This is a genomic window from Acinetobacter sp. Ac8 (assembly GCF_055392545.1).
This window is the reverse complement of record NZ_AP043689.1, coordinates 2,818,187-3,279,559: the sequence shown is the minus strand read 5'-3', so window position 1 is coordinate 3,279,559 and position 461,373 is coordinate 2,818,187. Positions and strand designations below refer to the sequence as shown.

423 protein-coding genes, 4 tRNA genes, 6 pseudogenes and 1 riboswitch are annotated in these 461,373 nt (G+C 37.8%); of the genes and pseudogenes, 259 read left to right on the top strand and 174 right to left on the bottom strand.

The window, feature by feature from the left end; genetic code table 11:
* Positions 1 to 580: 580 nt before the first annotated feature.
* The 3 genes from ACZ5QH_RS15540 (at position 581) to ACZ5QH_RS15530 (ending at position 2,128) form a co-directional block, all read left to right on the top strand.
* Positions 581 to 1,072: a DUF2867 domain-containing protein gene (locus tag ACZ5QH_RS15540; RefSeq protein WP_303576240.1), complete on the top strand. Its 492-nt coding sequence runs from the start codon at positions 581 to 583 to the stop codon at positions 1,070 to 1,072.
* A 167-nt stretch (positions 1,073 to 1,239) separates the two neighbouring features.
* Positions 1,240 to 1,596, top strand: coding sequence for a hypothetical protein (locus tag ACZ5QH_RS15535; RefSeq protein ID WP_034616240.1), 357 nt, complete (start codon positions 1,240 to 1,242; stop codon positions 1,594 to 1,596).
* Between the two features lie 301 nt (positions 1,597 to 1,897).
* A complete protein-coding gene (locus ACZ5QH_RS15530; RefSeq protein WP_004823058.1) occupies positions 1,898 to 2,128 on the top strand; it encodes a hypothetical protein in 231 nt (76 codons plus the stop codon).
* A gap of 80 nt (positions 2,129 to 2,208) precedes the next feature.
* Here ACZ5QH_RS15530 and argG read toward each other — a convergent pair whose 3' ends face one another.
* Entirely contained in the window at positions 2,209 to 3,552 is a 1,344-nt protein-coding gene (gene argG, locus ACZ5QH_RS15525) for an argininosuccinate synthase (RefSeq protein WP_303576239.1), read from the bottom strand.
* A gap of 267 nt (positions 3,553 to 3,819) precedes the next feature.
* Between argG and ACZ5QH_RS15520 the strand changes: the two genes are divergently transcribed.
* Entirely contained in the window at positions 3,820 to 4,146 is a 327-nt protein-coding gene (locus tag ACZ5QH_RS15520) for a hypothetical protein (protein ID WP_303576238.1), read from the top strand.
* Positions 4,147 to 4,211: 65 nt separating this feature from the next.
* On the opposite strand, the gene ACZ5QH_RS15515 is transcribed toward ACZ5QH_RS15520, so the two are convergent.
* The gene (locus tag ACZ5QH_RS15515) at positions 4,212 to 5,063 is read right to left on the bottom strand and encodes a LysR family transcriptional regulator (protein ID WP_004724903.1); all 852 of its coding nucleotides are present in this window, start codon (positions 5,061 to 5,063) and stop codon (positions 4,212 to 4,214) included.
* Between the two features lie 152 nt (positions 5,064 to 5,215).
* Here ACZ5QH_RS15515 and ACZ5QH_RS15510 point away from each other — a divergent pair, with 152 nt between their 5' ends.
* The 5 genes from ACZ5QH_RS15510 to dld all read left to right on the top strand — a co-directional run bounded on the left by ACZ5QH_RS15510 (position 5,216) and on the right by dld (position 12,328).
* A complete protein-coding gene (locus ACZ5QH_RS15510) occupies positions 5,216 to 6,133 on the top strand; it encodes a DMT family transporter (protein ID WP_303576237.1) in 918 nt (305 codons plus the stop codon).
* A 582-nt stretch (positions 6,134 to 6,715) separates the two neighbouring features.
* Positions 6,716 to 8,386 carry an L-lactate permease gene (gene lldP, locus ACZ5QH_RS15505; RefSeq protein WP_171066882.1) on the top strand — a complete coding sequence of 557 codons (1,671 nt, stop codon included), beginning with the start codon at positions 6,716 to 6,718 and terminating at the stop codon, positions 8,384 to 8,386.
* Between the two features lie 30 nt (positions 8,387 to 8,416).
* A complete protein-coding gene (gene lldR / locus ACZ5QH_RS15500; RefSeq protein WP_034618110.1) occupies positions 8,417 to 9,160 on the top strand; it encodes a transcriptional regulator LldR in 744 nt (247 codons plus the stop codon).
* 2 nt (positions 9,161 to 9,162) lie between these two features.
* Positions 9,163 to 10,317: an FMN-dependent L-lactate dehydrogenase LldD gene (lldD, locus tag ACZ5QH_RS15495; protein ID WP_096734727.1), complete on the top strand. Its 1,155-nt coding sequence runs from the start codon at positions 9,163 to 9,165 to the stop codon at positions 10,315 to 10,317.
* A gap of 313 nt (positions 10,318 to 10,630) precedes the next feature.
* On the top strand, positions 10,631 to 12,328 hold the full coding sequence (dld, locus tag ACZ5QH_RS15490; RefSeq protein ID WP_004823050.1) for a D-lactate dehydrogenase: 1,698 nt from the start codon (positions 10,631 to 10,633) through the stop codon (positions 12,326 to 12,328).
* A gap of 126 nt (positions 12,329 to 12,454) precedes the next feature.
* Here dld and ACZ5QH_RS15485 read toward each other — a convergent pair whose 3' ends face one another.
* The gene (locus ACZ5QH_RS15485; protein ID WP_303576236.1) at positions 12,455 to 13,279 is read right to left on the bottom strand and encodes a hypothetical protein; all 825 of its coding nucleotides are present in this window, start codon (positions 13,277 to 13,279) and stop codon (positions 12,455 to 12,457) included.
* Positions 13,280 to 13,542: 263 nt separating this feature from the next.
* Here ACZ5QH_RS15485 and ACZ5QH_RS15480 point away from each other — a divergent pair, with 263 nt between their 5' ends.
* On the top strand, positions 13,543 to 15,576 hold the full coding sequence (locus tag ACZ5QH_RS15480; RefSeq protein WP_004823046.1) for an NADPH-dependent 2,4-dienoyl-CoA reductase: 2,034 nt from the start codon (positions 13,543 to 13,545) through the stop codon (positions 15,574 to 15,576).
* 98 nt (positions 15,577 to 15,674) lie between these two features.
* Positions 15,675 to 15,764: transfer RNA gene (locus ACZ5QH_RS15475), tRNA-Ser, on the top strand.
* A gap of 445 nt (positions 15,765 to 16,209) precedes the next feature.
* Here ACZ5QH_RS15475 and ACZ5QH_RS15470 read toward each other — a convergent pair.
* The gene (locus tag ACZ5QH_RS15470) at positions 16,210 to 17,559 is read right to left on the bottom strand and encodes a hypothetical protein (RefSeq protein ID WP_004801557.1); all 1,350 of its coding nucleotides are present in this window, start codon (positions 17,557 to 17,559) and stop codon (positions 16,210 to 16,212) included.
* Positions 17,560 to 17,669: 110 nt separating this feature from the next.
* Between ACZ5QH_RS15470 and ACZ5QH_RS15465 the strand changes: the two genes are divergently transcribed.
* The 3 genes from ACZ5QH_RS15465 (at position 17,670) to ACZ5QH_RS15455 (ending at position 20,364) form a co-directional block, all read left to right on the top strand.
* Complete coding sequence (locus ACZ5QH_RS15465) at positions 17,670 to 17,882, top strand: helix-turn-helix transcriptional regulator (protein WP_004699696.1); 213 nt, start codon at positions 17,670 to 17,672, stop codon at positions 17,880 to 17,882.
* A gap of 216 nt (positions 17,883 to 18,098) precedes the next feature.
* Positions 18,099 to 19,433 (top strand): YagK/YfjJ domain-containing protein, encoded by a 1,335-nt coding sequence (locus tag ACZ5QH_RS15460; protein WP_019383896.1) that lies wholly within the window; start codon positions 18,099 to 18,101, stop codon positions 19,431 to 19,433.
* 1 nt (position 19,434) lies between these two features.
* Complete coding sequence (locus tag ACZ5QH_RS15455) at positions 19,435 to 20,364, top strand: hypothetical protein (protein WP_005058232.1); 930 nt, start codon at positions 19,435 to 19,437, stop codon at positions 20,362 to 20,364.
* A gap of 68 nt (positions 20,365 to 20,432) precedes the next feature.
* On the opposite strand, the gene ACZ5QH_RS15450 is transcribed toward ACZ5QH_RS15455, so the two are convergent.
* Complete coding sequence (locus ACZ5QH_RS15450) at positions 20,433 to 20,942, bottom strand: hypothetical protein (RefSeq protein WP_005058234.1); 510 nt, start codon at positions 20,940 to 20,942, stop codon at positions 20,433 to 20,435.
* Positions 20,943 to 21,054: 112 nt separating this feature from the next.
* Positions 21,055 to 22,176, bottom strand: coding sequence for a hypothetical protein (locus ACZ5QH_RS15445; protein ID WP_005058235.1), 1,122 nt, complete (start codon positions 22,174 to 22,176; stop codon positions 21,055 to 21,057).
* Positions 22,177 to 22,975: 799 nt separating this feature from the next.
* Between ACZ5QH_RS15445 and ACZ5QH_RS15440 the strand changes: the two genes are divergently transcribed.
* The 13 genes from ACZ5QH_RS15440 to ACZ5QH_RS15380 all read left to right on the top strand — a co-directional run bounded on the left by ACZ5QH_RS15440 (position 22,976) and on the right by ACZ5QH_RS15380 (position 36,555).
* On the top strand, positions 22,976 to 23,293 hold the full coding sequence (locus tag ACZ5QH_RS15440) for a hypothetical protein (protein WP_005058237.1): 318 nt from the start codon (positions 22,976 to 22,978) through the stop codon (positions 23,291 to 23,293).
* A 63-nt stretch (positions 23,294 to 23,356) separates the two neighbouring features.
* Positions 23,357 to 24,406: a DUF932 domain-containing protein gene (locus ACZ5QH_RS15435; RefSeq protein ID WP_005058238.1), complete on the top strand. Its 1,050-nt coding sequence runs from the start codon at positions 23,357 to 23,359 to the stop codon at positions 24,404 to 24,406.
* Positions 24,407 to 24,576: 170 nt separating this feature from the next.
* Positions 24,577 to 25,719 carry a YqaJ viral recombinase family nuclease gene (locus ACZ5QH_RS15430; protein WP_005058240.1) on the top strand — a complete coding sequence of 381 codons (1,143 nt, stop codon included), beginning with the start codon at positions 24,577 to 24,579 and terminating at the stop codon, positions 25,717 to 25,719.
* A 99-nt stretch (positions 25,720 to 25,818) separates the two neighbouring features.
* On the top strand, positions 25,819 to 26,715 hold the full coding sequence (locus ACZ5QH_RS15425; protein ID WP_005058241.1) for a recombination directionality factor: 897 nt from the start codon (positions 25,819 to 25,821) through the stop codon (positions 26,713 to 26,715).
* Between the two features lie 155 nt (positions 26,716 to 26,870).
* Entirely contained in the window at positions 26,871 to 27,323 is a 453-nt protein-coding gene (locus ACZ5QH_RS15420) for a hypothetical protein (protein WP_005058242.1), read from the top strand.
* A 48-nt stretch (positions 27,324 to 27,371) separates the two neighbouring features.
* Complete coding sequence (locus ACZ5QH_RS15415; protein WP_005150543.1) at positions 27,372 to 28,571, top strand: TolC family protein; 1,200 nt, start codon at positions 27,372 to 27,374, stop codon at positions 28,569 to 28,571.
* A gap of 10 nt (positions 28,572 to 28,581) precedes the next feature.
* Positions 28,582 to 30,060, top strand: a complete 1,479-nt coding sequence (locus ACZ5QH_RS15410) for an efflux RND transporter periplasmic adaptor subunit (RefSeq protein WP_005058244.1) — start codon at positions 28,582 to 28,584, stop codon at positions 30,058 to 30,060.
* Between the two features lie 11 nt (positions 30,061 to 30,071).
* Positions 30,072 to 33,200 (top strand): efflux RND transporter permease subunit, encoded by a 3,129-nt coding sequence (locus ACZ5QH_RS15405; RefSeq protein WP_005058246.1) that lies wholly within the window; start codon positions 30,072 to 30,074, stop codon positions 33,198 to 33,200.
* Positions 33,201 to 33,211: 11 nt separating this feature from the next.
* Positions 33,212 to 33,547 (top strand): hypothetical protein, encoded by a 336-nt coding sequence (locus ACZ5QH_RS15400; RefSeq protein WP_005058248.1) that lies wholly within the window; start codon positions 33,212 to 33,214, stop codon positions 33,545 to 33,547.
* 41 nt (positions 33,548 to 33,588) lie between these two features.
* Positions 33,589 to 34,302, top strand: a complete 714-nt coding sequence (locus ACZ5QH_RS15395; protein WP_005058251.1) for a HupE/UreJ family protein — start codon at positions 33,589 to 33,591, stop codon at positions 34,300 to 34,302.
* An 11-nt stretch (positions 34,303 to 34,313) separates the two neighbouring features.
* Positions 34,314 to 34,952, top strand: coding sequence for a hypothetical protein (locus ACZ5QH_RS15390; protein ID WP_005058253.1), 639 nt, complete (start codon positions 34,314 to 34,316; stop codon positions 34,950 to 34,952).
* 81 nt (positions 34,953 to 35,033) lie between these two features.
* Entirely contained in the window at positions 35,034 to 36,341 is a 1,308-nt protein-coding gene (locus ACZ5QH_RS15385) for an MFS transporter (RefSeq protein ID WP_005058254.1), read from the top strand.
* 88 nt (positions 36,342 to 36,429) lie between these two features.
* Complete coding sequence (locus ACZ5QH_RS15380; RefSeq protein ID WP_000733641.1) at positions 36,430 to 36,555, top strand: YHYH domain-containing protein; 126 nt, start codon at positions 36,430 to 36,432, stop codon at positions 36,553 to 36,555.
* 50 nt (positions 36,556 to 36,605) lie between these two features.
* Here ACZ5QH_RS15380 and chrA read toward each other — a convergent pair whose 3' ends face one another.
* The 6 genes from chrA to ACZ5QH_RS15350 form a co-directional block, all read right to left on the bottom strand.
* On the bottom strand, positions 36,606 to 37,958 hold the full coding sequence (gene chrA / locus ACZ5QH_RS15375) for a chromate efflux transporter (RefSeq protein ID WP_005058256.1): 1,353 nt from the start codon (positions 37,956 to 37,958) through the stop codon (positions 36,606 to 36,608).
* A gap of 11 nt (positions 37,959 to 37,969) precedes the next feature.
* Entirely contained in the window at positions 37,970 to 38,881 is a 912-nt protein-coding gene (locus ACZ5QH_RS15370) for a chromate resistance protein ChrB domain-containing protein (protein WP_005150545.1), read from the bottom strand.
* Positions 38,882 to 39,182: 301 nt separating this feature from the next.
* The gene (locus tag ACZ5QH_RS15365) at positions 39,183 to 40,061 is read right to left on the bottom strand and encodes a toll/interleukin-1 receptor domain-containing protein (RefSeq protein ID WP_005058259.1); all 879 of its coding nucleotides are present in this window, start codon (positions 40,059 to 40,061) and stop codon (positions 39,183 to 39,185) included.
* A gap of 73 nt (positions 40,062 to 40,134) precedes the next feature.
* Entirely contained in the window at positions 40,135 to 41,412 is a 1,278-nt protein-coding gene (locus ACZ5QH_RS15360; protein ID WP_005058260.1) for a tyrosine-type recombinase/integrase, read from the bottom strand.
* 444 nt (positions 41,413 to 41,856) lie between these two features.
* A complete protein-coding gene (locus tag ACZ5QH_RS15355; protein WP_303578027.1) occupies positions 41,857 to 42,663 on the bottom strand; it encodes an alpha/beta hydrolase in 807 nt (268 codons plus the stop codon).
* Between the two features lie 402 nt (positions 42,664 to 43,065).
* Positions 43,066 to 43,602: a DUF4189 domain-containing protein gene (locus tag ACZ5QH_RS15350; RefSeq protein WP_004822976.1), complete on the bottom strand. Its 537-nt coding sequence runs from the start codon at positions 43,600 to 43,602 to the stop codon at positions 43,066 to 43,068.
* 428 nt (positions 43,603 to 44,030) lie between these two features.
* On the opposite strand from ACZ5QH_RS15350, the gene ACZ5QH_RS15345 reads away from it, so the two are divergent.
* The 8 genes from ACZ5QH_RS15345 (at position 44,031) to phnX (ending at position 52,865) form a co-directional block, all read left to right on the top strand.
* Complete coding sequence (locus ACZ5QH_RS15345) at positions 44,031 to 44,153, top strand: hypothetical protein (RefSeq protein WP_303578028.1); 123 nt, start codon at positions 44,031 to 44,033, stop codon at positions 44,151 to 44,153.
* Positions 44,154 to 44,538: 385 nt separating this feature from the next.
* A complete protein-coding gene (locus tag ACZ5QH_RS15340) occupies positions 44,539 to 45,273 on the top strand; it encodes a UTRA domain-containing protein (RefSeq protein ID WP_419761947.1) in 735 nt (244 codons plus the stop codon).
* A gap of 149 nt (positions 45,274 to 45,422) precedes the next feature.
* Entirely contained in the window at positions 45,423 to 46,424 is a 1,002-nt protein-coding gene (locus ACZ5QH_RS15335) for a putative 2-aminoethylphosphonate ABC transporter substrate-binding protein (protein WP_419761949.1), read from the top strand.
* A 72-nt stretch (positions 46,425 to 46,496) separates the two neighbouring features.
* Positions 46,497 to 47,690 carry an ABC transporter ATP-binding protein gene (locus tag ACZ5QH_RS15330; protein WP_303578031.1) on the top strand — a complete coding sequence of 398 codons (1,194 nt, stop codon included), beginning with the start codon at positions 46,497 to 46,499 and terminating at the stop codon, positions 47,688 to 47,690.
* Positions 47,684 to 49,399, top strand: a complete 1,716-nt coding sequence (locus ACZ5QH_RS15325; protein ID WP_303578032.1) for a putative 2-aminoethylphosphonate ABC transporter permease subunit — start codon at positions 47,684 to 47,686, stop codon at positions 49,397 to 49,399. Before ACZ5QH_RS15330 ends, ACZ5QH_RS15325 begins: the two co-directional genes overlap by 7 nt.
* Positions 49,400 to 49,512: 113 nt before the next feature.
* The gene (locus tag ACZ5QH_RS15320) at positions 49,513 to 50,667 is read left to right on the top strand and encodes a TIGR03364 family FAD-dependent oxidoreductase (RefSeq protein WP_303578033.1); all 1,155 of its coding nucleotides are present in this window, start codon (positions 49,513 to 49,515) and stop codon (positions 50,665 to 50,667) included.
* A 56-nt stretch (positions 50,668 to 50,723) separates the two neighbouring features.
* Positions 50,724 to 51,857 (top strand): 2-aminoethylphosphonate--pyruvate transaminase, encoded by a 1,134-nt coding sequence (phnW, locus tag ACZ5QH_RS15315; RefSeq protein ID WP_303578034.1) that lies wholly within the window; start codon positions 50,724 to 50,726, stop codon positions 51,855 to 51,857.
* A 192-nt stretch (positions 51,858 to 52,049) separates the two neighbouring features.
* A complete protein-coding gene (gene phnX, locus ACZ5QH_RS15310; RefSeq protein WP_303578035.1) occupies positions 52,050 to 52,865 on the top strand; it encodes a phosphonoacetaldehyde hydrolase in 816 nt (271 codons plus the stop codon).
* Positions 52,866 to 53,323: 458 nt separating this feature from the next.
* Here phnX and ACZ5QH_RS15305 read toward each other — a convergent pair whose 3' ends face one another.
* Together ACZ5QH_RS15305 and ACZ5QH_RS15300 are read right to left on the bottom strand one after the other, a co-directional pair.
* Complete coding sequence (locus tag ACZ5QH_RS15305) at positions 53,324 to 53,632, bottom strand: hypothetical protein (protein ID WP_303578036.1); 309 nt, start codon at positions 53,630 to 53,632, stop codon at positions 53,324 to 53,326.
* Positions 53,633 to 53,753: 121 nt separating this feature from the next.
* Positions 53,754 to 54,218, bottom strand: a complete 465-nt coding sequence (locus tag ACZ5QH_RS15300; RefSeq protein WP_151803248.1) for a MarR family winged helix-turn-helix transcriptional regulator — start codon at positions 54,216 to 54,218, stop codon at positions 53,754 to 53,756.
* 226 nt (positions 54,219 to 54,444) lie between these two features.
* Here ACZ5QH_RS15300 and ACZ5QH_RS15295 point away from each other — a divergent pair, with 226 nt between their 5' ends.
* The 5 genes from ACZ5QH_RS15295 to ACZ5QH_RS15275 all read left to right on the top strand — a co-directional run bounded on the left by ACZ5QH_RS15295 (position 54,445) and on the right by ACZ5QH_RS15275 (position 70,057).
* The gene (locus ACZ5QH_RS15295; protein WP_464016716.1) at positions 54,445 to 54,627 is read left to right on the top strand and encodes a hypothetical protein; all 183 of its coding nucleotides are present in this window, start codon (positions 54,445 to 54,447) and stop codon (positions 54,625 to 54,627) included.
* A 122-nt stretch (positions 54,628 to 54,749) separates the two neighbouring features.
* Positions 54,750 to 56,267 (top strand): TolC family protein, encoded by a 1,518-nt coding sequence (locus ACZ5QH_RS15290; protein ID WP_419761948.1) that lies wholly within the window; start codon positions 54,750 to 54,752, stop codon positions 56,265 to 56,267.
* Positions 56,264 to 58,408 carry a type I secretion system permease/ATPase gene (locus ACZ5QH_RS15285; RefSeq protein WP_151803499.1) on the top strand — a complete coding sequence of 715 codons (2,145 nt, stop codon included), beginning with the start codon at positions 56,264 to 56,266 and terminating at the stop codon, positions 58,406 to 58,408. The genes ACZ5QH_RS15290 and ACZ5QH_RS15285 overlap by 4 nt, the downstream gene beginning before the upstream one ends.
* On the top strand, positions 58,405 to 59,595 hold the full coding sequence (locus ACZ5QH_RS15280) for an HlyD family efflux transporter periplasmic adaptor subunit (RefSeq protein WP_303578037.1): 1,191 nt from the start codon (positions 58,405 to 58,407) through the stop codon (positions 59,593 to 59,595). The genes ACZ5QH_RS15285 and ACZ5QH_RS15280 overlap by 4 nt, the downstream gene beginning before the upstream one ends.
* A gap of 322 nt (positions 59,596 to 59,917) precedes the next feature.
* Positions 59,918 to 70,057, top strand: a complete 10,140-nt coding sequence (locus ACZ5QH_RS15275; RefSeq protein ID WP_464016715.1) for an Ig-like domain-containing protein — start codon at positions 59,918 to 59,920, stop codon at positions 70,055 to 70,057.
* A gap of 29 nt (positions 70,058 to 70,086) precedes the next feature.
* On the opposite strand, the gene ACZ5QH_RS15270 is transcribed toward ACZ5QH_RS15275, so the two are convergent.
* Positions 70,087 to 71,252, bottom strand: a protein-coding gene (locus ACZ5QH_RS15270; protein ID WP_085947552.1) for an IS3-like element ISAba21 family transposase whose coding sequence is annotated in 2 segments (ribosomal slippage) — positions 70,087 to 70,994 and positions 70,994 to 71,252 — 1,167 coding nt in all. Because the reading frame shifts where the segments join, the coding sequence is not laid out codon by codon here.
* Positions 71,253 to 71,268: 16 nt separating this feature from the next.
* Between ACZ5QH_RS15270 and ACZ5QH_RS15265 the strand changes: the two genes are divergently transcribed.
* The 4 genes from ACZ5QH_RS15265 (at position 71,269) to ACZ5QH_RS15250 (ending at position 78,134) form a co-directional block, all read left to right on the top strand.
* Entirely contained in the window at positions 71,269 to 74,715 is a 3,447-nt protein-coding gene (locus ACZ5QH_RS15265) for a beta strand repeat-containing protein (protein ID WP_303577149.1), read from the top strand.
* Positions 74,716 to 75,372: 657 nt separating this feature from the next.
* Entirely contained in the window at positions 75,373 to 75,972 is a 600-nt protein-coding gene (locus tag ACZ5QH_RS15260; protein WP_303577150.1) for a recombinase family protein, read from the top strand.
* Between the two features lie 151 nt (positions 75,973 to 76,123).
* Entirely contained in the window at positions 76,124 to 76,402 is a 279-nt protein-coding gene (locus tag ACZ5QH_RS15255) for a hypothetical protein (RefSeq protein WP_303577151.1), read from the top strand.
* A gap of 763 nt (positions 76,403 to 77,165) precedes the next feature.
* A complete protein-coding gene (locus tag ACZ5QH_RS15250) occupies positions 77,166 to 78,134 on the top strand; it encodes an esterase/lipase family protein (protein WP_004822959.1) in 969 nt (322 codons plus the stop codon).
* A gap of 294 nt (positions 78,135 to 78,428) precedes the next feature.
* On the opposite strand, the gene ACZ5QH_RS15245 is transcribed toward ACZ5QH_RS15250, so the two are convergent.
* Positions 78,429 to 80,612 (bottom strand): solute carrier family 23 protein, encoded by a 2,184-nt coding sequence (locus ACZ5QH_RS15245; RefSeq protein ID WP_303577152.1) that lies wholly within the window; start codon positions 80,610 to 80,612, stop codon positions 78,429 to 78,431.
* A gap of 989 nt (positions 80,613 to 81,601) precedes the next feature.
* Between ACZ5QH_RS15245 and ACZ5QH_RS15240 the strand changes: the two are divergent.
* The 8 genes and pseudogenes from ACZ5QH_RS15240 to ACZ5QH_RS15205 all read left to right on the top strand — a co-directional run bounded on the left by ACZ5QH_RS15240 (position 81,602) and on the right by ACZ5QH_RS15205 (position 89,568).
* A pseudogene (locus ACZ5QH_RS15240) lies at positions 81,602 to 82,945 on the top strand (putative bifunctional diguanylate cyclase/phosphodiesterase).
* Positions 82,946 to 83,166: 221 nt separating this feature from the next.
* Complete coding sequence (locus tag ACZ5QH_RS15235; protein ID WP_303577153.1) at positions 83,167 to 84,153, top strand: quinone oxidoreductase family protein; 987 nt, start codon at positions 83,167 to 83,169, stop codon at positions 84,151 to 84,153.
* An 11-nt stretch (positions 84,154 to 84,164) separates the two neighbouring features.
* On the top strand, positions 84,165 to 85,013 hold the full coding sequence (locus ACZ5QH_RS15230) for a TauD/TfdA dioxygenase family protein (protein WP_034611521.1): 849 nt from the start codon (positions 84,165 to 84,167) through the stop codon (positions 85,011 to 85,013).
* Between the two features lie 58 nt (positions 85,014 to 85,071).
* A complete protein-coding gene (locus tag ACZ5QH_RS15225; protein WP_303577154.1) occupies positions 85,072 to 86,124 on the top strand; it encodes a beta-keto acid cleavage family enzyme in 1,053 nt (350 codons plus the stop codon).
* Positions 86,125 to 86,242: 118 nt separating this feature from the next.
* Positions 86,243 to 87,586, top strand: coding sequence for an MFS transporter (locus tag ACZ5QH_RS15220; RefSeq protein ID WP_303577155.1), 1,344 nt, complete (start codon positions 86,243 to 86,245; stop codon positions 87,584 to 87,586).
* Positions 87,586 to 88,239 carry a DsbA family oxidoreductase gene (locus tag ACZ5QH_RS15215; RefSeq protein ID WP_303577156.1) on the top strand — a complete coding sequence of 218 codons (654 nt, stop codon included), beginning with the start codon at positions 87,586 to 87,588 and terminating at the stop codon, positions 88,237 to 88,239. Before ACZ5QH_RS15220 ends, ACZ5QH_RS15215 begins: the two co-directional genes overlap by 1 nt.
* Entirely contained in the window at positions 88,236 to 88,565 is a 330-nt protein-coding gene (locus tag ACZ5QH_RS15210) for a Rieske (2Fe-2S) protein (protein WP_096734704.1), read from the top strand. Before ACZ5QH_RS15215 ends, ACZ5QH_RS15210 begins: the two co-directional genes overlap by 4 nt.
* Positions 88,558 to 89,568, top strand: coding sequence for a YeiH family protein (locus tag ACZ5QH_RS15205; protein WP_056513868.1), 1,011 nt, complete (start codon positions 88,558 to 88,560; stop codon positions 89,566 to 89,568). The genes ACZ5QH_RS15210 and ACZ5QH_RS15205 overlap by 8 nt, the downstream gene beginning before the upstream one ends.
* 131 nt (positions 89,569 to 89,699) lie before the next feature.
* On the opposite strand, the gene ACZ5QH_RS15200 is transcribed toward ACZ5QH_RS15205, so the two are convergent.
* Positions 89,700 to 90,731 carry an AraC family transcriptional regulator gene (locus ACZ5QH_RS15200; RefSeq protein WP_004822941.1) on the bottom strand — a complete coding sequence of 344 codons (1,032 nt, stop codon included), beginning with the start codon at positions 90,729 to 90,731 and terminating at the stop codon, positions 89,700 to 89,702.
* Positions 90,732 to 91,129: 398 nt separating this feature from the next.
* Positions 91,130 to 92,227, bottom strand: a complete 1,098-nt coding sequence (locus ACZ5QH_RS15195) for an OmpW/AlkL family protein (RefSeq protein WP_303577157.1) — start codon at positions 92,225 to 92,227, stop codon at positions 91,130 to 91,132.
* Positions 92,228 to 92,571: 344 nt separating this feature from the next.
* Between ACZ5QH_RS15195 and ACZ5QH_RS15190 the strand changes: the two genes are divergently transcribed.
* The 11 genes from ACZ5QH_RS15190 (at position 92,572) to ACZ5QH_RS15140 (ending at position 104,323) form a co-directional block, all read left to right on the top strand.
* Positions 92,572 to 93,162 carry an RBBP9/YdeN family alpha/beta hydrolase gene (locus tag ACZ5QH_RS15190; protein ID WP_303577158.1) on the top strand — a complete coding sequence of 197 codons (591 nt, stop codon included), beginning with the start codon at positions 92,572 to 92,574 and terminating at the stop codon, positions 93,160 to 93,162.
* 197 nt (positions 93,163 to 93,359) lie between these two features.
* Complete coding sequence (locus ACZ5QH_RS15185; RefSeq protein WP_303577159.1) at positions 93,360 to 95,195, top strand: DUF1302 domain-containing protein; 1,836 nt, start codon at positions 93,360 to 93,362, stop codon at positions 95,193 to 95,195.
* Positions 95,196 to 95,725: 530 nt separating this feature from the next.
* Entirely contained in the window at positions 95,726 to 96,061 is a 336-nt protein-coding gene (locus ACZ5QH_RS15180; protein WP_303577160.1) for a hypothetical protein, read from the top strand.
* 915 nt (positions 96,062 to 96,976) lie between these two features.
* Positions 96,977 to 97,513 (top strand): Csu type fimbrial protein, encoded by a 537-nt coding sequence (locus tag ACZ5QH_RS15175; protein WP_303577161.1) that lies wholly within the window; start codon positions 96,977 to 96,979, stop codon positions 97,511 to 97,513.
* Between the two features lie 60 nt (positions 97,514 to 97,573).
* On the top strand, positions 97,574 to 98,128 hold the full coding sequence (locus ACZ5QH_RS15170; protein ID WP_209827154.1) for a spore coat protein U domain-containing protein: 555 nt from the start codon (positions 97,574 to 97,576) through the stop codon (positions 98,126 to 98,128).
* A gap of 11 nt (positions 98,129 to 98,139) precedes the next feature.
* Entirely contained in the window at positions 98,140 to 98,655 is a 516-nt protein-coding gene (locus ACZ5QH_RS15165; protein WP_303577162.1) for a Csu type fimbrial protein, read from the top strand.
* Positions 98,656 to 98,674: 19 nt separating this feature from the next.
* Complete coding sequence (locus tag ACZ5QH_RS15160; RefSeq protein WP_303577251.1) at positions 98,675 to 99,475, top strand: fimbrial biogenesis chaperone; 801 nt, start codon at positions 98,675 to 98,677, stop codon at positions 99,473 to 99,475.
* Positions 99,476 to 102,010 carry a fimbria/pilus outer membrane usher protein gene (locus tag ACZ5QH_RS15155; protein ID WP_303577163.1) on the top strand — a complete coding sequence of 845 codons (2,535 nt, stop codon included), beginning with the start codon at positions 99,476 to 99,478 and terminating at the stop codon, positions 102,008 to 102,010.
* Positions 102,007 to 103,026, top strand: a complete 1,020-nt coding sequence (locus ACZ5QH_RS15150; protein WP_262086471.1) for a Csu type fimbrial protein — start codon at positions 102,007 to 102,009, stop codon at positions 103,024 to 103,026. The genes ACZ5QH_RS15155 and ACZ5QH_RS15150 overlap by 4 nt, the downstream gene beginning before the upstream one ends.
* A 412-nt stretch (positions 103,027 to 103,438) precedes the next feature.
* Positions 103,439 to 104,029, top strand: coding sequence for a recombinase family protein (locus tag ACZ5QH_RS15145; RefSeq protein ID WP_262086470.1), 591 nt, complete (start codon positions 103,439 to 103,441; stop codon positions 104,027 to 104,029).
* Positions 104,030 to 104,323, top strand: coding sequence for a hypothetical protein (locus ACZ5QH_RS15140; protein WP_303577164.1), 294 nt, complete (start codon positions 104,030 to 104,032; stop codon positions 104,321 to 104,323). It begins immediately after the preceding gene.
* Between the two features lie 495 nt (positions 104,324 to 104,818).
* Here ACZ5QH_RS15140 and ACZ5QH_RS15135 read toward each other — a convergent pair whose 3' ends face one another.
* Entirely contained in the window at positions 104,819 to 106,315 is a 1,497-nt protein-coding gene (locus ACZ5QH_RS15135) for a CoA-acylating methylmalonate-semialdehyde dehydrogenase (protein WP_303577165.1), read from the bottom strand.
* 30 nt (positions 106,316 to 106,345) lie between these two features.
* Positions 106,346 to 107,506, bottom strand: a complete 1,161-nt coding sequence (locus tag ACZ5QH_RS15130; RefSeq protein WP_262086468.1) for an iron-containing alcohol dehydrogenase — start codon at positions 107,504 to 107,506, stop codon at positions 106,346 to 106,348.
* 304 nt (positions 107,507 to 107,810) lie between these two features.
* On the opposite strand from ACZ5QH_RS15130, the gene ACZ5QH_RS15125 reads away from it, so the two are divergent.
* On the top strand, positions 107,811 to 109,199 hold the full coding sequence (locus tag ACZ5QH_RS15125) for a GntP family permease (RefSeq protein ID WP_262086467.1): 1,389 nt from the start codon (positions 107,811 to 107,813) through the stop codon (positions 109,197 to 109,199).
* 55 nt (positions 109,200 to 109,254) lie between these two features.
* On the opposite strand, the gene ACZ5QH_RS15120 is transcribed toward ACZ5QH_RS15125, so the two are convergent.
* The 4 genes from ACZ5QH_RS15120 to ACZ5QH_RS15105 all read right to left on the bottom strand — a co-directional run bounded on the left by ACZ5QH_RS15120 (position 109,255) and on the right by ACZ5QH_RS15105 (position 113,393).
* Positions 109,255 to 110,031: an IclR family transcriptional regulator gene (locus ACZ5QH_RS15120; protein WP_262086466.1), complete on the bottom strand. Its 777-nt coding sequence runs from the start codon at positions 110,029 to 110,031 to the stop codon at positions 109,255 to 109,257.
* A gap of 240 nt (positions 110,032 to 110,271) precedes the next feature.
* The gene (locus ACZ5QH_RS15115) at positions 110,272 to 111,630 is read right to left on the bottom strand and encodes an amino acid permease (RefSeq protein WP_303577166.1); all 1,359 of its coding nucleotides are present in this window, start codon (positions 111,628 to 111,630) and stop codon (positions 110,272 to 110,274) included.
* Between the two features lie 246 nt (positions 111,631 to 111,876).
* Positions 111,877 to 112,716, bottom strand: a complete 840-nt coding sequence (locus tag ACZ5QH_RS15110; RefSeq protein ID WP_303577167.1) for a phytanoyl-CoA dioxygenase family protein — start codon at positions 112,714 to 112,716, stop codon at positions 111,877 to 111,879.
* Between the two features lie 89 nt (positions 112,717 to 112,805).
* Positions 112,806 to 113,393: a TetR/AcrR family transcriptional regulator gene (locus ACZ5QH_RS15105; protein WP_303577168.1), complete on the bottom strand. Its 588-nt coding sequence runs from the start codon at positions 113,391 to 113,393 to the stop codon at positions 112,806 to 112,808.
* 687 nt (positions 113,394 to 114,080) lie between these two features.
* Between ACZ5QH_RS15105 and ACZ5QH_RS15100 the strand changes: the two genes are divergently transcribed.
* The 4 genes from ACZ5QH_RS15100 (at position 114,081) to ACZ5QH_RS15085 (ending at position 117,793) form a co-directional block, all read left to right on the top strand.
* Positions 114,081 to 114,494 (top strand): hypothetical protein, encoded by a 414-nt coding sequence (locus ACZ5QH_RS15100; protein WP_303577169.1) that lies wholly within the window; start codon positions 114,081 to 114,083, stop codon positions 114,492 to 114,494.
* Positions 114,495 to 114,705: 211 nt separating this feature from the next.
* Positions 114,706 to 115,317, top strand: a complete 612-nt coding sequence (locus tag ACZ5QH_RS15095) for a methyltransferase family protein (protein ID WP_303577170.1) — start codon at positions 114,706 to 114,708, stop codon at positions 115,315 to 115,317.
* Positions 115,318 to 115,525: 208 nt separating this feature from the next.
* Positions 115,526 to 116,143 carry a TetR/AcrR family transcriptional regulator gene (locus tag ACZ5QH_RS15090; RefSeq protein WP_105714063.1) on the top strand — a complete coding sequence of 206 codons (618 nt, stop codon included), beginning with the start codon at positions 115,526 to 115,528 and terminating at the stop codon, positions 116,141 to 116,143.
* A 261-nt stretch (positions 116,144 to 116,404) separates the two neighbouring features.
* Positions 116,405 to 117,793 (top strand): MFS transporter, encoded by a 1,389-nt coding sequence (locus tag ACZ5QH_RS15085; RefSeq protein WP_303577171.1) that lies wholly within the window; start codon positions 116,405 to 116,407, stop codon positions 117,791 to 117,793.
* Between the two features lie 312 nt (positions 117,794 to 118,105).
* On the opposite strand, the gene ACZ5QH_RS15080 is transcribed toward ACZ5QH_RS15085, so the two are convergent.
* Entirely contained in the window at positions 118,106 to 118,714 is a 609-nt protein-coding gene (locus ACZ5QH_RS15080; protein WP_303577172.1) for a biliverdin-producing heme oxygenase, read from the bottom strand.
* A 171-nt stretch (positions 118,715 to 118,885) separates the two neighbouring features.
* Between ACZ5QH_RS15080 and ACZ5QH_RS15075 the strand changes: the two genes are divergently transcribed.
* From ACZ5QH_RS15075 to ACZ5QH_RS15045, 7 genes are all read left to right on the top strand, one after another.
* The gene (locus tag ACZ5QH_RS15075; RefSeq protein ID WP_303577173.1) at positions 118,886 to 119,434 is read left to right on the top strand and encodes a sigma-70 family RNA polymerase sigma factor; all 549 of its coding nucleotides are present in this window, start codon (positions 118,886 to 118,888) and stop codon (positions 119,432 to 119,434) included.
* Complete coding sequence (locus ACZ5QH_RS15070) at positions 119,424 to 120,407, top strand: FecR family protein (protein WP_303577174.1); 984 nt, start codon at positions 119,424 to 119,426, stop codon at positions 120,405 to 120,407. Before ACZ5QH_RS15075 ends, ACZ5QH_RS15070 begins: the two co-directional genes overlap by 11 nt.
* A 449-nt stretch (positions 120,408 to 120,856) precedes the next feature.
* On the top strand, positions 120,857 to 121,468 hold the full coding sequence (locus ACZ5QH_RS15065) for a fimbrial protein (RefSeq protein ID WP_303577175.1): 612 nt from the start codon (positions 120,857 to 120,859) through the stop codon (positions 121,466 to 121,468).
* Positions 121,469 to 121,556: 88 nt separating this feature from the next.
* Positions 121,557 to 122,147 carry a fimbrial protein gene (locus ACZ5QH_RS15060; RefSeq protein WP_303577176.1) on the top strand — a complete coding sequence of 197 codons (591 nt, stop codon included), beginning with the start codon at positions 121,557 to 121,559 and terminating at the stop codon, positions 122,145 to 122,147.
* A gap of 834 nt (positions 122,148 to 122,981) precedes the next feature.
* Positions 122,982 to 123,587 (top strand): fimbrial protein, encoded by a 606-nt coding sequence (locus tag ACZ5QH_RS15055; RefSeq protein WP_303577177.1) that lies wholly within the window; start codon positions 122,982 to 122,984, stop codon positions 123,585 to 123,587.
* A gap of 88 nt (positions 123,588 to 123,675) precedes the next feature.
* Positions 123,676 to 124,272, top strand: a complete 597-nt coding sequence (locus tag ACZ5QH_RS15050; RefSeq protein WP_004822815.1) for a fimbrial protein — start codon at positions 123,676 to 123,678, stop codon at positions 124,270 to 124,272.
* A 189-nt stretch (positions 124,273 to 124,461) separates the two neighbouring features.
* The gene (locus ACZ5QH_RS15045) at positions 124,462 to 127,062 is read left to right on the top strand and encodes a TonB-dependent hemoglobin/transferrin/lactoferrin family receptor (protein ID WP_303577178.1); all 2,601 of its coding nucleotides are present in this window, start codon (positions 124,462 to 124,464) and stop codon (positions 127,060 to 127,062) included.
* Between the two features lie 80 nt (positions 127,063 to 127,142).
* Here ACZ5QH_RS15045 and ACZ5QH_RS15040 read toward each other — a convergent pair whose 3' ends face one another.
* Both ACZ5QH_RS15040 and ACZ5QH_RS15035 read right to left on the bottom strand, forming a co-directional pair.
* A complete protein-coding gene (locus ACZ5QH_RS15040) occupies positions 127,143 to 128,030 on the bottom strand; it encodes a class I SAM-dependent methyltransferase (RefSeq protein ID WP_303577179.1) in 888 nt (295 codons plus the stop codon).
* Between the two features lie 14 nt (positions 128,031 to 128,044).
* The gene (locus ACZ5QH_RS15035; protein WP_303577180.1) at positions 128,045 to 128,209 is read right to left on the bottom strand and encodes a hypothetical protein; all 165 of its coding nucleotides are present in this window, start codon (positions 128,207 to 128,209) and stop codon (positions 128,045 to 128,047) included.
* 172 nt (positions 128,210 to 128,381) lie between these two features.
* Between ACZ5QH_RS15035 and ACZ5QH_RS15030 the strand changes: the two genes are divergently transcribed.
* Together ACZ5QH_RS15030 and ACZ5QH_RS15025 are read left to right on the top strand one after the other, a co-directional pair.
* Positions 128,382 to 129,350 (top strand): helix-turn-helix domain-containing protein, encoded by a 969-nt coding sequence (locus ACZ5QH_RS15030; RefSeq protein WP_303577181.1) that lies wholly within the window; start codon positions 128,382 to 128,384, stop codon positions 129,348 to 129,350.
* Positions 129,351 to 129,365: 15 nt separating this feature from the next.
* A complete protein-coding gene (locus ACZ5QH_RS15025; RefSeq protein ID WP_303577182.1) occupies positions 129,366 to 130,202 on the top strand; it encodes a class I SAM-dependent methyltransferase in 837 nt (278 codons plus the stop codon).
* 506 nt (positions 130,203 to 130,708) lie between these two features.
* Here ACZ5QH_RS15025 and ACZ5QH_RS15020 read toward each other — a convergent pair.
* Entirely contained in the window at positions 130,709 to 131,527 is an 819-nt protein-coding gene (locus ACZ5QH_RS15020) for a sulfite exporter TauE/SafE family protein (RefSeq protein ID WP_303577183.1), read from the bottom strand.
* A 96-nt stretch (positions 131,528 to 131,623) separates the two neighbouring features.
* On the opposite strand from ACZ5QH_RS15020, the gene ACZ5QH_RS15015 reads away from it, so the two are divergent.
* The 3 genes from ACZ5QH_RS15015 (at position 131,624) to ACZ5QH_RS15005 (ending at position 136,916) form a co-directional block, all read left to right on the top strand.
* The gene (locus ACZ5QH_RS15015; RefSeq protein WP_303577184.1) at positions 131,624 to 132,403 is read left to right on the top strand and encodes an AraC family transcriptional regulator; all 780 of its coding nucleotides are present in this window, start codon (positions 131,624 to 131,626) and stop codon (positions 132,401 to 132,403) included.
* 212 nt (positions 132,404 to 132,615) lie between these two features.
* Positions 132,616 to 134,718 carry a TonB-dependent siderophore receptor gene (locus ACZ5QH_RS15010; RefSeq protein ID WP_303577185.1) on the top strand — a complete coding sequence of 701 codons (2,103 nt, stop codon included), beginning with the start codon at positions 132,616 to 132,618 and terminating at the stop codon, positions 134,716 to 134,718.
* A gap of 809 nt (positions 134,719 to 135,527) precedes the next feature.
* Positions 135,528 to 136,916: a methylenetetrahydrofolate reductase C-terminal domain-containing protein gene (locus tag ACZ5QH_RS15005; protein ID WP_303577186.1), complete on the top strand. Its 1,389-nt coding sequence runs from the start codon at positions 135,528 to 135,530 to the stop codon at positions 136,914 to 136,916.
* Positions 136,917 to 136,938: 22 nt separating this feature from the next.
* Here ACZ5QH_RS15005 and ACZ5QH_RS15000 read toward each other — a convergent pair whose 3' ends face one another.
* A complete protein-coding gene (locus ACZ5QH_RS15000) occupies positions 136,939 to 137,601 on the bottom strand; it encodes an epoxyqueuosine reductase QueH (RefSeq protein ID WP_303577187.1) in 663 nt (220 codons plus the stop codon).
* Between the two features lie 320 nt (positions 137,602 to 137,921).
* Here ACZ5QH_RS15000 and ACZ5QH_RS14995 point away from each other — a divergent pair, with 320 nt between their 5' ends.
* From ACZ5QH_RS14995 to ACZ5QH_RS14960, 8 genes are all read left to right on the top strand, one after another.
* Positions 137,922 to 138,836 carry a LysR family transcriptional regulator gene (locus ACZ5QH_RS14995; RefSeq protein ID WP_004724679.1) on the top strand — a complete coding sequence of 305 codons (915 nt, stop codon included), beginning with the start codon at positions 137,922 to 137,924 and terminating at the stop codon, positions 138,834 to 138,836.
* 477 nt (positions 138,837 to 139,313) lie between these two features.
* Positions 139,314 to 139,415, top strand: a riboswitch (guanidine-I (ykkC/yxkD leader).
* A 30-nt stretch (positions 139,416 to 139,445) separates the two neighbouring features.
* Positions 139,446 to 140,201 (top strand): urea amidolyase associated protein UAAP1, encoded by a 756-nt coding sequence (locus ACZ5QH_RS14990; protein WP_464016714.1) that lies wholly within the window; start codon positions 139,446 to 139,448, stop codon positions 140,199 to 140,201.
* An 11-nt stretch (positions 140,202 to 140,212) separates the two neighbouring features.
* Entirely contained in the window at positions 140,213 to 140,881 is a 669-nt protein-coding gene (locus tag ACZ5QH_RS14985; RefSeq protein ID WP_303577189.1) for an urea amidolyase associated protein UAAP2, read from the top strand.
* A gap of 2 nt (positions 140,882 to 140,883) precedes the next feature.
* On the top strand, positions 140,884 to 144,489 hold the full coding sequence (uca, locus tag ACZ5QH_RS14980; RefSeq protein ID WP_303577190.1) for an urea carboxylase: 3,606 nt from the start codon (positions 140,884 to 140,886) through the stop codon (positions 144,487 to 144,489).
* A 329-nt stretch (positions 144,490 to 144,818) separates the two neighbouring features.
* Complete coding sequence (locus ACZ5QH_RS14975; RefSeq protein ID WP_264673503.1) at positions 144,819 to 144,944, top strand: hypothetical protein; 126 nt, start codon at positions 144,819 to 144,821, stop codon at positions 144,942 to 144,944.
* 4 nt (positions 144,945 to 144,948) lie between these two features.
* Complete coding sequence (locus ACZ5QH_RS14970; RefSeq protein ID WP_004822751.1) at positions 144,949 to 145,383, top strand: CopG family ribbon-helix-helix protein; 435 nt, start codon at positions 144,949 to 144,951, stop codon at positions 145,381 to 145,383.
* A 12-nt stretch (positions 145,384 to 145,395) separates the two neighbouring features.
* The gene (gene atzF, locus ACZ5QH_RS14965) at positions 145,396 to 147,207 is read left to right on the top strand and encodes an allophanate hydrolase (RefSeq protein WP_303577191.1); all 1,812 of its coding nucleotides are present in this window, start codon (positions 145,396 to 145,398) and stop codon (positions 147,205 to 147,207) included.
* Positions 147,204 to 148,226, top strand: coding sequence for an ABC transporter substrate-binding protein (locus ACZ5QH_RS14960; RefSeq protein WP_303577192.1), 1,023 nt, complete (start codon positions 147,204 to 147,206; stop codon positions 148,224 to 148,226). The genes atzF and ACZ5QH_RS14960 overlap by 4 nt, the downstream gene beginning before the upstream one ends.
* A gap of 257 nt (positions 148,227 to 148,483) precedes the next feature.
* Here ACZ5QH_RS14960 and ACZ5QH_RS14955 read toward each other — a convergent pair whose 3' ends face one another.
* The 6 genes from ACZ5QH_RS14955 to ACZ5QH_RS14930 form a co-directional block, all read right to left on the bottom strand.
* Positions 148,484 to 148,813, bottom strand: coding sequence for a DMT family transporter (locus ACZ5QH_RS14955; protein ID WP_004724663.1), 330 nt, complete (start codon positions 148,811 to 148,813; stop codon positions 148,484 to 148,486).
* A 16-nt stretch (positions 148,814 to 148,829) separates the two neighbouring features.
* The gene (locus tag ACZ5QH_RS14950; RefSeq protein ID WP_303577193.1) at positions 148,830 to 149,717 is read right to left on the bottom strand and encodes a hypothetical protein; all 888 of its coding nucleotides are present in this window, start codon (positions 149,715 to 149,717) and stop codon (positions 148,830 to 148,832) included.
* Positions 149,714 to 150,718, bottom strand: coding sequence for an isopenicillin N synthase family dioxygenase (locus ACZ5QH_RS14945; protein ID WP_303577194.1), 1,005 nt, complete (start codon positions 150,716 to 150,718; stop codon positions 149,714 to 149,716). The genes ACZ5QH_RS14950 and ACZ5QH_RS14945 overlap by 4 nt, the downstream gene beginning before the upstream one ends.
* Positions 150,719 to 150,795: 77 nt before the next feature.
* Entirely contained in the window at positions 150,796 to 151,677 is an 882-nt protein-coding gene (locus ACZ5QH_RS14940; RefSeq protein WP_004822741.1) for an ABC transporter ATP-binding protein, read from the bottom strand.
* Positions 151,677 to 152,621: an ABC transporter permease gene (locus tag ACZ5QH_RS14935; RefSeq protein WP_303577195.1), complete on the bottom strand. Its 945-nt coding sequence runs from the start codon at positions 152,619 to 152,621 to the stop codon at positions 151,677 to 151,679. Before ACZ5QH_RS14935 ends, ACZ5QH_RS14940 begins: the two co-directional genes overlap by 1 nt.
* Positions 152,622 to 153,068: 447 nt before the next feature.
* Complete coding sequence (locus tag ACZ5QH_RS14930; RefSeq protein WP_004724652.1) at positions 153,069 to 153,302, bottom strand: hypothetical protein; 234 nt, start codon at positions 153,300 to 153,302, stop codon at positions 153,069 to 153,071.
* A gap of 277 nt (positions 153,303 to 153,579) precedes the next feature.
* On the opposite strand from ACZ5QH_RS14930, the gene ACZ5QH_RS14925 reads away from it, so the two are divergent.
* From ACZ5QH_RS14925 to ACZ5QH_RS14885, 9 genes are all read left to right on the top strand, one after another.
* Positions 153,580 to 154,191: a LexA family protein gene (locus ACZ5QH_RS14925; RefSeq protein ID WP_004822739.1), complete on the top strand. Its 612-nt coding sequence runs from the start codon at positions 153,580 to 153,582 to the stop codon at positions 154,189 to 154,191.
* Between the two features lie 348 nt (positions 154,192 to 154,539).
* The gene (gene rutD / locus ACZ5QH_RS14920; protein ID WP_303577196.1) at positions 154,540 to 155,340 is read left to right on the top strand and encodes a pyrimidine utilization protein D; all 801 of its coding nucleotides are present in this window, start codon (positions 154,540 to 154,542) and stop codon (positions 155,338 to 155,340) included.
* Between the two features lie 731 nt (positions 155,341 to 156,071).
* Positions 156,072 to 157,187, top strand: coding sequence for a pyrimidine utilization protein A (rutA, locus tag ACZ5QH_RS14915; protein ID WP_303577197.1), 1,116 nt, complete (start codon positions 156,072 to 156,074; stop codon positions 157,185 to 157,187).
* Positions 157,188 to 157,192: 5 nt separating this feature from the next.
* Positions 157,193 to 157,969: a pyrimidine utilization protein B gene (rutB, locus tag ACZ5QH_RS14910; protein ID WP_303577252.1), complete on the top strand. Its 777-nt coding sequence runs from the start codon at positions 157,193 to 157,195 to the stop codon at positions 157,967 to 157,969.
* 88 nt (positions 157,970 to 158,057) lie between these two features.
* The gene (gene rutC, locus ACZ5QH_RS14905) at positions 158,058 to 158,441 is read left to right on the top strand and encodes a pyrimidine utilization protein C (RefSeq protein WP_303577198.1); all 384 of its coding nucleotides are present in this window, start codon (positions 158,058 to 158,060) and stop codon (positions 158,439 to 158,441) included.
* 91 nt (positions 158,442 to 158,532) lie between these two features.
* Entirely contained in the window at positions 158,533 to 159,102 is a 570-nt protein-coding gene (gene rutF / locus ACZ5QH_RS14900; RefSeq protein ID WP_004822734.1) for an NADH-dependent FMN reductase RutF, read from the top strand.
* A gap of 24 nt (positions 159,103 to 159,126) precedes the next feature.
* Positions 159,127 to 160,485: a pyrimidine utilization transport protein G gene (gene rutG, locus ACZ5QH_RS14895; protein ID WP_244013318.1), complete on the top strand. Its 1,359-nt coding sequence runs from the start codon at positions 159,127 to 159,129 to the stop codon at positions 160,483 to 160,485.
* A gap of 473 nt (positions 160,486 to 160,958) precedes the next feature.
* Positions 160,959 to 161,198 (top strand): hypothetical protein, encoded by a 240-nt coding sequence (locus ACZ5QH_RS14890; protein WP_004724636.1) that lies wholly within the window; start codon positions 160,959 to 160,961, stop codon positions 161,196 to 161,198.
* Positions 161,199 to 161,525: 327 nt separating this feature from the next.
* On the top strand, positions 161,526 to 162,278 hold the full coding sequence (locus ACZ5QH_RS14885) for a class II aldolase/adducin family protein (RefSeq protein ID WP_056517856.1): 753 nt from the start codon (positions 161,526 to 161,528) through the stop codon (positions 162,276 to 162,278).
* 82 nt (positions 162,279 to 162,360) lie between these two features.
* Here the strand turns inward: ACZ5QH_RS14885 and ACZ5QH_RS14880 are convergent, their stop codons facing one another.
* Complete coding sequence (locus tag ACZ5QH_RS14880; RefSeq protein ID WP_303577200.1) at positions 162,361 to 163,050, bottom strand: pirin family protein; 690 nt, start codon at positions 163,048 to 163,050, stop codon at positions 162,361 to 162,363.
* Positions 163,051 to 163,223: 173 nt separating this feature from the next.
* Positions 163,224 to 164,453 (bottom strand): L,D-transpeptidase family protein, encoded by a 1,230-nt coding sequence (locus ACZ5QH_RS14875; RefSeq protein WP_034611785.1) that lies wholly within the window; start codon positions 164,451 to 164,453, stop codon positions 163,224 to 163,226.
* 552 nt (positions 164,454 to 165,005) lie between these two features.
* Here ACZ5QH_RS14875 and hemE point away from each other — a divergent pair.
* The 4 genes from hemE (at position 165,006) to ACZ5QH_RS14855 (ending at position 169,637) form a co-directional block, all read left to right on the top strand.
* Positions 165,006 to 166,079 (top strand): uroporphyrinogen decarboxylase, encoded by a 1,074-nt coding sequence (hemE, locus tag ACZ5QH_RS14870; protein WP_303577201.1) that lies wholly within the window; start codon positions 165,006 to 165,008, stop codon positions 166,077 to 166,079.
* Positions 166,080 to 166,100: 21 nt separating this feature from the next.
* A complete protein-coding gene (locus ACZ5QH_RS14865) occupies positions 166,101 to 166,907 on the top strand; it encodes a DUF817 family protein (protein WP_303577202.1) in 807 nt (268 codons plus the stop codon).
* A gap of 143 nt (positions 166,908 to 167,050) precedes the next feature.
* Positions 167,051 to 167,521, top strand: coding sequence for a DUF3015 family protein (locus tag ACZ5QH_RS14860; RefSeq protein ID WP_004822723.1), 471 nt, complete (start codon positions 167,051 to 167,053; stop codon positions 167,519 to 167,521).
* Between the two features lie 169 nt (positions 167,522 to 167,690).
* Positions 167,691 to 169,637, top strand: coding sequence for an Lnb N-terminal periplasmic domain-containing protein (locus ACZ5QH_RS14855; RefSeq protein ID WP_303577203.1), 1,947 nt, complete (start codon positions 167,691 to 167,693; stop codon positions 169,635 to 169,637).
* A 101-nt stretch (positions 169,638 to 169,738) separates the two neighbouring features.
* Here the strand turns inward: ACZ5QH_RS14855 and ACZ5QH_RS14850 are convergent, their stop codons facing one another.
* The gene (locus ACZ5QH_RS14850) at positions 169,739 to 170,572 is read right to left on the bottom strand and encodes a helix-turn-helix domain-containing protein (protein WP_303577204.1); all 834 of its coding nucleotides are present in this window, start codon (positions 170,570 to 170,572) and stop codon (positions 169,739 to 169,741) included.
* Between the two features lie 310 nt (positions 170,573 to 170,882).
* Here ACZ5QH_RS14850 and eat point away from each other — a divergent pair, with 310 nt between their 5' ends.
* From eat to ACZ5QH_RS14830, 4 genes are all read left to right on the top strand, one after another.
* A complete protein-coding gene (gene eat / locus ACZ5QH_RS14845; protein ID WP_105714103.1) occupies positions 170,883 to 172,313 on the top strand; it encodes an ethanolamine permease in 1,431 nt (476 codons plus the stop codon).
* Positions 172,314 to 172,315: 2 nt separating this feature from the next.
* Complete coding sequence (locus tag ACZ5QH_RS14840; protein ID WP_105714104.1) at positions 172,316 to 173,698, top strand: ethanolamine ammonia-lyase subunit EutB; 1,383 nt, start codon at positions 172,316 to 172,318, stop codon at positions 173,696 to 173,698.
* A 15-nt stretch (positions 173,699 to 173,713) separates the two neighbouring features.
* Positions 173,714 to 174,529: an ethanolamine ammonia-lyase subunit EutC gene (gene eutC / locus ACZ5QH_RS14835; protein ID WP_303577205.1), complete on the top strand. Its 816-nt coding sequence runs from the start codon at positions 173,714 to 173,716 to the stop codon at positions 174,527 to 174,529.
* Between the two features lie 470 nt (positions 174,530 to 174,999).
* Positions 175,000 to 175,869 carry a metal-dependent hydrolase gene (locus ACZ5QH_RS14830; RefSeq protein WP_239045323.1) on the top strand — a complete coding sequence of 290 codons (870 nt, stop codon included), beginning with the start codon at positions 175,000 to 175,002 and terminating at the stop codon, positions 175,867 to 175,869.
* A 169-nt stretch (positions 175,870 to 176,038) separates the two neighbouring features.
* Here the strand turns inward: ACZ5QH_RS14830 and ACZ5QH_RS14825 are convergent, their stop codons facing one another.
* From ACZ5QH_RS14825 to ACZ5QH_RS14735, 19 genes are all read right to left on the bottom strand, one after another.
* Positions 176,039 to 176,785 carry a hypothetical protein gene (locus ACZ5QH_RS14825; RefSeq protein WP_303577206.1) on the bottom strand — a complete coding sequence of 249 codons (747 nt, stop codon included), beginning with the start codon at positions 176,783 to 176,785 and terminating at the stop codon, positions 176,039 to 176,041.
* Positions 176,786 to 176,942: 157 nt separating this feature from the next.
* Positions 176,943 to 177,302 carry a cupin domain-containing protein gene (locus tag ACZ5QH_RS14820; RefSeq protein ID WP_303577207.1) on the bottom strand — a complete coding sequence of 120 codons (360 nt, stop codon included), beginning with the start codon at positions 177,300 to 177,302 and terminating at the stop codon, positions 176,943 to 176,945.
* Between the two features lie 76 nt (positions 177,303 to 177,378).
* Positions 177,379 to 177,927 (bottom strand): GTP cyclohydrolase I FolE, encoded by a 549-nt coding sequence (folE, locus tag ACZ5QH_RS14815; RefSeq protein ID WP_171064926.1) that lies wholly within the window; start codon positions 177,925 to 177,927, stop codon positions 177,379 to 177,381.
* Between the two features lie 126 nt (positions 177,928 to 178,053).
* On the bottom strand, positions 178,054 to 178,755 hold the full coding sequence (locus tag ACZ5QH_RS14810; protein WP_034611770.1) for a Smr/MutS family protein: 702 nt from the start codon (positions 178,753 to 178,755) through the stop codon (positions 178,054 to 178,056).
* A gap of 192 nt (positions 178,756 to 178,947) precedes the next feature.
* Positions 178,948 to 179,754 (bottom strand): indole-3-glycerol phosphate synthase TrpC, encoded by an 807-nt coding sequence (trpC, locus tag ACZ5QH_RS14805; RefSeq protein WP_303577208.1) that lies wholly within the window; start codon positions 179,752 to 179,754, stop codon positions 178,948 to 178,950.
* Between the two features lie 18 nt (positions 179,755 to 179,772).
* On the bottom strand, positions 179,773 to 180,819 hold the full coding sequence (gene trpD, locus ACZ5QH_RS14800) for an anthranilate phosphoribosyltransferase (protein ID WP_303577209.1): 1,047 nt from the start codon (positions 180,817 to 180,819) through the stop codon (positions 179,773 to 179,775).
* An 18-nt stretch (positions 180,820 to 180,837) separates the two neighbouring features.
* The gene (locus tag ACZ5QH_RS14795) at positions 180,838 to 181,422 is read right to left on the bottom strand and encodes an anthranilate synthase component II (RefSeq protein WP_105714109.1); all 585 of its coding nucleotides are present in this window, start codon (positions 181,420 to 181,422) and stop codon (positions 180,838 to 180,840) included.
* A gap of 113 nt (positions 181,423 to 181,535) precedes the next feature.
* Positions 181,536 to 181,802 (bottom strand): hypothetical protein, encoded by a 267-nt coding sequence (locus ACZ5QH_RS14790; RefSeq protein ID WP_262773012.1) that lies wholly within the window; start codon positions 181,800 to 181,802, stop codon positions 181,536 to 181,538.
* A gap of 9 nt (positions 181,803 to 181,811) precedes the next feature.
* Entirely contained in the window at positions 181,812 to 182,075 is a 264-nt protein-coding gene (locus tag ACZ5QH_RS14785) for a hypothetical protein (protein WP_303577210.1), read from the bottom strand.
* On the bottom strand, positions 182,075 to 182,674 hold the full coding sequence (locus ACZ5QH_RS14780) for an HNH endonuclease signature motif containing protein (protein WP_303577211.1): 600 nt from the start codon (positions 182,672 to 182,674) through the stop codon (positions 182,075 to 182,077). Before ACZ5QH_RS14780 ends, ACZ5QH_RS14785 begins: the two co-directional genes overlap by 1 nt.
* A 1-nt stretch (position 182,675) precedes the next feature.
* Positions 182,676 to 182,915: a hypothetical protein gene (locus ACZ5QH_RS14775; protein ID WP_303577212.1), complete on the bottom strand. Its 240-nt coding sequence runs from the start codon at positions 182,913 to 182,915 to the stop codon at positions 182,676 to 182,678.
* Between the two features lie 51 nt (positions 182,916 to 182,966).
* A complete protein-coding gene (locus tag ACZ5QH_RS14770; RefSeq protein WP_419761926.1) occupies positions 182,967 to 183,242 on the bottom strand; it encodes a response regulator in 276 nt (91 codons plus the stop codon).
* 26 nt (positions 183,243 to 183,268) lie between these two features.
* Positions 183,269 to 184,327, bottom strand: a complete 1,059-nt coding sequence (locus ACZ5QH_RS14765) for a hypothetical protein (RefSeq protein WP_303577213.1) — start codon at positions 184,325 to 184,327, stop codon at positions 183,269 to 183,271.
* Positions 184,327 to 185,013: a 3'-5' exonuclease gene (locus ACZ5QH_RS14760; protein WP_303577214.1), complete on the bottom strand. Its 687-nt coding sequence runs from the start codon at positions 185,011 to 185,013 to the stop codon at positions 184,327 to 184,329. Before ACZ5QH_RS14760 ends, ACZ5QH_RS14765 begins: the two co-directional genes overlap by 1 nt.
* Positions 185,010 to 186,128, bottom strand: a complete 1,119-nt coding sequence (locus tag ACZ5QH_RS14755) for an ATP-binding protein (protein WP_303577215.1) — start codon at positions 186,126 to 186,128, stop codon at positions 185,010 to 185,012. Before ACZ5QH_RS14755 ends, ACZ5QH_RS14760 begins: the two co-directional genes overlap by 4 nt.
* A 12-nt stretch (positions 186,129 to 186,140) precedes the next feature.
* Positions 186,141 to 186,449 carry a hypothetical protein gene (locus ACZ5QH_RS14750; RefSeq protein WP_303577216.1) on the bottom strand — a complete coding sequence of 103 codons (309 nt, stop codon included), beginning with the start codon at positions 186,447 to 186,449 and terminating at the stop codon, positions 186,141 to 186,143.
* Positions 186,449 to 186,916 carry a hypothetical protein gene (locus tag ACZ5QH_RS14745; RefSeq protein WP_303577217.1) on the bottom strand — a complete coding sequence of 156 codons (468 nt, stop codon included), beginning with the start codon at positions 186,914 to 186,916 and terminating at the stop codon, positions 186,449 to 186,451. Before ACZ5QH_RS14745 ends, ACZ5QH_RS14750 begins: the two co-directional genes overlap by 1 nt.
* A gap of 204 nt (positions 186,917 to 187,120) precedes the next feature.
* On the bottom strand, positions 187,121 to 187,426 hold the full coding sequence (locus ACZ5QH_RS14740; RefSeq protein WP_244015442.1) for a hypothetical protein: 306 nt from the start codon (positions 187,424 to 187,426) through the stop codon (positions 187,121 to 187,123).
* A 95-nt stretch (positions 187,427 to 187,521) separates the two neighbouring features.
* Positions 187,522 to 188,280, bottom strand: coding sequence for a LexA family transcriptional regulator (locus ACZ5QH_RS14735; protein ID WP_234623920.1), 759 nt, complete (start codon positions 188,278 to 188,280; stop codon positions 187,522 to 187,524).
* Between the two features lie 116 nt (positions 188,281 to 188,396).
* Here ACZ5QH_RS14735 and ACZ5QH_RS14730 point away from each other — a divergent pair, with 116 nt between their 5' ends.
* The 41 genes from ACZ5QH_RS14730 (at position 188,397) to ACZ5QH_RS14530 (ending at position 219,213) form a co-directional block, all read left to right on the top strand.
* On the top strand, positions 188,397 to 188,585 hold the full coding sequence (locus ACZ5QH_RS14730; protein WP_234623921.1) for a Cro/CI family transcriptional regulator: 189 nt from the start codon (positions 188,397 to 188,399) through the stop codon (positions 188,583 to 188,585).
* Positions 188,586 to 188,654: 69 nt separating this feature from the next.
* Complete coding sequence (locus ACZ5QH_RS14725; protein ID WP_244015443.1) at positions 188,655 to 189,152, top strand: phage regulatory CII family protein; 498 nt, start codon at positions 188,655 to 188,657, stop codon at positions 189,150 to 189,152.
* A gap of 47 nt (positions 189,153 to 189,199) precedes the next feature.
* Positions 189,200 to 189,664: a hypothetical protein gene (locus tag ACZ5QH_RS14720; RefSeq protein ID WP_464016713.1), complete on the top strand. Its 465-nt coding sequence runs from the start codon at positions 189,200 to 189,202 to the stop codon at positions 189,662 to 189,664.
* Positions 189,661 to 189,969: a hypothetical protein gene (locus ACZ5QH_RS14715; protein ID WP_303577219.1), complete on the top strand. Its 309-nt coding sequence runs from the start codon at positions 189,661 to 189,663 to the stop codon at positions 189,967 to 189,969. Before ACZ5QH_RS14720 ends, ACZ5QH_RS14715 begins: the two co-directional genes overlap by 4 nt.
* A complete protein-coding gene (locus tag ACZ5QH_RS14710; protein ID WP_303577220.1) occupies positions 189,966 to 190,823 on the top strand; it encodes a phosphoadenosine phosphosulfate reductase domain-containing protein in 858 nt (285 codons plus the stop codon). Before ACZ5QH_RS14715 ends, ACZ5QH_RS14710 begins: the two co-directional genes overlap by 4 nt.
* A complete protein-coding gene (locus tag ACZ5QH_RS14705; protein ID WP_303577221.1) occupies positions 190,820 to 191,764 on the top strand; it encodes a helix-turn-helix domain-containing protein in 945 nt (314 codons plus the stop codon). The genes ACZ5QH_RS14710 and ACZ5QH_RS14705 overlap by 4 nt, the downstream gene beginning before the upstream one ends.
* Positions 191,765 to 192,166 (top strand): DUF559 domain-containing protein, encoded by a 402-nt coding sequence (locus ACZ5QH_RS14700; RefSeq protein ID WP_303577222.1) that lies wholly within the window; start codon positions 191,765 to 191,767, stop codon positions 192,164 to 192,166.
* Positions 192,167 to 192,170: 4 nt separating this feature from the next.
* Positions 192,171 to 192,686, top strand: a complete 516-nt coding sequence (locus tag ACZ5QH_RS14695) for a hypothetical protein (protein ID WP_303577223.1) — start codon at positions 192,171 to 192,173, stop codon at positions 192,684 to 192,686.
* Positions 192,687 to 192,846: 160 nt separating this feature from the next.
* Positions 192,847 to 193,107: a hypothetical protein gene (locus ACZ5QH_RS14690; RefSeq protein ID WP_303577224.1), complete on the top strand. Its 261-nt coding sequence runs from the start codon at positions 192,847 to 192,849 to the stop codon at positions 193,105 to 193,107.
* A 98-nt stretch (positions 193,108 to 193,205) separates the two neighbouring features.
* Positions 193,206 to 193,379, top strand: a complete 174-nt coding sequence (locus tag ACZ5QH_RS14685) for a hypothetical protein (RefSeq protein WP_303577225.1) — start codon at positions 193,206 to 193,208, stop codon at positions 193,377 to 193,379.
* Between the two features lie 233 nt (positions 193,380 to 193,612).
* The gene (locus tag ACZ5QH_RS14680; RefSeq protein WP_303577226.1) at positions 193,613 to 194,224 is read left to right on the top strand and encodes a hypothetical protein; all 612 of its coding nucleotides are present in this window, start codon (positions 193,613 to 193,615) and stop codon (positions 194,222 to 194,224) included.
* A 17-nt stretch (positions 194,225 to 194,241) separates the two neighbouring features.
* Complete coding sequence (locus ACZ5QH_RS14675) at positions 194,242 to 195,342, top strand: XRE family transcriptional regulator (protein WP_303577227.1); 1,101 nt, start codon at positions 194,242 to 194,244, stop codon at positions 195,340 to 195,342.
* 113 nt (positions 195,343 to 195,455) lie between these two features.
* A complete protein-coding gene (locus tag ACZ5QH_RS14670) occupies positions 195,456 to 195,683 on the top strand; it encodes a YodC family protein (protein WP_303577228.1) in 228 nt (75 codons plus the stop codon).
* Positions 195,673 to 195,939, top strand: coding sequence for a DUF6953 family protein (locus ACZ5QH_RS14665; protein ID WP_303577229.1), 267 nt, complete (start codon positions 195,673 to 195,675; stop codon positions 195,937 to 195,939). The genes ACZ5QH_RS14670 and ACZ5QH_RS14665 overlap by 11 nt, the downstream gene beginning before the upstream one ends.
* Before the next feature lie 43 nt (positions 195,940 to 195,982).
* Complete coding sequence (locus ACZ5QH_RS14660; protein WP_303577230.1) at positions 195,983 to 196,420, top strand: hypothetical protein; 438 nt, start codon at positions 195,983 to 195,985, stop codon at positions 196,418 to 196,420.
* Entirely contained in the window at positions 196,380 to 197,021 is a 642-nt protein-coding gene (locus ACZ5QH_RS14655; RefSeq protein WP_303577231.1) for a putative metallopeptidase, read from the top strand. The genes ACZ5QH_RS14660 and ACZ5QH_RS14655 overlap by 41 nt, the downstream gene beginning before the upstream one ends.
* A gap of 58 nt (positions 197,022 to 197,079) precedes the next feature.
* Positions 197,080 to 197,556, top strand: coding sequence for a DUF2280 domain-containing protein (locus tag ACZ5QH_RS14650; RefSeq protein ID WP_234623931.1), 477 nt, complete (start codon positions 197,080 to 197,082; stop codon positions 197,554 to 197,556).
* A complete protein-coding gene (gene terL / locus ACZ5QH_RS14645) occupies positions 197,534 to 199,060 on the top strand; it encodes a phage terminase large subunit (protein WP_303577232.1) in 1,527 nt (508 codons plus the stop codon). Before ACZ5QH_RS14650 ends, terL begins: the two co-directional genes overlap by 23 nt.
* Positions 199,061 to 199,068: 8 nt before the next feature.
* Positions 199,069 to 200,406: a DUF1073 domain-containing protein gene (locus ACZ5QH_RS14640; RefSeq protein ID WP_303577233.1), complete on the top strand. Its 1,338-nt coding sequence runs from the start codon at positions 199,069 to 199,071 to the stop codon at positions 200,404 to 200,406.
* Positions 200,351 to 201,229, top strand: coding sequence for a phage head morphogenesis protein (locus ACZ5QH_RS14635; RefSeq protein ID WP_303577234.1), 879 nt, complete (start codon positions 200,351 to 200,353; stop codon positions 201,227 to 201,229). The genes ACZ5QH_RS14640 and ACZ5QH_RS14635 overlap by 56 nt, the downstream gene beginning before the upstream one ends.
* Positions 201,230 to 201,251: 22 nt before the next feature.
* Positions 201,252 to 201,485 carry a hypothetical protein gene (locus ACZ5QH_RS14630; protein ID WP_303577235.1) on the top strand — a complete coding sequence of 78 codons (234 nt, stop codon included), beginning with the start codon at positions 201,252 to 201,254 and terminating at the stop codon, positions 201,483 to 201,485.
* A 25-nt stretch (positions 201,486 to 201,510) separates the two neighbouring features.
* A complete protein-coding gene (locus ACZ5QH_RS14625; protein WP_303577236.1) occupies positions 201,511 to 202,704 on the top strand; it encodes a DUF2213 domain-containing protein in 1,194 nt (397 codons plus the stop codon).
* Between the two features lie 12 nt (positions 202,705 to 202,716).
* Positions 202,717 to 203,187 carry a structural cement protein Gp24 gene (locus tag ACZ5QH_RS14620; RefSeq protein ID WP_303577237.1) on the top strand — a complete coding sequence of 157 codons (471 nt, stop codon included), beginning with the start codon at positions 202,717 to 202,719 and terminating at the stop codon, positions 203,185 to 203,187.
* 6 nt (positions 203,188 to 203,193) lie between these two features.
* Positions 203,194 to 204,168: a DUF2184 domain-containing protein gene (locus tag ACZ5QH_RS14615; protein WP_303577238.1), complete on the top strand. Its 975-nt coding sequence runs from the start codon at positions 203,194 to 203,196 to the stop codon at positions 204,166 to 204,168.
* Positions 204,169 to 204,181: 13 nt separating this feature from the next.
* Complete coding sequence (locus ACZ5QH_RS14610) at positions 204,182 to 204,571, top strand: hypothetical protein (protein ID WP_303577239.1); 390 nt, start codon at positions 204,182 to 204,184, stop codon at positions 204,569 to 204,571.
* A 9-nt stretch (positions 204,572 to 204,580) separates the two neighbouring features.
* Entirely contained in the window at positions 204,581 to 204,964 is a 384-nt protein-coding gene (locus ACZ5QH_RS14605) for a DUF4054 domain-containing protein (RefSeq protein WP_303577240.1), read from the top strand.
* Positions 204,965 to 204,973: 9 nt separating this feature from the next.
* A complete protein-coding gene (locus ACZ5QH_RS14600; RefSeq protein ID WP_303577241.1) occupies positions 204,974 to 205,165 on the top strand; it encodes a hypothetical protein in 192 nt (63 codons plus the stop codon).
* A 7-nt stretch (positions 205,166 to 205,172) separates the two neighbouring features.
* Positions 205,173 to 205,649, top strand: coding sequence for a hypothetical protein (locus ACZ5QH_RS14595; protein ID WP_303577242.1), 477 nt, complete (start codon positions 205,173 to 205,175; stop codon positions 205,647 to 205,649).
* Positions 205,642 to 206,082 carry a hypothetical protein gene (locus ACZ5QH_RS14590; protein ID WP_303577243.1) on the top strand — a complete coding sequence of 147 codons (441 nt, stop codon included), beginning with the start codon at positions 205,642 to 205,644 and terminating at the stop codon, positions 206,080 to 206,082. The genes ACZ5QH_RS14595 and ACZ5QH_RS14590 overlap by 8 nt, the downstream gene beginning before the upstream one ends.
* Before the next feature lie 65 nt (positions 206,083 to 206,147).
* Positions 206,148 to 206,915, top strand: a complete 768-nt coding sequence (locus ACZ5QH_RS14585) for a hypothetical protein (protein WP_303577244.1) — start codon at positions 206,148 to 206,150, stop codon at positions 206,913 to 206,915.
* 6 nt (positions 206,916 to 206,921) lie between these two features.
* The gene (locus tag ACZ5QH_RS14580; RefSeq protein WP_303577245.1) at positions 206,922 to 207,233 is read left to right on the top strand and encodes a hypothetical protein; all 312 of its coding nucleotides are present in this window, start codon (positions 206,922 to 206,924) and stop codon (positions 207,231 to 207,233) included.
* 26 nt (positions 207,234 to 207,259) lie between these two features.
* Positions 207,260 to 207,490, top strand: a complete 231-nt coding sequence (locus tag ACZ5QH_RS14575) for a hypothetical protein (RefSeq protein ID WP_303577246.1) — start codon at positions 207,260 to 207,262, stop codon at positions 207,488 to 207,490.
* 75 nt (positions 207,491 to 207,565) lie between these two features.
* Positions 207,566 to 208,072 (top strand): zinc ribbon domain-containing protein, encoded by a 507-nt coding sequence (locus ACZ5QH_RS14570; RefSeq protein WP_234623946.1) that lies wholly within the window; start codon positions 207,566 to 207,568, stop codon positions 208,070 to 208,072.
* Between the two features lie 89 nt (positions 208,073 to 208,161).
* A complete protein-coding gene (locus ACZ5QH_RS14565; protein ID WP_303577247.1) occupies positions 208,162 to 212,157 on the top strand; it encodes a phage tail protein in 3,996 nt (1,331 codons plus the stop codon).
* A 9-nt stretch (positions 212,158 to 212,166) separates the two neighbouring features.
* A complete protein-coding gene (locus ACZ5QH_RS14560) occupies positions 212,167 to 212,814 on the top strand; it encodes a DUF2460 domain-containing protein (protein ID WP_303577248.1) in 648 nt (215 codons plus the stop codon).
* Positions 212,811 to 213,668 (top strand): DUF2163 domain-containing protein, encoded by an 858-nt coding sequence (locus tag ACZ5QH_RS14555; RefSeq protein ID WP_303577249.1) that lies wholly within the window; start codon positions 212,811 to 212,813, stop codon positions 213,666 to 213,668. Before ACZ5QH_RS14560 ends, ACZ5QH_RS14555 begins: the two co-directional genes overlap by 4 nt.
* 45 nt (positions 213,669 to 213,713) lie before the next feature.
* Positions 213,714 to 215,336: a hypothetical protein gene (locus tag ACZ5QH_RS14550; protein ID WP_464016712.1), complete on the top strand. Its 1,623-nt coding sequence runs from the start codon at positions 213,714 to 213,716 to the stop codon at positions 215,334 to 215,336.
* A gap of 17 nt (positions 215,337 to 215,353) precedes the next feature.
* Positions 215,354 to 215,779: an NlpC/P60 family protein gene (locus ACZ5QH_RS14545; protein WP_464016711.1), complete on the top strand. Its 426-nt coding sequence runs from the start codon at positions 215,354 to 215,356 to the stop codon at positions 215,777 to 215,779.
* Positions 215,776 to 218,268, top strand: a complete 2,493-nt coding sequence (locus ACZ5QH_RS14540) for a phage tail protein (RefSeq protein ID WP_464016710.1) — start codon at positions 215,776 to 215,778, stop codon at positions 218,266 to 218,268. Before ACZ5QH_RS14545 ends, ACZ5QH_RS14540 begins: the two co-directional genes overlap by 4 nt.
* A gap of 61 nt (positions 218,269 to 218,329) precedes the next feature.
* Positions 218,330 to 218,701 (top strand): hypothetical protein, encoded by a 372-nt coding sequence (locus tag ACZ5QH_RS14535; protein WP_303578140.1) that lies wholly within the window; start codon positions 218,330 to 218,332, stop codon positions 218,699 to 218,701.
* Complete coding sequence (locus tag ACZ5QH_RS14530; RefSeq protein ID WP_303578139.1) at positions 218,698 to 219,213, top strand: glycoside hydrolase family 108 protein; 516 nt, start codon at positions 218,698 to 218,700, stop codon at positions 219,211 to 219,213. Before ACZ5QH_RS14535 ends, ACZ5QH_RS14530 begins: the two co-directional genes overlap by 4 nt.
* Before the next feature lie 132 nt (positions 219,214 to 219,345).
* Here ACZ5QH_RS14530 and ACZ5QH_RS14525 read toward each other — a convergent pair whose 3' ends face one another.
* The 7 genes from ACZ5QH_RS14525 to ACZ5QH_RS14495 all read right to left on the bottom strand — a co-directional run bounded on the left by ACZ5QH_RS14525 (position 219,346) and on the right by ACZ5QH_RS14495 (position 225,835).
* Positions 219,346 to 219,930, bottom strand: a complete 585-nt coding sequence (locus tag ACZ5QH_RS14525; protein ID WP_303578138.1) for a cold shock domain-containing protein — start codon at positions 219,928 to 219,930, stop codon at positions 219,346 to 219,348.
* A 393-nt stretch (positions 219,931 to 220,323) separates the two neighbouring features.
* Positions 220,324 to 220,629: a hypothetical protein gene (locus ACZ5QH_RS14520; RefSeq protein WP_004724429.1), complete on the bottom strand. Its 306-nt coding sequence runs from the start codon at positions 220,627 to 220,629 to the stop codon at positions 220,324 to 220,326.
* Positions 220,630 to 220,969: 340 nt separating this feature from the next.
* Complete coding sequence (locus ACZ5QH_RS14515; RefSeq protein ID WP_303578137.1) at positions 220,970 to 221,782, bottom strand: hypothetical protein; 813 nt, start codon at positions 221,780 to 221,782, stop codon at positions 220,970 to 220,972.
* A gap of 77 nt (positions 221,783 to 221,859) precedes the next feature.
* Entirely contained in the window at positions 221,860 to 223,155 is a 1,296-nt protein-coding gene (locus ACZ5QH_RS14510; protein ID WP_303578136.1) for a Y-family DNA polymerase, read from the bottom strand.
* A complete protein-coding gene (locus tag ACZ5QH_RS14505; protein WP_327858665.1) occupies positions 223,152 to 223,769 on the bottom strand; it encodes a LexA family protein in 618 nt (205 codons plus the stop codon). The genes ACZ5QH_RS14510 and ACZ5QH_RS14505 overlap by 4 nt, the downstream gene beginning before the upstream one ends.
* Before the next feature lie 92 nt (positions 223,770 to 223,861).
* Complete coding sequence (locus ACZ5QH_RS14500) at positions 223,862 to 224,506, bottom strand: SOS response-associated peptidase (protein WP_303578060.1); 645 nt, start codon at positions 224,504 to 224,506, stop codon at positions 223,862 to 223,864.
* A gap of 120 nt (positions 224,507 to 224,626) precedes the next feature.
* A complete protein-coding gene (locus tag ACZ5QH_RS14495; RefSeq protein WP_303578059.1) occupies positions 224,627 to 225,835 on the bottom strand; it encodes a tyrosine-type recombinase/integrase in 1,209 nt (402 codons plus the stop codon).
* Positions 225,836 to 227,316: 1,481 nt separating this feature from the next.
* Between ACZ5QH_RS14495 and ACZ5QH_RS14490 the strand changes: the two genes are divergently transcribed.
* The 7 genes from ACZ5QH_RS14490 (at position 227,317) to glnA (ending at position 233,880) form a co-directional block, all read left to right on the top strand.
* Entirely contained in the window at positions 227,317 to 228,102 is a 786-nt protein-coding gene (locus ACZ5QH_RS14490) for a hypothetical protein (RefSeq protein WP_303578058.1), read from the top strand.
* A 142-nt stretch (positions 228,103 to 228,244) separates the two neighbouring features.
* Positions 228,245 to 228,526, top strand: a complete 282-nt coding sequence (locus ACZ5QH_RS14485; protein WP_034611761.1) for a hypothetical protein — start codon at positions 228,245 to 228,247, stop codon at positions 228,524 to 228,526.
* 162 nt (positions 228,527 to 228,688) lie between these two features.
* Entirely contained in the window at positions 228,689 to 229,048 is a 360-nt protein-coding gene (locus ACZ5QH_RS14480; protein ID WP_303578057.1) for a hypothetical protein, read from the top strand.
* Positions 229,049 to 229,160: 112 nt separating this feature from the next.
* Positions 229,161 to 229,802 carry a TonB family protein gene (locus tag ACZ5QH_RS14475; protein WP_303578056.1) on the top strand — a complete coding sequence of 214 codons (642 nt, stop codon included), beginning with the start codon at positions 229,161 to 229,163 and terminating at the stop codon, positions 229,800 to 229,802.
* A 609-nt stretch (positions 229,803 to 230,411) separates the two neighbouring features.
* Positions 230,412 to 231,353 carry a hypothetical protein gene (locus ACZ5QH_RS14470; protein WP_303578055.1) on the top strand — a complete coding sequence of 314 codons (942 nt, stop codon included), beginning with the start codon at positions 230,412 to 230,414 and terminating at the stop codon, positions 231,351 to 231,353.
* 135 nt (positions 231,354 to 231,488) lie between these two features.
* The gene (locus ACZ5QH_RS14465; RefSeq protein ID WP_303578054.1) at positions 231,489 to 232,022 is read left to right on the top strand and encodes a GTP-binding protein; all 534 of its coding nucleotides are present in this window, start codon (positions 231,489 to 231,491) and stop codon (positions 232,020 to 232,022) included.
* Between the two features lie 442 nt (positions 232,023 to 232,464).
* Positions 232,465 to 233,880, top strand: coding sequence for a type I glutamate--ammonia ligase (glnA, locus tag ACZ5QH_RS14460; protein ID WP_016539490.1), 1,416 nt, complete (start codon positions 232,465 to 232,467; stop codon positions 233,878 to 233,880).
* Positions 233,881 to 234,074: 194 nt separating this feature from the next.
* On the opposite strand, the gene ACZ5QH_RS14455 is transcribed toward glnA, so the two are convergent.
* The 5 genes from ACZ5QH_RS14455 to ACZ5QH_RS14435 form a co-directional block, all read right to left on the bottom strand.
* Positions 234,075 to 234,482, bottom strand: a complete 408-nt coding sequence (locus ACZ5QH_RS14455; protein ID WP_004724554.1) for a DUF3106 domain-containing protein — start codon at positions 234,480 to 234,482, stop codon at positions 234,075 to 234,077.
* Positions 234,472 to 234,798, bottom strand: a complete 327-nt coding sequence (locus ACZ5QH_RS14450; RefSeq protein ID WP_105714121.1) for a hypothetical protein — start codon at positions 234,796 to 234,798, stop codon at positions 234,472 to 234,474. The genes ACZ5QH_RS14455 and ACZ5QH_RS14450 overlap by 11 nt, the downstream gene beginning before the upstream one ends.
* Entirely contained in the window at positions 234,791 to 235,405 is a 615-nt protein-coding gene (locus tag ACZ5QH_RS14445) for an RNA polymerase sigma factor (protein ID WP_035371023.1), read from the bottom strand. The genes ACZ5QH_RS14450 and ACZ5QH_RS14445 overlap by 8 nt, the downstream gene beginning before the upstream one ends.
* Before the next feature lie 155 nt (positions 235,406 to 235,560).
* The gene (locus ACZ5QH_RS14440; RefSeq protein ID WP_004724547.1) at positions 235,561 to 236,337 is read right to left on the bottom strand and encodes a TrmH family RNA methyltransferase; all 777 of its coding nucleotides are present in this window, start codon (positions 236,335 to 236,337) and stop codon (positions 235,561 to 235,563) included.
* A 110-nt stretch (positions 236,338 to 236,447) separates the two neighbouring features.
* Positions 236,448 to 237,422, bottom strand: coding sequence for a class 1 fructose-bisphosphatase (locus ACZ5QH_RS14435; protein WP_303578053.1), 975 nt, complete (start codon positions 237,420 to 237,422; stop codon positions 236,448 to 236,450).
* A 175-nt stretch (positions 237,423 to 237,597) separates the two neighbouring features.
* On the opposite strand from ACZ5QH_RS14435, the gene ACZ5QH_RS14430 reads away from it, so the two are divergent.
* Both ACZ5QH_RS14430 and ACZ5QH_RS14425 read left to right on the top strand, forming a co-directional pair.
* The gene (locus tag ACZ5QH_RS14430) at positions 237,598 to 237,783 is read left to right on the top strand and encodes an NF038105 family protein (RefSeq protein WP_004724542.1); all 186 of its coding nucleotides are present in this window, start codon (positions 237,598 to 237,600) and stop codon (positions 237,781 to 237,783) included.
* A 79-nt stretch (positions 237,784 to 237,862) separates the two neighbouring features.
* Entirely contained in the window at positions 237,863 to 238,468 is a 606-nt protein-coding gene (locus tag ACZ5QH_RS14425; RefSeq protein ID WP_303578052.1) for an SMI1/KNR4 family protein, read from the top strand.
* A 162-nt stretch (positions 238,469 to 238,630) separates the two neighbouring features.
* Here ACZ5QH_RS14425 and pal read toward each other — a convergent pair whose 3' ends face one another.
* The 7 genes from pal to ybgC all read right to left on the bottom strand — a co-directional run bounded on the left by pal (position 238,631) and on the right by ybgC (position 244,297).
* The gene (pal, locus tag ACZ5QH_RS14420; protein WP_004822680.1) at positions 238,631 to 239,200 is read right to left on the bottom strand and encodes a peptidoglycan-associated lipoprotein Pal; all 570 of its coding nucleotides are present in this window, start codon (positions 239,198 to 239,200) and stop codon (positions 238,631 to 238,633) included.
* Between the two features lie 51 nt (positions 239,201 to 239,251).
* Entirely contained in the window at positions 239,252 to 240,535 is a 1,284-nt protein-coding gene (gene tolB / locus ACZ5QH_RS14415) for a Tol-Pal system beta propeller repeat protein TolB (protein ID WP_004724537.1), read from the bottom strand.
* Between the two features lie 276 nt (positions 240,536 to 240,811).
* On the bottom strand, positions 240,812 to 241,258 hold the full coding sequence (locus ACZ5QH_RS14410; protein WP_303578051.1) for a hypothetical protein: 447 nt from the start codon (positions 241,256 to 241,258) through the stop codon (positions 240,812 to 240,814).
* Positions 241,259 to 241,325: 67 nt separating this feature from the next.
* Positions 241,326 to 242,714, bottom strand: coding sequence for a cell envelope integrity protein TolA (tolA, locus tag ACZ5QH_RS14405; RefSeq protein ID WP_314338110.1), 1,389 nt, complete (start codon positions 242,712 to 242,714; stop codon positions 241,326 to 241,328).
* Positions 242,715 to 242,717: 3 nt separating this feature from the next.
* Positions 242,718 to 243,167, bottom strand: a complete 450-nt coding sequence (tolR, locus tag ACZ5QH_RS14400; protein WP_303578088.1) for a protein TolR — start codon at positions 243,165 to 243,167, stop codon at positions 242,718 to 242,720.
* Positions 243,167 to 243,865: a protein TolQ gene (gene tolQ / locus ACZ5QH_RS14395; protein WP_004724528.1), complete on the bottom strand. Its 699-nt coding sequence runs from the start codon at positions 243,863 to 243,865 to the stop codon at positions 243,167 to 243,169. The genes tolR and tolQ overlap by 1 nt, the downstream gene beginning before the upstream one ends.
* A gap of 24 nt (positions 243,866 to 243,889) precedes the next feature.
* Positions 243,890 to 244,297 carry a tol-pal system-associated acyl-CoA thioesterase gene (ybgC, locus tag ACZ5QH_RS14390; protein WP_004724526.1) on the bottom strand — a complete coding sequence of 136 codons (408 nt, stop codon included), beginning with the start codon at positions 244,295 to 244,297 and terminating at the stop codon, positions 243,890 to 243,892.
* A 167-nt stretch (positions 244,298 to 244,464) separates the two neighbouring features.
* Between ybgC and ACZ5QH_RS14385 the strand changes: the two genes are divergently transcribed.
* A complete protein-coding gene (locus ACZ5QH_RS14385) occupies positions 244,465 to 245,694 on the top strand; it encodes an integrase family protein (protein ID WP_303578087.1) in 1,230 nt (409 codons plus the stop codon).
* A gap of 14 nt (positions 245,695 to 245,708) precedes the next feature.
* Here the strand turns inward: ACZ5QH_RS14385 and ACZ5QH_RS14380 are convergent, their stop codons facing one another.
* Positions 245,709 to 245,969, bottom strand: coding sequence for a DNA-binding protein (locus tag ACZ5QH_RS14380; RefSeq protein ID WP_303578086.1), 261 nt, complete (start codon positions 245,967 to 245,969; stop codon positions 245,709 to 245,711).
* Positions 245,970 to 246,838: 869 nt separating this feature from the next.
* Positions 246,839 to 247,156: pseudogene (locus ACZ5QH_RS14375) on the bottom strand (hypothetical protein); the annotation flags it as partial.
* A gap of 36 nt (positions 247,157 to 247,192) precedes the next feature.
* Between ACZ5QH_RS14375 and ACZ5QH_RS14370 the strand changes: the two are divergent.
* Genes ACZ5QH_RS14370 through ACZ5QH_RS14345 form a run of 6 tightly spaced genes read left to right on the top strand, consistent with a single transcriptional unit; the run spans position 247,193 to position 249,924 of the window.
* A complete protein-coding gene (locus tag ACZ5QH_RS14370) occupies positions 247,193 to 247,438 on the top strand; it encodes a hypothetical protein (RefSeq protein WP_303578084.1) in 246 nt (81 codons plus the stop codon).
* The gene (locus ACZ5QH_RS14365) at positions 247,435 to 247,731 is read left to right on the top strand and encodes a hypothetical protein (RefSeq protein WP_303578083.1); all 297 of its coding nucleotides are present in this window, start codon (positions 247,435 to 247,437) and stop codon (positions 247,729 to 247,731) included. The genes ACZ5QH_RS14370 and ACZ5QH_RS14365 overlap by 4 nt, the downstream gene beginning before the upstream one ends.
* Positions 247,728 to 248,648, top strand: a complete 921-nt coding sequence (locus ACZ5QH_RS14360) for a helix-turn-helix domain-containing protein (RefSeq protein ID WP_303578082.1) — start codon at positions 247,728 to 247,730, stop codon at positions 248,646 to 248,648. The genes ACZ5QH_RS14365 and ACZ5QH_RS14360 overlap by 4 nt, the downstream gene beginning before the upstream one ends.
* On the top strand, positions 248,649 to 249,056 hold the full coding sequence (locus ACZ5QH_RS14355) for a PDDEXK family nuclease (RefSeq protein WP_303578081.1): 408 nt from the start codon (positions 248,649 to 248,651) through the stop codon (positions 249,054 to 249,056).
* 4 nt (positions 249,057 to 249,060) lie between these two features.
* Complete coding sequence (locus tag ACZ5QH_RS14350) at positions 249,061 to 249,537, top strand: hypothetical protein (protein ID WP_303578080.1); 477 nt, start codon at positions 249,061 to 249,063, stop codon at positions 249,535 to 249,537.
* Positions 249,538 to 249,597: 60 nt separating this feature from the next.
* Positions 249,598 to 249,924 (top strand): hypothetical protein, encoded by a 327-nt coding sequence (locus ACZ5QH_RS14345; RefSeq protein ID WP_303578079.1) that lies wholly within the window; start codon positions 249,598 to 249,600, stop codon positions 249,922 to 249,924.
* A gap of 278 nt (positions 249,925 to 250,202) precedes the next feature.
* Here the strand turns inward: ACZ5QH_RS14345 and ACZ5QH_RS14340 are convergent, their stop codons facing one another.
* Positions 250,203 to 251,081 (bottom strand): ATP-grasp fold amidoligase family protein, encoded by an 879-nt coding sequence (locus tag ACZ5QH_RS14340; protein WP_303578078.1) that lies wholly within the window; start codon positions 251,079 to 251,081, stop codon positions 250,203 to 250,205.
* Between the two features lie 383 nt (positions 251,082 to 251,464).
* Here ACZ5QH_RS14340 and ACZ5QH_RS14335 point away from each other — a divergent pair, with 383 nt between their 5' ends.
* The 19 genes and pseudogenes from ACZ5QH_RS14335 to ACZ5QH_RS14245 all read left to right on the top strand — a co-directional run bounded on the left by ACZ5QH_RS14335 (position 251,465) and on the right by ACZ5QH_RS14245 (position 263,223).
* Positions 251,465 to 251,701: a hypothetical protein gene (locus tag ACZ5QH_RS14335; RefSeq protein WP_303578077.1), complete on the top strand. Its 237-nt coding sequence runs from the start codon at positions 251,465 to 251,467 to the stop codon at positions 251,699 to 251,701.
* Positions 251,702 to 251,841: 140 nt separating this feature from the next.
* A complete protein-coding gene (locus ACZ5QH_RS14330; RefSeq protein WP_303578076.1) occupies positions 251,842 to 252,129 on the top strand; it encodes a hypothetical protein in 288 nt (95 codons plus the stop codon).
* Between the two features lie 166 nt (positions 252,130 to 252,295).
* Positions 252,296 to 252,556 carry a hypothetical protein gene (locus tag ACZ5QH_RS14325; protein WP_303578075.1) on the top strand — a complete coding sequence of 87 codons (261 nt, stop codon included), beginning with the start codon at positions 252,296 to 252,298 and terminating at the stop codon, positions 252,554 to 252,556.
* 402 nt (positions 252,557 to 252,958) lie between these two features.
* On the top strand, positions 252,959 to 253,189 hold the full coding sequence (locus tag ACZ5QH_RS14320; protein WP_303578074.1) for a hypothetical protein: 231 nt from the start codon (positions 252,959 to 252,961) through the stop codon (positions 253,187 to 253,189).
* 108 nt (positions 253,190 to 253,297) lie between these two features.
* Complete coding sequence (locus tag ACZ5QH_RS14315) at positions 253,298 to 253,438, top strand: hypothetical protein (RefSeq protein ID WP_303578073.1); 141 nt, start codon at positions 253,298 to 253,300, stop codon at positions 253,436 to 253,438.
* A gap of 243 nt (positions 253,439 to 253,681) precedes the next feature.
* Entirely contained in the window at positions 253,682 to 254,245 is a 564-nt protein-coding gene (locus tag ACZ5QH_RS14310; protein ID WP_303578072.1) for a DUF2441 domain-containing protein, read from the top strand.
* Between the two features lie 38 nt (positions 254,246 to 254,283).
* Positions 254,284 to 254,718: a hypothetical protein gene (locus ACZ5QH_RS14305; RefSeq protein WP_303578071.1), complete on the top strand. Its 435-nt coding sequence runs from the start codon at positions 254,284 to 254,286 to the stop codon at positions 254,716 to 254,718.
* Positions 254,687 to 255,328: a putative metallopeptidase gene (locus tag ACZ5QH_RS14300; RefSeq protein WP_303578070.1), complete on the top strand. Its 642-nt coding sequence runs from the start codon at positions 254,687 to 254,689 to the stop codon at positions 255,326 to 255,328. Before ACZ5QH_RS14305 ends, ACZ5QH_RS14300 begins: the two co-directional genes overlap by 32 nt.
* Positions 255,329 to 255,385: 57 nt before the next feature.
* Positions 255,386 to 255,481, top strand: a pseudogene (locus tag ACZ5QH_RS14295) (DUF2280 domain-containing protein); the annotation flags it as partial.
* 32 nt (positions 255,482 to 255,513) lie between these two features.
* On the top strand, positions 255,514 to 256,260 hold the full coding sequence (locus ACZ5QH_RS14290; protein WP_464016709.1) for a hypothetical protein: 747 nt from the start codon (positions 255,514 to 255,516) through the stop codon (positions 256,258 to 256,260).
* A 17-nt stretch (positions 256,261 to 256,277) separates the two neighbouring features.
* Positions 256,278 to 256,703: an NlpC/P60 family protein gene (locus ACZ5QH_RS14285; RefSeq protein ID WP_464016708.1), complete on the top strand. Its 426-nt coding sequence runs from the start codon at positions 256,278 to 256,280 to the stop codon at positions 256,701 to 256,703.
* Positions 256,700 to 259,192 carry a phage tail protein gene (locus ACZ5QH_RS14280; RefSeq protein ID WP_464016707.1) on the top strand — a complete coding sequence of 831 codons (2,493 nt, stop codon included), beginning with the start codon at positions 256,700 to 256,702 and terminating at the stop codon, positions 259,190 to 259,192. The genes ACZ5QH_RS14285 and ACZ5QH_RS14280 overlap by 4 nt, the downstream gene beginning before the upstream one ends.
* A gap of 59 nt (positions 259,193 to 259,251) precedes the next feature.
* Positions 259,252 to 259,587: a phage holin family protein gene (locus tag ACZ5QH_RS14275; RefSeq protein ID WP_464016706.1), complete on the top strand. Its 336-nt coding sequence runs from the start codon at positions 259,252 to 259,254 to the stop codon at positions 259,585 to 259,587.
* Positions 259,584 to 260,024, top strand: coding sequence for a lysozyme (locus ACZ5QH_RS14270; protein WP_303577847.1), 441 nt, complete (start codon positions 259,584 to 259,586; stop codon positions 260,022 to 260,024). Before ACZ5QH_RS14275 ends, ACZ5QH_RS14270 begins: the two co-directional genes overlap by 4 nt.
* Before the next feature lie 176 nt (positions 260,025 to 260,200).
* Complete coding sequence (locus ACZ5QH_RS14265; RefSeq protein WP_303577846.1) at positions 260,201 to 260,959, top strand: hypothetical protein; 759 nt, start codon at positions 260,201 to 260,203, stop codon at positions 260,957 to 260,959.
* A gap of 814 nt (positions 260,960 to 261,773) precedes the next feature.
* Entirely contained in the window at positions 261,774 to 261,989 is a 216-nt protein-coding gene (locus ACZ5QH_RS14260; RefSeq protein ID WP_303577845.1) for a cold-shock protein, read from the top strand.
* A 109-nt stretch (positions 261,990 to 262,098) separates the two neighbouring features.
* On the top strand, positions 262,099 to 262,326 hold the full coding sequence (locus tag ACZ5QH_RS14255) for a hypothetical protein (RefSeq protein ID WP_035371050.1): 228 nt from the start codon (positions 262,099 to 262,101) through the stop codon (positions 262,324 to 262,326).
* A 72-nt stretch (positions 262,327 to 262,398) separates the two neighbouring features.
* Complete coding sequence (locus ACZ5QH_RS14250; RefSeq protein ID WP_224964142.1) at positions 262,399 to 262,605, top strand: hypothetical protein; 207 nt, start codon at positions 262,399 to 262,401, stop codon at positions 262,603 to 262,605.
* A gap of 357 nt (positions 262,606 to 262,962) precedes the next feature.
* Positions 262,963 to 263,223, top strand: a complete 261-nt coding sequence (locus ACZ5QH_RS14245) for a hypothetical protein (RefSeq protein ID WP_303577844.1) — start codon at positions 262,963 to 262,965, stop codon at positions 263,221 to 263,223.
* A 1,121-nt stretch (positions 263,224 to 264,344) separates the two neighbouring features.
* On the opposite strand, the pseudogene arsC reads toward ACZ5QH_RS14245, so the two are convergent.
* Positions 264,345 to 264,772: pseudogene (gene arsC, locus ACZ5QH_RS14240) on the bottom strand (arsenate reductase (glutaredoxin)).
* Between the two features lie 83 nt (positions 264,773 to 264,855).
* Between arsC and ACZ5QH_RS14235 the strand changes: the two are divergent.
* From ACZ5QH_RS14235 to ACZ5QH_RS14205, 7 genes are all read left to right on the top strand, one after another.
* Complete coding sequence (locus ACZ5QH_RS14235) at positions 264,856 to 265,179, top strand: ArsR/SmtB family transcription factor (protein WP_303577843.1); 324 nt, start codon at positions 264,856 to 264,858, stop codon at positions 265,177 to 265,179.
* A 6-nt stretch (positions 265,180 to 265,185) separates the two neighbouring features.
* Positions 265,186 to 265,659: an arsenate reductase ArsC gene (locus ACZ5QH_RS14230; protein WP_303577842.1), complete on the top strand. Its 474-nt coding sequence runs from the start codon at positions 265,186 to 265,188 to the stop codon at positions 265,657 to 265,659.
* 4 nt (positions 265,660 to 265,663) lie between these two features.
* Entirely contained in the window at positions 265,664 to 266,707 is a 1,044-nt protein-coding gene (arsB, locus tag ACZ5QH_RS14225; protein ID WP_303577841.1) for an ACR3 family arsenite efflux transporter, read from the top strand.
* Between the two features lie 5 nt (positions 266,708 to 266,712).
* Positions 266,713 to 267,417 (top strand): arsenical resistance protein ArsH, encoded by a 705-nt coding sequence (gene arsH, locus ACZ5QH_RS14220; RefSeq protein ID WP_303577840.1) that lies wholly within the window; start codon positions 266,713 to 266,715, stop codon positions 267,415 to 267,417.
* 1,276 nt (positions 267,418 to 268,693) lie between these two features.
* Positions 268,694 to 269,005, top strand: a complete 312-nt coding sequence (locus ACZ5QH_RS14215) for a hypothetical protein (RefSeq protein ID WP_034611739.1) — start codon at positions 268,694 to 268,696, stop codon at positions 269,003 to 269,005.
* 1,566 nt (positions 269,006 to 270,571) lie between these two features.
* Positions 270,572 to 270,703, top strand: coding sequence for a hypothetical protein (locus tag ACZ5QH_RS14210; protein ID WP_419761945.1), 132 nt, complete (start codon positions 270,572 to 270,574; stop codon positions 270,701 to 270,703).
* A 34-nt stretch (positions 270,704 to 270,737) separates the two neighbouring features.
* A complete protein-coding gene (locus tag ACZ5QH_RS14205; protein WP_034611730.1) occupies positions 270,738 to 271,262 on the top strand; it encodes a tetratricopeptide repeat protein in 525 nt (174 codons plus the stop codon).
* Between the two features lie 216 nt (positions 271,263 to 271,478).
* Here the strand turns inward: ACZ5QH_RS14205 and ACZ5QH_RS14200 are convergent, their stop codons facing one another.
* Positions 271,479 to 272,048, bottom strand: a complete 570-nt coding sequence (locus ACZ5QH_RS14200; RefSeq protein ID WP_034611728.1) for a hypothetical protein — start codon at positions 272,046 to 272,048, stop codon at positions 271,479 to 271,481.
* Between the two features lie 557 nt (positions 272,049 to 272,605).
* Positions 272,606 to 274,015 (bottom strand): short-chain fatty acid transporter, encoded by a 1,410-nt coding sequence (locus tag ACZ5QH_RS14195; protein ID WP_270386212.1) that lies wholly within the window; start codon positions 274,013 to 274,015, stop codon positions 272,606 to 272,608.
* An 820-nt stretch (positions 274,016 to 274,835) separates the two neighbouring features.
* On the opposite strand from ACZ5QH_RS14195, the gene ACZ5QH_RS14190 reads away from it, so the two are divergent.
* Positions 274,836 to 277,028, top strand: a complete 2,193-nt coding sequence (locus tag ACZ5QH_RS14190; RefSeq protein WP_303577839.1) for a TonB-dependent receptor domain-containing protein — start codon at positions 274,836 to 274,838, stop codon at positions 277,026 to 277,028.
* Between the two features lie 105 nt (positions 277,029 to 277,133).
* Here ACZ5QH_RS14190 and ruvB read toward each other — a convergent pair whose 3' ends face one another.
* The 4 genes from ruvB to ACZ5QH_RS14170 are packed head-to-tail and all read right to left on the bottom strand — an operon-like array spanning position 277,134 to position 280,767.
* Complete coding sequence (gene ruvB / locus ACZ5QH_RS14185) at positions 277,134 to 278,135, bottom strand: Holliday junction branch migration DNA helicase RuvB (RefSeq protein ID WP_004724408.1); 1,002 nt, start codon at positions 278,133 to 278,135, stop codon at positions 277,134 to 277,136.
* Between the two features lie 17 nt (positions 278,136 to 278,152).
* Positions 278,153 to 278,755, bottom strand: coding sequence for a Holliday junction branch migration protein RuvA (gene ruvA / locus ACZ5QH_RS14180; protein ID WP_004724404.1), 603 nt, complete (start codon positions 278,753 to 278,755; stop codon positions 278,153 to 278,155).
* Positions 278,756 to 278,764: 9 nt separating this feature from the next.
* Positions 278,765 to 279,427, bottom strand: a complete 663-nt coding sequence (locus ACZ5QH_RS14175; protein ID WP_303577838.1) for a hypothetical protein — start codon at positions 279,425 to 279,427, stop codon at positions 278,765 to 278,767.
* Positions 279,427 to 280,767 carry a deoxyguanosinetriphosphate triphosphohydrolase gene (locus tag ACZ5QH_RS14170; RefSeq protein ID WP_004724400.1) on the bottom strand — a complete coding sequence of 447 codons (1,341 nt, stop codon included), beginning with the start codon at positions 280,765 to 280,767 and terminating at the stop codon, positions 279,427 to 279,429. The genes ACZ5QH_RS14175 and ACZ5QH_RS14170 overlap by 1 nt, the downstream gene beginning before the upstream one ends.
* Before the next feature lie 492 nt (positions 280,768 to 281,259).
* On the opposite strand from ACZ5QH_RS14170, the gene ACZ5QH_RS14165 reads away from it, so the two are divergent.
* The 6 genes from ACZ5QH_RS14165 to ACZ5QH_RS14140 all read left to right on the top strand — a co-directional run bounded on the left by ACZ5QH_RS14165 (position 281,260) and on the right by ACZ5QH_RS14140 (position 288,205).
* The gene (locus tag ACZ5QH_RS14165; RefSeq protein ID WP_034611720.1) at positions 281,260 to 282,000 is read left to right on the top strand and encodes a hypothetical protein; all 741 of its coding nucleotides are present in this window, start codon (positions 281,260 to 281,262) and stop codon (positions 281,998 to 282,000) included.
* 185 nt (positions 282,001 to 282,185) lie between these two features.
* Positions 282,186 to 286,019: a phosphoribosylformylglycinamidine synthase gene (purL, locus tag ACZ5QH_RS14160; RefSeq protein WP_034611718.1), complete on the top strand. Its 3,834-nt coding sequence runs from the start codon at positions 282,186 to 282,188 to the stop codon at positions 286,017 to 286,019.
* A gap of 311 nt (positions 286,020 to 286,330) precedes the next feature.
* A complete protein-coding gene (locus ACZ5QH_RS14155) occupies positions 286,331 to 286,456 on the top strand; it encodes a KGW motif small protein (protein ID WP_004822645.1) in 126 nt (41 codons plus the stop codon).
* 331 nt (positions 286,457 to 286,787) lie between these two features.
* Positions 286,788 to 287,318: a hypothetical protein gene (locus tag ACZ5QH_RS14150; RefSeq protein WP_034613650.1), complete on the top strand. Its 531-nt coding sequence runs from the start codon at positions 286,788 to 286,790 to the stop codon at positions 287,316 to 287,318.
* A 4-nt stretch (positions 287,319 to 287,322) separates the two neighbouring features.
* Entirely contained in the window at positions 287,323 to 287,733 is a 411-nt protein-coding gene (locus ACZ5QH_RS14145; protein ID WP_303577837.1) for a hypothetical protein, read from the top strand.
* Between the two features lie 145 nt (positions 287,734 to 287,878).
* Positions 287,879 to 288,205 (top strand): hypothetical protein, encoded by a 327-nt coding sequence (locus tag ACZ5QH_RS14140; protein WP_303577836.1) that lies wholly within the window; start codon positions 287,879 to 287,881, stop codon positions 288,203 to 288,205.
* Between the two features lie 20 nt (positions 288,206 to 288,225).
* Here ACZ5QH_RS14140 and ACZ5QH_RS14135 read toward each other — a convergent pair whose 3' ends face one another.
* The 9 genes from ACZ5QH_RS14135 to ACZ5QH_RS14095 all read right to left on the bottom strand — a co-directional run bounded on the left by ACZ5QH_RS14135 (position 288,226) and on the right by ACZ5QH_RS14095 (position 298,962).
* On the bottom strand, positions 288,226 to 289,869 hold the full coding sequence (locus ACZ5QH_RS14135; RefSeq protein WP_303577835.1) for an ArnT family glycosyltransferase: 1,644 nt from the start codon (positions 289,867 to 289,869) through the stop codon (positions 288,226 to 288,228).
* 5 nt (positions 289,870 to 289,874) lie between these two features.
* Complete coding sequence (locus ACZ5QH_RS14130; RefSeq protein WP_303577834.1) at positions 289,875 to 290,270, bottom strand: GtrA family protein; 396 nt, start codon at positions 290,268 to 290,270, stop codon at positions 289,875 to 289,877.
* A 4-nt stretch (positions 290,271 to 290,274) separates the two neighbouring features.
* Positions 290,275 to 291,252, bottom strand: coding sequence for a glycosyltransferase family 2 protein (locus tag ACZ5QH_RS14125; protein WP_035371022.1), 978 nt, complete (start codon positions 291,250 to 291,252; stop codon positions 290,275 to 290,277).
* Between the two features lie 11 nt (positions 291,253 to 291,263).
* On the bottom strand, positions 291,264 to 292,073 hold the full coding sequence (locus ACZ5QH_RS14120) for a ChbG/HpnK family deacetylase (protein WP_034613644.1): 810 nt from the start codon (positions 292,071 to 292,073) through the stop codon (positions 291,264 to 291,266).
* A 320-nt stretch (positions 292,074 to 292,393) separates the two neighbouring features.
* Positions 292,394 to 293,683 carry a glutamate/aspartate:proton symporter GltP gene (gene gltP, locus ACZ5QH_RS14115; protein WP_004822623.1) on the bottom strand — a complete coding sequence of 430 codons (1,290 nt, stop codon included), beginning with the start codon at positions 293,681 to 293,683 and terminating at the stop codon, positions 292,394 to 292,396.
* Between the two features lie 277 nt (positions 293,684 to 293,960).
* On the bottom strand, positions 293,961 to 295,070 hold the full coding sequence (locus tag ACZ5QH_RS14110) for an ABC transporter permease (RefSeq protein WP_303577832.1): 1,110 nt from the start codon (positions 295,068 to 295,070) through the stop codon (positions 293,961 to 293,963).
* Positions 295,063 to 296,196, bottom strand: coding sequence for an ABC transporter permease (locus ACZ5QH_RS14105; protein ID WP_303577831.1), 1,134 nt, complete (start codon positions 296,194 to 296,196; stop codon positions 295,063 to 295,065). Before ACZ5QH_RS14105 ends, ACZ5QH_RS14110 begins: the two co-directional genes overlap by 8 nt.
* 2 nt (positions 296,197 to 296,198) lie before the next feature.
* Positions 296,199 to 297,455, bottom strand: a complete 1,257-nt coding sequence (locus ACZ5QH_RS14100; protein WP_303577830.1) for an HlyD family secretion protein — start codon at positions 297,453 to 297,455, stop codon at positions 296,199 to 296,201.
* A 13-nt stretch (positions 297,456 to 297,468) separates the two neighbouring features.
* A complete protein-coding gene (locus ACZ5QH_RS14095) occupies positions 297,469 to 298,962 on the bottom strand; it encodes a TolC family protein (protein WP_303577829.1) in 1,494 nt (497 codons plus the stop codon).
* 198 nt (positions 298,963 to 299,160) lie between these two features.
* Between ACZ5QH_RS14095 and ACZ5QH_RS14090 the strand changes: the two genes are divergently transcribed.
* Positions 299,161 to 299,571, top strand: a complete 411-nt coding sequence (locus ACZ5QH_RS14090; protein WP_303577828.1) for an SRPBCC domain-containing protein — start codon at positions 299,161 to 299,163, stop codon at positions 299,569 to 299,571.
* 85 nt (positions 299,572 to 299,656) lie between these two features.
* Entirely contained in the window at positions 299,657 to 300,253 is a 597-nt protein-coding gene (locus ACZ5QH_RS14085; RefSeq protein ID WP_303577827.1) for a LysE family translocator, read from the top strand.
* A 40-nt stretch (positions 300,254 to 300,293) separates the two neighbouring features.
* On the opposite strand, the gene ACZ5QH_RS14080 is transcribed toward ACZ5QH_RS14085, so the two are convergent.
* Entirely contained in the window at positions 300,294 to 301,106 is an 813-nt protein-coding gene (locus tag ACZ5QH_RS14080; protein WP_303577826.1) for an AraC family transcriptional regulator, read from the bottom strand.
* Between the two features lie 350 nt (positions 301,107 to 301,456).
* Here ACZ5QH_RS14080 and serC point away from each other — a divergent pair, with 350 nt between their 5' ends.
* Positions 301,457 to 302,536, top strand: coding sequence for a 3-phosphoserine/phosphohydroxythreonine transaminase (gene serC / locus ACZ5QH_RS14075; RefSeq protein ID WP_303577825.1), 1,080 nt, complete (start codon positions 301,457 to 301,459; stop codon positions 302,534 to 302,536).
* A gap of 880 nt (positions 302,537 to 303,416) precedes the next feature.
* Here serC and ACZ5QH_RS14070 read toward each other — a convergent pair.
* Positions 303,417 to 304,346 (bottom strand): hypothetical protein, encoded by a 930-nt coding sequence (locus ACZ5QH_RS14070; RefSeq protein ID WP_004724362.1) that lies wholly within the window; start codon positions 304,344 to 304,346, stop codon positions 303,417 to 303,419.
* Positions 304,347 to 304,591: 245 nt separating this feature from the next.
* Between ACZ5QH_RS14070 and ACZ5QH_RS14065 the strand changes: the two genes are divergently transcribed.
* From ACZ5QH_RS14065 to ACZ5QH_RS14030, 8 genes are all read left to right on the top strand, one after another.
* The gene (locus tag ACZ5QH_RS14065) at positions 304,592 to 305,092 is read left to right on the top strand and encodes a YaiI/YqxD family protein (protein ID WP_171066881.1); all 501 of its coding nucleotides are present in this window, start codon (positions 304,592 to 304,594) and stop codon (positions 305,090 to 305,092) included.
* 190 nt (positions 305,093 to 305,282) lie between these two features.
* Positions 305,283 to 306,191 (top strand): DMT family transporter, encoded by a 909-nt coding sequence (locus ACZ5QH_RS14060; RefSeq protein WP_303577824.1) that lies wholly within the window; start codon positions 305,283 to 305,285, stop codon positions 306,189 to 306,191.
* A 296-nt stretch (positions 306,192 to 306,487) separates the two neighbouring features.
* Positions 306,488 to 307,879, top strand: a complete 1,392-nt coding sequence (locus ACZ5QH_RS14055) for an LLM class flavin-dependent oxidoreductase (RefSeq protein ID WP_303577823.1) — start codon at positions 306,488 to 306,490, stop codon at positions 307,877 to 307,879.
* Positions 307,880 to 308,111: 232 nt separating this feature from the next.
* On the top strand, positions 308,112 to 309,362 hold the full coding sequence (locus tag ACZ5QH_RS14050; protein WP_303577822.1) for an SfnB family sulfur acquisition oxidoreductase: 1,251 nt from the start codon (positions 308,112 to 308,114) through the stop codon (positions 309,360 to 309,362).
* A gap of 32 nt (positions 309,363 to 309,394) precedes the next feature.
* Positions 309,395 to 310,651, top strand: coding sequence for an acyl-CoA dehydrogenase family protein (locus tag ACZ5QH_RS14045; protein ID WP_303577821.1), 1,257 nt, complete (start codon positions 309,395 to 309,397; stop codon positions 310,649 to 310,651).
* 182 nt (positions 310,652 to 310,833) lie between these two features.
* Entirely contained in the window at positions 310,834 to 311,661 is an 828-nt protein-coding gene (locus ACZ5QH_RS14040; RefSeq protein WP_303577820.1) for an SDR family oxidoreductase, read from the top strand.
* 146 nt (positions 311,662 to 311,807) lie between these two features.
* Positions 311,808 to 312,758, top strand: a complete 951-nt coding sequence (locus tag ACZ5QH_RS14035) for a LysR family transcriptional regulator (protein WP_004822592.1) — start codon at positions 311,808 to 311,810, stop codon at positions 312,756 to 312,758.
* Between the two features lie 61 nt (positions 312,759 to 312,819).
* The gene (locus tag ACZ5QH_RS14030) at positions 312,820 to 313,173 is read left to right on the top strand and encodes a hypothetical protein (protein WP_166782243.1); all 354 of its coding nucleotides are present in this window, start codon (positions 312,820 to 312,822) and stop codon (positions 313,171 to 313,173) included.
* A gap of 48 nt (positions 313,174 to 313,221) precedes the next feature.
* On the opposite strand, the gene ACZ5QH_RS14025 is transcribed toward ACZ5QH_RS14030, so the two are convergent.
* Positions 313,222 to 313,842, bottom strand: a complete 621-nt coding sequence (locus ACZ5QH_RS14025; protein WP_004822589.1) for a TetR/AcrR family transcriptional regulator — start codon at positions 313,840 to 313,842, stop codon at positions 313,222 to 313,224.
* 323 nt (positions 313,843 to 314,165) lie between these two features.
* Positions 314,166 to 315,587, bottom strand: coding sequence for a cysteine--tRNA ligase (cysS, locus tag ACZ5QH_RS14020; protein ID WP_303577819.1), 1,422 nt, complete (start codon positions 315,585 to 315,587; stop codon positions 314,166 to 314,168).
* Positions 315,588 to 315,784: 197 nt separating this feature from the next.
* On the opposite strand from cysS, the gene ACZ5QH_RS14015 reads away from it, so the two are divergent.
* The 11 genes from ACZ5QH_RS14015 (at position 315,785) to ACZ5QH_RS13965 (ending at position 336,628) form a co-directional block, all read left to right on the top strand.
* On the top strand, positions 315,785 to 316,777 hold the full coding sequence (locus ACZ5QH_RS14015) for a KpsF/GutQ family sugar-phosphate isomerase (RefSeq protein ID WP_004822585.1): 993 nt from the start codon (positions 315,785 to 315,787) through the stop codon (positions 316,775 to 316,777).
* A 3-nt stretch (positions 316,778 to 316,780) separates the two neighbouring features.
* Entirely contained in the window at positions 316,781 to 317,320 is a 540-nt protein-coding gene (locus ACZ5QH_RS14010) for a KdsC family phosphatase (protein ID WP_004822583.1), read from the top strand.
* 39 nt (positions 317,321 to 317,359) lie between these two features.
* A complete protein-coding gene (lptC, locus tag ACZ5QH_RS14005; protein ID WP_004822582.1) occupies positions 317,360 to 317,905 on the top strand; it encodes an LPS export ABC transporter periplasmic protein LptC in 546 nt (181 codons plus the stop codon).
* Between the two features lie 10 nt (positions 317,906 to 317,915).
* A complete protein-coding gene (gene lptA, locus ACZ5QH_RS14000; RefSeq protein ID WP_085942773.1) occupies positions 317,916 to 318,458 on the top strand; it encodes a lipopolysaccharide transport periplasmic protein LptA in 543 nt (180 codons plus the stop codon).
* Positions 318,458 to 319,201, top strand: a complete 744-nt coding sequence (lptB, locus tag ACZ5QH_RS13995; RefSeq protein WP_004724336.1) for an LPS export ABC transporter ATP-binding protein — start codon at positions 318,458 to 318,460, stop codon at positions 319,199 to 319,201. The genes lptA and lptB overlap by 1 nt, the downstream gene beginning before the upstream one ends.
* A gap of 611 nt (positions 319,202 to 319,812) precedes the next feature.
* Positions 319,813 to 320,373 (top strand): BapA/Bap/LapF family prefix-like domain-containing protein, encoded by a 561-nt coding sequence (locus tag ACZ5QH_RS13990; RefSeq protein ID WP_303577818.1) that lies wholly within the window; start codon positions 319,813 to 319,815, stop codon positions 320,371 to 320,373.
* A 42-nt stretch (positions 320,374 to 320,415) separates the two neighbouring features.
* Positions 320,416 to 328,041 (top strand): beta strand repeat-containing protein, encoded by a 7,626-nt coding sequence (locus tag ACZ5QH_RS13985; protein WP_464016705.1) that lies wholly within the window; start codon positions 320,416 to 320,418, stop codon positions 328,039 to 328,041.
* Positions 327,948 to 334,337, top strand: coding sequence for a BapA/Bap/LapF family large adhesin (locus ACZ5QH_RS13980; RefSeq protein WP_464016704.1), 6,390 nt, complete (start codon positions 327,948 to 327,950; stop codon positions 334,335 to 334,337). The genes ACZ5QH_RS13985 and ACZ5QH_RS13980 overlap by 94 nt, the downstream gene beginning before the upstream one ends.
* Positions 334,338 to 334,450: 113 nt before the next feature.
* A complete protein-coding gene (locus ACZ5QH_RS13975) occupies positions 334,451 to 335,047 on the top strand; it encodes an IMPACT family protein (RefSeq protein ID WP_303577868.1) in 597 nt (198 codons plus the stop codon).
* Entirely contained in the window at positions 335,040 to 335,657 is a 618-nt protein-coding gene (locus tag ACZ5QH_RS13970) for an acyltransferase (protein ID WP_004822577.1), read from the top strand. The genes ACZ5QH_RS13975 and ACZ5QH_RS13970 overlap by 8 nt, the downstream gene beginning before the upstream one ends.
* 128 nt (positions 335,658 to 335,785) lie before the next feature.
* Positions 335,786 to 336,628: a universal stress protein gene (locus ACZ5QH_RS13965; RefSeq protein ID WP_004719212.1), complete on the top strand. Its 843-nt coding sequence runs from the start codon at positions 335,786 to 335,788 to the stop codon at positions 336,626 to 336,628.
* Between the two features lie 383 nt (positions 336,629 to 337,011).
* On the opposite strand, the gene ACZ5QH_RS13960 is transcribed toward ACZ5QH_RS13965, so the two are convergent.
* Both ACZ5QH_RS13960 and ACZ5QH_RS13955 read right to left on the bottom strand, forming a co-directional pair.
* The gene (locus ACZ5QH_RS13960) at positions 337,012 to 337,677 is read right to left on the bottom strand and encodes an O-methyltransferase (RefSeq protein WP_004822576.1); all 666 of its coding nucleotides are present in this window, start codon (positions 337,675 to 337,677) and stop codon (positions 337,012 to 337,014) included.
* A 200-nt stretch (positions 337,678 to 337,877) separates the two neighbouring features.
* Positions 337,878 to 338,930 carry a Rieske 2Fe-2S domain-containing protein gene (locus ACZ5QH_RS13955; RefSeq protein WP_303577869.1) on the bottom strand — a complete coding sequence of 351 codons (1,053 nt, stop codon included), beginning with the start codon at positions 338,928 to 338,930 and terminating at the stop codon, positions 337,878 to 337,880.
* Positions 338,931 to 339,788: 858 nt separating this feature from the next.
* On the opposite strand from ACZ5QH_RS13955, the gene ACZ5QH_RS13950 reads away from it, so the two are divergent.
* The 4 genes from ACZ5QH_RS13950 to pstB all read left to right on the top strand — a co-directional run bounded on the left by ACZ5QH_RS13950 (position 339,789) and on the right by pstB (position 344,599).
* A complete protein-coding gene (locus tag ACZ5QH_RS13950) occupies positions 339,789 to 340,796 on the top strand; it encodes a substrate-binding domain-containing protein (RefSeq protein ID WP_004822573.1) in 1,008 nt (335 codons plus the stop codon).
* 103 nt (positions 340,797 to 340,899) lie between these two features.
* Positions 340,900 to 342,279, top strand: a complete 1,380-nt coding sequence (gene pstC, locus ACZ5QH_RS13945) for a phosphate ABC transporter permease subunit PstC (protein WP_004822570.1) — start codon at positions 340,900 to 340,902, stop codon at positions 342,277 to 342,279.
* Positions 342,276 to 343,670, top strand: a complete 1,395-nt coding sequence (gene pstA / locus ACZ5QH_RS13940; RefSeq protein WP_004822568.1) for a phosphate ABC transporter permease PstA — start codon at positions 342,276 to 342,278, stop codon at positions 343,668 to 343,670. Before pstC ends, pstA begins: the two co-directional genes overlap by 4 nt.
* Positions 343,671 to 343,687: 17 nt before the next feature.
* Complete coding sequence (pstB, locus tag ACZ5QH_RS13935; protein ID WP_004719228.1) at positions 343,688 to 344,599, top strand: phosphate ABC transporter ATP-binding protein PstB; 912 nt, start codon at positions 343,688 to 343,690, stop codon at positions 344,597 to 344,599.
* A gap of 488 nt (positions 344,600 to 345,087) precedes the next feature.
* Here pstB and ACZ5QH_RS13930 read toward each other — a convergent pair whose 3' ends face one another.
* The gene (locus ACZ5QH_RS13930) at positions 345,088 to 346,434 is read right to left on the bottom strand and encodes a dicarboxylate/amino acid:cation symporter (protein WP_004719230.1); all 1,347 of its coding nucleotides are present in this window, start codon (positions 346,432 to 346,434) and stop codon (positions 345,088 to 345,090) included.
* 626 nt (positions 346,435 to 347,060) lie between these two features.
* On the opposite strand from ACZ5QH_RS13930, the gene sohB reads away from it, so the two are divergent.
* Complete coding sequence (gene sohB / locus ACZ5QH_RS13925; protein ID WP_303577870.1) at positions 347,061 to 348,023, top strand: protease SohB; 963 nt, start codon at positions 347,061 to 347,063, stop codon at positions 348,021 to 348,023.
* 194 nt (positions 348,024 to 348,217) lie between these two features.
* The gene (locus ACZ5QH_RS13920; protein WP_303577871.1) at positions 348,218 to 349,360 is read left to right on the top strand and encodes an acyl-CoA dehydrogenase family protein; all 1,143 of its coding nucleotides are present in this window, start codon (positions 348,218 to 348,220) and stop codon (positions 349,358 to 349,360) included.
* 85 nt (positions 349,361 to 349,445) lie between these two features.
* Here the strand turns inward: ACZ5QH_RS13920 and ACZ5QH_RS13915 are convergent, their stop codons facing one another.
* On the bottom strand, positions 349,446 to 349,964 hold the full coding sequence (locus ACZ5QH_RS13915) for a DJ-1/PfpI/YhbO family deglycase/protease (RefSeq protein WP_004719237.1): 519 nt from the start codon (positions 349,962 to 349,964) through the stop codon (positions 349,446 to 349,448).
* 251 nt (positions 349,965 to 350,215) lie between these two features.
* Here ACZ5QH_RS13915 and pheA point away from each other — a divergent pair, with 251 nt between their 5' ends.
* The 4 genes from pheA (at position 350,216) to ACZ5QH_RS13895 (ending at position 354,705) form a co-directional block, all read left to right on the top strand.
* On the top strand, positions 350,216 to 351,322 hold the full coding sequence (pheA, locus tag ACZ5QH_RS13910) for a prephenate dehydratase (RefSeq protein ID WP_004719240.1): 1,107 nt from the start codon (positions 350,216 to 350,218) through the stop codon (positions 351,320 to 351,322).
* A 32-nt stretch (positions 351,323 to 351,354) separates the two neighbouring features.
* Positions 351,355 to 353,601: a bifunctional prephenate dehydrogenase/3-phosphoshikimate 1-carboxyvinyltransferase gene (locus ACZ5QH_RS13905; protein WP_303577872.1), complete on the top strand. Its 2,247-nt coding sequence runs from the start codon at positions 351,355 to 351,357 to the stop codon at positions 353,599 to 353,601.
* A gap of 118 nt (positions 353,602 to 353,719) precedes the next feature.
* A complete protein-coding gene (locus ACZ5QH_RS13900) occupies positions 353,720 to 354,100 on the top strand; it encodes a hypothetical protein (RefSeq protein WP_004822559.1) in 381 nt (126 codons plus the stop codon).
* A gap of 20 nt (positions 354,101 to 354,120) precedes the next feature.
* A complete protein-coding gene (locus tag ACZ5QH_RS13895) occupies positions 354,121 to 354,705 on the top strand; it encodes a GAD-like domain-containing protein (protein WP_303577873.1) in 585 nt (194 codons plus the stop codon).
* A gap of 86 nt (positions 354,706 to 354,791) precedes the next feature.
* Here ACZ5QH_RS13895 and ACZ5QH_RS13890 read toward each other — a convergent pair whose 3' ends face one another.
* The 9 genes from ACZ5QH_RS13890 to ACZ5QH_RS13850 all read right to left on the bottom strand — a co-directional run bounded on the left by ACZ5QH_RS13890 (position 354,792) and on the right by ACZ5QH_RS13850 (position 364,901).
* Positions 354,792 to 355,235, bottom strand: coding sequence for a DUF2147 domain-containing protein (locus ACZ5QH_RS13890; RefSeq protein WP_004822556.1), 444 nt, complete (start codon positions 355,233 to 355,235; stop codon positions 354,792 to 354,794).
* A 185-nt stretch (positions 355,236 to 355,420) separates the two neighbouring features.
* Positions 355,421 to 356,452, bottom strand: coding sequence for an RNA 3'-terminal phosphate cyclase (gene rtcA, locus ACZ5QH_RS13885; RefSeq protein WP_303577874.1), 1,032 nt, complete (start codon positions 356,450 to 356,452; stop codon positions 355,421 to 355,423).
* Between the two features lie 388 nt (positions 356,453 to 356,840).
* The gene (locus ACZ5QH_RS13880) at positions 356,841 to 357,020 is read right to left on the bottom strand and encodes a CPCC family cysteine-rich protein (protein ID WP_303577875.1); all 180 of its coding nucleotides are present in this window, start codon (positions 357,018 to 357,020) and stop codon (positions 356,841 to 356,843) included.
* A 487-nt stretch (positions 357,021 to 357,507) separates the two neighbouring features.
* Positions 357,508 to 357,969: a DIP1984 family protein gene (locus ACZ5QH_RS13875; RefSeq protein WP_004822548.1), complete on the bottom strand. Its 462-nt coding sequence runs from the start codon at positions 357,967 to 357,969 to the stop codon at positions 357,508 to 357,510.
* Positions 357,970 to 357,995: 26 nt separating this feature from the next.
* Positions 357,996 to 358,247 (bottom strand): DUF7684 family protein, encoded by a 252-nt coding sequence (locus tag ACZ5QH_RS13870; protein WP_419315623.1) that lies wholly within the window; start codon positions 358,245 to 358,247, stop codon positions 357,996 to 357,998.
* A 25-nt stretch (positions 358,248 to 358,272) separates the two neighbouring features.
* A complete protein-coding gene (locus tag ACZ5QH_RS13865; RefSeq protein WP_303577886.1) occupies positions 358,273 to 359,538 on the bottom strand; it encodes an RtcB family protein in 1,266 nt (421 codons plus the stop codon).
* 670 nt (positions 359,539 to 360,208) lie between these two features.
* A complete protein-coding gene (locus ACZ5QH_RS13860; protein WP_234624326.1) occupies positions 360,209 to 360,490 on the bottom strand; it encodes a hypothetical protein in 282 nt (93 codons plus the stop codon).
* Positions 360,491 to 361,654: 1,164 nt separating this feature from the next.
* Positions 361,655 to 363,286 carry a TROVE domain-containing protein gene (locus ACZ5QH_RS13855; protein WP_303577877.1) on the bottom strand — a complete coding sequence of 544 codons (1,632 nt, stop codon included), beginning with the start codon at positions 363,284 to 363,286 and terminating at the stop codon, positions 361,655 to 361,657.
* A gap of 637 nt (positions 363,287 to 363,923) precedes the next feature.
* The gene (locus ACZ5QH_RS13850) at positions 363,924 to 364,901 is read right to left on the bottom strand and encodes a ribonuclease Z (protein WP_303577878.1); all 978 of its coding nucleotides are present in this window, start codon (positions 364,899 to 364,901) and stop codon (positions 363,924 to 363,926) included.
* A 273-nt stretch (positions 364,902 to 365,174) separates the two neighbouring features.
* On the opposite strand from ACZ5QH_RS13850, the gene rtcR reads away from it, so the two are divergent.
* Positions 365,175 to 366,776: an RNA repair transcriptional activator RtcR gene (gene rtcR, locus ACZ5QH_RS13845; protein ID WP_303577879.1), complete on the top strand. Its 1,602-nt coding sequence runs from the start codon at positions 365,175 to 365,177 to the stop codon at positions 366,774 to 366,776.
* A 52-nt stretch (positions 366,777 to 366,828) separates the two neighbouring features.
* Here the strand turns inward: rtcR and ACZ5QH_RS13840 are convergent, their stop codons facing one another.
* Positions 366,829 to 367,461 (bottom strand): alpha/beta hydrolase, encoded by a 633-nt coding sequence (locus ACZ5QH_RS13840; RefSeq protein WP_004719268.1) that lies wholly within the window; start codon positions 367,459 to 367,461, stop codon positions 366,829 to 366,831.
* Between the two features lie 124 nt (positions 367,462 to 367,585).
* Between ACZ5QH_RS13840 and yaaA the strand changes: the two genes are divergently transcribed.
* Entirely contained in the window at positions 367,586 to 368,365 is a 780-nt protein-coding gene (yaaA, locus tag ACZ5QH_RS13835) for a peroxide stress protein YaaA (RefSeq protein ID WP_303577880.1), read from the top strand.
* 374 nt (positions 368,366 to 368,739) lie between these two features.
* On the opposite strand, the gene ACZ5QH_RS13830 is transcribed toward yaaA, so the two are convergent.
* Positions 368,740 to 369,111 (bottom strand): hypothetical protein, encoded by a 372-nt coding sequence (locus ACZ5QH_RS13830; protein ID WP_227504295.1) that lies wholly within the window; start codon positions 369,109 to 369,111, stop codon positions 368,740 to 368,742.
* 56 nt (positions 369,112 to 369,167) lie between these two features.
* Between ACZ5QH_RS13830 and ACZ5QH_RS13825 the strand changes: the two genes are divergently transcribed.
* Positions 369,168 to 369,800, top strand: coding sequence for an HD domain-containing protein (locus tag ACZ5QH_RS13825; RefSeq protein WP_303577881.1), 633 nt, complete (start codon positions 369,168 to 369,170; stop codon positions 369,798 to 369,800).
* Between the two features lie 137 nt (positions 369,801 to 369,937).
* On the top strand, positions 369,938 to 370,627 hold the full coding sequence (locus ACZ5QH_RS13820) for a hypothetical protein (protein WP_303577882.1): 690 nt from the start codon (positions 369,938 to 369,940) through the stop codon (positions 370,625 to 370,627).
* A gap of 36 nt (positions 370,628 to 370,663) precedes the next feature.
* On the opposite strand, the gene ACZ5QH_RS13815 is transcribed toward ACZ5QH_RS13820, so the two are convergent.
* Positions 370,664 to 371,101, bottom strand: coding sequence for a PaaI family thioesterase (locus ACZ5QH_RS13815; RefSeq protein WP_034618304.1), 438 nt, complete (start codon positions 371,099 to 371,101; stop codon positions 370,664 to 370,666).
* 108 nt (positions 371,102 to 371,209) lie between these two features.
* On the bottom strand, positions 371,210 to 371,455 hold the full coding sequence (locus ACZ5QH_RS13810; RefSeq protein WP_004719281.1) for a hypothetical protein: 246 nt from the start codon (positions 371,453 to 371,455) through the stop codon (positions 371,210 to 371,212).
* 166 nt (positions 371,456 to 371,621) lie between these two features.
* On the opposite strand from ACZ5QH_RS13810, the gene ACZ5QH_RS13805 reads away from it, so the two are divergent.
* On the top strand, positions 371,622 to 372,041 hold the full coding sequence (locus ACZ5QH_RS13805) for a GFA family protein (RefSeq protein WP_034618305.1): 420 nt from the start codon (positions 371,622 to 371,624) through the stop codon (positions 372,039 to 372,041).
* Positions 372,042 to 372,149: 108 nt separating this feature from the next.
* Here ACZ5QH_RS13805 and ACZ5QH_RS13800 read toward each other — a convergent pair whose 3' ends face one another.
* The 6 genes from ACZ5QH_RS13800 to ACZ5QH_RS13775 all read right to left on the bottom strand — a co-directional run bounded on the left by ACZ5QH_RS13800 (position 372,150) and on the right by ACZ5QH_RS13775 (position 382,185).
* The gene (locus ACZ5QH_RS13800; protein WP_270384133.1) at positions 372,150 to 374,162 is read right to left on the bottom strand and encodes a lipase family alpha/beta hydrolase; all 2,013 of its coding nucleotides are present in this window, start codon (positions 374,160 to 374,162) and stop codon (positions 372,150 to 372,152) included.
* A 102-nt stretch (positions 374,163 to 374,264) separates the two neighbouring features.
* On the bottom strand, positions 374,265 to 375,191 hold the full coding sequence (locus ACZ5QH_RS13795) for an ABUW_2363 family tetratricopeptide repeat lipoprotein (RefSeq protein WP_034618307.1): 927 nt from the start codon (positions 375,189 to 375,191) through the stop codon (positions 374,265 to 374,267).
* 447 nt (positions 375,192 to 375,638) lie between these two features.
* The gene (gene cysE, locus ACZ5QH_RS13790; protein WP_244013061.1) at positions 375,639 to 376,463 is read right to left on the bottom strand and encodes a serine O-acetyltransferase; all 825 of its coding nucleotides are present in this window, start codon (positions 376,461 to 376,463) and stop codon (positions 375,639 to 375,641) included.
* Complete coding sequence (locus tag ACZ5QH_RS13785) at positions 376,463 to 377,296, bottom strand: RNA methyltransferase (protein ID WP_303577883.1); 834 nt, start codon at positions 377,294 to 377,296, stop codon at positions 376,463 to 376,465. Before ACZ5QH_RS13785 ends, cysE begins: the two co-directional genes overlap by 1 nt.
* 41 nt (positions 377,297 to 377,337) lie before the next feature.
* Positions 377,338 to 380,910, bottom strand: coding sequence for a DNA polymerase III subunit alpha (gene dnaE, locus ACZ5QH_RS13780; protein WP_004822504.1), 3,573 nt, complete (start codon positions 380,908 to 380,910; stop codon positions 377,338 to 377,340).
* Between the two features lie 402 nt (positions 380,911 to 381,312).
* Positions 381,313 to 382,185, bottom strand: a complete 873-nt coding sequence (locus ACZ5QH_RS13775; RefSeq protein ID WP_004822502.1) for an ATP-binding protein — start codon at positions 382,183 to 382,185, stop codon at positions 381,313 to 381,315.
* Between the two features lie 201 nt (positions 382,186 to 382,386).
* Between ACZ5QH_RS13775 and ACZ5QH_RS13770 the strand changes: the two genes are divergently transcribed.
* The 5 genes from ACZ5QH_RS13770 to ACZ5QH_RS13750 all read left to right on the top strand — a co-directional run bounded on the left by ACZ5QH_RS13770 (position 382,387) and on the right by ACZ5QH_RS13750 (position 385,136).
* On the top strand, positions 382,387 to 383,898 hold the full coding sequence (locus ACZ5QH_RS13770) for a DUF3336 domain-containing protein (RefSeq protein WP_303577884.1): 1,512 nt from the start codon (positions 382,387 to 382,389) through the stop codon (positions 383,896 to 383,898).
* Positions 383,895 to 384,707, top strand: a complete 813-nt coding sequence (locus ACZ5QH_RS13765) for a protein kinase domain-containing protein (RefSeq protein WP_303577885.1) — start codon at positions 383,895 to 383,897, stop codon at positions 384,705 to 384,707. Before ACZ5QH_RS13770 ends, ACZ5QH_RS13765 begins: the two co-directional genes overlap by 4 nt.
* A gap of 108 nt (positions 384,708 to 384,815) precedes the next feature.
* Positions 384,816 to 384,900, top strand: a tRNA-Leu gene (locus tag ACZ5QH_RS13760).
* A gap of 41 nt (positions 384,901 to 384,941) precedes the next feature.
* Positions 384,942 to 385,015 (top strand) — tRNA-Trp (locus ACZ5QH_RS13755).
* 36 nt (positions 385,016 to 385,051) lie between these two features.
* Positions 385,052 to 385,136 (top strand) — tRNA-Leu (locus ACZ5QH_RS13750).
* Between the two features lie 172 nt (positions 385,137 to 385,308).
* Here the strand turns inward: ACZ5QH_RS13750 and ACZ5QH_RS13745 are convergent.
* The 7 genes from ACZ5QH_RS13745 to ACZ5QH_RS13715 form a co-directional block, all read right to left on the bottom strand.
* On the bottom strand, positions 385,309 to 385,512 hold the full coding sequence (locus ACZ5QH_RS13745) for a hypothetical protein (RefSeq protein WP_004719296.1): 204 nt from the start codon (positions 385,510 to 385,512) through the stop codon (positions 385,309 to 385,311).
* 398 nt (positions 385,513 to 385,910) lie between these two features.
* Positions 385,911 to 386,477: an alpha/beta hydrolase gene (locus ACZ5QH_RS13740; protein WP_303577797.1), complete on the bottom strand. Its 567-nt coding sequence runs from the start codon at positions 386,475 to 386,477 to the stop codon at positions 385,911 to 385,913.
* Positions 386,478 to 386,593: 116 nt separating this feature from the next.
* Entirely contained in the window at positions 386,594 to 387,325 is a 732-nt protein-coding gene (gloB, locus tag ACZ5QH_RS13735) for a hydroxyacylglutathione hydrolase (RefSeq protein WP_034613366.1), read from the bottom strand.
* Positions 387,326 to 387,529: 204 nt separating this feature from the next.
* On the bottom strand, positions 387,530 to 388,150 hold the full coding sequence (locus tag ACZ5QH_RS13730; protein WP_303577798.1) for a hypothetical protein: 621 nt from the start codon (positions 388,148 to 388,150) through the stop codon (positions 387,530 to 387,532).
* Between the two features lie 200 nt (positions 388,151 to 388,350).
* Entirely contained in the window at positions 388,351 to 389,046 is a 696-nt protein-coding gene (locus ACZ5QH_RS13725) for a methionine ABC transporter permease (protein ID WP_004719300.1), read from the bottom strand.
* The gene (locus tag ACZ5QH_RS13720; protein ID WP_004719301.1) at positions 389,043 to 390,068 is read right to left on the bottom strand and encodes a methionine ABC transporter ATP-binding protein; all 1,026 of its coding nucleotides are present in this window, start codon (positions 390,066 to 390,068) and stop codon (positions 389,043 to 389,045) included. Before ACZ5QH_RS13720 ends, ACZ5QH_RS13725 begins: the two co-directional genes overlap by 4 nt.
* Before the next feature lie 113 nt (positions 390,069 to 390,181).
* Complete coding sequence (locus ACZ5QH_RS13715) at positions 390,182 to 391,054, bottom strand: MetQ/NlpA family ABC transporter substrate-binding protein (RefSeq protein ID WP_004719302.1); 873 nt, start codon at positions 391,052 to 391,054, stop codon at positions 390,182 to 390,184.
* A gap of 560 nt (positions 391,055 to 391,614) precedes the next feature.
* Here ACZ5QH_RS13715 and ACZ5QH_RS13710 point away from each other — a divergent pair.
* A complete protein-coding gene (locus ACZ5QH_RS13710) occupies positions 391,615 to 392,277 on the top strand; it encodes an RBBP9/YdeN family alpha/beta hydrolase (RefSeq protein ID WP_303577799.1) in 663 nt (220 codons plus the stop codon).
* A gap of 93 nt (positions 392,278 to 392,370) precedes the next feature.
* Here the strand turns inward: ACZ5QH_RS13710 and purD are convergent, their stop codons facing one another.
* The 7 genes from purD to ACZ5QH_RS13675 all read right to left on the bottom strand — a co-directional run bounded on the left by purD (position 392,371) and on the right by ACZ5QH_RS13675 (position 399,653).
* The gene (gene purD, locus ACZ5QH_RS13705; RefSeq protein ID WP_239045386.1) at positions 392,371 to 393,654 is read right to left on the bottom strand and encodes a phosphoribosylamine--glycine ligase; all 1,284 of its coding nucleotides are present in this window, start codon (positions 393,652 to 393,654) and stop codon (positions 392,371 to 392,373) included.
* A 144-nt stretch (positions 393,655 to 393,798) separates the two neighbouring features.
* Positions 393,799 to 395,373, bottom strand: coding sequence for a bifunctional phosphoribosylaminoimidazolecarboxamide formyltransferase/IMP cyclohydrolase (gene purH, locus ACZ5QH_RS13700; protein WP_303577800.1), 1,575 nt, complete (start codon positions 395,371 to 395,373; stop codon positions 393,799 to 393,801).
* Positions 395,374 to 395,467: 94 nt separating this feature from the next.
* The gene (gene fis / locus ACZ5QH_RS13695; protein WP_001086304.1) at positions 395,468 to 395,737 is read right to left on the bottom strand and encodes a DNA-binding transcriptional regulator Fis; all 270 of its coding nucleotides are present in this window, start codon (positions 395,735 to 395,737) and stop codon (positions 395,468 to 395,470) included.
* 375 nt (positions 395,738 to 396,112) lie between these two features.
* Positions 396,113 to 396,973 (bottom strand): zinc-ribbon and DUF3426 domain-containing protein, encoded by an 861-nt coding sequence (locus ACZ5QH_RS13690; protein ID WP_303577801.1) that lies wholly within the window; start codon positions 396,971 to 396,973, stop codon positions 396,113 to 396,115.
* Between the two features lie 21 nt (positions 396,974 to 396,994).
* Complete coding sequence (prmA, locus tag ACZ5QH_RS13685; RefSeq protein ID WP_303577802.1) at positions 396,995 to 397,897, bottom strand: 50S ribosomal protein L11 methyltransferase; 903 nt, start codon at positions 397,895 to 397,897, stop codon at positions 396,995 to 396,997.
* A gap of 127 nt (positions 397,898 to 398,024) precedes the next feature.
* Positions 398,025 to 398,900, bottom strand: coding sequence for a bile acid:sodium symporter family protein (locus ACZ5QH_RS13680; protein WP_004822467.1), 876 nt, complete (start codon positions 398,898 to 398,900; stop codon positions 398,025 to 398,027).
* A 330-nt stretch (positions 398,901 to 399,230) separates the two neighbouring features.
* Positions 399,231 to 399,653: a hypothetical protein gene (locus tag ACZ5QH_RS13675; protein WP_004719309.1), complete on the bottom strand. Its 423-nt coding sequence runs from the start codon at positions 399,651 to 399,653 to the stop codon at positions 399,231 to 399,233.
* A gap of 259 nt (positions 399,654 to 399,912) precedes the next feature.
* On the opposite strand from ACZ5QH_RS13675, the gene mnmG reads away from it, so the two are divergent.
* Together mnmG and ACZ5QH_RS13665 are read left to right on the top strand one after the other, a co-directional pair.
* Positions 399,913 to 401,793: a tRNA uridine-5-carboxymethylaminomethyl(34) synthesis enzyme MnmG gene (gene mnmG, locus ACZ5QH_RS13670; protein WP_004719311.1), complete on the top strand. Its 1,881-nt coding sequence runs from the start codon at positions 399,913 to 399,915 to the stop codon at positions 401,791 to 401,793.
* Between the two features lie 124 nt (positions 401,794 to 401,917).
* Positions 401,918 to 402,856 carry an ADP-ribosylglycohydrolase family protein gene (locus ACZ5QH_RS13665; protein ID WP_303577803.1) on the top strand — a complete coding sequence of 313 codons (939 nt, stop codon included), beginning with the start codon at positions 401,918 to 401,920 and terminating at the stop codon, positions 402,854 to 402,856.
* A 61-nt stretch (positions 402,857 to 402,917) separates the two neighbouring features.
* On the opposite strand, the gene ACZ5QH_RS13660 is transcribed toward ACZ5QH_RS13665, so the two are convergent.
* Positions 402,918 to 403,874 (bottom strand): hypothetical protein, encoded by a 957-nt coding sequence (locus ACZ5QH_RS13660; protein WP_034613405.1) that lies wholly within the window; start codon positions 403,872 to 403,874, stop codon positions 402,918 to 402,920.
* A 423-nt stretch (positions 403,875 to 404,297) separates the two neighbouring features.
* Entirely contained in the window at positions 404,298 to 405,293 is a 996-nt protein-coding gene (locus ACZ5QH_RS13655; RefSeq protein ID WP_004719313.1) for a helix-turn-helix transcriptional regulator, read from the bottom strand.
* A gap of 310 nt (positions 405,294 to 405,603) precedes the next feature.
* On the opposite strand from ACZ5QH_RS13655, the gene ACZ5QH_RS13650 reads away from it, so the two are divergent.
* The 5 genes from ACZ5QH_RS13650 (at position 405,604) to ACZ5QH_RS13630 (ending at position 410,195) form a co-directional block, all read left to right on the top strand.
* The gene (locus tag ACZ5QH_RS13650; RefSeq protein ID WP_303577804.1) at positions 405,604 to 407,205 is read left to right on the top strand and encodes a circularly permuted type 2 ATP-grasp protein; all 1,602 of its coding nucleotides are present in this window, start codon (positions 405,604 to 405,606) and stop codon (positions 407,203 to 407,205) included.
* Between the two features lie 38 nt (positions 407,206 to 407,243).
* Positions 407,244 to 407,852: an alpha-E domain-containing protein gene (locus ACZ5QH_RS13645; RefSeq protein WP_004822456.1), complete on the top strand. Its 609-nt coding sequence runs from the start codon at positions 407,244 to 407,246 to the stop codon at positions 407,850 to 407,852.
* A complete protein-coding gene (locus ACZ5QH_RS13640; protein WP_004822455.1) occupies positions 407,849 to 408,628 on the top strand; it encodes a transglutaminase family protein in 780 nt (259 codons plus the stop codon). The genes ACZ5QH_RS13645 and ACZ5QH_RS13640 overlap by 4 nt, the downstream gene beginning before the upstream one ends.
* A gap of 73 nt (positions 408,629 to 408,701) precedes the next feature.
* Complete coding sequence (locus ACZ5QH_RS13635) at positions 408,702 to 409,436, top strand: proteasome-type protease (RefSeq protein ID WP_004822453.1); 735 nt, start codon at positions 408,702 to 408,704, stop codon at positions 409,434 to 409,436.
* A 330-nt stretch (positions 409,437 to 409,766) separates the two neighbouring features.
* Positions 409,767 to 410,195 carry a BLUF domain-containing protein gene (locus ACZ5QH_RS13630; RefSeq protein ID WP_166782271.1) on the top strand — a complete coding sequence of 143 codons (429 nt, stop codon included), beginning with the start codon at positions 409,767 to 409,769 and terminating at the stop codon, positions 410,193 to 410,195.
* A gap of 66 nt (positions 410,196 to 410,261) precedes the next feature.
* Here ACZ5QH_RS13630 and alr read toward each other — a convergent pair whose 3' ends face one another.
* Positions 410,262 to 411,335: an alanine racemase gene (alr, locus tag ACZ5QH_RS13625; RefSeq protein ID WP_262086408.1), complete on the bottom strand. Its 1,074-nt coding sequence runs from the start codon at positions 411,333 to 411,335 to the stop codon at positions 410,262 to 410,264.
* Positions 411,336 to 411,618: 283 nt separating this feature from the next.
* Here alr and ACZ5QH_RS13620 point away from each other — a divergent pair, with 283 nt between their 5' ends.
* Entirely contained in the window at positions 411,619 to 412,041 is a 423-nt protein-coding gene (locus ACZ5QH_RS13620) for a DUF4259 domain-containing protein (protein WP_004719330.1), read from the top strand.
* A 57-nt stretch (positions 412,042 to 412,098) separates the two neighbouring features.
* Here ACZ5QH_RS13620 and dnaB read toward each other — a convergent pair whose 3' ends face one another.
* From dnaB to rpsF, 4 genes are all read right to left on the bottom strand, one after another.
* Positions 412,099 to 413,544, bottom strand: coding sequence for a replicative DNA helicase (dnaB, locus tag ACZ5QH_RS13615; RefSeq protein ID WP_004719332.1), 1,446 nt, complete (start codon positions 413,542 to 413,544; stop codon positions 412,099 to 412,101).
* Between the two features lie 220 nt (positions 413,545 to 413,764).
* Entirely contained in the window at positions 413,765 to 414,211 is a 447-nt protein-coding gene (gene rplI, locus ACZ5QH_RS13610; protein WP_004719333.1) for a 50S ribosomal protein L9, read from the bottom strand.
* A gap of 9 nt (positions 414,212 to 414,220) precedes the next feature.
* Complete coding sequence (rpsR, locus tag ACZ5QH_RS13605; RefSeq protein ID WP_004719336.1) at positions 414,221 to 414,448, bottom strand: 30S ribosomal protein S18; 228 nt, start codon at positions 414,446 to 414,448, stop codon at positions 414,221 to 414,223.
* An 11-nt stretch (positions 414,449 to 414,459) separates the two neighbouring features.
* Positions 414,460 to 414,846 carry a 30S ribosomal protein S6 gene (gene rpsF / locus ACZ5QH_RS13600; RefSeq protein ID WP_004719337.1) on the bottom strand — a complete coding sequence of 129 codons (387 nt, stop codon included), beginning with the start codon at positions 414,844 to 414,846 and terminating at the stop codon, positions 414,460 to 414,462.
* Between the two features lie 266 nt (positions 414,847 to 415,112).
* On the opposite strand from rpsF, the gene ACZ5QH_RS13595 reads away from it, so the two are divergent.
* Positions 415,113 to 415,616 (top strand): hypothetical protein, encoded by a 504-nt coding sequence (locus tag ACZ5QH_RS13595; protein WP_303577805.1) that lies wholly within the window; start codon positions 415,113 to 415,115, stop codon positions 415,614 to 415,616.
* Positions 415,617 to 415,676: 60 nt separating this feature from the next.
* On the opposite strand, the gene ACZ5QH_RS13590 is transcribed toward ACZ5QH_RS13595, so the two are convergent.
* The 10 genes from ACZ5QH_RS13590 to ppsA all read right to left on the bottom strand — a co-directional run bounded on the left by ACZ5QH_RS13590 (position 415,677) and on the right by ppsA (position 428,693).
* On the bottom strand, positions 415,677 to 416,426 hold the full coding sequence (locus ACZ5QH_RS13590; protein WP_303577806.1) for a DUF3142 domain-containing protein: 750 nt from the start codon (positions 416,424 to 416,426) through the stop codon (positions 415,677 to 415,679).
* A 7-nt stretch (positions 416,427 to 416,433) separates the two neighbouring features.
* On the bottom strand, positions 416,434 to 418,566 hold the full coding sequence (locus tag ACZ5QH_RS13585) for a PA5441 family protein (RefSeq protein ID WP_303577807.1): 2,133 nt from the start codon (positions 418,564 to 418,566) through the stop codon (positions 416,434 to 416,436).
* Positions 418,567 to 418,652: 86 nt separating this feature from the next.
* Positions 418,653 to 419,531 carry a heme o synthase gene (gene cyoE / locus ACZ5QH_RS13580; RefSeq protein ID WP_004719345.1) on the bottom strand — a complete coding sequence of 293 codons (879 nt, stop codon included), beginning with the start codon at positions 419,529 to 419,531 and terminating at the stop codon, positions 418,653 to 418,655.
* A 6-nt stretch (positions 419,532 to 419,537) separates the two neighbouring features.
* On the bottom strand, positions 419,538 to 419,864 hold the full coding sequence (cyoD, locus tag ACZ5QH_RS13575; RefSeq protein WP_171066910.1) for a cytochrome o ubiquinol oxidase subunit IV: 327 nt from the start codon (positions 419,862 to 419,864) through the stop codon (positions 419,538 to 419,540).
* On the bottom strand, positions 419,861 to 420,481 hold the full coding sequence (cyoC, locus tag ACZ5QH_RS13570; RefSeq protein ID WP_004719350.1) for a cytochrome o ubiquinol oxidase subunit III: 621 nt from the start codon (positions 420,479 to 420,481) through the stop codon (positions 419,861 to 419,863). Before cyoC ends, cyoD begins: the two co-directional genes overlap by 4 nt.
* Positions 420,482 to 420,485: 4 nt before the next feature.
* Positions 420,486 to 422,477 carry a cytochrome o ubiquinol oxidase subunit I gene (gene cyoB, locus ACZ5QH_RS13565; RefSeq protein ID WP_004719352.1) on the bottom strand — a complete coding sequence of 664 codons (1,992 nt, stop codon included), beginning with the start codon at positions 422,475 to 422,477 and terminating at the stop codon, positions 420,486 to 420,488.
* Between the two features lie 3 nt (positions 422,478 to 422,480).
* The gene (gene cyoA / locus ACZ5QH_RS13560) at positions 422,481 to 423,545 is read right to left on the bottom strand and encodes a ubiquinol oxidase subunit II (RefSeq protein WP_004822435.1); all 1,065 of its coding nucleotides are present in this window, start codon (positions 423,543 to 423,545) and stop codon (positions 422,481 to 422,483) included.
* A 295-nt stretch (positions 423,546 to 423,840) separates the two neighbouring features.
* Positions 423,841 to 424,620, bottom strand: coding sequence for an RDD family protein (locus tag ACZ5QH_RS13555; protein WP_034613420.1), 780 nt, complete (start codon positions 424,618 to 424,620; stop codon positions 423,841 to 423,843).
* 361 nt (positions 424,621 to 424,981) lie between these two features.
* Positions 424,982 to 426,213 (bottom strand): IS3 family transposase gene (locus ACZ5QH_RS13550; RefSeq protein WP_303577808.1). Its coding sequence is split into 2 segments (ribosomal slippage): positions 424,982 to 425,868 and positions 425,868 to 426,213, totalling 1,233 coding nucleotides; the frame shifts between segments, so codons are not numbered across the junction.
* Between the two features lie 101 nt (positions 426,214 to 426,314).
* Positions 426,315 to 428,693: a phosphoenolpyruvate synthase gene (gene ppsA / locus ACZ5QH_RS13545; protein ID WP_004719359.1), complete on the bottom strand. Its 2,379-nt coding sequence runs from the start codon at positions 428,691 to 428,693 to the stop codon at positions 426,315 to 426,317.
* Positions 428,694 to 428,847: 154 nt separating this feature from the next.
* Here ppsA and ppsR point away from each other — a divergent pair, with 154 nt between their 5' ends.
* Entirely contained in the window at positions 428,848 to 429,684 is an 837-nt protein-coding gene (ppsR, locus tag ACZ5QH_RS13540; RefSeq protein WP_004719361.1) for a posphoenolpyruvate synthetase regulatory kinase/phosphorylase PpsR, read from the top strand.
* Positions 429,685 to 429,796: 112 nt separating this feature from the next.
* Positions 429,797 to 430,549: a hypothetical protein gene (locus tag ACZ5QH_RS13535; RefSeq protein ID WP_228128958.1), complete on the top strand. Its 753-nt coding sequence runs from the start codon at positions 429,797 to 429,799 to the stop codon at positions 430,547 to 430,549.
* Positions 430,550 to 430,599: 50 nt separating this feature from the next.
* Here ACZ5QH_RS13535 and ACZ5QH_RS13530 read toward each other — a convergent pair whose 3' ends face one another.
* The 6 genes from ACZ5QH_RS13530 to ACZ5QH_RS13505 form a co-directional block, all read right to left on the bottom strand.
* Entirely contained in the window at positions 430,600 to 431,157 is a 558-nt protein-coding gene (locus tag ACZ5QH_RS13530) for an NAD(P)/FAD-dependent oxidoreductase (RefSeq protein WP_004822427.1), read from the bottom strand.
* 17 nt (positions 431,158 to 431,174) lie between these two features.
* A complete protein-coding gene (locus ACZ5QH_RS13525) occupies positions 431,175 to 432,104 on the bottom strand; it encodes a hypothetical protein (protein WP_004822426.1) in 930 nt (309 codons plus the stop codon).
* Between the two features lie 213 nt (positions 432,105 to 432,317).
* Entirely contained in the window at positions 432,318 to 432,800 is a 483-nt protein-coding gene (gene yiaA / locus ACZ5QH_RS13520; protein WP_004822423.1) for an inner membrane protein YiaA, read from the bottom strand.
* A 237-nt stretch (positions 432,801 to 433,037) separates the two neighbouring features.
* Complete coding sequence (locus ACZ5QH_RS13515) at positions 433,038 to 434,051, bottom strand: LLM class flavin-dependent oxidoreductase (RefSeq protein WP_004822422.1); 1,014 nt, start codon at positions 434,049 to 434,051, stop codon at positions 433,038 to 433,040.
* A 163-nt stretch (positions 434,052 to 434,214) separates the two neighbouring features.
* A complete protein-coding gene (locus ACZ5QH_RS13510) occupies positions 434,215 to 434,754 on the bottom strand; it encodes a glycine zipper domain-containing protein (RefSeq protein WP_004822419.1) in 540 nt (179 codons plus the stop codon).
* Between the two features lie 303 nt (positions 434,755 to 435,057).
* Complete coding sequence (locus tag ACZ5QH_RS13505; RefSeq protein WP_004822418.1) at positions 435,058 to 435,489, bottom strand: hypothetical protein; 432 nt, start codon at positions 435,487 to 435,489, stop codon at positions 435,058 to 435,060.
* A gap of 390 nt (positions 435,490 to 435,879) precedes the next feature.
* Here ACZ5QH_RS13505 and prfA point away from each other — a divergent pair, with 390 nt between their 5' ends.
* Together prfA and prmC are read left to right on the top strand one after the other, a co-directional pair.
* Complete coding sequence (prfA, locus tag ACZ5QH_RS13500; protein ID WP_004719378.1) at positions 435,880 to 436,968, top strand: peptide chain release factor 1; 1,089 nt, start codon at positions 435,880 to 435,882, stop codon at positions 436,966 to 436,968.
* The gene (gene prmC, locus ACZ5QH_RS13495; RefSeq protein ID WP_303577809.1) at positions 436,968 to 437,786 is read left to right on the top strand and encodes a peptide chain release factor N(5)-glutamine methyltransferase; all 819 of its coding nucleotides are present in this window, start codon (positions 436,968 to 436,970) and stop codon (positions 437,784 to 437,786) included. Before prfA ends, prmC begins: the two co-directional genes overlap by 1 nt.
* Before the next feature lie 145 nt (positions 437,787 to 437,931).
* Here prmC and ACZ5QH_RS13490 read toward each other — a convergent pair whose 3' ends face one another.
* From ACZ5QH_RS13490 to ACZ5QH_RS13470, 5 genes are all read right to left on the bottom strand, one after another.
* A complete protein-coding gene (locus ACZ5QH_RS13490; RefSeq protein ID WP_303577810.1) occupies positions 437,932 to 438,843 on the bottom strand; it encodes a bestrophin family protein in 912 nt (303 codons plus the stop codon).
* 112 nt (positions 438,844 to 438,955) lie between these two features.
* The gene (locus ACZ5QH_RS13485; protein ID WP_303577811.1) at positions 438,956 to 439,789 is read right to left on the bottom strand and encodes an ABC transporter permease; all 834 of its coding nucleotides are present in this window, start codon (positions 439,787 to 439,789) and stop codon (positions 438,956 to 438,958) included.
* Entirely contained in the window at positions 439,789 to 440,772 is a 984-nt protein-coding gene (locus ACZ5QH_RS13480) for an aliphatic sulfonate ABC transporter substrate-binding protein (protein WP_244013033.1), read from the bottom strand. Before ACZ5QH_RS13480 ends, ACZ5QH_RS13485 begins: the two co-directional genes overlap by 1 nt.
* 278 nt (positions 440,773 to 441,050) lie before the next feature.
* Positions 441,051 to 441,398, bottom strand: coding sequence for a hypothetical protein (locus tag ACZ5QH_RS13475; RefSeq protein WP_004719389.1), 348 nt, complete (start codon positions 441,396 to 441,398; stop codon positions 441,051 to 441,053).
* Positions 441,399 to 441,625: 227 nt separating this feature from the next.
* Entirely contained in the window at positions 441,626 to 442,654 is a 1,029-nt protein-coding gene (locus ACZ5QH_RS13470; protein WP_303577812.1) for an AraC family transcriptional regulator, read from the bottom strand.
* A gap of 191 nt (positions 442,655 to 442,845) precedes the next feature.
* Here ACZ5QH_RS13470 and ACZ5QH_RS13465 point away from each other — a divergent pair, with 191 nt between their 5' ends.
* The 4 genes from ACZ5QH_RS13465 to ACZ5QH_RS13450 all read left to right on the top strand — a co-directional run bounded on the left by ACZ5QH_RS13465 (position 442,846) and on the right by ACZ5QH_RS13450 (position 449,567).
* Positions 442,846 to 443,616 carry a 3-hydroxyacyl-CoA dehydrogenase gene (locus tag ACZ5QH_RS13465; RefSeq protein ID WP_004719394.1) on the top strand — a complete coding sequence of 257 codons (771 nt, stop codon included), beginning with the start codon at positions 442,846 to 442,848 and terminating at the stop codon, positions 443,614 to 443,616.
* Between the two features lie 206 nt (positions 443,617 to 443,822).
* On the top strand, positions 443,823 to 444,956 hold the full coding sequence (locus ACZ5QH_RS13460) for an acyl-CoA dehydrogenase family protein (protein WP_303577813.1): 1,134 nt from the start codon (positions 443,823 to 443,825) through the stop codon (positions 444,954 to 444,956).
* Between the two features lie 274 nt (positions 444,957 to 445,230).
* Positions 445,231 to 446,877 carry an AMP-binding protein gene (locus tag ACZ5QH_RS13455; protein ID WP_303577814.1) on the top strand — a complete coding sequence of 549 codons (1,647 nt, stop codon included), beginning with the start codon at positions 445,231 to 445,233 and terminating at the stop codon, positions 446,875 to 446,877.
* 224 nt (positions 446,878 to 447,101) lie between these two features.
* Positions 447,102 to 449,567, top strand: coding sequence for an ExeM/NucH family extracellular endonuclease (locus ACZ5QH_RS13450; protein WP_303577815.1), 2,466 nt, complete (start codon positions 447,102 to 447,104; stop codon positions 449,565 to 449,567).
* Positions 449,568 to 449,729: 162 nt separating this feature from the next.
* On the opposite strand, the gene ACZ5QH_RS13445 is transcribed toward ACZ5QH_RS13450, so the two are convergent.
* The 3 genes from ACZ5QH_RS13445 to ACZ5QH_RS13435 all read right to left on the bottom strand — a co-directional run bounded on the left by ACZ5QH_RS13445 (position 449,730) and on the right by ACZ5QH_RS13435 (position 454,206).
* Entirely contained in the window at positions 449,730 to 451,670 is a 1,941-nt protein-coding gene (locus ACZ5QH_RS13445) for a sensor histidine kinase (protein ID WP_336622615.1), read from the bottom strand.
* Positions 451,616 to 452,308 carry a LuxR C-terminal-related transcriptional regulator gene (locus ACZ5QH_RS13440; protein WP_096735528.1) on the bottom strand — a complete coding sequence of 231 codons (693 nt, stop codon included), beginning with the start codon at positions 452,306 to 452,308 and terminating at the stop codon, positions 451,616 to 451,618. The genes ACZ5QH_RS13445 and ACZ5QH_RS13440 overlap by 55 nt, the downstream gene beginning before the upstream one ends.
* A gap of 446 nt (positions 452,309 to 452,754) precedes the next feature.
* Positions 452,755 to 454,206, bottom strand: a complete 1,452-nt coding sequence (locus ACZ5QH_RS13435) for a SulP family inorganic anion transporter (protein ID WP_004822386.1) — start codon at positions 454,204 to 454,206, stop codon at positions 452,755 to 452,757.
* 214 nt (positions 454,207 to 454,420) lie between these two features.
* Here ACZ5QH_RS13435 and ACZ5QH_RS13430 point away from each other — a divergent pair, with 214 nt between their 5' ends.
* Positions 454,421 to 455,032 carry a glutathione binding-like protein gene (locus ACZ5QH_RS13430; protein ID WP_004719407.1) on the top strand — a complete coding sequence of 204 codons (612 nt, stop codon included), beginning with the start codon at positions 454,421 to 454,423 and terminating at the stop codon, positions 455,030 to 455,032.
* A gap of 200 nt (positions 455,033 to 455,232) precedes the next feature.
* Positions 455,233 to 455,394, top strand: a pseudogene (locus tag ACZ5QH_RS13425) (NADPH quinone reductase MdaB); the annotation flags it as partial.
* A 25-nt stretch (positions 455,395 to 455,419) separates the two neighbouring features.
* On the opposite strand, the gene ACZ5QH_RS13420 reads toward ACZ5QH_RS13425, so the two are convergent.
* A protein-coding gene (locus ACZ5QH_RS13420; protein ID WP_085947552.1) for an IS3-like element ISAba21 family transposase occupies positions 455,420 to 456,585 on the bottom strand; the annotation gives its coding sequence in 2 pieces (ribosomal slippage) (positions 455,420 to 456,327 and positions 456,327 to 456,585; 1,167 coding nt in all).
* Between the two features lie 68 nt (positions 456,586 to 456,653).
* On the opposite strand from ACZ5QH_RS13420, the pseudogene mdaB reads away from it, so the two are divergent.
* A pseudogene (gene mdaB / locus ACZ5QH_RS13415) lies at positions 456,654 to 457,091 on the top strand (NADPH:quinone oxidoreductase MdaB); the annotation flags it as partial.
* A gap of 49 nt (positions 457,092 to 457,140) precedes the next feature.
* Complete coding sequence (locus tag ACZ5QH_RS13410; RefSeq protein WP_004822381.1) at positions 457,141 to 457,455, top strand: putative quinol monooxygenase; 315 nt, start codon at positions 457,141 to 457,143, stop codon at positions 457,453 to 457,455.
* A 109-nt stretch (positions 457,456 to 457,564) separates the two neighbouring features.
* Here the strand turns inward: ACZ5QH_RS13410 and ACZ5QH_RS13405 are convergent, their stop codons facing one another.
* The 6 genes from ACZ5QH_RS13405 to ACZ5QH_RS13380 all read right to left on the bottom strand — a co-directional run bounded on the left by ACZ5QH_RS13405 (position 457,565) and on the right by ACZ5QH_RS13380 (position 461,357).
* The gene (locus tag ACZ5QH_RS13405; protein WP_303577745.1) at positions 457,565 to 458,272 is read right to left on the bottom strand and encodes a hypothetical protein; all 708 of its coding nucleotides are present in this window, start codon (positions 458,270 to 458,272) and stop codon (positions 457,565 to 457,567) included.
* Positions 458,273 to 458,466: 194 nt separating this feature from the next.
* Positions 458,467 to 459,171, bottom strand: a complete 705-nt coding sequence (locus ACZ5QH_RS13400) for a hypothetical protein (RefSeq protein ID WP_303577744.1) — start codon at positions 459,169 to 459,171, stop codon at positions 458,467 to 458,469.
* The gene (locus ACZ5QH_RS13395; protein WP_303577743.1) at positions 459,171 to 459,851 is read right to left on the bottom strand and encodes a hypothetical protein; all 681 of its coding nucleotides are present in this window, start codon (positions 459,849 to 459,851) and stop codon (positions 459,171 to 459,173) included. Before ACZ5QH_RS13395 ends, ACZ5QH_RS13400 begins: the two co-directional genes overlap by 1 nt.
* Before the next feature lie 77 nt (positions 459,852 to 459,928).
* Positions 459,929 to 460,729 carry a thiazole synthase gene (locus ACZ5QH_RS13390; protein WP_004719418.1) on the bottom strand — a complete coding sequence of 267 codons (801 nt, stop codon included), beginning with the start codon at positions 460,727 to 460,729 and terminating at the stop codon, positions 459,929 to 459,931.
* Positions 460,730 to 460,743: 14 nt separating this feature from the next.
* A complete protein-coding gene (thiS, locus tag ACZ5QH_RS13385) occupies positions 460,744 to 460,941 on the bottom strand; it encodes a sulfur carrier protein ThiS (protein ID WP_004719420.1) in 198 nt (65 codons plus the stop codon).
* Positions 460,942 to 460,991: 50 nt separating this feature from the next.
* Positions 460,992 to 461,357, bottom strand: coding sequence for a DUF423 domain-containing protein (locus tag ACZ5QH_RS13380; protein ID WP_303577742.1), 366 nt, complete (start codon positions 461,355 to 461,357; stop codon positions 460,992 to 460,994).
* Positions 461,358 to 461,373: the final 16 nt, after the last annotated feature.

The window sequence follows — 461,373 nt, the reverse complement described above, 5'->3', positions numbered from 1 at the left end:
GAATAAAAAACTATCAAAAAAGCAAAAAATTGCTAACTTGCGCATTTTCGCAAGCTGAAAATAAAATAGAAAAATATTACCTTCTGCTATAGAATTAACTTGTTAAGAGTAAGATTCTATTTAGTTGATCATATGTGAATAGCGGATAGAGGACTATTCAATATAAAGTATTGGTAGTACTTTATATTCCAAATGGTTTGGTTTAGTTGGTAGCTAATCCAAACTATTTTATTTGTGATGAAAATTTCACCAAAACCTAATTTAAAAAAGTCTTTGTGTACAGAATGGTGTACATATTAATTATTTTGAATCAACTAAAGAGATATAACCAATTGTTTTATAGTGTTTTAATATTGTTTTAAGTCATTCATAACATGGATAATTAATCTAAACACAACATAATCAAAGGTCTGCCAGGTGCAGACCTTTTTGTTATTTATGGTTTGTCTATTTTATTCTAGAATCTAAGTATATTTATTAAACTTTAGGCTGTGAGTAATTGCACCAACAACTGATTACTGTAGACTGTTTTGAGTATCTATTTAAAAAAATATTAATTATATTTTAAGGAGTTAATCGAATGAACATAGAAAAAGATTCTAAAATACTGGTTGCTCCACTTGATCAATTAAATTTTTTACATGAAGCCAAGCAATATATTGATAAAAATCTTACCAGTACTCAAGCCTATTATCTAATGACCAGTAAGCCGCCAGTTTGGTTGAGAGCTGCGTTTAAGCTAAGAGATTTTTTAAGCCGGCATTTAGGTGGTGTGCAACCTATTCAAGGCTTTGGTGAATCAACTAAACCGCTTCAAGTCGGTGGGAAAGCAGATTTTTTTGATGTGGTTAAAGTCTCAGATCGTGAGCTTTTTTTACAGTCAACCGATAAACATTTGAGTGTATTGTTGGTTTTACAAATCGAAGAATATGATGAGCTTAGAAATGAATTAACGATATGTACCAGTGTAGTGACATATAATCTTTTTGGGAAAATTTATATGCTGCCTGTTTCTATGGTTCATGGTTTTATTGTTCAGCAATCACTTAAAAACCTTCAAATTAAATCTTGAAACGCCAAGGCTTTGAACTATGACAAAATGCTGTAAAACTTGGCAAAAAAAGTCATATTTATACCTTAATTGTAGATGAAAACTCCTGTGAATAAGAAAACTCCTGTGTAAATAGCAATTTAAATCATTTGTTGATATTTTGTTGAAACTTAAATGGAGTGTTGGTTGTGAAAAAAGTATTGTTGGTTATCTTAGCTTTAGGGATTTCTCATCATGTATTTGCTAAAGACGTACACAAATGTGTGGTAAAAGGTTCGGTAACTTACCAATCTAGACCCTGTGCTGGAACTGCTACAGTAAATCCACAGCAACAACTTCAACAAAAATTAACTCAACGAACTGCAAACCAAACTTCGATACAACAACAAAAAACTCAGTCTGAAATGCATCAGTATTCTCAGCAGCAACATCTGCAACGCCACTCTGGAAACGGAACATCTAATGAGATTCCAGATACTGTTGAAGGTAAAAAGAAAAGTTTGGCTATAGCGCAAGAAGCTTATAAACAAACAAAGAATCGATAATTGTATTTTAAATCTGCTTGGACCTTTTTTGTTTTATGGGCAACTGGTTTTTATTAAAGCGGATTCTATTAAAGCGGTTTGGAGAATAAGCTCAATATAACAATAATTTGATGGATGAAGAGTATTGGTGGAAGTGATTGCTGAAGCTTCTAAATCACAAGGTGATATGCTTTTTACTTAAGTTTTTCGCTTTCAATAAATAGGGGATTGTAATCCTATGGCTGTAGGTGAGTAATGTATTGGATGGGATTATTCTGTTATATTAACAAGCCCAGTTAAATTTATTGAAAGCCTTGAATTTATGTCACAGACAAGTTCGAAAAAATTTTATATCTTTGCGACATTAGCATTGTTATTTCCAGTGTTTTTAGTTGGAATGGCTTTTCTTGCGGCTAAAAGTGATGCCGAAACCAAACGGGAATATGATCAAATTCGCCAAGAACATGCTGAAAAGATTGAGTTGCAAAAACAACAGCAAAAATTAGAGCAACGAAACTTATCGCAACCTGAAACGAAGAATGCAGTGTCTTGATAAGCAATCTTTAATGAAAAGTCATTAAGGCTAAAGCTAAAAAAACCGCCAGATTTGGCGGTTTTGTTTTTCATCAAAAATTATTTATTTTTGTCTTTCAACTGAGGGATCGCAGATCCTGTACCGACAGCCAATAAACCAGTATTGGTATAAATACCAAGTTTTGCACGGGTGTCCGTGATATCAAGATTACGCATAGTCAATTGGCCGATACGGTCAGCAGGACTAAACATTGAATCACCTTTTTCCATGGTTAAACGCTCAGCTTCATAAGTGAGGTTCTCTGATTCAGTGTTCATAATCGTGTAGTCATTACCACGACGAAGTTCTAAAGTCACAGTACCTGAAATTGCTTTAGCAACCCAGCGTTGTGCTGTTTCACGTAGCATCAATGCTTGTGAATCGAACCAACGACCTTGATACAATAAACGACCTAGACGTAAACCATTGATACGATATTGTTCAATAGTGTCTTCGTTATGAATACCAGTTACAAGACGTTCATAAGCAATATGAAGAAGTGCCATTCCCGGAGCTTCATAGATGCCACGAGATTTTGCTTCAATAATACGGTTTTCGATTTGGTCAGACATACCTAGACCATGACGACCACCAATGCGATTGGCTTCAAGAATGAATTCAACAGGGTCTTCAATACGTTTGCCATTTAATGCAACAGGAAAGCCTTCTTCAAACGTTACAGAAACTTCTTCAGCTTCAACTTTTACGCCTTCTTTCCAGAACGCAACGCCCATAATTGGCTCAACGATTTTGATGCCTGCATTGAGGTATTCAAGATCTTTCGCTTCGTGAGTTGCACCCAACATGTTTGAATCTGTTGAATAGGCTTTCTCTTTCGACATTTTGTAATCAAAACCATTGTCGATCAAGAATTGTGACATTTCAGCGCGACCGCCTAATTCATCAATAAATTGCTGATCTAACCAAGGTTTGTAAATTTTAAGTGCAGGGTTGGTTAATAAACCATAACGATAGAAACGTTCAATATCGTTCCCTTTATAGGTTGAACCATCACCCCAAATATTAACATCATCTTCTTTCATTGCTGTAACAAGCATTGTACCTGTTACTGCACGACCTAATGGTGTTGTGTTGAAATAAGGAACACCACCGGTGCTGATATGGAATGCACCACATTGAATTGCAGCAATACCTTCCAATGCAAGTTGTAAGCGGCAGTCAACCAATCGGGCTTTTACAGCACCGTAGTTTTCAGCTTTACGCGGAATTGCATCGTAGTCATCTTCATCAGGTTGACCTAAGTTTGCTGTATAAGCATAAGGTTCTGCGCCTTTTTGTTTCATCCACAATAAAGCTGCTGAAGTATCTAGACCACCAGAAAAGGCGATACCCACTTTTTTGCCTACTGGTACATTCTGCAAGATCGTTGCATTATCAGTCATTGCTCGTCCTAACTATTTCGAAAGAGGCACCACATACATGGGTGGCCAAAGAGAATTTTATAAACGCAGTATTGTAGCACTTTTTCAATCAATGTTTTATTGGATTTGAAGGTTAACATTGAAAAAAATAACAATTTGTAGAGTGAAATGAATTTACTTAAATGACCTATGCACCTCATGTAAAAACTTATAAGAAAAGTCAAATTAACGAGGTGTGAAATTTAATAAATTGATATAATTTTCTAATTATTAAAAACTTTTAATCCTATGCAATTAAATAAAACGCTCTACTATACGCATAATACTTTGTTTGGCTTTTACGGTATTTTGTTGCTTATATTAATTTTCTGTGCACTAACTTCGGGGTTTAATTCCACTAGTTTTGTAGGTGTAGTATTTGCTTTTGCGGTGTTGTTTGGTTTGGCATACTTACATTATAAAACCGCTATTGAAGTTGAAAAGGGGAGTGAAATAGGGAGATTGATGTCTACCATTATTGGATGTTTATTCTTGATTGGATTTCCAATAGGTACTTGTATAGGGCTGCTGATTTTGCTGAATGTGCGTAAGGCCAAATGGCAGGCTGCGGATTGACCTATGTTAAAAGTAAGATAAATTGGCTGTATAGATTTAATCCAATATATCTGATTTGTTCGGGATCATAGCTGATCATTTAAACCAATAAACTGCTTTTCAATCGGGGTAAACACATGTTCACTTCGTGCAATCAGATAGAATCCAATATCTCGATATTGTTCGGGTGTTTCTCGATAATATTGAATATTAAATTTTTTAATCAGTGACTTTGCAATCATTGAAATTCCCATACCCAATTGAGTGAAATTGACTAAGGCTTCATGATCATAAATATGGGTTAATTCACCTTTGGTTAAATGATAATCTGTATAAATATGATCTAAAGTGGTTGCATAACAGCATTCTTCTGAGGCAAGTAAAATATTTTGATGATTGAGACAGTCTTCAAGGCTGTCATGGTTGATGACATTTTTCCCAATAATCACCAATTGATCATCTGCCTTTTGAATATACTGAATATTTTTCTGTTTTGGGTGACCTAGAACATAAGCGATATCTAAGTTTCCGCGTAAAATTTCATCTTCAATATAGCCTGTAGCACCTGTTTTCATGGTGATTGAAAGCTCAGGGTAGGTTTCATAAAGTTGACTAAAAGATGGGTAGAAACGCATCCCGCCTAAACTGGTGTTGGTACCAAAGCGTAAATATTTTTCCTGTTGATAGATTTTATTTTCTGTTTCTTCCCACGTGAAGATCATTTTTTTATATTGTTGATATAGGTTCATTCCTGATTCGGTCAGCTCAACACCTTTGGGTTTTCGGATGAATAGTTGACGTTTATAGTGATTTTCAATCTTTTTTATTTTTGCAGTCATATTCGATTGCAAATAATTGAGTTTATTTGCTGCTGCTGTAATGCTTTTTAGTTCAGCAACAGTCACAAATGATTTGATATCACCCATATCGATATTCATTTCAATTCCTCAATAATGCATTGAATACGTGCTGACACTAAAGTATCTGCTTTAGCATCAAAAAAAATGATGTGTACATTAAAACATAGCATTATTCATGATGTCATTTATTTTCTATACTCTATGTACTTTCCATCTGTTGAGTACAGCAAATGAATCTTCGAGTGATTGGTGCAATTGTATTATTGTGTCTCGTCTGGGGATCTTTGTGGGGATTGGTCAAACATAGTTTGCAAATATTTCCGCCATTCTTATTTATTTCTACGCGTTTAATCTTAGCTGCGCTTACCCTTATGTTGGTTCAAGTACTGTTAAGAAAATCTGTTTTACCCGCAAAAGGTGAATGGCAAAAACTGATGATCTCAAGTTTGATGATTTGTATTGGTTTTTATGCAACACAAACCTTTGCCATGCAATTTGTTGATTCAGGATTGTCTGCGGTTTTAGTGTTTACTATGCCTATTTTTATTGGTGTATTGGCGCATTATATTTTAAATGAGCGTTTAAATAGCCAAAAAATGATTGGGTTGGTTCTTGGCACATTGGGCTTGATTGCGATTCTTTGGCCACAATTACACCATATTCATTTGAATTTATCGTTAATTGGTCAAGCTTTCTTAATCTTGTCTGGCTTCTTCTGGGCTTTAACCACAGTGTATATCAAACAGAATTTTGCGACTTATGACAAAATCAAATTGACCTGTTGGCAATTGCTGATGGGTGGGGTGGTGATTCTGATCGGCGCTTTAATTTTTGAACCTGTAGATGTTAAAGTTTGGATGAATCCACTGAATGATTCAATCCTGTTCTATATTGCTGTGATTGGGACAGGTTTTGCCTTTGCCTTGTGGAATTGGATTGTGAGTCAGGTGGATACCTTTGTTGCGTCTATTTCAATCATGTGTATTCCTATTCTAAGTTTATTTTTTGGTTATGTGCTTTGGCATGAGCCGATTACAATCAACATTATTATCGGTGCTGCGTTTATTTGTTCAGGAATTATTTCAAGTTCTTTAAATCTTAAAATCAAGAAAAAACCTGCAAGCTTATTGAGTTGTGAGCATCGTTAAATCAATGAGTGGACATTGTTGAATTAATTTATAGTTGATTAAATTTATATAATTTTTAATTAAAGTAAAAAGCAAAATCAGTGAACATTTATTGGTTTTGCTTTTTTTCTTTCTGTTTTTTTCTATTTTTACTTGATATTTGTTTGTTTAAGGCGATGCCTTGACGCTTATTTTAACTTATTTTTAAATTGGTCTGACTAATTTTGGTTTTGCAGTATTTCTAAACCCGATAATAAACTTAAATCAGTGTTACTAAAAAGTGTATGAAAGAATAGCATACGACTAAAGTTGTATAAAATTAGTTTAATTTAAAAAAATATAATATAAAACAAATGAGTTGTTCGATTTGAAGCCCTGAAATCTGAAGGATTGATCTGTGAATCGACTGAAATACTTACATTATTGGTCATACCAAAATAATTAATTGAGTGCCAACTATTGATCTTTAAATCAGCAAAAATTAATATTAAGTGGCAGTTAGTGCAAAATTTTTTAATTTAAAACTAAATTGGTCATACCAATTATTGAGAAATAAATGGATGATTCAATGATATTTCACGTTCTAGCAAGCATTTCAAGGAGATGACAATGCTTCAACATTGGCAACAGATTTATGATCCGATGGGCAATATCTGGGTATCCAGTGCCATTGCGCTGATACCGATTATCTTTTTCTTTTTAGCCCTTGCTGTATTCCGCATGAAAGGAAGTGTTGCGGGGACAATTACAGTTGTATTGGCTTTACTGGTTTCATTATTTGCTTATCAAATGCCAACGATGATGGCATTGGCATCATTGGTCTATGGTTTCTTTTATGGTTTATGGCCAATTGCATGGATCATTATTGGCGCAGTATTCCTATATAAAGTTTCAGTAAAAACAGGGCAGTTCGATATTATTCGTTCTTCGATTTTGTCGATTACGGAAGACCAACGTCTGCAAATGCTTTTTGTTGGTTTTGCTTTTGGTACTTTCTTGGAAGGTGCGGCTGGCTTTGGTGCACCTGTTGCGATTACCGCTGCGTTATTGGTGGGGCTTGGTTTTAAACCACTTTATGCGGCGGGTCTATGTTTGATTGTGAATACAGCACCTGTGGCATTTGGTGCAATGGGGATTCCAATTATTGTGGCTGGACAGGTTTCTGGTGTAGAAACAATGGAAATCAGTCAGATGGTTGGACGTCAGTTGCCATTTATGGTTCCAATTGTGCTGTTCTGGATCATGGCAATTATGGATGGTTGGCGTGGTGTAAAAGAAACTTGGCCTGCTGTGATTGTCGGTGGTGGTTCTTTTGCGCTTGCACAATATTTGACTTCAAACTTTGTGGGTCCAGAATTACCCGATATTACCGCTTCAATTGCGTCTTTGGTTTCATTAACGATTTTATTAAAATATTGGCAGCCAAAGCATATCTTCCGTTTTGCAAATGAAGATGACAGCATGAGCGAAAATCTTGCTGAACAGAAACAGCAGAAATATAGCCTTGCTCAAATTGCCAAAGCGTGGTCACCATTTGCGATTTTAACTGTGATGGTTACGATCTGGAGTGTAAAACCATTTAAGGATTTATTTACCAAAGATGGCGCGCTGCATGATTTAGTGATTTCTATCAAAGTGCCATATTTGCATCAAATGATTCAAAAGATGCCACCTGTTGTTGCTGAAGTAAAAGACTATGATGCAATTTATAAATTTGATTGGTTCTCAGCGACGGGTACCGCAATTATTATTGCTGCAATCATTACCATTATTTTCTTAAAAATGAAGCCAAAAGAAGCAGTGGTTACTTTTGCTGAAACCGTTAATGAATTAAAAATTCCAATTTATTCGATTGGTATGGTGTTGGCATTTGCTTTTATTGCTAACTATTCAGGAATGTCTGCAACCTTGGCTTTGGCATTGGCACATACGGGTCAAGCATTTACATTCTTCTCTCCATTCTTAGGATGGTTAGGTGTATTCCTTACAGGTTCGGATACTTCTGCAAATGCTTTATTCGGGGCATTACAAGCCACGACTGCGCAACAAATTGGTGTCCCAGAAGTATTACTGGTTGCTGCAAATACCAGTGGTGGTGTCACTGGGAAAATGATTTCTCCTCAGTCGATTGCAATTGCATGTGCGGCGGTGGGGCTGGTAGGTAAAGAGTCTGATCTGTTCCGTTTTACGGTTAAACACAGTATAACGTTTACTGTAATGATCGGTATTATTATTACACTACAAGCTTATGTGTTCCCATGGATGATTCCATGAGCATAAAACGTCACTGAATGAGGAAAGCAGATGAAAGTCTCTGACAAAGTGGTACAAAGCCTTCGTATGTTAATTGAAGAAAAAAACATGCAAGTCGGAGAACGTTTACCTGCTGAACGAAAGTTGTGTGAACAACTGGGCGTATCCCGTTCCTCTTTAAGAGAAGCGATTTCTCAACTGACCAGTACTGGAATGCTGGTCAGCAAAGGCGGGGCGGGGACATATTTACAACAATTCCCGGTGAATTGGTCGCAAAACCAGATTGTTGAATCTTTAAGTAATTTGATTGATGAAGACCCAGCATATCGTTTTGATGTGCAAGAGGCGCGAACAATCCTTGAAGGTGGTTCAGCTTGGTATGCGGCACAACGTGCAACACCTAAAGATCTGGCTCAGATTCGCGAATATTATGATCAGATTTCATATTTTCAGTCGATTGGTGATGATGAGCAAGCTTCACTTGCCGATGCTAAATTTCATTTGGCGATTGCTGAAGCATCGCACAATTTAGTGTTGATACAGATGATGCGGGGCGTTTTTGATCTGTTGCAGTTTAACGTGCTCTTGGGTAGACGCAAAGTGTACTCAGAAACACATCGATTTGATCAATTGCATGATCAGCATTTTAAAGTGATGGATGCAATTGAACGTCATGATCCAGATGCTGCAAGAGATGCGGTCTGTGGACATATAGAATTTGTAGTACAGCAAGTACGTATGATTGATGAGGAAGAAGCCCGTCGTCAGCGTGCGAGCCGATTAAACAGGATATGAGCATGATTATTTCTTCTGCGAATGACTATCGTGAAGCCGCGCGACGTCGTTTACCCCCATTTCTTTTTCATTATATTGATGGTGGTGCGTATGCGGAATATACACTAAAACGAAATGTAGAAGATTTATCAAAAATCGCTTTAAGGCAACGTGTTTTAAATGACATGTCTCAGCTAAGCCTAGAAACAAAATTGTTTGATGAAACTTTATCTATGCCTGTTGCATTGTCTCCTGTTGGATTAACAGGGATGTATGCACGTCGTGGTGAGGTTCAAGCTGCTGTGGCGGCAGATAAAAAGGGCATTCCTTTTACCTTGTCGACTGTATCTGTTTGTCCGATTGAAGAAGTTGCACCAGCAATTAACCGTCCAATGTGGTTTCAGTTATATGTGCTGCGTGATCGTGGCTTTATGAAAAATGCTTTAGAGCGAGCCAAAGCTGCCGGTTGCTCAACTTTGGTGTTTACTGTTGATATGCCTGTACCCGGTGCGCGCTATCGTGATGCGCATTCTGGTATGAGTGGTCCAAATGCAGCGATGCGTCGTTATATGCAGTCGTGCTTCCATCCGCATTGGGCTTGGAACGTCGGTTTGCTGGGGCGTCCACATGATTTAGGTAATATTTCCAAATACTTAGGAAAGCCGACTGGACTTGAAGATTATATCGGTTGGTTGGGCAGTAACTTTGACCCGTCTATTTCATGGAAAGACCTTGAGTGGATTCGTGAATTTTGGGATGGCCCGATGGTGATTAAGGGGATCCTTGATCCTGAAGATGCCAAAGATGCGGTACGTTTCGGTGCCGATGGTATTGTTGTATCAAACCATGGTGGTCGCCAGTTAGATGGTGTCTTATCGTCTGCGCGTGCGCTTCCGCCAATTGCAGATGCCGTCAAAGGGGATATTAAAATCCTTGCTGACTCTGGTATTCGTAATGGTTTGGACGTGGTTCGTATGCTGGCATTGGGCGCAGATACCTGCATGCTCGGACGTGCTTTTGTCTATGCATTAGGAGCAGCGGGTGGTGCAGGCGTTTCTAATCTGCTTGAGTTAATTGATAAAGAAATGCGTGTCGCAATGACTTTGACAGGCGCCAAAACAATTGCAGACATTAACGCTGATTGTTTAGTCAAGTTAGACAAAGCATTGGATGCGTGATGTATTTTTGATACGTCATCAAGCTAAATGACAGTGTTCAATTTGATAAACGCAAATGTCATCCATGCAAATTTCATCTGTAGTGCTTTGAGGCAGAACGACCTTATAACATGATGTATTTGCAAAGCATCAAATGAAAAGATGTGATTTAACGAGTTTTGCGGATGAGCATGGTTCAAGCTACTTTTCATCAAAAAAAGTAGTTTGAACTGATCGTTGATCCCTCAATACAAATAATATTGAAAAAAACGCTGTCGGAATGAATGCCTTATTGAATGAGATTGAATAAGGGTTCATCAATAGGATAGGGAAAATGCAATCTAATATTGATTCACAACACACCATTCAGCAATTGATCAACATCGTCGGTCAGCAACACGTTTTAACTCATGATCATGCTACCCGCTTGTATCGTCAGGGTCGTCGTTATGGCTCAGGGCAAGTGCTGGCTGTTGTGGTTCCCGGAACCTTGTTTGAACAATGGCAAGTGCTACAAGCTGCTGTAAATGCAGACTGTATTGTGATTATGCAAGCTGCAAATACTGGGCTCACGGGTGGTTCAACACCTTTTGGTGATGATTACGACCGACCCGTTATTTTAATGAGTACACGTCGTTTGGCGGGTATCCAAGTGATTAACCAAGGTCAGCAAGTGATTTGCTTACCTGGTGCAACTTTAGATCGTCTTGAAAAAGAGTTGGCACACTATAACCGTGAGCCTCATTCAGTGATTGGTTCATCTTGTATTGGTGCATCGGTTTTAGGTGGAATATGTAATAACTCAGGTGGAGCATTGGTCCGCCGCGGTCCTGCATATACTGAACTGGCACTTTATGCACAGGTCAATGCGTCAGGTGAGTTAGAGTTGGTCAATCACTTGGGAGTGAATCTGGGTGAAACACCTGAAGAAATTTTGACAAAACTCGAAAATAAAAACTATCAACTCAATGATGTTATTAATAATGCCAGTTGTTGTGCTTCTGACCATCGTTATGCGCATGATGTTAAACAGGTTGATGAAAATACGCCTGCACGCTTCAATGCGGATCCATCACGTTTATTTGAAGCTTCAGGTTCTGCGGGTAAAGTCTGTGTCTTTGCCGTACGTTTAGACACCTTTGAAAAAATTCCAAGTCAGGTATTTTATGTGGGGACCAACTCACATGATGATTTGACGGAAATCCGCCGTTTCTTACTCAAAGATTTGCCAAGATTACCGATTGCGGGTGAATACATTCATCGTGTTGCCTATGATATCGGTGCTGAATATGGCAAAGATACCTTTATGTTTATTGAGAAATTTGGTACGGCAAAAGTGCCTGCTGCATTTGCATTAAAAGATAAGGTGGATGGGTATCTCGAAAAAATAGGCTTACGCAGTTTATCTGATAAAATGTTACAGATGGTGACTAAGCTATTGCCGAATCATTTGCCAAAACGGATGAATGAGTTTCGTGATTTATATGAACATCATTTGATGATTCGTATCGAAAATCAAGATGTTGAGCAAGTCGAACGCTTTTTAAACGAATATTTTCAACATAAAACATCAGGTGATTTTTTCCGTTGTACGGATGAAGAAGGGCGTAAGGCTTTTTTACATCGTTTCGCAGTGGCAGGTGCGGCAATTCGCTATCGTGATACGCATCGTTCGGAAGTTGAAGATATTGTTGCGCTGGATATTGCTTTACGCCGTAACGACCGTGAATGGGTAGAGACGTTACCTCAAGAGATGGATAATTTAATTACCCATAAATTGTATTACGGACATTTCCTCTGTCATGTGTTTCATCAAGATTATATTGTCAAAAAAGGGGTAGATCCTTTGGCGATGGAACATCAAATGTGGCATTTGCTGGATAACCGTGGTGCAGAATATCCTGCGGAACACAATGTAGGGCATTTATATATTGCGAAACCTACTTTAAAAAATCATTATCAAAAGCTTGATCCAACCAATAGCTTTAATGTCGGCATTGGGCAGACCAGTAAATTAAAATACTGGAAGTGATGATATTGCGTCGTGTTAATTTGATTTGTTTATGGTGATTTATCAGATAAACAGTCTGTTAAAAAAGTAATAGATGATGAACTGATTTATTTAATGAAAATAGCCATGCAAAAGCATGGCTATTTTTTATTTCTGTTCGCCTAATTTAGAGGAAATAAACCCAAGTACAAAAGCACTGATAAAGAAGGTAACAACCGTGTAGAGTGCAGATTGTGTGGTAAACCAAATTGCAATGGTTAAGATCGTAACGATCGCTGTACAAATCCAAATCGCCAATCCAGAAGTTGCTAAAGGTTGTTGAGATGGAGCAGGGTCAGTTTGATCTGGTGTGGATTGATTTTCTTTGATATTTAAATCGTGAATAGGGGCATGTAGATTCACACCATAAAAGAAATAAGGATGATCATCAAAACGTGCAAGCTCAATACGTTGCATTTCAATAAAAGAAATTTGTTGTGAATGATCCTGTGCTGTATTTTCAATGTGTTGTAGCAATTGGGTTAAGAAATGGGCATCATTTAAATCCAAGGGTAAACCACTGGTGCGTAATAAAATGTACTCAGGATAATGTTGTTCGATTAAAGAGTTAAAGTCATCAAAATGGTAGCTATTTTCTACACCAAAAATTTCTATAAATAAGGGTTTACGCGCTGCTAAATTGACGAGTGCTTGCTGTTGATCAATGACTAAATAAGCATACTGACTCTCACCAAAGTCCTCTTGGCGTTCTTCTAGATCAACTTGGTTGTGTTCATCGTTGATATCAAGATCATCTATATATCTTGTCCAGAAAATATTTTCTTGCTTAAACAGCATAAACCATAAAATCGGAATGAATGCATTTGCTTCGAGTTCAAAAGATGCGCTTTGAAAAAACTCTGCCCATTGATTTTGACTACCTCTTGGCATATGGCTAAAGGTAGAACTGGTTAAAAATACTGGGTGGCTCATAAGGTTGATGCCTTTTCTTATTTACTTTTATTCAGCAGTTATATTGCAAAATAACGAAAATTGACACAGAAGATTGTTATAAAACTGTATAACACTTTTCTTTTATTTGAGTCATATCAAGATGTGTTGCTTCTCGCTGTGCCTAAGACAGATAGAATTGACACTATATACGATGAAAATATCAAAAATTGCCATCAAAAAAAAATTAAAACTCGATAAAGTAGTATGCAACAAGTTGCAAAGCCAAACTTAAAGGATTCATCATGACAAATAGCTATGCAAATATCTTAAAACCACTCCATCTGGGATTTACGACCATTAAAAATCGTGTCGTGATGGGTTCAATGCACACGGGTTTAGAAGATCGTTTTTATAACTACCCAAAACTTGCTGCATATTTTGGAGAACGTGCCAAAGGTGGTGTTGGGCTAATTATTACAGGGGGGATTTCCCCAAACCGCCAAGGTTGGTTGTTGCCAGCCGGTGGTACGATGAATACTTTAGGTGATATTGCACCACACCGTTTAGTCACACATGCTGTACATAAGCATGGTGCAAAAATTCTGATGCAAATTCTGCATGCAGGGCGTTATGGTTATCAACCGTTTGTTGTATCTTCAAGCCCAATCAAATCACCGATTTCGATGTTTAAACCACGTCAGATGAGTGACAAACTGATTCTTGAAACCATTCAAGATTATGCTGAAACAGCTAGTCTGGCAAAAAAAGCCGGCTATGATGGCGTAGAAATTATGGGTTCAGAAGGCTATTTACTGAATCAATTTTTAAGTCGCCATGTGAACCAACGTGAAGACCGTTGGGGCGGGCCAATTGAAAACCGTATGCGTTTGGCAGTCGAAATTGTAAAAGCGATTCGTGCCAAAGTTGGTGAAAAATTTATTATTTGCTTCCGTTTGTCGATGCTCGATTTGGTCCATGACGGTAATACCATGGATGAAGTGATCACTGTTGCACAGGCATTAGAAAAAGCAGGTATTACTTTACTCAATACCGGGATTGGTTGGCATGAAGCACGTGTACCCACGATTGTAACCTCTGTCCCGCGTGCTGCATTTGTAGATTACACCGCAGAAGTGAAAAAGCATGTCGCTGTACCTGTCATTGCTTCCAACCGAATTAATATGCCTGATACTGCTGAGGAAATTTTGGCAGCAGGTAAAGCGGATATGGTGCAAATGGCGCGTCCATTATTGGCAGATGCTTTTTGGGTAAGTAAAACCGCAACCAATCGTGTTGATGAAATCAATACTTGTATTGCATGTAACCAAGCCTGTTTAGATCATAGTTTTCAAAATAAGCGTGCAAGTTGTTTGGTGAACCCACGAGCAGCGCATGAAACTGAACTGGTTTATCTCAAAACAAAAAAACCGAAGAAAATTGCGGTTGTTGGCGGTGGTGTTGCTGGAATGTCAGCTGCCACTATTGCGGCAAGTCGTGGACATCAGGTGACTCTGTTTGAGGCCTCTACTGAGGTCGGTGGGCAGTTTAACCTTGCTAAAGTTGTGCCAGGTAAAGAAGAGTTCCATGAAACCATACGTTATTTTAAGGTTCAGATTGAAAAAACTGGTGTGGACTTACGTTTAAATACCAAAGTGAATCGTGAGCAATTAGAACGTGAAGGTTTTGATGATGTGGTGATCGCAACAGGTGTGATTCCACGGGGTCTAAATATTGAAGGCAGTAACGCACCACAAGTATTGTCTTATGCGGAAGTCTTGCGTGGCGCACCTGTTGGGAACAGAGTCGCTGTTGTTGGTGCAGGTGGTATTGGTTTTGATGTGTCGGAATATTTGTTAAAACCTGAGCATCAGCCGCAACCGCAACCTTTGGCAGATTGGCAACGCGAGTGGGGTGTAGACCCAAATCCAAACTATATGACTGAAGGTGGTTTTGTTCCTGCTGAAGTAGAGCAACCAATTCGTCAAATATATTTGATGCAACGTAAAACCACACCTCTGGGTATTGGTTTAGGTAAAACCTCGGGTTGGGTACACCGTGCACAATTGAAAAAACATGCGGTAAGAATGATGCGTGGCGTGCAATACAAGTCTGTCACCAATGAAGGATTATGGATTGAAAGCAATGGTCATGATCAATTGTTACGCGTCGACACGATTGTGGTGTGTGCAGGTCAGGAATCCGTTAAGGACTTAATGCCTCAAGAGGGTGAGTCAACTTTAGCAAATTACCATATTATCGGTGGTGCAAAATTGGCTGGTGAGCTTGATGCAAAGCGTGCGATTCGTGAAGGTGCTGAAATAGCAGCTAAACTTTAATCAAAATCATCTATTTTGATGAAACAATATGCATTTGAATGGTTTAAGTCTATTTTTTTCTTGTCAGAATTGGAAAAGCTTAGTATTCTTGCGCACATGGAAGCGTGGCAGAGCGGTTTAATGCACCGGTCTTGAAAACCGACGAGGGTGTGAGTCCTCCGTGAGTTCGAATCTCACCGCTTCCGCCAAATATTTAAATAAGCCCTTGTTTTTACAAGGGCTTGTTTTTTATCTATGATTTTACCCCTCAACCTACCCCTCATCAAACATTGGATTAGGTGATATCTAAAGAGACATCTTTTTACTTATTTGGACATCATATTAGTTGAAAGAAAATTTCTAGTAGAATTCCAAACTGATTTTAAGGTGGGGAATTTTGCAAATATCCACTTTGGTCTTATGCTTGAATGGTCTGTTGTATTTGGTTTTTTACTGTTGCTTATCTTTACTTTCATCTTGGATGAGTTTTCTTGATCTTATACATTCTGTTTATGAGATTTTATCGATTCATAATTATGGGCAGACTGTAAAAAAATAAATCTACCCATATTCTTTAGATGCTTGTAAGTGATGTTAAACCCATAAATTTGATGATACTGGTATATCATACGGACTGTTAAGTTGTCTGCATCCTTACAGATTGATGATCTCATATAAATTTTCTGGTGATAAATTTTTCACCATATCATTTAGACCTTTACTTAGACTTGCTTTACTAAATGTATGTTCATAAAGTATGTCCCTCATACCACAAGTGATAAATATTGTTGCTTTTTTAGGCTTTATGGTTTTTATATCTTTATCATTTTCAAGTAATTCATAAAGCGTTTGGAACAAATCGGAAAAATAATCCATGCCTGTATGATTGATTGAGTTGCGACGATCTTGATTGATAGCATTCTCAATTATAGTTTGGTTTGCAGAGCCGTGAATTTCACTTAGCATAAATTTAGAATAATTCGCTGATTCAAACTGCTGGATGTTACCCTTGTTGATCTTTGTTTCAAAAATTTTATCGTAGTAAATCAGGCTGATTAGCGCAGTAAGAATTGCATCAGCTCTTTTGAGTACTTCAAGTGAATTTGCACAATCATCTAAAATGATGCTCAAGCTATGAATTTTTTCAGAAACCTTATTGTCAATAATAGGCTGGGCATCTGTCCCATTTCTCTGATTATCTAATCTTGTAGCCATAAATTCATGTATAAATTTACTTAAAAGCACAGGCAGATTGCTAACATCCTCTTCTAGATTTAGATGAAGATTTATGAACTTTGAAGGTGGCAAATTGGCATCTAACGGAGAGCATCCAATAAATGATTTTGTGGACTTCTGTAGTGGTGTACCATAAATTTTCAATCCTTTAATTGCATTCCTAACTTCGTGATATGAAGGGACTTGAGTTATATTTGTGCCTTTTATATCTTTGCTATTCTTAAAATTATGATATTCAATATAAATTTTAAGATAATCCAAAAATAGAGATTTAATATCCCAGAATGGTAACAAGTCAGGTAAGAAATACTTTTCGTTCAAAATACGTTTGAGGTTTGTCGAAAAATTGGGGAATTGTGTCCATTCTTCATAACTTTTGATGTTTTCCCAAAATATGCAATAAAGTTCTTCAAATATTGATGTTAGTTCATCTGGTTGAAGTAAATGGTTTAACAAAAATATATCTTCATCCACTAATTGCCTTGTTTGACAATATCCCATTACATGGTTGAGTAACTGTCTGCCAAAGACAATTATCTCTACTTCAATCTTGATTTGCTCAATAGGTAGTGACTTTCTTTCTTTATATTTTTCAGTTAGCAGGTTGACCAGTTGCCTCAATATTACATCCCTAATACGTATTAACTCGTTATACAGATTTGGGAAAGTTGCTTGAAACTCTCTTGCTTTTACAGCTTGCTTTACTAATTTTTGCATTACAGGGTGAGCTATTCTGTAAATTTCATGATCGAAGACGGGATTACTCATTTAAATACGCTACTTAACAATTGTGAATCTTGTTTTGCTGATGTTTCTGAGGATTCTAGAGCATATTTATATCCGAAGACATCCACATCAGGTTTAAATCGGAGTAAACAATGCAAACCTCAGAAACCAAAAAAAATCAGATTCTTAGAATGAAAGGAGTAACAGAATTAGTCTGTTTAAGTAAATCAAGTCTGTATGACAAAATGAACCCGAAATCCAAGAGATATGATTCGTCTTTTCCTCGTCCGATTAGATTGGGACTATCAGCCGTTGGTTGGTTAGAGCAGGACATAATTGATTGGATCAATTCAAAAAAAAGCTAACCAGATTAGCAAGATATCTTTACAACTCTCACATACCCTATTAACCCTTATAACACTGTAATTCCTTGATTTCGAGGTCATGGGATTACAGTGATTTTTACGCCTGACCATTTGTGTTACTTATATGATCAGTATATCTAATAACATTAATTATTATATAAATTGACTTAATTAACAAATTGTTAGGTGTAATTACGTACAGAGAAGTTCATTATTATGAATCAATCATCCTATCTTATGAGTAATAATCAAACACCTGCTTTAGCACATGAATACTTAACACAAGTACCTGAACACTTTCTAAATCAGCAGACTGAAATAACTGATACTGATTCATCTAATCAGCCCATTCAGATTACAGCACCATTGGAAGAGCAACAGTCTTTACTCAATTCAATGTATGAAGAATGCTTCAATGCAGCAGACGATCAGCATTCAAGCTCATTGGCATTGGATTACTTATTAGATTTCAACACTGAATATAACCAATATGAAATTCGATCAAATCCTGAAGCTGAGAAAATATTCTCAGAAATTGAATTAGTAAAACAAATCTTAAAACACAACTATGTGCAGGCTTATCGTAAGATCAAAGGCACTCTGTATCATGGATGGTATGAGCCTATTGATAAAAAATTCATTGAATTATTAAAGCAAATACTCATCCAAGGGTTTGATCCCCTAGAGCATTATGATTGTGAGCATCATAGGATTGTTATGCAAGCGTATAACGAAACTCTAAAGGGGTATTTTCATGCTGATTTTTATCTACATTATCCCAATGATCTTGTTCAGCTAAGAAATACTGATGGAACAATAACTTCAATTTGTTATGCAGAATTAATTAATCTATTCATTGAACGTTTGTATTTGCTAACTCAAGAAAAGGAATTCAAATACCAACAGAAAAAACGAATGGAACGTTCCCAATATCAGCAAAAGGTCGCTACAGAATGTGTAGATACGATACTGGCTAAACATTCGAGAATTGTCATTGCTCGTGTCGATTTTCGTTATGGAAAAACACAAAACCCTGAACTTGCCCAAGTCAAAGCAGATTTAATCACATGCCTTCGTTATTTAAAGCGGACTTCAAATTTACATATATTGGGTTATCTATGGAAATTGGAATTTGCCGAAAAAACTGGTTATCACTACCACTGTTTTTTCTTTCTCGATGGTCGTAAACACTCACAGGACATTAAGCTAGCACAACAGATTGGTGAGGTCTGGAAAAGGGTGATTGGTATTGAGGGGGCTTACCATAATTGTAATCTTGATGCCCACAATGGCAAATATCGAGATGTAGGTATTGGCATCTTGCATCGCAAAGATAAACAAAAATACGAATATTTGATTGAAGCCATTCGTTATATCACCAAAAGAGACCAATTCATTGTGCATAAAAGGATTAAGCGGGATGAGGAAAATGAACAAAACCTTAGAAATGATAAAGCCTACTTCATACGTGTTTTTGGTAAAAATATTGCTAAGGATGTTGCAATAAAAATGGGGAAATCTGTTGGAAATACTGGAAAAAAGGAGGCTTGAAATGACCCATTATGCAATGACTCCTCAAGTACAACATATATTACAGACACCAATGCTCCCATTCATGCTAGATGTTAATACCCATTTATTTTTACGAGAGAGTATTCAAAATGCAGCCCAAATTGAAAATGGGAAACTAGCAGTTATGGATAAACGTGCGCCCAAGTGTATAGATAAGAATTATCGTATATTCTTAAATTCCCTACAGTGGCTGCATTACCATCGTATGGCATTACATGGATTCCAATTAAACCCTTATTGGGTTGCAATGCTTGATACGGCAGGTTTTTCTCATTACGGTAATATCAATTACCTTATAGCGAATGCAGAGGGTATTCATGGTCAATTTAAATATAAGTTCTTGAAACGACGGATTGCACTGGAATATACAAAATTTATTGAACCTATGAATGAAAGTATTAAATTTCAAAAGGCACTGTTTAAACGCTGTCTAGACAAACATAAGCAGATCAATTGTATGTTCTATGATTTGCCTTGTATTTTTACCATTCCTTTACAATTCGACGCTGAAGTTAAATTACCAAAACTTACTCGTAAATGGCTGGAAAGATTACACCGATCGGAAGTATTGTCTGATAAGTTGTATGATGTGCAATGGCGTATTGTTAAGTCACTGAATGGGTTTTACTCAGTCCAAGCAATTATTTATGTAATTGGTGATGAGACCCCATATTCCGATTTTATCTTGCAGGAATGGAAAGGGACTTGTTTAAATAAGGGGTATGAGATTAAGCAAGAAGCTCAATATTTACTTGAAGAAAAACACTGTTACTTTGCGGACAACGATATGCGTAGCTACTGGCGTAAACAGATTGAGTTTCTAAATGAACCACTCAAGATTTACCGCTATATGAGTCAGCATATTTCCTATTTGTGGCAAAGCTATACAGGGAACATCCCAACTCATTAAGTTTCTAAAATACAAGGCGCTCTGATTAGAACGCCTTTTTGCCATAGTAAATTTCCGTGATTAAATCTCTAAAAATTATAGGTATAGGTCAAACCACTATTGGTGGTAACCGTCACTTCACGCACATATTCAGCCGAACAACCAAGATAGACCTTTGCCACAGAACCATAGCGCATATTTTGGTAATCATAAGTACCTTTGCTTCTACAATTGCCACGATTGATTAAAACCCCTGTAATGGTGGTTGGCGCATCGTTCAAGGATATGATGTTTAATAAATCGCTATAACCTGTCATGGAGTATTGAGATTCCTCACGACGGACACGGACTTCAAACTGTTCTTGCACAGTGGGTTCAGTCACTTCTTCAGCATTATATGATTCATCTTCCAGAAAGGATTTATCAACGGCTGGAAAATCATCTTCGGATTGTTGAGGCGTTTCAGTCGCATCAGCAGTGCTATTCTCACTTGTTTGGGTCTGAGTATTTTTGGGTTTTGGTACATCGTTGCCTGAATTACATGCGGTTAAAGTCAGTAGCAGCATACTGTATAAAACAATAGATGGAATAAAATTCATTACACATGCCTATATTTAATTGAATATTGTGATCTACAGGGTTGGGCGAAAGCCCAACTCTGTGTATTTAATTGCTAGATAAATCAATTTCTTACTTTTATAAAAGTGGGAATTACTCATCGATCTTTTTAAATACCTTCTGGATCGGCGTGTAGTTATCCAGAGTGAAATCAAAAGGAATTGGTTTTTTCAGCGACACATCAAATTTCTTTAATCGGGCATTTTCTATGCCGTTGAAATGTTTGCGTTGAAAGGACATGGTACTTGGTTCAAGGATTGCGATCGGTTCATTTGCAGAATCAGCTTGAGTATTGTTAGTTTGATAAATGACTAAGCTATCTAATTCCAATTTATGGTTGTTGAAGTTGAAAATGTAACCGACATACTTTTGTCCATCAGCCGTAATAATATTTTGTGCTAACTCTGGCGTGGATGGTGCGGTGAAATTCACAATAAGATCCGATGCGAAATTCATATTCTCAAAATGTAATTGTTTCGAGTCAGCATCGTAATAAACAAAATTATCAATCGGACCATTTGGTCGATCATTCGGTGTATAGCTGCTTGGCATAAACAGACTTTGACCAGACGTAGCATTTAAACTAAGTTCTAAAAGCTTCAAGTCATAATTTAGATGGGCATTTTTAGTATCCAGTTCTTTTTGAAGTGTCTGAATACGTTGTTGATATTGTTCTGTACTCTCAAATTGATCTTTTTGCGGTGGAGTCACCTGCATTGTCGATCTTATATAATTGATTGCCGTATCATGCGCTGCACGCAAAGAATAGTCATCACCTAAAGCAAAAGTGAATGCTGGAAACTGTTGACCAGTATGTCCGATCACTAAAACCTGATTGTTTTTTAAAGCCAGTACATTTCTTAAATCATTCAGAACGGTCTGGAAATGCACACAGTTTGCACAATAGTCAGCCACATCCGAATTTTCAGCAAACATCTGCAATCCAGAGATGGTTTTATACGGCGGATAAAAGGAAAAATATCCCTCATCTTTTATTAATTCCTGAAAGCTTTCACCTGTTTTGGTGAGCGGAGGTGTAATTTCATTTCGAGCGATAATCAATGGAGAAGAAACAGCCTGTGCAGGGGCTTCATCATTCAATGATATTTTTTCAATCTTTTGAGATAGTTCTTCTTTCTGTACATTATCTTGTTGTGGTTTTGAGCAGCCGACCAACGCAAGGCTGGTGAGCAGTGCAATTGAAACGTATTTCATCCTCTTATTTCCCCATCCAATATTTTTAAAGTTTTTTAAAATGAATTATGAAATTGACTGTAATTTCAAATACATTTTGCTTGGCTGTCATAGGCTCTAGCTATGCTGTTACTGAGCACAATAAGGACACGCCAAATAAGCTGTGTGACGAATTCCATGATTTTTATCCAGCACAAAGCACCACTGTTGAATAACCCCATAAAGGAACAGCAGCGGATGGATGCCTTGAATCAATCAGGACACAGCGAAAGCGTGTGATAAATGAATCGGAATAAAATGTCGAAGAGGCGGGGAAAGTGCAGGGGAATAAAGCACAGTAAATTGCGTCATGGTTGACTATTCCTTTTGTAATGAGAAGTAGTCTTACCAAATTACTGTCAAATAATGGTGGCAAGACTAGAAGGGTTGACAGACTGATACAAAAGGAAATCAGCGCACGCAAGCGTGCCCCTCCTAGCCTCACCATAAAGGCGTGACTTAAGAGAACGCACAAAAACCCATATCGCGTTTGTTGTGCGCCTTTTGTAAACGGTCTGTCAAAACCGACTGACGATGTAGGTCAGCCCTAGCATCATAATCGTTGATAAAAAACAGGTCAATTGATCTGTAGACCGAGTATTCAAAAATCACTAAAAAATGATGATAAAAACGCATTCTAAAAAAATACAAATACATAGCATCTAAATGAGAACGATGCCTCTCCATTCGAGACAGCATCAAATAAACGTTTCACATACACAGCAATCATTTTGCCTGCTTTCCCAGCAGGCTTTTTTATTCATTTACAGGAAATACCACAATGAGTTTGCCATGTCCTTATTGCCAGTCCAGAGAGACGGTACAACTGCAATCACCCCAACATTTACCCAGCACCTCAACTAACAATCCAATTTCTAACAGTGTGATGTCACCGATGGCACTTGCCACATTAGGAGTGAGTGTTTCTAAAAGTCTAAACATTCCTCCGATTGCAGGTGCAATCGTTGGGGTGCTGATCGGAGGTATCTGGATGTTGATCACTGAAGATGAACAGCAACAACCACTACAACCAATCTATTGCAGACAGTATTACTGCAATCACTGTGACCGCAGCTTTAGCCCAAATTTACGCAATTGAGTATTCAGCAAAATTTAAATCTAACGCTTTACCCATTTTAAAATTAATACAGGAATTATTCTTATGGCACATTTAGTTGAAACAATGGCATTTGTAGGACAAACCCCTTGGCATGGTTTAGGCAATGAACTTACCCCAAACCAACCCATCGAGGTCTGGGCACAACAAGCAGGAATGGATTGGCGCATCGAATCCTCGGATGTCAGTTACATGGCTCAGAATGAAAAGGGACAAAGCATCATCATGCCTTTTGAAGAACAGCGTGTACTTTACCGTTCTGATACTCATGCACCGTTATCGGTGGTCAGCCAACGCTTTCAGGAAGTGCAACCGATGGAAATCCTACACTTCTATAAAGACCTGACCGAACAATCAGGCTTTGAACTGGAAACAGCAGGGGTGCTGAAAGGTGGCAAGAAATTCTGGGCATTGGCACGGACAGGACAAAGCTCAGCCTTAAAAGGCAAGGATGTCAGCAATGGCTACATTTTATTGGCAACTGCTTGTGATGGTACACTCGCCACTACTGCACAATTCACCAGTATTCGAGTGGTCTGTAACAACACTTTAGCCATTGCCCTCAAAGGACAGCACACCAGTGCAGGTGTGGTGAAAGTCCCACACAGCACTAAGTTTGATGCCGAGAAAGTCAAACAGCAACTGGGTATTTCAGTTCGCGCATGGGATGAACACATGTATGAAATGAAACAACTGAGCCAACGTAAAGTCACCCAACAGGAAGCAGCAGCTTATTTTGATGCGGTGTTTAACAATACCAGTCTGAGTATGGCTGAACAGGATGAAAGTATTATCCAGTTTTACCGTAATGCTGCAACAGCGACTCAAATAAACCCATCCAAAGCAGACAATAAAACCGAACCAAACGGACGTGCCATGTCGAAAGTCATGACCATGTTTAACGGACATGGGCGTGGGGCAGAACTGAGTTCAGCTAAGGATACCGCTTATGGATTATTGTGCGCGATTACCGAGTTCACCGACCATGAACGCCGCGCCATGAGTACCGATCACCGCCTTGATTCTGCTTGGTTTGGCGCAGGGGCAGCGATTAAACAACGCGGTTTGGAACAGGCACTTCGAATGGTGGGTTAAGAAAACTATACCATTCATTCAGTTTTATTTAAGCCCATTTATTTAGCCTAAGCATACGGTAAAGCAAGCCGTACAAGCACAGCAACACCTTTCGCCACATTCTCCAGATGTGGCTTTTTTTATGCCCGAAATTTAGCTTTTACGATTCTACTCATACAGGAATATTCAATATGCATAGCCATACTCAAATTCAAAACAGTTTAAATCATCCACCTTTACAACCTTATTCACCAAACCTGAATCCACCCACCCAAAACTCACCGACTCAGCAAGTTGAGGTGGGAACTCGAAGCAAACGTGACCGACCGAACAAACAGCCACGAAAAACCAAAGCCCCTGTAGCCAAACGTCTTGCCAATACTAAACAGCTCAATTACCAACAATGGCTTGAAGTTCGCAAACAGGGCATTGGCAGTAGTGATGCAGCAACTGCATGTGGATTGAATCCGTATATGTCGATGCTCGAACTATGGATGATTAAGACAGGACGGATGCAACAAAACATTGAAGATGAAAGTGCAGGCTATGCGCCTTTGTACTGGGGTAAACAGCTTGAGCCGTTGGTGGCAGAATACTACAGCATGCATACCAACCATAAAGTACGTCGAGTCAATGCGGTGCTGCAACATCCTGATGAAGACAAGTATTTTATGCTCGCCAATTTGGATTATGCCGTGGTAGGCAATGGCGAAGTGCAGATTTTGGAATGTAAAACCGTTGGAGAATATGGCTCAAAACTATGGAGAGATGGTGTACCACTGTATGTCCTCTGCCAAGTTCAGCATCAATTAGCCGTGACAGGCAAACAGGCAGCGCATATCTGTGCCTTGATCTGTGGACATGAAACCAAAATCTATAAAGTGACACGCAACGAAACCGTGATCCAGCACATCATTAATGCGGAACGTCACTTCTGGCAATGTGTGGAATCAGATATTCCACCGAGTGTAGATGCGTCAGATTCAGCAGCCAAAGCCTTGCAACAACTCTACCCAGAGCAGATTCCACTATTGGTGGAAGACTTGACCCAAAATGAACAAGCCAACTATCTGTTTAACCAATTGCTTGAGGAGCGACATAAGGTTGAGCAGCATCAACAGTATTTTGATGAACTCAAACATCAACTGCAAATACTGATGAAAGAAGCAGAGCGAGCGGTATTTACAGGTGGCTCTGTCACATGGAAGAAATCGCAGGACTCGATCAGCCTAGACAGTAAGTCCTTATTGAAACAGCATCCTGAATACCTACAGCAGTTTCCGCAAACCAAAGCAGGAACACGACGCTTTCAGATTTATCCGAATGGTGGATAAGACAGCTACGCATATCCCAAATTCAACTAAACCAACTGATCCCATACCTCAAAAGGTGTGGGATTTTTTATGCCCAATTTTTATTTAAAGGAAATGATCATGATTAAAGGTTTAGCAATTACACCACCAGTTTTAGGTCGTATCAGTATCGGAAAGATCATCGAAAAGAATGGTAAACGACTCCCTGAAAAGGATGACCAATTTACCATTACCAGTCAAATTCAAGGAAAAGATGGATGGGTCAAGCATCCACTGGATGAACAACTACGAGCTAAAGCACAAAACCAAAAACTCAGAACCATACCTGTACGGATGATCTTCAATGATCCTGATCTCAACTTAAGAGCAGAGTACAGCCTATTTGACCGCCAAACTGGACGTTTAATTTGCTCAGGCAACGGTGAAAGCTGTCAGCGACTTGGACAACATGGGATTGAGCAACATCCATGTCCATCTCCAGATTTATGCCCATTGGCACAAGGTGGATTGTGCAAGCCCTACGGACGACTTTACGTCAATCTGGATGAATCGGATGAGTTTGGCACATTCATCTTTAGAACCACAGGCTTTAACAGTATCCGCACTTTGGCGGCACGGTTGCGTTATTACCATGCCGCATCGGGTGATTTGCTTTCGTGCCTGCCATTGCAACTCACTTTACGAGGCAAGAGCACCACGCAAAGCTATCGCACGCCGATCTACTACGTGGATTTAACCTTAAGGGATGGCATAAACCTGAAAGATGCAATTAGCTCAGCCAAACAGATAGATGAGCAAAGTAAGGCAGCAGGGTTTTATCAGGAAGCTTTAGATCATGTGGCACGGCAGGGCTATGGCAATGCCAGTTTTGAGGTGGGTGGTGAAGAGGGCTTGGATATTGTTGAGGAGTTTTATACGGATGAAACGAAGCCAGAGCAGCATCAACAATCTTATGATCTCACTCATGTTCAGGATATTCAGAAAGGGTTGCAGCAGTCGGTGCAGGCTTTGAATTGAAATGAATTTAATTAGAAAAGAGTACTCGTACTCTTTTTTTGCAGATTTTGGTCTGTAGATAAGAAGATATTCACTTCTAGAATATCTGAGAGATGGATTTACTTTAATAACGCTTTTTAGTATTTTGTTAGCAAATCAGAAGTATGTCCATCGTCATGCGTTCAAGTAGGTTGTCTAAGCTTATACTCGCATTTATCCTGTTTTTGTTTACGATAACAATTACGGGAGTTCATGCGTGGGCACCTGTTTTACTTGAAAATATTGAACACCAACATGAATTAAGTATTGTTGTGGAAGATGATGCATCAAGTCATTGGTCTTTGCAGCACTCAGGTGATTCTTTTACAAGTATGACTGATCATGATGTAGAAACACACACTTGGAAGAATTTTGATGAGCCAATCTACCATCACTCGGTGAAGCCTATTTCTTCTGATAGTGATCTAAGCATAGACCCTGTGTTTATTCTAAGTTTTATCACTGCTCTTATTTTTCTGTTCCTAAAGTTATCTGAACATCAGATTCGGGTATTTGACTTTAGAAAAAGAATATTTATTTTACGTAATTCTTATACCTATACAAAAGCTCTTATTGTTCTAAGAAATTGATTTTTATATACAAAAAATAATTATTCATTTTTTTGTATAGGTAAAGTCATGTCTAAAATTTATCAGCTATTCCTTAGCTGTGGTTTTGTAGTAACGGCAGCAAACGCATTTGCGGAAACGAATTATGCTGAACTACAAAAGCAGGTTATCGCAAGTGATGCTGTACTCAATAGCCTACAGCAGTCCGAGCAAGCTTATGAAATCAACCAAAAGTTTGCTGGCAGATTAAATAATCCTACTTTCAATGTGGAGTTGGATAATCTTGGTAATTCCAAATTGAAGGGTTTGGATGGCTCAACAACCTTGTTAGGGTTGTCACAAGAGATTCCTCTTAGTAATAAACTCTCCTTGAGAAAGCAAATTGCGAGTTTTCAAGGTGATCGTAATCAGTTCGAAATAGCAAAGCGTCAGGCTGAACTCAAAGCAGATTTAAGAATCTGTATGGCGAACTGGTATGTGGCAACTCAACGTGCTGAAGTTTATTCAACAGAAAGCAAGTTTAATGCAAGACAAGCCAATGTTCTTTCGGAAAGGCTCAAGTTTGGGCGAGTCATTCCTTCGGATGCTCAGCTCAGTGCAGCACTTTCATCTGAATCAAAACTACGTTATCAAAATGAAGTGAAAAAGGGGCAGTTTCAGAAGAATCTGTGCTCTAAGTTCACATCGAATCTACCAAGTAACGCTTTAGAAGTTCCTCTAAGTTTTAATTTCACAGACAAAATTAGTTTGGCTGAGCAAGAAGCGTTTCTGAGTTCAAAATTGAAAAAGACACAATTTGAACTCGCTCGTAAAGAAGCAATACCTGATATCACTTTGGGTGTTGGGGTCAAAAACTATCAAGAAACCAATGACAAGGTATTCCAAGTTTCAACCTCAATACCACTCAATATCTTCAACCGAAATAAAGGCAATATTGCGATTGCCCAAGCGGAACAGATGAAAGCTGAAACGCAGTCTGTATGGGTTAGCCGTAATTCTAAAATTGAACTGGAAAACAAGTCCATTGAGGTTTCTAACTTAATCGATGTGATCCACCAATATGATCAAACCGTTTTGCCCGCAACCAATGAAAGTCTTCGCATTGCAGAGATGGGATACCAAGCAGGGAAAAACTCGTTACTTGAGTTCAATAGCATTAAGCAAATTTGGTTAGACAAACATCTTGCTCGATTCGATTTGTGGTTGGCTTTGCAGACAGAAATTGCAGAAGTCGAGCGCAACTACATTACTCATTTAGATCAAGAATAAGGGCAAGAATATGAATAAACCAACCAATACTTTAATGGCTACGGGCATTATTGCCTTGCTTGTCGTGTTATGTGCTGTGGCATGGTACAAGACAGGTCAAAAGACTCAGTCTTCTTCAGCACATGGGGAAGCAACAGAAGTAAAAGTTGCAGTAGCAGGTGACGAGAAAGGACCTCATGGTGGACGTTTATATCGTGATGGCGATTTCTCAGCGGAAGTGAAAATCTTTGAGCAGGGCGTAGAACCACATCTCCGTGTTTATGGGTATTTCAAAGATAAACCGCTTAAACCTGAAGCATTAACGGCAAATGTCTACATCAAACGTTTGGATGCAGAGCAAAATATTCAATTTAAACCAGAGAGTGATTACTTGATCGGTAATGAAATTGTCTATGAACCACATTCATTTTTAATGATTGTCAACGTTGATTATCAAGGTAAAAAACATACGTGGAAATGGGACACCAAAGAAGGTCGTGTCACCATGTTGGACAGTAGTATCAAGAGCAGTGGTTTAGAGCTCCTAAAAGTTGAATCCATGATGTTTGAAAATGCTTTAGAGTTAAAGGGAGAATTGAAGTTCCCTGATAATTTTGAAAGTTTTATCACACCGAAAGCAAGTGGAACACTCATCAAAACATATCGCACGATTGGCGATAAAGTAAGTCAAGGTGATTTATTAGCTACAGTACAAAGCCAAGACTTGATCCGCTTAAATGCTGAGCGTTCTATTGCAGTAGATAATTTGCAATTTGCACGTAAAAAGATGGAGCAAGAGCGAACGTTATTTCAAAAACGAGTATCGCCTGAAATTGACTACATTAATGCAAAGCGTGAATTTGATAATGCTCAGATTCGTGCCAATGAACTGAACAATTTAATCAGCTCTTATGGTGGTTCAGGCAACGGTACAATTGAAGTTCGGGCTGCGATGTCTGGCACAGTCTTACAAGTGCTAGGGGCAGTTGGATCAAATGTCACACCAGCTTCGCCAATATTTAAAATTGCCAATACATCTCAGTTACTTGCAGTAGTCAATGTTCCTGCGGATAAGCTGAATACAATTAACCCGAATGCTAAGGTGACTGTAAAACCTCAAATTCAATCAGGCACAGAAGAAGCATTGGGGACGATCAAATACATCAGTGATATCATTGATCCAAAAACACGTACTGCTCAAGTCTTTGTTGAAATTGCCAACCAATTTAAATGGCGTTCAGGTCAATTGATCACCGCACATATTTTTGAAAATCAAAGCTTGAAGCCTATGGTGGTTCGTGAAGATGCTTTACAAAACTTCCGTGATTGGGATGTGGTGTTCATTCGTGTAGGCAATGATTTTGAAGCACGTCCATTAGAGTTGGGTGAAAAATATAACGGGTTTGTTGAAGTTAAGTCAGGCTTAAAAGCAGGTCAGGTTTATGCGGCAGGCAATTCTTATTTATTAAAAGCAGAGCTAGGTAAATCTGGCGCTACTCATGATCATTAAGGGGTAGTACTATGTTTGACCAAATTGTTAAGCTTTCGATTAAGAATCGTTGGCTTGTACTGATCGTCTTCCTATTCGTAGCTGCATTGGGTGTTTATAACTATTTTAAACTACCTATTGATGCTGTTCCTGATATCACAAATGTACAAGTCCAAATCAACAGTGAAGCACAAGGCTTGTCTCCTATGGAGATGGAGTCACAAGTCACTTACCCGATTGAAACAGCTTTGGCAGGTATCCCTAATCTTGAATATACACGTTCTGTGTCGAGATACGGTTTATCTCAGGTCACGGCGATATTCAAGGAGGGGACGGACATCTATTTTGCCCGTCAAATTGTCAATGAAAAATTGCAAGGCGTGACACCAACACTACCAAGCGGCATATCGACTTCAATGGGACCTGTTTCTACAGGGCTTGGCGAGATCTTCATGTATACAGTTGAGAATGCCAAGAATAGTCTAAACCCACTTTCACCCACTGAATTAAGAACCTTGCAAGATTGGGTCATTAAACCTCAGCTTCGAAATGTAGAGGGTGTGAATGAAATCAATACTATTGGTGGCTATCTAAAACAATTTGTTGTTCAACCTGATTATGCTTATTTGCGTAGTATAGGGCTGGATCAGAAAGCTATTTTAGAGGCGATCTCTAAGAACAGCATGAACAAAGGTTCAGGGTACATTGAGAAAAATGGTGAGCAGTATTTAATCCGTTCTGATTCTCAAATTAACTCGATTGAACAAATCCAAAATATTCCGATCACGACGAGCAATGGTTATATCCTCAGATTGAAAGACGTTGCAAAAATATCGATTGGTCATGAATTACGGACAGGTGCTGCGACCAAAGATGGGCAAGAAATTGTACTGGGTACAGCGTTCATGCTTATTGGCGAAAACTCTCGAAATGTTGCTCATGCTGTAGATCAAAAGCTACAACAGGTTCAAAAGTCGCTACCTGAAGGTGTTGAAGCGAAAGCAGTCTACAACCGAACAACTTTAGTTGATGCAACGATTCAGACAGTGAAGAAGAATTTACTTGAAGGTGCAATTCTGGTCATTGTGGTACTTTTTCTTTTTCTTGGACATTTCCGAGCAGCCTTGATTACGGCGATGGTGATTCCATTATCCATGTTGATGACAATTACAGGCATGGTTAACCAAAAGATCAGTGCCAATTTAATGAGTTTAGGTGCACTCGATTTCGGAATTATTGTTGATGGTGCGGTGGTTATTGTCGAGGCATCTCTCGCTAAATTAGCCATGAAGCAAAAAGAGTTAGGACGTATTCTGACTCAAAAAGAACGTTTTACGACTGTGTTTGAAGCAACAAAGGAATCTCGAAAAGCGATTCTTTATGGTCAATTGATCATTATTTTGGTTTATCTGCCTGTGATGACTTTGACTGGTGTTGAAGGCAAGATGTTTACACCAATGGCTGCAACGGTAGTTATGGCTTTAGTTGGTGCAATGATTCTGTCAATTACGTTTGTCCCTGCAATGGTGGCATTAGTTACTACAGGTGAAATTAAAGAAGAAGAGTCAAAGATTGTTCATTTTATTAAGAAATTGTATAGCCCAATTTTAGATTGGTCTTTAAATCACAGATATTTACTGATCGCCTTTGTCTCAATATTCTTTATATTCAGTGCAAGTCTTTCAACTCGTTTAGGTTCAGAATTTATACCTTCTTTAGATGAGGGGGATGTGGCATTACATGCTTTGCGTATCCCAGGTACTTCATTAACTCAAGCCGTTGAAATGCAATACACGCTTGAAAAAGAAATTGTGAAAATTTCTGAAGTTCAGACCATGTTTGCCAAAGTTGGAACAGCAGAAATCGCCACTGACCCAGTTCCACCCAATGTGGCTGATAACTTTGTCATGTTGAAGCCACGTAGCGAGTGGCCAAATCCAAAGAAACCAAAAGCGGAAGTCGTTGCAGATATTGAACGAGTAGCTAAAGGTGTTTATGGAAATAATTACGAGTTCACTCAGCCGATTCAAATGCGCTTTAACGAACTTATTTCAGGTGTCCGTACCGATGTTGCTGTGAAAATATATGGTGATGATCTAGGTCAACTACTTGAATCAGCAAACGCTGCCGCTAAAATTTTAGAGGGAGTGAATGGTACTGCTGACTTGAAAGTTGAACAGATGACGGGTTTACCCATGGTATCTGTCGAGCTGAAAAAAGACATGATTGCCAACTATGGGCTTGATGCTGAGGATGTACAGCAACAGGTTTCTAGCCTCATCACTGGTGAGACAGCAGGTAAGGTATTTGAAGGTGATCGAAAGTTCGATATTGTTGTTCGAATGGATCAAAACTCTGTCACAGACTTAGAAAAACTCTATCAAGTTCCTGTGAATCTGCCTGATGGTTCAAGTGTACTTTTATCAGAATTGATCGAGTTAAAAAATGTTCAAGGACCAAACCAAATTTCTCGTGAGAATGGTAAGCGTCGTATCGTCATCACAGCAAATGTCCGTGGTACAGATATTGGTAGTTACATTGCAGAAGCACAATCTAAGCTGAATGCAGATTTTAAATTACCAGAAGGCTACTGGCTGACTTGGGGGGGTACATTTGAACAAATGGAGTCTGCATCGAATCGACTCATGGTTGTTGTTCCAATTGCTTTAATTCTGATCTTTGCCATGATCTACATGGCTTTAGGTAATGTTAGAAACAGTGTCTTGGTATTCACAGGCGTACCATTTGCATTAACAGGTGGTGTGATCGCTTTAGCTTTACGGGATATTCCATTCTCAATTTCTGCTGCCGTCGGCTTTATCGCATTGTCAGGTGTGGCTGTGCTGAATGGCTTAGTTCTTGTTTCTGCCATTCAAAGGCTTCGAGTGCAAGGGGAAAGTGTCATTGATGCGGTGAGACATGGTGCAATGGAACGACTTCGCCCTGTGTTGATTACAGCCTTAGTGGCTTCTCTAGGCTTTATCCCAATGGCTTTAAACGTAGGTATTGGTTCTGAAGTTCAACGTCCAATTGCAACTGTCGTTATTGGTGGGATTATTTCATCAACCTTACTGACTTTGATTATTTTGCCGACCTTATATGTGTGGTTTAACCAAGGTTGGTCAAGAAAATCAAACGATGCTACTGAACAGGTTGTTTAGGGGCATCTTTAATGACAAATATATTGCGAGATAAACAAAGCAAATTTGTGATGATGTGGCTAGTCTGCATGATCAGTCTCGCTTTATGTTTGCACTTTAATGAGCATGTAACTGAAAATGAATTTCAGAGACACGTTTCAATTGACGCAATTCATTCTCATCATCATGAGGTCAGCCAACAACATTCACATGGTCATCAGGATAACTACTATGAACATTTTGTTGGTTATGACGTACTTAAATCGATTGCTTTAGCTCATCTATTAAAGGGGATATCGATTCTAGATTGGTGTAAAGAATATGTTTTTTTGATGATAAGCCGTATTTTTAAACCGCCCAAAAAGTGAATGGATTTTCAATTCATTTTAAATTTTGGAGTTTGATATACATGCAAATTATTGATTCACACATTGTGAAATTAAGTGCTTACATAAAGCGATTACTTACTTTATTCATTACATTGGCAAGTCCTACACTTTTTGCTCATGGTGTAGCAGAAGGTGATAAGGGCTACATTCAAGAAATTTATGGCGTTCATGTGATTCCATTCATCTATTTGGGTGCTAAGCATATGGTCACTGGATATGACCATTTATTATTTCTTGTTGGCATTATCTTCTTTTTATATCGAATGAAAGATATCGGCTTGTACGTCAGCCTATTTGCACTTGGGCATTCGATTACCATGCTCGTGGGTGTTTATTACAATATCTCGATAAATGCTTACATCATTGATGCAATCATTGGTTTTTCAATTGTTTATAAGGCTCTTGATAACTTGGGGGCTTATCAGCGTTGGTTTGGTTTTCAACCAAACACGAAAGTAGCGACTTTAATTTTTGGTCTGATTCATGGTTTTGGACTCGCAGTAAAAATTCAGGAGTATGAAGTTCCGAGTGATGGACTGTTGGCAAATTTAATCTCATTCAATATTGGGGTTGAATTAGGTCAGTTTATGGCTCTGTGCATCATCATGTTATTGATGACGTTTTGGAGAAAGACATCGTATTTCTTTAAAACAGCCTATCAAAGCAATGTCTTCCTCATGTTCCTCGGTTTTTTACTTGTTGGCTATCAACTTACTGGCTTCATTACTCAATAAGGATCTAAATTATGTATAACGCTGAAATTCCAAAAGATATCGAATTACCTTCATCAAGAAAGTTAATTAAATCAACAGCGATAGCTGCCGTTAGTGCTGTGGTCGTGTTGGTTACCTGTGTCATGCCTGCGGAGTATGCGATTGATCCGACGGGTATAGGTAAAGTGCTTGGCTTAACGAAAATGGGTGAAATCAAACAATCACTCGCTCAAGAATCAGTGAATGGTCTCAATGCTCAACAGGTAGTGAATAGTGCTGAAGAAATGTCAGTAGAAACTCCGACTCAAACGGCAATTGATACTGTTCAGATGACCATGCCTGCGATTAATAAAGAGAGCATTAGTATTGAGTTAAAACCTGGGCAGGCAACAGAGGTAAAACTAACAATGCCACAAAGTGCAAGTGTCAACTTTGATTGGAAAGCTGTAGGAGGTGGTCTTAACTATGATACTCATGGTGATCCCGTAAATGCCCCTAAAGGGTTCTATCATGGCTATGGAAAAGGCAAGAATGAGACAACTCAACAAGGTGTCTTAAAAGCAGCTTTTGATGGTAAACATGGTTGGTTCTGGCGTAACCGTACAGAAAATCCAGTGACTGTAACTCTACTTGTAGAAGGACAGTTTAGTGAAATGAAGAAAGTCTTTTAAGCTTTAATCAATCTCCTTGGAATAGTCTTCCAAGGAGATTTAATCGTTATAGATGTCAGATTCTAAAAAGGAATCCATAAAATGCTAGAAGTACTAAAAAATACCACATATCGGCATTTGTTCTTGGCCCAAGTGATTGCACTCATTGGAACAGGGTTAATCACGATCGCCCTAGCTTTACAGGCATACGATATTGCCAAGGGAGAAGCTGCTCAAGTTCTTGGTATTGCTTTGGCAATTAAGATGATTGCTTATATCGGTGTAGCACCTATAGCATCAGCATTTGCAGAGCGCTTACCAAGAAAACAGGTATTGGTTGGATTAGATATTATCCGAGCATTAACAGCTTTGTGCCTACCATTTGTGACACAAATCTGGCAAATCTATATTCTCATTTTTATTCTGCAATCTGCATCTGCTGCATTTACGCCAACATTTCAGGCAATGATTCCAGATGTTCTGCCTGAAGAAAAAGACTATACCAATGCTTTGTCATTGTCTCGACTAGCCTATGATTTAGAAAACATTATCAGCCCAATGTTGGCAGGTTTCTTACTCACTGTCATGAGCTACCATAATCTGTTTTTAGGAACAGTATTAGGTTTTATCGGTTCTGCTTTGTTTGTGGTAAGTGCAAAATTACCAGTCGCCAAAGTGCCTGAGTTTAGAGGTGTTTATAGCCGTATAAAGCAGGGAGCTAAAATTTATTTTAATACGCCGAGACTTAAGGCGTTGCTTGCTTTAAATTTAGCTATTGCTTCGGCGAGTGCTGTTGTGATTGTAAATACTGTTGTATTGGTTCAATCGACATTTAAACTTACCGAAAATGCAACGACATGGGCATTTGGTCTTTTTGGACTTGGGTCAATGTTATCTGCTTTTGTTTTACCAAAGATATTGGATAAATTTCCTGATAGATCAGTCATGTTGACGGGAACAACAATTCTTGTCATTGGACTATTCAGTGGTTCTTTGATTGCATCTTATAATGGTTTGTTAGCACTTTGGTTTGTCCTTGGTATTGGATATTCAGTTTCACAAACACCTACAGGTCGCTTGATTCGTAAGTCTGCATCAAGTGAGAATAGAACATCATTGTTTGCCGCCCAATTTGCTTTCTCTCATGCTTGTTGGCTGATCACTTATCCATTGGTTGGATGGTTGAGTACGAATATAGGCACATTACAGACTTTTATTCCGATGGCTGTTATTGCGATTATTGCTCTCATTCTTGCATTATGCTTATGGACAACTAAAGATGAAGATTTTCTAGCACATAGCCATGATGATTTACCCGCAGACCACGAACATGTGATTCAGCATCAAATTAATGGTGTACATGTGCATGAGTATGTGATTGATGACCATCATCAAAAATGGCCTAAATAATTCTTTTCGACTAATGGCTTAGAAGTAAATCGTTTGTTTGTTGTACAATTTCAAACTTGTTTTATCGTTCAATAAAAAGGGAAACAATATGAAAAAACTAATCTTGGTATGTTTAATGGGGCTTGCGGTAACAAATGCTTTTGCTCATTCAGGTGGTACTGATTCTTCAGGATGCCACACGAATAGTAAAACAGGGGATCGTCACTGCCACTAATGGTATAAAAAAAGGAAGCTAAGCTTCCTTTTTTATTAAAAATTATAAGTTTACGCACCAATGTACAAAATCAAACCACAGAATGCCGAAGCTAAAATGACATACATGACTTTGACTTCAAAATGGAACAAGGCGATGAATGCTGCAATCGCAATAACCATTGCTTCATAGTTGAATGGATGATCGAATCCATTTGGCCATAAAACGTGGTAACTGAAGAAAAGTGCAAGATTTAAAATTACACCAACAACAGCGGCAGTGATTGCCGTCAAAGGTGCAGTAAATTTTAATTCATTGTGGGTTGATTCAATCACTGGAGCACCAGCTAGAATAAAAATGAAAGAAAACAGGAAAGTAAACCAAGTCACAATCACAGCACCCAACGCACCTGCCAAGAACAGATGATCATTGCCTAACAGAGCATGATTAAAGCCACCTAAGAATCCTACAAACGCAACAACCATGATCAGAGGACCTGGGGTGCTTTCTCCAAGGGCTAAACCATCGATCATTTGTGTTGGACTCAACCAACCATAAAAATTAACAGCACCTTGATAAACATAAGGTAATACTGCATAAGCACCACCAAATGTGAGCAAAGCAGCTTTTGTAAAGAACCAAGCCATTTGAGTATAAGCATGATCCCAACCAAGCGTTAAAACCAAACTGAAAATTGGGGCAAGCCATAGGATTGCTCCAATCAAAAGTATCTTAGCTAAATGTTTCCAACTAAATATGGCATGTTCTGGGGTAGGTGTATCATCATCAATTAATGCGGGACCATAATCTTTTTTACCTTGCTGATGTGAACCTCCGCCTGTAAAAACGCTTGGATATTTTTTACTTGCTAAATATCCAATGATCGCAGCCGTTAGAACGATTAAGGGGAATGGCAAGTTAAAGAAAAATATAGAGATGAATGCAAGCGCAGCGATTGCCCATAAAAACTTATTTTTCAACGATCGGCTACCAATCCGATATGTCGCATGAAAAACGATAGCAACAACAGCTGGTTTAATCCCATAAAAAAGACCTGCAATAATAGGAACATCACCAAATTTTACATAGACCCATGACAGACCAATCAGGATAAATAGAGAGGGTAATACAAAAAGGATTCCTGCAACTAATCCACCAACGGTTCTATGCATCAACCAACCGATATAGGTTGCTAATTGTTGTGCTTCAGGCCCAGGCAGTAACATGCAGTAGTTGAGAGCATGTAAAAAACGCTTTTCAGAAATCCAACGTTTTTGTTCAACGAGTTCTTGGTGCATAACAGCGATTTGCCCCGCTGGTCCACCAAAACTAATAAACCCCAATTTAAGCCAAAATAAGAAAGCTTGCCAAAAATGAACTGGCTGTGCTGGTTCTTCATGTACAGCGGCTTGTTCTTGTTCCATGATTATTCTCTTTATAGGTTGGCATATAAGCCATCGAAAATGTGATTTGATAAGGCAAATAGGTGGTCATCGTCACTTATCTGGCTTCTAATTCCTTGAATAACCTTTTCAATACCGATTGCTTCGGGAGGCTCAATTCCACCGACATCTAAGTAATGAACAATTTCAGCAATTTTCTTTAATGCAGGTGTTTCTAAATTAAAACTATGTAAAAGAACTTCGAAGGTCACCCAATGATTGACATGACTGAAAGTTGCACCATCAAAATCGAATCCTAATGCTGCTTCTGGGCAGTCACTTGGCATTTCTAACCAAATGAATGTTGGTGAGGTATCAATAAATGTCTTTATTAGCCATGCAGAGGCTAGACGATCAATCCAAGGTCTTTTACGTGTTGCCCAAATTCTGTTTTGATAACTAGCTTTATCTAGAAGTTGAATATGAGCTTGTATCGCTTGAGGCTCATTCACTTCACCAAGACGTGCAATTGAAAGTTCTAATGAAGATAGCTCATTTAAAACCTGTGCTTGAGTCTCATCGGGGTAGAAGTCAATTTCTACAAGCGCATCGATACTTTTTCTCAGTTTACGAACTTGCTTGAGTAGCTCTTTCTTTTCATCTTTAGTCTGTCGATCTCTTAACTCAGAAAGTTGTTTATAGAGAGTGTCGTATTCTTCTTTTCGATTGAAGAAAGGAGCAAGTTCAAGATTTAAGGGTTGCTCAGCATGAAACACATAAGCAGTTCCTTGTTCTGAAATAACATCATTAGCAATAGGGTCAAACTTTTCACTATGCGAAATAGGGAGTAAGTAGACCCCATCTCTTAGAATTGCTGCGCCACTTGCTTTGAGAGATCGCCAGACTCTCATACGAGTGGTTGTGTTCTGCGTAGGCAATGAGGATATGAGTAAGGATATTTTCATGTAATATACTCAACTTATTTGTTTAATATATTACATATAAAAAATTAAAGGGCAAATACAAAGAAGTGATTTCTTATATCAGAAGAAATATTAAAGTGCGGAAATGACTAAAGAGCAGTTGTTTTTTAAGTTTATGATTTTATATAAATTATTTGGTTATATATTGTTTCAGCACACTTCAATATTTGTGAGTTTAGTACTACTTATCAAAAAAATTGTTTAAATTGCAGGGTGTGCAAAAGTTGACTGAGAATTAGGTTCTTTGTAAATCTCAGTCAAAATTTTAACTCTTAGAAGGTGCTTATCGATTTAAGATGACATCAGCTAATTGATGGGCAATTTCCTCAATACTATTTACAGAAGTATTTAAGGCGACTTTATCAGCTAAATTCGGACTATAATCTAAAACATCATTTTTAGTAATTCTGTGCCAAATCGGTAGAATCATTTTGTGACCATTCATTTCACGGGCTACTAAGCCATCAAGTTCATAGTTGGTCCAGTCTTTTTTTATAAAGTCAGTTGAAAGAACAACGGTACCGTATTTAGAGTTTCGGAGACCACTATCAATTTTACGACGCAAACTATCCCCAACTTTTAACGTGAATTCGTCGTACCAAACTTTTACTCCAAGTTGCTGTAATGTCTCTGCAAGTGGTCTGACAAAATCTTCTTTATCTTCTGAAGCGTGTGAAATAAACAAATCATATTCTGGTTCAATCTCAGGTATTGTATTGTTGTAAGATGGTATTGAAACATCAGTAATGTATTGGGTAGAAGCCTTAATAGCATCAATTTCACGTTTCAGTTTCTTTTGATGTTCAATTTCGTCTTTCTGATGTTTTTTAGTCAGAGCCTCTAATTTTTTTCTTTCCAGTATTTCTTCTTTTATAAGGTTCTGTTTTTCTTTCAGTAGCTTATTGTCAATATCAGTTTTCTTCTTTTGCAAGTCTGAAAGTTTTGATTGTATTCGAGCGTTTTCTTGTTCTTTCCGACTAATTTCTGTTAACTTTGTTTTTAATGTAGAAGGGCTAGTTGTCTTCCCGATAGAATTTTGAATTTGTAAAATTTTAGAAATTATATCAGCTCCCTTTTTCTGTTCTAAGCTCATTCGATGGGTAATATCTGCTAACTCCTTATTTAATCTTGTTATGGTACTGCTTATAGTTTGTATTGACATGTTGGCTCAATGATAAATATTAAAGAATAAGATTATTATTTGGTTGGGTTAAATACAAGGTCTATGTATTACGTCATTGTGTAAGCGTAGAGCAATACTCTGCCCAATCAGCCATTAAACCTTTACGCTTTCCTAGATAATTTCCACGTAGATAAGAAGCTTCAACTTTATCTGGCAATTTATGTGCTAACACATGTTCACATACTGCACGATCGTAATTAGTTTTATCTGCCGACCAGTCACGGAATGTGGAACGAAAACCATGCGTAGTAATCACCCGATTTTGTTTAGGATCAATATAGCCTAAGCCATTTTCTTTAAGCTTTTGTTCATGCATTCGTTTGATCAATGTGGTTAATGACATATCAGAAAGCATTTCTCCAGAACGTGGAGCTGGAAAAATGAAATCTTGTGGTTGGCTATATTCTTGAATTGATTCAAGCAACGTAATGGCTTCTTCAGACAAAGGTACACGATGCTCTTTATCGGCTTTCATCCGTTCTTTAGGAATAATCCAGACCTTATTCTTAAAATCAATTTCCTGCCATTTCGCCCCAAAAATCTCACCAGAACGACAGGCGGTTAAAATTGCAAATCCCAAAGCTTTAGGTGAAATTCCTTTTTTCTGTCTTAGATGATGGATGAACTCAGCAACTTGTTCATAAGGCAGGGATGGGTGAGGGCGTGATTCCTGCTTTAAGTTACCCAAGATTGGTTCAAGATTACCTTTCCATTCAGCAGGGTTGTCACCCTCAAAATATCCCATAGCCTTGGCATAATCAAAAATGGTTTCTATACGACCACGGATACGTTTGGCTGTTTCGTTTTTCTCAACCCAAATAGGTCTTAAAACTTCAGCAATTTCGGCTTTAGTAATGTTACCAATAGTAAGATTGCCCAAAGTTGGGTAAATATAAGTTTCTAGTGTCGATGACCATTGTCCAATATGTTTTTCATTTTTGAGTTCACGGGTTTTATTGCCAATAACAACTTTTGCACATTCCATGAATGTTTTGTTCCGTAGTTGCTGAACATGAAGCTTTGCAAGCTGTTCCTGTTGATGGACAATTGGATCAATACCACTTCGTATTTGTAATTTTAATTCAGTGGCTTTGGCACGAGCTTCAGCTAAAGAAACTTCAGGGTATGGACCAATACCAATATCACGGCGATGAGGTTTTAATTTTCCATTTTTATCCAGACGTTTTCCCACAACGGCACGTAAAATCCAGACACGGGAATCTCCCTCGATATTTAAACAAAGACCATCAACACCGCCTACGTGGTATCGACCAGTCTCTTTAATTCTTGCTACACTGAGTGCAGAAAGCTCTTTGGATTTCTTTGGCATGCCTTTGATTTACCCCTCAACCTACCCCTCATAAAATACTGGAAATGGTAGGATTAGACAAGATGGATTAGGATGATATAATTATTAAGTATTTGAATAATATATTTTTATAGCATTTATTTGGATTGCTTAGGACTATTGTTAGACGGACACCGCTTCCGCCAAATATCTTAAAGGGAATCAAACGAATAGTTTGATTCCCTTTTTATTTAACACAAATTTGGAACTATTCAAAATTTTAGCTGATGACTACTCAAGTCTATTGATGGCGCTATGCAACATTTGGCTGCTATTGTATTGATCGCAATCTCAGCGAATAGCGACATCCAGAGCTATTCCAAACTGGACAAAATATTTTTCCATCGATTTTAGTTGCAGGCTTATTCATATAAGAATCATCGTGCTGAATAAGCCTTTAGAGATAGGTTTGTAATAAAACCGTTTCTAAGCAAAATGCTGCTTTAAAAAGGGTATTACGCATTCTGAATATTGTTCAGGGAAATCTCGGTAAATATAAGTATGTTCTGCATCCGCGAAGATTTTAATTTCTACTTTTGTTACATGGTCGAGCCCTACTTTAAGCCGGTGGCCAAACTCGGGTGGGGTATAAATATCTTTTTCTCCATACATTAATAAGATGGGTGGTTGATATTTTACCTGTGTAGATTTTGCTAACGGATTGAGTTCCTGATTAAGTTTTGGTAGCACTGTATTTGATACCATGAGCATTGCATGAGCGACTGGATAATGTTTCCAGAATTCTGGTAAGGTCGGAAATGCGCCTTCAAATACTGCAATTTTATATGGGTGTCCATCTTTTGCTAATGAGCATAGTCCCCAAGCCGCACCAAATGACGCACCAATTAAACCTACATTTAATTCGGGTGTCCGCTTTTGAGCATATATCCCTGCATGATATACATCATTGGGATAGTCAAATGAGAATCCTTCACTTTCTCCAAAACCATTAGCATCATAAATAAGTACGTTATAACCATTTTTTAAAAATAGATCCGCATGTCCGTAACGGAGCCAAAATGCTTTAGCCGCTTTTCCCATTGGATGAGCAAGTACTAAAGTTGCTTTTGCTGCTGGTGCAGTTTTCCAGTAGCCCGCGAGTGTTTGCTGGCCAGTTAAGGGAATAGTGACAGCCTCCCAGTCTTCTTTAGAAATAGCTTGAGGCCAAATCCAAGGTACTTCGAATCTTCCAAAAAAAGGCTTTCGTAGAATTTGGTGAGCAATTTTTTTCATTTTGGTTATCCAATATTTTTCAAAGTTTATAATATATAGTAAAGTTCCTTTTTGGAACTTGTAATTCAAAATGTATTACTTATTGATTTCCTTTATGGAAATTGGATATCGCTCATATTTTTAACCATTTTAATGATACATCGGACAAACATGACGAATACGTTGAAATTAAGAAATGGAATAGATCAATTATCATTTTATTTTTTAATTACATATAGAGCGCAATAGCTATAATTCGAGTTGATAAGCCAAATTACTGAAAATAGATTCTGCAACAAAAAATTACCGTGGTTTAAAGTCCAAGTAGTGTTTCTGGCATACGGTTGTTTTGCCTTTATGCAGATTAATAAAGGCAAAATCATTATTTGGGGTATGAACCAGTAAATTATGTTTTTGTTAGTGCTAGTATCCGAGACTACAGCCAGAATATACAATACGACAAGGCTGTAAATTTTCACTTAAACAAAACACTAATGCACCTTTTTTAGCCCCATCCTCTGAAAAATCCAGTAAAATTTTTGATTTTTGACCATCATTAATTGGATCAGCTATAGCAACACAGCGATTAGAATAGGTTTTAGATACTTCACATTTTTGTCCGCCATCCTGTTGACACGCTTTTAATGCTTTTGCTTGTGCCTCATCTTTAGATTTAAAATTTCTTGTAAAACCAATTGGACGCCCTTTTAAGCCTTTACTTTTATCCTCTGCAATCGCACCCCATAATGTTTCAATCATAGGATACAAAGTTGGATTTTGATTCGTATATCCACCACTTCCTCCACCTGGAATAGGTGCGCAACCTTGAACACCTTGTCCACCTACAGGATAATAGCCTGAAGGACAATTCCCTTCAGCATGTACATTCTCAATAGTTAAATAAATGATAAAAATAAAGAAAATAGATAAATTAAAAATCTGATTATTTGTCAATATCATTCTATAAACTCCTTTAAAATCATTGCTTAATAATAAGGAAAGCTATGAATTATTCTATATAATTCCTATATTTTAAAATGATAATAAGTTCTTTTGTGTTTTTAAATGTCAGTGCATTCTCGGTAGAAAGGATAGCACCTAAATTTTTTAGTTCCGTCTTTTAATGAAATAATTTAGCGAATTGATGTGGCATTAAAATGAACATTGGCTTTCTTTTTATAGAAAAAATCAAATTGTTCGGAAAACCCCCATTTTGAGTTGATTAAATGAGTAGAACACCAAAGTCCTTATACGGTGATCATATGCTGTAGATCGCTTTATAAATGCTCATATAATTATGGCTGACTAAAATATCATTTTCACGTCACTTTAAAGTTTGGCAAATTATTTTATTGTAAAAGTCAACAAACTTAATCTGAGAGAAACTCATGAAAAATGTACTTAGTCGAAGTGTAACAGCTTTAATCTGTATGGGTCCTTTAATGACCACAGTTCAAACATGGGCACATGAGGATGAAGATAAAGTATTGACTAGAACAGTCGATGAATAGCCAATAGACAAAAAACAAAAGAAATGTGAAAAAAATTGTAAAACAAACATTGATCCTAAAACTCAAACAAATAACTCAACGCAACATCAGCATGGAAACGCTTCAGAAATGTCACAAATGGATCATTCAAAAATGACCAATATGCCTTCTTCAATGAAAGATATGGATCATTCAAATATGGAGATGCCAAACAAAACAAATAAGTGATTCTTTGAGAAAAAAGATGAGTCTATTAGACTCAACACATTTCATTGTGATCTCAAAAAGCTCATCAAAAGATGAGCTTTTTAAAACATAAAATTTGTGTATGAACTATGCTTATTTTAAAAATGTCATCGCTTAGACACGATATTTGAGTATATTAGAAGAAATTTTCAAAAAATAAATGTGTATGCCTGTTCAAGAAAAGACTTCTCCACGTATTCCCAAATATATTGCCATTCGAGATGCTATTGCCCATGAGATTGAGTCTGGGCAATGGAGTGCCAATACCAAACTCGCTTCAGAACGTGTGGTGATGGAACAATTTGCTACCACACGTGTCGCAGTTCGAGAAGCATTATTGGCTTTGGAAATGGATGGTCTGATTTATCGTTTAGATCGCCGTGGTTGGTTTGTTCGTGCGCCACGAATTATTTACCGCCCGCAATCGACTAAAAGTTTTAACCAATATGTGACTGAGCAAGGGGGTGTACCAAGTACGGAATTGATTTCTGCGGAATTGCTGCAAGCGACCTCTTGGGATGCAGCACATTTAAAAATTTCGGTGGGTGATGATATTTATTCGATGTGGCGACGTCGTAGTATCAATGGTCGTCCTGCGGTAGTTGAGCATTTACGTATCAATGCAAGTTTATTTCCTCAATTCTTAGAACAACAATTAGAAGGTTCTATTACGAGATTGATGGCAGAGCACTATCAACGGCAATTGACCCGAGCACATATTAATCTCTATCCAACGGTATTGTCAGAACAACAAGCCAAAGCTTTGCATGTCAATGTTGGTAGTATGGGGTTATATATTTGCCGTACCAACTGCGATCAAAATGGAGTAATTACCGATGTTGACCAAGAATATTGGTTACATGATGTACTCGATTTGCATTTTGAAGCGTCATGATAAAGAATTAAAATAATTAATCTGGTTTAAACCAGATTAATTAAATTGTCATAAACTTTTGTTGAAATACAGGCTATCAAGAAGCAGCATTCGTTAGGAATGTCATAATGAGCCCGTATCTAAAACAGCAGCAAAAAAAGCTCCTCGCCATGGGCACAAGTATTTTATTTGCTTGTGTCAGCACGGCATGCACCACGTCTTCAACCTCGAATGATACTGAGCAAATCACGGTCTATACCGCGGTTGAAGCTGATCAATTAAAGCGTTATCAATGGGAATTACGCAAAGCACATCCTGAATTAAAAGTAAAATGGGTGCGTGACTCGACAGGTGTGATCACCGCAAAATTATTAGCAGAACAAAAGAATCCACAAGCCGATGTGGTGATGGGACTTGCTTTGACCAGTTTATTGGTCATGGAAAAAAAAGACTTATTGCAACCGTATCGCCCGAAGCATGTCGAACAACTTAAAACCGATTTTTATAGCCAAAAAGACATTCCAACATGGACAGGCATGACCGCTTGGGAGTCAGCTATTTGTGTCAATACTGTTGAATTGGAAAAGAAAAAACTACCGATTCCGCAAACATGGCAAGACCTGACTAAACCAATTTATAAAGGGTTAATCGTGATGCCAAATCCGGCATCGAGTGGTACAGGCTATTTGGATGTGACTGCATGGATGCAAATTTTTGGTGAAAAGCAAGCTTGGCAATATATGCAGGCACTCGATAAAAACATTTCTCAATATGTGCATTCAGGCTCGAAGCCTTGCAAGATGGCGGCTCAGGGTGAAACGGTCATTGGAGTTTCGTTTGGTTATCCGGGCTTTAAGTTGAAATCACGTGGTGCGCCTTTAGAAATTGTCTATCCGAAAGAGGGGCTAGGTTGGGAAATGGAAGCCTCAGCCATTGTCAAAGGTACGAAAAAACTCAGCAGCGCAGAAAAGTTTATTGATTGGAGCATTAGCCAAGCTGCCAATGAAGCTTATGCACAAAATTTTTCAATGGTGGCACATCAAAATGTTCACAGCAAAAACCAAGACTTCCCAAAAAATCTTGCGCAGCAATTGGTAAAGAATGATTTTTATTGGGCAGCTGAACAGCGTGAATCAATTCTAAAACAATGGTCAGCAAAATTTGAAAAGTAATTGAATCATATACACACAAAAAGCTATTCAGAATCAGTTATTCAAAATTAACGATTAAAAACTAGGTGCAGTATGCAAATTCCATCGCATTTACAAAATAGTAGGACAGGGCAAGCCATGCCAAAATCGGCAGGGCATCTGCTCTCAACTTTAAGAACATTTAAAATGGCAGAATCAAAAATAGTGCTTGAAGTGATGGATATTCAAAAATCTTTTGGTTCAAGCCGTGTCTTGGAACACATTAACCTTGACCTGAAAGCAGGTGAATTTGTTAGCTTTTTAGGTCCATCAGGTTGTGGTAAAACAACATTGCTACGCATCATTGCTGGGCTTGAACAGCCTGATTATGGCAAAGTGATTAAACAACAAATTGATATTACCCATTTTAATACTGCAAAACGTAAATGTGGCATTGTTTTCCAAAACTATGCACTCTTTCCAAACTTAACTGTGGCGGAAAATATTGCATTTGGTTTGCATAAAAAACACTGGTCAGCGCAAGAGATTCAATTTCGTATCAATGAATTATTAAACTTAATTGAATTGCCCAATATTGCGGAAAAATATCCCAATCAATTGTCAGGTGGTCAGCAACAGCGTGTGGCTTTAGCCCGTGCGATTGCGCCCAATCCTGATGTTTTATTGTTGGATGAACCTTTGTCCGCTTTGGATGCGTTGGTACGTTTAAACCTCCGCCAAAAAATTCGTACCATTCAATGTCAATTAAATTTGCCTGCGATCATGGTTACGCATGATCAGGAAGAGGCGTTAAGTATTTCTGACCGTGTGGCGGTGATGAATAAAGGTGTGATTGAACAACTCGAGACGCCACATAATATTTATTACAAACCGCAAACTCGTTTTGTAGCACAGTTTATTGGTTCGATGAATTTTATACAGACAGTGGCGGTCGATACGCATCGTTTAAAAATGAATGAGCATTCTCTTATTGAATTTCCACATTTAAACTTTGCCCAAGATGAACATTATGAAATTGCTTTTCGACCTGAAAATGTCAAATTAGTTGCTGGAAATGAATCTTCTACTGAATATTTAAATTTAGCTGTACGTATTGTCAATACTGAGTTTTTAGGCGCAAAACGTCGTTTATTCTGCGTGGTGCAAAACCAAAATCAGGCCGATGACAATATGTTGCAAGTTGATGTGGATCACCAACATATGGCGGTTGTGCAAGATGCAATGTATCTGCAAGTGCCGATTCGTGACTTACATGTGTTTGATTCACGAGGGCATGCGAGATGTTAAATCAGTCTGCCGCAGATGCTTTATTAAGTAGTCAAACAGTACATCGTTTTCGTTATTCTTTGCGTTCAAGTGCGGTGTTGTTTGTCGCAGCAATTCTATTCACCTTGAGTTTGATTGCTCCCTTAATCGTATTGATGCAAAGCGCATTTTTAAATGAACAGCATCAATTTGTCGGGTTGGATAACTTTACAGCTTATTTTTCCAATCCAGCATTAATCTCATCGATTTTTAATTCGATGTGGATCGCCATTACAGCCATGTTGATTACGGTGAGCTTGGCAAGTGTTTATGCTTTTGCATTGATCAATTGCAATATTCGAGGCAAAGCTTTCTTTAAAACCGTGGCATTTTTACCGATTCTTGCGCCTTCACTTTTGCCTTCATTGGCTTTGGTGTATTTGTTTGGTCAGCAAGGTGTTTTTAAGGGCATGCTGGGCGAGGTGGAAATTTATGGTCCACTAGGCATTTTGATCAGTTATTGCTTTTGGCTATTTCCTGCCATGGTCATGTTGATGATGGGTGCATTTCGCCATATTGATCAACATTTGATTGAGGCTTCTCATGCTTTAGGAAAAAATACACTACAAACCCATTGGGCTGTGACTTTTCCTGCGATTCGTTATGGTTTAGTCAGTGCCTGTCTTGTGGCATTTACTTATGTCATTACCGATTTCGGGATTCCTAAAGTGATTGGCGGCTCATTCAATATGATGGCGTTGGATGTGTATAAGCAGATCATTGGTCAACAAAATATGAACATGGGTGCCGTCATTTCGATTTTGTTGCTCTGTCCTGCGGTGTTGGCATTCATTTTTGATCGATACCAAAGTCGTCATCAGGAACGCTATCAAAATTTCCAAATTCAGCCTTATCGTTTGCGTGCCAATCCTCGAATTGAAAAAGCATTAACTGTATTTTGTGGGGTGATTTCAGGCGGTATTTTACTGATTATTGTGACTGCGATTCTCGCATCATTCATTCGCTATTGGCCCTATGATTTGTCAATGACCTTAAATCATTATCGTTTTGACTATGTTGATGGTGGTGGTTGGGCAAGTTATTTTAACTCAATCAAATTGGCATTGTTCAGTACAGTTTTCGGTACGATGATAATTTTCATCATTGCCTTATTTAGTACCCGTTTTAAAGCACATCCTTTACTTAAAAACTATGTAAAAGTCTTGGTGTTATTACCTTTGGCTGTGCCTGGCTTGGTGTTGGGTATTGCTTATATCTTGTTCTTTAATGCACCGCAAAATCCTGTGTCTTTCGTTTACGGTACGATGACGCTGTTGGTGATTTCAACCATTATTCATTATTACACTGTGCCACATTTGACCTTAACGCATGCGATTCAACAGATCCCGAATCAACTTGATCATGCTGCACAAAGTTTAGGATCTTCACATTGGACAATGTTTCGCAAAGTATATTTGCCTTTAACCTTTCCTGCGCTGTGTGATGTGTTGGTGTATTTATTTGTCAATGCCATGACTACTGTTTCAGCTGCGATTTTCCTTTATTCACCTGATACCAATTTGGCATCGGTGGCGGTGCTGAATATGGATGATGCAGGTGATACCGTGGCAGCTGTGGCGATGAGTATTTTGATTTTACTCACCTCATGTGCAGTCAAGTTGCTGCATTGGTTATTCACTCGGAAAATGATGGTGTCAACACAACGTTGGCGTGGGCAAACACATTCATAACAAATTGATCTTTCAGTCAATCTTTTAATTAACTAAACCATTTGAATTGAACGCTTTCTTTTAGGCGCTGGGGATTTTGCGTGCTAAAAAAAGTAGATAAGGTGGAAAAGACAATGAATACAGCACAATTTGACTTAATTATTGTCGGTGCAGGCATTTTAGGATTATCGGCTGCGATCCAAGCGGCAGAGCAAGGCTTAAAGGTACAAGTCTTTGAAAAATATGCACAACCTATAGGTGCGACTCGCCGTAACTTTGGCATGGTTGGGACTTCGACGCTAAGCCGTCCTGATGCGAAATGGCGTGAATATGCTTTGGCAACCCGTCAATTTTATCAACGGATTCAGGCACAAACTGATATTTCATTTCAACAGCGAAATGGCTTGTATCTTGCGAATACTGAACTTGAATGGCAAGTATTAAACGAGTTTGCTCAAGCTGCAGCTGATTATCAGATTCCTGTAAGTCTATTGTCTAAGCAGCAACTGTTTGATCAATATACTTATTTAAACCCAAAAACTGCGCTACGTGGCGGTATGGTATTTCATGAGGATTATTCAGTTGAGCCACATTTGGTGGGACTGCGTTTGTTGCAATATGCCGAAAAACTTGGTGTACAAATTCATTGCAATGCTTCTGTGGTACTGACGAAATTTGACCAAGGCATGGCGCATATTCGCTTGGCATCAGGTCAAACATTTACCGCAAATAAAGTCATGATTTGTCATGGTGAAGAGACACAATTGTTGTATCCCGAGCTCTTACAACAAAAAGGTTTATTGCGTTGTACTTTGCAAATGGCATTAACCAAACCGCTAAAAGTCAATCTCAAAGCTTCGATTTATTCAGGATTGTCGATCTCTCGTTACCCCGCTTTTGAGATTTGCCCAAGTCATCAAGATTTACGCAATGAATCGCAAATCGGTTTAGTTGAAAAATACGGTATTCATATCCTGATCAAACAAAATGAATTCGGACAAATTATTTTGGGCGATAGCCATGAATATTATCCAATTGAAGACCTACCACAATTTAATCAACGTGAAGAAATTAACCAATTCATTTTGCAATATTGCAAAGAAAATATTGGCTTAGAACTACCTGAAATTGAATCTCGTTGGAACGGTTATTACCTGACTCATCCTACGGAATTGGCTTGTGTGATGGAAGCTGAAACCAATATTTTCCTTGCCAGTGCGATTGCAGGCAAAGGCATGACCACAGGCGCAGGATTTATGAAAGAAATGTTAGAAAATTATATTTTGTAATCTGGTTTAAACCAGATTTATTTATACTGTATGAAATTGAACAAAGGTTAGGCGAAATGAACGCACAAATTGAACTTGCAAACACAATTGAACACGATGTTGAAAATAAATACTTACTGTTGACACCAGGACCATTGTCTACATCGAAAAGTGTGCGTCGTGTGATGCAACGTGATTGGTGTACTTGGGACAAAGAATATAACGCATTGGTTCAGGAGATCCGCAGTCGTTTGGTGGCGTTGGCAACTGCAAAACCTGAACAATATAGTGCTGTGTTGATGCAAGGCAGTGGGAGTTTCTCTGTAGAATCCGTGTTAGGTTCGGCGATTCCAAAGGATGGCAAAATTTTAATTATCAATAACGGGGCATATGGCGCACGCATGGTGCAAATGGCTCGGTGTTTGAAAATTCACGTGGTGGAATTACGTTACCCTGAAATGCAAATCCCTCAACTGGCTGATATCGAAAAAGCACTTGAAGATGACAATATCACTCATGTGTCATGTGTGCATTGCGAAACCACCACTGGTTTATTAAACCCAATTCAAGCGATTGGGCGCATTGTCAAAGCCAAAAACAAAGTGTGGATTGTCGATGCGATGAGTTCTTTTGGTGGCGTGCCAATGGACATTGCAGTGCTCGAAATTGATTTCTTGATTTCAAGTGCCAATAAATGCATCCAAGGCGTACCTGGCTTTGGTTTTATTTTGGCAAAACGTGAGCAATTACAAGCGTGCAAAGGTTTGGCTTGTTCAGTCAGTTTAGACCTTTATGACCAATGGAACACCATGGAACAGCATAATGGTAAATGGCGTTTTACTTCGCCAACTCATGTGGTGCATGCTTTTTATCAAGCACTTTTAGAATTAGAACAAGAAGGCGGAGTAACCGCACGTTATCAGCGTTATTTCAATAATCAACAACGTTTAGCCGCAGGTATGCAAGCGCTTGGTTTTGAAATGGTCTTAGATCAAGATGTACCACAATCTCCAATTATCACTACATTTTTATATCCAAATGAAGCCGATTTTAGCTTCCAAGCCTTGTATGAAAATTTGAAACAAGCAGGGTTTGTAATCTATCCCGGCAAAGTCACCGACTTAAATTGCTTCCGTATCGGCAATATCGGAGAGGTTTATTTAGATGATATTGAACGGCTTTTAACAGCGATTGAGCACTATCGTATTTGATTGGAGTTCACAGTTCCTTTTCTTGTGCCATTTATGGCTCAGGGCGGAGGTTAGGATGGGGAGATTATAAATCCTCTTCCTAGCTCTCCTTTTAAAAGGAGCGGGCGCTGCCATTAAAAATTAAATATTACGCAAAATTTAACTTACGCAAGACAGCTATTTTTAACTTTGAGAAATGAATAGGATAACCTTATGAACACTTCAAATTCAGCATTACAAGCCGTGGTTTTTGATTGGGCAGGTACAACAGTAGATTTTGGTTCACGCGCACCCATTTTGGCATTTATGGCTTTATTTGCAGATAATAAAGTTGAAATTTCAATTGAAGAAGCACGTGCACCAATGGGTTTGGAAAAACGCGATCACGTTGCGGCAGTTTTGAAAATGCCTCGTGTTGCAGATGCGTGGAAGCAGGCACATGGTGCTGAAGTGACTGTGGCGGATATTGACCGTTTATATCAGGACTTTATTCCATACCAATTGAAAAGCATCCCAAGCTGCTCAAAATTGATTCCGGGTGCATTAGACGCATTTGCTGATATTCGTGCCCGTGGTGCAAAAATTGGCAGTAATACTGGTTATGCTTCGATGATGATTGGTCAATTGGTGCAAGATGCAGCTGATCAAGGTTATGTGCCTGACTGTACTATTACAGCCAGTGATGTGAAACATGGCCGTCCATATCCTGAAATGTTGTGGAAAAACTTAATCGAACTTGATGTGTTAGATATTAAAACTGTGGTGAAAGTGGATGATACAGTGGTCGGCATCGAAGAAGGTTTAAACGCTGGTTGTTGGACTGTGGGCTTGGCCGTCAGTGGGAATGAAGTGGGGCTAAGCTTCGAAGAGTGGTCTGCACTTTCAGCGTCTGAACAACTAAGTTTAAAAGAAAAAGCATACGCAAAAATGAATGCTTCAGGTGCACATTATGTAATTGATAGTATTGCTGACTTACCTGCGGTATTGGATGCGATTGAACAGCGTTTAGCAAATAGTGAAAAGCCTTAACAGATGATGAATACCAGTCTTTATGACTGGTATTCTTTTAGAGCTGAAATATAAAATCTTTTTTGTTAACTCCCTCATACTACTTGAAAATGATGAATTCCTGAGAAATAGTTTAATCAGCCTGAGTGTATACTGGGTTGTTTGTAGTGAACAAAACTAAGATTCAAATCTATTTAATTAGAAGATGAGTGCGGGTTTCCAAAATTATTTTTATACAACCTATGTTGCCTAATAGCTTCCATTCAAAAATTTTGTCATGTAAGTTGCTCTCTTTTCATGAGTGACTAAGGACTATTTAAACTGTTGCATCAATCAAATTCGCAACCAGTCATTGACTGCAATTCGTCAAAGCTTAAATCATCTATTTTCTTCAGGAAATTTTTCTGACGTAAATGAGGTAATATTCGTTTTATGAGTCTCTTTAAATGTGTTTTTAATCTTAATGTTTTTATGTTTTATTAAATTTTAAATATTTCTATTTTATAAAAACCTTTCATTTTTAATGGGTTGCTTGTAATTTTTAAGCAGTTTTTCTCAGTATTGTATTTGTATTTTTGACAATTTTCTGAAATAAAAACATTGCTTTTTAAAATAATTATTTTACTAGGGGTGTTTTGATTTATTATTATGGTTACTTGACTGTAAGTAATGAAATTTATATTTTTATGGTAATATTTAGTTTTTCCATAAAAACTGTAAATTCCATTAAAATTGCTTCTAATTTTATTGTCTATAAGGAAATATATTAGGTTTAAAGTGCTTTCCATTTGAACCTCATTTAGAGTTTAATGATTTTACAAATTTTTATTATAATTTAGGTTTTTAATAGTTGGTTTTTAAAATTATAATAAATTTTTAATGAATATAGTCTGGAGTTTTGTTGAGTGATTAATTTGAAAGCCTTTTAAAAATATGCTTAAGGGTCTCTAAGAAATTTTCGATTTGTAGTGGCGTTAGTCCATCAAAAGATTGTGTTATAATAATATGGTTTAGTGTATTAATATTTTGAATAGCATAATCACCTTTTTTAGTTAATGTGACGCGTGTAAATCGGCCATCTATCTTACAGGTTGATGTTTCAACTAATCCTTCATTTTTTAAGCGATGAACAATTTTAGTCGTAGTTGATATTTTACAAATCATTATTTTAGATAAATCTGATACGCTTGCATTATTTTTTGATTTTAACGCCAGCAAAATTTGGCGACGTGAATTATCTAAACCATATATTTTCAATGCATAATCAATATTTTGAATGTATTGAGTATGAACTTGAGAAATCCAATGAAATGGCGAATTTTCTAAGTTAGGATCTCCTGCTAAAGGCAAAAATTTATTGTATGGTCTTTTCATATTTAAAACTCATTGAACTATTTGTTTCATAATTATTATTAATGAAGTGTTTGATAAATAATAATTAAGATGATTTTTATTATATGAATAATTTAAAATATTTAAAGGGTATGTGGTTTTTTTTAAATTTTTTTTTTAAAAAATATTTAAAAATCAATAAGTAGTGCTGGATGATTTTTAAATATGTTTTTTATTGTGTTTTAAAATGTTGATATTTAGATGTTTAATGAATAATGGAAGAAAATTTATTTATATTATTTTATCTATGGCGGGTTCTAAAGATTTTAAGTTGTTTATTTTTAAAATTTCATTGATCAAAGAAATTGTCATAACTCTCAAAGTAAAATTAAAAATTATGACTAATGTTATGTACTTTATTGTTGGTGTTTTAAACATTGATGAAAATTAAACGATTTTATTTCTTTTGATTTCAAATATTTATTTTTGTTTTTTGAGTAATTTTAAAAAATAAATTACTTAAAATTAGGCCGAGACTATTATGTCCAATAATTTTTTTGAGCTTATTTGTAGATGTATCTTTTTAATCGTCATAAGCAAATTCGAATATATTCTAGATTTAAAATTAGTAAGTGTTTTTTATTTTTTATGATAGTTGTCCATTCTTCAGAAGCTAGTTCAGAAGTCACAAATTTAAATAAAATCTTCGCGCCTAAACCTGATGAAACTTATAAAACTGTGCAATTTAAGCAGTTAAGTGATTTTAAATTCGGTCAAAATTCAGCTTATGAGTTATCAACAATTGTTCCAAACGAACCCACAAATCTAACTCATAACGCAGATATTTCTATGCGTTCACAAAACCCAATTGGTCTACTGGATGCTGTGAAAATGACAATTCAACGAGATCCTGAAATTAGCCAAGCTATATCTGTGCTTTCTTCTCAAAATGCCAATATAGATGTGGCTAAATCACAATATTATCCTCAATTATCAGGAGGTGTTGTGACCGGAGATTTAAGTTCTAGTGAGAGAGGACGTCAGTTATTAAATTTAAGTGCTACACAAATGTTTTATGATTTTGGAAAAGTGAAATCAAGTGTAGATACACAACGCGCTAAACTCAGTGTTCAACAAGCAAACGTACTGGTGAGTATTGATGATATTGCTTATCAAACCGCATCATCGATCATTAATATTGAGCGCTATAGAAGAATTACTCAGATTGGTGAACAGCAAATTATTGGGATTAAAAGAATTTTAGATATAGCGAATTTGCGTGCAAAAGCCGGAATTAGCAGTCAAGCCGATCCTATTCAAGCCGAATCCTATTTGCAATCAGCCGAATCTAATTTGATTGCTCAAAAGTCTCTATTAAGACAGTACCAACAACGTTTGACGACTTTAATTGGCTTTGATATTACAAATAAAAGCTGGAGCATTCCTGATGATCTCGTGAAGCTGTCTGATTTATATGCTGACCCTGAGTTTAATACGGTTCCTAAAATAATTGAAGCTCAAGCGGAGGTTGAAGTTGCTAAATATCAAAAAAAACAGACGGATCTTAGTCGGTATCCAACTTTTTCTGTAAAAGGTTCTCTAAATCAAGCATTGAATGGCGTGAATCCAAATAATAATAAAGATAATGGGCTATATAGTTCCGTAATGGTTGAGGCAACAAGTAATTTTTATCAAGGAGGGGCAATTTCAGCCCAGGTCAAATCAGCGGGTTATGCTGAGCAAGCTGCACGCTCAAGAGTACAGGCAGTCTATTTAGATATTTTAGATCAATTACGTACAACACGTGAAAACATTGAAAGTAAACAGAGTCAAATGCGGGTTTTGGGTGAAAGACAGTTAACGAGTATTAAAACAAGAGAACTTTATCAAGAGCAATATAAATTAGGCACACGCTCTGTATTGGATTTATTGAATGCAGAAATGGCTATTCACTCGGCTAACAATGAAATGGAAACAGCTCGCTATGATATTTATGCCAGCTTACTGCAATATGTGCAAGTTACTGGTCGTACACGTCAGGTATACAAAATTAATAATATTTCAATACAAGGGTTTGAGGTACAGCCATGAGTCAAATAACGAATTATCAACCATGGTTGCAATCAGTACTTATTATTGCAAAACATTATCGTATTGAACCATCAGAAGAGCGTATCCGACTACAACTTGATTGGAATAAAAATCAACATATAGATGATATTTTATTTCTAATTTGTCGTCAGATGGGAATGAGCTTTCGCAAAATTACTTTTTCTCAAGATTTTCTACATCCCTGGCGCTTACCAGTAATTGTTGAATTCAAAGATGGTCTGATTGGTGTTATAGATAAAATGGATACTGCAGGTAATGTAAATATTCAATTTAGTGAGGAGCAAGGTTTATCCCAAAGTTTTAGTATGGCGCAACTTCACCCACTTATTCATCATATTTATATAGTTAGGCCCCAAACATCAATACCAGACGCCCGTGTAGATGAATATATTAAGCCATATAAGCCAAGTTGGTTTTGGTCGATTGTTTTAAAAGATTGGAAGCGTTACATCGATGTTATGTTTGGTTCATTAATCGCAAACATCTTGGCATTAGCCACGATTATCTTTTCAATGCAAGTTTATGACCGTGTAGTCCCTTCACAATCTTACCCAACCTTGTGGGTACTTGCTGGTGGTGTTTTATTGGCTGCAATTTTTGAGTTTGTCCTGCGTGTTTCTCGAGTTTATCTTTCGGATGTTATTGGAAAAAGGGCTGATTTAAAAATATCAGATCGAGTTTTTGGACATGCGCTACGTATAAAAAATAATGAACGTTCGAAGTCAACAGGGACTTTTATTTCTCAAATACGAGAGTTAGAAGGTGTTCGTGAACTGGTTACGTCTACGACTATTAGTGCGATTGCGGATTTACCTTTTTTCTTTTTGTTCCTTGTCATTTTTTGGTTGATTGGTGGAGATCTATTTTGGGTGATGGTCTTGGTCGTTCCACTAATAATTGTACCTGGGATATTAATGCAAAAGACATTAGCAAAGTTGGCACAAGAAGGTATGCGTGAATCGTCTATTCGAAATGCTATTTTAATTGAGACAGTACAAGGAATTGAGGATATTAAGCTATTACGTGCTGAATCTCGATTCCAAAATCAGTGGAATCATATGAATGAGGTTTCATCTGATATCAGTATGCGACAGCGTAAAATTGTTGGGGTGCTCACGGCTTGGACACAGAAAATTCAAGGGCTTACCTATGCAATTGTGGTCTTAGTTGGCTGTTTTGCTGTAATAAAAGGTGATATGACGACAGGTGCTTTAGTTGCATGTTCAATCCTTTCTTCACGGATGCTTGCACCAATTTCACAAATCACTGGTGTTTTAGGTCGTTTACAGCAAGCGAAGGTTGCAAAGAGAAGTTTAGATGAATTAATGAAAAAGCCAGTTGATCAACCTGATGAAAAACATTTAATTCAAAAACCTATTATCTATGGCGAATATTCTCTAACAAATGTTGTTTTTCAATATAGTCCAGATGACCCTAAAACTGCTTTAACTATTTCTAATTTAAATATAAAAGCAGGTGAAAAAATTGCCATATTGGGGCGCAATGGAGCAGGTAAATCAACGCTATTGCAGCTACTTTCAGGAATGCAGTTTCCATTACAAGGTAAAATTAATTTAGATGGTTTGGATTTGGGGCTAATCGATCCCGCAGATGTTAGACGTGATATGGGATTGCTGAATCAGAATGCACATTTATTTTATGGCACGATTCGGGAAAACCTGAAGTTGGGGGCACCATTGGCAAGTGATGAAGACATCTTTAGTGTATTAAAGGTAACTGGGGCATTAAATTTTGTTGAAGAGAAAAAAGAAGGCTTAGATCATTTGATTTTGGAAGGCGGGATAGGTTTTTCTGGTGGTCAGAGGCAAGCTTTATTATTGGCTAGGCTTCTAATACGTGATCCTAATATATTGCTATTAGATGAACCTACTGCATCAATTGATGATGTTGCAGAGAAAATATTAATCGATCATTTAAGATTATGGTTAGGGCAAAAAACGTTGGTTGTAGCAACGCATCGTCGTGCAGTATTGGAATTGGTGGATCGGATAATTGTGGTCAGTGACGGTAAGATTGTAATGGATGGACCACGAGATCAAATTCTAAATCAATCTTCTACATCAGCTCCTGCACAAGTTCAGAAAGGAGCACGTTCATGAATAATCAAGTTCAATTACCTGAGCGTTCTACCAAAGTTTCTTATAAAGAACCACCATTACCAAGCGCTAGTTTAGTGATTTGGATTATTGGGATAGGTTTGTTGGTTTTATTCATTTGGGCATGGTTGTTTAATCTTGAAGAAGTTTCGACAGGCACTGGAAAAGTAATTCCTTCTTCAAAAGAACAAATAATTCAGTCACTTGAAGGTGGTATTTTAACAAAATTAGATGTTCAGGAGGGTGATATTGTCAAAAAGGGACAAGTATTGGCTCAGCTTGATCCTACACGTTTTGCTTCAAATGTTGGAGAGTCTCAATCATTGCTCATTGCTTCTCAAGCTACAGCTGCGAGATTGAGATCAGAAGTTAATGATACACCACTAGTTTTTCCTGAAGAAGTAAAAAAGGATTCCGAGTTAATAAAGGCTGAAACTGCGCTATATAATTCTAGGAGAGTAAATCTTGAAAGCTCAATTTCGGGCTTGAAACAGGCATTGCAACTTGTAAAACAAGAGTTAGCGATGACAGAGCCTTTAGTAATTAAAGGTGCCGCCAGTGAAGTAGAGGTTTTGCGTTTAAAGCGTGAAGCTAATGATTTACAAAATAAAATTAATGATGCTCGTAATCAATATTACGTTAAGTCACGTGAGGAACTTTCAAAAGCAAATGCTGATACTGAGCAACAACTTCAAGTTGTAAGAGGACGTACAGATACTTTAAATAGAACAACATTTAAAGCGCCTATGCGTGGAATTGTAAAGGAGATTGCTGTGACAACTCAAGGAGGAGTTATCCCTCAAAATGGTAAGCTAATGACCATAGTTCCTTTGGATGAGCGGTTATTAATAGAAGCTCGCATTTCTCCAAGAGATATTGCATTCATTCATCCTGGACAAGATGCTCTCGTTAAAATTACAGCCTATGACTATTCTATTTATGGTGGGCTAAAAGGAAAAGTAACAGTAATTTCTCCAGATACTATTCGTGATGAGGTAAAACAAGATCAGTTTTATTATCGTGTTTATATTAGAACTGACGCCGATAAACTATATAATAAGAATGGAGTTGTATTTAATATTACACCTGGTATGGTTGCTACTGTTGATATTCAAACAGGTGAAAAATCGATATTAGACTATTTGCTTAAACCGTTTAATAAAGCTAAAGAGGCTTTAAGGGAGAGGTAAATAAAAATAAGGTATTAAAATTATATCGTTTTAATATTTTAATACCTTATTTAAAATCCATGTTGTTAAATTGCTTATGTTTAAATCATAATTAAATGCATAAAAAAAATAAATAATTTTAAAATGTAGTTATAAAATATTGTTTTATATTAAATTTTTTTTAAAAATAAAATCATGTATAAAAAATGTGATGCAATTCATGTTTTTAATTATTGGTCATGTTGAAATGGCTAAATTTAGATTTAATATTAACAAATAGTAATGGGCTAATAAAGTCTTGTTTTTAATTTACTTTGTGATTAAAACCCTGGAGGGTTATTACATGTCTAATATAAAAGTAATTTCAAAAGAAACGCATAATACACTGATGGAGATAAATGAAAGTAAAGTTTCTTTATCTGAGGCGTCTGTGGTTGTATTAAAAATAAATAAAGAGGATGTTTTAAAAATAGAACAGAGTGGTAATAGTGCTATTATTACTCTTAAAAATGGTGAACATATTGTTATTGAGAATTTCTTTAATAATACAAATTACCAAACCGAAAATAGTTTGGTTTTTGAAGATGATCAACATAAGCTTTTATGGGTACAATTTAGTGATGCAAATGGTGCTTTATTAGATAATATTACATATGGATATATTGAAAATATAGAACCACTTCTTTATCACGACTCTGTTGCTGGGCCTTTGGCATGGTCTTTCATTCCTACAACAGCAGCAGGGATACTGTGGTGGGCTCATAATGATCATAAAAATAGCAAAGATACAACAGCACCAGCTAAACCAACAACACCAGAGGGTTTTGTTGACAACCAAGGTGATAACCAAGGGACATTCCCAGGTGGTACACAAACGGATGACACGACCCCAGGGATTGTGATTGGTCCAGTGACACCAGGTGACAAACCAACATTGATTGTAGATGGTGTAGAAGTTCCATCTACTTATGATCCAACTACAGGTACCTTAACGCCAGTTAATCCATTACCTGAAGGACCACATGAAATTACCTATACGATCACAGATCCAGCGGGTAACACCAGTGTTCCAAGTGATCCGATTCAAGTGGTTGTGGATACAACAGCACCAGCTAAACCAACAACACCAACAGACTTTGTAGACAACCAAGGTGATAACCAAGGAACGTTCCCAGGTGGTACACAAACGGATGACACGACCCCAGGGATTGTGATTGGTCCAGTGACACCAGGTGACAAACCAACATTGATTGTAGATGGTGTAGAAGTTCCATCTACTTATGATCCAACTACAGGTACCTTGACGCCAGTTAATCCATTACCTGAAGGACCACATGAAATTACCTATACGATCACAGATCCAGCGGGTAACACCAGTGTTCCAAGTGATCCGATTCAAGTGGTTGTGGATACAACAGCACCAGCTAAACCAACAACACCAACAGACTTTGTAGACAACCAAGGTGATAACCAAGGAACGTTCCCAGGTGGTACACAAACGGATGACACGACCCCAGGGATTGTGATTGGTCCAGTGACACCAGGCGACAAACCAACATTGATTGTAGATGGTGTAGAAGTTCCATCTACTTATGATCCAACTACAGGTACCTTGACGCCAGTTAATCCATTACCTGAAGGACCACATGAAATTACCTATACGATCACAGATCCAGCGGGTAACACCAGTGTTCCAAGTGATCCGATTCAAGTGGTTGTGGATACAACAGCACCAGCTAAACCAACAACACCAACAGACTTTGTAGACAACCAAGGTGATAACCAAGGAACGTTCCCAGGTGGTACACAAACGGATGACACGACCCCAGGGATTGTGATTGGTCCAGTGACACCAGGTGACAAACCAACATTGATTGTAGATGGTGTAGAAGTTCCATCTACTTATGATCCAACTACAGGTACCTTGACGCCAGTTAATCCATTACCTGAAGGACCACATGAAATTACCTATACGATCACAGATCCAGCGGGTAACACCAGTGTTCCAAGTGATCCGATTCAAGTGGTTGTGGATACAACAGCACCAGCTAAACCAACAACACCAACAGACTTTGTAGACAACCAAGGTGATAACCAAGGAACGTTCCCAGGTGGTACACAAACGGATGACACGACCCCAGGGATTGTGATTGGTCCAGTGACACCAGGTGACAAACCAACATTGATTGTAGATGGTGTAGAAGTTCCATCTACTTATGATCCAACTACAGGTACCTTGACGCCAGTTAATCCATTACCTGAAGGACCACATGAAATTACCTATACGATCACAGATCCAGCGGGTAACACCAGTGTTCCAAGTGATCCGATTCAAGTGGTTGTGGATACAACAGCACCAGCTAAACCAACAACACCAACAGACTTTGTAGACAACCAAGGTGATAACCAAGGAACGTTCCCAGGTGGTACACAAACGGATGACACGACCCCAGGGATTGTGATTGGTCCAGTGACACCAGGTGACAAACCAACATTGATTGTAGATGGTGTAGAAGTTCCATCTACTTATGATCCAACTACAGGTACCTTGACGCCAGTTAATCCATTACCTGAAGGACCACATGAAATTACCTATACGATCACAGATCCAGCGGGTAACACCAGTGTTCCAAGTGATCCGATTCAAGTGGTTGTGGATACAACAGCACCAGCTAAACCAACAACACCAACAGACTTTGTAGACAACCAAGGTGATAACCAAGGAACGTTCCCAGGTGGTACACAAACGGATGACACGACCCCAGGGATTGTGATTGGTCCAGTGACACCAGGCGACAAACCAACATTGATTGTAGATGGTGTAGAAGTTCCATCTACTTATGATCCAACTACAGGTACCTTAACGCCAGTTAATCCATTACCTGAAGGACCACATGAAATTACCTATACGATCACAGATCCAGCGGGTAACACCAGTGTTCCAAGTGATCCGATTCAAGTGGTTGTGGATACAACAGTGCCAACACAATCAGTCATCATCTCAACAGTGACTGATGATGTTGCACCAGGTTTAGGTAACGTTGCTAATGGTGGTTCAACCAATGACACTACACCATTACTTGGTGGAACAATCAGTGCTGGTTTGAACAGTGGTGAGCGAGTTGTTATTTTACGTGATGGAGCAGTTGTTGGAACTGCAACAGTTACAGGTACAACTTGGACATTTGCTGATGCTGGTTTGGTGGATGGTAGTACTTATATTTATACAGCACGAGTAGAAGATGCAGCGGGCAACCGTGGTGCGATTTCTACCAACTATAGTATTTCAGTGGATAGCAGTGCACCAACACAAACTGTAGTGATCAGTAACATCGTTGATGATGTTGCACCGCAAACAGGAAATGTTGCTAATGGTGGTACAACGAATGATGTAACACCAGAATTGCAAGGTACGATCAGTACTGTATTAGGTTCAGGCGAGGTTGTTGCGGTATATCGTGATGGCGTTAAAGTCGGCACAGCTACAGTAACCAATACAACTTGGACATTTGCAGATACAGGTTTAGCTGATGGCGTAAATTATGTTTACACAGCACGAGTAGAAGATGCAGCTGGGAACCAAGGTTCAGTATCAAATAACTATGCAGTTTCCGTAGATACCAGTGCGCCAACACAATCAGTCATCATCTCAACAGTGACTGATGATGTTGCACCAGGTTTAGGTAACGTTGCTAATGGTGGTTCAACCAATGACACTACACCATTACTTGGTGGAACAATCAGTGCTGGTTTGAACAGTGGTGAGCGAGTTGTTATTTTACGTGATGGAGCAGTTGTTGGAACTGCAACAGTTACAGGTACAACTTGGACATTTGCTGATGCTGGTTTAGTGGATGGTAGTACTTATATTTATACAGCACGAGTAGAAGATGCAGCGGGCAACCGTGGTGCGATTTCTACCAACTATAGTATTTCAGTGGATAGCAGTGCACCGACACAAACTGTAGTGATCAGTAACATCGTTGATGATGTTGCACCGCAAACAGGAAATGTTGCTAATGGTGGTACAACGAATGATGTAACACCAGAATTGCAAGGTACGATCAGTACTGTATTAGGTTCAGGCGAGGTTGTTGCGGTATATCGTGATGGCGTTAAAGTCGGCACAGCTACAGTAACCAATACAACTTGGACATTTGCAGATACAGGTTTAGCTGATGGCGTAAATTATGTTTACACAGCACGAGTAGAAGATGCAGCTGGGAACCAAGGTTCAGTATCAAATAACTATGCAGTTTCCGTAGATACCAGTGCACCAACACAATCAGTCATCATCTCAACAGTGACTGATGATGTTGCACCAGGTTTAGGTAACGTTGCTAATGGTGGTTCAACCAATGACACTACACCATTACTTGGTGGAACAATCAGTGCTGGTTTGAACAGTGGTGAGCGAGTTGTTATTTTACGTGATGGAGCAGTTGTTGGAACTGCAACAGTTACAGGTACAACTTGGACATTTGCTGATGCTGGTTTGGTGGATGGTAGTACTTATATTTATACAGCACGAGTAGAAGATGCAGCGGGCAACCGTGGTGCGATTTCTACCAACTATAGTATTTCAGTGGATAGCAGTGCACCGACACAAACTGTAGTGATCAGTAACATCGTTGATGATGTTGCACCGCAAACAGGAAATGTTGCTAATGGTGGTACAACGAATGATGTAACACCAGAATTGCAAGGTACGATCAGTACTGTATTAGGTTCAGGCGAGGTTGTTGCGGTATATCGTGATGGCGTTAAAGTCGGCACAGCTACAGTAACCAATACAACTTGGACATTTGCAGATACAGGTTTAGCTGATGGCGTAAATTATGTTTACACAGCACGAGTAGAAGATGCAGCTGGGAACCAAGGTTCAGTATCAAATAACTATGCAGTTTCCGTAGATACCAGTGCACCAACACAATCAGTCATCATCTCAACAGTGACTGATGATGTTGCACCAGGTTTAGGTAATGTTGCTAATGGTGGTTCAACCAATGACACTACACCATTACTTGGTGGAACAATCAGTGCTGGTTTGAACAGTGGTGAGCGAGTTGTTATTTTACGTGATGGAGCAGTTGTTGGAACTGCAACAGTTACAGGTACAACTTGGACATTTGCTGATGCTGGTTTGGTGGATGGTAGTACTTATATTTATACAGCACGAGTAGAAGATGCAGCGGGCAACCGTGGTGCGATTTCTACCAACTATAGTATTTCAGTGGATAGCAGTGCACCAACACAAACTGTAGTGATCAGTAACATCGTTGATGATGTTGCACCGCAAACAGGAAATGTTGCTAATGGTGGTACAACGAATGACACAACACCAGAATTGCAAGGTACGATCAGTACTGTATTAGGTTCAGGTGAGGTTGTTGCGGTATATCGTGATGGCGTTAAAGTCGGCACAGCTACAGTGACCAATACAACTTGGACATATACAGATAGTGGCTTGGCAAGTGAATCTACATATAGCTATACAGCACGTGTTGAAGATGCGGCAGGTAATACAGGAAATAGTTCAGCGGATTACAGTGTAACCATCCAAACAGGTGGCCCAACACAAACGACTATGATCACTGCGGTGCAAGATGACTTTGCTCCGCAAACTGGTGTTGTTGCCAATAATGGTGCAACAAATGATACGACTCCTTTAATTGAAGGTGTAATTAGCGCGGCATTAAATGTTGGTGAAAGCGTAGTTGTTGTTCGTGATGGTGTGGTGATTGGCACTGCAACAGTTACAGGTACAACATGGACCTTTAATGACAGTGGTCTGAGCAATGGGTTGGGTTATACCTATACAGCATACGTACAAAATGCCGCATCAATTTCAGGTGGTGTATCTAATTCTTATACGATTAATATTGACACCATAGTACCAACACAAACCACAACGATAACAACAGTTGTTGATAACGTTGCCCCAGGTTTAGGAAATGTTGCCAATGGTGCTTTCACCAATGATGACACGCCAGAAGTCCAAGGTACGATTAGTGCTACATTGGGTTCAGGTGAAGTTGTTGCGATATATCGAGATGGTGTGAAGGTTGGCACAGCAACGGTATCTGGTACAACTTGGACCTATGCTGATGCAGGTTTGGCGAGTGGTTCAACCTATACCTATACAGCGCGAGTAGAAGATGCGGCGGGTAACCAAGGTTCGTTATCGAACAACTATGCGATTTCTGTAGATACCAGTGGTTCAAGTCAATCTGTACAAATCTTGTCTGTAATAGATGACTTTGCTCCGCAAACGGGTGTTGTAGCCAATAATGGTGCAACAAATGATACGACACCGCAATTAACAGGTTCAATTTCAACAGCACTTACAGGCACAGAAACAGTTGTAGTATTGCGTGATGGTGTGGTGATTGGCACAGCAACAGTTACAGGTACAACATGGACCTTTAATGACAGTGGATTAAGTAACGGCAATACTTATGTATATACAGCACGTGTTGAAACAGCGGGTGGTAACCAAAGCCCAGCATCGTCAGCATATACAATTACTGTTGATACTGTAGCGCCAACACAAACCACAACGATAACAACAGTTGTTGATAACGTTGCCCCAGGTTTAGGAAATGTTGCCAATGGTGCTTTCACCAATGATGACACGCCAGAAGTCCAAGGTACGATTAGTGCTACATTGGGTTCAGGTGAAGTTGTTGCGATATATCGAGATGGTATTAAGGTTGGCACAGCAACGGTATCTGGTACAACTTGGACCTATGCTGACGCAGGTTTGGCAAGTGGTTCAACCTATACCTATACAGCGCGAGTAGAAGATGCGGCGGGTAACCAAGGTTCGTTATCGAACAACTATGCGATTTCTGTAGATACCAGTGGTTCAAGTCAATCTGTACAAATCTTGTCTGTAATAGATGACTTTGCTCCGCAAACGGGTGTTGTAGCCAATAATGGTGCAACAAATGATACGACACCGCAATTAACAGGTTCAATTTCAACAGCACTTACAGGTACAGAAACAGTTGTAGTATTACGTGATGGTGTGGTGATTGGCACTGCAACAGTTACAGGTACAACATGGACTTTTAATGACAGTGGATTAAGTAACGGCAATACTTATGTATATACAGCGCGTGTTGAAACAGCGGGTGGTAACCAAAGCCCAGCATCGTCAGCATATACAATTACTGTTGATACTGTAGCGCCAACACAAACCACAACGATAACAACAGTTGTTGATAACGTTGCCCCAGGTTTAGGAAATGTTGCCAATGGTGCTTTCACCAATGATGACACGCCAGAAGTCCAAGGTACGATTAGTGCTACATTGGGTTCAGGTGAAGTTGTTGCGATATATCGAGATGGTATTAAGGTTGGCACAGCAACGGTATCTGGTACAACTTGGACCTATGCTGACGCAGGTTTGGCAAGTGGTTCAACCTATACCTATACAGCGCGAGTAGAAGATGCGGCGGGTAACCAAGGTTCGTTATCGAACAACTATGCGATTTCTGTAGATACCAGTGGTTCAAGTCAATCTGTACAAATCTTGTCTGTAATAGATGACTTTGCTCCGCAAACGGGTGTTGTAGCCAATAATGGTGCAACAAATGATACGACACCGCAATTAACGGGTTCAATTTCAACAGCACTTACAGGTACAGAAACAGTTGTAGTATTACGTGATGGTGTGGTGATTGGCACAGCAACAGTTACAGGTACAACATGGACCTTTAATGACAGTGGATTAAGTAACGGCAATACTTATGTATATACAGCGCGTGTTGAAACAGCGGGTGGTAACCAAAGCCCAGCATCGTCAGCATATACAATTACTGTTGATACTGTAGCGCCAACACAAACCACAACGATAACAACAGTTGTTGATAACGTTGCCCCAGGTTTAGGAAATGTTGCCAATGGTGCTTTCACCAATGATGACACGCCAGAAGTCCAAGGTACGATTAGTGCTACATTGGGTTCAGGTGAAGTTGTTGCGATATATCGTGATGGTGTGAAGGTTGGCACAGCAACGGTATCTGGTACAACTTGGACCTATGCTGATGCAGGTTTGGCGAGTGGTTCAACCTATACCTATACAGCGCGAGTAGAAGATGCGGCGGGTAACCAAGGTTCGTTATCGAACAACTATGCGATTTCTGTAGATACCAGTGGTTCAAGTCAATCTGTACAAATCTTGTCTGTAATAGATGACTTTGCTCCGCAAACGGGTGTTGTAGCCAATAATGGTGCAACAAATGATACGACACCGCAATTAACAGGTTCAATTTCAACAGCACTTACAGGTACAGAAACAGTTGTAGTATTACGTGATGGTGTGGTGATTGGCACTGCAACAGTTACAGGTACAACATGGACTTTTAATGACAGTGGATTAAGTAACGGCAATACTTATGTATATACAGCGCGTGTTGAAACAGCGGGTGGTAACCAAAGCCCAGCATCGTCAGCATATACAATTACTGTTGACACCATAGTACCAACACAAACCACAACGATAACAACAGTTGTTGATAACGTTGCCCCAGGTTTAGGAAATGTTGCCAATGGTGCTTTCACCAATGATGACACGCCAGAAGTCCAAGGTACGATTAGTGCTACATTGGGTTCAGGTGAAGTTGTTGCGATATATCGTGATGGTGTGAAGGTTGGCACAGCAACGGTATCTGGTACAACTTGGACCTATGCTGATGCAGGTTTGGCGAGTGGTTCAACCTATACCTATACAGCGCGAGTAGAAGATGCGGCGGGTAACCAAGGTTCGTTATCGAACAACTATGCGATTTCTGTAGATACCAGTGGTTCAAGTCAATCTGTACAAATCTTGTCTGTAATAGATGACTTTGCTCCGCAAACGGGTGTTGTAGCCAATAATGGTGCAACAAATGATACGACACCGCAATTAACAGGTTCAATTTCAACAGCACTTACAGGTACAGAAACAGTTGTAGTATTGCGTGATGGTGTGGTGATTGGCACAGCAACAGTTACAGGTACAACATGGACCTTTAATGACAGTGGATTAAGTAACGGCAATACTTATGTATATACAGCACGTGTTGAAACAGCGGGTGGTAACCAAAGCCCAGCATCTTCAACATATACAATTACTGTTGATACTTTAGCGCCAACACAAACGACCGTAATTACTCAAGTAATCGATGATGTTGATCCACAAACAGGTATCGTTGCGAATAACGGAGCAACAAATGATGTAACGCCAAGTATTGAGGGTACGATTAGCACTGCATTGGGTTCAGGTGAAGTTGTTGTGGTATATCGTGATGGTGTGAAGGTTGGCACAGCAACGGTATCTGGTACAACTTGGACCTATGCTGATAATGGCTTAGTTGATGGTACGACTTATAGTTACATAGCACGAGTAGAAGATGCAGCAGGAAATGTGGGTGTATCGTCTGGGGCTTATACTATTACTTTAGATACAACTGCTCCTAGTGCATCAAACCTTGTAGATATCACAGCAATAAGTACAGATACTGGTACATCAAGCACAGATTTTATTACCAGTGACACTACTTTGACTGTCAGCGGTACATTAACCACAGCATTAAATGTTGGTGAAAAAGTACAAATTTCAAATGATGGTGGGGTAACTTGGATTGATGCAATTACAACAGGTACAACATGGAGTTTAGTTGATGCTGTTGTTCATAGTAGCAATTTTACTTATCAAGCACGTGTTATTGATGCAGCAGGTAATATTGGAAGTACAGATAGTCAAGCAATAGTGATTGATACCACTGCGCCAACATCTGTGATTGATATTACAGCAATTAGCACAGATACTGGCACATCAAGTACTGACTTTATTACGAGTGATACAACATTAACTGTCAGCGGTACGTTAACAACTGCTTTGAATGTTGGAGAAAAAGTACAAGTATCAAATGATGGCGGTATAACGTGGGTTGATGCAATCACGACAGGTACAACATGGAGTTTAGTTGATGCTGTTGCTCATAACAGTAACTTTACTTACCAAGCACGTGTCATTGATATTGCAGGTAATGTTGGAAGTACGGATAGTCAAGCAATTGTGATTGATACCACTGCACCAACATCTGTGATTGATATCACAGCAATAAGTACAGATACTGGTACATCAAGCACAGATTTTATTACCAGTGACACTACTTTGACTGTCAGCGGTACATTAACCACAGCATTAAATGTTGGTGAAAAAGTACAAATTTCAAATGATGGTGGGATAACTTGGATTGATGCAATTACAACAGGTACAACATGGAGTTTAGTTGATGCTGTTGTTCATAGTAGCAATTTTACTTATCAAGCACGTGTTATTGATGCAGCAGGTAATATTGGAAGTACAGATAGTCAAGCAATAGTGATTGATACCACTCCACCTACATCAGTGGTAGATATTACTGCAATTAGTACAGATACAGGTATATCAAGTACTGACTTTGAAACTAGTGATACTGATATGTGCTGAATTAGCAGGAGACTTTCACTTGGGATATGCTAGGCAGCTAACCGATAAAAGTTCTCTGCTATTTGATTTGGCGTTTTAAAATCCAAACTCTTTTGAATTCTTCGCTGATTATAAAATAACACAATGTATTTTGTAATATCTGCTTTAGCTTCATCTCTGGTTTTATAGTTGCAATGATGCACTAATTCATTCTTGAGTATGCCCCAGAAACTTTCAATCGGTGCATTATCGTAACAGTCCCCACGTTTGCTCATTGAACCTTGAAAATCACATTTTTCCAGTATCTTTCGATATTCATGGCTGCAATATTGGCTGCCTCTGTCCGAATGAATAATTAAGCCTTTCGTTGGTTTTTGATTACGAATCGCCATAGTCAGTGCATTGCAAACAAGTTGTGCGGTCATACGCTCATTTAAGCTATAGCCAACCACTTGTTTCGTGTACAGGTCTTTTACTGCTGCCAAGTATAACCAACCTTCAGCAGTCCAAATGTATGTAATATCGCTTGACCATGCAAGATTGGGCTTAGTCATTGAAAACTGTTGCTCTAGTAAATTTGCGTAGATCGCTCGATTATGATCACTCTTCGTAGTTCTTTTGAAACGCTTATGACGCTTACAATACAGCTGGTTGAGCTTTTTTATTTGACGTACAGCATACGTACTGATTTTGATACCTTGCGCTTGTAAATGCTTAGTTAATCGAATATAGCCATAGCTTTGTTTAGTTTCCTCATGAGCTATTTTGACCAAAATTGTCTGTTGATTTCGCTGAACCAATCTTTTATTCATGCCTCGTTTTAGCCAATCATAAAATCGTGACACTGAAACGTGAAGTAATCTAGCCATAAAGCTAATCGGGAATAAATATCTTTGCTGTTTCATATAGGCGTACCTTACTGACTTTCTTTCGCAAAGTACGCTGCTGCCTTTTTTAGAAATTCACGTTCCATTTCAGCTGTTTTGAGCTGTTGTTTGAGCTTTTTATTTTCTTCGAGTAAGGCATTTAGATCAGGTGAATATTGTTTAGTGCCTGCTAAGGTGCCAGTCTTTGCTTTATTATTCCAATTTGAAAGAGTTTGCATTGAAATGCCAAGTTGTCTGGCTGTTTCCGATACATTGCCTTGATTGGCTTCAATCAATTTTATTGCTTCAACTTTAAATTCTGCGGTGTAAGTCTTCTGTTTCTTGCTCATGGTAAACTCCTGATGAGTGTCTATAGTTTACCAAGTTAAAACCTCCTGTTTTCTCAGCACACATCATACGACTTTAACTGTCAGCGGTACGTTAACTAGCGTTTTGAGTGCTGGAGAAAAAGTACAAGTATCAAGTGATGGCGGTATTACGTGGGTTGATGCAATTACAACAGGTACAACATGGAGTTTAGTTGATGCTGTTGTCCATAGTAGCAATTTTACTTATCAAGCACGTGTCATTGATGCAGCAGGTAACGTTGGAAGTACAGATAGTCAGGCAATTGTGATTGATATAACTGCACCGACTCAGTTGGTAACAATCACAAACTATACCGATGATGTTGGTGGAATTACAGGTAACTTTAACAGTGGTTCAACAACAGATGATCGTACTCCTGTATTAAATGGTACCGTAAATTCTACATTGGGAGCTGGTGAGCAAATTGCTGTTTATCAGGTGAATGGTGGAAATACAAGTTTCCTAGGATATGCAAATACAGTTGGAACAGCATGGACTTATGAGGTCAGTTCTAATCTAAGTGATGGTCAATCATATACCTATTATGCACGAGTAGTAGACACTGCTGGAAATCTTGGTTCACAAAGTAATAACTTTTTGATTAATGTGGATTTAACAGTAAATATTAATACTCAAAACACCTTAGACACTACACCTATTATTAGTGGATCAACAGGTTTTAAAATCTTACCAGGTGAATACCTTGAAGTAACCGTAAATGGTAAGACTTACTCATCTCAAACAGGTGCTGTTGTTATTGATCCATTAAATAACACTTGGTATGTGCAAGTCCCTAATGCTGATGCCTTGAATATTGGCACTTATAATGTTTCAGCTGTATTGAAGAACTCAACTGGAGTAATTACTCAAGATGATACGACAAATGAACTGATCGTCGCTGCTACACCTGTGGTGACAGTTGGTGCAGGCGGAGGTGATCCTGACCAAAAAGCAACAGCTGTAACCATTGGTCAAGATGGTAGTTGGCGTATTCATACGAATCAAACAATGCTAGATGCAAATGGAACATCTTCTTCAACATTAGGAAGTTTTGCTAGCACTTCTTTAGTAAGTAATAATGGTGGGACAGGCTACAACACGCAAAATTATGTTCAAAATGCTACATTCATTGATTTCAATCGTGATGGTTTAATGGATCTATTTGCGGTTGATAATAGATATGATGATGGTCAACAAATGTTCTACTATAACGGAACTACTTATACAGCGTATCAAGTAGGTGCGTTTACTAATGCCCCTCAAACAGGGGGCTTCGCAGGGGATGCAAATACTGATGGTAGTGCCAACACATGGAGTTGGTATGGCGGTATCATGGCAATTGACAAAAATGGTGATGGTTTAGTCGATATGATTATTGGTGATCAAACACCAAATGATAGTGCTATTAGAGGTGGGTATGGTTCTCAAATTGTTTTAAATAATGATGGAACTGTTTTTGGAATGTCGAAGGATGGTAATTTTGCAACTGACTATTCTGCTAATAGTACTCATCAGCCTATTGGACCTGATCAATCCCAGTCAGATATGGAGCTTTCAGGAGTAGACATTAATAATGATGGCATTATTGATTTTGTAATGCATAGTCAAAACATTGTTGCTGATGGTTCTAGAATTAGTGCAACTGGCGCACTTAGCACTAACCAAGCACGTCTAGTAATTGCCAAAGGAACCAATACTGATGCTTGGAACGTCGATCAGATTGTTGAAAATGTATTTCAACGTGGTACAGATGATGATCCAGGTATTGGTAATGGTGTTGCCATGACATGGGCCGATTTCAACGGTGATGGTTTCATGGATCTATTCTTAGGTCGTGGTAGTGAAAGTGATACTGCTGCTTCAGGTAGTGCTAATAATGCAGGTGAATATGCAAGTCGTATTTATTTCAATGATGGTACCGGTAAGCTGATATTTAGTGATCCAAATAATGATGGAATTGGTAATCCTACTGCTGCAGGTAAATATGTCTTTACTGATAATCTCGCTGGTGGTGCCTCTATAGCATTAGATTGGAATCACGATGGTAAAATGGATATCATTGAATTACCTGGTATGGGTAATAATGGCGGTGTAACAAATGCAGCTAATACTGGACCAATTAACTTGTATACCAATACCAGTTCTGGTGGGGTTGTGAGTTTTACGACCAATAATTTATTAACACAAATTGGTAAAACGACGATTGGGACCAGTAGTACAACTGGAACAAATAGTGGACCAGTTACTGGCGCAATTGCTATTGATATTGACTGGGATGGTGACCGTGATTTGTTGGCCTTTACTGTAAATGGGCAAACAACTTATATAGAGAATAAAAACAATGTCGCTTATGGAACAAGTATTCATTTAAGAATACTTGATGAAGAAGGGATTAATTCTCTATATGGCAATACTGTCCAATTGATCGATGAGTCCACAGGTTTAGTCGTTTCTACGCAAATCATCAATGCTCAATCAGGTAACCAAACGAATGACAGTACAGCAATTGTTGACTTCTATAATTTAGATGCATCAAAATCATATAGTGCAGTGATTTTACGTCAGAAAAATAATGCTGCGGCTGATGTAGGCGGTGTAGCTACAGTTGGTACTAATACTGTTGAAATTGTAAATGCGGCTTGGGCTGGATTAAAAGCAACAGAATCAAATAATGCCTATGTATTGACTACTGAAGCTAGTAATAATGTAGCAAATGCCAATAAGGCTAACGGGATTGTTGGTACAGGTTATAACGATACATTCTTTGCGACATTAGGAAATGATATCTATAACGGTGCTGGCGGCACAACAACTATTTCAGGTGTTAAATCGTGGAGTAATACAGGCGGTTTAGATATTGTTGATTATAAACTTGCAGGCAGTACAGCAATTGTTGTGGATTTATCGAATACATTGGCTCAGAACACTGGATTTGGTACTGCAACTTTTAAAAATATTGAAGGAATTGCAGGTGGGTCTGGTAATGATGTACTGACTGGTAATGCGCTCAACAATTATTTCAATGGTCGTGGTGGCAATGATATCTTTAATTTAGGGAGTGGTGGACAAGATACCTTAATGTACAAGTTACTCAATAGTGCTGATGCAACTGGTGGTAATGGTTCAGATATTGTGAATGGCTTTAAAGTGGGTACTGTTGAGGCTACACCTAACGCTGATATTATTGACATTAAGGACTTATTGGTTGGCTATACTGCTGATACAGATGGAGCTGCTCATTATATTAATGGTATAGCAACAATAGATGCAGGAGATACTATTGCAAATTATCTTAGTGTAACTCAAGTTGGCAATAATACTGTAGTGAGTATAGACCGTGATGGTTTGGTTGGTGGTACAAATTACACGCCATTAGTAACTCTAAATAATGTTCATACTGATTTGGAAACGTTACTTGCAAATCACCAAATAATAATTGGTTAAAAGTATTTTATTCAAAAAAATGACGCCTAGGCGTCATTTTTTTTATTCATAATGGAGTGGTTTTAATAACCATATTTCACGTTAATACAGATTTTATCTGGTTTATATTTTTATAATGTGTTGTTGAAAATTATAATTATTAATAAATGGTTCATGTTTTAATATGTAATACAGATATGGTTATTTTTATTAAGATAAAGCTCTTTTTTACACATTGACGTGATATTTGTTTAATTCTTGATAAAATATAGGATTTGAATTTTATAGTGCTATTTGTATTGATTTTATTTTTATTTATTCTTGTGTTTTTTTTGATTGAAAAGTAAGAGGTTTGATAGTGCTTCATAAATTGTAGATTCATGGAATTTAATTTTCATAAAATTTTATTTTAGTAAAGTTTAATATGAATAAAGAGTGATTTTTAAGTGAAATATATTTTTTAATGCTTTAGATACAAAAAATATTTTCTTTAATTTTTTTTATAAATATATGTTTTTTAAAATTAATTTATCTTATTTTTTTTATGATTAAAAACAAGCATATGTTTAATAATGTGTTTAATATAATGATTAATATTAATTTTTTTTATACATATTTATAGAATATAAAAACTATGTAAAATGAGAAGTAGTTAACTTTTATGACAGGGGTGTCCTTATGAGAATATATGCTTATTTACGTGTTGAGCCAGGCTTTAAAGAAGATTTAAACGAATATTATAGTTTTTTTAATAAGTATGGTTATCATATTCAAAAAAATCGCTTAATATGGGAGGAAGTTGCTGTAGATACACCAATTTTTTATAGAGATAAAATTGTAAATTTAGTTAATTATAGCTTGGAGGAAGATAACATATTAATAATAAAAGGACTTGATAGTTTGGGGGCGAATTTTGTAGAGATATCTGAATTTATAAATATAATTGAATCTAGGAAAATTATATTAATATGCTTGGATTACTCTAGAAATGAAATAAAGGGAGATATTAAAAGAATTTTTTTTCATTTTATAAAAATGGGAGCAAATTTTGAAATGAATTTTAAAAGAAATAAAAAAAGCAATCTGAAAAGTGATGCAGTAAAAAGAGTAGGGCGACCTGAAATTCTAAATAATGATCAAAAGAGAGAAGTAGTTGAAAAATTTAAAAAGGGTTTTAGTGTATATTCTTTAGCAAAGGAATATTCTGTTACAAGGACTGTAATTCAACGATTATTAAATAAAGAAACAGAAAAATTTTCCAACTTTAATACTAAATAGAATTATATCTTAAAGTTTAAGACTATATAGTTGGAGACTATTCTTTTATATTGTTTATTGTTAGTTTTTAAGTATTTTATTTTTATGGATTTTTTAAAACATGTGTTTTATTAAATTCACATGTTTTTTTAAGTTTTAATTTGGTGCCGTTATGGAAAAATGGAAATGCAATTATTGTAATGGATATATCTCAGTGAATGTTGATATGATTGAAGTTTTTGATAAGGTTGATTTTAAATTTTTTGAGGATATAGGCGGATTCTATCTTAAATATATTCCAGGTCATGTATTATTTAAAGATAATGATATGGTGTATATTTCTTGTGATTTTGGGCTATATCGCGTCCATAAAAATAATATATATCCAAAAAATGCACCTGTTAAATTTATTTATAATATGTTTTGGACTTGTTTGTGTGGTGCTCGATGAATTGAATAGTTTTTAATGTTAAGATGTGGTTATAAAATCTTCGATTTTTATAATTTTATTCTATAGAGTTATCTTTAATAGTTGATTTTATCATTATATTAATTACTTTAATCTAATATTGACTCGAATTAGGTTTTGTAGCCGGATATCACTTGAAAACTCTTTCTCTTGGCAAAATGAACTGATGAGTTACTTTTCGTTCATTTCATATCCAAAACAACAAAATCATCAACGCCCCATAATATGATTCAGGAATATTTTAAATATTATCAATGGGCTTCTTTAACTTTAAAACAACTACAAAACCTCTTTCTTTTGAGTGAAGAGGCTAGCGAACTAATTAGATAAGTAAGCGACTTACAAAATTTACACAGTTAAGTGAATAAACGTGATAGATCATGAAAGTCTTTCAGCTATTGAACAAGCTAAAAACTGGAAAAATAATTTAATGTGCTTTTAGAAAGGCCGAAAAGAAGAAATTCAACAACTGCCAAAACTACAAGATATAAGGACGCTGCGTGATTTAACCAAACAAATGCAGTCACTTCATTTATGCAATCAACCAGAATAAATGTGCTTGTAGAACTTTGAATATATCCATGACCAAGGAGGGTAAATAGGATTGAGTAAATAAGGCTTTTAGATGACAGCTTTATTTATGAGGAGCACTATGCAAAAAACAAAAAATGCATGGTTATAGAGGATTTATAACGTGAATGATGCTGATTTCTAAAGAAAAGAAATCAAGATAGCAGGGAAATATATGAAACAGACTTTACTCACCGCTAGTATTGTGGCTTTGGCCACATTGGCTATGCCAGTTTTTGCTTCTGGTTTACAGAGCGTTAGCAGTAACTATGTGGCTTCTGATTATGCAAAAACTAAATACCCAGTTGTATTTAATCATGGGATGTTTGGTTTTACTCGACTCGGTCCTACAGCTTTTGGGATGGATTATTTTTATCAGGTTCTTCCCGATTTGGCACGTAATGGTGCGACGGTTTATGCAACCCAAGTTTCTCCACTAGAATCCACCGAAGTTCGTGGCGAGCAGTTGCTACAACAAGTAGATGAAGTTTTGGCTCTCTCCGGAAAGTCAAAAGTTAATTTGATCGGTCATAGTCATGGTGGACCAACCATTCGTTATATTGAAGCGATTGCACCTGAAAAAGTTGCCTCACTCACTGCTGTTGCTGGAACGTTTAAAGGGTCCAAAGTGGGAGATGACATGTTGGATAATCCTAGTGAGAAATTTTTATTTACCGTTCTAGGACAGTATATTGTTGCGCCAGTGGAACTACTCCTACAAGGTAATCCTGATTTGCCAATTAGTCTGGATCGCTCATTGAAATCATTAAGTGAAAAGGGTTCTGCTGAATTCAATGCGCGTTTCCCAACTGCAGCAATTCCATCTGATTGTGGCAATGGTCAGAAGATTACCAGTAATGGGGTTTATCATTATTCGTGGACAGGTAAAGCTCAAGCAACCAATCTACTTGATGTCATTGATGTCGCTATTTCCACCATGGCACCGAGATCTTATAAAAATAATGACAATGATGGTTTGGTTAACCGTTGCAATGCACATTTCGGACAGGTGATTCGAGATGACTATAATCAAACTCACCTAGATGAAATCAATCAGATTTTAGGGTTAAAAGCATGGTTTGGACCAGATCCTGTGTCACTTTATCGTCAACAGGTCAATCGTCTAAAACTTGAAGGGTTATAAGGCAATATTATAAGCAATAGACTCTAATATTTTCAAAATTAATATTAAGCGCATCATAAGGGAGTCTGAATATTCAGGCTTCTTTTGTTTAGAACACAATGATTGGCTTTAGGTTTAATCTTTTCTAAAAATTTAGATTTTTTTTATCTATGAATAAAAAGCTGATAAAGATTTATTAGAGATCTTTGTAAAAGGGGAAGATGACATCCATGTCGATCATTACACTTGTCTTTAAGACCAGTTTTATGCTGATATCCTTATACAGGTCATAACGAGATCATGTAGGTATCGACTTTATAAAAAATCCACCTTTCCTGTTTTTACATCATAAATACCACCTGCAATGCCAATTTCACCTTCTTCGACCATTTTTTTCAGTACTGGGCTATTTCTTAAGATATAGGCAATATTATTTTGCACATTTGCGATGGTTACTGCCTGAATGAAATTACTGGTGAGTTGGTAATCAGTCATTTCTTTATGTACGTTTTCTGCCGCCTGCATAATCGGTTTAAGAAAATATTGTACATGTGGGGTTTCGCTGAGTTGAGTGATATCCTTTTTTTGTTCATACATCTGACAAGCTGCTGTCACTGCACCACAGTCTGTATGGCCCAATACTAAAATTAATTTGGAACCCTTACTCTTACAGGCGAACTCTAGAGAGCCCAATACTTTTTCTCCCGCAATATTTCCAGCAATGCGTAGACTAAATAAGTCACCAATACCGACATCAAAAATCCGTTCTGTTGGCGCACGTGAATCCATACAGCCTAGAACTGCTGCAAATGGATGCTGTCCAGATTGTGCAGTGACCTGAATTTGACGAGCAATATTATGATAAATCCGTTCATGATTAACGAATCGTTGATTGCCTTCTTTGAGTAGCTGAAACACTTGTGCAGGCGTAAGTTGTCGTTGAATTTCCTGAGTACTGACATCAATATCCAGTTCTTCTTCTTTAATTTCAGGATAATGTATTTTAAAGCCAATTAGTTTTACATCGATGCCATTTTCTGCAGCTGTTTCATCCCTAAAATCTTTAATCACTTGATATACATCAGGATCAATATAATAGGTATTTGATGCATCAATCACTACAGTATCACCACTGACGATTTTCTCTAAGGCAGAAACCAACGCTGAACGATTTAAAAAACTAATATTGGGTGCCAGTTCAATACGGGTAATATTTCCATGCAAATGTGCTTCGTGAATGATACGAACACCACGGAATAAATTATTTTTTAATACAATGATAAAACTAATCAACAGCCCTAACAAAATACCGATAAGTAGATCCGTCGCGATAATTGCAATAACCGTTACAATGAAGGGTAGAAATTGCTTCCATCCTTGAGCATAGATCCGTTTAAAAAGTGAAGAGCTGGCTAATTTCACGCCAGTTAAAATTAAAATGGCGGCAAGGGAAGATAATGGAACAACATTGATTAAGGGTGTCAGAAATAAAACGGCAATAATCAATAAAATACCGTGAAAAATTGCAGAGAATTTAGTCTTTGCACCACTTGCTGCATTGACTGAACTTCGAACAATCACTGAGGTAATTGGCATACCTCCAATTAAACCAGACATGGTATTTCCGATACCTTGGGCCACTAACTCTTTGTTTGGCGGAGAGGCACGCTTTTGCGGATCCATTTTGTCCGCAGCTTCTAGATTTAATAGTGTTTCAAGCGAGGCGACGATCGCCAGTGTAATGGCACCTGTATAAATAATAGGATTATTCCATTGAGTGAAATCAGGGAAACTGATAATTGATTCAACACCTGAAAAGATATTGGGAAGATTAACCAGATGTTCAGTGCTGACCGCGAGGCTGGAATTGGTACTGATAAAAAAATAGTTTAAGAGCCCCGCAAAAATAACCGCAATAAGTGCAGAGGGTACAACCATTTTTTTTAAAGGTGTTTTATCCCACAATAAAATAATGAATACACTTGAGATACCAATGATTGCTGCACCATAATCAAGATGCTGTAATAGGCCAGTCCCTTCGGTCCAACGTTGTTGAAGAATTTCGGTTTTAATCCCAAAGAGCAGAGGAAGCTGATTGATAATCAAGATTAACCCGATGGCAACAAGAAGCCCCATAATCACATTGGTTGGGATAAAATTTGAATAGGTTCCCAACCGAAATAACCCGAAAAATAATTGGATGAGGCCGGCTAAAACTAAACAAAATAAAAAAGCTTGGTAGTTGCCTTCAAGCTTATCTAGCTGTGTTAAAACAATAGCGGTAAGCCCAGCAGCGGGGCCTGACACACTGATATGAGAACCACTCAAATAACCGATAACGATTCCACCAATGACACCCGCAATAATTCCGGAAATCAAGGGTGCGCCTGAGGCACTGGCTATACCTAAACAGAGCGGTAGAGCAACTAAAAAAACAACTAAACCTGAGAGCAAATCATTTGTATAAAACTTTCTTCTGGGAACCAATTCCTGTTGCATAAATATTCTCGGCAAATTTATAAGTTTGATATGCATCTGGATACAGCCTGTTTCATGCTGTACACCAAACTTGCCTAAGTTAGATGAGAATGTGTCGGTAAACTTTAATAAAGACCAAATGACAACAGATTATGAAAGAAACTCTATATCAGCTTTACAAATGATAAATTTTTCTGAATATTAAAGAAATTCTTAAATATTTATTCGAACAATTTGGTTAAATTATAAGTATTTTAATACGTTAATTTTAATTTGATTTTTAGATTTTTGGTTAAAAAGTGCTGATGAAATCTGTATAACTTATGGCTTGAGCAATAAGGAATGGTGATGTATTTGTTTTTTAATAGGTAAGTTTTACTTGTGAGTCGTAACATCTTTTTCCAAAAAATAATTCAGATGTAAAAATTTTATTGTTTTTATATCGGGTTTTGTAGTGTTTATGAAATATTTTAAAAAATATGATTTTTCATGTGATTTTAATTGTTTATTTAAATGAATAAAAATAGGTATTGTAGCGCTTTGACTACACAATGGTCTGTTTTGTATTGCTTTATCTGTTTACTTTTTAATAATAGATTATGTGAAAAAACATGTTATATTTCATTTTAATGGTAGATGGTTATTCAAATTATACTGTCTCATTTGGGCAACTCGCTTAGCAGGATGCAGGAGCAGATACGACTTCAAAAAACTTCTTTTTATCTTAACGACTGTTTTAAATATTATTTGCAATATTGATTTTGAACACTTTTGGCTTTTTGGTAATGTCAAAAATTATAATTTGATGGATTACTAGATGGATAATTATTTAAGGGACTAAATTGAAGACGACATTCGTTTTTTTTAAAGCTAATCAAGCATATTAACAAGTCAGATATTTATAAATTATAAGTATTTTTAATAGCTTAGTGTTTATTGATGTGATTCTGAAATTGTGTATAAAAACAATGCGGATACTTGATCAATAAATATTTGTAATGGGGTTATTTATGGTCCTTTTATCCTATTTAAAAAACCAAAACAAACATTTCAACGCCGTAAAAAACCAATAAATAACGATTGCAGCTAAAGCAAACATTATTATCTGTATCGCATTTTGCCTATTTTGGACAATATATTTTAGCTTTGCTGAGATGTGGTTCATTGTTTGTATTGATATTTTTTTTACAGCAATGTCTATCTTCAGCTTATTTTTGATTTATATACAGCGGATTTCAGCGGGCATATTGGTTTCACAAATTGTCCTCTTTGTTTTTCCTGTGGTTTTTTGCTTAATATTTGATGTCGCTACAATAGACCACCCCAGAGTTGCGCATTTATTTCTTCCAGCAGGGGCTATATTGGGATATTTGAATTATCGAAGAGATCCCAATGCGTTACAACTGATTTTAATTATCTTATCCATTGCCGCTTTTATCTTTTTTAGCGGGAGTGCGTTTACTTTAGATGGAGCAATACCTTTAGCTGAAAGCATTCGAGCTTATGGTGGTTGGATTGCAATATCTGTTGCCACCTTAATGATTTGTATCTCAATTTTTGTGATGCAATTGGAACTGCAGATAGAAAATAAGCTGGTGCAGGATCTCCGCTTGGCACTTTCAAAACAACAGTTTGAGCTTTTTTATCAACCTCAAGTAAATTCTTCTGAAAAAATTATAGGCGCTGAAATTTTGCTACGTTGGCGTCACCCGACACTTGGTTATATCCCTGCAAAAGATTTTATTCCTGTAGCGGAAACTTTGGAGTTAATGCCTAAAATTGGAGATTGGATACTGATTCAGGCAAGCAAGGTATTACAAGACTGGCGTGAAAATGAATCTACAAAAGATCTTACACTTTCAGTCAATATAAGTGCTGATCATTTTATGCAAGAGAATTTTGAGCAAATCGTGACCTCTATGGTGCAGAGAAATGCAGTGCTTCCATCCCAACTCATATTAGAAATAACTGAAAGGGTTGCGTTAAATAATATTGAAAGTGTTATAGAAAAAATGGGCTTTCTGGATAAAAATGGCATTCAGCTTGCTTTAGATGATTTTGGTACAGGTTATTCATCATTAAGCTATTTGCAGAAAATGCCGATTAGTCAACTCAAAATTGATCAGAGTTTTGTGCAAGCGGCTTTAGATGATGAGCGGTGTAATAAATTGGTCTATGGGATTGTTAAAATTGGCCTTGATTTAAACCTGCGTGTGTTAGCAGAGGGGATTGAGACCGTTGAGCAATTTAATCGCTTTCAAGAAAATGGCTGTACTGAATTTCAAGGCTACCTATGGGGATGTCCTATGCCTTTAACGGATTTTATGAACAAAATAGCTAAGGAAAATCATTAAAGTTTGGGATAAAAAATCCACTCAAGATAAACCATAAAAAATATTCAAATCAATAAAACAACTCAAAAACAGTGTTTTACTAAACTAGCTTACAATTTTAACCACAAGCGTGTCGTAAAATGCTAAGTCAGTGTCGTCTTATGTAAAGTGAGCTGCATCTGCTGTGTTGTAGTTTTAATCATGATTTTTAAATATTGATAAAATACGGCATGGATAGGGAAATGGCATTGAATAAAGCAATACGGTTTTATGAAACAGGAACACCAGATGTTTTGCAATATGAAGACATCGATGTTGGTGAACCAGTGGCAGGGCAAGTGCGTCTGCGTCATGTGGCAGTTGGATTAAATTATGCTGACACTTATTTTCGCGATGGCACATATAAAATTCCACTGCCAAACGGTATGGGCGTAGAAGCGTCTGGTGTAGTCGAAGCCGTGGGTGAGGGTGTGGATCACATTCAAGTGGGTGATCGAGTCACTTATACCGGTTTTTTAAATACTTTAGGTGCTTATAGCACTGCACGTTTAATCTCAGCTGATGTATTAATCAAACTACCTGAAGAAATTTCTTGTGAAACAGCCGCAGCAATGACCATGCGGGGATTAACCTCGGCTTATTTAATGCGTCGTATTAATGACTTTAAAAAAGGGGACAGCATTTTATTACATGCCGCCGCTGGTGGTGTGGGCTTGATTGTTTCTCAATGGGCAAAGTTACTCGGTTTAACTGTGATTGGTACAACCTCTTCAGAAGAAAAAGCGCAAATTGCCCGTGCACATGGCTGTGACCACGTCATTAATTATAGCTATGAAAATGTTGCCGAACGAGTACGAGAATTAACCGATGGGGTCGGTGTGAATGTGGTCTTTGATAGTGTTGGTAAAGATACGTTTATGGCATCGCTTGATTCGTTAAAACGCCGTGGCTTATTGGTTTGTGTGGGGACTGCTTCAGGTGCCATTCCAGAATTTAATCCCGTCTTGTTGGCGATGAAAGGTTCTCTTTATATGACCCGTCCAGCACTGGCAGATTTCATTGCTGATCCTATAGAAAAACAAGAACTTGCCAATGAGTTATTTGATCATGTCCGACATGGGCGCATCAAAATTGAAATCAATCAACGCTATGAACTAAAGGATGCAGTTCAAGCTCACCGTGATCTAGAAGCACGTAAAACCACAGGATCATCAATTTTTGTCATTTGAAGGGATATCTTATGCAAGTTGAACAATTAAGTTGCAATATCGGTGCAGAATTGTTGGGGGTCAATCTGGCAGATGCCATTGACGATGATGGGCTATTTACTGAAATTCGTCAGAATTTGTTAAAGCATCGGGTTTTATTTTTAAGAGATCAAAACCTAAGCCGAGCTGAACATGTAGCATTTGCTGAGCGCTTTGGACAACTAGAAAGCCATCCTGCCGTTGGAAGTCATCCAGAGCATCCTGGGCTGGTACAAATTTATAAAAGCCCAGAGAGCCCAATTGATCGTTATGAAAATGCTTGGCACAGCGATGCAAGCTGGCGCAAAGTTCCGCCAATGGGTTGTGTACTACGTTGTATTGAATGTCCGACAGTGGGTGGAGATACCATGTGGACCAATATGGTGATGGCCTATGAAAATCTACCAGTAGAAATCAAAACAAAAATTGCAAATTTACGCGCCTATCACAGTATTGAAGCCAGTTTTGGCGCAATGATGCCGATTGAAAAACGATTGGCATTAAAAGAACAGTTCCCCGATGCAGAACATCCTGTGGTACGTACGCATCCTGAAACGGGTGAGAAGATTCTTTATGTCAACGCCTTTACCACTCATTTTAGTAATTACCATACCAAAGAACACGTCCGTTTTGGACAAGATGCCAACCCCGGTGCAACCGACTTACTGCGTTATTTAATTACCCAAGCCTATATTCCTGAGTACCAAGTTCGTTGGAGTTGGAAGCCGAATAGTATCGCAATTTGGGACAACCGCAGTACACAACATTATGCCGTAATGGACTATCCACCATGTCATCGAAAAATGGAACGGGCAGGCATTATTGGTGATGCAACTTACTAAGCGTAGCAGTTAACGATTTTATCCAAACCCTAATTTTAAAATACATATGGAGATGTTTATGCAATTCTTTGATGACTCATTGCACCCTGAAAACATGGACAAAGTGGTGATTACGGTAGCGCCTTATGGGCCTGAATGGATGCCTGAGGATTTTCCTGAAGATATTCCGGTGACCATGCAAGAACAAATTCAAAAAGCGGTAGAGTGCTATGAAGCAGGTGCTTCAGTCCTCCATTTGCATGTTCGAGAACTAGATGGGAAAGGTTCGAAACGTCTGTCTAAGTTTAATGAACTCATTGCCGGTGTGCGTGAAGCGGTGCCTGATATGATTATTCAAGTGGGTGGATCAATTTCTTTTGCCCCAGAAAGTGAAGGTGAAGCTGCAATTTGGTTAAGCGATGATACGCGTCATATGTTGGCCGAATTAATGCCAAAACCAGACCAAGTAACCGTGGCGATCAATACCACTCAAATGAATATTATGGAGTTGCTCTATCCTGAATATTTAGAGGGCACTTCTTTGGCACATCCAGCAATTCAGGCAGCTTATGCAGAAATGACAGTACCCGCAGGTCCGGCGTGGGTTGCAGAGCATTTAAAGCGTTTAACTCAAAATGGCATTCAACCGCATTTCCAGTTAACTGGGATGCATGGTTTAGAAACGCTGGAACGTATGGTGCGTAAAGGGCTGTATAAAGGTCCGTTGAATCTAACATGGATTGGAATTGGTGGGGGTTTTGATGGGCCAAATCCTTTTAACTTCTTTAACTTTATTCATCGCGTACCTGATGGTTGTACTTTAACTTCAGAGTCTTTACTTAAAAATGTTTTGCCGTTTAACACCATGTCAATGGCGATGGGCTTACATGCACGTGTCGGAAATGAAGACACCATTATCGATCATCAAGGTCAGCGTTTTTCTTCAGTACAGCAAATTCAACAGACCGTGCGTATTGCCCATGAATTAGGTCGTGAAGTCGCATCAGGTAAAGAAGCACGTGAAATTTATCGTATTGGTGTGCAATACGACACGATTGAAGAAACCTTGTTGGAAAATGGTATGGCGCCCAATCGTAAAGTAGGTCAAAAGGGTGTTCCACAGCGTAAATAATGATTTGAGCCAAAAGGATTTTTGATTCAAACGGTGAGAAAAAGATGATTACGTTGCTGTGAAGTCGGGTAGTCATCAAAAAACTGAATGAGAAATTATAAAAACACAAGGAGAACGTATGGATGCGCATCAATATTCAAGTCCTGCGGACGGTGTAGATACTTCGGTTGGCATTCCACGTAAATATGCATGGTTGGTTTTTGCACTGACATTTGGTTTGTTGATTTCTGACTATATGTCACGGCAAGTCTTAAATGCAGTATTCCCACTGATCAAAAGTGAATGGGCTTTGACAGACAGCCAACTTGGGTTATTAAGTGGGATTGTGGCCTTGATGGTGGGTTTATTAACTTTACCTTTGTCGATCTTGGCAGATCGTTTTGGCAAAGTAAAAAGCTTAACTTTGATGGCTGTGTTGTGGAGTATGGCAACCTTAGGCTGTGCAATTGCTGAAAGTTATCAACATATGTTTATTGCCCGATTTATGGTGGGGGTTGGCGAAGCTGCTTATGGCAGTGTTGGGATTGCTGTTGTTGTATCGGTTTTTCCTCGTGATATGCGTGCAACTTTAGCAAGTGCTTTTATGGCTGGTGGTGTGTTTGGCTCATTCTTAGGCATGGCTTTAGGCGGTGTTATGGCTGAACATTTTGGCTGGCGTTGGGCATTTGGTGGAATGGCAGTCTTTGGGCTGATTCTGGCATTTTTATATCCTATTGTGGTTAAAGAAAACAAGATAGGAACCGTTCAAGGCAGAATTAAGACCCAACAGAAACAGGATAAGTCGAGAAGTCCTTTGCGATCGATTTATTCAAGTCGGTCTGTGATCGCCACTTATATTGGCAGTGGCTTGCAATTGTTTGTGGGTGGCACGGTCATCGTTTGGCTTCCCAGTTATCTCAATCGATATTACGGATTGGGGACAGATAAAGCGGGGTTGGTCGCGGCAATGGTGGTACTTAGTAGTGCAGTTGGCACGATTTTATGTGGGATGTTATGTGATCGTTTAGGACGAGATCGACCAGACCGAAAAGTTAGTTTGGCGATTGCATTTTGTTTGATCGGTTGTGTGTTGCTATCCATCGCTTTTGCCATGTCTGTTGGAAATGCTCAATTGATCATGATTTGTATTGGGATGTTTATTGCATTGGGTACCAATGGACCATCCAGCGCAATGGTTGCCAACCTGACACATCATTCTGTACATAGCACAGCATTTGCAACATTAACTTTGGCAAATAATTTTCTCGGCTTGGCTTTAGGACCTTTAGTGATTGGAAAGCTATCTGACGTGATTGGTTTACACCATGCTTTTCAATTGATGCCTCTGATGAGCATTGTGGCTGCTGCCGTATTCTTCTATGCAAAACGCCATTATACCCATGATATTAAAAAATTTAATGCACAAGCAGCACGACAAGGTCAAACAGTACAAGCACAGTCATGCAATATGGGTAATCAGTAATGACGCGTAAAATGAATATTGAAGTTTTTTTTGATTTTATCTGTCCTTGGTGTTTGATTGGAAAACGTCATTTACAGACCGCGATTCAAAAATTAAAACAAAGTGATCCAGATGCTGTGGTCAATATCCAGTGGCGTGGTGTACAGCTTTTACCCCATATTCCGCTGGTGGGTGTTCCTTTTGATGCCTTTTATTTACAAAGATTAGGCAGTTCAACAGCGGTTCGAATGCGCCAAACTCAAGTTCGTCATGCCGCCAAAGCGGCCAATGTCGATATTGATTTTGATCGAATTCGGCGTATGCCAAACACAGCTATGGCACATCATATTTTTGCAAATATTTCAAAAGTATATCATTCAGATCAAAGTGAGCGATTTTTAGATGCGCTATTCACAGCCTATTTTTATCATTCGGAAAATATAGGCGAGTTCGCAACATTGCAGAAAATAGCCATGTATTGCGGTTTTGCGGATGAGGTGGTTGAAGGTATTTTAGCAAAACCATTCGTTCCTTTTATCTCAGCAGATACAGGGGGTAAAGGGGTACCGTATTTTGTTTTTGATGGAAGTTTTGCAATGGCTGGGGTACAACCTGCAAGTGCACTTTATCAAGCAATGCTGGATACGCTTCAAGTACAAGGACAAATGGTATGAGCTTGCGTTTTCAAGTTCCTCAAGAAAAAATCCCAACTTTAGGCAATCGATCCTTTTTGATGATTGGTGACCGATCCCTGATTTTATTTAATATTGCCGAACAATTTTATGCGATTAATGACAGTTGCCCACATCAGGGTGCCTCATTTCTCAATGGGAAATTAGAAGGCAAGGTAATTCAATGTTGCGCACATGGTTTACGCTTTGACTTGGCAAATGGTTATTTACTCAATTCAACACAGCTACAAGTACAATCATACCCAGTAGAAGTGATTGGCGAAAATGTTTTTATTGGTTTGGATTGTGGAGTAGCGCTAGATGAGTAAATTAGATTCTATGGCTTGGCAGCCACGGCTAAGTGCGCTTATGCCCGGATTTATTGTCAGTACTGTGGTTGCCGCTGCGGCCTGTTTTTTATCTGAGCATTATGGTGCGCCAGTGATGTTATTCGCTTTGTTGCTCGGGATGGGTGTGAACTTTCTTGCAACAGAAGGCAAGTGTAAAGCGGGTATCGAATTTACTGCGCGAGAAGTACTGCGTTTTGGGATCGCCTTACTCGGAATGCGAATTACCCTTGAGCAAATGACTGCGTTAGGTTGGCAGCCCATTGTTTTGGTCATTTCATTGGTCGTCATTACCATTCTTGCTTCAGTCATCGCAGCAAAAGTGCTCGGGTTTAATAAATTTTTCGGTATGCTGACTGGTGGCGCGACAGCAATCTGTGGGGCTTCCGCAGCATTGGCCTTGTCTGCAGCATTACCCAGTCATCCACAAAAAGAAAAAGCAACCTTGTTCACCGTCATTGGAGTATCTGCGCTTTCAACTTTAGCAATGATTGTTTATCCCATGATTGCGCGATGGTTGGAATTGACACCACAACATGCAGGGATTTTTTTAGGTGCAACCATCCATGATGTCGCCCAAGTGGTGGGGGCAGGTTATAGCATGTCTACAGAAACAGGCGATACTGCAACAGTGGTGAAATTGATGCGAGTTGCCATGCTTTTACCTGTCATCATCTGTGCAGCCATGATTACCCGTATGCAAGGCGTACCCTCTACGGGCAAAAGACCGCCATTATTGCCTTGGTTTGCAGTAGGATTTTTAATTCTTGCCTGTATAAATAGTACTGGATGGGTACCTACAGTTGTTCAAACTGGAATGAATGAATTATCTCGTTGGTGTCTGATTATTTCGATTAGTGCGCTAGGGATGAAAACACAATTAAAAGAGTTAGCAACGGTGGGTATTAAACCGATACTGTTAATGATTGGAGAAAGCGTTTTTCTGGTATTGTTGGTACTTAGCCTGATGCATTGGTTATTTTAGTCGAGCTTTGATTTAACAAAAGTTTTGCAAAGTACAACCTTAAAGTTGGTCTCCGCAAAACTTTTGTTTTAAGTCGCTTTTCTTATTATTGTTTTGATGCTAATACCAAGTTAGTCGTACCTTGATTGAATTTATATCGTATGTTCATCAATGATCTCAGCCTTATTGTGGGTACGCCAAGCATTGGGTGTTATACCAAATTGACCGATAAACCATCGCGTAAAAGAGCTCGGCATAGAGTAACCGAGAATATCTGAAACTTGTGCCAGTGAATAATTGATATTTTTTAAATAGCGAAATACCAAATTTCTACGGACATCATTCATTAATTCACTAAAATTTGTATGTGCAGCTTCTAGACGCCGTTGCAGCGTTCTGACATTGACTTCATGGGTCTGCGCGACTTGATCAATTGTGGCACGTCCCATCGGTAAAAGCAGATAGATACTTTTACGGATATCAAAAATAAGTGATGACTCATTGTCTTTTTGTAAGATATCAATATCGAGATAGCGCTGTGCATGGTTTGCCATTGCTGTATTTGCTTGAGGATTGATTTTATCAAGTTCTGATGATGAGCAGACAATACCATTAAACTCGCTACCAAATTCAAGTGAACTTCCAAAGACACGTTGATGCACTGTTAAGTCTTTTGGTGCATCGTGGGTAAAATGAATACTTAATGGATGCCATTTTTGAGCTAATAATGCAGCACAAAAACGATGGGTAATCCCCAAAGCCAATTCAATCGCTTGACGACTATACTTTGCCGAAGCTGAAATCACTTCCACCCGAATAATCACCGTTTTTCCAACTTCCTCGATATATATTTCCAGCGCGTTATTGATGATATTTCGGTATCTTACAATTGTTTTTAAGGCATCACGTAACGTTTGTTGATAGCTTAATAATAAGCTTAGCTCACCAAAATCAGCAATTTGACGTTGTTCGGCCATATGTAGACCAAACACTTCACAACCACTGATTTGAGCAGATTGCTCTAATAATGCCATGACTTTATCGACAGAAATGCGTTGTTTTGAATCATTTAATTGAGCAGAATAAATTCCAGCATCAGATAATAAATGGTATGGATTGAGGTCTAATTGTCGGCTCACATCCAGATAATTCTTGAGTACCGCTGTATGTGCAAGAGGAACCAATTTACACTCTCCTTGTCTTTTTATTAACCATCCTGGTCAATACATCATTGTTTGAAGACTTTGCCAATACGCATTTATAAAAGTTTTTGCGTATGTCTAATCTCAATAATTTTATCAAAACTTCTTAAAAAGTATCTCAATTCATTACACCTTGAGACCATAGAAATAGAGTATCAAATTTGTTTAACAAAGAGGAGTGTTTTAAAAGGACTGCACTTTATGGCGTAAAGAACAGCCTTTTAAAACGTATTAATGTGCGACACAACTTAGGGATATTGCTTACACATTAATTCTTTTAGATGGGGTATTGCGACTCATATCGGATTGTAGATATTCAGTACACAATATTTTTAAAATTAAATGGTTGGTAGATGTAGGGCTACGATCAATCCATTTAATTAAAAACGATAGCCTACCCCAAGATATGTGACCAAAGGATCTAAATCAATTTTTGTCGTGGACTTGATCAATTGGGTACCTGTCGATGTATCTGTGACAGTCACAGTTGCTACATTATTAAAGTTTGGCATATAACTTAAAGATCCAGTGGTAAACCAATGATCGGTTAAATCAAAGGTAAAACCTGCTGTGAGTACTGGTGCAAAGGCATCACTGGTTTTAACTTTAACTTTTGGTGTCGCTGTTGAACTGCCTTGACCACCGTGCAATGCTTCACCCGCTCGATCATTGAGGATATTATCAATCATATAACCTGCTTGAATAAGGTCTTGTTCTACACCGTCATTAAGCTTTAACTTATTAAAATGACCATATACAACACCCGCGCCAACAAAAGGTCGGAACTTAGTTTGTCCTAAAGCGTCAAAATGATATTTAACTGTTGCTGCAGGCGTCCATGCAGTCACTTCTGCAACTTTGCCATGTGCACCAAGATCGGTAATTAAGGTATCTTTTAGCAGTTTTAAACCATTTAAATAGGTCGGTGGTGTACCTTTTCCGGGAGTATTGGCAGTGGAGAGTGCCGAAGCTCTAATTTCTCCAACGCCATCAATATCAATTTTTGGTGGGATACCGCCGACTAATTCAAGAGATACATGATCATTTACAAAGTAGCTTAAAGTTAAACCCAATGTATCGGTATCCGCGACTTCCATCCCACCTTGAGCGGTATAATCAGAAATACCAGTGATATCCGATCTGGCTCCAGTGGTTAGACTTGCTGGAACTTTATAATTGGGGTCTGCTTTACCATTTTTGATAAAAGTATTTAATAAAAGCCCACCCATTCCCTTAATTTCAGATGCATTGGTTTCGTAGTTGGCAATATCACTTCCCCATAATGATGATCCAACGCCATAGCTGCCACCTTCTACAACACTGGTTGTTACATGTGTTGAGTTGGCTTTGCCTTGAGGCATGACATGCATCCAGCCGGCACTGACAGCCCAGCGTTTAGAGGTTGTAGAATCCGCATAACATAAATGAGTTGTTAATAGACATGCCAATGGCACAGCTATTCTACAAATTTGATTCATTTTAATTCCCTTGTAGTTCACTTTTTTTTATGGTTTCAGCGGATCCTTTCCGAAACACGGCCCCATTATTAAAGTTGGCATTGGTTAAAGCAATCTCACCCATTTCATCAATAATATTCAAAATTTTAATGGAAAAATCAGTTAAATTTAAAATAAAACAATAAAATCAATTTCTTATGTGTTTTTTGATGCATGCTCGAATGCTGTATTGGAGCGGTCATTTGTCATCAAATGAAAAGAGGTTGTCATCAAATGTACATCACCAAAATCAACTAAACCGTATTGTGAATAAGCAATTTATAGAATTCATCTTCATTTATTCACTTAAAATTAAAGGTAGATCAATGGAAAAAATACAGACAAAGGCAACCGTTTTAATTGTTCCTGGTTTACGTGACCATGTTGCTGAGCATTGGCAAACCTTATTGGAGCAAAGGCTGGTCAAGGTACGATCTGTCCCTGCATTAGAAACAGACAAACTCAACTGCATAAAAAGAGTTAAAGCGATCCAAGCGCAACTTGAAGAAATTGATGGTCCTGTGATTTTAGTTGCACATAGTGCAGGGGTATTAATGACCGTTCACTGGGCAGTGATCTATCAACACAATATTCAAGGGGCTTTGTTGGTGACACCACCCGATTTATCGGCCAAATGGCCTGAAAATTATCCAAGTTCTGCAATGCTAAAACAGCAAGGATGGGATCCTTTACCTAACAAGTTTTTGCCTTTTCCAAGCATTGTGGTCGCAAGTACCAATGACCATTTAGCCAGTTACCAGGCCGTTAGGACTATGGCAAAAACATGGGGCAGTCAATTGGTGAGTTTAGGTGAAGTGGGGCATCTTAATCCTGCTGCTGGATATGGGTATTGGGCACAAGCTGAACAATTTATTCAACAATTAGACCAAGTAGATGATTCGATATGTATCGCTTAGTTCATAGACTTTATATAGCGGAATTTATTGAGAAGTGACTTGGTTCGATTGACCCGCCGTTTTAAGACAGCATTGCTCATAGGTTAGCAGTATTCATAACAGATTAAACAATTAAAAAAATCATGCATATTTCAAAATAGTCAATATGGCTATTTATGGAGTTAAATCGAATTAAATCATATCGATATGGAGATCGAATGATGCAAAATGTGATATGTAGCAATAACGTGAAACACACGATTATTTTCACTCAAAAGCTGAGTGTCTGTTTAGTGCTGTGCTTAAGTATTTCAAAAGTCTCCGCAACCAGTGTTGAGATCAATGAGGATTGGAAATTTGAAACCAGTACCATGCTCAGCCTAGGTGCAAATTGGAGTACTCAAGATGCTTCAAATCAGTTGGTGTATAAACCTGATGCGAATCATATCGGAAAGGACGGTTTAAGTGTTGATGTGAATGGCGACGACGGACATGTGAACTTTAGTCAAAATGATAACATTTCCCAAATTATAAAAGGGTTGACTGAGTTTCGTTTAAAAGGGCAACAACAGGGTGCAGTACTCAGCACTAAATATTGGTATGACCATGCTTATGAAACTGGTCGTGGAGATTTAAAAGCCTTTGATGATTCTGCGTGGCCTAGATTAGCTAAATTTAAGGGCATTGATCTCTGGGATGCCTATATCTGGAAAAATTTTGCTTTAGAAAATGGTCAAAATGCCAATCTAAAATTAGGCAAACATACTTTAAATTGGGGGAAATCGCAGTTTTTCCAAAATGGTATAAATTCAGTCAGTGCCTTGGATTATGCTGCAATCAATCGGCCGGGAGGAGAGGCAAAAGAACGAATAATTCCTGTCGAAATGTTTTCATTTGAGGCTGGAATAACGCCAAATCTTAAACTGGATGGTTTTTATCAGTTTAAGTTTAGACCTTCTGTGGTGGACGGGTGTGGGACGTTTTTTGCAATTTCTGACTTTGTTCCAGAAAACTGTGGTCCGATTATTTTGACCGTTACACCAGGAGATAAGTTGTCTGAAAGTGCTTTAGATGCACAGACTTATATTCCAAGAGCAGAAAGTCGATATGCCAAGAATAGTGGGCAATATGGTTTTGCTTTAAAGCAAACTTTACCTCGTTGGAATAATGCTGAACTTGGCGCATATTTTGCGAACTATCACAGTCGCAATGCTAATTTTGATGGTACAGCGGTAACTGCCTCAGGGCCTGCATATTTTAATACAGCTCGATTTTTTTCAATTTATCCAGAAAATATTAAAATGTATGGATTAAGCCTAGCAGGAAAAGTAGGGACAACCGCTGTTTTTAGCGAATTAACGCATAAACCTAATCAACCCTTGCAATTAAATGGAACAGACATCGTTTATGCTCAAGTTTTAGACAAAGATACGCCTCTTACACCACCAGGAGTTGCGGCTGAATTTGGACAATATTTGCAAGGTTATGTAAGAACGCCTGTAACCCAATTTTCACTGGGTGCGAGTGATCGTTTAAACAATATATTGGCTGCAAACGCATTGAATTGGACGGCAGAGTTTGCAGTGAATCATATTGCAGATATTGGTAATCATCGTTTTGGACGGGTCGGTGCATTTGGGCGGAGTGAGCTTTCATCTGGTGCCTATAATCCTGAAACAGGTGAATACAAATGTACGCCTTATGGCACCGCACACCTTGCAGATGATGTGATTGATCGTATGAATGAGCGCTTTTGTAATCGTGATGGTTTTTTTACGCAATGGTCATATGGCTATCGTTTACGAGGGGCTTTAAGTTATCAAGATATTTTACCTGCGACTGTCATCACACCAAGTGTAATCTTTCGCCATGATATAGCTGGATTTAGCCAAAACTTTCAAGAAGGTCAAATGAGTATTGCAGCCACTATTTCAGTGAGTTATCAGCAAAAGTATACAGCTGAACTTGCATATACCAATTTTTTTGGTTCGAATGATTTTAGTACCCTCGATGACCGAGATTTTGCTTCGCTGGTATTAAAAGCTAATTTTTAACATTCAGAAATTGGATGCCATGTTTATTGGAACGTTTGGCATCCAACATAAAACGCATCTTTTTAATAATAAATATTTAATTCATTTATACAGAAAATGCTTATACAGCTTTGGCAAAAACAGACTTTTCTGTTGTTCATGGTATTTAATTATTCAATCTTATCGATATTGATGTTATTGGAACTGCTAAGGATATTGAAGGGCATAGGCTTTATTATCACTATAAATATGACCTGTTCAATTGATCAAAAATTGCATTTGTTATTTAATGATAAATTACATGAAATATGTATTAAATTATAATATTTGCATTCTATTTAAAAGTTGGTTTTTAAAAATTATATAAATTTAAATATTTATTTTTTAAAGTATTTTTCTGTGAATTATGTATTTAATTGTGAATAAAAATGGTGTGGAAGTTTGCAAAACAGAATAAGTAATGATAAAAAAAGTGCATTATCTGAATAGCGTAAATGTTTCCTGCAGATAGATTGAATGATAGAAATATGAATGTTGGATATAAATAAATAATGAAAGTTTATGAAATGGTGTTTCATAAAGGCATAGACGAAAGCACTCATTTTTTTTATAGTGAAAATAGCTATGCTTCACGTCAGCATTTTATCGAATTAATACGTTTAGATATTGACGCTGAATTGAGTAATTTTAAGATGACATGCTTAAGTGATGATCAGTATGATTTAAAAGCATTGTTTGAAGAAGTTCATAAAGAAAGCCATTTGCATGTAGATAAAATGGAAGCTGAATTTATTCGTAATGCAATTGCTACATTTGCCCCATGCATTTGTTTAAGAGTTAAAGAACGAGATGTTCTTCAGCCAAGTGGAAATACTTTTCATATTTAGTCGTCATCCAAATTGTATACAGAGATTCACGATTTTCGGTCGACATGTTAAAGTGTCATATCGTATCCCATTCTTCACCCCAGAACGAATGGGATTTTTTTTATTTTTGATGAATGGATAAAATAACTGCTAAGTGTTAATTTTTATTGATTAAATCATATTTTTAATAAAGTCCTCTCCACTAGTTTACAGCCTCATGGTGATTAATCTACCAATACAAAGCCATTGTGAGCAATGATTGTAAAAGATTAATTTGGGGTATCGATCATGGTTACGTTGTTATCACGAGTTTATTTAAAATTAGAGTTTATGAATTAATCATCATATCTTAGATTAATTGATTGAAATGAGATCTATAAAAAATTATGAAGTGAATAATTAAATATAAAAGGCGATTCTAAATTTTTTAGGCAAAATTTAAAATTTAGATGAGTCGATAAAACATTTTAAAAAATTGTAATTTTATAAAGAATAAAAAATATTTAATTTTATCTTTGTCATATTGAGTTTAGTTTAATCTATGGAACATAAATTTTATCAAGTAAAATTTTGAAATATAGGGTTTAATTTTGTTGTTATGGAGCTTGATCAAGATAAAATACGATATTGCCTAAGCGAAGTTTTTAGTCATTAGATTGGCATATTTAGTTTGATGTTATTTAAACGAAAATTAAGTTAATTCCATTTTTTTCTTTGTTAAATTATCAAGTGAAATGTATTTTTTAGTGTTTTAAATATATTATTAATTTAATTCTACATTTCCAATAAAAATTTAAATAAATACAATTAATTATAGTGGTTTTGTGTTGGTTATTCGTTGATTTGTTGAACACTTATTCATCACATGTGATTATGTAAAAACTTTCACACTTCTCGTGTAAAAGTTAACGAATAATACAAATCATGGGAATTAATATGAATATTTTTACAAAACTAACACTAACTGCATTGTTAAGCACAGGTTATATCGCGACTGCACAAGCCGCTGTTACTGGTCAAGTTGATGTCAAGCTGAATGTTTCAACGGGTTGTACTGTTGAGGGTTCTACTGTTACTGGAAATATGAACCAATTTGGTACATTAGATTTCGGTAAAACTTCTGGTCAGTGGTCAAACGTTTTGACTGGACAAGTTGCTTCTTCAGCGACAGGTGGTCATCTTGCTGTGGAATGTGACGGTGCAAACCCTGTTGACTTTACTGTTGCAATTGATGGTGGTGTACGTGCTGATCGTAGCCTTAAAAATACGACTGATGCGGATACTGTGAATTATAACGTCTACCGTGATGCAGCACGTACTAATCCATATGTCATTAATACAGCTCAGACTTTCACTGCTGCGGCAGGTGTAGCTCAAGAAGTTCCAATCTTTGGTGCAATTGCTGCAAACAACGGCACTGCAAAAGCACAGGGTGATTATACAGACACTTTATTGGTGACTGTTAATTTCTAATCAGTATACGTAACAGTGAACAGGTTTGTTGTTTAACAGGCCTGTTTTTAGGAGGAACGTATGCACCTGTTACTTAAACAATGCGTTGGATTGCTACTTTGTAGCATTGTATCGTCACTCACCAGTGCTGGGCAGTTGGGCGCTAAGTTAAATATTCAACTTGAACTAGAGCCATCCTGCAAGATCAACAATGAGACCGTGAATAACGGAACAAATGGCTTGAATTTTGGACAGCTGGATTTCGGAGAAACCACAGCTGCATTTAATCAGGTGATAGAGACCAGTTTAAGTCAGGGTTCTACATCAGGTTTGACCATTCAATGCCCTGGCAATGCCCCAATAAAAGTTACCTTTGGTGCGGGGCAACATGACAGCAAGGTACCAGCACCTTTTGGCGCAAATTATTTTCGTGCAATCAGTAATGGCACAGATTTCCTTGCCTACAACATCTTATATGGAACTGCTCGCGAAGCGTTAAGGCCCAATCAAATCATTACTTTGACCAATAATGGTCAGCCGCAAACGCTTAATCTCATGGGGCAAACTGTTAATAATGGTCGGTCAGTCTCGCTTGGACAATATACCGACACTATTCCAATTACCATTGAATTTTAAAGAACAAAATCATGAAAAAAATAGGTTTAAGTGTTCTGCTGATTTCGATTGTTCAAATTGGGTTTGCTGTTGATCCTGTAACTTCGGCAAGTTTTAAAGTGCAGGCGACCATTGAAAATGGGTGCAAACTCAGCAATGTCGAACAGTTACTTGATTTTGGTCGTCATCCTGTTGTGGCACAGGGGCAATTAAAAGGATCCGTCATCAATACTGCGCAAAGCTGGAATATTCAGTGTACTGCACGGCTACCGGTAAAGGTGATGTTGAATGGTGGTGATCACTTTTCAAATAACTTTCGACGGATGAAACATGCCCAGCAGAATGAGTTTGTACCTTATCAGCTTTATCAGGACAGTAGTTTGCAAGGTGAATATGCCAGTGGCAGTACTTACTCACTGACACCAACCACTACTTTGAATACCGTACTGGGTTTTGCAGTTTACGGCGTTGCAGACTTGAATAATAACAATCAACCACGATCAGCAGGCCTGTATAAAGACACGGTCGCAATTACGATTACATGGTGATTCTATGAGCTTAAATAAAATGAAAATATGGTCGGGCAGGACTTTCTCTGCGGCCGCGATATTGATGGTCACTTCACCGGTATTCGCACAGGCCACTTTTTTAATCTGGCCAATCTATCCCAAAATTGAAGAAAACGAAAAAGCCACTGCGGTATGGCTACAAAATACCGGTAACTCTGATGCCATGGTACAGATTCGGGTATTTAAATGGGATCAGAATCATCAGCAAGATGCTTATGCGGAACAAACTGAAGTTATTCCAAGTCCACCCGTGGCAAAGATCAAGGCAGGTGAAAAGCATATGTTGCGTTTAACCCGCTCGGCTGCTGTACCTGATGCAAAAGAACTGGCCTATCGAATTATTGTCGATGAATTACCCATCAAAGTGAATCCAGAAACGGATAAAGAAACATCGACAGTCAGCTTTCAGATGCGTTATTCGATTCCTTTGTTTAGCTATGGCAAAGGACTTGGCAGTGGTTTAACTGAAGTTTCACAAAAAGCCAATACTAAAAATCCTTTGGCTAAACCGATATTAAGCTGGTGGGTCAAGAATAATGAACAGGGCAAACCTGAACTTTATATTAAAAATACTGGTTCAAAATTTTCACGACTTTCGGGAATTAAATTAACTCCGACTTCAGAGCAAATGGCTTTTGGCAAAACCGCCTTTGGTTATGTGTTGGCAAACAGCACCATGAAGTTTGATCTAGACAACAAGTTACTCAACAGCCTAAGTGGTCAAACCAGTTTGTACGGGGTTGACAGTTCAGGAGTAAAACAGGAATTGCTTGAGATTAAAAAAGAAGGAGGGGGGTAAATGGGTTATTTATCAGGGTTACACACCCCTTCTTTTTTATGTAAAAGCCTGACATTGATATTGGTCGCGAATATCCCATTGCTGAGCTGCAATGTCTATGCAAATGGTTTACCCCCGCCACCACGAGATGTTTCAGAAGTGAATAGCTTATTTAAGCTCTATCTGGACTTGGTGATCAATCAATATTCGACGCGACAGGTGATCCCCGTTATTGTCAAAGGCGATCATTATTTTATCCAGCAGTCGAAACTGGATGAGTTGCAGATTAAGCTGCCTGCGGATGCACTGCAGCAACAGTCAGAAAAAAACCTGACTGATCTGGATGTATTTACTTTAGGCTTTTCGGGCAAGGCCTTGGATTGGATCAGTCTCAATCAGATCCCTGAATTGAAGTATGAGTACAATTCAGCACAACAGTATTTTAGTCTAGATCTTCCTGCCAGCTGGATGCCAATGCAGATACGCGGCTTGGATTCTTGGTATCAACCTGAAACAGCGCAGTCGGGTATTGGTCTATTAAATAACTATGACTTTTATACCTACCGCCCAGAGAATGGTGGCTATAGCAGTACACTGTTTACAGAACAGCGCTTTTTCTCGCCTTATGGCGTATTGAGAAATTCAGGGGTTTATAGCAAGACTGATTTTAAATCTGATGGGATTGGAAACGACTCAAATCAAGATAATGATGGCTACCGCCGCTATGACACCACTTGGCAATATGATGACCCAGTCAGGGTACTTTCATTTTTAGCAGGTGATGTAATTACTGGAAGTAAAAACGCATGGGGAAGTTCAGTGCGTTTAGGTGGATTACAGTTACAACGTAATTTTGGTACACGTCCAGATTTGATTACTTATCCTTTACCTCAGTTTAAAGGACAAGCGGCCTTACCGAGTACCGTAGATTTATTGATCAATGGACAGAAAGCCAATTCAACTGATGTGCAATCTGGTCCTTTTATTCTAAATAATGTTCCATTTATCAATGGTAAAGGCGAGGCGGTGATTGTCACCACCGACAGCGTGGGTCGTCAGGTGGCAACTTCAGTGCCGTTTTATATTTCGAATACTTTGCTTAAACCAGGGCTATTGGACTATTCCGTGTCTATGGGACAAATCCGCGAGGACTATGGGATTAAGAACTTTGAATATGGCAAATTTGCCAGTTCAGCGGATGCACGTTACGGGATTAACGATTGGCTCACGGCTGAAGGACGAGTTGAGCTTTCAGATTCAATTCAGTTGGCAGGATTGGGTTCAGTGCTTAAGTTGAATCGGTTTGGGGTATTCAGTGGTTCGGCAACCCAGAGTTGGGCTGATGGAGAGCTTAATCAGTTTAATAATCAGAACTTTAATGGAAATAAAAACCTCAAGGGAAATCAATACACGCTCGGTTATAGTTATAACCAACAACGCTTTGGATTTAGTCTCAATCATACTCAGCGTGATCAGGATTATTATGATCTTTCACGCTTGCAATATACAGATTTGATTTCAGCCAACAGTCATAAAAGTTTGGTTGCCAATACTTATTTTGCTACAGAAAAGTCGGGTACTTTTGGGGTGGCCTATATCCGAACCAAGAGCCGAGACATTGAAAATAAACTGATGAACCTGTCTTGGGCACCGGTATTACCGTCCTATCTGCGTGGTGCAACGGTGTCGTTAAGTGCCAATCGGGATTTTGTAGAAAAAGAGTGGAGTGCCGCATTTCAGTTGTCGGTTCCATTTTCCAAGAGCAGATCCACAGCCAATCTAGGTTATAGCCAACAATCCAGTGGCGATTATGCTTATATCAACTATAACCGCAGTGTGCCATTGGATGGTGGCGTTGGTGTTGATTTAACTCGACGCTTTAATGAAAACAGCGATGATTTTAATCAAGCCCGCGTGAGCTACCGTAACCAATATTTTAATTCCGATGTCGGCATGTCGGGTAGCCATGACTACAACTATTGGTTTGGACTTTCCGGTTCAGTGGTGTTGATGTCAGGCAATGTCTTTGCTGCCAATCGATTGGGTGAGTCGTTTGCTTTGATTGATACTAACAAAGTTGCAGATGTTCCTGTGCATTATGAAAACAGTTTAGTGGGGCGGAGTAACGCCAAGGGCTATGTTTTTGTACCGTCAGTGACCCCGTATTACGCAGCCAAATACAGCATCAATCCGATAGATTTACCTTCCAACTTTAATGCAACCCAAGTTGAAAATCGGATTGCGGCAAAACGTGGTTCAGGTGTGGTGATTGGCTTCCCAATCAAACAGTCTTATGCGGCGAATGTGTCTTTAGTGCAAAGCAATGGGCAAGTGATTCCAGTGGGTGCTGTGGTACATCGTGCCGATCAAGAATCGAGTTATGTAGGGATGGACGGGATTGCTTATCTTGAAGATCTGAGTGCAGAAAATACCATTCGGGTGCAACTGCCAGATCAGCGCGTATGTGAAGCAAACTTTTCGTTGGATTTAAAACAAGCGCAACAACAGATTGCTGTGATTAAGTCAGTTGTTTGTCGTGAGGTGGCTAAACCATGATTACTTTAAAAAAAATAATACCCGCAGGTCTATTATTCTCTGGATTAATATTGATTACTGCTCAGAGCTATGCGGATTGTAGTGTTAACTCAAGTGGCAATGTGTCCATTGGTAAGGTTCCTTCCATTACTCTGGCAGAAAATGGAGTTCAATCTTCGCAATTCAGTGCAGGTTTATCCTGTAGTGGATTTAGTTTGGCTGCTTTAAATACAACTTATCTGAAATATCGGGTTGATCAGATGCCAGCAAACTATATCAATAGTGTCACTGGTGAACGTCTTACTGTGAATTATTTGGATACCAACAGTAATCCAATTACTGTGGGGCAAGAAAGAGATATGAGTAGCTTTACAATTATCAATTTCTTTACGGGGCCAAATGGTGCGTTACCATTTTATGCAAAAATTAATCCTGGACAAGCTGTATCGCCTGGGATCTATCGAGCTGAAACACCATTTAAAGTCAAATGGTATTATTCTGTGCCTGCTATTGCTGTAGCTGGAATAGGATTTTATTTTTCAAGCCCTGGTTTTAATCGAGGTATTTTTGGAATCGGGTTTGATTGGGGAAGTGGTAGTGATTCTTCATTAAATTTGAGTATTGAAGTTTTACCAGACTGCCGTATTGCGACCAATGATGTAAATTTTGGAACAGCAGCCTTTGCAGATGCTTTTACACCAGTGAAAACTTCTATGGGTATACGTTGTTCAGTCAAGACCCCTTATAAAGTGAGCCTGAATGATGGTCTTTATCCACAAAATGGCAATCAACGTGCGATGAAGTCAGAGACGGGTAATAACTATATGAGTTATGAAATTTATAAAAACTCAAGCACAGAACGCTGGGGAAGAAATAACGAGCAGTGGTTGAGTGATGTTGCGACTACAAATCCTGGTATTTATGATGCGAAAACTCAGCAAGGTTATGCTTTCACAACAAAAGTTCTGGAAACAAATTCACTGAGTCTGCCTGCTGGTAAATATAGTGATACTATAACTGTACAGGTTGAATTTTAAAGGCTTATCCAATATAACATCATGATTTTTTATCATGATGTTAATTATAAAAAAGAATACATATAATTAAATTATTAATTTACACTATTGAAAATACCTAAACTATATTCTTTTATTTATTTAAGTGGTTTTATATTAAATTTTAGTGAAATAAATGATTATTTTTTTGAAAAAATTTCTTACATCATATTATTTATTTTGTCGCTAATTTCTTGTATTTGTTTGTTAAATGATTTTTTTGTATTTCGTGTGCTTAAATTAATCATGCTATTTTTTATTATGATTATGATTCTGATTTTATGTTTTTAAATCATTAATAGGTGTTTAAAACACCAATATAATTTTCAACAGATGTTTTTTTTATTAGTATAAGATTATAATAATTTTTTTAATTATAAGAGGGTTATCTGTTGTGCGAGTCTATGCATATTTTAGAGTTGATGATTTGTCTATAGAAAACAGTAATTATGTTTCCTATATTTCAAATGCTGGTTATGAAATACCAAATAAACGAGTGATCTTTGAAGAGGTTGAAGCGGGTATATCATTAAAATATAGAAATAAATTTATTAATTTGGTGAATTATGCGATGGAAAGCGGTGATTTATTGTTAATCAATGGAATTGATTCATTAGGTGGTAACTTTAACGAAGTAGCTTCAAGTGTAAACTTGATTTTTAAAAAAAAAATTCGATTAATCTGTTTAGATTTTTCTAAAAATGAAATTGTGGGAGATCTTAAGAAATTATTTATGCATTTTTTAAAGTTATGTTCTGATTTTGAAGAGAAATCTAGTTTTTCTAAAAAGAGCATTATGAATAAAGCAAAAAAGCGTGTCGGCCGTCCCGAGATTTTAACTGATAAGCAAAAGAAAGAAGCTTTGGATAAGTTTAAAAAGGGCCATACTGTTTATTCAATTGCTAAGCATTACTCAGTTACTCGAACGGTTATTCAACGTTTAATTTTAAAATCTTCTGATGTCATTAATAGTGATGAAAAGTAAATGAAGGGTCTAAAACTTCAAAAAAATCATATAAGTAGATTTGCAATTGCGCAGAAAAGATCTGATTTCAACAAAACAATTATTGTCCAATTGGTTTATGTGTTGCGACAAGTAAATCCCAAAAAAGCAAAAAATTTGATGAGTCATTATAGTATTGAAATAAAGTCGATAAATGGTTTGATCAACTATAGGATTCAAGGGATTAAACATGAGGGAAAAATGATTATCTTTTTATATGGTTCTGACTTATATTTTTTAGATCTAGGTAAGTCATTATTTGATCATGAATATTGATTTATTTGTGGTGTGCTAAAATATATTGTTATAGTTGATTTGTTTGTTGCCTAAAATAAAATTTAAGATATTTTTTTGATATTGTGTTTTTTTATTTATTATTAATATGTTTTAAAGTTTATTTTAAATAAATCAATTTTTAATTAATTTTTATAATATGAGGGTTTGGTTTTATAAATTTTTAAATATTTTATTGAGTTGTTGTATGTTTTTTTAAATTAAATGTTTCTTGAGTTAATGTGTGTGGAAGGAGGGTGGCTATTTTTATTTTGAATTTAGTGAATTGTATTTAAAGGATTAAAGTATTTGTTAAGTTTAAAAAATTTTTATTAAAATAATATTTGTAAGTGATTTAGAAAGCTACAAGCTCAATTTAAAATTTAAATGTCAAAATATTTGGGAAGTATCCAAAATAGGGATGAATACTTCCCAACATAGTCAGAACGGTTTTATCAATAAGCAGTCTAAATTTGAACCATCTTAATTTGAATAGTCTTAATTTAAAGTTGGCATTGAAAATTGTTTGTTTTCACGGATGTTGGCAGAAGGCCAGCGTTGAGTAATGGTTTTTCGACGCGTATAAAAACGTACACCATCTGGACCATACGCATACAAATCACCAAAGAGTGAACGTTTCCAACCACCAAAACTATGATAAGCGACAGGTACAGGCAAAGGAACATTGATACCCACCATACCTACTTTAATATGATCAGAAAAATAACGTGCTGCTTCTCCATCACGGGTATAGATGCATGTTCCATTACCATACTCGTGGTTATCAATCAGATCCATGGCTTGTTGCATGGTTTCAACCCGCATAATTTGTAAGACTGGGCCAAAAATTTCCTGTTGGTAGCTGTGCATATTCGGGGTAACTTGATCAATTAAAGTGGGCCCCACAAAAAAGCCATTTTGAAAATCGTCAACGCTTGCTTGTCTGCCATCCACAACGATTTTTGCACCTTGTTGCTCTGCACTGTCAATAAAACCAATCACTTTGGCTTTATGTTCTGCCGTAATCACAGGCCCAAAATCATTATTTTTATCGGCAAAATGTCCAAATTTTAATTTACTGATTTCATTTTGAAGTTTAGCAATGACGGTATCTGCAATTTCGTCACCGACTGCAACCGCAACAGAAAGCGCCATACACCGTTCACCAGAGGAACCAAAAGCAGCACCAAGGAGGGAGTTCACCACATTATCGACATCTGCATCGGGCATGATAATGGCGTGATTTTTTGCGCCACCTAAAGCTTGACAGCGTTTGCCCGCAGCTGTGGCCGTTTTATAAATATATTCAGCAATTGGTGTTGAGCCTACAAAACTAACCGCTTGAATACGCTGATCATTTAAAAGTGTATCTACTGCAACTTTATCGCCATTCACCAGATTAAAGACACCATCAGGAAGTCCTGCTTCTTTTAGTAATTGAGCAATATATAATGTTGAAGATGGATCACGCTCAGAAGGTTTTAAAATAAAACAGTTGCCACAGACAATTGCCATTGGGAACATCCAAAGTGGCACCATCACAGGGAAGTTAAATGGGGTAATTCCTGCAACGACACCTAAAGGTTGAAATTCACTCCAAGAGTCAATATTCGGCCCGACATTTTTGGAGAATTCACCTTTTAAAAATTCGGGTGCACCGCAAGCATATTCAACATTCTCAATCCCGCGCTGTAATTCCCCAGCTGCATCATGACATATTTTACCGTGTTCTAAACCAATTAGTTCACAGATTTTATCGGCATTTTTTTCAAGTAACTCTTTAAACTTAAACATGACTCGCGCACGTTTGATTACTGGCGTATCACGCCATGCGGGAAAGGCATTTTCTGCTGCTGCTATTGCATCAAGTACCGTTTTTTGGCTGGCAATAGCCACTTCAGAATTTGATTCACCTGTTGCTGGATTAAATACTTTTTGGCTACGACTTGCTTCCGTTGAAAGCTGTCCATTAATAAAATGTCCGATTGTATTCATTGATATCTCCTGATTTATTTTGGTTAAAAATTAACACCATAATTGCTGATAAAGTTTTACGATTTCTTGTTTGGTTGGAAGACGAGGATTATTACTTGGTGAGCCTGAAGCAAGTGCTTGTTCTGCCATAGTATTTACAACTTCATCAAAATATTGCTTATCTGCTCCAAAAGCTTCTAAAGTTGGCACTTGAAGGGATATATTAATGTCTTTTAATGCTTCAATTAACTTGGCATTGGCAGATTCAACAGAATCATTTTGCTGCGCAGCACCCATGGCCTTGGCACAGTCTGCATATTTTTCAGGTTCTGCGGGAATTGAATACTCAATAATCATGGGCAATAACATGGCATTTGATAAGCCATGTGGGACATGGAAAAACGCACCAATAGGGCGACTCATGCCATGAACTAAGGCAACAGATGCATTATTAAAAGCTACACCAGCCAATGTTGCACCCAGCATTAATGCTTCTCGGGCAACTTCATCATTTGGATCAAAATAGACTTTTTTAAGATTTGGGCCAATTAAGCGCATTGCCTCTAATGCTTGAGTATCACTATATAGATTGGCTTTTTTGCTGGTATAGGCTTCAATCGCATGGGTTAAAGCATCTATACCTGTATCTGCTGTGGTACGGGCAGGTAAACTTAACGTTAATTCATAATCTACAATCGCAGCAATGGGCATAAAACCAGCACCGACACAGAGCATTTTTTCATTACTTTCATCATCAGTAATGATCGTGAATTTGGTTGCTTCAGAACCTGTGCCTGCTGTTGTTGGAACAGCAATAATTGGTAATCCCTGTTCATTGACCTGTCTAGGGAATTTATAATCTCGGATTTTTCCACCATAGCGACCTAAGATGCCAATTGCTTTTGCACTGTCAATTGGACTACCGCCACCCACAGCAATAATTGAATCATATTGATGTGCTTGAATAAACTGAACCCCAGCTTCAATTGAACTAGATGTGGGTTCTGGAATGGTTTGATCAAAAAAGTCTGCTTCAATATTTTCACTTTTAAGAATCTTTTGAATATCGGCGATATAGCCTAACTTGACCATCATTTGATCAGTGATGATCAGTGGTTTATTACAGCCTAAGCTTTTTAAAATATAAGGAATTTTCTCTCGGGCATTTTTTCCGACTTCAAGAAATCTGGGCAACAAAATCGTGTGTGACATAAGCGAACTCCATTTTAGTTTCATTTCATTTACATGCATTTTGTATTTGAAAAAGACCAAGTTGCATGCTGTAAATTGGCTTTATAATATTTGTATATTGATATGCATCGTATCAATATAAAATTATATGTAAACAGATTTTTTACGATTTTAATTTAAATAAAATTATTTGTTTATAAATAACAATAGATTGATGTGTTTTTTAAAGTGAAAAAGAATTTTGTCTAGATTCATTATTAAAAATTAGCTATACATATATATCGATACATTATGTATCAATATAATTAAATAAATGGAGTTTAGAATGATAGGACTATTTGGAATAGTAGTGTCCTTGGTATTGCTGATGTATTTAGCTTACAAAGGTTTTAGTGTCATTATTTTGGCGCCTGTACTTGCACTGTTTGCGGTCATTTGGAGTGGAATGACGCATGAATTATTAGGGTTTTATTCGCAAGTATTTATGAGTGGTCTAGGTGGGTACATCATTAAATATTTTCCACTTTTTCTTTTAGGTGCTGTCTTTGGCAAACTCATGGATGACAGTGGATCAGCTCGCACAATCGCAATTTTTTTTGTTGAACGCTTAGGGCATCATCGCGCGATGTTATCCATTGTGATTTCCTGTGCAATCTTAACCTATGGCGGTGTCTCGCTTTTTGTGGTGGGCTTTGCTGTATTTCCAATTGCTTCGGCATTATTTAAAGAACTAGGTATTCCTAAACGATTCATTCCTGCGGCAATTATGTTGGGGGCATTAACCTTTACAATGACCGCATTGCCTGGTACGCCTGCGATTCAAAACGCAATTCCAATGCCATATTTTAAAACAGATCTATATGCTGCACCTGTGCTTGGCATCATTGCTTCGATTTTTATGTTAATCACGGGGATGTGGTGGCTAAATAGAAGAGTCGAACATTCGATAAAACAAGGAGAAGGCTATGGCAATCATATTGAACATCATAAAGAAATTTTAACCCATTCAGATCCTAGTTTACTGATTGCAATGATCCCGATTGTTTTGGTGATTTTATCGAATTTAGTATTATCTAAAGTGATTTTTCCAAATATGGATACTTCATATTTGGCAACGGCTCAATTTGGTCACACCAGTCTAAATTCTGTGATTGGCCTATGGTCGATTATTACAGCATTGGTGATCGCATGTATTGCCATTATTGCTTTAAATTGGAAGCGGATTAATGATATTCGAGACAGTATTCAAAATGGTGTTTCTTCTTCATTTTTACCTATTTTTAATACCGCCTCAGAAGTGGGATATGGGTCAGTTATTGCATCTTTAGCTGGTTTTGTCATTTTAAAAGATTTTTTAGTTGGTTTAGCGCCGAGTAATCCACTGGTTTCTGAAGCAATTTTGGTCAATGTACTGGCTGGGATCACAGGTTCTGCGTCTGGAGGTTTGAGTATCGCATTAAATACGATGGGTGAAACCTATATGAATCTTGCGCATGAATTTGGTATTTCACCTGAATTGATGCACAGAGTTGCCTCTATGGCTTCTGGATCTTTAGATTCACTTCCTCATAACGGTGCAGTGATTACCATTATTGCACTTTGTGGTCTTACACATAAGCAATCTTATTATGACATGTTTGTGGTCGCAGTCATTTTTCCACTGCTTGCGCTAATCGGGGTGATTACGCTGGGTACTTATTTTGGATCATTTTAATGCTTGAGTTTTAAAGCTAGAGACTTGGGGATTCTAAGTCGCTAGCTTTTATTATTTAATCAATTGAATTTTTTATATAGGTGTTTAAATCATTGGCTGCATCTCTTAATGCATCCTGATAGCTAATTAAGTCATCTAAGGATTTTCGAATACTTGGCGCATGGGTATATAAGCAAGCAATAATTTCACCATTGGGGTGGAGTATAGGTACTGAACAGGCCACCATCCCTGCGATAAACTCTTCATTATCGGTGCCTAAATTTGTTACGCCAATACGCTGAATTTCAGATTCCAGCAGATTAAGATCTGTAATGGTATTTTTGGTGTACTGGGTGATTGGAATATTTTTTAGAATATTTTTCCTTTTTTCTGCGGATAAATGGCTTAAAAAAAGTTTGCCACTCGATGTACACCAGACAGGCACTGTTGAGCCTACAGGTAAATATACTTGTAATGGCCAGTTTGTCTGTATACGGTCTACATACAGCATATGATTATCTTGTAGGATGGCTATACCACAGGTTTCACCAATCTTATTTGACAGTTTTTCTAAAATAGAAAACCGCTCAATTCTAAATTTTTCATTTTCCCAAACATTAAATAGTAGTTGTTTGACTCTTCGACCTACCAACAAGCCACCATGTAAATCTACTTTGACATAACCTTCTTTTTCTAATAATTGGATGAGTCGATGAATACTGGGCTTTGGAATATCAAGGGCTAAAGAGAGATCAAGTGGAGAAGGGGGATGTTTTGCTTCACCAATCGCTTCTAAAATCTCAAGGACTCGTGTGATTGATGAACCTTTATTTCGTTTTGTATCTTGTGTCATAAAATTTTCCAAAAGACCCTGCTTCATTCATACCCACTTGAGCTTATGGATATTATCATTTGAATGTTATAGATATGAAATTTTTATCTGCCATACTTTACCGTAATCATGGTTTTATCAGTATGCGAAATTTTATACCTATCATTAATGAGAAGAGAACAATCAGCAATAATCAACTATCTATCGAGCTAAAAAATTGTGTTATTCAAGGCTTATTTGATTCAATAAGCCTTTAAAATATTAACGTGATTTATTCCAACTCAAAACTTTAAATAGTCCAAACATCACAATAATCCAGATTGGAATCAAAATGACCGATTCTTTAAAGTTTTGCACCCACATGATATATAGGATCATACTGATAAAAATTAAAACAATATAATTACTTACGGGTGAAAACAATGAGGGAAATTTTACCCTTGTCCCTTCCAGCTTTTTAGCACGTTTAAATTTTAAATGGGTAAAACTAATTAGTGCCCAGTTTAAAACCAAAGCAGCAACGGCCAAATACATCAGATGACTTAGAGCTTCTTCAGGCACAAAATAATTTAGTAACACGCACCCAAAAATTAGGATAGAAGAGAAGATCACCGCAGAGATTGGTACACCTTGTTTGCTGACTTTTGCAAACATCTTCGGTGCATTGCCTTGTACTGCAAGTCCATACAGCATACGACTATTGGCATACATACCACTGTTATATACCGAAAGCGCAGCAGTCAGAATAATAAAATTGAGTAGATGTGCTGCCCAGCCTAAGCCCAATTGGCTGAAAATCATCACAAAGGGACTTTTATCTAAACCACCCAGATCAAGTTGATTCCACGGAATTAATGACATGATGATGGCAAGAGAAGCCACATAAAAAACCAAAATGCGGAAAATCACGCGATTGACAGCTTGTGGTATGCTTTTTTCAGGGTTTTCTGCTTCGGCAGCCGTCATCCCAATCAATTCAATGCCGCCAAATGCAAACATTAAAAAGGCCAGCATATAAAACAACCCTGAAAAACCATGTGGGAAAAACCCACCATGTTGCCAGAGGTTTGCCACAGTTGCAGTTGAATCCGCACCTGCTGTGAGCAAAAGATATAGACCAAATACAATCATCGAAATTACAGCAGCAACTTTGATAATGGCTAACCAAAATTCTGATTCACCATAAAATTTAACATTGCCCAGATTAAAACCAGTCACGATGACAAAGAAAAATAAAGCGGAGACCCAAGCGGGGATATGCGGCCACCAATAATGCACATATTTAGCCACCGCTGTAAGTTCAGTCATGGCGACTAAAATATACATCACCCAGTAATTCCAGCCTGATAAAAAACCAGGAAATTTCCCCCAATATTTTTGTGAAAAATAACTGAATGAACCTGCAACAGGTTCTTCTACAATCATTTCACCCATTTGGCGCATGATTAAAAAGGCAATTAAACCGACGATGGCATAGCCTAAAATAATCGAAGGACCAGCAGATTGGATGACTTGTGCAGAACCTAAAAATAATCCTGTACCCACAGCGCCGCCCATAGCGATCAATTGGATATGACGATTTTTAAGTCCACGTTTTAATTGGGAAGATGAGCGATTCAAAATATGCTGTGCTGAATAAAAAAAGAAGCCATTGTAATAGATTGGCTATAGATAACCTAGTTTGAAAACAATGTTGTTGAGGCAATTTTATAAGATATTGAACACCGAAATATTAGAACGCTTCCATCTATCAAAATATGATCATGTTGAGTGAATCATATTGTTATTGAGAGAGCCTTCTCGCTTTGGGAGAAGGCTAGGATGAGGGGGATCTATACTTCTAAAAAGACTTATAAAACAATCCTATTAAGATTGTTCTAATGTACGCAGTGGATGCATGCCCTCAACCATACCCATAAATGGTGGGTATATTGAGTAACCAACCAAGGCTTGAAGTTCAGGCGAAATCGACCGTACCGTGTCTTTGGAAAGTTCAAGCAAATAGTTTTCTTGTTGTCGTACATAGGCTTCACAGTACTGATGAGTGATCGCAAAGCGTGAGGATTTCGAATGATTTTGACCACCACCATGCCAAGTCGTACCGAGAAAAAAGATCACTGAACCTGCAGGCATCACTGCGGGTATCGCTTCTGATCTTTGTGCAAATCGATCATCTCCCCAGTGATGGCTGCCAGGAATAATCACTGTTGCACCATTGTCTTCAGTAAAATCATCAATTGCCCAGACAGTTGCAGCACCAAGTGGCTGACGAGGGCGTGGGAGGCGATAAAAAGCATCATCATAATGCAGACTTTGAGCGACTTCACCGAAAAGAATATTAATAATTTGACTTTGAGAGAGCAGGAAATTGGGTTGAAACAGACGATCCATAAGACCAAGAATGTGAGGATGTACTGCAAGTTGATCAGTGATTCGCGTTTTTGAGAGAACGTTATAGACACGTTGGGTTTGTTGTCCTTCAAATGGGTTACGTCCAGTTTGACCAAGCAGGGCAAGGCCTTCATGCTTAATTTGCTGGCAGGTTTCTTTGCTGATCAGGTTGTTGATGATGACATAACCATCACGCATTAAGCTTTGGAAATCTCGTTCGATTTCTGGCGTATTTCGCTCAGGTCCTGGTTGTAATTGTCGATGGGTCTTTGCGTGATCTTTTTTATTATATTGACGAATATCTAATTTAGACATTGAAAGCTCCTTGATTTAACGTGCTGGACAGAACGGAACAGTTAGTTGATATTGTTTCCTGCCTTGGTTTTTTTATTAGTATCTCCAGATCACAGTGGGCTGAGTTGGAGGGTATTGCTAGTCAGATTCCAGAGTTGTTCGAATAGTTCCTCATTTGAGGGCCTTTCTTTGGCAAGGATGGCTTGATCAATCGCCAGACGCAGACCTCCCATCAGCATTGCTACTGTTGTATTCGGATTAAGATCTGGACTGATTATTCCCAACTTTTGCCCTTGAGCAATGTTACGTGCACCCGCTTCTAATAATGCCTCCATGTGTGCACGTTCGATATCAAGCACTTCAGGTTCACGGGCAAGTCGCCCAGCAATCAAAGGTGCCAGAGGATGATTATAGAAATAGTCAATAATTGCTTTGGTACGGGTTTTTTCGCGTTCTCTCCATTCAATATTTGTTGGAATGCTGTCACCCAAAGCAAGCGCTCTCAATGGTTCATAGAATTGATCCACAACAGCGGCAATCAGACCTGTTTTTGAGCCAAAGTGATGATAGGTGAGCCCAGCTGATGTATTCGCTCTTTTGGCGATGGCACTGATCTCCATATGTCCATTGTTAGCAATCAATTCCTGTTCTGCTGCAGTGATCAAGCGTTGGTAAGTCACCATTTTTTTTTCGGTCATGATTTTATTCTTAAAAAACTGAATTGAATTCAATTTAGTTTTTATTAAAGAGGTTGTCAACAGTATTGAGCCAATATTCGTTAAAGAAATGGCTTTACCATAAGCTCGAAAGTGGGCTTGAGTCTGAGTAAGTGGAAGTATTGTTAATGAGAAAAAATTAGAAAAAGCAAATATAAGTGAGTACAAATGTGACAGAGATTTTTAATTGATTGCTTTTAAATGAATGGTTTTTATTTGAATTTAACTTTTATTTATTCTGTTCAATATTTTGAAAAGTCTTTTTTAAACCATAAGTCAACATAAAATTCCCCTCATCCTAGCCTTCTCCCAGCGGGAGAAGGGACTTTCAATACAACTATGAATCACTCCAGATGATTATTTATTGATTTATGTAAGAGTCCTAATAAAATATTTTATTAATGACAATTTTGTAATAAAAATGATTTATCGAACATTTACCAATATCTTGTTTCTTTTTTGTATAAATGTAATTGTAAATTTAAAATCTACTATATAAAATTAATCATTAATTTTTAAAATGAGTAGGATTGTGAAAATTCACACAGATATGGAATCGCTTTAGTATTATTTTAAATGAATTTCTTGGAATCTATTTTATCTTTGTAGAGCAGTAACTTACTTGGTTGAGTTTTTAAATATCATGAATATTGTTTACAGAAAGTTGTAATGGGAAAGAAGCTGTTTTTTGTTTGGCTATTGATGTTTCAATTTACATTTCAGAATGTCTGGTATGTGGTTGAATCTTTATGCCTTAATGAAATTTCGATTCAAAAGCATATAAAACAAAATATTTATGATAAAGAATCACTTATTGCCATGGGTGATGTTGAAAGAAATATTGAAAAAATAAGATATAACAATGAAATAAATCAGTTTTGTCAAAATATTTGTTTAAATGATAAATGTAATTTCATATCGAACTTTGCTGATTTAAAAATTGAACGCTATTTTGAAAATACATTCAACCCATTTTTTAATCTTCTCATTTTTCAGAGATACAGATGGTTGAATTTATATCAATCCCCTGAATTATATAATTTATCTCCTCCTCCTAAATTTAAGCAGCTATACGGTGGCTAGCTAAAACAGCTCCCACCATTTTATATTTTGTATATGCTGAGGAGTATTTAAATGTTTAGTCAAAAAAAAGCTATATCTTATTTTGTGGAACCATTATCTTTAAATTCTATTTTTAAATTAAATATTTTAAATTATTTAATTTTGATAAGTAACCCCTTGGAAATTCATCTAAAAGATGATGAGTATTCAATTTATTGTGGGAGGAAATAAGATGAATATTATATTTTCTTCCAGAATAAGAACCATGGGTTCAAGAGTTATTGGTTTTATATTGGCATTTATCATTGCTGTTAGTTTTGGTCTATGGCACGACACTTTCCCATTAATTGAGCATCTTTTATGGTTACTCGGTTGGTTTTTAGTGGGGATTGGAGCGATGGGACGGATATGGTGCAGTATCTATATTTTAGGCCATAAAAACGCGAAGTTAGTTATGGATGGTCCGTATTCCATCTGTCGAAATCCACTCTATCTTTTTAGTTTTTTAGCTGCGCTGGGGATTATGTTTTTAACTGAAACTTTGTTCTTTCCTGTGGCTTTTAGCGTGTTCTTTTTAATTTATTATTACTTTGTCATACGTCAAGAAGAGCGTTTTTTGAGGAAAAAATTTGATCAACTCTATTTGAATTATACTCAAACTACACCACGCTTTTGGCCGAGTTTTAAAAACTATTCTGAACCGCAATATTGCCAAGTGTCATCCAAACATTTTAGGTTGTTCTTAGCTCAGGTGATCTGGTTTTTCTGGGTTGCTGCGTTTGTACAATTGTTTGAAGAGCTTCGATTGTTAGGGGTTTTTCCTATTTATTTTAATATGTTTTAATCCGCTTTTATTAACTTGATTTGAGGTTTAGAGTATCTAGTAAAAGTTATATTATTGGGTACTCTAAAAGGATTTAATTATAAGGCTTATCTAGTCACAATAAAGGAAGTTATATTAATGTTGAAGTGATTGTCGAATAGACACTTCAATTGTGAATTATATAAGGCTCCTCTATAATTAAATTCTTGCGTGTAGAAAATAGAGAAGTATGTCATCACAATCTCAAGTCGCTTCTACTCAGGTGACAAAAAGGCAAACCAAGCCAGCAGAAGTCCGAATTGATGAGCTGATGAATGCTGCACAAACGCTTTTCTTAGAAAAAGGCGTTGAAGCCACCACCATTAGCGAAATTATTGCCAGTGTGGGCGTTGCTAAAGGGACCTTTTATCATTACTTTGAATCGAAACAGCATATTGTTGAAGCCTTAAAAAAACGTTATATCGATTTTTTTATCGCGGCCTTAGACACAGCTGTTGCAACATGTGATGCTGAAGATTGGGTCAGTCAATTTAAGGTTTGGGTCTCTGCCAATATACAAACCTACCTCGAAAGCTATGCTATACATGATATTGTTTTTGGTGCACATCACCATGAACGAAAAAATAATGAAAAAAATATGATATTGGAACAATTGCTGCAAATCTTAAATGGAGGGCAGCAGGCGGGTATTTGGCATTTAGAACAGCCAAGATTGACTGCTTTATTGATTTATTCTGGTGTGCATGGGGTTGCAGATGAAGCAATTGCCAATCAACTACAAGATAGCACAGATTTTTCTCAGCAAATTGCAATGCAATATTTAAAAATGCTCCATCATGATGGCTGACTTTCAGCATTATCTTGAATCGTATAAATCGCTTCTCGTCTGATATTCTTTTATTATCAATTTTAATTAGAACCCTAAACGATGCATTTTACAGCCAACAATTCTGCTGCTTAAGTTGTGATCAGTGATGATCTTTAAAAGCGCTTTCAAGACTGTCTATAAAAAATGAAAAGTTTGGGTTTTAAGTAGATTTTTATACATTGACCGACCGTCGGTCAGTGTATAATATAATGATTCTCATTTAAATGATCTAGGTGATGTATGAATGCATCTCGCCAGCCGATTTATCTTATTTTAGCGCTCTATATCAGTACCTTTCTGTGTTTGGTGGATTTAAGCAGTGTCAATCTTGCACTTGGAAGTATTCAAAACCAATTTGATAGTGATATGGCGGATCTACAGTGGGTGATAGATAGCTATGCTTTAAGTCTATCGAGTTTAATGTTAGCGGTGGGAGCATTAAGCCAGCGTATAGGGCGTAAAAAGTTATGGTTACTGGGTGTGATCATTTTTATCGTGGGTTCATTGATTTGTGCTATGGCAAGCAATTTTAGCTTGTTGATTATTGGACGAATGATTCAGGGAGTGGCTGGTGCAGTTTTAATTCCTTTGGCATTGGCGATCATGGTGCATCATTTTCATCAACCGCAAGACAAAGCGCGTGAAATTGGTCGATGGAGTTCTTTTAGTGCGTTTTCATTAATTGTTGGTCCGCTGATGGGTGGATTATTGGTACATCATTTTGGTTGGCAAAGTATTTTCTGGCTCAATCTTCCTGTTGGGATTCTAACGATTTACTTGGGCTATTATGGTATTGAGGCTGATCAGAAATCGGTGCCTGTACCGTTTGATTATCTAGGTTTGCTCTACAGTGCTGTAGCGATTGTCACATTAACGTATAGCATTATCGCATTACAACATGTGCATTTAGCACATTGGTTTATGCTGAGTATTTTCTTATTTATTTTGGCAAGTATGGCGTTTGCATGGCAACAAAAACATGCGACTCATCCATTGATCCCCAATCATTTATTTAAAAATAAACGCTTTTTAGCCTATAACGTAATTTCTTTTATTTTGGGGTTTGCAGGATATAGTTCTTTATTTATATTTGCCTTGTTTTATCAAAATCAGATTGAGTTAACTGCTGCACAGGCGGGTTGGTTGATTGCACCACAGTTTTTAACACAGGCGTTTGTTTCAATTGCCTTTTCCAAATTACACCAGCGTTTTACCGTAGCGAGTTTATTAACACTGGGCTTGGCAATCGCAGGCACAGCCTTGTTGGCTATGATGAGTTTTCAAACCGATTCATCTTTTGCGCTATTTATTTTTTGTAGTGGACTTATGGGCATAGGAATGGGATTGATCGTTCCGGGTTCAAGTACATTGATCATGGGCAGTGTACAAGTGCAAGATGCAAACTTTGCCGCAGCTATTTTAAATACACTACGCCAATTGGGAATGACAATTGGGATAGCCGTTTTAGGTACAGCAATGACCGTTGTGAGCACTTTGTCTCAACAGCAGGGCAACAGCTTACAATCTGCTGAACTGATGGCTTTCCATGTCACGGTCATGTTGATGGGCGGACTCTTTCTACTGTCTATTTTGTTTATGTTATATAGCCAGAAACAAGCCTCAATTTAGATTTTCTCACTATTACTTTGCAGTGCAACCGCACTGACTCGAATAGAGCCAAATAAAACAAGAGCACTGGTTAACTCAGTTCTCTTGTTTCATCAGTCCTTTTTAAAACTGTAAATCAATATAAAAGCCCCTCATCCTAGCCTTCTCCCAGTGGGAGAAGGGACTTTCAATACCAATATGATTCACTCCATATAATCATATTTTGATTTATGAAAGATCTATTGTTTACGCAAATTAAATTTAAACTTTTCATTGTAATAGGTGGCTTTGCAAGCTCCTACCATCAGATGAATTAACTTTTATAGAATAAATTTACTTAAGTTGCTCTAAATTGATTAAGGCATTGCCAAAATATTTAAATGCATCAAGCGCTCCTTGAATAACTTCATCTTTCTGGCTAGGGCTGAGTTCGGCTTGATCTAAAGCTTGAACAAATCGTTTCCAAACCTTCGCTCGACCTTCAGGATAAGCTGCCAAATTGCGCGCACCATTCTCAGCACTTAAACCTAAACATTGCTGCGCTTGTTTAAATAAAAATGCCGCGCCTAAAGTTGATCCTTCTGAAACGTAAATCCAGCCTAAAGCAGCAGGGAAAGTCACATTTAAGCTTTCTAAAGTTTGGCCTTGGGGTTGAATGCCTAAATCTTGTAGATCTAACAGTGCTTGTGCAGAACGACCACGGATATCAAGGTCGGTAATATGTAAAGCCACTTGATCTTGTTGAAATAAATGTTCGATTTCCAATTGAAAATAATACTGTGACAAGGTGAATAAGGCATATTTTTCTAAACTAGAAAATACGTCTGCCTTTGCCATCAGTGTATGCATTCTTTCATGCTCATCTGCAGTCTGTAATTTGAGCTGCATAGCCAAACTGAGTTCTTGTTGCGTATTGGGTTCAGTGATCAGTGCTTGATTCATGTAATTCTCTTATGTAAAAAAGTCTATGAAAAAATGGGTTATATGAGAGATGACGAATGAACTGGATAAAAAGCGCAACAGAGCCTACAAAAAAAGATCTTTAGGATAGCATTTACAAATCACAAAATGTAAACGATAATTATTATTGTTTAGAATTTTTAATTTAATTTTATGATCCCAATTCTCCCCACACCATCGCGACAGCAAATTCTGCAAGAGATGTATTTGGATCACCATGATTGGCTGAAACAATGGCTCAACTCGCGTGTCAGATATCCTTTTACTGCTGCAGATCTGGTTCAAGATACTTTTGTTAAATTGCTGCAAACTAAACAGCTTTTTTCAATTCAGGAACCGCGTGCATATTTGGTCAATGTCGCAAAACATGTGCTGATTGATAAGCATCGTCGTTATATTTTAGAGCAGAATTATTTAGAAACACTCAAACAGCATGCAGATGATCAAGATCTTTTAATCACTTCAAATCAAATTGAAGAGGCTGTACTTATTTTAGATTTTCTTACCATTGCTTTACAGGATACAACAGCACTAACTCGAAAAGCATTTATCATGTATTACTTTGAAGGCTATAGTCAGAGTGAAATTGCCACTGAGATTGGTAAATCATTACGCACGACACAGCTCTATTTAGCCGAATGTTTACAGTTATGTTATGAGGCGAAAAACAACTTGCTTGAGCTAGGGCTAGATGAACGCTAAGCAGCTACAGAAAGAAATGGCTTTATGGATTGTTCGTTTAAATACTGATGATTTGCATGAACGTCAACAAGCGCAAATTGAGTTTGAAGCGTGGCGAAGCAAGTATCCTGAACATCATGATCAACTCGATCAAATGCTTAATTTTTCTGAAACGATGCAGCAGTTTTCGACAACGCATGGCATATCCAGTCAAAACGTTCGCAATTCAATGAAAGTCAGTCAGCAAAGTAAAAAACATATTTTACAATTATTTAGCAAAGTCTTGCTGTTTTGTGTGAGTATCGGTGGCGTTGTCTATTTCACTGCTCATTCAACAATGATGTCTTACTACACGGCTGATTATAAAACTGAGATTGGGCAAATGCATTCGATCACCTTGGAAGATGGTTCCAAAGTGACTTTAGCTGCAAAATCTGCCATTAAACTTGATTTTACTGCTGAAAAAAGACAAATCAATTTAGTTCAAGGGGATATTTATATTGATGTTGCCAAAGACCCACAACGACCTCTGATCATTCATACAGCTCAAGCGGATTTTAAAGCGCTCGGTACACGATTTATAGTTTATCAGTACGCGAATAGCAGTGTGTTGAATATGTTGCATTCAAAGGTTGAAACCCGTTCATTGGCTCAAAATTCTCAAGTAAAAGTAGTCAAGCAAGGCGAAAAAATTAGCGCTGACGCACTTGGTTTAAGCCCGATTTCTGAGTTGGATATTGCATCGACCGAGTTTGCTTGGGATAAACATCAGATCTTGGCAGATCAACTTCCTTTAGCTGATTTACTGACCAACTTAGGGCGTTATCATCATCAATATTTAATATTTAATCATTCGACCTTAAAAGATTATAAAGTCAGTGGTGTGATTAATGCGCAACAGGATTTAGATCAAACGCTACGATTGTTGGTAACTCAATACCCAATTAAAATAACCAAGCTTGGCGATCATGTGATTTATATTACTTCAAAATAACAGAAATGTTATTTTGGATGGGGTGAATATCTTGTTAAATGTGGTTTATTTTTGTTTAGTCACATTTTTATATGTTGGAAATACTGTTTAAAACTAAAATATTTATTTTAAATTCACTATTTTATTTGTTTATATAATTGAATTTTAATAACAAAATTAATGCATGATTTTATTTAATATATTTGCATGATAAAAAGTTAACTTGGAAGCTATTGTGGTGTATACGTATTTTTGTCAGCATAAGGTTTTATTTTAAATTAACTGAAATTTAAAATAAAAATAAGTAGTGAGTGGCTAAATTTTTAAATCAGCATAGGCTTAAAATAAGCAGAAACATAGTTTACCCATATTTAATTGCATTTATTTATATTGAGATTTTCGTTCCTATAATGTGAATAAGATTATATTTATCGCATTTTTTGATTCAAACTTTATAAAGGGGTTATTCAATGAAGAAACTGAGTTTAGTAACATTGAGTACTTTGGTTTTCACTTTGGCGTGCACAAATGTATTTGCAGTAGATGGAACCATTACAGTTAATGGTGTTATCACTGATGGAACGTGTACATTAAAAGGTGATGGTAATAGGTCAAGTGGTACTAAAGACATAACGGTTAACTTGCCTTCTGTTCCTAAATCACTATTTAAATTTGAACCTGGATTTCCAAATTCAATGCAAGTAATCTTTAGTATGCAGTTAACGAATGCTACGGGTACAGGTCCTTGTGATGCTGCAACAAGTAAAGCTTTTAAAGGGGTACATTTGAGTCCAATTTCACCAACTGATTTGGATGACCTTGATAAGAGTTTATTGGTCAACAGAGCCACTGGTGCAGGTGGTGCCTCTAGTACAAATCCTGTTTTTATTCGATTTTACACTTATGAAACCAACAGTATTGTAGATCTGAATGCGCATTGGGGAAGTCAAGCAGGAAGTGAACTTTATAGTGTTGGTAATGAAGTATCTATACGTTATGTGGCAACGGTTATTTCTAATACTGGAGTTGTGGATGCTCAAAATGTGCAAGCAAAGATAAATTATACCATGCACTATAATTAAATTTTTTATGTTGGTTTTAGTGGTGAGGCATAGATTTAATGATGATTGAGCAACTTAAAAATAATTAAAACTTTATGGAGTTAATTCAATGAAGAAACTGACTTTAGCAACATTGAGTACTTTGGCTTTCACTTTGGCATGTACAAATGTATTTGCAGTAAATGGTACCATTACGGTTAATGGTGTGGTGACGGATCAGACTTGCACCTTACGAGGTGATGATGGTATGGCAAATGGTTTAAAAAATCTAACCGTTAGCTTACCCACGCTGCCTAAATCGACATTTACGCCTTTAAATCGAGTCCCATTCTTCATGGGCTTTAATCTGCATTTAAGAGATGCGACGGGTACAGATTTTTGTGAAGCAGCAACACGAAGAGCGTTTAGAGGTATACACCTCAGTGCGATTTCGCCAGCTCACTTGGATGCAGAGGATAAAACTTTACTGGTCAACACCTCGGGCGCTTCTGTTGCAAATCCTGTTTTTATTCAATTTTATACGGTGGATTCAGTACCTGTGGATTTTTCTGCATCTTGGGCAGATCAGGCAAAAAGTACAGTGCAGCATCTTAGTAATCATACATTTGTATATTACCGTGTACAGTATGCCTCTAAAACGGGGATAGTCGATGCTCAAAATGTAAATGCGAAGATCAATTATACATTGATGTATAATTAATCTTTGGTATGTGGACTTTAGCTGCTAAGTATAGATTTACTGGTACTTTAGAAAGTTAAAATTTAAAAAAACTGCAATTTATTGCAGTTTTTTTGTCACTTGGCTTGTTGTATAAGTCTTTTTAAAAGCATAGATCAATATAAAAAATCCTCTCATCCTTGCTTTTTCACAAAGAGAGAAGGCACTTTGAATAGCAATATGATTTACGCTATACGATCATTTTTTGATTGATGAACGAAATCGATTGAATATCATTTTATAAAAATCATAAGTGCTTTAATGAATATTCAGTCAATGATGTTGATGGATAACACTTTGGATACGTATAAAAGATCTCAATAAGGAAGCTGGATGATGAGGTCATTTATATGATTGCAAAATCATAAAACATATTATTTTAGTCGGATTAAATCTATAGTGAGAAAATGATTTTATTGATGTTTAGTCATATTTTGATATGTTGGAAATGGTGTTTAAAATTCAAATAAAATTAAATTTTTGATCATTTGTTTTACTTATATGGTTGAATCTTAACAATAAAATTTATACATGATTTTTTGTAATGAGTTTGCATGATAAAAAGTCAACTTAAAAATATTGTGATATGCAGATATTTTTGTCAGCATGAAGTTTTATTTTGAATTGGCGGAAATTTAAAATAAAAACATCTATTAAAATAGACTCCAGCTTGAAATAAGCAGAGTTTTAAAGTGAACAACAACAGCGTTTATATATTTAGATCTATCTATTTTCGTTGAAATTACCATGTCTCTTAATGTGAATAACAGCATCGTTAAATTATCGCATTTATTAAAGCTTTATAAGGCTGATTCAATGAATAAACTGATTTTACCCACATTCAGCACTCTGCTTTTAACGTTAGTATGTACAAACGTTTTCGCTGTGGATGGCACCATTACCGTTAATGGTGTTATCACGGATCAAACTTGTACCTTGCAAGGTGATGGTGGTTATGCAATTGGTTCAAAAGATATCGTTTTTCCATTAGGTACTGTACCTAAATCGTGGTTTACGCCTACACTTCCAGTGCCAATGCGTTATGGATTTACGCTACAGTTAACCAATGCAGCAGGTACAGCTCACTGTGATGTGGCAACAAGTAAAGCCTTTCAGGGGATACATCTGAGTACAATTTCACCAGATGATTTGGATGAGACAGATAAAACTTTACTCGTGAATAAAGCCACAGGTGCAGGTGGTGCTTCTAAGGCACATCCTATTTTTCTTCAAATGCAGACTGAAAACAGTAAACCTGTAGATTTTTCTGCGGCTTGGGGAACTCAGGAGAAAAGCTTAGTACGTATCCGTGCTGATGGTGAAACATATGTATATTACATAGTCGCGGTTGCTTCCAAAACGGGGATTGTTGATGCTCAAAATTTCACGACAAAGATAAATTATACATTGCACTATAATTAAATTTTGTGTGTTGGTTTTATTGATGAAGTTTAGATTTATTGAGGGTTGAGAAAATTAAAACTTATTCAAATCTTATGAGATGTATTGAATGCAGAAACTGACTTTAGCCACATTGAGTGCTTTGGCTTTAAGTTTGACATGTAGTCGCGCGTTTGCTGTAGATGGAACCATTACAGTCAATGGTGTCGTGACTGACGGAACATGTATATTACATAGTGCTGGCGGTGATGCAAGCGGTACTAAAGATCTCACGCTTAACTTGCCCACTGTACCTAAATCAGGATTTTATCCAAATGTACCGTTAAGTAAAAAACTCATTTATATGGAGTTACTAAATGCTACAGGTACGGGTGTTTGTGATGTAGCAACATCTAGAGCCTTTAAAGGGATTCATTTGAGTGTAAGTTCACCACCTACTGACTTGGATACAGAGGATAAAACTTTATTGGTCAACAAAGCCTTAGATGCTTCCACTACAAATCCTATTTTTTTTCAAATTACGACTAGAAATGGAATACCTGTAGATTTTTCAGCACCTTGGGGAACTCAGGCGAAAAGTCCTGTTTTTGAGGGTGCTTATGCAGTGGCATATTTAAGTTATTATGTAGCATATATTTCTAAGACTGCCATTGTCGATGCTCAAAATGTGCATGCGGTCGTCAACTATACCATGCACTATAATTAATTTTGTCTGTTGCCTAAGTAGATAATCATGCACTTGCTGTTGCTTTAGAAAATTAAAATTTAAAAAAAACTGCATTTCATTGCGGTTTTTTCGTTTCTGCTTCGTCATATAACTTAGAACACATGAAAACACAGATTATTTTAACTGAGTGAAGTTAATGATTATCATTTAACCTTGGGTGGGTAGAGAATGTCTCAATCTTTATATCAGAATGCAATAAAGCCAGTTGCAATGGCTGTTGCAATCGCACTGTCTATGAGTGCAATCAGTATTCAAACGCATGCAAATAATGCTTCGCCTGTTGGCTTTTATCAAGTGCAAAGCGGTTCATTGACTCAAGCTTTAAATAGCTTGGCACAGCAAGCCAATGTATCGTTGTTACTCGATCCAGCAAAAACCAATCGTTATCGGGTAAAGACGATGAAGGGTAAATATACCCTAGATCAGGCTTTTGCATTATTGGTGCAGAATACCCCATTCCAGATTCAAAAAACTTCCGCAGGTTATCTACTTATTGAAAAGCCTGTTGCTACACAAACGCTTGTAGTCAATACAGCAAATATTGCAACGGGAAAAACAGCAACAGGTAAAACAGCAACATCAACCACAAATGCTGAAAACCAAATTTATCAAATGACTCCGATTGTGGTCGAGGCGGTAAAAAAAGACACCATACAATTTGGTCAGAGTGTACTCAATCAAAAAGCGATTGATCGTTATCAGGCCAATAATGTTGCACAATTACTCGATCATATGCCCAGTGTCGGTTCAGCAGGATCGCCACGTCCGGGAGGGCAAACGATTAATATTCTCGGCATGGGCGGGGTAGCCGATGTACCCATTACCTTGGACGATTCTGTTAAAACCTTTGATAAATATCGACAGGGTTCAGTCTTTATTGAACCTGAGATTTTAAAGAAAATCACTGTGGATAAAGGGCCACATAACGTTGAAGTCGGAAATGGTGGTTTTGGTGGTAAGGTTACACTGGAAACTAAAGATGCCACAGATTTACTGGATGATGGTAAAAATATTGGCGCATTTTTAAAATATTCTCGTTTTTCCAATAACAGTCAAAATACCTATACAGGCGCTGTATATGGTAAAGCCGACAATGGGCTGGTCGATGGGCTGTTTTACTATACCAACCGAGACAGCGGCAATGTAAAGCGACCAGATGGAACTGAGTTTTTGTATTCAGGGCAAGAGCAAGAAACCTATTTAGCCAAACTGAACTTTTATCCTGCCGATGGTCATAAAATTTCTTTAAATGCCATGCGCAGTGGGCATGAAGGCTGGGAGCCTTTTGCAGCCATGCGTGATCAAGATGCAGTGCCGACTGAGGCAGATATTGCTAAGTATGGCTATGATGAAGCTTGGAAACGCCGTTTGGTCGACCGTGATCAGGAAGATACCAGTTACTCGGCAAGTTATGAATTTAATCCTGATGCTAACCCATATGTAAATTTAAAAGCCGTCGCATCCTATTCCAAGACTTATCAACATGATCTACGCTTACCAAGCGTAACGGGTTCAGCGGCACTGTTAGGCAATGAAAGCTGGGTAACCTATACCAATACAGCATTAAAAATGAGTAATATCAGTGATATTGAAACAAAACTGGGCACGCATAAATTAAAGGTTGGCGCGCAATACCAGAAAATGGAACAAAACTCGCTGATTTATGACAAAAACAATGCCAAAAAGCCAGATTATAATTTTGGTTATTATGAACCGAACTATATGCCTGCTGGCGATCAGCAAATGCTGAGTGCATTTATTGAAGATCAATATCAGATTAACAATTTCGTCATTACCCCATCACTCCGTTATGATCATATTGAAAATAACGGCAAGCCAAATCGTGCATCACGATTTAATGATCCAGCGGCAGGGCATGATTATTCCAGTAAAACCTATACGGGCTGGTCGCCACGGTTGGCAATGTCTTGGAAACAGGCCGACTATATGACATGGTTTGCGAATGTGAGTAAAACATGGCGTGCGCCTCGCGTTGATGAACAATATTATGTGCAATCCGCAGCAACTACTGTTCCCTCGACCAGTCGTTATTTAGTTCCTGAAAAGATGTTGGCGATTCGTGTCGGCAATGAGATGAATTTTGATGATGTGTTTAGTGATGAAGATCATCTACAAGTGCGTTTAACCTATCATCATAATCGGGGGGGCGATGAGATATTCCGCAATCGCTCAACATTTTGTCAAGCACAAGCAGAAAATAATGCAAATACAGGAAAAGGTAGCGTAGCAGACTGTAAAGGCAATTATGATCATGGTTTTTATCGTAATGTGACCGATTACACCATCAAAGCCTATGAAGCCGAAGCTTTCTATAATCAGCCGACTTGGTTTGCTGGTTTAACCTATTCCTATATTCGCGGGCAACGTGATAATTCTCCTGTAAATCCATGGTTTGATCAAAAAACATGGATGACCAATATCCCACCGAAAAAAGCCACTGCAACTTTAGGGGTGAATGTGCCTGAACATCACTTAACTATGGGGTGGAGAGGGATATTTGTGGCTGCGCAAGACCGAAGCCTTTCAGATAATGATAAGTCGATCGCGGCATCTTCATTTTCATTACCTAAAACCAAAGGCTATTCACTACATAGCGTTTATGCCGACTGGCAGCCAATTGGTGCAAAAGGGCCAACGCTGAATTTCTCGATTGATAATTTATTTAATCGTGATTACAAAATGTATTTGGGGGAGTATATGACAGGTACAGGTCGAGATTATAAGGTGAGTATTTCGCAGAAATTCTAATAGGTCTGTGTTTAATATTTGACATAGCGAGAAGTAAATTTGATTTAAGGATTAAATTTTACTTCTCGCTTTTTTATAACCTATTTCCGTGCAATCAGCACATCAACCGGCGCAACCGGGAACTGCACATTCTCGATCGTTTCAATGTGCTGACAACCCAGTTGTTTTAAGCTGCGATAAATATCGTCCTTTTGTGGAACGTAATTGCCTTGCATACGCATATTGAGATAATAGCTTTGAATGCCTGCATCATATTGAGATGGGGCAATTTCTGCATGACAACAAATCAATACACCATTTGATGATAGAGCTGCAAGCAGTTTTTCTAAAATTAACGCGTAATCATCGACAAAATGTAGTACAGATGAGCACCAAATAATGTCGTATTGAGGGTGAGATTTTAAAGTTTGAAAGTCTAACGTTTGCAAGTCCGCAGCTAAATAATGTAAGCGTTGGTGTGCTGGATGACTTGCTAAAGTGGGACGAATTGCCTCAATGACATGCGGAAGTTCTAAAAGGGTGCATTCAAGTTGAGTAAACTTTTCAGCCAAATGCATTGCGATCCGTCCAGCGCCAGCACCGACATCAAGAAAATGTCTTGCTGTTTTAAATTCACGGACTACATCAGAAAGCACATCTGCAATGTGAACTGTGACAGCGTTTTGTTCTTGGGCAATTTGTATTTGAGCCGCTTGTGCCCATGCAGATCCGATCGTTTCTGGTGTTCGAGATTGGGCTTGAAAATCACGAGAAAAAGACACAGAAAGTTGTCCAGCAACAGACTGAATCACTTGTTGGCGATATAACAACGCATCAGCACAATATTGATCTGATGTCGGATCAAAGTAGTCTTTAAGTACTGGCTTAATACGATAAAGCATAGCTTGTCTGGTTGGGTCAAACTGGGTGTCTAACAGTTGTAAACTGGCCAATAGCTGTAACAGATAATCGGTATTTTGCGGATGCAAAGCATGTTTCTTTGCTAGGACTGTGGCATCTTCAAATTGAAATAATGATGCAAAGAGTTTTTTTCAATTGAAAAATCTAAGGCTTGTGCTTGTATTTGTGACAGGTAAATTTGCCAAATGAAATGTAAAGGATGAGGTTGAGTCAGTATTTGTACGGCTTGATTTAGAGAAAGATTCATTAAAAGCACCTTTTAAAATTACATAGGCAATGCCGAGAACATTCAGTCTAGACATTCGATCCAAAGATACGATATGATGATTTAATAAATGAGAATGATTATTATTTATTATATGCGGATTATAGAAAATACTATGCGAAGTGATGTTTTCAGCTAGATGGAGTATTGAGTGATGACACAATTACATCATCGTGTGCGGGTTGATGTCGCGCGTTCGGTTCAAGAGATCTCTTCACGGCAACACCGTATTGGCTTGCCTGAAGATTTTGGTCATTGCTATGCAGACACTTTGCAGATTGAAACTGGCTTGCTACTTAACCAATTACACTATTGTCCTCAATATGCATTAGAAGAAGAAACCCAAGCAGCACACCCAAACCCCGTGATGGTATTGACTGTTGGATTACAAGGGTGCTCAAAATATCAGAGTAAGAATGCAGAGCAACTCAGTTTTAAAGCGGACCATATCAGTATCAACACGTTTCCATCCATTGAAGGAATACGCCACTATCAAAAACAACAGACGGTTTCTCAGCTTCGCTTGATTATGAGCTCGGAATTTTTGAGTAAATATCTAAGCTCAAAACAGCTCAATGCATTATTTCTCCCAAACCATATCAACCCAATCGCTTTTCAGCCTGTTTCAAGGACCAGTAAAGTCCATGCTTGCGCATTGGCACATTCACTGGTACAGCACAACAATCAACCACAACATAGCTTACAACAACATATTCATGCACTGAGTTTGTTATCAGAACAGTTGCCGTTCATTGCGCCTGATGAATCAGCAGTCTCATCTGCAAACTTGAATATGCAGGATGTGCAAAATTTGGAAAAAGCCAAAGCTTTAATGATCAATCAATTAGATCAAGCATTGACGATGCAGTATATCGCCAGTGTGATCGGTATGAATGTATATAAATTCAAAGCCTGTTTTATCAAGCTGTATGGGGTCAATCCGACTGAATATTTATTGCAATTGAGGATGCAACAAGCCCATAGCCTCCTTGAGTCAGGTTTGCACGTGGCTCAAGTGGCGTGGCAGGTGGGCTATCAATATCCCAATAATTTTACAGTTGCGTTTACTCGTTTTTATGGCAAATCACCCAAAGCATTATTTGCAAAAAATAAATCTAAATGACATGAGGAATGCGTAATGAAAAAAATATCGCTTAACTTGCAAGATGAGATTGCAGACACGCTACTGATTACCTTATATGCCAAATCCGTTGAAACGCAGAAAAAAAATCCCTTAATCAATGATCAAACAGCCTGTGAGTTGGTGGAAAAAATTGATTATGATTTTTCAAAATATAAAAACAAGAAGGCCACGTCGGTTGGTGTTGCATTGCGTTCAACGCATTTTGATCAGAAGGTTAAAGACTTCATTCAACTTCATCATTATCTTAATCATCAGCCGATTATTGTATTTGTAGGCTGTGGTTTAGATAGCCGTATACAACGTATCGGTAAAAGTGCTGAACATGCTGAGTTTTATCAATTGGATATTGCTGAAGTGATTGAACAACGTCAGCAACTCATTCCCGCGCATAAAAATGAACACTTTATTGCAAGTTCAATGTTATCGACCACGTGGATGGATCAATTAAAAGAAACGCATCCCATTGGTCATTTTATGTTTGTGATCGAAGGGGTATTGATGTACTTCAATCAAGCACAAAATCAACAGGTGTTAACCGCTTTAGCCGAGCGGTTTTCAGGTGCTGAAATTCATTTTGACATGCTTAATGCTTGGATGAGTACTAAGTCTGCTTTACACGACACTGTAAGTAAAACCAAAGCCACATTTAAGTTTGGTTTGGATGATGAAAAAGACATTGAAACATGGCATCCCAAACTTAAGCATGTGCGGACCTATTTGTTTAATCAATTTAAAGGTTGGCATCGAATGGGGTTGATGCTCACGACACTAATGTCAATTGTGCCAAAACTCAAAACTTCTTCACGGATAGTCATATTTAAAATTAGCTAGTGTTTTTTTAAATGTTTCTCGATTAAGCTATAGATCAAATTTAAAAGTATCAGCGTTCTATAAAAATGGATTTGTATGATTATAAAGCTTGCAATGCCACACCTTACATTTAAAGTTTAAATAGATTTGTGTAGGCAATGCCTCACTTTTCGTAGGGGATGCCAAACCTTGCGCTGCAAACAAAGCAGTGCTTTGTTTTTGCTCATTTTGAGCGAGGGCTCTTGCGCTGCAAACAAAGCAGTGCTTTATTTTTGCTCATATACCCCCGCTCAACGGCGACATCCATGTCGCCACACGATAGAACCACCATGTATGATTAAACAATACAAACAAATCCGCAGATTAATTGATATGTATTAGAGGTTGATTAACTGTTCATTTTTAGATAACGCAAACTCTGTTTATTTGAATCATTTTTCTTGGCTGTGCGTCTGTTAAATCGCCCACTCGCTCCAAAAAACTTGGGTGCAAGACATAAGCCTCAAGTCTGTAGGCCACAGTCTCCCTTATTGAAATAAAATACTGATTAAAACCAGCGTGAGTAATAGGATATAACCACGCTCATGCATTTGATTAGACAATTTTCCGGTCCATTGTATTGCCAATTTCATGCCGAAAAAGCCGCCTATAATCAACGCAATTAAAGCAGGGTAGTAAAAATAGCCAATAAAATGCGTGCCTAGATGTTGTGGTTGGATAATTTGCCCAATGATCAAGGTGATACAACCGGCTATGGCAACAGGCATACTCAAAGGATTGGCTAGGGCAACCGATGAAGACATATCCAAACCACAGCGACGGAACAGCGGAATAGTCATTACACTGCCTCCGACACCCAACGCGGATGCAATCCCGCCGATAAAGATTCCGCCTAGACCTTGTTCTGTTTTGGTGAGTAATCTTACGGATTGAGGGTTTGAGTGGGGCTGTTTAAATTGACGAAGCAGACAATCAAAAATTGTTATACACAAATAGAGTGCAAAAGCCCATTTTAACAGGTGTGATGAAATATTTAGGGCGAGTAGAGTGCCTAAAATTGCACCAGTAGCAATCCAATATGCGATTGGGAAGAGGTATTGTTTGTGTATTTTTCGCTGTTTATATTGCTGATAAGTTGCCAATCCAGAGTTGATCACCATCAACAATAATGAGGTGGCAACTGCACTTTTAAAAGCTAAATCATAGGCGGTAGAATGAATTGGATATTGCATACGAATTGTCGAATAAACCAAAGGAACAACAACAAAGCCACCGGCAAAACCAAATAATATGGTGAGTATGCCACTGACAAAGCCTGCAACCAATAAAATAAGATAAAGTTCCATACACAGAGATCTTTGAAAATAAATACCAGTTTAAGGATTTCTCGATCGATAAAATTTGTTATATTCCGCATTTAATTACTCAAATCAGACACGGATATGAAACAAATCTCGATTCATAGTGTTGAGCATTTAAAACATAAAATGATTGCGATAGAAACGCAGTACGCTGAGTATTATGTGTTAAAGATGCACAGCCATAAACGAGCACAATTACTTTATGCTGCTCAGGGTGTGATGCATGTAGAAACACCACAAGGAAACTGGATCATTCCTCCTGAAAGGGCGGTTTGGATTCCACCGCAAGTTCCGCATCAACTGACTTTGTTTAATGTTAAAACCTGTAGTTTGTATATCCTTCCTGAAGATGTCCCTAGGCAGATTGAATGTTGCGAAGTGCTGTCAATTTCACCTTTGCTTCGACAATTACTTTTAAAAGCACCAGCGTTAAATGAACCGCTTTCAAGACATGATGAGCTGATTCAAGAATTGATTTTAACTGAGCTGGCTATTTCCGAAAAAATTGAATTGCATTTACCTTTGCCGGAAAATAAAGCCATTTTAGAAATTTGCCAAAAGTTCTTAAAGCAGCCCGATATTCATTTATCACCCGAAGAAATTGCGACACAACTTTATATCAGCGAACGGCATTTTAGTCGGCTGTTTAAAAGTGAAGTTGGGATGTCTTTTTCAAAATGGCGACAACATGCGTGTGTACTATTAAGTCTGGAAAAATTGATTCAAAATCAGTCGATACAGCACATTGCTTATGATTTTGGCTTTAAAAATCCTGCTGCATTCACCACCATGTTTCATCGCGTTTTGGGTTTAAGCCCGACTCAATATATGAGTCATCTGCAAAATAAAACATCCAAATAAAATACATTATTGGTTTTGACCGATCGTTATAAAAAATAAGCCTAACTTATCAGTGGTGTGATTGATACATTCGAATCATTAGAAAAATTACGTTTTATTTAAAGGGGTATTCCTTTCATACATAGGTTACTAAAAGGAAAGCGTAAAAATATAGTGATAAATATAAATGAAAATGATTATAATTAAGCTTCAAGTTTTTAGGTCATTGTTTAATGCAGTTTAATAAATCCTCCCTCGCATTTTCAGTTTTTGCCATCATGCTATCCACCGCTCATGCTGAATCAGAATCAGAGATAACGCAAAATGCTGTAAGCAATAAATTGCCAACGATTATTGTACAAGCAGACAGTGATAAAAAAGCCTATGCAGCAAAAACAGCAAGTGCGGTATTGCGATCTAAAGCGCCTTTATTTGAAACAGCTCAGTCGATTAGTGCGATCACCAATCAGCAAATTGAACAAAAGCAAGCAAAAACAGTAGCAGAAGCTTTAGAAGGTGTGGCAGGCGTGACCTCTGGTCAATATGGGCGAAGAGGCTGGGATGACTTTATTATTCGCGGACAAATATCCAGTTCACAAACTTATATTGATGGGTTGCGTATTCAAGCATCAGATAATGTTTTAAGAGCGGAAGATATTTCAGGCTTAGAGTCTATTGAAGTGGTCAAAGGTCCCACCTCAGTTGGTTTTGGTTTGGCGCTGCCAGGCGGCTTAGTCAATTTAACCACCAAACGACCGCAAGCAGAAACCGCTTACAAAGGCACATTAAGTTATGGAAGCTATGGTTTAAAAGAAGGTACATTTGACCTAAATTATGCCCCTGATAATCGTGCAAAAGGCGCTTTTCGTATAGTAGGACGGATCTCTGATCAAGATGACCCGACTGACCATGTTTATTTTAAAAATCAATATATTGCTCCATCTTACAATTTTGATCTAGGCGATAAAGATGATTTATCCGTCATTGCCAGCTATCAACACCGTGAATACATCCGTCAACAGGGCATTCCTTATAGTAAAGGCGATTATAAAAAATACCCTTCAAGTCTATTCTTTGGTGAACCTGATCATGGTTATGACGTCGATGTTTATCGTCTTGGTGCAAATTATGCGCACTACTTTGATAATGCTTGGGTGTTTAAACAAAACTTTGCGGTTACCAAAACTGATACCCAAGGCAATCCGATATTGGCATCAGGTAATAGTCCTCTACCAGACATTAAACGTTCTGTAAATAATCAAGATAAGCAAGATACCAACTATACTTTAGACAGCAACCTGCAACGTAATTTTGATTTTGGAAAGATCAATTACGATGTGATGGTGGGTGTCGATATGATGCGAGAGCGTAGTGATTACTATCGTAGAAACGATACTATCAACTCTTTTAATGCTAACCATCCAGTCTATGGAATCACCAGTACCAAACTGGGCGCGCCAACACAGCAATTGACCTATAGCCAATTTACGGGTCTTTATCTACGCAATACAATTAAAGTAGATGATCACTGGATTATTGGATTGTCTGGTCGACACGATTGGACTCAGGTTGAAATTGACGATGTATTAAAAAATAGCAACATCAAAAACTCAGACAATGCATTTACGGGCAGTGGGTCGGTGATGTATCGTATCAATGATATGTTTGCACCATATATCAGTTATTCAACCTCATTTATGCCTGTAACAGATCCAGGTGAAAATGGTCAATTGCTGAATCCAGAAGAGGGGAAACAGGCCGAAGTCGGTGTCAAGTTACAAGCATTGGATCAGCGTTTACAGGGTTATATTGCGTATTATGATTTAACCCGTAAAAATGTGACAGAAAAAGATGCTTCAGGAAACTTTTCAATCCAAACAGGTGAGCAAGTTACCAAAGGTTTTGAAGCAGAAATCGCAGCGGCATTAACTGATCAATGGATTGCAACAGCAACCTATAGCTATATCCCAACAGCAAAAGTCACTGAAAGTGTGATTGCCAGTGATATTGGCAAACGGACCAATCATGTACCTAAAAATGCCAGCTCATTATCCACCCAGTACTATTTTAGCCCAGATAAATTAGGTTGGAATATTGGCGCAGGGATTCGTTATCAAGGTTCTCGAACAGCACAACGTAGTACAGATTTTGTCTACTTACCAAGTTATGCCTTATTTGATGTAAATGCGGGTTATGAAGCCAAGAATTGGGGCGCAGGTTTAACGATTAAAAACTTATTTGATAGAGAGTATCTGGCAGGGACCACACCAAATGCACAATTGGTCAATTGGGGAGATCCTATGATGGTTCGTCTGAATGTGAAATTTAAATATTAACAGTAGCTTAGTTTAGATGCTGTTTTCACTATTTGAATTTAATGCTAAGACATAAGCTTTATGGGTATTGGAGACAATACCCATTTTTTTCAGTATAAAAAAGTTGGAATTAAAGATACTCGGATTTATTAGAATAATGGCTAATCGAGTGAAAACCTTAAGGCATGGAATCTATAGTCAACCTTTCAAAAACTTAGGTACAAGAATAGAATTTCTATTAATTAATATTTTAAATTAAATCAATTATATGCAAGAAATAAATTATTTGATTATAAAAAGCTTGCAATGCCACACCTTACATTCAAAGTTTAAATCCCTTTGCGTAGGCGATGCCTCACTTCTCGTAGGCGATGCCAAACCTTGCGCTGCAAACAAAGCAGTGCTTTATTTTTGCTCATGTTGGGCGAGGGGTACGTCCTGTACCCCCACCCAATGGCGACATCCCTGTCGCCACACGATAGAACAATCATCTATGATTCAAAAGTACAGCAAATGAATTGATAACCAACAGTTTCTAAAAGTTCATACAAAAACATAAGCTTTATTGATGATTAATGATTTGATGGAAATCACTTGTATGAATAATGAGGTAGTTTGACCATAGAACCATACTATGTCTAATTTCTACCATCGTAATAAAAACCATTGCTCCTATAGAGAAGTGATTAAAAAGCTTAAATTAAGATGCAGTGAATGATGTCGATTATGCAGAGATCTGCTTGAAAAGCATTTTATGATTACAGCAATTCGTTTTAAAACATTCTATAATTCAGGCCTATTTATTTTGCTGTATTTATCTAAATTTTTTTATGTCTCAGCTTTCCCAATACTTTGCTCAAAACCAATTTTGCTGTTTAGTAGAATATTTGCCTTCAAAGCAAGAGATGCTGCCTGTAGCAACACAACTGGCGGGCTTTCCTGTATGTATGACTTTGTCAGATCGAGTACGTTCAGATGATGATATTGCACCATTAATTGCTGCACAATCTTATCCGCAGCAGATTGAAAAAGTATTGCACTATGCAGGTAAAGGTCGAGATATACATGATTTCAATCTGTTTTTAACGCAAGCCAAACAACAGGGACAGCAAAATTTATTGTTACTGACTGGCGATAAGCTAAAACAACATCACGATGGGCAAGGTAGTCATGCTCGAACACGCTATTTGGAATCGGTGAATGCGGTCATCGCTGCCAAACAACAGGGTGGTTTTCATATTGGCGTTGCCTTGAACCCGTTTAAATATAGTCAAGCAGAAAAACAAGCGCAGTATTTAAAACTGCATAAAAAACTACAAGCAGGCGCTGATTATATTATTACTCAATTGGGCTTTGACCTCGTTGCACTTAAACAAGCGCATGAGTTTTTAATTGAAGAAAACTATACACAAGAAATTCTTGCTTGTGTGATGCCGCTGACTTTAGCACGAGCGAAATTTATGCTGAAACATAATGTCGCGGGTATTGTGATTACGCCACATATGCTTGAAGTGTTGGCCCAAGAACATGATTCTGATCAAACTGAAAATACTTATTTACGTTGTGCTTTACAAATTTTGATTTGTCAGCATATTGGTTATGCTGGTGTGCATCTTTCTGCGTGCCATAAAGCCGATGAGCAAGCGATTTTAACGGGTTATATTGAACAGTATCGACATCTTGATCTCAAACAATGTCAACAATTATGGGATCAATTATGGCAGCTTAAAACTGGCAATGAATTACGTCCAGCTGTTGTAGAAAAGCCTAAGCTGAGTAATTTGCAACAGAAAGTGAAATATCAATTTTTAGATACCATTCACAGTACCATGTTTAATTCCAGTTTGGTCAAAGGGCTGGGTGCTTATATTTTTAGTGCGGGTTTTTGGAATAAAGCCCTTGCAGCAAAATTGCTGTTACAAGCCGAATATTTGAGTAAACATTTTATTGTCGGGTGTGAGAGTTGTGGCCAGTGTAGGCTGGCTGAAACCTTATATATTTGCCCTGAAACTTGCCCCAAAGGTCTGGCAAATGGGCCATGCGGTGGCACACATTTAGACCGTTGTGAATTTGGGGATCGAGAGTGTATACACTCTGTCAAAGCTCGATTGGCTGAAGAGGTCGATCAAATTCAGGTATTAAAAAAGCAGCTGATTCCAACTGTACCAATAGAAGTCCGTGGAACCAGCTCTTGGAAAAACTGGTATGTGAAGCAGTGATAAGGGGAGGTGTCTGGATAAATTAGTTTTCCTCATCCATCACGTTGGTATAAAACTTTTCACCTAATTTGATCCGGTCACGACCGTTTTTCATACGCCAGCGATTGGTATCTCGCAGTGAATAAACACAGCCACAGTATTCTTGTTGGTAAAATTCTTCACGTTTGCTGATTTCGATCATACGATGTGCACCGCCGCTTTTGCGCCAGTTATAATCCCAATATTCAATTTGTGGGTAATGTGCGGCAGCTCGGATTCCACAGCCGTTAATTTGTTGCATATCTTTCCAACGCGATATGCCCAATGAGCTGCTGATTAAACTAAATCCATGTTCGTGTGCGTAAAGTGCGGTTCTCTCAAAACGCATATCGAAACACATGGTACAACGGATGCCTTTTTCAGGCTCATTTTCCATACCTTTGGCACGTTCAAACCAATTGTCTGTATCGTAGTCACAGTCAATAAATGGAATATTATGCTTCTCAGCAAAGCGAATATTCTCTTCTTTGCGAATTAAATATTCTTTGATTGGATGAATATTTGGATTATAGAAAAAAATTGAAAAGTTGATGCCTGATTCAATTAAGGTTTCCATGACTTCACCTGAGCACGGCGCGCAACATGAATGCAGCAACAATTTGTCGTGGCCTTGGGGGAGTGTGAGCTTTTGGCGTTCCAGAGTCATGTTAAACAATATAAAAAATGAATAATCTTCTATTGTAAAAGTTTTATCGTCTTGTGGTGCTTGAATTCACTGAAATGTTTTCAGTCTATGCTGAAAGTTTTTAAGGATGATATTTTAAATCACCAGATTTAGTTCATTCAAAAATGGAGTGATTTAATTGTATGGATGAGTAAGAGCGTCTTCAATATTTTTACGTATTATTTAAAAATGAATAAAAATAACAAATTTTAAAATTAAGTGAAAATAATTAAACATAAATGCCATCAATCCGTTATGCTATAGCCAGATCACCTTTAACATATTAATTTGGTAATGACGGAATGTTAGAACTTCGACATCTAAAAACACTCACTGCTTTACGTGAACATGGTTCATTGGTTGCAGCAGCAGGAGATTTGTGTTTAACACCTTCTGCTTTATCACACCAGCTTCGAGAGTTAGATCAATGGTTTGGTGTCGAAGTGGTGAATCGTCGCTCACGTCCAGTGAGTTTTTCTAATGTTGGTCAACGATTACTGAAACTTGCTGATGATATTTTGCCACAAGTGCAAATTGCCCAGTCTGATATTACCCGTATTGTGCATGGGCAAACGGGACGAATCGTTTTCTCTTCCGAATGCCACAGTTGTTTTGATTGGCTTATGCCATTGCTAAACCAGTATCGTCAACAATACCCAGATGTAGATTTAGATTTTGCCTCAGGATTTGAAGCTAATCCGCATGAGTTATTACAAACTGGTGAGTTTGATCTGTTAATTACAGCAGATCCAATTGCGCTAAAAGGGGTAGAGTATTTTCCAATTTTTGAATATGAATCGCGATTGGTGCTCTCAATCACGCATCCTTTAGCACGAATGAAAGAAATTACGGTGCAAGAGTTGGCCGAAGAAACCTTGGTGACCTATCCAGTGGATAAACATCGACTGGATATCATGTCGAGATTATTTATTCCTGCCAATATTCAGCCAAAACATATTCGCACCACAGACTTAACTCAAATGTTGATTCAACTTGTGGCAAGTGGTCATGGTATCGCAGCACTGCCTGATTGGGTGGTCAATGAATATGAGCAAAAGGGCTGGGTGGTTTCTCGCCGTTTAGATTGTGTCGCGCCTGAAGGTTTACGTCGAACCTTATATGCAGGTTATCGTGTAGAAGAAAAAGAAAAAGATTATTTTGATGGCTTTCTCAAGCAATTGGATAAATTCTCGAAAAAAAGAGCAACGTATTACTAAAATGTATTATTAATGAGTCATTGTGTAGTACCTACATGCTAAGTACGATGAATCATTTTAACACGCGCTGACTCAGGCTGGTTTGTCCTAAATGAGCGCGTGTTTTTTATCGGGTGTTTTGCTATACCTGAATTATCTTCTTAAGCAGAATATGAGCAAAAACAAAGCTTGGCTTTGTTTGCAGCGCAAGGTTTGCCATGCCATAAGCCAACCAATCGACGAGCCTAAATATTTTTGCGCCGTGTTGTTTCTATGACAGGTTTCTTTTAGAAAAGGAGTTTATTAGAGATGGCTTTCAATTAGAGATCGTTTTATTTAGAACGGATTTTTGTTTGGCACATCGCCATTTTTTAGCTCATTAATAACTCATTTTTGCTTTCGATGTCCTGAAATGCACTCTTATCGCACAAAATTAGTATTACTAAAGCCTAAAAACGTAATACTCAATTGGCACATCCTTTGCATTAAATAAAATTATAAAAAGTGATCTAGGGTTCCGATACTTGTCTAAAAGAGTATGTCTGGACCGAGAGTTCGCGGTTCGAAAGAACTACACGGAGGGATAAAAGCCCGGGAGGAAGTCAATAAACTATCCGAACAGGAGTGGCTATGCATACGACAAATTATCATGATCAACAGGTCATTTGGTCTGAAAAATTACCCGGTGGACATCACTGGTCAAGTCGCATTCCCAAAGGAAGCGTACTTCAATTTAAAGCTTTATCTGCCGATGCCAATGTCTCTTTATTTTGCGTGAATGCCCATGACAGACTTGAGCGTTTTAATATGCCAGATAGTTTAAAAGGGCAACATACTGCTTTTTTAACTCAAGGTCATGTGTTGTATTCCGATTTGGGACGGGTTATGGCCTCAATTATTCATGATGATCATGGCTGGAATGACGCTTTGTGTGGTCCAAGTCGTCCAGAACAAATCCAAGCTACTTTTGGAATAAAGACATTCCAAGATGCCCGAAATCAAATGATTCAAAATGGTCTAGATGGTTTGCTGATTGAAATGAGCAAATATTCACTTGGGCAAATCGACCTTAGCGCAACAGTGAATTTATTTTCAAAAGTGACCCCAGATAATGCTGGTGCATTGTCTTATATTGGCTCAGACAATACTGGGCACATCATTGAACTGCGTTTTGAAATGGATTGTTTTGTATTCTTATCGGCTGCACCGCATGGTTTAGATCATTCAGCGCAATATGCTCCTGCTGATATAGAAATGGGTCTTTTTAGCGCATTGCCCTTAACAGAAAACGATATTTGTCGAGACTCATGTCCGCAAAATCAACGTGCATTTGACAATAACCAGCGTTATTACGCGCTGAGTTCATCTCACAACACACGCATTTAAGGACAATCATCATGAGCATTTTAACTTCAATCGAAAAGCCTATTTTAGATCAAGCCTTGTTAAATGAAGTGTGTCCTGCGGGTGAAGCATGGATGGGCGAAGTAAAAAAAGGCCAATATTTCCGTATTGTTGATTTAGAAGGCAATCAAGCTGTCGATACCTTATTTATTTCAGCAGAAAACCCAGCAGAACGTTATAGCGCAACGGATACTTTGGCTATTAATCAACATGTTTACCTTGAAAAAGGGACAACTTTATACAGTAATTTAGGCCGTCCAATTGCGGTGATTGTTGATGATAACTGCGGTCGTCATGACACCTTAGGCGGTGCCTGTTCATGTGAAAGTAATACGGTTCGCTATGCGCATGACACTTATCCAATGCACAGTTGCCGTAATAATTTTATGTATGCATTAGCCAAGCATCCTATTGCACAAAAACATCAGTTAAACGTTCGGCACATCGGCCCCAATATTAATTTCTTTATGAATGTGCCTGTCAGCTCGGATGGCCATTTAACCTTTGCTGATGGTGTTTCTGCCGCTGGAAAATATGTGGAAATTCAAGCCGAGATGGATTTGATCGTACTGATTTCAAATTGCCCACAATTAAATAACCCATGTAATGGCTATAACCCAACGAAAATTCAATTGCTGATACACAATGGTATGGGAGCATAAATATGTTTAAAAAAGTTCTTATTGCCAATCGTGGTGCAATCGCTTGTCGTGTGATTCGTACACTTAAAAAACTTGGCATCGCTTCCGTTGCTGTTTATTCAGAAGCTGATCAGGATTCTTTACATGTGACTTTAGCCGACGAGGCATTTTGTATTGGTGCTGCACCAGCACAACAAAGTTATTTAAATATTGAAAAAATTCTACAAATTGCCAAGCAAACTGGCGCTGAAGCAATCCATCCGGGTTATGGTTTTTTGTCTGAAAACGCAGAGTTTTGTGACCTATGTGAAAGTCAGGGTATTGCCTTTATTGGGCCAACTTCAAGCCAAATGCTGGATTTTGGTCTAAAACATACGGCGCGCGAACTGGCGATTAAAAGCCAAGTGCCACTGTTGCCGGGGAGTTCTTTGCTTTCTGGTGAATTAGAAGCAATCAGCGAGGCAGCACGTATTGGCTATCCTGTGATGTTAAAAAGTACTGCGGGTGGTGGTGGTATTGGTATGCGTTTGGTTTGGGATGAAGCTGAACTCAAAGACGCTTATCAAACCGTTTCGTATTTGGCCCAAGCCAACTTTAAAGATGCAGGTTTGTACTTAGAAAAATTTGTGCAGCATGCTCGACATATTGAAGTGCAAATTTTTGGTGATGGAAAAGGGCAGGTGTTGGCTTTAGGAGAACGCGACTGTTCTGTACAACGTCGTAATCAAAAAGTCATAGAGGAAACACCCGCACCGCATTTAACCGATGAGCAACGTGACTATATTCAAACTGTCGCGATTCAACTCATGCAATCTGTGAATTATCGTTCGGCAGGTACGGTTGAGTTTGTGATGGATACTGAAACCGAGCAGTTCTATTTCTTAGAGGTGAATACCCGTTTACAAGTTGAGCATGGCGTGACAGAACAAGTCTATGCTGTAGATCTGGTTGAATGGATGGTGACTTTGGCCAGTGGCGATTGGACAGCACCCACTGAAAAATTAGCGTCAAAAGGACATTCGATTCAAGTTCGTTTATATGCGGAAGATCCGATTAAACAATTTCAACCCAGCGCAGGCTTACTGACCTATGTGCAATTTGATCAGAATGCACGGGTCGAAACATGGGTTGAAACCGGTTCAAATGTATCTTCATTTTATGATCCTATGCTTGCCAAAATCATTGTGACGGCGTCAGATCGAGATGCAGCGATTCAAGCCATGCAATCTAGTCTGGCAGATACACAGATTGCAGGAATTGAAACCAATCTGGAATACCTACAAAATATTATTGCGGGTGAGGTGTTTAATTCAGGGACACAAACTACACGCTTCTTAAATAGCTTTCTATGGAAAACCCAAAAAATTGAAGTTTTACAATCGGGCATTCAAACCTCAATTCAGGATATTACTGGTCGTTTAGGGTATTGGGATGTGGGTGTACCACCATCCGGTGCAATTGATCCTTTAAGTTTAAATGTTGCCAACCAACTTTTAGGCAATCCTTATAATACTTCTGGATTGGAATGTACTTTACAAGGGCCAAGTTTAAAGTTTCATTGTGATAGTCAAATTGTGATTACTGGCGGTGACATGCCATCTAAACTGGATGGCGTACTGGTCCCAATGTGGCAAACCGTAAATGTTAAAAAAGGTCAGGTGTTAAAGTGTGGAACAATGAGCACTGGATGCCGAAGCTATATTGGGATCAAAGGTGGTTTCCATGTTCCCGAATATTTAGGATCAAAAGCAACCTTTACTCTGGGGCAGTTTGGTGGGCATGCAGGGCGTAATTTATTAATTGGGGATATGCTTGCGATTACTGAATATTCATCTGATCAAAGCAAAAGTTTAGCCGTAGATCAAATCCCTAAATTTGCGCGTCATTGGGAAATTGCGGTGATGTATGGTCCGCATGGCGCACCAGATTTCTTTACCAAAAACGATATTGATAGATTCTTTAGTAACCAGTTTGAGATTCATTATAATTCCAGTCGTACTGGTATTCGTTTAATTGGCCCAAAACCAGAATGGGCACGTGAAGATGGCGGTGAAGCAGGTTTACATCCATCAAATATCCATGACAATGCTTATGCAATTGGTGCGATTGATTTTACAGGTGACATGCCGATCATCTTAGGGCCTGATGGTCCAAGCTTAGGTGGTTTTGTTTGTCCAGCAGTGGTGATTCATTCTGAACTTTGGAAAATTGGTCAGCTTAAAGCAGGCGATAAAGTTAAATTTATTCCTGTCAGTTATGCGCAAGCAAAAGCCTTGGATCAAACATATCATCAAAGTGTTATTTCTTCTGACACAGATGAGGTGAATTTTAATCCTATTTTCCACGCGGAAAATGACACATTAGAAAATGCTGTTTTAGCTACACGCGTAGCACAAGCAGATTTACCGAGTGTGACTTACCGACCCGCGGGGAATAGCTATTTATTAGTTGAATATGGTGATCTGGTTTTAGACTTAAATCTACGATTCCGTATTCATGCTTTGATGCAATGGGTAAAAGACCAAAATATCCACGGAATTATTGATCTGACTCCGGGGATTCGTTCATTACAAATTCATTTTGATTCAATTCAAATTGATCAACTTGAGCTCTTGGAAAAACTTCAACACGCGGAAGCGGAACTGCCTGATATACACAATATGCAAGTGCCTTCACGGACTGTGTATTTACCACTGGCATGGGAAGATTCACAAACCCAATTGGCGACTGAGCGCTATACACAAATCGTCCGTCCTGATGCACCGTGGTGCCCTGATAATATCGAGTTTATTCGTCGTATCAATGGCCTAGCATCAAAGCAAGCGGTAAAAGATGTGGTCTATAGTGCCAATTATCTGGTCATGGGATTGGGTGATGTCTATTTAGGCGCACCCGTTGCCACACCACTTGATCCGCGTCAGCGTTTGGTCACAACAAAATATAACCCTGCACGGACTTGGACACCAGAAAATGCTGTTGGTATCGGTGGGGCATATATGTGTGTTTATGGTATGGAAGGTCCCGGGGGCTATCAATTTGTGGGACGTACCACACAAATGTGGAGTCGCTATCGTAAAAATGCCAATTTTGAAACTGGCAAGCCGTGGTTATTACGCTTCTTTGATCAGGTTAAATTTTATGAGGTTTCAGAAGCAGAATTGCTACAGATGCGCGAAGATTTTAAAGCAGGGCGTTTGCAATTACGTATTGAAGACGGTGTGCTTAATCTGAAAGAATACAATGATTTCCTTGCTGCAAATCAGGACAGTATTCAGGCTTTTAAACAGACCCAACAAGCCAACTTTGAAGCAGAGCGCCGTCGTTGGCATGCCGCAGGTTTACAAGAATATGTATCTGAAAGTTTAGATACTGTAGAGGATGGTGAAGCGGTCAGTATTCCCGAAGGTGGTTGTGCAGTTGAATCACATATGCCAGGTTCAATTTGGAAAATCGAATGTGCTTCTGGAGATATTGTTGAAGAAGGTGCAACCCTTGCGGTGATTGAAGCGATGAAAATTGAAATTCCGATTGTTGCACCTGAACGGATGAAGGTAGAAGCCATCACCATTGAAAAAGGCCAGACGGTTAAGACTGGACAGGTGTTGTTTACCTTGGCACCTATAGCCTGATAAAAATCAATAAAGGAGCATCAGTGATGATGCTCCTTTTCTGTTTTAAACATAGATTTTTTTTTCTATTTGCTTTACAGCAATAATCTTATCAAGTGTCATAAGTTATAAAGACTTAGCCGATTAAAATTAAAATAGCAAAGGCTTTACTGTTAAACCTATATAACGCTTCGCGCTATGCTTGTGCATTTAATTTGTTTTTGCCCAAAAATCATCCATAAATACACGCTAAAACCAGCAAAAACTTGGTTAAAAACTGGCACATTTTCTGCATTGCTATATCAGTAATACAAAAACCTAATTTGGTAATACTGAGATGGAGTTGTGCTATGAATCAGGTCAAAACAACAGTTAAAAAAACACATCCGCTTAAAGCATTTTTTGTTGATTTATTCAGTGTACGTGCAGGCCTGTATATCAAACAAAATACTTCAGTCAACAAGGTAAAAGGATAATTTTGTGGCTAAACAAAAGTTGGCTCGAATCAGCATTACTGTACCTGAAGCAACGCTAAATGCACTCGATCAGAAAATTGTTGATCAGCACTACGAAAGTCGCTCTCAAGCGATTGTGGACATGATCAATAAACACCTGATTGCGGAACAGGCGCAAGCAAATGAAGTCATGGTCGGCACTTTGACCATCCTTTATGATGCAGGACAAATGCCACTTCGAAATCAACTGATTGATTTACAACAACAGTTTTTAACACAAGTGATCAGTTCACTGCATATTCAACTTGATCAACAAAAAATCTTACAAGTCATGCTGATGCAAGGGGCAAGTTCTGAGCTTCGGCATATAAGCCAACAATTTACAGCACTCAAGGGTGTGATCAAAGGGCATCTGGAGCTGATGGATGCTGTGATGCCACCAATTCTGCAAAATGATTAAATCGGGAGTAGAGTGATGCAAGACTTATGGACGATCCAAGACTGGCAAAAGGCATATACCAGTCAGCAAATCAAGATTGAGGGTTTAATCGATTATGTTAAAACCATTCACAATGACGATCATGCTTGGATTGAAATCGCATCTGCCACGCAAATTCAGGCACAAATCGAAGCGTTAAACCAGCAAGATATAGCTGATTTACCTTTATACGGTGTGCCATTTGCTGTTAAAGACAATATCGATGTCGCAGGGTTCCATACCACCGCTGCGTGTAAAGACGTTGAATATCTAGCAACCACAGATGCAGTGGTGATTGCCAAGTTAAAAAAAGCCGGTGCTGTGGTGATTGGAAAAACCAACCTTGACCAGTTTGCAACGGGATTGGTCGGGGTACGTTCACCTTATGGTGCGGTCAAAAATAGTTTTAATCCAGAATATATCAGCGGTGGTTCAAGCTCTGGTTCATCGGTTGCGGTTGCAAATGGTACTGTGCCTTTTAGCTTAGGGACCGATACAGCAGGTTCGGGTCGTGTGCCAGCAGGGCATAACAATATTGTTGGTCTTAAACCGACCAAAGGCTGGTTTTCAACCACAGGCTTAATGCCTGCTTGTAGAACAATTGATGTAATTTCTATCTTTGCTTTGAGCAGTGACGATGCTTGGACGATTGCCAGTGTTATGCAAGGCTATGATGAAACAGATGAATATTCACGCACTCACCCCGCCAATGTTCCGACTCAGTTTTCTAAAGGGAAAATTGCCATACCCGCACAGCTTGAGTTTTATGGTGATAGCGAAACTGAAAAAGCTTTCGCAATCGCTGTAGAAAGAATTCGATCACTCGGCTATAAAGTTGAAAGCATTGATTTTACGAATTTTAATGCACTTGCCAAAGCACTCTATAACGAGGCTTGGGTTGCTGAACGAACAGTAGCGGTCGAAAAAGTGGTAACACGCGAACAAGCACATCCTGTTATCGCTGAAATCATTGCCCAAGCAGATAGCTTTAGCGCCACCGATGCACTTCAAGCTGAATATAAACGCGCTGTATTGGCTCGAAAAATTAATTTGGCTTTACAAGGCTATGACGCATTGATGGTACCGACCTCACCCACGATTTATTCTATTGCTGATGTTGAAGCTGACCCCATCATAAAGAACTCACACATGGGGGCTTATACCAACTTTGTTAATTTTGCCGATTTAGCTGCAATAGCATTGCCCAATACAATTCGCGCAGATGGTTTACCCAGTGGAGTGACTTTTATCGCGCCTGCTTGGCACGATCAAGCTTTGGCAAATTTTGCCCAAAAATGGCAAGCACTGACAGCGCTTACATTGGGGAAATCTCAGCAGCATTATCAAAAAACGCTTGAGATTACTTCGAAAAATTCAGTCAAGTTAGCGGTAGTGGGCGCACATTTAACAGCGATGCCACTTAATTTTCAGCTCACTACACGTCAAGGGACTTTATTAAACAAAACCTATACCGCTAAAAATTACAAATTATTTGCTTTAAAAAATACCAGTCCAGCAAAACCCGGTCTGCAATCTGATGCAACAGGAACGTCTATTGAAGTTGAGGTTTGGGATATTCCATTGGCAAATTTTGGGGCAATCGTTGCAGAGGTTCCAGCGCCGTTAGGAATCGGTAATGTACAACTTGAAGATGGTAGTTGGGTTAAAGGTTTTATCTGCGAGGGCTATGCAATCAATGACGCTATAGATATCAGTCATTTTGGGGGGTGGCGTGCATATATACAGTCGCTAAATCAAACCAATACACAATTTACAGGCGAAAAAACAGGGGGCGTTTCTGTATGATCCATAAATCTTTATTATCAGTATCACTATTGTCTGCGATGTTGTTCGCTGGTTGTGACAAAACAGCAAAAATTCCAGAAGCGAAAGAAGCTACTCAAGCTTCAGCAAATGCGAAAGCAATCACCATCGGTTATAGTGATTGGCCCGGTTTTGTGGCATGGCAGGTTGCGATTGAAAAAGGCTGGTTAAAAGAAGCTGGTCTCAATGTTGAGTTTAAATGGTTTGATTATTCAGCATCACTCTCAGCCTTTTCAGCCAATCAATTAGATGCGGTATTTGTCACCAATGGCGATAACTTGGTGACGGCGTCAGGTGGTACCCAAGGCATGATGATTATGGCGACGGACTATTCTGCGGGCAATGATGTGATTATTGCCAAAGATGGGATCAATAGTATTCAGGATTTAAAAGGTAAATCTGTTGGTGTTGAAAAAGGTCTGGTCGATCACTTGCTCCTTGCAACAGCAATGTCAGATCAAAAAATCCCAATCAATGAAATCAAATTGGTCAATTCTGCGACCAATCAATTACCGCAAGTCCTATCCAGCCCCGATGTTTCAGCGATTGCAGTATGGCAACCTGTTGCCAGTCAAGCATTGAAAGCTGTAGCTGGATCAAAAATTATTTATACCTCGAAGGATAAACCCGGTTTAATTTATGACACCCTGACCGTTAATATGAGTCATTTAACTGCACATAAAGATGAATGGAAAAAGATCCTTCAAGTGTGGGACAAGACGGTGAAATACATCAATGATCCTGCGACACATGCAGATGCTGTAAAAATTATGGCAATTCGTTCTGGGGTCGATCCAAAACAATACGAAACGATGGTGAATGGTACCCATTTACTTGATTTGGAAGCCAATCAAAAAGTCTTTAGTAAAGGCAATGGCTTTGATTCGATCTATGGCTCGTCGTATCACGTCAATAAATTTAACGTGGAAAATGGGATTTATAAAACCGAACAAAATGTCGATGGTCTGATTTATCCAGCATTGTTACAAGAGCTGAAATAATATTTTTTAAAAGAGTCGAATAATTTGAAAAATAGCCTAAGCATGTCTTGGGCTATTTTTTTAGCTGCAAAAGTTTTATTTAGAGCATAGAGATTAATCGCAAACTTTGAACAGATTTGAATGCTAGAGCCGCATTAGAAACTAAACAAATTTTAAAATTTTCACTTCAGTAGATTTGATAAAAAATCAGCAAGTTAAGTTTAAATTGAATAACAATGGCGTCACTTAAATCACATGAAAAGAGGATTATCTATTGATTATATTTCTGTGCTTTTTGAAAAAAGATGAATAATTAAAATTCCAATAATCATAAATACCAAACCGATGATTGCAGCTAAATCTAAGTGTTGTTTGTAGTAAAAGAAGCCGACTAAAGACACTAAAATAATACCTGCACCCGACCAAAGCGCATAAGTAATACCAACAGGAATCGTTTTCATGGTCAGTGATAAAAAATAAATGGCAACCGCATATCCGATCACGGTGATGATCGATGCAGACAACTGACTAAAACCATCAGATGCTTTCATGGCAGAAGTCGCGATGACTTCTGCCACAATAGCAATGATTAAATATAAAAAAGACATTGCTTGGAAATATTCCTTATAAGGCTATTTTTGCATGATAGAAAAGGTGATTCTCTTCATGATCAAACCAACTTTGGCTAGCAGTTGAAGTGCCCGTAAGTGTTGTAAAGCAAAAATCTGCCTGAAATACATCGAGTGTGAAATATAAACGGCAATGTTCACCATTGATAATTCGCTGTTGAACCAGTGTGTTGTGATCAAGCTGTTGGAAATTTTCAAGATCAATCTTGCTTCCAACTTTGTCGGTGACAGTACTAAGATCAATGATCTGTTGATCAAAACTGATCGAAACCTCATAGTCTTGGATAGCTTCTAGACTGATCTGTTGCTTTGAAATAGCGTCTGTTAACGTCTCAGCAGATTTAAAAGCCTGTTGTATATCGGGATGTCGAGACTTGGCAAAGGCAATAAAATGATCACAAAGGATCAAGCCGCCATCCGTAGGATAACTGGTATTTAACTCAGTATTTTCAATTTTAAATAAACGTAAGCCAAGATAAATGCCACGAGTCGCTTGTTGACGCCAATCCTCAACATAAGCATGGCTCGGTGAAAACTCGAGTATGGCATTGCCAATCGAATACAATTTGGCAGGTTCGGGCCATTGCACATGATTTTGATAATTACTGCTGAGATGCCATGAAAGCAATTGATTTTGAGCATCCCAAAGGGTATCGCCAACCCAACCTTGTCGTTCTAAAACGGGGGTTGATTGAGGGTCTTTTAAGCGTAAATCAATGGTAAATGTCTTGGATTGAAACCAATAGACAAGGGTATTTTCATCGGTTAAACCATTGGCAAAGGTAATGCTCTTACGGCGGAAAGCACCCAATAAGTATTGGGGCAATAAGCAGGTTGAGTCATCCGTTGGTTTAAGTTGTGTAGAGAGGTCTAATAAGTTCATTTCGACTCCTCATTTTGGCTTAAACCAAATGAATAAAGCGGGCGGGCATTTTCAAGTTGAATTTCGCCCCGTGCCACTTTTTCTTTGAGATACTGAAAGGTTTGTGCGGTTTGATTAAAAAGATGTTCACCACCTTTTAAAGGCGCATATTGTGCAGGCTGATCTTTGATTAAAGGCTGAATTACATAGTCATAATCACAAGAGAAGAAAAACGGGAATGAATAGCGTTCTTCAGCCACTTTTTTTACACGATGTTTGGTTGCTAAATATCGGCCATTGGATAAAATTTCCATCATATCGCCAATATTCATGACCAATGTATTTTCAAGTAGGGGGATATCAACCCATTGCCCCGTTTTATCAAGTACTTGTAATCCGGGCGCTGTGGGTAAGAGCAAAGTAAAACATTCATAATCGGTATGCGCACCGATACCTTCTTTATCCTGAATTTCAGGATGGTAAGGATAATGAATCAGGCGAAGTTGGCTGGGAGCTTTGGAAATATGTGCATCAAAATAATGCTCATCTAGACCGAGTGCCAATGCAAAACTTTGGAAAATTTCATGCCCAACCGCTTTGATATGCTGATAATAGGCAGAGACTTGCTGCTTAAATATCGGGTCATCAGGCCACTGTGTTGGGCCAACCAAGGGGCGACGATCTGCTTGGCTCTGGTGATCATAATTGACATCATAGGCCTCTTTGAGATCATAACTTGTTTCAACAAAGCGTTCTTCACCGATCGGCACATAACCACTATGATTTTCTGATAAGCCAATATAATGCTGCATCTTAATGGCAGTATCTTGGGCAAAGTATTGCTGGGCAGTGTGATAAAGCTTTTGAAATAACTCAGGTTTAAATTGTTCTCCTGTTAAATATAAGAAACCAACATCTTTACATGCCTGATCTAAAGCGTGTGCGACCGTGAGTCGATCTTGAAGCTCAGGGCTGGAGAGTAAAGAAATGTCCACAAGCGGTAAAACATATGTGTTTGACATGAATATCACCAAGGTTGGCCGTCCAACAAAGAATTTAGCGATTTGGGTCGTCCCAAATGCTCTAAAAATCCGTCTGCTTATTGACCTGTACTGACTTGGGTCATACGCGGTATTTTGGGTAAGTCTTGTAGTGATGGATCAAGCTCATCTTCCTGAGCATGGACCAACTGATCCACTCGCGCTCTTAAATGTTGAAAAGCGGGCGTTGTCATAAGATCTAATGAACGCGGGCGTGGTAAATCTACTTCAATAATTTCTTTAATTTCACCAGGATTGGCTTTTAACGCGACAATACGGTCAGCCAATAAGATAGCTTCATCCATATCATGCGTAACAAAAATAATCGTGATATCAATGTTTTGCCATAAATCCATTAAGTGCTTTTGCATCTTCTGGCGGGTATGCGGGTCAAGCGCACCAAAAGGTTCATCCATCAATAAGATTTTAGGTTCATTAACCAAAGCTCGTGCAATAGCAACGCGCTGTTTCATTCCACCTGAAAGTTGATGTGGATATTGGTTTTCGTATTTGTCTAAGCCAATAATATTGATCCATTCCCGTGCATGGGCTTCCGCAGTCATTTGGCTGGCACCTTTCATTCGTGGGCCGAACATGACGTTTTCTTTAACCGTTTTCCAAGGAAATAGGGTATAGCCCTGAAATACCATGCCACGTTCAGGGCTTGGGCCTGTAATAGCTTCGCCATCGACCAAGATCTCACCACTATGGTATGGATCTAAACCTGCAATCACTCGGCTTAAGGTTGATTTTCCACAACCTGATGGGCCGATCACACAAATAAATTCACGCTTATGGATTTTAAGATCCAGTTGATTTAAAACGGTTCGTTCAGTTTTACCATGTTTAAATACTTGACTGAGTTGTTTGGCCTCTAAGATGACAGGGCGTGCATAAATTTTTTGAAAATATTCAGCGGAATTAAAAGTTGAGTCATTCATTATTTTGCCCCTGCTTTCCATGCGAACATACGCTCGCCCAATTTCATTAATAACACATCACACACCAGTCCAATCACCCCGATAATCAAGATCGCAGCATAGACATTGTCAAAGTTTTGATAACGTGCTTGTTGGGTAATAAACCATGTAATACCTGAGGTCGTACCAATCAATTCAGAGACAATCAAATAGGTCCACGCCCAACCCAACAAGACACGTAAATCACGGTAAATATCTGGAAAAGCCGCAGGAATCACCACATTGAATAGGCTTTTAAGCTTATTGGTTCCAAGGGTATAGCCCGCTTCGATTAAGCCTTTATCGACCATACGGGTTGTATTGGCAATAATTAGGATTTGTTGAAATAGCGTTCCAATTACAATAATCGCAATCTTAGGTGCATCATTGATTCCAAGAATGGCAACAGCAAGCGCACCGAATGCAGGTGCAGGTAAATAACGGAAAAATTCAACAAAAGGTTCTGTAAGTAGCGATATTTTTTGTGAGAAACCACAGAGGATCCCCAGCGGAATACCAAAAATTGAAGAGATTAAAAAAGCGGAAAAAACGATTTTAATACTGTGCCATAAGCTTTGATGAAACCATGGTGTATCTGGTTGTTCTGGCGGTGTGGTAAATGCAGTGACCAAGGCTTTAGCCACTTCATGTGGTGCAGGTAAGTAAATGGGATTAACTAAAATACCTTGTGGTGGTGCAGAATGGTGATCGACCGCATTTTGTGCCTCACTATAGAACACACTTTTTTCAACACGGCTGCCAACTTGAAAATACGAGACACTACCAGAATTTGTAATTTGCACTTGAGGGTGCCAAATAAAAGGTAAATAACTGACCGCACACCAGAGCAAAATAGGGATCAGAAAAGAACACAAGCTCAGTAATAGCTTGTTCTTTTGACCAATTTCCTTTGCGACATAACCCATATTTACCGCCCTCATTTTAGCTTGAGTATTACGATTATTGAAAAACGTAATATTTATTAAGCAAAATAAGTGCCATGAATAAACAGGAGGGATTGGATTGATCTGCGTATTTCAGCAGCTCGTGAATACGAGGTGATCAATGATCTTTATGACTGGTAAAGAACTCAGTAGAGGCTCAATAAAAGGACAAGATGATCAAGAAATGGATAAAGTAGGAATAACGAAAAAGAAATAATCAAACAAGAGATCATGGATGGTAAGCAGTTGATTCACAAGTTCAGTGCTTAAGACAAACATCTAAATGCAATCGATAGCGTGATCAATTGAAAATTAAATCGTCGTTGTATCGAGGGGAATACAACGACATTTTAATCACGAAATACATATCAAATCATAAACTTCAGTTGAACATTTAAGCAGATCGAATTTTATTAGATTGGTATCCGCTTAAAGTGGAAGAGGTTCTAAACCTTTAACAATATCACTAAATTCAGAACCATTGAGCCAAAATGATTTCTTTAAAAATAATGTGGTCATGATACTTTCAGCGATATCGCTATTGGTATTTTCACAAAATAAACCATACTGGCTGCCTAACACATTATTGTCTTCAATCAAACGAATATAGTAAGCATGTTGTTCGTCTGCATAACCAAGAATTGCATCACGTTGAGTCGCCATTTTTATGTCTCCACATAGAAAATCAATCAATTAAGTGCTTAAGTGGGATCAGAGAACTTATTCAAAAATATCAATAAATTAACAAGATGTCTGTATTCTAAATTATTGATTTATGATAAGTATATTGATTATCTTTGTCGTCCTTGTTCAAATAGATGTATCAAAACTGATCGATAGAGTTATTGTTATTCAAAAAAAACTTGCCGTCAACTTGAATTTGTAACTTTTTCAAGCTATATTGATTTTACAGGCTTTTATGAAGCATATAGGATAAATAATGTCTAAGAAAGTAGAATTTGAACACGGAGGTGCGAGAGCCAATGCTGGGCGTAAGGCACAGTTTAGTGAGCCGACCAAAGTCATCCGTGTCCCAGAGTCACAAGTAGATTTTATCAAAAACTGGTTACTGAAAAATTTCAAAAACGGCCAGCTTAGTGATTTAAGCTCTAGCATAAATATCCAGACCATTCAGCCTAAGAATGATAAGGTTTATCAGATTCCGCTTGCGACAGAACGAGTCGCTGCTGGTGTGCCATTTTCTGTTCAAGATAGCATAGAACAATCATTGGATATGAATGAATATTTAATTCGAAATGAGAGTTCTACCTTTATTGTTAAAGCAAATTCGCTTTCAATGTTGGATGTTGGTATAGATATTGAAGACCCCTTGATTGTAGATCGTAGCATTTCTGCAAAATCTGGCGATATTGTCATTGCCCGTATTGATAATGATTTTACCGTGAAGCGCTTGATGATTGACAAGCAGTTTGATCCACCGAAAGTTTGGTTAAAAGCTGAGAATCCAGAATTTAAAAATATTTATATTGAAGAAGGGCAAGAATTTGAAATTTGGGGCGTTGTAACTTATAACCTAAAACGGATGCGTTGATTGAAACAATCTATACGGATAAGGCTGAAAGTCTTTGCTATTTTAAAGCAACATTCTTGTTGCTTTTTTTATGATACATTAAATGATTTGATTCAATGTCCAAATTTTAATGGGTAGGTCTATGTTTGGGATGTCGAATTATTTGAAAAAATTCATTTCATCAAAAGTCTTTTTAGTTTTATGTCAAAAATATGCTGATGTTATGTTGAGCGTGTAAACGAATAGGATAAAAAATCCGAACGTTAACATTCTTTATCAAAAGCCTCAAAAAAACCAACCTAAACATAACAAGTATTCGGCATATTTTTTGCTGTTATTAAATGAACAAATTAATAGAATGGTAAAACAATGAGCTATCGAATTTTTCCTTGTGTTACTCAGCAAGATGCTGAGATTGTCGTTTTATCTTCAGGTTTAGGTGGGCACGCCTCATTTTGGCAACCACAAATTGAAACGTTAACCCAATATTTTCAAGTACTTGTTTATGATCAAGAAGGTTGTCATGCGGATTCTGATGCATTGCCAACATCATACTCAATCAAAAATATGGCCAAACAAATTCTCGATATTCTGCAACAACAACAGATCAAACAATGCCATTTTATTGGACATGCTTTGGGCGCAGTCATTGGGGCAGAATTGGCGGTCTTGGTTCAGAACACAGATATATCATTAACCAGTCTTACTTTTATTAATGCTTGGGATGCGCTTGATCCGCATACACAGAAGTGTTTTCAGGCACGTATGACTTTATTAGAAAATGTAGGTGTTGAAGCTTATATACGGGTACAAGCTTTATTCCTATATCCACCTGCCTATATTTCAAAACATATTCAAAAAATTCAGGATATTGAAAATTCTGGATTTGATGATTTTCCACCGATCAACAATGTATTGGTACGTATGAATGCATTAATGAATTTTAAAATTTTACCTGAACATGTCGCAGCTTTGGCGAAAACGGATGTGTATTATATTGCCAACAAAGATGATTTTTTAGTGCCTTACCAAAAGAGTATCGATCTTAAAAAAGCATTGGGGCATGGCGTATTAACACTGTTGGAAACAGGAGCACATGCATCCTCAGTAACGGAGAGTAAGACATTCAATCAGATTTTAATTCAAAATTTAGTAGAAGAGGTTTTATAAACCACAACCTAAATATGGATTCACATCAATAGGTCTTAGTAACCAATCTCTCAATCGCTGGTTAGATAAGGAAACTAGCGCTGAACAAATTCAGTAGATTTATGATGTAGTAAAAATGGGGCCTATTTCTGCCAATCGTTGTCCTGTACGATTTATATTTTTTGACGATATTTTAGGTCAAAGTAAGATGAAAGCCAGTGCTTTCTTTAGAAAATGAAAGTTAGGAAAAACCATAACAGCTGCTAATAGGATTATTAATATTGGTTATGTTGCTCATAAAGAATATATGCAAGATTGCCTCGATTAGCTGTTGAGGATGCTTATAAAATATTATAAATATTGATTTTGTTATAGCTTTAATTGCGGTTTAAATTTTGATTTTTATTGGGTTATTTATTGTATTGAAATACTGGTTTATTAAAAGCCGATTGTTATGCCATCGAACCGCATTTTTATGCGGTTTTTTATTTTTTGTTCAATCAGATTTTAGAATTTTCAATGATCTAAAATGATGCATTTATGCACTATTTTAGTTTAATTTTTTTGCTTAAGAAAATCATAAATTTTACCAAAAGGTAAAATAAAAAATAATAATTAAAATTTTTAGAATAAAAACAATTGCCTAAATTTAGTGGCATGCAGTATGCATTATTAATAATTATAAGCTGAGTGAATTTTTAAATTTTTAATCAGATTTTTTTAGAATGTTTTTTGTCCAGTGAGGTTTAGCTATGAAAATTGGTGTGTTTTGTCCGATTGGAAATAATGGCTGGTTGCTTTCAGAAAATGCACCGCAATATAAGCCAACATTTGAGTTAAATAAACAGATTGTACAACGTGCAGAGCATTATGGTTTTGACTTTGCATTGTCGATGATTAAATTGCGTGGTTTCGGTGGTAAAACTGAATTTTGGGATTATAACTTAGAAACTTTTACATTAATGGCGGGTTTAGCTGCCGTCACCAGCAAAATTAAAATTTTTGCGACAGCCGCAACTTTGGTGATGCCACCAGCCATCGTGGCACGTATGGCATCTACGATTGATTCAATTTCAAATGGACGTTTTGGGCTAAATGTTGTGACGGGTTGGCAACCACCAGAATATACCCAGATGGGGCTATGGCCAGGGAATGATTATTTCTCTAAACGTTATGATTATTTATCTGAATATGTCGAAATTTTACGTGAACTTTGGGCAACAGGAACATCTGATTTTAAAGGTGAGTTTTTCCAAATGGAGGATTGCCAAGTTAAGCCTAAGCCACAAGCTGATATGAAAATTATTTGTGCAGGCCAGTCTGATGCGGGCTTAGCATTCTCAGCAAAATATGCAGATTATAATTTTGTCTTTGGCAAAGGGTTAAATACACCAATCGCCTACGCTGAAATTAATGACCGTTTAAAAGTACATACCGACCAAACTGGAAGAGATGTACAAACCTATGTGCTGTTTATGGTGATTGCCGCAGAGACAGATCAACACGCCATGGCGAAATGGGAGAGCTATAACCAAGGCGCAGATCTAGAGGCGATTAATTGGTTAATGAACCAAGGCGGCAAAGATCAAACATCGGGTACAGATACCAATATTCGTCAAATGGCTTCAAGTGTTTCACCCGTCAATATCAATATGGGAACAATCGTTGGTTCTTATGAAAATGTAGCCAAGATGCTGGATGAAATTTCTACAATTCAAGGTACAGAAGGGATTCTTTTAACTTTTGATGATTTTATACAAGGGGTTGAGGATTTTGGACAACGTATTCAGCCCTTGATGACTTGTCGTGAGGAGGTTGTTGCAAGCTATCAAAAACCAGCTCAACCCGTTTTGGAGAAAAGCGCATGACTATGATGAATGACACTAAAACTGTAGAACATCTGGTCTGTACAGATTTTACCGCACATGCAGGAACCGGCAGAGTCTTAAAAGCAGAACCAGAATCAATTCAGCTTGCACCAGAACAAACGGCGCTTATCGTGATTGATATGCAAAATGCGTATACCTCAATCGGTGGTTATTTAGATTTGGCTGGTTTTGATGTTTCAGCCACTCAACCTGTGGTCGCCAATATTAAAAAAAGCATTGATGCAGCACATACCGCGGGCATCCAAGTGATCTATTTCCAAAACGGATGGGATGAGCAATATGTAGAAGCAGGTGGCCTAGGTTCTCCTAACTTTCATAAATCCAATGCCTTAAAAACCATGCGTAAAAACCCTGACTTACAAGGCACGTTATTGGCAAAAGGGGGTTGGGATTTTGCATTAATTGATGAGTTAAGGCCTCAAGCTCAAGACATTGTGATCGAGAAACCACGCTATAGCGGCTTTTTTAATACAGCGCTGGACAGCATTTTACGTGCCCGTGGTATTCGAAATTTAGTTTTCGTCGGGATTGCCACCAATGTTTGTGTGGAATCAACCCTGAGAGATGGTTTTTTCTTGGAATACTTTGGTGTGGCGCTTAAAGATGCATGTTATCAAGCGGGTCCTCCAGCAGCGCAAGAGGCAGCCTTATATAACATTCAAACTTTTTTTGGATGGGTGTCTGACACGGCGTCATTTGTAAAGACTTTTAATACTCAACAGGCACAGCCAAATCACGTCACTTTCAGTCGAACGGCTTAATGGTTTTCAACAGGTTATGTGTCTTGTGCCTTCTCTTGTATTGAAGTCTATGGTGAAGATGCTTTCAGGAAAAATAAAGGAATTCAAAATGTCGAAACAAGTTGTGATCCCAGCAGGTACGGCTAAGCCTCTTGCACCTTATGTGCCAGCAACCAAAGCAGACAATATTGTTTATGTCTCAGGTACGTTGGCTTTTGATGAAAATAATGATGTGGTCTATGTCGGTGATGCGGCAGGTCAAACCCGGCATATTTTAGAAACCATTAAAAGCGTCATCGAAACTGCAGGTGGGACAATGGATGATATTACGTTTAACTCAATATTCGTCAAAGATTGGGCGGATTATGCCGCAGTAAATGTGGTCTATGCTGAATATTTTCCCAATGATAAACCCGCTCGATATTGTATACAGGTCGGACTGGTTAAACCTGAAGCCTTAGTAGAAATTGCATCTGTAGCACATGTGGGATAGAGCATGTCTAGATTTGTCTATGCGTTTTAATCATTTTTTTCAAAAAGAATTTTAACCTCGATGAACATTTGCGCATTGAGGTGGGAGCGTCATGATGCAAATGATCAAACAGGAAAGTGCACTTACTGGTGAAATAATTGAGTTTAACACGCCGTGTGAAGCCAATGTCCATTTAGAAATCGATCAAGCTATCTTTAGACAAGGTATGTCTAACCTAGGTGCTGCGGTCAATGTGATTACCACCAAAGGCGATGCAGGGCAGGCAGGTTTTACCGCATCCGCAGTGTGTAGTGTAACGGATTCACCTCCAACTTTATTGGTATGTCTCAATCGGGCTGCTTCGGTATATCACATTTTTTCTGAAAATAAAGTTTTATGTGTCAATACATTGGGTTCAAATCAAGCCGAATTATCAAATCTCTTTGGTGGTAAAACACCGATGCAACAGAGGTTTGCGCAAGCTGAATGGAGTGAGCTGGTGACGGGTTCTCCCGTATTAGATAACGCCCTAATTTCATTTGACTGTGAAGTGGTATCCAGTCAAGTGGTCGGCAGCCACGATGTATTGTTTTGTCAGGTCAAAGCAATTCGTCACAACCCAAGTTTAAATGCGCTTCTATATTTCAAACGCAGTTACTGTGAACCTCAAAATGTATGTTGATCTCTCAATATGGGGACTTAGAAAATGGCGACAAAAGAACCATGGTTTACATCATTTAAACCATACACAGGAAATTTAGATCAAACCCCTGTGCAAATTGATGAATATTTACCTGTCGGAAAAAGTATCGTTTTGGGCTTACAACATGCTTTTGCAATGTTTGGTGCAACAGTTCTCGCGCCTTTGCTGATGGGCTTTGATCCCAATTTAACTATATTTATCACGGGTATCGGCACAATTTTATTCTTCTTGATGACGGGTGGAAGAATGCCGAGTTATCTCGGATCGAGTTTTGCATTTATCGGTGCTGTTGCAGCTGCAACGGGCTATGCAGGTGTGGGGTCAAATCCGAATATTGCCTTGGCTTTGGGGGGGACCATCGCTTGTGGTTTGCTGTATGCCGCGATTGGTTTAATTGTCATGAAGACGGGAACGGGTTGGATTGAAAAGTTGATGCCACCGATTGTTACAGGGGCAATCGTGATGATCATTGGACTAAATTTGGCACCCGTCACCATTAAAAGTGTTTCAGCAAATTCATTTGATACTTGGATGGCAATTCTAACCATTCTGTGTATCAGTGCGATTGCTGTATTTACCCGAGGCATGATGCGTCGCTTATTATTGTTGTTGGGTTTGGTCTGTGCATATGTCTTATATTTTATCCTTGCCAATGTAATGGGCTTTGGCAAAGCTATCGATTTTGCAGTCATCAGCAATGCTGCATGGTTAGGCCTACCACATTTTGTTGTACCGACGTTTAATGCCAATGCCATGCTGTTAATTGCGCCTGTGGCAATAATTCTGGTCGCTGAAAATTTAGGTCACTTTAAAGCAGTATCTGCAATGACAGGCCGTGATTTATCACCTTATATGGGACGTGCTTTTTTTGCCGATGGTGTATGTACCAGCTTGTCAGCTTCTGTTGGTGGGACAGGCATGACCACCTATGCTGAAAATATTGGGGTTATGGCTGTCACTAAAATTTATTCAACCACTGTCTTTGTGATTGCTGGGATCTTTGCCATTTTGTTGGGCTTATCACCTAAGTTTGGAGCTGTGATCAGTACTATTCCTGTTGCGCTTTTAGGTGGTGCTTCGATCGTGGTGTTTGGTTTAATCACAGTGGCTGGTGCAAAGATTTGGATTGATAACAAAATTGATTTCACTAAAAACAGTAGCTTAATTATTGCTGCGGTCAGCTTGATCATGGGGGCAGGTAATTTTAGTGTACATATTGGTTCATTTGATCTTGGTGGAATCGGTACAGCAACTTTGGCCGCAATTTTATTAAATCTATTTTTAAATCGTGGAGAAAAACAGCCTGATGAGATCAAGCTAGAATCAAGTGATGCTGAAAAGTCCATATCACAGTCTTCTTAAGGCGAAGGGATAAGATTGTGACTTCAAATGATTAAACAGCAGATTTTACCGTGAAAAGGGTGGCATTTATTGGTTGTGGGGAATGGGATTGCGTATGACATCTCATTGAGCAAAATTTTGTACACGAGTGAAAGTATAAAATCGTGATTTTGCAAAGGTCAATCACATGCACAAAAATTGGGACGCTCGCAGTGAGTTTGTAAAAAGCGCTACAAGCAGAGGTGATTTTTCCTTATTTGACTATAAACACAAGAACCGCATATAGGGTATGAATTCAAGCTTTAATATTGCAATTTTAAAGCGATTGTTGGGGAAATTCTGATTCATATTCATGGATGAAATTTATACAGATATTACGGGTTTTTATGGCGATGCCCTATGCGACAAATTTTGTCGCATAGGGCATTTTTCTATCTAGTATTTAATTCTCCAATAAATATAATAGAACCTGTAAGCACGATGAGATTTAAAATATGAAAGACTGGATTAAGATACGCGAAATTTTAAAAAATATTCAAAATCGACAAAATAAAAATCAGGCTATTTACTTAGTCGGTATGGTCGACTTAAACGAACTGGATATTTCATGGTTGATTGATGAAGACTACATTGAAATTGATGATGCTATTTCTTACTTAGACAATAGAGATATTGTTTTTATTAAGGATTTAACTTTTAAGGGTAAGAAATTGCTCTATCAGCTCAGTATTTAAATCTATTTTTTATAACAACGAATGAGGGCGTTTTATAACAATAATGAAGAATTAAAATAAATAATAATTTAATTTTTTAATTTAATAAAAACAAATAAAAGATAAAGCTTTATTATAATAATTTGATAAATATAAATAACAATAAAAAATATGATAATTAATAATTTTAATCCAAATCAATATTCAATTGTTGGTTTGGATTTTTTATATTCTGTAACCCCAAAATTGATGCTTTAGTCGCCATTCACGAATTAAAACTTGTTAATTTGTTGAACTCTCGTTAAAAGTAATGATGTGTTATACATTGGCAATAAAAAGGATTTTAGGATGAAACGTCCAAAGCATATTGATAAGGCTGAATGGGAAGCACGTTGTCAGTTGGCAGCACTGTATCGTTTAATTGCACACTATAGAATGACCGATTTGATTGATACCCATATCAGTTTACGTGTCCCACATGAGCCTGATCATTTTCTGATTAACCGCTATGGTGTGACATTTGATCAGATGAAAGCATCAGATTTGGTGAAGATTGATCATGAAGGGAATATTGTGGCCGATTATGACCAAGGGAAAATGGTTAATGTTGCAGGTTTCGTTATTCATTCTGCCTTGCACCATGCCAAAGATGATATTCACTGTGTTATTCATACTCATACGGCAGATGGGATTGCGGTGTCTGCACAAGAAAAAGGTTTATTACCTTTGTCGCAACATGCGCTGAAATTTTATAATAATATTGCTTATCATGAATATGAGGGCATCGCTTTTTCCACCGCAGAGCGAGAGCGTTTGGTTGAGGATTTAGGCAATTATCGTTGCATGATTTTACGTAATCATGGTTTGCTCGCCACTGGCAATAGTATTGCTAGAGCATTTCATGAAATTTATTTTTTAGAGCGGGCTTGTCAAGTTCAGATCAAAGCCATGAGTAGCTCGAAACTTCATTATCCGAGTAAGCAAATATGTGAATATACGGTCAAGCAATTTGAAAGTGATGCTGCTGAACCGATTATTCAGGCCGCTTGGAATGCTGCTTTATCATTGATTAAAGATCAGAAAAAAGATTATTGCGCTTAAACACTGCTGCTAACTTATTCAATAAGCTCGACATAAAAAAACCTCCATATATTACATACGGAGGTTTTTTATTGCATACGGATTAGCTGTTTAAATCAAACCAAATAAATTGGCTATCTTCATGTGCAGTGAGTGTTGAATCTTCGTCAAATAAATAAGCATCACCTGCTTTAACGACTTGACCGGCAATATCAATCTCACCTTCGATCACATGTACATAGTTAAATTTTTGGGTTGCTTTCACTTCAAGTGTGTGACCTTTTTCCAAATATGCCGCTTTAATTTCAGCATCTTGACGAATATGCATCGGCGCATTGTCATTTGGCCCCACAATCAATTGCCATTCATTAGGTGATTTTTTAGGATCACGTTCAATTTGTTGATAATTCGGTTCAGCATTTTGAACATTTGGAATCACCCAAATTTGTAGCATATGAACAGCTTCATCACCTTGGTTGATTTCACTGTGTTGTACACCTGTACCCGCACTCATCAATTGCCATTCACCCGCATGGATATGACGTTCATTTCCCATACTGTCATTGTGTGAAATGGTACCTTTGAGCACACAGGTCAAAATTTCCATATTGTCATGTGGGTGAGTACCGAAACCTTTATGTGCTGCAATGGTATCGTCATTGATTACACGTAAAGAACCAACACCCATATATTTAGGATCGTACCAGCTACCAAAAGAGAAACTATGTTTGGTGTCTAACCAACCCATTTTTACGTGACCACGGTTTTCGCTGTGATGTAAAAAAGTATTCATCTCAAGTCTCCAATTCTTTATTTTTTAACATGAGTAAATATTAATATTTAAGTAATTGGGATGAAATAGCAAAATAGCAACATGTTGTTTTGTTTTTGGAACGATAAGGTTTTTAGCTTGTGCAATAAAAAACCAGTGTATGCACACTGGTTTTCATTTCATCAAGTATAAGATTATTCTAAGAATTTAACCGTTACACCCGATTTAACTTTTTTACCTAAATCATTGGCATCCCAGTTGGTCAAACGAATACAACCATGTGAAGCTGTTTTCGAAATTGCAGATGGGTTTGGCGTACCATGAATACCAAATGATTTCTTACTCAAGCCAATCCAGATATTCCCTACAGGGGCATTTGGACCAGGTGGTAATGATAATGGTTTTAAGTTTTTGCCTTGTACAAAGTTACTTGGCGAGTAACTATACCAAGGGTTGCGAGCAACACCGGTAACTTTATAGGTTCCTGTTGGCGAAGGCGTATCAGAACTACCAATTGTGGCAGGGAATGAGCCGACCATTTGGTTTTGCGCATTAAATAAATACAATTGTTTCGCACCTTTATGCGCCACAATTAAATGGATATTTTCAGGCAATTCGTTACGGATATTGGTGACAACGATCTTTTCACCAACTTTGTTAAATGTTGCTTTAGGATTAAGTTTCTTTAAGAACTCTTCATCCATATGGAATTTTTCACCCAGCATTTCGGTGACACGGGTGTAATACAAACCTGGCATTTTTGCTTGTAAAGCATAATCACGTGGAATTGATTTTGCATAAGGACCTTTTAGATCTTCAGCAGTTATCGTGTATTCCACAAAAGCAGGTTTATTGCCTTGTTGAGACACTAATGCATCCCAAGTTTCTTTGGTCAACTCACCCGTCGGTTTAATGCCATTCATTTGTTGGAATGAAGCAATGGCTTTCAGCGTATTCATACCGCTTGAACCATCAATTGCACCTGGTGAAGCATGTGCATTATTTAACATGACATGGGCACGGGCATAGACAGGGAATTGACCCTTGCCAATATTTTCGTACCATTGTGCATTGTTGATCCCATCTAAAGTCCATGATGCTTTCGGTGCATTAGGATTGCTTGCCGTTTTTGCAGTCGTGGTCTGTGGAGATGATGGGGCAATAGCGGTACCTGAGTTTTTATCCTCAGTTTTTTCTAAATTTTGTAGCGTGTTTGCAGCTTTGTCTAAGTCTTGTTGCTCTTGCTGGCTTATCTGTGTTTCTACACTTGAAGCAGAACTGTCAATAGCAAGTGGATCAATAGGATCTTCAACGGGAGCAGCAACTTTTTTAGGCGTTAGAGGTTGCTCAGCTGTAGATGCAGCAAAAGCTGTACCTGTTAATAAACAGCTTAAACTCAAAGCAAGAATTGAGCGAACGAACATGTAGATCAACCTTAAGAATTATTCATAATTTATGACTAAAAATCTGTGTAAGTATTGCAGAAATTATAAGGTGTTGCAGTATTTGTTTTGTGTTAATCATTTTTTTCTATAGACATTTTCTCTGTCAGCTGGTTTTGTTTTATTTTCGTATACCAAACGAAATTTAAATCAAAGTTATAAAATCGGGTCTGTTGACAATTCGTCTACGTTTGCGACTACGTGTGTTTTTTAGGCGATACTAGGCACGGAGTATGAAATTTAGTCATTCTAAATGAGTAGTTCGTAACGACGTAGCGGCAAAAAACACGCTAGTCCCGAAGGGTTGTGGCTAAAATTATATCAGCCTACGTTATGAAACTCGAAAATAGTCTCGCTATTTTCATTCATGCTTTACGACGTATACGTCTCATGCTCAATTTTAACCTACAACGCAAGCCATTTATGAAATGTCAACAGACCCTAAACTTTATTGAGAAAAATTTTCTAGAAATGGTTATGTAGCAGGCCTTTTTGCTATGATGGGGCGAATTTAATTTTTGATTGGGAAAGTAAATGACGACCTTAAAAAATGATCGTTTTCTACGTGCCTTATTGCGTGAACCTGTAGATACGACTCCAGTTTGGATGATGCGTCAGGCTGGACGTTATTTACCAGAATATCGTGAAACACGTGCGAAAGCAGGTGATTTTCTTTCTCTTTGTAAAAATACAGAATTTGCTTGTGAAGTGACTTTACAGCCTTTGCGCCGTTATGAGCTTGATGCCGCAATTCTATTTTCAGACATTTTGACTGTTCCCGATGCTTTAGGCTTAGGGCTTTATTTCGAAACAGGTGAAGGCCCTAAATTCCATAAAACAGTTCGTACTGAACAGGATGTGGCAAATTTACCCAAATTCGATGCCAAATCTGATCTGGCTTATGTCATGAATGCGGTTTCAACCATTCGTTCAGCTTTGGGTGGTCTGGTACCTTTAATTGGTTTTTCGGGTAGTCCGTGGACCTTGGCAACCTACATGGTGGAAGGTGGTTCAAGCAAAGACTTCCGTTTTACCAAACAGATGATGTATGCACAACCTGAAGTTTTACATGCTTTATTAGATCGTTTAGCCGATGCTGTAATTGACTATTTAAATGCTCAAATTGAGGCTGGTGCTCAAGCTGTACAAATTTTTGATAGCTGGGGTGGTGCATTAGCGCATCGTGAATATCTAGAATTTTCACTCAAATATATGCAGAAAATTGTTGCAGGATTAAAACGAGAGCATGAAGGGCGTAAAGTACCTGTGATCTTATTTACCAAAGGCGGTGGTCAATGGTTAGAGCCAATGATTGCAACAGGTGCAGATGCATTTGGCTTAGATTGGACAACCCCGTTAAACGTGGCGCGCCAAACCGTCAATGGACGTGCAGCACTACAAGGAAATTTAGATCCAGCAACATTGTATGGTTCAGCAGATTCTATTGAAAAAGCAACCAAAGCCATGTTGGACGATGCTTATGCCAATGGTGAGAAAACAGGTTATATCGCCAACTTAGGTCATGGTATTACCCAATGGGTTGACCCTGAAAAACCAAAAGCATTTATTGACACTGTACACCAATACAGTGCCAAATATTTAGGTTAACTTATTGTTGTAAATGCATTTATGATCTATTTTAAATCATTATATGAATTTCTATTTAAGGCAGTATCGGCTGCCTTATTTGGTATTTTATTGCTGATTGCATTTGTCATTACGGCAAGGATGGGCAGCCATGAATTTTATGGTTTGTTCCGTTATGACTGTTTATTATTTTATGCGTTGATCATTCAAGTCTGCTTATTGTATTTAAGACTAGAATCTTGGGCAGAAGCGAAAGTTATTGCTTTATTTCATATCATGGCCATGGGGATGGAAATATTTTTAACACACCCGCAAATTGCTTCTTGGCAATATCCGCAACCTGCCGTTTTTAAAATTTTGACTGTGCCTTTATTTGCGGGATTTATGTATTCGGCAGTCGGTAGTTTTTTTGCACGTTCACTGCGTTTGTATCATGTTTCATTTTTAAATTTGCCCAGTTTTGCCAATATGTTGAGTCTGGCACTATTGTCATATATCAATTTTATGAGCAAATTCTTTATTCCAGATTTTCGAAATGTACTATTCATTTGGAGTGTAGTGATTTTTTGGAAAACAAAAATTCGTTTTCAATTACAACAGCATGAATTTCAGCTTCCGATATTGCCAGTATTGGTTGTTTTGGCATTTATAATTTGGGTAGCTGAAAATATTAGCACTTTTAATAAAATTTGGTTGTATCCAAGTCAAGTGGATGCCTGGCATATGGTGGGGTGGGGTAAGCTAGGCTCGTGGTATTTACTGTTACTTTTAAGTCTAGTTTTGGTGCTTAAGATTCTTGGAGATCGTAATAAAAAGGGTGAATGGTCACTAAAAAAGTACAATAAATAATTTCGTAATTGTCACATTTAGATTTGCATATCTGAATTTATGTGATAAATCTAAATAGGTGTAATCAAACTTACACATAATGGAAAATAACAATTTACATATGTTGAATTAAAACAATGCATATGAAAATTCTGGAGAATTATATGTTAAAAAAAATCGCTTTGGCTGCTGTATTGGCTGCGGGTTCAAGTGTTGCTATGGCTGATCCAGATGTGGGTTGTGGTGTAGGTTCACAAGTTTGGGCTGGTCAATCTGGAAAAGTACCGAAAATTTTAGCGGCGACCACCAATGGTCTTTTTACTAACCAATTATTAGGTATTACGTTTGGTACTTTAGGTTGTAATGGCAATGGTAAAGTGACTGCGCAAGTTGTGACCTTTACCAATGAAAACTCAGAAGCACTTGCACGTGATATGGCTGTAGGTCAAGGTGAAAGCCTAAACGTACTTGCTTCATTGTTAAATGTTAAAGATGCAGATAAAGCACGTTTCAATGCTGTAGCGAAGTCAAACTTTGCAAGTATTTATTCAGCAGAAAATCAAAATTCTCTACAAGTATTAGCGTCACTTCAACAAGTGATGGCAAAAGACGAAGTGTTAAAAGCTTACGTTTAATTGCGTCAAAAACCCTGCCTTGTTGCAGGGTTTTTTTATTTAAATTTTATCAAATATACATTATTGAGAAATGAATCGAACATGAGTGAACATTGAGCGAACTCTTGTATTGAACTAACATTTCTTAATTGCGCAGTTTTATAATATATCTATATAAATTGATGATTGAATGAAATATTTAGCACTTAGTTTAAGCTTACTCAGTTCATTGTTTACCGTTCATTTACATGCGGAATCCGCTTTAGAGAATCAGCATGCATTAGAAAATGCGTTAAAACTGGCACAACAAAAACAATTAGCCAGTCATATCACCTGGAAACGTTTACTTTATGCAGAAGATGCCTCTGCTAAAGATTTAAATCACCATAACACTAGTCACAAAAATACAAACCAAAGTGAAGTCAGTTATTCAGGTTATTTCTTTGCTCAAGATGGTCGACAGAACATCCAAAATGAAATGAATGCAGATATCACTGCACTGTTTCAAGTCGCTGATGACAATCAATCCATTCGTTGTAAATTTCCTGCACGTAGCCAATGGTTGATACAACAACTGAATATTTCACAACAACAATTACCCGTTGTGTCCTGTCCTGAGTTTGATCAATGGTATGCACAAATCAAACCCTACCAAGTGACCTTGATTTATGCGACTGATTTTATGGGCAATCCAAGCTCAATGTTTGGACATACCTTGCTTCGTCTTGATCCTAAAGATCAAAAACAGCTCAACTTAGTTTCTTATGCTGTGAATTATGCAGCCACAGTAAACAGCGATGACAATTGGTCTTATGCATGGAAAGGGTTAGTTGGGAAATATCCTGGTGAATATTCTTTAATGCCTTATTATCGCAAAGTGAAAGAATATGGTGATTTTGAAAGCCGTGATCTTTGGGAATATGAACTCAATTTAAATCCTGAAGAGACCGCTTTTTTAGTAAAACATATTTGGGAAATGCAAAAGGTCAGTTTTCCTTATTATTTTGTCAGTGATAATTGTGCCTATCGTTTATTGGGGTTGATTGATTTAGTCCGTCCAAGCTCGAATTTACGCAAGCAATTTACATATGCAGCGATCCCGATTGAAACCATTAAAGCCGTAGAGCAACAGGGATTAGTACGAGAAGCAGTATATCGTCCAGCGTTAGAAACACAATTAAATTCGCAGGCCAAACAACATGGTCATGCTTTGGCAAAAAAAGCTCATGCAATTGCGGTATTAGAACCACAACAGATGCAAGCGGCTATCGCTGGTTATGATGATCAAGATCGTGCAAAAATATTAGAAATGGCCTATGACGATTTATATTTACAATTCGTTGCTCGTCAGGTCGATGCAAGCTTTACTCAACCGCGTTTTAGACAACTGCTAGGCTTACGTAGTCAAATCCCTATAGAGAAACAGCGTTTAGCACCTGTGCGTCCGAAAGTTGATCCAGTTAATGGACATGATTCACGTAAGTGGTCCGTGGAAGCAGGTGAGGTTCAGGGTGAAAAATTTGTACAAATTGGTCATCGTCAGGCCTATCACGAACTAAAAGATCCGCAGGGTGGCTTCCGTACAGGCACGCAATTGTTGTTTCTGGACGGTGCCGTGCAATGGAGAGATGATCGACTTAAACTGGAACATCTCGATGTATTAACAGTAAACTCTTATAACCCCATCACCCCGTTTAAAATGCCAATAACCTGGGGTTTTACTTTAGGCTGGCAGCAAGAAGCCATTCAAAATGGACAATTTAGTGACCAGCAACAACATGGCGTGGTCAGTGCAAAAGCCCAATCTGGTTATACTCTTGCGGATGATGATCGTAAGCATCTTTGTTATGCAGAACTACAAACACAGCTTCAAGCAGGCACATCATTGGATAAAGGCTGGCGCGTTGGACTAGGACCAACATTAGGCTGTCAAAATGTATGGTCAGATCGTTTAAACAGTATTGTTCAAGTCGAATTACCCTATTGGCAAGATTCAAGTGAGTGGAATTTACGTATCCAGAGTACACTGCAATATTCGCTCAATCGTCAAAATTCATTAAACGTCAATTGGGAGTACCAACAACAAAACCAACTCGATTGGCAAAAAATTGGTTTAGGCTTTGTACATTATTTTTAAGGATAGATCTGGCAAATCGGATTTTAGAATGTTATTTCGAGAGTAGGGCTTTGAGAATGACATGTTGAGATAGGTATTAATCGATCGCAAGCCAAGAATGTTTATACAAGTAGATTATTGATCCTCATACTTAGAATCTGTTGCCAATTGTTTAGAAAAGGGCTTTTGGTTTTTATAAAGAAATGACCTTGGTACAGTTGCTTGACTGTATCAAGATAACCGGCATCGACAGCATCTTCCAACTCTTTAAAATCCGCATGAATTTCTGCCTGTATCTGATAGGTTCTTGCACAGATTAATTCACCCACCTTATTTTTTAAATAAGAAATCTCAGATTTAAGCGTATTTAAACTGATCTGTTCATCGCCATAGAGATAAATATGTAGCTGTTCTAGGGTTAAGCCCAAAGGATTTAGAATCAAAATACAGATGATTTCAAACTGCCGTGGCGTTAAAAGGATCGACTGCTCATTGATCATTATTTTCTGTGGTACTGAAAACGCATGGATGGTTAAACGATTAAAGGGCTGTGTATATAATTTTTGTGCAATGATCTCGGCGCATTGTGTAACAGCCAATTGTCCAAAAATATTTGCTTGATTTAAGCTGTGAAATAAAACCACTTCACCACAGGCTTCCCCTGATGTTAAATCAAGAATAGGCGCACTATAAATATAGTGTTCTGGCTTTGTTTCTAAATCCTGATCTTGTTGGAATCCTGCGAATTGATCTGTATTCACTGAACACCACAGTAGATTTTGTTGCATATCTCTGATTTGTATAACAACAGCAGCGAGCAGCGCTGTATTGAGTAAATCCTGCTGACATTGAATCAGTGCGGATTGTAATGCTTGCTGGGAACGTGAGTTTGCTTGGGCAGGGGTTAAATTTTCCTTTTTGCTTGTTGGTTTTTTAGCAGGTGGTTTTGAGTCCATCGCATAATCCATTTATGCATATATACTAAATAATATCTTAAATTAAATAAACAAATAACAAAGTAAATAAAATATATAAATTTCATTATTTTTCTTTTAATTATTCAATTTTCAATAACTTTTTCCGATTCTCTATGATGTGGGCTATTCAACTTTTCTCCTACCTTTGTTTGATAGATTCATTTAAAAGCAGTTTTTAACAACTGACAAGACGTGATGTTCATGGGATTGAACAAAAAACATTGACGTCATCCAAGGAAAGGCACTTTTTTTGCTTATACAAAAGAAGGCAAATTAAAAAGGAACGATGATGGACGCTCGAAATGAACAATCAACTATCGTAAAAACAGAAGATTCCAAAGAATATTTTGCTCAACGAGAATTAAAAAAAGGTGCTGTTGGCTGGTTACTCTTGGTCGGTTTAGGGATTGCCTATGTAATTTCAGGTGACTTTGCTGGATGGAACTTTGGTATCGCTCAAGGTGGTTGGGGCGGTATGTTTGTCGCAGTGATTTTTGCTGCGATTATGTATTTATGTATATGCCTTTCGATGTCAGAAATGTCGACCATGCTTCCTACAGCAGGTGGTGGATACAGTTTTGCTCGTATGGCCTTTGGACCATTTGGCGGTTACTTAACAGGAACAGCGATTCTGATCGAATACGCCATCGCTCCAGCAGCAATCGCGACCTTTATTGGTGCATATTGTGAATCCTTGTTTGGAGTGGGTGGATGGTTAATTTATTTAATCTGTTATTTGGTTTTTATGGGGATTCATTTAAAAGGCGCAGGTGAAGCACTTAAAATCATGTTTGTGATTACTGCAATCGCAGTGGTTGCAGTGGTGGTATTCCTTGTCGCGATGATTCCTCACTTTAACAGTGCCAATCTATTCGATATTGCAGTTGACTCATCTAAAGCCGGTGCGAGTAGCTTTTTACCCCAAGGTTATATAGGAATCTGGGCAGCAGTACCGTATGCAATCTGGTTTTTCCTTGCTGTAGAAGGTGTTCCTTTAGCTGCTGAAGAGGCTAAGGATCCGGCTCAATCATTACCACGCGGTTTGATTGGTGCAATGCTGATCTTGGCTGCTTTTGCTATCTTGATTTTAATATTGAGTGCAGGTGCAGCAGGTGCAAGTGTCCTTAAAGATTCAGGTGCACCTTTGGTGGATGCGCTGGTTAAAGTATATGGGCACGGCATGTTGGCGAACTTTGTAAACTTTGTTGGCTTAGCTGGTTTAATCGCGAGTTTCTTCTCGATTATCTATGCCTATTCGCGGCAAATTTTTGCACTTTCTCGTGCGGGTTATTTACCTACGTCTTTATCATTGACCAACAAAAATAAATCGCCATATTTAGCCGTGATTATTCCGGGGATTATTGGCTTCTTATTGTCATTGACCAAACAGGGTGATTTACTGATTTTGATTGCGGTATTTGGTGCGACGATTTCTTATGTTTTAATGATGATGGCGCATATCAAATTACGTATTTCACAACCTGATGTATATCGTCCATATCGAACACCTGGTGGTATTTTTACTTCCAGTATTGCGTTGATCTTATCAATTGTCGCCGTGGTTGCGGGTTTCCTTGTCGATCCTAAAGTCTGGTTTATCGCTTTGGGTATCTATGTGGTCTTCATTGTCTATTTTCTTGTTTATAGTCGTCATCATCTGATTTCAGGCACACCAGAAGAAGAATTTGCCAGCATTAAGGCAGCAGAACAGGAATTATAATTATGAGTTATCGTTATAGCGTTGCTCAGCAACAATATATTTTCCAAGATTTAAAAACCTTAATGGCTAAGGCTACTCCATTACGTTCTGGTGATGAGTTGGCAGGTGTTGCTGCCAGTAATGCAACGGAACGTGTGGCAGCACAGATGGCTTTGGCAGAAGTCCCGTTAAAAACTTTTTTAAATGAGACGGTTATCGACTATGACAAAGACGATATTACGCGTTTAATTATTGATGAGCATCGTGCTGATTTGTTTGCGCCAATTGCGCACTTTACTGTGGGTGATTTTCGCAATTGGTTATTGAGTGAAGATGCAACTTCTGAAAAATTGGCCAATTTAGCCATGGGTTTAACGCCAGAGATGGTTGCTGCTGTGAGTAAAATTATGCGTAATCAGGATTTAATTTTGGTTGCAAGTAAATGTGAAGTGGTGACGCAATTTCGCAATACGATTGGTTTAAAAGGTCATTTATCAACCCGCTTACAACCAAATCATCCAACCGATGATGTATTGGGTATTTCGGCCAGCCTATTGGATGGCTTGATGTATGGTAATGGTGATGCTGTGATAGGAATTAATCCTGCCACAGACAACTTACATAATTTGTCAGAGTTATTGAAGTTACTCGACCATATTATTCAAGAATATGAAATTCCTACGCAATCTTGTGTGTTAACCCATATCAGTTCTGGGATTCAACTTGCAGAACGTAATATTCCAATTGATTTAATGTTCCAATCCATTGCGGGTACGCAATTGGCCAATGAAGGCTTTGGTGTTACCTTGGATTTACTTCAGGAAGGTTATGAGGCGACTTTAGCACTCAACCGAGGAACAATCGGTAAAAATGTCATGTATTTTGAGACTGGACAGGGCAGTGCCTTATCCAGTAATGCGCATCATGGTGTGGACCAGCAAACTATTGAAGCACGAGCTTATGCCGTGGCACGTAAATACAATCCATTATTGGTCAATACTGTGGTTGGGTTTATCGGTCCAGAGTATTTGTATGACGGGAAGCAGATTATTCGTGCAGGGTTGGAAGATCACTTCTGTGGCAAATTACTCGGTGTACCTATGGGTTGTGATATTTGTTATACCAACCATGCGGATGCAGATCAAAATGATATGGATGTGTTACTCACGCTATTTGGTGCTGCGGGAATTAACTTTATCATGGGAATTCCAGGTTCGGATGATGTGATGTTGAATTATCAAACCACATCTTTTCATGACGCCTTATATTTACGTCAGTTAATGGGATTAAAACCAGCCCCTGAGTTTTCGGCTTGGTTAGATCAGCAAGGAATTTTACACCAAGAACAACGGCAAATTCATTGGCCAAGCAGTATGCCAAAAAACTTTGCTAAATTATTATCATAAAAAGGAGAGTAAACCATGAAGCTCTCAAAACTTGAAACTTTTCCAAATGGTTTTCATGAAGATCCTTGGCATAAGTTAAAACAATATACTGATGCCCGAATTGCGATGGGAAGAGTAGGATGTAGCATTCCAACTCAGGAATTGCTTAAGTTTCAACTCTCGCATGCACAGGCCAAAGATGCTGTTTTTCACCAATTAGATACTGAAAATATGCAAGCTCGGCTTAGAGATTTAAAATTTGAAAGTCTCATTGTGGAAAGTAAAGCAACCGACAAAGAAGTATATTTAAAGCGCCCTGATTTGGGCCGTGAGTTATCGGAACAGGCTCAAACTCAACTCACGACTTATGTGCAACAGCACCCACAGCAATATGATGTATGTATCGTGGTTGGTGATGGCTTATCTGCACGTGCAATCGAAGAGAATGCCATTGCCTATATCGATTCCTTACGTGAACATATTGATGCTGAGGGCTGGAAACTGGCGCCGATTGTGCTTGCAACTGGGAGTCGTGTGGCATTAGGCGATGAAGTGGCACAAAGTTTTAATGCACCCTTATTGATTATGTTGATTGGCGAACGGCCTGGTCTAAGCTCACCTGACAGTATGGGGGTGTATTACACTTGGAAAGCGCGAAAAGGCAGTATGGATTCAAGCCGGAATTGTATTTCCAATGTACGACCTGCAGGGCTGAGTATTCAAATTGCCACACAACGTTTAATGGCGTTGATGCGAAATTCATTTGAATTACAACTTTCAGGGGTCGATTTAAAAGATGACCACGTTGTTCCATTACAAAGCGATGAGCATCCTAAAAAATTATTATTCTAACGGCTAAATTTTTATATCTTGAACAAAGCAGTGCCTTGATGTTTAAGGCACTGCTTTGTAAATACTTGAGTATTTGTTCAAGTTTAAGTGTTGTGATAACCTTTAAGTTTAAAAAATAAATCAAAAAACTAAGTGTACTTCTCTTAAATATCCTACATTTAATTCCAGTCATTGCTCAGCGTTTTTATTGAATATGTTTGATGCGGCATTTCAGCAAAGTCTATTTTGAACTGAAAAAGACATTTGGACGATCCACTTTTTACACAGTTTAGATCATGCTGTTGATGGTATCGCAAACATATATCGACATACTTCGAGAGACTTATTCGATCAAAATATCATGAAATAGAGATGCAATGACATGTAAATGAGTCGAAATGACCTATGGAATTATACCCAGTTAAGTAAAATTCTAATAAGCGCACCAGCTAAATTAAAAAAATGATAATCAGCCAGAGGCAGGATCAACCATGGGCATTTTAAAAAAATTTATTAAATCGAGTGTGTATCATGAGCCATTACCTATTCGCCGTGATGTCAGATTTAATTTACCCGCAGAGCGAATCGCAGATTGGCATACCGCCGCAGGTCCAATTTTTACCGCATTGCTAAATACGTTTTCTATTGTCTTGCCTATTGGCGAACGCTTCTTTATTGATGCTGTAAGGGCACATCGTGATTTAGTCCAAGACCCAGAATTACAAAAAGCGGTGACGGCTTTTATTGGTCAAGAAGCAATGCATGGACGTGAGCATGAAGAATATAACCAAGCCTTATTTGCACGCTCACCGATTGCACCAAAATTTGAAGCTTTGGTTTTAGAGATTTTTGGTCTGCTTAAACAGCATTTACCTGCATATTTTTGGCTCAGTGGAACAATTGCATTAGAACATTTTACCGCTTTATTGGCAGATTCTGTATTACGGACACCTGAGTTATTTGAAGGGGCTGAAGAACATTATGCCAATATCTGGCGTTGGCATGCTTTTGAAGAAACAGAACATAAAGCTGTGGCTTTTGATGTATGGAATACTGCAATGGGGCATGGTCCTTATGCCTATGCTGTTCGTAGTTTTGGATTGGTGATCGCAACGATTGTGTTCTGGGGCTTAGTGATTCCTGTATTCTTGACCATTGTTAAAGGAGAAGGCAAGTTAAGCGATTTATCCAGTTGGAAAAAGACCTATCATTATACCTTTGGCGGCATTGGTGTATTGAGAAAGCAATTGGGAAATTATATTGATTATTTCCGTCCAAACTTCCATCCGTGGGACCATGAGAATCGTCAATACATGCAACAAATGGAACAATTGATTTATCAATTGGCTGAAAAAAAATAATCAAATATCATATTTAAATGATTGGCTGTGTGTTGTGATATATTGCACAGCACATGATTTTGAACAGCTTATCGAGCAGTTCATCATGGTGATTTGCTCGACTAGCTTTAAATCTGTATGAATTAGAAAAAACTTGAGAAAAAGGATTCAGCTCAATCATTGATACAAACTATTTAAATAATTTGCCTGCTTGAGAAAGGATCTTTTTGCCTTTTTGAGTGACTTCTAATGTGACATCTGGTGTTTCACTTGCACCTAAAACATTACGATAAACCACATATTGATATGTACCACTGTTAAAAATGTAGTGATGATTGCCGCCTGAACCATCCATTTCAACACGACCTTGATTTAAAATCAGATCAGGTTTTGTCGCTTGCGACTGTTTTGTTCCCCAAGATGCATAACGGTATTTACCATTGGGCATAGCATCTATACGCACTTGAAATTTGGCGGTTTTAAACTGTAATTCAGGTGTTTTAAAATTTTTAACTGATGAATGTAATTGATTTTTCTGTTGTGAAATCAATTGCGCTTTATATTTTTGTTCAGCATCACTACTGTAGTTGATGGCTTTAATTTTATGACCATCTAACCATATTGTGCCGCCATTGAGCATCACACCACGCCAACCCATGCTTTCCCATTGTGATGGTTTTGAGTTGGCGATCTCTTGAATAAGTTGAGTATCAAACACTTGGTTAAAGCGTTGTTTCATCTGGGGTGCATTGGCAATACTTGGGATGGGTTCTTCACGATGTAAGGGATAGGTAATATTGTTTGAAATCGCGGTGATATTTTTATTTTTAAATAATTTAATGACACTTTGCACATCTTTTAATTCGTTGGCATTTAGATTGTCGGCAAAGGCGCTAGTGGCAGTTAACGCTGAAATCAAGATCAGTAAATTTTTCATTTAAAATATGGTATAAGGCTGAGATAATTTAAATCATATAGTTTTAAGTGGACAATAAGCGAATGTTTTACAAATATAAGCTATAGGAAAGCAAAAAATATAAAAAAGCTTATATTTGAACGCGCTGATCATCAAAAAAATCACAAGTTTTACTGACTCAAACTTCAACCACAACAAAATATTTTTTAACTGCTTCAAGCACTTCAAATGTACCGATAAATGAAGGTGGGATAATTCCTGCTTCACCAGCTTTAATTTCTACAAATGATGATGTGTTTTTATCATGCAAACGTACAGTACCTTCAATCACCTGAAAAAATTCCTGTTTATTGTCTGCAAATTGAATATCCCATGCACCGACCTCGCATTGCCAAATACCACAATTCATATTGGGATGTTCATACAAACTTTGCGTGAGTCGTTTTGGATTTCCTTTAACCAATCGCTCTGCACGTGGATAATCGATAGTGGTTTCACTGTGCGTTAAACCATGACCTGCCAACCAAATTAAAGACATTGTAAAACCCTATCGTAAAATAAAGCCTCAATAAAATGAGGCTTTGATATTTATATTGCTTGCTGAATGATTAGTCTTAATGTGCTTCAGGCACTGCAGATAGAAACTCACGACGTGCTTCTTTATCTGTTTTAAAATCACCCACAAATGATACAGTACGTGTGGTCGATTCTTGTTTGCTGACACCACGCATCATCATACACATATGTGCTGAATCAATCACCACCGCAACACCACGTGCTTGGGTAACTTCAGCCACTGCATCTGCGATTTGTTTGGTCAACTGTTCTTGAATCTGTAAACGGCGAGCAAACATTTCTGTGATACGGGCAAATTTAGACAGTCCTAAAACATTACCAGAAGGGAGATAGGCAATATGTACACGACCATGAAAAGGCAATAAATGATGCTCACATAACGAATAAAATTCGATATTCTTTACCAAGACCATTTCATCATTATCAGAAGGGAAGACCGCATTATTGGTCACTTCTTCCAGCGTTTTGCTATAGCCAGACGTCAAGTACGAAAAAGCTTTAGCCGCACGCATAGGCGTATCTTTCAGACCAGGACGGTCTAAGTCCTCGCCAACGGCAGTTAAAATATTCGCGTAGGATTGCTGCATAGACATAAAACGTGTTCACTTATACGGTTTGAACAAGGACGGCATTGTATCAGAAAAATGAATAATATTTTCTAATTACAAGATAAACCGACACTTAAGAGAGTTTTGATCATTTAAAACAAATGATCATGGATTTCCATTTGATTTTGGATTTCTTTCAGCACGTTTCAGTAAAACCAAAACTGCGCCTGTGCCACCTTGTTTTTCAGGAGCACTGACAAAAGCTAAAACATCACGATGTTGACGAAGCCAGCCATTCACATAAGTTTTGAGTATGGCTTCTGGACCTTTGCCATGGACAATTTTAATGACATTTTGGTTTTCATCTTTTGCCATTTGAATGATTTGCAATACAGCAGAGCGTGCTTCTTCAACAGTACAACCATGTAAATCAACAGCTTCAAACCAGCGTAGATTACCAGCTTTTAAGTCTTCAAAAACTTTATGTTGTAGTGTTGCGATGCGATAGCTTAAAGCCGCCTGACTTGCAACAGGATTTAAAATTGCTTGAGTATCTGACAATTCTGCATCATTAATTTCAAATGCACCTTCAGCCGCCGCGCGTTTGGCAAGGGTTTTTGCATCTGGTTTTTTGCGCAAATCACTACGCTCGATTTTGGCAATATTGCCGTTATCGAGTTTGGTTACACCGCCGAGTGCGGTTTTAAACAAATCAGCATCATCTAACTCTTCAGGTGCTGTTACTTGTGCATTCTTACTTTCAGGTTGCACTGCAACTTTTGAAGAATGCGGAGGAGTGATTTGTTTTTTGAATTGTTTTAATAAATCAAGCTGTGATTTAGAGAATGTGGAATCAGATTTACTCATAATTGCAAAAAACAGTAAATGGACGGTATTAGGCGCTCAGTATAGTCTGAATTTTGTCAAATTTGAACTGAATTGAATTCACACAGTTATATCTGCGTTGATCGTGACTTGAATGTTGGGAGTTGAAAAATTTATAGGGGTGCTTGGGGAAATATGAAAACAGGGTGAGCGAACTCACCCTTTGACTTTTAATTACACTGTTTCAGGCAGACCAAACAACGCATTAAATGCATGATCAGGGCGTGGTTGCTTCATAAAGCTTTCACCCACAAGGAACGAATGAATATCGTGTTCTTGCATCATGCGCACATCATCTGGTGTTGCAATACCACTTTCAGTGATCAGTAAACGTGAAGGTGGAAGTAACTTCTTCAAACGCAATGAGGTATTTAAATCGACATCAAAGGTTTTTAAATTACGGTTATTCACACCCAGTAAACAACGCTCTGAAAGTTGCAATGCACGTTCCAGTTCAGCTTCATCATGAACTTCAACCAAAACATCAAGGTTCTGCTCAAATGCGGTCTTTGACATTTCTTCAAGTTGTTGATCTGACAAACAAGCCACAATCAATAAAATACAGTCGGCATGTAAAGCACGCGCTTCGATAACGCCGTATGGATTAATCAAAAAATCTTTACGTAGCGCAGGTAATTCACAGTGACTACGTGCAATCTGAATATTTTCATCAGCACCTTGAAAGAAATCTAAATCTGTTAAAACAGATAAGCAGGCTGCACCGGCTTGCTGGTATTGTTGAGCAATTTCAGCAGGGTTAAAGTTTTCACGAATCACCCCTTTTGATGGCGAGGCTTTTTTAATTTCAGCAATTACACCTGGGCGTTTGCGGTATAAAGATTTTGCAAAACCACGCACAGGCGTTGCAGCTTGGGCAAGCGCTTCAACATCGTTTAAACTACGTTGTTTTAAACGTTGAGCAAATTCTTCGTATTTACGATCAACAATTTTACCCAACATTGTATTGGCAATATCCACCATGATAACGTCCTCTAATCCTTAAGCTTCATATTCTTTGAGTGTTTTGGTAAATTCAGACAAAATGCCCATTTTTTCTAAAGCTTGCCCACCATAGATAATATCATGTGCTAAAGCGACACCTTGTTTATAACTCTTGGTCAGACCTGAAACATAGATACCAGCACCTGCATTTAATGCCAGCATACTGGCTGCTTTTTCACCTTTTGCTGATTTCTTCTTACCAAGTGCATCTTTGATTAATGCTAAGCTCTCAGCAGCACTATCAACAGAAAGACCAGTTAAGGTTTGAGATTCAATATCTACATCTTCTGGTTGAATCATCCATTCCGTGATTTCACCATTTTTTAATTCAGCAACATAAGTCGAGGAAGCCAAACTGATTTCATCTAAGCCATCTTTAGAATGAACCACCATGACGTGTTCAGCCCCCAGTTGTTTTAAAACTTCGGCCAGTGGACGACACAATTCTGTTGAAAATACACCAATCACATAGCGACTTACCCCAGCCGGATTCGTAAGCGGGCCAAGGAGATTAAAAATACTACGGAAGCCCAATTCTTTACGAGGACCAGCCGCATATTTCATTGCTTTGTGATGATTTGGGGCAAATAAGAAGCCAACCCCCATTTCACGGATGCATCGTTCTGTCTGGTGCATATTTAAATCAAGGTTAATCCCGGCCTGTTCTAAAAGATCAGACGAGCCTGATTTAGAAGAAACACCACGATTTCCATGTTTTGCAATGGTTGCACCTGCTGCCGCAATAACAAATGAAGAGGCAGTAGAGACGTTAAATAGGTTTTGTCCATCACCACCCGTGCCAACAATATCAATTAAATGGGGGATATCCCCCACATCAATTTTAATTGCAAACTCACGCATTACACGTGCGGCAGCGGTGATTTCGTCAATACTTTCACCTTTTAAACGAAGTCCCATCATAAATGCACCAATTTGGGCATCTGTGGCTTCACCACGCATGATGGTACGCATCACTTCTTCCATTTGAGGTTGAGTGAGTTCGATATTTTTAGTGATGTTATTTAAAGCTTGTTGAATATTCATTATCTTGTACTACGCATATTAAGCATAAATTTCTAAAAAGTTTTTAAAGATCTGATGACCATGTTGACTCAGAATGGATTCTGGATGGAACTGCACGCCTTCAATTGGCAATGTCTTATGTTTGACACCCATAATTTCTTCGATAGAACCATCTGGTTCATTGGTCCAGCAAGTAACTTCCAGACATTCAGGCACACTGGCTTGATCAATCACGAGTGAATGATAACGTGTTGCTGAAAATGGAGAAGGTAAGTTGCTGAAGATCCCTTGGTCACTATGATACATGTCGGATAAACGACCATGCATCACCGTTTTGGCACGCACAATTTCACCGCCAAAAGCCTGACCAATTGCTTGGTGACCTAGGCATACACCGAGTGTTGGAATTTTTCCTGCAAAATGCTGAATTGCAGGGATAGAGATTCCTGCTTCAGAGGGTGAGCAAGGACCAGGACCAATCACTAAGTACTTTGGTTGCCATCGTTCGATATCCTCTAAGGTCACGGCATCATTGCGAACAACTTTAACGTCTTGGTTTAACTCGCCAAAATATTGGACAATGTTATACGTAAAGCTATCGTAATTATCGATCATTAGAAGCATATCAAACTTAACCTTCTGAATTTTAAAACTAATTTTAAACTAGTGCTAAATCGTACTCAATTCTGTACTCAATGTGCTTAAGGTAACTTATTATTGGATATTAAAAAGCCACCTTAATTGGTGGCTATATTAGCACTGTTTGTCGTATCTTTTACAATGGTTTGAACATAACTCAAGAACCAATAACTCTTTCGGCCATCCTTAAAAGGGCGGGTAATAAAACCCTCCCTAATTTTACGGTCTAATGTTTCAGGTTCTATATTTAGCATGTGAGCGAATTCGGCTCGCCCAATTCTACGTTCTTCTTTTTGGTTTACCAGTTGCTCCACAAGATTGGTTAGATGCTGAAGAGACTCTGATTCAATTTTTAGTGCACCCATTTCATCACCTCAACAAGTTTTCTTTCTAGAGCGTTTAATATCATTAGCCATAGAAAGAGTAGACTTTATAATTAACCTTTCAGCTTGATTAACATTATCAAGACTGTTCATATAACTAGCGATCGCATTACCAGCTATGCAAAATCCAAATTCAATTGCCATTTGTGGATCTGTCTTTTTTAGATGCTCAAACATAGGTCCAATCATTTGCTGGAACAGTTGTTCTGCAACTTCAGCAGATGTTCCTTCAAGTTTTAAACTTGCTATATCCATTACTTCACCTGCTTATGTAGTTGATGTTTCATATTTTTGATCTTAGCCATTAATAGGCAGGATTCATTGCTATCTGGTGTAGCCAATTCATGATAGCTTTGACTATATCTAACCATTTCGGCCTTGCTCATTAGAATCAAATTTTCAATTCGACAATCTGTTTTATCCTGGTTCTTAAAGGCCACTACATAGCCTTCAGGAATAAGGCCTTTTTCCTTTTCCCAAACTATTCTATGTTTTAATTCAAATACGCTTGGCTCAGATGTTTTAACCAGAACATAACCATCTTTAGAGCAAATTCTTTCATAGCCGATGGGCTTAGCATTCCAAGTTGGCCGACCTTTTTTAAAACTTGTTTTGTTAGCTTTAGTAAGGCCTTTTGTACCAGTATTCCAAGGCTTTAAACCTTTCTCGAAACAACCGGTTCTACCTGTGCTCCATTTTTTTCTTGTACAAAGGGATTTGATTTGATCAACAGTGAAAGATGTACCGAATAGGGCATTAGTCTTCTCAGTTAACTCTTTTCGCCCCAAGATACAATTTGATTTAATAAAATCCAATTGAGCTTGGGTATATTTAATAGCAGTACCTTTACTCATTTTATACCTCAAGATTGCCTGTTGAAATTTCAGGGGTTGCTTGATTTGGGTTTAAACCCTTGTATTGGGCAACTAACTTAACAGCATCTAATTGCGTATTATGTGCTTTAATAATTTCAGCACTTATAACCTGCATCGTTTCTGAACGCTTAACTTCAGCTTCAAGTTGATCTTTATCTGCATTCGCAAGGCGATCCAGTTGATCAAACAAGTGTTTATTTAAATCTTTTAAAGTACTCATCACCAACTCCCGATCTCAATTAAAATAGGCCCATAAATTGCAATCGCAATTTCAAGCAGCAAAAGTGATATTTCCATTTTTATCTGCCTCTGCTACCAAAAAGTCAGGTGATGCTATGTGACCTTCAAATTCCTGACCCAATTCGAATGCCGCTGGATTTCCATTTAAGCCATCCGTAACCAAAACATAGTGATATTTCTTTTTGATTCCACGGTCGCTAGTGCGCGCCGTGAAACCTTTAAATTTTAGTTTTTTAACTTCATAGCCAAGCTTCTCTAACCAAATTTGAAAAGCTCTTAAGTTTTTGGTTTTAACTACTGTTTTCAATTTTTAGCTTCCCAAGGTATGTCAGTTTACATCATGAGGTCTGATCGCCGTTGACTTACATAGCTTGTTAAGCGTTCCTGAATTAATGGATCACATTCACTTATTTCATCTTCAAGTTTTGTAAGTTCAATCAAAGTTTTTGCTTCTTGAATCCTTACCATTAATGATGATTGCGATTTTTCTGGTGGGTTAAATTCAGCTAAACGTTTGTGAATTGCATCCATAGCGGGCTTGCGCTCATCCTCAGTCCAATGCAAGGTATATTTATAAAGAGCGTTGGCTTCTTTAGGAGTTTTGACTATCTTTAATCGCTCTAATAACTCATCAAGTACTGATTGATAAGGATGTAACGCAGGTGACTTGTCTTCAGCAATTAATGAATCTTCACTAATTGTGACGTTTTCTTGAGAAACAATTGTAATGCCTTGAGTGAATTCACGTAATTTGCTTTCTTTGGCCATCGTAATTTCGAGCAGTTGTTCAGGTGCAAAACCTACTTTATTAACGTTCAACAAAGTGCTTTCAACTTCAACTGCATTCGTACAAGCACGTAAACCATCCAAATAAAGTTGCAGTTCAGTTTCAGCGGTGATGGCAGGTTTTGATGCAATTACCTGAAGCGATTCTTGTTGAATAAGCTTTTTAGTATTTCTAGCTTTTTTAGGCTTTTCGCTGAAACCGTCTTTGATCTCAATTTCAGCGATCATGTTGCCAAAAGTTTTACCAAACGCCTGCAGCTGTAATTTCGCATTTTCTTCATCTAATTGAGCAAATCCATTTGCAATGCTTAAACAAATATCGCCATGCTCAAAGTCGTATTTAGTACGCAGAATACAGGTAGGCATGACAATAAAGATTTCTTGTCCAGATTCTAGATCGTGCGGCTGAACGGGTTTAGTAAATTGAATATCTGCCAAAGTTACATATTCGCGCTTAATGCAGAATTCATGATCATTTGTAAAAAAAACGGTAGCAGGGAATTGATTTAGCTCATCAAAATCAAGTAATCCACCGATATGACGACATAAAACTGTTTTACCTGACTGCAAAGCAGAAATTGCTTCAACACCATTAAAAGTATGCATTATTTTTGTCCTTTTAAAGCTTTGATTAAGTAGGGATCTAATTCGGGTTGTTTGAGTAGCCAGTCGATATATGAATCTGGTAACTCATCAATGAGTTCACCTTTGTGTTTTCCGAAAGTAATACGTTTAGGGATACGAGCAATTTCAGACATTTGATAAAGTGAATTCATGTCTTTAATTGCAAGCTTTTCAACGATTGCTTGTAAAACCACTCCAGTAAAATAAATATCCCAGCGAGCGTTATGTGCATTTCGTAAATGTTTACGTGCTTTTTCTAAATCAGCACTCATAACGTGGTAATACATAGCTGTAAGGTTATGAGTTTCTAATTCATCCCAAACCATTCGAGCCAAAGCCAATGTACAAATACCTTTAACACTAATTGATGGATCACAAAGCTTAGTTGCTTTAATGTCGTAATCAATATTGTGGCCAATCAAGTACTCTGTATTCTCTGGTAAGCGAAATACTTCAAAACTTGGTTTTCCTGTGATATCAATTTCCAAAATATGGTGAGTGGCCATGGAACCTAATTCGATAGGCTCAGGGCAAGAAAAGTATTCATCAAAAGCTAATTTTTGATAAATTTCCAACACCCCCTGCTCAAATGAGCAGGGTACATATGCAATTTCAATTGGATAGCCATTTAAGCTATTGGTTTCAGTATCTAAAATTAATGTGCTCATGCAGACATACTCGTTTTAGCCATTTGATCGATTTCAGCTTTAACGGCTTCCAGTTTGCTTACTTCAATTTGAGTGAGTGCATCTAAGCCAAAATGCTCACAGATATCTTTAATATCTAAACCACGTTCAGATATAAATGTTTGAAGCTCATCGCGTTGTGTATCTGAAATGATTGAAGGTAAAACTTCCAGCTCCAGCCATTTTTTCTTTTCTTTGTTGTAGGTTAGGCCTATTTGATACGCAAAATGCTTCATACATTCCCACATATCTTTAAAGAATGGGTGTTGCTGGTCCAAACCCTCTAAAAGTACATTAAATTCAGAAGGGTACTGTGCCTCACTACAAGATTTCTGCCATTGCTCCCATTCCATTTGAAGCTTCATGGTTTGTTGTTGTTCAGGTGTTAAGGTATTTAGATGATCTTTAGTCGCTTGAATAAGATTAGCCATAAATTGAGAATTTTCAGGTTTACGTAAATCAGGAACAATTACATTCCCCAAATTCCCCGAATCCTTTGTATGAAAGCCTTCACCACCTTTGAACTTAAGAACTCTATTGGAATTACCACGGCTATCCGTTTCCTCTGCCAAGTAAGCCATAGCATCAGCAAGCCTATAAATTTCTTGACGGTTCTTGCCGCCTAGATCAGGTCTTACGAGTGTTAAAGTGTCGTTTTTATCCTCAGTTGCATGTGCAATAAAAACTACATCTTTGCCAAAACCAATGAGTTTATTTACAAACAAGCTAAACATGTTGTTTGCTACACCCTGAACATTTAGCTTTAAAGAACCATCGCTTTTAGTGTTTTTATTGTTATTTGCAAGGTGTGATTTAATTAAATCAAGCACACGACCTATGGTGTCAAATACCACTGTATTGTATGGTGCCAAATCTGCCTCAGTAATATTTGCAATATCCATCCAGCTTTCAGCAACAACAACATCACCGCGACGATTTGCACCAGTACGATAAGCACCTTTATCTGCATCAATAACTAAAGGTTTATTTGCAGTCATACCAAGTGTTGTTTTGTACATACCTGGATCACCATAGAAGTAAACCTTGATTGCATTTACTACTATAGGTTGAGCTGGTGTAATAATATTTAGAGCCATGATATTAACCCCTTAATTATATTTAGCATTGTTGTGAGCAATGCGTTGATTTACGGAATATGGAGTGCGCTTAAAGCAAGGTTTGTTGAATAATTCAGCTTTAGCTTTAAGTTTTTGGAATTTGCGCTCACGTTCAAAATTAAGGCTAATCCAAGGTTTCTCTAAGTGCTCTGCGAATTCGATAAGGTACAAATAGCCTGATTTACTAACCCGGTAAATTTCACCGTTTTTCTGAATATATTCAGATGAATAAATACGCATGCGAAATTCGCCGTTTTCATCACTTATGAATTCTGATTTTTTAGGAGTAGATGTATTCATTATTCAGCCTCAACTAAACGGTTACGTTCGATGTATCCAACAATCATTTGATTGATATTTCTGTGATCGTTGTAATCAGTGAAGTCGTTCCAGTCTTTACCGTTCACATCAGTGATTTTTTCAACAGCTAAATTGGTAATATCTACTGCAGTAAATTCCGAACCATGAACACCGTAGCTATCTTGATGAGATTCAAAATCAAAGCTGACTAAAACTAGGAAGCTATCAAGTTTGACGACAGCTTTACCTGAAGTTTCAGAAGTTAGTTTTAAAGCATCAATGTTGTAGGTAGACGGGGAGATATTTGGTATTGCTGCTGGTGGCTTATATTCAGGGGCTTTCTGGTCATATGTAAGACCGATAACACCCACAATGACTAAACCACTGATTGCAGCGACTTTGATAAAACCCATAGGAAGTACACGATGTGTAACAATGGGATTGATTGAATTTGGTTTTGTGTTCATAATTCACCTGTTGTAAGGAAAAGCGCATTTGATTTCGAGGTCTGTGCGCTTTTTTGTTATTTAGTAAAGTAAGCATACTTAACATGTAAGGCTAAGTAAAGTGCAATTAACAAATATATTGTAAAGTGGGTTTAATTTTATTTTTTAATGGACAAAAGAAAACCCACACAGGGTGGGTTAGTAGTTTTTAATGCTGAACGTAAGTTAATGTGTGTCAGAGTATTTTTCTAAAAACTCATCTATCCATCCTTGTGCCACATCAATATTGGTTATATCAATTAACTTTAAGTTGGTTTCTTCTGCTTCATTAAAGCCTTCTATGATGGCTTCAAAGATATTTGCTTCAGTAATAACCTCAAGTGCAATTTCAGCAGGATCATAGCTTTGCTTAGCTTTTTTGAGAGAAGCTATTTGTTTATCAATTCCTGCACCAATCTTTGCTAAGGCCAATTTGAAATCCTGGCGATTTATTGTTAGCGCTGTTTTAGACTTGTTTAGTGTTGCGATCATAATATTCTCTTTTCTTAAAAAATTTTAATTACTTATCTCACAATAACTGGCGACTTATAATCATTTAACTTTTAGTTAATTTCACACACGACCAATCAGATTTCACCATCATACGTATGGGAAACATACTTCCCAATAACACTAATATGCTCTAGTTGATCTGGTTCAACGATCTCACGCTGATATTGCGGGTTATCGCTATCAATAATTAGTGCACCATCAAATCGACGAGAAAGTCTTTTAATCTTTAATTCATTTCCATATCGAATTGCATAAACTTTTCCAGATTGAATTTGCTCCAGTGTATTGATAGATTTATCGAGCATCACAACACTACCACTGGGTATTCTTGGTTCCATGCTGTCACCATCTGTATCTACAGTTATTAAGTTTTTAGGGGATACTTTTTTCTTGTGTACCCAACTTAATAAATGGGCAGACCCCATATCCCTTTGACTTGGCTCATAAGCAGCCAAATGACCATTACCTGCTGAAAATTTCACTTCAACATGGGGAATAATTACATAAACATTTGGATCTAAGTCATCGGGGGACTCCCAAGCAACAACAGGTACACCTTCATTCTGCTGTGTATTTTCGGAACTAGAACTTTCAACATCCTCTAACATTTTTGAGCTCAATCCATTTAACCATCTATGGTTTACACCCAAAAATTTAGCCGCTTTCTCAGCATTATCTTGTCCAAGTGTTTGGACATTCTTGTCAATCCATTCAGAAACAGCTGGTCTGCTCACACCACAATAATCCGCTAAATGGGCCTTAACGAATCTTTTACCTTTAGATTCTTCATAGTGCTTTATAGCTAAAGCAAATCTTTCCTGAAGGGTGCTCATAGTAACTCTACCTTACAAAGTAAAGCTAGCTTAACTTTTCTATAATTAAGTGTGCTTGATAATTTAAATAAAGTGTGGTTAACTTTGCTTAACATTTTATTTGTTTGGATTATGATATGGAAGTAATCATCAAAACCGCAGATGCCATTGCTGCATATGCAGACGCTGCAAATCTTGCTCGATGTCTTGGTGTATCTAGAGCTGCAATCAGCCAATGGGGTGAATACGTTCCTGAAATTTCTGCTCGAGGTCTTTTGATTCTTAAACCAGATATTCCTCATGTTGTAAACAAGCCTATTTCTTAGAATTGGATCGTTGAAGTATCAATTTTTAACTATCAAAAATAAACGTGAATAAATACAAAGGATTCACATATGGAAATTAATTTAAGCCGAGAAGCCCAAAACGCAATTTGGCAAATGATAAGTAATACGCCGGGTTTTACGCCTAAAGATATTGCTCAGGTGCTAGGGGATTCACATAACACTATTTGCAATTATGCAAATATCAATATGCCGAACCATTTACCCAGTATCAAAAAGTTGGAAGCAATTCTTTATTACACGCAAAACCCAGCCTTATTAAAAATTTGGGCCCATGAGCTTGGCTTTGCATTGGTCCCAGTGACTTGTGACCGCAGCAAGCATCATGAGTTGTCGATCTTTGAGGCAATGATGCAGCACAACATTAAGTCAGGAAAGACTAATAAAGCTGTCTATGAAGCATATGAGGATGGTGTTGTAACACCTCAAGAATATGAAGAGATCCATCAATTGACATTGCATCTAATTGAATTGGCGACTGCTGTAGATCAAGCAGCTTTAAAACAAATGAAGAAGTACACATCAGGTTCTGAAATAGAAAAAGCCTGATATGCGAGATCAGGCTTTTAGTAATTCAAATACTTGCGGAGATGAATATGAATGCAAATTTACCACAACACCCATGCGCTAACAAGTGCACAGAATTTAAAGGCGAGCAGTGTAAGACTTGCTTGGTGCAGGAAAACGCAACGCAAAGGTTTATTGATTGCGGTTCAACCGACTTATACAAAGGAGGTGAGATCAAGGAGCCAAAAATGTGCCTAGATTGCTATGCCTCAATGATTGGATTTACAAGGACCAGTAAAGGATTTGTTGAGTCCGATGAAACTGAGTTTCTACCATGTGATGTTGTGGTTCTCACAAAGCCACACTACACGATAGATTCAGAGGAATTATTCAGTGTTGAAGAATTTCACTCAAATCTTGATATGTACGAAATTAAGTCTAAAAGTTGTTTGTTGCATGTTTTTGCAAATGAAATTCGCACAGCATCAATTGCAGAAATCCAAGCCAACCGCCGTTTAACTGAGGCTGAACAAGCACTCGCGGAGGTTTCATGACTACAAATCAACACTTCCAAAAGGCACCTGAACATAAACAGATCCAATGGACTCAATCATGGTTTGAGCCGGCATTGAATTCGCTAGAGGGGATTTTAAATGTTCGTCGTGCAAATTTACGAAAGATTAAGCGTGATGAATCAAATGCTGCAGTAACACGGGATGAGTTCATAGAGGTCTTAACGATAGAACACCGTATAACCATTTATCAAGCCGGTGAAATTATCTCAAGTTTATTGCGAGCAGGAAAAATTTTTATGTTTGGTCGATTCATTTGGATGAATGAAAAGGTTGGTGATAAATGATACCCCCCATGATCATTGATGATATTTGGCTAAATCCTGCTTTATTTGTTATTAACCATAGTGGTGGCAAAGATAGTCAGGCCATGATGATTAAACTACTGGAGTTTGTTCCTGCTGAGCAGATTCTTGTAGTTCATGCCAGTTTGGGTTTTATGGAGTGGCCAGGTGCTTTGGAGGTTGCCAGAGATCAAGCTGCTGCAGCTGGCGTACCTTTTATTGTGGCCAAGTCTAATAAATCATTTCTCGATATGGTTCTCAAGCGTTATACAGAACGTCCAGAGGTTCCATCTTTTCCATCACCTAAATACCGTCAATGCACCAGTGATTTAAAGCGTGGTCCAATTACGCGTGAAGTGCGCCGTTATGCAAAAGAAAATGGATTTACGCGCATAGTTAATTGCATGGGGTTACGCGCTGAAGAATCAAATAACAGAGCGAGGCAGGAAATATACAAGCCCACACTGGAGAATGGTAAAGCGGGACGTGCCTGGTTTAACTATTTGCCAATCCATGAATTAAAAATCAATGAGGTTTTCGGAACGATTCAAGATGCTGGCCAACAACCTCATTGGGCTTATCAGGAGAATGATCGCTTGAGTTGTATTACATGCATCATGGCCAGCGCTGAAGATCTTATTCATGGTGCACGAAAAAATCCAAAAGTTTACGCATTAATGTGCCTGGTTGAAAAAATCACTAAATATTCACTTCATGCCAGTATGCGGCCCTTGCCAAATTTAACTGGTATTAATCCTGATTATTCACTCTTAGGTGAATACCAGGATCTCGTTTCAAAATTTTGTAATACGCGCTCGAGCAGAAAACGTATTCCTATGCAGGAGGTTTTAGCATGAGTTTAGATGCAACAAACTGGGCTTGGCGAGCCGAGTTATACGAAAAAAAGGGCGGTTGTCGTATTCCTTATAAGCGCCTTGTTTTGTTGTCTTTAGCGGATCGTGCTGGAGAAGATCATTGTGCATTTCCAAGCATGAAAAGGCTTGAAAAAGACACTGGGATTGAGCGTAAAACTGTACTTAAAATAATCGCTGAGCTGATTGATGATGGTTTTATTTTAGATACTGGCGATCGTAAAGGCGTCACAAAACAAGTTAAGGTTTATAAATTAAGAGGAATAAATGGACGCGAAACAGTTCCGATAGTGGGACAGTTAAATGATGAAAATCCAGCTAAAACAGTCCCAATAACGGAACAGTCCCAAAAACGGAACAGTTCCAATAATGGGACCCGTAACAGTCCCAATAACGGGATGCCTAACAGTCCCAATAACGGGACACAGAATCTCCCAATAGAATCTCCCATTGAATCTAAAAATAAAAAAGGGTGGCTTTGTTTTAATAAACTTCGTTTGGAATTAGATCAAGCCGATTCATCTGTGGTACCAAAAGAAATTATCGAAGCAAGTTGGTTTGAACGCGAAAAGAAAACGTTCGAATTATTCAATGCTGGAAATAATCTTTGTGATGACTTGATGATTTACCACTTTGCAGACTGGCTTTTAAAAAATCGCCATAAATACGGAATTAAATTTAAATCTGAGAAAATTAATTTAGATCCTGATTTCCTAGTTTTTGCATCACCAAATCAGATGTACATGTTTGCAAACAAACTTGCTCGCCATCCAGAAGTTATCAGCAAGTACAGCACTGCAGGTGAATCATATGAGAATCTTGCTGGTCGCATAGCTGCAAAGCTCGCTGATCCATCTGAACGCCAGAATTGGAAATCATATCTTGCTGACGTTGGATTTAAAACCAAGAGCAGAGGTGCAGCGTAAGTGGAAAGTATCTCAATCGCTGAATATAAAAAGAGATACGCGCCTAAAGTTAAACGTAAATCAAAGCGCTGTAATTCATTAAAAAAAGAACGTGTTGTAAGTGATGGTGAAGCAACATTAATTCAGCATTTGAGAGCTTATGGAATCGAATTTAAACAGGAGTATCAGTTCAATGAGAATCGAAGATGGAGAGCTGATTTTCATATTACTGGTACCAAGATTTTAATTGAGGTTGAGGGTGGTATCTGGAGCAATGGCAGACATACAAGGGGGAAAGGTTATATATCGGATATGGAGAAATATAACTCAGCTCAGGAACTGGGTTATTTAGTGTTCAGATATAGCACTGAACAGGTGAAAAGCGGCAAGGCGATTGAAGAAATTAGACGGTTGAAAGGGTGATTATATGAATGCAGCAATTACAATTATGCAGGCAACAGATTGGAAAAAGTACAGCTTTGAGGAATGGTGTCGCCAGTTAGGGGCTTGGATAAATGGCGATAATGAAACAATGGTCCGAATTGTAAAAACAATGCCAACAAAACGAATTACTCAAAAGCAGAAAGAAGCTTTACTAGCAATGTATATGAAAGATGAAAGTTTTATTGATCGTTTATGTGTTCAACGCAAAGGGGTTTGTTGCGAGTTAAATAGTAATGAAGCACGTGCAATTCATAAATTGTTTTTAGATTTTCAAATGATAGAAGATGAGGTAGTTCAGGATTGGTTATCATCTATTTGGTCACATTATGTTATGGGTAATTCTATTCGTGACATAGCAAAAAGCAATGAAACATATATCGCTCAAGTACAACAAGACATTAAATGCGGATTAGCTTTTATAAAATCACGATATCCACACTTTATAATTGAAAAATTTATTAAAGTTAAAAATCAAATTAAGGATATTGAATCCACTTGACTGAATATACAGGGTATGGCATATTTGTGATATCTTGGCGAATTTGTATAACACCGCCGTCTAAAACCTCGCATTGCGGGGTTTTTTAATTTTCATAGATTGAAAAATACAAAATTGATATTATATAAAAATAACTTAAGTTATTTATAGAGGGTAAAATATGTCAATTATGCCAGCTTCTGAAGCTACAAAAATCTCAAATTCATCTCAAAATGGTTCTATGGACAAGCTTAAAAATGCTTTATTGAATCAGTTGAAAATGAGAACTGAGATTGGGGAGAAAAGTGCTGCTGAGTATATTCCGAAAGGTATTACCCCTTATGAAATTCAAGTGTTAAGTGATGAATTCGAACAAGCTGGATATAAAATTAAGTTAACCCATCTTGGGGATCAAACAATTTTCTCTATCTCCTGGGGTTAAGGTAATAGATTAAAGCTCACTATTCAGTGAGCTTTTTACGTTTTAGACCAATCAATAAAAAATAGGTGCTACACTCCTATCGATAAATAGGAAAACATATGAATATTTGTATCGGTGGTGAACAGAATGGTCAAGTTGTAGAGAAAAGCCCGAACGATTACTTTCAACAGTCAATTGTAATTGGTGAAAATACATATAAATTTTGGTTTTCAGATAAAGTAAGTTTTCATGATGCGTTTGTCGAAGCTGAGAAGCTGGCTAGGCAGGGATGAAATAAAGGGCGCTTAGGCGTCATTTTATTACCTAGTCTTTGGTCACGGTTTTACAATCACTATATTATCTATGATTTAAAAGGTTAATTCACTTTAAAGTACAGTAGAATCTTGGTTAAAGAAGCTTTGGTTGACAAATCTTTAAATTAGCAATAAAAATTAGTTGACAGAAATTAAAATTAGCAATAAATTGGATTTAACCCAACATTTCACTATTTATTGCGGATTTTATTATGGAATGGCGTCATCCCTCTTGTTTTGAACCACAATTAACTGATGAGGTTATAAGCTTCTTCGCCAAATATATGTTAGATATTTATCGTGAAATAAATTATTTATTGAGTGAAAAATATGATTCAAATTATGGACGTGGAACAAGTATCTTCGACAGGACCTATAATTGCTTTTTGGATATGATCGTAAATAAACAATGCCCAGTAGATGTTCATTTGGTTAATGGTTCATATAAACTAATATTCCAGATTGGCAATGCTACTATAAGGTTTGTAAAAGATGATTTTGAGAAGCCGAAAAAGAAAAAATTCCTTATTCAACAATTGCAAAGCTTGAGTTTATTCCCTTTAGATGATCTTCAGCCTCATTTTTGGCGGTTTATATTAAATGAGCCAAAAACATTAGATGATGAACCTTTAGTTGTATTTGCAGGTTATAACTTAGCAAATGAAGTAGTTGCTTATTGGGATTCTAGTAGTATTACTGATATCAACCATATTCATTTAGTTGAACCTGAAACTCCAAATTCTGTGGAATTAGGTTCACCATTGGTAGAAGATCCAGAAATGGATAAAGATGATGACGATGATTCTGAAGCTGTAAACAACTAATTGTAAGATGACTAGCCATGACAACTGAGTTTAATGGCTTGGAACTAAAGCTTCTAAGACAATTCAATGAATTAACTTTAGATGACTTAGGTAACAAGCTGGATTATACACGTCAATATCTTCATAAAGTTGAAACTGGGCAAACCATACCCAACGATCAATTTGTTGAAAAAGTGGCAAATTATTTTAATGTGCCACATTCTTTTTTTATGCAGATAAAGTCTGTTTTACAGGAAGATCAAATTCATTTTAGAAGTAATCGTACTGCCAAAGTTTCTTTTAAACAGATTGTTATTGCTAGAGGTGAGTACACAAAACGGCTGACTGAGTATCTGGACTCAAAATTAAGATTACCAAAGTATGATATTTATAGTTCAGAAAATGAGCTGATTACTCAAGATCCTGCAATTGAGTCTATTGCTGAGCAATGTCGTGGGAAATGGGGTTTAGGTTTGGGACCAATTAGTAGCATGGTTCGTCTATGCGAAACGCATGGTATTATTGTGACTACTTTTCCTTCAGTATCTAAGGAAGTGGATGCATTATCCTTAGCAACAAAACGTCCAGTATTTGTACGAAATGAAGCCAAGGAGAGTATATGTCGTCAGCGTTTTGATTTGGCGCACGAGCTTGGTCATTTAGTACTTCATGATGGTATTGTAACTGGTGATAGACTGACTGAATCTCAAGCTAATCATTTTGCTTCTGCCTTATTGATTCCTCAAGTTATGATGCGGACACATTTTTCAACTTGGTATAAAAATGGACGATTTAACTGGTCTAAGTTGAGTGAATTTAAGCAAACATGGAAAGTCAGCAAAGCGGCTATTTTATATAGAGCTAAGCAATTAGGCTTATTGACTCCTGAACAATATACAAGTGGAGTGATTTACCTAAAAAAAACTGGTGAGGGTATTAATGAAAAAGAGGATCATCTGATTCCAAAGGAGAAGCCAGAGCTACTTCAAGCTTGCTTTAATATGCTCGCAAAAAAGAAAATTTTCGCTGAGGATGTTGCTGCGGCTTTGGATGTAAATGTTAGTTTTCTAGAAAACTTAGTTGGTATGAATATTCCACGAAAACCAAGAATATTAACAATTGTAGAAGAAACCACCTGAGGGTGGTTTTTTTAATTAATTAACTTTTGTCGATCTTTGAAAATTAGGGCACTTGAATATTTTTCATTCATCCCAAAATATTAATTTCATTACTATTACTTTAGGAAAATAATATGAGTGAAGGATTAGTGCCAAAATATCAGATAGGTGATATTGTTAAATTGAGTGCTGGTGGTCCTGAAATGGCTATAAAAGAAACACATCCAGGGTATCCAAGTAGTAATAGGTTTTTTGGAACATACAGATGCCAGTGGTTTGCAGGTAAAAAATTAGATAGTGGCGAATTTCCTGAGGATAGCCTGATTTTGATTCGTAAGAAAGGCGAAGAAAGTGCAACTTAGCGATATTATTAATTGGATGCTTACAAATCTAGAAAAAGATAGTTGTTTATATCAAGATGATGTAGTGGATTATCTTGTTAAAAATAATCAAATGGATTTTCTAAAAGAAAATGCTGATGGTAATTTAGTACTGAAATTAAACGTTAATAGTGGATTCAAGAAAAAGACTGAAGAAAATGTTGTCTGGGTTAAACCTGACCGCTACTGGCGTTTTAGAGTACTTGAAGATGAACCTGGGCGTGAAGCTAGGGGTTGAAATTAAAGCTGCCATATGGTGGCTTTTTTAATGGGTGCTATTTATGGAAATTAACCAATACACCAACTTAACTAGAAAGCAGCCAATTAAATCAAAACCAAGAACAAGACCACTACCTAAGGCAAAAGAAGCTTATTTAGAAGCAGAAGAAACATTGTTTCAAGAGTTGGAAGTAAGCCTAATAGGCTATCGTAGAAAATTTCAGTTTGAATCAACTAGAAATTGGCGGTTTGATTTTTATATTGTGAAGCTAAATCTTCTTATTGAAATTGTAGGAAGTCCTTGGTCGGTTGGCCGTGGCGGTAAAAAGATAGCAAATGCATTTAGCAAATATGATTTAGCTGAAGATATTGGCTACAAGATTGAGCGGTTTCATCCTGATTCTATTTTTTCGGGTCATGTAATTGATTGGATTAAAGGTCAACTGGAGAGTTTAGATAATGGAACAGATCAGACCATTTCCTCCGACAGAACTGATTGATCAAGCTGAGGAAGAAGAAGCGATACGCTTGGCACCTGCAGCAGATCTAAAAGAATGGGTGGTAAGCAACTTTCTTACGCTTGGCGGTGCACTTCATAATCCCGACCATGACCACATAGCAGAGCTATTACACGACGATGAAACTTTTTTAGCTTTCGCTTGGGCGTCATCTGCCGCCGTAGCTAAAAAACGGATGGTGTTAGGCCAGTGTGAAAAGGTGATGTTTAACCAGGGGGGATGGCGCAAAGCTCGGCAAGAGCAGCAAATGCGCGACTGGTTTGGATTTGTTCCTGTTTATCTAATTACAGTAGATGCCAGTTTTTGTGATCGTGCGAACGATCGTGAATTCTGTGCTTTGATTGAGCATGAGCTTTACCATATTGGTGTAGAACGTGATGAGGATGGGGAAATCCTTTACAGCGATCATACAGGCTTACCGAAGCACTATTTAGCAGGTCATGATGTAGAGGAATTTATCGGGGTGGTCAAACGCTGGGGAGCAAGCGAAAGCGTCAAGCGAATGATTGAGGTCGCTAAAAACCCGCCGTTTGTATCAGATTTAAATATTTCCAAGTGCTGCGGAACATGTCTAATTAATTGAGCCTTAGGGCTCTTTTTTTTGTCATGTTTCCTTGACGTACCTTGACGGATAGAGAGAAATGGCAATATTAAATAAAAAGCAAAAACTCTTTATCGTACGGTCACTTGCACAGTTTAATACTCCTCAAGAAACTGTAGTGCTTGTCAAGGAAGAGTTTAATGTAGATGTGACTAGGCAACAGGTTGAAACTTATGACCCAACTAAACGCGCTGGCAAGGATCTTAGTGCTGAATTTAAGGGTGAATTTGAAGCTACACGAATAGAATTCTTAGACACACCACAAAACATTCCTATAGCAAATCTGTCTGTGCGACTTCAACGGTTAGAGAATCAATATCAGAAGCATTCTAAGAATCGAGTAGCAGCTTTAAATATTCTCAAGCAAGCTGCTGAAGATATAGGTGGTAAATACACCAATAAACAGGAAATAACCGGTGCAGGCGGTGGACCACTTCAAAGTGAAAATTCAACCTATGTAACTGCCACAAAAGAGCAAGTAAGGCAGGTTATGGATGAACTCGAAAGTAAATACTAGCTTACTGGAAATGCAGATAGAACAAGAACGTTGCGAAAAGGAGCATTTGTTCTTTACACGCCGTTTTTTTCTACCTCGTATGGGGTTTAAATTTTCAGTCAATTGGCATCATGAGTACATTGCCGACAAAATTGATGAAGTGATAACAGGAAAGGTTAAAAACCTAGTTATTAATGTTCCCCCTGGTAGTGGTAAGACTGAGCTTTTAACCAATCTTATTGCACGCGGTATTGCTCGTAATGCTCGGTCAAGATTTTTATATTTGTCATATTCTCAATCATTGGTTGAGGATGTTTCAGCAACTGCACGAAATATTGTTAAGTCAGAAGATTTTCAAAACTTATGGCCAGTGAAAATCTCCACCAGTACGGATGCAAAATCAAGCTGGAAAACTACTGTTGATGGTTACGATGCAGGGCATGTTTATTCTGCATCAATGGGTGGACAGGTTACAGGTCGTCGTGCCGGTACTTTAGCGAATGATGGTTTTACCGGGGCAATTATTCTTGATGACCCGTTAAAGCCTGAGGATGCTTTTAGCCAAACGGCTAGACGGAAAGCGAACCGTAAAATTCTAAATACGGTCAATTCACGTAAAGCACGTTCTGATACACCAATCATATTGATCATGCAGCGACTGCACGTTGAAGATCCAACAAACTTTGTGATGACGGGTAATGTTCCTGGTGAATGGGAACAGATCAGCATACCTGCATTGATTGACGATGATTACATTAATCAGTTGCCTGAAAACATTCAGCGGAAAATCCCGCGTGATGTTGAACGAGATGAATTAGGCCGTCAAAGTTATTGGCCATTGAAAGAATCATTGCAATCTCTGTTGCAGTTAGAGAAGGGTGGCCAAGATAAGGATGGAGCCACTGTCTCCCGTTACACATTTGCAAGTCAATATCAGCAAGCACCTAAAAAGCTTGGTGGAGATTTGGTTAAAGCTGAATGGTTTGGACGTTATCTAAAATTACCTGTTTTGAAATGGCGGGCAATATGGGTTGATACAGCTCAAAAGACCAAAGAGCATAATGATTATTCTGTATTTTTGTGCGGAGGTCTTGGGCATGATGGCAAGCTTTATATCATCGATGTAAAGCGAGGCAAATGGGAAGCGCCGGAGCTGATCAAGGAAGCCAAATTATTTATCAATAAGCATAAAGAATCCAATACAGAAATTGGCAAGCTTCGATATATGGCCATTGAGGATAAAGCCTCTGGTACAACGCTGATCCAAACAATCTCAAGACAAACAACATTGCCTATCCGAGCCATTCAACGAAGCATAGATAAACTTACACGTACAATGGATGTAGTGTTTTATGTAGAGGATGGCATGGTGATGTTGCCAGCATCTGCGCCGTGGCTATTGAACTATGTAGAAGAGATAGAAGGATTAACTGCTGATATGACACATGATCATGATGACCAGTGGGATCCTACCATTGATGCGATTAATGACACTGTTGCAAGTAAGCCAACTGTATTTGATTAGGAAAAATTATGGCTAAGAAAAATAAGCCTGACGCTATTGGCGATGCGGGGGCTTACACTAATTTTGTGTCTAATATCGGCACAGGTCGAGATAAGGCATCATATGGACATTTCGTGCGCCGTGATATTGCTGATGATCAGCTTGAAGCGGTTTATCAGGATTGGTTAGCGCGCCGTATTGTAAATCGTCCAGCAAGTGACATGCTTCGTGCTGGATGGTTCTATGAAGGTATTCAAGGCAATGATTTATTAAAACTTACAGAAGCTTGTGAGGAATTCAATCTGAATAAGATTTTACTGTCTAGTTTGATTCTATCTCGCTTGTATGGCGTTGTTTACGTTTTATTAGGTACAGCAGACGGAAAAACTTTAGATCAGCCATTTGAGCTGAATAAGCTTGGAATTGGACGTTTAGAGTTTTTCACTGTGATTAAGAAGAAATATATAACTGCCGATAAGACCAAGTACTTACCACCTCAAGAGTGTGGTGGATTGCTTAAACAGCCTGAGTTTTACAAGTTACGTTTTGATGATGGTAAGCCAGAGCAGAGAATTCATCACACTAGATTAATTAAGATTTGTCATGCGGATGTCGTGAATGAAGAGCCTCAAAGCATCTTACAGGAAGTGTATAACGACCTATTAGACCATGCTAGTGTGAAACGTGGTGCTGCAAGTCTAGTCCATGAAGCAAAGATCGATATTATTCGGACACCAAGTTTGATTGAAAAAATCACAGATGATCTTAGAGCAGTAACTGACCGTTTTCTGAGTGTGGGTTTGCTTAAAGGCTTAAACGGCATGTTGGTTTTGGATAAGGAAGAGGAATATGACTCTAAGTCTTATACATTCGGTGGTTTGCCTGAAATGATGCGTGAATTTTCGATTCAAACCTCAGGCGCAGCAGATATCCCATATACCATTTTGTTTGGTCAATCACCTGCAGGTTTAAATGCCACAGGTGAGCACGACACTCGTAATTACTATGATGGTATTGCTACAAAGCAGACATGGGATGTAAAGCCGGTACTATTAAAGTTTCTTGCCGTGATTTGCCAATCTACATTTGGTCGGCAATTTACAGGCTTGAATGTGGTTTTTAATCCATTATGGCAATTGGATGCAAAGGTACGTTCAGAGGTTGAGAAAAATAATAAGGAGCGAGACCAAGGCTATCTAGATATGGGTATTTTGACCGAACCACAAATTGCTCGTCAGCTACAGATTGATGGTGTCTATTCTGTGATCGATGACGCTCATATCAAGTTGCTTGAATCAATGGTGAATACAGATGACGACGATAATCCAGCTGCTAAAGCCCCAACTCCAACAGATCCAGAAGAGTAAACGAGGCAGAAAGCCAAAGCTAAAGCCAATTAAAGTTAATCGCCGTATTGAGCTTTATTACACCAGACAGCTTTTAGCGATCGCTAACTATTGCCATGAACAGACCAAGGAAATTGTTTTACCGGCAATTGGTGAAAATATTGGAGATAGTTGGTTCAGTGAGATGCTCTCGAAAATACGAGATAAGATTGTTCGATATGTTTCTGAAACATCAAAACCATTGGCAACTAAGGTTGTAAGTGATGTTAGGCAAGAAGTGGATAGTCAGATTGCTAAACACACCAAATCAGCTATTGGAGTTGATCTAACGCCTTTCTATCAAGCGAGTGACATCCAAACTACTGTAGATCAGTGCATTGCTGCCAACGTATCTTTAATTAAATCGATACCACAACAGTATGCAGATAAACTTGAGGCTTTAGTTTTAAATGCTTTGCAGACAGGCCAGACCAACGAAGAACTTGCTTTAGAAATATATAAGCTTGGTCAATCTACAGAGTATCGTGCACGTTTAATTGCTGCAGATCAGATAGGCAAGATTAATTCTAATATCAACAAGCAACGTCAATTGGCTTTAGGTGTTGAATCTTATACATGGCAGACTGCCAAGGATGAGCGAGTACGAACAGATCACAGAAACAAGCAAGGTAAAACTTTCAGATGGGATGAACCGCCAAGCGGTGGCCATCCTGGTGAACCTATTCGTTGTCGGTGTGTGGCGTTGCCAAATTATGAGGATATTTTGGTTGGTGAGGATGAACTTCAGGAAGGTATTAATAAAAAACAAGAAGAGTATGAAGAGATGATGCGCTCAAGTACTTAATTTAATTAAAATAGGTAATTTTATGAGACGTAAAAAGTTTACTAAAGTACGATTTTATCGCCGTTTAGAGGCTCAAAAGAAAAAATGTAGCTATTATGGCTTTGATTATGGCCGTGGTGATTATTCTGTTACTTGGAATTTAGAGCCTTGGCATAAAGCATTAAAAAACGCAGGGAGTGTGATGGTACGTTTGATAGGTGAAATATCTGAGAAACGATTTAAACATTTGTATTCATGTAATCCAAAGAGCCGATAGGGCTCTTTTTTATTGAGCCTTATTTATGAAAGTTCTTTACCAACTCAAAATTGGTGATTTTGCACCAAGTGAATCATCACGCTCATTTACCAAAGAAGGGTATTTGAAATGCGTCAATGTTCGCTTGGCCAAAGCCCCACAAATACGTCAGTACTACGCCTACGAATTCCCATCATTAGAGGGATTCACGGCAGATCAGAACATCAATGTCTACACACCTGCAGATGAACTTTTTAAGCCTGAATCGGTTGCAAGTTTTAATGGTGTAGATGTTACTGACTATCACCCACCTAAAAATGAAATTAATGCTTCTAACTGGAAGGATTATCACATTGGCTATTGTGAGAACGTGCGCCAAGAAGGTGACTATTTGGTGGGTGATCTTCTCATCAAGGATAAAGTCAGTATTGACCTAATTCAAAGCAATGAGCGCATTGAGATGTCGCTTGGCTACGCAGCCATATTAGTAGTTGAGCAAGGTATGGCGCCAGATGGTACGCCGTACCAAGCGAAGTTTATCAATTTTACAGGTGATCACATGGCACTGGTGAAATACGGTCGCTGTGGCGGTGATTGTCGCATCGGTGACCAAAAACCAAACCCAAAGGGGAAAACAATGGAAGTAGAAGTAAATGGTATCCGCTTCGATATTGGTGATAACAAGCCTTTAGCGGATGCTTTAAACATTCAAAAACAACAATTGGAAAATTTAAAAGCCGCCAAATTGAAAGTGGGCGACAAGCAATTTTCTATTGGTGATGAATTACCTGCAGTGCAAGCGGTCGTTGATCAATTACACACTGATAAAGCAACGCTTGAACAGAAAGTCGGTGATTTAGAAAAAAATCAGATGACACCTGAAAAGTTGGAACAAGCTGCAGCTGAACGTGCAACTGTTATTGCTGATGCTAAAGCATTATTACCAACGGTTAAGACGGAAGGTTGTACGTGTGAGCAGATTAAACGTGATGTGATTGCTTCAAAAACAGGTGACAGCCTTGTATCAGCGGTTCTTGGTGGTGTCGCTGTGGGTGATGCCAAACCTGATCAGGTAGATATGGTGTTTCGTGCATTATCAGCTGTTAAAGGTATTAATCCAACAAATCCAGTGAATGATGCTCTTAATTTCCAGCAACAACACAAGGTTGCTGATCATGATCCAAACGCTGGCAAACAAGAGCAGAGCTATAGCAAAGCCTCTGCATATAAAACAATTTAAGGAAGGAACATCATGGTTCAACAATATGATGCTGTACCTGGTATGAAAGCCCGATTAAATGGTCCTGAAGATATTTTATCTTTACCATTTTCGGGTGCTGGTGTGGCAAATGATGGTGATGTGGTCATTATTAATACTGATGGTAAATCAGTTTCCAATGTGACAGATGCAACCAATAAAAAATATGGCGTTATTATTCGCCACGGCGTTGGCAAGTCTGGGAAAAATACTGCAGGGAAAGAAGCCTACCAAGCCACTGACATGGTACCAACCATGACGATTGGTGCACTTTGGGTGAAAGCCACAACACCAGTAACAGACATTACTGCAAATGTTTATGTCAAAACTGCCAACGGTACAACTGATGCGCCGTTAGGTTCTTTATCACCATCTGCTACAGATGGTACTCAATTGCCTAATGCATCATGGGAAACGATTTCCAATGCACAAGGTTTGGCTGTTGTACGTTTACGTGGGGCATAATAAATTATGAGTAAACTCGCTCAGATGAAGCTACGATTAAGTCCAGTAGCTCAAATTGTTCAAGCTACTATTGGTGACGCATTTAACTTTGATGCATTGGCACAGTTATTTGTAAAAATCGAACAACAAAATGAAATTACACCACAACTCGAACAGGTCATGGATTATGCAAAGTATATTCCTGTAATGCCTGTTAATGGTGTGTTTGGAGGTGGTGAGATACTTTCACGGAAATGGGGTGTTGGTATTGGTAAAGACTATGCAGGTACTGGAAATGACATCCCATTAGCTGAAGTTGAATATGACACCGTTTCTCTTCCCATTAAAGTTGGTGTGATCAGCTATCAATACTCAATTATGGAGCTTGAAGCTGCCCAAAAGCTTGGTATTGCATTGGAAGCTGATAAAGTTGATTCAGCACGATTGGCTGCTGAGAAACATTTAAGCCAAATTGCTTGGAATGGCAATAGTAAAACAGGCGTAAAAGGATTTTTAAATCAAATAGGTGTGACGATTGTAACAGGGCAACATGATTGGTCGACTGCAACAATTGAGCAAATCCTTGGTGATTTTAATACCAGCCTTTCTGATTCCGAAAACCTGTTTGATGGTGATGTATCGGTACAGCCTGATACTTATCTCATGGCATCAAACCAATATATGCATTTATCAACACGTGTGGTACCAGATTCAGGCGGTAAGACATTCCTTAAATATATCGAAGAAAATAATATTTTTACCACACAAGGTAAGACATTAACGATTCGTGGTTTAGGGCGTTCAAATAGTAAAGGTACCGCTGGCGCAGATCGATCAGTGATTTACCGCCGTGATCCATCGTGTATTCAAATGAAATGTGATGATGTTTCATTCTTAGCTGCTCAACCTGCAGGTTTGGATATCAAAGTACCTGGTCATTATAAATATCAGGGTGTTTGGTTGAAGCGTGTTGATTCGCTTCGTTATTTGGATCATGCATAAGGTTTAAATCACTATGAAATATTCATATTTATATAGCGGCTTACAAGCCGCTTTTGTTTTTTCTGGCCTTGCTGTTTTACCTAATGGTGTGCCAACAACTGTGGATGAAGATATACATAAGGCTTTGTCTAAAAATAAGTTTGCTAAACATCTGACCGATTCAGGTGATTTAACTGTTACTGAAATTGCTGAAGATGGTGCAACAAAAGCAACTGGTAAGGGTTCTACTGGCGGTCGTGGTAAAAATGGTAAACAAGAAGGTGCGGCAACCGATGCAGCGAGAGCGGCTGGTGAAGCAGCATTAGCCACAGTTCAGGCTGAGCTGACAGAACTTGGAATTACCTTCTCGGAAGATGAAACTCTTGAGCAACTTCAAGCGAAGTTAGCCCAAGCAAAGGAATAAGGGGGAGCTATGGACCTACAGGCGTTTAGAGAAAGATTCAAATCAGATACTCAACTTTACAACTCAAATGATTCAGAAATTCAAGATGCTTTGGAAGAAGCTGAACTTGTTGTTTCAGTTATTGAGTTTGGGAAATTGAAGGAACGTGCTGTAGGTCTATATGCAGCACATATTCTTAAAGTTCAAAAATCCAATCCAAATGGTACAGCCATTTCCAATGCTTCGAGTATGTCGATCGCTGGTCAGAGTGTGAGTTACGCTCGATCCTCAAAAGAAACATTCTATGATCAAAGTATTTATGGCCAACGCTATTTAGCATTAAAAAATTCAATCCCAATTGATGATAAAGGCACGAACCCGAATAGTTTGGGCGTTGGTGCGTTTGTCATTTAGGAGTAAGTAATGTTGTTTAAGTATCTAGCACCTGATTCTTACAAACCGACATGTATAGTGATTTCAGGTCAATCCTATACATTAAAAAATGGAGTAGTTGAGGCAAAAGAAGATATTTATTTTGCCCTACAACCTTTGGGCTTTACACGCTATGTAGATGAACCCAAAAAAGCAGTAACAGTAGCAACGACTAAAATCTAGGTGATTTATGGTTGATTCTGTCGATGTTCATATTCAACTGAACGAAGAAAATAACCGGGTGAAAGTTGAAGTACGCAGAACGATTACAGCTTTAACCTTAAAACTTCAGCGAATGGTTCAAGAAGATATGTTGAGCGGACAAAGGCTAAATGTTCAATCAGGGCGCTTACGTGGTTCGCTTGCTTCAAAGGTTGAAGAAACCGGCGGTGTGATCGAAGGAATTGTTTCCGCTGGTGGGGCTCATGTTAAATATGCTTTTATCCATGAGTTTGGATTATCTGCTGCCATAAGTATTAAAGAGCATTTAAGGCATATCAAGCAAGCATTTGGCAGACCAATCACCCAAAAAGATGTACTGGTTAAGGCGCATAGTCGTGTTGTGAATTTTAAAGAAAGACGGTTTATGCGGGATTCTTTAGATGAGATTGCTAAGATTGTGCCTAAAAATATAGATAAAGCGATTGAACGAGGTCTTAATGGATAGTGAAAGTATTTACCAAGCTTTGTTTAATCGGCTTTCAAATATACAAGGTATGGTTTCAGTCAGTCGGCGTTTAAAGCATTTCAACCATGTTCATAATGATCAACGGCCCGCATTATTCGTCACTCAAGGTAATCAAGCTGAAAATCCCGTAAAAGGATTAAACGCTAAGATTATCCTTAGTGCTGATTTGTATTTATATGTTTTTGAGGCAGATCAAGTTAATGCGATATCAACACAGATTAATACCTATGTTGATGCTATCCGTGAAGCCATTAAACCTGAGTTTCCAGAAATATGTGAATATCAAACCTTAAATGGCTTGGTTGAGCATTGTTGGATCGATGGAACAATTGAGGTCTATGAAGGTGTTGATGGAATGCTGGATGGACAAGGTATTGCCATCATCCCAATTCAAATTTTAACAACTAACTAAACTTTTCACCCTAATTTATAACCGCCTTAATTGGCGGTTTCGTCATTTTTAAGAGGTCAAAATCAATGGCTCAATATTTATTTGGTGCAGGCAAAATCGTTGCTACACCGATCCAAGATGTTTACGGTAAACCAATCAGCAATCCTACACCTATTGAAGTGGGTGTAATGCAAAGTACATCAGTCGATATTTCATATGATTTAAAAGAATTATTTGGACGTGGCCAATTTGCTGTAGATGCTGCACGCGGAAAAGGTTCAATTAAGTGTAAAGCTACAATTGGTCGAATTAATGGTGCTTTGCTTAATTCGATTTTCTTCGGTGGAGTTGTTGCAGATGGTGGTATTGAGGTTATCACTCAAACCATCAATGGTGAAAAAATTGCCACTGGTGGAATTGTCACGCCTGTTGTGCCTAATGCTGGGACCTATGTTAAAGATATGGGCGTGACAGATGGTAAAGCTATTCCACTTACACGTGTTGCATCTGCGCCAATTGTGGGTCAATACAGTGTAGATGAGGCGACTGGTGCATACACATTTGCAACTGCTGATGTGGGTAAAGTGGTATTTATCAGCTTTAAATATTCGGCAACAGTGGCAGGTGCAAAGTCAGGCTTAGTCAATAACCTTGATATGGGTTATACACCTGAATTTTCAGTGAACCTGCAGCGTGAATATAAAGGTAAGTTCATGGGCATGGAATTTTTCCGCTGTACCAGTAACAAACTTGGGTTTAGCTCTAAACAGGATGATTACGATCTTCCTGAATTCGAATTTCAGCCGATGGCTGATGATTTAAACCGCGTTTTCTCTTGGAATACTTCGGAGTAATAACCAATGCAATTTAAAGAAATTGAAAATCCACGCGGTACTACAATCAAGATTGATGGCCAAGCATTTGTATTTGCGCCGTTGTCACTTGGTGCAGTTGAAAAGCTTTTACCAGCTTTACAAGGCTTTCAGCCAAATGATGTTGGTACAGTGATTGATGTCGCGCATAAATCATTGAAGCGTAATTATCCGGAAATCAGTCGTGATGATGTTGCAGATATGATTTACATGGATCAGCTGGAAGAGGTGATGGGTGCTGTTATGGCAGTATCAGGACTAAAAAATAATAAAGCTAATGCAGGTGAATCGGGGGAATAGACTGGGAGGAACTTTATACTCATTTAATGATGACGACTGGTAAGGATTATGACTATATTCGTGATCAAATGGATTTACCAAGAATCAGCGCATTAAATGAGTATCAAACAAAGTTTCCTCCCGCAGATGTTGGCATTCAGCGACTTTGTCGAATTTTAGAAGCATTTATGGGAATTGAAGATAATTCACAATCTCAAGATGATGATGATGATGAAGATGATTTAGAAGAAATGTTGAGTGCCTTTCCTCAAGGGTGACTTCGGTCGCCCTGATTGATTTTTATGTAACAGTTGGTTAAGATTTGTGTAGCTTTATAAATTAGATATCAGAAAATGGCATTAATCAACTGTAAAGAGTGTGGTGCACAAGTTAGTACTCAAGCTAAAAATTGCCCGAGTTGCGGTGCTAAAGTAAAAAAACCTACATCAATTATTACTTGGATATTTTTAGGTTTAATAGTATTTGGAATCATCGGCGCAATGGTTGGTGGTGGGAATTCTAGTTCAAATTCATCAGCATCTGGCGAACCATCATTATCTCCTAAAGAACAAGCACTTAAAGATTTAGATTTTAAGTTTGATTGGAGCAAGGGAGGATTTGATAACATTATGATGATCGATATGACAATTAAAAATAATGGAACTAAAGATATCAAAGATTTCACAGTTGAATGTGAGCACTCTTCAAATAGTGGCACTAAAATTGACAGTAATAAACGTCAAGTTTATGAAATTATTAAAGTTGGTGAAACCAAGAAATTTAAAGAATTCAATATGGGCTTTATACATTCACAGGCAACCTCATCAAGTTGCGGGATTACAAATTTAGTCGTTATGTAATTTAAATATAATTGGATTTTTAAAGTTCAATACTAAATATTTATCTAACCGATCCGATGGATCGGTTTTTTTATGCCTAAGGAAAAGTTATGGCCAATGAAGTTGAAGTAAAAATCACAGCCTCTACGGATGCACTTTCCGATGGTATGAATGAGGCAACTAACAAAGTTCAATCTGCTGCAGCTGATATTAACCGTATTGCAGATACGATAAAAAATGCCTTTGATGGTGTACGTGTTTCACTAAAAAATATTGATGTTAGCTTAAACATTGATATGAGCGATGTTCAACAAAAATTGAGCAATGCAGCTAATACCATTAAATCACGCATTAATAGCATTGTTGATGAAGCTTCAATCAAATTAAAAATTGACACAACAGCATTGGACTCCGAAATTGGCCATGCAGAAAACTTGATTAGATCTCGTTTGTCTGCTCTTCCTATTCAAAACGTTAGATTAGATATTGATATTCATGAGATTCAACGCCGTTTAAATCAAATCAATAATCAACAGGTTAAAGTCAAATTAGGCATCGATCTAAGTCAGTTACGCTCAGAGTTACAACAGGCAAAGCAAACTGTATCAACAACATTACAATCTGTATTTTCTAATGCAATTCAAATTACAGTTAATTTGCCTTTATTGTCAGCACAGCTAAATCAAGCCCGCACTATGATTCAAAGTGCAATTAGTCGTCTGCAACACACCAATATCAACTTGAATACAGTTATTAACGTTGATGCCACTAGTACAATGTTGCGCGGATCCTTGGACCGTTTAAAAACGAGTATTGATCATTTAAGGACTCGAATAAATTCTGGCGGTGGTGGTTCTGGAGGCGGTTCGGGTGGTGGATCTGGTTCGGGTGGTGGCTCAGGTGGCAGTGGATTAGGAACAAGTGTCCTTGGTAACTTCCTGGCGAATATGGCAAGTGAGCTGGTACTGCAAATTGGTGCATTAACTGGTGAAGTAATCCGGAATGCTCGTGAAATTGAAAATATGTCTCGTCTTGCTAATGCGACAACGCAAGAGTTTCAAGAGTGGTCTTTTGCTTCTAATTATGTTGGCATAAGCCAAGAAAAACTTGGCGACATCATGAAGGATGTTAATGACAAGTTTGGTGAATTTATGCTCACTGGTGGCGGAGAGATGGCAGATTTCTTCGAGAAGATTGCCCCTAAGGTTGGTTTAACTGCCAAAGCATTCCAAGGTTTATCTGGTCCTCAGATTCTAGGTAAGTATTATGATGCATTACAAAAGGCTGGCCTTTCTCAAGCTGAAATAACAACTCAAATGGAAGCATTAGCAAATGATTCAACATTGCTTTCGCCACTATTAGAAGATAATGCCAAGAAATTAAAGGAATATTCGAAACAAGCACATGAACTAAATATTATTCTGAGTGATGAGGCAATTCTAGCGACTAAGGAATTCGATTCTTCCTTAAGTTTAATTAGCGCGACGATTAAAGGCTTGCTAGGGCGATTGGTTGCAGAGTTAGCGCCTGGTCTAAAAGACATGGCCAACAATTTTTTATCATCCGCAACCAAGTCTAAAGAGGCTATTGATGGTTCAATCACTGCAATTGTTACGATTTTTGAAAGTTTGTTGGATAGTACAACAAGTATATTGCAATTAATTTCTGATATCTGGAGTGACCTAACAAAAGACATTGGTGATGGATCAGTTCAACAGATAACTTTCATGGATCTTTTGTCAGCAACACTAAAATCTTTAGCAACAATAGTTGTTGGTTTAAAAGTAGGCATTCAAATTTCATTTGCAACAATTCGAGCAGTAGTAGTTTCCGTTTGCCAATACATTTCAGCATCAATTTCTACAGTTATGAATGTATTTGGTGGATTTAGAGATACCATTCAATTTGGTTTAGATGTATTGGGGATCAAATTTAAGACATTTGGAAACATTGTTGAGAATGTATTAAGTTTCAATTTCTCAGGTGCTAAAGCAGCTTTTGAACAAGGGTTCAATGAACTCAGTTCAATTACAGATAAATACACCTCAAAAATGGGGCAACGAGTTGAATGGCTTAAATCTGACTGGACAAAATCTGCAACAGGGGTATCAACTGCAATTAATTTGATGGGACAAACGATCTCGGATTCTGCCAACAAAGGTGGTGAATTAATTAAAAATTTATATTCACCTGATACTGACAAGGCTAAAAAAGAAACTCGATTATTGTCTACATTCGATTCAAAGCGTGGAGTAGGAACAGGAACCAAAGATGAAAAGGATAAAAAGGAAAAATCAGAATCTGATAAATCTGTAAGTAACCGTCTTATTGGTATTTCTGGGAATACTGGGATTGGGACAGGTGCTCATTTAGATGTTCGCTATTCTGGTAAAAATGCACCAGTAAGTGCTGAGCATTTGGCGAGATTACAGGCTGGCGGTAAGCCATTATCAGCTTACACAATGACCTCAGGCTATGGTCCACGTAAGGCTCCTACAGAAGGGGCTTCAACATTTCATAAAGGTATGGATTTTGCCATGCCAGTTGGCACACCTATTACTACAAACCACAGTGTAAAAAGTGTTGAGACATCAAACAGTGGAAAGGGTGGCTATGTATCAAAAGTGACTTTTGGGGATGGTGTTATTTTAAGTTTGCTTCATCAGTCTCCAGACATAATGAACAAAGTACCAAAGGGTGAAACTAAGGGTACTGCAGGCAAGGGGGCTAACTCTAAAAATGATGATTATTTTAAATATGTTGAGGAGCAAAATCGTCAAACTGAAAAGGCTGAAAAAGAGCGTCTTGATCTGAAATATAAATATGCTTCAGAGCAGGGAAAAGTTCAGTCGGATTTAGCTAAAGAGATTGATCGTATTAATAAATCAACTTCTTCTGATGATGAAAAACGCGCTTATACAATTCAGGCTGAAAAGGAAGCGAATGAAAAACTTATTCAATTGGAACTTGAGGCTTTAGAAAAGAAGAAAGTTATCAATGAACTAGACATTCAATCACGGATTGAATCAGCTCAACGTAATTTAGAATTTTTTAAAGCTATCTTAGAGTCTGAACTTGATGCAGGTCGGATTACCAATGTTGAAAAAGTTCAACTAGAAAAGCAATTACAGGATCAGCTTTATCAAATTAAACGTGATGGAGCTTTAGAACGTTTAGATCTAGAGGCGGATAAGGCAAAATTAACAGGTAAAAATGATGGATTGGCTTCAGCAAATAATAATATTGCTGAACTTGATAATCAAAAGGCCATTAATGATGTGAGCGCACCAGGTCTAATGACCGAAGCCCAAATGAAAGACTTTGATAAAAAGTTCGGCGGTCTAACTTCTAGAATGTCAAATTTGTGGGACCAAGGCATGCAAGCCATGTTGAACGGGACCTTGACGTGGAAAAATGCAACGAATGCGATTTTTTCAGAAGTTGCCATGGAATTTGTTCAAAAAATGGTGACTAAACCTATTCAGGATTATATGGCAGGTTTAGCCAAAAGACTTGCAGTAAAAATGGGTTTCATCAAAGCTGAAACTGCAGCAGAAGTAACAGGCCAAGCGGCACAAACCACTGCAGTTATAACAGGCGAAGGGATGAAAACCGCAGCAACCTCAACAGGTGTTTTTGCCCGATTAGGTTTAAAACTCATGGAAGTACTTAAGTCCATCATGATGTCTGCATGGGAAGCAATGGCAGCAGCTTGGGCGGCACTATCAGCAATTCCTATAGTAGGTCCAGCACTTGGAGTTGCAGCAGGTATTGCCGCATTTGCAGGGGTATCTGCAATTGTTGGAAAGGTATCATCTGCTCGAGGAGGCTTTGATATTCCTGCAGGTGTAAACCCAATGACACAACTACATGAAGAGGAAATGGTTTTACCGAAGCAACACGCCAATACAATCCGCGCCCTGGGTAAATCAGCGATGGGTGATGGTTCAATGCCTATGGCCCAAGCAAGTGCAGGTGATACTGGATCAATGCCACAAGTCAATATTCAGGCGTGGGATTCTAAAGACTTAAAACGCTTTATGAAGAAACACGGGCGTGAGTTGGCTGGAGGTTTGAAAGGGTATAACCGTAATTTCGGTAAATAAGGAGTTAATATGTCGGATGAATTATTTCCTGAATTACCAGGACTAGAATGGGAGCTTACAAAGACTCCCATTTTTAATACCAAAATTATGACTTCGGTAAACGGTCGAGAACTTCGAGCAAGTTTTCAGGCTGTACCGAAGTATGCTTTCACAATGTCTTTTGCTTTTTTACGCGAAAATAAAGGTCGTAAAGAATTGCAGAAATTGCAAAGCTTTTTTGAAGAACGACGAGGAGCATTTGATTCATTTCTTTATAAAGCACCTGAGGACAATGAATTTAATTGCTCTTTTGTAGGTGATGGGGTTACCACAACCTATCAACTTTATAAGTCGCAGGGTACAGCTCAAGTCGCTATTGGAAACACGCTCGAAGATACACAGCCATCCAATCCAGATATGTGGAATCAAATTCAATCAAAAAATATGTGGGTGGCTGAAGAAAAACTTATGTGGAGTGCTGACACAGTTGGTGTAACAAAAGAAGGAATGTTTGTGCTTTCAAAACCATTAGATGAAGGTCAGAAAATTCATATTTCTGGTACGTATTTTTATCGCTGTCGTTTCAAAGATGATGAGCAACAATACACTCATTTTATGGCCAAGCTTTGGAAAGCCTCAAAAGTTGAAATGATTGGATCATTGGGGAAGAAAATATGAGAGCAGCTTCAGCGAAGTTAATCAGTTTATTGGATGCAGATCAGTTTCTTATGGCTGATCTATACACTATTACTACAGTACAGAACCAAGTCTATCGATACACAAATTACGATTTTGATTTAGTGATTGGTGGAAATATCTATAGTTCAGAAGGTCCAGTAATCAAGCGCGAAGGTTTCAATTTATCTTTAGGGATCGAAGTTGATAATCTATCAGTTTCAATAGAAACAACCGACGATATAAAATTTGATCTGTTACCTATAGTCCAAGCGTTCCACAATGGGCAGATGGATGGTGCTCGTTTCAAATTAGAACGTATTTTTATGGACATCAATACACCTACAGATACAAGTGCAGGGGCCTTATTATTATTTGAGGGACGAATCATTGAGCCTGAACTTGATCGTTATATGATCCAGCTTAATGTGGCTTCTGACCTTGATGATTTAACTGTGCAAATGCCTCGTAACCTATATCAGCCAAGTTGTTCAAATACTTTATTTGATAGCGCATGTGGCTTAAATCGACTTAATTATGTAGTGGATAGTGTTATTGAGCCTGGAAGTATTTCTTCCAGAATTATCTGTAATGTTACTCAGCCACAGGGGTGGTTTACGCAAGGTGTGGTTGAGTTTTTAGATGGCGGGAATGCTGGGTTAAAGCGAACAGTGCGTTTGCATGAGGCTGGTATTTTACTTCTGACGTTACCATTGCTTGAAGCTCCTAAAATAGGCCAAAAAATCAAAGTTTATCCTGGATGCGATAAACGTTTAGAAACCTGTGTAAACCGATTTAATAACAAAGCAAAGTTTCGTGGCGCACCATTTATACCAGTGCCAGAAACTTCAGTTTAAATTTTTAACTCGGCAAAAGTTAGAATTAATCAGAGGTACGTAAATATGCCATTGCCAGATGCGAATGATTTTATTGGTGAAAATATTACTGAGCTTGAATTTAAGAATGCTCAGAAGGGATTGCTAGAATTTATAGGTAATGCAGTGCCATCAAAAAGCACTAACTTACATCCAGTTCAGTTAGTTGGTGCAAAAAATATTGAGACACATGCAAAATCATATAATGTGCTTATAGATGGTTTGAGATATACAGATAATTGTTATATTGGGGATGATGGACAATTGATTGAAAATGCCTCAACTAAAGTTACAGAGTTTATTCCAATTTCAGTTGGATTTAGTTTTGTCATTTCTAAAGTTGCCACTTACGTAGCTGCTGTATATGACTCGAATTTCAATTTTATTAAAGTTATCAAAAGTGCTTCAGAAAATATTGAGTATATTTTAGAAGTTGAATCTCCTGCATACAAATTTATTAGATTTAATATCATAAAGTCATGGAGTGTTGAAATAACTGGGGTGTTGAACAAGTATTCTCTAGATTGGTTTTATGCCACACCAGAAAATATTGGAAATGCTGTGTCTGAAATAATTAATAGTACAGGTACAGATGTCAATCTAATTGAAAGTATTGATTTTATTATTGGTGGATATATAGATAACAACAATGTTATTCACAATTGGCCACCCTACTCTTATTCAGCGGAATATATACTTGTTGATGACTCTAAGAGATATGTGATTAGTTTTGCTGCTAGTTTTGTAGGTGTTTGTTTTGATAAAAATCAAAGCTTTATTGGCTCTATAGCGAGTAGCTCAGGTGCTGGTAGTTTCGATTTTGAGTTTGATTTACCTAAAGGCACTAAATTTATCAAAATAAATATTTCAAATAGTGACACAGTAAAATCACTTAAAGAAAAAAGCTACTCTCTAAATATCAAACCAAAATCAGCATGGCAGAACAAAAAAATTGCTTGGTATGGCACAAGCATTCCGGCGGGATATCCGCATTCAAATACGGATACGGAACGTGATAGCTATTCGCATGCAAATCTCGCTGTTCACGACCTTGGTGCTAGTATTATCAATAAATGTGTTCCAGCAGGTGGGATCGGGCTTGGTGTTGTGCTGTCATTTTCTCGATTAACTGATTCAATTAATTATCAAAATTCATTGTTGAATTTAATTGGAACCGAACGAGAACCCGATCTTGTTGTGTTTGATTATGGTGTAAATGACTATGATCAACATCCAGCAGATATCGATGCTTTTGATCCGGAAGATCCATTAAATTCTGCTATGAGTATAGATTCACGCGATGCAAATACATTCATCGGTGCTCATAATAAAATTATTGATGAGATGTTGACTTTGAAGCCTGATCTGAAGTTTTGCTTTATTACACATTTCAGTAATGATAATGCAAATCCCAATATTGCAAAAAAACAAGATTTCTTCAAACAAATGAATGTTGTTATTAAGTCACTAGCTGATTATTGGGCAGCTCCGATTTTAAATCTTCATGAAAAGACTGGTTATAGAAATCGAAACAACTTTAATTCAATTGATCCAGCTATGCCAGACCACATTCATCCAGCGAGCGGAGATGGAAAGTCAGTTGAAAGCTTAAGGAACATCGTACGAAGTTTTTTAATCTCAATCGCTTAACGTTATTTGAGTAAAATATGAAAAACCACGAAGCTGTTGATGAAGCAATCACTTGGATTGGTACACCATACCATCACCAAGGTAGAATAAAAGGTGTGGGTGTTGATTGTGGAACTTTGATTTGTGAAGTTTATGAAAAAGTAGGCTTAATGGATTACCTAGACCCACGCCCATATCCACCAGACTGGCACATGCACCAGATGGGCGAGCGTTATTTAGAGCATATCAAAAGTGTGTGCTTTGAAGTTGATGAACCTCAACCAGGTGACATTGTTCTTTATAAGATTGGCAAATGCGTTAGTCATGGCGCAATCGTGATTGAGTGGCCAACTATAATCCATTCCTATATCAATCTTGGGGTCATTATTCAGGATGGCACAAAAGGAAGTTTAGCCCGGCGAATAGCTGGGTTTTTTCGTATGAAGAGGCTAAAAATAGAATGAGTGGATTATTTGGTGGAAACACAATAAGTACTTCTGACACTCGTATTAATTCTATGCGAGTCCAGCAATCAGCTTACGGGCTTTGTCAGCCTTTGGTTTACGGTAAAAACAGACTTGCTGCCAATATGTTTTGGTATGGTGATTTTCATTCAATTGCCAAAACCACAACAACCAAGTCCGGTGGTAAAGGAGGGGGATCTAAAACTAAGAATACAACCTACACCTATTACACTTCATTGATGCTGGGGCTTTGTGAAAACAAAATCAAAGATATTGGGATCATTTGGCGAGATAAAGAACAAATCGTCACTAAAACTGAAAAGGGCGTTCAGCTAAAACCAATAGATCAAATCGGATTTGAATTGTACAACGGGAATGCCAATCCTGTTTGGGGCTACTTACAGTCTAAACATCCAAATGAGGCAATTAATTATCCATATCTTGGTTATGTAGCATGTGCAAATTATGAGTTAGGAGGGAGTGCAAGTCTTGCCAATCACAATTTCGAAGTGATTAGCGATATTACTTTTTCAGATACAATTCATGATGCTAATCCGGCAGATGTAATTGAGGATTTGATAACTAATCCGCGTTATGGTGCTTCACCTTATTTAAGCATGGATGATCTATCTGAGTTTAGGACGTATTGTGCTGCAGCTAATTTATTAATCAGTCCAGCTTTGACTGAACAACGTGAAGCACATGAGATCATCAATGAAATTGTTGAAGCGGTAAATTGTGCGGTCGTACCAAGTCCAGACGGATTGAAAATCAAAACTTATGGTGATTCATCAATCACTGGGAATGGCTATACCTTTACACCTAATTTAGAACCGGTATATCACTTAACTGATGATGATTTTATCAGTGAAGATGAACCACCGATTAGAGTTCGACGCAGCCGTGATACTGATGCTTTTAATCATACTCAAATTGAATATGTAAACCGGTTCAATCAATACAATACTGAGACGGTGGAAGCAAAAGACCAGGCGAATATTGAAATGTTTGGTTTGCGAACTGAAGATCCAGTAAAGCTTGAGATGTTCTGCGAGCCTAAAATTGCCCGACATGCAGTGCAATTGCGTTTGCAAAGGCTTTTATATGTTCGAAATGAATATGAGTTTAATTTGGGATGGAAGTACTGCCGTTTAGAACCGATGGATATTGTAACCATTACAGATGGATCATTAGGTTTAGATCGATTTCCTGTACGAATTACACGTGTAGAAGAAGATGAAGACGGAATGCTGACGATTACTGCTGATGAGTTAGCAGTGGGTTCTAGATCTGCGGTCGAATATGATTTGCAATCATCCAATGGATATCAGGGTGGTAACGAAGATCCAGGTAATGTAAATGCACCTGTTATTTTTGAACCACCTTTAGATCTAACCAATGGATTAAATCAAATATGGATAGCGGCATCAGGTGGGATCAATTGGGGCGGTTGTAATGTATGGGTAAGTTTAGACAATACAACGTATGAGCGAATAGGCACGATTTATGGCTCAGCTCGATACGGATCAATTACCAATAGCCTTAGCACAAGTGACACTTCAGTTCAGGTACAGCTTAATACATCAAGTCAGATATTTAGCGGTACTGTTGAGGAAGCACAGGTAGACGCAACACTGTGTAAGATTGGTGATGAGTTTGTCAATTATGTTGAAGCAACGTTGAATGGATCCGGGCTGTATACATTAAGTGGAATGCTTCGGGGACGTTATTATGATCCAAGTACACATAATGCCGGTGAACCATTTGTTCGCATAGATAGAGCAATTTTTGAGTATGATTTTAATCAGAGTCTAATTGATAAACTGGTCTATTTAAAATTTACTAGCTTTAATGGCCTAGAGCAGAAAGAACAATCCTTAGATGAAGTAACTGCATATAGTCATACGATTAGTGGAGGTATTCCATCAGGCGTAAAAGGTTTATCTTTGCAGTCAGCATTCGTTGGAACAAGTTTTAAGGTTCAATGGCAAAATACTGCAGGTGCATCAGGGTATATTGTTCAAATCTTATCTGGTGGCATATTACTAAGAACTGTAGATACGACAAACACTGACTATAGCTACTCAATGGAGGAGGCTAAAATAGATGGTGTACAGCGTTCATATACAATTCGTGTTGCAAGTAAAAATGGAGAAGTCATAAGCTCCTATGCTGAGTTAAATATTAGCAATCCTGTACCACCTCAATTATTAAATGTTTATACATCGGCAACAAAAGACTCAATTACAGTCACATGGATTCCAAGTGAAGTTCCTGATTTGAAAGACTATCAAGTTTGGGTAAGCACAAATGCTAACTTTGATCCAGGAACAGTAGCAGCCAATTGGACTGGTACTGAAAACGCTTGTACGATTAATCAACTTCAATCCACCACAACATATTATGTACGAGTTACAGCCAGAGATGTTTGGAAAGCAACCGCTTGGAATTATTCAGCACGTATAACCCAAGCAACTACTGAAACTTAATTTAACTAAATACGAGCACCCAACCGGGTGCTTTTTTATTGCCAAAAATCAGGGGAACAAAGTGAACGATCCAATTTCTATCAAAGGCTTACCATGGCTTTTTAAAATTATGGCTGCGGTAATTGGGGCTATTTTTGCACTAACTTTATCAGGGGATATCGACACACAAGGGCGTATCAAAATCACCATGGGTGTCATTATGAAATTCACTTTCAGTGTAGCGATAAGCCTTTATGGCGGTTCAGCATTTATCGAATATTACGACTTAACACATTACACGCACATGACACAGGGATTTGTCATGTTGATTTTTGCCATTTTTGGAATGCTTTGTATTGGTATTGCTTACCAGTCTGTACAGCTCCTGAAAGGCAAATCCTTTAATGAAATCATCTCGGAAGTTAAAGAGGCATTTGGAGCTATATTTAAATGAATTTTGAAAAAGCATTTGATCGATTAATTGGCCATGAAGGTGGTTACTCTACAGATCAAAATGATCCTGGTAATTGGACGGGTGGAAAAGTTGGAAAGGGGATTTTTAAAGGCACTAAATACGGTATTGCTGCCAATACATACCCAAATTTAGACATTAAAAATCTTACCATTGAACAAGCCAAAGCAATCTATAAAAAAGATTGGTGGGATAAATTAGGGGCTGATCAGCTTCACCCGGCAATTGTTTTTCAATTGTGGGACTTCGCTGTAAATGCAGGGAAAAGCCGAGCAGTTAAAGAATTGCAACAAGCAGTTGGTGTTCCAGATGATGGAATTATTGGACCTAAAACAATTGATGCAGTAAAAGCCATGCCAGTAAATGATGTTTTGATTTTATTAGCATCTGAGCGCTTACGTTTTTACACATCACTTCCAACATGGTCAAAATTTGGGAAAGGGTGGACAAATCGAGTTGCAGAGAATTTAAAATATGCAGCTGAAGATAATTAGTCTATTGGTTTGCGTATCTCTATCAGGTTGCAATGCCCAAACGATTAATACAAATGTGAGTGTGGGTATTTGCGTGAAAGCCCTTTAGAGGGCTTTTACAACTTAATTATAATTAAATTTTATGGGGATCTATCAGAATTGACTTTCGCATGGGATTCCATCTCCATCACCATCCATTTTTGTTCCTGGGCAATTATTTATAAAAAATACTGCCTCCTCATATGATTTCATTTCACTACAGTATACTCGTCCATCACAACGATATTGTGGAACTGAATTAGTTATAGTAGATGAGGTTCTTTCAACAAGTTCAACGGGTTGTCTTTTTAAGGTCTCTCTTTTATATATTCCTGATAAAAAGGGTATTAAAACAGCTAGAAATACGGAGAATATAAATACACCAATAAAAATTTCAAGTAAATTAAAACTCTTTTCTTGTGGTTTTCTCTTACTATATTGTGACCGAGTTTGAGGTTTACTATAGCTTGGACTTTGTTTCTCTTCGATCTTAAAATCTAAACGTATAATATTTTCTGCTTTTATTCTTCCGTTTTCACTAACGATACGAAATTTTAATCTTTCTCCGATTTTAGGAGGGAATGTCTTGTGTGGAAAATCACTGATATGAAAAAATAAATCTTTTTCATGATCTTCAAGTTGGATGAAACCATAACCTTTATTTTCATTATAGGTCGTAATTTTTCCTTCTTTAAACATATGATTCTGCAACATTGATTTTTAAGTAAATATTGGGAACAAAGATAACATCTTTAAATGATAAATTAAATGTTTGAATTTTTAAAAAATAATTCAATATTATTAAGTAATACTTTGGATTAATTAGATATTTTTTTAATAAAAATTTTCCTATCCAAATTTCTACTTGCTCCAATCTCCAGTTAAGACAAGAAAAATACCAACCACCAATAAAAGCAGTGAAAAACTCGAAAAGTGCATCACAGAATATCAAAGAGTGGCAAAAGCCGCTGATGGACACGCAGCTGATGCAGAAAGATTAAGTGAGTCATAGCCCTCTGAGTGAGAGCGAATTCGCATAATCCCCATTACATATTAAATAGCAAAAAGCACTCTTAATTTAATGGTTTATAATTACTTTTGATAGTCATAAATAAAAATCTTTTTCGATAAGATAGAATCAAGTTGCACATATTTTATCTTATGGCACTTAGATGGCTGTTTATCTAAAGATTCATAAAAGTCACGCCATGTTAAACCAGAAGGAAAAGCTTTTTGACGAATTCTTTGGGTATCATAAATATAGTTATCAACATTAAGGTAATAACCTGAACCATTTTTAGATTTACTTTCCCCTCTAAAATATGCACAAGTTTCAATAATATTTGTAGGATTATTTAATTTATATTTTAGTATAGCGTTATAGCCCCATACATTCATAAAGAAGTTAATGGAGATGAGCGCAATACAACCATAGACTATCACTTGATACAGTCTAGACTGAGCCTTTATGTGGTGATAATAGTTTCTCAACAGATTTCTCTTATCATTAGTTCCAAATAGAATTACTTATGAGTTAAATTTTTCTAAAGTTATCTTAATACAGCTTATTGGAAAATTTAAATATTTTTTCATATCATGATGCCACCTTGCCCTAAACTCCTCAAACTTCAATCAGGGCAGGGCAAAGAAATCACGCTATGGATCATTGATACCGTTGCTAAATACAACGAGTGTAGCGCTTTGAATGATGCGAAGAATAAGGCTCTTAATTGAGTGATCATTCATATTGTTTTTTAGCTTTTAATTCAATAATACATAAATTGATTAATTCCTCATGAACTACTAAACATTCTTCAATATGATTTAAATAAGTAATTTTGTCTTTTTTATCTCCCATTACTCTATCCAAATCTTTATTGAAAAATTTATACACATTATTTTGATTTATGACAAAAGTAGCATCATTATGGCTAGTGTTATAAATTGGTCTAAATATATTATATTCACCATTTATATTAAATGTTAGGTTTTTATTTACATAATATTTGTAATAAGCTCCATAAATGTTTAATAAATCTTGATTAAATAAATCTAAAACATTTATATATTTTTCATATTTATTGTATTGGATAATCAAACTTTCGTTTTTAAAGAGTTTGCTTATTACAGCTAAGTCTGCATACATAAGAAAAAGCAATTTTTGATGATTTATTGATAAATGATTAAGGTATTCATTTTTAATAATTAAATTATTGTTTATTTTTTTTAAGTTAGCTGCATTACTTCTACAAAGGTTTAAACTGCTGCGAATTTCAGAAATTTTAAAAATTGCACTATTTAAATAAGTAGACTTGGTATCATGATCTTTTTCGAATCGCCAATCATTAAATAGTTTAGATGCAATGTAAGCTGCTGTCAGAGTTGCAAAACCACCAAAAAAACTAGCAATTGTTGACCATGCATCTTTTATTCCGGTAGCAGAATCTAGATAATAAAATAATATAAAAGTTGCCCCCATGACAACAAATGTTGCCACAGCTAATGTGGCTATAGTATTTATAGCAATTGTAGTTTCTTTTGTTGGTTTCATTTAATCATTTTCATTTAAAATTATGCAAATAATGCAAAATTAATCACTTACAGTCAACAACCCACCCCATCTAAAATTCACTTAACTTTAATCATCCCATTCTTCGTAAAATAATTCTTAGACAACATATCTCGACTCATAGACCACTTACGATCTTTGAAGTAACACGGACCTACTGAGATCTTGGCTTTGCCAAACTTTGTCTGTATTTCTTCATAGGCATGCATCAAGTTTTCATTCTCAATTCTAGTTTGATGATCTGAAAGCAAGTCGGGGATATGGTTTGATTTTTGAATTAGATCTGAATAAAACACACCACATTTTTTGTACTTGATGCCTGGTTTATAAATCTTCTCTAATAACAAATAAGCAACCTCAACAAGATCAAGAACACAATCAGTTGGTTCAGCAAATTTGTATGTTTGAGCTTTGCTGTAATACGGCACAGATGCATCAAAAGGGTTGGACTGAACAAAAGCCGTTATCACACCGCACAATAGTTTTTCTTTCCTTAATCGACCTACGGCATCTTGAACATATTTCGACATTGCTTCTTTTAAGTCTTGCAGCTCTGTTATTTTTACACCGAACGACCTACTTGCAACGATCTGCTGTTTCGGTTTTGGCTGGTCATCAATTGGCATGCAAGATATGCCTTGCAATTCTAAGACTGTTCTCTGCATGCAGACAGTGAACATCTTGCCCATAACAGGCGGATTCGCTTTAGATAAATCTAATACAGTCTTAATCCCCATGTCATTAAGCTTTTTATTCTGCTTTCTACCAACTCCCCAAACTTCGCCAACCTCAACAAGCGACCAGAAATAATTACGATGTTTCTCGTCCATCGTTGCCAGATCACACACCCCATTGAAACGTTTGCCTTTCTTAGCCATGTGATTCGCGATTTTTGCTTCAGTCTTTGATCTTCCGATTCCAATAGACACAGGTAACCCGATCCACTCTTGAATGCGTTCTCGCATCCCTTGGCAATACTCCACAAGATCATAGTTATTCTTAAAGCTTGTCAGATCTAGAAAGCATTCATCTATGCTGTAAATCTCTTGTTCATGTGGTGCGACATAACCTGCAAGTATCGAATGAAATCTACGTGACATTTCAGCGTAAATTGCATAATTGCTTGAAAGAACCTGTACATGGTTTTTCTGAACTACATCTTTGATCTGAAAGAGAGGAACACCCATCTTGATGCCCATAGCTTTAGCTTCATTTGATCTAGCAACAGCGCAACCATCATTGTTTGAGAGTACGATGACAGGAATATTGTTTAACTTGGGGTTAAAGAAACGTTCACACGAGACATAGCAATTATTGATATCAACAAGAGCAAATACCTTTTCTTCATGTTTCATTTGAAGTTCTTAATAACTTTGGTGACAACACCCCAGATTACAAGCTCTTGCTCATTTCGTGGGAGGATAGGTTGGTATTCTATATTTTCAGGCTTAAGCCAAACTGCTGGAAGATTTCTAAGATCATTTTCATTATGAAAAATATCGAACAATTCATCATGAGACATTCGCTGTGTAATCATCATTCTTTTCACAGTGAAATCATTGTCAATGAATGCGATAACAATATCTTGATGCTGTGAGCGGATACTTCTATCAACGATTAAGTAGTCGTTAACTTCAATCCCTACATCTTTCATTGATAAAGACTCAACTTGGACAATGAAAGTTGCTTCTTTATTTGAGATCAGAAGATCATTCATATCGACAGTTTTGTCTATATAGTCCTCTGCAGGAGATGGAAAACCTGCAGCAATTTTATTGAGAACAAGTGGAATAGAATACTTTGTGATTGATTGGAATGACGATATTCTTGATATATCAGATAGACATCGCGATTTAGAAGGATGTGCTCTGATATTGATAACTTTAGAGTCTTTCAAGTGGGCTAGACTTGCTTCATTTAGCTTTAACAACTTAGCTTTTGATGAGCTGTCATCTAATTTAATATCCATAAAAACACCACTTGATTACGTTACATATTCAAGAGTTTAGTTTGTATGTTTTAAAATTTCAAATTTAAAAGCTGTGGATAATCATAGGTGATCTAAAATAGATCACTTTGTTTGGCTACTTCAGATGAATGGTCACGCGGAAAAGTGACAAACTCATCACGCATTTCAAAAAAATACTCATGTGCGTTTTCACGGTCAACATTCAACCAGTCATTTCGATATTCCTCGGGAATGACAATGATTGAGCGTTTTTCATCGGTAGGGGCATGAAATTGTTTCATGAATGGATGGTTATCAGAATTAATCGTGAGCATTGAAAACGATCTGACTTTAGAGTCTTTTATAATTGCGTCATCATAAATCGCAGCCACTGTAAAAGGTTGGTCATCTTCACGTTTAATTGTGTACCAATGCGCCTTACCATCAATATATTTTGGTTCGTAAAACTCTTGGACTGGCACAAGACAAAATTTACTGTATTTCCAAGCATGTCTAAAACTTGGCTTTTCCGCTACAGTTTCAGTTCGAGCATTATAAGTATGAGAGCTGAATTTGAAGTCTTTTGCCCACGATGGCAATAGACCGAATTTACCAATATCTAAATCAAAAGCACGCATGATTATCGGTGCATGATAACCAGGATAAACGTGTGGTTTTAATTCTAGATCTAACTGATTAGGTTCGACATCAAGCAGGGTAAGGGCGCTTCGGGTGGGAATTTCATAGTTTGAGCACATTTCTTATTCTCCAACCAAAAAACAAACAATTCGTTATAAATACCATACCCTTGATATTGTTTGAAAGGTACACTAATTTGTAAAACGTATTTAATGTAAAAGTGGAGCCAGTCTTTCATTTTAATTAATCCAACTATCCACAATATCTGCCCAATCTTGCAACATATTCCTTCTTTCCTCTAAATATCTTGCATGATTATATGAAGCTCTGGTTTTATTATCGTCAGCATGCGCTAACTGCTTTTCAATCCAATCCTCATCATATCCTTTTTCATTCAATAGAGTTGATGCTGTTGCTCTAAAGTCATGCGCCGTCACTTCACCAAGCCCTATATATTCAAGCATCCTATTAAGTGTCGTTGAGGCAATCATCCCTGTTTTATAGACTGAAGAAAATACATATTCTTGGTTGCCAGTTACGACATACTGATCTTTCAAAATTTTAAAAATTTGATTAGACATTGGAACAATATGAATTCTATTTTTCTTAGTTGTGCGCGCTTGTCCAGTACGCTTTGAAGCAATTGGAAATGTAATAGTTCTTGATTCAAAGTCTACAAAATCCCACTGCATACGTCTAATTTCAATTGTTCTTAACATAGAGTACAGCATCGTCAATCCTGCATTTTTTACGGTTGTAGATCCGCTATAGCTTTCTAATTTACTTCTTAAATTTTTAGCTTCTTCTTTAGTCAAAGGACGAGCATGTTCAACATCTGGTCGTTGCACTACACCCACGACTGCAAGTGTGGGGTCGTATTCTGCACGTAAACTAGTAATCGCATAACGCATTACAGCGCCTATAAATTTTCGATTTTGAATTGCAGTCACTTCACCTGTACCGAAGTTTTTTTGTTTTTTAATACGCTTTATCGTATTTTTCATGATTGTAAGAATATCAGCAGATGAAACTTCTTTAATGTCTTTGTGACCAATTACGTTGTAGACATCTTTTTTCATAGAGGTGTCAAACTGATTTACATATCGTTCTGATTTTGATTTTAGATATTCATTTTTATATTCTTCAGCAATTTCTTTAAAAGTATGTGATGCTGCAACAGCTTGGCTATTAGCCTTCTTTTCTTCAGCTGGATTTTTACCATTTCCTAATAGTGCTTTAGCTTCATCTCTTTTTTTCCTAGCTTCTGCAAGTTGAACCATTGGATATTCACCAACACCAACCATTGTAGTTTTTTTCTGCCATTGATAACGATAACGCCAATACTTTCGGCCATTTGGACGAACTTCGATGTAAAGACCTAATGAATCTATAACTCTATAAATTTTGTCAGTCGGTTTTAGTGATTTTATTTTTGTATCGCTTAACATTGAGTACACTTTGGGAAAAATATAAGTGTACTCAATAATGTACTCAATGTGATCTGTTTTGTATAGTTTTAAAAGGTTTTTTATAATTTGCTATCATCTTGATTTTTATTATTTTGATTAATTTAAAATTTGTTATAGTTTGCTGTAATTTTGCCAATGTCAATTTTCGATCATTAGAAGCATGTTGATACTAACCTATAGAAATTTATCAATTTATTTTGTTTAGTGGTTTTGGATACCCGTTAGGTTACCCGTTTTGAAAAAAGTACCTAGTTACAGCACAAAATAAAAAAAGCCTGCTAGGTGCAGGCTATGATATCAGATTCTTGTTTAAATTCTTCCACTTTTTGCTTTACATAGGACTTATACTAGAACACATCTTTTTCGGAAATTCGATTCCGTTGTTTGATATTTCCTTACTTAATTTCAGAGTAAAATTTTTTCTGGCCATATCCGCCCAGTCTTCAATATATTGACCATACATTTTTTCAAGTGATTTGTAGTTAGTTCAGTTAAAAATCATTGGCTTTTGCATTGCTTAGACAAGCTACAGCATATCGGGTGTACTTAATTGCTTCAGATTAAATGGGGGGCAGATTAACTCTAATATTAATAAGCAACGGCAGTTGACTTTAGATGTTGAACCTTACAAATGGCAAACTGCGAAGGATGATTAAATTAAGCAAGTCTTGATTTAATATCAAAGTTTGCTTTATAAACAGATTTACATATTTTGGGTTAGGGAGGCTATTTATTGGATGAAATATATATTTTTCTTAGCAATAATAGTGTCACTACTCATAATTATCTATAAACCTAGTATTCCCTCAGAAAATAAAGAAAGTAAAGAATTTCATAGACTAGGGACAGTACTAACTGAATGCCAGGGCATAGACCCACCCAAAGAGCTGGATAAGAGAAAGTATTACGATTATTGTAAATGCGTTAAGAATCCTGTTGATGCACGTAACAAGGAAGAAAAAGAGGAGAGTTGTATTGAAGATTTAAGAGGCGCGAATTAGTCGGGATTTTTGTTTTATTTTTGGAATTCTTTATATAAGAATTATGAGTGTAGAGTAAAAAGTATGCTCATTGCACGACAATAAAGCTAAAGGATATGAGGGCGGGCGATCCAAATTTTTCGTCAGGATTAAATCAAATTATATTAATTTGGGCTTGAACAATAATTTTACTCATTTTATTAAATCCAAACTTCCTTCGAGAGAACTTTTAATAGGTGATATCAATGGAAATTAAGCAATTGTAACCGATTTATTCAGGCTCTGAATATTATTGTTTTTATTTGGACTAAGCATCTCGGTCTATACTTCGAAAGCCTTCTATTCTCCATTTTGTTAGATTGAACAATAGAGCGTGTATATTTGAAGTTGAGGACATTGGGAAAAATAGGCTAAATTAAATAAGATGAAAGTTTTTTATGACATAATTCTTTCAATGAGAACAACTTTTAAGAAATCAGTATGACAAGACTTCACATCGAAAATAAAAAAAATGCTCATTTAACAGATGAGGCTCAAGAGTTGATTTGCTTTGCAAAAATTTGTGATATTAAATCTTGGGAAGAAGTCCTGAATCAGTATGTAGAACTAAAAGAGAAAATTGCTCCCAAAAAAGTTTTATTGCTGTTAGAAGATATTGGACAATGTAACTATACTTCGATGCATGCTTCTATGGGTGATGGGCTTTACTTTGATGTATCAGAATATATTGAAGAAGGTGAAAACGAAGATCCCAGTTATGAGAATGCTTTACCTTTTGGAGTTCAGTATCATATTGAACAACTCTTAAAGCCAGAGAATCATGTAAGTATTCGTGACTTGCATGGAAAATTCAGTTATAGCCATCAAGATCTCTCTACTTTAATGCAGATTAATATGCATCCTGAGAAAATTTTGGATGAATGTGTAGAGGTAAAAGTATTAAGGAATACAACTGAAACTCAAAAGTTTGCAGCACAGCTAAATGGCTATTTTAGTTGCGATCTCAATCCATTTGAGTCTTTTAGCTTAATTCAATTTTTAGATAAAAATTTTGGCTTAGAGTACATTGGGTTAGGTGCAAGTTTATTATTCTTTATTAAAACACCAAAGTTTACAGCAAGTAGTTTAGATGAACTATTTAAAGAGTTGGATAAAATTTATAGTTTTAATCAAACTATGAGTACACAGTTGAAAGAACATTTTTTAGTTCATGATTATATCATTTTACCCTATGTAGAATCATTGGAAGTATTTGTTTTAGATTAAGATAGTTGCTGGATATGATCGCTCAGTACAATATACACAGTTTGAAAAATCACAATTAAATGTATAGCCAAACCTCCCTCAGGAGGTTTCTTTTTAACCCTATTATTAGTATCTTGGTCTAAATTTATAATTTAGGATAGGTATGAAAAAACTAATAATATATCTCTCTACAGGATTTTTGTTACTTTCTAGTATATCTAGCTTGTTTTATAGTCTTGATTTGTTTGAAAATTACCATTCAAAGGGAAGAGAATTGCCAGATAAAATATATTCTGTACCCTTAGATAGCCATGGCACAGTTCAATATGTATCCAAAGATCAAAATAATAGAATCAATTCCTTTTTTTACATCGCAGGGCTTTGTTTTATATTTTCTGCTGGAGGATTGATTTGGATTCAAAAAAATAAAGTTGGCGGTATTTGAACTGGAAAACTTAAACCAGAATGCCTGAGATATTCTTAAAACAGTATAATCATAAGCACTGGAATAGCTTTTTGCATAGACGGTTTTTGTGCATTCTTCTTAGACTGGTTCCTTTTTATCTAAATTATTAGTATCTTAATCTCATTAATTTAGGGGCATCCCATGAAAAGAATAATTTTAATTTCTGGTTTATTGATTTCAAATTTTTGTTTTGGAGCTAACTGGATGGAGGTTGAGAATAAAGAGGGGAGTTCAGTACAAGTAGATATAGACTCAGTTAAATCTATATCTAGTCAAAAAAAATTGGCATGGACTAGGGTGATAAAAAATGAAGATAATGATTTGATAAACTCGACTATGAACGTTGAAGTAGATTGTTCAAATAAAACTCTTAAAAATAAAGAATTAATTATTCGTGCAAATGAAGAAGTAGTTTTCCAAAATAGTAAAATGAATAATAAAACGTATACTCCAAAGCCTGATTCGGGTGCTGGGTTAATTCTAAAAACTTTATGTTCATAAGCATCGAAATGCATTAGTGCATTGACAATTATGCAACATTCTAAGCCAGTGGTTTTACACCACCTAAAATGTTAAATTTTATTTATAAAACAATAGTTTAAGTTGGCTTTATATGGAAATTTTAAATATAATTTTAATTGCATTTACATTTTGTCTTGGATCGAATGTTCAAGCTCAAGAAGGGCAAAAAATTACAAATGATACAACTTTAGCTAGATGGATGAGAGCACCAAAAGTTTCGTTTAAAAATGAATTATTAGAAGGCTATGACAGGAATGTTGTAATCTCATTTAAAACTGACGCGAGTGGCAGGGTTGAACACGCTGAAGTGTTTAAAAGTAGTGGATTGGAAGAATTAGATCATAAAGTATTAAGGGCTGTTCAAATATCTAAATTACGAGTTTGGAATGAAGGAGAAGAGAAAACCAATTATCCTGCTCGTGCAAAGCAACCTTTTCAATTTAATGTTTCAAGAGAAGCTAAATTCAACTATGAACCAAGGATCGCTGTAAAAAAATCAGATTTGGAGGGGGAAAATAGATCAATAACAATCTACTCAGAAGCTGATGACCATGGGAAACTCACTAAAGCAGAGATTACTAAAAGTAGTGGATTAACTAAATTAGATAATTACGTATTAAATGAATTTCGAGAAAAAGCAAGCTTTCAACCATTAAATATTAACGGCAAACCTTATCCAATTAAAAATAAAAAGGAATTTTATTTTTCTTTAGATTCTGCTAATGAAGGGTAGACTGTTTCTTTTCTGCAAAATTTAGTAAAACGAAACCCACTCTCCCGAGTGGTTTTTTATATTCTAAATCTTCAACAATTTTCATTAGTTAATTTTAAAAAAAATTGATAGTTTTCTAATATTAAGTCAAATAAAATAATAGAAACATAAGGGGGGATAAATAAAAAAACTAATTTTATTAGCAACTTTATACCTAGCGCAAACCAATACACGCTAAAAAAATCAATTGGGATGCATAGCAATATAAGATTAATTGATCAAATGAAAACAAATTTATTCATCTTATCGATATTAATATACAAATGTTATTAATATTTTTTAATAAAACATTTAGTTTTATTAAAATTGATTGGCATTATTACTCAGCTAAAATATCACTTGCTTAGCTTGATTTTAAATTAAATTGTTGAAATTTAATGACATATTTTATTTGTGTTATCTGGGTTAAATTTTACTTGAGATTTTTTTTAATAACTATTCTTGTATTTTATACGCTTAATAGTATATTAAATTTGTACAAAATTTTTACAGCAAATATAGTGTTTTGTATTTTATTTTTAAATAAAAATGATAAACTGTTCACACTCTATATGGGGCCATGGGGGCTAAATGAAAGAAGAAATAAAAATCGCTATATTCGGTTTGAGTTTAAATGTGCTCGATGCAATTAAGCAGAAAATACGATCTATGTATGATGACTCACTTCAAGTAAGTTGGGCGAATATTGCTGACCCTCATTTAGATATTCTTCTTGTGAATGATATGTTTTTTAGTTCACCTACAATTCAAAATTTGGTCGGTGTCAAAAAAGTTCCTTATTTGCGTCTGGTCAATAAGAATGAAAAATCAGGGCAAATAGAAGGAGATAAATTATATTTACCTTTTTCACCCTCAGATGAAATTCGAAAATGGTTTAAAGATCGCTATCTACATGTACCTGTCAGTGATAAAACCGTCAATATTGTCAATCAGATTTCTAAAAAAGCCGATTTAACCAAGGTGGTTCCTGAGCTTTTTAATGAGCGAAATGGCAATGTTCAAGTATTCGACTCAAAAGGCAACATCGCATTAGTTAATATTCGCACACAACAAGTTTGGATAGATCCGCTACGAAAAGTACAAGGGACGGATGTTTCTTTAAATTTTACTTATGCAACTATGCAAATGGCACAGTCTGTCAGCACTTTTCAAGGTATAGAACTTAGATCTTGGGTGTGGAATTTATTGTGGTATTCAGATGATGTCAATATTCCAATCAGTTCTAACGATTGTTATAAACTGCTAGATTGGCCACAACCGAATCATCAAAATGAACGGCAAATGGTTTTTAAAATTGCAGCGTGTTTTGAATTGGGAGCAAGTGTTTCCCAAGTGGCTCAGAAAACAGGCTATAGCAAAGAGCAAGTCGCTAAATTTGTTTCGATTGGCATATTGACCAATTCACTAAAAAAAATAGCGGTTGAAGATGCAAAACTACTTACTGAGGAAAAACAATCTTCAGGCATTTTACGTGGGTTTTTTGGTAAGTTAAGGAAAAAATTAGGGCTTTAAGTATGTAAAAAACATGCAAATCAAATAAGGCTTGTAAAAATTAACCCTTAAATCAAGTTTGTTTAAACTGACACGATAAATAAATGCATAGTCAGTTTATATGATGCAGTGATAAGTTTAAAAATAGGTGATGATGTGATCTTACAAAAGTATAAAATTGTTTTTGGCGGTAAAATGGGCGCTGGTAAAACAGAAGCAATCAAATCATTATCTGAAATTTCAGTCTTATCTACAGAAGCACAAAATACAGATGAGCAAGCACACAGTAAGGCATTGACCACTGTCGGGATTGACTATGGTGAAATTAAATTAGATGAAGGCGTTATTGTTGGATTATATGGAACACCAGGGCAGGATCGCTTTGATTTTGTTTGGTCAGTGATATGTAAAGGTGCAATCGGCGCAGTGGTGTTGATTGACCATACGCAAAAAGATGCACTTGAAGATTTAAAATTTTATTTTCAAAGTTTTAAAGAACATCTCAACAATATTGTGGTTGGTGTGACCCACATAGATGAAAATCCGCAGTATCTGTTAAAACCGTATAAAGATTGGATGCAGTTAAATCAATTGACCATGCCAATTTTTGCGGTGGATGCCAGAAAAAAAGATGATGTATTGGTTATGGTTGAAGCGCTTATTGCAAGAGCTGAAGTCGAATTTGGCTAATTGTCGATATAATAGATCGTAGATTATAAAATCAAATTACTTTATTAAAGGTTGTATAGAACAATGTTAAAGGTGTATACAGACTGAATACGCCTTATTTTAATGCTTTTGAAATAAAAAATTGCCATCATCTTAAAAAATAGTCGATAAAAAGTGTTGTTCGCGTAATATAAGCACCAAGATAAAACATTTTATTCAGTTTGCACAAAAATAGTGCGTTAAAATTGTGCGTAATAATTTTAAAATGAGAAGTGTGTTTGAATATGGTGCAATTCTATTTGCACTCAGTATAATAGATGGAATTTAATCGTTGCTAAGCTTATTTTCTGATAAGAAATTCAATATTTTAGCAATTATTTTAAAAGTTGGTATGCTACTTGCTATATAAATACCAACTACTAACACGCACTTCACAAGTGCAACAAAAATTCATTGGAGCAAAATGAGCATGGCGAACAAGGTCCTTCAACTCATACAAGAAAGTGGCGCAAAATGGGTCGATTTTCGCTTTACTGATACTAAGGGTAAAGAGCAGCACGTAAGCTACCCATCAGACACTATCGATGAAGATACTTTTGAAGATGGTAAAATGTTTGATGGTTCTTCAATTGCTGGTTGGAAAGGCATTGAAGCATCTGACATGATTTTACGTCCAGATCCTGAAACTGCTTTCCTTGACCCGTTCTTTGCTGAAGCAACCATCGTCGTTACTTGTGATGTTATTGAACCATCTACTGGTCAAGGCTATGACCGTGATCCACGTTCGATTGCTCGTCGTGCGGAAGAATACCTAAAATCAACAGGTATTGGTGATACTGCATTCTTTGGTCCAGAACCAGAATTCTTCGTTTTTGACGAAGTTAAATGGGACATCGATATGTCTGGCGCTCGCCATACATTAATCGCTGAAGAAGCTGCTTGGTCTACAGGTAAAGACTACGAAGCAGGTAACTCTGGTCACCGTCCTCGTGTTAAAGGTGGTTATTTCCCAGTTCCTCCAGTAGATTCTTCACAAGATATGCGTGCTGAAATGTGTGCACGTATTGAAGACATCATGGGCCCTGGTCGTGTAGAAGTGCACCATCATGAAGTTGCATCTTGCCAATTAGAAATTGGTGTAAGCTTCAATACGATGGTTCGTAAAGCTGACGAAGTTCAACAGTTCAAATATGCTGTATGGAACGTTGCGCATCAATATGCGAAAACTGCGACGTTTATGCCTAAGCCTATGGTTGGTGATAACGGTTCAGGTATGCACGTTCATATGTCTATCTCTAAAGATGGCAAGAACTTGTTTGCTGGTGATGAATACGCTGGTCTTTCAGAAATGGCGCTTTATTTCATCGGTGGTATCATCAAGCATGCGCGTGCATTGAATGCGATCACAAACCCTTCTACTAACTCGTATAAGCGTTTGGTTCCTCACTTCGAAGCGCCAATTATGCTTGCTTATTCTGCACGTAACCGTTCTGCTTCGATTCGTATCCCATACGTTTCTAGCCCTAAAGGTAAACGTATTGAAGCGCGTTTCCCTGATCCAATGATGAACCCATACTTAGGTTTTGCGGCATTATTGATGGCTGGTCTTGATGGTATTCAAAACAAGATCCACCCAGGTGAAGCAGCTGATAAAAACTTATATGATCTTCCTCCTGAAGAAGAAGCTAAAATCCCAACAGTTGCGCATAGCCTAGATATGGCACTTGAAGCACTTGAAGCGGATCATGAGTTCCTTCTTAAAGGTGGTGTATTCACAAAAGAAATGTTGGATGCATACATCGAGCTTAAAACTGAAGATGTACGTCGTTTAAATACGACGACTCACCCAGTTGAATTTGATATGTACTATAGCTTGTAATTCGTTTTCGAATTTAAGTGATGAAAAACCTGCCTTGTGCAGGTTTTTTTATGCATGAAAATTAGAAATTCAATATTTTAAAATTATGAGAGGGGAGAATTGTCAGTAATGGTGTGTTTAGATTTTGACGATGTTGAGTTTGAAGATAAAAAGCCAGTTAAATAACTGGCAATGAATAAAATTTAAAAATATGCTTAATGTGAACCCGTGATATTCTGTTGATATTTCACCATATATTGTTCACGAATTTCATTACGCTCATCAGATGTTGACGCTTTTTGCATTTTTTTACGCATTTCGTTGCGTTCAGCGGTGCTCATTTGCTGCCAGACTTCACGCATTTTTTGCTTTTCTTGTTCAGGAAGCTGAGTAAACCAATCCATGCGTTGTTGCAGTGCTGCACTTTGATCAGTCGGAATTTCTTTTAAATTTTGATAGCGCTTAATCAGTGCCTTTTGCTCATCCTCAGAAAGGGCATCCCATGTTTCATTGACTTGACTGTTCGCATCTTTAGAAAAAATCCAAAAACGTTCAAATCCAGCAAAACTTGTTTGTAGAAAACCAATAGCACAAAATGCCAAAGCTAATTTTCTAGCTGCCATGAGAATTTTTATCCTCACCAAATACCGATAACATGTCTAAATCTTCCATCATTTGAGGTGAAAGTTTAGGACTAATCACCACTTGTTGTGGGGTTTGTGATTCTGGTGATATATCAAAAGCATTGGGAATCACAACAAAACCAGTAATTGCCGCTGCAAGCGCAAAACCAGTCATTTTCCAGTGACCAAAACGTGAGGTTTGTTTATCTTGGATATGGTCAAGCACATTGTTCATCACCACTGCTTTATTGCGGTGATGACGTGCAGCTTCATCCAGTTTTGCCGTCACTTGTTTGGTGAAATCATCATTATTCATGTGATGAACCTCCATACGGATTTAAATGTGAGAGCGAAGTTCTTAGTCCTTGAATAGCTCTGTGATAATGAGTTTTTACACTACCTTCTGTACAGTTCATAATAGATGCAGTGGTTTGAGTATCAAATCCTTCCCAAGCACGTAACATAAATGCTTGTTGCTGGCGTACAGGGAGGCGGCTAATGGCTTCTTGAATTTCCTCAACGGTGACATCTTGATCTAGAAATTGAAGTGGATTAGGTGTGGATTCATCCACAATTTCCATGGCCTCTTCATCATCAGAATCTAAATCAATTTTTCGAAATAACGAAAATGGAGAAGCGCGTCGTGCTTCTTTGCGTCGCCAATCTTGTAATTTGTTATTTAAAATTGTATAGAACAGTGGATACCATTCTTCAGTGGATTTATCAGCATAAGATTTATGTAAGGAAATAAATGCTTCCTGTACCAAATCCATCGCAATCCCATTGTGACCTTGGGTTGCATTTTCCATCATCACTAGGGCACGACCCGTCACGTCCTGCATGAAAAAACGCAGGCGCTGCTCGCTCGTACTCGTTTGAGCACTTGCTGTTTCAGACTGTGACTTCTTTGGTGCTAAGTCCATAGAGATGGAAAATCCCGTCATGGGTACCCACCATTATTTTAAATTCATATCTCTATAACGTTAAAAAAATGGTTTGGGTTGACATGTAAATCAATTATTTTTTTCAGTTTAAATGATTTTTTCCAATAACGGGCAATATTTAAAATAAATTAACCTTATAGTCGTTGTCTAACCATTTCAAAGAAACAAATCGAGCCAGCAACTGCAACATTGAGTGATTCTTGACCACCGGGTTGAGGAATAGATACCGCTTCTGCGCGTTTAAGGGCGAAATCTGAAACACCTTGACCTTCGTTACCTAAAATCCAAACACATTGTTTGCGCAGGTTTTTAGTATAAAGACTTTCTGCCTGATGCGAACTGGTCACATACACAGGAATTTTAAATTGCTTGAGCAGGTCTTCAAGGATCACGTTTTCATATGTGTGTAATGAAAAATGCGCCCCCATACCGGCACGTAATACTCGTGGTGACCATAATGATGCAGAACCTTTGGTACAGACAATTTGTTCAATACCCGCAGCGGCCGCTGATCTGAGTAATGTACCTACATTGCCTGGATCTTGGACATTTTCAAGAATTAGCGTGTCTTCAGTAAAATTCAGTGCTTGAGTTGAACTTGGTAAATCCACAATGGCTAGACATGCAAGGCTGGTTCCAAGGGTACTTAAATCTTTGTATAAAGATTCACCAACCACAAACACGATACCTTGATATTGGTCAAGGATACTGCCTAAATCTTCATGATCTAAGGCATGTTCAGTGGTGAAAATTGAATTAATTTTTCGACCTTTTTCTAACCATGCAAGCGTAAGATGGGTTCCCTCAAGTACAGTTTGTCCTTGTTTTTTACGGTAAGTGTTTTGTTCAATTAAACCTCTGAGATGTTTAATTTTGGGATTGTCTTTTGATTCAAGGAAAATTGTAGGCATGGGAGAGTACGTCCAAAAAATTAAGTAGGGTCTGTGATCATTCTATAAAGAAATTGCAACAGACCCTAGCTGGCGTTACTCCCTAAATAGAGAGTAAGAAAAGAGAAGAATTAGTTGTGGTAGCTGGTAACAAGCTCAACTTCATTCTTAGAACCAATGATAACAGGAACACGTTGATGTAACTCAGTCGGTTGAATCTCTAAAATACGTGTACGACCTGTAGTCGATGCGCCGCCAGCTTGTTCCATTAACATACTCATTGGGTTGGCTTCATACATTAAACGTAGACGACCTGCTTTTTTAGGATCTTTGGTATCGTATGGATATAAGAAAATACCGCTACGACATAAAATACGATGAATATCACCCACCATACACGCCACCCAACGCATATTGAAATCTTTTTCACGTATAGATGTTTTACCTGCTTGTAGTTCTTCGATATAACGTTTTACAGGCGCTTCCCAATGACGTTGATTTGATGAGTTAATCGCAAACTCTTTGGTATCCGCAGCAACTTGAATATTTTCAGAAGTGAGCAAGAATTGCTTTTCTTCAGGGTCGTAAGTGAAGAATACAACACCCGCACCAACGGTCAAAGCCATCATTGTCGATGGGCCATAAAGTACATAACCTGCTGAAACTTGTTGAATACCTGCTTGCATGAAGTCTTCAGCTTGCGTTACGGCGTTTTGAGCAGGAAGGATAGAAAAAATTGTTCCTACACACATGTTAATGTCAATATTGCTTGAACCATCTAATGGATCAAATAAAACTAGATATTTGCCATTTTCTTGAGCTGGGGTAAATTCATCTAATTCTTCAGATGCGAGCCCACCTACATTTGGATTGGCTTTTAAAGCATCAATCAAATAATCATTTGAAATCACATCAAGTTTTTTTTGCTCTTCACCTTGTACATTTTCATGTTGTGCACTCCCCAAGACACCAGCTAAAGCACCTTTTTGTAAAGCCTGATCAATGGTTTTACAGGTATTGGCAATTGTTTCAATCACATTGGCAAGTTCAGGTGTTAAGTTCCCTTGTTGTTGTTCTAAATATTGGGATAGGGTGCGATATGACATATCAGAGGTGCTCCAAAAGCGATAAATTTTTACAAACCAAATAATGGAGGCTATTTTAGATGAGTTCAGCACAAAATAGAAATTATCCTGTGTTATTTGTCGTGAAATTACCCTTGAAAGTATTTTAGAAAGTGTTATGTTGAATATACGTACAATAGCGTAAAGGAGCACTGACATGACAACGACAAAGTTTGAAGCGACTCCGACTCCAAATGAAAGCATTGATTTAAAAGATATTAGTGCTGAAAAAGTGAAAGAAGCATGGAAGAATTACGAAGCTAAGCCTGAATTCAAGGAATTCAATAAGCATGACATGATTGAATCTATGCAAAGCCCCAAGCCAGATGAGTCAAAGGCTTAATCAATAAAAAGCGTTCATTGCGATATGAGCGCTTTTTTCTATTCATTTATTTTATATTAACTCTGAACAATAACGCTTCATGATAGAGATTGATCACAAAACAGACATTATCATTCCGTTTAATAAAATTGGTGACCCGGAGTGGGATGTTAAAACTCGCCTAATTTTAGAATCTCTTGCTGATTTAAATGATGATGAGATTGCACCTGCAATTGATGATGAGCAAATTTTAAAACTTGAACAGCGTTTAAATTGTCGCTTGCCTGAATCTTTAACGATCTTCTATCAACACTTTGGGATTGCTGATATTGGTGAACAATTGCAGCAATTTGATGATATTGGCTACTTAAAAGATATTTGGGCAAATGCACCGCAATATGCGCCTGAATTTAGTCAGGCCGATTTAGCAGTTTTACCTCATCTGATTACATTTAGTGATTATCTTGGTAATGGCAATATGTTTTGCTTTCATGACATCAGCAAAGAAATCTATTACTTTGATCATGATGACACACCTTATTTAAGTAAAATATTGGAATGTGTGGATGACTATATTAAAGGTTGTCTGATTTTAGTACAGTCTGAGTTTTTTGCTGAAGCGCATCCAGATGAGGTGGATGAATGGGTAGAGGAACGGTTTATTGCGTTATTTAATGAGCAAATACTCAAGAAATGGCGTTATTAATATAAATTACCTTGAACATGCTAAGCAGTTTCTTATTTTACTCTACTAAATCAAAATTTTAACTTGAAATACGAAAGCGCAGAATAAGAATAAGCTCTGGTAAAAATGCCCAATTGAATTGGGCATTTTTTTATGGTCTATTTTAATAATCCAACTTTGGCATTATTTTAAAAGAGGAGGAACGGCTTCGTAGTTGATTTCAACACGGCGGTTTTCTTTCCAAGCTGCTTCATCATGACCAGCATTGATCGGCATTTCTTTACCGTAGCTTACTGCTTCTAATTGGTTTGCTTTAACACCATTGGTGATCAGGTAGCTTTCAACAGCTTTAGCACGACGCTCACCTAAAGCCATGTTGTACTCACGCGTACCACGTTCATCTGTATGACCTGTTAATGCCACTTTAGAGTTGGCATTGGCAATCAAGAACTGCGCATGTGCTTGTAGTGTTTGGTAGTCATCATTGGAAAGATCACTACTGTCATAATCAAAATGTACCACACGTTTTGCTAAAAATGCTTTATTGGCTTCAGTCACGCCTTTAGATGAAGCACCATTTAAGTTTTGTGCATTTAAAGCAGCATCTTCACTTAAACCACTGGTATTTACTGTCGTCGCACTATTTGGATTGGTTCCTGACTCTACAGTGGCAGCAGGTTTACGGCTTGCACAACCTGTCATCACCAAGCTTGCTGCTAATAAGGGTAAAGCTAGATATTGAATTGACTTCATGTTGATCTCCGGTATTTCAATTTTAAATAAGTGATTTACATCTTGATTAAATTATTTAGGGGCCCAAGCAGGTTCACGTACTTCACCTTGTTCGCTTGGTAAGTTCATGCGGAAGCGACCATCTGTAGACATGATCGCTAATAAGCCACGATTACCTTCACGTGTTGCATAGACCACCATTTGCCCATTTGGAGAAAAACTTGGTGATTCATCCAAACTTGTTGGTGTCAAAATATTGGTGATACCTGTAGAAATTTCCTGAATGGCAACTTTGTAGTTACTACCAGAAGGGCGGTGTACCAATGCCACATATTTACCATCGGCACTTAATGTACCACGTGCATTAAATGCACCACGGAAAGTTAAACGTTTGGTCGAGCCATCATCAAAACTATAACGGTAAATTTGTGCTGATCCACCACGGTCAGATGTGAAAATAAACGATTTTCCATCTGGAGCATAACGTGCTTCTGTGTCAATTGCGCTATCGTTAGTCATGCGCTTCACTTGACGTGAATCTAAATCCATTTGATAAACTTCAGGATTTCCATGCATAGACGCAGTAAACAGCATTGATTTACCATCAGGAGAGAAACTTGGTGCACCATTTAAACCGCGAAATGCAGCGAGTTTTTCTCGTGCACCTGTGGCTAAGTCTTGGATATAAATAGCAGGGCGCTTGGTTTCAAATGAAACATATGCAATTTTTTTCGCATCTGGCGTCCAAGCAGGTGAGAGAATAGGGTCTCTTGAACTTAATACCGTTTTAGGTTGTTCACCATCGGTATCTGCAATTTGTAAGGTATAACGAGTCTCTGGTGTTGCAGGGTTACGCAACACATAAGCAATACGTCCTGTGAAGTCGCCTTGAATCCCTGTAAGCGCTTGATAAATCGCGTCACTGATCATATGTGCCGCAGAACGCACACGTGATGCTGGAATCGAGAGCAATTCATTTAATAGGAATTTCTGCTTTTCAACATCATAGAGTTGGTAATGTACTGCCAATGAACCATCTGCATTGGTTTTAGAGTCACCTAAAACCACATAAGGAACCCCAGCCGCTTTCCATGCTTCTGCATTTATATTGTTTATGTTTGCAGTTGCAGGAAGATTTTTTGATGAACTGGTAAAGCGCCCAGAGCGATTTAAATCTTGTTCAACAATAGGGTAGATAGATTGATCATTACTAAATGGAATGATGGCAATTTTAGGTGCAGATTCAGGTGCTTTGGCAATTTCTAATTGCAATTGTGCATATGATGTGGTGATCAATGCTGGACTAAATGCAACAATAATTGCGAATCCTAATAGATGTTTAGGCATGATTTTCATTGGACTTCATGTACTCAAATATCAATTTTTAACTATGCTTAGCTTTGTAGCACAAAGACATGATTTTAATCTATATAAAGCATGTAATTGTGAACAAAAGATTATCATTGAACAGATTTACTAAAAAAATTAAATTCAAATTTATTACACCAATGAATTTCGGCTTGATCTTTGGGTATTTTAAATGGCGCAGCTTTAAAAATTACTTTTTATAGATTTGACAACAATGTCATTGTTGCTGCCATTAAAATATATTATCTCGTGTTGAATAGAGACTTATTCAGCACGGAATTTGATGCGAATCACTTTTAATAATTGATTGAGCGATGACTGTTTAGACATTTCAAAAGGTGCTGTTTGCTGAATCGCCGTTTTGATTGCGTTTGAAAACGTTTCGCTGTCTTGTTCTGTGATTAAAATATCTTTTACATTCCCGCTGTCATCTAAGTAAATAATAACATCGGCATTTTCTTGGATGATTGTTAAATTTCTCAACTTTTTAACAATCCGATTGACTCTAGCCGTATTTATCCGCTGAGCCATATGACTTTGTTGAAGTAATGCTTCCGTTGTTGGTACAGACGGGTTTTTTTCGTATGACGCAGAAGGTGGGTGTTGTTGCGTATTTACTTCAAGTATTTTTTCTTGCTCGATATTTTTTGCAAATAATAATGCAGTTGGAAAAAATAATGAAATTGCTACAAATATGGGTTTAACTCGCATTTGATTTTTCCGAGTGATTGTTCTTGTATTAAATTACACCCTGCCAAGACAGGGTGTAATTTTAAAATTATTTCACTGTAAAATTTGCACTAAAACTTCGTGCTTCACGTCTGGCATCTGGATCAGATGGCATTGGGAAAGGTGCAGCATTGCGAACTGCTTGTTCCACACTTGCTTTTACATCTGGGTCTGATGCATTGACAATGATCGAGGCCACAGAACCGCTATCCGTTAGTGTAACACGAGCTGTTGCCTTTTGACCTGTTGAGCCAGCTGGCATACGCCAAGCATTCCGAACTTTACTTTCGAAGTCCTTTTTCGCAGAAGATGCAACTTTTCTCGCTTCTGCCTTTTTATTTGCAGCAGCTTCTTTTGCTTTTTCAGCAGCAGAGGCTTTTTCTTCATCTAATTCGCGTGCTAGATCAGCTTTACGTTTTGCGTCCGCATCCGCTTTGGCTTTTGCAGCAGCATCTGCCTTGGCTTTTGCATTAGCATCTGCTTTAGCTTTTGCAGCAGCATCCGCTTTGGCTTTTGCATTAGCATCCGCTTTGGCTTTTTCAGCAGCATCTGCCTTGGCTTTTGCATTAGCATCTGCTTTAGCTTTTGCAGCAGCATCCGCTTTGGCTTTTGCATTAGCGTCCGCTTTAGCCTTTGCAGCAGCGTCTGCTTTAGCTTTTGCATTAGCATCCGCTCTGGCTTTTTCAGCAGCATCTGCCTTAGCTTTTGCAGCAGCATCCGCCTTGGCTTTTGCAGCAGCATCGGCTTTGGCCTGTTGGGCCTTATCTGCGGCTTCTTTCCTGACTTTTTCAGCAGCTTCTGCTTTACTTTTTGCTTCGGCATTGAGTCTTGCGAGTCTAGCTTTTTCCGCAGCATCCGCTTTGGCTTTTTGAAGTGCCTCTTGCTTGGCCTTAGCTGCTGCATCTGCTTTAGATCTTGCTTCAGCTTCTGCCTTAGCTTTCTCAGCAGCATTCTTAGCCTGCTTTACTTTTTCAGCTGCCTCTTGTTTGGCTTTTTCAGCAGCATCTGCTTTAGCTTGAGAAAGTTTTAAGGCTTTCTCTTGTGCTGCTTTAGCAGCTGCCATAGCCAATTGCTGTTCTAATGCTACTGCCTTGGCCTGTTCGGCAGCTTTTTGTGCATCTATCGCCTTGGTATCTGGTGCATTATTTGCTTCAGTTGGAATTTCTGGTGCAGTTTGATCGGGTTCCGCTGTTTGCTGAATATTTTCTGCAACCTTGCTATCTGCCGTTTCAGTGGCATCAGTTTCTACTAAAGGCTTGGGTTCAGGCGGTGGTAAATCTTCAGGCTTAATTAAAACGGTTTTAATTTGCTTGGGTGGCTCAGGTGGTTGACTTAAACCGAGAAAAAGTAAGCCAGTAATCGCCACCACATGAATACCTAGGGTAAATCCAAGTGCAATCGCTTTTTCTTTAGATTGTGGCTTTTGAATATTTTTCATAACTTACTTTACAGACTCTGTCAGTAAACCCACTTGGCTTAAACCAGCATCTTGTAGTGTAGACATGAGTTTCATGACTTCACCATAAGGGCGTGATTCACTACCATTGATCAAGACACTCAATTGCTTGTTATTTGCTTGAGCCTGTTGCTGATTTTCTGTAAGTACTGTTTTTAACTCATCTAAAGTTAAAACCTCATTTTTATGGTTTTTGTCTTCAAGTTTAATCGTACCATCTGCTTCTAAAGTCACGATGGCTGGTCGGTCTTCAGATTGAATCGGATTATTGTTTGCTTGAGGTAGATCAACTTTAACACCCGTGGTAATCATGGGTGCTGTCACCATAAAAATAACCAATAAAACCAACATGACGTCGATATAGGGAATGACATTCATATCACTTTTTAAAGGTTTTTTGACGCGTTCAAAACGTCCAGAACGTTGGATTGTCATTATTCATCTTCCTGTGTAGTTCCCACAGACTGACGTTGTAATAGCGCCACCATTTCTTCTGCAAATAATGCACGATCTGAATAAATTTCTTCGCCTTTTGCAGTGTAATGGTTAAATGCTAGTACCGCTGGTATTGCAGCAAATAAACCAATCGCAGTTGCAATCAATGCTTCAGCAATACCTGGTGCAACAGTGGCTAAGGTAACTTGTTCAACCTGAGCTAAGCCAATGAATGCGCTCATAATGCCCCAAACAGTACCAAATAAACCAATATAAGGTGCGACAGAACCAATACTGGCGAGAGAGCTTAAGCCTTGTTCTAAACGGCCTTGATCACGACTGAGTCCTACACGCAAGATACGTTCAGTACCTTCAATCATCGATGCAGTTTCAGCATGACGTTTTTTAAGTTTTAAAAACTCACTTAAACCCTGATAGAAAATATCTTCTAAACCGCTTCGCTTGGAATTAAGCTGAGCATTGTTATATAAGGTATTGAGTTCAGCACCAGACCAGAAGATTTTTTGGAAATGCTCATCGCCTTGATGTGCTTTCTTATAGCCCATATGCAACTTGGCAATCAAATACCAACTAAAAACGGATGCGAGTACTAAGATTAGCATCACCAATTGAACCACAGGGCTCGCTTGTAAAATTAAATCAGAGATGTGTAAAGAAGATTCTAGTTGTGTTGCCATAGTTACATGTGCCAAAAGTATTTTTTATTCGTGAGCTAATTCTCGAAGAATTAAATCACGGATTTCGTCAGGAATTCTACGAGGTTTCATATCTGTACTTAAACATGCCAATTCCACCTCGCCAGAAGCAAGCATGATTTCACCACGATATATATTCTGTTGCAACACAAATGACGAAGCTTTACATGAAACTACACTTGCTGTAACAGTAATAAGATCGTCCATGAGTATAGGGCGAGAATATTTCAATGCAATTTTATGAACGACAAAATTGTAATCTTTTTGATGCCAATAGTGGTCAATACCGGATGCACGTAGCCATTCTGTCCGTGCACGTTCCATAAAGCGGATATGATTGGCATGGTATACGATACCGCCTGCATCTGTATCTTCGATATATACACGGATTTGGAATTCGAATTTATTACTCATGTTGCTATGCATTCCTGTGTTGTTTATTGCATATCTATCAAATATTTAGCGATTTTAAATTGTTCATGAAAAACTTAAATTAATAAGAAAACTCATAAAGTAGACGCATAGTAGACTAGAATGTATACTGCTTACTAGCGATCGTTATTGCTTAATAGGGTTAAACAATGTCTAGGTCAGAACGCATAAAATTCACTAAAACTGCAATTGATTCTTTAAGCGAACCAGGCATATACAGGGACAGTGAACTTATTGGATTTGCTGTACGAGTTAATACAACTTGTAAAACCTATATTGTTGAAAAAAAGGTCAAAGGCAAAGCGGTACGGTCTACTATTGGTCTACATGGCAATTTAACACTATCACAGGCGCGAATTTTAGCACAAGGTCTGCTTTCTCAAATGGCACAAGGTTACAATCCAAATGAGGAGAAGAAGGCTAAACGAGATCAAGATGAACATATTTTAAACGTATCAAGGCAGCATCCCACTCTTGAGGTTGCTTATAATGAATATCTTAAGAATAGAACATTAAAACCAAGAACACTTAAAGATTACGACAAGGTTGTAAATGAATATTTAGCTGATTGGAAAAAACTTAAGATCGGGGATATATCGCGAATTCAAGTCCAAGCAAAATACACAGAATTAACTGAAAGAAGTCCCGCTCAAGCAAATCTAACAATGGCTGTCTTCAGGGCGATCTTTAATTTTTCTATTGAACATTTTCTTGATGCCAAAGACGAGTCAATTATTACTGCAGTGAATCCAGTAGCAACGCTTAAAGCTAAAAGAACATGGAATAAAATCAAACGCCGGAAAGGCTATGTCAAACAAGAACAGTTAACCGATTGGATTAATGCTGTAATGAATTTCACCGCTTTGAGACAGGAACGAAATACAGTCAGGGATTTTCTTTTAACTTTAATACTCACCGGGTTTCGCCGTGATGAATGCCAAACATTAAAATGGGATGCTGTTGATTTAAAGTATGGCTGGATAACTTCTAATGATCCTAAGAATGGTGAAGTTCATACTTTACCTATGGGTGAGCGTCTTTGGGAGATCATGAAGAAAAGAGATGAGCAAAAGTTCAATGAATATGTTTTTGCTTCCCCTAAGGCTAAGAAAAAAGGCTATACAACAAATTTATTTGAAGCTAAACAAAAAATAATTGATGCAACTGGTATTGAGTTCACTTTCCACGACCTTAGACGTACCTTTGGCACCATAGCAGAGAATCTTGATTACGGTCAGTACACGATTAAGAGATTATTGAATCATACGGTTTCGGGTGATGTAACTGAGGGTTATATCCAGATTAGCGATAAAAAGTTAAGGTTGGCCATGCATGAAGTTGAGGATATTGTTTTTGAAGGATATAAAAAAGGAGGCTAAGCCTCCTTTTTAAATCAGATTGTATTTGTAAGTTTTTGGCCTTCAAAATACTTAACGGCATCACCTTTTGTGTACGAGATTTTTCTAGCGCCTTTAATGAATGGTATGCCTCCACCTTCACAGCGTTTAAGCTGTAACCAGGGAAGGGATACATTAAATACAATTGCTACCGTGGTAGGTGGGAATGTTGCATCTGAAGGGGATTCCCAAAAAATCTTTGCTGCCAAGAGCTTTTCTTCTTCTGTCATTTTAGAAAGTTTTGATTGTCTACTCATACCTTTACCTATTTATTAAATTCATTTCATCAAGTGATAAGAGAAATAGCTCCAAATTAAGTCATTACGTTTGAACCTGAATTTTCAAGCTCAAATCGACGTTTACGAACCAGTCCCATTAATTTCGGTTGAATGTCTGGATGACGGGTTGCAACATTAATTTCCAAAATATCCAAGGCTATTAAATCAGATGCATTTTGGATCTGAGCTGCTAAGGAAGGTGGCTGTTCAGGAGGTGGGGCGATCGCACCCAACTCACTCAATCTTTTATTAATTGCATCCATCAATGGCTTACGCTGTTCCTCAGTCCATGATTTTGTATAAACAATAAGAGCGTTTGCCTCTGTGGATGTTTTAGCCTCTTGGGCACGATTGACTAAGTCATTGAGTAAAATTTCATATTGAGCGGATTCTTTTAATGTTAAAGCTGGTTCTTTTAAGCTAAGGGTAAACTCTGTAAGTTTGCATTGTTTAGCATTATTGATCTCATACAATTGAACTTCGCTAAAGCCTTGAGCATCAACATCTCTCAAAATGATTTCAATTTCTTTCTCAGATTCACAAGAGTTTATTCCGTCTAAATAAATTTGATGGTCTAGATTGGTTAGTTTTGGCGCATATTGCTCAGGATCCATTGAAGTCTCTTGTTCTTCAACAAGCAGTTTAAAATCTTCATAAATCTTTTGTGCTTGAACTTTATGATCGTCATCTAGTAAATTGAAATTATGATCAATACTCGCTTTTAAATTTACTAAATTCTTTTGAGTAGGTTCATCTTTAGCTCGGTTGAGCCATAAATCAATGAAGGCTTGACTCTTTACTTGAGACTTAGTGTAACTCTCACTGGATTGGCCATCTTTTTTTTCGGTCTCTTTTACTTTACGTGGAGTCCGAGTTTTTTTAGGCTTTTCACTGAAACCGTCTTTAATTTCAATCTCAGTAATCATATTGCCAAACGTTTTACCAAATGCCTGAAGCTGTAGCTGTGCATTTTCAGCATCTAATTGAGCAAATCCATTTGCCACACTCAAACATATATCACCATGTTCTGAATCGTATTTAGTACGCAAGATACATGTTGGCATCACAATAAAGATTTCTTGGCCATTCTCCAGATCGTGCGGCTCAACTGGCTTAGTAAATTGAATATCAGACAATGTTAAAGATTCACGTTTGATACAGAACTTACCCAATACACCCTAAACGACTTTTCGGAGTATCGAATGGACATCAATCTAGCACAAGAAAAAGAGCCAGGCAAATACATGAATGGCGATGTGGTTGTGTATATGAATCACATCAAAATAAAAGACTTACAAACGGTAGAAGCGTATCAACCGAACAATCATTACTGGTTAGAAAGCGGTAAGTTGGTAAAGGAAGCTGATATACGTACAGCCACTTTGCCAGAGCTATTTCATAAACGCCGTTTAGATGAAATCGAGCAATCGATTGCGGAGGTTCCATGAATAGACATTTTCAAATTAAACCTGAGCATAAGCAGTCTCAGGAAATCCAATCATTTTATGAACCAACTTTGCTTTTGCTGAACCATATTCATGACATCAAAAAAGGCAATCTAAGAATGCGTGGTTACAACGAAGAGAATGCAGCTGTAACCAAAGAAGAATTGGCCCAAAAGATGGCTTATCGATTCAAGATCACAATTTGGTTATCACATCAGGTTATTACGAGCTTGATCAAGGCTGAACAGGTCTTTTCATTTGGTGGGTACGTAAAGCCTAAGGTCGGTGAATTATGAGCCTTGATGCAACTGTATGGGCTTGGAAAACAACTGTAGATGGTGCTAGTCAAAAGCTAGTACTTCTATCACTTGCTGATCGAGCTGGAGATGACCATAAGTGCTTTCCAAGTTTAAAACGATTAGAGAAAGACACCACGCTAAATCGCAAAACGATTATCAAAGTTTTAGACGAACTTGAGTTTAAAAAGTTGATTAAATTTACAGGTGAAATTAAAGGGAATGGCGTAAAAGTCTATCAATTAATTGGTGTATTTGGACGTGAAGATAGTTCAGATACCAATACCAAAAAGGGGACTAGTACCAAAAATGACACTGGTGTTGATTTAGGCACTGGTTCCAAAAACGGTACTAGTACCAATAATGGAACTGGAACCAGTACCGATATTGGTACCGAGACCAGTACCAATTTTGGGACACAGAACCTCCCAAGGAATCTCTCATTAGAATCTAAAAATAAAAAAGACTGGCTTTGTTTGAAAAAACTTCGTTCTGAATTAGATCAAGCAGATCCCACGGTAGTACCAAAATCGATTATCGAAGCAAGTTGGTTTGAGCGTGAGAAAAAAGCATTCGAGCTTTTCAATGCTGGAAATAATCTTTGTGATGATCTCTTGATTTACCACTTTGCTGACACTCTTTTGAAAAACCGTCACAAATACGACAAAGCGCAAAATGGCAAATCCAGTGGGGAATCTGAATGTATATTTTTCTCATCACCTCAACAGATTTACGTGTTTGCCAACAAACTCGCTCAACTTCCTGATGTCATCGATGAATTCAGTATGCCTGGTGAATCCTTTGAAAAACTAGCAAGCCGCATTGCCGCAAAACTCTCAGATCCAACTGAACTCCAAAACTGGAAATCACATCTGCAGGCAGTTGGATTTAAACCTAAGGGTAGAGGTGCTGCGTAAGTGGAAAGTATCTCAATCGCTGAATACCAAAAACTTTGCGGTGGTAGATCCAAAAAGAAAACTAACTTGAAACGCAGTACTCGAGTTAAAACTCAGCGTGGTGAAAGTATCGGTGAATCAACGTTGGCCAATCAATTACGAGTTTTAAAAATTAGCTTTGAACAGGAATATAAATTCCATCCTAAACGTAAGTGGCGTGCAGATTTTCACATTGTTGGAAAAAATATTTTGGTTGAGGTTGAGGGCGGTGTTTGGAGCGGTGGGCGTCACACACGCGGAAAGGGGTACATTGGTGATATGGAGAAATACAACGCTGCAGTGGTAATGGGATACCAGGTATTACGGTTTAGTACAGAGCAAGTGAAGTCAGGTTTAGCAGTTCAACAAATTGAGATGATAGTGGGGTGATTAGATGAATACGGCAGTTACAATTATTCAAGCGACAGATTGGACACGTTTTAGCACAGAAGATTGGTTTCGTCAGTTTGGTGCATGGATGAATGGGGATACTGAAACTAAGCGATTAGTATATAAAACTATTCCGACTAAGAAATTAACTCAGAAGCAACGTGAAGATTTAATAGCTCAATATCTACGTGATGAAAATTTCAAAGAGCCTCAACTACGCCGTGGAGTTGTCTGTAATATTTCAGATAATGAAGCACGTGCATTCCAGCGAATTATTCTTAATATACGTCAGATTGAAAGTGAATCACTTCAGGATTGGGTTGATGCTGTTTGGCAAATTTTTGTAGAAAATAGAAAGCTCCGTGAAGTAGCTGAAATGTACGAAACTTCTACCATTCAAATAAGACAAGACATGAAATGTGCATTAGCATTTATTTCAGGTAGATACCCAAATTTAAAGTCAGATCTGCTTCAAAAGTAGATAAATTTTAAGAATCTGTTATAAACACTTTATTAATTGAAGGCCAAGGATATTTGATTGATGAAATCAACACCTGATCAAGCTATTTATGACTTTAGTTCAGCTGTCTATAAACTAGTAATATTAGGATATGGGAAAGCAAATGATAAGATCGTAAAAGAATTTTTCTTAATGCGATGTTTGATTATGATTAATGAATTGAAGTCTTTAGATGCTTCAATTTCGATGCAAGGGCAAACTATTCAGTATGTTGTTGATAAGAGAAAATATACATTTTGGCTAATCGAAGCACCAGAACCTCATGAAAAGATAGAATTTTTAGATTATTTAACCCAAGAATTAACGAGTATTTTTTATAATTTAGATATAACCCATTGTGTGCATTAGAAATTTTCCTCTTGATTGTGTACACAAGATATGGCATATTTTAACTATAGTGGACGAACTAATTGTAATCCACACAGATTATTAGTTTTCGAACGCCCATTGAGACCACCTCTTAATGGGTATTTTTTTGTATTGAGAAAATAATTAGAAAAAGTTATCCTTGTCTTGCGTCAAATATACTGATGTAAATTTGTTGACAGCTCGGAAAGACGGGCACTGAATAAAAGGTTTTTGCATACCCACTGACTCCATCAAGTGGGTATTTTTTTGCATAATATCTAAAATGTATGCCAATACGAACCAAGTTTCATATCCCATTCTTTGGGTTCAATTACCATTCTCCCGGCATTTGGAGTTAATGTTATTTCACTGAAATAGATATTATCTTTGGTTATTAAAAAATCAACTCTGCTATAACCATTTTTAAGGCAAAGAGCTTGTGATAGTTCAATTACCATACACAGCCTAGCTGGTTTCTTTAGACATACAGGACTGTTAGTTTTTAAATCAACGGTAAATGGTTGTAGAACCCAAGATGTATCATAGATATTAGAGTATTCGTTTTTATGTTGATCTTGCACATCTACTTCAATAAATTTGGGTTCACCTTTAAAGCAATGAACTCTACATGTTGTAATAGTTAATTTAGTCTCTTGGTCAATTAATAAATCAACATATTGCTCAGCTAAAATTGATGGCTGGATATTTTTATAGTGCCATTCTCTTTTCCTGAAATACATATTTTGTTTTAAATGACGCGTAAGTTTGCTTTGAGCATGTCTTAGATCAAATTGACTCTTATCAGTACAAACAATTGCACTGCCACTATCATGATTGCATTTCAAAACAAATCTGTTAGGCATCTTATCAAAGTCAATTTCATTGAAGGATTTATATGTACCAATTAATGGGACCAGATGCGAAGAGCAAATTTTATTACTGATCACTTCTCTTACAGCTAATTTATCAGCTAATAGGGTGTGTAAAGGATCCCTTTCATAAATCATTCTTGCTGTAACTTTTTCATTAAAGCTTTTAGGTTGTTCGAAATTAGGGGTGTAACCTAGTTTTTTCATAAATCGTTTAGATAAATAATTCTTGTCTGAAACAAGATATGTTCTTAATACCTTCGCAAGGTAAGTGAGATTGTGAATCATTAGGCTAAGACCGTAAAAAATAAAGTATAAGTTGTAAAAAAATACTTAGAAAATTTTAAAAAAGTGAGAATATAGAACAGAAATATTAAGTTCAATACCTTAAATAGTATTAATTAGGTGAAATATTACTTCTCGTGTATAATGTGTAAACAATTATTAAATAAGGTAGTAAGTTATGTACTACTCTTTAAATGCAATGTTCTTTTTCGCTATATTTCTTATTCTTACATTATTGATGTATCTATTTGGTGGTCTAAATTCAGGTTTAGTATTTTATAGATAGCATTAGTGCCTAAATTAAAGCTCACTTTTCAGTGGGCTTTTTGCTTTCAATATTTGCTATATAATAATTATTGTTAACCTTACTAGAAATTTTTTGACACATGAATGTTTATATTGGCGGTCCTTTAAATGGTTTTAAGCAATCAAAACTATTTCATAAAATACATAAAAAAGATTACTTCGATTATTTGGATGTGCGTTCAGGTATGGTTACTACTTACTATAAAATTAAAATGAACTTTAATGGTGAAGTTAAAAGATTTTGGGTTACAGAAGAATTTTTGCAAACTGATATAAGTAAACTAATAGAGGCATATATGGACACTAAAGTTAAATAGATAACTTTTTGTTATAGTTTTTTGTTTTTCGTAGAAAAGTCATGCCTAATTTTCTCAAATTTACTGATTTAGTTTAAAACTGTAAGATAGAGTGGACATGCATGATGGTAGAATGAGGTGTCATTTAAGTACTTTATTCCATGTCTGAAATCTATAAATACCGTTACACACAAATTAATACGTTTGGGTCATTACCAACATATAAAGTTTTTACCAGTATGAAAAGTAATAAGGCAAAATGGGTTTTCGCTGATAATACATTTATTTATGGAAATGTATCAGAGTGGGCTTTGATGCATTCAGGTCTAAACGCAGGTAAATCAACGTGGTCTGAAGAGCCTAAATTATTTTTAGAAATTGAAAAAAGAAGATTGATTTTGTATAAAGCCACTCACCCAGATTTTAAAACTGAATCCTTTATTGGTTAGGGTTTGGTGACTATTTCAAGGTTAATGAATGTGGGAGGGTGATACAGGCTTAGTTCACTATGCACATTTTTTCTTATTAATAACAATATTTTACATTTTTTTGTTCCCCCATTTTAATTTTTAGATGTTGTATAATTAGATCTCATTTTTATAGAAGATTTTTTAGATGACATATTTTATTGGTGGTAATTCAGATTCTGAACATGTCTCGCAAAATGATTTGGATCAAGGCTCTACCCGAATACTCAAGCAATTCGGATCTTCAAATGGCATGAGTAGACCATCTGAAATATATGAAAGAACAAAAGTTAGTATCAATGGTGATATTAAAACGTTCTATATTATAAGTGGAAAGCATCCCAAGATTTTTAAAGAAACAATTGTGCGTCTATGGGATGAAGTAGAAACAGACGTTTATGCATTATAAATTTAAATAAAAGTATCCTTTCCGAGGGGTTTTTTAATGCCATCTAAAAAATATTCACCAAAAAGGTTGAAATAAACCAATAACCTGTTAAGAATAGCTAAATGAAGATTTATGCAATAACTCTATCCCTGTTTAGTTTTTGCTTAATGATTCTAAGGAACCCCACTTTGTTGGGGTTTTTTAATGGAGGTATCTATGATTCTAAAACAAATCTTCTGCCTACACGTTTGGGAATATTCAGATTTCTTTACGGTGAGAGAGTGTCGGAAGTGTGGGAAGGTTAAACTGATCTGAGATTAAGATGTGCATATAATACAATTGGTTACGGTGGTTTGCGAAATTTTATAGAGCGAAAATTGTGCTAGAATGGTGGTTTTATTTTTAGATTCATAAGGAATCACCATGCAACCGACTACAAGCTCAACTGATTTTCAAGATATTTTTGATATATTATTTAAAACCAATCAATTTGAATCTAGTGATGTTTCAAAGGCAGTTATAAATGTATTGGAACTTGAAGGCAATTGTCTTAAAGAAATTGAAAAATACTGTTTAAAGCAGGGATATTATTTCAAAATAGATGAAATTGAAGAAAATTTATTAGAAATTGGTGTGAGTCAAAAGCCACTCTAATTGAGACATAACCAAAACCCCTCCCAAGGGGTTTTTTAATGCCTAGAGGAAAGTGAAATGCGTTCAAAAATTGCTTCATTAATTGGTGTATTGGCTAGGGGATTTGGTATGAGCTTTTCCAACCCTGGGACATCCAAGCAACATACTTCACCAATCTTACGAATGTCACACCAAGAAACCAAATCAAAGTCTAACAAAGTTTCTCAGGCTAAAAGACGTAAAAATAAACGTCAAGGTCGGTTGTTATGAATTAAGTCGAAGCACAAAAAAATCTCAAAATACTCGAACAAGATAAAGCACACTTACTCATACTTAAACATCTTAATTGGACTTGGGCTTTCAAGAATCATTGTGAAATGATGGTTAAGCAAATTAGAAAAGTGTAAAGTATATTGAAATAATTTAAAGTAGATAGTTAACAAGATAAAATAAACTACTTAAGAATTAACATAATGTATAATTTTTAACATTATTAATATTGCTGGAAGAGAAATGGCAGAATTTATTACAGTAGATAGGGGTAAAGTTTTATTTGAAGGGAAAAAAATAGAACTAATAACAGATCTCACCAAAACACATACAATTTCAATAGAAGGGATGATTTCTAATGATGATCTTGAGAAATCATTTTATAGAAATTATCCTAATGGTATATCTTTACATGGGCAACGTTATTTGTTTGGTTATCCGCCCTTTGTTGAATTAAGTAGAAGCAGAGAACTAGTGCAAATTTCTCCAATGATAGAAGCTATTTTTGAACAAGTTAGAAGAGCAGATTTCGCTAATCTACCATCTAGATTTGTTTCAATGTTTGCGTGGCATAATTTGGCTGATGCGCAGATGTTTAAGGAAAAGTATCAATGTCATGATGCTAATTTATTCAAAGTTGAAAGTGATGAATATTTCTTGGGAGATATGTCATTCTTAACTATTGGTGGGCAAGTAATGAATACGTTTGAGTTGGCATATAAATACTGGAATGGGGATAGAACTGATTCCCCAATCATAGAGGCTTTATTACCACTTCCAACAATTATTGGAAAATCTATTTCTTAACTTTACCTCCTCCGGGAGGTTTTTTATGGGTGCTATTTATGGAAGTTAACCAATACACCAGTTTTACCCAAAAGAAGCCAATTACAAAAAAACCAAGAACAAAACCACTGCCTAAGGCGAAACAGAATTATTTAGAAGCTGATGAAACTTTACATCAAGAACTTAGTGATTTATTAATTGGGTATGAACGTAAATTTCAACCAATCCACACTAAAAATTGGCGATTCGATTTTCATATCGTGAGGTTAAGACTTTTTATTGAAATTGAGGGAGGCTCATGGTCTGGTGGGCGTAGTGGAAAGTTAGCCAATAAAGCTTGGAGTGTTGACCGCTATGATAAAACTGAAGAGCTAGGTTATAAAATTAAACGGTTTCACCCAGATCAGATCCTTTCTGGTTATGTAATCAATTGGATTAAAGGGCAGTTAGAGAGATTAGAAAATGGAACAGATCAGACCATTTCCACCGACTGATTTTATTGATAAAGCTGAAGAAGAGGAATCGATACGCCTGGAACCCGCCGTGGATCTAAAAGAATGGGTGATAACAAATTTCTTAACGATTGGTGGTGCATTATATAACCCTGACCATGATCACATAGCAGAGCTATTACACGACGATGAAACCTTTTTAGCATTCGCTTGGGCGTCATCTGCCGCCGTTGCTAAAAAGAGAATGGTATTAGGTCAATGTGAAAAGGTCATGTTTAATCAAGGTGGTTGGCGTAAAGCTCGGCAAGAGCAGCAAATGCGCGACTGGTTTGGATTTGTTCCGGTTTATCTCATTACTGTCGATGCAAGCTTTTGCGAACGTGCAAACGATCGTGAATTTTGCGCTTTGATTGAGCATGAGCTATATCACATCGGTGTTGAGGGTGACGAGGATGGGGAAATCCTCTATAGCGATCATACAGGCTTACCTAAGCATTATTTAGCTGGCCATGATGTAGAGGAATTTATCGGGGTGGTCAAACGGTGGGGAGCAAGCGATAACGTCAAGCGATTGGTTGAGGTCGCTAAGAACCCGCCGTTTGTATCAGACTTGGAAATAACGAAATGCTGCGGAACATGTCTAATTAATTGAGCCTTTAGGCTCTTTTTTTATCTATTTAGGTTGACGTAGGTTGACAGGATTAAGGTTATGGCGGCTCTAAAAAAAGAGATAAAACTCTTTATAGTTCGCTCACTTGCCGTATTTAACACACCAACTGAAACAGTAGAGCTCGTCAACCAAGAATAAAGTTTTTAAAACTTTACTTGAATCTGGTGATGTTTCAATTACAGAAGATTCCAAGACTAAACCAACAGGTAGCAAAGCAAAAGATGATGGCAAGGGGGATGATGCAGCATTATCCGCATTCAAATACGGATACGGAACGTGATAGCTATTCGCATGCAAATCTCGCTGTTCACGACCTTGGTGCTAGTATTATCAATAAATGTGTTCCCGCAGGTGGGATCGGGCTTGGTGTTGTGCTGTCATTTTCTCGATTAACTGATTCAATTAATTATCAAAATTCATTGTTGAATTTAATTGGAACCGAACGAGAACCCGATCTTGTTGTGTTTGATTATGGTGTAAATGACTATGATCAACATCCAGCAGATATCGATGCTTTTGATCCGGAAGATCCATTAAATTCTGCTATGAGTATAGATTCACGCGATGCAAATACATTCATCGGTGCTCATAATAAAATTATTGATGAGATGTTGACTTTGAAGCCTGATCTGAAGTTTTGCTTTATTACACATTTCAGTAATGATAATGCAAATCCCAATATTGCAAAAAAACAAGATTTCTTCAAACAAATGAATGTTGTTATTAAGTCACTAGCTGATTATTGGGCAGCTCCGATTTTAAATCTTCATGAAAAGACTGGTTATAGAAATCGAAACAACTTTAATTCAATTGATCCAGCTATGCCAGACCACATTCATCCAGCGAGCGGAGATGGAAAGTCAGTTGAAAGCTTAAGGAACATCGTACGAAGTTTTTTAATCTCAATCGCTTAACGTTATTTGAGTAAAATATGAAAAACCACGAAGCTGTTGATGAAGCAATGACTTGGCTTGGTACACCATACCATCACCAAGGAAGAATCAAGGGTGTGGGTGTTGATTGTGGAACTTTGATTTGTGAAGTTTATGAAAAAGTAGGCTTAATGGATTACCTAGATCCACGCCCATATCCACCAGACTGGCATATGCACCAGATGGGCGAGCGTTATTTAGAGCATATCAAAAGTGTGTGCTTTGAAGTTGATGAACCTCAACCAGGTGACATTGTTCTTTATAAGATTGGCAAATGCGTTAGTCATGGCGCAATCGTGATTGAGTGGCCAACTATAATCCATTCCTATATCAATCTTGGGGTCATTATTCAGGATGGCACAAAAGGAAGTTTAGCCCGGCGAATAGCTGGGTTTTTTCGTATGAAGAGGCTAAAAATAGAATGAGTGGATTATTTGGTGGAAACACAATAAGTACTTCTGATACTCGTATTAATTCTATGCGAGTCCAGCAATCAGCTTACGGGCTTTGTCAGCCTTTAGTTTACGGTAAAAACAGACTTGCTGCCAATATGTTTTGGTATGGTGATTTTCATTCAATTGCCAAAACCACAACAACCAAGTCCGGTGGTAAAGGAGGGGGATCTAAAACTAAGAACACAACCTACACCTATTACACTTCATTGATGCTGGGGCTTTGTGAAAACAAAATCAAAGATATTGGGATCATTTGGCGAGACAAAGAACAAATCGTCACTAAAACTGAAAAGGGCGTTCAGTTAAAACCAATAGATCAAATCGGATTTGAACTATACAACGGGAATGCCAATCCTGTTTGGGGTTACTTACAGTCAAAACATCCAAATGAAGCAATTAATTATCCTTATCTTGGTTATGTAGCATGTGCCAATTATGAGTTAGGTGGTAGTGCAAGTCTTGCCAATCACAATTTCGAAGTGATTAGCGACATTACATTTTCAGATACGATTCATGATGCTAATCCGGCAGATGTAATTGAGGATTTGATTACCAATCCGCGCTATGGTGCTTCACCTTATTTAAGCATGGATGATCTATCTGAGTTTAGGACGTATTGTGCTGCAGCTAATTTATTAATCAGTCCAGCTTTGACAGAACAACGTGAAGCACATGAAATCATCAATGAAATTGTTGAAGCGGTTAATTGTGCGGTCGTACCAAGTCCTGACGGATTGAAAATCAAAACTTTTGGTGATTCATCAATCACTGGTAATGGTCATACCTTTACGCCTAATTTAGAACCGGTATATCACTTAACTGATGATGATTTTATCAGTGAAGATGAACCACCAATTAGAGTTCGACGAAGCCGTGATACTGATGCTTTTAATCATACTCAGATTGAATATGTAAACCGGTTCAATCAATACAACACTGAAACTGTTGAAGCAAAAGACCAGGCAAATATTGAAATGTTTGGCTTGCGTACTGAAGATCCAGTAAAACTTGAGATGTTCTGCGAGCCCAAAATTGCCCGACATGCGGTGCAATTACGTTTGCAACGGCTCTTATATGTTCGGAATGAATATGAGTTTAATTTAGGATGGAAGTACTGCCGTTTAGAACCGATGGATATTGTAACCATTACAGATGAATCCTTAGGTTTAGTTCAATTTCCTGTACGAATTACACGTGTAGAAGAAGACGAAGACGGGGTGCTGACGATTACTGCTGATGAGTTAGCCGTGGGCTCCAGATCTGCTATTGAATATGATTTGCAATCATCTAATGGTTACCAAGGTGGTAATGAAGATCCAGGTAATGTTAATGCACCTGTTATTTTTGAACCGCCTTTAGATCTAACCAATGGAATAAATCAAATATGGATAGCAGCATCAGGTGGGATCAATTGGGGCGGTTGTAATGTATGGGTAAGTTTAGACAATACAACATATGAGCGAATAGGCACGATTTATGGTTCAGCTCGATATGGATCAATTACAAATAGCCTTAGCACAAGTGACACTTCAGTTCAGGTACAGCTTAATACATCAAGTCAGATATTTAGCGGTACTGTTGAGGAAGCACAGGTAGACGCAACACTGTGTAAGATTGGTGATGAGTTTGTCAATTATGTTGAAGCAACGTTGAATGGATCCGGGCTGTATACATTAAGTGGAATGCTTCGGGGACGTTATTATGATCCAAGTACACATAATGCCGGTGAACCATTTGTTCGCATAGATAGAGCAATTTTTGAGTATGATTTTAATCAGAATCTAATCGGTAAACAGGTTTATTTGAAATTTACTAGCTTTAATGGCCTAGAGCAGAAAGAGCAATCTTTAGATGAAGTAACTGCATATAGTCATACAATTAGTGGAGGTATTCCATCAGGCGTTAAAGGTTTATCTTTGCAGTCGGCATTTGTTGGAACAAGTTTTAAGGTTCAATGGCAAAATACTGCAGGCGCATCTGGTTATATTGTTCAAATCTTATCTGGTGGCATATTACTAAGAACTGTAGATACGACAAACACTGATTATAGCTACTCAATGGAGGAAGCTAAAATAGATGGTGTGCAGCGTTCATATACAATTCGTGTAGCAAGTAAAAATGGAGAAGTCATAAGCTCCTATGCTGAGTTAAATATTAGCAATCCTGTACCACCTCAATTATTAAATGTTTATACATCGGCAACAAAAGACTCAATTACAGTCACTTGGATTCCAAGTGAAGTTCCTGATTTGAAAGACTATCAAGTTTGGGTAAGCACAAATGCTAACTTTGATCCAGGAACAGTAGCAGCCAATTGGACTGGTACTGAAAACGCTTGTACGATTAATCAACTTCAATCAACTACAACATATTATGTTCGAGTTACAGCAAGAGATGTTTGGAAAGCAACCGCTTGGAATTATTCAGCACGTATAACCCAAGCAACAACTGAAACTTAATTTAACTAAATACGAGCACTCAACAGGGTGCTTTTTTATTGCCAAAAATAGGGGGTTTTGTGGATAAAGAAACATTAAAGGAGATCGTTACAGGTCTTATAACTTACGGTTGGATGATTGCATTAGCAATGTTAGGAGGCTTAGTCGCTTTCATTCGCAGATTAAATCAGTCAAAAGAACCTAAACCGTTGAAGGAGATATTTATGCGACTTTTCGGTGAGTTAATTATCTCTGCATTCGCAGGGATTATCACAGTTCTATTGTGTATTTATTGGGATATGCCGTTGGTGCTTATTGGAGTACTTGCAGGTATGGCAGGGCATTTAGGTGGTAAAGCGATCGATACTTTTGTGTTGATTTGGAAAACAGTAGTTTCGGGAGGTAAGTTGCCGTGAAAATTAGCAATACAGGAATTAATTTGATCAGAGGTTTTGAAGATCTTCGACTCAAAACGTATGACGATGGTGTGGGTGTATGGACTATAGGTTACGGCACAACAGCAATTAATGGTGTCGCAGTTAAGAAAGGCGAAACTTGCACTGCAGAACAAGCTAAGTCTTACATGGCACAAGATTTAAAGAAATTTGAATCTGCGGTTAATACGGCTGTAAAGGTTGCATTGAATCAAAACCAGTTTGATGCGTTGGTATCTTTGACTTACAACATTGGCATTGGTGCATTTAAAAGCTCAACACTACTCAAAAAGTTAAATGCAAAAGATTATAAAGGCGCAGCAGAGCAATTCCCGCGGTGGAACCGTGGAGGTGGTCGAGTTTTGAATGGACTTATAAAGCGCAGAAAAATTGAAATGGAGTTATTTTTAAAAAAGTAATTAATTTTTAAAAGAGCTCATTAACAAAATTTTTAATGAGTTCTTTAATTATTTGGTACTTTTATGATTTAAAATTCACAATATCAATAATATAAGGCATAAATCATTTAAATTAAATAATTTCCCTAGTTTATTTGAAAGTAATATAATAAATTTTTAACATAACGAATATAATTATGGAATTTTTATCTTCTATATGGAACTGGTTAGATGAAGAATTTAGAGCAGTTTTAGCTTTATCAGCCTCAATATTTACAATTTATTTTGCTTATATGAAATTTGGGAATAAAGTTGGTGTGAGCTACTCTATAACAACTGAAAAATCATCTCATTCTAGGATAAATAATCTAATTTTTAGAAATATGAGAGATAAGCCAGTAACTATTTATAAAGTGGTAGCGATTTTCGATAAGACTTATTATTTTGAAATAATAAAATGTTCACCTCCATTAATTTTAAAGCCTTATGAAACGATAGCACTAGATACAGAGCAATTTAGCCATCTTAATGTTAATAATGATAGATATTTTCCTGATTTTGAAAAACCTGAGATATACATTGAAACTGGAAGTAAAGTAGTTAAGTGTAAGACAAATTTCCATAAAACGCAGGTTTTTGATTACATGCAAGTTTCGAAAATTACTAATAAATTTAATGGAATAGTTTATGATGAGAATGTTTCGTTTGCATTGGTATATAGAGTAAATGGTGAAAATAAAACAGCATTTATTTTTGATAGTGGTTTTATTGGTTGTGAGTGGGATTTTCATATCAATGCAATATGGAAATCAAATGAAAATATAAAAGCTATAGAAATATGTGATTTTTTAAATAATATATTATCAGAAGAAATTGAAGTTTATGCCTTGTATAAACTCAATAAAGGTAGTCTAAAATTTGAGCAAATAAATTTTTATAAAAATAAAGGGAGTTAATATTGAATTTATGTTTATTAATTATTAGGTTTCTTTGAGTGTTTTCTTAAGCTTGCAGCATATTTATACTCTATGTTCACATTTTATGATATAAAATTGAGTCAGGAACATTAATCAGCATAAAATTTCAGGATAGACAAGCGAATTCAATCAAATAGCAGCTTATCATGTTGAAAAAGAGTGATTCTGAAGGATTGGCATACTGAGTTAGATTATTGTGAAATAAATTTTATTACAACATGTTTAAATTTAGGGGTTACAAATTTCAAAAATAGTTTTTAAAAGCTGTTTTGCTAAGATATGTATAATTTTAATTATTAAAAAACAATTAATTATGGTTAAAATAGTATCAATTATGTCATCATTAATCACAGCGGTCAGCATAATAGATACAATTAAAATAAAAATTAAGAAAAAGAATTTACTACTGAAATATTTTTTGTTCATGCATTTACTCTGTATATAAGCGTTATATTATAACAGTAAATTCCGAAAATTTATATATTTTATAAGTAATAATAGAGTTTAAAATTTACTTTTTATTTAATTTGTCTTTATTTTCAATTTCTTAAATTAAAAACCAAACTTTTTTATAAAAAAAATAAATATATATATAAGAAAACTTGATTATTTTTATTTTCAGTATATAATGAGCCTAACTAGAAAAAGTTATGTTTGGTAAATCTTCTCTAAGTACCGCAGTATTAGTCATAATCCTTCGTTTTTTTCAGATTTTAAGCTCCATTCTTTATTATTTCGATGTTACCGATAGTCAATGAACTGGCTAAAATTTTTAAAAAAAATAGGATTTATTATGTCTAATTCAAATATTGTGAAAGGTACTGTTAAGTGGTTTAACGAAGCTAAAGGTTTCGGTTTTATTCAACCAGAATCAGGTCCAGACGTTTTTGCTCATTTTAGCGAAATCGCTAGCTCTGGTTTCAAAACCCTTGCTGAAGGTCAACCTGTTGAATTCAGTATTGCACAAGGTCAAAAAGGCCCAAATGCTGTAAATATTGTTGCTGTATAAGTAACTATAAGCAGTACTAAATAAAAGCACTTATTAGTGCTTTTATTTTCTCTTAAAATTATTATTAGTAATTTTATGAATGTCGATAAGATTAAATTTAGGATGTAAATTGTTAAAAATAAATGATTTAATTGCAAAATCTAAAAATGGTACAGAAATTCTTGTGTCTCTAATTCCTCTAAATAAAATACAAAGTACACGTGAAGGTTTTAAAACAGTTGAAGTTGGTAAAAGAGTCCTGCTTTCTTCTGGAATTGAAGTAGATTTAAATTTAGATGGACGTACATTTTATGCGTCTATAAATCAACTATTTAAATTAAATGATAGAGTTATTTAAATAAAACTCAATTAGCTATTGGATACTTAGGTAGATCCATTATTTCTACCATAATTTTATTAGGATATCGCAATGATTAAACAAAATATCAGTGTTAAAGATCAGTTTGGAATTAAATATCTCATTCAAGCAACAGTAGATAATTATTTTGCTAATACTCAATGTTTTTCAAATTTAAAATACATAACAGTTGAAGGTGAAGATATACGACCTAGCTTTGAAATGTTTTTTCAAAGTACATTAAGTGGTAAAATTTTTAAGATTGATAAAATTTCTTAAAGATTATTAAACCTTTACAGATGAATTCTGTGAAGTCATTACAGATATTTTCTTTAAGAAATAATCTAACATTAAGTCTGGTAACAGGCTTTTTTTTTAATGGGTTGTTCATATGAGTGCAAAAAACTTCGAGTGAAGAGCTTTGGATGATGCGAAGAATAGGGTCATTAATTAAGATTTTATTGTTAGAAGAAATTTCGGAATAAAAAATATTAAAAATTCAATAACAATTTCGTCAAAGCAACAATTAAACTTAACTTATTGAAATTTATGAATTGTAAAAAAATATTTAATTAAAATACATTAAGCGCTTAGATGATGTATATTGCCTTTAATATCAAATAGGAAATCTTATTTTTGAATATATATCAGATAGTGCTCCAAGATGCAGAATCTAAATTGCATAAAATCGTTAAGAAAAAAGATACAATTTATAATTCTATTAATAAAGAGATGAATGAAGCGTGGGTTTGGATCAACTCAGAAACATCTGAATTTTTTATCATTGAGTTATGGGAAGAGCTTGATAATGTCACAATCAATCAAAAAATAAAATATAAAGAACATACATTTACGGTAGTGAGTATCAAAGCCAATGAAAAAAAATATTATTCTTAGAGAACTAATAAGACTAGTTAAAAAAATCAAGTGTACGTTAAATTCAATCTTTAACATAAGCAGCTTTAAAAATCCTTGGTTTTAAAGTGATTCTTCTAATGATTGTTACTTTAAAAAAAAGGGGCTGCATAATCTTCAAACCCTTGTAATTTCAGGTATGGTCAATTTAACCATAATTGATAACCTCAAATTTGAGGACATAATTCAACTATCGTGAAAATCATCATAGTTCAATTTTTATCTAATGATTTTCAGTCTGGTCTACTAATTCGAGTTCTCAAAAAATAGATTCATATTAGACCAGAAATAGAGTGCTAATTACTCTTAATCTGCTGATGGACATGCTGTTGATGCAGAAAGATTAAGGGAAGAATGGCCTGATAATTAAATGTACTCATGACGCTATTTGCAATTTATTACTTTGGCCAAACTTTATCCCAAGCATGACTAAACCTTTAAAAACCATAAACTATTGTTTTACATATATTAATTTTTTTCACATAGTGGCATAATATTACACAAAACATTAATCGATGAGTGCTTTATTCCTAGGAATAATTTTGGAATAATAAGCTAATAGAGTTTTAGACTAGAAATGTTTAAATACTGTATGGGAGTATATTTGAAAAACTTAATGGATGCTCAATGAACTTGCTGCGACTAATTGTTTCGATGTTATTAACCTCATTGTTCTTAGTATTGATATATGTAGATTTAAAGGGTGTGTAATCTTTCGTAAATAAACCCATTTAAAGCTCTGGGTAGGATTGATTTTTATTAATGTAATTGACTGTGGCTGGATGATAATTTGCACCATGTTTTTAATTATGTTTTAAACTATTAAATACATACTTTAATGTAATGACAATTTCGCTAAAACAATAATAAAACTTTCGTATAAAGTTGCAAACAGCCGGTTGTCCAGAGCTTCCAAAGAAACCATCATTGAGTACACCAATACCAACAGTGACATACTCGAAAACTGCATCACTGAATATCGAGCAGTGGCATCAGCAACTAATGGACACGCTGTTGATGCAGAAAGATTAAGGGAAGAATGGCCCTCTGAGTAAAGGTTAATTCGTATAAGACCCATTTTTTACTTAAAAATTAATTTAAATTTACTTAACTCTATTTCCATTTTCATCAATTATTACTTCACCGTCCTCTTTTTTAAAGGCCCCCATTTGTGGATTTGGCAAAATATCTAAAACTATTTTGATGGTCTACAAAGTCGCACACCAATCTCAGTAAAAACAAATGGGCGATTAATTAAAATAGGAAATTCAATCATAAATCCAATTAATTGATGATTACTCCAATGCTCTTTTTCTAATTCTAGTTTTTCATAAGGCTCAACGTTCTTGCGAATAGCTTCACGAACAGTCAATCCTGATTTTTCAATTAATTCTATTAACTCTTGTTGGTTCGGTGGGTTTTTAAGGTACTCAATAACTTCAGGTTCTTGTCCTGAATTTTGAATTAGTGCCAAAGTATTTCTTGACGTTCCGCATGCTGGATTATGGTAAATCTTAATTTTTTGTGACATGAGATTTCTCAATAAAAAAGAATATTGCATTTATATATGGATATGCGTATATTCGCAATAGTAAATATATAGAGTATTAAAAAATGGATCAAACAGATTTCTTTAAGTGTCTTTCTGACCCAACTCGTTTAGACATATTAAAACTTGTTATTGCAAAACAAAACGTATGCGTTTGTGAACTTACAGAACAACTTGAACTTAGCCAACCTAAGATTTCTCGACATTTAGCATTGCTTAGAAATCTTTCAATTTTGCTTGACCAAAGACAAGGCCAATGGGTGTATTACAGATTGAATCCTAATCTTCCTGAATGGGCTAATTCCGTTTTAAACATCATCTCAATTCAAAATGACGAAATGATTAACAACAATAAAGTTAATTCGTCTATTTCAATTCATTGCGAGTAATCCCTTATGAAATTTTTATTTTTATGTACTGGTAACAGTTGCAGAAGCATTCTTTCAGAAGTGTTATTTAATAGCCGTGCACCTTCAGGTTGGAAAGCTTATAGTGCTGGCAGTAAACCAACAGGTACGGTTCATCCATTAACAATTAAAACTCTTGAAAACTTAGGACTATCAACGGAAGGTTTATCAAGTAAAACAGTTGATGATTGTGAACAATATCAACCTGATGTTGTGATTACTGTTTGTGATCAAGCAGCACAAGAAGCATGTCCACTTTATCTAGGTGGAGCAATCAAAGCACATTGGGGGCTTGCCGATCCATCTCATTTAGATCTTCCAGAAGAAGAAAAGCTTAAAGCATTTTTAGTTACTGTGAATCACATCAATAAGCGTTTGGATGCTTTATTTACCTTAGATGTAAATAAACTTACACGTCCTGAACTTATTTCTGAAATCAATAAAATTTCAAATATTGAGTAAGATAATGACCACATCAAAACTGTCTTTTTTAGATCGCAATTTAACGCTATGGATATTCATTGCAATGGCGCTGGGGGTTGGGATTGGTGTGTTTTTCCCCCAAGCTTCAATTACTTTGGACAAGTTAAGCATTGATTCAGTAAATATTCCTATTGCGCTAGGTCTAATTCTGATGATGTATCCGCCGCTTGCCAAAGTAGACTATGCAACTTTGCCGCAAGTTTTCAAAGATAAACGAACTCTAACTCTTTCTTTGGTTCAAAACTGGCTCATTGCACCGTGCTTAATGTTTGTATTAGCTATTATTTTTCTGCATTCCTATCCTGAATATATGACTGGGCTAATTCTGATTGGTTTGGCACGATGTATAGCAATGGTACTGGTTTGGAATGGTTTAGCATGTGGTGACAATCAATATGTTGCAGCGTTAGTCGCATTTAATAGTATTTTTCAAATACTATTTTTCAGCACCTATGCTTGGCTATTCCTAACATATTTACCACCGTTTTTTGGCGTGGAATCACAAGTCATTGATGTGAATTTCTGGACTATCACACATGCTGTACTCGTTTATTTAGGAATTCCTTTTTTACTTGGTTTTTTAACTCGATTGATTTTAGTCAAACAAAAAGGTTTGGAATGGTACCAAACTAAGTTTATACCGAAGATCAGCCCTTTAAGTCTAATTGCGCTCTTATTTACAATTGTGGCCATGTTTAGCCTTAAAGGTGGAGAAGTAGTAAGCCTACCATTAGATGTAATCCGCATTGCAATTCCTTTAACAATCTACTTTGTTGTAATGTTCTTCATTAGTTTCTTTATGAGCAAATGGATGGGGAATGATTATCCTAAAACCACAGCAATTTCATTTACTGCGGCAGGAAATAACTTTGAATTGGCACTGGCTGTTGCTATTGCGACTTTTGGTTTAGCTTCCCCCGTGGCGTTTACAACTGTCATTGGTCCACTTGTTGAAGTACCTGTATTGATTGGTTTAGTTAGTGTGTCCTTGTGGCTCAGGAAAAAGTTTTTTCAAGACGAGGTGTAATTTCTATGGCTCTCCCAAATCTAGATTTAAATCTTCTTGGACAACCAACTTTAGAAAAGGTTCAAGCAAAAGAAGTAAATCATGCTCCACGGATTCTACTGTTGTATGGTTCAAATCGTGAAAGGTCATTTAGTCGACTAGCAATTTTAGAAGCTGGTCGAGTGTTGGAGTACTTAGGTGCAGAAGTAAAAATCTTCCATCCAAAAGGATTACCTCTTCCTGAAGATGCAGATACGGAACATCCAAAAGTTAAAGAACTTCACGAATTGTTATCTTGGTCTGAAGGTATGGTTTGGTGCTCACCAGAACGCCATGGTTCTATGAGTTCAATTTTTAAAGCCCAGATTGACTGGATACCTTTAGCAGCTGGAGCAATTCGAGCTACTCAAGGAAAAACATTAGCATTGATGCAGGTAAGTGGAGGATCTCAGTCCTTTAACAGCTTGAATCAAATGCGTGTTTTAGGGCGTTGGATGCGTATGATCACTATTCCTAATCAATCTTCTATACCTAAGGCATTCCTAGAGTTTGATGAAAATGATCGAATGAAACAATCCTCTTATTACACTCGGATTGTAGATGTAATGGAAGAGCTTTATAAATTTACACTTTTAACTAGAGGGCAATCAGCCTATTTAACTGATCGATATTCAGAGCGAGTTGAAAGTGCAGAGGAATTATCAAAACGTGTAAACCAAAATGCGATTTAATTTTTAAAATTAGTGCATTTATTGAGTTTTGATATTAAAACTTGGAGTAAACGTTTTAGTGCTTTTTAGAGTCTTTTTAATTTTATAGTATGGAGTGTTGCATCTTAAAAATTATCATTTCTAACAGATACGTACATTGTACATATCAAGTCTGACATCTCCATACTACAAAATTGAAGCAAGAGAGTAATATCACCAAGGGGCTGACTAATTGACAGGCCCTTTTTAATTTTTGTGACTTATAAAAAAGTTGAAAAATAAGTACATAAAACCTGTTCAGTCTACAAATTATTAATTTTAAAAGTAGACCCATAGTAGACAAAAAATAGACTGCTAAATATTCCTAAATATTGCTTATTAAAGTTAAATTTACATAACCTATTGAATATATGAGTTTAATATTTTTTCTGTTAATTCTTATTATTGCTTGATATTGCTAGATTTTAAGTAAATATTAGAATTTGGAATTCGAATTTATTACTCATGTTGCTATGCATTCCTGTGTTGTTTATTGCATATCTATCAATTGCTTGCCAGTATTTACTTGCGCTGATTCAATTTCAAATCATTCAGTTGAAAAAACAAGAGCTTTATCTTGCTGATCTGATTGCTTGATTGAATTTTACAATATTTATAAGGAAACCTATCAACTACGCCAAAAGCATCTATGAGATGTTTTGAGAGAAACGGAAATCTACATGAACAGCGGACTGGTTGCTTGAACAGTACGTGTATATAAGCTTTAGAGGCTATATTGTAGAAAAGTAAATTGATTTGCCCCACTTATAAATTTGCACAAGAGTTTAACCCTGACTTTGGCGCGAATTTTAGCACAAGGTCTGCTTTCTCAAATGGCACAAGATTACAATCCGAATGAGGAGAGAACAGCTAAGAGCGATTAGATGGGGGATGAGGTAAATGAAGTGGTATCACTGAGTACTGTATTACTCTCACGACAATACTCAAAAGTTAAATTAGAAAATATCGCGCAATGGTAAAGCAGCTGATACAGAAAGATTGATTGAAGCATGGACTTCTGAGTGAGGGCTTATTTAAATTAAATTAACAAATTCTCATGAAGTTTAAGAAAAATAGCACTCCAAGAATAAGTAAAACCCCAACCGTAATCAGTGTATATTTTAGATATTTATTCATATATTCCCTTTTTATATAGTTTTGATAAAATTGTAATGTAGAAAAGTTTCATAAAATGTTAGTTTGTGTAACTAGTTTTAGCCAATTTTTATTTAATATTTCAAATTCTAAGAGCAAAAATATGAAATTTAAAATTCTATTACTTTTATTGTTAAGTTCTTCTGCTTTCGCAAATGAAGCTGATGAATGCAAAATTGTTGAAGAGACAGCCGACATGATCATTCAAATGCGCCAAGGAGGGATTGATTTAAAGAAAGTATTTGATGATACAAAGGATGGGTTAATGGAACATCAAGTTCAATTATTAGAGGACATGATTGCTGATGCGCTATCTAAGCCCGTGTATGTAACAATGCTAGGGCAGCAGAAGGTCATAAATGAGTTTGTCACTGGCTGGAAAAAATCGTGCTTAAAATCAAATAACGGTAAATAACTCATCCCAACTAAAATAATTTTGAGTAAATTTACCAAAGTTCATTTCATCATTTTCATGTTGTTTTTGAGCATGTTTATACTAATAGGTTGAAAACAATTATTAATATTTCTTATAACTTCACAAAGAGAAAATTTATATGTTTAGAAGAATAGTAATTTTCCTAGCTTCCTTATTATTTTTATTGAATTCAGCATTGGTTAATGCTGTAACAATTAATGGATGGAATCTATTAAATCCAACTGCTGTTGGAGGATCCATATTATATGATGCCACAAAAGGCCCAGTTAAGTCGTCAGTTTTAATTACTCCAAACGCATCGCAAGTTGCTAAAGTTTTACGTGGTGGCTAGCTGGATGATATGCGCTAACTTTTGCAGTAGAGCAATTATTAGGTGTTGTTGATTGGGTGTTGGATCCTGCGAATAATTCTGTTAAGTATTATCCAAAACCTGAAACATCTACATCTTCAAATTGCTCTAACATCAACTGTATAAAGATTAGAACAAGAAATTAGGTTACGTAATCCTAACTATGATAATTCTCGGATAGTTCTAACAGGGCAACTAACATTCACAATGCAAGAGGTGTATCGAGTACAGCGAATGCTTAATGACCTTACTAAACAAAATAACAACTCAATCGAAAGGTTGCAAGGAGGGTTGAGACAAGAGCGTTTTACAATGAATTGGCAATCTGCAAGTCTTAGTAGAACAGTTAGGCAATTTGCAGGTAGTAACGCTCGAGTTTATAATAGTACAAATAGAGAAAAAATATTTTGAAAATCCAACAACTGCTATGAGAGTTATTTATGATATCTTTCAGGGAATTATTTTAGAATAGAGAACACTAATATTAATTCTACAAGGCAGTTTGTGAGATTGAACAGAGAAAGTCTCAGCAATAAAACATTACAAAATGGTAAGCAGATAGGGTGTATAGGCCCTGAATATCAAATGGTATCACATTTTAATGCTTTACCTTAAGAGAATTAAATAATGCTTTATTTTATAGTACCGCATAATCAAGATGCTGTTGAAAAAGACAATTACGGTGTTTTTGATCAAGAAATAATGACTATTGTTCCTTTAGAGGAAAAAAATTAGCTATATTGTGGAGAATAGGTTACTTCAATGAATTAAATAAAAAATTTGATTTTTTAGTGAGTGAATCTGAAGAGGAGATTATCTCTGGACAAAAATGTTTAGAGGATATTTTTCAATTTACAATAGCATATATTGAAAAATATCCTGATGTTGAGTATTTGCATTTGATAAAATATTTATTAGAAGAAGCGATTATGTATAGAACTCAATTGAATCTATATCTTTAATTTAGTTAACCAAGAGAAAATAATTAGATTTTATGATGCTCAGAAAAATAATTCTATTACGGATTATTCAGTAAATACGACTGGGTTTATTTATTATCAGTTAAAGAGGGAGAATATATGATTGATTTTGAGTCAGCAAAACTTTTAGTAGATAATAAGTTGAGTGAAATATCACAAGATAATGGTACGGAATGTATGATTTATAGCATTAAAGGAGATATTTAGACAGGGTGGATATTTGCCTATAATACAGTTGAGTTTTTGAAAAATAAAAACTTAACGTATGCTCTTGCTGGAAATCTACCTTTCTTCGTTTCTAAAGATGGGTTGTTAAGCTATATTTCATCGAATGATGAAAGTAATTAAGTGAAGAATTATACTTATTAAGAATATCTCATATATGAAATTTTTGACTCAAATTAGTTTAACAATATGTTTGTTTGTATATTTACCAAATGTATTTGCAGAAGAATGCCCTAAAAACGATGAAAGTAGAACTGCTGAAATTATTGATGGCATAATAATTCTTGATCTAAAATTAACAAGAGAGTGTGCAAAAAAGGGAAATATACGTGCACAAAAAGATTTAGCCTTAGCATATGCAAGTGGTAGGTATGGAATCGCTCAAGACCGAGATGAAGCATTAAAATGGGAAAAAAAAGCTGCTTTGCAGGGCGATCCAGAAGCACAATTTGATGTAGGTCTATCATATGAAATAAAAGAGGACTACAAAAAAGCGATGGAGTGGTATTTAAAAGCTTCTGACCAAAATTACGGACAAGCACAGCTTTATATTGGAATGTTATATGCTTATGGTAACGGTGTATCACGTGATGTTGATACGGCTATCGCCTGGTACAGAAAAGCGGCTGAAAATGGAAATATATCAGCTCAGATGACTTTAGATACTATTGAAAGTAAATAATTTTTTATTTGATATTAGGTTAAGCTATATAAAGTTAAAATTTGGATTTTTAATTAGCCTTGCCCCAAACTCCTTAAATTGGAGTTAGGACAGGGTAAAGATATATGGTTTTGGATTATTGATACTGTTGCTAAATACAATGATTGTAGTACTTTGAATGATGTGAAGAATAAAGCCCTCACTTGATTGAGGACTTTGGTTTTAAATTTTTCAAGGTTATTTAATTAATTCAATATTAGTGAGAGGTTTTTCACTCCCATCTAATTGATATTCAAATATTTGGTAAATGCACCGTCTATTGTCTTTACGAATATAAGTACCATAATTTTTATTTGCCTCAAAATTGACTTTATAAATTCTTTTTCTGCAAGATGTTGTCACATTAACATTTCCTTGTAATTCTGAATATGAATAATGCAGACTTATTATAAAAGGACGTCCTGCTGGAACTTTATATTCAGCAAAAATTCGCTGGTTAGATGGAGTAAATGGCATACCAATAATTTTGGCCTCATAGTCAATAGACATAAGTCCCGAATTAAATCGCTTTGTAGCAACTGAACCACCATTTTTATCATTTCTTATATCAGCTAATTTTTTTGAGTTCGGATAAATATTTACTCTAGATGCATCACTATAAAATGCACGTAAATTAGCTGTTTCGCCTGTTGTTGGTTCTTGATATTTAGATTTAGTGTTAGCAATTACATTATGAACACTTTCCATAGCGATGCACCCACCCATAAATGGCATAATAGTCAAAGGAAGGTATTGAAAGAAACGCATTTACAACCTCTTTAAATTAAAATTTTTTATTAATACGCATTTTTAATAAAAATATAATTATAAATTAAAGAGTTATGTTTAACAATGAGTATCTTGATTAAATAAATGCACATTAGCGGCCACACAATTGAAATACTCTTTTTCAACTTGGGTGATTTCCAAAATAGTTGGATTCTGTACCACTACACTATCCAGTTGCTAATTCTAATAATTAAGGATAACTAAAAAAGTAGATCCATAGTTGACCAAAAATAAACTACTAAATATTGCTTAATAGTGATAATGATTTTAAATATATAGATATGAAGTCTTTATTTTCTATTATTACTATATTTTCATTAATTTTTCCTACAAGCTTATAGGTTTAGATGTAGCTGCATCATCAAAAAATATCTCAACTAATAAGTTTGATCCGCGAAAGATTCTAATTTTTTAATTAATTGCTTGATGCTTTTACCGAGTGTTACCCACTTTGAAATTTTTGATTATTTATATCAATGCTTAGTGGTCGCCTTGCCCTAAATGCTAGAATCAGGGCAAGGAAGAAATATTACATTCTAAAAAGTAGGTGGCATATACGTTAAAGTACGACCAAGAATCCACAATAAGAATAAAACCAAAGGTAAATGGAAGACAAGCTGAGTAACTGTAAATCCAATGACATCTTTGGCTTTTAACTTTAAAATTCCCAGCATAGGCAACATAAAGAAAGGATTAATTAAGTTGGGTAAGGCTTCTGCAGCATTATATATTTGCACAGACCAGCCCAAATGTACTTTCAGATCGTGTGCCGCCTGCATGACATAAGGTGCTTCAATAATCCATTTACCACCCCCAGATGGAATGAAAAAGCCTAAAATAGCCGAATATAACCCCATGACAATTGCGAAAGTTTCCTTGGATGCAATCGATACAAAAAATTCAGCAATATAATGAGATAGAGATAAGTCCTGCGCATTCATTGCACTTGTCATGATAAAAGCAATACTTCCATAGAGTGGAAATTGTATCAGTACGCCAGAAACCGCAGGGACAGCTTTAGAAACGGCATTTAAAAAATTTCGAGGCGTTCCGTGTAAAGCAATACCGAGCATTAAGAAGATAAAGTTGTAAGTGTTTAAACTGGAAATCGCAATAATCGGATTGCTTTTTGTAAATTCATTAAACATCCAGATCAGACCTAAAACAACAATTAAAATGCTAAGAATAGGGGAGTTTTCCAGCCAATCACCTGGGCGTTTTTGGCTTTGAACTTCGGTCTTTTCATCTTCAAAATGAATATCAAATTCATCAATGGTTTTTATACTATTCCCTTTAGGTGCAGACCAGAATGCAATGGCAATTGATACGATAATCAATACGGCAGTCATAATCATCGACTGTGGTAAAAAGATCGTTTCAGTAAAAGGAATGATACCGGTTAAGTTATAAAGTGGTTCTGGTAAGCTCGCTTTGTTTGCTTGTAACTGGGCAGCGGAAGAACTAATACCCAGTGCCCAAGTTGCTCCCATACCAATAATAGCGGCTGCGGCAGCTGCACGATAATCCATATTCAGCTCTTTACGCTTGGATAGTGCAATCACCAAAAGGGCAGTTAAAACTGTGCTCATGGCCCAGTTAATCAGTGAAATCAACAGACTGACGGTCGCTACAAAAACAATAGCATTCCTTCCAGATGTGGGAATCTGAGCCATTTTTTGGATCAGCATTTCGACGGGTTTAGATACTGAAACGACATAACCAACGACAATCAACATACACATTTGCATCGTAAATGGAATCAAACTCCAAAAACCATTACCAAATGAAATTGCGACATCCTGAACAGAGGCTCCTATTCCAATCGCAGCTATGGCGACAATGATGACGCCTAATAGGGCGAAAATATAGGAATCAGGAAACCATTTTTCTGACCAATCACTGACTTTTATTGCAAATTTTTGTAATATATTCTGAGTGTTATCCATATTTAAATATCCTATTTATTCGATTATGAAACCAGTACATCCATGTTGAAAATATTGATTTTCGGGCGATAACGATCAATATCAGTGAGTTTGAATAATTGTATAAAAGACTCTCGAATGAGCTTTAGGGATATGCACTGTTAAATTTTTTCTAAACTCACATTCCATGCAAGTTCACTCAATTTGATTCCTTTTTTGTGTTGCTCAGTCAAAATTAGCAACTGTCCTTTTATTAAATTATTAACATTGAATTGGCTTTTTTATAAATTTAAAGTTTTAAACGTACAATAAGAAAAACTCATTAATCAAAAGAGTACGCAATCTGTATTTGCTGCGTGAGATAAATGATGGCAATTGAATATCCGTTCGATATTTCATAACTTCAACTCTCTACAAACCCGTTCATTCCAAAATTATTTTTTTGTAATTGTTTAAATAACCAGCATGGTTATATGATGCTTTAGTATTTTTTAACTTTAAACTACTTACGAGCAGCCAATTGAGTGTAGGAATTTATATTCAGAGTTGAGTGAAAAGGATGTATCGAAGAGAATTTTATAAAATAATAAAATCAAATATTAACAATAACTTATTTTTTTTAAATAACAAATTTTTAATGAGATTGATGTAATTAAATCAGTCTATTAAAACCAACAAAAGTTTTTTATTAAGTTTTAATTAAATTAATGTGTAATAACTCTTTACTATGCTTGTTATTTTTTGTATGCTTTTTATTGCAAATGATAATTCTTATCATTCATATTTAGATGTTTTATTTGTTTTCAATTGTTTATGTCGTCCATCTACTGGAATTCTATTTATGAGTAAGTTTAACCTTCGTCCTATTTCAATCGCACTTTTAGGAATTACAACAACTTCAGCCTTTGCAAATAGCAAGGTAGAATCCGATGCTACACAACAACTTTCAACGATTGTTGTTTCTGCTGCGGGTTATGAGCAAAAACTAAAAGATGCACCGGCAAGTATTACTGTGATCACCGCACAAGATCTAAAAGGCAAACGTATAAACTCTATCGCAGATGCTTTAGTTGATGTAGAGGGGGTTGATGTCAGTCTTATGGAAGGAAAAACCGGGGGATTAAATATTCGGATTCGTGGTATGAGTGCGGAATATTCTCTGGTTTTGATTGATGGTCGCCGTCAGAACAGTACTGGAGATATTGCACCAAATGGTTTTGGTGAGTCAAATAACAGTTTTATTCCTCCAATCTCAGCAATTGAACGAATTGAGATTATTCGAGGACCAGCTTCTACATTGTATGGTTCTGATGCCATGGGTGGCGTGGTCAATATCATTACAAAAAAAGTTTCAAATGTATGGACAGGCTCTATCACATTAGAAGGGACTTTACTGCCAAACAGTTCTGATTTTGGTAATCATCGTGCAGCAGATGCTTTTCTTAGTGGACCCATTGTTCAGGATTTATTGGGAGTGCAGCTTCGTGCACGAAAGGCTCAACGGAGTCAGTCCAACGTGGGATATCTCGATGTAAATGATAATTCAGTAGAGCTAAACAGGGGTGATAATCCAACCAAATCAGATTTAGAAACTATAGGGGCACGTGTAACATTTACCCCAACTAAACAACACGATCTCTCGGTAGAATATGAAAAAACTGAACAATGGTACGATAATAGTAAGAGTCAACTTGGTACGCTTGGTGCAAATGGTGGTTATGATAAATCGAAAGAATTTAATAGAGATCGACTAACACTTGTACATACATGGCGCAATAAAATTGGGACCTTGGAATCAAGTATTAGTAATACTCAAACTGAAACCATTGGTCGCCTTATTCCAGCACGTGCTCAAGCAGGTTCAAGTGTAATTACACCACGTCTTTTAGAAAGTGAGGATACGATTTTTGATACTAAATTGGCCACTCAATATTTTAAAGGACACAATATTACCCTTGGTGGGCAATGGTGGGATGCAAGTATTAAAGACGGATTAAGGGTAAATAAGGAGGTGTCGTTTCAGCAATTGGGTCTTTTTGCTGAAGATACATGGGCACTTACCCCTGATCTAGCTTTAACGACGGGTTTACGTTTTGACAATCATGATACATTTGGTAGTTTTTGGACACCTAGAGCATATTTAGTTTGGAATGCAAATGACAATTGGACTTTTAAAGGTGGTTATAGTGAGGGTTATAAAGCGCCTCGCTTAGAGCGTCTGACCAATGGGATTTATAATGTTGGTGGACAAGGACGAACTCCTCTTTTTGGTAGCCCAAATTTAAAACCTGAAACAAGTAATAACTTTGAGCTGGGTACTTATTTTAATAATGGTTCCAATTTTGATGCCAACATCACAGCATTTTTCAGTCAGATTAAAGATAAAATAATTAATGGACCAGTGGAGAGAACCTGTGATGCCAAGGATCTTAAGGTAAAAGCTGACTGTGAAAAAGAAATGGCAAGACTTGGTACACCATGGCTAATGCAAGCTGGAGATACTGACAAACGTGCTTGGAATATTACTCGTCCGATCAATGCTCAAAAGGCAGAAAGCTATGGTATTGAAACAGGCTTAAATTGGGAGTTTGTACCGACTTGGAAATTTGGCCTAAATTATACATGGACGGAAGCAGAAATTAAGGACAAAGCAAGTGGAAATCCACCTCTAAACGATACACCTAAACATATGGTCAATGCATCATTAAAATGGCAAGCGGATGATAAAATTCAATTATGGGCGCGAGGCGAATACCGGAGTGAACGTGCGCGTTTTACACCAGACTACTATAATAGTCTACCTGTAGTGAACCAAGACGTTTATGATGCACTAGGTGATTTTAAAGCATATGGCTTGATGCATATGGGATCAAATTTTATTGTAAATGATCAGTGGGATATTGCTGTGGGTTTATATAATGTTTTTGATAAAAACTTTGTTGATTATCAAAAAGTAGGCGCAGACTATTATAATCGGTATAAAAATACCCAAGAAGGACGCCGAGTTCAATTGAGCACAACGTTTAAATTTTAATAAAACGCATCTTCGATTAGCATTAGAAAAGCCCTATTTGTATAGGGCTTTTCTATATAAAACTATAAAAGAAATAAGGGAATATTCAATACGCCCTTGTTTCGATTATTTTGGTTCAGGTGGTGTCATTCCAAACTGTAAATAGGCTTGGTTGGTTGCAATACGCCCACGAGCAGTACGCATAGCATAACCTTGCTGAATCAAATAGGGTTCAATCACATCTTCTAAGGTGCCTGAATCTTCAGCCATTGCTGCAGCTAAAGCTTCAACACCAGCAGGGCCGCCATCAAAACGCTCTAATAACATCGATAAATAACGACGGTCTAATGTATCTAAACCATCTTTATCAACATTTAACATATCCAATGCACGTTGTGCCATGTGTTGAGTAACTTCACCTGTGCCTTTAACCTGTGCATAGTCACGAACACGACGTAACAAACGGTTAGCAATACGCGGAGTACCACGCGCACGACGAGCAATTTCTTTTGCACCGTCTGCTGTTGTGGGAACATTCATTAATGATGCTGAACGCGCCACAATATGAGTTAAATCTTCAACTGAATAAAATTCTAAACGTTGCACAATTCCAAAACGATCACGCAAAGGCGAGGTGAGTAGACCAGCACGCGTTGTCGCAGCAACCAAGGTAAATGGTGGTAAGTCTAATTTTATCGAACGTGCGCCAGGGCCTTCACCAATCATGATGTCGAGTTGGTAATCTTCCATCGCAGGATAAAGAATTTCTTCAATTACTGGAGAGAGGCGATGAATTTCATCAATAAATAGCACATCACCTTCTTCCAGATTGGTCAGCATTGCAGCCAAATCACCTGCACGTTCCAATACTGGACCAGAGGTAGATTTAAGATTTCCCCCCATTTCACGAGCAATAATATTGGCCAATGTGGTTTTACCTAAACCGGGTGGGCCAAAGATCAAGGTATGATCAAGTGCTTCACCACGACCACGAGCAGCACCAATGAAGATTTCCATTTGCTCTCGTACAACAGGTTGGCCTATATAATCATCCAAAGAGGTTGGACGAATGGCACGATCAAAATGATCTTCGGGTTTTTCAGCCCCACTGATTAAACGGTCTTGCATGAGTGTCTTAATCTGTCTTATTTATTCATGGATTTAAGTGCAGCACGGATAATGTCGCTTGCTTCAGTATAGTCTGCTTTCACGGCATTAATCAGTTTTTGTGCTTCCAAAGGTTTATAACCTAAAGATTGCAATGCCGCTTCAGCTTCTGCAACAGCAGAATTACCCGTAAATTGTATTTGAGTTGAAGTTGAATTACTCGGTGTAGTACCTGTAGCAAAGGCTTTAAAGCGATCACGAAGTTCAATCATTAAACGTTCGGCTGTTTTCGCACCAACGCCAGGGACTTTAACTAAAGTTTTGACATCACCATTCTCAACAGTATGTACCAACATTTCGACACTGAGTGTAGATAGAATACCTAAAGCCATTTTAGGACCGACACCATTCACTTTTAGCAGGGTGCGAAAGATGGTTTTTTCTTGAGCATTAGAGAAGCCATATAGCAATTGAGCATCTTCACGGACGGCTAAATGTGTCCATAAGGTAACTTTTTGACCTTTTTGTAATTGGCAAAATGTTGAGAGTGGAGTGTCAATCTCATAACCCACGCCATTTACATTTAAAAGTACGGTAGGTGCTTCTAAAGCTAAGACTTCACCAATAAGACATCCGATCATTGAGTTTGTTCACTTATTTGTTAATGGTTGAATAGTAGATGCCATTTGCTCTAAACGCAAAATTGCTTTAAGAATTTCTTTGCGATTTCGGGCAGATTTTATCCAAGCAGGTAAACGATTAAAATAGGTTTTATTGGTATTTAAATAAGTTCTTTGTCTAAGGTTTGCAGAAATATAATCTTTTAAACAGTTAATATGTTCTTGATTATAGGCGAAAACAAGTCCATTTCTTGTTGATACACATAGTGTTAGGCAATAACCAAAATAAGGATCTGTATTGAAGCCGCGATTAAATTGTTTGCGTATATCAAATTGGTTAGGATAGATCCGTTTGGAAATTGGGCAAAAGTTGCAATTCAATTCAATAAATTGAGGAACAAAACTCTTTTTTGCATAGTATTGATGAAACTGAAATTTTCCACGTTTACAACGACAAGTTTCTTCAATATCTAAATAAACCCCAGAGAAATAGCCTAAGTTATTTTCCTGTTTGGCTTTTTGGTCAAATGATTTACAACAATTTTGGCAACTAAAAAAGGGTTGCTCGAAATCAACATCATCAATTTTTTTCGTATAGACGGTGGCATTTTTTAAACAAAATGGACATTCTACTAAAATAGGTTGCCGAGAAAATCTATTCAATGTGATTCCATCATCTACAAACCGTTTCATCAAAAGAATCCTACTTTATTACCTTGGAGTTCTTGCGCTAAGTTATAGGCTTGGTGGTCTGAAAATTTACTCACGATATCTAAGACTTGCATAATATTGTCATAGTGATGATCACTAAAGCGTGCACCAAACCGTTCTAAAATAGACAGTAAACGACCATCTTTAAAACTTAATGTTTTATTCGGTGTGGTAAGGGGAATAAAGGCATCTAAAATATGCTGTAAACTTTGATGGGCAATAATTTCCAAACCTGATTTTTGCGGGTGTTCAAAGATTTTTTCACGGGCAAGGTTCTTTGCTCGATCAATCCCAATCTCAATATCTTCAGCACAGTATTGCAATAACGAACCTTTTAGTTGCCCTGACAAAATTTGATAATGTTGTTTTGCGAAAGCAGTGGTTACTTCATCGACCAAACGTTTCATAACACGACCACGTAAAGCGGCAATTTTTTGTTGCCAAGTCATATACGGCATACTGAGTTCAGCGGGAACGCCATAATCTCCTAATAAATCAAGAAAAATAGGTTCAACTTCTTCATAGCTGAGCATATTGAGAATAATGCCGTCTTCTAAATCAATTAAGGCATAACAAATGTCATCAGCCGCTTCTAGTAAATACGTCAGCGGATGACGACACCAATGATATTCACCCAATTGAATTAAACCGAGTTGATCTGCAATCTGTTTAAGAATTTCTTTTTCAGCTTGATAACAGCCAAATTTAGCACGTTTGCTTGCAGGGGTATTTCCTTGAGATTCGATGGTCTTTGAGAGCCAAGGATACTTTAAGTAAGCTCCTAACGTTGCGTAAGTAAGACGCATCCCCCCATCATGAGGATGATAGTCAATTTTAGTAAGCAGTCTTAAACCTTGGGCATTACCTTCGAACTGTCGTACATCTGCTTGTTGTTCAGGGCTTAGGTCTTGTAAAAAATTTGTATGTGCAGCGTCATCAAACCATTCACGAATCGCATATTCACCAGCATGTCCAAAGGGTGGATTACCAATATCATGTGCCAAACATGCAGCTTGAATAATCGCCCCTACATCTGCTGGGGAGATCCAAACGGGGAGTTCATTTTTGATTTTTTCAGCAGCGAGCATTCCCAAAGAACGCCCAATACATGACACCTCTAAAGAGTGCGTAAGCCGTGTATGAATACCATCATGTTGGGTCAGTGGATGGACTTGAGTTTTACGATTGAGTTGTCTAAAGCTTTGCGAAAATATAATGCGGTCATAATCTTTATGAAATGGACTTCGTGCCTGTTCTGTACTTTGCTTTTTACTACCTAAACGAACTGTTGAAAGGAGTTCTAACCAACGCATTTGAGTCATTTATCATTATTCATTCTTTCGTTAATCGTATGATGCCAAATTTATTGAAAATGTACTAGGGGCGGGCGACATAAGTTGTCTTGGTCGGTTTATATTTGAGAAATATTTTCCCAGTATTTTTCACCCTTATATTTAAAATAATTCATAATGAAGTTATAAAAATTGGCCTCAACACTAAACCAATCATCTCTCGCTGTAATTGGATTCACGACAACAACAGAGCCATAATCAGGTTTTTTAGAATCAAGGCGAATTAAAAGCTGTTCACCATCATCTAAAAATTATCCAATAATACAATCGCCTGTTAATTTTTGATCTTTTCTATCCACTAAATATTGAGCAGTAAATTTTAGAATGATCAGTAAACCAATTTATAATCTAGATAGTCCAAACACTAGGAAAATTTCCATGATTAAAGTTAATATGTTTAGACTTATAAACAGTTAATATGAATAAATATTATCCTTGTATCATTAAAAAATAGAGTAAAGCATGAATAAAAATTTCTTCTTATTAACTATGATTATTCTATTTGCAGCGTGTAGCCCCACTGATAAAAATAGATCCAATCAAAACAAAGAAATCGAAACTCAGAAAAAGATTGAAGTGAGCAAACCTATAATCGAAGAAAGCATTCCTGCGAAGCCTGAACCAGTAGATCAAGCTTTAGCAACCTTTGCTTTTCAAGAAACGCCAGATGGTCATCTGATAAATAATTGTATTTGGACAGATGATCCAAATGCGCAAAATAAACAGTATTGGAGTATCTTACCGAGCAGTATGTTGAATGGAAAAGCTAAATTTACAATAGATGATCTTACGCCTAGCAAGGTGAAGGTTGGACAACCAATTAAAAACTGCAACGAAGCTTATAAAAATGATAGGGCAAACTATGCGTATGCGATCAATAAAAGTGGTGATTTGGTCAATGCGGTGGCACTGAAACTCGATCGAATGACTCAAAATGCGGATCATACCTATACAATTGATCTGAATAAGAACTCGCATCCTGAAAAAATCTATGTGTGCTATAACATGGAAAGTTTAGATGTATTTTTCCTTGACTCTGCATCTCAAAAACCATATTTGGAACATATCAATGTCCGATTATCCTATGATATTGATGGTGAAATCGATCCTGAGATTTCTTGTGGAAAAGTCTTTTATCAAAAAAGTGGAATCATTGCGAAAGAAGATCCTAAAATGGGTGAGTTTCATTATACAGCTCAATAATTCAATTGTTACGAATCATGTTTAAAGACGAAAGTCAAAGTAAATCGGATATTTAAAACCAAGATTTCAGCGTTTTTTAAGTGGGATATGACTAGCTGAAATCTTGCTTTCACAGTAGAATATGCGCTCTCTTCAAGTCACATTGAGGTAGGTTGCCAAAACCTGCCCGTGGAGCCAAAAACAGCATGTTTATCGTTGCCGGTGCACCTGCACACTCTTCTTTTAAGCAAACACAACTATTAACACGCCTTGCGTCGATCAGTTCTGTTCAATCAATAGAAAGCCAATGGGTTTACCTTTTCGACCAAACGCTCAACGAGCAACAACAGCAATCTGCTTTACAGCTTTTAAACGATGGCGCATCGTTTGAAGTTCGTCAGGCTGCAAGTGACGAAGTCCAGATTTTAGTCACGCCACGTGTCGGTACAATTTCACCGTGGTCATCTAAGGCAACCGATATTTTTGCCAACTGTAATACACCTGTACACCGCTTAGAACGCGGTGTTTTGTTTACTTTAAAGGGGATTTCTGAAATCTCTGATGCAGTAAAACAAATTTTACATGACCGTATGACAGAAAGCGTTTTCAATAAAATTGATGACGCAACAGCTTTATTCTCTGAAACTGAGCCTAAACCTTTAAACTCAATTGATATTTTGGGGCAAGGTAAAGATGCACTGGTTAAAGCAAACTCTGAGTTTGGCTTTGCATTGTCAGATGAAGAAATTGATTATTTAACCGCAGCATTTAATAAGATGGGGCGTAACCCACATGACATCGAGTTGATGATGTTTGCTCAAGCAAACTCAGAACATTGTCGTCATAAAATCTTTGGTTCAGAGTGGACAATTGATGGTGAAAAACAACCATTATCATTGTTCCAAATGATTAAAAACACTTATAAAGAATCACCTACAGATGTTTTGTCAGCATATAAAGATAATGCTTCTGTAATTGTGGGTTTTGACACACAGCGTTTCTATCCGAAAAAAGATGAAGCTACGGGTCACCATATTTATAAATATAAGAGCCAAGCTGCCCACATTCTCATGAAAGTGGAAACCCACAACCATCCAACAGCAATTGCTCCATTTGCAGGTGCTGCGACAGGTTCTGGTGGTGAAATTCGTGATGAAGGTGCAACAGGCCGTGGTGGTAAACCAAAAGCGGGTTTAACGGGCTTTACGGTTTCTAACCTTAATATTCCCGGTTTTGAACAGCCTTGGGAAGAAAACTACGGTAAACCATCTCGTATGGCATCACCACTTCAGATCATGATTGATGGTCCTTTAGGTGGTGCAGCATTTAACAACGAGTTTGGTCGCCCTGCGTTAAATGGTTACTTCCGTACTTTTGAGCAAAATGTTAATGGCGAAGTAAAAGGTTTCCATAAACCGATTATGATTGCGGGTGGTTACGGAAATATCCGTCCTGACCATGTTGAAAAAGATGCAATTCAGCCAGGCGATTTACTGATTGTACTGGGTGGCCCTGCGATGCTCATTGGTTTGGGCGGTGGTGCAGCTTCTTCTGTAGATAGTGGTAAATTGGGTGAAAACCTAGATTTTGCTTCTGTACAACGTGAAAACCCAGAAATGGAGCGTCGTTGTCAGGAAGTGATTGATGCATGTTGGAGAATGGAAGACTTTAACCCGATCGTATCTGTACACGATGTAGGTGCGGGTGGTGTTTCCAATGCAATGCCTGAACTTGTGAATGATCACGAATTGGGTGCAACTCTTGATCTTCGTAAAATCCCATCGCTTGAACCTGGCATGTCGCCAATGGAAATCTGGTCAAATGAAGCGCAAGAACGTTATGTGCTTGCCATCAAACCAGAATCATTAGAGTTATTTGAATCGATTTGTGCACGTGAACGTTGCCCATTTGCGGTATTGGGTGAAGCGACTGAAGCACGTCAATTAACTGTAAACGATCCATTGTTTGAAAACAAAGCAGTGGATATGCCAATGCAAGTTATGCTTGGTGGCACGCCACGTATGAGCCGTTCATATGAAACGATTCAACGTAAAGGTGATGAGTTTGATGCATCTAAAGTCGATTTAAAAGATGCGATCTTCCGTGTATTGAAAAACCCGACAGTGGCTTCAAAATCATTCCTAATCACCATTGGTGACCGTTCAATCACGGGTATGGTATCACGTGATCAGATGGTGGGTCGTTGGCAAGTTCCAGTTGCGGATGCTGCGGTAACCACAACAAGCTTACAAGGCTATACCGGTGAAGCAATGGCAATGGGTGAACGTCCTCCAGTTGCATTGTTAAATCCTGCTGCTTCGGCACGTTTGGCTGTGGCTGAGTCCATCACCAATATCATGTGTGCCAATATTGAACAGATCAGCGATATTAAACTGTCTGCTAACTGGATGGCGGCCGCAGGTCAAAAAGGTGAAGATCAAGCATTATTCGAAGGCGTAAAAGCTATCGGTATGGAAATGTGTCCTGCATTGGGTATCGCAATTCCAGTGGGTAAAGACTCATTGTCAATGCGTACGACTTGGAATGACGAAGGCGAAGATAAATCTGTGACTTCACCAATGTCTGGTGTTATCACTGCATTTGCACCTGTGTTGGATGTTCGTAAAACATTGACACCAGAATTGAAAAATGAAGATTCAGTTCTGGTACGTATTGACTTATCTAAAGGTCAGTTCCGTTTAGGCGGTTCGATCCTTGCACAAGTGTATAAGGCAATTGGTTCTGTTACACCTGATGTTGATAACTTTGATGAGTTCAAAGCATTCTTTGCATTGGTTCAAGATTGGAATAATCGCGGTTTGATCAAGGCATATCATGACATCGGTGATGGTGGCTTATTGGCAACTGTTGCTGAAATGATGTTTGCTTCACGCTTAGGTGTAGCACTTGAAGATCAATCTAATGAAAGCTTATTTGCTGAAGAAATCGGCGCAGTATTGCAAATTTCTAAAGCAGACTGGGCAAGTTTGACAGATGAAGTTGCAACTTCTAGTTTAAGAGAAGCAATTCGTGTTGTTGGTACTGTCAATGATTCTGATAAGTTGTCAGTGAATGGTTTGGTACTTGATCGTGCTGAATTGCAACAAGCTTGGACTGAAGTGTCTCATCAAATTCAACGTTTACGTGATAACGTAGAAACCGCTGATTCAGAATTTGCATTAATTGGTGATAAAAACCATAAAGGTATAATTGCATTACCAACATTTGATTTAAATGAGCCTGTTGAAGCACCTTATATCAATGAACGCCGTCCAAACATGATGATTTTACGTGAACAAGGCGTAAATGGTCATGTTGAAATGGCTGCGGCATTCGATAAAGTGGGTTTTAATACTGTTGATGTTCACATGAGTGATTTACTTTCAGGTCGTGTAGATTTAGACGACTTTGAAGGTCTGGTTGCTTGTGGTGGTTTCTCTTATGGCGATGTTTTAGGTGCTGGTGGTGGTTGGGCTAAGTCTGTACTGTTTAATCCGAAACTTCGTGATCAATTTGAGAAATTCTTTAACCGTGATAATACTTTCTCTGTAGGTATTTGTAATGGTTGTCAAATGTTGGCTCAGCTTGCGCCACTCATTCCGGGTGCAGACAACTGGCCACGTTTCCGCCGTAATACTTCAGAAGTATTTGAAGCACGTGTTGTGAATGTGAAAGTTGAGAAATCTCGATCGATTCTTCTAGAAGGTATGGAAGGCTCTATTTTACCAATCGCTGTTGCACATGGTGAAGGTCGTGCAGAAACTTCTGCTGAAAACTTTGCTGCGCTAAATGCGGGTAATCAAGTAATTTTACGTTATGTAGACAGCATGGGTAATGCAACTCAACAATACCCATTGAACCCTAATGGCTCTCCTGAAGCGATTTCTGGGGTGACTTCAAAAGATGGTCGTGCAACGATTATGATGCCGCATCCTGAACGTAATTTCCGTGCTATTCAGCATTCTTGGAAACCTGAAGAGTGGACTGAAGATGGTGCATGGTTACGTATGTTCCGCAATGCGCGTAAGTTTATTGGTTAATTAGACTAGACCAATAGATTAAAAAAGCCCCGTAAGGGGCTTTTTTGTTTTTAAACTGATCAATATTTTCATTATCTCCACTCAAGGGTGAGATTTATGCTGCTACGTGTGATAGTGGCACTATGTATGATTAAATAATGAAACATCAAAATGAGTTGATTTATATAAAGTTAATTATATAGATAAGTATAAGATAATTTTAGTTACAGTTTTAACGTTGGTTTATTTTTTGCATGTTATACATTGTCTATTAAAAGACCGATGTTTTGCCCCAATGATGTTCCATGATGTAGCAAGAATGAGGTGATAAAATGATAAGAACAGTCAATTATTCAACAGCAGATAAGGTCATCCTTCGCCAAAAAGGCTGGAAATGGTTTAGTGTTATTTTAGCTGTACAAATGCTGATTATTCTCAGTGCGTATTTAATTGCATAGCTAAAGAAACGAGTACGTTTTCTGATTGATAATTTTAAATGCTAATGACAAAAGCCACTTTATTGTGGTTTTTGTGCATTAAAGATCTTTCATGAATCAAAAAATGATCATGTGGAGTGAATTATATTAGTATTGAGAGTTCCTTCTCCCTATGGGAGAAGGTTAGGATGAGGGTGCTTTTATGTTGATTTATGGTTTTAAAAAGGGCTTATGAAAGAAGTCTATTATGAATTTTTATAATTTTTTGTTCATAAAAATAAATGACCTAATCGTGACTTTAGAGTCCTTATAAAGCTTATTGCTTTCACAAACGACTGCTGGAAAATAATCTATGAAACAGTTTCAGAATATAAATAAAATAAGTTTACTAATCGTCGGTTTGATTTCTACACAATTGGTAAATGCTCAGAATATTCACATAGATACACTTATCGATACTAAAGCGATCAATTGTGATGCAATTTTTCAACATCCTGAAAGTAAAATAGCTGTTCTTTTGCAAGATTTTAGTCGTGATGGGCAGAAAAATGTAAAGCTGAATAAATCTAAACAGACGATGATTATTGGAAATAATACATATTATGGCGTGCAAGGTTATCGCTATTATAAAACTGCACACACTGAACAGGATGATTTAGCAGTAGATCGTCATGTTTTTGGATCACAACTGATCAAAATTGCCTTACAAAAACATAAATCGGGTAAAACTCAATCCAATGGCTACTATTTTGTATTTAAGGGTACACCGACAACGGTGCTTTATCATTTACGTAAGGTTGTGGGTGATAATTGGAATATTGAGAACGCTTTAGATGAAACACCACAAGGAAACTCAAAATTGAGCTGTGGCTATACAAGGTAAATGAATGAATAGATATATATTTCTAATACCAATACTGATTTCACTTAGCGCATGTTATCCATATATAGAAAAAACCATACCTGAAATTGAAGTAACTGTAAAAGATTCTGAAGGGAAATTGCTGGATCTTGCTTATGTCGTTTTAACGACGACAGTTAAAGAGGGTAAAACGATCAAAAACTACAAGACCCAATATACTAAAAATGGCAAAGCGTATTTTGATGTTAATAGATCTTTTGCACTGAATATGGGGTTGGAGAGAAAATATACATGGTCGCTCTGTGTATCTAAACAAGGCTATAAAAAGCAATATTATAGTATTTCAGATAAAAGTATTTTTGATATACATTTAGAAAGTTTGGAAGATCCAAAAGTGAATCAAAAATGCCAGAACAATAAACTTAGAATAAGGTGACTATAATTTCCCATATGTTAAAATTAATTTAGAAAAATCAAAAATTTTTTAAATAGATAAGATTATGAAAAGAAACATATTTCTAGTACCAATCCTTATTTTTTTAACTAGCTGTTATCCGATATATAAAACACAGAAGCCTCAAGTGACTGTGACTGTTCTAAATGAGCAGGGAGTAGCAATTCCTGATGTAAAAGTCGTGTTAGTAACGGCAGTACATCCTGCAAAAATAGATGATCAATATGATGAAAAGTTCACAAATAAATTGGGGATAGTGAATTTTAAAAAACGGGCCGAATGGAAAGTTGAAAGCTTAATGATTCATGGGGGGCAAGTTTACGATTGGAATGTATGCCTTGCAAAAGATGGTTATTTAACCCAAGAGTTTATTAAGATAGCTTCAGATTCAAAAATTAAAATAATATTGCTCAAAGGAAACAATCCATCAAGAGAGTTTCCTTATTTTTGTTAATTAATTAGAGAAAATCACAATTAATTTATAATAAAAATATCAAAATTACGGCTGTGTTGAACATGATATTGATTTTGCAACGGATCTAATTTTAAATCTCCAGCTTTTGCAAAGACGACCAATTTTTGCTTAGATTTAATTGCTTGGTTAAATTGTGAAAACTTCCAAAGATACTGCGCTTTGTTGGCTTCAAAAAGTAAGCCATCTTTAAGTTCAAGCGAGGAACTATCAGTATTTACTTTTGCCCAATCTTTTACAACATAAACAGGATTTTTGAGATTCAATAAGAAAGGAACATCATAGAAATAATTATCATAAAAAACGATAGGTAGATTCTTTGGAATATCTTGAACAAAACTAACCTGATTTGAGTTAGATTTAACATCAAAGAATTGCACGCTACTACTTGCCATACTACATAGCAGCATCATACAAGCAACAATAAAGGTGAAAAAATCAATTTTATGTTTTTTAAACAAGACGATTAAGATACCGCAGAGAATCATCACAATTCCTGCAACTGCGAAAATTTGATTTTTCTCAGCGGAGTAAAAGCCAATATCTCGATGCATGGTAAATGGGGCAACGACTAAGCTACTCGCCAATACAAATAGTAATGTTGGAAGTGCATAAACTTGGAACTTGCTCAATTTATTTTCTTCAATGATTCGATTTGTCATAAGTGCGAAAATCATTGTAAATGGGGCAATTGAGGGTAAAATATAACCTGCAAGTTTCGATGGTGGGATCGAGAAGAACAACAAAACGGACAACGCCCACCAGACGAGTAAACTAAAAATAGGTTGGGTTGTTTGTGCGCGAATGGCGTTGCTCGAAAATTTGAAGCCATTAGCGAGTATGATTGGTAAAAAATTCACAAACAGTAAGGCAGCATAAAAATACCAACCTTGTTTATTATTAAATTCGCTAGAGTTAAATCGACTAAATTGTTGCTCAATAAAAAAGTAGTGTAAAAAGTTTGGATAATGTTGTTGAACGATAAATACCCAAGGCAAAGCAATTAGCGCAAATAATAAGAGACCAAACGGGTTTAAAACTGCTGGGATTTTTTTCCATTGTCCTATGTAAATCATCCAAGGAAGAATAACCATTCCTGGAATCAGTACACCAATTAATCCTTTACTTAAAAATGCACATGCACATGCAAAATAACCGAGGAATAAAATATTTCTTTTACCACTGAGGATGAAATCTGCAAAGCAAAATACTGTTAAGCTAATCCAAGATGCAACTAATATGTCATGATTAATGTATTCAGCACAGCCATAAAATAATAACCCAGTTGCTAAAATAGCAGTCGAAATTTGGGCAATTCTTTCATTCACATGTTTCTTAGTAAAAACGAATAAACTGACCAACATGATAATGCCAGCAAATGCAGGAACTAGACGAGCAACCCAAACATGTGAACCAAATATTTCCATTAAACTTGCTGTTAACCAGTGTAGTAAGGGTGGTTTATGCATAAATGGAATACCATTTAATCGTGGTATTAACCAATCACCACTTTCATACATCCAGCGGCTAATATCCCCATAACGTCCTTCATCTGGTACAGACATTGGGCGAATAAAAACAGAGATGAGTAACCAAAGTGATAAGCAAATCAGCAAAGTTTTAGATGAACGAAAAATAGGTTTCATGGCGCTTATCCTGAAAATTTAAAAGCAAAAAACTTGCTTAAAAAAAATGTAAAAATTGCTGTAATCACAATAGTTAAAATGATAAGAGTTGATAAATTTTCAGCATGGAAAAAATGCTGGGTCGTGAGTAGGAATGCTTCGTTAAAGATAAAACCTAGACAAGCAACAAGTAAAAATTTGGGTAATACATGTATATGTCGAGTTTTTTGCGCATTGAAGGTAATAATGCGATGCCCAAAGTAGCTCACCCAAAATGCAATGCTGAACGCGATTAAATTCTCTAATGCCAGTGTTATCGCTGTGAGGTGGATAAGCAGCATTAACACCAAATAATGTGTTAATGCTGCAGCGCCACCAACGATACAAAACTTTGAAAACACATAAATATTTGAATTAACCATATTTTTAAAAGATTTTATTTTTATTAGAAGATGTGTAATGAAGGTACTTCGTATTGGAGTATTTATTGGAAACAATATAACGAGGTCGATCTTTTGTTTCCGTATAAATTCGGCTGATATATTCCCCCAATATTCCAATAAATAATAATTGAATACCGCCCAATAAGCTGATTTCAACAATTAATGTTGCCCAACCTGGGACTTTTATACCTTCGGCTAAAGTCTCAAAAATAATATAGAAGCCATAAGAAACCGAACAAAGTGCCAACAAAGCTCCAAATGCGATACACGCTCTTAAAGGAAGATTAGAAAATCCTGTAAGTCCTGAAAGGGCAAGGTTAAATAAAGCCTTGAAGTTAAAGCTTGATTGACCATTTTTTCTTTCTAACTCAGAGAAGTGAATACCAATTGATTTAAAGCCGACCCACGCATATAAACCTTTCATATAACGGTTTTTCTCGGGAAGTGTTTTAATCGCTTCTACGACTTTTTCATCTAATAAGCGGAAATCGCCTGCATTTTCAGGAATAACGACTTCTGAACTTAAATTGAGAATTCTATAATAAACATATGTAAATAAACGTTTTAGCCCAGATTCAGTATTTCTATTGCGAATTCCATAAACCATGTCATAACCATTTTTCCAAAGATTGATCATGGTGGGAATAGCATCAAGAGGATGCTGGAAATCAGCATCGATCATTAAGGTTAGATTCCCCGTTGTATGATCTAGCCCTGCACTTAAGGCGGCTTCTTTACCAAAATTTCGTGACAGTTCTAAAATTTTAAGCGGATAGCGATCCAACATACTTTCAAGCACGGTCATGGTATTGTCTTTGCTACCATCATCAATCACGATGATTTCAAAGGAAACTTTTTGCTGTTCCAATGTTGCTGCAAGAGCTGGAATAAATGTTTTTAAATTTTCTGCCTCATTATATGCAGGCACAACACATGAAATAAATGGTTCTAATCTATTCATAGCATTTCTACTCATAGCATTTGGCCTATTGGTTGGAGTTCAATATTGAAAGTTTTACAATCCCGAAAAAATTGTTCAGAGTTGAAATATTGGTACTCATCAATACGAGCATCTTGGATTTCATCAAATTCTTTTGGTTGAGCAGCAGCAGGGTGGCACATGATCAATAACCCATTTTGAGCGGATTTTAGCCATTCATAATTCAGTGCAGCATAATTTTCATTCTTGAAATCATAAATTCCAGCAAAATAAGTATTCGTTTTGAAATGATTTTTTTGATTAAGTTTTAGTGTCTTTTTAGCACCAAGATATTCTAATGTTTTGCTTTTGAATTGATATTTTTGAACAGAAATGGTGTGATCTAGATTGCGAATCCACCCGTTAAAGTTTTTTTCTTTTAATACATCGATTAAAACTTCACGAATGACAGGAAATTGGTGGATATGTTGGTGTCCATCTACAAAATTTGGCTGTGTACCAAGTGCTTCAACAAAAAGTTCCCATTGCTGAATAATGCTTGTTCTTATTTTTTCTTTATTTAAAGTTCTTGACCATGCTCTTAACATGAGTTCATTAAGTGGATAATAAAGGAAGTTGCTATGCTCAAAATAATGGGTAAAGTTAAGATGTAAACCAATTTCAATTGGATGATTTATCTCCGCTTTAAGCGCACGTAATTTATTTGCTTGTTTATGCCAAATTGGTGATTGGGTCATACATGATGTTGCTTGCAAGGCATTTTTTTTAAGAAGTACACATACGGCATGACTGATTTCATCATTCAATGCAAAATCATCAGCACAATAACAAATCATTTTCATGTGTAGCACTTCCAATTGTTTATAGTGATTGAAAATTAAACAAAATTGTATTCCACATGTTCTTAGAACATATTGGACTGCTACTATTAAAAAAATGACTTAAAATAACCTGAATCGGAACTTAAAACGTTTTAAGCAAGAGAAGCCTAATCAATTGTTATAATCTATGTTTATGAAATTTATAAAAATATTAAAATAATTATTTATCTGCAGTTTAAGCAAGTATATGCATTTATTTTGTAAGTAAATTTACCGCTTAAATTTTGATAACTATAGCGTATAAAAAAACCACCCGAAGGTGGTTTCTCTGATCTTAAAAATTAATGTGTGGCATCAAAATTATAAGATTTTTGTTTTTCAGTATCGAATTTGCCTTCCCATTTACTAATCACGAGAACAGCGAGTGCATTACCAATCACATTTAATACAGTACGAGCCATATCTAAAATACGGTCAATACCCGCAATAAATGCTAAGCCTTCTAGTGGGATACCCACGCTGCCTAAAGTTGCCAATAGAACCACGAAAGACACACCAGGAACGCCTGCGATACCCTTAGAGGTAATCATCAGGGTCAAGACCAAAACAAGCTGTTGAGTGATGGTTAAATCAATACCGTAAAGTTGTGCAATAAAGATAGCAGCAATACTTTGATAGAGTGTTGAACCATCTAAGTTAAATGAATAACCGATAGGAACAACAAAACTGGTAATTGATTTTGGCGCACCATAAGCTTCCATTTTTTCCATCATACGTGGTAAAACGGTTTCAGAGCTTGCAGTGGAGTAGGCAAGAATAAGTTCATCTTTTAAGATTTTGATAATTGTCCAGATACTGAAACCACAGAATCTAGCCACAAAACCAAGCACAATAAAGATAAAGAACAGAATTGCCCCATAAACTAAAACAGCAAGTTTAATTAATGGTAATAATGAACTAAAACCAAAGTTTGCTACAGTCGCAGCGATCAAACCGAATACACCAAATGGTGCAAACATCATGATCATGTGAGTTACTTTGAACATTGTTTCAGAAACAGCTTTTAACACGTCAATTAACGGTTGCTTGGTTTCTTTAGACAATGAACCTAGACCAATACCGAAAATCACTGCAAAGAAAATAATCGGCAACATGTGCCCATCACCCATTGCAGCAAAAATATTCGGTGGGATAAGTGAAAGAACTGTATTCACTAAGCCATGAGCTTCATGGCTGACTTCCTGTGTCGTTTCTTTATATTGCGAAATATCAGAGGTTGTCAGTGTAGACATATCAATGCCTGCACCAGGTTGGAATACATTGGCAGCAACTAAGCCTACAATAATTGCAACTGTCGTAATAATCTCAAAATAAACAATGGTTTTTAACCCAAGTTTACCGACACTTTTACTGTCACCCGCATTGGCAATTCCTAAAATCAGCATGGAAAGCACAAGTGGAATTACAATCATTTTGATCAGATTAATGAAAATCTTACCCAATGGTTGTAAAAAGTTTGCAATGATGTCACCGCGAATTTCAGGTGCGTTGTGCAAAAAAGCACCAACAAGAATACCTAAGAAGAGCGCAATAACAATTTGCCAAGCGAGGCTAATTCTCATTTTCTTCATACTGAGCCCTTAAAATTCAGATTTTGGCGAAAAGGAAAACTCTATCAAAAAAACACAAAAGAAATCCCGCTAAAGCATGTGGGTGCCTTAGGGTGGGAGATTCTGAGTATTCAGAGTATTTCGAAAATGGCCTATTCTGACGCTATTTGCGTCAGCAATACTAACTTTTTTATCAAAAACGCGTTCAAATGATTAAAAATAGTTCAGTTTGATTAAAATATTCGATTTTATTGTTAATTTTAATTCATTATATAAATTAAATTTCACACAACTATTCTTATTTTTTATATGTTTGCGTTAGGCGTATATATGCCCATATCATCAAAATTCCTGTTAAGCATACGAGATAAATTAACTTAGGAATAACCACCTGAATTGGTACACCCATTTGATTTAACTGAATAAATAAATTAATCCCTTGAGTGGACGGGAAGAGGTGAGCAAAATACTGCATCCAAGTTGGCATTGCTTGCAGGGGCCAAGCTGCACCTGAAAGTAAAAACAATGGAATTGAGGTGAAAACGATCAGATGTCCAGCACGTTCTGAAATATCTAGATAGCTGGCTAAAAGCATTGCCATTGCAATCACGCAACTAATAAAAATCGGAACGGAAAACAGCATGCCCCAGAAATTGCCGCCTCTCGGGTAATCATTGATCCAGTAAGTGAAACCAAATAGATAATAGCAGCCGAGGCAACCAATCGTGAGTGCTGCTAGATAGATTCCAAAAAACTCAGCGGTTGTGGCTCGCCATCGTCGTTCACGATACCCCGCAATCAACATGCACAGACCTAGAACAATAGTCTGGTGAATGATCAGCGGTGCAATTGCAGGAAAGATATAACTGCCATATCCTGAAAGTGTGTTAAACAACGGGATTTGATGGATCGGAAGCGCGACTTGGAAATGTGAAATTTTGCCAAACCTTTCGGCTTGTTCTGCAACCGCATTTTCAATTGCAGTGGCTAAGCCTAAACCAATCTGTTTGGTTTTAAGAAAATAAGCACTACTGAGATATAAACCAATACCACCAGCCTCACCTCGAACCACACTATTGGATAGGTTCTCTGGTAATAACAAAATACCATCGGCTTTTTGCTCTTGAACCATCCGTTTTGCTTGTTCAAAATTTCCAGTAATTTCAGTAATTTTTACATTGGGACTTTTGCCAACTTCAGTAATGATGGTATTGCTCAGATAGCTTTGTTCTTCATCTACAATAATAATCGGCAAACTTTCAGCCGTTTGCGCTTTATAGGCTGTAGGATAAAAAATGCTATAAAAAAATACTGAAAGCACCATGGTGGTCAAAATAGACGAGTTTTTCCCAATATTTTTAAAAGTGTCTACATAGTATCGAGCGAGTTTTTTAAAGAATTTAATCATGTTTTGCTCCCTTTAAATTTTTATTGAGGAGTAAACTTGATAATGCAAAATAGAAAATACAATATGCGGCAAGGATAGCTAAAGGAACCATCGAAATAAAACTAGGACTGCCAACAACCCATTGTTCAGTTTGTAATTTCGCATAAGGTGTATAAGGAATAATATTGGCCCAAAATTTGGTAAAAATTGGTGCATTATTTAAGGGAAGCGTTACGCCTGCAAAACTCAGCGAGGAGCCACCATAGACTGCAATAAATCCAAAAGTTTTAGATAAATTTCTAGTTGCGAGAACGACGGTACTACTGATCAGTGCATAGGCTGAATAAAGTAAGAACTGTCCAAGTAAAATCATCCATAGACTGCCAGCAATGAACCAACCGCGGATCACCACCAGCCAAAACAGCCATACCCAAGTCCAAAAACAGAAAATTAACACATAGACCATATTTTTTGCCAAAAGTGCATTCAATACAGATTTGTCTTGGACCCATTGATTTAAGGTGTCATATTTCAATTCTTGACCCACTGCAAAAGCCATACAACAACACAGCAATAAGTGCAAAATTGCTGGAATCATAAAGGGTTCTAAGTAGAACTCATAACTGAGATTTGGATTGAACAGGGGAGAAATTTTTATATTTGCGGTGGAAAGTTCAGCATAAGGAATTTTATTTTCAAAATATGAATTTTTGGCAAAATCAGCAATGGCTTCAACTGTAGAGAGAAGCATTGCTGAAGAAATTCCATTACCAATACTAAAATAGGACTGATTAAAAGCAATACTGATCTGTGCATCTTGTGCTTGAACCATGCGTTGTTCAGCACCCGCTGGAATATGCACATATCCCCAAATCTTGGTCTGATTGAGCAGATGCTCAACTTCATTGGGATTGTCTGATACTGTGTAGATTGAAAGCGTATGATTATGACTAAGATACTTTTCTATATTGCGACTTAGTTCACTTTGATCTTGATCAATAATCGCAATCGGTAAATGTTCAGCTTTTCCTGCATAAAACATACTACTGAATAAAATAATCACAAAGAGCGGGGCAAGTGTGACTAAGCATAAATCCCATTTATGCTTGAGCAAATATTGAAGCTCTCTTAACATGCCCGCCCACATGTTTATTGGCTCTCTTTTAATTTAAAGATCACACTCATGCCTACTTTTAATTCAGGCACGGCTTCAGTGGGTGTAAGCTTGACTTTAAAACTACGAATATCATATCCACCTGTCTGACGTGTGGTTTTAATAGTTGCAAACTCACCTTCAGCATCTATATTTTTGATGTTAAATGACACTGTTCTATTGAGTGCGGGTATAAAACCATCTAAGCTTTTTGCTTGATAAACTTGGGTGTATTGATCTTCACGGACATTTAAACTGACCCAATTTTCTTCATCTTGAATAATACTCACAACAGGGACACCAATAGCCACCAGTTCTGAGGGTTTACCATAAGTTTTAGATACAGTGCCGTTTACAGGAGAATATAGTTTGGTTTCTGCCTCTAAAGCATTGGCTTCCGCAACAGCGGCTTTTGCAATTTCGACTTGTGCATCAGCCCCAGATTTTTGTTCAGCGGTACTGCCACGTTTTGCACGCGCATATTGCTGGTAAGCGGCTTCACTCATTTGAGTGGCTGATTGCGCAGCGGCATGCATTTCATCACGGCGTTGACGTGAAATTACCCCTTGTGCAAAGAGGTTAGCACCACGTTGATAGGTCGTTTTTGCAAGATTTTCTTGCGCTTTTACACTTTGCCAATTGGCATATAAGGTATCAATATTTTCTTGTTGAGAACCTCTGTCTGCCGTCGATTGTAAAGCTAAGGCGGATTGTAAACTTGCCAGTGCTTGTTGTTTTTTGGCAGCAATTTCTGGACTACTTAGGGTAACTAACAATTGTCCTTTTTCAATTTTTTGACCATCGCTGACAAAGATGCCTTCTATCCGACTTGGAACTTTAGTGCTGACATGTAATGTTTCAGCCTCAACACGTCCTTGAACATCGACTGTTTTAGGTTGATAACTTTTCCATAGACCAAATGCAATCAATCCCAATAATAGAATTAAAATTATTGCGCCAATGACCAGAATTGTTTTCTTTTTAGAAGGTTTTTGATCATCGTTGATGTTTGTCGCAGCACTTTGTTCCTGTGCTGAGTCTCTGATTGATGTTTCTTTTTCAGCTTCAATTTGATCGGCTGTAGGTTGTTGTGCTACAGCTGTATCAGATAAAGCTGTTGGATCTGAATTGTTTTGTGTATTCATTTCAGGATGAACTAAATTTTCATTTGATGAAATATCTGAGTTTGCATCAGCTTGCGAAGTTGAAGATGAATCATTTTGTCCATTGTGATGGTCATGCTGTTTTGTCATTTTATGCTCCATCTTAACGAATATAATCTGTATTAGTTTGATTGACGTAGTCTTTAAATTGTTCAATAGAACCATGGCTTTGTAGCAAAGTTGCTAGAGAGAGTACGTATTTATAGGCATTGAGTGCTTTTTCTGTTTTGAGTAGGCTGAGTTGATTCTGTGCATCGATGACTTGAGTGGCGGTGCCCATATCTTCTTTAAATGATAATTGTTGGATTCTTAAATTCTCTAACACTGCTTGTTCATTTTGTTGCAGTAATTGATTGGACTGCTGTGCTGTGGCGAGTTCACTATAGGATTTGTAGATAATATTCTCAATCTCTTGTTGGGTGCGCGCTGTCATAAGCTCTGTTGCATATCTTTGTAATTCAGCGGCTTGGACATTTTTGTTTTTATCAATCCCTGAAAATAGGTTGTAGCGAGCAGCAACACCCACAATCCAGTTTTGGTTTTGATCTAAACTATATTCCCCAAACGCAAAAAGGGTTGGTTTTTTTGCAGCGCTCTGTATTTTGACATTCTGATTGGCAAGCTGCGTATCCATTTGCATTTTTCGAACTAGGCTTGAAGTTTCAGGATAAGAAGCAAGGAGTTGGTTGAGTGATTGGCTTTGCTGACGATTGACAAATAAGGGTGTCGTCAGTTGATCAATTTTGGATTTATGCAATAAATTTTGAAGTTGGAACTGACTGGCTTGTAAATTTGCCGAAGCATTTTGTTCTGAACGTTGGGCATTATTGCGCGCAACTTCAAATTGCATGCGCTGTCCTTTGCTAATAAATCCCTGTTTTTCAAGTTTGAGTGAATTGTCATAGTGTTGTTGCATTGCACTCAAATTGAATTGACTGGCATTGAACAGCTGTTGTTGTAATTGCACATTAAAATACGCCTGAATCACTTCAAAACGTTGTGTATCTTGCTGTTGTTTAGTATCGAGTTGACTACGTTCAACTTTTAAATTGGCAATTTGTTTTGTTGTCGAGGTAATTCCTCCAGTATAAATTGGCATCATCACAGAAACTGTAGGGCGAACAACCTCATCTTCAAGGACAACATTGGCCGTATCTGGTATTAAGCCAATACCACTACGAATTCCTTGGTTTAACCCTTGTTTTAAAGGATCTGTGATATTCGATGGAATGTTCTGTTCAGATTGCCATTGATCAACCCGATCATTCACCCCTTGTGAAAGCGTCTGTTCCAGATTATTTTTGACCCCGTTTAGCGGAATATCTGTTTCAGTATGAAACTTATAGGCACGTACATTTAAATCGATGCGAGGTAGACCAATATTTTTGACAGCCTCTGCTTGAAGTTTAGATGCTTGATTGAGTGCTTGATTGGCTTGGGTGGTATAAGAATTTTCAAGTAAATATTGTTCTGCTTGTACATAGCTTAGATTTTCAGCAAAGGTGACAGATACAAAGGCCGTATTTAAGGCTGCAAAACTGCTTACTTGTATCAATTTTGATAATGCTTTAAGTGAATAGCAAGTTTTAAATTTCATCTGAAAAATCATCAGCATTTGTTTAAATTTGAGACTATTCTAACCTTGAATGACTAGAATAAATAATCTAAATGTATACTTTAATATGTGTGGTTTTTGTAGTTTCGATCATCAGTATAAACCCGATTAAATTATAATCAAAACTATGATAATTCAATCAATAAATTGAATCTCAAAATATATCTAGGGAGAATAAAAATGGCAAGAATTACCGTTGAGTCCGTGGTCACAGCACCAATTGAATTGGTTTGGGATATTTATAATAATCCTGAGGATATACAGCAATGGAATACCGCTTCAGCGGATTGGCACACAGTTAACTCTAAAAATGATTTACGTGTGGGTGGTCAATTTTCAAATCGTATGGAAGCCAAAGATGGCAGTATGGGCTTTGATTTTGCGGGTACGTATACTGAAATTATTCCCCATAAAAAAATTGCCTATTCTTTTGGTGAGCGAAATGCTGAAGTTCACTTTACACAGAAAAATGATGCTGTTGTGGTGAGAATTAGTTTTGATCCTGAAACAATCTACCCGATTGAGCAACAGCAAGCAGGTTGGCAAGCAATTTTAGATAATTTTGCACGCTATGTAGAAAATAAAAGCTAGTTCTGCACAAACGTACAATACAAAACATTTCCACAGACTTACTTTGATCTTCTGAAATTCATTTAGATCAAAGTTGAGTGTTGTTGTGGAAATCTTTCTTTATACCTTGAGTGTGATGTATAGCCCCGGTCCTGTAAATTTCATTGGATTGAATTCAGGACTGCTTGGGCAGCTTAAACAATCCATCAGTTTTTTCATTGGGGTGGGTTGTGCAATGTTATTTCTATTTCTGACTTTGGGCTATGTTGGTGAGGCTGTTATTCCTCACCACTGGCTACACTATATTTCTTTGGTCGGAGCGGTGTATACCTTTTATATGGCTGTTAAAATGTTGACAGCCTATTTAGAAAGTACTGACAAAGCCGAACATCAACTGAGCTTCTTAAATGGTTTCTTAATTCAATTGTTTAATCCTAAAGGGATTCTGGTTATTTTACCCGTCACGACAATTATGTATCCTGCTGCTAAAATTACAGGCGTGATGATTTTCGTTGTATCTTTGATCATTTCAATGGGTGCTGCTGGAGCGCCATTTGTATATGCTTTGGCGGGCAGGTTTTTAGGAGATAAAATTTCTGATCCTAAATGGTTTAATTATTTAAATAAAATTATGGCAATCATGCTGATTGTTACAGGGCTTGGAATGCTACGCGATTTTATTATAGGAATGCATTTGCTGTGATGAAGCACCAGTTTGAAATGAATCTGTATGCATTTTACGCCTAAGGCAAGTGATTGATCTTTTTCCAATGCGCAGGGCTGAGCCCAAACGCTTGTTTAAAATGTCGGGTCATATGGCTTTGATCATAAAATCCAGCATCTGTTGCCGCCGCAACCAAAGAAGCCCCTTTGATTAAATTGATTTTAACTTTTTCCAGCCTGCGCATGGTTAAATAACGATGTGGGCTGGTTCCAAACAATAAACGAAAGTCGCGTGACAAACTCCAACGGTCGCGTCCAATATTTTTTTCTAAATCATCCAAGCTGATATTTCGTTCAGATACAGCATGAATAAATTCTCGAGCTTGTTCTGCTGCATGATAATCAAAACTCAACCGTTGTGATAATGGTTGAACAGAAATTTCATTTAAAGCCATGGCCAGATCATACAGCGCATCTTCTTCTTCCAAAACTTCCATATGATTTTCGATGCTTTGTAGAAAAGTATTGGTGGCTTTAAATAATCGAGGATCTGTGCTGATCCCGTGTTGGATAAAGGGGAGAGGTTTACCCTTTAAAATAGATTGAATTTTTGCAGGTTCTATATACACCATACGATAGCGGAAACCATCTTGAGTACCTGATTCACCATCATGTTTTTCATCAGGATGCAGCACCATGGTCATACCTTGCTGGCTATGTTGCATGACACCTTGATAATGAAAACTTTGAACGCCTGAAAGTGTGCGACCAATGGCATAGGTATCATGCCGGTGCGGTTCATAGGCATGATCATTAAAAAATGCTTCGATACGTTCAAATCGATCTGTTTCCGATGCTGTGCGAATCCAATCCTGATGATTTGATGCTGGCATTGAACATCTACCAATGAATAAAGTTTAAGCTGGATAAATTATAACTGAGTTCAGCTGATAAATTGAGTTTTCTATTGGTATATGGTTATGCGTAACGAATGTTCTAGTCTTGCGCGGTCAGCTAGAAAAGCAGGTCGGTAACAAGTCATTGTTTTAGCGTTGTGTTTAAAAATATCAATGAGCAGTCTAGCGACAATATTTTGCTTCTCTCAATATCGATAGTTAATTGAATTATCAACTCTAAATCTCTAAACATATTGAAATATTGACTGACAAAGCTACTGCATGAAAGGTCGATTTGTGGTTAAATGCGCCTATTTCATTCGTTTCACTTTTAAAAGGGAAAAATCATGCGCGCGTACAATTTCTGTGCTGGTCCTGCTGCATTACCTACCGCCGTTTTAGAAAAAGCTCAGGCTGAGTTATTGGATTGGCATGGTAAAGGCTTATCCATCATGGAAATGAGCCATCGTAGCAAAGACTATGTGGCTGTCGCTGAAAAAGCAGAAGCAGATTTACGTAAATTGATGAACATTCCAGAGAACTATAAAGTATTGTTCTTACAAGGTGGTGCATCACTTCAGTTTTCTGCAATTCCACTCAATTTATTGGGTAAAAATTCTAAAGCTGATTATATTCATACTGGGATTTGGTCAGAAAAAGCCACTCAAGAAGCGCAACGTTATGGCGATATCAATATCGTTGAAGCGGCAACAAGCATCAATGGAAAGCTTGCAATTTCTGAGCAAAGTACATGGAACTTGTCAGACGATGCGGCTTATGTCCATTATGCTGAAAATGAAACAATTGGCGGTATTCAATTTGCCAATATTCCAGAAACAGATAAACCTTTAGTTTCTGATTTTTCATCAAGTATTTTATCTGCACCATTAGACGTATCTAAGTTTGGTTTGATCTATGCTGGAGCACAAAAGAATATTGGTCCAGCAGGTTTAACCCTTGTGATCGTGCGTGATGATTTATTGGATCAAGCAAAATCTGAAATTCCAAGCTTGTTAAAATATGGTTCACAAGCAAAGAATGATTCTATGGTGAATACGCCAGCAACTTATGCTTGGTATTTGTCTGGTTTGGTTTTTGAATGGTTACTTGAGCAGGGGGGTGTAGACGCAATGTATAAAACCAACCTTGAAAAATCTAAATTGCTATATGGTTATATTGATTCTAGTGATTTTTATAATAACCCGATCGCACTTCCAAACCGTTCAATCATGAATGTACCGTTTACTTTAGCAGATGAAGCACTGGATAAATTATTCTTGAAAGAAGCTGAAGAAAATCATTTGCTCAATCTTGCTGGTCATCGTTCAGTGGGTGGTATGCGAGCAAGTATTTATAACGCTGTACCTTTGGAAGGCGTACAAGCACTTGTCAACTTTATGGATGACTTTGCTCAACGTAACGGCTAATCTCACTTCAAAACATTTAAATGATTTGTTGTAGTTGAACAGGACCTTAATTTTTCCTTTGATTGAATAAACAGGGGAGGGGAAATTAGGGACTGTAGACATAAAAAAATCCCTCCAGAGTGAGGGATTTTTTTATGTGAGATAAATGTCGTAAAACATTAAGTCGTCGGGAATATGCCTAATATATGGATCATCATTGCAGCTAAAAACATACCTAGAACAAAAAAGCAGCAGGCTCCTTTATCCAAGCGTAAGTGAAAACCACTAACTTGATTGATTAGACTAGTCGATTGTTCAGGTATAATTTTCATTACTGAGCCTAGATTTTTAAATTATTGTTTAAATCCTATTGGTTCATCGTATTTTTAACATAATTGACTGGTTAAATAAAGTGCTAAATTACATTATTAATATGTTGCTGCTTTTATTATCTCCCGATTTATAAAAATATTATGAATTTATAATCATGATTTTGTGGATACATTGTGGATAACTTGACTGTTTTTTAGTCTTTATCTAGAAAATAATCCGATTTAGGTATAAAAACGAAGTCTATTTTTTAACAAGATCATGATATTTATTGGTTTAATTTTTATGCTTAAGCTGCTGTTTTTAAATTTATTTTTGAATTCGTTTTCTTGAGATTTTCAAATAGGGGAATGTATTTATTATTTAAATAAACAGGCGATATTCTTCAACTTAAATAATTTTAAAAAGGGCTGATTATTTAATTTTGAATTTAAACTGTGGATAACTGGTAATTTTGAATTCAAAAAGATAAAAAGTGAGAGCATCTATTTAGATATAATAGAAATGTTACAAAACATGTAATAAAAAAGCATGATGGGTTTTCCATCATGCTGATCATGTGTTTTTTGAATCAAGCAGCAGAATAAATGTTTGCTTGAATCCAGATATTACCGCGAATATATTGTCCAATTTCAAAATTTTTGAAAGCAGGATCCTTGGTTGCGATACGGACTAAGATTGCGGGTTGGTTCTCTTCAAGAATTAAAGTTACATCATAAAGGGTATAGTCTTGTTGCATAAACTGCATTTGAGTTTTACCGACCACTTTACCTTGAAACCAAGCTTCATCCTCTTGCCCTAGCGTTTCTCCATAGAGGTATGCCACCATTTTAGAAAAATCGACAGTAACAGGCGCTTTATCATCTTCTGACTTCGCTTCCCATGCATCAATTTGCTCTTGAAGGTTTTCAGGTGCAATACCATTATTTTGTGACAGGATATCATTTAATGCACGATGGTGTTTGATTGAAGCAGGATCATCAACAATGATTTGTTCATGGTCCGAAACTTTTTCAAGTTCATAGGCCCATGCATTCAGTTGAACTTTATATTGCTGATCTTGCAAATATTGATGGCCGTTTACACTGTACAAGCTGTCAAATGCGTAAACTACGCTATTTGTTCCTACCTTTAAGCTAAGTACTGCTTGAGTATTGGTTTTACAGGTAATAATACGGTCAATAGAAGCATTTAATTGATAGGGACTTTCAAAACTTGGGAAAGCCGTTTTTACAGCTTTAGGTTTGTTATTCTCAACATCAATCACTTGACAGAGCTGTACAGAAGAACCGCTTGGACCTTGGATTAACCAAGTTGATACATCCATATCGCATTCTTTTGAACAAAGCCCCATGGGCATCACTGGTGCATCCAAAGCCAAACCTAACCATTTGGGCACTTCGGACGTTGGATTTTCAGTCAATAGACTCCAATGTTCGACATGGCTACCAAAATTCTGATCTTCTATGATAATTGTTTCAGGTCTGTTTTGATTGTTCATTTTCACGATTTTAAATGCCTCTCTTATGCTATTAAATCGAGGGTGATTGCTAGATTTCAAGTCCTGAAATGTAAAATCATAAGAAAAACCAGAATATTAAACTCAATTGCCATAAACCACGCCCGAAATTGTACTTTTAATCACCAAAAGCGAGATGCAAAGTTTGATTGAATCTGAAAGTCGTTAAAGATTTGCGCGATAAATAAAAGAATATGCATAGGACAGCGAAGCGGCATTTTGCTAAAATGTTGAAAAATCTTTATCAGAGATGTTGTGTGCTGCCATTTAAACTTTGGGTCGATGCAGATGCTTTACCTAAAATTCTTCGTGAAGTGATCTTACGTGCATCAGACCGTTATCAATTAGAAGTTACTTTTGTTGCAAACCAGCCTGTGGGCATTACACCGTCTGTACGGATCAACTCAATTCAAGCAATGTCAGGTGCAGATCAAGCTGACCAAGAAATTGTTGATCGGATGGGTGAGCATGATATCGTGATTACTCAGGATATCCCTTTAGCGGCACAGGTCATTGAAAAGGGTGGTGTGGCAATTCACCCACGTGGAGAGGTGTACACTTCAGCCAATGTCAAAGCTCGCTTACATTTGCGTGATTTTATGGATACTTTGCGTGGTGCAGGTGTACAAACAGGTGGGCCACCACCGATTTCTGAGCGTGATAAACGTGAGTTTTCGAGTAGCTTAGACCAAACCATTCTCAAGCAGAAACGTAAGACTTCGATATAAGTTTAATTCATGCTTTGAATAATCATCTGCAACTGATTTTTTCCACCTTTTGAATGACTCGATCTTGCTTTTCAATAGATCTTCACATTGCGTGATTAAGATTTAATTGAATTTGCAAAGATCAATGTAGAAATTCATTTTTAAACCCAGCACATTTTAATTCACATCCAGCAGTCATTTAGGAATCTATATGCCCTCCAAATCCAACCTGATGACGACTTATATTTTATTAGTCTTCATTTGGGCAAGTACGCCTTTGGCAATTGTATGGAGTGTGGCAGATTTACATATGATGTGGGCTTTGGTTTTGCGGTTTTTTATCGCTTTGCCGATTGCTTTAATTCTATTGCTGATTTTAAAAGTTAAATTACCGTACAATAAAATTGCTTTACATAGTTATTTAGCAGGCTCATTTAGTCTGATTGGTTCGCAAATTTTTACCTATGCTGCGACCAGTTATTTAAGTTCAGGTATTATCGCTTTGATGTTTGGATTAGCTCCAATTATGGCAGGGCTTATTGGTCGTTTTGTTTTTGGTCAAAGATTATTGGGGATTCAATGGCTTGGGATGCTGGTTGCTGTTATTGGCCTCGCCATTATTTGTACCAGTAGCGGGGCAAGTCAACATGTGCATCCTGTTGGAATCTTGTTGATGTTGATGAGTGTATTTACCTATGCTTTTTCGATCTTTTGGGTAAAAAAAGTAAATGCAGATGTTGTTCCGATGGCGCAAGCAACAGGTTCAATCTTGGTTTCTACGCTGGCTGCAATGTGTATTATTCCTTTTATTTGGCAGTATGCACCTACGCATATTCCCGAAACCAAATCATTATTGGCGTTGATTTATACCGTATTGATGGCTTCATTACTGGCGATGTTTTGTTATTTTAAATTGGTGCAAAATATTAAAGCCACGACTTTATCATTGACGACTGTAATGACCCCGATGATTGCCATGTTTTTAGGTGCGATGCTCAATAATGAAAAACCGACAATGAGTGTGTTTATTGGTGCGGCGGTTTTGATCTTTGGACTAATTTTATACTTCTATAAAGATTTTAAAGCACGTCAATTGCTGGCTAAAAAGATTGAAAATTAGCATCGAATTTTTCTTTTTTCTTTAGATTTTATCCTGAGTGAATAACCTTAAACTATTTGGATTCATGCTTTTGAAATAAGATGTGTTTTTAATTTTTATACTAAGTTAATCATGCTACTTACAAAATGATGAAAGCCAATATGAGTCATTTTAAATAAAGCACTTTGTATAAAATAGTATATTTACTTCACCATTTTAGATAAAAGCAATCATGATAATAATTGAAGATATTGAGATAAAAGAATAAAGATAAATGGCATAGGATAAAAATAATAACCAAAATGAGTTGAAGAGAAATGACGAAGCAGATCCGCTTTAACGCCTTTGAAATGAATTGTATTGCCCATCAATCTCCTGGTTTATGGCGTCATCCTTCAGATCGTTCGACAGAATATAAAGATATTGAGTATTGGACTGATCTCGCTAAAATTTTGGAAAAGGGCGTGTTTGATGGCATTTTTATTGCGGATGTACTCGGGATATATGATGTTTACCACCACAGTGCAGAACATGCATTAACAGGTGCAGTACAAGTCCCGGTCAATGATCCTTTGCAAATTGTCCCAGCGATGGCTGCGGTAACACGGCATTTAGGTTTCGGTGTAACTACATCAATATCTTTTGAACACCCTTATCCTTTTGCACGAAGAATCAGCACATTAGATCATCTTACCAAAGGTCGGGTGGGATGGAATATTGTCACCTCTTATTTGGAAAGTGGTTCTAAGAACTTGGGGCTAACTACGCAATTAAATCATGATGATCGCTACGATATTGCCGATGAGTATTTAGAAGTGCTGTATAAGCTGTGGGAAGGGTCTTGGGAAAATGATGCTGTTTTAAGAGATAAGCAGTCTGGAATCTTTGCTGATCATACAAAAGTTCATCCCATTTTACATGAGGGGAAATACTTTAAAGTCCCCGGTATTCATATTTGTGAACCTTCACCACAACGCACACCTGTGCTATACCAAGCAGGTGCGTCAGCTCGGGGACAAAAATTTGCAAGTCAAAATGCCGAATGTATTTTTATTGCGCCACCGTCAAAAATAGCAGCTAAGAAAATTGTTCAAAGTATTCGTGAAAAATTAAAACAGGAAGGGCGAGATCCTTATGCGGTTAAAATTTATAGCTTATTGTCAATTGTAACGGATGAAACGGATCAAAAGGCACAGGCGAAATTTAAAGAATATCAGTCTTATGGAAGTTATGATGGTGCTTTAACTTTGGTGTCTGGTTGGTCTGGTGTGGATTTTTCACAGTATCAACCACATGATAAAGTTGAGTATATTGAAACCAATGCGATTCAATCGATGTTAGATGCTTATGTCAATGCAGATCCTAAGCGTATTTGGACCATTGAAGAAATTGCCCATTGGAATAGTGTGGGGGGAAATGGCCCTGTACTGGTTGGTTCAGCACAGACGGTCGCTGATGAGTTACAACAATGGGTAGAAGATACCGATGTCGATGGTTTTAATTTAGCTTATATTCTTGCTCATCAAACTTTTATTGATATTGTAGATTTCATTGTACCTGAGCTACAACGCCGTGGTGCTTATCAAACAGAATATCGTCAGGGGACTTTACGAGAAAAACTATTTCAACAAAGTGCTTATTTGCCAGAGAATCATCGAGGCGCACAATATCGCAAAGACAATAAGAATAGCTTAGCGCAAGCAAGTTAGTCTAAGTCTAATTTTAAATAAGCATCTAAAATAATTGTTTATTGCATATTGATTGTGCTTATCCGTTAGAAATTAGTCCACATTATGTGGGCTTTTTTTATGATTTTAATAGTTATGAATTTTAATGATAAATTTATGATTTTGTTTTGAATAATAAATGCATTTATTCATATAAATAGTATAAAAAAATAGTGCTAGTTTAAATCCATGCTTATTTAAAAGAGTAACAACAATGACTGATTTAAACCAAAAAAACTTTTCTTCTCAGACAGCGGTTCCTTTGCAATTTTTTGAATTGAATCATGATGCACATGTTATTCAATCAGATGCGGAAGCTATTCAAGTAGCGAAAAATTTGGCCAAAGAATTTGCCAAAGAGGCATCACAACGTGATTATGAACGTCGTTTGCCGCTTGAAGAGATACAGCTCTATTCACAAAGTGGTTTATGGGGAATTAATATTCCTCAGGCATTTGGTGGAGCTGAAGTGAAATATCGTACTTTAGCCGAAGTGGTGAAGATCATTTCTAGTGTAGATCCTTCGCTTGGGCAAATTGCTCAAAATCATTGGGCTTTTATTGAGCATCTCCGTTTAGATGCCAGTCCTGAACAGCAACAATTTTTCTTTGCTGAAATTTTAAAAGGTCGACGTTTAGGCAATGCGTTTTCAGAAAAAGGTAGCAAGACCGTTGCTGACTTAGAAACCAAAATACATAAAACATCCCAAGGTTATGAAATTAATGGTCAAAAATTCTTTGCTACAGGGGCTTTATTGGCACATTGGGTACCTGTCGTAGCAGTTAATGAAGATGGGCTGCCTGTGGTTGCCTTAACGCCACGAACAAGTACAGGTCTGGAAATTGTCAATGATTGGTCTGGATTTGGACAAAGAACTACAGCGAGTGGAACTGTGTTACTAAAACAAGTTCAAGTCGATGAAAAATATATTGTGCCGATTCACAAAGCCTTTGAAAGACCTACAGCAGCAGGTGCGATTTCTCAATTTATTCAAGCCGCAGTAGATGCGGGTATTGCTCGTGGTGCAATTGATGAAACGGTTCAATATGTACGCTTACATTCACGCCCTTGGATTGACTCAGGTTTAGAAAAAGCCAGCGATGATCCGTATACCATTGCAAGTATAGGGGAGTTAAAAATCAAATTACGTGCAGCCGAGGCTGTTTTAGACTTGGCTGGTGATGCAATTGATCAAGCAATTGCCGAACCATCTGAAGAGAATGCTAATCAGGCGGCATTACTGGTTGCAGAAGCCAAGGTATTAACAACTGAAATTGCCATTCTGGCTTCAAATAAATTATTTGAATTATCAGGTACTCGTTCAACATTGTCTGAATTAAATTTAGATCGCCATTGGCGTAATGCACGTACTCATACTTTGCATGATCCTGTACGTTGGAAATTTAATTTAGTTGGTAATTATTATCTCAATAACATTCACTTACCACGCCATGCGTGGAGCTAAGAATAACAATAACCAACAAATGGAGAGAAAAAATGGGTAACTTAGATATTCAAAACCGTTTTATTGAAGATTTATCAATCTCAGCAGATTATGAAAAGGTTGCATCAAAATATCGTGCAATTTTTGAAAAAATTGCACAAGGTGTCGTTGAACGCGAGCAACAGCGTATATTACCGTATGAGCAAATAGACTGGTTAAAACATGCGGGTTTTGGTGCATTACGTGTACCAGTCAAGTTTGGTGGAGATGGAGTGTCTTTACCTCAGTTATTTCAATTGCTCACTGAACTTGCAAAGGCCGATTCAAATATTGTACAAGCATTGCGAGGGCATTTCGCTTTTGTTGAAGATCGATTAAATGCACATAAGTTTAAGAACCAAGAATTATGGTTTAAACGTTTTGTGCAAGGGGATTTGGTGGGGAATGCATGGACTGAAATCGGTCATGTAAAAATTGGTGATGTGATTACCCGAGTAACTCAAAATAATAATCAATTGCTGGTCAATGGAAAAAAGTACTATTCAACAGGCACAATCTTTGCGGATTGGGTTGATTTATTTGCCTATGATGAACGTACGGATCAGCATGTTATTGCTGCGATTTCTCGACATGCTTCTGGAGTTGAAGTACAGGATGATTGGGATGGTTTCGGTCAAAAAACCACGGGAAGTGGCACCTTAACGTTAAGCAATGTTGCAATCGAAGCAGACCATATTTTGCCTTTTGAGCAACGTTTTAAATATCAGACTGCGTTCTACCAAGTCATTCATTTGGCGACCTTATCAGGTATTGCACACTCAGCAGTTGCAACATTTATTCATGAAGTACAAAAGCGTGATCGTATTTTTAGTCATGGCAATGCTGATTTAGTGCGTAATGATCCACAGATTTTACAGGTAATTGGTAAAGCTTCTGCACAAGCCTATGCGAGTGAAAGCATTACCACACAAACTGCAGAGGCTTTGCAGCGTGCATATATCAGTCACTTTAGTGAATCCGAAGTAAAAAATATTCAAGCAAATAATGATGCTGAATTAGAAGCGGCACAAGGGCAGGTGGTTATTTCTGATTTAGTCTTGGAGTTAACCAGTAAGTTATTTAATGCGCTTGGCGCATCTGCAAGTACCACCACAAAACAACTTGATCGCTTCTGGCGCAATGCGCGGGTCGTATCTTCACATAATCCAGTCGTATATAAGGAAAAAGTGATTGGTGATTGGGAAGTCAATCGCGAACCATTGCCTTTTGTTTGGCAAATTGGAACAAGCCCAAAAGTTGGCGCTGCCTAGAATTTAAATTTTAACCACCTTTAGTTCAAGGCTTGCTTATGCAAGCTTTTGATTTTTATAAAGACCATAAAGAATAATAATTATTGTACTCATGAGTATACAAAATGGCAGATTTGGTACTATGAGGAGAAAAAAAAGTTAAGTAGATTAGTACAGCAAAAAACAAATACAACGAGGAAATCATGTCGCTTAAAGGAAAAACACTTTTTATTACCGGTGCAAGCCGAGGAATAGGGCGAGAGATTGCACTAAAAGCTGCACAAGATGGTGCGAACATTGTGATTGCTGCAAAATCTACACAAGAGCATCCTAAATTAGGAGGCTCGATTTTTACTGTTGCTCAAGAAGTTGAAGAGGCAGGTGGTCAAGCTTTAGCACTTCAACTGGATGTACGTGATCAAGATGCGGTTGCGCTTGCCATGAAACAAGCAGCAGCGCATTTCGGTGGAATTGATATTTTAATTAACAATGCTGGTGCGATTAAACTGTCTGGCGTAGAGACGCTTGATCCAAACCGTTTCGATTTAATGTATCAGATTAATACACGTGCTGTGATGGTATGTAGTCAAGCTGCGTTACCGTACTTAAAAAACAGTGACAATCCACATATTTTAAATCTTTCACCGCCGTTAAACTTGGATGAAAAATGGTTTGCCAGCTATGCGCCTTATACCATTACTAAATATGGTATGAGTATGCTGACTTTAGGGATGAATCAAGAGTTTGCCAGTTATGGCGTAAGTGTAAACTCACTTTGGCCGAGAACGATTATTGCCACAGCTGCAATTGAGTTTTCTTTAGGTGGTAAGCAATTATTTAGCAGAGCTCGTAAACCGAACATTATGGCAGACGCCGCTTATCGTATTTTAAACAGTGAGAAACGTGCTTTAACAGGACGGTTGTTGATTGATGAAGAAATCCTACGAGAGTCGGGTATTACAGATTTTACTGAATATCGCTATGCTGATTCAGAGGATGAGTTGATGGTTGATTTGTTTGTTAAAGAATAATTGCTGAACGGATCGTGCCAATAATTCGTACCGATTTTAAAATCCTGGTTTGATTGTTTAAAATCGGTACATTAAAACATTGGAAATTTTTATAAAAAAGCAGAAGATATAATATTGAATCTAAAAAATGAGTGAGATGTAATTTCGTGTATGAGTTAGATTGTAAGTTGCTCAGTATTTTTTACTATATCTACAAGTTTAAAAGTGTTTCTGTTGCCGCAGATCATTTAGCGATGAGCCAACCTACAGTAAGCAATATTCTGAACAAAATTCGTGTTCATTATAACGATCCGTTATTTTTACGGATTGGTAATGAAATGGTGCCTACAGAATTATCTAAACAACTTTATCCTTTGATCAGTGAAGCACTGAGTAAAGTTGAAATTATTAATAATTTTAGTGTGGATTTTGATGAAACAGCATCTCAGCAACAATTTACAGTTGCGATGACGGATGTTTCTCACTTAGTTTTATTGCCTAAAATTTCTCAATATCTCAAAGCACATGCACCACATGTCAAATTAAATGTTCGCGCTATCACTTCTGAAACCAGTTATCAGATGGCAAATGGCGAAATTGATTTGGCGATTGGTTTTTTACCGCAATTAGAAAATGGTTTCTATCAACAAAAATTATTCGAACAATTTTATGTGGTGATTGCATCTAAAGATCATCCACGATTAACTCAACAAAGCATGACCGTTGAGCAGTATTTGAGTGAATCACACATCGATATTGATGCGGGTGTGGGGCATTATCACATCGCCAATGAGCTGTTAAATTTGGATTTAAAACGTAATGTATTGATGCGTATTCCGAGTTATCTTGGTGTTGGCTTAGTGGTGCAAGATACTGACTCGATTGCAACAGTTCCTTATTATTTGAGCGAAGTCTTGTTGTCACGAGGAAACTTACAAATTTTTCCAGCACCAATTTCGTTTCCGACTTATTCGATTAAGCAGTATTGGCATATGTCATGTCACCATAAAACCAGCCATCAGTGGTTAAGACATATGTGTTATGAGATTTTTAGTCAGGTGAACTCAATGCCTTTACCCAGTCAGTTGTTAAGCCATGGCGATCAGCCTGAAGTTTAAGGATTTCTATAATCGATACATCCAGAATGATTGGTATCAACAGCTTGGTAAAATATTGTTGATGAAAAAGATTAATATTTTTGATTTAGAAAAATTTAAACGAGATCTATATGCAGGTCAGCAGTTGAATGGGCGTGTGTATAAACAATATGCACAGGATATTGAAGAATATCTTTTGCAATTAGATCATTTTCCCCATCAAGTCTTTCAAGTTTATCTTGATGTATTGAACTCAAGTTATATGACGCAAGTGCATGGCGTCTATCATTTTTTTAAACAGTTATATTTTGACTTTGAAAAGCTATCACCAGTTCAACGGTACCAACTTAAAAGTGTAATTAATCGTTGTTTAGAACGACCTCTAGATAATAATTTAGAACTATGGCTTTTAGAAATAAATCAAAATAAATTTTAAAAGGACTTTTTAAAGCTAAATAGCTTAAGAACAGTTATCCTTTTAAGATTAATTCGCTTGATGCTCTGAATCGGTTAGCTTATCAGGTGTCATCAATGCTTGATTGACATAGAGTTTGATTAAGCGTTCACGAGAGCCAATAGACTTTTGATAGTGCGTAGAATTTAACAATAATGATGCGCCATAAGTCACTGTCCAGATATAAGACAAGTAATCACGGATTGACATACTACTGTTTAAGGCTTTGAGATGTGCCCCGAAAAGATCTTTAATTTCTAAAATACGTTGCTCACGTATGCTATAAAGTTCTTCGAATAAGTCTTTGAGTTTACGTTCATTATTGGTTAAACGCTCTTCAATCACATGCAGTAAAATTGTTCGATTCGAATTTAACATGTTATATAACATGTATTCGGATACATAGATTTTAATATCATGATGATAGGCTTTAGAAATATCTAAAAGTCGTTTTTCATTCAAAATAATCAGTTCAAGATACAGCTGGTTTTTACTTTTAAAATGTTTATAGATCGTTCCTTTTGCGATATCAAGTTCAGCAGCAAGCTCACTTAACGTAATATCCTGATTATTATCAAGCAATAAGGTTTCTGCCATTGCTAAAATTTTCTCTTTGCGAAGAAGAAAATTCTGTTGGCGCACTGAACTCATTCTATTGATCCAAAACCGCTGATGAAGAACTGGACTCAGAGTATATCAGCTATTTCGCTGATTCAATAAAACTATAGTCCATCATATTCAATAAAATATTTATTTTTTTAATGTATTTAATAATTTAGCTTTTATATAAGTAAATTAGGAGAGATAAAATTTCAACGAACAATTTATAAAACTAAACTTAAGTATGGTCATACGATGAATATAAAGAAACTGTAAGAGATGTACCGTTTAAAAACATATTTAGTCAGCAACGACTTTACAAAAAAAACCTGATCATTTGATCAGGTTTTTCTTTTTAATAATGCTCTTAGAAATTAATCCGCGCGGCGCCAAATAGTACCTTGACGTGTATCTTCCAGTACTACACCTTGAGCAAGCAAAGACTGACGGATTTCATCTGCACGGGCAAAGTCTTTATTTTTCTTGGCATCAACACGTTGTTGAATGAAATCTTCAATATCAGCTTCGGATAAGCCAAGTGCTTCTTGACCAATGTCTGATTTTAAAAAGTCATCTACATTGTATTGAACCAAGCCAAGGATATTGGTCAAGTGGCGTAACGTAGAATAATAAAGCGTAGATTGCGCTGCATTCTCTTCTTTAATCGCACGATTCAATTCTTTAATAATTTCGAATAAAACTGCAATTGCTTCAGATGTATTGAAGTCATCACGCATTGCTGAATTAAAGCGCTCGATGAGCGTTTCATCTAACAGGTCTGTGGTTTTATTGCCATAGACTTGTTGATACGCTTTAAATGCATGATAAAAACGAGAAAGCGTAGTTTTTGCTTCTTTTAGTGCAAAGTCCGAGAAGTTTACAGGGCTACGATAGTGTGATGACACAATAAAATAACGAATCACTTCAGGATGGAATTTCTCCATCACATCACGAATGGTAAAAAAGTTGCCTAAAGATTTCGACATTTTTTCGCCATCGACATTGATAAAGCCAACATGCATCCAGTAGTTTACATATTGTTCATCTGTTGCAGCTTCTGATTGCGCGATTTCATTTTCATGATGTGGGAATAAAAGATCTGAACCGCCACCATGAATATCGAAATGATTGCCTAAGCAGCAAGTTGACATTGCTGAACATTCAATATGCCAACCTGGACGGCCATTGCCCCAAGGTGAAGCCCATGAAGGCTCATTTTCTTTAGCATGTTTCCATAGCACAAAGTCAAATGGATGCTTCTTCTCAACTTCAACATCAACACGTTCAGAAGCGCCAGCTTGCATATCGTCAAGTTTACGTCCTGAAAGTCGGCCATAGTTCTTAAATTTTTCAACTTCAAAATAGACATCGCCATTTGCAGAAGGGTAAGCCGTACCTTTATTGACAAGGTTACCAATCATATTCTGCATTTGATCGATATAATCTGTTGCGCGGGGTGCCTCATCAGGTGCTAAGCATCCTAAATTTTCGGCATCATCATTCATCGCCTTGATAAAACGATCGGTCAAAGCTGTAATGCTTTCGCTATTTTCATTGGCACGCGCAATAATTTTGTCATCGATATCTGTGATGTTACGAACGTATTTAACATTCCAACCTTGACTACGTAAAAAACGAATAATGTAGTCAAAAGCAACCATCACCCGAGCATGGCCTATATGACAGTAATCATAAACTGTCATACCGCACACATACATGTCGATATGTCCTTCTTTACGGGGAACAAATTCAACTTTTTTTCGTTGCTCAGAGTTGTAAAGAACAAATGGTTGCATAGGTTTTCTAAAGGCTTCAACAAAATGATGATTAATCTTAACCTAAGCTCCATATTTCATAAAGTTTTATACGTTATTTTTCTAAGAAAATGAAATTTATACATTTAGGAAAGCAGCCTATTGTATTGCTATGCTAAAATAGCAAAAATATTCCATTCGATATTCAAAACTCTTTATAGAGTTAAGGTTAGCCCATTTTGAATCCTGAAAATAAATCAAATCAAGTTGATTTTCAAAAAGTTGCACTTGAAACTTTACGCATTGAAGAACATGCCATAGAGATTTTAGCGACTCAAATTGATGAACGCTTTACGCGCGCATGTGAAATTATTTTACAGTGCCAAGGTCGTTTAGTGATTACGGGTATGGGGAAATCTGGGCATATTGGGCGGAAAATGGCAGCAACTTTCGCATCAACAGGCACACCATCATTCTTTATGCATCCTGGTGAAGCAGGGCATGGCGATTTAGGTATGTTGGTCAAAGGTGACGTGTTGATTGCAATTTCAAACTCTGGAAAGAGTGATGAAATTATGATGTTGATGCCACTGATTAAGTATTTGGAAGTGCCTTTAATCACCATCAGCGGTGATGACAAAGGACCTATGCCACAAAATGCAGATGTTGCGTTGACACTGGGAAATATCAAAGAAGCATGTCCATTAGGTTTGGCACCCACCTCAAGCACTACTGCAACATTGGTATTGGGCGATGCACTGGCTGTGGCGCTATTAGATGCACGTGGTTTTACTGCAGATGATTTTGCAATGTCACATCCTGCTGGTGCATTAGGCAAACGTCTGTTGTTACATGTAAAACATTTGATGCGTACAGGCACTGATTTACCAAAAGTATTTCCTGATACACCAATGAATAAAGTTTTGTACGAAATATCCAATAAGCGTTTAGGTTTAACCACTGTTGTCGATGAAAATGACACCTTATTGGGCATATTTACCGATGGTGATTTACGTCGTTTAATTGATAGACAACAAGGTTTTGATGTGAACTTGCCTGTTTCCGCGGTCATGGTTCAAAACCCTTCAACCATTTCTAAAGAAGCACGTGCAGTTGAAGCTTTAGAAAAAATGAATGAAAAGAAAATTAGTCAATTTATTGTCGTTGATGATGCCAATAAAGTGATTGGTGTAATTAGTATGCATGACCTGATTCAAGCTGGAGTAAATTAATCAATGGCTTCTTATGTTTTACTGGAACAAGCGCGTCATATTGAAGCATTGGTTTTAGATGTAGATGGAATTTTGAGTGATGGTTTTGTGACGTTGACCAATACAGGGGATGAAATTAAATCCTTTGATATTCGCGACGGATTAGGCATGAAGCTGGTGCAAAAATCTGGAATTAAAGTCATCATTATCACAGGACGTAAAAGTAATATTGTTGAAAAACGTATGGCTGATCTTGGCGTGGATTTGGTTTTTCAAGGTCGTGAAGACAAAGGTGCTGCACTTAAAGAAGCTTGTGCTCAATTCAATTTAGATCCTGAAGACTGTTTATATATGGGCGATGATTGGCCAGATCTTTCAGCCTTTGCAATCGCAGGGATGAAAGTCACTGTACCCAACGGGCATGTTGAAGTGCGTCGTCGAGCAGATTTAGTCACTCAGGCGATGGGTGGGCGTGGAGCTGTGCGTGAAGTCTGTGATATGTTGCTGATGGCAAAAGGCACTTACCAAGAATTACTTGAAAAATATACAGCTATACCGCATTAATAGCGTAAATTCAGATTGATCAAATGTTGAATGTAATTTATGGATACTAAGGTTTTATATGTGACTGCAGTTGTCATCGCGGCAATCAGTGGTGGCTATTACTATTACAGTGGGAAAGGCAAAAAGTTGGATGCGAATTCAGCCAAAAGCATGACGTATACTGCTGAGGGTATCCAGTTGGTCCAAACAGATGAAAAGGGCAATCTTTATGTTCGTGCTCAAGTGGATCGTTTAGAACAAGATTTACAAAGAAAAACTTCAACACTGAGTAACCTCAATGCTTCGATGTTTCATCAAAATAAAGTTGATTCAACTTTTTTTGCAAAACAAGCACGAGGATTTAATGACAATGAAAAAGTCGTTTTATCTGGACAAGTTAAAGCGACCAAGATTGGTGAACGAGGGACCATGGAATTTCAGACAGACGAGTTAACGGGGTATCCTAAAATACGTCAGTTTGAAACGACTCACCAAGTGACTGTTAATGCACCTGATGCAGAATTTATTAGTCAGGGTTTAAAAGCTGATTTAAACCAAGGTCAATATGAATTTGCACATATTCGAGGAAAGTATGTACCTAACTAAGCCTTTTTTAATGAAACAATCTTTCCTAATAAAAGCGATCTGCACTGCCGGTTTAATGGGCTTGTCTGCAGCAGCATTTGCATTACCGTCAGATCGTAATCAGCCAATCTCATTGGTTGCAGATAAAGCAACCTATAATGAAGCTGCGGGTGTAACGACATATACCGGTAATGTCATCATTGAGCAAGGTACAATGAAGCTTCAAGCTGCTTCAATTGTGGCTCAATTGAATAAGAATAAGCAAATTAGTACCATTACTGCCACTGGCGGCCCAGCAAAGTTTCAACAACAAGTTGATACGGCAAAGGGTGTTGCTCGTGGAGAAGCACAAAAAATTATTTATAATGCCGAAACAGGAATTATTAATTTAATTGGTAATGCTTATCTATATCAAGATGGAGCAAGTATTCGCAGCAGTTCATTAAAATATAGTATGAACAAAGGCGATATTGAAGCTTCTGGTAGTTCAAATAGCACAGGTTCAGCGAAAGGACGTGTACAAATTATTATCCCGCCAAATAGTACCAAGTCTTTCCCTGGAGCGCGTGATTAATGACAGCATCGAATCAGCCTCAAGTGCTTTGTATCAAACATTTAGCAAAAGTTTATAGTAAACGTTGGGTGGTCAAAGACGTTTCATTCAGTATGCAAAGTGGACAAATTGTGGGTTTGCTTGGGCCGAATGGTGCGGGTAAAACCACCAGTTTCTATATGGTCGTTGGTTTGGTGCGAATGGATAAGGGCGAAATTCATCTTGATAATGAAGATATTTCTGATTTAGCTATGCATCAGCGCGCACGTAAAGGAATTGGTTATCTTCCACAGGAAGCTTCAATTTTCAGAAAATTGACGATTGCTGAAAATATCATGGCCATCCTTGAAACACGTAAAGATTTAAATAAACAGCAGCGCCAACAACGCCTCAAAGAATTATTGGAAGATTTTAAAATCACCCATATTAAAGATTCTCTTGGAATGAGTGTGTCAGGTGGTGAGCGCCGTCGTGCAGAGATCGCACGCGCACTTGCAGCTGATCCAAAATTTATGCTTTTGGATGAACCTTTTGCAGGTGTCGATCCAATCTCGGTAGGTGATATTAAAGATATTATTCGACAGTTAAAAGATCGTGGAATCGGGGTTTTGATTACCGACCATAATGTTCGTGAAACTTTAGCGATTTGTGAGCATGCTTATATTGTGAGTGAAGGTGCTGTGATTGCGGAAGGAACGCCAGAAGAAGTGTTGGCAGATGAAACCGTGCGCCAAGTGTATTTGGGTGATGATTTTACCGTATAACCACTCAGATTTTTTTAAAAGATGAAGGATCACCTTCATCTTTTTTTTTATTTTTTGAGACCCAAATTTTAAAAATTTCAATTTTGATTCAATATTTTATTAATTATTATTTCATTTAAATTTAACAACATAGTTTTAATGTGATGCTCTTCACATATAGAAAAATGTGTTACATGTTTTGTTTAAAATTTAATCTAAGTCAAATTCTTAAGTTTCTATAATACCCATAAAAATTAAATGGGAATTTATTATTTTTAAGCGCTATGAGCAGTATGGGAATAATAGAATGCTTCTTTTTAAAAAGGTGAGACTATTAATAAAATTTAAATAAATTTATAAAAGTGATCATTGATAATGTTAGTAATGAATATAAAGTGATAATTAAATTTAATCACAATAAATTAGTAAAATAAACAAGTAAGATTTTAACTAAATGATAATTGCATCACAAAGTAATGGTTTTAAAAAAGATCAATCATTTAGCCATTATAGACAAGCACTGTTTTTTATATGTATATGTGATTTTAATATTAAAAATATACACTTGTGAAATTTATCTCACTTATTTATCTTTTTTGCATAACAGTAAATTATAAGACGGAAAAAATATTATGAAAAACATCACTATTTATGAAAAAGGAACAGCTAAGGTTCTCACTCAAGATTTAGTTAATAAACACTACTCAGTGTATAAAGTAAATCTTGATAGCGCAGAAATAGCCAAGATTGTAAAAGTTAATAATAATTTGGAGGTTTATTTAAAAAATGGAGAAAAAGTTGTTATTGATGATTTCTTTATTGGTGAAAAACCAAAAGAATTTACAATAGAAACTGCAGATGGAAAGCATTATTTACTTAACTTTCTTGAATTTGATGCAACTGGCACTGTAACTAAAATTGATTATTTAGGGATTACCGATTTTCAAGAGTATTTAGTTGGCCATCATAGTGCTGTACCTGCATGGGCATGGGTTGCAGCTGCAGCTGGGGCGATCGGAATTGCAGCAGCATCAGGGGGAAGTGGTGGCTCAAGCCATTCAGGAAGTGGTGATAAAACAGGACCAAAACTAAGCTATGATATTTTAGATAATCAGAAAATTAAAATCACTGCAGATGAAGCAAGTAAAATTACAATAGTCGATGCGAGTGGTAAAACAATTGGATCAGGATAACTAAATCAAGCAGGTGCGCTTGAAATTAATTTAACAAGACCTTTGGTTGATAATGAAAAAATTACTATTACAGCAACGGATAATGCGGGTAATAAAACAACTGAAACAATAAATGTGGGTGATGTTACAAAACCTGAAGTCGAAATAAATATTATTGATAATGATACTATTCAGGTCAATTCAAATGAACCTGGTAGTAAAGTTATAATTAAAAATGAAGCAGGACAAATAATTGCTGAGGGTGTAATTGGTCCTGATGGAAAATTAATAGTTGATTTAAATACGCCTTTAACTGACGGCAGTAAGATTATTGTTGACGTTATTGATGCCGCAGGGAATCAAACAGAAAAAGTAATTACAGTAGGTGATGTAACACCGCCAATTATTAGTACAACTATTCAAGATGCGACCCATATTCAAGTCACTTCAAATGAAGCTGGTCAAGTTAAAATCACGGATGGTCAAGGTAATGTAATTGGTACAGGTACAATTACAGGTAATAACACGGTTGATAATATTCAATTAACACGACCACTTACAGACGGTGAAACTATTAAGGTTACTGTGACAGATGGTGCTGGTAATCCAAAAACAGTTGAAATTACAGCAGGTGATGTAACTGCTCCTGTGATCACTACAACCATTCAAGACGCAACTCATGTTGAAGTTACTTCAAATGAAACGGGTCAAGTTAAAATCACGGATGGTCATGGTAATGTAATTGGTACAGGTACAATCACTGGTAATAACACGGTTGATAATGTTCAATTAACACGACCACTTACAGACGGTGAAACTATTACGGTCACTGTGACAGATGGTGCAGGTAATCCAAAAACAGTTGAAATTACAGCAGGTGATGTCACAAATCCACAATTTCAATCTGCGCATGTGGATAGTTCAGGAACACAATTAACCCTGACCTATAGTGAAGCATTGGATAGTGCTAACTTACCTCCATCGAGCAGTTTTTCGGTTAATGTGGGTGGTCAACTTGTTAATGTGACAGGTATATCAGTCAATGGTAATGTCGTGATATTGACTCTCGGTACACCAGTGACAGCTGGTCAGACCGTTACTGTGGGTTATACCGACCCAACCACGGGTAATGATGTTAATGCCATTCAAGATACGGCAGGCAATGATGCAGCAACCCTTCCACCGACAGCGGTAGACAATGGTTCAACTGTGCCTGGTGGAGATACCACAGCGCCGACCTTTGTCAGTGCAACGTTAGATACAGCAGGCACATCGCTCACCTTGACCTATAGTGAAGTGCTAGACTCAGCAAACTTACCGCCATTAAACAGTTTCGTGGTAACCGCAGATGGTCAGGTGGTACCTGTAACAGGTGTTACCGTGAATGGCTCTAGTGTGGTATTGACCTTGGGTGCACCAGTCACAGCAGGTCAAGCGGTGACGGTGGGTTATACCGATCCAACCACGGGCAATGATCTAAATGCGATCCAAGATGCAGCTGGCAATGATGCAGCAACCCTTCCACCGACAGCGGTAGACAATGGTTCAACTGTGCCTGGTGGAGATACCACAGCGCCGACCTTTGTCAGTGCAACGTTAGATACAGCAGGCACATCGCTCACCTTGACCTATAGTGAAGCGCTAGACTCAGCAAACTTACCGCCATTAAACAGTTTCGTGGTAACCGCAGATGGTCAGGTGGTACCTGTAACAGGTGTTACCGTGAATGGCTCTAGTGTGGTATTGACCTTGGGTGCACCAGTCACAGCAGGTCAAGCGGTGACGGTGGGTTATACCGATCCAACCACGGGCAATGATCTAAATGCGATCCAAGATGCAGCTGGCAATGATGCAGCAACCCTTCCACCGACAGCGGTAGACAATGGTTCAACTGTGCCTGGTGGAGATACCACAGCGCCGACCTTTGTCAGTGCAACGTTAGATACAGCAGGCACATCGCTCACCTTGACCTATAGTGAAGCGCTAGACTCAGCAAACTTACCGCCATTAAACAGTTTCGTGGTAACCGCAGATGGTCAGGTGGTACCTGTAACAGGTGTTACCGTGAATGGCTCTAGTGTGGTATTGACCTTGGGTGCACCAGTGACTTTAGGTCAAGCGGTGACGGTGGGTTATACCGATCCAACCACGGCTAATGATCCAAATGCGATCCAAGATGCAGCTGGCAATGATGCGGCAACACTTCCACCGACAGCGGTAGACAATGGTTCGATTATTCCTGGTGGCGATACCACAGCACCGACCTTTGTCAGCGCCACAGTGGATCTATCAGGGACTACATTGACCCTGACCTATAATGAAGCGCTTGATCCATTACATCCACCAGTTGCAGGCGACTTCGCAGTGACTGCAGATGGTCAGCTTGTCCCTGTAACGGGTGTTGCGGTGGTGGGCAATAACGTGGTGTTAACCTTGGGTGCACCAGTGACTTTAGGTCAAGCGGTGACGGTGGGTTATACCGATCCAACCACGGCTAATGATCCAAATGCGATCCAAGATGCAGCTGGCAATGATGCAGCAACGCTTCCACCGACAGCGGTCGACAATGGTTCGATTATTCCTGGTGGCGATACCACAGCACCGACCTTTGTCAGCGCGACAGTGGATCTATCAGGGACTACATTGACCCTGACCTATAATGAAGCGCTTGATCCATTACATCCACCAGTTGCAGGCGACTTTGCAGTGACTGCAGATGGTCAGCTTGTCCCTGTAACGGGTGTTGTGGTGGTGGGCAATAACGTGGTGTTAACCTTGGGTGCACCAGTGACTTTAGGTCAAGCGGTGACGGTGGGTTATACCGATCCAACCACGGCTAATGATCCAAATGCGATCCAAGATGCAGCTGGCAATGATGCAGCAACGCTTCCACCGACTGCGGTCGACAATGGTTCGATTATTCCTGGTGGCGATACTACAGCGCCTACATTTGTCAGCGCGACAGTGGATCTATCAGGGACTACATTGACCCTGACCTATAATGAAGCGCTTGATCCATTACATCCACCAGTTGCAGGCGACTTTGCAGTGACTGCAGATGGTCAGCTTGTCCCTGTAACGGGTGTTGCGGTGGTGGGCAATAACGTGGTGTTAACCTTGGGTGCACCAGTGACTTTAGGTCAAGCGGTGACGGTGGGTTATACCGATCCAACCACGGCTAATGATCCAAATGCGATCCAAGATGCAGCTGGCAATGATGCGGCAACACTTCCACCGACAGCGGTCGACAATGGTTCGATTATTCCTGGTGGCGATACCACAGCACCGACCTTTGTCAGCGCGACAGTGGATCTATCAGGGACTACATTGACCCTGACCTATAATGAAGCGCTTGATCCATTACATCCACCAGTTGCAGGCGACTTTGCAGTGACTGCAGATGGTCAGCTTGTCCCTGTAACGGGTGTTGTGGTGGTGGGCAATAACGTGGTGTTAACCTTGGGTGCACCAGTGACTTTAGGTCAAGCGGTGACGGTGGGTTATACCGATCCAACCACGGCTAATGATCCAAATGCGATCCAAGATGCAGCTGGCAATGATGCAGCAACCCTTCCACCGACAGCGGTAGACAATGGTTCGATTATTCCTGGTGGCGATACCACAGCACCGACCTTTGTCAGCGCCACAGTGGATCTATCAGGGACTACATTGACCCTGACCTATAATGAAGCGCTTGATCCATTACATCCACCAGTTGCAGGCGACTTCGCAGTGACTGCAGATGGTCAGCTTGTCCCTGTAACAGGTGTTGCGGTGGTGGGCAATAACGTGGTGTTAACCTTGGGTGCACCAGTGACTTTAGGTCAAGCGGTGACGGTGGGTTATACCGATCCAACCACGGCTAATGATCCAAATGCGATCCAAGATGCAGCTGGCAATGATGCAGCAACCCTTCCACCGACAGCGGTAGACAATGGTTCGATTATTCCTGGTGGCGATACTACAGCACCGACCTTTGTCAGCGCCACAGTGGATCTATCAGGGACTACATTGACCCTGACCTATAATGAAGCGCTTGATCCATTACATCCACCAGTTGCAGGCGACTTCGCAGTGACTGCAGATGGTCAGCTTGTCCCTGTAACGGGTGTTGCGGTGGTGGGCAATAACGTGGTGTTAACCTTGGGTGCACCAGTGACTTTAGGTCAAGCGGTGACGGTGGGTTATACCGATCCAACCACGGCTAATGATCCAAATGCGATCCAAGATGCAGCTGGCAATGATGCAGCAACCCTTCCACCGACAGCGGTAGACAATGGTTCGATTATTCCTGGTGGCGATACTACAGCACCGACCTTTGTCAGCGCCACAGTGGATCTATCAGGGACTACATTGACCCTGACCTATAATGAAGCGCTTGATCCATTACATCCACCAGTTGCAGGCGACTTCGCAGTGACTGCAGATGGTCAGCTTGTCCCTGTAACGGGTGTTGCGGTAGTGGGCAATAACGTGGTGTTAACCTTGGGTGCACCAGTGACTTTAGGTCAAGCGGTGACCGTGGGTTATACCGATCCAACCACGGCTAATGATCCAAATGCGATCCAAGATGCAGCTGGCAATGATGCAGCAACCCTTCCACCGACAGCGGTAGACAATGGTTCGATTATTCCTGGTGGCGATACCACAGCACCGACCTTTGTCAGCGCCACAGTGGATCTATCAGGGACTACATTGACCCTGACCTATAATGAAGCGCTTGATCCATTACATCCACCAGTTGCAGGCGACTTCGCAGTGACTGCAGATGGTCAGCTTGTCCCTGTAACGGGTGTTGCGGTAGTGGGCAATAACGTGGTGTTAACCTTGGGTGCACCAGTGACTTTAGGTCAAGCGGTGACCGTGGGTTATACCGATCCAACCACGGCTAATGATCCAAATGCGATCCAAGATGCAGCTGGCAATGATGCGGCAACACTTCCACCGACAGCGGTAGACAATGGTTCGATTATTCCTGGTGGCGATACCACAGCACCGACCTTTGTCAGCGCGACAGTGGATCTATCAGGGACTACATTGACCCTGACCTATAATGAAGCGCTTGATCCATTACATCCACCAGTTGCAGGCGACTTTGCAGTGACTGCAGATGGTCAGCTTGTCTGTCACGGTGTTGCGGTGGTGGGCAATAACGTGGTGTTAACCTTGGGTGCACCAGTGACTTTAGGTCAAGCGGTGACGGTGGGTTATACCGATCCAACCACGGCTAATGATCCAAATGCGATCCAAGATGCAGCTGGCAATGATGCGGCAACACTTCCACCGACAGCGGTAGACAATGGTTCGATTATTCCTGGTGGCGATACCACAGCACCGACCTTTGTCAGTGCGACAGTGGATCTATCAGGGACTACATTGACCCTGACCTATAATGAAGCGCTTGATCCATTACATCCACCAGTTGCAGGCGACTTTGCAGTGACTGCGGATGGTCAGCTTGTCCCTGTAACGGGTGTTGCGGTGGTGGGCAATAACGTGGTGTTAACCTTGGGTGCACCAGTGACTTTAGGTCAAGCGGTGACGGTGGGTTATACCGATCCAACCACGGCTAATGATCCAAATGCGATCCAAGATGCAGCTGGCAATGATGCAGCAACGCTTCCACCGACAGCGGTCGACAATGGTTCGATTATTCCTGGTGGCGATACCACAGCACCGACCTTTGTCAGCGCGACAGTGGATCTATCAGGGACTACATTGACCCTGACCTATAATGAAGCGCTTGATCCATTACATCCACCAGTTGCAGGCGACTTTGCAGTGACTGCAGATGGTCAGCTTGTCCCTGTAACGGGTGTTGTGGTGGTGGGCAATAACGTGGTGTTAACCTTGGGTGCACCAGTGACTTTAGGTCAAGCGGTGACGGTGGGTTATACCGATCCAACCACGGCTAATGATCCAAATGCGATCCAAGATGCAGCTGGCAATGATGCAGCAACGCTTCCACCGACAGCGGTAGACAATGGTTCGATTATTCCTGGTGGCGATACCACAGCACCGACCTTTGTCAGTGCGACAGTGGATCTATCAGGGACTACATTGACCCTGACCTATAATGAAGCGCTTGATCCATTACATCCACCAGTTGCAGGCGACTTTGCAGTGACTGCAGATGGTCAGCTTGTCCCTGTAACGGGTGTTGCGGTGGTGGGCAATAACGTGGTGTTAACCTTGGGTGCACCAGTGACTTTAGGTCAAGCGGTGACGGTGGGTTATACCGATCCAACCACGGCTAATGATCCAAATGCGATCCAAGATGCAGCTGGCAATGATGCGGCAACACTTCCACCGACAGCGGTCGACAATGGTTCGATTATTCCTGGTGGCGATACCACAGCACCGACCTTTGTCAGCGCGACAGTGGATCTATCAGGGACTACATTGACCCTGACCTATAATGAAGCGCTTGATCCATTACATCCACCAGTTGCAGGCGACTTTGCAGTGACTGCGGATGGTCAGCTTGTCCCTGTAACGGGTGTTGCGGTGGTGGGCAATAACGTGGTGTTAACCTTGGGTGCACCAGTGACTTTAGGTCAAGCGGTGACCGTGGGTTATACCGATCCAACTACGGCTAATGATCCAAATGCGATCCAAGATGCAGCTGGCAATGATGCGGCAACACTTCCACCGACAGCGGTCGACAATGGTTCGATTATTCCTGGTGGCGATACCACAGCACCGACCTTTGTCAGTGCCACAGTGGATCTATCAGGGACTACATTGACCCTGACCTATAATGAAGCGCTTGATCCATTACATCCACCAGTTGCAGGCGACTTCGCAGTGACTGCAGATGGTCAGCTTGTCCCTGTAACAGGTGTTGCGGTGGTGGGCAATAACGTGGTGTTAACCTTGGGTGCACCAGTGACTTTAGGTCAAGCGGTGACCGTGGGTTATACCGATCCAACCACGGCTAATGATCCAAATGCGATCCAAGATGCAGCTGGCAATGATGCAGCAACGCTTCCACCGACAGCGGTCGACAATGGTTCGATTATTCCTGGTGGCGATACCACAGCACCGACCTTTGTCAGCGCGACAGTGGATCTATCAGGGACTACATTGACCCTGACCTATAATGAAGCGCTTGATCCATTACATCCACCAGTTGCAGGCGACTTTGCAGTGACTGCAGATGGTCAGCTTGTCCCTGTAACGGGTGTTGTGGTGGTGGGCAATAACGTGGTGTTAACCTTGGGTGCACCAGTGACTTTAGGTCAAGCGGTGACGGTGGGTTATACCGATCCAACCACGGCTAATGATCCAAATGCGATCCAAGATGCAGCTGGCAATGATGCAGCAACGCTTCCACCGACAGCGGTAGACAATGGTTCGATTATTCCTGGTGGCGATACCACAGCACCGACCTTTGTCAGTGCCACAGTGGATCTATCAGGGACTACATTGACCCTGACCTATAATGAAGCGCTTGATCCATTACATCCACCAGTTGCAGGCGACTTCGCAGTGACTGCAGATGGTCAGCTTGTCCCTGTAACAGGTGTTGCGGTGGTGGGCAATAACGTGGTGTTAACCTTGGGTGCACCAGTGACTTTAGGTCAAGCGGTGACGTGGGTTATACCGATCCAACCACGGCTAATGATCCAAATGCGATCCAAGATGCAGCTGGCAATGATGCAGCAACCCTTCCACCGACAGCGGTAGACAATGGTTCGATTATTCCTGGTGGCGATACCACAGCACCGACCTTTGTCAGCGCCACAGTGGATCTATCAGGGACTACATTGACCCTGACCTATAATGAAGCGCTTGATCCATTACATCCACCAGTTGCAGGCGACTTTGCAGTGACTGCGGATGGTCAGCTTGTCCCTGTAACGGGTGTTGCGGTGGTGGGCAATAACGTGGTGTTAACCTTGGGTGCACCAGTGACTTTAGGTCAAGCGGTGACCGTGGGTTATACCGATCCAACTACGGCTAATGATCCAAATGCGATCCAAGATGCAGCTGGCAATGATGCGGCAACACTTCCACCGACAGCGGTCGACAATGGTTCGATTATTCCTGGTGGCGATACCACAGCACCGACCTTTGTCAGTGCCACAGTGGATCTATCAGGGACTACATTGACCCTGACCTATAATGAAGCGCTTGATCCATTACATCCACCAGTTGCAGGCGACTTCGCAGTGACTGCAGATGGTCAGCTTGTCCCTGTAACAGGTGTTGCGGTGGTGGGCAATAACGTGGTGTTAACCTTGGGTGCACCAGTGACTTTAGGTCAAGCGGTGACCGTGGGTTATACCGATCCAACCACGGCTAATGATCCAAATGCGATCCAAGATGCAGCTGGCAATGATGCAGCAACCCTTCCACCGACAGCGGTAGACAATGGTTCGATTATTCCTGGTGGCGATACCACAGCACCGACCTTTGTCAGCGCGACAGTGGATCTATCAGGGACTACATTGACCCTGACCTATAATGAAGCGCTTGATCCATTACATCCACCAGTTGCAGGCGACTTTGCAGTGACTGCGGATGGTCAGCTTGTCCCTGTAACGGGTGTTGCGGTAGTGGGCAATAACGTGGTGTTAACCTTGGGTGCACCAGTGACTTTAGGTCAAGCGGTGACCGTGGGTTATACCGATCCAACCACGGCTAATGATCCAAATGCGATCCAAGATGCAGCTGGCAATGATGCAGCAACGCTTCCACCGACAGCGGTAGACAATGGTTCGATTATTCCTGGTGGCGATACCACAGCACCGACCTTTGTCAGCGCCACAGTGGATCTATCAGGGACTACATTGACCCTGACCTATAATGAAGCGCTTGATCCATTACATCCACCAGTTGCAGGCGACTTCGCAGTGACTGCAGATGGTCAGCTTGTCCCTGTAACGGGTGTTGCGGTAGTGGGCAATAACGTGGTGTTAACCTTGGGTGCACCAGTGACTTTAGGTCAAGCGGTGACGGTGGGTTATACCGATCCAACCACGGCTAATGATCCAAATGCGATCCAAGATGCAGCTGGCAATGATGCAGCAACGCTTCCACCGACAGCGGTCGACAATGGTTCGATTATTCCTGGTGGCGATACCACAGCACCGACCTTTGTCAGTGCGACAGTGGATCTATCAGGGACTACATTGACCCTGACCTATAATGAAGCGCTTGATCCATTACATCCACCAGTTGCAGGCGACTTTGCAGTGACTGCAGATGGTCAGCTTGTCCCTGTAACGGGTGTTGCGGTGGTGGGCAATAACGTGGTGTTAACCTTGGGTGCACCAGTGACTTTAGGTCAAGCGGTGACGGTGGGTTATACCGATCCAACTACGGCTAATGATCCAAATGCGATCCAAGATGCAGCTGGCAATGATGCGGCAACACTTCCACCGACAGCGGTAGACAATGGTTCGATTATTCCTGGTGGCGATACTACAGCACCGACCTTTGTCAGCGCGACAGTGGATCTATCAGGGACTACATTGACCCTGACCTATAATGAAGCGCTTGATCCATTACATCCACCAGTTGCAGGCGACTTCGCAGTGACTGCAGATGGTCAGCTTGTCCCTGTAACAGGTGTTGCGGTGGTGGGCAATAACGTGGTGTTAACCTTGGGTGCACCAGTGACTTTAGGTCAAGCGGTGACGGTGGGTTATACCGATCCAACCACGGCTAATGATCCAAATGCGATCCAAGATGCAGCTGGCAATGATGCAGCAACGCTTCCACCGACAGCGGTAGACAATGGTTCGATTATTCCTGGTGGCGATACCACAGCACCGACCTTTGTCAGCGCCACAGTGGATCTATCAGGGACTACATTGACCCTGACCTATAATGAAGCGCTTGATCCATTACATCCACCAGTTGCAGGCGACTTCGCAGTGACTGCAGATGGTCAGCTTGTCCCTGTAACGGGTGTTGCGGTAGTGGGCAATAACGTGGTGTTAACCTTGGGTGCACCAGTGACTTTAGGTCAAGCGGTGACGGTGGGTTATACCGATCCAACCACGGCTAATGATCCAAATGCGATCCAAGATGCAGCTGGCAATGATGCAGCAACCCTTCCACCGACAGCGGTCGACAATGGTTCGATTATTCCTGGTGGCGATACCACAGCACCGACCTTTGTCAGCGCCACAGTGGATCTATCAGGGACTACATTGACCCTGACCTATAATGAAGCGCTTGATCCATTACATCCACCAGTTGCAGGCGACTTTGCAGTGACTGCAGATGGTCAGCTTGTCCCTGTAACGGGTGTTGTGGTGGTGGGCAATAACGTGGTGTTAACCTTGGGTGCACCAGTGACTTTAGGTCAAGCGGTGACGGTGGGTTATACCGATCCAACCACGGCTAATGATCCAAATGCGATCCAAGATGCAGCTGGCAATGATGCAGCAACGCTTCCACCGACAGCGGTCGACAATGGTTCGATTATTCCTGGTGGCGATACCACAGCACCGACCTTTGTCAGTGCGACAGTGGATCTATCAGGGACTACATTGACCCTGACCTATAATGAAGCGCTTGATCCATTACATCCACCAGTTGCAGGCGACTTTGCAGTGACTGCAGATGGTCAGCTTGTCCCTGTAACGGGTGTTGCGGTGGTGGGCAATAACGTGGTGTTAACCTTGGGTGCACCAGTGACTTTAGGTCAAGCGGTGACGGTGGGTTATACCGATCCAACTACGGCTAATGATCCAAATGCGATCCAAGATGCAGCTGGCAATGATGCGGCAACACTTCCACCGACAGCGGTAGACAATGGTTCAGTTGTTCTTCCGCCACTTAATGCTGTAAATGATGAGTTTGCATTAAATCTAGGTCAAGAAGTTCGTGAAAACCGTACAGAAGTTGTGGGTTCAGATATCGCAGTTGTTGATCTCTTAGGGAATAATGCTACTGGTCTAGATTTTTCAATTCCACAAACGACAGGAAGTGCAGGTAAGGCAACGACTGGTAATATTTCGGTCACAGTTTCGCAACAAGACCTGATTTCGGTCGGTGAGGCTGTTCAGATTGTTATTTATCAGCAAACCGCCAATGGACCAGTGGAGGTTGCACGTGGTAGTAGCCAAGGTGGAATTGTCACAGTTGGTGGTATTGGAATCATTGGTGTCGTGAATAGTAACGACTCAATTAAACTCGATTTCACTAATTTACCTGAAGGTAATTATACAGTTGCAGTTAAAGCAGATGATAGTGCTCTAACGACTTTACTCAAAGATGTTGCTATTAGTGATCTTGGAGGCGAAGGAGAAATTCTGGGGGCTTCAAATGCAGCAGCTATCGGAGTAGCAATTAATGCAGTACTTGGCCCAGTATTGGGTGCTCCAATTCTCGCTTTAGTCAATACAATCTTAATCCCTGTTAATACAATCGGTTTACCACTTTCAAGTGTAGTGAACCAGTTACTAGATGTATTACCAATTGGAGTAATTGATTATATTGTTAATGCTGCGGTTGCTCCTTTATTATCAAACTTATTAACGATTTATGAAAAAACAAATATTAGCGTAACGGGAACTGAAGAAGTTTTTGCTAACTATGCATTAACAGGCAATGTTTTTGCTGATAATGGCAATGGACAAGATGTAGTCAGTGGTGGTTCGATCATTGAAATAGATGGTGCGTCTGTTACACCAGGTACTGTTACGATTCAAGGAGAGTATGGAAGCCTTGAAATTAATACTCTAACAGGAGCCTTTACCTATACGGTGACAGCCGGAGAAGCAGCTCTTGGAAAAACTGAAATATTTGATTATAAGCTGTCGAATGGAACAACATCTGACACAGCTCAAATCATTATTAATATTGCAGGAACGCCAGCAAACCCAGGTGAATTAACACCACCAGATCATGTTGATCAGGTTGTTGCTCATGATGACCTTGCAACTGTTAAAAATTATCATGAATCCGCGGGTGATGATGTTGGTGTACATGGTCGAGCTTCACAATTATTGGGTGTAAATTTACTCGGATTAAATATCTCTTTAGGTAATACAGTACCATTTAATTTTGAAGTTGAAGAAAACAGCACGTCAAGTATTCATGTCAATGTAAGCGGTAGTGTTGTAAGTGCTGCGATAGGCGGTCTTATTGGTGCTTTATTAGGTACGGCAGATAAGTTTTTCAATGCTGTACTTGAACGTCAATATGTGGATGAAAATGGTGTAATACAAAAAGAACACTTCATCGTGGAAGATGCTGTAAAGCTAACGCCACCTGGATTGTTGGGCATTATCTTTAATTATTCTGGTCAGATTAATTTAGATAATTTGCCACCAGGCGTTTATACCATCGCACTGCAAGAGAAACCAACGGATTCTGGTTTATTACAACAAATCTTGAATTTATTGGATTCGACAGCATCTGCACAGTTATTTGGTGGTGTTGAATTAACCATGCAAGACCAGACCAATAAATATTTAGGTTCAAGTACCATAGAAGGAAATGTAATTACAAGTGTGGATGGTGCAGATGAAGTAAATACAACAACATTTGTCACTAAAGTGGCCAATGAAGTGGGGGATCCTGCAGTCACATTATCAGGTGCAAACACGGTTGTGGTTGGTGCTTACGGAACACTTTATATTTCTCCAAACGGACATTATAAATATGTAAGTAATGGTAATCCTGCGGATATTGGTAAGGTAGATACATTTACCTATACGATCAAGGACTTTAATGGTAGTGAAGCCTCTGCGCATTTGAATATCCGTATCGATGGTGATAACTCTGGCGTGGTTTGGGATAATACAAATCCTCAAAATGATGTTTCTCTTCCAGCCCCAATCATTCTAGACAATGCAGAGCATGTCGCTATTGGTGCTGTAACGAATGTGGTGCAAACAGTAAGTGAGACGACTCAAGGTGCTAGTTTTGCAGTGGCAGGTTCATTAGGTGGTGGTAGTGGTACTTATGTTCCGACAACATTTAGTGTGGCGAATACAGACTCTTCACATGTTGTAGTTAAAGTAAATATACCATCTGCAATTTCTTTATTACCTACGGTTGTTCTTACAATCAAAGATCAAAGTGGTACAGTTGTTGGTACGATAACCGGTAAGCCTCTTCTCAACGCACTTGGAAGTTCAATAACTGTCGACATGCCTAATTTAGGACCAGGAACCTATACAATTACGGCATCTGTGTCGGGTAATGTAGGTTTTGGATTTAATGCTACAGTGAGCTTAGCGCAAGACATTACTCACTATAATGAAATTGCCCCAGTAACTCCTGCTGCAATTACTGGCAATATGTTGACAGATGATACTTATAATCCATCTTATGCAAAATTCAGTATTGATACGGGGAGTGGCCACTTTGTTGAAGTGGGATATAACGGCGTAACTGTACAAGGTGAATATGGCAGTCTGTTCGTGAAAAGTGATGGAAGCTATGTGTATACACCGAGTGCAGGCGTAATTGGTCGTCAAGAAGTATTCGATTACAAACTCTCTGTTTTTGGTCAAGATCATATAGCATCTCTTACAGTAACTGTTGATGCAATAACGACTGGTGATGCTCTACGTAATACACTGATTAGTGGTGAACTGAATGATACCTTTACAGGTCATGCTGGTTCAGATGTACTTGTATATCATGTATTGGAAAGTGCAAGTGCAAGTGGTGGAAATGGTGTTGATCATTGGACAGACTTCCATTCTGGAAATGTGAACACTGATACGAATGCAGACATCATTGATATTTCTGATTTACTGATTGGTTTTAACAGTGCAAATATCACAGCTGATTTAACAGCATCGGCAAACTATTTGAAAAACTATCTTGGTGTAAGAGTTGATGGTAATAATGTCACACTCACCCTAGATCGAGATGGTGCAGGAACTACGTACACTGGCAAAACTGATTTACTCCAATTGGATAATTTGGCGCAATCAGGTGCTGCATTTAACGGCAAAACTGAAGATGATATCTTGAAACTCTTGCTTCAAAATCATCAGCTTGTCCTGTAATTTAGTGAGTGAATAGAAAAACCCTAAGTTCGCTTAGGGTTTTTTATTGTCCAATGTATTTTAAAAGCACGTTATAATGGCAATATATTGAGTTTGAATGTTTTATTTTCATTATGGTTTATACACTTGTATCAGAAACGATTTTTGAAGAAGATATTAAAAAGAGTCGATTTCAAGCCATTGCAGCGCCTGTTGAAAATGAACAGCAAGTTAAAATGTTTCTGGAAAAACATTTAGATCTAACAACAACACATCAATGTTGGGCATGGAAAATAGGTCATAATGTTCGTTTTAATGACGATGGTGAACCTTCAGGTACAGCAGGTCGCCCGATCCTTGCGACCATTGAGGGCAATGATTTAACCAATGCAATTGTATTGGTCAATCGTTGGTATGGTGGCATCAAGTTGGGTACAGGTGGTTTAGTTCGTGCCTATGGTGGCTGTGCAGGGCAATGTTTGCTTTTGGCTGAAAAAATAGAACTGATTAAAAAGAAGAAAATTTATTTTCAATGCCAATTCAGCGAATGGTCAATTTTTCAGTATGAATTAAATACCCAAAGTATTGAATATACAGAACAATATACTGCTAATGGGGTTGAAGTTGAGGCATTATTACAAATACATCAAATTGATCCACTTAAGTTAAAAATTCAAGATGTAACGCGTGGGCGTGAGCAACTTAAATTGTTGGAAGACGTTGATGATTGAACAAGACCCATTATTGAAATATCGTGAACAACATAAGCATCGCTTAAATTATATGCCGTGGCTGTATTATTCACTTAAACCGAAAAATCGAGTTTGGGCGGAGCAGTGGCAGCAGCAGTATCAAGCGTATTTGATGGCAATGGAAACTGTTGAAATAGGTCAAAATTGTTTTATTTCACCATTGGCGCATATTTTTGCTGAGCCTGGTCGGAAAATTGTCATTGGGGATAATACTTTTATTGCAGCGGATTGTACCTTGCATGGACCGTTAGAGATTGGTAATGAAGTCGCGGTCAACCATCATTGTATTTTGGATGGGGGTAAAGTCGGTATTAAATTGCATGATCAAGTTCGTATAGCCGCCTATTGCCATCTTTATGCTTTTGATCATGGGATGGATTTGAATATTCCGGTTTATCAACAAGCTGTGACTTCCAAAGGCATTGAAATTGGTCAGGATGTTTGGCTGGGCGCGCATGTTGGTGTGAAAGATGGTGTAAAAATTGCTTCACATGCGGTGATTGGAATGAATAGTATGGTCACTAAAAATGTAGCTGAACGAGAAATTGTGGCTGGGAACCCAGCGCGTTTTATTCGTTATCGTGAATGAACGCACAGTTTGTACAAATACATAATTAAATTATGGAATTAATTACATAAAGTTGTCCAAACTTATAAAAACTTATGCTAATTTAAAATAATATAGACCCAAAGCTGTAAAGCTAAAGCGAGGTTAAAATGAACAGAGTAGTGGCTTGTATTGACTCTTCTCCGTGCATCAATGCATTGGCAGAAGCAGCCGCATGGATTGCTCAAAAAACTGGTCGTGAACTGGTTTTATTGCAAGTATTGGATTATTACCCTGCAAGTTATCATTTAGGGGAAATTAGTGGGGTAATTGGCTTTGAAAGTAATGCGATGTTACTTAAAGAGCTGGCTGAACTTGAACAAAAGCAAAGTGAGTTAGCACTGGATTACAGTAACAATTTACTCAAGCATATTTCTGAAATGATTCAAGAAAAATACAATATCACACCAATTCAAATTCAAGCCAAAGGTGATTTTCTCGAACAAAGCTTCAATGAATTGACTGAAGATGATATCGCTGTCATCGGTCGAGTGGGTGAGCGTTCAGCTGAGAAGAATAAAATATTGGGCAGTAATGTTGAAAACTTTATTCGTGGAACCAAAAGTACCGTATTAACTGTTGGGCAAACATTTAAACCACCTACACGGTTTATTTTTGCTTATGAGCTTTCAGAAACATGTCAAAAAATGCTAAAACGTGTTGAAAAAAGTGATTTGCTTAAACTTTTACAATGCCATTTACTCTATGTCGGTGATCATCCTGAAATTCTCAATGAGCCTGCGCAACGTTTAAAAGATGCAGGTTTAGATGTGGTGGTAGAGTACCGTTATGGTGATGTTGCTGAAAATATTTTGGATTATCAAGATCAGCATCAAATTCAATTGATTGTTCTAGGTGCATTTAGTCATAGTAAAATTCATCAGTTCTTTTTGGGTAGTGTAACGACCACTATTTTTAGAAACGCTGCAGTTCCATTGTTGGTTGCAAAATAAGTCTGATTTGAAGATAAAAGACAACGCGACCTGAGCAATCGACATTGAGTCAAATGGCCGATCAAACAGAAGAGATGAAATGCCACAAATAATATGATTTGTGGCATTCTTTTTGATTAAAAAATTTGATAAAAATATTGCATTTTGAAATGCAAGCACTTTTTCATGAACCATGAATTTAACTGGTTGAAAATTAATCGACGATTAAAAGTATTTTATTTTCATGGGTTTATTAAAGCATTATTGAGTTATCCACAATTCTACAAACAAGTTCAGGGGATAACTCTAAGGAGAATGATTGAAGCTAAGCTGGACTTGTTAAAATTTTAGCTATAAAAAAACTGCTATCTAAATAGCAGCTTTAAAAATTAAATCAGCATGTTTTATTTTACAATTGCAATGGCAAAACCATCATGCCCTTTGCTACCTACAGTTTGCAAAGCTGTACATGACAGAATTTTAGGATGGTTTTGCATGGCTTTATACATGTCACGGATCCCTTCAATACTTGGTTTCACATTGTCTGGGTCAAGAATGTCACCAGCACGAATCACGTTGTCCAAAACAATCACTGTACCTGAATGCGACAGGTTTAAGCTTAATTCTAAATATTCAGGATAGCTTTGTTTATCAGCATCGACAAAAATAAAGTCAAAAGGTTCTGTAGCTTCAGGCAAGGCTTTTAAAATATCAGCTGCACGACCACACTTTAATTCAACAGTTTGTTTGAGCTTGGCCTGATCTATATTTTCTTGACCTAAAGCAGCATGCGTATCACGACCTTCAATCGTTAAAATATAGCCATCTTCAGGTAGCGCACGGGCTAACCACATGGTGCTATACGCTGCAAAAGTACCTAATTCTAAAACACGTTTGCACTTGTTCATTTGAATCAACATTTGCAATAACATGCCTTGATTTGCGGCAACAGCAAGGTGGTCTGGAAATCCTTTATCCTCAGTGTTTTTTAATGTTTGTATGAGGATTGGATCTTCAGGAATTAAATGTGATTCGATATAGGCATCGATGTCTGACCACATTTGTTGCATGTTATACCACCTAATTGGAGTCACTTCATTTATGTAATGTGTATTTTAATCTTTTAATCGAAGAGTGCAATTTTAATAGAAACTTTTGAGTTAAATTTAATCAACTGGAAAAAATTATAAATATATAGAGCGATACATTCAGGTTTTATTGTTTTAAAGAAGCCTGATCAACTTCTATAAAACATGGTGATGAAACTGATTTATGCGGCGAATAATGAGCTAAATCCAATTTTCCTTAATAAACGGCGATACATACTTGAACTGCGATCAGCAGGAAAGTGCGCCTCAATGGATAAATCTAAAGGTAGATATTCTGGTTTTTGTGTCTCAACGATCAAACGGTCTTCTTCAAAGATTTTAAGGTTGTATTCATAAGCATCTTCTATTGGTAAATCTTGATCATAGTTACGACAAATGGGGGCAAATAATCGAGTACTACGTGCTGTCATGGGCGAGGCAGCATTCATAATGACCTGTTTCGCTTGATTGGGGAAATGAATGGTTAATGTTGCGGTAAAAGGCAAATGAATTTCAAAATGGCGTAACCATTGAAAATCCGCTTGTCCTAATTGATCTAGACCAATCGGGTAACGACCTACACTACTGATATAATCAGCACTAAAACCATAGTCTGTTTCTTGCGTGGTGTAATCAGGCACTTCAGTATTTTCTGGGTCACCAAAAGTTTCTGGATGTACCCATGCAAAATGGGCAACATCGATAAAGCCTTCCAATTGTCGACCAGCAAAGCATTTTAAATCGACTTGAGGACAAACCAGTTGTTGGTACGTGGTCTCATCCCAATGCGGCATGTTTGGAATATTGGCTATATCCTGTTTTTTTGCTAAAAGTGAACACCAGATTAATCCATAACGTTCAACAGCAGCATAGGTTTTTAGGTGGAAATGGTCCGAAATTTTATGATTCGGGTGCGCAGGAATACGATTACATTTTCCATTTTCACCAAAGCGTAAACCATGATAACGACAGACAATACCTTGACCATCATTTGTTCCGATGCTTAAAGGAACACCGCGATGTGGGCAGGCATCTTTGGCAACAATGATTTCAGTATCTATTTTATAAATGACCAATGGCATATCCAGCAACATGGTTCCGAGTGGTTGCTCAGTAATATCTCTTGCTAATGCAATTGGATACCAATATTGAGCTAAGAGCTGCCAATCATGTTCGGAGAAGCTCATATGAACGGGACGGTCTGGATTAAAGCTGTTCAGCGTTTTGCTATTCATATTCAAATCTTTTCGGGAGTGCTCATTTGAATATAAAACAATGCCATGTTCTTTGAAATTTCAATTATTGTGCTGAATGATTAAGAAAAATAGAACACTTGATTGCATAGTAGGCATGCGCAGCGGCGATCATTTATATCTGCTTAGCTGTAATAATCTTTTAACATTTTTCCAAAATTTAATAAAAATGAGCTGACTACAATAAGTGCGATGGAGAAACTGCTGCAAAAGAAAATAATTTTTTGATAATTTAACCTGCAACTATTCATTAAAGGCAAATAGTAGACCTGATACATTGAACGTAAGGTTTGCATGGTTAATATAAATAAACTGATGAAGCTAAAACTAATGACAATATTTTGGATCAGATTGTATTGGCTAATTTGTGCCAATAAAAAGTAAATAATCCAACAACTCATATAGATAATAAACGTGATCATGCTGGCTGAGGCTACCATTTTTAGAAAAGTTTCATGCCATTCTTTACGATTTAATCTGATCATTTAAATTACTCTTTTTTATTTATTTTAAGGGTTTTTAGATGAGAAAATAAGGCTATCACGACATAGAGTGTCGCTTGAAATGGGTAAACCTTAATACAGCTTTTGTGACATACACATGAAATATTACAATTTGAATTGTAATATCCTCAAATTTAAAAAATAGAACACAGTTGATTACATATTGAATTTAAAAGATTTTTAATAAAATCAAATGTGAATTATCAAATATCATAAAAGCGTCATAAAGCTGTAACTTATTTGTCATATTTTAAAATCAAAATGCAGTTATCCGAAAAGTACGACACAACAAGAAGTGGTGTACTTCAAAATAGCAGTTTATTTAAGAGAGAAAAGAATGCGCATTAATCACATCGCACTTGCATTAGCAGTTTCAGGGGCAGCAGTAGCAGCAAACGCTCGTGATACCATCCAAATCGCTGGTTCTTCTACTGTACTTCCTTATGCGAGTATTGTTGCTGAAGAATTTGGTAATACTTTCCCTCAATTTAAAGCACCTGTAGTTGGTTCAGGCGGTAGTTCTGCTGGTCTTAAACAGTTCTGTTCAGGTGTAGGCGATAACACAATTGATATCGCAAATGCTTCACGTAAAATTAAAGATACTGAAATTGCAGCATGTAAAAAAGCTGGCGTAAATAAAATCCAAGAAATAAAAATCGGTTATGACGGTATCGTTTTTGCTTCAAATGCAAGCAAAGCAGCTTATAAATTACGTCCGCAACATGTATTTGCAGCCCTAGCAGCTGAATTACCATCAAATGGTAAATTGGTACCAAACCCATATACACGTTGGAACCAAATTGATAAATCGCTTCCAAATGAGCCAATTACTTTAGTTGTTCCAGCTTCTAACCACGGTACACGTGAAGTGTTCCAAGAGAAAATGGTTGAAGCGGGTTGCGAAACTTACGATTACTTCAAAAAGTTAGACAAAGATGCACAGAAAAAAGCATGTTCTAACTTCCGTAAAGACGGTAAAGTAATTGAAATTGCTGGTGATTATACTGAAACTCTAGCACGTTTAAAAACATCTCCAAGTGCGGTAGGTGTATTTGGCTTAGGTTTCTATGACCAAAACAAAGATAAATTACGTGTTGCGACAGTGAACAACGTTGTTCCTTCTGAGCAAACTGTACTAAATGGTACTTACCCTGTATCTCGTCCTTTATACTTCTATGTTAAAGGTGAGCATTTACAGTCAATCAAAGGCTTAAAAGAATATACTGAATACTTCCTTAACAAGAAAGTATCTGGTAAAGGTTCTAAGCTAGACAAAGCTGGTTTGATTTCATTGTCTGACGCTGAACGTGCAAAAGTATTGGCTGGTTTTAAAGCTGGTAAATAATAAAACCGCAATAATGGAGCTGATGGTGGGTGACTACCATCGGCTTTCCTTGCTAAGTAGAGTTTTTTCAAATCATTAAAATTGAAAAAACGGTGGAGAATACATGAATCTGCTACTCATTGGCGTGTTATTGGCTTTAATCGCTATCGCATATCAAATCGGGCTACGAAAAAGCCGAAGCCTAGCAGGTAAGGGAAATAACACTGCAATTTTACATTCACGTCCTGGCTATTATGGCTCTTTGGTGGCGTTGTGGTGTGGAATCCCAGCTTTTTTAATTTTGATTGTTTGGAACTTGGTAGAACCAAGTGTTTTACAACATCTAATTTTAAAAAATGTTCCAGCAAATATTGCTTCATCGCTAGATACAGCTGGGGTAGATGTACTGGTAGATCGTATTAAAGCAATTGCCTCTGGCTTTGGTGTGACAGATACGCCAGCAGCTTATGAGGTTGCAGCTGCAGAACAACTCTCAAAATTTGAAAGAATTGGCTCGTTTGCAAAATTTGCTGTGGTAACTTGTGCTGCGATCCTTGGATTGATTTGGGCAAGAAAAAGAATTAGTCAACAATTTCGTGCACGTAACGAAGTTGAAAAAACCATTAACGTTGTTTTGATCCTGTGTTCAGGTGTTGCGATTCTCACGACTGTGGGTATTGTGATGTCGATGTTCAGTGAGGCGATGCACTTTTTCCAGTTTGTAAGTCCAATCGACTTCTTCTTTGGTACAGAGTGGAATCCTGGCTTTAGTACTTCAGGTAATGCTGAAGGAAGTTATGGTTTATTACCATTACTGTGGGGAACACTCATGGTCAGTGGTATTGCACTACTGGTTGCTGTTCCACTGGGTTTAATGATTGCAATTTATCTTGCTGAATATGCTTCACCTCGATTCCGTTCATGGGCAAAGCCGACAATTGAAGTTTTAGCGGGTATTCCGACCATTGTTTATGGTGTTTTTGCCATGATGGTGATTGGCCCAATCTTCAAATCAATTGGTGATTCTATTGGTGTCGAAGTCAATGCGACCAGTGCATTAACAGCAGGTTTTGCAATGGGTATTATGATTATCCCATTCGTATCTTCTTTGTCAGATGACATTATCACTCAAGTGCCACGTGCTTTACGTGATGGTTCTTTAGGTTTAGGTGCGACCAAATCTGAAACCATTCGTCAAGTGGTTCTTCCAGCTGCCTTACCAGGTATTACGGGTGCATTCTTACTTGCAGTATCTCGTGCAGTCGGTGAAACCATGATTGTGGTACTTGCTGCTGGTAATAGTCCATTGTTACATATCAATCCACTTGAAGCTGTTTCAACAGTTACTGTAACGATTGTAAAACAATTAACAGGCGACACAGACTTTGCAAGTCCGCAGGCATTGGTTGCGTTTGCACTGGGTTTAACTTTATTTACCATTACATTGTGTTTAAACATTGTCGCACTTTATATTGTGCGTAAATATCGTGAGCAATACGAATGAGTACATCAAATACATCTCCTGTGGATCAAAATGTATTTGATCCTCAAGCTGCCGCTGAGTTGCGAGAAAAACGTAAAGCTAAAATCGCCAGCTCATTGTCAAAACGCCATCGTAAAGAAAAGACCTTCCGTTTTGCTGGTTTTTCAGCAGTGATTATTGGTTTGGCATTTGTTGCAATTTTATTTGGAAGTATCTTATACAAAGGGTTGCCAGCATTTTGGCAAGCAAGTATGACTGTACCTGTGTATTTTGATCCAAGTATGATTGATGCTGGACCAAAACCAACACAAAAAGTGGGCGAATCTCCTGCTGTATTTCAAGAGCGTTATGTCGACTGGCAAACTAAAATGGGTATGGTCGATTGGGATGCATTGATTGTAAATGCAATCATTGCAAAAGACCCTGCACTCGAAAGTCGTCGTGATGATCTTTCAAGTATTTACACCAGTTCAGAAGCATATCGTATCCGTGATATGGTGTTTAAAGACCCAGCATTGATTGGTAAAACGGTAGAACTTAATTTCCTTGCTGATGCCAATATTGATGTGTGGTTGGCTGGTCATATCGATCGTTCATTGCCTGATGAGCAGCAACAACTTAGTCCAGAAGTACGTAAACTTTCTGATGACTTGGCTGCGAAAGGGATTATTAACCGTACTTTTAATACGCAAATGTTCACCAACCCAGATTCACGCAGCTCACCAGCAACAGCAGGTTTGGCTGGTGCATTTATGGGTTCATTGTTCATGATGTTAATTGTGATCGCGATTTCTATTCCATTGGGTGTAGCAAGTGCGATTTATCTAGAAGAGTTTGCACCGAAAAACTTTATTACTGACATCATTGAAGTCAATATCAATAACCTTGCAGCAGTTCCATCGATTGTATTTGGTTTATTGGGTGCTGCTATCTTTATTGGTTGGATGCATTTACCTATATCCGCACCTTTGGTTGGTGGTTTGGTCTTAAGTTTAATGACTTTGCCTACAGTAATTATTACCACACGTGCTTCATTGAAGGCAGTACCACCATCAATTCGCCAAGCGGCGTTAGGTATTGGTGCTTCTCGTTTACAAACAGTATTCCACCATGTATTGCCTTTGGCTCTACCGGGGATTATGACAGGTGCGATTATTGGTATTGCTCATGCATTGGGTGAAACCGCACCATTACTATTAATTGGTATGAGCGCTTTCGTTGCAAATATTCCAGTATCTCCATTAGATCAATCTACGGCTTTACCTGTTCAAGTTTACTTATGGCAAGGTAATGAATTACGTAACTTCTTCGAAGGGCGTACGGCTGCAGCCATCATTGTGTTATTGGCACTTATGGTCGGTCTAAACAGCTTTGCAATTTGGTTACGTAAGAAATTTGAAGTTCGCTGGTAAAAGAGGGCAGAATAGAGATGAATACTGTAGAAACTAAAAATTCCTTAAGACAGGATACAACCGTGAATTCTGAACAATCTCAATTTACATCGACTGATAGTAAGCAAAAGCAAGCAAGCACTTCTTTTGTCTCCCAGTTTGAGTCTTCGACACCGAAGAAAGAAAAAAATACAACTGTGAAACTTAGTGCTGAAGATGTGCATGTTTACTATGGTGACGCAGAAGCGATTAAGGGTATTGATCTTCAAGTTTATGAAAATGAAGTGATTGCATTTATTGGACCATCAGGTTGTGGTAAATCAACATTTCTACGTACCTTGAACCGTATGAATGATACGATTGATACTTGCCGTGTAACAGGTAAAGTGCGCTTAGACAACCAAGACATTTATGATCCAAATCTAGATGTTGTGTTGCTCCGTGCTCAAGTTGGAATGGTATTTCAAAAACCAAACCCGTTCCCTAAATCAATTTTTGATAATGTTGCTTATGGGCCTAAACTGCATGGTTTGGCCAAAGATAAGTATGATTTAGAAGAGATTGTTGAAAATAGCTTGCGTAAAGCAGGTTTGTGGGATGAAGTTAAAGATCGTTTAAGTCAGCCAGGTACAGGTCTTTCAGGTGGTCAGCAACAACGTTTGTGTATTGCACGTACGATTGCGGTAAGCCCTGAAGTGATTTTAATGGATGAACCATGTTCTGCACTTGATCCAATTGCAACAGCAAAAGTTGAGGAGTTAATCTCTGAGCTTTCTACGCAATATACAATCGCAATTGTAACCCACTCCATGCAACAAGCAGCGCGTGTTTCTGATCGTACAGCATACTTCCATTTAGGTGACTTAATCGAAGTTAACTCTACAGAGAAAGTCTTTACTCAACCAGATCACCAATTGACTGAAGCTTATATTACCGGCCGTTTCGGTTAAGTAGAATATTAGTCAAGATAAGTTTAGATGTGAAATTAAAGGGCCGAAAGGCTCTTTTTTTTTTATAGATTAAGTATATAAGCATCTGAAGCAATGAATCAAATTGATGAGAATGGTAGATCAAAAACAATTAAAAATTTAAGCTTTAAAATAATGAATGGATCGTCTAAACCTATTCATTGATGAGTACTGAAATAGGGGGTAATACGGTTTTCGTTAAGTCTTTTGAATGAAGTATTTTTGTTTAAGCCTGGTATTATCTGAATAAAACCAATCTATTGAGAATGGGTAAATTAGACAAATGCTTTTCTAAGAAATACATCATTTTAAGCTTTATGTATTAAACCTATTTTTCAGTTAGTGCCTCATTTTATATGCGAATAGCAGTTGATTGTTAGTTGTAATTTTCTGATCTACTCATAGTTGCTTTATATAAAAAAGGAGCTCAAAAGCTCCTTCTTATTACAAATATTGCTTATCGGATGTTTTTAATCGATTGGATCTTCACGATGTTGTTCAACTGCTTTAGCATCATAGTGTGCTTTACTCGGATGAGCGAATGCAGCAGCCAGTTTGTCTTTGTCTAAAGCATTGTCCCAACGTGCCACAACAATCGTTGCACACGCATTACCGACTAAATTGGTCAGTGCACGGCATTCAGACATAAAGCGGTCAATACCTAGAATTAAAGCCATACCTGCAACAGGAACTGCTGGAACAACAGACAATGTTGCAGCTAAGGTAATAAATCCAGCACCTGTAACACCAGCAGCGCCTTTAGAACTCAGCATTGCAACGAGCAATAATAAGATTTGGTCTTGAATACTCAAATCGATATTACATGCTTGTGCAATAAAGAGCGCTGCCATCGTCATATAGATGTTGGTACCATCGAGGTTAAATGAATAACCGGTAGGAATAACCAAGCCAACCACAGATTTTTCGCAGCCTGCTTTTTCCATTTTACGCATCAATGATGGAAGTGCAGCTTCAGATGAACTGGTCCCTAAAACTAACCATAATTCATCTTTGATATAGCGAATCAGATCTGTAATTCTAAATCCATTATAACGTGCTACAGCACCCAAAATAACCAGAATAAAGAGTAAGGCCGTGATATAGAATGTCATAATTAAAAGTAAAAGATTTCCAATACTTTCAATACCATACTTACCAATTGTAAATGCCATTGCACCAAAAGCACCAATCGGAGCAAATTTCATCAGCATTCCAACTAAATGGAATACGGGTGCTGTAAGGTTATTTAAGAAGTCTACAATCGGTTGACCTTTTTCGCCTACCGCAGCCAAGGATAAACCAAATAATACGGCAACAAATAGAACTTGTAGAATGTCACCACTTGTTAATGGGCTAACGATGGTTGTTGGAAGAATATTCAGTAAGAAGTCAACAATCGAAGCATCATGTGCTTTTTCAGCGTACTCAACAACTTTCTCTGATTTCAATGATGTAGGGTCAATATTTAAACCTTGTCCTGGTTTAATAATATTGGCAACAATCATCCCGACGATTAATGCGAGTGTAGAGAAGGTGAGGAAATAAAGCATTGCTTTACCCGTTACTCGTCCTACAGTTCCCATATGTTTCATGCCTGATATTCCAGTGACAACCGTCAAGAAAATAACAGGCGCAATAATCATTTTGACCAGTTTAATAAATGCATCACCTAATGGTTTTAAACTTGCACCAATATCTGGCCAAAAGTGTCCAAGAAGGATACCAAGTACAATGGCAAAAATAACCTGAACATAGAGGATTTGATAAAACTTTTGTTTTTTAGGGGGTAGGTGTTCATCGTGTGAGGAGATATCCATACTCAATCCTTATCCTTGATGTTGATAAAATTAAACATTTTTTAAAGAAATGACACGTAAATGTTCATAAATTTACAAAATGTAATTATTCTTTTTAACGTGTTGATTTTAAATAGTTTAATCAAAATAACAAATATGTTATTTAGATAAAAAGAGTTGGTAAATAACGCAATATAAATTTTTAAAATGTGTGATATATGTTTATTTGTATTATCTGTTTGATATAAACATGTCTATGTTTTTTTATGTGAATTTGTCATAAGAAAAGCCAGCAAAAGTTCTACCAAGTGGCATTTGCGTTATTTTCAAGATAAAGTCGCTGAATATGCTGAAATCAGCAAAGCTTAACTTAGATGTAAAAACTATTAATAAAATCTTAATTTATTCAAAACGCTTATCTTTACTCGTATTTTTATGCGTTTTTAAGTATAAAAAAAAGCTATATATTTTATAACTAAAATTTAGTTGTTGTTGATTTTAAAAGTATAGCTAAATCTTTTGATCATGCATCAAGTCGAAGTGAATTGAGTTTTGTCGAATTTTTCAAAAAGTGTATTGAAATTTAACTGATCCGTCCGCATCTTATTAGAAAAGCATTTCCTTAGATATTCGAGATTATAAATTCTATGTTATTTCATTTACCCAAAGTACCCGCAGAAATTCGCATCAGTCATTTAAATGCTCGAATTAATGAGCAAAGAAAAAGAATTGCTCAGTCAACTGCATCGAAATTGGAATTGTTTCAACTGACTCAACAGCTTGTAAAAGAAGCACGTGTACGTAAAAAAAATAATCAAAAAATCTATGTCTTAGATTTTAAAGGAGATGTACAGGCTTCAGCTGTAGAAAACTTAAGAGAAGAAATTACATTAATTCTTGCGACAGCAAAAGCAGGGCGTGATCGTGTCATCGTACGTTTAGAAAGCCCGGGTGGTATGGTGCATGGTTATGGTCTTGCAGCTGCACAATTGGTTCGTTTACGCGATGCAGGCTTTAATCTGACGATTTGTGTGGATAAAGTAGCTGCGAGTGGCGGTTATATGATGGCGTGTATCGCAAGTGAAATCGTCTCTGCACCATTTGCTGTGGTTGGTTCGATTGGTGTTGTTGCGCAAGTCCCTAATTTTAATCGACTGTTAAAAGAACATCATGTTGATTTTGAGCTATATACCGCAGGTCAGTTTAAACGTACTGTGACGATGTTTGGTGAAAACACCCCAGAAGGTAAAGCAAAATTTGAAGAAGAATTACAACAAACGCATCAATTATTTAAGCATTTTGTTGAAAAATATCGCCCGCAACTCAATGTCGAAAAAGTTGCAACAGGTGAACACTGGTATGGTGAAGATGCGCGCAATTTAAATTTAGTGGATAAATTGCAAACTTCAGATGAATATTTGCTGAGCTTATTGCCACAACATGACGTATATGTGATTCAAACACGTCGTAAGCCAACACTTGGCGAAAAGTTAGGTTTACAAGCTGCACAAATGGCAGATGCCTTAATTCCATCCGTTGTGAATAAATTGATGAGTGAGATCACCAAGCTAAATTCTTCTTTGCCGATGTTTAAAGACGATAAATTCTAAGTTTTGATTATTCATTGACAACCTAAGGAGTAATTGGCGAAAGCTGATTACTCTTTTTTTATGGAAAAGTCTTTTCTTTATTCGCAAAAATGCTCAGAAAAAATGACCTCATGTGGTCATGACAAGTCCGTCAAAAATGATTAGCATGCTAGGGATCATAAAATCAAAAACTCAGATTGAAAGGAATACAAGACATGTTGGCATATGATGCAGATTTAGAACTTTTTCGTGATAACTTTAAACGTTTTATGAGTGAACACGTTGCTCCATTTTATGAGCAATGGGAAAAAGAAGGTTTAATGCCACGTTCAGTATGGTCATTATTGGGTGAAAATGGCTATCTTTGTGTTGATGTACCTGAAGCGTATGGTGGTTACGGTGTTCCAACTGAATATTCATTGATGTTGGTTGAAGAGTCTGCACGTGCAGGCTATGGTGCATTGTCTACCGCGATTTCATGCCATTCAGAAATTGCAGCTCCTTATATTTTGCATATTGCCAACGAAGAACAAAAACAATACTGGTTACCGAAAATGGTGTCAGGTGAAGTTGTGGGCGCAATTGGGATGACGGAACCGGGTGCAGGTTCAGACCTACAAGGGATGCGCAGTAGTGCGATTTTAAATGGTGACCATTATGTTTTGAATGGTTCTAAAACGTTTATTTCAAATGGTCAGCATGCAGATTTAGTAGTATTGGCAGCAAAAACTGATCCTCAAGCACGTGCAAAAGGTGTGTCACTTTTATTGGTTGATACACATCTAGAGGGATTTAAAAAGGGCACCAATCTCGATAAAATTGGTTTGCATTCTCAAGATACTTCAGAACTGTTCTTTGATAATGTTAAAGTTCCAGCGAATCAATTGTTAGGAAGCGCAGGTCAAGGTTTTGCCTATTTGATGCAAGAGTTACCACGTGAACGTACTGCAATTGCAGCAACAGCACTTGGTGCAATTCGTGGTGCAATCGATATCACTACTCAGTATGTACAGGAACGTCAAGCGTTTGGTCAGAAAATTGGCAGCTTCCAAAATACTCGTTTTGTTTTGGCTCAAGCAAAAATTGATGAGTTGGCAACAGCAGCATTCTATAACCAAAATTTAGCTTTATATAAACAAAGTAAATTGGATGTTGAAACAGCAGCGGCTTTAAAAAGTTTTAGTACGGATATGCAGATGAAAATCATCGACAGCTTGCTACAACTGTTTGGTGGTTATGGCTATATGACGGAATATCCAATTTCTCGTTTCTTTGTAGATGCACGTATTCAGCGTATTTATGGTGGTACAAATGAAATCATGAAAGAAATCGTGGCACGTGGCATCATTGGTCGATAGTGCATAGATAAATAGCAACAATAAAGTTTTTAAATAAAAAACCCTCTTTATTTAAAGAAGGTTTTTTATTATCAATGTTTTGGGATTAAGCACTTAATACATTTAAACATTCATTGATAAAGATAGGTAACTCAAAAGTTGAACGTGAAGAAATATATAAATTGTTGTCGTTTACCACTTCGCGATCAAAAACCACAGCGCCAGCGTCTTTAAGTTCTTTGAGGATATCTTCAATTGAGGTTAAGCGCCGCCCAATGGCAATTTGTGCATCGATAAGCAAATGGCTACTGTAACAACATAAAAAAATAGGTTTTTGCGCATTGGCAAAATTACGTAAAAAATCAATAAATCGTTCATCTTCTTTAAGATGATAAGGGGAATATCCACCCGGAATCATCAGCGCATCAAAATCCCGAACAGAAATTTCATCAATGCCTAAATCTATACTGACCGAAGATTTTCTTTGTTTGCTATACACAATATTCCCGGCAGACTTTTCAATATTGCGCACAGAATGGCTTGCAGCTCGAAAAGCTTCAACGGGATGATGATATTCCGCATCTTCGAAATCATGGGTAATGAGAACAGCGATTTTTTTATTCATATTCTATGACTCGAAATGCGCTTATGCTTTTTATCATAGAGCGCAATGCTTAAAATTCTATAGCTGCTTTGTAATTCATTTTGTGGTCAGAAAAGTTATAAAGTGATGACATTTTATTCAATATATAAGTTGAAAGTGAAACATTGAAAAATGCACTATTGCCCAACAAATTAAACTGAACTATTGTTATACTGTCAGTGGTCTAAAACATAGACTTCTCGTAATTCTCGACTTTAAAGGGCGACATAACAATGATCAACGATGATCAAAAAACGACTTCTCTAGATCTTGCTCAAATCCGTGAAGATATTGACTCTGTAGATCAGCAAATCCAACAACTTATCAATCGCCGTGCAAAACTGGCGGAATCAGTTGCTAAAGCAAAATTTGCAGCAGAAGAGAATCCGTTATTTTATCGTCCTGAACGTGAAGCACAGGTTTTACGTCAAGTTATGGAGCGCAATGAAGGGCCATTGTCAGATCAAACCATGGCACGTTTATTCCGTGAAATTATGTCTGCATGTTTGGCACTTGAAGCACCACAAAGTATTGCATTTTTAGGTCCAGTCGGTACTTATACACATTCTGCTGTATTAAAACATTTTGGTCAGGATGCTGTGGTTCGTCCACTACCAACGATCGATGAAGTGTTCCGTGAGGTTGAAGCGGGCAGTGCACATTATGGTTTAGTTCCAGTTGAAAACTCGTCTGAAGGTGTGGTCAACCATACTTTAGACTGTTTTAAAGCATCGCATTTAAATGTGATTGGTGAAGTTGAATTGCGTATTCATCACCAATTCCTGATTTCTTCAAATACTCGTAAAGACAGTATTAAACAAATTTATGCACATCAACAAACACTTGCGCAATGTCGTAAGTGGTTGGATGCACATTATCCGGGTGTAGAACGTGTGGCTTTAAGCTCAAATGCGGAGGCTGCACGCCGTATTCGCAATGAATGGCATTCAGCAGCAATTGCATCTGATGTGGCTGCAAGTATCTACGACTTAGAAGTTCTCCACGGCAATATTGAAGATAACCCTGAAAATACGACACGATTCTTGGTAATCGGCCGTGAAAAAGTACCGCAAAGTGGCAATGATAAAACCTCATTACTGATTTCAGCACATGACCGTGCAGGGGCTTTATTGGAAATTCTTGCACCATTTGCAAAACACAATATTAGTTTGACCAGTATTGAAACCCGTCCAGCATTACCTGAAAAATGGGCTTATGTATTCTTCATTGATCTTGAAGGTCATGTGGAACAGGACAATGTTAAAGCGGCGATTGAAGATATTCGCCCACTGGTTAAAGAAGTACGTGTATTGGGTTCATATCCGATTGCTGTGCTTTGATGTCGTTGTGAAATAGGTAGTTCAAAATCGTTATGTCACAACCTTTATTTAAAAAAGTTGCCTTTATTGGACTTGGACTGATTGGTTCAAGTCTAGCCCGTGTAATTGCAGCCGAACATCTTGCTGAAAATGTTGTTGCATCAACACGCTCAAAAAAAACATTGGAAGATGCAAAAGCTTTAGGAATTATTTCTGCGGGTTTTAGTGATCCTGTAGAAGCTGTAAAAGATGCAGATTTAATCGTTCTGGCTTTACCCGTTCGCGCGACACAGAAAGTGCTTGAAACGATTCAAGCTTATGTTTCTGAAAACGCCATCATTACCGATGTCGGAAGTACCAAAGGGAATGTGGTAGCTGCGGCACATGCTATTTATGGTGAAAATCTTCCTGTAGGTTTTGTACCTGGTCATCCAATTGCTGGTGCAGAACATACAGGTGTCCATGCTGGTAAAGTTGACTTATTTGTGAATCATAAAGTGATTCTAACACCGTTGCCGAGCAGTGCTGATTGGGCAGTTGAAAAACTGATTCAGCTTTGGCAGGCTGCAAAAGCAGAAGTCATTTGTATGGATGTGGACAAACATGATGAAGTGTTGGCACATACCAGTCATTTACCACATCTGATGGCATTTAATTTGGTCGAACAGCTTGCAAATCGTGAAGATAACTTAGATATTTTCCGTTATGCCGCTGGAGGTTTTCGTGACTTCTCACGTATTGCTGCCAGTGATCCGCAGATGTGGCATGATATATTTTTTGCCAATAAAACAGCCATATTGAAAGCAGTTGATGGTTTTGAAACGCAACTTGCGACATTACGTCAACTGATTGAAGATGAGAATTCACAAGCCCTGATGGGATTGCTAGGACATGCACAAGCGGCACGACAGCATTTCAATCATATGCTCGCCAATAAACCTTTGATGGAGAAAAATAAGGTGACACAACAATTTACCATTTTGCCAGGTGAGAAGACATTTAAAGGTAAATTTACCGTGCCGGGTGACAAGTCAGTGTCACATCGTTCCATCATGTTTGGTGCAATTGCTGAAGGTACAACCCACGTTACAGGTTTCCTTGAAGGTGAAGATGCTTTAGCAACACTTCAAGCATTTCGCGATATGGGGGTCAGTATTGAAGGCCCTAAAAATGGTGAAGTGACCATCCATGGTGTGGGTATTCATGGTTTAAAAGCACCCAAAACGGCACTGTACATGGGTAATTCTGGTACATCGATGCGTTTGCTTTCAGGCATGCTTTCAGCACAACAGTTTGACTCTGTGATGACGGGTGATGCGTCTTTGTCTAAGCGTCCAATGGAGCGTATTGCAAAACCTTTACGTGAAATGGGTGCACAAATTCAAACCACGGGTGAACGTGGTACTCCGCCTGTTTCTATCACTGGTGCTCAAGCACTGAAAGGCATTCATTACGATTTGCCAATGGCATCTGCGCAAGTCAAATCTGGGATTTTATTGGCAGGTCTATGGGCAGAGGGTGAAACCTCTGTGACTGAACCTGAACCAACCCGTGACCATACTGAGCGTATGTTACGTGCTTTTGGTTATGCTGTGAAAACGGAAGGTAATCGTATTTCACTACACGGTGGTGGTAAGTTGGTTGGGACAGAGATTCAAGTACCTTCTGATATTTCTTCTGCTGCATTCTTTATGGTGGGTGCTGCCATTACTGAAGGTTCAGATATTACCCTTGAAGCTGTTGGGATTAATCCAACTCGTACAGGCGTAATCGAAATCCTGAAGCAAATGGGTGCAGACTTAACTGTTGAAAATGAAAGAATTGCAGGTGGTGAGCCGATTGCTGATATACGTATCCGTGGTACCCGTACATTGAAAGGCATTCATATGCCTGAAGATCAAGTACCTTTGGCAATTGATGAGTTTCCATCTTTGTTTATTGCTGCGGCATGTGCTGAAGGGCAAACGGTGTTGACAGGTGCCGCTGAATTACGGGTTAAAGAGTCTGATCGTATCCAAGTGATGGCAGATGGTTTAAAAACCATGGGGATTGATTGTACGCCAACTGATGATGGCATCATCATTGAAGGAAAAGGTAAATCGGGCGACTGGTCTGCTATTTTCTCTGGCGGTGAAATTGAATCGCACCATGACCATCGTATTGCAATGAGTTTTTCGATGGCGGGTTTACGTAACTCTGGCGAGATTAAGATTATTGGTACTGAAACTGTAGCAACAAGTTTCCCAACATTTACTGAACTCACTAATCAGGCGGGGCTTCAGATTCAAGTCACCGAATAAATCAGTCCTTGTCTAATATTTGTATAATTAATTAAAAACAGCCAAGCAAATGCTTGGCTGTTTTGTTTATATTGCTTATTCTAAAACCATACAACTATAAAGCCTTTTGGATGAAGCAATGAGAACATTACAATTTACAGCAAACTGTGAGAATCATATTAACAGTCACAACCATGGTGAAAATGTATGTTATGTCACTCAGGAATACGTGACGACCTTGTTGTTAAAACAACTGTCTCAATATGGCTTTAAAGCGGAAACAACACACTCCGATGAAGACCTTGCTGTCAGCGTAGAAAATCATCCAATTGGTTTGGGGGTTAATTGTCATTTAAATGATCAAGGATTATTAACTTGTGAAATTTCAGCCCATGCTGATGAAGAACAAGCATGGTTTAAGAAGATTGCAACCCAGAGCATGATTAAGCAATTGGCAAATGCTGTCGAAAATACATTAAAAGAAGATGATGCGTTTAGTGGATTTGAATGGAAAGTATAAGCAGGACCTAGGGGGTAGCTATGCAATTACAAACATTTATCGATAAATTTCCAGTAGATCAGGTGGGAAACACAGTAAGTCCTGAAACTGTAAAAAAATATCAAGCATGTTTACCTGAAGCGCTCTTAGAGCTTTGGCAAAATCATGGTTTTGGCTTCTATGGCAACGGTTTGCTACAGATCATTAACCCTGAGCTTTATCAAGATGTGCTTTGGTCATGGTTAATGAAAGATCAACCTGATATGACCCGATTACCCATTGCTATTTCGGCATTTGGTTTGGTGTTTTATTATCGTTTATTGAGCGATGATGGCGATGAAGATATATCCTTTATCGACCCGCACAACTCGGATATTGGGGTAACAGCTTGGTCATTAACAGATTTTTTTAATGACTGGATTTGTGATGATGAAATCATTGAGCAATTTTTAGAAAAATCAGCCTTAGCAAAGGCACAAACTCAATATGGTAAATTAACTGATAATCAAATGTATTGTTATCTTCCTGCACTGAGATTGGGTGGGCGTGCCAGTGATCTCAATTTAGATAAGGGTGATGCTGCCACACATTTAGATTTTTTATATCAACTTGCTGTGAATAACTGATTTAAAAATCATTCAAAATAGATGTTTAGAAATGACAGTTTGATTGAGATAAAACTGTCATTTCTATTATGAATTAAATTATGCTATTACTCGACACGTAACCATGTTTGGCTACGACCTACTGCTGAAATACCGAAATATCCACGAAGAAATAGTTTCTTGCCATTTGGGCTGACTTTACCTTTTAAGCGATAGATTTTACCTGAAACTGGGTCAATAATTTTCCCATCAGTATAACTCACATGATCATCTGTCTTTAGCCCAGAGATTACCTGTAAGCCAATAATTGGCTTGTTGGTATAAGGTGCAGGGCAATTGGTGCAAAATTCTTTTGGGGTGTAGCCTGGGCGTGGTGTTGCTTTTAATGCTGTACCCGCATAGGTACCGTTACTTTGTTTTTCAATTTTAACCAGTCCCTTTGCTTCACCAGTTTTGTCATCGATATAACGCCAAGTTCCCACGATATCTTCTGCAAAAGCTGTCGATGTTAAAAATGCGATACATGCTGTCCCCAATAAAACTCTCATCATTTCCCTTATTCCTTAAGTGGGTATTTTCTACTTTAAAATCATACTTATTTAAGGCGTTGATTATATAATGAATAGTTGGGTCATTTATTTACATAATGTGCCAATAAGTATGAAATTTAAAATGAATTGGCACATAAAGATAAGCAATTGATGAGCTTGTAAACTGGATTTAGCATAGCTGAAGCTTATGTGATGACACTCACCTTAAAAATATCATTGATTGCTTCAAAGTGAATTTCACAATCTAAGAATTTTTGAATCATTTCAGCTTGTGTCGTAGTGTGTTCACTGACAACTTGAGCAGTAAATGCACCGCCTTTACCTAAAGCTAAAGGCAATAAAAGTTGGTCTGCTAGATATTCGTCAGCCACAGCATCGCAAGCTAAAAAGGATTTAACTTCTTTGGCTAAATCATGCGCTACTTTTTCTGCACTTTTCTTCATTTCACCTAACGCAGAGAATACTTGTTGGTGGTGTTGGTAATTTAACACCACAAAAGCCGTATTCCCTTGACTAATCCCTTGAAAGTTTAGTCTATTACGTTGGCTTAAGCTCAATTTGTTATGCAATACTTCCAGTTCACGATCCGCAATATTCTGTTGAATATTTAAGGCAGCGGCATATCCATGTATTTCCAGTAATTTGCCTTTATCTAATACTGAATATTCAAGCTTATCTATCCACGGATAAGTTGTAATATTGATTTGACCCGCACCAATTGGAAAGAAACCAGCACGTTCACATTCAAAATCAACCTTTATTCCAAGTTTATGAAGAGCAGGTAGAAAACAAGACTCTATGAAATCTGCAGTCGGTGCCATTGGATTATGTGTTCCGCCGTGGATACTGATGTGACTGATTTCATTTTGCATCATCAGTGCAGGCAGTAGTGTTTGTAAAACCAATATTGTGCTACCCGCTGAACCAATATGAAAATCATATTTACCCGCCTGAACTTGTTGGGGTTGGAAATATAATTTTTGTGAATGTAGTTCAGCACCTTCCACAACGGCATTACTGATGCGTTGTGATGCTTGTACACAGACTAAATGCTGTCGCATTAAGCCCGGCTTTTTACGCCCTGCACGAATATTCACAAGCTCAAATGGAATACCCGTTAACATAGACAGTGAAAGGGCAGTTCTTAAAATTTGCCCTCCACCTTCACCTTGTGAGCCATCAATTTGGATGGCTTTATTTTTTACTAATGTGTTCATTTTGTTTTTCATCATTTCTTTCTAAATCATTCGGTTTTCGAACATGTTTTAAAAATCGTAATTCACTTACAGTATATTAGGGTCTGTAGACATTTCATAAATGGCTTGCGTTGTAGGTTAAAATTGAGCAGGCAAGGCATGAAACGAAGAGAATAGCGAGACTATTTTCGAGTTTCATAACGCAGGCTGAGATAATTTTAGCCACAACCCTGAGCAAGAACAAAGCACTACTTTGTTTGCAGCGCAAGGCGCAGCGGGGGACTAGCGTGTTTTTTGCCGTTACGTCGTTACGAACTACTCATTTAGAATGACTAAATTTCGTATCTCGCGCCTAGTATCGCCTAAAAAACACACGTAGTCGCAAACATAGACGAATTGTCAACAGACCCTATTGATAATTATCTTGTGCTTCTGCTAATGAGATTGCATTTGCACCACTTTTTGAATTTGGATGAATATTTTGTACAGGATCATCTTCCCAAAAACAAACTGGATAAATCTCAAAGTCAAAATTACCCGGAGGTTGATCTCTCGTGTAATGATGACAACAAGAACAAGGGTAATTCATTAAAAATTCCAAAAAGGGGTGAACATACTGTCAGTGCATGGTGATGCTCAGTGCATTGTAACTTTGCTTTCACAAAGGTTTGCCTTGTACGTAGTGATGGGTTGATTTGTGCTTAAAGTTTTAAGCTAACCCGCTCGCTCATCAAGCCACTACACCTTATTTTCAATCCTGTGTTGTGGAGGTGGGGGATCTTGCACTCGCCCAGTATGTTCGGGTGATCTCAAATGACGAATCACTTGAGAAAAGGTGAAATATATTGTCAGTACGTGGTAATGCTGTGTAAATAGTCACTCTGATTCACAAAGGTTTAAGTGATGAAAGTTGATGGATTTGATTGGTGCGTTTCCGCTCTAAATCCGCTTCGCTGTCATTACCCAAAAATGATGCTGACTTTTATTTCAATCTATACAGCCTTAGATCTTGTACTCGCCCAATATATTTCGAGGTCTGATAGGGTAGGCCCTATCAAAGCTTTTAAATGATGGCTTTAAACGTCAAGTAAATCAACTTGCCAATTGGTGGCTTGTATCAATACATTCAAGTCGCGTAATTTGGCACTGATATCATCGGATTGTTTTTGCAATGATGATACTGGAATGACCTTATGCCATTTTATTTCACGTGTACTATAGCGGTCAGGCTCACGTTGTGTGTTGCTGATGGCAGACGTTAAAATTTTATGGCGCTCTACAAGCTCATCACGTTGAGTAAGTAAAGCCAATAATGAACGACCATCCGTTAATTTTGCCAAAGCATTGGTTTGATGAATGGCATAAACAAGTTTTTGAGACTCTTGAGTTAATGCAAATACTTGCTTTAATAACTCGTTTGGATCCTCGGATGGCTCATCACCGTCTTGTACCAATACGTTCGCATTGATACGTTGTTTCAATGAAGCGAGTTTCTTTTGTTGATCGCTTCGTAATAAGAGTGCTTCTGCAAGTTTCATTTTATTTTCCTTATCGCTTTTAATAGTCAATAAATATTTAAAACAACGATTTCATATAAAGTTTGCTGGGGTAGTGTATCAACTGGGATTGATTCGGCAAATTCTATAACGTCTTCTAAAGTTTGAATTTCATGCCAAGTGGCCATGAAATTATAATCATCCTCTTTAGGTTGATCATAATTACAAAATTCTAAATAAGAATAATCCAATGCATCATCCCAAATTGAACATTCATGGCCCCAAGCTAAAGCCCAATAGCATTGTTTAGATTTTACGATCTAAACTCCCTAATTTATGCATCAACTAACCCTTTACACAAACAAGCTGACTTAAGGTATAAACCACTTCCACCAAATCACTTTGTGCTTTCATCACATCTTCAATAGGTTTATAGGCAGAAGGGATTTCATCAATCACGGCTGCATCTTTACGGCATTCCACACCTTTGGTTTGTTCAATCTGATCTTCCACAGTAAACAACTTTTTCGCTGCAGTACGGCTATGTACACGACCAGCCCCATGCGAACACGAACAGAAAGACTCCTGATTTCCCTTACCTTTGACAATAAATGACTTGGCACCCATAGAACCCGGAATAATTCCATACTCACCCAAACGGGCACGTACAGCACCTTTACGTGTTACCAGCACTTCCTGACCAAAGTGCTCTTCTTTATCCACATAATTATGGTGGCAGTTTACGGCTTCCACTTTGGCATTAAATGGTTTGTTGATGATGATTCGTAAAGCTTGAACCGCAGCTTCCATCATTAACTCACGGTTTTTCATGGCAAATCGTTGTGCCCAACCCACTGCAAACCAATAATCATCAAAGTGTTCAGTCCCTTCCACTAAATAAGCTAAATCTTTATCAGGCAGGTTAATAAAATGCTTTTGCATATCTTTACGTGCAAGCTCAATAAAGTGGTTACCAATCGCATTTCCTACACCACGAGATCCTGAGTGCAACATAATCCATACTTGTTGATGCTCATCTAAACAGACTTCTACAAAATGGTTTCCTGTTCCCAAAGTACCCAACTGTTTATGGTTGTTGGTATTTTTCAAACGGGGATGCTTGGCACAGATATATTCAAAATCAGTCACCAACTCAGCCCAAGCCTGATCAACACGTGCAGTAGGTGTATCCCATGAACCTCGGTCACGACGACCACGACCTTTGGTCATACCATGTGGAATTAAACGTTCAAGTTCGGTACGCAGTGCGTGTAAGTTGTCTGGTAAATCTGATGCGCTTAGCGAAGTACGTGCGGCCATCATTCCACAGCCAATATCTACACCGACCGCAGCAGGGATGATTGCGCCTTTGGTTGGAATTACACTTCCAATCGTTGCTCCGATTCCTACATGTACATCTGGCATTACTGCCATCCATTTATAGATAAAAGGCATTTGTGCTGTTTTTAATAATTGGTCTTTCGATTTCTCATCGACAGGGACACCTTTGGTCCACATTTTTATAGGAACACCTTTAGCATCCTGAATTACGTTATAAGTACGTTCCTGTGCTAAGGAAGTTTGTTTTTCGATTTGTTCTGCGACTAACATAGACATTGCTTTGATCCTTTTCAAAACCTGCCTGCCAAGCGGTTGCAGGCAGGTGATATTTATATACATCTCATGATGTATGCTCTATATATTGCAGAGAGTGTGCCAAGTTTTATGGGTTTGAGATTTTTATTTATAAATTATTGATTTATAATCAATAAATAAATTTAAATTTTATTTTAAATGTGCATTTTAAAAAAATATGCAAATTTAAATATTATTTTAGATAGTAATTTATCTATTTTTATATTTTAAATAAAATATAAAACAACCAATTCCTAAACATAATAAGAAAAGGAGGCTAAAACCAATTGAAAAGATGAGGCTATAAATACTACTAAGGAAATATCTTCCACAATGTGGTGCAAATTTAGTTGTAAAATAGCCAAGCCAAATAGCTATTGGGAATATTGATATAATTGAAAAATAATAAATTTTTGAGCAGGTTGGGATATCTTCTTGCTGGAAACCGCAGCCCAAAGTGAGTGAAAGTAAGAAAATGACATAGAAGAAAAATAAGAATACAAAAATTACTAAAGGAAATAAGAGGAAAGCAAACCAAGTACGCATTGTTATTATTCAGGATATTTATCATGTTACAGATTATAGTATGAAACCTAGTTTGGGAGAATTTTTTCTCCCAAACTGAGTTTTATGAAATTTGTGAATCTTAATTTTTGTTCATATCCCATTTCGTATTATCATCAGTTGGTTGATAATGTTCTTCGATATGGATTTTTAACCTCAGTGCGAGAGGATCATCTTCTAGGATTTGACTATGCCCATGTAAAAGTTTCAGTTCGCTTTTTTTACGACGTTTACTTGGCGGTTTTTCATGATAGTTCTGGCATTTCTTATACCAGTGGTTAGTTTCTAAATAGTACTTTTTGACTCTTAGTTTCTCTAAAGCAAGATCAAGATTGTTATCGTCAACAATAACTTGTATAGACATGATTTGCGTTTTACAGACTGACACCTGTCTTTGGTTTTAAGTTGAGACTTCAAGCTAGCAAATTTTTTGTTGATTCACAAGCATCGCTTTTAAACATGATGAGTTTAAAAAGAAAAACAGCCACAAACGTTAAGATCCGATTTTGTGAGTAACATGTTAGAAGGGCCTAAACCCTGCACTAAGGCGTTACTATGAAATCCAATCTATATTCGTGACTGCTTATTGCGTAAATCTATTTATTATAATGAGAGTACATCAACAAAGAGCTGAAGACAGTCGTGGCTCTACCAACTGAGCTACTGTATGTTGTTATACAGGGTGGTATCGAAGCACCGACAAACGCGTAATGTAGTCCTCAAAGTATTTGATCTACTTTCATTTTTGCTTATACAAGATCAAAAAAGTTGGTATTAGATATGTGCAGTACCCGAAATACTGTGCGTGAGATCGCGGTGTAATCCAACAGGTATTTGATCGATTAAACATAGGTCAAAGTCCATCAACAAATTTGATTATAAGACAAACAATTCACCGCTTTTGCTTTAAGCGACTGTATATATACAGCAGAGGAATCTAACCTCTGATCTGTGAATTCTAATGTAGTCCTATGAGTATTTGATGGACTGATGCCCTCAGCATATTTTCATATACTGCCCTACAAGTGAATCAACAAGTTTTTCAAAGACATTCGTGCCTTACCACTTGGCGACCATCATCGAAATGATGGGGTGGATTCGAACCACCGATGACGTCAATTTTAAGATGTAGTCCTTGAAGCATTTGATTCTTTTACTGCTTTGCATAAACAAAATGTTAAAGACGTTTCGTTGCTCTATCCAACTGAGCTACTTTTCAAACTTGGAAAAGAGTGAAAAGGGTGGATTTGAACCACCGACCTACGCATTAAAGATGTAGTCCTTAACGCATTTTATCCGATGTATTTTGCCAACAAAGGTGTCGATAAAACATCAATTATTCAAAGTAATGTAGTTCTATCTGCATTTGGCAATTTCTTACTTAGCACAACAATTAAATATAGAAACAGCATGATCTTGAAATGTAGTTCCTATGGCATTTGTGCTTTTTATCTAACCCAGTCTTATCAAGTATGGACATTGTTAAATGCAAACACTTGAAGTGACTCGATCAAATTTGTTTATACATTCAGCTTGCATAAAGCTGAGTTTGTGTAATATCTATTTTTTCAATTTCATTTACCCAATGATCTGCATGCATTTCATTTTTGGCAAAACTTTCAATCAGTTGAAATACCGTATCGGAAAACCCACCGATATTCATCACATCGCTATGTTCAGGCATTTGTGTGGTGGTATAGGGTTGCAAATCAACACACACCAGTTTTGCATCAGGGTTATGCTGTTTTAACTGTTTCCAATAATGCATCATCCCTGTTTTTCGATGTGATCGTGGAACTTGATCTGCCCATGATTCATTATCAGAGAAGTAAATTACCATATCAACTTTGGCATTTTCTTTCACTAACAGTTCCAAAGGCTTAGAGCAATCAGTTCCTCCACCACACATGCTGGCAAACTTTTTAGCCAAAGCAAAAATATCAATTTCTGAATTTTGCTGTTTTCCAAAATTTTTTCGTTTTAAATATTCCTGTACTTTGCTGAAATTGGATAATTGACGAACTTCAGTATCAAACGGCATCAAACGAATATTTGGATTTACATATTTAAATGCACTAGCAAATAATGCAGCAGCATCTACGCAACGCAACTGAGAGGTTGCACCCTGACGATAACCCGTCACAGAACTCGACATCGAACCGGAAACATCAATCGCAATCACCACATTTCCTTCAAGTTTCGGTACATTGGCGATGGCACGCTGCATAGCAAACTTTAGCGCATTGGCAATTTCATGTGGCATATCCTTTGCAAGTGCTGACCAAGCCATCATCAATTGATATGGAAATACTCGACTTTTGGCTATGGCTTGCTCATCCATCAATTTATCGGCAATGATTTTTGTCATTCCTTTGATTTTAAAAACATCATGGCGTAAGAAGGTATTTAAGTTCATACGTAGCATTTGCCAAGAACCATTTTTTGCAATTTCGGCCCATTGTTTCGCATTCAAATTTAAATTGGTTAGAAGCTGCATCGGCACTTTAGGTACTTGTGTTGCTGTTCCCAATCGAAACTCTTCCAATGCTTGCACTTGAGTCGGAAGTTGGACAAGTTGGTATTCTTTTCCTAGGACATAGGCAAAAAAAGCATCGTGTTGAACTGTTTTTGGTTTTGGATGAGTCATTTTTAACACATCGGCAAGTGAAGGGCTGTTTCCAATATTGGCCGCAATCAATTGTTGATCCGATGCTGAAAGAATCCATTCATTGACCATACGTTTCGGTAATGAACCTAATGATTTACGACCAATCATTCCAGAGCGCATGATTTGAACAAAATTTCTCAACTGTTTTCCATTATCAATAATCAAAGGAAAAACTTGCTTAAATAATTCTGCATCAAGTTCAGAAAGTAAAGCCAATAACACCACTGGTGTATCTTTCATATGTGCCTTTTGGCGTGCATAAATTGCAGTTTTAGCCACAAATTCAGGCTCTACTTCAAGCGCTAGGTTTAGAATATTATCAAGTTGCACTTGTGCATTTTGATAAAAGGTCTGATTCAGTGTACCTGTTGCAGCAAGCTGCGCTAATGCGGCACGAGATTTTAATTTATATGCGCGACCACCAGCTTCGTTGTATTCAATGGTTTTTGGTTTTGCCTGTTGTTTAGAGGCAAAAATTGTCTTGTTCGCCATGACAGCATCCTCAAGTGATTTTTTAATTTCTTGAGATAGATATTGCAGAGAGTGTGCCAAGTTTTGTTTTGGAATGAATATTTATTTTTAAATGACTGATTTTATGAGTTTAAAAGTTTTAAAAGTTCAGTGGTTATGTGTTTTTAAATTTAAAAGTTATAAAATAAAATATCTTTATTTATAGGTTTTTATCTTTATTTCTATTTTTAAAATAAAAATCAATGAGCCTAATGTTGTGCAAATAAAAAGGACACTAAATCCTGCTAAAAGCAAAGTTAGTTGGGGTACAGTCAACCTATTAAAAAACTCAGACACAAAAAGATGTTTTTTTAATTCATATTTTTAATTAAATTAATTGCATGGCGGAATAAACTATTTGAATATAAAAAGCTTGCACTGCCACACCTTACATTTAAAGTTTAAATAGCTTTGCGTAGGCGATGCCTCACTTTTCTAGGGGATGCTAAACCTTGCGCTGCAAAAAAAGCCGTGCTTTGTTTTTGCTCATGTTAGGCGAGGGGTAGATCCTGTACCCCCGCATTCCTACACATAATGGGCGATATCCATGTCGCCACACGATAGAACGATCATCTATGATTCGACAATATTGCATAGCGTTAAATTGAAGTTGGGAAAATTACTTTTCCCAAGGTTTCCCAGTGCGAAGCTGTGTTAATTCGCCGTGCATATTTAGTTCATACTGATCAAAATCATCAGCAATATAAAAATTGCCATGATAGTACTGAGCAATTTCATCACCAATGCTTTGCACACCTTGTGCATCGTGGTAACGGGCACTAAGATGCGTTGCAATTAAATTGGATAGCTGAATCGATTCGGCAAACTCAGCGACCTTTTTTGCAGAACTGTGCATTGGGCCTGCGCCTACTTTATCTAATACAGCTTGGGTATAGGTGGTTTCATGAATCAGTAGTGCCGCATCCTGACAAGCGTTGGATAGTAATTCTGGCTGGTCGTTATCTCCACCGACAATGGCGTAAACACTTTGAGTGTTTTGAATGAGAACATCTTGACTTAAGATGGACTGCCCATTCCACTCAATATTTTGACCTTGTTGTAGATCGCCCCAGAGTTTACCTTTCGGAATTTTGAGTTGATTTAAAACCTCAGTATTGAGTTTGCGCTGAGTTTGTGTCGCTTTAAAGCCATAAGCATAACTTGTCACACGGTGGTGTAAGTGATGAACGTCAATAGAAATATGCTCATCCAATTGCAATGGACTCGTCAATGTATTTACATCGATAAAATGTATTGGATAAGGCAGGAAAAGTTCAGTGAATTGACAGGTTACTTCTAACCATTGCTGAATTTCTTTGGGTGCAATCAGCGTGATTGGATCTTTACGTGCATTCATACCAGCACTTGCCAGTAAACCCATCAAGCCATAACAATGATCGCCGTGTACATGCGTAATGCAAATGGCTTTTAAATGTTGTAAAGAGAGTTTTGCTTGTTGAATACGATGCTGTGTACCTTCGCCTGCATCAAGCAATATCCAGTCTTTACTTTTGCAATAATGAATCGCTAAACCTGACACATTGCGTGTTAATGTGGGCACACCAGAGGATGTCCCTAAGAATGTAAACTGTAACATGAGGAATTAAAACCTATTGAATATTTAAAATGTTTTCTATGATTGTTTTTACAACAAAGCAGAGTGGATTCCATCAAAAAAGTGTCGAATCAGACAGTGATGGGAGAAGTGAGTAAAAGCTTTGTACATCAATAGTATAGTCGCATTATATTCAAAAGAGAAACTGAGATTTTTAAAATATTAAAAAATGACGGTATAAACAGTATTTGATTTTTGACAAAATAAAACTATGCTTTAAGCAAGATATATAAAATTTTATAGATTTATAGAAATATGCAAAAATTTAAAAAAACAGTCGTGATTGGTTTTGTGGGTTCTACTTTAGATCAAGGGAAAAAACTTGATCGCTGGCAACGCTGGCGTCCCACCATGAGTTTGTTGATGCATGAAGATTTAGTGGTTGATGAGCTGGTTTTGTTACATGATCGCCGTAATGTCAGCTTAATTGATCATTTGCGACAAGATGCTTTAGAAATCTCACCGCAAACCCAGATTACTGGCCATAATGTGAATATCCGTGATCCCTGGGATTTTTCGGATATGTATGGTGCATTATATGACTTTGTAAAATCATATTCTTTTGATACTGAGAACAATCATTATCTATTACATATCACCACAGGTACGCATGTTGCGCAAATATGTTGGTATTTATTAATTGATGCGCATTATTTACCAGCCAAACTCATTCAAAGTGCACCTACAGGTAAACAACAACCTGAGGGTGAATATCGGATTATAGATTTAGATTTATCTCGATATGCCGCATTAACCCAGCGGTTTGAACATGAACAGTCTGAAAATTGGCAGCAGTTAAAAGCCAATATTGCCACGAAGAACCAAAACTTTAATCAAATGATTCAAGAAGTAGAACTGGTTGCAACACGTTCAAGTGCGCCAATTTTGATTATGGGTGCAACAGGGGTCGGTAAGTCGCATTTAGCCAAGCAAATTCATCAATTGAAAAAGGAAAAATTTCATCTTTCAGGGCGCTTTATTGATGTGAACTGCGCAACGCTGGTTGGTGATAGTGCGATGTCGACATTATTTGGTCATAGTAAAGGTGCATTTACAGGCGCTATTGCAGCACGTACTGGTTATTTAAAAAGTGCGGATAATGGCATTCTATTTCTCGATGAAATCGGCGAGCTAGGGTTGGATGAGCAAGCCATGTTGCTTAAGGCCTTGGAGGATAAGTCATTCTTTCCTGTAGGAAGTGATAAAGAGGTTCAGGCTGACTTTCAGTTGATTGCTGGAACCAATCGAGATTTACGTGAGGAAGTCCGTGCAGGGCGGTTCCGTGAAGATCTATGGGCTCGCTTAAATACATGGACCTTCTTTTTACCAAGCTTAAAAGATCGTGTGGAAGATATTGAACCGAACATCACCTTTGAATTACAGCGTTTTGCTGTTGCGCATCAACGGCAGTTACGTTTTCATACCGATGCCTTAGAAAAATATTTAAAATTTGCGCAATCTGCAGATGCCAGGTGGCAGGGGAATTTTCGTGATTTAACTGCAAGCGTGACACGTATGGCGACTTTAGCCAATGGCGAGCGTATTGGTTTACATGAAGTAAATGCTGAGATTGGCCGACTACAACAAATTTGGAATATTGCTGAAAATAAAGATGCGTTAACCCAATCGTCACTGATGAAAATTTTAAGTGCTGAACAAGTGGCGCAGATTGATGAGTTTGATCGTATTCAATTGCAAGGGGTGATTGAGGTTTGCCAAAAATCGAAATCCATGGCCGATGCTGGACGCCGTTTATTTTCTGTATCTCGTGAGCAAAGACAAACCACCAACGACAGTGATCGAGTGAAAAAGTATTTGGCGAAATTTGCTCTGAGTTGGGATGATGTGAACGGATAAATAAAGTGAATCATTCACCTTATTTATCCTAGAATTCTTTTTAAATTCAGATTTATGGCACAAGAAGAAAACGCGAAATTGCGATTCTTAACTGCTTTAAATAACCTGTAAAGAAATGGTTTGCGCCTGGCAACACCGTAATCAAATGGCGCTGCGGTTTCGCCCATTCAAGCAAATCAGAGAGTTTAGTCGTCGGATCTGCTTCACCGTGTACAAACAGGATATCGCCTTTAATTGCTGGGGTAACATAATGACGTAGACCATCTACAGTGGATGTTGGTAAACCACATAAGATCACTTGTTGCGGTTTAATTTCATCAGGTAGCGCATGATAGGCTTTTGCCATTACATGTGCACCAAAACTAAAACCGCCAACATAGAAAGGTAGACTTTTGTGTAATTGTCTAACGTGTCTAATGACCTCTAGAATATCTTCAGTTTCAGCAAAGCCTTCATCATGGATTCCATCGCTTTGTCCAGAACCACGAAAACTTGGGCGATAGACCACACAACCCTGTTCAGAGAGGATTTGTGCAAGTAAAGCAGGAACTTTATGTTGAGGTGTACCACCTTGCAGTGGGTGAGGATGACAAACGACAGCAAAACCTTTTACTTCGCCCACAGGATAGTCAACAAAAACTTCAATTTTGCCAACCGAACCTTGAATGAACAGTTGTTCGGACATAATTTAAACGATCATAAGCAGGGAAGTGCGATAGTTTACCGATTCTGTTCACAGAAAACATGAATTGGAATTAAAATATCCCGACTGTTATAGTTTGATTAGTTATTTTTTGATCAGGAAGACCATGCTCGCCTTAATTTCCCCTGCTAAGACGCTCGATTACCAGTCAGCACTCCCGACCGATACGCACACTCTACCAAGACTGCTGGATCAATCTCAACAGCTTATAGACCTAAGTCGTAAACTCTCCGCTTCAGATATTGCCAGTTTGATGAGTGTCAGTGAAAAAATTGCCAATCTCAATGCGGAGCGTTTCCGTGACTGGAATGCTGACTTTAGTTTTGCCAACGCGCGACAAGCGATTTTTGCATTTAAAGGCGATGTTTATACAGGTCTGGATGCATATAGTTTGTCGCAAGATGATCTCAATTTTGCGCAAGATCATTTACGCAGCTTATCTGGTCTATATGGCTTATTACGTCCTCTTGATTTAATGATGCCGTATCGTTTGGAAATGGGAATAAAACTTGCCAATACCCGTGGTCATAATCTTTATGAATTTTGGGAGGATCGAATTACCGATTTGATCAATCAGGATTTGCAACAAAGCGGCTCAACGTTATTGGTCAATATTGCTTCTGATGAATACTATAAATCGGTCAAGGAAGCAAAAATTCAGGCTGATATTATTAAACCAGTATTCTTAGACCAGAAGAATGGTAAATATAAAGTGATTAGCTTCTATGCTAAAAAAGCGCGTGGCTTAATGGCTCGATACATCATTCAAAATCAATTGAAAAAAATGGATGATCTTAAATCCTTTAATACTGATGGTTATTATTTCGATGCCGAGAGTTCATTGAAAGGTGAACTGGTATTTAAGCGTGATGAGCAAGTTGCTTAAGTATTTCAATCGTTTAATGTATTGAAAGAGAGTTGGCTTGCTTAAGCCAGCTCTTTTTCAAAAATAATGTATTCATGACCAAGCGAATTTACCGCTTTGATTTGAATAAAATTAAACATATCTTTAATTAAATCAATTATTTGATGATGTAAATCTAGCACTGCCACACCTTACATTCAATGTTTAAATAGCTTTGCGTAGGCGATGCCTCACTTTTCAGAGATGAAAAGTGACAAAAATCTTCTGTTTGGCGAGGGGTACGTCCTGTACCCCCGCCCAACGGCGACATCCCTGTCGCCCCACGGTAGGATCACCATCTATGATTCAAAAGCACAAAAAATAAGCTTCATTTTTGATCAATGACTTGATAGAAATCACTTGTATGAATAATTAGCTAGTTTGACTATAAAATAATCTGCAGGTCTTTCGGTGATTTGTTCATGTGTAAACTCATCACAGAACATGGGATCATAACCATGTTGCGTACCATCAAAAAGTAAAATTTCTTCATTGCTTTCTACATCTACCGCGTAGATGAGTTCTGGTGTAAAGTCTGTCCCACAAATGAGCTGATATTCTTCAAAAATCTCTCCATAATATTTGATTTTAAATCGTTTATTTTGTGTGGAGGATTGTATTTGACCTCGCCATTCAATATCAATGAGATCTTGAAAATAGCCAGCGTGTTTATAACAAGCAAATTTGTCTAAATGAGAAGGGGCTAAAAATTTTGATTTATTGATCATGGGATAACAGCCAAAAATGTTGTATTAATATATAAAGTCTTAGATGTTCTATAAATATGATCATAGCTAAAACAGAAAATTACCTCAAACCATTCAATCAGTATTGGGCTGAATTTGCGAATCACATAGCAATCGAAACAGAGCAGTGTATTTTTTTACAGCAGTTGCTTGTTGCTGCTTATACCGAGCCACAACGTCATTATCATACGGTTCAACATATTGTCGAATGCCTTGCGTTATTTCACCAAGTAAAAGCGCAATTGAATGATCCTGTTGCTGTTGAGTTGGCAATTTGGTTTCATGATGCCGTTTATAATCCACAAGCAAAAGATAATGAACAACAAAGTGCTCAATTAATGCGTGAGCATTGTGCGGATATTTTAACGCAATCGGTCTTAGACAAAGTTTCTCAATGGATCATTGCAACACAAGAGCATCAACCGTCTAAACAGCATGATTTAAATTATTTACTTGATATCGATTTAGCAATTTTAGCTAGCTCTGTTGAACGTTTTGCAGAATATGAACAGCAAATTCAACAAGAATACGCGTGGGTTGATGCAGAAATCTATAAAGTCAAAAGAGCAGAAGTTTTACAGCATTTTTATCAAATGCAACCTTTGTATCAAACTGAATATTTTAGAAAACATTTTGAGCAAAATGCGAAAGTAAATTTGTCAAAATTTTAAAAGTAAATTTATATCAGAGCAGAAATCGTTATTACTCGGTCTTTTATAAATTTGCTGATTTCATTTTTATAGTTAAATTTCATAACTTTAAGTATTTATTTTATTAACAAACCTTCGTTTATATTTAGGAAAATATTTTGAACATTGTCAATATTTTGAGTTTATCAGGGCTTGTTTTCTTAAGCGCTTGTTCTCAACAAAATTCTCAGAATGCAGCTCCAGCGGAGTCTACGAAAAAAGCAGCGATTGCAGCAGATAATAATGACAAAGTTGATCGTGCAAAAGCTGATACAGGAAAGGCAAGCAGTGAAGTTGAAGTCGAAATTCCTACGACTGTTACTGAAGCAAAAATAGAGCATAAATCTAAAGGATTAAATTATCCTGATGAGCTTATACAGCAGGTAAAAGATGCGCAGAAACATTGTAAGCAAGCTGTAGCGGTTGATATGAAAGATGTTGTTACGGTTGTGGATTTAATTGGGGATGATCAGCCAGAATATATTTATGAACCTGACTCGATTAGGTGTATTGAAGATGGTGTATTTAGAGGGCATGGGGGAGATCAGCTGGTGATCTATCAATCTAAAGATCATAAAACCATACAAGAAATTTTTAACAGTGCAGTATTTTCTTATCAGATTATCAATAATCAAGCCAAAGCTATCGTTCAAGTCGAAGTTGGTGGGGGATATTGTGGGCAAAACATGGCAGAAATTAGCCGTGCAGAAGCAATCAATTGCAAGCGTAATCTGGAATGGGATGAGAGCCTAAAACAGCTGAAGATGGGTAAGATGTATGTTGATGAACCGAAGGCTAATGCTGAATAAGTGCTATTCAATATAAATAGCACTTTAAGCAGCCAGTTATGCACGAATAATCATACAGGTCGCTGTTGCATGTGCATATAATTTGCCATCTTCATCGACCAGTTTCCCTTCAGAAATGGCCAGGCTTTTACTTAAATTAATCAACTGTCCAATAGCAAATAATTGCTTATTTTGAGGTACAGGGCGGCACATTTTTACATTTAAATCGATGGTCCCATAACCTACGCCTGCTTCTAGGGTGGTATGTACAGCACAGCCAGTTGCTGAATCTAAAACTGTTGCTGCAAAACCGCCATGTACGCCACCTAAAGGATTTAAATGACGCTGATCCGCTTTGACTTTAAAACTTGCATGACCATGCGAAATTTCATGTAAATCCATCGGGATGGTTTCACTAATCGATGCTCTAGGAATTTGTCCATCAACCATTGCTTGTAGAAATTCAAGCCCTGTCATTTCTTTTGGGTGTTTCATATATTTATCCTTTATATAGGGTTCTAAAAGAGAACTTAAAATAAAATATGATGTTGAGGGATTTACTGTCAAACTTTTTATTGAATTTGAACGATTGAGTTGATCTTTTTAATGTTCAAAATCGTAGAATTTTTCAATATGGTTGGATTGATGAATGATTTTTAAATCAATTCTTTCACCCGTTGCCCACGTGGCAATCGATGCTTGTAAGTCGACATCAATAATATCGAGCTCTTTACATAAGGTTTGATCACTTTCAATCACAATGAATTGAGGTGATTGTGTCTTTAGACACTTTGCAATATACCGTTGAATATTTTGGAGCTGATAAACATCTATAATTTTATAACGCATACTTTTCCAAATATTATATTTAAATTGTTGTATTGACTAATTTAGAGCGAATCATTTCGCTTTTCAATTAAAAAACATCCGTATGATAAAAAATATCTGTTTCACTATAATTTCACTACATCATTGTAGTATCTTTATGGAAAATTTATAAAACAAGGAAATCATTATGAAAGGGCAATGTGTTTGTGGGGCAACAACTTTTACGGTTGAATTAAAAAATCATGATGTTCATGCGTGTCATTGTTCAATTTGCCGAAGACAAACGAGCGGTGTAATTATGACGATTGATGTCGAACAGGGCAGTTTACAGTTTACTCAAGATCAGCACTTAAGCATTTATAATTCTTCTGATTGGGGCGAGCGAGGCTTTTGTAACTGTTGTGGTACAAATTTATTTTGGCGGACTAAAGACCAGAGTTATTGCAATATCAATGCATTTGCATTGGATCAACAGCCTCAAGATATAAAATTCGATATGGAAATTTTTATAGACAATAAACCTGAGTTTTATGCTTTTAACAATGAGACAAAAAAACTAACCGAAGCAGATGTGATTGCACTATTTGCCGGAACCACTGATTCTTAAGTGAGTTATTCACTGATTCTGATAAGACCTTAAGTTTTTATAAGACCAATAATTCCATGCCAGCCAATTTAAGATTGACTGGCATTTTTATGTGCTTGGACGCTGAGTTTAAGGTTTATAAAGCCCAAGTTCGGTCAAATGTAATCTTAAAATCCGTCTAAGTTCCAATACCGCTTCAGGTGTCTCTTGGATCGAATGACCACCTTTGATAATTTTCTCAGATACTGCGCCGTCCAAATGTGAGCTGGTATATGGAACGATTCCATCCGTCATCACGTTAGGATCGTTGCTATTGGTGATATTGCCCATAATTGAATGATAGATCATGTCTTTCTTTGGCATCACGTTTTCAGTCAATTTGGTGAAGTTTGAGCTATGACTTAAGTCACTTGGACCATTTTGAATTAGTCCATGCCCAACATCTTTTAAAAAGTTTTTTGCATTTAAATCACGCTCATCAATAGAATCAGCTAAGGCCCCTAAGAATGCACCTGGCAGCTTAATAATCCGACGAGCAGCCAAAGTGAACCAGCGATCAGCAAATGCAGTACCACGATGTGGTGCTGAAATAAAAATAGCACGATCAAAATTAGGCACAGATTGAATGGTCAAACGAGATTTGAACATTGGATCATCTTTAAATTTATCAAATTTACGATTGTTCAACATCTTTAAGGCAGGTTGCGTCAGATTAGCATCACTGACTAATAAGCGCGCAATAATCCCGCCCATACTATGCCCAATCAGTACGGCATCTTTAGCAGAAGCCGAATTTTGATTAATTGAAGCAAAACCTTGATTAATGATGGCATTGATCTGAAAACGGCTTTCTAAGATTGGCATATTGGTTGAATAAAAAACCTGCCAGACTTGATAGTGCTCACGTAATACATTGTCACCCATAATATCATTGGTTAAGCGAATCCACGCTTCAGGGCTACTGGCTAAACCGTGTACCAAAACAATCACTTTCTTATTGGGGTTATACGGTTCAAGCATATATAAATGAGGCATGGTCAGGCTTTGATCGCGATCAATTAAGCTCAAATAAGCCGCAATACCTAAGTTGTTTTGAGCCAGCCATAGACCATAGGGTGCTGAAAAGTTTGCAGCAAGCGGGTATTGTTTACCACCAATTTTTAAATTTTCAATGCTATAAGGGTCATACACATTCAGTTGAAAATTTGGATTATGTAAGATGTTCTGTAATGATTCATTTGCATTTTCAGGTTGCGCTGCAATACTGACCGATAAATAACGCGGTTGATGAATATTGGGATTCATGCCATTTTTGTATTTATAATCAAACGGATTCACAATATATTTGTTTTCTTCAGGTGCTGTCGTGTTGGGTAAAATTGCGACAAATTCTGCACCGAAACCGTCTCTACGGTTGATCGAACGTAATCCTGAGAAGTTTAAATTATAGCTTGAAACGAGATCTTCAAGTTCAATTTGAGCCAGTGCTGGGTAGCCATTAAAATTAATACGATAAGTGCTTTTGCCCACTTTAATTTGTTTTGCCACTTTTTGGTTTTTATTTCTTATGGCATATGTCGAAATCAGTTTGGCTAAGGCTTGATTATAAAAGTCACGTATCTGAACTTGTCGGTTGTTAAAAATACGGTCTTGGGGTTGGCGTTCAGTTTTAAACAAATAGGCATAACTATAACGGATACTATTATCTAACATCACCATTTGCTGATCTAAACATTGCTCATAGTTTTTCTGAGAGGCTTGCTGCTTTTCAGTGGATTGATGTTTTGAAAAAAGACTGACTTTACAATTAGATGAGTCACCAAGATTGATTGCTTTGGTTAAGTAAATTTCACTTGCGGTGGAAAGCAGTTGTTCATCTTGAATCTGTGGAATTTCGGCTAAATCAGCCACACATTTTTCGGGTTCATCTGTACACGATTTGGCTTCACGTCCAGTCATTGATAAAACATTTAAGCTGGCTTCACTCATTTTTGAACGGGTCAAAATGCTGTCACGCTCATTGGCAATGGTTACGTTCACCTTTTGATTTTTTACACTGACAACTTGGCATCCAGATAAAATCAATGGGCTCATTGCTAAAGCACAAAGCAAAATATTGTTTTTTGAGTATTGCATAATCATTAACTAGATCAATCTTTGTCTGAATCATACGTTAGTTTTATTCAATTTATAAACAAAAAAATAGACTGAATGTTCAGCCTATTTTTTCAAAAATTTATAAATTTATTTTGCCAGAGCTGGGTTTTTCAAAACCTGCCAAACGTTGTAACGACCTTGTTTTTCAATTTCTTGAATTAAACGATCAGCAACTTCAGCTTCTTCTGGGTATTTCACTTTATAGTTTTTCAAGGTTTGGATCGCATTTTTCTTTTGCTCCATACCAATAAAGTTGTTTGCAGAAGATAAATAGGCTTCTTGAACACCTTGTTTGATGGCTTTATCTAAATATGGAATCGCTTCTTTTTGACCGCCACCCTCAGATAAAGAGAAACCAAACCATAAGTTTGCTTCAGCATCATCTTTGTTGATTTTAAGAATACGTTGAGCATACTCTAATGACTTGGTGGTATAAGAAGAACCTAAGTCAAGGTTACGTCCCAAAACACTGGCTTTAAATGCACGAATCAAAATATCAAAAGAAGCATTTGGTGCCGCAGCCAATTGGTCAAGCTGAGTAGAGACTTCTTTCAACTTAGTTTCAAAGCCTTTACGTTCTTTACGGTCACTAAATTGTGGTGGGTAATGACGTGCTTTGCCTTCAACCATTTGCAAGAAATCATCAATGGCGGTGATGTCAATTTCATTGTTTCCAGCAAGTACTGCATATTTCATAGCACGTTGTGCGCTATTTACTGTAGGTACAATCAGTTTATTGGTATCTAAAATGATTTTTTGGCTTGGATTTGCCGGATCTGTCACTTCGAGTTTATTTACAGGTTGAGCCGCTGCTTTTTTCAACTCTAATTCAAAAACTGGCGGTTGCGAGTAATCGAAAGGGTTTAATGCATAGAACGGAGGAGACAATTCAGGCTCAGTGTAAATAAACGGCTCGTTTGCATCTATTTTATTCTGTTGCTTGGTCGGTGTTGTTGAACACGCAGTAAGTAATGATGTTGCGAGCAATGCATATGCCAAAGGCTTAATCGTCATGTGTTTCTTCCATTAATTTATATTAAAAAACGTGCATGCGCATCAGTCTATGAAAAGACGTCTGAACATGCAACTTGATTTGGTTCGTATTATTAAAAATTATACATTACAGTCTATTGACACTTCATTTTGTGAAGTAGTTGGGGCTGTTGAGATTTCATAAATGGCTTACGTTGTAGGTTAAAATTGAGCAGGCAAGGCATGAAACGAAGAGAATAGCGAGACTATTTTCGAGTTTCATAACGAAGGCTGAGATAATTTTAACCACAACCCTGAGCAAGAACAAAGCACTGCTTTGTTTGCAGCGCAAGGCGCAGCTGGGGGACTAGTGTATTTTTTGCCGCTACATCGTTACGAACTACTCATTTAGTATTTCGCGCCTAGTATCGCCTAAAAAACACACGTAGTCGCAAACATAGACGAATTGTCAACAGGCCCTAAGAAACCTTATGCTTTCGATGAGTGGTTTTGTGCTTCACATTCACGTCTAACTTCTTCAATAATTTTGATTTCATCTTCACTTAAAGGCTGTTCAATATTGTGTTGTAAATTAAAGGTTGGGTCTAAAAGTGATAAACGCTGGCACAAACTATTGATGCGTTTTTCATTTTGTTCCAAACGATCTAATAAAACACGCATACCATCAAGCATAGGGTCGGATTGTTCTGGTACGGCTGCGTAGGCTTGAAATTCTGTGTTTTCAATACCACTGGTCATTTCTTCTGGACAACTTGGTTCTGGTGTAGTGACGATTTCTTTATCTTTGCTAATAAAGCGAGCAGGATTACCTACCGCCGTGACGCCATCAGGTACAGCTTTAGTCACCACAGCATTTGAGCCGACTTTAGCATTTTTACCGACCACAAAAGGGCCTAGGATTTTTGCACCAGCGCCTACTACAACACCGTCTGCTAAAGTCGGATGACGTTTACCTTTATTCCATGTCGTGCCACCTAAGGTCACCCCATGGTACAAGGTGACATCATCACCAATTTCTGCTGTCTCACCAATCACTACACCCATACCATGATCGATAAAAAAGCGTTTACCTATTTTAGCGCCAGGGTGAATCTCAATACCTGTGGCAAAACGACTAAAAGAAGACAAAATGCGTGCTGAAGTTTTACAATCTTTTTCCCATAATTCATGGGCAACACGATGCATCATTAATGCATGTATCCCAGGATATGTGGTTAAAACTTCAAATGTATTACGCGCAGCAGGATCTCGCGCAAATACAGCTTGGATATCTTCTTTAAGCTGTTTTAGCATTAGTTTTGATCCTCATCTTTTGACTTTTTCCATGTACCATTATTTAAGGCTTGAACTCGGCTAAAAATGCCTCTTAATAAATGATATTCCATCTTATCTAATTGTATACGCCCAAATAATCGACGCAAGCGTAAAGGCAGTAAACGCGGGTTTTTAGGGTCTAAAAATTCGATATCAGCCAACATTTTTTCAATATGCGGATAAAATTGTTCCATTTGCTCATGTGTGACCAAAGGTTCATCCCAATGCATATCTGCTGAATCTGTTACCCGCATCACTGCTTCAGTATCCAGTTTCTTATCAGCCAGTTCTAATGTTGCCATACGCATTTCATAGCACAGCACTTGAATTGCTTGAGCAACATTTAACACACCATATTCACTATTCACTGGTACGGTGACATGAAAGTTTGCCAGTGCAAGCTCTTCATTGGTTAAACCACGATCTTCACGACCGAAGACTATAGCGATTTCTTGCTGATGTTGAATAACCGCTTGCATTGATTTTTGCGCTGCAGGACGTGCATCAAGCAAAGGCCACGGAATGGTGCGACTACGCGCACTGGTTCCAAATACAATATGACAATCTTTAATGGCATTTTCTAAGCTGTCGACAATTTCTATGTGCTCAATCAGATCTGCCGCACCCGCTGCCAAGGCATCTATATCTGGGTGAGGGTAGGTTTTAGGTGTAACGAGCACAAGTTTAGTTAAGCCCATTGTTTTCATTGCACGTAGAGCACTTCCGATATTGGCAGGAAGTGTCGTATTGACCATGACAATGCGTACATGACTTAAATGCTGTGAAATCACAGCATTGTCGAAAATATCCATGAATATTCCAAAATATTAAGCTTTAAATTCAAATAGGGAGGTTAGGAGAATTGGCCTGCATCTGCCATATAGTCATCCATTGCATCATCCATACTCATATTTTCTGGCGGTGGTGCAACTTGAGTCGGTTGGGCAAGTCCACGATGATCCACGGCTTTTGCCGCTTTAGATTTGACTTGGTATTCAATATGAATAGATTCTTTACCAAAGTAATCACGTAATTTGGAAAGCAACTCATCCAATGGGGCAACTTTCCATTGTTGCCCTAAATGTAACTCAGCCGTGGCATAGTCATAATCTAACTGGATCTGCATTGGAATATGTTGACACATATCGACATTACAGAAAGGCAGTAAGATCTTTTGAATATCCGAGGCTAAAGTTTTCGTCATCACTTCAGTATTCAGTGTTATGGCAATGCTATTGGCACGCTTTTGTCGAATTTCATTGAGGGTGAATGCTTTGGTCAAACGACCCATAGGGCGGTCAAAACCTTCACGTTCATAAATTTCACCTTCAATCACCACCACTTTTTCATTTTGAATAATGTCTTTAAAGCGTTGGAAGCGTTCATGATTCGCAGAGACTTCGATACGTGCTGTGCCGTCATCAAGGGTAATCATCATTCGATTTGGGAAATTGGCAATATCGACCACTAAACCAGCGAAAACGGTGGTTACACCACGGCGAGTAGGGGTTAATTCATTAATTTTATTTGGAATAAAGGATTTTAATTCTGCACGATAGACATCAATTGGATGACCTGTCAGATATAAACCCAATGTATCTTTTTCGCCTTTTAGACGCACTTCATCAGACCACGGTTTTACAGGTTTAGCTGGCTTACGTTGAACCTCTTCAACTTCACCAAATAAGTCCATAATGCCCGTTTCACGATTTGAACGTGCTTGTTCAGCGGCTTGGACGGCTTCTGGAAGTTGAGCCATTAAACTTGAGCGTTCAATTCCCAAACAGTCCAGTGCACCAGCGCGAATCAATGCTTCCAATGTTCTTTTGTTGATTTTCTTCAAATCTACACGGTGGCAGAAATCGAATAAATCTTTAAAAGGACCATCTTGCTCACGTGAATCAATCACGGATTGCATGGCTTGTTCGCCGACACCTTTAATTGCACCTAAGCCATAAATAATGGTGTTTACATCACTGGCATAGAATTGGTAGAACGACATATTGACCGATGGCGGCAATACCACTAAGTTGTTGATTCGGCAGTCATCAATTAAAAATACAATGTTATCTGTATTTTGCATTTCCGAAGACATCACCGCAGCCATAAATTCAGAAGGGTAATGTGCTTTTAACCAAGCCGTCTGATAGGCAACTAAAGCATACGCAGCGGCATGTGATTTGTTAAAACCATAGCCTGCGAATTTTTCCATATAGTCAAAGATATGGTTGGCTGTACCTTCATCAATATCTTTTTTCGCAGCACCTTCAATAAAGGTGGCACGTTGCTTGACCATTTCCTCGACTTTCTTTTTACCCATCGCACGACGAAGTAAATCTGCACCACCCAGTGTATAGCCAGCACAGAACTGTGCGGCTTGCATCACCTGTTCCTGATATACCATGATCCCATAAGTGGGTTCGAGTACACTTTCTAACAGCGGATGTAAGTATTCAAATTCACCACCATGCATACGATGGATAAAGTCAGGAATAAGGTCCATTGGACCCGGTCGATATAAAGATACGAAGGCAATAATTTCTTCAAATTTACTTGGGCGTGCTTCTTTAAGCATTTTTTTCATGCCCACGGATTCAAACTGGAATACCGCGGTGGTATTTGCGTCAGCAAATACTGCATAGGATTTAGGATCGTCCAAAGGAATGTTTGAAATATTTAACGGCTTATCAGATTGAATACGCTTATTAATATTTTGAATCGCATCTTCAATTACAGTAAGGTTACGTAAGCCCAAGAAGTCGAATTTTACTAAGCCCGCAGCTTCTACATCATCTTTATCGAATTGGGCAACCCGTCCTGTACCATCAGCTTCACACAAAATTGCCGAATAATCGGTGATTTTGGTTGGTGCGATGACTACACCACCTGCGTGTTTACCTGTATTACGGGTAATGCCTTCAAGCTTGAGTGCCATTTCCCAGATTTCAGCAGCATCGTCATAATCTGGGTTGGATGGATTGGTCACAATATCTTTAAGTTGTGGTTCAGCCTCAATAGATTCTTCTAAGGTGAGTCCTAAAGGTTTAGTCGGAATCATTTTAGAAATACGATCTGCCAAACCATAAGATTTACCTAAAACCCGTGCTACATCTCGAATCGCACCTTTAGCAGCCATGGTACCGAAGGTTGCAATCTGAGAAACCGCATCACGACCATAATGGCGTGCTACATAGTCAATGACCTTATCACGCCCAGCGATACAGAAATCGATATCAAAGTCGGGCATGGATACACGTTCTGGGTTTAAGAAACGTTCAAAGAGTAGGTCATAACGCAGCGGGTCTAAGTCAGTAATTTTTAAACTATAAGCGACGAGTGAGCCTGCACCTGAACCACGACCGGGACCTACAGGAACCCCATTGTTTTTAGACCATTGAATAAAGTCCATGACGATGAGGAAGTAACCAGGGAAATCCATTTTATTGATAATGCCAAGCTCATAGGCCAGACGTTCATCATAAGGCTTACGGATTTCAGCCCAATCTTCATCACGTGTTTCAACAGGGTAAAGGAAGTCTAAACGTTCTTCTAAACCAATTTCAGAAAGATGCTCAAAGTAAGAATGGATAGTATGACCTTCCGGAATTGGATAGTCTGGTAGATCATGGAATCCTAAACGGAGTGAAACGGTACAACGCTTTGCAATTTGTAAGGTGTTTTCTATGGCACTTGGAATATCTGCAAATAGCTTAATCATTTCAGCAGAGGTTTTAAAATATTGCTCAGGGCTGTAATGCTTAGGACGTTTACTATCGCCTAGAACATAACCATCTGCGATACAAACGCGTGCTTCATGTGCTTCATAATCTTCTGGTCTAACAAAATGCACATCATTATGCGCCACAACACCAATATTATATTTTGCAGCGAGTTTAACCGCTTCTTCGTTGAAGCTTTCTTCTAATGGGCGACCTGTACGTGTCAGTGCTAAATAAACACGATTGCCAAATTTTTCGATCCATTGTTCTAACAGCGGTTCGGCTTTTTCAGGATAAGCTGCACAGAGCATTTCTCCGACATCACTATGTAGGCCCAAAAGTACAATGATGTCTTGAGACTGTTCAAGTACCCAATCTTTTTGTACACATGGAATCGACAGCTGTTGTCCTTCAATAAAGCCGCGAGAGACTATTTCAGTCAGACCACGCCAGCCTTTATTGGTCATTGCCAGTAAGGTTGCTTTATGGTTTGCATCATTTAATCGAATTACACTGCCGAAAATAGGTTTAATCCCTTTCCCCAGCGATTTGTTGTAAAACTTAACTGCTGCATGCAGGTTGGATAGGTCTGTAATGGCTAAAGCGGGCATTTCATCAGATGCGGCAGCTTTAATCAGATCAGGTATACGTACGATCGATTCTGTAATCGAGAATTCGGTATGAATACCAAGATGAACAAACTGCATAGACCTATCCTATATGAAACTGTCGGCTATTTTATCACGCTTAAACTGTGATGTGCTGAAATAAAATGTTCTGGATGAATTATTGCTTTGTATTTAAGTATTTGAAATATATTTAAATATACTGAATTTTTTAATTTTGGCTTTTAGTTGCATGATTAACCAGCAGTCAGCTTGAGTTGTGTGTTGATGGTCTTTTTTACATAGAAACGAATAATTGAAGCTTTATTTGAATGATATGGATTGAATGAAACAGGGTAATCCATTCAAGCTATTGTTATCGAATTGGACAAAGAAGCAGTGAAATTTTATCGGGTGATAAATGGGTTTAGGATGACTAAGGTGATAATAATAAAAGCCCTGACTATTATTCAGTTAGGGCTGTATATATCTAAAAAGTCGGGCTTATAATGCCTTTAAACGTTCTGAACCAATCCAATGTTTAGAGAATTGATATGCTGCACGCCCTGAGCGTTGACCACGAGCTTGACACCATCTTAATGCTTCAGCACGAACATCATCAGCAAAGGGCATGTCTGCTTTTGCTAAATAATGCTCCACAATTTCTAAATAAAGATTTTGATCCATTGGATAAAACGACAACCACAAACCGAAACGATCTGATAATGAAATCTTTTCTTCGATGGCTTCTTGTGGATGCAACTCTTTATATTGCGGCACATCGACTTTAGTTACAGGCGTGTTTTCATGCATAAATTCAGGCAATAAATGACGACGGTTACTGGTTGCGTAAATCACAAAATTACTTGAGCCAGATTGTAGCGAGCCATCTAACACGCTTTTTAAACTACGGTAATTTTCATCTTCAGCATTAAATGCCAAGTCATCACAATAAACAATGAACTTTTCTGGACGATCTTTAATAATTTTTTGAATTTCTGGCAAGTCAGATAAATCATCTCGTTCAATTTCAATTAAACGTAAGCCTTGTTCTGCATACTGGGTAAGTAAAGAACGGACAATGGATGATTTTCCTGTGCCACGTGAGCCAGTCAGTAAAATGTCGTTGGCAGGTAAACCGTGTAGAAATTGTTCAGTATTTTGTAAAATTTTAGCTTTCTGACGTTCAATCCCTTTAAGATCATCCAAATGCATTGCTTTCGGGTTATAAATCGCTTTGAGTTGTTTATCGTGCCACCTAAAAGCCACTGCTGCAAAGTCAGTATCTTGTTTCTTTTCAGGAAGGACTTGATGTAACTGATCAAGAACAGTGGATAATTTTTGGATGATATTGTCAGGTAAGTCGAAAGTTGCCATATCCGTTCGCTATTTTCAGAAATTACAATGTGTGGTTGATATTAGCACAGTAATTTTATTGAGCTAATCTCAATAGGCGATAATTGGAATCTAAAGCAAGAATTAAATGACTTATGGTAATTGATTATCTGGTTATTTTTCAGCATAGTTTATCGACAGGTATTTAAAAGTGTCGGATTAAAAATCAAAGGAATATTAGAAATGTTATTAGAACTCACTCAAGATTTAAATCCGCATCAGGCTTATCGTATTAAAAAACTAAAAAGAAAACTGAAACATGCGGAAAACTATGAAGAGTGGAAATCTATAGCGTTAAAACTGGATGAAGAAACGGGGGCACATGAGTGGAAGCTGGATAATACCTCTCCATATTTTGATGCTGAAATTATTTCCCATCGGTTAAATTTATTGCGCCGTTACCGTCTGCAAAATCGCACCCAAGATTTGATGTATATCCTAAGAGAAGGATTTAGTCACGATGTTGCCAACATCGGGCATCCGATGCTATTTGCACATACCTATGTTGGAACTAAAAAAATAATCGAAGATTATATTGATGAAGTTAGCAATAGTTTGGCATTCATCGCTTCAGAAAGTTGCCAAGCTTTGTGTCATGAAAGCAAAAGGAAGTTTTTTGAAAACTGTGAAAAGGCCTATGGTCAGCCCGCACTGATGTTTTCAGGTGGTGCAACATTAGGTTTATTCCATAGCGGTGTCTGTAAAGCATTAATGGAACAAGACTTAATGCCAAAAGTACTTTCTGGTTCAAGTGCTGGGGCAATCATGACGGCGATGCTGGGGGTAAATGAACCGGGTGAGATTCCAAATTTGCTCAGTGGTGACCAGTTTTATAGTGAAGCTTTTCACTTCCGAAGCTTAAAAGAATTAATCAAAGGCAATGGTGGTTTTGCTGATGTCCGATATCTTAAAAAGTTCTTGGTCGAAAATTTAGGTGATGTAACCTTTCAGGAGGCGTTTGAAAAATCAGGCTTAGATATCAATGTCACTGTAGCGCCTTATGATGTCTCCCAAGAAGATGTACGAATCATGAATAAATATACCTCACCAGATTTATTGGTCTGGAGTGCAGTATTGGCATCATGTGCTGTACCTGTTTTATTTCCACCTGTGCGTTTGATCAGTAAACGTTACGATGGTGTACATACTCCTTATTTGGCAAATACACGTTGGGTAGACGGCAGTGTCCGCAATGATTTTCCCCAAGAGCGCATGTCACGTCTTTATAATTTGAATTACACCATTGCCAGTCAGGTGAATCCACATATTGTACCGTTTATGCAGAATGATGAAGAACGTTACCGTAGAGATTTACTGAGTTGGCCTGAACGTATTGTGCGTAGTCAAGGACGCATGGCTGCAATGGGGATCATGGACTTTGCCAGAGGTCGTATGGGACGAATTCCTTCTATGCGTCGTTTACTCGATCATGGTTACGGTATTATTGACCAGCGCTATTATGGTGATGTCAATATTATTGGGGAATATAGCTTGCGCCATTATAGCTATATGTTACAGAACCCACGTCCATATCTATTTAAGCTGTTGCAACGAGAAGGTGAGCGTGCAACTTGGCCAAAAATTTCAAGCATAGAAACACATGCGCGTATTGGTAAAACAATCCAACATTGTCTAGAAGTTTTGAATCATCCAATGACGAAAGATATACCTGCAGAACAATTGACCGAAGTATGAGCCAAAGTAGAATTCTTCCGGTTGCATATAATTCAATCCAAAGTCAAAAATTTGGTCGCCGTGTTTATCAAATTCAACAGGGACAGCAATGGTTTTGGTTGAAATTACAGCTCAAAAATTCAAATCGCTGTTATCAACAGCACTTTTTCAATGAGCTGAACTGTTATAGCGAGTTGAATGCATTAGAAACTGAAACTCAACCTGTATTGTTAAACTTTTCAATATTTGATCCATTTCAGCAATTTAAAATTGATGAAGAGGTCATTGATCAAGCTTTATGGGTGGAAGATGCCCCAAAACTTTTTCAGGATCTACCTGATCAACTTAGCTTGGCTGAAATTGGTAAGCGATTAGTACTCAGCTTAGATGTGCTTGAACATTTGCATGACTATGGTTATCTGCATGGTGATATCAAAGTTGAGCACTTTCGTGTTAAGGATGAGAAAATTTATTTGATTGACTTTGAACAGGCTGTAAACACCGCTCACGACGCAAATTTAACAAATATCGCAACACATACAGCAACACCACGGTATATGGCACCAGAATTGTTTCATGCGCAACCAAAATCATTTCAATCCGATATTTATGCGTTGGGAATCGTTTGGTTGGAGTGGTTGACACAACAGCGCTTATCGGCGAAAAGCTATCAAGATTGGGCATTTTTGCATTGTCAGCAGCTAAATGTGGTGTTACCACAGCAATTTAAAATTTTTGAAATGGTTTTAACAGAGATGTTAATGAAAAAAATAGGGAAACGTTGCTCAAATATTTATCAAATAAAACAAGTATTAAGCCAAATTGTTTAAACAAAAAGCAGTATTTGCAACATTTGTTTTTTATTTAAACAAACGAGTGTCTTTTTCGAAAAAAGGGCTTGTCATAATAAAACGATCTCTATAATATACACAGCCATTGGGGACGTGGCGAAATTGGTAGACGCACTGGATTTAGGTTCCAGCGCCGCAAGGTGTGAGAGTTCGAGTCTCTCCGTCCCCACCAAGCAATTCATTTTGTGGTACTAAAACAAAATGAAGGGTTATAGAGGATTGGTGTAATGGTAGCATGACGGTCTCCAAAACCGTTCGTCAAGGTTCGAATCCTTGATCCTCTGCCAAGTTATTTAAAAAGACTACAGCGTTAGTTTTTATTCGGGGACGTGGCGAAATTGGTAGACGCACTGGATTTAGGTTCCAGCGCCGCAAGGTGTGAGAGTTCGAGTCTCTCCGTCCCCACCAAATTTAAAAAAGCATGATGAAAATCATGCTTTTTTTTATGTCTAAATTTTTATTCTAACTATGCTGTATCTTGATTAAAGGTTTTTAGAATTAGAATTTTAGCCAAATCAATAAAAAGACCTAAACGAAATCGTTTAGGTCTTTTCAAAGAGAAACTTCATTTAGACACTTACTAAGCCTTTAAGTGATCTTCAAATTCTTCACCGAGCTGCATTGCTAAGTTATTACCAGATAAATCACAAGTGACTAAACCATATTCTTTTTTAAAGCTGAAAGTAAATCCTTTTCCATCAGCTAAATTTTTTACTGAATAGCCTAATTTTTCTAACCAAATACGAAAAGCGATTAAATTCTTTGCCTTTACAACCTTTTTCACAGAAGATCTCCTTAATTCCTGCCTATAAATTTAATAGGGGTGATCATTAAATTTTTAAAGGGGAAATTTGATGAAACTTATTTTTTATATCAATATTTGAGCAATTTGAGAAATAAGGCTTTTGTATCAATGCGTATTTTTTTGCTGCTAATATGGATGAAATGTGAATTTAATAAAAAATATTAAAATAAAACAATGGATTAATTAATTCTAAAAACTGTGTTTGTAATATTTTGATGCAAAGATATCAGTTTAAAAAAGCAGAATTTTTCTCATTTTCACTGTGGTTAAATGTAAGTAAATTTAACAGAAGCATGGGGATTACAGCTGTACAGGATGATGTTGATCTAAGAAATCTAAAATATCGCCAAACAGTTGTGTCTGATCTTTACCTAACGTCATGAGATGCCCAGTATTGGGATAACTTTAATTTGTTTTTTTGTAGAATTCACATGATTATAAATGGTTTGTGCACTGGGATAATGTGCATCATCTAACTCACCATACAATAAAAAGATAGGTGCGCGAATTAAAGAAATATCACTTATGGTTACGGCAACAAATTGATGAAATGGCTGTAGTTGTATTGCTGCTTTATTTTCTAAGCTTTTTAAGCCTAAACCTGTATGAGTGTTTTCAAATTGGTGGAGATATTCAGCATAGTGCTTTAGTCGCTTAAAAAGATCATTTACACTTCGATCCTGTGGCGCAGACATGCTAATACATGCATCAATTGGAAAGTGCTCAGTGAGTTTTAACGATAAAATTGCACCTAAAGAAACCCCAATGGCAGCAATATGCTTATAACCCTGATTTTCTAAGAATTGATAAGCATTATATGTATCTTGCCACCAATCCGCTGTCGTGTAATTGAGAAACTCATCAATCGTTAAACCATGCCCAGCGTAGCTAGGCACATAGCAAGTGTAGCCATGTTGATGCAGAAATTTTGCTAAGGCCTTCATATCTTGAACGGTACTGGTATAGGCATGTAATAACAGTACCGCCCGCTGCGAGGCTTTTAAAAACAGAGGCTTAGGCTGGCGCAGTTTAACATTGTAAAAACAATAATCGTGATTGCTTAAAAATGATCTTTCAATGCACGAATACGTGCAAATTCTTCAGCACTTTCAACACGTAAAAAGGGATTGGTTTCAAGTTCAAGTTCAATGGTGCTGGGCAAGGTGATTTTCCCTTGTTCACGAAGCTGTTTGATTTCTTCGGCACGTTGTTGTATCGCTCGGTTCTCTGGCTCGATATGCAAAGCAAATTGTGCATTAGAAAGCGTATATTCATGGGTGCAGTAAACTTTGGTTCTTGGTGGTAAAGCAGCAAGGCGATTGAGAGAGTGATAAAACTGTTCAGCAGTTCCTTCAAACATACGTCCACACCCCATAGCAAAAAGGGTATCACCACAGAAAACGCTGTCTAATGCATCAATAAAGTAAACGACATGTCCTAGGGTGTGACCTGGCACAGCAATAATGTCGATGTTTAATCCATGAAATTCAAATTGATCATCGTGTTGTAGTGGGTAGGTAATAAAAGGAATGTGACTCAGTTCAGCACGTGGCCCATAAACAGGAATATTATGATCTGCAATCAATTCTGGAACACCACCAATATGGTCTTTATGCCAGTGTGTAAGCCAAATTTGTTTTAAATTCAGTTGATGCTCAAGGCAATAATCTTCAACCAGCGATGCTTCTGTGGGGTCAATTGCAACGACATCGTGGCTGTGACTGTCTTCGATCAGCCAAATATAGTTTTGTAATTGATTTTTTACATCTATGACGTGAATTTTAAATTGCATCGTTGAATTCCATGGATATGCTGACACAAATTTAATCGCAAAATCAGGCCATAGACAAGTTGGAAAGCTGATTACGGGCTTATTAATGTGAAAACATATGTAATTCGGTTGTACGGCATTGTATTTGATTGAACAAACAAGTCTTGCGGTAGGTTGTTCTTTTAGAGAATAGCATATAGACCAATACGCTATTCTCACTAAAATTTAACAAGCCATTCCTTGGCTGATTTCTAATTTACTGAGTTTGCCATTTTTAAAACTAAAATCAACATAACTGCGATAGCCTGTTTCAAATTCAGCAGGATTTTTTAAAAATTCTTTGGCTTCCGACGCAGTTAACATTAAAACATGGGTGCCAGTTTTGGCACTGTTTGGAAAGTCTTTTTTAAATTGATTGATGCTATACAGATTGGTGATGGGTTTGTTGTTAATCAAAACGGCGTCTGTCATCTTTTGTGCATTTGTCCAAGAAAGCCAAATTCGCCCTTTGGTCGTACCAAGTTGTTGAAAAGTATTTTTGCTTTTATAAAAAGCGTCAGATTTAATCTGTGGATTTTCTTCACTAAAAATGTCAAATGTTAGATTTTTTCCTGATGCAGTAGAGATTGAGTATTCATAGTTTCCTGTACATTCTGAAAATGTTTTTATAGGTTTTTGAGAGGTTTTTCCAAGCAATTTTTCAATTTGTGTTGCACTTACTGCTTGGTTGAGCTCGACACCATTAACTTTCACTGTGGTGGTGTAATCTTCTGAATGTTGCGCAGCAAAACTGCAAATAGGTAGCATAAGGAGTAGTGAGGCGATGGTTTGGGTAAAATTATTCATTTCAAATATTTCTTAAGTTTTCTATAACTTAATCAGTTCTGAAGGATTGATCAAGAGCAGTTGATCAAATGAGTAGAATTAAAAAGGATCTATAAATTTTATAAGTATTTATATCTGTAGCTAACTCAAGAAATAAAAAATACCCTCAACAAGGAGGGTATTTTTTAGAACGAAGAACAACTGGAAATGGCAAGCAAGGATTATCGAAGTTTAGATAACCAATTTCCAAGACTCTGTACAATTTGTACAAGGATCAACAGGACAATCACAGTGAGATAAACCACACTTTGATCGAAACGTTGATAACCATAAGAAATTGCTAAATCACCAATACCGCCAGCGCCTACAGCACCCGCCATCGCTGTTGCACCAATCAAGCTAATGGTTGCTGTAGTAAGGCTCAGAATGAGTGAGCTACGAGATTCAGGGATAATAAATTTAAAAATAATCTGCCAAGGCGATGCACCCATTGCTTGTGCAGATTCAATAATCCCTTCGTTCACTTCAAGCAATGATGTTTCTACAAGACGACCAATATAAGGACCAACATAAATGGTCAAAGGTACAATCGCTGCCCAAGTACCAATAGTTGTACCCACGATCGCTTTAGTGAGTGGGAAAACCGCAATCAATAGGATAATGAAGGGTAGGGAACGTAGCGCATTGACGATAGGATTTAAAATCTGATAAACAGCGCGATTGGGTAAAATGCCATTAGGGCGAGTGACCAACAAGGTAATTGCTTGAACAAAGCCCCAAATAGTACCAAACAGCATTGCAAAAATGACCATTTGAATGGTTTCTTGCATCGCTGTAACAAATTGGTCAATGCTTAAAGAGCTTTTCCAAAATGGTGCTGTGAGCGTAGTGAGCCATTGTACAATGAGTTCTCTCATAATCTAACTCCTGACTGTTCCACCTTGACCCCATTTTTTTCAAAGAAATCTATGGTTTGGCGAATGCTTTCAGCATCTCCCAAAAGTTGTATAAACATTTGACCGATCACTGAACCATTAATTTCAGTCATATTGGCAAATAAAATATTTAAGCTGACATCAAATTGCTTAATTGCTGCTTGTACCACGGTCTCTTGTGCTGAAGTACCCAAAAATTGCAGACTATAAATACTTTTATGATTTTGATTTTCGAGATTGTTTAAGATATTAACAGGGAGCTGTTGCTGTAAAACGGTTTGAATAAAGTTTTTCGTCGTCGGGTGTTGCGGTTGACTAAAAATTTCTAAGGTGGAACCAGTTTCAATCACTTTGCCTTGTTCCATGACGGCAACAAAATCACAAACAGATTCAATTACATCCATTTCATGCGTAACCATGACAATGGTAATCCCTTGCTCTTGATTAATCTTTTTAAGCAAAGCAAGAACAGATTTCGTGGTTTGTGGATCAAGCGCAGAGGTTGCTTCATCACAAAGTAAAATTTTTGGGTGGTTGGCCAAGGCACGTGCAATACCGACACGTTGCTTTTGTCCTCCCGAGAGTTCATCTGGAAAAGCATCTTTTTTGTGCTTTAGATCAATAAACTCAAGTAACTCATTTAAACGTTTTTCACGTTGGTCTTTACTGACACCCAGCAACTTTAACGGCATTTCAATATTGTCAGCTACAGTTTTGGTTTGTAGCAAATTGAAATGCTGAAAAATCATGCCTATGTTTGCACGTTCTTGACGTAATGCACGTGCATCAAGTGCCGTAAAGTCTTTTTGATTAATGATGACTTGTCCTTGGTTAGGACGCTCAAGCAAGTTAATCAAACGGATTAAGGTACTTTTACCTGCACCACTATAGCCGATAATGCCAAAAATACTGCCCGCTGGAATCTCAAGATTAATCTGATCCAGTGCACGTATGGTTTGACCTTTCAACTCATAGTGTTTTGAAATGTTTTTAAATTCAATCATATCGTCAAAAACTATAGCAAAAAGAAAAAACAGGCAAATTCACTTTGCCTGTTTTATGAGGGTCTACAGACCTTTCATAAAAGAATGGTCAATAGACCTGATCCATTATAAAACTATTTTGATTCTGTAAGATAGCTTACAGGTTTATTCACATCAACTTTAGTTCCACCGAAGTGTTCTTGAACATATTTACCTACAGCAGGAACATGATATAACTCACCCACTTTTTTCAAAAGAGCATCGTCTTTACGTGCATCTGCAACAGCAAGTACGTTGACATTCATTTTGGTTGTTTGGTCAACTGGCTCATAATAAACCGAATCTTTAAGCACGTTTAATCCGCCTTCCATTGCCAAAGTATTACCTAAAACAATTGCATCAACTTCATCTTTAGCACGTACCGCAGTCGCCATTTGAATAGGTTTGATGACAATTTTCTTTGCATTTTCAGTAATATCAGCAGGCGTGCCTTTAACTAAATCAAAGCCATCTTTCAATTTGATGAGACCAGCAGATTGTAAAAGTAACAATGCGCGTGATTCATTTGCGCCATCATTTGGAATAGCAATGGTTGCACCATTGGCAAACTCTTCAACTTTTTTAATTTTACTAGAGTAAATACCCATTGGCTCTAAATATGTTGTAGAGATTGGTGCAATTTTTTCTTTGTTGGATTGATTGAAAGCAACAAGATATGCATAAGATTGGAATGCATTGATATCGACTTCTTTGTTTGCCACAGCAGTATTCATTGCAACATAGTCAGTAAAGTTTTTAACTTCTAGTTTAATTCCAGCTTGTTTTGTTTCTGGTAATGTTGCGATATAGCGCCAAATATCTGCATCAGAACCTGTAGAAGCCATGGTAACGACTTGTTCTTTACCTGCATCTGCTTGGGCAGCATCATTTTTTGGAGCTTCTTGTTTTCCACAAGCAGAAAGAGTGAGCACAGACGCGCTAAGTAAAACGCCAAACAGCTTTTTCATGAATAAATCCTAAGTAGCAAATGCAGTAGAATTTTGTCCTTTGCATTCTCGATCATTTAAATCGAATTTTTAACATTTTGAAAATAAATAATGCGGTGACGTACTTGTCTGATTGCGCTATCTATATTCTTTACATTTGAGGATTAGCAGTCTGTTTTAAAAGAATTTTAATTGTTTAAAACAGACTCTAAAGATTTGTTTATCATATCAATAAATGAAAATTATACATAGTGGCTGCGTGTTGACATTGGGTAGTGATGTCGTTGTTTGAATATCAATGTTTTTATTAATTTAATAAAGAAAACAAATGCTTTTGTTGAATGCTAAACGATAAATGTTTAAATTTTATACTTATTCATAATATATAAATTTTTTAGGATTTATTATCTTTTTTTTGAATAAGTAAAATAAAATTAGATCTGTACCTATAGCAGTACAGTGATAAACATTATTAGGGGGTGCTAGGCGAGATGGGGGGATTTTATTCAAACAGTGATTGACATTGACACCACTGTCATACTTTAGCATGCAGATCTTATCTAACTCAAAGAGATCAATAAATGAAATTAATCATCTTTCTTTTAAACAGTTTTTTATTGCTAAATACTGCATATGCTCAAAATAATGTCTATATCATTCATGGTTATGGTGCAAAGGTAGATGATCATTGGTTTAATTATCTTGAGGAAAATTTACAAGATAAAAATACTAAAGTTGTAAAGATCGCATTGCCGAACTCCAGCAACCCAAAGCTTTTACAGTGGAAGCAAACCTTAAAAAATAATATTGCTCAAATTGATCAGCATACATTTTTTGTTGCGCACAGTTTAGGATGTATTACGCTGCTTGATTTCCTGTCTGAATCTGATTTTCAACAGATAGGTGGTGTTGTCTGTGTATCGGGATTTTCGAATAAATTGGTAGTACTACCTCAACTGGATTCATATATCACTGAAACGAATAAGGATTTTTCTTTTAAAAATAAAATATTAAATCGAAAAATGTTTATATCGAGTAATGATCAATATGTTCCAACTGATTTAAGTATCTCGTTGGCAGAAAAATTAGAGTTTCCTTATGAGATTATTCCCAATGCTGGACATTTTCTAGCGAGTGATGGATATCGGGAATTTCCTCAATTATTAGATTGGCTTCAAATGATCATTGGTGGTGTTGAGGAGGTCGGTGATTCAAATGATTCAGCACAAAATCAATCAAGGTAATTAACTTATATTTATTATTCTGGAAGAACATTACTCACTAAAAATTTACCAAATAAAAAACCCGCCAAGGCGGGTTTTACAACTCAATCAGATTTAAGCATTTTCACGAGCAATTGCACGGTAACCAATATCTTTACGATATTGAACACCATCAAAAGTCACTTTTTGGCAAAGTTCCAAGGCTTTCGCTTGCGCTTCACCAATTGTGTTGCCTAACGCTGTTACGCAAAGTACACGACCGCCAGCAGTCACTACATCGCCATTGGCATTGTTTGCAGTACCAGCATGGAAAATTTTCGCATCTGTCATTTGGGTATCTAAACCCGAAATCACGTCATCTTTGCTCGAAGTTTCAGGATAGCCTTTAGACGCAAGCACAATACCAACAGTTTTACGCTCATCCCACGCAGCTTCAGCGGGTAAGTTACCGGCAATACCGGCTTCTACTAAATCAACCAAAGAAGATTTTAAGCGCATCATGATCGGTTGAGTTTCAGGGTCACCAAAACGGCAGTTAAACTCAATGACACGGGGTTGCCCTTGCTCATCGATCATCAAACCAGCATACAAGAAACCTGTGTAAGTATGACCATCAGCCTTCATACCATCTACAGTTGGACGCATGACTTCTTTCATGACTCTGTCAAAAACATCTGCAGTCACAACTGGTGCAGGGGAATACGCACCCATACCACCCGTATTTGGACCTTGGTCAGCTTCAAAGATACGTTTATGGTCTTGTGACGTTGCCATAGGTAGGATGTTGTCACCATCAATCATACAAATGAACGATGCTTCCTCACCCTCAAGGAATTCTTCAATAACAACACGCGAACCTGCATCACCAAATTTATTGCCTGCAAGCATGTCATCAATTGCATCAAATGCTTCTTGATTGGTCATCGCAACAATGACGCCTTTACCTGCAGCAAGGCCATCTGCCTTAATTACGATTGGTGCACCATTTTTTTCTACAAATGCTTTGGCTGCATCCACTTCTGTGAATACATCATAAAATGCTGTAGGAATGTTATGACGTTTTAAAAAGTGTTTGGCGAAAGCTTTAGAGCCTTCAAGTTGTGCTGCAAATTGGGTTGGTCCCCAAATTTTAAGGCCAGCTGCTCGTCCTGCATCGACCACACCATTTACAAGCGGTGCTTCAGGACCAACAATAATGAGGTCAACGGCATTATTTTTTGCAAAGTCGATAATGGCAGGGTTGTTGAGAATATCTAAAGCAACATTTTCACATTTATGTTCAGTTGCTGTACCCGCGTTTCCTGGTGCAACAAAAACTTTAGTGACTTGATCGTCTTGCGCAATTTTCCATGCCAATGCATGTTCACGACCACCACTACCCAAAACTAATATGTTCATCTTATGTATCCTTTTTTAATCCCTCCCAACCTCCCTTTATACAGGAAGGGGTATCACGAATTTAAAGAGTCCTGTAGTTCGTGACAAGTCCCTCTTATGAAAAGAGGGACTTAGGGGGATTTTTAAATAATGATTTATTGTGAATTAGTGACGGAAATGACGCATACCCGTGAAGACCATTGCAATACCAGCTTCATCTGCTGCTGCAATTGTTTCTTCATCACGCATTGAACCACCCGGTTGGATAATACATTTGATACCAGCTTTTGCAGCGTTATCAATACCATCACGGAATGGGAAGAATGCATCAGATGCCATAACAGCACCTTCAACCACTAAACCTGCATGTTCAGCTTTGATCGCTGCGATACGTGCAGAGTTTACACGGCTCATTTGACCAGCACCGACACCAATGGTTTGACGGCCTTTAGCATAAACGATAGCATTGGATTTAACGTATTTGGCAACTTTCCAAGCAAAGATTAAATCATCGATTTCTGCTTCAGTAGGGGCACGCTTAGTCACTACTTTAAGATCATCTTTAGTGATCATGCCAAGGTCTTGGTCTTGAACCAATAAACCGCCATTGACACGTTTATAATCGTATTGTGAAGCACGTTCATCAATTTTAGGAAGTTCGCCACATACCAGAACACGGACGTTTTTCTTTGCGCCAGTCACTTCAAGTACACCATCGGCAATACTTGGTGCAATAATCACTTCAACAAATTGACGGTCAACAATTGCTTGAGCTGTAACAACATCTAACTCTCGGTTAAATGCAATGATGCCACCAAATGCTGATTCTGGGTCAGTTGCATAAGCAAGATCGTATGCAGCTTTAAGACCGTCTAACGATACTGCAACACCACATGGATTTGCATGTTTAACAATGACACACGCTGGTTTTGCAAATGATTTGACACATTCAAGTGCTGCATCTGTATCCGCGATATTGTTATAAGAAAGTTCTTTACCTTGTAACTGCTTAGCAGTTGAAACTGATGCTTCAGTTGCAGTCGATTCTACATAGAAAGCAGCGGATTGATGTGGATTTTCACCATAACGAAGATCTTGTACTTTATTTAACTGGGTATTGAAAGTACGAGCAAATTTGTCAGCTTGACCTTCTTCTTTACCAACACGTGCACCGAGGTAACAAGCAATCATGCCGTCATACTGGGCAGTATGTTCAAATGCTTTAACCGCTAAATCGAAACGAGTCGCATAAGATAAAGCACCATCCGCTTTAAGTTCTGCAATTACAGTTTCATAATCAGTTGCATTTACGATGATCCCCACAGAAGCATGGTTTTTCGCAGCTGCACGAACCATTGTTGGGCCACCAATGTCAATATTTTCAATTGCATCTGCAAGCGAGCAGTCTGGTTTAGCAACAGTAGCAGCAAAAGGATAAAGGTTTACGACAACAAGATCGATTGCATCGATGTTGTGTTCAGCCATGACAGCTTCGTCTAGACCACGACGAGCCAAAATGCCTCCATGAATTTTAGGATGCAGTGTTTTTACACGACCATCCATCATTTCTGGGAAGCCTGTGTGCTCTGAAACTTCAACTACAGTCACATTGTTGTCTTTAAGCAACTTATATGTACCGCCAGTAGATAAAATTTCCACCCCAAGAGCAACAAGGTTCTGGGCAAATTCAACGATCCCGGTTTTATCAGAAACAGAGATTAAAGCGCGTTTAATAGTCATGATCTTCGTCAACAGTTTTTAAGTCTAGAGATTGAACAGGTAGGCAAAATATAGTTAAAAAAAATGCCCACGCAAGCCGTGAGCATTTTATCATTTATTCACTCATTAAACCGTGAGCTTTTAACTTTTTGCGTAAAGTGCCACGGTTCAGTCCGAGAATCTCAGCAGCGCGAGTCTGATTCCCGCGTGTGTATTCTAAGACAACAGATAAAAGAGGTTTCTCCATTTCTGCTAGCACCATGTCGTACACTTGTGATGGTTGCTCACCTTGCAATTGTGCAAAATAGTGACGAACTGCGCGATCTACGTGAATACGAAGAGCGACGTCAGATTGTGCAGTAAAAATAGGAGATTTGCTATTCATGCGAGTTAATCCGAAAATCAAAATATTACTTGGGTAAAGTAATATATAAATGTGGTCTAAAAAAATCTGAGCTCCGTTTTAGATCCTAAAACGGTTGGCTCTAAAACAAGAACAATTAGCTTGCCACAAATCGTCGAGTTGAGTGAAAAATAAGCGTAACAATAGATTAATATTTGTTACAACACTCTTTTAAACAAAAAAATGTTCTACATGCGCGATATTGGATATAAAGCACATAACAAAACAGTATTTTTTTTGAAAAAATGCGAGGAGTTTGCAGGACAAAGCTTTCGTGGCGCGTATGATACCATTGTCTAAGAAAAAATGAGCAAGAAAACTACATTTTTTTTCATTTTTTTATAATTTTTTTTAATTTTAAGGGTGAATAATGTCTAATTGGTACTGATCAAAACTTTTTCTTGGCTCTGTAACAACAAATTTAAAAGGATATGGGCTATTTTTAGGAATACGCTTAATTCCAACTAAACTTTCAATCAGATATTGCTCAGGTGTAATCACATGTGTAGCAATGACTTTATTTTGAGCTTTTAAAGTGACTCTTATGAGGGGTAATTCTAAGCTTTTAGAATATTGGTTATTGAGTTGACCCGAAAATTGAGTCTCCTGTCTATCAAGTGCTTTAACTTTAAGATGACTAATCACAATTTGTTTATAGCGTTGATCAACAGTATCACACTGTAAGACGGCACAGGTTTGGGTAAAGACAGTATTCAAAAACGGATAACGATCAGTTAAGTTTGGATTAAACCAAAGGATTTGAAATAATAAAATGCTGAGCAGAGCAAGATTGATCAAGCTCCACGCCAGATAATAAAACGTACTTTTGGGTTTTACTAAATGTTGCCCGTGGTTATTTAAACCTTGTGATAGGTTTAAGCTTGGAATGTTATTGACCGGTTCATTGTTGAAATAATTCAAATTGTTTAAGTATGTTCTTAAATCAATATTGGAGTTTTCAATTTTACGATTAAAAATATCTAAAACATTGGTTTCGATTTGTCGTTTCGTCGTAATGAGGTTTTGTGCCTGACTTTGCACGACAGTCTCAGGATCGATCTTGTGTTGAGCAGGTTGACTGTTTTGTAAATGAATTAATGCATTAAAATTATGTGAACATTTCGGACAACAAACCATACCCTGCGCAACAGTGAGTTGCGTAACTGATACTTTATAAACTGAAGCACAATTTGGGCATCGGGTTTGTTTTTCGGTCATAAATATTTATATTTTCATAGATTAAACAGCCTTACGCGACCCAGAAATTCTGCACCAGGTTTCTTCACGTTTCTCGACTTCTACTATATCAAAAAATTCAGAATAAATACTAGAAACATCAGTAACTTGCTCTTCAATTACGCCAGCAAGTGCGAACTCTCCCTCAGATTTAATCAAAGTTGAGAATTCTTTAGCAAGAGACATAAGTGGGCCTGCCAGAATATTTGCAACTAAAATATCAGCCTGTTGGTTTTTAAATTCTGCATTGAACTCTTCAGGTAATCCAACATAAAGATTTTCAAGAACACCATTCAGCTCAGCATTTTGTTTGGTTGCTAAGACGGCTTGTGGATCGATATCTGTTGCATAGACTTTCTTTGCACCTAAAAGCAGTGCTGCAACACCGAGGATGCCTGAACCACAACCATAATCAATCACCACTTTATCTTTAACATCGGTTTTGCCTAACCATTGTAGACAAAGGAAAGTAGATGCATGGTTACCCGTACCAAATGCTAAGCCTGGATCAAGTTTGATATTGACTGCATCCGCTTCTGGTGGTTCTAACCATTCAGGTACGATCCAATACTTTTCACCAATTTGAATTGGTTCATAGTAATCCATCCAAGAACGTTCCCATACTTGGTCTTCAAGAAATTCACTACGCATCGGTTCAGTTGGGAGTTGGGTGCGAATGAATGTTTCTAGTGCTGTTACATCAATGTCTTCGCCTTCTTCTTGCGCGTAGATTCCTGTAACAATCACTTTATTCCATAGCGGAGTTTCGCCAGGGAGTGGTTCAAGCAAGTCTTGGTTTTCAGCATCATCTAATGTCACGCTGACTGCGCCTAAAGAACTTAACAAGGTTTCAGTAAAATCAACTTGAGCTTGTTCTACAGTAATATGAATTTGTAACCACTTCACGGCAAAGACCTAAATCGTTTTCTTAAAGGCAGTATTGTAGCCGAAACTGGGAAGTTACGCTTATATTCAGTAGCAAAATAAAAAATGGATGCTTAAGCATCCATTTTAGTTGAGGCACATGATGGCTTTATATCGCAGGTTCAGTTTCAGTTGCTGCATGTCTTGAAATTAAGGCACCAAAAATAGCAGCGAAAATATACATAAAGATTGAGTAAACCGCGGCAGGCATTGCGACAGTAGAATTTGCGATGACAGTTAAAGCAATTGTCATGGCTAAGGTACTATTATGAATGCCGATCTCGAATGCACATGCGCGTGCTTGAGCACTATTAATACCGAGTAATCTTGGAACAAAGTAGCCAATAACCAAACTGCAAATACAGAAAATCACCGTGGCTAGGCCGACTTGAGTCAGGTATTCCATGATATGTGCACGTTCTTTGGTGATTGCCCCAATAATAATGAGAATCAAAAACACCACTGAGAAAATTCTTAAAGGTTTACTTAATTTTTCAGTAAAGTGTGGCGCATAATGTCGAATGAGCATGCCGATACATACAGGAATTAAAATAATTGCAAAGACTTGCAGTATTTTACTGAACTGCATGGTGATTTGTTGCCCATCATTCATAAAATATTGAATCGAAAAGTTTACGATCAAAGGCAAGGTAAAGGCAGCAATGACTGAGTTAATTGCAGTTAAGGTAATATTAAGTGCAATATCACCTTTAAATAAATAACTAAATAGATTGGCGGTACTTCCTCCAGGTGAGGCTGCAAGCAACATTAAACCAACGGCAAGCAAAGGCGGGAGTGCAAGCACTTTACAAATGATAAAAGCAATACCGACCAACAGTACCAATTGACAGAATAACGCAATCAATACAGCTTTAGGGTGTTTAGAAACTCGCGCAAAATCTTTTGGAGTAAGTTCTAAACCGAGTCCAATCATAATAATGGCGAGGGCGAGGGGAAGCATTATGGTAATTATCCCTGAATCCATAGTTTCATCCTTTTTGTTGTTTTTACATCAATTCAATATGTGAATATTCCATACTCGATTTGAGTGTAATCGAAAGGTATCAAATTGAAAAATGAAATCTATGACTCAGAAATCTTCTTGAAAATATGTGTTTTAAATATATAGCATTAGGCCGAATAACAATTGATTCATCGTAGACGTAAAACTATATGGATACTGATATTAATCAAGTCTACGCGCAGACTTGAAATAAAAAAGGTGCTCCATTTTTTAATGGAACACCTTTTTTGCTCATCCATGCTATTTATAAAAGCAAGTATTTATAAAAGCATATGTCTAAGCTTAAGCAGATTATTGTGCTTGGATCGGATCTTCGCTTGGAGCGGCTTGACTCGGTTGCTCCATTGCAGGTTGTTCTGCTTGTGATGCATCATTTGTTGCTGGTGCATCGGCACTCGCTGGAGCAGATTGTTCTACAGCTGGGCGGTTTTCAATCGCTGGTTCAGGTGCTGCAGCAGCGGCAGTTGGGTTGCCACCTGCAGGTGCTGGGAAGCTAAATTGTAATTTACCATTTTCATTTGGTTCACATGTACCGTTAAAAGTTACACCTTTGTTGGCGTAGGTGACCCAGTCACCTTGTTTTTTCTTGGCACATACCTGAATTTGCTTTTTCACTTCGGCTTTGCTGGTGTTTTCATCAGCAGCATGGGCAAAACTAAATGCAACACAACTGAGTAAAGATGCTGTAATTACTTTAGACATGGTATTTTTCATCATGATATTCCTTATATATAAAGTCTCGAAAAAAATAATTTGTCCGTGTATTGTCTATCGTATCGTGAGTTTTTGATAAGTTAAATTCTATTTGTAGGGCAGTCATGAAACGAAGTGTCAATTTATGTTGCCTATGTATAAGAGATGTTTAATCGTTCATACGCATGATTGAAGGAAATAATATTTGTAAAACTGCCTAAAACTAGAAGTAAAATTTTGCTATAATTTCCTGTCATTCTTTTATCTCTCATTTATCACTATGCATTATCCTAAAGTTTACGATGTCATTGTTATCGGTGGCGGTCACGCAGGTACGGAAGCGGCACTGGCTGCGGCGCGTATGGGTCGACAGACTCTGCTTTTGACTCATAACATTGAGACTTTAGGGCAGATGAGCTGTAACCCAGCCATTGGTGGTATTGGTAAATCTCACCTTGTTCGCGAAATTGACGCCTTAGGTGGTGCAATGGCATTGGCTGCAGACAAGGGCGGTATTCAATTTCGTATTTTGAACTCGCGTAAAGGCGCAGCTGTACGTGCAACTCGTGCACAAGCTGACCGTATCCGTTATAAAGCCGCGATTCGTCATACACTTGAAAATCAAGCCAATTTAGATATTTTTCAACAATCTGCAGATGACTTAATTGTTGAAGGCGATACGGTTAAAGGTGTAGTGACCCAAATGGGTATTCGCTTTGATGCGAAAACTGTGGTGTTAACCACAGGTACATTCTTAGGTGGCGTGATTCACGTTGGGCTAAATAATTCGTCAGGTGGACGAGCAGGCGATCCACCATCAATTTCGTTAGCAGCTCGTTTACGTGAATTAAACTTGCCAGTAGGTCGTCTAAAAACTGGTACACCACCACGTATTGATGCACGTTCTGTCGATTTTTCTGTGATGATTCCACAACCGGGTGATTTCCCATCACCAACCATGTCATTTATGGGGGATGCTTCGATGCATCCTGAGCAAGTTAATTGCTATATCACGCATACCAATGCGCGTACTCATGAGATTATTCGTGGTGGTTTAGACCGTTCGCCGATGTATACCGGGGTGATTGAAGGTGTAGGTCCACGTTATTGCCCATCGATTGAGGATAAAATTCATAAATTTGCAGATAAAGATTCGCATCAGGTATTCCTTGAGCCAGAAGGCTTGGATACACACGAGCTTTATCCAAATGGTATTTCAACATCTTTACCATTTGATGTGCAGTTTGAGTTGGTACGCTCTATCCGTGGTATGGAGAATGCACACATTCTTCGTCCAGGCTATGCAATTGAATATGATTATTTCAATCCGCAGTCTTTGAAATTCTCACTTGAAACCAAATCGATTAATAACTTGTATTTTGCAGGTCAAATTAACGGTACAACAGGTTATGAAGAAGCTGGTGCACAAGGTTTATTGGCGGGCTTAAATGCTGCACGTCGTGCGTGGGATCAAGAGCAATGGACGCCTAAACGTGATGAAGCGTATATGGGCGTTTTGGTCGACGATTTGATTACCTTAGGTACCAAAGAACCGTACCGTATGTTTACCTCTCGTGCAGAATACCGTTTGATGCTTCGTGAAGATAATGCTGATCAACGTTTAACAGCAATTGGCCGTGAAATGGGCTTGGTTGATGATGAGCGTTGGGCTTCTTATTGTGAAAAAATGGAAGCAGTCGAAAAAGAAACAGGTCGTTTACAACACCTTTGGGCTGCACCGAACAATCCAATGGGTAAAAAATTCGTTGAATTGACAGGTGCTGATCTTTCTAAAGAATGTTCTGCAATCGATTTACTTAAACGCCCAAATATCAACTTTGCACAAATTGCTGAATTAACTGGTTCTGAAGTATCTGCATTTGTTGGTGAGCAGATTGAAATTGCTGTGAAATACGAAGGTTATATCAATCGTCAGCAAGAAGATGTTGCGCAAATGAAGCGTTTGGAAGATACCAAAATTCCAGCTGATTTTGATTATGATATCGTTTCAGGGCTTTCTCGTGAAATCACCATGAAACTGAAAAATGTATTACCTGAAACATTGGCACAAGCCAGCCGTATTCCGGGTGTAACACCTGCTGCCGTTCAATTGGTGATGATTACAATTCGTAAAAATAACCAAGCGAGAAAATCAGCTTAAGATTTTGAATTGTAAGAAACCCGCTATATGCGGGTTTTTTATTGTCTATGACAAAGGGGAATTTTTATTGAAAATATATTGTCATTATGACAATATAAAAAGTAAATAGGTTTTAGAGTAAAACATGACAAAACAAGATCAATTAAAAGGTGCAATCTATGGTTTGTTAGTAGGTGATGCTGTAGGGGTATCATATGAATTTCTCTTAGCTGAGCAGTTACCAGCCTATGACCAAATTGAAATGCTCCCACCGAATAATTTTGCAAAGACCTATCCTCATATTCCAGTAGGGACATGGTCAGATGATGGCGCACAAGCTTTATGCCTTTTGGATTCATTACTTTATAAAAATAAAATGGATACAGAAGATTTTATGAAACGTATATGCAACTGGTATCAATGTGGTTATATGGCTGTGGATTTTCAAGTATTTGATGTTGGAGTACAAACTGCTGAAGCCATAAGAAACTATCTGTCTGGTGTGCCATTATTACAGGTTGCAAATAATGATGTACTTGCAAATGGCAATGGTTCATTGATGCGGGTATTACCTCTAGCAATTTTGCATCAAGGTTCAGATATACAGTTGATTGAAGATGCTTATGCGCAATCACATGTCACACATGCGCATTTACGTTCTAAAGTTTGCTGTGCTTTATATTGTTTATGGGCAAGGTCTATATTAAATGGTTTGGATATTGCAGCTGCTTGGTCTGATGCAGTGACAAAATTACGTGCTTATTTAAAAGATAAGCCAGATGATCTAGAACAACTAGAATATTATATTCGACCTGATGAATTGGAAAAGGGAACAGGCAGTGGTTATGTGGTTGATTGTTTAAAATCGGCTAGATATGCATTAAAACAAACAACATATCAAGATGTCATTAAAACAGCCATTGCATTTGGTCGAGATACAGATACAACGGCTTGTGTCGCAGGAGGAATCGCTGGATTATATTTTGGTTTTGATTCAATTCCAGAATCATGGTTAGCGCAGCTCAGAGCTAAAGATTTAGTTGAACCCTTATTGACCAAACTACTCTCCAATGTGCCAGCTTAAAGGCAAATATTTATGTAAATCAAAGGAAAATCTTAATGATGACCCTTTGATTTTATAAATTCTACAGGCCAACTTGGCCATCTAAGTAATCATCTTTTAATACGCCATCTAGTTTTACTTTACTAAAGTTAAATGTAAACGTTTTTGGATTAAATTGGATGTTTTTTAAAGAGTCTGCTTTTACTTTGGGTGATGGGACAATATTTGAATAAATATTAAAGTGTGATTCAGTAGCCTGATTATCAATGGTTTTTATATATAAGTTATCAAATGGGCTCAAAGAGCTTGACCAAAACTCAATGATATTATGATTTGTAAAAGAGATTTTAAAATGTTTTCCATTAAAGTTGGTTGAGCTGTTATTTAGGGTGTTATATAGCACAATATTATTTTTTATATCAGTTTTTTCAATATTTTGAATTTTTATAGGTGGTTTGGATAAGGTACCTGAAATTTTTCCATTGAGTTTAATTTCTATTTTCTCTGAAGTATCTTCATTATATAACAACGTGTTGTTGAATGTAGCATAACTACTTCCTGAATTTGGATCGATTGACATTGTTATATTCTTACAACCAGTTCTATAAGAATAACAGATATATTCAATAGGATTCGTTATGGAGGTAACATCCATTAATCGAGTAATTTCAGGTTCTTTAGTGAGATCTTGTTTATCAAAAAGTACGCCAACTATATAGCTGTGGTTTTCATTCAATTGATTTTTTGCATTGAATTGAAATTCATAATAATTGTAACTTAGTTCATAAGTGCCTACTTCATTCAGATTTGGAGCTTCAAAGCTTTGCATTACTCTATATAATGGCTTCGTTTGGTCTTGAGTTTCAACATTTGCTTGTAATGAAGTAATTTGATTATCTTTAGTAATGAGTAACTGGCTTTCAACTTTATTTGGCGGGAGTTGCTCAGACGGTGAATTGTTATTATTGGAATCATTTCCACCACCACAACCTGTTAAGTACAAACTTGTTATTGATAATATAAGCATTTTTTTAATCATTGAATATTTCTCATTGGTTACTTTTGATTTTTAATCAAGTGTAGTGTGTTTAACAGATTTAATAAACAGATCCAATCTAACTTTATAAAAATAACTCCTAAACAGAATTGATGAAAAACAAAGCAGTTTTAATTATTTTTCAGTTTGCAAAATCATCGCTATAGTCAATTTACATTCAAACGAGAGGTGAACACCATGACAATGAAATCAATCCGCTACAATAGTGCTGAACTTGCGTGCTGTAACATGTGATGTTTAACATACTCCAATAAATCCCATGTCTTGTGGACATGTAAAAATGTGACATGGGTTTTATATCAGCGCAAAAACAATAAAATTTAAAAACAACAATCAAAACAATAAATCAAAGAGCCGAAAGGCTCTTTTTATTTTGATTGTTTTCGCTTGGATGAAGTCGATAGATTATTCAATTTCATGTACCGCATTAAACACTTCAACAGGCTCAATTCGGACAATCTTTTTACCAAAACTTCTTAACCACCATACCAGTTGTGAGGTAAATGGAACCACAGCACTGACTTGATACAGTTCTTCATTCAGTTGTTCAACTTTTTGCTCTTTACTGAGTTGGCTCTCCGTAAAGTATTGTGCATCATCTTCGTGCATAACTAATTTTAATTCAACATTTTCGGTCGGTCGAGAAAAGTCGACTCTAAAGCCCAGCGCACCAGAATCGATATATTCATCAATATCGAATTTGACTGGGTGTAAAGCACGTAAATCTAAAACAGTTGCAGATTTAAAACGGTGTAATGCAAAGGTTTGAACTTCTGTCTTGTCATGACGCGTACAAATCAAATAGATAATTGCACCTTTTTGAACCAAACCTAAAGGATTTAGAGTATAAGTTTTCTCTTCACCCTGATAACCACGTGCACGATAGACACATTCAATTTGTTTATCTTGTAGTAGTCCTTCATAAATGGCTTGCTGTGCATGTCTTTCCACCAGAGGAGGGATTACTGGTTGGCTTGCAGGCACAATTCGAACACGGTTAATCCATTGTCGAACATTGTTCTGCGTAGAAAGGCTACGCCGTGCCAAATCGAACCAAGGGTTCATTTCATCAATTAAACTCGGTGGAAGCAGGTGTTTTAAATGTTCTTCAACCATCATAAACGTGACTGCTTGCGAGCTGGTCATATGCGGCAGACTTTGAATCGGGGCATCTGAACGCCAACGCCAGCCTTGTGGTACGGTTTTGTTACTCTCGATCGGAAAGCGTTGAGCAATCTGATTTAGATCACGCTGAATCGTACGTAAACTGATTTCGATCCCTTCACGTTCTAAAACTTCTTGTAATTCACGTGTGCCCATCCACTTCCCCGTAGAGAGTCGGGACAGGATTTGCCATTGGCGATAGAGGCTATTGGAAGTTTCTTTTTCTTGTGCAGACATGGTTTGGTATCAATGGAATCGTGAATGTTTAAGGGAAATAAATCAGCTACACAATAGAAAATTAAAACTGATTCTGCAAGTTATATCCTGTGACTAGTCGCTTAGGTGTTGAAAATATTAGCTAAAAAATTTTGAAACAAGTTCGATCAAAACTCACATTGAGTGCAATAGCAAACAATGAATTAATAAAACTGAGCCAGAAAGATTTAATTGTACAGGTGAAGAATACAGGATATGGCGATTTAATAATATTTTGGCATTGATATTGCATTATTAAAGAAGCCATTAGAGAAGATAAAAAGAGGTTTGTATGCTAAAAGAAACCATAGATACAAATTCAAGCAATGAGAATTATGCAGATCGCTTCGCTTTGCCAATTGCTGAGGCAGAAGAAAAAACTGAAACGACGAATCAACAACAGATAGGAAATATTCAACAGACCATCAATCTAAATATCGATGCACAACAAGCCTCACATCATTTACTTAAACAGATGAATTCGGTTTTTTTTAATGAAATGACGGATGATCAGGTTCTTTCGCCCGAAACTGCTGAAAAAATCGAAGATTGGTTATCTCAACACAGCATTTACCAACTTGAAAAACTCAATGAAACAGCCAAAGCGCATTTTTTATATCAAGGAATTACTTTTGCAGTTTATGGTGAAAAATCTGGAATTGATCGCACCATACCATTTGATTTAATCCCACGTGTGATTGCCAAGCAACAGTGGAACAAGGTTGCAGCAGGCTGTACACAACGTATTCAAGCCTTAAACCTATTTTTAGCGGATATCTATAATCAACAAAATATTTTAAAAGAAGGTTTAATCCCAGCAGTACAAGTGCTTTCTCATGAAGCTTATCAACCAGTGATGATGAATCATCGCTTGAATGGAAATATTTACAGTCAAATCAGTGGAATTGATATTGTTCGGGACTGCAAAGGTGAGTTTTTTGTCTTAGAAGATAATCTACGTACGCCTTCAGGTGTGTCCTATATGCTTGAAAGTCGTAAGATGAGTCAAAAACTTATGCCTGAATTATGCAATCAACACGTTGCCAATATTGAGTTGTATCCACAATTGTTGCGGGACGTTTTGGCTGAAAATTCAAAAGTAGATTGCCCAACAATCGTGGTTTTAACACCAGGACGTTATAACAGTGCTTATTATGAACATTCATTTTTAGCAAGGGAAATGGGTGTGCCATTGGTGACATCACGTGATCTTTTTGTTGAAAACGACAAGGTTTATGTGAAAACTATCCGTGGACGTCAACAGGTTGATGTAATTTATAGGCGTTTGGATGATGGTTTTTTAGACCCATTAAGCTTTAGACCTGATAGCACTTTAGGTGTTGCAGGGTTGATGTCTGCTTATTTAAGCGGAAATGTGGTGATTGCCAATGCACCTGGTACAGGCGTTGCAGATGATAAGTCGATTTATCCCTATGTGGATCAAATGATTGCTTATTATTTAAATGAAAAACCAATTTTGTCCAATGTACCGACGTATCAATGCCGTGAAGCTGAAGCTTTGGATTATGTTTTGGCAAATCTGGATCAATTGGTGGTAAAAGAGGCTCAAGGTTCAGGTGGTTACGGGATGCTCATCGGTCCTAAAGCAACTGAACAAGAAATTGACCTATTTAAAATGAAGTTAATGGCTTCACCCTCTGCGTATATCGCTCAACCCACCTTAAATTTATCTGTTGCACCAACACTAACTTCCCAAGGAATTGCTGAACGTCATATTGATTTACGACCATTTATTCTCAGCTCACCAGAACGCATAGAAATTGTTCCAGGTGGCTTGACTCGTGTTGCGATGCAACAAGGTTCACTGGTGGTCAACTCATCACAAGGTGGTGGAATTAAGGATACATGGGTAATTGATGAATATTCAATTTAGCCCCACCTTCAAATAATCCCAGCCAAAGGAGAGCAAACATGATTTTACTCAGTACCAATGCACAGAATATATTTTGGTTAGGGCGCTATTTAACCCGTATTCAATATTTGTGTAGTCAATTTCCATTTAAAACCAATGAATTGGCTTTAGATTATGCACATGCTTTTTGTTTACCCGCATTTGATGCAAGTTCTTTAAATGAATTGATTTTAGACAATGAGCAACCTGCATCATTTCATCAGCATTTTTTATGTGCCAAAAATAATATTCATGATTTACGTGGGGTGATTTCAGCACAGTCCTTTGCCGAATTAAATCAGTTATTACAACAGGCAGAGCAAAATGCTGGTTTTATTTGTGATGTTTGTGAAGAGTGTAATGATGTATTAGAAGCAGAAGATGATGAATTATTGTTTCTATTTTTTAGCTTAGGGCAAAAAATGGAACAATTTGATCGTCAATTACGTCTGAATCAAGATAAATCAGTGACTTTGACACAATTGAATCATTTGATTGATCGTTTAGATCAACATGGTATGTGTAGTTTGCCTGAAGTTTGGGAAGAACTAAAAAACCAACCAGACCGTATGAATTATTATCATTTTAGTGACCATATTGACTCATTATTTGAATTGGATCGCTTATGAAACTGATGATTAATCACCAAACGCATTACCAATATTCTGAATGGGCAAAAAATAGTATTCAGTATATCAAGATGACACCACAGTCTAATTTGCATCAACAGGTGACGGGTTGGCATGTCAGTGTTCCCGGTGAAAAACACATTAAAAAAGATGCTTTTGATAATGTCTGGTTGACCAGTTCGCAAATTGAGCCTTATCAACAAATGTCCATTATGGCGCAGGGGATTGTCGATATTAATGTAGACAATCAATTTGGTATCGAAGATCAGGTATCGCCTGTGGTTTTTTTACAGCCAACCACTGCAACCTTGTGCAATACAGAAATGATTGCTTTTGCTGAACAGTATATAACGCATAAGCGTTGGGCGAATTTCCAAAAATTAGCAGAAGCTTTGTTGCAACATATGCCTTATATCAGCGCAAGTACCACAGTAACGCATACCGCAATGGAGTCTTTTTCAGCACGGCAAGGGGTATGTCAAGATCATAGTCATGTCTTGATTGCGATGGCCAAAGCATTGGGGGTACCAGCTCGCTACGTTTCTGGTTACTTATATGTAAATAATCAATCGCATTTGGCAAGTCATGCTTGGACAGAGGTATTTTTAGACGGTAAATGGCATGTTATTGATGTCAGTAATCAATTATTCCGCCCAGAATCACATGTCTATGTGGCGATTGGACGCGACTATTGGGATGTTGCACCCGTTCGTGGAGTAAGAGAGCAAGGTGGCACTGAAACCATGTACTCTATTGTTCAAGTGCTTGCATGTTAGTGGTGGCAATGGTAAATAGTGTGAATAATTGCAGAATGTGATTAATCTCAAATTTAGTTGTATAGGTAGTTTCATGACGTATTGCTGTGCTTTAAGACTCAAACAAGGTTTAGTATTTATTAGTGATACCCGAACCAATGCTGGAGTCGATCACATTTCTGTATATCGAAAACTTTATACGTTTGGGGTAAAAGGCGAACGCTTTATTTGTATTCAAACTTCTGGCAACCTTGCAACGACACAAGCGGTGATTGGACATTTAGAAAATCATTTGGCACTTAAGCAAGAACCCAATTTGTATAGCGTGAATACGATGTTCGAGGTTGCAGGATTGGTTGGGCAAACCCTACGCAAAGTCATTGCAGATGTCACTGAAGATACTCAAGAGCAAAGTAATTATTATTGTAGTTTGTTGGTTGGTGGTCAGATCAGTGGAGAGGAAATGCAGCTTTATAATATTTATCCGCAAGGTAATTTTATTTCTGCAACCAGTGACACGCCTTATTTCCAAATTGGTGAAAGTAAATATGGTAAACCAATTTTAGATCGTGCCTTAAGTTATGATATGCCTTTAGATGAAGCGTTACGTTGTAGTTTAATTTCATTTGATTCGACTTTACGTTCAAATGTATCTGTTGGTATGCCATTAGATGCGATGATTTATCTTAAAGACAGCCTAGAGGTACCAAAAGGCAAGCGAATTAACGACAGTGATCCTTATTTTCAACACATCAGCAAACAATGGTCTGAAACTTTAAAGAAAGGTTTGCAAGATTTACCTAAACCGACCAATGATTATTTTGAATAATACTCTATGTGCTTTAAAGCGAGTTTAATCTCGCTTTTTTTATATTAAAAATTATAAAGAGGTCGCATAAATTCAATTTTATGTTTCTTTTATTCTAAAATTTATATCGAGACAATTGACTAGGTGGATCATGATTTACTTTGTGTTTTTAATGAATATATATTAAATCACTGTTTTAAATTAAAAAAATTAAAGAGCACGGTTGCTATTTATGTACTGTAAAGCAATCCGAATAAAAAAATGATAAACAATTAAATAATAAAATGTTAAGACTTGTATGATCGCAAATAATTGTTTATAAATAATGAAAGTTAAAAATAGAAGAATTACATGACTTTTCAATTATGCTATGCAAGTAAAACAACTTCACCCCATCATCAAATACTCAATGATTTAAGAGATATTTTAGGTGAAGCGAGAGATTTTAATATACTTCATCAAGTTCAAGGCGTTCTGTATTTTGCAGATGAGCATTTTTTTCAATGCCTAGAAGGTGAGGAAGTGATTATCTTACATGTATTGGAAAAATTGCATAAAGATCCAAGACATCATCAGATCAAGCTGTTTAGAGCAGGCCATGTTGAGCAAGGGCATTTTTCACAGTGGTCTATGAAATACGTGAGACGAAATGGCAAAATTCAACAATACTTCGAGAGTAAGGGCTATAACCATTTTCGCCCATTAAGTTTAGATGAACAGGATATCCCGACATTACTTAAACTACTCTATGAGATTGAACAGCCAGAAGAATTTGTCTGAAATCTGAAAACTCTTAAAAAATCCAAGCGATGGCTTGGATTTTCATCTTGAATCGAGAACGCGTGTTTAAAGTTTTTTACGGATAGGGCGAGCACTCATACGGCAGAGTAACTCATAACCGATCGTACCATTGGCAGCAGCCACATCATCAACCAAACGATCTTTGCCCCACAGTTCAACGACTGTACCTAGCGGTGCATCTAAGCCAGTGACATCAATTGCGATCATATCCATTGCGACACGACCAATGATCGCAGTCATTTGACCATTGATGCTGACATAGTTTTGTTGAGGAAAAGCACGCGGATAACCATCCCCATAACCTATTGAAACAATGGCGATATCCATTTCATTTTTGGAGACAAATGTAGAGCCATAACCTACAGATTCACCTGCTTGAATATGATTGAGTGCAATGATTTCAGCGGTAAAGCTCATGACAGGTTTAATGTCTAACTCAGCAACGCTTCGATCTGCAAAGGGAGACGCGCCGTAAAGCATGATACCTGGACGTACAAAATCAAAATTCAGTTCAGGCCATTTAAAAATAGCAGCAGAATTGCAGCATGAAGCTAAGATCGGTTCACAAGCAGCTTTTACCTGTAAGAATTGATCTTTCTGTTGTTCATTTAACGGGTGATGATCCGCATCCGCATTGGCAAAATGCATGGTCAGCACACAGGTAAAGCCTTCTGCTTTGAGTGATTGAATCACTTCAATAATTTCAGCCACCTTAAAACCCAATCGGTTCATACCGCTATTGAGTTTTACCCAGACTTTTAAACCTTTGTCGATATATTGTTTTTTATGTGCACGTAACCATGCCAATTGTGGCTGATGATGTACAACGATTTCAAGGTTATTTTCAAGAACACTAATCATTTCATCAGCGCTGAAAATACCTTCGATGAGAGTAATCGGTTGTTGATAGCCTAATGCTCGAATCTCTAAGGCTTCAGCAAGGCAGGCGACACCAAAGGCATCAGTCGCATTTAAGGCGGCTAAACAGTCCTTGACGCCATGTCCATATGCATTGGCTTTAACCATACTGACAATTTTAGCGCTTGGTGCAAGTTGTTTGACTCGGTTTAAATTATATTGCAGTGCTGCACTGTCAATATAAACTGTTGCTTGACGCACCCTAGTTACTCCTGAGGAATGGCAAAGATTGAATAATGCTAAATCGCATAAATAGAGATAAAAGCCTAACTTTAAAAAAAGTGCAGCTTTAAAACGCTAAATATTGTAGTCCTATCAGCTTTAAATAAACATAAACATTTGTGTTTTGAATGGTTTATTGATTTTGTATCGATAAAATTTTTGCCAAGTGCTTTGCACATAATTTGTAAAGATATAGCACTTTATTTTTTAAATAAAATCGTACATTTTATATTTAAATTTAAGGATTTATTTCGGAGGGTGTATGGGAACATGGTCACATGAACCATTTGGAAATGATACTGCAAGTGATTGGGCCTATGAGTTTGAAGAGCAAGATGGGCATGTTGTCATTGAACAAGCTTTTGATGAAATGATTGATATGGCAACCGAAGAGTTTATCGATGCCGATATTGGTTGTATTGCGCATGCTGCAGCAGATGTTTTAGCTAAATCATTTGGTGAAGGGATTGAAGAAAATGAATATTATCCTGAACCTGTAGAAAAATGGCTTGAACAGAATAAAAACAATGTTAATTATGCGCTTATTCCCAAAGCCTTGACTGCATTATTATTATTGACCAGTGAAAACTCTGAATTGGATGAGCTTTGGCAAGATTCAGATGATTATGATGAATGGACTAAAAATATTGAAACGTTGAGAGAGACTTTAAGTTCCAAGATTTGAAGATTAAAATCTCACCTCAACAGCAGTGTTAAATGATGCTAAATCTATTGATCAGCATTATTCTTCATCTTGATATTGCGCATAATACTCAGGCGATAGATTACTAAAGCGCGTGTATTGACCTTCAAAGGCTAAACGCACAGTCCCGATCGGGCCATTACGTTGTTTACCAATGATAATTTCAGCTGTGCCTGCTTCTTTTGACTCTTTGTTATAAACCTCATCACGGTAAATAAACATAATTAAATCGGCATCCTGCTCGATTGCACCTGATTCACGTAAGTCGGACATTACCGGACGTTTATTTGGGCGGTTTTCCAGAGAACGGTTAAGCTGTGATAGTGCAATAACAGGGCACATCATTTCCTTGGCAAGGGCTTTTAAGCTTCGTGAAATTTCACCAATCTCACCGACACGGTTATCACCCATGCCTGGCACTTTCATCAATTGTAGATAATCGATCATGATACAACCCAGCTTGCCGCCATGTTGTTTGGCAATACGTCGTGCACGTGCCCGAAGTTCCGTTGGTGGCAGTGCAGATGAATCATCAATATAAAGATGTTTTTCTTGTAGCTGTAAAATGGTTCCTGTGACTTTAGACCATTCATCGCCGTCAAGTTTACCCGAACGTAAATGCCCTTGATGGACTTTACCGTATGCTGAAATGAGACGCATGGCGATAGAGTCTGCTGGCATCTCCATAGAGAAAACCAGTGCTGGAAGATCACAGTTAAATAACACACTTTCTACAAGGTTCATGGCAAAGGTTGTTTTACCCATCGACGGACGTGCAGCAACAATGATCATATCACCAGCTTGCATACCAGAGGTTTTATTGTCTAACTCCATAAAACCTGTGGTTAAACCAGTGATATTGCCTTCCATTTGAGAAAGTTCATTTAACTTATCAAAAACGTCTGCTACAACTGAGGTAATGGCTTTTGGCCCTTGTGCTTTGGCATTATTATTATGTTGTTCTGCAATAGAGAAAATATTGGTTTCAGCAAGATCTAGAATTTCACTGACTTCACGACCTTTGGTGTCATAAGCATTTTGCAGGATTTCATTGCCCACTTTAATCATGCTTCTTAACGTTGAAAATTCTTTGATTTTGCCCGCATAGGTTTCTAGGTTATAGAAACTTGAAGGTGAATCTGACATCAATTGCATTAAATATTCTTCACCACCAATTGCATCAAGCAAGTTTTGCTTAATCAGCCAATCGTTGACTAAAACTGCATCATATGGAGAGTTTTCTTGTGCCAGTTTTTCGATTGCACGGAAGATATATTTGTGACGTGTTGCATAAAAATCAGTTTCATTCAAAGTATCACTGACTTGTTCAAAAGACTCAGCAACCGTCATCAATGCAGCCAGTACAGCTTGTTCAATTGCCAAGTTATGAGGAGGCGTACGAAACTCTTTTAACTGAGCATTGTCTTTGTTTTTTGCATCAGTGCTGAAGGGATTCTGTTGAGCTGTGGCAGTTGCCTGAGACATATAAAACCTTGATTTTTAAATCGTGCAAAAACATTATTTACGTAATGTACGTGTGTACTGAAGTACTCACTTATCTTAATGCAAAATACTAAAAGTATCTAACAGTAATACCGATAAGGTAGGGGAATGAATCAACTAGAAACAATTTCAGCTGATCCGAGGTAAAATTTAAAGATAAAAAAAGAGCATACAAAAGTATGCTCTTTTTTTCTGCAAGAAATTACTCAGATACGATAGTAACGAGAACTTCAGCAGTAACATCATGATGCAATTGGATTGCGATGTTAAATTCGCCAGTGTGACGAAGTGCACCGTTCGGTAAACGAACTTCAGCACGGTCAACAACAAGACCAGCATTTGTTAACGCGTCAGCGATATCACGAGTACCGATTGAACCGAATAATTTACCTTCATCACCAGCTTTCGCAGTGATAACGATGTTTACTTCGTTCAATTGGTCAGCACGTGCTTGAGCAGCAGCTAAAACTTCAGCTTCACCTTTCTCAAGTTCTGCACGACGAGCTTCAAATGCAGCAGTATTCGCTTCAGTCGCTGCAACTGCTTTACCTTGAGGGATAAGGTAGTTACGGCCATAACCAGCTTTAACTGAAACTTTATCGCCTAATTTACCAAGGTTTTTAATGCGTTGTAATAAAATAATATCCACGGCTCAACCTCACTTATGATTGTCAGTGTAAGGAATCAACGCTAAGTAGCGAGCTTGTTTGATAGCAAGCGCTAATTGACGTTGGTAACGAGCTTTAGTACCTGTAATACGGCTAGGAACAATCTTGCCGTTTTCAGTGATGTACTGTTTTAAAGTGTCGATATCTTTGTAGTCGATGTACGTAACGTTCTCAGCTGTAAAGCGGCAGAACTTGCGACGACGGTAAAAACGTGCCATTGATGTTCTCCTTATGCTTCAACAGAATCTTGAGCTTGTTGTGCTTCTTCACGTTGAGCTTTACGCGCACGTTTTTCTTCAGCACTCTTAGCGAGTAAAGATTCTTCAGTGATTGCGTTTTCACGACGGATAATCACGTTACGAAGGATTGCATCGTTATAACGGAACAATTCTTCTAATTCATTAAGCGTAGTTTGGTTACATTCAATGTTCATTAAAATGTAATGCGCTTTATGGATTTTGTTAATTGGGTAAGCCAATTGGCGACGGCCCCAATCTTCAAGACGGTGAATTTGACCTTCAGCATCTTTGATGTGAGAAATGTAGCGTTCTACCATTCCCACAACTTGATCGCTTTGGTCTGGGTGTACCAGAATTACGATTTCGTAGTGACGCATTGTCAGCTCCTTACGGTTTATACAGCCCCAACCTTAAAAAGATTGAAGCAAGGAGTCACAATCAGCATAAACTTTAAACAACAGTTTAAAAGCCAATAGATTGTGCCGCAAAAATTGCGAGCGCTTATTATAGGAAAGTTTGTGCGTAAACACAATTTAATATTCAAATATTTATTGGAATAACCACTAAAATTTTACAGCCCCGAGATTGAATTTCATCTTGTACCTATTTAGATTGAAAATGAATAAAAATATGGATCGCTAAAATGACAAACTACAGCGCTGAAAAACTTGAAAAACTTGAAAAACTTGAAACAATTGAATCTTATATTGAAAACCCTACACAAGACTTCTACTTTGATATTTTTGATGGTCGTTATGACATTGTCATGGTGGTGGATTGGAGAGAAGAGGATGATGCAATTATTGGCTATTGTGAAAATATTTTAGAAACTGGACAATTGTCTGCTGAACTTGAAAATGCTGATAATCAACAAGGTTTTAGCATCACAATTTATTATGGTGAAAAATCATTATTGATTCCTTATCAAGGAGAAGGTGCTGATCGTGATACCACACTACGGGCACTCAATGAAATTTTACAACCTGAGTATGAAATCCGTTTCTGTAAAGCTTCTGATGGTTCCGACACATTAGAATTTATTCCACTTCCGAAAAAATTATGGCATCAACTGGATATGAAATATGCGGGAAAAATGGATGCGTTATTTGCTCGGTTTGAGCATGATTCTGTTTTTTTTGGAAGTTAATTGGGTCACTCAATTAGAAGTTAAATTGAATAAAAACGTGAATTTATTGATTAGATTAATTCATGATTTATTTTGTGGTAATAAAAACACCACAAAACCCTTAAAGTTTGGATCAGTATCAAATTTAAGTTGCTGATCCCATTTACCATGTTGTACCAAACCAATTTTATAAGGCAGTTTCAATGTTGAAGCCTTGGTTAAATAAGTCTGATAATTTGGAATAGTCGTAGTGCCTTGATAGGTTTGAATCACCATTTCATCAATATTTTCTCTAAATAGCCTTAGTGTATCTGGATCACGCAGATTGGCCCAATCCATCAAACTGGTGATGCTGAGTTGATAATGCTGTGGTAACTGCTTTCTAAGCTGTTGTAGAAATAAGCCATATGCTTTTAAATTTTTAGTTGGTGCATCAAAGTCGATTTGAATACCTTGAATGTGATTGCCTGCGCTTTCCCACTGTCGGACGCGTTGTAAAATTTTTTCTATTTCAGCGCCTTGCCAATTTAAATGATGATTTCGAAAAACTAACCATACTTTCTGATGTGGAATTTTAACCACAGAAATGCCCTGTTGGATCAAGATAGATTGGTTGGAATTTTTCTCCAGCCTAACTTCACCTTGTAAAATATAGATTTCCTTAGCTTTACTTAAATAAGGCGCAGACTTGATATTTCCCCAAATCCAAAAGGCATCATAGTCATTTGCATTGACCTGATCTGAGGCTGTCGCGGATTGACTCGGTTGACATGCCATTAATCCTAAACAACAATGGATTGTCAGTAGAACCGAGAAAATCTGTTTAAGCATGAATCAACTACCAATAATATTTTAAAGATTTTGCCCATGTGGTATTTGGATAGTCACGTTTAATTTGTGCGTACCATTGTTTGCGTGTGGATTTTGTGGCCTCTTTTCCACCACAGACATTTATACTACTCGGCGAATAACACATAACAGCGCGATAAAGCGCATAAGCTTGTAATTCACTTTTAGAATTCGATTTAATAATTTCTTTATAGACCTCACCACGACTAAAAGTTTCACCTGTAAAGGCATTTTTCGGTTGGCTAAAACTTGGACCATAGTAATAGTCACCATAAAAACTTTCTAAAGCAGTGCCTTGATTACGCATATATTCGCCTAGGCATAAACGATAAGTTAAATTTTTCGGATTTTTTTCTAAGCCAGCTGTTAAGGTGCTTAATTTAGGGCATTTGAGCGTTGGTGTAATTTCATGACCATTCCAAACAAAAACTTCGAAGTGGGGTTCTGACTTATAAGCTTTAATTTTGCTGTTGTATGCTTTGTATTCTGAGGCATCTTGAGGTAACCATGTGGTATAGGCTTTATTGAATACCGCATAGTTTTGACTCATTAAGCTTTTATCTAATAATGTATATAAAGCCAGATTCTTTTTATCAGCTGAACTGTCTTTGGCAGTAATGATACTTTCTAAAGCTTTGACATCGGCAATTTGAGTAATGAATGCTTTCTGTAAGCTTGCTTGTTTGATTTTTGAATGATTTCCTAAAAAGGCATTTTGGTTATTGGTGTTTTTATAGTGAATCGCTAGGGCGACTTCTGCCAAAGCTTTTTGATAAGGATTAGCAGAAATTGCGAGTAAATGGTCCCAATATTGTTCAACCAGATTTTTATCACTACTTTTTTCAAGAATGACCCCTTTAAGCGTATATTGGCTGAGTTCTAAATAATTTTGAATGGAATTGGGTTTTTGTTTCGGTAAATAATTTAACGCATCTTGCGGTTTTTTCTGAATAAAATATAAATGAACGGCTTGTAAATAACGGAACAACTCAGGTTGCTCCTTAAATACTGGTTTTTGTGCATTTAACTCGGACCAGCTAATTGGCCGGTACTGCGTAGAATCACTCTGACGCATATACATCAGATCATAGATGGCTAAAAAGAAAGGATCGTTGAGTGTTTTTGCGTTGAAGTTTTCTAAACCAAATACCTTGCGATCTATTTCGGCCGGCAAAGTGGACATATCGAGATTGTAATAATCTGATTTGGGGTGATCCATCTGCCAAATCATCTCTTTGACTAGCGCATCTTGTTGATTGGCAATCCAGTAGCCTCGGCGTAAAAAACCTCTGGCACTGGCTACGTATTGACCTTTAGGGTAAAGCTTAAAATAATCAGTAATGCGATTAAAAAAAGTTTTAAGAAGTGCTTGATCAACTTTTTGAGTATCTAAATCACCGTAAGTTCCTAATGACTGGCTATACAGCTCATTTAATGATGTGCGGATGAGCATGTATTGAGCGGTTTCTTTTAACCAAGGGTCATCAACTTGGCTTAGTGCTGTAAATATTTTAGTTGCTGAGGAATAGTTAGCTTTGTAAAATAAAATGATCCCATTTAAATAAGAAGCATACTGTTGAGCGGATTGTGTCCATTGTGCATTGATCTGAATCAATGGAATAGTTTGTTGACAATCTTTGATCTGATTACGTTGTTCTAACAAGCTGCTTTTTTCGTTTTGAGATATTTTCTTGTGATTTGAAACTTGTTGAAGAAAAACTTCAGCACCAGATTTGAGCGTTATACAGCGCTCATCATAGACGTGATCATTTGCATCATAAAAAGCACGTTTGTTTGGAATCTTATTTTCAGATGCTTGAGTTAGTTCGGTAGGGTAAAAAGGGACTAAGCCACTAGACGTATCCCATAAACTCATTTTATCAACTTCAAATGCTTTGATACTTGCTAAACCTTTGTCACTTAGCAGTAGCATCATGTTGGTTCTATTATCATTGGCTGGATAGAGTATGGGGAGATTTAATATACGATATTGATTGTTGTTTAGGTCAAAAGTTGGTGATGCGATTTCTTCTGCAGCGCCAGCAAAGCTAGAAGTAGGGTGAACTACCAAAGGTAAACCGACAAGAAAGACATATCGCAGTGTTTTATTTTTAAAAAGCATAAAGTGCCTATCGTTATAATAAAAATTTTAATATTTTAATTTTATTTATGCAGATAAAAAAAAGATAGAGAGAACTCTATCTTTTTTTAAAACAGTGGCAAATGAGGTGCAGGGGAGACATAACTAAAACTAAAGCTCACACTGAGCGCTGTAATTAGAATGACGGAATACAAAAAATATTTTTTTGCCCAGACCTGATCATTTTCAGCTTTAAATCCAATAATCGACAAATATACCCAATAGGCACATAAAGCATTAAAGGTAATAAGGAAGAAAATGTTGGTATAGCCAAAACAATACAATCCGTTTAAAACTGCAGCAAAGAGAATAACGTAAATTAAACTTTCAACTTTCGTGCGAAAAATTGAACGGGCTACAGGTAAAATTGGAATATTTGCATTTTTATAATCATCAAATCGATAGATTGCAATTCCCCAAGAATGTGGCATTTGCCAGAGTGCATAAGCTAAAAAAATCAGCAAAGCGGCAACATCAAATCCGTTGGAAACAGCAGTATATCCAATTACAGGAGGGCTTGCGCCAGAAATACTTCCAATCACAGTTTGGTGAATGGTAGTACGTTTACTCCAAAGACTATAAAAAATCACATACACAACAAAGCCGAGTACAGCAAAGCCAAATGCGTAGGCGTTGACAAAAAACCACAACAAAGCAAAGCCAATTAAACCGAGCACAGCAGAAAAAATTAAAGCAACTGTTGGGCTGATGGTTTTTTTGACGAGCGCACGATTCATTGTACGTTGCATTTTTTGGTCAATGTCTTGGTCAATGACATTATTCACCACACAGCCAGAGGCAACGACAAGCGTAGTGCCTAGTAATGTGATGAGAAGTAAAAGGAAATCTACAGAACCTTGAGCGGCTAAGAAAAAGCCGCCCAAAGTGGTAACGAAGTTACCAAAGAGAATTCCTGGCTTAGTCAGGAATAGATATTTTTTCAACATGACACCCTAGAGCATCATGTTTGAATGTAAGTAGTTCATGATCCATACAGAACCAATTAATAGAACTGCAATCGTCAGAATCGTATAGATGAATGCAATCACATTCCAGCGTTGTTCAGAAGATGAATTCATGTGCAAGAAGAAAACTAATTGTACAAGAACCTGAGCAATCGCAGTGATCGCAATCGTTGCAACAACTGCACCACCAGTCATTCCTTTCATCACCATCCCGAAAGGGATGATGGTCAATACGACAGAAAGAATGAAGCCGATAGAGTATTGTTTGATGTTTCCGTGCGAAGCACCAGCAGCATTATGATCATGACTCATTATAAAGCTCCCAGTAAATAAACTACGCTGAATACACAGATCCAAACGATGTCAAGGAAGTGCCAGAACAAACTTAGGCAAGCAAGACGACGTGTATTTGGAACAGTCAAACCATTTTTCTTGATTTGAACCATTAACACGATCATCCAGACCAAACCAGATGTTACGTGGATACCATGCGTACCTACAAGGGTAAAGAACGCAGATAAAAACGCACTGTGGGTAGGACCATGACCAGCGTGAACTAAATGATTAAACTCATAAAGTTCCATACCGATGAATGTTGCACCAAAGAGCCAAGTGATAATTAACCACATAAGCACTTGGTTGACATTTTTCTTGTAAGAAGCAAGTACCGCAAAACCGAAAGTCACAGAAGAAATCAAGAGAGCAAAGGTTTCAACAAGTACGAAACCTAAAGACTCACCAAATAACTCTTTTGGACTTGGAGTACCAGGCGGAATATGACTGCTTAATACAGCGAACGCGATGAAGAGTGTACCGAATAAAATCAAGTCACTCATCAAGTATGTCCAGAAACCAAAGACGGTGATGTCTGTATCATCGTGATGATGATGTTCATCGTGTCCGTGGTTGTCGTGATGAAGTACTTCAGCCATATCCTTAGTCCTTCTTCAAGTGTTTTTCAAGTAAAGCATAACGCTCGTTTTCGATACGTTCTACTTCAGCAGCTGGTACGTAGTAGTCCACTTTTTTAGTGAATGAACTTACGATGAAGCTGATAACAGCACCAAGGAAAGTTGCAACGACTAACCACCAGATATGCCAGATTAAAGCGAAGCCCATTGCTGTAATGAACAAGGCAATAACAAAACCAGCAGCACGGTCAGTTGGCATATGAATATCTTCATATTTCTCAGGACGTGCATACGCTACACCATTCTCTTTGTCATTCCAGAAAGTATCAATACCATTGATTTTTGGAATTTCAGCAAAGTTATAGAACGGAGCAGGGGATGAAGTAGACCATTCAAGTACACGACCATCCCATGGATCGCCTGTGTTGTCCATGTTGTCGTGACGTTGTAAGAAACCAACAATAACTTGCATTAAGAAACAAGCAATACCGATTGCTACAAGCACAGCACCAAACAAAGCAATTGCTAAGTATGGGTCCCATTCAGGGTTGTCATATGTATTCAAACGACGTGTCATACCCATGAAACCAAGGATATAAAGTGGCATGAATGCAAAATAGAAACCAAAGAACCAGAACCAGAACGATGCTTTACCCCAAGTTTCATTTAACTTCCAACCAAACATTTTTGGCCAGTAGAAAGTGATACCTGCGAACATACCGAATACAACACCACCAATAATTACGTTATGGAAGTGAGCGATCAAGAATAAAGAGTTGTGTACCAAGAAGTCAGCTGGTGGAACAGCCATCAATACACCCGTTAAACCACCGATACCGAAAGTCACAAGGAAGCCAAGTGTCCAGTACATTGGTGATGTAAAGGTAATACGACCCTTATACATAGTGAATAACCATGAGAAGATTTTCACACCAGTAGGAATCGCAATAATCATGGTCATGATACCGAAGAACGCGTTAACGTTGGCACCAGCACCCATGGTAAAGAAGTGGTGTAACCATACCACGAAAGCAAGTACTGTAATCGCAATCGTTGCATACACCATAGACTTGTAACCGAACAACGTTTTACGAGAGAACGTTGAAACGATTTCAGAGTAAAGACCAAAAGCAGGTAATACTAAGATATATACTTCTGGGTGACCCCATGTCCAAATCAAGTTCACATAAAGCATTGGGCTACCGCCAAGCTCATTGGTGAAGAAGTGGAAACCGAAGTAACGGTCTAGCGTTAACATTGCAATTGTTGCAGTCAATACTGGGAAAGATGCAATGATCAATACTGCTGTACAAAGTGCAGTCCAAGTAAAGATCGGCATGTCCATAAGTTTCATACCAGGTGCACGCATTTTGATGATGGTAACAAAGAAGTTAACACCGGTTAAAAGCGTACCTAGACCAGAAACCTGAAGTGCCCAGATATAGTAGTCAACACCAACACCAGGAGAATATTGAATGCCAGAAAGAGGTGGATAAGCCATCCAACCTGTTGCAGCAAACTCACCTAATACTAGTGAAACCATCATCAAACCAGCAGCACCAGCAAATAACCAGAAGCTCACAGAGTTTAATAATGGGAATGCAACGTCACGCGCACCAATTTGAAGTGGTACAGTGATGTTCATCATACCAACAACAAGACCCATTGCTACGAAGAAGATCATGATTACACCATGTGCGGTGAAGATCTGATCGTAATGGTCTGGATGTAAGTAACCTTCACCGCCACCTTTTGCAAGGAACAGTTGAAGACGCATCATGATTGCATCTGCGAAACCACGAAGTAGCATCACAACAGACACAAGGATATACATAATACCAATTTTTTTATGGTCTACAGATTTAAACCATACATTCCAGAGGTAACCCCATTTTTTGAAATAGGTGATACCGCCGAAAACTGCAATTGCACCAAGAGCCATAATGACCATTGTTACAAGTACAATCGGCTCTTTAGGGATTGCATCCCAATTGAGTTTACCTAATAACAAAGACATGTCTTATTCCCCTACAGAAGCAGTTGCATGTTCAGCACCTGCATGTTCAGCACCTGCATGGTCTGCACCATGGTAGTTGCTCATGTAAGTGTTGATAATGCTTTTGAACAAGTCAGGCGTAACTGAAGAATAATAAGTCACAGGATGAGGCTTAGTAGGGAATGGACCTTTACGTTCAGCTTCGTGTGCAGCTTTAAGTTCTTCTGGAGTATGCGCATTGTTCAGCATTGCTTCAATTTGGTGTTTAGAACGATCACCATCTTTGAGCGTAGCAAATTCAGTCGCATCAAGCGTGGTTTTTTGGATCGCTTCAGGATTAATTGAAGTACCTTTACCTGCTTTAATAGCGTCTACCCAAGTGTTGAAGTCAGCATCTGAAACAGCATGAGCTCTGAAACGCATTTGCGTAAAGCCATAGCCGCTATAGTTTGCTGAGAATCCACGGTAGCCATCTGCTGGACTTGGATGTTCTGCAAGCATATGTAACTTAGTTTGCATACCTGCCATTGCATAAACCTGACCTGCTAACTTAGGAATGAAGAATGAGTTCATTGTAAAGTTAGAAGTGATTTGAAATTCAATTGGTTTATTGACTGGGAAACGAACTTCGTTAATTGTAGCTATTTGTTGTTCAGGATAGATAAATACCCATTTAAACTGTTCAGCGACTGCTTGAATTTTTAAATGTTCTTCCATCTGACCTTGAGTATTCGTTAATGGTCTGTAAGGGTCATATTTGTGTGAACCCCACCATGTTAAATACGCAAGAATAGCAATAATAATACACGGGATACCCCATACTACAATTTCAATCGCAGTAGAGTGTGCCCATGTAGGTTTATAGTCTGCATCTTTATTTGACGCGCGATATTTCCAACCAAACCACAATGCCATCAAGATCGAAGGAATTACGACCAATAGCATTAAGTAGATCGCAGTCATCATCAGGCTACTTTGACCTTCAGCGACTGGACCTTTAGAGTTTAGAAGTACTATATCACCACCACACCCAGTTAAGAGTGCGGCGATCGCAGATAAAGACAATACAGCTAAAGTCGTTTGTCTCATTTTACAACCTCGGTGAAGAGTCCCATTCCCTATATAAATATGGGATAGCGATTAAAGTGCCGCATGATTGAAAATGACTATTATTTCTAAATAGAAAACATTCTCAATGATCTGACACCGCTACGTTGTAGGGCATTATGCCTCATATCGTCAAACTTAGCTATACATAGAGGTTGAATATATTGATGTAAAAATACCTGATATTTTTAGTCGGAATTATAAGGAAAACAAAAACATAAATTATTATTTTGTGCTTGGCTAGCGATAAAAAATGGCGGTATAACCGCCATTTGAATTATTCTGAAAGATCAATAACTTTGGTTTTAGAAATACGATCATGTAATGCATAATTCTCTTTAGAGAAAAACATGAACAAATCAACAATGAAAATGATGGCAATCAGAGGCAATACGCTCATAACTTGAGACAGGATAAGAAATAAAAATGAACGAACAAAAAATCCTCTTAGCGACCCTGGCAATTGATTGGTATTGACATCAACAATCTGCAGTTTGAATATTTTTTTACCAATAGATTGTCCAAATTTGGTAATCATAAAGCATTGAGTGATCAAGAGAATAAGTACAAAGACCATCAGAGCAATATTCAGATAGGCTGGCATACTTTGGCTGATCATTTCAGCAATTTTAACTTGGTTGTCTACTGAAAAACCATCTGAAGCAACTTTGATTGCATCTTCAGGCATAAAATAAGCAATAGCGATGAATTGGGGTAAAAACAAAAGGGCAAAATCGATAAGTTTGGCTGAGATTCGTTTACCTACAGGTGCTGCTTTAATGATTTTTTTTGTACTTTTTTCAATTTTTATATTGGTGATAGCTGGATTTTGTTGACGATCAATTTGTTCGTTGTTTGATGACGTTGGTGTGACATAACCAATAGGCTCATAAACAAGTTTACCTTGTGTAAGTTCACCAAGTGCTTTCCATTCCGTTAATCCTTGATGCCAAGCTAAATCTGTTAAAAGTACTTGCTGGCTTGCAAGCATTTGATTCAGTTGTTCAATTGAATACGGACCAGCTTGTTGGTTATTTCTCGCCAAGTAAATTTGCATAAAACTCAATTCTCAAAATAAATCTAAAAGTACAAAATTGGTAGATGAAAATGAACATAACCGCAACTTTGTTCACCTACTTTTTTAAACCACTATGTATACTAGATTTTTGAATGTATTAACATTAAATTTACACGAAATCTTAAAATATCAAGAAAAATTAACCTATTTAGCAGCAGAGGAGTGGCCCTGAAACTTGGTTTAACATTCAAACACAGATGTGAAAACTGAATACACCAACGATATATCGAATATTTGCATCTACGTTAAAAACTACCAATCTTAAATCTGATATTTCATAGAATATTAAAATCAAAGTTTAAAAAAATATGTCTAGTCCTGAAATAGGTTGACACTTATTTCACACAAACGCTCGATGAACTTCATCGGGCGTTTTGTATTTTAGTGACATATGCGGTCTACGAACATTATAAATTTCTATAGACTCTGCAACCATTCGTTTAGCATCTTCAAGACTCCTTGGTTTATGAAGTAGATATTCATTCTTCAATATACCATTCACTCTTTCAGCTAAAGCATTTTGATATGAGAAACACTGTTTCGTAAGATACCCATCGGTCATAGAACATCGAATATTATGTTTTTGATGTAATTCCTGATATTTCTTTGAACAATATTGGATACCTCGATCTGAATGATGAATCAATGAGGATTGTGGGGCTTTACGTTCCTTTAATGCTTTGATATATGCTTGGCTAACAGCTTCTGCACCTAAATTGTCATCTACATGATAACCCACTATTTTTCTAGACCAAGCATCGGTTATTAGACTCAGATAGGCCTCTCCTGTTTCTAGTGGAAGATAGGTTATATCTGCAACCCAGAGCTGCTCAGGTTTCTGCGGTATCACTTGCTCAATTCCAAACTTAATCAAGTTAGGATGCTTGTGAAAACGATGATGACTATTCGTTGTCTTATGATAGGTGCGTTTAGGTTGTACTAATAAACGATGATCTCTGAGTAAATCAAACAACCGATCTCTACCAATTTTGATACCCATTATCGTGTTCAGTAAATAGTGAAGTTTCCTTGTGCCGATGCGAGGTTGAAACATTCTTTCTTGCTGAACTTGTTGTAATACATCCTGTTCATGCTTATACCTTAAACTGGCTTGCTTGCATTGCTTATAATAAGCTTGCCGAGTTGTGCCAAGATAATAACAACATTCAGTGATACTAAAACCTACCGTCTGCTTTTCTTTGATTGCTTGCCTTGTGGCTTTTTTGTGGTGCTCACTCCGTAATCTCGTTCGAGTATGTTTATGATAGTTTCAAATAACTCAGCCTTTCTTTTTGTTTCATATAATTGCTGCTCAAGCTCTTTGATTCTTTGTTCTGGTGTTAGCGGTAAAGGATCAGACATTTGTTTTTCTCCATGACGAAATGGGGTGCCTTGACTCCAATCTAATCTACCATGCTTCCTCAACCAAACTAAAACGGTAGCACAACCTTGAATGCCATATCTGTCTTGAGCTTGTTTATAAGTCATTTCACCTTTTTCAACTTGGTCTACGACTGATAATTTAAAAGCTAAGCTGTAATCTCTTTGTGTTCTTTTAACTATTGTTTTCATTACACTCTCCAAATTTAAGTTTAGAAAGTGTCAACCTTATCTAGGACGGGACAATATACATAAAAAAGACCCTGCTAGAGGGTCTTTTTAAACGGCTTTGATTAAGATTGTTTAATCTTTTCTTCAGCAAGGAAGAACCAAGTATCTAAAACTGAGTCTGGGTTTAATGAAACAGATTCAATACCTTGTTCCATTAACCATTTTGCAAGATCAGGGTGATCAGAAGGACCTTGACCACAGATACCTACATATTTACCCGCTTTACGGCAAGCATGAATTGCCATAGAAAGTAATGCTTTTACTGCTGGATCACGTTCGTCAAACAAGTGAGAAACGATACCAGAGTCACGGTCTAAACCAAGTGTTAGCTGAGTTAAGTCATTTGAACCGATAGAGAACCCATCGAAGTGTTCAAGGAATTGTTCAGCAAGTAATGCGTTTGTTGGTAACTCACACATCATGATCACTTTAAGACCGTTTTCACCACGTCTAAGACCGTTCTGAGCCAATAACTCAATAACACGTTTCGCTTCAGATACTGTACGTACAAAAGGAATCATGATTTGAATGTTGGTTAAACCCATTTCATCACGTGCTTTTTTCAATGCACGGCATTCGAGTTCAAAGCAGTCACGGAAGTTATCAGATACATAACGACTCGCACCACGGAAACCAAGCATTGGGTTTTCTTCTTCAGGCTCGTAAAGCTTACCACCAATCAAGTTCGCATATTCATTCGACTTAAAGTCAGACATACGAACAATTACTGGTTTGTCTGCAAATGCAGCTGCAAGGGTAGAAATACCTTCAACCAATTTTTCAACATAGAATTCAATCGGTGATGCATAACCAGCAGTACGTGCCAGAACGGCCGCACGTGTTTCGCGTGGTAGGCTGTCAATGTTTAACAACGCTTTTGGATGCACACCAATCATACGGTTGATGATGAATTCTAAACGTGCAAGACCAATCCCTTCGTTTGGAATTTGAGCAAAGTCAAATGCACGGTCAGGGTTACCCACGTTCATCATAATTTTGAACGGAAGCTTAGGCATAGATTCGATCGAGTTACGTTGAATTTCGAAATCTAACGCACCTTCATAAATAAAGCCTGTATCACCTTCAGCACAAGAAACAGTGACTTCTTGACCATCAACAAGCACTTCTGTTGCATTACCACAACCTACGATGGCAGGAACACCAAGTTCACGGGCAATAATTGCCGCATGACAAGTACGACCACCACGGTTAGTTACAATTGCAGCCGCACGTTTCATCACTGGTTCCCAATCTGGGTCAGTCATGTCAGATACAAGAACATCACCTTCTTGTACTTTGTCCATTTCTTTAATTGAGGTAACGATACGAACTTTACCAGAACCAATACGTTGACCAATTGAACGACCTTCACAAAGAACTGTACCTTTTTGTTTAAGGAGGTAACGTTCCATTGTGCCGACATTCTCACGGCTTTTTACAGTTTCAGGGCGTGCTTGAACGATATAGATTTGGCCATCATCACCGTCTTTTGCCCATTCGATATCCATCGGCGCTTGATAATGTTCTTCAATGATCAAGGCTTGTTTAGCAAGTTCTTGAAGCTCTAAATCATTTAAAGCAAATTGCTGACGATCTGTTTTTTCAACATCAACAACCACAACAGATTTACCTGCAGCACCTTCTTCACCATAAATCATTTTTTGGTGTTTAGAACCAAGATTACGGCGAATAACGGCATGTTTGCCATTTCTTAGAAGTGGCTTAGAAACATAGAATTCGTCAGGGTTTACTGCACCTTGTACAACCATTTCCCCTAAACCGTAAGAAGCAGTAATAAATACTGCTTCACGGAAACCAGATTCTGTATCAAGTGTAAACATTACACCTGCAGCACCCGTTTCAGAGCGAACCATACGCTGAATACCAGCAGAAAGCGCAACAATATCATGTGCAAAATTTTGGTGTACACGGTAAGCAATGGCACGGTCATTATAAAGTGAAGCAAAAACTTCTTTAATTGCGATAAGAACGTTGTCGATCCCACGAATGTTTAAGAAAGTTTCTTGTTGACCCGCAAATGAAGCATCTGGTAAGTCTTCAGCAGTTGCAGAAGAACGTACCGCAACAGCGATGTCAGGATTACCGTTAGAAAGGGCAGCAAATGCTTCGCGAACTTCAGTCTCTAGACCTGTAGTAAGTGGAGTTTCTACAATCCATTGACGGATTTTTGCACCAGTTTCTGCCAGTGCGATTACATCATCAACATTTAATGCTGCAAGTTCTGCATTGATTTTAGCATTTAGGCCACTTTGCTCTAGGAATTCGCGATATGCATCAGCAGTCGTTGCAAATCCACCTGGAACCGATACACCAGCATTTGCTAAATGACTGATCATTTCCCCAAGTGAAGAGTTTTTACCACCCACGATCTCAACGTCGTGTTTACCTAGTTTTTCCAGACCGATTACGCGTGCTTCCAAAGTTGTTACTCCACTTATGCAGTATTAATCACTATCTTGGCATGAAATTATAACAAAAAACTTAGCATTTTGATTCAACTAAGTGATAGTCATGTAAGATGGGCTTACTATAAAGATTATACATCGCTAAGACAAATGTTTGAGGAGATTTTTAATGTCAGAAAGTAACCAAATAAAGCGGAGCGTATTTTTTATTTCTGATGGTACAGCGATTACGGCTGAAACCCTTGGGCATTCATTATTAGCGCAATTTCCTCATGTAAAGTTTGATATCCATATTATTCCCTATATTACCTCTGAAGAAGCTGCAATGAATGTAGTCGAAGAAATCAATAAAAGGGCGGATAAAGATGGTCAACAACCTTTGGTATTCGATACTTTGGTTGACCCTTATGTTCGTGACATTATTAACACTGCAAATGCTGTAAATCTTGATGTTTTTGAAGGGCTTATTAGTAAGTTGTCGGACGTTTTAGGTACACCGCCTACAACTTTAGTCGGACAAACCCATGCTGTGACGGATTCTGAGTCGTATAAAGCACGTATTGATGCTGTTCATTTTGCTTTGGATAACGATGATGGGGCACGTACCCGCCATTATGACAAAGCAGATTTAATCCTGATCGGCGTATCGCGTTCTGGTAAAACTCCAACTTCAATTTATTTATCTTTGCAGTTTGGTATTCGAGTTGCAAACTACCCATTGACCGAAGAAGATTTAGACGATAATCGCTTACCTGCGGTACTGAAAGAACATAAAAATAAACTATTTGGTTTGATGATTGATGCTGAACGTCTCGTTGCCATTCGTTCTGAACGTAAAGCCAATAGTCGCTATGCGAGCTTTTCGCAGTGTCAGATGGAGCTGCGTGCTGTTGAAGGGATCTATATTTCTGAAGGGATTAAATATTTAAATGTTTCAGAGATGTCGATTGAAGAAATTTCAACACGCGTATTACAAATGACAGGTCTAAAACGTCGTATTGGATAATCCATCATTATATTTTTTGATGTGTGTTGTGGTGTAACAACAGTATTGAGCTGAATCAAGATTTGGCTCTTTTTCTTTTATGTTTATTATTTTTTATAGTGTGATTTGTTATATGAATAAGATATTAAAAGTGAGTTCATTTTTCATACTTGTAAGTGGACAAAGTATATTTGCACAACAAACCAATGCTGAATCATTGAGCAAATTTGAAAATGGGTTGGTTGAAAAATATTATCAAAAAACCTGTTCAGGACGTGCTGAATGTGATCAGTACAATGAAAAAATTTCCAATGAAATTGAAAATAAAATAAAAAATGATTCATCGAGTTTTGCATATTCGTTTGCAAAACTCACTGAAAAAAATATGCTGGATATCCATTACAGCCCTGATCGAAAAATCAAATTTTATACAATGGACGTTTCTGCTGGGGGAACGATGAGAGAACCATATAGTTTAATTCAGGTGAAGCGAAGCAATGGATTGGCGTCCCAAGAGTTAGCTCAAGTGGGATTTATCGATAAAATTGCGCAAGTCAAAATTAAAAATCAGGACGTTTATTTAGTCACCAGTCTATTTATTAATAGTACTTGTTCAAGGGGCTATCGCATTCACTCCTTTGTATTGAACAACGGCAAATTTGTCGCGCACCCCATTTTTGAAACCAAGACTCAAAAACTTGATTCAATTGGTGTTGAAAATGATTGTCAGGAATGGGAGCGTTCTGCTGAAGATTTTATCCGTATCTCAAAAGACTTAAAAAATATTGATATATTGGTGGTGAATGCTTCAGGAAAATTGACCAATAACTATTTACGTTATCAAAAAGCTCCACAGGGTTATCGTTACAGTGGTGTGGTCAAATAATTAAATAAAAGAGGCCTAAAAGCCTCTTAAGTTCAAACCTTCTCAAACTATTATTCGTAAGTGGTAATAATCACATCCACTAAATGTTCAATTCCTTCCATACTTTGTACTGCATTTTCAGTAATTTTAACGACTGGCCAAGTGATTAATTTACAGTTTTTACGTTGCAATGCTGTATAGTAAGTATCTGATTTTAAAAATACTTTACTCTTTAACGCAGAGTTCGGCATCAACTGACGTTTTAACCATTGTTCCTGAACTTGCGACTCTAGATAACGAATCGCCAACATTGATTTAACACGATGATTAAACAAACGACGATTTTTGATAATCAAAGGGTGCGAAATTAACTTTTGAACCCCTTTTTCAGTTTGCGGTAAAATAAAAGCGGGTGTGATTTGAAACACTTTTACAAATTCAGCACTGTTTAAAACGTGGCTAAGGTGTGTGACTGTAAGTTGATTTGCACCAATAATTGCCACGTTTAAACCGGTAAAATCGGTGAGTTTAATCTCAGTAGATGCAATAATTTTACCTTTATAATGCTTAAAAAATTCCGGCTGATTTTGAAAAAAACCTTCATTTTGACTCTTTTTCCTATCGAGCATATTATTTCCTTTTTATACTAATTGGTCGCAGTGGGTTCTGACGTTAATTGATATATCCAACTTGGGACTTTAGGTAAAGACTTTTCAGGAATCTTGTCAGTCACGCTAACCATGGCATCAATCGGGATATGGAACCATTTTTTATTGCGATCTACTACATTTTTGCCATGAAATTGAATGATTTGGAACCATGGGTTACGGCGTCCTTCCGCTGTTCTTCCGCCAATTTTTGAAAATTTATTCATTGCTGCATATAATTTTTCTTCAGGAAGCCCGAGCTTAATGACGTTGTCACGCATTTTATTGATCAATGGTAAGTAGGCCAAAATACCCAGCATCAAACGTGGGTCGATTACTCGTGCAGCCATTTGGGCAAGCTCAATGACGCTTTTATTGATCCCTTGTGCTTCCATTACACTGAAACCCACACCTAAATGGCGTGCTTCATCGCCATTAATCAGTTCAAAGGCTTGGTGGCAAACTGGATCATCTACAGTATCCAATAAAAAGGTACATAAAGCGCCATCCAAAGCCACTTCAAGCATGGGAATCACTGCGCCTAAAATATAAAAAGGCATTTCATCGGCATAGGTATCTAGCCATTCAATAATCAAGCGTAAATTTTTATTTGGTTTAGGGATATCACCATCCAACATTCCCCAGCGTTTCATGAGCGCCATTTCTGCATTGGCATGGCGTTGTTCTTCGGCATGAAAGATGGCGTACATCTCCCGTAAAGTTGCCGTTGGCGCTTTTTTTGACATTGCTGAAAATGCACGGGCACCTACATGCTCAATCCACATCAGATCTGCCATAAAGTCTTTAAGTTTTGGCCATTGTTCAGCTGTAACCAGCTCACGGCCTGGTGCATCCCAATCAATATCGGATAAAGTCCATTGTGTGTTTTTGACTTTATCTAACATTTTTTCTAAGTCAATTGAAGCCATAGCAAATCTATCAAAAATAAGGATTTCATTGCATTTTATTTAATATTTCTGTGAATCAATTGGCAAAGATATTCATTGTGGAATGATGAAAAATATCAACCCAGTAATGGTTTGATTTTGAATGTGAAAATTTAGCTAAGTGATTGAGATAAAAAGAAAGACTTGTCATAAAAGGACAAGTCTTATCATTTGGAGCAATAGATTGTTTAACAATTAAAATTTATCTTCTGGTGTTTCAAGTTCTTTAACTTCAACTTGTTGAACAGGGTGGGGCTGAGGCAATTCAGGCTGTGAATTCGTTCTGAGATATTCCAAGTCTCGTATATTCTTTTGTACAGCAACAGCACCAAAGAGGCTAAGTAAAAAAGCCATGATATAAAAACCTTTCTCACTGAGTGCCATGGTCGCATTCCATAAACCCAATGCGAGCAGAACGATACAGATCACCACTGAAGCCCAGCATAGTCCATAATAAATTGCTGTGACTGGCTGACCTTCAAGTTTATCCCGAACAACTTTTTGTAGTGAAACAGCAGAAAATAGACCATAAAGGATCAGGATTAAATAATAGCCTTTTTCATTTAATAGAATTTCTGCATTGAATAAACCGACACAGTAGGCTGCTGCACCAGCAAGTAAAGCCACCCAACTGACTGCAATAAAAGCAGGGGTGGGTTTATTGATATATTGGTTCATTGTTGTTCCTTATTACTATTTTACTGATTTTTATATGTTCTATTATGCTGATTTGAAATGAGATGGCAAATCTTTTCAATTTATGAGAGCTAATTCAAATAGTGTTTAAGTGTGGGAGATAATAAATAGTATTTTAAATCAATTGGATATTTCAGCTATAGGACAGTTAAATCAAAAAAAACCAAAATGAAATTTGTCATTTCATTTTGGTAAAGAGGAAAACATGATTGATTTGTATTATTTTTTTAAATCCATCAATAAACTAAAGTTGTCTAGGCGCTTCTGTGTATCATAAATATCGCAAGTGAAAATAAATTCATCTACCTGATATTTTTCTAAAAGTTGCTTTAAACCGTTCTTCACTGTGTCTGGTGAGCCAATTTGCGCCATACCTAAGAAGTTTTGTACGGACATTTTCTCTGATGCAGACCATCGGCCTTCCATTGTTGCTACAGGCGGTTTCAGTTTTAAACTTTGTCCTGTCAGTAATGCAAGAATACGTTGATACACACTTGTGGCTAGATACTCTGCTTCCTCATCGGTTTGGGCGACCACAGTAGGAACCCCCATAGATACAAACGGTTTATCTAAATAGGCGGATGGTTCAAAATTGTCACGATAGAGCTGAATGGCTTGTCCTAACATTCTCGGTGCGAAATGTGAGGCAAATGAATAAGGAAGCCCCAATTTAGCCGCCAGTTGTGCGCTAAAAAGACTCGATCCTAAAAGCCACACAGGCACATGCGTACCTTGCCCAGGTGTTGCTTTAATTCTTTGCTGAGGCACCGCATCGGCGAAATAGCTTAAAATTTCTAAAACATCTTGTGGAAATTGCTCTTCTGTTTCTTGACGACCACGTCTTAATGCACGCATGGTGGTTGGATCTGTTCCGGGCGCACGACCTAAGCCGAGTTCAATACGATTTGGATAGAGTGTTGCCAAGGTACCAAACTGTTCAGCAACCACTAAAGGTGCATGGTTGGGTAACATAATCCCTCCCGAGCCCACTTTAATATTTTTTGTATTGGCTAAGATGTAACCCAGTAATACAGCAGTTGCGGAGCTGGCGATACCGTCCATATTATGATGTTCAGCTAACCAAAGGCGATCAAAGCCTAACTGCTCTGCATGCTGAGCAAGTTGCAATGCATGCTTAAGTGAAAACTCAACTGTTTGATCTTCTCGAACAGGTGCGAGTTCTAGGATAGAGAACTTCGTATTCTTTAATGCGGTATCTGTTAAAGACGACATTTTTAAACTCGAAAATAATATATATCGAAATAATACGATATAAGTGTGCAAATGTATATCGAAAATTGTCGATATTTGGTGGTTTTGATGTTGATTTTATTATCCAAAAAAAGCACCCGAAGGTGCTTGATTTAAATAATTGGATATTAATTTTGGACTGAAATTAATTTTTCCAGTTATTCCAATGATTCTTGTTTTTGTAGTGACCATAATGATTGCCATTGTCTTTACGATAGCCACGGTCATTATAGCGATAATCAACATTACGGTAACCGCCACGATCATATCGATCATTGTAACGTCCATAACGGTTGTCATAGCGATCATCATAACGACGGTCGTCACTGACTTTTTGACCTAATGCCGAACCACCTGCAGCACCAAGACCTGCGCCAATATAGCCACCAGTTGAAGTACCCGTCACATTACGACCTACGGTATAACCACCAGCACTACCTAAAGCACCACCGATGATCGCACCATTACGGTCACGTTTATTTGATGAAGCGCCTGCGCCAACACCACCACCGATTGCAGAACCAATCATCGCGCCTGTTGAACCACCCATTTGTTGGCCAATCGCAGCACCCACCACACCACCAAGTGCAGATGTTAATGCTGTATTGGTTGAGTTGCCTGCATGTGCAGTCGTCATCATTGTTGCTGCAATTACAGTTGCACCAAGGATTGCTTGTAATTTCATTTTAAACTCCTGATCGAAGCTTCTTCGAATTCTTTAACTTGAGGCTAGAATAACGAAACATTTAGCAATAATTATGGATTTGAATGTAAGCAATTTCTGTGTTTTGTGTGTGGATTGTATATTTGGCTGATTAATTTATTCATATTATGTGAATATTAAACTTAATTTTAAGTAAAACCTTATTTTGTACAAGCAATATTAAGCTATGAATCATTACTTGTAGTTCTACACGATTGACAGTTTATCTAAGATGAAACAAAACAAAAAAGCACCCGAAGGTGCTTGATATCATTCACGGATCATTTAGTGATGACGGCGGTGTTTTTTGTAGTACTTTTTATTGTACTTACGTTGATCTGCATGGCGGTCTTGAGAAACTTTTTTACCGAGAACCGAACCACCCGCCGCACCAGCAGCAGCACCAATATAACCACCTGTGGTACCACCCATATTTTTACCTACGGTATAACCACCAACACCACCTAAACCACCACCGATTGCAGCCGCAGTACGGTCTTTTCTATTGGTTGATGCTGCAGCACCACCTGCACCGCCCACTGCTGAACCAATCATTGCGCCAGTGTTACCACCGATTTGTTTACCTACAGCAGTACCAACGACACTACCTAGAGCAGAAGTTGCTGCAATACGTGTTGAGTTATCAGCATGAGCACTTACTGTAAATATTGAAGTTACTGCCAATACAGTACTAAATATGATCGTATTAAATTTCATGTGTTGCTCCATGTCCTTATCTGGACAGTTCTATCTCTATTCGATGTGGCAAATGTAACAAAAATTTTTCCAAAAAATGTGGAGAGGGATCTGAAAATTGATAGCGTTTGGTATCTGAATGTATGTTTTCTATTAAAAGTGATTTTAAAACACCCATATTAGTTAACAAATAGCATGAATAATGGAGAATAAAAGCATCTAATCAAAAATCATGCGGATCATCTTGTTATAAATTCTACAGCTTATCTTGATGGTGCTTATATAAATGTGTCATTTAAATGGCAGAATCGGTAAACTAGGCACAATTTTAGAATTTTCTTACCAATTTTAAATGGGCTGTTATAAAGCTCGATGTTTTTTGGTAAGGCTTAGCTTGAGAATGTATTTAAAATGAAAGAATCGTTACGTTTACGATTAGACCAACTTTGTGATCGACATGAAGAGTTAGAAGCATTATTGGCAGATGTTGAAGTTATTTCAGACAATAAGCGTTTTCGTAATTTGTCCCGTGAGCATAATGATTTATCAGAAATTACCGATGTTTGGAAAAAGTACAAGCAAGCTGAAGAAGATATTGAAACAGCAGAAGCAATGTTAACTGATCCAGATTTTAAGGATATGGCTGTTGAGGAAATCAAAGAGAACAAAGCTTTAATTGAACAACTTGAAGCTGAGTTAAATATTCTCATGATTCCTAAAGACCCAAATGATGCCAACTCGGCATATTTGGAAATCCGCGCTGGTACCGGTGGTGATGAAGCGGCGATTTTCTCGGGTGACTTATTCCGTATGTATAGTAAATACGCTGAAACTCAAAACTGGCGTATTGAGATCTTATCTGAAAATGAAGGTGAGCATGGCGGATATAAAGAGATTATCTGTCTAGTGAATGGTGAAGGTGTTTACGGTCGCTTGAAGTTTGAAAGTGGGGCGCATCGTGTACAACGTGTTCCAGCCACTGAGTCACAAGGTCGTGTACATACTTCGGCATGTACTGTGGCAATTCTTCCAGAAGTTGATGTAGACACCACAGTAGAGATTAATGCTGCGGATCTACGTATCGATACTTACCGTGCTTCTGGTGCGGGTGGTCAGCACATTAACAAAACTGATTCTGCTGTACGTATTACCCATCTTCCAACAGGTACTGTGGTGGAATGTCAGGATGAACGTTCACAGCATAAAAACAAAGCAAAAGCGATGGCGTTACTGGCTTCACGTTTAGAGAATGCGAAACGTGCTGCAGCCGATGCAGCAACATCGGAAATGCGTCGTGATTTGGTGGGTTCAGGGGATCGTTCGGAACGTATCCGCACATATAACTATCCACAAGGTCGTATGACAGATCACCGTATCAATTTAACTTTATATAAGTTAGATGCAGTAATGGAAGGTGATTTGACTGAGCTACTTGACAGCTTACATCGCGAATATCAAGCAGATCAGTTGGCGATGCTTGCACAACAAAATGGTGGTTAATGAATATTGCACAGGCTTTGGCCTTACGTGGAGAAGCTGAAAGTTATGAGCGTCAAGAAAATGCTTGGTTACTTGAGCATATTTTAAAAATTGATGCTTTTGATTTGTCACTTAAATCTACGCAAGTATTAACTGCTGAGCAAGAACAGCAATATGTCGAGGGTCTAGCGCGGATTGCTGCGGGTGAACCCTTGGCTTATGTAACTGGCTCACAACCATTTTGGACTTTGGATTTAACCGTTACCAGAGACACTTTAGTCCCTCGTCCAGATACTGAGGTATTGGTTGAAACGGTTTTAAATCTTGATTTGCCTGAAGATACTCGTATGGTTGATTTAGGTACGGGTACAGGTGCGATCGCATTATCGCTGGCAAGTGAGCGTCCAAATTGGTCTATTATTGCCACAGATATTTATGAACCGACTTTAGAGGTTGCTTTACATAATGCTGAAAAGCATGACTTGGGGCAGGTCAAGTTTTTTCTAGGAAGTTGGTTTAAAGCTTTGAATCGTCAATTTTTTGATGTGATTGTTTCTAACCCTCCTTATATTGATGCTGATGATGAGCATATGCCGCATCTTGCTTCTGAGCCTGAAAGAGCTTTGGTTGCTGAGCAGCATGGTTTGGCGGATATTGAACATATTGTTCAGCAAGGTAAAAAATGGTTGGCGACTCAAGGTTGGATCGTACTTGAGCATGGTTATGATCAAGCTGAAGCGGTACAAAACATTTTTAAAGGTGCTGGTTTTAAACAGGTCAGAACTGTTAAAGACTATGGTGGAAATGATCGTGTCACACTAGGTCAGTGGCCAAATTAGTTTTGCATTACTATGTCTAAAAAGACTTTGTTGGATGGCGGTGGCTGCTTATCCAACAAAGTCTTTTTTAGTGGCGAATAAAAAGTATTAAAAGAATTCGCTGTATTTTAAAGCTAAGGGGAAATATAGCCTTTAGAAAAACCAGCTAAGTCAAATTACTTTTTACCAATTGAATCGGCTCTAAGAGTTTTTCACCCAAAGAGCTGTGCATTTCTCTTTCAATTAAACGAGTAATTGAATCTAAAGGTAAATCATTTTCTTGTAGGCCAAATGGTTCTTCAAGCTGAGCACTCAAAGCATCTAGTCCCAAAAATAAATAAGCAATTAAACTGACGATGACGGGTGTCCAAATCCCTAAACTTGCTTCTAAACTAAACGGCAAAATCAAACAAAAGCAATATACTGTGCGATGTAATAAGACTGAATAAGAATAAGGCAATGGGGTGGTTAGAATGCGATCACAGCCAGCCTGAATATTACCCATAGCAACAATATGATGATTTAAACCTTGATAGATAATGTCAGAAATTTCACCTGATTTAAGTGATTGCACTAAAGATTTTTGGATTTCTTCTAAAACAAATTGTGCAGCATTAATGTGGTTTGCCAGTTGGCTAAAGCTTAATTCATCTAAATCAACTTTATTTTTATAAAATTCAATGGACTGATTTTGATTGCGTAAACGATTTCTTAATAAACGGGTAAATAGCATTACACGATACATTAAAACTTTACGCTGGTTTTCTTGTAAAACATGTGTGTCACGAGAAAGATGGCGTGAGGTTGCAATCAAGGCGCCCCAGAGTTTACGACCCTCCCACCAACGATCATAACATGCAGTATTTCTAAAGCTTAAGAAAATAGAAAGGATAATCCCGAACACGGTAAACCCAATTGCAGGTACAGCAGGAATTGTAAAATAGTGATGTGATGATAGGTAAACCAGAACTGTCGAGATCAGCACAACTAAAGTTAATGCGGGTAAGACTTTGGGAAGAATGGTGCCGTGCCAAGCAAAGAGAAGTGCGAAGCTGTTACTTTTATCACGAATGATCATACTGTCTACCTAACTATTACTGCGACAGTGTTTCATAGAGAAAAGCAGAAATGCAAGTTGCAAATAAGCAATTTAAAAAATACGGCTGATCAAAAGCCGTATTTTAAATGGTTTATGTTCTCCAACGTAAAAACCAGTTTTCAATCAATTTCATCAGATTGTCTGTGAGTTTACCAAGGATAGCCAGTAAGATGATCGCAATAATCACAATATCGGGCCGTGAGGTTTCTCGACCATCACTGAGCAGATAACCGATACCTTGTGTCGCTGCAATCAGTTCTGCTGCAATCATAAACATCCACGCTAGGCTTAAACTGTTTCTGAGTCCAACGAGAATTCCAGGCGATGCAGCAGGCAGAACAATTTGGAAGATACTTTGTAGATAGGTCAGACGGTATACTTTTGCCACTTCTAACAACTTTGAATCAACACCATGTATGGCAGATACGCTATTGGTATAGGTAGGAAAGAATGCACCAATCGCAATTAAGGTAATTTTTGAGGCTTCATCAATGCCTAACCACAAAAGCAATAACGGAATCCAAGCAAGACTTGGAATAGATTTGATCGCTGAAAATGTAGGTTCTAAAAATTCTTCAATGTGTTTGTTTAAACCCACTGCAATTGCAAAAATGAGCCCCAATAAGCTACCAATAAAAAAACCTAAAAAAACACGCCAAGTACTGGTATAGATATGGGTCAATAAATCACCTGCGGCAAGCTGTTTGAATGAGTCAACTAAGCTACTTGGGGCAGGGAGCAGATAAGACTCAATCCATCCAAAACGAACTAAATACTCACATAATAAAATGAGCAGCAACGGAAGTGTAATTCCTTTTACCCATTTTAAAACATTGGCCTTAACGGCAGGTTTGTTTAAACTCGCCTGCGCTATACGTACATTTGATTCGCTTTGCGTCGATTGAGTATGTGTAGACTTTGTCATTACTTCTCAGCAACCTTGTCAATGACCTTTTGTGCATATTTGCTGTCAAATAGTTGATCTACAACTTGATTTACATTGGTGCCTTTTCGAACCAGTTCCTCTTCAGTCAAAATAGTGCCTGCTTTCTTTAGCGCATTAAGCTGTTTCGCGGTTGGAATGTTTTGATCTAGGTTAGTTCGGCTCAATTGCAACTTCGCCACTTCAAGTGGCAATTTTGCTTCACGTGCTAATAATTCTGCAAGTTTATCTGGATTGGCTTTTGCCCATTTACGTGCTTGTTCATAAGCTTTAATTACAGCCTCAACTGCTTCTGGGCTTTGGGTGCTAAATTGATCTTTTACACTTAACACGCTGTAACTATTAAAAGCGATATTGCGATAGAGCAGTTTTGCGCCTGATTGCAATTGTGCAGATGCCATCAGTGGATCAAGACCAGCCCAAGCATCTACCTGACCACGTTCTAAAGCTGTTTTCCCATCTGGATGTTGTAGATGTACCAATTGCACATCGCGTTTATTTAACCCGACGGTTTCAAGTGCTTGAAGCGTAAATAAGAATGGGTCTGTCCCTTTAGTTGCAGCAATTTTTTTCCCTTTGAGGTCTTTTAAGGATTTGATTGCTGAGTTTTTAGCAACCACTAATGCAGTCCATTCTGGCTGGCTTTGGATATAAACCGTTTTAATCGGACTGCCATTGGCACGACTCAATACTGCTGCTAAACCCGCGGTAGAGGCGAAATCGATACTGCCACTGTTTAAATATTCAAGTGAACGGTTACTGCCTTGGCTAAACACCCATTTGACCTCTGTTTTGGGTAAGGCTTTTTCTAACAGCTTTTGTTCTTTAACCACTAAACTTGTTGGGGCGTAATAGGCGTAGTCTAATTTCAATGTTGTTGGGATGGCTGCAAAAGAAGACATTGCGGTTAAGCTTAAGGCTAAGGTGGAAACTAAGCGCGTCATTTTTTTGCTAAAAACGTTCATACATACCCCATAAAATTCAAAGAGAAACACAGAGCTAGATATGTATATTTTTTAGGGTGAAAGTACAAAAAAGAAAAACAGATATTCACTTCTTAAAATATGAAATATAAAAAATATTGGTTTAACTATATGAATAAATTTATGTTTTTAAAGTATAGATATTTGTTTGTTGAATAGATGATTATTGAAATGAGTTATAAAAAAATATTCTAATTAAATTTTAGTCATTAGACATAAAAAATGCCTCTATACACAGAGGCATTTTTGGATTGGGCAAATTAAACTGGATAATCTTCCAGACTGTCTGCAATTTCAACTTGGTCTAATGCATTGGTTTCAAGTGCCAGACAAAGCGCAACAATTTTTGCAGTATCAGCAATGTTTTCTTTTTTCATTGCTAAGCCTGATTGAATTGCATCTAATCGCTCTTGGTGAATATCAAGCGCTTGTGCGACTTCTGCAGCATCATTGGTTTTGAAAAAATCATTCATGGCATGTTCAAAGTCATGATCTGAAGCTTTTAAAATACCTTCGATAAGCTCATCTAAATGTTCAGTTTGAGCAGAAAGGGAATGGATAAAGTTTTGAACTAGATTTTGCTCTAGTACATCAATCATCTTAATCATGTTAGTGACCTAAAAGTGATTAAAGGGGAGGAGGGTACCACAGGAAATAAGCAGAAAACCTGCTTTAAATTGGGTAATAAATATACCATTATTGATTAATTTGCAACCTTATTCAGATAAGCTGTAAATATCGAGCTTGTCTTTATATTGATATATTTTTTATTATAATTTTGATTTTAAATAAATTTTTTAAAATATTATCTTTTGCATTAACAATGCTTTCAAGGTTATTTGGGTTCTCTATAAGCACCTGGACTTACCCCAGTCCATTTTTTAAATGCCCGATGAAATGCGCTGGCATCCTGAAAATTCAACAGCTCACTGATGTCTTGTAAGGTATGTGTGGTTTTACCAAGCAGTTCAATCGCCATATCTCGCCGTATATCATTTTTGAGTTGTTGATAACTGCTGCCTTCATTTTTTAAACGGCGTTGTATGGTGGCTTCTGAAATATTCAGCTGCGCTGATAGTTCACCGAGTTCTAACCATTCAGCAGGAGCAATAGAAAGTAATTGCTTGCGAATCATTGAACTTAAAGCCAAAGGATTCTTAAATCTTAATAGTAGATTTTCAGGGGTGTTTTTAATAAAACCATACCAAGATTTTTGATCACGTTTGATTTGAATGTTTAAGTAGTTTGCATCGAATTGCAGATAATTCTCATCTGCTTGGTAAGTAATATTTTCACAGAATCGAACGCGATAATCGCTGTCATCTTCAGGAGGCGTGCATTTTAATTGTAATTGATTGAGTAAAATCCTTTGATCTGCTAACCAACAGATCAAACTATGAATCAACATAATATAAGTGGCATAGCAGAACATGCGCTTAGTTTGTAATTTGTCTGTAATGACAATGTATGCATAATTTTCATCTATAATCAGTTTGCTGGTGAAGTCATCCAAGACAAAATTAAAATATTGCAAAATTTGTTCAATCGCTGTCTGTAGGGTATCCGCTTGCATGACCATTTTAGACAATAATTTATAACAACCGCGTCGCATCTGATGCGAGTCCATGCCAAAGAACTCATCATTCATATGGTCTGCTATTTTAGTCCAAAGTTTTGCATAAGCTGAAACAGCAATACGTGATTTGGTTGCATGAAATATTTCCAGCGGTATCTCTGCATTATGCAAAATCTGCTGTATATCATAGCCCTTGTCTTGGGCACTGCTCAGCGCCTCATGTACCAGTGCAATTGAAATTGTGCCTTTGCTTTCACTGAATTGTTGATTGTTCACAGTGTATTCCATTATCTTGTGAGACGTGTTTTGTGACTAAAGTTTTCCAAAAAGATGTTTAAATTGTCCAAATACATCATACAGGATGCAACTTTTGGAAATTGTACTCAAGCTTGACTATGTTTACTCTGCATCTTAAGTCGAAAGTGGGTTTAATTCATCATTTAAACTGCTCAATTCAAACAATGAACTAGGAAAATAAAATGAAAATTGAAGGAAAAGTTTTTGTTGTGACTGGTGGTGCATCTGGATTAGGTGCAGCGACAGCCACACATTTGATTGGTCAAGGTGCGAAAGTGATCATGGTGGATATGAATCACCAGCTTGGCGAAGAAATGCAGAAGCGCTTAGGTGAAAAGTCCAAATTTGTTCAACTTGATGTGACCGATGAAGTTGCTGTTGAACAATTCTTTAAAAATGTGGAGCAGGATTATGCTCAATTAAATGGCTTAATTAATTGTGCAGGGATTGGTCCATCTGCCAAAGTACTAGGTAAAAATGGCATCCATGCTTTAGACGCATTTCAAAAAGTATTGAATATTAATGTCGCAGGAACATTTAACATGCTGCGTTTTGCCGCAGATGTCATTTCTCGTTATGCATTACCAGCAGGTGAAGAAGATCGTGGTGTGATTATTAACACTGCTTCAGTGGCTGCGTTTGATGGCCAAATTGGTCAATCCGCTTATGCTGCATCTAAAGGTGCTGTTGTTGCAATGACATTACCTTTGGCGCGAGAACTTGCGCAACATGCCATCCGTGTGATGACCATTGCGCCAGGGATTATGGAAACCCCGATGTTGAAATCATTACCACAAAATGTTCAAGATGCGTTGGGTGAAATGGTGCCTTTTCCTAAACGCCTTGCGAAGCCTGAAGAGTTTGCACAGCTTGTTGGTCATATTTGTGAAAATAGCTATTTAAATGGTGAAACAATTCGATTAGACGGCGCAATCCGTATGCAGCCAAAGTAATCTGGTCTAATCCGTCTGCTTATTTCTAACTTTGCTTTAACGTAAGCAATAGCAAACTTTTAAAAAATTGAATACTGCCTGACATGATCTCAACCATCATGTTAGGCAGACTTTAGCCTAAATTTATACAAACAACGAGATTTTGATTGGTCGCTGATCATGATTGCAGTGATTTAAAATTTAAAAGTGCTGAGAGGGATGCTCAAATGATTCTCAATGATGAACAAAAAATGGTTCAGGAAATGATGCGAAATTATTCGCAGAATAAACTTAAACCCACAGCTGCTGAACGTGATAAAACTGCAAAATTTCCTCATCAAGAACTCAAAGAGTTGGGTGAACTGGGTGCATTAGGTATGACCGTGTCTGATCAATGGGGTGGCGCAGGGTTGGACTATATTTCCTTGGTGACGGCAATTGAAGAAATTGCCGCAGGAGATGGCGCAATTTCAACCATTGTCAGCGTACAAAATTCTTTGCCTTGTGGAATTATCCAAAAATATGGGACAGACCAACAAAAACAAGACTACTTAATGCCATTGGCAACAGGTCAATGGCTTGGCTGTTTCTGTTTAACGGAACCACAGGCGGGTTCAGACGCAGGTGCTTTACTATGTAAAGCACAACGTGATGGCGATTCGTGGGTAATTAATGGAACCAAACAATTCATTACTTCTGGACAGCATGCACAAGTGGCGATTGTGTTTGCAGTTACGGATAAATCCGCAGCAAAGAAAGGCATTTCTTGTTTTATCGTTCCAACCAATACAGAAGGTTATATCGTTTCTCGGATTGAAGATAAAATGGGACAACATTGCTCAGATACTGCAACAATTGTTTTTGAGAATTGTCGGATTCCTGCTGAGAACATATTAGGAAATGAGGGTGAAGGATATAAAATCGCCTTGTCGAATTTAGAGTCAGGTCGCATTGGTATCACCGCTCAATGTGTGGGAATGGCAAGAGCAGCGTTGGATGCTGCGGTTGAATATGCCAATCAGCGTAAAGCTTTCGGAGTGGAGTTGGTACAACATCAGGCTGTGGCATTTCGCTTAGCCGATATGGCCACTCAAATCGAAGCAGCACGGCAGTTGATTTACCATGCCGCAAGTTTAAAAGATGCAGGTTTAGCTTGTTTAAAAGAAGCATCGATGGCGAAGTTATTTGCATCTGAAATTGCTGAAAAAGTCTGCTCAGATGCGATACAAATTCATGGTGGTTATGGCTATGTTGCTGATTTTCCAGTAGAGCGAATCTATCGAGACGTTCGAGTCAGTCAGATTTATGAAGGCGCTTCCGATATCCAACGTTTAGTTATCGCAAGAGCGGTGATTCAGTAAGTTCAATTGTAGATTAGCGCATCAAAATTCTATCTCAAGACCAGCTTCGCACTGGTCTTTTTTATTTTAAAGCCTTCCACCATGACAGCAAAAGCAGATGTTCAAAAACTGCAATACAATTGAGGTATTTGGAAATTGTGTGTGATTTCTAATCATGGTTATCTATACGCATAGGAACACATGTTGAATGATTCAACATTTTTAGAAAAGCTAGAAAGCAAAATATGGAACCGCACATCGAGATGATTTGTGCTGAAAATACAAGGATATTGCCATGAAAACATTGGAACAAGCCTATCAAGAATTCGATTATGAAAAACTAATCAATGAACAATTGGTTGGAAATCCACAATCAATCAATGCCTATATCGAGTGCTGCGAGCGTTTTGTCGGTTTAAATAAAGTGGCTTTGATCTGGGAAGGCAAAAACGGTGAGTCTTCACAATGGACCTTTGAACAACTGGCACAAGCATCAGGAAAATTAGCCAATTATTTACACTCGCTAGGCTTAAAAACTGGTGATTGTATTGCTGGCTTATTACCACGTACTCCAGAATTATTGATCACCATATTGGCAACTTGGCGTATCGGAGCAATTTATCAGCCCTTATTTACCGCCTTTGAATCAAAAGCGATTGAGCATCGCGTAGCAACAGCCAATACCCAACTGATCATCACTAACACTGAACAACGTCCAAAATTAAACGGGATTGAACTTCCACATATTCTGACCGTTCATCCACAAGATTTTGCTACAACAAAGGATGCAGATTTTTGGCAAGAACTAGCAGGTCAATCAGCTGAATGTACACCGGTCATGTTGAGTTTTACTGATGATTTTTTAATGATGTTTACCTCTGGAACAACAGGTTTGGCAAAATCGGTTCCAGTACCATTAAAAGCGATTTTGGCCTTTAAAGAATATATGCGTCACGCCGTTGATTTACGTGAAGATGATTCATTTTGGAACCTTGCGGATCCAGGTTGGGCATATGGTCTATATTATGGTATTGCTGGCCCATTGGGATTGGGACACAGTATTATCATGGATGAACGTGCATTTAGTGTCGACCATGCTTTGGAAATTATTCAAAAATACCAAGTCAGTAATCTTACCGGTTCACCTACAGCATTTCGTATGTTCTTTGGCTTTAAAGAAAAATTTAATGCTTCAATCAAAGCGCATTTACGTGCAGTCAGCAGTGCGGGTGAACCTTTAACACCTGAAGTAATTCATTGGTTTAATCATGACTTAAATGTCAATATTTATGACCAATATGGGCAGACAGAATTAGGTATGGTGATTGGTAACCATCATGCTTTAGCACATGCAATAAAAGTCGGCTCAGCAGGTTTTGCTAATCCTGGTCATCGTTTTGCAGTGTTAAATCAAGACAACCAAGAAGTTGAAAGAGGTGAGATTGGAACGCTAGCAATTGACTTCTCTCAATCGCCACTCACATGGTTTAAAGGTTATGGTGGAAATAATCGTAAATCCTTCGTTGGTCATTATTACTTAACTGGGGATACGGTTCGTTTGAATGAATTAGGTGGGGTTGATTTTATTGGTCGTGCAGACGATGTCATTACAACTTCAGGTTATCGTGTTGGGCCATTTGATGTAGAAAGTACACTTTTGGAATGTGTTGAAGTTTTAGAATCGGCCGTTATTGGTAAACCTGATCCAGAAAGAACAGAGATCGTAAAAGCTTTTGTTGTGCTCAAGCCTCAGTTCACGGGTTGTCACCAATTGAATACTAAATTACAAGAATATGTACGTTCTCGATTATCTAAGCATTCTTACCCACGTGAAATTGAGTTTGTTGAAAGCTTACCCAAAACATCTAGTGGCAAAATTCAACGTAATTTATTGAAGCAACAAGAAGTGGCTAAATTACAGCAAATGCAATTGCAGGCTTAATATTTTAAAATCTTTTAAAGTTCCATGCTTTGCACCCGAAAGGGTGCTTTTTTATGATCAGCATAAGATCTCGTATTTCTAAGGTCTTTATAACAATTTTAGTCCACTTTACCTGTGGTATATTTTGTCTAAATAATAAATGGATCAAATAGAATGATTCCAATTCACGATATTGTCATTAATAAAAATTAATCTGCTTTAAATTTCAACAAACGTTAAAAATTATGCAAAATTTAAAACCACATACACTTTGTTTAAGCCTTGCACTATTGGGCTGTTCATTTCCAAGCTATGCACAACTGATGTTTAGCCAATACATTGATGGCACAGTAAATAGAAAAGGATTAGAAATTTATAATCCAGATGGCAGCACTGTAAATCTTGCAGATTATCAAATTGAACAATATACCAATGGGGCAACGAGTAAAACAGCGACTTACACCTTAGAGGGAAATTTAGCCAGTAAAGCAAAATTTATTATAGGTCGTACCGAATTACAGGCAGAACTTGGCACTAAAGTGAATCAGGTTGCTGGTTTGTCATTTAATGGCGATGATGCTTTGGTCCTTGTGTATAAAGGCACACCTGTAGACCGTTTTGGACGGATTGGGGACAAACCAGCAAGTGGCGGCTGGGGAACCACAATCACCAGCTATCAAAATAGCCTAAGCAGAATAAAAAATAAAAATGATGTCAGCGCTGTAGATCCAAATAGTGCCTTTGATTTGGACAGTGAGTGGAGCAAATGGTCAGATCGTAATGCATTCAGTAGCTATTTAGGTACTGGTACAACGACACCGCCAATCACTGCAATCAGTTGTAGTACTGCTGATACTGCAATTGCAGATTTACAATCTGCGGCACAAAACCAGCAATATGTGGTTCGAGGTGTCATTACAGCGGATTATCGCTATCAAAATGGTTTTTCAGGTTTCTATATTCAAACCCCTGACAGTAAAGCTAAAGCAAATTTGAGCAATGCGATCTTTGTCTATCTCCCTGCTGCAAGCACAATCACTGGCGGTAAAGTGGGTGAAGAAGTGATTCTGAAAGGGCGTTTAACCAATTATGAAAATCAATTGCAAATTGATCAACTGAGCAGCAATATTCAAACCTGTAATAATCAAGCCGCAAGTTTGGTGAGTTCTACTCCGATTCAACTGCCATTTTCAAGTTTAACCGATGCTACAGGCAATGCACCTAAGCGCTACCAAGGTATGTTGGTAAAAATTCCTCAAACCTTAACTGTTAGCGAGAATTATGATTATGGTCGATATGGTCAATTGTCTTTAAGTTTGGGACGCTTATATATCCCAACCAATTTATATCCTGCGAAATCCAATGAAGCGGTTGCTTTAGCAAAACAAAATCTATTGTCTAAGATTATCTTGGATGATGGTTATAACAATCAAAACAGAACACCGTGGTTGCCACAAACATTTAATGCGGCAAACACTTTACGTACAGGCTATCAGCTTAAAAATGTTGAAGGGATTTTGGAATACCGTTTCAATGCTTGGCGTATTCAACCGATTCAAAACAAAGCTTTGCCTGAGGTTGTCAAAGACAGCAATCTGCGGAATTCAACCGTCTTGGCAAAAGAGACTAAACAGGTTCGTGTTGCCGCATTTAACGTCTTAAATTATGACAATTCTCCGCTGATTGGTGTTAAACCAGATCGTGGTGCAAACACCGAGACAGAATTTAATCGTCAACATGCCAAAATAGTCAGTGCGATTAAAACCATTGATGCAGATGTTTATGGCTTAATGGAAATTGCCAACAATGGTTATGGCGAAAAAAGTGCTGTGAATTACTTAACCAAAGCTTTAGGTGCAGATTGGAAATATGTCATCCCACCGAATATGGATAAGTTAGGTACTGATGTGATTGCAGTTGCGATTATTTATAATAGCAAACGTGTAAAACCTGTTGGTAATCCTGTGGTATATGATGATTTGACACAGAAAAACCGAGTCACGATGGCACAAAGCTTCCAAGCGGTAACGGGAGGAAAAACCTTTACTGTTGTACCAAATCACTTAAAGTCTAAAGGTAGTTGTCCTGACGATAAAACTTCACCAGAAGCAAACCAAGGTGATGGTCAAGGCTGTTGGAATCCGACTCGTGTTACTGCAGTACAAAAATTGATTCAGTGGATTGCAACCAACCCGACCAAAGCTGAAAAACCAAATTATTTATTGGTCGGGGATATGAACAGTTATGCCAAAGAAGATCCAATCTTGGCATTTGAAAAAGCCAACTACAAAATATTGCTAAATGATGAAAAAGTAGGGCAAGGTAAATCTGCATATAGCTATGTCTTTGGTGTGGCCAGTGATGCAACCGGGAATGGTGGTGCGGGTAATTTAGATCATGCAATTGCAGATGCAAACTTATACCCAATGGTTAAACGTACTTTTGCATGGCATATCAATGCTGATGAACCAACAGCATTAGACTACAATGAAGAATATAAGACTGAAGAACAAATTGCTTCTTTCTATGCGCCAGATGCTTTCCGTTCTTCTGATCACGATCCGGTTATTGTTGATTTAGATTTAAATGAATCAAGTGGTACTACAGGTGGGCATAAGAGCAGTGGGGGCAGTACGGGACTGTGGTCTTTATTTGGACTGATGTTACTTACAGCGAGCTCAGTATTAGCGCGTTCAAAAAAGAAATCCTAATACGCGATATCTTTTTAAAGAGAAACTAGTGATCTAGTTTCTCTTTTTTTATGCTTTTATAAAACTATATAACATAAAAAATTGCACCAACTGATTTAAGACAGAATCTCTTCATAGATCAAGCGAATGATATTGGTCGAAATACTATTTCATTCATCTAAATCATTCGGTTTTATCTTTCAACGGTACTATGGCTCGGATCACGGTAAAACCCTGCTGAGAATGGATTTCAAAACTACCTCCAATTCTTTTTACTCGCACTTGCATACTCTGCAAACCCACATGCAAACCAGCTTGAACCTGATCAACTTCAAAGCCAATGCCATTGTCTTGAATGGTTAACACGAGTTGTTGTCGTTCATCTTCAACCAACGAAACTTCGACATCAGTTGCATGGCTATGTTTTACAATATTGGTTAAGGCTTCTTCTGCGACACGAGAAAAGGTTAAACAAATCAATGCAAGCGGTTTATGTTTCCATTTTTCTGCAAAAATCCAAGTCGATTCAATTTCCATTTCTTCGAAAATTTGTATAAAACGATGACGCAATGGCGCAACCCACATCACTGGACTTTCAGGTATTTTTGCCCCAGCACTGCTTCCTGAGTCAATCACTTGGCGTAAGTCATTTCTTAACAGTTTAAACATAGAGATCACTTGTTGTTTTTCAATATGTTCACTGTGATCCAGTATAATCATCGAGCGAACAATTGAACCACCTAGTCCATCATGTAATTCATGGGACAGGTTTAGACGCTCTTGCAACCGCATATTATCGATTTCAAGTTGGTACTTTTTATCTAAAGATTGTTCTAAGTCAAACGTGACTTTTTCAATAGTTTCTTCAAGCGTCTGATTAAATTTTTCAATACGTCCAACATTCTGCGAAATACGATAAGCCAAGATAAACGAAATCGCTAAGCTGGTAATTGGTGCAGCCAATGGCGTCCAATAGAGCGTCTGATCCAGATGATGGATCATGCTATAAAAATCATGAACAATAATAAGTAAATAGATGAGGAAAATAAACGCAAGCAGGAGAATGTCCATCTTTCTACGTTTAAAAGCAATCCACTGAAAAAACAAGCAATTAAAAATAAATACCATGCCAGAATAGAAAAAGACAGAGGATAAGCTAGGTTCTAGATAATTGATCGGTGTCAATAGCAATGCTGCAATCGCGATTATAGAGGTCAATAAAAGTAAACGTTCTAAATACGGATAATGGCGATTGGCAAAACGCCAAGCAAATAAACAGAGGCAATAGGTATATCCGACTAAAAATACCAGATTTAGACGTGCTGTTAAGATACTGTCGGTAAAAGGAAGAGGAATGGTCGAAATAATATTATAGGCAAACAATACCCATAAAAATGAAGTTAAACCAAACCACCCAAAGGCTTTTTCTTGGCGTCGAAATAGCCAAATGGTAAAACCTGTAGTTCCCACCACAAAGGTAATAATAATATTGATAAAAAATAAAGTTCGCCGTTCAAAAACCAACTGATCCTGTTGATTGGCGATATCTTCGGCCTGACCAAATTTAATTTTTCCTAGACCTGAATGTTGTGATGCAACCCCTACAACACGGACTAAAATTTCATTTTGCTGGTTTTGGATAGATGTAGCAGGAAGCACCCAATACCTTGGCATATTCCAACTTCTAGACAATGGCTCGACTAAGGATTTGTCTTTCCATAACAGTTCATTATTGCTATAGACAGCTCCTGCAATATTGATCCGTTCAATCAGTAAGGCGACAGGTTGATTTTCCTGATCACACTGATATTGCCATTTGATTTTATACCAAGCAGTGCCTGTGTAGTTTTTCCAGCGCGTTTCCCAGTCATCTGGCAAGGTGACTGTTTTCCATCCCTGTTGGGGAACCTGTTCGAGATTTGCAAGCGCTTGAGCAACTTGTATGCTTTGGATTTGAAAATGGCAGGCTGCACCTGTTGTATTGGACTGACCTGTTAAGGCAGCACCAGCAAAAGCAAAATGCTGGGTCAAACTTAGCATAAGACCGAACAACCCGATTAATTTTAGAATTAGTCGAGTAATCCTAAGTTGCGTGCTGTATCGATGGCTTTGGCTCTGTTGCATACCGCAAGTTTCCGATAAATATGTTTAATATGAGATTCAACGGTATAACGGGATAAATTGAGTTGATCTGCAATTTCCTTATTGCTTAAGCCTTGAGAAACCAGTTCTAAAATTCCCAATTCTCTTTTGGATAATACACTGTCCTGATCAGTAACTTTCTGACAGGGTGCAGTTTTATTTGAATTATTTTTTTCATTAAAGTGTAGTTGTTTTAAAATTTTTTGAGCAATAAATGGATCAATCGGCGCTCCACCACGCAAGACACTTTTGATCGAAAGAGAAACTTCTAAGTCATCTCTTTCTTTGAGTACATAGCCTGTTGCACCTGCACTTAGTGCATTGAGGATCGCATCTTCAGTGCTCCATGCAGAGATCACTAAAATCATGATGGTTGGATCATAGTTTTTTAAAATTTCAATAAACTCAATTCCATTACCATCAGGCAAGCCCAAATCAACCAATGCAAAAGAGGCTGAGTGTATACTGAGTTGTTCTTTGGCTTGAGCTAAACTTTGGGCAAAACGTAAATCTGCAATTGAGTATCCTAGATTAATTAATATGTCAGTCAGTCTTTTTTGTATAAGCGGCTCATCTTCTACGATGATGACTGGAACAGGTAAACTTAACTCATTGTTCATGATGTAAAAAACTCGCCCATGTCTATTGGACTTAGTTTTTCAGATATTGATGGCTTTATCTATACCTGATAATAGGTATTTTTAGTATTTAATTCAGTGATTAGGAATGAATATTCAGTTTATTACAATCGCGTTTTAACGCGCTTACTGAGTATCAAATGATGCCTAAAGTCAATTTATTGAGATCAAGTTAACTTTTTGAGATAAGGTTATTGAGACAGGTTAAGTAAATATTCAAATTTTAGTAGATAAAAATCACAATTTAACAGCAAAATATCGGTTATATTCGCTGAATAATGGATTATTTTTATAATGGATGTAGCTTACGATGATTAAATTCCTTAGAAATTTGGCAGTGATACAATGCATTGCGATTACCATTTTGGCTATTGTTCTTTACCTGTATTAAACGCTGATCATCACTGCCTTAAGAAAAATAAAGCTGTTTATTTTACCGCACTAAATTGATCAACCAAGCTACGACTTGCTTCATTCATCCCTATAATTTCAACCTGAATGTTATTTTGCAGAAACTTGTTTTGTACCTGATTGAGCATACTGACAGAGGTAATATCCCAAATATGGGCATGGGTTAAATCGATAATGACATGATCAACAGATTCATTAAAATCAAAAAACTGAAAGAATTTTTCTGAACTGCTAAAGAAAATTTGCCCAAAAATTTCATATTTACGGGTCGTACTGTTCAATAGATGAGACTGGACACGCACTGCATTTTCTAATTTATTGACCAAGAAAAGTGCAGATAAAAGTACACCAATTAACACACCTAAAGCTAAGTTATGCGTCATCAGTACAATGACCACCACCGCAAGCATCACGCTATTGCTTTGTTTGGGATGTTTTGAAAAGTTTTTGACTGAGTCCCAGTTGAATGTAGTAAAAGCCACCATAATCATAATTGCCACAAGTGCAGCCATAGGAATATAAGACAGCCATTCTTTTAAAAAGACCACTAAGCACAGTAAAAAAACACCTGCAACCAAGGTTGATAAGCGAGTTCGTGCACCAGAAGACACATTGATAATCGATTGTCCAATCATGGCACAACCTGCCATACCCCCCATAAACCCACTGACCATATTGGCGATGCCTTGGCCACGGCATTCTTTATGACGATCGCCTTCCGTTTGGGTCACTTCATTAACAATCGTGGTGGTCATCATGGTTTCGAGTAAACCTACGGTGGCCAAGGTGATGGCATAAGGAAAAATAATTTTTAAGGTATAGAGGTTAAGTGGAATGTCTGGAATTAAAAACAGCGGTAAAGTGTCTGGAAATTTTCCTAAATCACTGACTGTACGCATATCTGCACCCAAAAATAAGGCAGCGAAACTCAATATAATAATGCACACCAAAGGCGAGGGAATGAGTTGACCGATTTTGGGAATGTAGGGGAAAAGATAAACCACCCCTAAGCCAAAGGCGACAAATAGATAAGCCGTCAAATCCATACGTTGTAATTCAGGAATCTGTGCCACAAAGATGAGAATAGCCAACGCATTAACAAAACCATAGACGACAGACTGTGAAACAAAGCGCATCAGTTTTGCAACTTTAAAATAGCCAGCAAGAATCTGAAGAATTCCAGTCAAAATTGTGGTGGCAAATAAATACTGTAAACCATGATCTTTGACGAGAGTAACCATCAGCAACGCCATTGCGCCCGTGGCTGCGGAAATCATTGCGGTACGTCCACCAAAGAAAGCAATGCTCACTGCAATACAAAATGATGCATACAGGCCGACTTGTGGATCTACGCCTGCAATTGCAGAAAAAGCGATTGATTCAGGAATAAGTGCCAAGCCTACGACCATTCCAGCAAGTACATCTGTACGAATATTGGAAAACCATTCCGCTTTTTTTAGACTAATCACTATAAACCTTTCATCATTCTTTAAAGATGCGTATGTTAAAACATCTCTTAGTGAAAAAGCAGTTAACTTTGACTTGAAAAAGTCTTCATTTTGTTGAATATTCAAGTTATAGCTGATTTTATAAATTTATGCTTTTTGCAATTTTATGTTTTACGACTTGAAATTGTGATCTGAGCCATTTACAACTTAAACAGTCATATAACAAGGATTAGATATGAAATTATATTATTCACCAGGTGCATGTTCTTTAGCTGCCCATATTTTACTCAACGAAATTAATGTTGATTTTGATCTAGAACGTGTTGATTTAAAAACGCATAAAACAGAAAAGGGCGCAGATTATTACGAAATCAATCCAAAAGGCTATGTACCCGCATTAGAAATCAATCCAGGTTTACTTTTGACTGAAAATGTTGCAGTACTGCCTTTTATTGCACAACACGATCCTAAACAGGATTTGATCCCACCATCAGGTTTGGGACGTGCTAAAGTTTTAGAATGGTTGGGTTATTTAAACTCAGAGTTGCATGATGAATATGCCGTCTTCTTTGACCCAGCGATCACTGAAGATGAAAAAGTACGTGGCTATGCAACCATAGATAAAATGTTGAAATATATAGATGACTATCTAGCAGAGTCTGAATACGATTATTTGGTCAATGACCGCTTTGGCCCTGCTGATGCGTACTTGTTTGTACTGACAAATTGGTCGAATTCAATTCATCATGATCTAACGCCATTTACCAATATTGTGGCATTACGCAATAAAGTCGCTGAACGTCAATCTGTACAGATTGCAATGCGTGATGAAGGTTTAATTCCTTAAGTATGCTTGAATTGATATACAAAGCACCTACGGGTGCTTTTTTATTGAATTGATTAACGTGAAATGGGCAGAAACAGGGAAAGGTGTTTATTGTTGATTTTTAGTCAATAATGTTTTGCTTATTTTTGCATTTTTTGCGATAAAAATAAGCTCTATAGTTGCGCCATAAATCAAGCGTATTGGCAAAACATAGGTAAACAATGAGTAATATCTTAATCGTAAATGGTGCGAAACAGTTTGCACATTCAAATGGTGAATTAAACGATACCCTAACTGCTTTGGGTGAAGACGTGCTTAGCGATTTGGGACACAGTGTAAAAGTGACACGTACCGATGCAAATTACGTGATATGTGCTGAATTAGCAGGAGACTTTCACTTGGGATATGCTAGGCAGCTAACCGATAAAAGTTCTCTGCTATTTGATTTGGCGTTTTAAAATCCAAACTCTTTTGAATTCTTCGCTGATTATAAAATAACACAATGTATTTTGTAATATCTGCTTTAGCTTCATCTCTGGTTTTATAGTTGCAATGATGCACTAATTCATTCTTGAGTATGCCCCAGAAACTTTCAATCGGTGCATTATCGTAACAGTCCCCACGTTTGCTCATTGAACCTTGAAAATCACATTTTTCCAGTATCTTTCGATATTCATGGCTGCAATATTGGCTGCCTCTGTCCGAATGAATAATTAAGCCTTTCGTTGGTTTTTGATTACGAATCGCCATAGTCAGTGCATTGCAAACAAGTTGTGCGGTCATACGCTCATTTAAGCTATAGCCAACCACTTGTTTCGTGTACAGGTCTTTTACTGCTGCCAAGTATAACCAACCTTCAGCAGTCCAAATGTATGTAATATCGCTTGACCATGCAAGATTGGGCTTAGTCATTGAAAACTGTTGCTCTAGTAAATTTGCGTAGATCGCTCGATTATGATCACTCTTCGTAGTTCTTTTGAAACGCTTATGACGCTTACAATACAGCTGGTTGAGCTTTTTTATTTGACGTACAGCATACGTACTGATTTTGATACCTTGCGCTTGTAAATGCTTAGTTAATCGAATATAGCCATAGCTTTGTTTAGTTTCCTCATGAGCTATTTTGACCAAAATTGTCTGTTGATTTCGCTGAACCAATCTTTTATTCATGCCTCGTTTTAGCCAATCATAAAATCGTGACACTGAAACGTGAAGTAATCTAGCCATAAAGCTAATCGGGAATAAATATCTTTGCTGTTTCATATAGGCGTACCTTACTGACTTTCTTTCGCAAAGTACGCTGCTGCCTTTTTTAGAAATTCACGTTCCATTTCAGCTGTTTTGAGCTGTTGTTTGAGCTTTTTATTTTCTTCGAGTAAGGCATTTAGATCAGGTGAATATTGTTTAGTGCCTGCTAAGGTGCCAGTCTTTGCTTTATTATTCCAATTTGAAAGAGTTTGCATTGAAATGCCAAGTTGTCTGGCTGTTTCCGATACATTGCCTTGATTGGCTTCAATCAATTTTATTGCTTCAACTTTAAATTCTGCGGTGTAAGTCTTCTGTTTCTTGCTCATGGTAAACTCCTGATGAGTGTCTATAGTTTACCAAGTTAAAACCTCCTGTTTTCTCAGCACACATCAACGATGCTCAAGAAGAAGTAGAGAAATATCTCTGGGCGGATGTTGTGATTTATCAAATGCCAGGTTGGTGGATGGGTGCACCATGGACCATGAAAAAATATATTGATGATGTTTTTACCACTGGTCATGGCAGTTTATATGCCAACGATGGTCGTAGCCGTTCTGATGCTACCAAGAAATATGGCTCAGGTGGTTTGATTCAGGGGAAAAAGTATATGTTGTCGTTAACTTGGAATGCACCCTTGCAAGCGTTTGATGATCCTGAGCAATTTTTCCATGGTGTTGGTGTAGATGGTGTGTATTTACCTTTTCATAAAGCCAATCAATTCTTAGGAATGCAAAGTTTAGAAACATTTATTGTCAATGATGTGATTAAAGCACCACAAATTGCGCAATATGAACAGGCATATCGCCAACATTTACAGCAGCTTTTTGCTTAAGCAAATTGGAATTTTGAGTATCTCATTTAAAAAAATTAAGGAGTCTAAAATGTTGACCATTGTCGCTGAAATCCGTGCATATCCAGATGGATTACACAAAGATAAAATTATCCAAGCATTTAAGAAAATTACTCCGACAGTATTACAAGAGCAAGGCTGTCATGGTTATCAGCTATTGGTCGACGCTGGTGTTGATGTAAGTTATCAAAGCAAGGATTCTGATTTGATCGTGATGCTTGAAAAATGGGAAAGTATTGAACATCTCAATACCCACTTGCAAACTGAGCATATGCAAGCGTATCAACTTGAAGTAAAAGAGCATGTTGCTGATGTTAAAATCCGTATTTTAGAACATGGATTTTAAAGCTAATTTATTGTTATAAGCTTCTTTCTCGCTTTGGGAGAAGGCTAGGGTGAGGGATTCTTTTATGTTGAATTATTGTTTTTAAAAAATAATTTATAAAAGACATCCATCATTGAACATAACGCTCAAAGTTGATTTGCTCAAGTTTGAGCAAAGGTGCTTTCTTTAATTTTGACCAGGATATCTTTGGTGTATTTTTGCGATCAAGTTCTTGCGTACTTGTGACATTTTTGATTTTCCCTGTTAAAAAATTAGTACTTTCAGTTCGACTGTCACCTGATGGTATATCGAAATAATGTAAATCATAGCCGATCAGATCGAATGATGGGTTTTGATAGCGGAAAGTATAAATATTATTAAAGACCTCCCATGAATTACAACGAAACGAGTAATTTAATGTGATCTTAAGTTGTCCATTCTGGATGATTGGTGAATTGTCTACAATCAATGGATCGATAAGGCAAGGGCGTTCATTGTTGCTTTCTCTAGGGAGTGAAGAATTACTGGTGATAAGGCGGTAAGTTTGAGCGTCTTTAAATAGAACTAATAATTTTCGCTCATTTTGGTTAACTAGAAGATTTGCTGGCTTTTTATGATTGAATTTATTTTTAACAATATTTATGGGATCCGTATTTTCAATAATCAGCACCATATCGGCTTGTTGATCACCATTTAAGTCACCTTGAACTTTGCTAAGTATTTTCCAATCTTTAGGAATGAAAGCTTGAACATCAGCTTCAGTATTGGTTTCTGCCCATACTAAACTTGAGCAGACTGTTAATGTAAAAAATAGAAGTAATAGATTGTTATTCTTCATGGTTTTCTTCCAATTCACTGAATCGTAAATTTGTTGTTAAATTTACGCCTATTTTTAGGCATCTCTCCAAGCTATCACTTTTGATTACCTTGTCTTAGCTAATTTTTTATGGTAAATATCGAGTCCTCTTCGACACCTTTATTCTCAGAATAATATGGCATATTTATGAATCGTTGGTAGATACGAAACGCGTTTTATTCAAACTCGCCGTAGTCTTTAAAATTGATCTGCTCAAGTTTAAGTGAATAACTGTTCTTTAATTTGGACCAAGAAACTTGCTTAGCTTGATCCTGATTTTCAAACTCACCACCACCTGTAGTGTTTTTAACTTTACCTGTTAGAAAATTGATACTTTTCGCACTGGTTTCACCAGATGCACGATGGAAGTAATCTGTATCATAACCAATCAGCTTAAAAGACTGGTTTTGATAACGGAAAGTAAAAGCATTGTTATAGACAGACCATGAACCACAACTGAGCCAATAATGTAAATTAATTTTAACTAATCCATTTTTGATGGTGAGCGGATCACCTTCACCTAGAGGGTCAGCAAGACAAGGTGATTCTTTATCTCCCTCAGTAGGAAGCGAGGAATTACTTGCAACAAGACGATAGCCTTGAGGGGCTTTAAATAAAATTAATAACTTTCGATTGTTTAAATTCAGCTGAGGATTACCTAATCCCTCATTTGTCAAAATATTTTTTGGATCCGTATTTTCAATAATTAAAGCAAGATCTGTTTGCTTATCACCATTTAAATCACCTTGTACTTTACTCAACACTTTCCAGTTTTTAGGGATAAATGATTGATAGTCAGCTTTGGTGCTGGTGTCTGCCCAAACCAAAGCTGAGCATGTTGTTAATGCACAAAATAAAATTAATTCAGTTTTGTTTTTCATTATTTTTCTCCAATAAATTGAACGCTAAAGTTATGAATCAACTCTTCACTATCCCAAGGAATATTCTCCAAAGTATAGCTTTTCGAAGTTCTCAGTGTTTTCCAAACAATTTTGGATGGCGTTTCAACTTGTGCAAAGATATTTGGCGTTGTGGTCACTTTGGCTTTGTTGCTTAGAAAGTTAAGGCTGGTTTCTTTTAGTTTGCCACTAATTTTATCTAAATCATAAACATCAAATCCAATGAGATGGAATTGATTGTTCTTTAGTTTAAACCCATAGGTATATATCAAGCCATACGTATTGCTACAGGATGACATGGTATTGAATAACACATCTAAGCGTTGATTTTTTATCGTCAATGAGGAGTCATCTAGAGCATCTTCGATACAGAGTTCTTCTGAACGATAGGTCCAGTTAGGAATTTGTCGACTTAGCTTAAGTTGTAATTGTTGGCCTTTTTGAAAAAGCACTAAAAGCTTTCGATTGTGCTGATTTTCATTTTTAGGTTGGATGATGAGGGCAATATCCTTTTTATCATCTTGATTCAAATCACCTTCTGCTTGAGCAAGAATTTCCCAATTGTTTGGGACAAATTTTTGTAATGAGGTAGAAGGCTGATTTGCAAAGCTTAGCGATGAATAAGCGCTCAGGAGCAGGGCGGTATTTATTATTTTATTCATGATCTTTCTCAATGAATTTATCAAGATATTTTGAGCCTAAAAGGACTTCGGAAAATCCTTTTAGGCAATTCAAACGATTATTTAAAGAAATAACCTGTTTCTGGTGAACTCGCATTTGCCATTCGTTTACGTGGCATACGACCCGCCAAATAGGCTTCACGTCCAGCTTCAACCGCTTTTTTCATTGCTGACGCCATTAAAATTGGATGATGTGCAGCGGCAATCGCGGTATTCATCAATACGCCATCGCAACCTAATTCCATTGCAATTGCGGCATCGCTTGCAGTACCTACACCAGCATCAACCAAAACTGGCACTTTGGCATTTTCTTTAATAATTGAAATAGTATGCGGATTTAAAATGCCTAGGCCAGAACCAATTAAGCTACCTAAAGGCATGATCGCAACACAACCCATGCTTTCAAGTTCTTGAGCCACAATAGGGTCATCCGATGTATACACCATCACTTCAAAACCATCTTCAATCAATGTGCGAGCAGCATCAAGTGTCGCTGTTACATTTGGATAAAGGGTTTTCTCATCACCTAATACTTCCAATTTGACCAGGTTATGCCCATCTAAAAGTTCACGTGCAAGCATACAGGTACGTACTGCGCTATTGGCGTCAAAACAACCCGCTGTGTTCGGTAAGATGGTGTATTTTTCAGGTGGAAGGATTGACAGTAAGTTGGGCTGATCTGGATTTTGCCCAATGTTTACTCGGCGAATCGCCACTGTCACAATTTCAGCGCCACTGGCTTGAATTGCTAAATCAGTTTCTTGCATGTCTTTGTATTTACCCGTACCCACGAGAAGACGAGATTGAAAAGTACGAGAACCGATAATAAGAGGGGAGTTTTCAGTAGGAAAATCTAGCATGGGAGAGCTCCAAATTAGCCGCCACCGACAGCGTGAATGATTTCAATACGGTCTTTTTCAGCAATAGGGGTAAGTTCAAGTTTACTTTTGGAAATGATCATTTCATTCATTTCTACGGCAAAGCGTTTACCTTCGAGTGAAAGTTCCTGAACCAGTTGTAAAAGATTTTGGCAAGCGGTTTCTTGAGGCTCACCATTTAAGAAAATTTGCATATACATTCCATTCGATTGCGCAAATTGTGATGTCTAAAATCAAAATAATTTTATTTAGCGTATTTCAATGCATTCCATGCAAGGACCAGCCAACCTGCAATCATCAGTGCTCCACCAATGGGTGTAATTGCACCTAAACCTCGTGGTAAACCCAGTGCCATGACATAAAGCGAACCGCAGAAAAATAAAATACCGATTTGGATGAGTAAGAAGCTGGCTTTGATTGGAAGTTGAGGGATGACTTTACTGAGAATAGCCAGTGCCAATAGGCCCAGTGCGTGGTAGAAAAAATAATCAGTTGCTGTTCGCCACCATGCCAACTGAGCTTCAGTTGCGTGAGCTTTTAAACCATGTGCGCCAAATGCACCTAAGATTACTGCAAGCGCTAAATTCAGTGCTGAAATTGCAATCCACATAAGCCAGTCATCTGCA

Excerpts from the sequence above, each read along its gene's own strand:
- ACZ5QH_RS15485 (WP_303576236.1), bottom strand. The coding sequence starts at position 13,279 with ATGAGCCACCCAGTATTTTTAACCAGTTCTACCTTTAGCCATATGCCA.
- ACZ5QH_RS14730 (WP_234623921.1), top strand. The coding sequence starts at position 188,397 with ATGGAAGTAATCATCAAAACCGCAGATGCCATTGCTGCATATGCAGAC.
- ACZ5QH_RS14825 (WP_303577206.1), bottom strand. The coding sequence starts at position 176,785 with ATGAAAAATTTACTGATCTTGATTTCAGCGTTAACTGCCACTAGCGCC.
- ACZ5QH_RS14515 (WP_303578137.1), bottom strand. The coding sequence starts at position 221,782 with ATGAAACCAACAAAAGAAACTACAATTGCTATAAATACTATAGCCACA.
- ACZ5QH_RS15455 (WP_005058232.1), top strand. The coding sequence starts at position 19,435 with ATGACCCATTATGCAATGACTCCTCAAGTACAACATATATTACAGACA.
- ACZ5QH_RS15220 (WP_303577155.1), top strand. The coding sequence starts at position 86,243 with ATGGATGCGCATCAATATTCAAGTCCTGCGGACGGTGTAGATACTTCG.
- ACZ5QH_RS14215 (WP_034611739.1), top strand. The coding sequence starts at position 268,694 with ATGAAATTTAAAATTCTATTACTTTTATTGTTAAGTTCTTCTGCTTTC.
- ACZ5QH_RS13890 (WP_004822556.1), bottom strand. The coding sequence starts at position 355,235 with ATGATGAGAGTTTTATTGGGGACAGCATGTATCGCATTTTTAACATCG.
- ACZ5QH_RS14445 (WP_035371023.1), bottom strand. The coding sequence starts at position 235,405 with ATGGACTTAGCACCAAAGAAGTCACAGTCTGAAACAGCAAGTGCTCAA.
- ACZ5QH_RS13775 (WP_004822502.1), bottom strand. The coding sequence starts at position 382,185 with ATGGCAACTTTCGACTTACCTGACAATATCATCCAAAAATTATCCACT.
- ACZ5QH_RS14810 (WP_034611770.1), bottom strand. The coding sequence starts at position 178,755 with ATGAGTAAATCTGATTCCACATTCTCTAAATCACAGCTTGATTTATTA.
- ACZ5QH_RS14940 (WP_004822741.1), bottom strand. The coding sequence starts at position 151,677 with ATGAATGACTCAACTTTTAATTCCGCTGAATATTTTCAAAAAATTTAT.
- ACZ5QH_RS15095 (WP_303577170.1), top strand. The coding sequence starts at position 114,706 with ATGAATATTATATTTTCTTCCAGAATAAGAACCATGGGTTCAAGAGTT.
- ACZ5QH_RS13440 (WP_096735528.1), bottom strand. The coding sequence starts at position 452,308 with ATGAACAATGAGTTAAGTTTACCTGTTCCAGTCATCATCGTAGAAGAT.
- ACZ5QH_RS14175 (WP_303577838.1), bottom strand. The coding sequence starts at position 279,427 with ATGAAACGGTTTGTAGATGATGGAATCACATTGAATAGATTTTCTCGG.
- ACZ5QH_RS13455 (WP_303577814.1), top strand. The coding sequence starts at position 445,231 with ATGAAAACATTGGAACAAGCCTATCAAGAATTCGATTATGAAAAACTA.
- ACZ5QH_RS14070 (WP_004724362.1), bottom strand. The coding sequence starts at position 304,346 with ATGAACAATCAAAACAGACCTGAAACAATTATCATAGAAGATCAGAAT.
- ACZ5QH_RS14430 (WP_004724542.1), top strand. The coding sequence starts at position 237,598 with ATGACAACGACAAAGTTTGAAGCGACTCCGACTCCAAATGAAAGCATT.
- ACZ5QH_RS14090 (WP_303577828.1), top strand. The coding sequence starts at position 299,161 with ATGGCAAGAATTACCGTTGAGTCCGTGGTCACAGCACCAATTGAATTG.
- argG (WP_303576239.1), bottom strand. The coding sequence starts at position 3,552 with ATGACTGATAATGCAACGATCTTGCAGAATGTACCAGTAGGCAAAAAA.
- ACZ5QH_RS14715 (WP_303577219.1), top strand. The coding sequence starts at position 189,661 with ATGACTACAAATCAACACTTCCAAAAGGCACCTGAACATAAACAGATC.
- ACZ5QH_RS13445 (WP_336622615.1), bottom strand. The coding sequence starts at position 451,670 with ATGCAACAGAGCCAAAGCCATCGATACAGCACGCAACTTAGGATTACT.
- ACZ5QH_RS13675 (WP_004719309.1), bottom strand. The coding sequence starts at position 399,653 with ATGAAAAATACCATGTCTAAAGTAATTACAGCATCTTTACTCAGTTGT.
- ACZ5QH_RS15430 (WP_005058240.1), top strand. The coding sequence starts at position 24,577 with ATGCATAGCCATACTCAAATTCAAAACAGTTTAAATCATCCACCTTTA.
- hemE (WP_303577201.1), top strand. The coding sequence starts at position 165,006 with ATGACGACCTTAAAAAATGATCGTTTTCTACGTGCCTTATTGCGTGAA.
- ACZ5QH_RS13805 (WP_034618305.1), top strand. The coding sequence starts at position 371,622 with ATGAAAGGGCAATGTGTTTGTGGGGCAACAACTTTTACGGTTGAATTA.
- ACZ5QH_RS14350 (WP_303578080.1), top strand. The coding sequence starts at position 249,061 with ATGAATACGGCAGTTACAATTATTCAAGCGACAGATTGGACACGTTTT.
- ACZ5QH_RS14775 (WP_303577212.1), bottom strand. The coding sequence starts at position 182,915 with ATGAGTACTTTAAAAGATTTAAATAAACACTTGTTTGATCAACTGGAT.
- ACZ5QH_RS14575 (WP_303577246.1), top strand. The coding sequence starts at position 207,260 with ATGATGACGACTGGTAAGGATTATGACTATATTCGTGATCAAATGGAT.
- pstC (WP_004822570.1), top strand. The coding sequence starts at position 340,900 with ATGAATCTGCTACTCATTGGCGTGTTATTGGCTTTAATCGCTATCGCA.
- ACZ5QH_RS13950 (WP_004822573.1), top strand. The coding sequence starts at position 339,789 with ATGCGCATTAATCACATCGCACTTGCATTAGCAGTTTCAGGGGCAGCA.
- ACZ5QH_RS15125 (WP_262086467.1), top strand. The coding sequence starts at position 107,811 with ATGATAGGACTATTTGGAATAGTAGTGTCCTTGGTATTGCTGATGTAT.
- ACZ5QH_RS14135 (WP_303577835.1), bottom strand. The coding sequence starts at position 289,869 with ATGAAACCTATTTTTCGTTCATCTAAAACTTTGCTGATTTGCTTATCA.
- ACZ5QH_RS14795 (WP_105714109.1), bottom strand. The coding sequence starts at position 181,422 with ATGCTTCTAATGATCGATAATTACGATAGCTTTACGTATAACATTGTC.
- ACZ5QH_RS14310 (WP_303578072.1), top strand. The coding sequence starts at position 253,682 with ATGGCAGAATTTATTACAGTAGATAGGGGTAAAGTTTTATTTGAAGGG.
- phnW (WP_303578034.1), top strand. The coding sequence starts at position 50,724 with ATGAACGCACAAATTGAACTTGCAAACACAATTGAACACGATGTTGAA.
- ACZ5QH_RS14720 (WP_464016713.1), top strand. The coding sequence starts at position 189,200 with ATGAATGCAAATTTACCACAACACCCATGCGCTAACAAGTGCACAGAA.
- ACZ5QH_RS15170 (WP_209827154.1), top strand. The coding sequence starts at position 97,574 with ATGCACCTGTTACTTAAACAATGCGTTGGATTGCTACTTTGTAGCATT.
- ACZ5QH_RS14620 (WP_303577237.1), top strand. The coding sequence starts at position 202,717 with ATGGTTCAACAATATGATGCTGTACCTGGTATGAAAGCCCGATTAAAT.
- ACZ5QH_RS14130 (WP_303577834.1), bottom strand. The coding sequence starts at position 290,270 with ATGGTTAATTCAAATATTTATGTGTTTTCAAAGTTTTGTATCGTTGGT.
- ACZ5QH_RS14315 (WP_303578073.1), top strand. The coding sequence starts at position 253,298 with ATGAGCTTTTCCAACCCTGGGACATCCAAGCAACATACTTCACCAATC.
- ACZ5QH_RS13850 (WP_303577878.1), bottom strand. The coding sequence starts at position 364,901 with ATGTTACAGTTTACATTCTTAGGGACATCCTCTGGTGTGCCCACATTA.
- ACZ5QH_RS14670 (WP_303577228.1), top strand. The coding sequence starts at position 195,456 with ATGAGTGAAGGATTAGTGCCAAAATATCAGATAGGTGATATTGTTAAA.
- pheA (WP_004719240.1), top strand. The coding sequence starts at position 350,216 with ATGATCAACGATGATCAAAAAACGACTTCTCTAGATCTTGCTCAAATC.
- ACZ5QH_RS15355 (WP_303578027.1), bottom strand. The coding sequence starts at position 42,663 with ATGAAAAAAATTGCTCACCAAATTCTACGAAAGCCTTTTTTTGGAAGA.
- ACZ5QH_RS13990 (WP_303577818.1), top strand. The coding sequence starts at position 319,813 with ATGAAAAACATCACTATTTATGAAAAAGGAACAGCTAAGGTTCTCACT.
- gloB (WP_034613366.1), bottom strand. The coding sequence starts at position 387,325 with ATGCAATTTAAAATTCACGTCATAGATGTAAAAAATCAATTACAAAAC.
- ACZ5QH_RS15320 (WP_303578033.1), top strand. The coding sequence starts at position 49,513 with ATGAATACAGCACAATTTGACTTAATTATTGTCGGTGCAGGCATTTTA.
- ACZ5QH_RS14470 (WP_303578055.1), top strand. The coding sequence starts at position 230,412 with ATGAAAGAAGAAATAAAAATCGCTATATTCGGTTTGAGTTTAAATGTG.
- folE (WP_171064926.1), bottom strand. The coding sequence starts at position 177,927 with ATGCAGCAATCCTACGCGAATATTTTAACTGCCGTTGGCGAGGACTTA.
- ACZ5QH_RS15195 (WP_303577157.1), bottom strand. The coding sequence starts at position 92,227 with ATGAATCAAATTTGTAGAATAGCTGTGCCATTGGCATGTCTATTAACA.
- ACZ5QH_RS14630 (WP_303577235.1), top strand. The coding sequence starts at position 201,252 with ATGAGACGTAAAAAGTTTACTAAAGTACGATTTTATCGCCGTTTAGAG.
- ACZ5QH_RS13710 (WP_303577799.1), top strand. The coding sequence starts at position 391,615 with ATGAAATTAATCATCTTTCTTTTAAACAGTTTTTTATTGCTAAATACT.
- ACZ5QH_RS13725 (WP_004719300.1), bottom strand. The coding sequence starts at position 389,046 with ATGAGAGAACTCATTGTACAATGGCTCACTACGCTCACAGCACCATTT.
- ACZ5QH_RS13585 (WP_303577807.1), bottom strand. The coding sequence starts at position 418,566 with ATGCTTTTTAAAAATAAAACACTGCGATATGTCTTTCTTGTCGGTTTA.
- ACZ5QH_RS14590 (WP_303577243.1), top strand. The coding sequence starts at position 205,642 with ATGGATAGTGAAAGTATTTACCAAGCTTTGTTTAATCGGCTTTCAAAT.
- ACZ5QH_RS14250 (WP_224964142.1), top strand. The coding sequence starts at position 262,399 with ATGATTAAACAAAATATCAGTGTTAAAGATCAGTTTGGAATTAAATAT.
- rtcR (WP_303577879.1), top strand. The coding sequence starts at position 365,175 with ATGCAAAAATTTAAAAAAACAGTCGTGATTGGTTTTGTGGGTTCTACT.
- ACZ5QH_RS15180 (WP_303577160.1), top strand. The coding sequence starts at position 95,726 with ATGAAAGTTTATGAAATGGTGTTTCATAAAGGCATAGACGAAAGCACT.
- rutA (WP_303577197.1), top strand. The coding sequence starts at position 156,072 with ATGAAAATTGGTGTGTTTTGTCCGATTGGAAATAATGGCTGGTTGCTT.
- ACZ5QH_RS14200 (WP_034611728.1), bottom strand. The coding sequence starts at position 272,048 with ATGCGTTTCTTTCAATACCTTCCTTTGACTATTATGCCATTTATGGGT.
- ACZ5QH_RS14950 (WP_303577193.1), bottom strand. The coding sequence starts at position 149,717 with ATGAACTTATTAGACCTCTCTACACAACTTAAACCAACGGATGACTCA.
- cyoB (WP_004719352.1), bottom strand. The coding sequence starts at position 422,477 with ATGTCTTTGTTATTAGGTAAACTCAATTGGGATGCAATCCCTAAAGAG.
- ACZ5QH_RS14820 (WP_303577207.1), bottom strand. The coding sequence starts at position 177,302 with ATGTCTTTAATTTGGTTGGCAGGTCATGGTTTAACGCACAGTGAAACC.
- ACZ5QH_RS14530 (WP_303578139.1), top strand. The coding sequence starts at position 218,698 with ATGAATTTTGAAAAAGCATTTGATCGATTAATTGGCCATGAAGGTGGT.
- ACZ5QH_RS15025 (WP_303577182.1), top strand. The coding sequence starts at position 129,366 with ATGAAAAAAATATCGCTTAACTTGCAAGATGAGATTGCAGACACGCTA.
- thiS (WP_004719420.1), bottom strand. The coding sequence starts at position 460,941 with ATGCAAATTTTCTTAAATGGTGAGCCTCAAGAAACCGCTTGCCAAAAT.
- ACZ5QH_RS14205 (WP_034611730.1), top strand. The coding sequence starts at position 270,738 with ATGAAATTTTTGACTCAAATTAGTTTAACAATATGTTTGTTTGTATAT.
- ACZ5QH_RS14440 (WP_004724547.1), bottom strand. The coding sequence starts at position 236,337 with ATGCCTACAATTTTCCTTGAATCAAAAGACAATCCCAAAATTAAACAT.
- ACZ5QH_RS14780 (WP_303577211.1), bottom strand. The coding sequence starts at position 182,674 with ATGAGTAAAGGTACTGCTATTAAATATACCCAAGCTCAATTGGATTTT.
- ACZ5QH_RS14065 (WP_171066881.1), top strand. The coding sequence starts at position 304,592 with ATGTTGAAAAATCTTTATCAGAGATGTTGTGTGCTGCCATTTAAACTT.
- ACZ5QH_RS15510 (WP_303576237.1), top strand. The coding sequence starts at position 5,216 with ATGAATCTTCGAGTGATTGGTGCAATTGTATTATTGTGTCTCGTCTGG.
- ACZ5QH_RS14790 (WP_262773012.1), bottom strand. The coding sequence starts at position 181,802 with ATGGGTGCACTAAAAATTGAATCAGAGTCTCTTCAGCATCTAACCAAT.
- ACZ5QH_RS15135 (WP_303577165.1), bottom strand. The coding sequence starts at position 106,315 with ATGAATACAATCGGACATTTTATTAATGGACAGCTTTCAACGGAAGCA.
- ACZ5QH_RS13810 (WP_004719281.1), bottom strand. The coding sequence starts at position 371,455 with ATGCGTTATAAAATTATAGATGTTTATCAGCTCCAAAATATTCAACGG.
- ACZ5QH_RS14680 (WP_303577226.1), top strand. The coding sequence starts at position 193,613 with ATGGAATGGCGTCATCCCTCTTGTTTTGAACCACAATTAACTGATGAG.
- ACZ5QH_RS15070 (WP_303577174.1), top strand. The coding sequence starts at position 119,424 with ATGAACGCTAAGCAGCTACAGAAAGAAATGGCTTTATGGATTGTTCGT.
- ACZ5QH_RS15165 (WP_303577162.1), top strand. The coding sequence starts at position 98,140 with ATGAAAAAAATAGGTTTAAGTGTTCTGCTGATTTCGATTGTTCAAATT.
- ACZ5QH_RS14125 (WP_035371022.1), bottom strand. The coding sequence starts at position 291,252 with ATGAATAGATTAGAACCATTTATTTCATGTGTTGTGCCTGCATATAAT.
- ACZ5QH_RS15420 (WP_005058242.1), top strand. The coding sequence starts at position 26,871 with ATGCGTTCAAGTAGGTTGTCTAAGCTTATACTCGCATTTATCCTGTTT.
- ACZ5QH_RS15360 (WP_005058260.1), bottom strand. The coding sequence starts at position 41,412 with ATGCCAAAGAAATCCAAAGAGCTTTCTGCACTCAGTGTAGCAAGAATT.
- ACZ5QH_RS13855 (WP_303577877.1), bottom strand. The coding sequence starts at position 363,286 with ATGGCGAACAAGACAATTTTTGCCTCTAAACAACAGGCAAAACCAAAA.
- ACZ5QH_RS15435 (WP_005058238.1), top strand. The coding sequence starts at position 23,357 with ATGGCACATTTAGTTGAAACAATGGCATTTGTAGGACAAACCCCTTGG.
- ACZ5QH_RS15015 (WP_303577184.1), top strand. The coding sequence starts at position 131,624 with ATGAAACAAATCTCGATTCATAGTGTTGAGCATTTAAAACATAAAATG.
- ACZ5QH_RS14600 (WP_303577241.1), top strand. The coding sequence starts at position 204,974 with ATGTTGTTTAAGTATCTAGCACCTGATTCTTACAAACCGACATGTATA.
- ACZ5QH_RS13655 (WP_004719313.1), bottom strand. The coding sequence starts at position 405,293 with ATGTCTGCACAAGAAAAAGAAACTTCCAATAGCCTCTATCGCCAATGG.
- ACZ5QH_RS15460 (WP_019383896.1), top strand. The coding sequence starts at position 18,099 with ATGAATCAATCATCCTATCTTATGAGTAATAATCAAACACCTGCTTTA.
- rutC (WP_303577198.1), top strand. The coding sequence starts at position 158,058 with ATGTCGAAACAAGTTGTGATCCCAGCAGGTACGGCTAAGCCTCTTGCA.
- ACZ5QH_RS14195 (WP_270386212.1), bottom strand. The coding sequence starts at position 274,015 with ATGGATAACACTCAGAATATATTACAAAAATTTGCAATAAAAGTCAGT.
- ACZ5QH_RS14030 (WP_166782243.1), top strand. The coding sequence starts at position 312,820 with ATGAAAAAGATTAATATTTTTGATTTAGAAAAATTTAAACGAGATCTA.
- ACZ5QH_RS13840 (WP_004719268.1), bottom strand. The coding sequence starts at position 367,461 with ATGTCCGAACAACTGTTCATTCAAGGTTCGGTTGGCAAAATTGAAGTT.
- ACZ5QH_RS14760 (WP_303577214.1), bottom strand. The coding sequence starts at position 185,013 with ATGAGCACATTAATTTTAGATACTGAAACCAATAGCTTAAATGGCTAT.
- dnaB (WP_004719332.1), bottom strand. The coding sequence starts at position 413,544 with ATGTCTCAGGCAACTGCCACAGCTCAACAGAATCCCTTCAGCACTGAT.
- ACZ5QH_RS13965 (WP_004719212.1), top strand. The coding sequence starts at position 335,786 with ATGAACAGAGTAGTGGCTTGTATTGACTCTTCTCCGTGCATCAATGCA.
- ACZ5QH_RS14025 (WP_004822589.1), bottom strand. The coding sequence starts at position 313,842 with ATGAGTTCAGTGCGCCAACAGAATTTTCTTCTTCGCAAAGAGAAAATT.
- ACZ5QH_RS15480 (WP_004823046.1), top strand. The coding sequence starts at position 13,543 with ATGACAAATAGCTATGCAAATATCTTAAAACCACTCCATCTGGGATTT.
- ACZ5QH_RS15245 (WP_303577152.1), bottom strand. The coding sequence starts at position 80,612 with ATGCAACAGGAATTGGTTCCCAGAAGAAAGTTTTATACAAATGATTTG.
- ACZ5QH_RS14660 (WP_303577230.1), top strand. The coding sequence starts at position 195,983 with ATGGAAATTAACCAATACACCAACTTAACTAGAAAGCAGCCAATTAAA.
- ACZ5QH_RS14540 (WP_464016710.1), top strand. The coding sequence starts at position 215,776 with ATGAGTGGATTATTTGGTGGAAACACAATAAGTACTTCTGACACTCGT.
- ACZ5QH_RS13640 (WP_004822455.1), top strand. The coding sequence starts at position 407,849 with ATGAAACTGATGATTAATCACCAAACGCATTACCAATATTCTGAATGG.
- ACZ5QH_RS14520 (WP_004724429.1), bottom strand. The coding sequence starts at position 220,629 with ATGAATGTATGGGGCTATAACGCTATACTAAAATATAAATTAAATAAT.
- arsB (WP_303577841.1), top strand. The coding sequence starts at position 265,664 with ATGACCACATCAAAACTGTCTTTTTTAGATCGCAATTTAACGCTATGG.
- ACZ5QH_RS15045 (WP_303577178.1), top strand. The coding sequence starts at position 124,462 with ATGTCTCAATCTTTATATCAGAATGCAATAAAGCCAGTTGCAATGGCT.
- ACZ5QH_RS14605 (WP_303577240.1), top strand. The coding sequence starts at position 204,581 with ATGGACCTACAGGCGTTTAGAGAAAGATTCAAATCAGATACTCAACTT.
- ACZ5QH_RS13880 (WP_303577875.1), bottom strand. The coding sequence starts at position 357,020 with ATGAATTACCCTTGTTCTTGTTGTCATCATTACACGAGAGATCAACCT.
- ACZ5QH_RS14690 (WP_303577224.1), top strand. The coding sequence starts at position 192,847 with ATGTCAATTATGCCAGCTTCTGAAGCTACAAAAATCTCAAATTCATCT.
- ACZ5QH_RS14345 (WP_303578079.1), top strand. The coding sequence starts at position 249,598 with ATGAAATCAACACCTGATCAAGCTATTTATGACTTTAGTTCAGCTGTC.
- ACZ5QH_RS13525 (WP_004822426.1), bottom strand. The coding sequence starts at position 432,104 with ATGGCTTCAATTGACTTAGAAAAAATGTTAGATAAAGTCAAAAACACA.
- ACZ5QH_RS13530 (WP_004822427.1), bottom strand. The coding sequence starts at position 431,157 with ATGCTCGATAGGAAAAAGAGTCAAAATGAAGGTTTTTTTCAAAATCAG.
- ACZ5QH_RS14290 (WP_464016709.1), top strand. The coding sequence starts at position 255,514 with ATGTTTCAATTACAGAAGATTCCAAGACTAAACCAACAGGTAGCAAAG.
- ACZ5QH_RS15100 (WP_303577169.1), top strand. The coding sequence starts at position 114,081 with ATGGGAAAGAAGCTGTTTTTTGTTTGGCTATTGATGTTTCAATTTACA.
- ACZ5QH_RS13915 (WP_004719237.1), bottom strand. The coding sequence starts at position 349,964 with ATGAATAAAAAAATCGCTGTTCTCATTACCCATGATTTCGAAGATGCG.
- eutC (WP_303577205.1), top strand. The coding sequence starts at position 173,714 with ATGAAGCTCTCAAAACTTGAAACTTTTCCAAATGGTTTTCATGAAGAT.
- uca (WP_303577190.1), top strand. The coding sequence starts at position 140,884 with ATGTTTAAAAAAGTTCTTATTGCCAATCGTGGTGCAATCGCTTGTCGT.
- ACZ5QH_RS13795 (WP_034618307.1), bottom strand. The coding sequence starts at position 375,191 with ATGACGATTAAGCCTTTGGCATATGCATTGCTCGCAACATCATTACTT.
- ACZ5QH_RS14455 (WP_004724554.1), bottom strand. The coding sequence starts at position 234,482 with ATGGCAGCTAGAAAATTAGCTTTGGCATTTTGTGCTATTGGTTTTCTA.
- ACZ5QH_RS14545 (WP_464016711.1), top strand. The coding sequence starts at position 215,354 with ATGAAAAACCACGAAGCTGTTGATGAAGCAATCACTTGGATTGGTACA.
- ACZ5QH_RS14410 (WP_303578051.1), bottom strand. The coding sequence starts at position 241,258 with ATGCGAGTTAAACCCATATTTGTAGCAATTTCATTATTTTTTCCAACT.
- ACZ5QH_RS15085 (WP_303577171.1), top strand. The coding sequence starts at position 116,405 with ATGAATGCATCTCGCCAGCCGATTTATCTTATTTTAGCGCTCTATATC.
- ACZ5QH_RS14640 (WP_303577233.1), top strand. The coding sequence starts at position 199,069 with ATGGCTAAGAAAAATAAGCCTGACGCTATTGGCGATGCGGGGGCTTAC.
- cysE (WP_244013061.1), bottom strand. The coding sequence starts at position 376,463 with ATGCTAAAACAGCTTAAAGAAGATATCCAAGCTGTATTTGCGCGAGAT.
- ACZ5QH_RS13830 (WP_227504295.1), bottom strand. The coding sequence starts at position 369,111 with ATGATCAATAAATCAAAATTTTTAGCCCCTTCTCATTTAGACAAATTT.
- ACZ5QH_RS13515 (WP_004822422.1), bottom strand. The coding sequence starts at position 434,051 with ATGTCGTCTTTAACAGATACCGCATTAAAGAATACGAAGTTCTCTATC.
- ACZ5QH_RS14145 (WP_303577837.1), top strand. The coding sequence starts at position 287,323 with ATGAATAGATATATATTTCTAATACCAATACTGATTTCACTTAGCGCA.
- ACZ5QH_RS15370 (WP_005150545.1), bottom strand. The coding sequence starts at position 38,881 with ATGAAAATATCCTTACTCATATCCTCATTGCCTACGCAGAACACAACC.
- ACZ5QH_RS14170 (WP_004724400.1), bottom strand. The coding sequence starts at position 280,767 with ATGACTCAAATGCGTTGGTTAGAACTCCTTTCAACAGTTCGTTTAGGT.
- ACZ5QH_RS14450 (WP_105714121.1), bottom strand. The coding sequence starts at position 234,798 with ATGAATAATGATGATTTCACCAAACAAGTGACGGCAAAACTGGATGAA.
- ACZ5QH_RS15415 (WP_005150543.1), top strand. The coding sequence starts at position 27,372 with ATGTCTAAAATTTATCAGCTATTCCTTAGCTGTGGTTTTGTAGTAACG.
- ACZ5QH_RS15365 (WP_005058259.1), bottom strand. The coding sequence starts at position 40,061 with ATGTCAATACAAACTATAAGCAGTACCATAACAAGATTAAATAAGGAG.
- rutB (WP_303577252.1), top strand. The coding sequence starts at position 157,193 with ATGAATGACACTAAAACTGTAGAACATCTGGTCTGTACAGATTTTACC.
- ACZ5QH_RS15140 (WP_303577164.1), top strand. The coding sequence starts at position 104,030 with ATGAAGGGTCTAAAACTTCAAAAAAATCATATAAGTAGATTTGCAATT.
- ACZ5QH_RS14985 (WP_303577189.1), top strand. The coding sequence starts at position 140,213 with ATGAGCATTTTAACTTCAATCGAAAAGCCTATTTTAGATCAAGCCTTG.
- lldD (WP_096734727.1), top strand. The coding sequence starts at position 9,163 with ATGATTATTTCTTCTGCGAATGACTATCGTGAAGCCGCGCGACGTCGT.
- ACZ5QH_RS15520 (WP_303576238.1), top strand. The coding sequence starts at position 3,820 with ATGCAATTAAATAAAACGCTCTACTATACGCATAATACTTTGTTTGGC.
- ACZ5QH_RS15020 (WP_303577183.1), bottom strand. The coding sequence starts at position 131,527 with ATGGAACTTTATCTTATTTTATTGGTTGCAGGCTTTGTCAGTGGCATA.
- cysS (WP_303577819.1), bottom strand. The coding sequence starts at position 315,587 with ATGCAACCATTTGTTCTTTACAACTCTGAGCAACGAAAAAAAGTTGAA.
- ACZ5QH_RS15000 (WP_303577187.1), bottom strand. The coding sequence starts at position 137,601 with ATGACTCTGGAACGCCAAAAGCTCACACTCCCCCAAGGCCACGACAAA.
- ACZ5QH_RS15530 (WP_004823058.1), top strand. The coding sequence starts at position 1,898 with ATGTCACAGACAAGTTCGAAAAAATTTTATATCTTTGCGACATTAGCA.
- ACZ5QH_RS15515 (WP_004724903.1), bottom strand. The coding sequence starts at position 5,063 with ATGAATATCGATATGGGTGATATCAAATCATTTGTGACTGTTGCTGAA.
- ACZ5QH_RS14855 (WP_303577203.1), top strand. The coding sequence starts at position 167,691 with ATGAAATATTTAGCACTTAGTTTAAGCTTACTCAGTTCATTGTTTACC.
- ACZ5QH_RS13380 (WP_303577742.1), bottom strand. The coding sequence starts at position 461,357 with ATGTGGATTGCAATTTCAGCACTGAATTTAGCGCTTGCAGTAATCTTA.
- ACZ5QH_RS14555 (WP_303577249.1), top strand. The coding sequence starts at position 212,811 with ATGAGAGCAGCTTCAGCGAAGTTAATCAGTTTATTGGATGCAGATCAG.
- purH (WP_303577800.1), bottom strand. The coding sequence starts at position 395,373 with ATGACTATTAAACGCGCTTTAATCTCTGTTTCTGATAAAACCGGGATC.
- ACZ5QH_RS14975 (WP_264673503.1), top strand. The coding sequence starts at position 144,819 with ATGAATCAGGTCAAAACAACAGTTAAAAAAACACATCCGCTTAAAGCA.
- ACZ5QH_RS14330 (WP_303578076.1), top strand. The coding sequence starts at position 251,842 with ATGTCTGAAATCTATAAATACCGTTACACACAAATTAATACGTTTGGG.
- ACZ5QH_RS13660 (WP_034613405.1), bottom strand. The coding sequence starts at position 403,874 with ATGATTAAAAAAATGCTTATATTATCAATAACAAGTTTGTACTTAACA.
- ACZ5QH_RS14050 (WP_303577822.1), top strand. The coding sequence starts at position 308,112 with ATGACTGATTTAAACCAAAAAAACTTTTCTTCTCAGACAGCGGTTCCT.
- ACZ5QH_RS14875 (WP_034611785.1), bottom strand. The coding sequence starts at position 164,453 with ATGTTCGTTCGCTCAATTCTTGCTTTGAGTTTAAGCTGTTTATTAACA.
- lptA (WP_085942773.1), top strand. The coding sequence starts at position 317,916 with ATGAAACAATCTTTCCTAATAAAAGCGATCTGCACTGCCGGTTTAATG.
- ACZ5QH_RS13920 (WP_303577871.1), top strand. The coding sequence starts at position 348,218 with ATGTTGGCATATGATGCAGATTTAGAACTTTTTCGTGATAACTTTAAA.
- lldP (WP_171066882.1), top strand. The coding sequence starts at position 6,716 with ATGACAATGCTTCAACATTGGCAACAGATTTATGATCCGATGGGCAAT.
- ybgC (WP_004724526.1), bottom strand. The coding sequence starts at position 244,297 with ATGAGTAATAAATTCGAATTCCAAATCCGTGTATATATCGAAGATACA.
- ACZ5QH_RS13960 (WP_004822576.1), bottom strand. The coding sequence starts at position 337,677 with ATGCAACAAATGTGGTCAGACATCGATGCCTATATCGAATCACATTTA.
- ACZ5QH_RS14380 (WP_303578086.1), bottom strand. The coding sequence starts at position 245,969 with ATGAGTAGACAATCAAAACTTTCTAAAATGACAGAAGAAGAAAAGCTC.
- ACZ5QH_RS15105 (WP_303577168.1), bottom strand. The coding sequence starts at position 113,393 with ATGACCGAAAAAAAAATGGTGACTTACCAACGCTTGATCACTGCAGCA.
- purL (WP_034611718.1), top strand. The coding sequence starts at position 282,186 with ATGTTTATCGTTGCCGGTGCACCTGCACACTCTTCTTTTAAGCAAACA.
- ACZ5QH_RS15385 (WP_005058254.1), top strand. The coding sequence starts at position 35,034 with ATGCTAGAAGTACTAAAAAATACCACATATCGGCATTTGTTCTTGGCC.
- ACZ5QH_RS14995 (WP_004724679.1), top strand. The coding sequence starts at position 137,922 with ATGTTAGAACTTCGACATCTAAAAACACTCACTGCTTTACGTGAACAT.
- ACZ5QH_RS14785 (WP_303577210.1), bottom strand. The coding sequence starts at position 182,075 with ATGGATATAGCAAGTTTAAAACTTGAAGGAACATCTGCTGAAGTTGCA.
- ACZ5QH_RS14955 (WP_004724663.1), bottom strand. The coding sequence starts at position 148,813 with ATGTCTTTTTTATATTTAATCATTGCTATTGTGGCAGAAGTCATCGCG.
- ACZ5QH_RS14045 (WP_303577821.1), top strand. The coding sequence starts at position 309,395 with ATGGGTAACTTAGATATTCAAAACCGTTTTATTGAAGATTTATCAATC.
- ACZ5QH_RS15275 (WP_464016715.1), top strand. The coding sequence starts at position 59,918 with ATGTCTAATATAAAAGTAATTTCAAAAGAAACGCATAATACACTGATG.
- ACZ5QH_RS14480 (WP_303578057.1), top strand. The coding sequence starts at position 228,689 with ATGAAAAGAATAATTTTAATTTCTGGTTTATTGATTTCAAATTTTTGT.
- yiaA (WP_004822423.1), bottom strand. The coding sequence starts at position 432,800 with ATGAACCAATATATCAATAAACCCACCCCTGCTTTTATTGCAGTCAGT.
- ACZ5QH_RS14505 (WP_327858665.1), bottom strand. The coding sequence starts at position 223,769 with ATGGATATTAAATTAGATGACAGCTCATCAAAAGCTAAGTTGTTAAAG.
- ACZ5QH_RS14280 (WP_464016707.1), top strand. The coding sequence starts at position 256,700 with ATGAGTGGATTATTTGGTGGAAACACAATAAGTACTTCTGATACTCGT.
- rpsF (WP_004719337.1), bottom strand. The coding sequence starts at position 414,846 with ATGCGTCACTACGAAATCGTAATTCTGGTACACCCAGACCAAAGCGAT.
- rutD (WP_303577196.1), top strand. The coding sequence starts at position 154,540 with ATGAGCTATCGAATTTTTCCTTGTGTTACTCAGCAAGATGCTGAGATT.
- ACZ5QH_RS14925 (WP_004822739.1), top strand. The coding sequence starts at position 153,580 with ATGTCTAAGAAAGTAGAATTTGAACACGGAGGTGCGAGAGCCAATGCT.
- ACZ5QH_RS15330 (WP_303578031.1), top strand. The coding sequence starts at position 46,497 with ATGCAAATTCCATCGCATTTACAAAATAGTAGGACAGGGCAAGCCATG.
- ACZ5QH_RS13405 (WP_303577745.1), bottom strand. The coding sequence starts at position 458,272 with ATGAAGAATAACAATCTATTACTTCTATTTTTTACATTAACAGTCTGC.
- ACZ5QH_RS15470 (WP_004801557.1), bottom strand. The coding sequence starts at position 17,559 with ATGAGTAATCCCGTCTTCGATCATGAAATTTACAGAATAGCTCACCCT.
- mnmG (WP_004719311.1), top strand. The coding sequence starts at position 399,913 with ATGCATTATCCTAAAGTTTACGATGTCATTGTTATCGGTGGCGGTCAC.
- ACZ5QH_RS15465 (WP_004699696.1), top strand. The coding sequence starts at position 17,670 with ATGCAAACCTCAGAAACCAAAAAAAATCAGATTCTTAGAATGAAAGGA.
- lptB (WP_004724336.1), top strand. The coding sequence starts at position 318,458 with ATGACAGCATCGAATCAGCCTCAAGTGCTTTGTATCAAACATTTAGCA.
- ACZ5QH_RS14890 (WP_004724636.1), top strand. The coding sequence starts at position 160,959 with ATGAAAGACTGGATTAAGATACGCGAAATTTTAAAAAATATTCAAAAT.
- ACZ5QH_RS15350 (WP_004822976.1), bottom strand. The coding sequence starts at position 43,602 with ATGATATTGACAAATAATCAGATTTTTAATTTATCTATTTTCTTTATT.
- ACZ5QH_RS15390 (WP_005058253.1), top strand. The coding sequence starts at position 34,314 with ATGTATAACGCTGAAATTCCAAAAGATATCGAATTACCTTCATCAAGA.
- ACZ5QH_RS13895 (WP_303577873.1), top strand. The coding sequence starts at position 354,121 with ATGCAATTACAAACATTTATCGATAAATTTCCAGTAGATCAGGTGGGA.
- ACZ5QH_RS14725 (WP_244015443.1), top strand. The coding sequence starts at position 188,655 with ATGGAAATTAATTTAAGCCGAGAAGCCCAAAACGCAATTTGGCAAATG.
- ACZ5QH_RS13650 (WP_303577804.1), top strand. The coding sequence starts at position 405,604 with ATGCTAAAAGAAACCATAGATACAAATTCAAGCAATGAGAATTATGCA.
- ACZ5QH_RS15035 (WP_303577180.1), bottom strand. The coding sequence starts at position 128,209 with ATGAATCTTTCTCTAAATCAAGCCGTACAAATACTGACTCAACCTCAT.
- chrA (WP_005058256.1), bottom strand. The coding sequence starts at position 37,958 with ATGGAACAAGAACAAGCCGCTGTACATGAAGAACCAGCACAGCCAGTT.
- ACZ5QH_RS13955 (WP_303577869.1), bottom strand. The coding sequence starts at position 338,930 with ATGAATAGCAAAACGCTGAACAGCTTTAATCCAGACCGTCCCGTTCAT.
- ACZ5QH_RS13490 (WP_303577810.1), bottom strand. The coding sequence starts at position 438,843 with ATGATCATTCGTGATAAAAGTAACAGCTTCGCACTTCTCTTTGCTTGG.
- ACZ5QH_RS15210 (WP_096734704.1), top strand. The coding sequence starts at position 88,236 with ATGAGCTTGCGTTTTCAAGTTCCTCAAGAAAAAATCCCAACTTTAGGC.
- prfA (WP_004719378.1), top strand. The coding sequence starts at position 435,880 with ATGAAAGAATCGTTACGTTTACGATTAGACCAACTTTGTGATCGACAT.
- ACZ5QH_RS15075 (WP_303577173.1), top strand. The coding sequence starts at position 118,886 with ATGATCCCAATTCTCCCCACACCATCGCGACAGCAAATTCTGCAAGAG.
- ACZ5QH_RS15250 (WP_004822959.1), top strand. The coding sequence starts at position 77,166 with ATGAAACAGACTTTACTCACCGCTAGTATTGTGGCTTTGGCCACATTG.
- ACZ5QH_RS14945 (WP_303577194.1), bottom strand. The coding sequence starts at position 150,718 with ATGTCAAACACATATGTTTTACCGCTTGTGGACATTTCTTTACTCTCC.
- ACZ5QH_RS15230 (WP_034611521.1), top strand. The coding sequence starts at position 84,165 with ATGCAAGTTGAACAATTAAGTTGCAATATCGGTGCAGAATTGTTGGGG.
- ACZ5QH_RS14335 (WP_303578077.1), top strand. The coding sequence starts at position 251,465 with ATGAATGTTTATATTGGCGGTCCTTTAAATGGTTTTAAGCAATCAAAA.
- yaaA (WP_303577880.1), top strand. The coding sequence starts at position 367,586 with ATGCTCGCCTTAATTTCCCCTGCTAAGACGCTCGATTACCAGTCAGCA.
- cyoA (WP_004822435.1), bottom strand. The coding sequence starts at position 423,545 with ATGAGACAAACGACTTTAGCTGTATTGTCTTTATCTGCGATCGCCGCA.
- ACZ5QH_RS13510 (WP_004822419.1), bottom strand. The coding sequence starts at position 434,754 with ATGAAATTACAAGCAATCCTTGGTGCAACTGTAATTGCAGCAACAATG.
- ACZ5QH_RS15400 (WP_005058248.1), top strand. The coding sequence starts at position 33,212 with ATGACAAATATATTGCGAGATAAACAAAGCAAATTTGTGATGATGTGG.
- ACZ5QH_RS15305 (WP_303578036.1), bottom strand. The coding sequence starts at position 53,632 with ATGGAAAGCACTTTAAACCTAATATATTTCCTTATAGACAATAAAATT.
- phnX (WP_303578035.1), top strand. The coding sequence starts at position 52,050 with ATGAACACTTCAAATTCAGCATTACAAGCCGTGGTTTTTGATTGGGCA.
- ACZ5QH_RS14960 (WP_303577192.1), top strand. The coding sequence starts at position 147,204 with ATGATCCATAAATCTTTATTATCAGTATCACTATTGTCTGCGATGTTG.
- cyoC (WP_004719350.1), bottom strand. The coding sequence starts at position 420,481 with ATGGCTGAAGTACTTCATCACGACAACCACGGACACGATGAACATCAT.
- ACZ5QH_RS13555 (WP_034613420.1), bottom strand. The coding sequence starts at position 424,620 with ATGCAAATTTACTTGGCGAGAAATAACCAACAAGCTGGTCCGTATTCA.
- ACZ5QH_RS15280 (WP_303578037.1), top strand. The coding sequence starts at position 58,405 with ATGAATAATCAAGTTCAATTACCTGAGCGTTCTACCAAAGTTTCTTAT.
- ACZ5QH_RS13410 (WP_004822381.1), top strand. The coding sequence starts at position 457,141 with ATGTTGACCATTGTCGCTGAAATCCGTGCATATCCAGATGGATTACAC.
- eat (WP_105714103.1), top strand. The coding sequence starts at position 170,883 with ATGGACGCTCGAAATGAACAATCAACTATCGTAAAAACAGAAGATTCC.
- ACZ5QH_RS15255 (WP_303577151.1), top strand. The coding sequence starts at position 76,124 with ATGGAAAAATGGAAATGCAATTATTGTAATGGATATATCTCAGTGAAT.
- ACZ5QH_RS14635 (WP_303577234.1), top strand. The coding sequence starts at position 200,351 with ATGACGACGATAATCCAGCTGCTAAAGCCCCAACTCCAACAGATCCAG.
- ACZ5QH_RS13595 (WP_303577805.1), top strand. The coding sequence starts at position 415,113 with ATGACAAACTACAGCGCTGAAAAACTTGAAAAACTTGAAAAACTTGAA.
- ACZ5QH_RS15235 (WP_303577153.1), top strand. The coding sequence starts at position 83,167 with ATGGCATTGAATAAAGCAATACGGTTTTATGAAACAGGAACACCAGAT.
- terL (WP_303577232.1), top strand. The coding sequence starts at position 197,534 with ATGAACTCGAAAGTAAATACTAGCTTACTGGAAATGCAGATAGAACAA.
- ACZ5QH_RS14655 (WP_303577231.1), top strand. The coding sequence starts at position 196,380 with ATGGAACAGATCAGACCATTTCCTCCGACAGAACTGATTGATCAAGCT.
- ACZ5QH_RS15225 (WP_303577154.1), top strand. The coding sequence starts at position 85,072 with ATGCAATTCTTTGATGACTCATTGCACCCTGAAAACATGGACAAAGTG.
- ACZ5QH_RS14340 (WP_303578078.1), bottom strand. The coding sequence starts at position 251,081 with ATGATTCACAATCTCACTTACCTTGCGAAGGTATTAAGAACATATCTT.
- ACZ5QH_RS14850 (WP_303577204.1), bottom strand. The coding sequence starts at position 170,572 with ATGGACTCAAAACCACCTGCTAAAAAACCAACAAGCAAAAAGGAAAAT.
- ACZ5QH_RS13975 (WP_303577868.1), top strand. The coding sequence starts at position 334,451 with ATGGTTTATACACTTGTATCAGAAACGATTTTTGAAGAAGATATTAAA.
- ACZ5QH_RS14495 (WP_303578059.1), bottom strand. The coding sequence starts at position 225,835 with ATGTTAAGCGATACAAAAATAAAATCACTAAAACCGACTGACAAAATT.
- ACZ5QH_RS14580 (WP_303577245.1), top strand. The coding sequence starts at position 206,922 with ATGCAATTTAAAGAAATTGAAAATCCACGCGGTACTACAATCAAGATT.
- ACZ5QH_RS13505 (WP_004822418.1), bottom strand. The coding sequence starts at position 435,489 with ATGAAATTTAATACGATCATATTTAGTACTGTATTGGCAGTAACTTCA.
- ACZ5QH_RS13390 (WP_004719418.1), bottom strand. The coding sequence starts at position 460,729 with ATGCTAGATTTTCCTACTGAAAACTCCCCTCTTATTATCGGTTCTCGT.
- dnaE (WP_004822504.1), bottom strand. The coding sequence starts at position 380,910 with ATGCAGTTTGTTCATCTTGGTATTCATACCGAATTCTCGATTACAGAA.
- ACZ5QH_RS14165 (WP_034611720.1), top strand. The coding sequence starts at position 281,260 with ATGAATAAAAATTTCTTCTTATTAACTATGATTATTCTATTTGCAGCG.
- ACZ5QH_RS15325 (WP_303578032.1), top strand. The coding sequence starts at position 47,684 with ATGTTAAATCAGTCTGCCGCAGATGCTTTATTAAGTAGTCAAACAGTA.
- ACZ5QH_RS14865 (WP_303577202.1), top strand. The coding sequence starts at position 166,101 with ATGATCTATTTTAAATCATTATATGAATTTCTATTTAAGGCAGTATCG.
- ACZ5QH_RS14285 (WP_464016708.1), top strand. The coding sequence starts at position 256,278 with ATGAAAAACCACGAAGCTGTTGATGAAGCAATGACTTGGCTTGGTACA.
- pstA (WP_004822568.1), top strand. The coding sequence starts at position 342,276 with ATGAGTACATCAAATACATCTCCTGTGGATCAAAATGTATTTGATCCT.
- pal (WP_004822680.1), bottom strand. The coding sequence starts at position 239,200 with ATGAAGTCAATTCAATATCTAGCTTTACCCTTATTAGCAGCAAGCTTG.
- ACZ5QH_RS15540 (WP_303576240.1), top strand. The coding sequence starts at position 581 with ATGAACATAGAAAAAGATTCTAAAATACTGGTTGCTCCACTTGATCAA.
- ppsR (WP_004719361.1), top strand. The coding sequence starts at position 428,848 with ATGTCAGAAAGTAACCAAATAAAGCGGAGCGTATTTTTTATTTCTGAT.
- ACZ5QH_RS13620 (WP_004719330.1), top strand. The coding sequence starts at position 411,619 with ATGGGAACATGGTCACATGAACCATTTGGAAATGATACTGCAAGTGAT.
- ACZ5QH_RS15410 (WP_005058244.1), top strand. The coding sequence starts at position 28,582 with ATGAATAAACCAACCAATACTTTAATGGCTACGGGCATTATTGCCTTG.
- ACZ5QH_RS14120 (WP_034613644.1), bottom strand. The coding sequence starts at position 292,073 with ATGAAAATGATTTGTTATTGTGCTGATGATTTTGCATTGAATGATGAA.
- ACZ5QH_RS14880 (WP_303577200.1), bottom strand. The coding sequence starts at position 163,050 with ATGAATACTTTTTTACATCACAGCGAAAACCGTGGTCACGTAAAAATG.
- ACZ5QH_RS13480 (WP_244013033.1), bottom strand. The coding sequence starts at position 440,772 with ATGAACGTTTTTAGCAAAAAAATGACGCGCTTAGTTTCCACCTTAGCC.
- ACZ5QH_RS14155 (WP_004822645.1), top strand. The coding sequence starts at position 286,331 with ATGATAAGAACAGTCAATTATTCAACAGCAGATAAGGTCATCCTTCGC.
- ACZ5QH_RS13460 (WP_303577813.1), top strand. The coding sequence starts at position 443,823 with ATGATTCTCAATGATGAACAAAAAATGGTTCAGGAAATGATGCGAAAT.
- ACZ5QH_RS14565 (WP_303577247.1), top strand. The coding sequence starts at position 208,162 with ATGGCCAATGAAGTTGAAGTAAAAATCACAGCCTCTACGGATGCACTT.
- ACZ5QH_RS13740 (WP_303577797.1), bottom strand. The coding sequence starts at position 386,477 with ATGAAGGCCTTAGCAAAATTTCTGCATCAACATGGCTACACTTGCTAT.
- tolB (WP_004724537.1), bottom strand. The coding sequence starts at position 240,535 with ATGAAAATCATGCCTAAACATCTATTAGGATTCGCAATTATTGTTGCA.
- ACZ5QH_RS13395 (WP_303577743.1), bottom strand. The coding sequence starts at position 459,851 with ATGAATAAAATAATAAATACCGCCCTGCTCCTGAGCGCTTATTCATCG.
- ACZ5QH_RS13590 (WP_303577806.1), bottom strand. The coding sequence starts at position 416,426 with ATGCTTAAACAGATTTTCTCGGTTCTACTGACAATCCATTGTTGTTTA.
- ACZ5QH_RS14110 (WP_303577832.1), bottom strand. The coding sequence starts at position 295,070 with ATGATTAAATTCTTTAAAAAACTCGCTCGATACTATGTAGACACTTTT.
- ruvA (WP_004724404.1), bottom strand. The coding sequence starts at position 278,755 with ATGATCGGATGTCTTATTGGTGAAGTCTTAGCTTTAGAAGCACCTACC.
- ACZ5QH_RS14060 (WP_303577824.1), top strand. The coding sequence starts at position 305,283 with ATGCCCTCCAAATCCAACCTGATGACGACTTATATTTTATTAGTCTTC.
- ACZ5QH_RS14750 (WP_303577216.1), bottom strand. The coding sequence starts at position 186,449 with ATGAATACATCTACTCCTAAAAAATCAGAATTCATAAGTGATGAAAAC.
- ACZ5QH_RS15345 (WP_303578028.1), top strand. The coding sequence starts at position 44,031 with ATGAAAAATGTACTTAGTCGAAGTGTAACAGCTTTAATCTGTATGGGT.
- ACZ5QH_RS14860 (WP_004822723.1), top strand. The coding sequence starts at position 167,051 with ATGTTAAAAAAAATCGCTTTGGCTGCTGTATTGGCTGCGGGTTCAAGT.
- rutF (WP_004822734.1), top strand. The coding sequence starts at position 158,533 with ATGATGCAAATGATCAAACAGGAAAGTGCACTTACTGGTGAAATAATT.
- ACZ5QH_RS15395 (WP_005058251.1), top strand. The coding sequence starts at position 33,589 with ATGCAAATTATTGATTCACACATTGTGAAATTAAGTGCTTACATAAAG.
- ACZ5QH_RS14370 (WP_303578084.1), top strand. The coding sequence starts at position 247,193 with ATGGACATCAATCTAGCACAAGAAAAAGAGCCAGGCAAATACATGAAT.
- trpC (WP_303577208.1), bottom strand. The coding sequence starts at position 179,754 with ATGGTGGATATTGCCAATACAATGTTGGGTAAAATTGTTGATCGTAAA.
- serC (WP_303577825.1), top strand. The coding sequence starts at position 301,457 with ATGCGCGCGTACAATTTCTGTGCTGGTCCTGCTGCATTACCTACCGCC.
- dld (WP_004823050.1), top strand. The coding sequence starts at position 10,631 with ATGCAATCTAATATTGATTCACAACACACCATTCAGCAATTGATCAAC.
- ACZ5QH_RS13645 (WP_004822456.1), top strand. The coding sequence starts at position 407,244 with ATGATTTTACTCAGTACCAATGCACAGAATATATTTTGGTTAGGGCGC.
- ACZ5QH_RS15120 (WP_262086466.1), bottom strand. The coding sequence starts at position 110,031 with ATGACACAAGATACAAAACGAAATAAAGGTTCATCAATCACACGAGTC.
- ACZ5QH_RS14260 (WP_303577845.1), top strand. The coding sequence starts at position 261,774 with ATGTCTAATTCAAATATTGTGAAAGGTACTGTTAAGTGGTTTAACGAA.
- ACZ5QH_RS14735 (WP_234623920.1), bottom strand. The coding sequence starts at position 188,280 with ATGAGCACCCTTCAGGAAAGATTTGCTTTAGCTATAAAGCACTATGAA.
- ACZ5QH_RS14320 (WP_303578074.1), top strand. The coding sequence starts at position 252,959 with ATGCAACCGACTACAAGCTCAACTGATTTTCAAGATATTTTTGATATA.
- ACZ5QH_RS15440 (WP_005058237.1), top strand. The coding sequence starts at position 22,976 with ATGAGTTTGCCATGTCCTTATTGCCAGTCCAGAGAGACGGTACAACTG.
- ACZ5QH_RS14650 (WP_234623931.1), top strand. The coding sequence starts at position 197,080 with ATGGCAATATTAAATAAAAAGCAAAAACTCTTTATCGTACGGTCACTT.
- ACZ5QH_RS15450 (WP_005058234.1), bottom strand. The coding sequence starts at position 20,942 with ATGAATTTTATTCCATCTATTGTTTTATACAGTATGCTGCTACTGACT.
- tolR (WP_303578088.1), bottom strand. The coding sequence starts at position 243,167 with ATGACAATCCAACGTTCTGGACGTTTTGAACGCGTCAAAAAACCTTTA.
- ACZ5QH_RS13900 (WP_004822559.1), top strand. The coding sequence starts at position 353,720 with ATGAGAACATTACAATTTACAGCAAACTGTGAGAATCATATTAACAGT.
- ACZ5QH_RS15160 (WP_303577251.1), top strand. The coding sequence starts at position 98,675 with ATGAAAATATGGTCGGGCAGGACTTTCTCTGCGGCCGCGATATTGATG.
- ACZ5QH_RS15445 (WP_005058235.1), bottom strand. The coding sequence starts at position 22,176 with ATGAAATACGTTTCAATTGCACTGCTCACCAGCCTTGCGTTGGTCGGC.
- ACZ5QH_RS15405 (WP_005058246.1), top strand. The coding sequence starts at position 30,072 with ATGTTTGACCAAATTGTTAAGCTTTCGATTAAGAATCGTTGGCTTGTA.
- purD (WP_239045386.1), bottom strand. The coding sequence starts at position 393,654 with ATGAACATATTAGTTTTGGGTAGTGGTGGTCGTGAACATGCATTGGCA.
- ACZ5QH_RS14080 (WP_303577826.1), bottom strand. The coding sequence starts at position 301,106 with ATGCCAGCATCAAATCATCAGGATTGGATTCGCACAGCATCGGAAACA.
- ACZ5QH_RS14830 (WP_239045323.1), top strand. The coding sequence starts at position 175,000 with ATGGGCATTTTAAAAAAATTTATTAAATCGAGTGTGTATCATGAGCCA.
- ACZ5QH_RS13400 (WP_303577744.1), bottom strand. The coding sequence starts at position 459,171 with ATGAAAAACAAAACTGAATTAATTTTATTTTGTGCATTAACAACATGC.
- ACZ5QH_RS13450 (WP_303577815.1), top strand. The coding sequence starts at position 447,102 with ATGCAAAATTTAAAACCACATACACTTTGTTTAAGCCTTGCACTATTG.
- fis (WP_001086304.1), bottom strand. The coding sequence starts at position 395,737 with ATGAATAGCAAATCTCCTATTTTTACTGCACAATCTGACGTCGCTCTT.
- ACZ5QH_RS15215 (WP_303577156.1), top strand. The coding sequence starts at position 87,586 with ATGACGCGTAAAATGAATATTGAAGTTTTTTTTGATTTTATCTGTCCT.
- ACZ5QH_RS14885 (WP_056517856.1), top strand. The coding sequence starts at position 161,526 with ATGAAACGTCCAAAGCATATTGATAAGGCTGAATGGGAAGCACGTTGT.
- ruvB (WP_004724408.1), bottom strand. The coding sequence starts at position 278,135 with ATGCAAGACCGTTTAATCAGTGGGGCTGAAAAACCCGAAGATCATTTT.
- ACZ5QH_RS14615 (WP_303577238.1), top strand. The coding sequence starts at position 203,194 with ATGAGTAAACTCGCTCAGATGAAGCTACGATTAAGTCCAGTAGCTCAA.
- ACZ5QH_RS14935 (WP_303577195.1), bottom strand. The coding sequence starts at position 152,621 with ATGGGTTATGTCGCAAAGGAAATTGGTCAAAAGAACAAGCTATTACTG.
- sohB (WP_303577870.1), top strand. The coding sequence starts at position 347,061 with ATGTTATTTCATTTACCCAAAGTACCCGCAGAAATTCGCATCAGTCAT.
- ACZ5QH_RS15295 (WP_464016716.1), top strand. The coding sequence starts at position 54,445 with ATGAATAATGGAAGAAAATTTATTTATATTATTTTATCTATGGCGGGT.
- ACZ5QH_RS15010 (WP_303577185.1), top strand. The coding sequence starts at position 132,616 with ATGCAGTTTAATAAATCCTCCCTCGCATTTTCAGTTTTTGCCATCATG.
- ACZ5QH_RS13800 (WP_270384133.1), bottom strand. The coding sequence starts at position 374,162 with ATGATTATGCAATACTCAAAAAACAATATTTTGCTTTGTGCTTTAGCA.
- glnA (WP_016539490.1), top strand. The coding sequence starts at position 232,465 with ATGAGCATGGCGAACAAGGTCCTTCAACTCATACAAGAAAGTGGCGCA.
- lptC (WP_004822582.1), top strand. The coding sequence starts at position 317,360 with ATGGATACTAAGGTTTTATATGTGACTGCAGTTGTCATCGCGGCAATC.
- ACZ5QH_RS13730 (WP_303577798.1), bottom strand. The coding sequence starts at position 388,150 with ATGAATAATTTTACCCAAACCATCGCCTCACTACTCCTTATGCTACCT.
- gltP (WP_004822623.1), bottom strand. The coding sequence starts at position 293,683 with ATGAAGAAAATGAGAATTAGCCTCGCTTGGCAAATTGTTATTGCGCTC.
- ACZ5QH_RS13470 (WP_303577812.1), bottom strand. The coding sequence starts at position 442,654 with ATGGAATACACTGTGAACAATCAACAATTCAGTGAAAGCAAAGGCACA.
- ACZ5QH_RS14190 (WP_303577839.1), top strand. The coding sequence starts at position 274,836 with ATGAGTAAGTTTAACCTTCGTCCTATTTCAATCGCACTTTTAGGAATT.
- ACZ5QH_RS13680 (WP_004822467.1), bottom strand. The coding sequence starts at position 398,900 with ATGGATTCAGGGATAATTACCATAATGCTTCCCCTCGCCCTCGCCATT.
- ACZ5QH_RS13690 (WP_303577801.1), bottom strand. The coding sequence starts at position 396,973 with ATGACCGAAAAACAAACCCGATGCCCAAATTGTGCTTCAGTTTATAAA.
- rtcA (WP_303577874.1), bottom strand. The coding sequence starts at position 356,452 with ATGAACACATTAGTAAAAAATAAAGCCATCCAAATTGATGGCTCACAA.
- ACZ5QH_RS15065 (WP_303577175.1), top strand. The coding sequence starts at position 120,857 with ATGAAGAAACTGAGTTTAGTAACATTGAGTACTTTGGTTTTCACTTTG.
- ACZ5QH_RS15110 (WP_303577167.1), bottom strand. The coding sequence starts at position 112,716 with ATGTCTAAATTAGATATTCGTCAATATAATAAAAAAGATCACGCAAAG.
- ACZ5QH_RS14510 (WP_303578136.1), bottom strand. The coding sequence starts at position 223,155 with ATGAAACATGAAGAAAAGGTATTTGCTCTTGTTGATATCAATAATTGC.
- ACZ5QH_RS14105 (WP_303577831.1), bottom strand. The coding sequence starts at position 296,196 with ATGTGGGCGGGCATGTTAAGAGAGCTTCAATATTTGCTCAAGCATAAA.
- ACZ5QH_RS14765 (WP_303577213.1), bottom strand. The coding sequence starts at position 184,327 with ATGCATACTTTTAATGGTGTTGAAGCAATTTCTGCTTTGCAGTCAGGT.
- lldR (WP_034618110.1), top strand. The coding sequence starts at position 8,417 with ATGAAAGTCTCTGACAAAGTGGTACAAAGCCTTCGTATGTTAATTGAA.
- ACZ5QH_RS14560 (WP_303577248.1), top strand. The coding sequence starts at position 212,167 with ATGTCGGATGAATTATTTCCTGAATTACCAGGACTAGAATGGGAGCTT.
- ACZ5QH_RS15090 (WP_105714063.1), top strand. The coding sequence starts at position 115,526 with ATGTCATCACAATCTCAAGTCGCTTCTACTCAGGTGACAAAAAGGCAA.
- ACZ5QH_RS14490 (WP_303578058.1), top strand. The coding sequence starts at position 227,317 with ATGACAAGACTTCACATCGAAAATAAAAAAAATGCTCATTTAACAGAT.
- ACZ5QH_RS14230 (WP_303577842.1), top strand. The coding sequence starts at position 265,186 with ATGAAATTTTTATTTTTATGTACTGGTAACAGTTGCAGAAGCATTCTT.
- ACZ5QH_RS15340 (WP_419761947.1), top strand. The coding sequence starts at position 44,539 with ATGTGTATGCCTGTTCAAGAAAAGACTTCTCCACGTATTCCCAAATAT.
- ACZ5QH_RS14745 (WP_303577217.1), bottom strand. The coding sequence starts at position 186,916 with ATGAACACAAAACCAAATTCAATCAATCCCATTGTTACACATCGTGTA.
- ACZ5QH_RS14595 (WP_303577242.1), top strand. The coding sequence starts at position 205,173 with ATGGTTGATTCTGTCGATGTTCATATTCAACTGAACGAAGAAAATAAC.
- rutG (WP_244013318.1), top strand. The coding sequence starts at position 159,127 with ATGGCGACAAAAGAACCATGGTTTACATCATTTAAACCATACACAGGA.
- ACZ5QH_RS15005 (WP_303577186.1), top strand. The coding sequence starts at position 135,528 with ATGTCTCAGCTTTCCCAATACTTTGCTCAAAACCAATTTTGCTGTTTA.
- ACZ5QH_RS14365 (WP_303578083.1), top strand. The coding sequence starts at position 247,435 with ATGAATAGACATTTTCAAATTAAACCTGAGCATAAGCAGTCTCAGGAA.
- ACZ5QH_RS15425 (WP_005058241.1), top strand. The coding sequence starts at position 25,819 with ATGATTAAAGGTTTAGCAATTACACCACCAGTTTTAGGTCGTATCAGT.
- ACZ5QH_RS14675 (WP_303577227.1), top strand. The coding sequence starts at position 194,242 with ATGACAACTGAGTTTAATGGCTTGGAACTAAAGCTTCTAAGACAATTC.
- ACZ5QH_RS14685 (WP_303577225.1), top strand. The coding sequence starts at position 193,206 with ATGAATATTTGTATCGGTGGTGAACAGAATGGTCAAGTTGTAGAGAAA.
- ACZ5QH_RS15185 (WP_303577159.1), top strand. The coding sequence starts at position 93,360 with ATGATGCAAAATGTGATATGTAGCAATAACGTGAAACACACGATTATT.
- ACZ5QH_RS13970 (WP_004822577.1), top strand. The coding sequence starts at position 335,040 with ATGATTGAACAAGACCCATTATTGAAATATCGTGAACAACATAAGCAT.
- ACZ5QH_RS14585 (WP_303577244.1), top strand. The coding sequence starts at position 206,148 with ATGGCTCAATATTTATTTGGTGCAGGCAAAATCGTTGCTACACCGATC.
- ACZ5QH_RS13770 (WP_303577884.1), top strand. The coding sequence starts at position 382,387 with ATGTTATTAGAACTCACTCAAGATTTAAATCCGCATCAGGCTTATCGT.
- ACZ5QH_RS13430 (WP_004719407.1), top strand. The coding sequence starts at position 454,421 with ATGAAATTATATTATTCACCAGGTGCATGTTCTTTAGCTGCCCATATT.
- ACZ5QH_RS15205 (WP_056513868.1), top strand. The coding sequence starts at position 88,558 with ATGAGTAAATTAGATTCTATGGCTTGGCAGCCACGGCTAAGTGCGCTT.
- ACZ5QH_RS13720 (WP_004719301.1), bottom strand. The coding sequence starts at position 390,068 with ATGATTGAATTTAAAAACATTTCAAAACACTATGAGTTGAAAGGTCAA.
- ACZ5QH_RS14930 (WP_004724652.1), bottom strand. The coding sequence starts at position 153,302 with ATGGCGACTCAACGTGATGCAATTCTTGGTTATGCAGACGAACAACAT.
- ACZ5QH_RS13825 (WP_303577881.1), top strand. The coding sequence starts at position 369,168 with ATGATCATAGCTAAAACAGAAAATTACCTCAAACCATTCAATCAGTAT.
- ACZ5QH_RS15285 (WP_151803499.1), top strand. The coding sequence starts at position 56,264 with ATGAGTCAAATAACGAATTATCAACCATGGTTGCAATCAGTACTTATT.
- ACZ5QH_RS15290 (WP_419761948.1), top strand. The coding sequence starts at position 54,750 with ATGTATCTTTTTAATCGTCATAAGCAAATTCGAATATATTCTAGATTT.
- ACZ5QH_RS13465 (WP_004719394.1), top strand. The coding sequence starts at position 442,846 with ATGAAAATTGAAGGAAAAGTTTTTGTTGTGACTGGTGGTGCATCTGGA.
- ACZ5QH_RS14040 (WP_303577820.1), top strand. The coding sequence starts at position 310,834 with ATGTCGCTTAAAGGAAAAACACTTTTTATTACCGGTGCAAGCCGAGGA.
- ACZ5QH_RS14755 (WP_303577215.1), bottom strand. The coding sequence starts at position 186,128 with ATGGCTCTAAATATTATTACACCAGCTCAACCTATAGTAGTAAATGCA.
- ACZ5QH_RS14610 (WP_303577239.1), top strand. The coding sequence starts at position 204,182 with ATGAAATATTCATATTTATATAGCGGCTTACAAGCCGCTTTTGTTTTT.
- ACZ5QH_RS13715 (WP_004719302.1), bottom strand. The coding sequence starts at position 391,054 with ATGAAAAAGCTGTTTGGCGTTTTACTTAGCGCGTCTGTGCTCACTCTT.
- ACZ5QH_RS14710 (WP_303577220.1), top strand. The coding sequence starts at position 189,966 with ATGATACCCCCCATGATCATTGATGATATTTGGCTAAATCCTGCTTTA.
- ACZ5QH_RS14385 (WP_303578087.1), top strand. The coding sequence starts at position 244,465 with ATGTCTAGGTCAGAACGCATAAAATTCACTAAAACTGCAATTGATTCT.
- ACZ5QH_RS14305 (WP_303578071.1), top strand. The coding sequence starts at position 254,284 with ATGGAAGTTAACCAATACACCAGTTTTACCCAAAAGAAGCCAATTACA.
- ACZ5QH_RS13635 (WP_004822453.1), top strand. The coding sequence starts at position 408,702 with ATGACGTATTGCTGTGCTTTAAGACTCAAACAAGGTTTAGTATTTATT.
- ACZ5QH_RS15055 (WP_303577177.1), top strand. The coding sequence starts at position 122,982 with ATGAATAAACTGATTTTACCCACATTCAGCACTCTGCTTTTAACGTTA.
- trpD (WP_303577209.1), bottom strand. The coding sequence starts at position 180,819 with ATGAATATTCAACAAGCTTTAAATAACATCACTAAAAATATCGAACTC.
- ACZ5QH_RS15380 (WP_000733641.1), top strand. The coding sequence starts at position 36,430 with ATGAAAAAACTAATCTTGGTATGTTTAATGGGGCTTGCGGTAACAAAT.
- cyoE (WP_004719345.1), bottom strand. The coding sequence starts at position 419,531 with ATGTTGAAAAAATATCTATTCCTGACTAAGCCAGGAATTCTCTTTGGT.
- ACZ5QH_RS14095 (WP_303577829.1), bottom strand. The coding sequence starts at position 298,962 with ATGAAATTTAAAACTTGCTATTCACTTAAAGCATTATCAAAATTGATA.
- ACZ5QH_RS13860 (WP_234624326.1), bottom strand. The coding sequence starts at position 360,490 with ATGTCTATACAAGTTATTGTTGACGATAACAATCTTGATCTTGCTTTA.
- ACZ5QH_RS14570 (WP_234623946.1), top strand. The coding sequence starts at position 207,566 with ATGGCATTAATCAACTGTAAAGAGTGTGGTGCACAAGTTAGTACTCAA.
- arsH (WP_303577840.1), top strand. The coding sequence starts at position 266,713 with ATGGCTCTCCCAAATCTAGATTTAAATCTTCTTGGACAACCAACTTTA.
- ACZ5QH_RS14300 (WP_303578070.1), top strand. The coding sequence starts at position 254,687 with ATGGAACAGATCAGACCATTTCCACCGACTGATTTTATTGATAAAGCT.
- ACZ5QH_RS14360 (WP_303578082.1), top strand. The coding sequence starts at position 247,728 with ATGAGCCTTGATGCAACTGTATGGGCTTGGAAAACAACTGTAGATGGT.
- ACZ5QH_RS13485 (WP_303577811.1), bottom strand. The coding sequence starts at position 439,789 with ATGACAAAGTCTACACATACTCAATCGACGCAAAGCGAATCAAATGTA.
- ACZ5QH_RS14235 (WP_303577843.1), top strand. The coding sequence starts at position 264,856 with ATGGATCAAACAGATTTCTTTAAGTGTCTTTCTGACCCAACTCGTTTA.
- ACZ5QH_RS15050 (WP_004822815.1), top strand. The coding sequence starts at position 123,676 with ATGCAGAAACTGACTTTAGCCACATTGAGTGCTTTGGCTTTAAGTTTG.
- ACZ5QH_RS14265 (WP_303577846.1), top strand. The coding sequence starts at position 260,201 with ATGGAATTTTTATCTTCTATATGGAACTGGTTAGATGAAGAATTTAGA.
- ACZ5QH_RS14425 (WP_303578052.1), top strand. The coding sequence starts at position 237,863 with ATGATAGAGATTGATCACAAAACAGACATTATCATTCCGTTTAATAAA.
- ACZ5QH_RS15080 (WP_303577172.1), bottom strand. The coding sequence starts at position 118,714 with ATGAATCAAGCACTGATCACTGAACCCAATACGCAACAAGAACTCAGT.
- ACZ5QH_RS14500 (WP_303578060.1), bottom strand. The coding sequence starts at position 224,506 with ATGTGCTCAAACTATGAAATTCCCACCCGAAGCGCCCTTACCCTGCTT.
- tolA (WP_314338110.1), bottom strand. The coding sequence starts at position 242,714 with ATGAAAAATATTCAAAAGCCACAATCTAAAGAAAAAGCGATTGCACTT.
- ACZ5QH_RS14695 (WP_303577223.1), top strand. The coding sequence starts at position 192,171 with ATGAATGCAGCAATTACAATTATGCAGGCAACAGATTGGAAAAAGTAC.
- ACZ5QH_RS14485 (WP_034611761.1), top strand. The coding sequence starts at position 228,245 with ATGAAAAAACTAATAATATATCTCTCTACAGGATTTTTGTTACTTTCT.
- rpsR (WP_004719336.1), bottom strand. The coding sequence starts at position 414,448 with ATGGCACGTTTTTACCGTCGTCGCAAGTTCTGCCGCTTTACAGCTGAG.
- ACZ5QH_RS13875 (WP_004822548.1), bottom strand. The coding sequence starts at position 357,969 with ATGAAACTTGCAGAAGCACTCTTATTACGAAGCGATCAACAAAAGAAA.
- ACZ5QH_RS14150 (WP_034613650.1), top strand. The coding sequence starts at position 286,788 with ATGAAACAGTTTCAGAATATAAATAAAATAAGTTTACTAATCGTCGGT.
- ACZ5QH_RS13475 (WP_004719389.1), bottom strand. The coding sequence starts at position 441,398 with ATGATTAAGATGATTGATGTACTAGAGCAAAATCTAGTTCAAAACTTT.
- ACZ5QH_RS13630 (WP_166782271.1), top strand. The coding sequence starts at position 409,767 with ATGACTTTTCAATTATGCTATGCAAGTAAAACAACTTCACCCCATCAT.
- ACZ5QH_RS13785 (WP_303577883.1), bottom strand. The coding sequence starts at position 377,296 with ATGGATATTTTCGACAATGCTGTGATTTCACAGCATTTAAGTCATGTA.
- ACZ5QH_RS15260 (WP_303577150.1), top strand. The coding sequence starts at position 75,373 with ATGAGAATATATGCTTATTTACGTGTTGAGCCAGGCTTTAAAGAAGAT.
- ACZ5QH_RS15130 (WP_262086468.1), bottom strand. The coding sequence starts at position 107,506 with ATGTCACACACGATTTTGTTGCCCAGATTTCTTGAAGTCGGAAAAAAT.
- ACZ5QH_RS13765 (WP_303577885.1), top strand. The coding sequence starts at position 383,895 with ATGAGCCAAAGTAGAATTCTTCCGGTTGCATATAATTCAATCCAAAGT.
- ACZ5QH_RS15175 (WP_303577161.1), top strand. The coding sequence starts at position 96,977 with ATGAATATTTTTACAAAACTAACACTAACTGCATTGTTAAGCACAGGT.
- prmC (WP_303577809.1), top strand. The coding sequence starts at position 436,968 with ATGAATATTGCACAGGCTTTGGCCTTACGTGGAGAAGCTGAAAGTTAT.
- ACZ5QH_RS13815 (WP_034618304.1), bottom strand. The coding sequence starts at position 371,101 with ATGAAACACCCAAAAGAAATGACAGGGCTTGAATTTCTACAAGCAATG.
- ACZ5QH_RS15060 (WP_303577176.1), top strand. The coding sequence starts at position 121,557 with ATGAAGAAACTGACTTTAGCAACATTGAGTACTTTGGCTTTCACTTTG.
- ACZ5QH_RS14990 (WP_464016714.1), top strand. The coding sequence starts at position 139,446 with ATGCATACGACAAATTATCATGATCAACAGGTCATTTGGTCTGAAAAA.
- ACZ5QH_RS14525 (WP_303578138.1), bottom strand. The coding sequence starts at position 219,930 with ATGTTTAAAGAAGGAAAAATTACGACCTATAATGAAAATAAAGGTTAT.
- tolQ (WP_004724528.1), bottom strand. The coding sequence starts at position 243,865 with ATGGCAACACAACTAGAATCTTCTTTACACATCTCTGATTTAATTTTA.
- ACZ5QH_RS15155 (WP_303577163.1), top strand. The coding sequence starts at position 99,476 with ATGGGTTATTTATCAGGGTTACACACCCCTTCTTTTTTATGTAAAAGC.
- ACZ5QH_RS14705 (WP_303577221.1), top strand. The coding sequence starts at position 190,820 with ATGAGTTTAGATGCAACAAACTGGGCTTGGCGAGCCGAGTTATACGAA.
- pstB (WP_004719228.1), top strand. The coding sequence starts at position 343,688 with ATGAATACTGTAGAAACTAAAAATTCCTTAAGACAGGATACAACCGTG.
- ACZ5QH_RS14840 (WP_105714104.1), top strand. The coding sequence starts at position 172,316 with ATGAGTTATCGTTATAGCGTTGCTCAGCAACAATATATTTTCCAAGAT.
- ACZ5QH_RS14475 (WP_303578056.1), top strand. The coding sequence starts at position 229,161 with ATGGAAATTTTAAATATAATTTTAATTGCATTTACATTTTGTCTTGGA.
- ACZ5QH_RS14055 (WP_303577823.1), top strand. The coding sequence starts at position 306,488 with ATGACGAAGCAGATCCGCTTTAACGCCTTTGAAATGAATTGTATTGCC.
- ACZ5QH_RS13930 (WP_004719230.1), bottom strand. The coding sequence starts at position 346,434 with ATGGATATCTCCTCACACGATGAACACCTACCCCCTAAAAAACAAAAG.
- ACZ5QH_RS13535 (WP_228128958.1), top strand. The coding sequence starts at position 429,797 with ATGAATAAGATATTAAAAGTGAGTTCATTTTTCATACTTGTAAGTGGA.
- ACZ5QH_RS14740 (WP_244015442.1), bottom strand. The coding sequence starts at position 187,426 with ATGATCGCAACACTAAACAAGTCTAAAACAGCGCTAACAATAAATCGC.
- ACZ5QH_RS14550 (WP_464016712.1), top strand. The coding sequence starts at position 213,714 with ATGCCATTGCCAGATGCGAATGATTTTATTGGTGAAAATATTACTGAG.
- ACZ5QH_RS15150 (WP_262086471.1), top strand. The coding sequence starts at position 102,007 with ATGATTACTTTAAAAAAAATAATACCCGCAGGTCTATTATTCTCTGGA.
- ACZ5QH_RS14325 (WP_303578075.1), top strand. The coding sequence starts at position 252,296 with ATGACATATTTTATTGGTGGTAATTCAGATTCTGAACATGTCTCGCAA.
- ACZ5QH_RS15300 (WP_151803248.1), bottom strand. The coding sequence starts at position 54,218 with ATGAAAAGACCATACAATAAATTTTTGCCTTTAGCAGGAGATCCTAAC.
- ACZ5QH_RS13865 (WP_303577886.1), bottom strand. The coding sequence starts at position 359,538 with ATGTTAGTCGCAGAACAAATCGAAAAACAAACTTCCTTAGCACAGGAA.
- ACZ5QH_RS14625 (WP_303577236.1), top strand. The coding sequence starts at position 201,511 with ATGAAAGTTCTTTACCAACTCAAAATTGGTGATTTTGCACCAAGTGAA.
- ACZ5QH_RS15335 (WP_419761949.1), top strand. The coding sequence starts at position 45,423 with ATGGGCACAAGTATTTTATTTGCTTGTGTCAGCACGGCATGCACCACG.
- ACZ5QH_RS13665 (WP_303577803.1), top strand. The coding sequence starts at position 401,918 with ATGACAAAACAAGATCAATTAAAAGGTGCAATCTATGGTTTGTTAGTA.
- ACZ5QH_RS14435 (WP_303578053.1), bottom strand. The coding sequence starts at position 237,422 with ATGTCATATCGCACCCTATCCCAATATTTAGAACAACAACAAGGGAAC.
- ACZ5QH_RS15030 (WP_303577181.1), top strand. The coding sequence starts at position 128,382 with ATGACACAATTACATCATCGTGTGCGGGTTGATGTCGCGCGTTCGGTT.
- ACZ5QH_RS14010 (WP_004822583.1), top strand. The coding sequence starts at position 316,781 with ATGGCTTCTTATGTTTTACTGGAACAAGCGCGTCATATTGAAGCATTG.
- ACZ5QH_RS15190 (WP_303577158.1), top strand. The coding sequence starts at position 92,572 with ATGGAAAAAATACAGACAAAGGCAACCGTTTTAATTGTTCCTGGTTTA.
- ACZ5QH_RS13905 (WP_303577872.1), top strand. The coding sequence starts at position 351,355 with ATGTCACAACCTTTATTTAAAAAAGTTGCCTTTATTGGACTTGGACTG.
- ACZ5QH_RS14100 (WP_303577830.1), bottom strand. The coding sequence starts at position 297,455 with ATGACAAAACAGCATGACCATCACAATGGACAAAATGATTCATCTTCA.